Annotated in this window: 367 protein-coding genes, 4 tRNA genes, 17 pseudogenes and 1 riboswitch (1 of these 389 cut by a window edge); of the genes and pseudogenes, 186 read left to right on the top strand and 202 right to left on the bottom strand. The window is 44.2% G+C overall.

Annotation, left to right across the window (positions count from 1 at the left end):
- From ACT7WV_RS15235 to ACT7WV_RS15215, 5 genes are all read left to right on the top strand, one after another.
- On the top strand, positions 1–17 hold the 3' end of the coding sequence (locus tag ACT7WV_RS15235) for a histone deacetylase family protein (RefSeq protein WP_445103690.1). 901 nt of this gene lie to the left of the window's left edge; the window shows 17 of its 918 coding nt (coding positions 902–918); its start codon lies off the left edge, out of view; the stop codon is at positions 15–17.
- Positions 18–135: 118 nt separating this feature from the next.
- The gene (gshA, locus tag ACT7WV_RS15230) at positions 136–1290 is read left to right on the top strand and encodes a glutamate--cysteine ligase (protein ID WP_445103689.1); all 1155 of its coding nucleotides are present in this window, start codon (positions 136–138) and stop codon (positions 1288–1290) included.
- 145 nt (positions 1291–1435) lie between these two features.
- A complete protein-coding gene (locus ACT7WV_RS15225; protein WP_445103688.1) occupies positions 1436–1897 on the top strand; it encodes a tRNA (cytidine(34)-2'-O)-methyltransferase in 462 nt (153 codons plus the stop codon).
- Positions 1898–2745: 848 nt separating this feature from the next.
- Entirely contained in the window at positions 2746–5241 is a 2496-nt protein-coding gene (locus ACT7WV_RS15220; protein WP_445103687.1) for a peptidoglycan DD-metalloendopeptidase family protein, read from the top strand.
- Between the two features lie 212 nt (positions 5242–5453).
- A tRNA-Met gene (locus ACT7WV_RS15215) sits at positions 5454–5526 on the top strand.
- Between the two features lie 31 nt (positions 5527–5557).
- On the opposite strand, the gene ACT7WV_RS15210 is transcribed toward ACT7WV_RS15215, so the two are convergent.
- The gene (locus ACT7WV_RS15210; RefSeq protein WP_445105742.1) at positions 5558–5770 is read right to left on the bottom strand and encodes a helix-turn-helix domain-containing protein; all 213 of its coding nucleotides are present in this window, start codon (positions 5768–5770) and stop codon (positions 5558–5560) included.
- Positions 5763–5933 (bottom strand): annotated as a pseudogene (locus ACT7WV_RS15205) (AraC family transcriptional regulator ligand-binding domain-containing protein); the annotation flags it as partial. The gene ACT7WV_RS15210 and the pseudogene ACT7WV_RS15205, both read right to left, overlap by 8 nt.
- A gap of 103 nt (positions 5934–6036) precedes the next feature.
- On the opposite strand from ACT7WV_RS15205, the gene ACT7WV_RS15200 reads away from it, so the two are divergent.
- The 3 genes from ACT7WV_RS15200 (at position 6037) to ACT7WV_RS15190 (ending at position 9782) form a co-directional block, all read left to right on the top strand.
- On the top strand, positions 6037–6429 hold the full coding sequence (locus ACT7WV_RS15200) for a DUF4386 family protein (RefSeq protein WP_445103686.1): 393 nt from the start codon (positions 6037–6039) through the stop codon (positions 6427–6429).
- Positions 6430–6611: 182 nt separating this feature from the next.
- On the top strand, positions 6612–6935 hold the full coding sequence (locus ACT7WV_RS15195; protein ID WP_445103685.1) for a hypothetical protein: 324 nt from the start codon (positions 6612–6614) through the stop codon (positions 6933–6935).
- 12 nt (positions 6936–6947) lie between these two features.
- Positions 6948–9782: a CHAT domain-containing protein gene (locus ACT7WV_RS15190; RefSeq protein WP_445103684.1), complete on the top strand. Its 2835-nt coding sequence runs from the start codon at positions 6948–6950 to the stop codon at positions 9780–9782.
- A gap of 178 nt (positions 9783–9960) precedes the next feature.
- Here ACT7WV_RS15190 and ACT7WV_RS15185 read toward each other — a convergent pair whose 3' ends face one another.
- Positions 9961–12027, bottom strand: a complete 2067-nt coding sequence (locus tag ACT7WV_RS15185; RefSeq protein ID WP_445103683.1) for an amylo-alpha-1,6-glucosidase — start codon at positions 12025–12027, stop codon at positions 9961–9963.
- A gap of 199 nt (positions 12028–12226) precedes the next feature.
- On the opposite strand from ACT7WV_RS15185, the gene ACT7WV_RS15180 reads away from it, so the two are divergent.
- The 3 genes from ACT7WV_RS15180 (at position 12227) to ACT7WV_RS15170 (ending at position 14000) form a co-directional block, all read left to right on the top strand.
- Positions 12227–12832 carry a peroxiredoxin gene (locus ACT7WV_RS15180; RefSeq protein WP_445103682.1) on the top strand — a complete coding sequence of 202 codons (606 nt, stop codon included), beginning with the start codon at positions 12227–12229 and terminating at the stop codon, positions 12830–12832.
- Between the two features lie 240 nt (positions 12833–13072).
- On the top strand, positions 13073–13609 hold the full coding sequence (locus ACT7WV_RS15175) for a peroxiredoxin family protein (protein WP_445103681.1): 537 nt from the start codon (positions 13073–13075) through the stop codon (positions 13607–13609).
- A gap of 148 nt (positions 13610–13757) precedes the next feature.
- Positions 13758–14000 (top strand): hypothetical protein, encoded by a 243-nt coding sequence (locus ACT7WV_RS15170; protein ID WP_445103680.1) that lies wholly within the window; start codon positions 13758–13760, stop codon positions 13998–14000.
- 86 nt (positions 14001–14086) lie between these two features.
- Here the strand turns inward: ACT7WV_RS15170 and ACT7WV_RS15165 are convergent, their stop codons facing one another.
- The 3 genes from ACT7WV_RS15165 to ACT7WV_RS15155 all read right to left on the bottom strand — a co-directional run bounded on the left by ACT7WV_RS15165 (position 14087) and on the right by ACT7WV_RS15155 (position 18415).
- Positions 14087–15109 carry a DnaJ C-terminal domain-containing protein gene (locus ACT7WV_RS15165; protein WP_445103679.1) on the bottom strand — a complete coding sequence of 341 codons (1023 nt, stop codon included), beginning with the start codon at positions 15107–15109 and terminating at the stop codon, positions 14087–14089.
- Between the two features lie 493 nt (positions 15110–15602).
- Positions 15603–16892, bottom strand: a complete 1290-nt coding sequence (locus ACT7WV_RS15160; protein WP_445103678.1) for a glucose-1-phosphate adenylyltransferase — start codon at positions 16890–16892, stop codon at positions 15603–15605.
- 449 nt (positions 16893–17341) lie between these two features.
- Positions 17342–18415: a glycoside hydrolase family 10-like protein gene (locus tag ACT7WV_RS15155; protein WP_445103677.1), complete on the bottom strand. Its 1074-nt coding sequence runs from the start codon at positions 18413–18415 to the stop codon at positions 17342–17344.
- A gap of 585 nt (positions 18416–19000) precedes the next feature.
- Between ACT7WV_RS15155 and ACT7WV_RS15150 the strand changes: the two genes are divergently transcribed.
- The gene (locus ACT7WV_RS15150) at positions 19001–20758 is read left to right on the top strand and encodes a serine/threonine protein kinase (RefSeq protein WP_445103676.1); all 1758 of its coding nucleotides are present in this window, start codon (positions 19001–19003) and stop codon (positions 20756–20758) included.
- Between the two features lie 2 nt (positions 20759–20760).
- Here the strand turns inward: ACT7WV_RS15150 and ACT7WV_RS15145 are convergent, their stop codons facing one another.
- On the bottom strand, positions 20761–21027 hold the full coding sequence (locus tag ACT7WV_RS15145; protein ID WP_445103675.1) for a GIY-YIG nuclease family protein: 267 nt from the start codon (positions 21025–21027) through the stop codon (positions 20761–20763).
- Between the two features lie 229 nt (positions 21028–21256).
- Complete coding sequence (locus ACT7WV_RS15140) at positions 21257–21652, bottom strand: MAPEG family protein (protein WP_463424262.1); 396 nt, start codon at positions 21650–21652, stop codon at positions 21257–21259.
- A 215-nt stretch (positions 21653–21867) separates the two neighbouring features.
- On the opposite strand from ACT7WV_RS15140, the gene ACT7WV_RS15135 reads away from it, so the two are divergent.
- Together ACT7WV_RS15135 and ACT7WV_RS15130 are read left to right on the top strand one after the other, a co-directional pair.
- Complete coding sequence (locus ACT7WV_RS15135; RefSeq protein WP_445103673.1) at positions 21868–22590, top strand: pyridoxine 5'-phosphate synthase; 723 nt, start codon at positions 21868–21870, stop codon at positions 22588–22590.
- A 122-nt stretch (positions 22591–22712) separates the two neighbouring features.
- The gene (locus tag ACT7WV_RS15130) at positions 22713–23042 is read left to right on the top strand and encodes an MgPME-cyclase complex family protein (RefSeq protein ID WP_445103672.1); all 330 of its coding nucleotides are present in this window, start codon (positions 22713–22715) and stop codon (positions 23040–23042) included.
- Positions 23043–23167: 125 nt separating this feature from the next.
- On the opposite strand, the gene ACT7WV_RS15125 is transcribed toward ACT7WV_RS15130, so the two are convergent.
- Positions 23168–24517 (bottom strand): NAD(P)/FAD-dependent oxidoreductase, encoded by a 1350-nt coding sequence (locus tag ACT7WV_RS15125; RefSeq protein WP_445103671.1) that lies wholly within the window; start codon positions 24515–24517, stop codon positions 23168–23170.
- A gap of 657 nt (positions 24518–25174) precedes the next feature.
- Between ACT7WV_RS15125 and ACT7WV_RS15120 the strand changes: the two genes are divergently transcribed.
- Both ACT7WV_RS15120 and ACT7WV_RS15115 read left to right on the top strand, forming a co-directional pair.
- On the top strand, positions 25175–25804 hold the full coding sequence (locus ACT7WV_RS15120; RefSeq protein ID WP_445103670.1) for a hypothetical protein: 630 nt from the start codon (positions 25175–25177) through the stop codon (positions 25802–25804).
- A gap of 333 nt (positions 25805–26137) precedes the next feature.
- Positions 26138–27514, top strand: coding sequence for an adenylate/guanylate cyclase domain-containing protein (locus ACT7WV_RS15115; RefSeq protein WP_445103669.1), 1377 nt, complete (start codon positions 26138–26140; stop codon positions 27512–27514).
- A 465-nt stretch (positions 27515–27979) separates the two neighbouring features.
- Here ACT7WV_RS15115 and ACT7WV_RS15110 read toward each other — a convergent pair whose 3' ends face one another.
- Complete coding sequence (locus tag ACT7WV_RS15110; protein ID WP_445105662.1) at positions 27980–29620, bottom strand: cation:proton antiporter; 1641 nt, start codon at positions 29618–29620, stop codon at positions 27980–27982.
- A gap of 89 nt (positions 29621–29709) precedes the next feature.
- Positions 29710–29796: riboswitch (Fluoride riboswitch) on the bottom strand.
- A gap of 139 nt (positions 29797–29935) precedes the next feature.
- Between ACT7WV_RS15110 and ACT7WV_RS15105 the strand changes: the two genes are divergently transcribed.
- The 3 genes from ACT7WV_RS15105 (at position 29936) to ACT7WV_RS15095 (ending at position 32998) form a co-directional block, all read left to right on the top strand.
- Positions 29936–30790, top strand: a complete 855-nt coding sequence (locus ACT7WV_RS15105) for a lysophospholipid acyltransferase family protein (protein WP_445103668.1) — start codon at positions 29936–29938, stop codon at positions 30788–30790.
- Between the two features lie 532 nt (positions 30791–31322).
- Positions 31323–31967 carry a D-sedoheptulose-7-phosphate isomerase gene (locus tag ACT7WV_RS15100; RefSeq protein WP_445103667.1) on the top strand — a complete coding sequence of 215 codons (645 nt, stop codon included), beginning with the start codon at positions 31323–31325 and terminating at the stop codon, positions 31965–31967.
- Positions 31968–32224: 257 nt separating this feature from the next.
- A complete protein-coding gene (locus tag ACT7WV_RS15095) occupies positions 32225–32998 on the top strand; it encodes a DUF1350 family protein (RefSeq protein ID WP_445103666.1) in 774 nt (257 codons plus the stop codon).
- A 17-nt stretch (positions 32999–33015) separates the two neighbouring features.
- Here ACT7WV_RS15095 and ACT7WV_RS15090 read toward each other — a convergent pair whose 3' ends face one another.
- The 8 genes and pseudogenes from ACT7WV_RS15090 to ACT7WV_RS15055 form a co-directional block, all read right to left on the bottom strand.
- A complete protein-coding gene (locus tag ACT7WV_RS15090) occupies positions 33016–34797 on the bottom strand; it encodes a peptidoglycan-binding domain-containing protein (protein ID WP_445103665.1) in 1782 nt (593 codons plus the stop codon).
- A gap of 301 nt (positions 34798–35098) precedes the next feature.
- A complete protein-coding gene (locus tag ACT7WV_RS15085) occupies positions 35099–37297 on the bottom strand; it encodes a cadherin-like domain-containing protein (RefSeq protein WP_445103664.1) in 2199 nt (732 codons plus the stop codon).
- Positions 37298–37415: 118 nt separating this feature from the next.
- Positions 37416–39482 (bottom strand): annotated as a pseudogene (locus ACT7WV_RS15080) (choice-of-anchor D domain-containing protein); the annotation flags it as partial.
- 771 nt (positions 39483–40253) lie between these two features.
- Positions 40254–40793: a Dps family protein gene (locus tag ACT7WV_RS15075; protein ID WP_445103662.1), complete on the bottom strand. Its 540-nt coding sequence runs from the start codon at positions 40791–40793 to the stop codon at positions 40254–40256.
- Positions 40794–40877: 84 nt separating this feature from the next.
- Positions 40878–41552, bottom strand: a complete 675-nt coding sequence (locus tag ACT7WV_RS15070) for a helix-turn-helix domain-containing protein (protein WP_445103661.1) — start codon at positions 41550–41552, stop codon at positions 40878–40880.
- A gap of 49 nt (positions 41553–41601) precedes the next feature.
- On the bottom strand, positions 41602–42375 hold the full coding sequence (locus tag ACT7WV_RS15065) for a ZIP family metal transporter (protein ID WP_445103660.1): 774 nt from the start codon (positions 42373–42375) through the stop codon (positions 41602–41604).
- A gap of 83 nt (positions 42376–42458) precedes the next feature.
- Entirely contained in the window at positions 42459–42947 is a 489-nt protein-coding gene (locus ACT7WV_RS15060; RefSeq protein WP_445103659.1) for a Dps family protein, read from the bottom strand.
- A 121-nt stretch (positions 42948–43068) separates the two neighbouring features.
- Complete coding sequence (locus ACT7WV_RS15055) at positions 43069–43332, bottom strand: chromosome partitioning protein ParB (RefSeq protein ID WP_463424174.1); 264 nt, start codon at positions 43330–43332, stop codon at positions 43069–43071.
- Positions 43333–43477: 145 nt separating this feature from the next.
- Here ACT7WV_RS15055 and ACT7WV_RS15050 point away from each other — a divergent pair, with 145 nt between their 5' ends.
- Complete coding sequence (locus ACT7WV_RS15050) at positions 43478–45553, top strand: prolyl oligopeptidase family serine peptidase (RefSeq protein ID WP_445103658.1); 2076 nt, start codon at positions 43478–43480, stop codon at positions 45551–45553.
- A 31-nt stretch (positions 45554–45584) separates the two neighbouring features.
- Here ACT7WV_RS15050 and ACT7WV_RS15045 read toward each other — a convergent pair whose 3' ends face one another.
- The 9 genes and pseudogenes from ACT7WV_RS15045 to ACT7WV_RS15010 form a co-directional block, all read right to left on the bottom strand.
- Positions 45585–46586, bottom strand: a complete 1002-nt coding sequence (locus tag ACT7WV_RS15045) for a phosphotransferase (RefSeq protein WP_445103657.1) — start codon at positions 46584–46586, stop codon at positions 45585–45587.
- 110 nt (positions 46587–46696) lie between these two features.
- Positions 46697–46825, bottom strand: a complete 129-nt coding sequence (locus tag ACT7WV_RS15040; protein ID WP_445103656.1) for a hypothetical protein — start codon at positions 46823–46825, stop codon at positions 46697–46699.
- Between the two features lie 206 nt (positions 46826–47031).
- Positions 47032–48882, bottom strand: coding sequence for an ABC transporter ATP-binding protein (locus ACT7WV_RS15035; protein ID WP_445103655.1), 1851 nt, complete (start codon positions 48880–48882; stop codon positions 47032–47034).
- Positions 48882–50069: a glycosyltransferase family 4 protein gene (locus ACT7WV_RS15030; protein WP_445103654.1), complete on the bottom strand. Its 1188-nt coding sequence runs from the start codon at positions 50067–50069 to the stop codon at positions 48882–48884. The genes ACT7WV_RS15035 and ACT7WV_RS15030 overlap by 1 nt, the downstream gene beginning before the upstream one ends.
- Before the next feature lie 12 nt (positions 50070–50081).
- A complete protein-coding gene (locus ACT7WV_RS15025) occupies positions 50082–51329 on the bottom strand; it encodes a glycosyltransferase (RefSeq protein WP_463424261.1) in 1248 nt (415 codons plus the stop codon).
- A 79-nt stretch (positions 51330–51408) separates the two neighbouring features.
- The gene (locus ACT7WV_RS15020) at positions 51409–52728 is read right to left on the bottom strand and encodes a glycosyltransferase family protein (protein ID WP_445103652.1); all 1320 of its coding nucleotides are present in this window, start codon (positions 52726–52728) and stop codon (positions 51409–51411) included.
- A 7-nt stretch (positions 52729–52735) separates the two neighbouring features.
- A pseudogene (locus tag ACT7WV_RS25860) lies at positions 52736–52891 on the bottom strand (transposase); the annotation flags it as partial.
- Positions 52869–53114 (bottom strand): transposase, encoded by a 246-nt coding sequence (locus tag ACT7WV_RS15015; RefSeq protein WP_445103651.1) that lies wholly within the window; start codon positions 53112–53114, stop codon positions 52869–52871. The gene ACT7WV_RS15015 and the pseudogene ACT7WV_RS25860, both read right to left, overlap by 23 nt.
- Positions 53115–53355: 241 nt before the next feature.
- The gene (locus tag ACT7WV_RS15010) at positions 53356–53811 is read right to left on the bottom strand and encodes a pentapeptide repeat-containing protein (RefSeq protein WP_445103650.1); all 456 of its coding nucleotides are present in this window, start codon (positions 53809–53811) and stop codon (positions 53356–53358) included.
- A 279-nt stretch (positions 53812–54090) separates the two neighbouring features.
- On the opposite strand from ACT7WV_RS15010, the pseudogene ACT7WV_RS15005 reads away from it, so the two are divergent.
- Positions 54091–55303 (top strand): annotated as a pseudogene (locus ACT7WV_RS15005) (RNA-guided endonuclease InsQ/TnpB family protein).
- 269 nt (positions 55304–55572) lie between these two features.
- The gene (locus ACT7WV_RS15000) at positions 55573–56232 is read left to right on the top strand and encodes a glutathione S-transferase family protein (protein ID WP_445103649.1); all 660 of its coding nucleotides are present in this window, start codon (positions 55573–55575) and stop codon (positions 56230–56232) included.
- Positions 56233–56253: 21 nt separating this feature from the next.
- On the opposite strand, the gene ACT7WV_RS14995 is transcribed toward ACT7WV_RS15000, so the two are convergent.
- The 3 genes from ACT7WV_RS14995 to ACT7WV_RS14985 form a co-directional block, all read right to left on the bottom strand.
- Complete coding sequence (locus ACT7WV_RS14995; RefSeq protein ID WP_445103648.1) at positions 56254–57399, bottom strand: NAD(P)/FAD-dependent oxidoreductase; 1146 nt, start codon at positions 57397–57399, stop codon at positions 56254–56256.
- 140 nt (positions 57400–57539) lie between these two features.
- Positions 57540–57986, bottom strand: a complete 447-nt coding sequence (gene psbQ / locus ACT7WV_RS14990) for a photosystem II protein PsbQ (protein WP_445103647.1) — start codon at positions 57984–57986, stop codon at positions 57540–57542.
- A gap of 115 nt (positions 57987–58101) precedes the next feature.
- Positions 58102–58950 carry an alpha/beta fold hydrolase gene (locus ACT7WV_RS14985; protein WP_445103646.1) on the bottom strand — a complete coding sequence of 283 codons (849 nt, stop codon included), beginning with the start codon at positions 58948–58950 and terminating at the stop codon, positions 58102–58104.
- Positions 58951–59154: 204 nt separating this feature from the next.
- Between ACT7WV_RS14985 and ACT7WV_RS14980 the strand changes: the two genes are divergently transcribed.
- Entirely contained in the window at positions 59155–59574 is a 420-nt protein-coding gene (locus tag ACT7WV_RS14980; RefSeq protein ID WP_445103645.1) for a hypothetical protein, read from the top strand.
- Positions 59575–59695: 121 nt separating this feature from the next.
- Here the strand turns inward: ACT7WV_RS14980 and ACT7WV_RS14975 are convergent, their stop codons facing one another.
- On the bottom strand, positions 59696–60106 hold the full coding sequence (locus tag ACT7WV_RS14975; protein ID WP_445103644.1) for a thiol-disulfide oxidoreductase DCC family protein: 411 nt from the start codon (positions 60104–60106) through the stop codon (positions 59696–59698).
- Between the two features lie 327 nt (positions 60107–60433).
- Here ACT7WV_RS14975 and ACT7WV_RS14970 point away from each other — a divergent pair, with 327 nt between their 5' ends.
- Both ACT7WV_RS14970 and ACT7WV_RS14965 read left to right on the top strand, forming a co-directional pair.
- A complete protein-coding gene (locus ACT7WV_RS14970; protein ID WP_445103643.1) occupies positions 60434–60601 on the top strand; it encodes a hypothetical protein in 168 nt (55 codons plus the stop codon).
- A 384-nt stretch (positions 60602–60985) separates the two neighbouring features.
- A complete protein-coding gene (locus ACT7WV_RS14965) occupies positions 60986–62674 on the top strand; it encodes a potassium channel family protein (protein WP_445103642.1) in 1689 nt (562 codons plus the stop codon).
- 40 nt (positions 62675–62714) lie between these two features.
- Here ACT7WV_RS14965 and ACT7WV_RS14960 read toward each other — a convergent pair whose 3' ends face one another.
- Positions 62715–63587: an MBL fold metallo-hydrolase gene (locus tag ACT7WV_RS14960; RefSeq protein WP_445103641.1), complete on the bottom strand. Its 873-nt coding sequence runs from the start codon at positions 63585–63587 to the stop codon at positions 62715–62717.
- Between the two features lie 168 nt (positions 63588–63755).
- The gene (locus ACT7WV_RS14955) at positions 63756–64187 is read right to left on the bottom strand and encodes a hypothetical protein (RefSeq protein WP_445103640.1); all 432 of its coding nucleotides are present in this window, start codon (positions 64185–64187) and stop codon (positions 63756–63758) included.
- A gap of 223 nt (positions 64188–64410) precedes the next feature.
- Between ACT7WV_RS14955 and ACT7WV_RS14950 the strand changes: the two genes are divergently transcribed.
- Complete coding sequence (locus ACT7WV_RS14950) at positions 64411–65178, top strand: pentapeptide repeat-containing protein (protein WP_445103639.1); 768 nt, start codon at positions 64411–64413, stop codon at positions 65176–65178.
- A 43-nt stretch (positions 65179–65221) separates the two neighbouring features.
- Positions 65222–65292 (top strand) — tRNA-Cys (locus ACT7WV_RS14945).
- Positions 65293–65413: 121 nt separating this feature from the next.
- On the opposite strand, the pseudogene purM reads toward ACT7WV_RS14945, so the two are convergent.
- The 3 genes and pseudogenes from purM to ACT7WV_RS14930 all read right to left on the bottom strand — a co-directional run.
- Positions 65414–66298 (bottom strand): annotated as a pseudogene (purM, locus tag ACT7WV_RS14940) (phosphoribosylformylglycinamidine cyclo-ligase); the annotation flags it as partial.
- Between the two features lie 15 nt (positions 66299–66313).
- Positions 66314–67249, bottom strand: coding sequence for a reverse transcriptase N-terminal domain-containing protein (locus ACT7WV_RS14935; RefSeq protein ID WP_445103638.1), 936 nt, complete (start codon positions 67247–67249; stop codon positions 66314–66316).
- 685 nt (positions 67250–67934) lie between these two features.
- Positions 67935–68135, bottom strand: a pseudogene (locus tag ACT7WV_RS14930) (phosphoribosylformylglycinamidine cyclo-ligase); the annotation flags it as partial.
- Positions 68136–68650: 515 nt separating this feature from the next.
- Between ACT7WV_RS14930 and ACT7WV_RS14925 the strand changes: the two are divergent.
- Positions 68651–69751: a septal ring lytic transglycosylase RlpA family protein gene (locus ACT7WV_RS14925; RefSeq protein WP_445103637.1), complete on the top strand. Its 1101-nt coding sequence runs from the start codon at positions 68651–68653 to the stop codon at positions 69749–69751.
- Between the two features lie 142 nt (positions 69752–69893).
- Positions 69894–71108 (top strand): phosphopantothenate/pantothenate synthetase, encoded by a 1215-nt coding sequence (locus ACT7WV_RS14920; protein WP_445103636.1) that lies wholly within the window; start codon positions 69894–69896, stop codon positions 71106–71108.
- Positions 71109–71143: 35 nt separating this feature from the next.
- Here ACT7WV_RS14920 and ACT7WV_RS14915 read toward each other — a convergent pair whose 3' ends face one another.
- On the bottom strand, positions 71144–72409 hold the full coding sequence (locus ACT7WV_RS14915; protein ID WP_445103635.1) for a phosphopantothenoylcysteine decarboxylase domain-containing protein: 1266 nt from the start codon (positions 72407–72409) through the stop codon (positions 71144–71146).
- A 45-nt stretch (positions 72410–72454) separates the two neighbouring features.
- Here ACT7WV_RS14915 and ACT7WV_RS14910 point away from each other — a divergent pair, with 45 nt between their 5' ends.
- From ACT7WV_RS14910 to ACT7WV_RS14900, 3 genes are all read left to right on the top strand, one after another.
- A complete protein-coding gene (locus tag ACT7WV_RS14910) occupies positions 72455–73216 on the top strand; it encodes a type III pantothenate kinase (RefSeq protein ID WP_445103634.1) in 762 nt (253 codons plus the stop codon).
- A 281-nt stretch (positions 73217–73497) separates the two neighbouring features.
- Positions 73498–75078: a bifunctional pantoate--beta-alanine ligase/(d)CMP kinase gene (locus ACT7WV_RS14905; protein WP_445105660.1), complete on the top strand. Its 1581-nt coding sequence runs from the start codon at positions 73498–73500 to the stop codon at positions 75076–75078.
- Positions 75079–75919: 841 nt separating this feature from the next.
- The gene (locus ACT7WV_RS14900; protein ID WP_445103633.1) at positions 75920–76852 is read left to right on the top strand and encodes a polysaccharide deacetylase family protein; all 933 of its coding nucleotides are present in this window, start codon (positions 75920–75922) and stop codon (positions 76850–76852) included.
- Between the two features lie 76 nt (positions 76853–76928).
- Here the strand turns inward: ACT7WV_RS14900 and ACT7WV_RS14895 are convergent, their stop codons facing one another.
- A complete protein-coding gene (locus ACT7WV_RS14895) occupies positions 76929–81647 on the bottom strand; it encodes a glutamate synthase-related protein (RefSeq protein ID WP_445103632.1) in 4719 nt (1572 codons plus the stop codon).
- Between the two features lie 756 nt (positions 81648–82403).
- Here ACT7WV_RS14895 and ACT7WV_RS14890 point away from each other — a divergent pair.
- The 9 genes from ACT7WV_RS14890 to ACT7WV_RS14850 all read left to right on the top strand — a co-directional run bounded on the left by ACT7WV_RS14890 (position 82404) and on the right by ACT7WV_RS14850 (position 92256).
- Complete coding sequence (locus ACT7WV_RS14890; RefSeq protein WP_445103631.1) at positions 82404–84632, top strand: phosphodiester glycosidase family protein; 2229 nt, start codon at positions 82404–82406, stop codon at positions 84630–84632.
- Between the two features lie 288 nt (positions 84633–84920).
- The gene (locus ACT7WV_RS14885) at positions 84921–85349 is read left to right on the top strand and encodes a phosphomannose isomerase type II C-terminal cupin domain (RefSeq protein ID WP_463424173.1); all 429 of its coding nucleotides are present in this window, start codon (positions 84921–84923) and stop codon (positions 85347–85349) included.
- Positions 85350–85573: 224 nt separating this feature from the next.
- A complete protein-coding gene (locus ACT7WV_RS14880; RefSeq protein ID WP_445103630.1) occupies positions 85574–85912 on the top strand; it encodes a HesB/IscA family protein in 339 nt (112 codons plus the stop codon).
- 210 nt (positions 85913–86122) lie between these two features.
- Positions 86123–86500 carry a 30S ribosomal protein S12 gene (gene rpsL, locus ACT7WV_RS14875; protein ID WP_445103629.1) on the top strand — a complete coding sequence of 126 codons (378 nt, stop codon included), beginning with the start codon at positions 86123–86125 and terminating at the stop codon, positions 86498–86500.
- A 332-nt stretch (positions 86501–86832) separates the two neighbouring features.
- Positions 86833–87303, top strand: a complete 471-nt coding sequence (rpsG, locus tag ACT7WV_RS14870) for a 30S ribosomal protein S7 (RefSeq protein ID WP_445103628.1) — start codon at positions 86833–86835, stop codon at positions 87301–87303.
- A gap of 137 nt (positions 87304–87440) precedes the next feature.
- Complete coding sequence (gene fusA, locus ACT7WV_RS14865) at positions 87441–89516, top strand: elongation factor G (protein ID WP_445103627.1); 2076 nt, start codon at positions 87441–87443, stop codon at positions 89514–89516.
- 23 nt (positions 89517–89539) lie between these two features.
- Positions 89540–90769, top strand: coding sequence for an elongation factor Tu (gene tuf, locus ACT7WV_RS14860; protein WP_445103626.1), 1230 nt, complete (start codon positions 89540–89542; stop codon positions 90767–90769).
- 203 nt (positions 90770–90972) lie between these two features.
- Entirely contained in the window at positions 90973–91290 is a 318-nt protein-coding gene (gene rpsJ, locus ACT7WV_RS14855) for a 30S ribosomal protein S10 (protein ID WP_445103625.1), read from the top strand.
- Positions 91291–91614: 324 nt separating this feature from the next.
- Entirely contained in the window at positions 91615–92256 is a 642-nt protein-coding gene (locus tag ACT7WV_RS14850; protein ID WP_445103624.1) for an LON peptidase substrate-binding domain-containing protein, read from the top strand.
- 266 nt (positions 92257–92522) lie between these two features.
- Here ACT7WV_RS14850 and pheA read toward each other — a convergent pair whose 3' ends face one another.
- Positions 92523–93386: a prephenate dehydratase gene (gene pheA / locus ACT7WV_RS14845; protein WP_445103623.1), complete on the bottom strand. Its 864-nt coding sequence runs from the start codon at positions 93384–93386 to the stop codon at positions 92523–92525.
- A 200-nt stretch (positions 93387–93586) separates the two neighbouring features.
- Between pheA and ACT7WV_RS14840 the strand changes: the two genes are divergently transcribed.
- On the top strand, positions 93587–94174 hold the full coding sequence (locus ACT7WV_RS14840) for a DUF1997 domain-containing protein (RefSeq protein ID WP_445103622.1): 588 nt from the start codon (positions 93587–93589) through the stop codon (positions 94172–94174).
- Positions 94175–94246: 72 nt separating this feature from the next.
- Here ACT7WV_RS14840 and ACT7WV_RS14835 read toward each other — a convergent pair whose 3' ends face one another.
- The 6 genes from ACT7WV_RS14835 to tnpA (ACT7WV_RS14810) all read right to left on the bottom strand — a co-directional run bounded on the left by ACT7WV_RS14835 (position 94247) and on the right by tnpA (ACT7WV_RS14810) (position 99920).
- The gene (locus tag ACT7WV_RS14835) at positions 94247–94930 is read right to left on the bottom strand and encodes a ribonuclease HII (protein ID WP_445103621.1); all 684 of its coding nucleotides are present in this window, start codon (positions 94928–94930) and stop codon (positions 94247–94249) included.
- 165 nt (positions 94931–95095) lie between these two features.
- Positions 95096–97084 (bottom strand): ribonuclease E, encoded by a 1989-nt coding sequence (rne, locus tag ACT7WV_RS14830; RefSeq protein ID WP_445103620.1) that lies wholly within the window; start codon positions 97082–97084, stop codon positions 95096–95098.
- Between the two features lie 161 nt (positions 97085–97245).
- Positions 97246–97368, bottom strand: coding sequence for a hypothetical protein (locus tag ACT7WV_RS14825; protein ID WP_445103619.1), 123 nt, complete (start codon positions 97366–97368; stop codon positions 97246–97248).
- Positions 97369–97536: 168 nt separating this feature from the next.
- A complete protein-coding gene (locus ACT7WV_RS14820; RefSeq protein WP_445103618.1) occupies positions 97537–98715 on the bottom strand; it encodes a cysteine desulfurase family protein in 1179 nt (392 codons plus the stop codon).
- A gap of 289 nt (positions 98716–99004) precedes the next feature.
- Entirely contained in the window at positions 99005–99565 is a 561-nt protein-coding gene (locus ACT7WV_RS14815) for a WD40 repeat domain-containing protein (protein WP_445103617.1), read from the bottom strand.
- Positions 99504–99920 carry an IS200/IS605 family transposase gene (gene tnpA, locus ACT7WV_RS14810; protein ID WP_445105625.1) on the bottom strand — a complete coding sequence of 139 codons (417 nt, stop codon included), beginning with the start codon at positions 99918–99920 and terminating at the stop codon, positions 99504–99506. The genes ACT7WV_RS14815 and tnpA (ACT7WV_RS14810) overlap by 62 nt, the downstream gene beginning before the upstream one ends.
- A 51-nt stretch (positions 99921–99971) precedes the next feature.
- Here tnpA (ACT7WV_RS14810) and ACT7WV_RS14805 point away from each other — a divergent pair, with 51 nt between their 5' ends.
- Complete coding sequence (locus ACT7WV_RS14805) at positions 99972–101192, top strand: RNA-guided endonuclease InsQ/TnpB family protein (protein WP_445102270.1); 1221 nt, start codon at positions 99972–99974, stop codon at positions 101190–101192.
- On the opposite strand, the gene ACT7WV_RS14800 is transcribed toward ACT7WV_RS14805, so the two are convergent.
- Entirely contained in the window at positions 101179–101619 is a 441-nt protein-coding gene (locus tag ACT7WV_RS14800; RefSeq protein WP_445103616.1) for a WD40 repeat domain-containing protein, read from the bottom strand. The two genes, ACT7WV_RS14805 and ACT7WV_RS14800, sit on opposite strands and share 14 nt — an antisense overlap.
- A 108-nt stretch (positions 101620–101727) precedes the next feature.
- On the opposite strand from ACT7WV_RS14800, the gene folK reads away from it, so the two are divergent.
- The 5 genes from folK (at position 101728) to nblS (ending at position 108023) form a co-directional block, all read left to right on the top strand.
- Positions 101728–102210: a 2-amino-4-hydroxy-6-hydroxymethyldihydropteridine diphosphokinase gene (folK, locus tag ACT7WV_RS14795; RefSeq protein ID WP_463424260.1), complete on the top strand. Its 483-nt coding sequence runs from the start codon at positions 101728–101730 to the stop codon at positions 102208–102210.
- Positions 102211–102250: 40 nt separating this feature from the next.
- Positions 102251–102799, top strand: a complete 549-nt coding sequence (locus ACT7WV_RS14790) for an NUDIX hydrolase (RefSeq protein WP_445103614.1) — start codon at positions 102251–102253, stop codon at positions 102797–102799.
- A gap of 126 nt (positions 102800–102925) precedes the next feature.
- Positions 102926–104353, top strand: a complete 1428-nt coding sequence (locus ACT7WV_RS14785; RefSeq protein WP_445103613.1) for an FAD-binding domain-containing protein — start codon at positions 102926–102928, stop codon at positions 104351–104353.
- A gap of 287 nt (positions 104354–104640) precedes the next feature.
- Positions 104641–105900: a phosphoribosylamine--glycine ligase gene (gene purD, locus ACT7WV_RS14780; protein ID WP_445103612.1), complete on the top strand. Its 1260-nt coding sequence runs from the start codon at positions 104641–104643 to the stop codon at positions 105898–105900.
- A 116-nt stretch (positions 105901–106016) separates the two neighbouring features.
- Positions 106017–108023, top strand: coding sequence for a two-component system sensor histidine kinase NblS (gene nblS, locus ACT7WV_RS14775; RefSeq protein WP_445103611.1), 2007 nt, complete (start codon positions 106017–106019; stop codon positions 108021–108023).
- A 17-nt stretch (positions 108024–108040) separates the two neighbouring features.
- On the opposite strand, the gene ACT7WV_RS14770 is transcribed toward nblS, so the two are convergent.
- Both ACT7WV_RS14770 and ACT7WV_RS14765 read right to left on the bottom strand, forming a co-directional pair.
- Entirely contained in the window at positions 108041–108409 is a 369-nt protein-coding gene (locus tag ACT7WV_RS14770; protein WP_445103610.1) for a zinc ribbon domain-containing protein, read from the bottom strand.
- Positions 108410–108476: 67 nt separating this feature from the next.
- Entirely contained in the window at positions 108477–108791 is a 315-nt protein-coding gene (locus ACT7WV_RS14765) for a TIGR03792 family protein (RefSeq protein ID WP_445103609.1), read from the bottom strand.
- Between the two features lie 228 nt (positions 108792–109019).
- On the opposite strand from ACT7WV_RS14765, the gene ACT7WV_RS14760 reads away from it, so the two are divergent.
- Positions 109020–109343 (top strand): phasin family protein, encoded by a 324-nt coding sequence (locus ACT7WV_RS14760; protein ID WP_445103608.1) that lies wholly within the window; start codon positions 109020–109022, stop codon positions 109341–109343.
- Between the two features lie 26 nt (positions 109344–109369).
- Entirely contained in the window at positions 109370–109936 is a 567-nt protein-coding gene (locus ACT7WV_RS14755) for an FKBP-type peptidyl-prolyl cis-trans isomerase (RefSeq protein WP_445103607.1), read from the top strand.
- 125 nt (positions 109937–110061) lie between these two features.
- Here ACT7WV_RS14755 and dnaB read toward each other — a convergent pair whose 3' ends face one another.
- The 3 genes from dnaB to gloB form a co-directional block, all read right to left on the bottom strand.
- Positions 110062–112053 (bottom strand): replicative DNA helicase, encoded by a 1992-nt coding sequence (gene dnaB, locus ACT7WV_RS14750; protein ID WP_445105658.1) that lies wholly within the window; start codon positions 112051–112053, stop codon positions 110062–110064.
- Positions 112054–112429: 376 nt separating this feature from the next.
- Positions 112430–112888, bottom strand: a complete 459-nt coding sequence (gene rplI / locus ACT7WV_RS14745) for a 50S ribosomal protein L9 (protein WP_445103606.1) — start codon at positions 112886–112888, stop codon at positions 112430–112432.
- A gap of 142 nt (positions 112889–113030) precedes the next feature.
- On the bottom strand, positions 113031–113804 hold the full coding sequence (gene gloB / locus ACT7WV_RS14740; protein WP_445103605.1) for a hydroxyacylglutathione hydrolase: 774 nt from the start codon (positions 113802–113804) through the stop codon (positions 113031–113033).
- Between the two features lie 208 nt (positions 113805–114012).
- Here gloB and ACT7WV_RS14735 point away from each other — a divergent pair, with 208 nt between their 5' ends.
- From ACT7WV_RS14735 to ACT7WV_RS14720, 4 genes are all read left to right on the top strand, one after another.
- On the top strand, positions 114013–114219 hold the full coding sequence (locus ACT7WV_RS14735) for a hypothetical protein (RefSeq protein WP_445103604.1): 207 nt from the start codon (positions 114013–114015) through the stop codon (positions 114217–114219).
- 338 nt (positions 114220–114557) lie between these two features.
- Positions 114558–115556 carry a UDP-glucose 4-epimerase GalE gene (gene galE / locus ACT7WV_RS14730; protein ID WP_445103603.1) on the top strand — a complete coding sequence of 333 codons (999 nt, stop codon included), beginning with the start codon at positions 114558–114560 and terminating at the stop codon, positions 115554–115556.
- 213 nt (positions 115557–115769) lie between these two features.
- Positions 115770–116948, top strand: a complete 1179-nt coding sequence (locus tag ACT7WV_RS14725) for a glycosyltransferase family 4 protein (RefSeq protein WP_445103602.1) — start codon at positions 115770–115772, stop codon at positions 116946–116948.
- A gap of 138 nt (positions 116949–117086) precedes the next feature.
- Positions 117087–119099: an ABC transporter ATP-binding protein gene (locus ACT7WV_RS14720; protein WP_445103601.1), complete on the top strand. Its 2013-nt coding sequence runs from the start codon at positions 117087–117089 to the stop codon at positions 119097–119099.
- A gap of 181 nt (positions 119100–119280) precedes the next feature.
- Here ACT7WV_RS14720 and ACT7WV_RS14715 read toward each other — a convergent pair whose 3' ends face one another.
- From ACT7WV_RS14715 to ACT7WV_RS14680, 8 genes are all read right to left on the bottom strand, one after another.
- Positions 119281–120186 carry a polysaccharide pyruvyl transferase family protein gene (locus ACT7WV_RS14715; RefSeq protein ID WP_445103600.1) on the bottom strand — a complete coding sequence of 302 codons (906 nt, stop codon included), beginning with the start codon at positions 120184–120186 and terminating at the stop codon, positions 119281–119283.
- Positions 120187–120210: 24 nt separating this feature from the next.
- On the bottom strand, positions 120211–121374 hold the full coding sequence (locus ACT7WV_RS14710; RefSeq protein WP_445103599.1) for a glycosyltransferase: 1164 nt from the start codon (positions 121372–121374) through the stop codon (positions 120211–120213).
- Positions 121375–121584: 210 nt separating this feature from the next.
- Positions 121585–122325, bottom strand: a complete 741-nt coding sequence (locus ACT7WV_RS14705) for an HAD family hydrolase (protein WP_445103598.1) — start codon at positions 122323–122325, stop codon at positions 121585–121587.
- Positions 122326–122531: 206 nt separating this feature from the next.
- Entirely contained in the window at positions 122532–123581 is a 1050-nt protein-coding gene (locus ACT7WV_RS14700) for a 30S ribosomal protein S1 (RefSeq protein WP_445103597.1), read from the bottom strand.
- A 394-nt stretch (positions 123582–123975) separates the two neighbouring features.
- Entirely contained in the window at positions 123976–124506 is a 531-nt protein-coding gene (gene nrdR / locus ACT7WV_RS14695) for a transcriptional regulator NrdR (protein ID WP_445103596.1), read from the bottom strand.
- A gap of 489 nt (positions 124507–124995) precedes the next feature.
- Positions 124996–125091, bottom strand: coding sequence for a photosystem II reaction center protein T (locus ACT7WV_RS14690; protein ID WP_445103595.1), 96 nt, complete (start codon positions 125089–125091; stop codon positions 124996–124998).
- Between the two features lie 125 nt (positions 125092–125216).
- A complete protein-coding gene (psbB, locus tag ACT7WV_RS14685) occupies positions 125217–126746 on the bottom strand; it encodes a photosystem II chlorophyll-binding protein CP47 (protein WP_445103594.1) in 1530 nt (509 codons plus the stop codon).
- A gap of 265 nt (positions 126747–127011) precedes the next feature.
- On the bottom strand, positions 127012–127338 hold the full coding sequence (locus ACT7WV_RS14680; protein WP_445103593.1) for a hypothetical protein: 327 nt from the start codon (positions 127336–127338) through the stop codon (positions 127012–127014).
- Between the two features lie 225 nt (positions 127339–127563).
- Here ACT7WV_RS14680 and mnmG point away from each other — a divergent pair, with 225 nt between their 5' ends.
- From mnmG to ACT7WV_RS14665, 3 genes are all read left to right on the top strand, one after another.
- Positions 127564–129477, top strand: coding sequence for a tRNA uridine-5-carboxymethylaminomethyl(34) synthesis enzyme MnmG (mnmG, locus tag ACT7WV_RS14675; protein ID WP_445103592.1), 1914 nt, complete (start codon positions 127564–127566; stop codon positions 129475–129477).
- 249 nt (positions 129478–129726) lie between these two features.
- Positions 129727–130938: a hypothetical protein gene (locus ACT7WV_RS14670; RefSeq protein WP_445103591.1), complete on the top strand. Its 1212-nt coding sequence runs from the start codon at positions 129727–129729 to the stop codon at positions 130936–130938.
- A 320-nt stretch (positions 130939–131258) separates the two neighbouring features.
- Entirely contained in the window at positions 131259–131837 is a 579-nt protein-coding gene (locus ACT7WV_RS14665; protein WP_445103590.1) for a TIGR04376 family protein, read from the top strand.
- 91 nt (positions 131838–131928) lie between these two features.
- On the opposite strand, the gene ACT7WV_RS14660 is transcribed toward ACT7WV_RS14665, so the two are convergent.
- Together ACT7WV_RS14660 and ACT7WV_RS14655 are read right to left on the bottom strand one after the other, a co-directional pair.
- A complete protein-coding gene (locus ACT7WV_RS14660) occupies positions 131929–132273 on the bottom strand; it encodes a hypothetical protein (RefSeq protein WP_445103589.1) in 345 nt (114 codons plus the stop codon).
- Between the two features lie 113 nt (positions 132274–132386).
- Entirely contained in the window at positions 132387–133391 is a 1005-nt protein-coding gene (locus tag ACT7WV_RS14655) for a phosphoribulokinase (RefSeq protein ID WP_445103588.1), read from the bottom strand.
- 554 nt (positions 133392–133945) lie between these two features.
- Between ACT7WV_RS14655 and petH the strand changes: the two genes are divergently transcribed.
- A complete protein-coding gene (petH, locus tag ACT7WV_RS14650; protein ID WP_445103587.1) occupies positions 133946–135163 on the top strand; it encodes a ferredoxin--NADP reductase in 1218 nt (405 codons plus the stop codon).
- A 392-nt stretch (positions 135164–135555) separates the two neighbouring features.
- Positions 135556–137442, top strand: coding sequence for an ATP-dependent zinc metalloprotease FtsH2 (gene ftsH2, locus ACT7WV_RS14645; protein WP_445103586.1), 1887 nt, complete (start codon positions 135556–135558; stop codon positions 137440–137442).
- Positions 137443–137643: 201 nt separating this feature from the next.
- Here the strand turns inward: ftsH2 and ACT7WV_RS14640 are convergent, their stop codons facing one another.
- From ACT7WV_RS14640 to ACT7WV_RS14625, 4 genes are all read right to left on the bottom strand, one after another.
- Positions 137644–138435, bottom strand: a complete 792-nt coding sequence (locus tag ACT7WV_RS14640; RefSeq protein ID WP_445103585.1) for an SAM hydrolase/SAM-dependent halogenase family protein — start codon at positions 138433–138435, stop codon at positions 137644–137646.
- An 87-nt stretch (positions 138436–138522) separates the two neighbouring features.
- Positions 138523–140994: an ATP-dependent Clp protease ATP-binding subunit gene (locus tag ACT7WV_RS14635; protein WP_445103584.1), complete on the bottom strand. Its 2472-nt coding sequence runs from the start codon at positions 140992–140994 to the stop codon at positions 138523–138525.
- 171 nt (positions 140995–141165) lie between these two features.
- Positions 141166–141876: a ribosomal protein S18-alanine N-acetyltransferase gene (gene rimI / locus ACT7WV_RS14630; RefSeq protein WP_445103583.1), complete on the bottom strand. Its 711-nt coding sequence runs from the start codon at positions 141874–141876 to the stop codon at positions 141166–141168.
- Positions 141877–142154: 278 nt separating this feature from the next.
- On the bottom strand, positions 142155–143402 hold the full coding sequence (locus tag ACT7WV_RS14625; protein WP_445103582.1) for an RNA-guided endonuclease InsQ/TnpB family protein: 1248 nt from the start codon (positions 143400–143402) through the stop codon (positions 142155–142157).
- A 61-nt stretch (positions 143403–143463) separates the two neighbouring features.
- Between ACT7WV_RS14625 and tnpA (ACT7WV_RS14620) the strand changes: the two genes are divergently transcribed.
- From tnpA (ACT7WV_RS14620) to ACT7WV_RS14600, 5 genes are all read left to right on the top strand, one after another.
- A complete protein-coding gene (gene tnpA, locus ACT7WV_RS14620) occupies positions 143464–143868 on the top strand; it encodes an IS200/IS605 family transposase (protein ID WP_445103581.1) in 405 nt (134 codons plus the stop codon).
- A gap of 194 nt (positions 143869–144062) precedes the next feature.
- The gene (lysA, locus tag ACT7WV_RS14615) at positions 144063–145469 is read left to right on the top strand and encodes a diaminopimelate decarboxylase (RefSeq protein ID WP_445103580.1); all 1407 of its coding nucleotides are present in this window, start codon (positions 144063–144065) and stop codon (positions 145467–145469) included.
- A complete protein-coding gene (locus tag ACT7WV_RS14610; RefSeq protein WP_445103579.1) occupies positions 145470–145592 on the top strand; it encodes a hypothetical protein in 123 nt (40 codons plus the stop codon).
- A gap of 67 nt (positions 145593–145659) precedes the next feature.
- On the top strand, positions 145660–146583 hold the full coding sequence (gene cdaA / locus ACT7WV_RS14605; protein ID WP_445103578.1) for a diadenylate cyclase CdaA: 924 nt from the start codon (positions 145660–145662) through the stop codon (positions 146581–146583).
- Entirely contained in the window at positions 146580–147335 is a 756-nt protein-coding gene (locus tag ACT7WV_RS14600) for an isoprenyl transferase (RefSeq protein ID WP_445103577.1), read from the top strand. Before cdaA ends, ACT7WV_RS14600 begins: the two co-directional genes overlap by 4 nt.
- Positions 147336–147406: 71 nt before the next feature.
- Here ACT7WV_RS14600 and ACT7WV_RS14595 read toward each other — a convergent pair whose 3' ends face one another.
- From ACT7WV_RS14595 to ACT7WV_RS14580, 4 genes are all read right to left on the bottom strand, one after another.
- Positions 147407–147679: a DUF3143 domain-containing protein gene (locus tag ACT7WV_RS14595; RefSeq protein ID WP_463424259.1), complete on the bottom strand. Its 273-nt coding sequence runs from the start codon at positions 147677–147679 to the stop codon at positions 147407–147409.
- A gap of 103 nt (positions 147680–147782) precedes the next feature.
- Complete coding sequence (locus ACT7WV_RS14590; RefSeq protein WP_445103575.1) at positions 147783–148424, bottom strand: J domain-containing protein; 642 nt, start codon at positions 148422–148424, stop codon at positions 147783–147785.
- 119 nt (positions 148425–148543) lie between these two features.
- Positions 148544–149890 carry an O-antigen ligase family protein gene (locus ACT7WV_RS14585; RefSeq protein WP_445103574.1) on the bottom strand — a complete coding sequence of 449 codons (1347 nt, stop codon included), beginning with the start codon at positions 149888–149890 and terminating at the stop codon, positions 148544–148546.
- 27 nt (positions 149891–149917) lie between these two features.
- Positions 149918–150760, bottom strand: coding sequence for a YaaW family protein (locus ACT7WV_RS14580; protein ID WP_445103573.1), 843 nt, complete (start codon positions 150758–150760; stop codon positions 149918–149920).
- Positions 150761–150841: 81 nt separating this feature from the next.
- Between ACT7WV_RS14580 and ACT7WV_RS14575 the strand changes: the two genes are divergently transcribed.
- Positions 150842–151918, top strand: coding sequence for an NAD(P)/FAD-dependent oxidoreductase (locus tag ACT7WV_RS14575; RefSeq protein WP_445103572.1), 1077 nt, complete (start codon positions 150842–150844; stop codon positions 151916–151918).
- A 131-nt stretch (positions 151919–152049) separates the two neighbouring features.
- A complete protein-coding gene (locus tag ACT7WV_RS14570; RefSeq protein ID WP_445103571.1) occupies positions 152050–154119 on the top strand; it encodes a glycoside hydrolase 5 family protein in 2070 nt (689 codons plus the stop codon).
- Between the two features lie 244 nt (positions 154120–154363).
- Here the strand turns inward: ACT7WV_RS14570 and ACT7WV_RS14565 are convergent, their stop codons facing one another.
- From ACT7WV_RS14565 to ACT7WV_RS14540, 6 genes and pseudogenes are all read right to left on the bottom strand, one after another.
- Positions 154364–155167 carry a hypothetical protein gene (locus tag ACT7WV_RS14565; protein WP_445103570.1) on the bottom strand — a complete coding sequence of 268 codons (804 nt, stop codon included), beginning with the start codon at positions 155165–155167 and terminating at the stop codon, positions 154364–154366.
- Positions 155168–155558: 391 nt separating this feature from the next.
- Positions 155559–155978 (bottom strand): REP-associated tyrosine transposase, encoded by a 420-nt coding sequence (locus ACT7WV_RS14560; RefSeq protein ID WP_445103569.1) that lies wholly within the window; start codon positions 155976–155978, stop codon positions 155559–155561.
- Between the two features lie 480 nt (positions 155979–156458).
- The gene (locus tag ACT7WV_RS14555; RefSeq protein WP_445103568.1) at positions 156459–159341 is read right to left on the bottom strand and encodes a HEAT repeat domain-containing protein; all 2883 of its coding nucleotides are present in this window, start codon (positions 159339–159341) and stop codon (positions 156459–156461) included.
- Between the two features lie 176 nt (positions 159342–159517).
- Positions 159518–160075 (bottom strand): annotated as a pseudogene (locus ACT7WV_RS14550) (phytoene desaturase family protein); the annotation flags it as partial.
- Between the two features lie 15 nt (positions 160076–160090).
- On the bottom strand, positions 160091–161302 hold the full coding sequence (locus tag ACT7WV_RS14545; protein ID WP_445101400.1) for an RNA-guided endonuclease InsQ/TnpB family protein: 1212 nt from the start codon (positions 161300–161302) through the stop codon (positions 160091–160093).
- Positions 161303–161385: 83 nt separating this feature from the next.
- Positions 161386–162372, bottom strand: a pseudogene (locus ACT7WV_RS14540) (phytoene desaturase family protein); the annotation flags it as partial.
- A gap of 232 nt (positions 162373–162604) precedes the next feature.
- Between ACT7WV_RS14540 and ACT7WV_RS14535 the strand changes: the two are divergent.
- The 5 genes from ACT7WV_RS14535 (at position 162605) to ACT7WV_RS14515 (ending at position 167726) form a co-directional block, all read left to right on the top strand.
- A complete protein-coding gene (locus tag ACT7WV_RS14535) occupies positions 162605–163681 on the top strand; it encodes a metal ABC transporter solute-binding protein, Zn/Mn family (RefSeq protein WP_445103567.1) in 1077 nt (358 codons plus the stop codon).
- A gap of 138 nt (positions 163682–163819) precedes the next feature.
- On the top strand, positions 163820–164584 hold the full coding sequence (locus ACT7WV_RS14530) for a metal ABC transporter ATP-binding protein (RefSeq protein WP_463424172.1): 765 nt from the start codon (positions 163820–163822) through the stop codon (positions 164582–164584).
- A gap of 227 nt (positions 164585–164811) precedes the next feature.
- Entirely contained in the window at positions 164812–165663 is an 852-nt protein-coding gene (locus tag ACT7WV_RS14525; protein ID WP_445103565.1) for a metal ABC transporter permease, read from the top strand.
- A 34-nt stretch (positions 165664–165697) separates the two neighbouring features.
- Positions 165698–165892 (top strand): hypothetical protein, encoded by a 195-nt coding sequence (locus ACT7WV_RS14520; RefSeq protein WP_445103564.1) that lies wholly within the window; start codon positions 165698–165700, stop codon positions 165890–165892.
- The gene (locus ACT7WV_RS14515) at positions 165864–167726 is read left to right on the top strand and encodes a tetratricopeptide repeat protein (protein ID WP_445103563.1); all 1863 of its coding nucleotides are present in this window, start codon (positions 165864–165866) and stop codon (positions 167724–167726) included. The genes ACT7WV_RS14520 and ACT7WV_RS14515 overlap by 29 nt, the downstream gene beginning before the upstream one ends.
- Positions 167727–167793: 67 nt before the next feature.
- On the opposite strand, the gene ACT7WV_RS14510 is transcribed toward ACT7WV_RS14515, so the two are convergent.
- Both ACT7WV_RS14510 and ACT7WV_RS14505 read right to left on the bottom strand, forming a co-directional pair.
- Positions 167794–168426, bottom strand: coding sequence for a PEP-CTERM sorting domain-containing protein (locus ACT7WV_RS14510; protein ID WP_445103562.1), 633 nt, complete (start codon positions 168424–168426; stop codon positions 167794–167796).
- Positions 168427–168861: 435 nt separating this feature from the next.
- Complete coding sequence (locus ACT7WV_RS14505) at positions 168862–171060, bottom strand: phosphoketolase family protein (protein ID WP_445103561.1); 2199 nt, start codon at positions 171058–171060, stop codon at positions 168862–168864.
- A 219-nt stretch (positions 171061–171279) separates the two neighbouring features.
- Between ACT7WV_RS14505 and ACT7WV_RS14500 the strand changes: the two genes are divergently transcribed.
- From ACT7WV_RS14500 to ACT7WV_RS14490, 3 genes are all read left to right on the top strand, one after another.
- Positions 171280–172668: a cytochrome P450 gene (locus ACT7WV_RS14500; RefSeq protein WP_445103560.1), complete on the top strand. Its 1389-nt coding sequence runs from the start codon at positions 171280–171282 to the stop codon at positions 172666–172668.
- A 46-nt stretch (positions 172669–172714) separates the two neighbouring features.
- Entirely contained in the window at positions 172715–174100 is a 1386-nt protein-coding gene (locus tag ACT7WV_RS14495) for a cytochrome P450 (RefSeq protein ID WP_445103559.1), read from the top strand.
- A 202-nt stretch (positions 174101–174302) separates the two neighbouring features.
- On the top strand, positions 174303–175685 hold the full coding sequence (locus tag ACT7WV_RS14490) for a cytochrome P450 (protein ID WP_445103558.1): 1383 nt from the start codon (positions 174303–174305) through the stop codon (positions 175683–175685).
- A 203-nt stretch (positions 175686–175888) separates the two neighbouring features.
- On the opposite strand, the gene ACT7WV_RS14485 is transcribed toward ACT7WV_RS14490, so the two are convergent.
- A complete protein-coding gene (locus tag ACT7WV_RS14485; RefSeq protein WP_445103557.1) occupies positions 175889–176368 on the bottom strand; it encodes an ATP-binding protein in 480 nt (159 codons plus the stop codon).
- Positions 176369–176788: 420 nt separating this feature from the next.
- On the opposite strand from ACT7WV_RS14485, the gene ACT7WV_RS14480 reads away from it, so the two are divergent.
- Positions 176789–177928, top strand: a complete 1140-nt coding sequence (locus tag ACT7WV_RS14480) for a PP2C family protein-serine/threonine phosphatase (RefSeq protein WP_445103556.1) — start codon at positions 176789–176791, stop codon at positions 177926–177928.
- 26 nt (positions 177929–177954) lie between these two features.
- On the opposite strand, the gene ACT7WV_RS14475 is transcribed toward ACT7WV_RS14480, so the two are convergent.
- Positions 177955–178281 carry an STAS domain-containing protein gene (locus ACT7WV_RS14475; RefSeq protein ID WP_445103555.1) on the bottom strand — a complete coding sequence of 109 codons (327 nt, stop codon included), beginning with the start codon at positions 178279–178281 and terminating at the stop codon, positions 177955–177957.
- 356 nt (positions 178282–178637) lie between these two features.
- On the opposite strand from ACT7WV_RS14475, the gene crtO reads away from it, so the two are divergent.
- The 8 genes from crtO (at position 178638) to ACT7WV_RS14435 (ending at position 185849) form a co-directional block, all read left to right on the top strand.
- Positions 178638–180347, top strand: a complete 1710-nt coding sequence (gene crtO, locus ACT7WV_RS14470) for a beta-carotene ketolase CrtO (protein ID WP_445103554.1) — start codon at positions 178638–178640, stop codon at positions 180345–180347.
- 180 nt (positions 180348–180527) lie between these two features.
- Entirely contained in the window at positions 180528–181622 is a 1095-nt protein-coding gene (locus ACT7WV_RS14465; RefSeq protein WP_445105657.1) for a saccharopine dehydrogenase family protein, read from the top strand.
- Positions 181623–182191: 569 nt separating this feature from the next.
- The gene (locus tag ACT7WV_RS14460; protein WP_463424171.1) at positions 182192–182746 is read left to right on the top strand and encodes a protoglobin domain-containing protein; all 555 of its coding nucleotides are present in this window, start codon (positions 182192–182194) and stop codon (positions 182744–182746) included.
- A gap of 74 nt (positions 182747–182820) precedes the next feature.
- Positions 182821–183192, top strand: a complete 372-nt coding sequence (locus ACT7WV_RS14455; protein WP_445103551.1) for a roadblock/LC7 domain-containing protein — start codon at positions 182821–182823, stop codon at positions 183190–183192.
- 145 nt (positions 183193–183337) lie between these two features.
- On the top strand, positions 183338–183823 hold the full coding sequence (locus ACT7WV_RS14450; RefSeq protein WP_445103552.1) for a hypothetical protein: 486 nt from the start codon (positions 183338–183340) through the stop codon (positions 183821–183823).
- A 135-nt stretch (positions 183824–183958) separates the two neighbouring features.
- Positions 183959–184330 (top strand): roadblock/LC7 domain-containing protein, encoded by a 372-nt coding sequence (locus ACT7WV_RS14445; RefSeq protein ID WP_445103551.1) that lies wholly within the window; start codon positions 183959–183961, stop codon positions 184328–184330.
- Positions 184331–184572: 242 nt separating this feature from the next.
- Positions 184573–185100 carry a GTP-binding protein gene (locus tag ACT7WV_RS14440; RefSeq protein WP_445103550.1) on the top strand — a complete coding sequence of 176 codons (528 nt, stop codon included), beginning with the start codon at positions 184573–184575 and terminating at the stop codon, positions 185098–185100.
- A gap of 191 nt (positions 185101–185291) precedes the next feature.
- Positions 185292–185849: a GTP-binding protein gene (locus ACT7WV_RS14435; protein ID WP_445103549.1), complete on the top strand. Its 558-nt coding sequence runs from the start codon at positions 185292–185294 to the stop codon at positions 185847–185849.
- A gap of 24 nt (positions 185850–185873) precedes the next feature.
- Here the strand turns inward: ACT7WV_RS14435 and ACT7WV_RS14430 are convergent, their stop codons facing one another.
- The gene (locus ACT7WV_RS14430) at positions 185874–187088 is read right to left on the bottom strand and encodes a cation:proton antiporter (protein WP_445103548.1); all 1215 of its coding nucleotides are present in this window, start codon (positions 187086–187088) and stop codon (positions 185874–185876) included.
- Positions 187089–187277: 189 nt separating this feature from the next.
- On the opposite strand from ACT7WV_RS14430, the gene ACT7WV_RS14425 reads away from it, so the two are divergent.
- Entirely contained in the window at positions 187278–187646 is a 369-nt protein-coding gene (locus ACT7WV_RS14425; protein ID WP_445103547.1) for a hypothetical protein, read from the top strand.
- A gap of 205 nt (positions 187647–187851) precedes the next feature.
- Here the strand turns inward: ACT7WV_RS14425 and ACT7WV_RS14420 are convergent, their stop codons facing one another.
- Both ACT7WV_RS14420 and ACT7WV_RS14415 read right to left on the bottom strand, forming a co-directional pair.
- The gene (locus ACT7WV_RS14420) at positions 187852–188187 is read right to left on the bottom strand and encodes a DUF2973 domain-containing protein (protein WP_445103546.1); all 336 of its coding nucleotides are present in this window, start codon (positions 188185–188187) and stop codon (positions 187852–187854) included.
- 205 nt (positions 188188–188392) lie between these two features.
- Positions 188393–188740, bottom strand: a complete 348-nt coding sequence (locus ACT7WV_RS14415) for a DUF2605 domain-containing protein (RefSeq protein WP_445103545.1) — start codon at positions 188738–188740, stop codon at positions 188393–188395.
- Between the two features lie 222 nt (positions 188741–188962).
- On the opposite strand from ACT7WV_RS14415, the gene thrS reads away from it, so the two are divergent.
- Complete coding sequence (thrS, locus tag ACT7WV_RS14410; protein WP_445103544.1) at positions 188963–190765, top strand: threonine--tRNA ligase; 1803 nt, start codon at positions 188963–188965, stop codon at positions 190763–190765.
- Positions 190766–191002: 237 nt separating this feature from the next.
- Here thrS and ACT7WV_RS14405 read toward each other — a convergent pair whose 3' ends face one another.
- Positions 191003–191395: a hypothetical protein gene (locus ACT7WV_RS14405; protein ID WP_445103543.1), complete on the bottom strand. Its 393-nt coding sequence runs from the start codon at positions 191393–191395 to the stop codon at positions 191003–191005.
- A gap of 295 nt (positions 191396–191690) precedes the next feature.
- Positions 191691–193664: a glycoside hydrolase family 9 protein gene (locus ACT7WV_RS14400; RefSeq protein WP_445103542.1), complete on the bottom strand. Its 1974-nt coding sequence runs from the start codon at positions 193662–193664 to the stop codon at positions 191691–191693.
- Between the two features lie 302 nt (positions 193665–193966).
- Here ACT7WV_RS14400 and msrP point away from each other — a divergent pair, with 302 nt between their 5' ends.
- From msrP to ACT7WV_RS14380, 4 genes are all read left to right on the top strand, one after another.
- Positions 193967–194953, top strand: coding sequence for a protein-methionine-sulfoxide reductase catalytic subunit MsrP (gene msrP, locus ACT7WV_RS14395; RefSeq protein WP_445103541.1), 987 nt, complete (start codon positions 193967–193969; stop codon positions 194951–194953).
- A 776-nt stretch (positions 194954–195729) separates the two neighbouring features.
- Positions 195730–197475: a tetratricopeptide repeat protein gene (locus ACT7WV_RS14390; protein WP_445103540.1), complete on the top strand. Its 1746-nt coding sequence runs from the start codon at positions 195730–195732 to the stop codon at positions 197473–197475.
- Positions 197476–198338: 863 nt separating this feature from the next.
- Positions 198339–199862 (top strand): carboxypeptidase M32, encoded by a 1524-nt coding sequence (locus ACT7WV_RS14385; protein WP_445103539.1) that lies wholly within the window; start codon positions 198339–198341, stop codon positions 199860–199862.
- Between the two features lie 130 nt (positions 199863–199992).
- Positions 199993–202413, top strand: coding sequence for a sucrose synthase (locus ACT7WV_RS14380; protein WP_445103538.1), 2421 nt, complete (start codon positions 199993–199995; stop codon positions 202411–202413).
- Between the two features lie 379 nt (positions 202414–202792).
- Here the strand turns inward: ACT7WV_RS14380 and ACT7WV_RS14375 are convergent, their stop codons facing one another.
- Together ACT7WV_RS14375 and ACT7WV_RS14370 are read right to left on the bottom strand one after the other, a co-directional pair.
- Positions 202793–203044 carry a hypothetical protein gene (locus ACT7WV_RS14375; RefSeq protein ID WP_445103537.1) on the bottom strand — a complete coding sequence of 84 codons (252 nt, stop codon included), beginning with the start codon at positions 203042–203044 and terminating at the stop codon, positions 202793–202795.
- A gap of 100 nt (positions 203045–203144) precedes the next feature.
- The gene (locus ACT7WV_RS14370; protein ID WP_445103536.1) at positions 203145–204524 is read right to left on the bottom strand and encodes a cytochrome P450; all 1380 of its coding nucleotides are present in this window, start codon (positions 204522–204524) and stop codon (positions 203145–203147) included.
- A gap of 160 nt (positions 204525–204684) precedes the next feature.
- On the opposite strand from ACT7WV_RS14370, the pseudogene ACT7WV_RS14365 reads away from it, so the two are divergent.
- From ACT7WV_RS14365 to ACT7WV_RS14350, 4 genes and pseudogenes are all read left to right on the top strand, one after another.
- A pseudogene (locus ACT7WV_RS14365) lies at positions 204685–204867 on the top strand (FAD-dependent monooxygenase); the annotation flags it as partial.
- 80 nt (positions 204868–204947) lie between these two features.
- A complete protein-coding gene (locus tag ACT7WV_RS14360; protein ID WP_445101400.1) occupies positions 204948–206159 on the top strand; it encodes an RNA-guided endonuclease InsQ/TnpB family protein in 1212 nt (403 codons plus the stop codon).
- Between the two features lie 15 nt (positions 206160–206174).
- Positions 206175–207266, top strand: a pseudogene (locus ACT7WV_RS14355) (FAD-dependent oxidoreductase); the annotation flags it as partial.
- A 198-nt stretch (positions 207267–207464) separates the two neighbouring features.
- Positions 207465–207914: an SH3 domain-containing protein gene (locus ACT7WV_RS14350; RefSeq protein ID WP_445103534.1), complete on the top strand. Its 450-nt coding sequence runs from the start codon at positions 207465–207467 to the stop codon at positions 207912–207914.
- Positions 207915–207951: 37 nt separating this feature from the next.
- Here the strand turns inward: ACT7WV_RS14350 and ACT7WV_RS14345 are convergent, their stop codons facing one another.
- The 4 genes from ACT7WV_RS14345 to ACT7WV_RS14330 form a co-directional block, all read right to left on the bottom strand.
- Positions 207952–209031: an ABC transporter ATP-binding protein gene (locus ACT7WV_RS14345; RefSeq protein ID WP_445103533.1), complete on the bottom strand. Its 1080-nt coding sequence runs from the start codon at positions 209029–209031 to the stop codon at positions 207952–207954.
- A 51-nt stretch (positions 209032–209082) separates the two neighbouring features.
- Positions 209083–209961: a carbohydrate ABC transporter permease gene (locus ACT7WV_RS14340; RefSeq protein WP_445103532.1), complete on the bottom strand. Its 879-nt coding sequence runs from the start codon at positions 209959–209961 to the stop codon at positions 209083–209085.
- Between the two features lie 175 nt (positions 209962–210136).
- Positions 210137–211051 carry a carbohydrate ABC transporter permease gene (locus ACT7WV_RS14335; protein WP_445103531.1) on the bottom strand — a complete coding sequence of 305 codons (915 nt, stop codon included), beginning with the start codon at positions 211049–211051 and terminating at the stop codon, positions 210137–210139.
- A 94-nt stretch (positions 211052–211145) separates the two neighbouring features.
- The gene (locus tag ACT7WV_RS14330; RefSeq protein WP_445103530.1) at positions 211146–212468 is read right to left on the bottom strand and encodes an ABC transporter substrate-binding protein; all 1323 of its coding nucleotides are present in this window, start codon (positions 212466–212468) and stop codon (positions 211146–211148) included.
- Positions 212469–212707: 239 nt separating this feature from the next.
- Here ACT7WV_RS14330 and ACT7WV_RS14325 point away from each other — a divergent pair, with 239 nt between their 5' ends.
- The 4 genes and pseudogenes from ACT7WV_RS14325 to ACT7WV_RS14310 all read left to right on the top strand — a co-directional run bounded on the left by ACT7WV_RS14325 (position 212708) and on the right by ACT7WV_RS14310 (position 215903).
- A complete protein-coding gene (locus ACT7WV_RS14325) occupies positions 212708–213370 on the top strand; it encodes a TIGR00266 family protein (protein ID WP_463424258.1) in 663 nt (220 codons plus the stop codon).
- A 158-nt stretch (positions 213371–213528) separates the two neighbouring features.
- A pseudogene (locus ACT7WV_RS14320) lies at positions 213529–214206 on the top strand (TIGR00266 family protein).
- A 57-nt stretch (positions 214207–214263) separates the two neighbouring features.
- Positions 214264–214959: a TIGR00266 family protein gene (locus ACT7WV_RS14315; RefSeq protein WP_445103528.1), complete on the top strand. Its 696-nt coding sequence runs from the start codon at positions 214264–214266 to the stop codon at positions 214957–214959.
- A gap of 56 nt (positions 214960–215015) precedes the next feature.
- Complete coding sequence (locus tag ACT7WV_RS14310; protein ID WP_445103527.1) at positions 215016–215903, top strand: M48 family metallopeptidase; 888 nt, start codon at positions 215016–215018, stop codon at positions 215901–215903.
- Here ACT7WV_RS14310 and ACT7WV_RS14305 read toward each other — a convergent pair.
- The 4 genes from ACT7WV_RS14305 to ACT7WV_RS14290 all read right to left on the bottom strand — a co-directional run bounded on the left by ACT7WV_RS14305 (position 215871) and on the right by ACT7WV_RS14290 (position 219184).
- Positions 215871–216500: a ribonuclease H-like domain-containing protein gene (locus ACT7WV_RS14305; protein WP_463424170.1), complete on the bottom strand. Its 630-nt coding sequence runs from the start codon at positions 216498–216500 to the stop codon at positions 215871–215873. The two genes, ACT7WV_RS14310 and ACT7WV_RS14305, sit on opposite strands and share 33 nt — an antisense overlap.
- Before the next feature lie 97 nt (positions 216501–216597).
- Positions 216598–217137 carry a CAP domain-containing protein gene (locus tag ACT7WV_RS14300; RefSeq protein ID WP_445103526.1) on the bottom strand — a complete coding sequence of 180 codons (540 nt, stop codon included), beginning with the start codon at positions 217135–217137 and terminating at the stop codon, positions 216598–216600.
- A gap of 138 nt (positions 217138–217275) precedes the next feature.
- Positions 217276–218538, bottom strand: coding sequence for a tryptophan synthase subunit beta (trpB, locus tag ACT7WV_RS14295; protein WP_445105655.1), 1263 nt, complete (start codon positions 218536–218538; stop codon positions 217276–217278).
- 82 nt (positions 218539–218620) lie between these two features.
- Positions 218621–219184 (bottom strand): hypothetical protein, encoded by a 564-nt coding sequence (locus ACT7WV_RS14290; protein ID WP_445103525.1) that lies wholly within the window; start codon positions 219182–219184, stop codon positions 218621–218623.
- An 806-nt stretch (positions 219185–219990) separates the two neighbouring features.
- Here ACT7WV_RS14290 and ACT7WV_RS14285 point away from each other — a divergent pair.
- The 5 genes from ACT7WV_RS14285 (at position 219991) to ACT7WV_RS14265 (ending at position 227814) form a co-directional block, all read left to right on the top strand.
- On the top strand, positions 219991–223254 hold the full coding sequence (locus ACT7WV_RS14285) for a patatin-like protein (RefSeq protein ID WP_445103524.1): 3264 nt from the start codon (positions 219991–219993) through the stop codon (positions 223252–223254).
- 153 nt (positions 223255–223407) lie between these two features.
- The gene (locus ACT7WV_RS14280) at positions 223408–223779 is read left to right on the top strand and encodes a translation initiation factor (RefSeq protein WP_445103523.1); all 372 of its coding nucleotides are present in this window, start codon (positions 223408–223410) and stop codon (positions 223777–223779) included.
- Positions 223780–224020: 241 nt separating this feature from the next.
- Entirely contained in the window at positions 224021–225097 is a 1077-nt protein-coding gene (locus ACT7WV_RS14275) for an AI-2E family transporter (RefSeq protein WP_445103522.1), read from the top strand.
- Positions 225098–225187: 90 nt separating this feature from the next.
- Entirely contained in the window at positions 225188–225547 is a 360-nt protein-coding gene (locus ACT7WV_RS14270) for a hypothetical protein (protein WP_445103521.1), read from the top strand.
- 227 nt (positions 225548–225774) lie between these two features.
- Positions 225775–227814 (top strand): ATP-binding protein, encoded by a 2040-nt coding sequence (locus ACT7WV_RS14265; protein WP_445103520.1) that lies wholly within the window; start codon positions 225775–225777, stop codon positions 227812–227814.
- A gap of 11 nt (positions 227815–227825) precedes the next feature.
- Here ACT7WV_RS14265 and ACT7WV_RS14260 read toward each other — a convergent pair.
- Positions 227826–229039, bottom strand: a pseudogene (locus ACT7WV_RS14260) (RNA-guided endonuclease InsQ/TnpB family protein).
- A 333-nt stretch (positions 229040–229372) separates the two neighbouring features.
- Here ACT7WV_RS14260 and ACT7WV_RS14255 point away from each other — a divergent pair.
- Complete coding sequence (locus ACT7WV_RS14255) at positions 229373–230572, top strand: RNA-guided endonuclease InsQ/TnpB family protein (protein WP_445103519.1); 1200 nt, start codon at positions 229373–229375, stop codon at positions 230570–230572.
- 38 nt (positions 230573–230610) lie between these two features.
- On the opposite strand, the gene ACT7WV_RS14250 is transcribed toward ACT7WV_RS14255, so the two are convergent.
- From ACT7WV_RS14250 to ACT7WV_RS14220, 7 genes and pseudogenes are all read right to left on the bottom strand, one after another.
- Complete coding sequence (locus ACT7WV_RS14250; RefSeq protein ID WP_445103518.1) at positions 230611–231051, bottom strand: hypothetical protein; 441 nt, start codon at positions 231049–231051, stop codon at positions 230611–230613.
- A gap of 138 nt (positions 231052–231189) precedes the next feature.
- Positions 231190–231578, bottom strand: a pseudogene (locus tag ACT7WV_RS14245) (transposase); the annotation flags it as partial.
- A gap of 8 nt (positions 231579–231586) precedes the next feature.
- Positions 231587–231856 carry a helix-turn-helix domain-containing protein gene (locus ACT7WV_RS14240; protein WP_445103517.1) on the bottom strand — a complete coding sequence of 90 codons (270 nt, stop codon included), beginning with the start codon at positions 231854–231856 and terminating at the stop codon, positions 231587–231589.
- A gap of 20 nt (positions 231857–231876) precedes the next feature.
- Positions 231877–232020 (bottom strand): hypothetical protein, encoded by a 144-nt coding sequence (locus ACT7WV_RS14235; protein WP_445103516.1) that lies wholly within the window; start codon positions 232018–232020, stop codon positions 231877–231879.
- Between the two features lie 9 nt (positions 232021–232029).
- Complete coding sequence (locus ACT7WV_RS14230; RefSeq protein ID WP_445103515.1) at positions 232030–233610, bottom strand: NACHT domain-containing protein; 1581 nt, start codon at positions 233608–233610, stop codon at positions 232030–232032.
- A gap of 378 nt (positions 233611–233988) precedes the next feature.
- Positions 233989–237111 (bottom strand): efflux RND transporter permease subunit, encoded by a 3123-nt coding sequence (locus tag ACT7WV_RS14225; protein WP_445103514.1) that lies wholly within the window; start codon positions 237109–237111, stop codon positions 233989–233991.
- Positions 237112–237173: 62 nt separating this feature from the next.
- Positions 237174–238739, bottom strand: a complete 1566-nt coding sequence (locus tag ACT7WV_RS14220) for an efflux RND transporter periplasmic adaptor subunit (RefSeq protein ID WP_445103513.1) — start codon at positions 238737–238739, stop codon at positions 237174–237176.
- Positions 238740–239550: 811 nt separating this feature from the next.
- On the opposite strand from ACT7WV_RS14220, the pseudogene ACT7WV_RS14215 reads away from it, so the two are divergent.
- Positions 239551–239628 (top strand): annotated as a pseudogene (locus tag ACT7WV_RS14215) (hypothetical protein); the annotation flags it as partial.
- Complete coding sequence (locus ACT7WV_RS14210) at positions 239614–239919, top strand: WD40 repeat domain-containing protein (protein ID WP_445105654.1); 306 nt, start codon at positions 239614–239616, stop codon at positions 239917–239919. The pseudogene ACT7WV_RS14215 and the gene ACT7WV_RS14210, both read left to right, overlap by 15 nt.
- A 109-nt stretch (positions 239920–240028) precedes the next feature.
- On the opposite strand, the gene ACT7WV_RS14205 is transcribed toward ACT7WV_RS14210, so the two are convergent.
- The 6 genes from ACT7WV_RS14205 to ACT7WV_RS14180 form a co-directional block, all read right to left on the bottom strand.
- Positions 240029–240535 carry a hypothetical protein gene (locus ACT7WV_RS14205; RefSeq protein ID WP_445103512.1) on the bottom strand — a complete coding sequence of 169 codons (507 nt, stop codon included), beginning with the start codon at positions 240533–240535 and terminating at the stop codon, positions 240029–240031.
- Positions 240536–240823: 288 nt separating this feature from the next.
- Positions 240824–241945, bottom strand: a complete 1122-nt coding sequence (locus ACT7WV_RS14200) for a hybrid sensor histidine kinase/response regulator (protein WP_445103511.1) — start codon at positions 241943–241945, stop codon at positions 240824–240826.
- A gap of 487 nt (positions 241946–242432) precedes the next feature.
- A complete protein-coding gene (locus ACT7WV_RS14195; RefSeq protein WP_445103510.1) occupies positions 242433–243155 on the bottom strand; it encodes a Stp1/IreP family PP2C-type Ser/Thr phosphatase in 723 nt (240 codons plus the stop codon).
- 34 nt (positions 243156–243189) lie between these two features.
- Complete coding sequence (locus ACT7WV_RS14190; RefSeq protein ID WP_445105653.1) at positions 243190–244893, bottom strand: ABC1 kinase family protein; 1704 nt, start codon at positions 244891–244893, stop codon at positions 243190–243192.
- Positions 244894–245097: 204 nt separating this feature from the next.
- Positions 245098–245424, bottom strand: a complete 327-nt coding sequence (locus tag ACT7WV_RS14185; protein WP_445103509.1) for a DUF6825 family protein — start codon at positions 245422–245424, stop codon at positions 245098–245100.
- Positions 245425–245643: 219 nt separating this feature from the next.
- On the bottom strand, positions 245644–247032 hold the full coding sequence (locus tag ACT7WV_RS14180) for a serine/threonine protein kinase (RefSeq protein ID WP_445103508.1): 1389 nt from the start codon (positions 247030–247032) through the stop codon (positions 245644–245646).
- A gap of 156 nt (positions 247033–247188) precedes the next feature.
- On the opposite strand from ACT7WV_RS14180, the gene ACT7WV_RS14175 reads away from it, so the two are divergent.
- Positions 247189–251910, top strand: a complete 4722-nt coding sequence (locus tag ACT7WV_RS14175) for a two-partner secretion domain-containing protein (RefSeq protein WP_445103507.1) — start codon at positions 247189–247191, stop codon at positions 251908–251910.
- Here ACT7WV_RS14175 and ACT7WV_RS14170 read toward each other — a convergent pair whose 3' ends face one another.
- The 4 genes from ACT7WV_RS14170 to ACT7WV_RS14155 form a co-directional block, all read right to left on the bottom strand.
- Entirely contained in the window at positions 251911–254484 is a 2574-nt protein-coding gene (locus ACT7WV_RS14170; RefSeq protein ID WP_445103506.1) for a CHASE2 domain-containing protein, read from the bottom strand.
- Between the two features lie 271 nt (positions 254485–254755).
- On the bottom strand, positions 254756–255589 hold the full coding sequence (locus ACT7WV_RS14165; RefSeq protein ID WP_445103505.1) for a DUF928 domain-containing protein: 834 nt from the start codon (positions 255587–255589) through the stop codon (positions 254756–254758).
- A gap of 315 nt (positions 255590–255904) precedes the next feature.
- Positions 255905–256737, bottom strand: a protein-coding gene (locus ACT7WV_RS14160) for an IS5 family transposase (protein WP_445101302.1) whose coding sequence is annotated in 2 segments (ribosomal slippage) — positions 255905–256353 and positions 256353–256737 — 834 coding nt in all. Because the reading frame shifts where the segments join, the coding sequence is not laid out codon by codon here.
- A 34-nt stretch (positions 256738–256771) separates the two neighbouring features.
- Positions 256772–257395 (bottom strand): TetR/AcrR family transcriptional regulator, encoded by a 624-nt coding sequence (locus tag ACT7WV_RS14155; protein WP_445103504.1) that lies wholly within the window; start codon positions 257393–257395, stop codon positions 256772–256774.
- 169 nt (positions 257396–257564) lie between these two features.
- Here ACT7WV_RS14155 and ACT7WV_RS14150 point away from each other — a divergent pair, with 169 nt between their 5' ends.
- From ACT7WV_RS14150 to ACT7WV_RS14140, 3 genes are read left to right on the top strand one after another with little or no spacing between them, the layout of a single operon-like run.
- Positions 257565–258752: an ABC exporter membrane fusion protein gene (locus ACT7WV_RS14150; protein WP_445103503.1), complete on the top strand. Its 1188-nt coding sequence runs from the start codon at positions 257565–257567 to the stop codon at positions 258750–258752.
- Positions 258749–259924, top strand: coding sequence for an ABC transporter permease DevC (gene devC / locus ACT7WV_RS14145; RefSeq protein ID WP_445103502.1), 1176 nt, complete (start codon positions 258749–258751; stop codon positions 259922–259924). Before ACT7WV_RS14150 ends, devC begins: the two co-directional genes overlap by 4 nt.
- A 57-nt stretch (positions 259925–259981) precedes the next feature.
- Positions 259982–260698 carry a DevA family ABC transporter ATP-binding protein gene (locus ACT7WV_RS14140; RefSeq protein WP_445103501.1) on the top strand — a complete coding sequence of 239 codons (717 nt, stop codon included), beginning with the start codon at positions 259982–259984 and terminating at the stop codon, positions 260696–260698.
- Here the strand turns inward: ACT7WV_RS14140 and ACT7WV_RS14135 are convergent.
- A complete protein-coding gene (locus tag ACT7WV_RS14135; RefSeq protein ID WP_445103500.1) occupies positions 260695–263469 on the bottom strand; it encodes a CBS domain-containing protein in 2775 nt (924 codons plus the stop codon). The two genes, ACT7WV_RS14140 and ACT7WV_RS14135, sit on opposite strands and share 4 nt — an antisense overlap.
- Before the next feature lie 185 nt (positions 263470–263654).
- Here ACT7WV_RS14135 and psbZ point away from each other — a divergent pair, with 185 nt between their 5' ends.
- From psbZ to ACT7WV_RS14110, 5 genes are all read left to right on the top strand, one after another.
- Entirely contained in the window at positions 263655–263843 is a 189-nt protein-coding gene (gene psbZ / locus ACT7WV_RS14130) for a photosystem II reaction center protein PsbZ (RefSeq protein ID WP_445103499.1), read from the top strand.
- Between the two features lie 57 nt (positions 263844–263900).
- Complete coding sequence (gene ribH / locus ACT7WV_RS14125; protein ID WP_445103498.1) at positions 263901–264506, top strand: 6,7-dimethyl-8-ribityllumazine synthase; 606 nt, start codon at positions 263901–263903, stop codon at positions 264504–264506.
- 206 nt (positions 264507–264712) lie between these two features.
- Positions 264713–264784 (top strand) — tRNA-Gly (locus ACT7WV_RS14120).
- A gap of 349 nt (positions 264785–265133) precedes the next feature.
- Positions 265134–265541 (top strand): hypothetical protein, encoded by a 408-nt coding sequence (locus tag ACT7WV_RS14115; protein ID WP_445103497.1) that lies wholly within the window; start codon positions 265134–265136, stop codon positions 265539–265541.
- A gap of 12 nt (positions 265542–265553) precedes the next feature.
- Complete coding sequence (locus tag ACT7WV_RS14110; RefSeq protein WP_463424257.1) at positions 265554–266828, top strand: glutamate-5-semialdehyde dehydrogenase; 1275 nt, start codon at positions 265554–265556, stop codon at positions 266826–266828.
- 138 nt (positions 266829–266966) lie between these two features.
- Here ACT7WV_RS14110 and ACT7WV_RS14105 read toward each other — a convergent pair whose 3' ends face one another.
- Positions 266967–267797 carry an acyl-CoA desaturase gene (locus ACT7WV_RS14105; protein WP_445103495.1) on the bottom strand — a complete coding sequence of 277 codons (831 nt, stop codon included), beginning with the start codon at positions 267795–267797 and terminating at the stop codon, positions 266967–266969.
- A 110-nt stretch (positions 267798–267907) separates the two neighbouring features.
- On the opposite strand from ACT7WV_RS14105, the gene ACT7WV_RS14100 reads away from it, so the two are divergent.
- The 4 genes from ACT7WV_RS14100 to ACT7WV_RS14085 all read left to right on the top strand — a co-directional run bounded on the left by ACT7WV_RS14100 (position 267908) and on the right by ACT7WV_RS14085 (position 271281).
- Positions 267908–269143, top strand: coding sequence for a methionine gamma-lyase family protein (locus tag ACT7WV_RS14100; RefSeq protein ID WP_445103494.1), 1236 nt, complete (start codon positions 267908–267910; stop codon positions 269141–269143).
- 151 nt (positions 269144–269294) lie between these two features.
- A complete protein-coding gene (locus ACT7WV_RS14095; protein ID WP_445105652.1) occupies positions 269295–269864 on the top strand; it encodes a Uma2 family endonuclease in 570 nt (189 codons plus the stop codon).
- Positions 269865–269991: 127 nt separating this feature from the next.
- Complete coding sequence (locus tag ACT7WV_RS14090) at positions 269992–270840, top strand: hypothetical protein (protein WP_445103493.1); 849 nt, start codon at positions 269992–269994, stop codon at positions 270838–270840.
- A 57-nt stretch (positions 270841–270897) separates the two neighbouring features.
- On the top strand, positions 270898–271281 hold the full coding sequence (locus ACT7WV_RS14085; RefSeq protein WP_445103492.1) for a hypothetical protein: 384 nt from the start codon (positions 270898–270900) through the stop codon (positions 271279–271281).
- An 84-nt stretch (positions 271282–271365) separates the two neighbouring features.
- Here ACT7WV_RS14085 and ACT7WV_RS14080 read toward each other — a convergent pair whose 3' ends face one another.
- Positions 271366–272607, bottom strand: a complete 1242-nt coding sequence (locus tag ACT7WV_RS14080; RefSeq protein WP_445101212.1) for an IS701 family transposase — start codon at positions 272605–272607, stop codon at positions 271366–271368.
- 239 nt (positions 272608–272846) lie between these two features.
- On the opposite strand from ACT7WV_RS14080, the gene ACT7WV_RS14075 reads away from it, so the two are divergent.
- On the top strand, positions 272847–273641 hold the full coding sequence (locus tag ACT7WV_RS14075) for a hypothetical protein (protein ID WP_445103491.1): 795 nt from the start codon (positions 272847–272849) through the stop codon (positions 273639–273641).
- A 26-nt stretch (positions 273642–273667) separates the two neighbouring features.
- Here ACT7WV_RS14075 and ACT7WV_RS14070 read toward each other — a convergent pair whose 3' ends face one another.
- The 6 genes from ACT7WV_RS14070 to ACT7WV_RS14045 form a co-directional block, all read right to left on the bottom strand.
- Complete coding sequence (locus ACT7WV_RS14070) at positions 273668–274495, bottom strand: class I SAM-dependent methyltransferase (protein ID WP_445103490.1); 828 nt, start codon at positions 274493–274495, stop codon at positions 273668–273670.
- 216 nt (positions 274496–274711) lie between these two features.
- A complete protein-coding gene (locus ACT7WV_RS14065; RefSeq protein ID WP_445103489.1) occupies positions 274712–275392 on the bottom strand; it encodes a SnoaL-like polyketide cyclase in 681 nt (226 codons plus the stop codon).
- Between the two features lie 475 nt (positions 275393–275867).
- On the bottom strand, positions 275868–277031 hold the full coding sequence (corA, locus tag ACT7WV_RS14060) for a magnesium/cobalt transporter CorA (protein WP_445103488.1): 1164 nt from the start codon (positions 277029–277031) through the stop codon (positions 275868–275870).
- Positions 277032–277187: 156 nt separating this feature from the next.
- A complete protein-coding gene (locus tag ACT7WV_RS14055; protein ID WP_445103487.1) occupies positions 277188–277694 on the bottom strand; it encodes a hypothetical protein in 507 nt (168 codons plus the stop codon).
- Positions 277695–277764: 70 nt separating this feature from the next.
- A complete protein-coding gene (locus tag ACT7WV_RS14050) occupies positions 277765–279432 on the bottom strand; it encodes a phosphatidylglycerol lysyltransferase domain-containing protein (RefSeq protein ID WP_445103486.1) in 1668 nt (555 codons plus the stop codon).
- A gap of 33 nt (positions 279433–279465) precedes the next feature.
- Entirely contained in the window at positions 279466–280380 is a 915-nt protein-coding gene (locus ACT7WV_RS14045; protein WP_445103485.1) for an alpha/beta hydrolase, read from the bottom strand.
- Between the two features lie 58 nt (positions 280381–280438).
- On the opposite strand from ACT7WV_RS14045, the gene ACT7WV_RS14040 reads away from it, so the two are divergent.
- The 3 genes and pseudogenes from ACT7WV_RS14040 to ACT7WV_RS14030 all read left to right on the top strand — a co-directional run.
- Entirely contained in the window at positions 280439–281377 is a 939-nt protein-coding gene (locus ACT7WV_RS14040) for a lysylphosphatidylglycerol synthase domain-containing protein (RefSeq protein ID WP_445103484.1), read from the top strand.
- Between the two features lie 36 nt (positions 281378–281413).
- On the top strand, positions 281414–282478 hold the full coding sequence (locus tag ACT7WV_RS14035) for an AI-2E family transporter (RefSeq protein ID WP_445103483.1): 1065 nt from the start codon (positions 281414–281416) through the stop codon (positions 282476–282478).
- Between the two features lie 68 nt (positions 282479–282546).
- Positions 282547–282840: pseudogene (locus ACT7WV_RS14030) on the top strand (DUF1003 domain-containing protein); the annotation flags it as partial.
- Between the two features lie 75 nt (positions 282841–282915).
- Here ACT7WV_RS14030 and ACT7WV_RS14025 read toward each other — a convergent pair.
- Positions 282916–285003, bottom strand: coding sequence for a cation:proton antiporter (locus ACT7WV_RS14025; protein ID WP_445103482.1), 2088 nt, complete (start codon positions 285001–285003; stop codon positions 282916–282918).
- 878 nt (positions 285004–285881) lie between these two features.
- Here ACT7WV_RS14025 and ACT7WV_RS14020 point away from each other — a divergent pair.
- Positions 285882–286319 carry an SH3 domain-containing protein gene (locus tag ACT7WV_RS14020; RefSeq protein ID WP_445103481.1) on the top strand — a complete coding sequence of 146 codons (438 nt, stop codon included), beginning with the start codon at positions 285882–285884 and terminating at the stop codon, positions 286317–286319.
- Between the two features lie 90 nt (positions 286320–286409).
- Here the strand turns inward: ACT7WV_RS14020 and ACT7WV_RS14015 are convergent, their stop codons facing one another.
- Positions 286410–287804 (bottom strand): sensor histidine kinase, encoded by a 1395-nt coding sequence (locus tag ACT7WV_RS14015; protein WP_445103480.1) that lies wholly within the window; start codon positions 287802–287804, stop codon positions 286410–286412.
- 545 nt (positions 287805–288349) lie between these two features.
- On the opposite strand from ACT7WV_RS14015, the gene ACT7WV_RS14010 reads away from it, so the two are divergent.
- Positions 288350–288667: a DUF4359 domain-containing protein gene (locus ACT7WV_RS14010; RefSeq protein ID WP_445103479.1), complete on the top strand. Its 318-nt coding sequence runs from the start codon at positions 288350–288352 to the stop codon at positions 288665–288667.
- A 97-nt stretch (positions 288668–288764) separates the two neighbouring features.
- Here ACT7WV_RS14010 and ACT7WV_RS14005 read toward each other — a convergent pair whose 3' ends face one another.
- On the bottom strand, positions 288765–292079 hold the full coding sequence (locus ACT7WV_RS14005; RefSeq protein WP_445103478.1) for a phosphorylase b kinase regulatory subunit alpha/beta: 3315 nt from the start codon (positions 292077–292079) through the stop codon (positions 288765–288767).
- 175 nt (positions 292080–292254) lie between these two features.
- Between ACT7WV_RS14005 and ACT7WV_RS14000 the strand changes: the two genes are divergently transcribed.
- Positions 292255–292398, top strand: a complete 144-nt coding sequence (locus ACT7WV_RS14000; protein WP_445103477.1) for a chlorophyll a/b-binding protein — start codon at positions 292255–292257, stop codon at positions 292396–292398.
- A 201-nt stretch (positions 292399–292599) separates the two neighbouring features.
- Here the strand turns inward: ACT7WV_RS14000 and rpoD are convergent, their stop codons facing one another.
- Positions 292600–293721 carry an RNA polymerase sigma factor RpoD gene (gene rpoD, locus ACT7WV_RS13995; RefSeq protein ID WP_445103476.1) on the bottom strand — a complete coding sequence of 374 codons (1122 nt, stop codon included), beginning with the start codon at positions 293719–293721 and terminating at the stop codon, positions 292600–292602.
- A gap of 1129 nt (positions 293722–294850) precedes the next feature.
- Positions 294851–295558: a polysaccharide deacetylase family protein gene (locus tag ACT7WV_RS13990; protein WP_445103475.1), complete on the bottom strand. Its 708-nt coding sequence runs from the start codon at positions 295556–295558 to the stop codon at positions 294851–294853.
- Positions 295559–295592: 34 nt separating this feature from the next.
- Here ACT7WV_RS13990 and ACT7WV_RS13985 point away from each other — a divergent pair, with 34 nt between their 5' ends.
- Together ACT7WV_RS13985 and ACT7WV_RS13980 are read left to right on the top strand one after the other, a co-directional pair.
- Positions 295593–296144: a hypothetical protein gene (locus ACT7WV_RS13985; protein ID WP_463424169.1), complete on the top strand. Its 552-nt coding sequence runs from the start codon at positions 295593–295595 to the stop codon at positions 296142–296144.
- 287 nt (positions 296145–296431) lie between these two features.
- Entirely contained in the window at positions 296432–297361 is a 930-nt protein-coding gene (locus ACT7WV_RS13980) for an alpha/beta fold hydrolase (RefSeq protein WP_445103473.1), read from the top strand.
- A gap of 81 nt (positions 297362–297442) precedes the next feature.
- On the opposite strand, the gene ACT7WV_RS13975 is transcribed toward ACT7WV_RS13980, so the two are convergent.
- Positions 297443–297964 (bottom strand): DUF4330 domain-containing protein, encoded by a 522-nt coding sequence (locus ACT7WV_RS13975; RefSeq protein ID WP_445103472.1) that lies wholly within the window; start codon positions 297962–297964, stop codon positions 297443–297445.
- A gap of 437 nt (positions 297965–298401) precedes the next feature.
- Here ACT7WV_RS13975 and ACT7WV_RS13970 point away from each other — a divergent pair, with 437 nt between their 5' ends.
- Positions 298402–299253: a M48 family metallopeptidase gene (locus ACT7WV_RS13970; RefSeq protein WP_445103471.1), complete on the top strand. Its 852-nt coding sequence runs from the start codon at positions 298402–298404 to the stop codon at positions 299251–299253.
- Here the strand turns inward: ACT7WV_RS13970 and ACT7WV_RS13965 are convergent.
- Positions 299248–299997, bottom strand: a complete 750-nt coding sequence (locus ACT7WV_RS13965) for a metallophosphoesterase family protein (RefSeq protein WP_445103470.1) — start codon at positions 299995–299997, stop codon at positions 299248–299250. The genes ACT7WV_RS13970 and ACT7WV_RS13965 overlap by 6 nt on opposite strands.
- Before the next feature lie 383 nt (positions 299998–300380).
- Between ACT7WV_RS13965 and ACT7WV_RS13960 the strand changes: the two genes are divergently transcribed.
- On the top strand, positions 300381–300983 hold the full coding sequence (locus ACT7WV_RS13960; RefSeq protein WP_445105651.1) for a MiaE family protein: 603 nt from the start codon (positions 300381–300383) through the stop codon (positions 300981–300983).
- Complete coding sequence (locus ACT7WV_RS13955) at positions 300976–301161, top strand: hypothetical protein (RefSeq protein ID WP_445103469.1); 186 nt, start codon at positions 300976–300978, stop codon at positions 301159–301161. The genes ACT7WV_RS13960 and ACT7WV_RS13955 overlap by 8 nt, the downstream gene beginning before the upstream one ends.
- Before the next feature lie 88 nt (positions 301162–301249).
- On the opposite strand, the gene ACT7WV_RS13950 is transcribed toward ACT7WV_RS13955, so the two are convergent.
- On the bottom strand, positions 301250–301657 hold the full coding sequence (locus ACT7WV_RS13950; RefSeq protein ID WP_445103468.1) for a hypothetical protein: 408 nt from the start codon (positions 301655–301657) through the stop codon (positions 301250–301252).
- Between the two features lie 416 nt (positions 301658–302073).
- Positions 302074–303213, bottom strand: coding sequence for a pentapeptide repeat-containing protein (locus ACT7WV_RS13945; RefSeq protein WP_445103467.1), 1140 nt, complete (start codon positions 303211–303213; stop codon positions 302074–302076).
- A 291-nt stretch (positions 303214–303504) separates the two neighbouring features.
- Here ACT7WV_RS13945 and ACT7WV_RS13940 point away from each other — a divergent pair, with 291 nt between their 5' ends.
- Both ACT7WV_RS13940 and ACT7WV_RS13935 read left to right on the top strand, forming a co-directional pair.
- Positions 303505–303987, top strand: coding sequence for a GNAT family N-acetyltransferase (locus tag ACT7WV_RS13940; protein ID WP_445103466.1), 483 nt, complete (start codon positions 303505–303507; stop codon positions 303985–303987).
- Complete coding sequence (locus ACT7WV_RS13935) at positions 303987–304997, top strand: DUF6282 family protein (protein WP_445103465.1); 1011 nt, start codon at positions 303987–303989, stop codon at positions 304995–304997. The genes ACT7WV_RS13940 and ACT7WV_RS13935 overlap by 1 nt, the downstream gene beginning before the upstream one ends.
- Here the strand turns inward: ACT7WV_RS13935 and ACT7WV_RS13930 are convergent.
- The 4 genes from ACT7WV_RS13930 to ACT7WV_RS13915 all read right to left on the bottom strand — a co-directional run bounded on the left by ACT7WV_RS13930 (position 304987) and on the right by ACT7WV_RS13915 (position 308730).
- Positions 304987–306156 (bottom strand): D-alanine--D-alanine ligase family protein, encoded by a 1170-nt coding sequence (locus ACT7WV_RS13930; protein WP_445103464.1) that lies wholly within the window; start codon positions 306154–306156, stop codon positions 304987–304989. The genes ACT7WV_RS13935 and ACT7WV_RS13930 overlap by 11 nt on opposite strands.
- A gap of 100 nt (positions 306157–306256) precedes the next feature.
- Positions 306257–307000: a DUF1995 family protein gene (locus ACT7WV_RS13925; RefSeq protein ID WP_445103463.1), complete on the bottom strand. Its 744-nt coding sequence runs from the start codon at positions 306998–307000 to the stop codon at positions 306257–306259.
- 88 nt (positions 307001–307088) lie between these two features.
- Complete coding sequence (locus tag ACT7WV_RS13920; protein ID WP_445103462.1) at positions 307089–308252, bottom strand: cysteine desulfurase family protein; 1164 nt, start codon at positions 308250–308252, stop codon at positions 307089–307091.
- A 97-nt stretch (positions 308253–308349) separates the two neighbouring features.
- Entirely contained in the window at positions 308350–308730 is a 381-nt protein-coding gene (locus tag ACT7WV_RS13915; protein ID WP_445103461.1) for a DUF7682 family zinc-binding protein, read from the bottom strand.
- Between the two features lie 240 nt (positions 308731–308970).
- On the opposite strand from ACT7WV_RS13915, the gene ACT7WV_RS13910 reads away from it, so the two are divergent.
- Positions 308971–310551, top strand: coding sequence for a DUF655 domain-containing protein (locus ACT7WV_RS13910; RefSeq protein WP_445105650.1), 1581 nt, complete (start codon positions 308971–308973; stop codon positions 310549–310551).
- Here ACT7WV_RS13910 and ACT7WV_RS13905 read toward each other — a convergent pair whose 3' ends face one another.
- From ACT7WV_RS13905 to ACT7WV_RS13895, 3 genes are all read right to left on the bottom strand, one after another.
- Positions 310552–312918, bottom strand: a complete 2367-nt coding sequence (locus ACT7WV_RS13905) for a choice-of-anchor Y domain-containing protein (protein ID WP_445103460.1) — start codon at positions 312916–312918, stop codon at positions 310552–310554.
- A gap of 111 nt (positions 312919–313029) precedes the next feature.
- Positions 313030–313578: a Uma2 family endonuclease gene (locus ACT7WV_RS13900; protein WP_445103459.1), complete on the bottom strand. Its 549-nt coding sequence runs from the start codon at positions 313576–313578 to the stop codon at positions 313030–313032.
- Positions 313579–313802: 224 nt separating this feature from the next.
- A complete protein-coding gene (locus ACT7WV_RS13895; RefSeq protein WP_445103458.1) occupies positions 313803–316436 on the bottom strand; it encodes a pentapeptide repeat-containing protein in 2634 nt (877 codons plus the stop codon).
- 109 nt (positions 316437–316545) lie between these two features.
- Between ACT7WV_RS13895 and ACT7WV_RS13890 the strand changes: the two genes are divergently transcribed.
- Entirely contained in the window at positions 316546–317763 is a 1218-nt protein-coding gene (locus ACT7WV_RS13890; protein ID WP_445102131.1) for an RNA-guided endonuclease InsQ/TnpB family protein, read from the top strand.
- Positions 317764–317832: 69 nt separating this feature from the next.
- On the opposite strand, the pseudogene ACT7WV_RS13885 reads toward ACT7WV_RS13890, so the two are convergent.
- Together ACT7WV_RS13885 and ACT7WV_RS13880 are read right to left on the bottom strand one after the other, a co-directional pair.
- Positions 317833–319527 (bottom strand): annotated as a pseudogene (locus ACT7WV_RS13885) (NACHT domain-containing protein); the annotation flags it as partial.
- A gap of 171 nt (positions 319528–319698) precedes the next feature.
- Positions 319699–320061, bottom strand: a complete 363-nt coding sequence (locus tag ACT7WV_RS13880; protein ID WP_445103456.1) for a hypothetical protein — start codon at positions 320059–320061, stop codon at positions 319699–319701.
- 418 nt (positions 320062–320479) lie between these two features.
- Here ACT7WV_RS13880 and ACT7WV_RS13875 point away from each other — a divergent pair, with 418 nt between their 5' ends.
- Positions 320480–320845 (top strand): hypothetical protein, encoded by a 366-nt coding sequence (locus ACT7WV_RS13875; protein ID WP_445103455.1) that lies wholly within the window; start codon positions 320480–320482, stop codon positions 320843–320845.
- A 22-nt stretch (positions 320846–320867) separates the two neighbouring features.
- Here ACT7WV_RS13875 and ACT7WV_RS13870 read toward each other — a convergent pair whose 3' ends face one another.
- Complete coding sequence (locus ACT7WV_RS13870; RefSeq protein ID WP_445103454.1) at positions 320868–321563, bottom strand: 2,3-bisphosphoglycerate-dependent phosphoglycerate mutase; 696 nt, start codon at positions 321561–321563, stop codon at positions 320868–320870.
- Entirely contained in the window at positions 321563–322936 is a 1374-nt protein-coding gene (locus ACT7WV_RS13865) for a TIGR03279 family radical SAM protein (RefSeq protein WP_445103453.1), read from the bottom strand. The genes ACT7WV_RS13870 and ACT7WV_RS13865 overlap by 1 nt, the downstream gene beginning before the upstream one ends.
- Before the next feature lie 342 nt (positions 322937–323278).
- Between ACT7WV_RS13865 and ACT7WV_RS13860 the strand changes: the two genes are divergently transcribed.
- Positions 323279–323776: a sll1863 family stress response protein gene (locus tag ACT7WV_RS13860; RefSeq protein WP_445103452.1), complete on the top strand. Its 498-nt coding sequence runs from the start codon at positions 323279–323281 to the stop codon at positions 323774–323776.
- On the opposite strand, the gene ACT7WV_RS13855 is transcribed toward ACT7WV_RS13860, so the two are convergent.
- Positions 323773–324747, bottom strand: coding sequence for an undecaprenyl-diphosphate phosphatase (locus ACT7WV_RS13855; RefSeq protein ID WP_463424168.1), 975 nt, complete (start codon positions 324745–324747; stop codon positions 323773–323775). The two genes, ACT7WV_RS13860 and ACT7WV_RS13855, sit on opposite strands and share 4 nt — an antisense overlap.
- A gap of 550 nt (positions 324748–325297) precedes the next feature.
- Between ACT7WV_RS13855 and ACT7WV_RS13850 the strand changes: the two genes are divergently transcribed.
- Together ACT7WV_RS13850 and ACT7WV_RS13845 are read left to right on the top strand one after the other, a co-directional pair.
- Positions 325298–325981 (top strand): DUF3120 domain-containing protein, encoded by a 684-nt coding sequence (locus tag ACT7WV_RS13850; RefSeq protein ID WP_445105648.1) that lies wholly within the window; start codon positions 325298–325300, stop codon positions 325979–325981.
- A gap of 142 nt (positions 325982–326123) precedes the next feature.
- Complete coding sequence (locus tag ACT7WV_RS13845; protein ID WP_445105647.1) at positions 326124–327131, top strand: FHA domain-containing protein; 1008 nt, start codon at positions 326124–326126, stop codon at positions 327129–327131.
- 33 nt (positions 327132–327164) lie between these two features.
- Here ACT7WV_RS13845 and lipB read toward each other — a convergent pair whose 3' ends face one another.
- Positions 327165–327812 (bottom strand): lipoyl(octanoyl) transferase LipB, encoded by a 648-nt coding sequence (gene lipB / locus ACT7WV_RS13840; RefSeq protein ID WP_445103451.1) that lies wholly within the window; start codon positions 327810–327812, stop codon positions 327165–327167.
- Between the two features lie 191 nt (positions 327813–328003).
- Here lipB and hpf point away from each other — a divergent pair, with 191 nt between their 5' ends.
- Positions 328004–328642, top strand: coding sequence for a ribosome hibernation-promoting factor, HPF/YfiA family (hpf, locus tag ACT7WV_RS13835; protein ID WP_445103450.1), 639 nt, complete (start codon positions 328004–328006; stop codon positions 328640–328642).
- A gap of 184 nt (positions 328643–328826) precedes the next feature.
- On the opposite strand, the gene ACT7WV_RS13830 is transcribed toward hpf, so the two are convergent.
- From ACT7WV_RS13830 to ACT7WV_RS13785, 10 genes are all read right to left on the bottom strand, one after another.
- Positions 328827–329984, bottom strand: a complete 1158-nt coding sequence (locus ACT7WV_RS13830; RefSeq protein ID WP_445103449.1) for a glycosyltransferase family 4 protein — start codon at positions 329982–329984, stop codon at positions 328827–328829.
- A gap of 20 nt (positions 329985–330004) precedes the next feature.
- Positions 330005–331465, bottom strand: coding sequence for an MFS transporter (locus ACT7WV_RS13825; RefSeq protein WP_445103448.1), 1461 nt, complete (start codon positions 331463–331465; stop codon positions 330005–330007).
- A 98-nt stretch (positions 331466–331563) separates the two neighbouring features.
- Positions 331564–332532: a DNA repair protein RecO gene (gene recO, locus ACT7WV_RS13820; protein WP_445103447.1), complete on the bottom strand. Its 969-nt coding sequence runs from the start codon at positions 332530–332532 to the stop codon at positions 331564–331566.
- 208 nt (positions 332533–332740) lie between these two features.
- Positions 332741–333424 carry a deoxyribose-phosphate aldolase gene (gene deoC / locus ACT7WV_RS13815; protein ID WP_445103446.1) on the bottom strand — a complete coding sequence of 228 codons (684 nt, stop codon included), beginning with the start codon at positions 333422–333424 and terminating at the stop codon, positions 332741–332743.
- Between the two features lie 127 nt (positions 333425–333551).
- Entirely contained in the window at positions 333552–334433 is an 882-nt protein-coding gene (locus ACT7WV_RS13810) for a peptidase (protein ID WP_445103445.1), read from the bottom strand.
- Between the two features lie 105 nt (positions 334434–334538).
- Positions 334539–334769: a preprotein translocase subunit SecG gene (gene secG / locus ACT7WV_RS13805; RefSeq protein ID WP_445103444.1), complete on the bottom strand. Its 231-nt coding sequence runs from the start codon at positions 334767–334769 to the stop codon at positions 334539–334541.
- Between the two features lie 185 nt (positions 334770–334954).
- A complete protein-coding gene (gpmI, locus tag ACT7WV_RS13800) occupies positions 334955–336553 on the bottom strand; it encodes a 2,3-bisphosphoglycerate-independent phosphoglycerate mutase (RefSeq protein WP_445105646.1) in 1599 nt (532 codons plus the stop codon).
- Positions 336554–337251: 698 nt separating this feature from the next.
- Positions 337252–338949 (bottom strand): ABC-F family ATP-binding cassette domain-containing protein, encoded by a 1698-nt coding sequence (locus tag ACT7WV_RS13795; protein WP_445103443.1) that lies wholly within the window; start codon positions 338947–338949, stop codon positions 337252–337254.
- Between the two features lie 240 nt (positions 338950–339189).
- Entirely contained in the window at positions 339190–339552 is a 363-nt protein-coding gene (locus ACT7WV_RS13790; protein WP_445103442.1) for a response regulator, read from the bottom strand.
- A 161-nt stretch (positions 339553–339713) separates the two neighbouring features.
- Positions 339714–339989, bottom strand: a complete 276-nt coding sequence (locus tag ACT7WV_RS13785) for a DUF7219 family protein (protein WP_445103441.1) — start codon at positions 339987–339989, stop codon at positions 339714–339716.
- A gap of 584 nt (positions 339990–340573) precedes the next feature.
- Between ACT7WV_RS13785 and ACT7WV_RS13780 the strand changes: the two genes are divergently transcribed.
- On the top strand, positions 340574–341116 hold the full coding sequence (locus ACT7WV_RS13780; protein WP_445103440.1) for a pentapeptide repeat-containing protein: 543 nt from the start codon (positions 340574–340576) through the stop codon (positions 341114–341116).
- On the opposite strand, the gene ACT7WV_RS13775 is transcribed toward ACT7WV_RS13780, so the two are convergent.
- The 6 genes from ACT7WV_RS13775 to hisF form a co-directional block, all read right to left on the bottom strand.
- Positions 341106–342569: a DASH family cryptochrome gene (locus ACT7WV_RS13775; RefSeq protein ID WP_445103439.1), complete on the bottom strand. Its 1464-nt coding sequence runs from the start codon at positions 342567–342569 to the stop codon at positions 341106–341108. The genes ACT7WV_RS13780 and ACT7WV_RS13775 overlap by 11 nt on opposite strands.
- 24 nt (positions 342570–342593) lie before the next feature.
- Positions 342594–344174 (bottom strand): SpoIID/LytB domain-containing protein, encoded by a 1581-nt coding sequence (locus ACT7WV_RS13770; RefSeq protein ID WP_445105645.1) that lies wholly within the window; start codon positions 344172–344174, stop codon positions 342594–342596.
- Between the two features lie 259 nt (positions 344175–344433).
- Complete coding sequence (locus tag ACT7WV_RS13765; protein ID WP_445103438.1) at positions 344434–349263, bottom strand: hybrid sensor histidine kinase/response regulator; 4830 nt, start codon at positions 349261–349263, stop codon at positions 344434–344436.
- Between the two features lie 500 nt (positions 349264–349763).
- Positions 349764–349836: transfer RNA gene (locus tag ACT7WV_RS13760), tRNA-Ala, on the bottom strand.
- Between the two features lie 52 nt (positions 349837–349888).
- Positions 349889–350101 carry a hypothetical protein gene (locus tag ACT7WV_RS13755; protein WP_445103437.1) on the bottom strand — a complete coding sequence of 71 codons (213 nt, stop codon included), beginning with the start codon at positions 350099–350101 and terminating at the stop codon, positions 349889–349891.
- A 120-nt stretch (positions 350102–350221) separates the two neighbouring features.
- Positions 350222–350989 (bottom strand): imidazole glycerol phosphate synthase subunit HisF, encoded by a 768-nt coding sequence (gene hisF, locus ACT7WV_RS13750; protein ID WP_445103436.1) that lies wholly within the window; start codon positions 350987–350989, stop codon positions 350222–350224.
- A gap of 236 nt (positions 350990–351225) precedes the next feature.
- On the opposite strand from hisF, the gene ruvB reads away from it, so the two are divergent.
- The 4 genes from ruvB to ACT7WV_RS13730 all read left to right on the top strand — a co-directional run bounded on the left by ruvB (position 351226) and on the right by ACT7WV_RS13730 (position 355603).
- Positions 351226–352320 carry a Holliday junction branch migration DNA helicase RuvB gene (gene ruvB, locus ACT7WV_RS13745; protein ID WP_445103435.1) on the top strand — a complete coding sequence of 365 codons (1095 nt, stop codon included), beginning with the start codon at positions 351226–351228 and terminating at the stop codon, positions 352318–352320.
- 117 nt (positions 352321–352437) lie between these two features.
- Positions 352438–353244 (top strand): tetratricopeptide repeat protein, encoded by an 807-nt coding sequence (locus ACT7WV_RS13740; protein ID WP_445103434.1) that lies wholly within the window; start codon positions 352438–352440, stop codon positions 353242–353244.
- Positions 353245–353525: 281 nt separating this feature from the next.
- Positions 353526–354017: an NINE protein gene (locus ACT7WV_RS13735; protein WP_445103433.1), complete on the top strand. Its 492-nt coding sequence runs from the start codon at positions 353526–353528 to the stop codon at positions 354015–354017.
- A gap of 491 nt (positions 354018–354508) precedes the next feature.
- A complete protein-coding gene (locus tag ACT7WV_RS13730) occupies positions 354509–355603 on the top strand; it encodes a pentapeptide repeat-containing protein (protein ID WP_445103432.1) in 1095 nt (364 codons plus the stop codon).
- 124 nt (positions 355604–355727) lie between these two features.
- Here the strand turns inward: ACT7WV_RS13730 and ACT7WV_RS13725 are convergent, their stop codons facing one another.
- Entirely contained in the window at positions 355728–356780 is a 1053-nt protein-coding gene (locus ACT7WV_RS13725; protein ID WP_445103431.1) for a DMT family transporter, read from the bottom strand.
- A 129-nt stretch (positions 356781–356909) separates the two neighbouring features.
- Positions 356910–357710, bottom strand: coding sequence for a cobalt-precorrin-6A reductase (locus ACT7WV_RS13720; protein WP_445103430.1), 801 nt, complete (start codon positions 357708–357710; stop codon positions 356910–356912).
- 840 nt (positions 357711–358550) lie between these two features.
- On the opposite strand from ACT7WV_RS13720, the gene ACT7WV_RS13710 reads away from it, so the two are divergent.
- Both ACT7WV_RS13710 and ACT7WV_RS13705 read left to right on the top strand, forming a co-directional pair.
- A complete protein-coding gene (locus tag ACT7WV_RS13710; RefSeq protein WP_445103428.1) occupies positions 358551–361091 on the top strand; it encodes a sugar phosphate nucleotidyltransferase in 2541 nt (846 codons plus the stop codon).
- Positions 361092–361358: 267 nt separating this feature from the next.
- Entirely contained in the window at positions 361359–361895 is a 537-nt protein-coding gene (locus ACT7WV_RS13705; RefSeq protein WP_463424167.1) for a single-stranded DNA-binding protein, read from the top strand.
- Between the two features lie 929 nt (positions 361896–362824).
- Here ACT7WV_RS13705 and ACT7WV_RS13700 read toward each other — a convergent pair.
- The 3 genes from ACT7WV_RS13700 to ACT7WV_RS13690 all read right to left on the bottom strand — a co-directional run bounded on the left by ACT7WV_RS13700 (position 362825) and on the right by ACT7WV_RS13690 (position 365800).
- On the bottom strand, positions 362825–364054 hold the full coding sequence (locus tag ACT7WV_RS13700) for a DUF445 domain-containing protein (protein ID WP_445103426.1): 1230 nt from the start codon (positions 364052–364054) through the stop codon (positions 362825–362827).
- Positions 364055–364177: 123 nt separating this feature from the next.
- A complete protein-coding gene (gene ubiE, locus ACT7WV_RS13695) occupies positions 364178–364894 on the bottom strand; it encodes a bifunctional demethylmenaquinone methyltransferase/2-methoxy-6-polyprenyl-1,4-benzoquinol methylase UbiE (protein WP_445103425.1) in 717 nt (238 codons plus the stop codon).
- 3 nt (positions 364895–364897) lie between these two features.
- Positions 364898–365800 carry a response regulator gene (locus ACT7WV_RS13690; protein WP_445105644.1) on the bottom strand — a complete coding sequence of 301 codons (903 nt, stop codon included), beginning with the start codon at positions 365798–365800 and terminating at the stop codon, positions 364898–364900.
- A 627-nt stretch (positions 365801–366427) separates the two neighbouring features.
- Here ACT7WV_RS13690 and ACT7WV_RS13685 point away from each other — a divergent pair.
- The gene (locus ACT7WV_RS13685) at positions 366428–367522 is read left to right on the top strand and encodes a RuBisCO accumulation factor 1 (RefSeq protein WP_445103424.1); all 1095 of its coding nucleotides are present in this window, start codon (positions 366428–366430) and stop codon (positions 367520–367522) included.
- Between the two features lie 223 nt (positions 367523–367745).
- Complete coding sequence (locus ACT7WV_RS13680; protein WP_445103423.1) at positions 367746–368855, top strand: hypothetical protein; 1110 nt, start codon at positions 367746–367748, stop codon at positions 368853–368855.
- 255 nt (positions 368856–369110) lie between these two features.
- Here the strand turns inward: ACT7WV_RS13680 and ACT7WV_RS13675 are convergent, their stop codons facing one another.
- Positions 369111–370820, bottom strand: coding sequence for a glycosyltransferase family 39 protein (locus ACT7WV_RS13675; RefSeq protein WP_445103422.1), 1710 nt, complete (start codon positions 370818–370820; stop codon positions 369111–369113).
- 154 nt (positions 370821–370974) lie between these two features.
- Here ACT7WV_RS13675 and ACT7WV_RS13670 point away from each other — a divergent pair, with 154 nt between their 5' ends.
- Positions 370975–375018 carry a hypothetical protein gene (locus ACT7WV_RS13670; protein WP_445103421.1) on the top strand — a complete coding sequence of 1348 codons (4044 nt, stop codon included), beginning with the start codon at positions 370975–370977 and terminating at the stop codon, positions 375016–375018.
- 13 nt (positions 375019–375031) lie between these two features.
- On the opposite strand, the gene ACT7WV_RS13665 is transcribed toward ACT7WV_RS13670, so the two are convergent.
- Positions 375032–375601 (bottom strand): Uma2 family endonuclease, encoded by a 570-nt coding sequence (locus tag ACT7WV_RS13665; RefSeq protein WP_445103420.1) that lies wholly within the window; start codon positions 375599–375601, stop codon positions 375032–375034.
- A gap of 44 nt (positions 375602–375645) precedes the next feature.
- Positions 375646–375825 (bottom strand): annotated as a pseudogene (locus ACT7WV_RS25855) (hypothetical protein); the annotation flags it as partial.
- Positions 375826–376025: 200 nt separating this feature from the next.
- Between ACT7WV_RS25855 and ACT7WV_RS13660 the strand changes: the two are divergent.
- Entirely contained in the window at positions 376026–376235 is a 210-nt protein-coding gene (locus tag ACT7WV_RS13660; RefSeq protein ID WP_445103419.1) for a hypothetical protein, read from the top strand.
- Between the two features lie 299 nt (positions 376236–376534).
- Here ACT7WV_RS13660 and ACT7WV_RS13655 read toward each other — a convergent pair whose 3' ends face one another.
- The 5 genes from ACT7WV_RS13655 to ACT7WV_RS13635 all read right to left on the bottom strand — a co-directional run bounded on the left by ACT7WV_RS13655 (position 376535) and on the right by ACT7WV_RS13635 (position 378834).
- Positions 376535–377074: a transposase gene (locus tag ACT7WV_RS13655; RefSeq protein WP_463424206.1), complete on the bottom strand. Its 540-nt coding sequence runs from the start codon at positions 377072–377074 to the stop codon at positions 376535–376537.
- Positions 377075–377076: 2 nt separating this feature from the next.
- A complete protein-coding gene (locus tag ACT7WV_RS13650; protein ID WP_445101253.1) occupies positions 377077–377373 on the bottom strand; it encodes a transposase in 297 nt (98 codons plus the stop codon).
- A gap of 149 nt (positions 377374–377522) precedes the next feature.
- Positions 377523–377963, bottom strand: coding sequence for a hypothetical protein (locus tag ACT7WV_RS13645; RefSeq protein WP_445103418.1), 441 nt, complete (start codon positions 377961–377963; stop codon positions 377523–377525).
- Positions 377964–378080: 117 nt separating this feature from the next.
- On the bottom strand, positions 378081–378722 hold the full coding sequence (locus ACT7WV_RS13640) for a hypothetical protein (protein ID WP_445103417.1): 642 nt from the start codon (positions 378720–378722) through the stop codon (positions 378081–378083).
- A complete protein-coding gene (locus ACT7WV_RS13635; RefSeq protein ID WP_445103416.1) occupies positions 378697–378834 on the bottom strand; it encodes a pentapeptide repeat-containing protein in 138 nt (45 codons plus the stop codon). Before ACT7WV_RS13635 ends, ACT7WV_RS13640 begins: the two co-directional genes overlap by 26 nt.
- Positions 378835–379133: 299 nt before the next feature.
- On the opposite strand from ACT7WV_RS13635, the gene ACT7WV_RS13630 reads away from it, so the two are divergent.
- Both ACT7WV_RS13630 and ACT7WV_RS13625 read left to right on the top strand, forming a co-directional pair.
- On the top strand, positions 379134–379325 hold the full coding sequence (locus ACT7WV_RS13630) for a hypothetical protein (protein ID WP_445103415.1): 192 nt from the start codon (positions 379134–379136) through the stop codon (positions 379323–379325).
- Between the two features lie 93 nt (positions 379326–379418).
- Positions 379419–379829, top strand: a complete 411-nt coding sequence (locus tag ACT7WV_RS13625) for a hypothetical protein (protein WP_445103414.1) — start codon at positions 379419–379421, stop codon at positions 379827–379829.
- Positions 379830–380215: 386 nt separating this feature from the next.
- Here ACT7WV_RS13625 and ACT7WV_RS13620 read toward each other — a convergent pair whose 3' ends face one another.
- A complete protein-coding gene (locus ACT7WV_RS13620; protein ID WP_445103413.1) occupies positions 380216–380410 on the bottom strand; it encodes a hypothetical protein in 195 nt (64 codons plus the stop codon).
- A gap of 565 nt (positions 380411–380975) precedes the next feature.
- On the opposite strand from ACT7WV_RS13620, the gene ACT7WV_RS13615 reads away from it, so the two are divergent.
- Positions 380976–381314 carry an STAS domain-containing protein gene (locus tag ACT7WV_RS13615; RefSeq protein ID WP_445103412.1) on the top strand — a complete coding sequence of 113 codons (339 nt, stop codon included), beginning with the start codon at positions 380976–380978 and terminating at the stop codon, positions 381312–381314.
- Between the two features lie 115 nt (positions 381315–381429).
- Positions 381430–384081: a TIGR03960 family B12-binding radical SAM protein gene (locus tag ACT7WV_RS13610; RefSeq protein WP_445103411.1), complete on the top strand. Its 2652-nt coding sequence runs from the start codon at positions 381430–381432 to the stop codon at positions 384079–384081.
- Between the two features lie 108 nt (positions 384082–384189).
- Here ACT7WV_RS13610 and ACT7WV_RS13605 read toward each other — a convergent pair whose 3' ends face one another.
- Positions 384190–387018, bottom strand: a complete 2829-nt coding sequence (locus ACT7WV_RS13605) for a caspase family protein (RefSeq protein ID WP_445103410.1) — start codon at positions 387016–387018, stop codon at positions 384190–384192.
- Positions 387019–387144: 126 nt separating this feature from the next.
- The gene (locus ACT7WV_RS13600) at positions 387145–388071 is read right to left on the bottom strand and encodes a DMT family transporter (RefSeq protein ID WP_445103409.1); all 927 of its coding nucleotides are present in this window, start codon (positions 388069–388071) and stop codon (positions 387145–387147) included.
- A 230-nt stretch (positions 388072–388301) separates the two neighbouring features.
- Between ACT7WV_RS13600 and ACT7WV_RS13595 the strand changes: the two genes are divergently transcribed.
- Complete coding sequence (locus ACT7WV_RS13595; RefSeq protein ID WP_445103408.1) at positions 388302–388640, top strand: YlmC/YmxH family sporulation protein; 339 nt, start codon at positions 388302–388304, stop codon at positions 388638–388640.
- Positions 388641–388839: 199 nt separating this feature from the next.
- On the opposite strand, the gene ACT7WV_RS13590 is transcribed toward ACT7WV_RS13595, so the two are convergent.
- Complete coding sequence (locus tag ACT7WV_RS13590) at positions 388840–389232, bottom strand: LapA family protein (RefSeq protein ID WP_445103407.1); 393 nt, start codon at positions 389230–389232, stop codon at positions 388840–388842.
- A gap of 158 nt (positions 389233–389390) precedes the next feature.
- Between ACT7WV_RS13590 and ACT7WV_RS13585 the strand changes: the two genes are divergently transcribed.
- Positions 389391–390170, top strand: coding sequence for a PRC-barrel domain-containing protein (locus ACT7WV_RS13585; RefSeq protein WP_445103406.1), 780 nt, complete (start codon positions 389391–389393; stop codon positions 390168–390170).
- Positions 390171–390185: 15 nt separating this feature from the next.
- Here ACT7WV_RS13585 and ACT7WV_RS13580 read toward each other — a convergent pair whose 3' ends face one another.
- On the bottom strand, positions 390186–391229 hold the full coding sequence (locus ACT7WV_RS13580) for a hypothetical protein (protein ID WP_445103405.1): 1044 nt from the start codon (positions 391227–391229) through the stop codon (positions 390186–390188).
- Between the two features lie 186 nt (positions 391230–391415).
- Here ACT7WV_RS13580 and ACT7WV_RS13575 point away from each other — a divergent pair, with 186 nt between their 5' ends.
- The gene (locus ACT7WV_RS13575) at positions 391416–392681 is read left to right on the top strand and encodes a hypothetical protein (RefSeq protein ID WP_445103404.1); all 1266 of its coding nucleotides are present in this window, start codon (positions 391416–391418) and stop codon (positions 392679–392681) included.
- Between the two features lie 90 nt (positions 392682–392771).
- Here the strand turns inward: ACT7WV_RS13575 and ACT7WV_RS13570 are convergent, their stop codons facing one another.
- Positions 392772–393335, bottom strand: a complete 564-nt coding sequence (locus ACT7WV_RS13570; RefSeq protein WP_445103403.1) for a Uma2 family endonuclease — start codon at positions 393333–393335, stop codon at positions 392772–392774.
- Positions 393336–393627: 292 nt separating this feature from the next.
- Here ACT7WV_RS13570 and ACT7WV_RS13565 point away from each other — a divergent pair, with 292 nt between their 5' ends.
- Together ACT7WV_RS13565 and ACT7WV_RS13560 are read left to right on the top strand one after the other, a co-directional pair.
- Positions 393628–394524: a hypothetical protein gene (locus tag ACT7WV_RS13565; protein WP_445103402.1), complete on the top strand. Its 897-nt coding sequence runs from the start codon at positions 393628–393630 to the stop codon at positions 394522–394524.
- A gap of 56 nt (positions 394525–394580) precedes the next feature.
- A complete protein-coding gene (locus tag ACT7WV_RS13560) occupies positions 394581–396503 on the top strand; it encodes an Hsp70 family protein (protein WP_445103401.1) in 1923 nt (640 codons plus the stop codon).
- Between the two features lie 227 nt (positions 396504–396730).
- Here the strand turns inward: ACT7WV_RS13560 and ACT7WV_RS13555 are convergent, their stop codons facing one another.
- The 4 genes from ACT7WV_RS13555 to rph form a co-directional block, all read right to left on the bottom strand.
- Positions 396731–397453 carry an acyl carrier protein gene (locus ACT7WV_RS13555; protein ID WP_445103400.1) on the bottom strand — a complete coding sequence of 241 codons (723 nt, stop codon included), beginning with the start codon at positions 397451–397453 and terminating at the stop codon, positions 396731–396733.
- A gap of 193 nt (positions 397454–397646) precedes the next feature.
- A complete protein-coding gene (gene bchB / locus ACT7WV_RS13550; protein WP_445103399.1) occupies positions 397647–399173 on the bottom strand; it encodes a ferredoxin:protochlorophyllide reductase (ATP-dependent) subunit B in 1527 nt (508 codons plus the stop codon).
- Between the two features lie 309 nt (positions 399174–399482).
- Positions 399483–399917: a hypothetical protein gene (locus tag ACT7WV_RS13545; protein WP_445103398.1), complete on the bottom strand. Its 435-nt coding sequence runs from the start codon at positions 399915–399917 to the stop codon at positions 399483–399485.
- A 163-nt stretch (positions 399918–400080) separates the two neighbouring features.
- Complete coding sequence (rph, locus tag ACT7WV_RS13540; protein ID WP_445103397.1) at positions 400081–400797, bottom strand: ribonuclease PH; 717 nt, start codon at positions 400795–400797, stop codon at positions 400081–400083.
- Positions 400798–400891: 94 nt separating this feature from the next.
- Here rph and ACT7WV_RS13535 point away from each other — a divergent pair, with 94 nt between their 5' ends.
- The 7 genes from ACT7WV_RS13535 (at position 400892) to ACT7WV_RS13505 (ending at position 408849) form a co-directional block, all read left to right on the top strand.
- Positions 400892–401074: a hypothetical protein gene (locus tag ACT7WV_RS13535; RefSeq protein WP_445103396.1), complete on the top strand. Its 183-nt coding sequence runs from the start codon at positions 400892–400894 to the stop codon at positions 401072–401074.
- A 135-nt stretch (positions 401075–401209) separates the two neighbouring features.
- Positions 401210–401677 carry a hypothetical protein gene (locus tag ACT7WV_RS13530; protein ID WP_445103395.1) on the top strand — a complete coding sequence of 156 codons (468 nt, stop codon included), beginning with the start codon at positions 401210–401212 and terminating at the stop codon, positions 401675–401677.
- 204 nt (positions 401678–401881) lie between these two features.
- Positions 401882–403342 carry an Asp-tRNA(Asn)/Glu-tRNA(Gln) amidotransferase subunit GatA gene (gene gatA, locus ACT7WV_RS13525; RefSeq protein WP_445103394.1) on the top strand — a complete coding sequence of 487 codons (1461 nt, stop codon included), beginning with the start codon at positions 401882–401884 and terminating at the stop codon, positions 403340–403342.
- A gap of 136 nt (positions 403343–403478) precedes the next feature.
- On the top strand, positions 403479–404360 hold the full coding sequence (locus ACT7WV_RS13520; protein WP_445103393.1) for an alpha/beta hydrolase: 882 nt from the start codon (positions 403479–403481) through the stop codon (positions 404358–404360).
- A 385-nt stretch (positions 404361–404745) separates the two neighbouring features.
- Positions 404746–407040 carry a Calx-beta domain-containing protein gene (locus tag ACT7WV_RS13515; protein ID WP_445103392.1) on the top strand — a complete coding sequence of 765 codons (2295 nt, stop codon included), beginning with the start codon at positions 404746–404748 and terminating at the stop codon, positions 407038–407040.
- Between the two features lie 141 nt (positions 407041–407181).
- Complete coding sequence (locus ACT7WV_RS13510) at positions 407182–407775, top strand: L-threonylcarbamoyladenylate synthase (protein WP_445103391.1); 594 nt, start codon at positions 407182–407184, stop codon at positions 407773–407775.
- A 108-nt stretch (positions 407776–407883) separates the two neighbouring features.
- Entirely contained in the window at positions 407884–408849 is a 966-nt protein-coding gene (locus tag ACT7WV_RS13505) for a sensor histidine kinase (protein WP_445103390.1), read from the top strand.
- Here ACT7WV_RS13505 and ACT7WV_RS13500 read toward each other — a convergent pair.
- The 3 genes from ACT7WV_RS13500 to rplU form a co-directional block, all read right to left on the bottom strand.
- Positions 408797–409264, bottom strand: coding sequence for a GNAT family N-acetyltransferase (locus tag ACT7WV_RS13500; protein WP_445105643.1), 468 nt, complete (start codon positions 409262–409264; stop codon positions 408797–408799). The two genes, ACT7WV_RS13505 and ACT7WV_RS13500, sit on opposite strands and share 53 nt — an antisense overlap.
- A 723-nt stretch (positions 409265–409987) precedes the next feature.
- Complete coding sequence (rpmA, locus tag ACT7WV_RS13495) at positions 409988–410287, bottom strand: 50S ribosomal protein L27 (protein ID WP_445103389.1); 300 nt, start codon at positions 410285–410287, stop codon at positions 409988–409990.
- Between the two features lie 84 nt (positions 410288–410371).
- Positions 410372–410791, bottom strand: coding sequence for a 50S ribosomal protein L21 (rplU, locus tag ACT7WV_RS13490; RefSeq protein ID WP_445103388.1), 420 nt, complete (start codon positions 410789–410791; stop codon positions 410372–410374).
- 407 nt (positions 410792–411198) lie between these two features.
- On the opposite strand from rplU, the gene ACT7WV_RS13485 reads away from it, so the two are divergent.
- A complete protein-coding gene (locus ACT7WV_RS13485; protein WP_445103387.1) occupies positions 411199–412011 on the top strand; it encodes a carbon-nitrogen hydrolase family protein in 813 nt (270 codons plus the stop codon).
- Positions 412012–412434: 423 nt separating this feature from the next.
- Here the strand turns inward: ACT7WV_RS13485 and ACT7WV_RS13480 are convergent, their stop codons facing one another.
- The 4 genes from ACT7WV_RS13480 to ACT7WV_RS13465 all read right to left on the bottom strand — a co-directional run bounded on the left by ACT7WV_RS13480 (position 412435) and on the right by ACT7WV_RS13465 (position 415673).
- A complete protein-coding gene (locus ACT7WV_RS13480) occupies positions 412435–413799 on the bottom strand; it encodes a YcjF family protein (protein ID WP_445103386.1) in 1365 nt (454 codons plus the stop codon).
- Positions 413800–414010: 211 nt separating this feature from the next.
- Positions 414011–414478 (bottom strand): translation initiation factor IF-3, encoded by a 468-nt coding sequence (gene infC, locus ACT7WV_RS13475; protein ID WP_445105642.1) that lies wholly within the window; start codon positions 414476–414478, stop codon positions 414011–414013.
- Between the two features lie 174 nt (positions 414479–414652).
- On the bottom strand, positions 414653–415198 hold the full coding sequence (locus ACT7WV_RS13470; protein ID WP_445103385.1) for an NADPH-dependent FMN reductase: 546 nt from the start codon (positions 415196–415198) through the stop codon (positions 414653–414655).
- A gap of 244 nt (positions 415199–415442) precedes the next feature.
- Positions 415443–415673: a hypothetical protein gene (locus tag ACT7WV_RS13465; RefSeq protein WP_445103384.1), complete on the bottom strand. Its 231-nt coding sequence runs from the start codon at positions 415671–415673 to the stop codon at positions 415443–415445.
- 239 nt (positions 415674–415912) lie between these two features.
- Here ACT7WV_RS13465 and ftsH point away from each other — a divergent pair, with 239 nt between their 5' ends.
- Positions 415913–417877, top strand: coding sequence for an ATP-dependent zinc metalloprotease FtsH (gene ftsH, locus ACT7WV_RS13460; protein WP_445103383.1), 1965 nt, complete (start codon positions 415913–415915; stop codon positions 417875–417877).
- Between the two features lie 156 nt (positions 417878–418033).
- Positions 418034–418414, top strand: coding sequence for a hypothetical protein (locus ACT7WV_RS13455; protein ID WP_445103382.1), 381 nt, complete (start codon positions 418034–418036; stop codon positions 418412–418414).
- Here the strand turns inward: ACT7WV_RS13455 and ACT7WV_RS13450 are convergent.
- Entirely contained in the window at positions 418405–419763 is a 1359-nt protein-coding gene (locus ACT7WV_RS13450) for a glycosyltransferase family protein (protein WP_445103381.1), read from the bottom strand. The two genes, ACT7WV_RS13455 and ACT7WV_RS13450, sit on opposite strands and share 10 nt — an antisense overlap.
- Positions 419764–420195: 432 nt before the next feature.
- Between ACT7WV_RS13450 and ACT7WV_RS13445 the strand changes: the two genes are divergently transcribed.
- Together ACT7WV_RS13445 and ACT7WV_RS13440 are read left to right on the top strand one after the other, a co-directional pair.
- Positions 420196–424182 carry a magnesium chelatase subunit H gene (locus ACT7WV_RS13445; RefSeq protein ID WP_445103380.1) on the top strand — a complete coding sequence of 1329 codons (3987 nt, stop codon included), beginning with the start codon at positions 420196–420198 and terminating at the stop codon, positions 424180–424182.
- A gap of 97 nt (positions 424183–424279) precedes the next feature.
- On the top strand, positions 424280–424855 hold the full coding sequence (locus ACT7WV_RS13440; protein ID WP_445103379.1) for a Uma2 family endonuclease: 576 nt from the start codon (positions 424280–424282) through the stop codon (positions 424853–424855).
- Between the two features lie 132 nt (positions 424856–424987).
- On the opposite strand, the gene ACT7WV_RS13435 is transcribed toward ACT7WV_RS13440, so the two are convergent.
- From ACT7WV_RS13435 to ACT7WV_RS13410, 6 genes are all read right to left on the bottom strand, one after another.
- On the bottom strand, positions 424988–425110 hold the full coding sequence (locus ACT7WV_RS13435) for a hypothetical protein (RefSeq protein ID WP_445103378.1): 123 nt from the start codon (positions 425108–425110) through the stop codon (positions 424988–424990).
- Positions 425111–425151: 41 nt separating this feature from the next.
- Positions 425152–426180: a DNA cytosine methyltransferase gene (locus ACT7WV_RS13430; protein WP_445103377.1), complete on the bottom strand. Its 1029-nt coding sequence runs from the start codon at positions 426178–426180 to the stop codon at positions 425152–425154.
- Positions 426181–426284: 104 nt separating this feature from the next.
- Positions 426285–428240 carry a ShlB/FhaC/HecB family hemolysin secretion/activation protein gene (locus ACT7WV_RS13425; protein WP_445103376.1) on the bottom strand — a complete coding sequence of 652 codons (1956 nt, stop codon included), beginning with the start codon at positions 428238–428240 and terminating at the stop codon, positions 426285–426287.
- 476 nt (positions 428241–428716) lie between these two features.
- Positions 428717–429250 (bottom strand): outer membrane beta-barrel protein, encoded by a 534-nt coding sequence (locus ACT7WV_RS13420; RefSeq protein WP_445103375.1) that lies wholly within the window; start codon positions 429248–429250, stop codon positions 428717–428719.
- Between the two features lie 450 nt (positions 429251–429700).
- Positions 429701–430720 carry a GGDEF domain-containing response regulator gene (locus tag ACT7WV_RS13415; protein ID WP_445103374.1) on the bottom strand — a complete coding sequence of 340 codons (1020 nt, stop codon included), beginning with the start codon at positions 430718–430720 and terminating at the stop codon, positions 429701–429703.
- 381 nt (positions 430721–431101) lie between these two features.
- Positions 431102–433369 carry a RelA/SpoT family protein gene (locus ACT7WV_RS13410; RefSeq protein WP_445103373.1) on the bottom strand — a complete coding sequence of 756 codons (2268 nt, stop codon included), beginning with the start codon at positions 433367–433369 and terminating at the stop codon, positions 431102–431104.
- A gap of 341 nt (positions 433370–433710) precedes the next feature.
- Between ACT7WV_RS13410 and patD the strand changes: the two genes are divergently transcribed.
- From patD to ACT7WV_RS13375, 7 genes are all read left to right on the top strand, one after another.
- On the top strand, positions 433711–434070 hold the full coding sequence (gene patD / locus ACT7WV_RS13405; protein WP_445103372.1) for a heterocyst frequency control protein PatD: 360 nt from the start codon (positions 433711–433713) through the stop codon (positions 434068–434070).
- 213 nt (positions 434071–434283) lie between these two features.
- Positions 434284–436050 (top strand): dipeptide ABC transporter ATP-binding protein, encoded by a 1767-nt coding sequence (locus ACT7WV_RS13400; protein ID WP_445103371.1) that lies wholly within the window; start codon positions 434284–434286, stop codon positions 436048–436050.
- Positions 436051–436513: 463 nt separating this feature from the next.
- Positions 436514–438484, top strand: a complete 1971-nt coding sequence (sir, locus tag ACT7WV_RS13395; RefSeq protein WP_445103370.1) for a sulfite reductase, ferredoxin dependent — start codon at positions 436514–436516, stop codon at positions 438482–438484.
- A gap of 212 nt (positions 438485–438696) precedes the next feature.
- Positions 438697–439764 (top strand): TIGR00341 family protein, encoded by a 1068-nt coding sequence (locus ACT7WV_RS13390; RefSeq protein ID WP_445103369.1) that lies wholly within the window; start codon positions 438697–438699, stop codon positions 439762–439764.
- Between the two features lie 89 nt (positions 439765–439853).
- Complete coding sequence (locus tag ACT7WV_RS13385; RefSeq protein ID WP_445103368.1) at positions 439854–440597, top strand: 16S rRNA (uracil(1498)-N(3))-methyltransferase; 744 nt, start codon at positions 439854–439856, stop codon at positions 440595–440597.
- A gap of 246 nt (positions 440598–440843) precedes the next feature.
- Positions 440844–442208 (top strand): RNA-guided endonuclease InsQ/TnpB family protein, encoded by a 1365-nt coding sequence (locus ACT7WV_RS13380; RefSeq protein ID WP_445103367.1) that lies wholly within the window; start codon positions 440844–440846, stop codon positions 442206–442208.
- A 68-nt stretch (positions 442209–442276) separates the two neighbouring features.
- Positions 442277–443419, top strand: a complete 1143-nt coding sequence (locus ACT7WV_RS13375; protein ID WP_445103366.1) for a tetratricopeptide repeat protein — start codon at positions 442277–442279, stop codon at positions 443417–443419.
- A gap of 7 nt (positions 443420–443426) precedes the next feature.
- Here ACT7WV_RS13375 and ACT7WV_RS13370 read toward each other — a convergent pair whose 3' ends face one another.
- From ACT7WV_RS13370 to ACT7WV_RS13355, 4 genes are all read right to left on the bottom strand, one after another.
- A complete protein-coding gene (locus ACT7WV_RS13370; protein ID WP_445103365.1) occupies positions 443427–443864 on the bottom strand; it encodes a hypothetical protein in 438 nt (145 codons plus the stop codon).
- A gap of 717 nt (positions 443865–444581) precedes the next feature.
- Positions 444582–445529 carry a prolyl aminopeptidase gene (gene pip / locus ACT7WV_RS13365; RefSeq protein WP_445103364.1) on the bottom strand — a complete coding sequence of 316 codons (948 nt, stop codon included), beginning with the start codon at positions 445527–445529 and terminating at the stop codon, positions 444582–444584.
- A gap of 399 nt (positions 445530–445928) precedes the next feature.
- Positions 445929–447557, bottom strand: coding sequence for a DNA sulfur modification protein DndB (locus ACT7WV_RS13360; protein ID WP_445103363.1), 1629 nt, complete (start codon positions 447555–447557; stop codon positions 445929–445931).
- A gap of 3 nt (positions 447558–447560) precedes the next feature.
- The gene (locus ACT7WV_RS13355) at positions 447561–448115 is read right to left on the bottom strand and encodes a GIY-YIG nuclease family protein (protein WP_445103362.1); all 555 of its coding nucleotides are present in this window, start codon (positions 448113–448115) and stop codon (positions 447561–447563) included.
- 288 nt (positions 448116–448403) lie between these two features.
- Here ACT7WV_RS13355 and ACT7WV_RS13350 point away from each other — a divergent pair, with 288 nt between their 5' ends.
- On the top strand, positions 448404–449105 hold the full coding sequence (locus ACT7WV_RS13350) for a cytochrome b N-terminal domain-containing protein (protein ID WP_445103361.1): 702 nt from the start codon (positions 448404–448406) through the stop codon (positions 449103–449105).
- Between the two features lies 1 nt (position 449106).
- Here the strand turns inward: ACT7WV_RS13350 and mnmE are convergent, their stop codons facing one another.
- Positions 449107–450489, bottom strand: coding sequence for a tRNA uridine-5-carboxymethylaminomethyl(34) synthesis GTPase MnmE (gene mnmE / locus ACT7WV_RS13345; protein ID WP_445103360.1), 1383 nt, complete (start codon positions 450487–450489; stop codon positions 449107–449109).
- 160 nt (positions 450490–450649) lie between these two features.
- Here mnmE and ACT7WV_RS13340 point away from each other — a divergent pair, with 160 nt between their 5' ends.
- The 7 genes from ACT7WV_RS13340 to ACT7WV_RS13310 all read left to right on the top strand — a co-directional run bounded on the left by ACT7WV_RS13340 (position 450650) and on the right by ACT7WV_RS13310 (position 459913).
- Entirely contained in the window at positions 450650–451375 is a 726-nt protein-coding gene (locus tag ACT7WV_RS13340; protein ID WP_445103359.1) for a glycerophosphodiester phosphodiesterase, read from the top strand.
- Positions 451376–452099: 724 nt separating this feature from the next.
- Positions 452100–452825, top strand: a complete 726-nt coding sequence (locus tag ACT7WV_RS13335; protein WP_445103358.1) for a Crp/Fnr family transcriptional regulator — start codon at positions 452100–452102, stop codon at positions 452823–452825.
- A 214-nt stretch (positions 452826–453039) separates the two neighbouring features.
- Positions 453040–453756: a Crp/Fnr family transcriptional regulator gene (locus ACT7WV_RS13330; RefSeq protein ID WP_445103357.1), complete on the top strand. Its 717-nt coding sequence runs from the start codon at positions 453040–453042 to the stop codon at positions 453754–453756.
- Between the two features lie 319 nt (positions 453757–454075).
- Complete coding sequence (locus ACT7WV_RS13325) at positions 454076–454558, top strand: response regulator (protein WP_445103356.1); 483 nt, start codon at positions 454076–454078, stop codon at positions 454556–454558.
- Between the two features lie 154 nt (positions 454559–454712).
- Entirely contained in the window at positions 454713–457199 is a 2487-nt protein-coding gene (locus tag ACT7WV_RS13320) for a PAS domain S-box protein (protein WP_445103355.1), read from the top strand.
- A 4-nt stretch (positions 457200–457203) separates the two neighbouring features.
- On the top strand, positions 457204–457656 hold the full coding sequence (locus ACT7WV_RS13315; protein WP_445103354.1) for a response regulator: 453 nt from the start codon (positions 457204–457206) through the stop codon (positions 457654–457656).
- A 307-nt stretch (positions 457657–457963) separates the two neighbouring features.
- Positions 457964–459913 (top strand): response regulator, encoded by a 1950-nt coding sequence (locus ACT7WV_RS13310; protein ID WP_445103353.1) that lies wholly within the window; start codon positions 457964–457966, stop codon positions 459911–459913.
- Between the two features lie 78 nt (positions 459914–459991).
- Here the strand turns inward: ACT7WV_RS13310 and ACT7WV_RS13305 are convergent, their stop codons facing one another.
- The gene (locus tag ACT7WV_RS13305; protein WP_445103352.1) at positions 459992–461002 is read right to left on the bottom strand and encodes a hydroxyacid dehydrogenase; all 1011 of its coding nucleotides are present in this window, start codon (positions 461000–461002) and stop codon (positions 459992–459994) included.
- Between the last annotated feature and the right edge of the window lie 371 nt (positions 461003–461373).

The following is a 461373-nucleotide window of genomic DNA, read 5'->3' as shown; positions in this document are numbered from 1 at the left end:
GCCAACATCGTCTTTAATGGGAAACTATCATAGAGAAGAGTCATCAGTTTTATTGATAACAGGCTTTTCTTGCTTGTAGACGAGAAAGATACTACTCTTTTACTCTCCACTCCCTAATCAGCTCCAGGAGACATTGTGCTGCTATCCAAAGGTTTTGAAATTGAGATGTACACTGGCACCCCCCAAGGGGAAATTGTCGGTTTCTCTGACCAGATTGTGGCTAACCTAGACGGGGGATTTGTGCGAGAACCCGATAGCCGTAATGTGGAATATACTACTGCACCTTTGTCTTGCTATGAACGCCTGTTGTGTGCCTTGGTACGTCCCCGACGGCAGTTGCGCAAGTATTTAGACAGTCTAGGGGGTTATACGCTAATTCCTGGCAGCACCTTGTCCTTAGGAGATAGCACTCGTTTCTATCGTTCCGACCCCAATAACCCTTACCACGACTATATAGAAAATTCCTACGGCACCAAAGTTGTCACAGCCAGTGTCCATATCAATATCGGTATCTCTGACCCAGAAATACTGATGCGGGCCTGTCGTCTGGTGCGGGTGGAAGCTCCCCTCTATCTTGCTCTTAGTGCTTCTTCTCCCTTTTTAGACGGAGAACCCACGGGCTATCACTCTACCCGTTGGGGACTTTTTCCCAAGACACCAACCAATGTTCCATTGTTTGAGAGCCATGCTCACTTTATTGCATGGACACAGGAGCAATTGGTAGCTGGGACAATGCGCAACGTACGGCATCTGTGGTCTTCTGTTCGACCTAATGGCAACCGACGACCCTATGACCTCAATCGGCTGGAATTGAGAATCTGCGACTTAATAGTAGACCCGATTGCTTTGCTGGCAGTCACGGCACTTTTAGAAGCACGTCTTACTCAGTTGCTGGAAAATCCTAGTTTGGATCCCCTAGAAAGCAGTATCTTGGCAGCCTCAAAAGGTGCCGCTGAGCTGGTGACTCTGACCGATGCCAATGAAGTTGCTGCGGCTAGATCCAGCTTAGACGCCGAAATGACTCACTGGCAGGATGGCAGAAAAATTTTGGCAAGAGACTGGATTGAGGAAATTTACCAAGAAGTTTGGCCCACTGCGAAAAAGCATGGTTTTAGCTGCTTCCTTTCCCCCGTTAAGAAAATTTTGCGGGAGGGAAATGCTGCTCAGCAGTGGTTACAACTACTCTCAGCTGGTTTCGATAGCCAGCAGGTCGTGATGCAGGCCATTCGAGACGTGGCAGAGCAAGAACAGGAAATGGAAGAAAATTTGTGCCAGGTACTAGCTGCTTAGGTTTGGTCATGAGATGAACTTACCACAGTTGAGAGTTCAAAATATTTAACAAAACAGACAAAATATATATCATGTCTTTCTCAAGGGAGCATTACCTAAATGTTCAGGGAAAACTGTGATACGACAGAGCCTGTTTAGGGGATTCATGGTAAAAGTTGTCCTAATTAACCCGCAAATTCCGCCAAATACCGGAAATATTGCCCGAACTTGTGCTGCTACCGGGACTGAGTTGCATCTAGTGGGGCCACTGGGCTTTGAAATTAGCGATCGCTATCTGAAAAGAGCTGGGCTAGATTACTGGCCCTACGTCCAACTTCAATACCATGATTGCCTAGATGCTTTTAAAGTTTTTCAGCAAGATCAAGGTGGTCGATGGGTTGGTTTCAGTGCTGCAGGAATATGTAGTTATGTGCAGTTCCAGTTTCAGGATAATGACTGGCTGTTGTTTGGTAGCGAAACTGCTGGTTTACCTCCCTACGTTTTAGACGCCTGTCAAGCCACTGTGCGTATTCCCATGACCCAGCCAGGAGTCCGTAGCTTGAATCTTTCTGTGAGTGCTGCTGTCGGTTTATTTGAGGCACGACGCCAGCTAGGCTATTTGGCATGAGGTCTTTTACCCTACCTTAAAACTACATACATATATATAGATATATGTATTTAATCTCACTGGAATTTAAAGTAAATTGAGGGAGTTCTCACTGCACCATTTCTAGCGGCTCCTTATTTGTCGGTTTCTCGAAATATTCTAGATAGGCAATTAAGGTATCTGCTAGTAGCAGTAATTCCTAGGGAAATGATAAGAAATTCCTATAGCAAACTCCCTGAGGGGCTAGTGAGGGAATCATCGATTTTCTTCAAATAAAATTACTCCTACCTCAGGGTCTAAAAGCACTCAAATACAAGCATTTCAGGGTTTAAATGTCTCTCATAGTTAGTCAAGAGTAGGTGAATAAATGGTTCAAACTTGACTACTATACGGTTGTTGTTTTACCTAGGATTAGCGTAAAGTTCAAGATCGCTCAATTGACTAGACTATGAGTTGCACTACTTTCAGCGAGGGCAAGATACTCAAGTAGCATTATGGTCAGCCAGCCCTGGCTATTTTGTTTGCATTTGTTATCTTCTTCCGGAGTAAAGCCTATAAATCCAGTATGTTCTTTTATGCAGAATGCATGGTCAGCAGCTAAAAATCGACAGCCTCTCTCGTCAGAACAGTCCTGTCTGGAGACAAGTGATTACTGCTGTTTTAAGAGTGGAGTGAGTGATTACTATCAAGAACAAAATTTTTACCCTGTCAGGTCAACTTGTCTAAATCGAGAAAGCAGGTTAATCTTGCCTAAGCATGATAATCGTCTGTGATTTAGATCACGATTTTGGGTTAGTTGTCTCATTGACTGGTAAAAAAAATCTTCATTATTAACAGTTAGGTGCTCGTCACACACCAGGAGGTCATTGTTGAAACGAAGACTTACGCAGAAGGTCAAAAATGTTCCTTTGTGTGCAGCGGACTCTTCTGATGCGTTATCAAAGCTATCTGTAGGAAAGCATCCGGTTGGCACAAACTCTACAACCGAGCTAGACCGCAGAGCTCGCACCTCTGCCGCCATGATTGGATTGGCAATCTCAATGGGTGCCTCGGGCTTATTGCTGCCTCAACAGGGCGACGAAGCCATAGCAGTTGAGCCAGAAGCCGCCGCCGCATCGAGGCCGTCGATGCCGGTGAAGCCAGGAACAACGAGTAACTATCAAGGTATCTCGTTGCCTCCAGCTGAACACCAGGTACAAAAAGGACAGACCCTTTGGGAATTATCCCAAACTTACCAGGTGAAGCCGCAACAAATTGCAGCTTCTAATAACATCAAACCCAATGCAATTCTCCCAGTCGGACAGAAGTTAAAAATTCCTTCAGTTAATGGTGAGGTTGGCAGGGAAAAAGCCGGCGAAGCCGTCGAAAATTTATCTAAGTCTTATGGTGTGGAACCGTCCAAGAGGCTCTCATCAGCCTCGGTGTCGGATGATCAGTCAAAAAACTCTGTCAATGAGCTTTTAAGAGCGCGACAAGAGTTAGCTCTCGACCGTTTAAAAACGGAGAGGGACCGTTTGAATTTCAGTCTGGCGGAGTTGAGGTCTGAGGAGTCTGCTAACCTGTCTGAACTGGCTCAGATGCCCAGTTCACTATCTAAATCTAATCAACTGTCTACCTCCGTTACTTTACCGCCCGCAGTTCTCAAATCTGAGAAGTCGGTAGCGAAAGTATCAGAGCCAGTGGTAAGTGTCCCTACTAGTCCGGTGATTATCCCAGATTTGTCTCCGGCTCAGTCAAGTTTACCGGAAGTTGAATCAGCCGAAATAAAAGGAACAGAGTCTGTATTGATTCCGGTTCCTTCCCCGGAAACTGCGGCTTCACTGGCAGTTAAACCAAGAGCAACAACATCTAATAATCTAGCAAGTGTCGAATTAACGACTGACAATAGCGTGCCTCAACTACAAGCACCACAGTCAGTTGATCTGGGAACTGTACAGGTAACAAAAGCAGCGGATGTTTACCGAGTCCAACCCGGAGATACAATTTTTGATATTGCTCGTAGCCATGGCTTCTCTGACTTAGAGCTGATCAAGTTAAATCGGCTGAATAATCCTAACCTGATTAGCATCAACCAAGAGCTGAAAATCCCCCAGAATTCTCAAGTTCCAGTTATCCCTAGCATCAAAACTCAGGCTTGGGCGTCACAACAGCAGGAGCAAGAGGTTGCAGTACCAACTTTAGCTAGTAATACTGTGTCCAACAGTCTCAGAGCTGCTGTGCCAATACCAGAACAACCTAATTCACAAGCAGTTCTGCGTCCAGTTCTGGCACAATCTACTATTGTGGCAAATGGGCAACCAAACTCTACACTCTTGGCTGACAATAGAGCGGATCAGACAACTGAATCTGAGAACAACGCCTACATTGAGCAATTAAGGTCTGACATTCTCAAGCTACGCAAAGAATATCCTCAAGGCGGTGAAACTAATCAAGTTAACAAACCCCGCAATATTGAGGTTTCTACTGAGGTAAATCCGGCTGTTGAGCAATTAAGGTCTGATATCCTCAAGCTACGCAAAGAATATCCCCAAGGTGGTGAAACTGCTCAGGTTGTTACCTCTGAAAGTATCGAAGTTCCCACGAGAGAAACTCCGGTAGTTGATAATCGGAACAGCAAATTATCTACATCCGAGCGTTTTTCTTCAGATTCAAATCTTGAGCAGCCAACTCAACGTACTTCCATTCCTATAGCAGTACCTAAAGCTGCTGCTATATCTGAGAAGGAAAGCTCTGCTTCCATCGAAATTGAAGTGCCTTCAGCTAGCATAACTGTAGAGGAACAAAAACCACAGGCGCGACAATTAGTGCAACAAGGGCCAATTACCATACCTGTGCCTAAACCTGAACGGCAAAGATTGGCAGCGGTTCCGGCACCAACGAGTAGCTATAACCCAATAATGAACACCCCACTAGGAGAAATGGTTTCTCCTCAGTTGCCTCCACTGTCGGCACCAGATATGTACCTGCCGGATAGCCCGGCCCCTTTTAATGGCTATATTTGGCCGACTAAGGGCGTAATTACCTCAGGTTATGGTCGGCGTTGGGGACGGATGCATAGAGGTATTGACATTGCTGCACCAATTGGTACACCAGTTGTTGCAGCCGCTCCTGGTGTTATCGTTTCTGCTGGTTGGAATTCCGGTGGTTACGGTAAATTGGTGGAAATCAAACATCCTGATGGCAGCTTGACACTATATGCCCACAACAACCGGATTTTGGTGCGTCGGGGGCAAGAAGTTGCCCAAGGTGAGCAAATTTCCGAAATGGGTAGCACTGGTCGCAGCACGGGTCCTCACTTACACTTTGAGGTGCACCCGTCGGGACGTGGAGCAGTTAATCCCATTGCTTATCTGCCTCGTCGGTAAGCTACGGGCAACAAAGCTCAAGATATGTTTGTGTAGGGAGCCTCCTGGAACCCTACACACATCCGTTTTCTCCTAGCCACAGCTACATCTGATCAAACTTCTCGCGAGATGTCAGAAGGAAGAGATTAAATTTTTTCTTACGGACTTTAATTACGACTTACATTTCCTCGCCTGGATATGTTAAATTAATAAACGCCCGCAAAAATTAATCAGGCTCAGTAGCTCAGTGGTTAGAGCAGGGGACTCATAAGCCCAAGGTCGCAGGTTCAAATCCCGCCTGAGCCATTTGTTAAGAAACCAAAGTTAAATCTGGGATCTAAGTAGACATAGATGACAATAAATAATTGCTTGGCGTTTGCCCTGTCCACCGTTTGAAGACACGGTGGGTAGCATTGGGTTCAGAAAATCCCAGCAAAAAAGCAACATCGTGAATAGCCGTGTTCGGTTTCTGCAAATATTGACCACTTAAGACAGTTTGCCTCAAAAACCAGTCGGTTGTTTGGCATTGAGAAGCGTAAATTTGTATCAAAGATGCGCTGATGCTCAGATGTATCAGCCGGACGGGGAAATTGAAACCAGACGGTATAAAGTCGCAGCGATTGTCCGGTTAGTGCTTTTGTGGTAGTTAATAAAGACGAAAATGTGCTTTCAAGCCTGCCTAGGTTCTTCCAGTAGGTAATTTTTCCCCTCATTCACAAGATCACAATCGCAGTACACCATTTGATGAGTGCAACTTTTGTGGGCGTGTTATCCGTTATTCTCCAGTCTATTGGACTAATGTGCTAGGTGTTTGTGGTGCCTATTCTGGCAAAGCTTTACACAGAACCCTCTGCTAGTGACATGACCCGCGATGCTGTGAGAGGGGTTTATCAAGCTGTCCATCAATATGGCGGTGTTGTGATGGGAGAATATTTGGGGCAAATATTGTTGATTTTCTGGACGCGAGAGGTAGCTTTTGCCATGGTGCAGTCGCCTCTTTTCCAATCCTGGATACCTTGGTTTGGGCTAATGACCTTACCCCTATTGCTTTTAGGACAAAGTGAACTGTTAAAGACTGTTATTTCTAGCATGCCTATATTTGATTTCACACCCCTTGGTTTTATCCTATGGGAATTGTGGCTCCTCGTTGTGGGAATATCTCTACTGCGCGTACCGCTAAGATTGGTAATTAAGCCAAAGTTGACTTGAATCAAAGGGAACAGCAGCAATAACGAGTGCTAGCATTGTTTCATCGCTTTGCTCCACCTTATCTCATAGTAGTGAAGTTAGAAGAGAGGATAGAGGCGCTGGCAGACGAAGTGAGCAATTCGCAGGAAGTAATTACCTCGGTGTGAAGAAAAAGAAGCAAGTTTCTTTGATGGTGGGGTCAGATGAAAATTGAAATCCAGGGACAAGATGCGGTAGCAGCAACAGAAGAAATTCTGGCAATTGAAGGAGTCGAAGGAAGCTACGAGACTCTTGATGAAGTAGAACGGGAAGGAACTCTCGCCACCATCGCTACGATTGTGGGAATTGTGGGAGGAAGCATGGCTATCGCAGAGAAGCTTTACCAGTTAAATCAGAAGTGTCAGAAATCCCTGCTAGAAAATAAGACTCCCAGAATTGAGAAAGTTATGATTGTGGCTGATAATGGCAAAAGGTTACTGCTCAAAGACGCGACGGTAGAGCAAATTAAGGAGATTCTGGAAGACTAAAAACCAGCAGTAATGAAGATTCTCCACCTCGACCTCAAGCTAGTTGGGAATAATTACGCCGAATTTCGTTACTTCTGGGATAATCCTAACGAGTATCAGTCCCATCAGCTTCCTTTGGCAGAAATTACTGACCTGATTGGACGGGCAGAAACCGACTACTACGTTTACTCACATGTGGATCATGCCAAGACAGGTCAAGCACTGTACAACTGGTTAGACGGAAGCCAACGTAATCTTCAACGTGCGCGTGACCAACACGAACGCCAAGGTATTGTGCTTGCTATTGCTGCAAGCGCTAGACTTGCTCATCTACCGTGGGAAGTGCTGCACGACGGTCAAGATTTTTTGGTAGAACGCAGACCTGCCATAATTCCCATTCGCTGGGTAAAGGATGAGAACGAAAGGCAACTGACCATAGAAGAACAGCCACAAAATCGGGCGCTGAATCTTTTATTTATGGCAACTTCTCCCCTGGGAATTGAACCTGAATTGGATTTTGAGGCAGAAGAAGCCCAGATTTTAACCGCAACGAAACGCAAACCCTTATCTTTGACGGTGGAAGAAAGCGGTTGTCTCGAAGAGTTGCGTTGTTTGGTGGAATATTATGATAAGGGACACTTTGATGTCATTCACCTGACAGGTCATGCCACATTTCAAGATAATCAACCTTGCTTTATCACTGAGACAGAATATGGAGAACCGGAATACAGCAGTGCAGAAGATATCGCAGACCGACTCCAATTCCAACTGCCAAAACTGATTTTTCTCTCAGGCTGTCGCACGGGTTACTCAAGGGATGAAGGTATAATTCCCTCGATGGCAGAGGCATTACTCAATCAAGGTGCAACTGCTGTTTTAGGATGGGGTCAAAAAGTATTAGATACCGATGCTAGTACAGCCGCTTCTAGTTTGTACAAAGAGTTATCGGCCGGAAAATCTTTGTTAGAAGCCGTTGCACTTACCTATCAAGCATTGCTGAAAAATAAAGCCCGTGATTGGCATATATTACGTTTATATGTAGCAGGAAAAATACCCGGTGCTTTAGTCACGCCTTTAGTCACGCGAGGTCGTAAACCTGTTCCTCCTCCCTCGATTACTCCTGAGTATATTGACCCAGAAACCAAGAGCTTAAGAGTAGCTAGTCGCAAGGAATTTGTAGGTCGTCGTCGTCAATTACAAAATTGCTTGCGAACTCTTAAGACGGATGATGACAAGGTGGGAGTTCTCATTCATGGGTTCGGAGGATTGGGAAAAAGTACCATTGCGGCTAGATTATGCGATCGCTTCTCAACACGCGAAAAAGTAGTAGTTTTGTGGCGACAGATTGATGAATCTACTCTTGTTAAGAGGTTAGCAGATAAGCTCAGAAACTCAGAACAACGCACAGCACTCAAGGAAAGTCAAGAAGAACTCAAGTATCGGCTGCGATATTTATTTTATGAGTTAAACGAAGCGGGTGAGAAACCTTTCTTATTTGTCCTCGATGACTTTGAATGGAATTTAGAACCTCGCCAAGGACGGTATATTCTTAAAACAGAAGTAGCTGAGATATTAGAGGCGTTAGTCTGGGCAGTTCAGGAGGCAAACTCTAGGAATCGAATAATCATTACTTGTCGTTATGATTTTGACTCGGATTTGTTAGGATTATTCTATAAACAACCGTTAGAAGCTTTCCGTAAATCTGATTTACAGAAAAAGCTAAATCGACTCGAAGCGTTTAACTCTGAAAAGATTGATAAAGGTTTAGTCAAAAAAGCCTTACAACTGGCTGATGGTAATCCTCGTCTTTTGGAGTGGTTAAATGATGAGGTTTTGTTGAAAGAAGAAGCTAATTCGAGACTTAGTGAACTAGAGTCTAATCCTGAAGAGTGGAAGAGAGAAATAATTCGGGAAGAGTTATGTGAGCAAATAGACAAAACTCTTGAAAAAATACTCAGTCATTGTTTGGCGTTTGAAATTCCCGTTCCCTGGCCAGCATTAGAGGCAGTTTGTGAGTCTATCTCTGGTTACAAGGAGCAGTTAAGTCGAGCGGTTGAGTTAGGACTTGTAGAGGTGAGTCCTAAACCCGATGAGTCTCAACGAGTTTATCGAGTCTCCCGGATTTTGCCCCACATTATACCTGGTATTTGCCTGCCTCAAGAACCAGAAGTGTATTATTTATACCAGAAGGCATCTGAGAAATTACATGAATTGTGGGGAAATAGGGGAAACATAAGCTTAGAAAAATGGCGAGAAATTTTCAGGCTAGTGTTTACTGATAAAGATAATCCAGATCGATTCAGGCAGGGCTTTTCTTGGATGCTGGAAGTTCAGTATAACAGAGAAGCTGATATAGCCTTAGAAATAGAGCTAATAGAGGTTAGTTCTGAACTATCAGGCGCTCATTTATTTCGGCAATTAGAAGTTTACTTACAGCAGGAAAAATGGAGAGAGGCTGATGAAGAAACAGCCTGGATATTTTATTTGGTAATGATCATAAGAGAATACAAGGACTGGTGGGAATTATTTAAAAAGTTTCCCAGCCAAACTTTAAATGAGATTGACCGACTTTGGGTGAGTTACAGTGAGGGGCATTTCGGATTCAGCGTCCAAAAATGTATCTGGAAAAGCTTAGGCGGAAACTCAGAACGAGATGATGAGACTTGGAAAACTTTTAAGAAACAGGTAGGGTGGGATGTACAAGGTAAATGGAGAGAAGACCACACAATGCTTTGTAAATCAGAATCAAACGAAGGAAATCTACCCGCTTTGATTTATACCCGTAGAGGAAATAGTGGAGGATTTTGTGTAGATTTTTATCCTGTTGAGGAGTGGTTCTCTTCTCTCAGGTTCAAACCTGACCCATAAAATATAGGCTTTTTCACCGCTTTTTTGAACTTACTTTTTTCACTTTCTCTACGGATTCATAACCTTTCCACAATTTCGATACCTAGCATCTCACCTTTCAAACAACTGCATTGCTATCTTCATGTCATAGCAATTAGCCAACACAAACTTTTTCTGCTACTACCTGAACTTTAACGCATCAAAAATCTGAGAAGTGGCGAATCAATTCTGCAACCGACCAAGCTTGAGCGATCGCACCTCTAGGTGAGTGAGGCGGATCACCGTCAAAAATTTCAGAAATTGAACCCATACAAGCTTGTTCTTCAAAATGCTCCAGCAAAGGCTGCCAATCAAAGGGAACGGGTTGTGTTGGGTAGAATCGCTGCCAAGCGCGGATAAATGAACCAATCAGCCAACCCCAGACACAGCCTTGATGGTAAGCTTTTGCGCGACACCCCTGATTACTGCTGTAGTGACCGATGTAATCAGGGTCACCCGGATCCAGGCTGCGTAAACCGTAAGGAGTCAATAGGCGATCGCGTGCCACTTGTAAAACTAGACGTGCCTGCTTTTGAGGAAACCCGCAATGATATAACGAGAGGGCCAGTACGGCATTAGGGCGAATTTGGGCGTTGCATCGGTCATCTGGCTCAATCGTATCGTAAAAGTAATTGCGCTCTGGATTCCAAAACTTTTGCAGGGAAGCCCTCACTTTATTTGCCTGCTGTATATAGTGTTGAGCATGGTGTAACAGGCGCACCCGATCAGCGATCGCACCGACGACCATTTTTTCAGTCCACTTGCTAATCCAACACAAGGCTGAGTACCAGAGGGCATTAATTTCTATCGGCTTTCCTCTGCGTGGTGTGATCGGCTTGCCATCAATCACCACATCCATCCAGGTAAGTGCCATCTGAGGAGTATCCCAAATCATTAACCCATCAGAGGCGTCAACTTGGATATTGTAAATGGTGCCAGATGTATAGGCTTTATAGATTTTCCTTACTACGGAATACTGCTGAATCAGAAAATCCCAATCCTGCGTTGCTTCTAAGTAAAGTCCTAGGCTTTCAATCCACCATAGCGAAGCATCGATGCTGTTATATACTGGCCTAGCGCCAGCATCAGGAAAGGTATTAGGAATTAAACCATCAACACAATAACTACCAAAGGTTTTGAGTAATCCCTTAGCCAAAGACCAACGCCCAGTTGCTAGAGCTAATCCCGGTAGGGCAATTAGTGTATCACGCCCCCAGTCACTCAGCCCAGGAAAACCAGCCAGGACAGTTGGCCCAGCAATTGAGGCACGGTAGGCAATAAATTGATCACCTGCTCGCAATAGTTGACGCCAAATTTTCTGTTGCTCAATTTTGCAAGGTATGGAACCCAAGGCGAAGAGTTGATTTTGTCTTTCTTGCTCTGTTTGTACTGCTCGTTCAAAGGAGTGAGTATTCAGCTTGAGTAGCGTCGCTTCCGGCAGTCCCACCCTCGCCTCTAAGGTAATGCTATCTCCGGGGTGCATGAGTACTGTCAAGTAGCCAGGACTATAGAGATCTTCGCGAGAACCAAACCCCTTAGTGTGTTCTTCTGGATAGTAATAATTCCAGTACCAGACTCCCTCTGGTCGATACTTACCAGCACTCCAGTGTAGCTGCCAAGCTGACCCTACTTGACCAGCGCGAATTCCTTGTAGGGAGATTTGATTCGGTTCCACTAATTGCAAGAATTTTAAGTCTTCATCCGCTGATTGCTGGCTGTGAAGATCGCGGTCGGCAATTAAAGGTCGCAACCTCAGTGTGGCTACCTCACTCCCCTCATATCGATACTTAATCAAGATGCGGTTACAGAATTGGAAAACAGGATTGGCTATTCTCCATTCTCCATTGCTAACCGCCCATTCTCCACAGTCTCTGCTCCCCTCTAGACCATAAGGCATAACTAACTGGCGTGTTAGCTGCCAATGTTGGTCATGACTCCAAATCCATTGAGGAATCGGCTCTATGGCAAATGAGTTTAGTAAATGGTAACCCAATGGTTCAATTTTTCTGCCGCCATCCCAAAAATTTGTCGAAATTGCCCAAGTCTTCCCTGCCACTTCCAGGCTAGCATCGAGATGAGAGAGCAACAGAGTACGCCGTCCCGGCGGCTCAAGAGCTGCGACTAACCAGCCATGATAACTGCGAAGGCGAGCATCACAGACTGTTCCACTGGCAAAACCACCCAAGCCATTAGTTAGGAGCCATTCTCTTGTGTCTAAATCCTTCACTGCGTCGCTATCACCCTTGCATGCCCTAGTCTAAGGTTTCTTGCCGGAATTGTCTCCTCCACAGCATATCTAACTAACGCCTCAATCTGAGGGAACTGTCTGGTGTTTTGCTCTCAATGAACTCCTACTCAAAATCGTTATGAGTATGATATAGTTTTAATCGAACGTGTAAGTCAGAAAATCCAAGGAGAATAACTTCATGACCAACCCGACAGAAGGATGTCTGCGGGTAGGCCAAGAGGCCCCCGACTTTACTGCCACTGCTGTAGTAGATCAAGAATTTAAGACGATTAAACTGTCTGACTATCGTGGCAAATACGTAGTTCTGTTTTTCTACCCGCTAGACTTCACATTTGTCTGCCCTACTGAAATCACAGCATTTAGCGATCGCGCTGAAGAATTCAAAGAAGTAAACACCCAAATCCTTGGCATTTCGGTTGACAGTGAGTTCTCTCATCTGGCTTGGATTCAAACAGACCGCAAGTCTGGCGGTGTAGGCGATCTCAACTATCCTCTAGTTTCTGATATCAAAAAAGAAATTAGCACCGCTTACAATGTACTAGACCCTGATGCTGGCGTTGCCCTACGAGGCTTATTCGTCATCGACAAAGACGGCATGCTTCAGCACTCAACCATCAACAACCTATCTTTCGGTCGTAGCGTTGATGAATCCCTGCGTACTCTGAAAGCCATCCAATACGTTCAGGCTCATCCAGACGAAGTTTGTCCCCAAGGTTGGCAACCAGGCGACAAGACAATGGTTCCTGACCCTGTCAAGTCGAAAGTTTACTTTGCCTCTGTCTAGGTATCAGCTAACGAGTCAGCTAGCAGCTTAGAGTTTGACCCCAACAGTAGCTTTGAGAACCAGCTAAACTCATCTGTGTTGGGGTCTGAACCTATCCTGACGAAGAAGGATGCGATCACTAAAAAAAAGCGGTGAATAATAAAAAACGAATATCTTGAGTTATCCTGGGTTTCGTCAAGACATGTTTAGCAGATTTTTCTAACTTATTGACAGAGAAGATAATTCCTATCCCAAACCCCGATGCTGACTTCCACTGACTTTAGAGGCTTACTCAACGAGCGCTTCTTCCGCAATTTTTTCCCGATACCGGCAACTAACAGTCTTCCTCTGGGAGAAATGACTGTTGATTTTGAACTGCCGGATATCACCAATCAGCGTCAGATAAAGTTATCAAATTACCGAGGAAAACAACCTCTAATTCTTGCCTTTACCCGCATTTTCACCGAAAAGCAGTACTGCCCTCTTTGCTTTCCCCACATTAAAGCAATCAATGAAAATTATGAGCGTTTCACCGAGAAAGGCTTTGAGGTATTAATGATTACCAGTACGGATCAACAGCAAAGCCAACTAGTTATCAAAGACCTGGGTATTAAAATGCCATTGCTGTCTGACCCTAGTTGCAGGACTTTTCAAGCTTATCAAGTTGGTCAAGCACTAGGTGCCCCCCTACCTGCTCAGTTTGTCCTTGATCAGCAAGGAAAACTTGGCTTCAAACATCTGTTTTCTTTCCTATCTCCTAATGCTGAGATTGAAGCCCTGCTAAATGTTTCAGTATAATTAGAACCCAATATATAGCAAATAGCTCAAGCCATTAAGGATAATACTCTCAAGATTTTTCCATAACGTGACCTAACTGTCTTGTCTTCTGCCTTATTTTCTGCCAATCTATCTCATAAATAGCCAATATTTAATGGGAGTAGATTCAATGGATGAAACGATTAGGATTAGAGCAGTTGACAAAAGTGATTGGGACAAAAATCTTCAAGGTTTTCAAGCGGAGCAGCTCAAGCAGCTATTCGCTGTGTATGGTGTTGAAGGAAAGGTAATTGGCAATATTTGTGAATCTTTAGAGGGTAAATACTATATCAACGGTAAACCGGAAGTTGACTATCCCTCTCTACAGATGGCAGCGGGGACACTTCTGAAAAGTAAGGGTTCAACACCATAATCGAGTAGCGACATCCAAGGGAATTCATAGCCGCATCCCTGAGATGGTCTGCGGCAAGTTAAGCTTCACTGTTCTACTATTTATTTTTAGAGTCGAATTTGTGCTAGAGAACTGCGAGGATTGAAGCTACGGATTGCCTGAATTTTCTCGTAGTACTCACGCTCAACCTCCGTGAGATCCTTTGGCGTTACAATAACAATCTTTACTAGCTGGTCACTGCGTCCGCCTTTAGGTCTGGGCCATCCTTTACCGCGTAGCCGTAGAGATTGACCAGAACGGATACCAGGGGGAACATTCACACTGACAGTGCCATCTGGGGTTGGCACCTCAATCGAGGCTCCCAGTACGGCTTCATCCGGCGTCACTGGTACTTCGCAAAGGAGATTATCTCCATCGAATTGAAAGAAGGAGTGAGCCTTTAATTCCACATTTAAGTATAAATCTCCCCTTTGCTGGTTATAGGGGTTTGTTTGACCTTTACCTCGGACACGAATGCGGCTTCCGGCCTTGGCACCGGGAGGAATTCGGACATCTATGACTTCACTACCCAAATTAAGCCGTTTTTGGACACCTTTAAAGGCTTCAGACCAGCTGAGATTAATCGTTGCTTCTCGGTCCCCAGCCGTGGTAGTGGCACGGCTTTGAGAACTAGAAAAGTCGCTAAAACCACCAAAGTCGTTAAACCCGGTAGGGCCCGCAGTGTTAGGGCGGTAGGTGTAAGTACGACGGTTGCTTCCAGTTGTGCCAGTAGTGCTGCCAGTATTGAAGCGACCTAGTAATTCGTTGATAAATTCGTCAAAACTGCCGTACTGGCTGAAGTCAAAGCCACCAAAATCCACGTTAGGGGCACCGCTTGGAGACCAAGTTTGTCCCGCTTGTTTCCAATACTGACCAAATTGATCGTATTTTTTACGTTTGTCAGCGTCAGACAAAACCTCGTAGGCTTCGCTAACTTCTTTGAAGCTAGCCTCTGCTTTTTTGTTTCCAGGGTTCATATCTGGGTGATACTTCCGCGCTAGACGACGAAAAGACTTTTTAATTTCGTCTGCGCTAGCGGTTTTACTCACTCCCAGGATTGAGTAATAATCTTTGAAGTCGGTCGCAGCCATAAATTATCTCCTACACTCTCAAGATTTAGTCTAATTTTTTTTCTATGATGCCCTGACTAAGCCGCAACCGCTTCTATACTCAACCATTTACTGTTCAAGTATGGCTTCGGGTTTCGGTAACTGGGCCCAATTAAGCAGTAAGGCTAAAACTTGTCAAGTTTAGTCATAATTTCTCTGCCTGACAGCTAGGGTAGCAAAGCTTTCAATATTTTTAAGTTCGGTTCTTTCTCACCGGAGGGATGGCGATTTCCGTACTCATGAGTGAGTCCTCACACCATCGAGGGTGTGGGGACTCAAAAGATAGAGAATGGTTAATTGAAAATCGAAAATTGACCTTTTACACCAGTAATCGGCTACTAGCATCTATTTTCCATTTGCCTTGATCAATTTTCCATTCCTTCGCTCCGCTCAAGGGCATGCTTAAAGGAAATGAGACTTCTCTTGGTCGCCAAGAGAGCAAAAGCAATGCACAACCGAATGTGAAGTTGGGTTTTTAGATAACTGTTCCGTCGGCAATCACGGCATTTTTGAGTACTACGACAATGCCATTGCGGATATAAAAACCCTCACTCTCACGATTGGATTCTTCCACATGGTCTTTGTTGAGAATTTTGACATTTTCACCAATACGGGCATTTTTATCAATAATCGCTCGGCGAACCATCGTATCCCTACCGATACCCAAAGAAATAATGCCCCGTTTCCTACCAGATTGACGTTCGGCAAATGGCTCATAAAAGTCAGAACCCATAATCAGGGTATCCTCAATTACACAGCCTTCTTCAACGCGAGAACGAACCCCCAAGACTGAGTGGTGAATCCGGCAACTTTTCAGGATGCAGCCTTCCCCAATCATCGATTCTGTCAGATGGCAGTCTACAAGCTTGGTGGGAGGCAAGTAACGGGCGCGAGTATAAATGGGGGCTTCTTTGTGGTAAAAGCTAAATGGTGGTTGGGGTTGTCGAGTTAGCGCCAGGTTCGCGTCGTAGAAAGACTCAATTGTTCCAATGTCTTCCCAGTAACCATCAAATAAATAGGCTTGAACATTGTAGTCTTTTGCCGAAGCCGGAATAATTTCTTTGCCAAAGTCGGTTTTTTCTGGAGATTTAATCAGTAAATCACTCAAAATTTCTTTGTTAAAGACATAAATCCCCATTGAGGCAATGTAGGGTGAGCGCTTTGCCTGTTCGGGGTCTAGTCCGAGTACGCTTGTATCGACCTGCATTTTTTTCAGGTCATCCCCTTTGGGTTTTTCACTAAAGTCAATAATGCGGCCGTCACGGTCAATTTTCATCAAGCCAAAATCTGAAGCCCGCTTCTCGTCAATAGGAACCACAGATAGGGTAATATCCGCTCCAGTTTCCCGATGACGTTCCACAAAGAGTCGGTAGTCCATCCGATAAAGATGGTCTCCTGAGAGAATCACGTATTGATCAACATCCCAATCCAACAACACTCGCAGATATTGGCGAACGGCATCTGCTGTACCCTGAAACCAGTTGGCGCTTTCCGGGGTTTGTTGAGCGGCTAGAACTTCAACAAATCCCTCGGTGAAGCCAGAGAAGTTGTAGGTGCGGTTAATGTGGCGATTCAGAGACGCAGAATTAAATTGGGTCAAGACGTAAATCTTGACAATGTCTGAGTTGATGCAGTTACTGACCGGAATGTCAATTAAACGGTACTTACCTGCTAATGGTACAGCCGGCTTAGCTCGCAGCTTAGTTAACGGGTAAAGGCGAGTGCCTGCACCGCCTCCGAGAATGATGCCTAAAACTCTTTTCACGAAAAACCTCTTGCGTGCCGGTGAAGTATCAAGTCCAGTGTCCGACTGTGCGTGCCAGTTTTCAAGGGGTTAATGTAATACGCAATACATTAGTTGGTTATTCACAGTCTCACTTTGAACACTTTCTTTTACAGGTTACCCTTGTGAGTGTACTTACAAATCCCTACCAGGAGTGAAAAATAACCAAGATGCAGCTCCATCAAAGGTTAAAAATAGGAGCTATAAGCAAGGATCAAGACGGTGAGTACCGACTTACCTAACAAATGGAGGGAGTTTGTTTGATCGAAAAACTAAAATTTCTTACCTGATGCCCAGGGAAATAAATTTACATCAGAAGAGTTTGCAAGTCAATTAATTGACCCAGAAAGAGACTTTGGGCGAGGTAATCAAGCCTTTGGCTGAGCTATTTTGTAAGCTATACGTTTCTATATTTCGTTGACTCATAACCTCTAGAGCAATTCATGGTAGTTATTTTTTCTAAGAAACTTTGCCAATTCGTTGTTATTGGCTCGCAGACCTTCGTAAAAGAAAAATACTTCGCCCTGAACACCAAGTTGACGATTGTACTCAATTATTTTTCCTAAATCTTTGGTGCTGATTCTGAAATTACTGACTTTCATCAGCACCCCAGGAGAAAGTTTTGGTAATTGCTCTACAGTAAATTTATCTATAATCTCTCTCAATAACTTTTTATAGTCGTTCAAGTTACGACGATAAACTAAGGGATGAATAATATCAACTAAACCGCGATTGAGCCATGATTGGGAATCTTGCAGGTATTCTCGAAAGCAAAAATTTGGGGGGTTAGGAGCAATAGACACGAGCAAATTCCGATTAATTGCTTTGACTTCTTGGTGCAGGCTAAACAAAAATTCAGTGAGAATATCAGCACGCCACTGTAGCCATTGTTCCTGCTTTGGTCTTAGTGGAGGATCTTCACCAAACTGCTGACGAAAAAGATTCTTAGTTGATTGGTCGTAGCCACCTTCACAAGGAAATGCAGGTAGCCGATCATCGCCTTGTATACCATCTACATCGTAGTTTTTAACCACCTCAAGGACGAGATTCAACATAAAGTGTTGCACTTCTGAGTCAAGTGCGTTCAACCACTGGAAACCGTTTTTAGTAAGGATGTTACCTTGTTGATCACGGGCAATCCATCCCTTTGCTTGCAAATTTAACTGAAATTGTTGTTTGCGTTGGTCTTTAATACTTTCGTGAGAATAGGCAAAACCGTATTCAAACCAGGGGATAATTTTAAGTTTGGCTGCCTTGGCTGCCTTAATTACTTCGAGTAAGGGGTCTCTACCTTGTTCTTTGTATTTTGGAGCTATCTCAAAATCTTTGCCAAAACTTTCAATCATTACCTGGCTGGGATAGAGAGTCAACCCTTTATTCCAAACCACAGGAAATACAGTATTAAATCCTGTATCAGCCAGAAATTGCATTGCTTCACCAATACTTCTCTGGGAATCTAGAACTTGACTAGCCACATTGGTCAGCCAAACACCACGTATTTTCATAAAAAATCGACTTTTCGGTTTCTGGTTAGATTTTTCCTAGGTACATCTACACTTTTTGGTCTTGATTCAGTATGTACTACAGATAAAATGCTGTTTTGTTCAAAGCTAATGATGCCTTCCCTAGCCAAAAATACTAGGATAACTAACTACACTACACTTTAAGCCGATACCCATGCTATGCTCTAAGCATTTGCGGAGCGTGGTCTACAGGGGCATCGCATTAGAGTAAAACCGTTAGTATTTTCACCACGTGCGCAGTGTGTCGGCTTTACTATGTTTCATATTCTACTTTAGCTAATTAGGACTTACTCCCTAATCCTGATTTTGGGACTTGACCCTTTAATTAAAGGGGGAGTAATCACTTGTTGTTACCTAGTTTGAGAGGCTAAAGTAGTGACGACTTAAGGTCTAAAAATATACCTACTAAATATGTTGAACCACACAATTTTATTAAGTAGGGATGAGCAGGTACTTACTATAGAGAAGGCATCTCATTGTTCATGAGGTGAACTCTATTTTTTTGTGCGATTTAATTAAGCTCACTAGTAGGATCAGCAAAAAATTTTCAACTCAATCAAGATAAGCATGAATAATTTATTAGAATTCGACAGCCATGGCTACCAAGTAGAAAAAGAGTTGGGTTCTAATCGTGCCGGCGGGCGAGTCACTTACCTAGCAAAAGATACCAAAACAGAGCAACTAGTTGTAATTAAGCAATTTCAGTTCGTTAAATCTGGCTCAAATTGGTCAGATTACGATGCTCACGACCGAGAAATTCAGGTACTGAGAGGACTAGAGCATCCTGGTATCCCCCGTTACCTAAATTCTTTTCAAACCTCAGATGGTTTTTGCATGGTTCAGGAATATAAAAATGCCTCTTCCTTATCCGTGCCGCGTAGCTTTAGTCATGAGCAAATTAAGCAGATTGCTGTTTCTTTACTAGAAATTTTACTATATTTACAAAATCGTATACCACCAGTAATTCATAGAGATATTAAGCCAGGAAATATTTTAGTTGATCAAGAATTAAGGGTTTATTTAATTGACTTTGGTTTTGCCAGAATCGGTGATGGTGAAGTTGGCATTAGCAGCGTGGTTAAAGGAACTTTAGGGTTTATGCCACCAGAACAATTATTTAACCGTCAAATTACTGAAGCATCAGATATCTACAGTTTAGGCATGACCTTAATCTGCTTACTGACTGCAACTAAATCTGATGATATTGGTCAATTAGTTGATATTAGCTACCGAGTTACTTTTAAACATTTAGTTCCTAAGCTTAACTTCCATTGGATTAAGTGGCTCGAAAAAATGGCTGAACCCAGATTAAAAGAGCGTTATCCCAACGCGACGGTAGCCCTGGAAGCAATGCCAGTTGATCCATTGCGCTCACCTCAAGTTAAATTTAGCCAAGCAGCCATTGAATTTAGGGCAATGAGACTGGGTGAAAAGCTAACTCAAGTAATTACTATTAGTAATCCGATTCCTGAGACGATGCTAACGGGACAATGGCAGGTTTCATCTCATGTTAGTGACCCTCCCCATACTCCAGATTTTCATAGCTGGATTTCCTTTAAACCAGCAGCATTTACAAGTAATCAAAATGAGTGCCAAATTACTGTAGATACCAGCAAATTGAGGGCAGATAAAACTTTTGTGCGACAGGTTTTATTGCGGACTAATTCTTTACCAGAAACCCATTCTCTAACTCTCCAAGTGCGAACAGCTCCCATACCAATAAGAAACACAAGGCTTCCTTTCGGGTTTCTTTCCCTAACTTTTTCCTTTTCTGTGATCATGGCTTGGATTATTTCCCGGAGTGTACTAATCTCTGGAACACTGAGTGGAGATTCAGTAACAACTGGCTTAGGTACTATGGCAGGGGCAGCGCTAGGACTCGAAGCAGCGGCTTGGGGCATGGCTACGGCTGGAATGACTACTGGGGCAACGATTGGGGCTTTTGCTGGCACTTCACTGGGAGTTGTTGCCTTGGCAATAGGCTGGCAGGGAGCGATATCAACCACGGGAACGGCAACTTTAGCTGGGGCGGCAGCGGGCTTAGTAGGTGGATTGATTATGGGTGTGACAACTGGTATTGCCGCCGAAAATTTGATACAAAGGGGATTAACTAAGTACTTCGCTGGCTGGATTGCCCTGCTGACTACAGCAGCCGCTAGCTGCTTGGGAATTGTCTTAGGAGCGGGATTTGTGAATACTCTGATACTCTCTGCTGTGGTGAGTACCAGTCTTCCGCTAGCTATTACCCTGATTCATTTGCCTTTGCAGCGAGCAAGACTAATTACTGAGTATCGCCAAGCTGAACAGCATTTGATTAAATCATAGTCTTATCTACTGATCTCTTTTGACTTTTGCTGGGTAAGCTGTTCAATACCGATAATCTCTGGATCACAAGCAATATCTTGATAGGTGTGAAATGTAAAACGCCGCTTGCCTCCTTCAGACTGCCACGCCTTTTGCAGCAATGGATCAGGATAGGTTCCCTGGTTGAGTTGCTCTAATATCAAAGGCCAGCAAGTTGTAATATTGCTCGTATCGCAAACGTAGAGTTTGAGAGAACCGATGTGAGCGATCGCATAAATACCAGAAGCCATGGTCTAAAAAGAGGTAAGCTATTGCCCTTGAAGATACACCTACACTGTATTAAACTCCGATTCCACGAAATTAATCTATAAATCAGAAAAATTTACCCACAAGCAGCAAAAGACAACCCAGAGTCCCGACTTCTATAGTTGAAATTCTGATTGCCTCTTCTAGGAATTTGAGAAAAGAAGTTGGTACTCTGGGACAAATCAGACGAATGGTGAAAACTAACTGCACATTTTAGGGCAGCTTCACTAAAGACAGAATGATGCCGACAAATGACCCCAACAGCAGCACCACTCCACTGATAGTGCCTATCCCAAAGCCAACAGCCCGCTTTTCGGCAGCTTGATAGTATCCCCAAGCGTAGGCGATGCGACCAATAACCCAAATGGCACCAATTCCGGCACCCCATAACGGACTGACGTAGAGAGAGAACAACCACAAGGCAGGCAAAAAGAAAACTAACTGCTCTAGGGTATTCTGTTGAACGCGCAACACTCGCTCAAAGTTGGGATCTCCCGTCGTCTGGGGAGGTGACACCTTATACTTGAGTCTGGCTCGACCAACATTGATCGTAATTACGAGATAAACCAATAGTGCCAGAGCTGTAACGAGACTTGGCCAAGGTGAGATCATAAAATTTTCCTCGACTTAGCGAGAGCAGCTTTAAACTTTAGATACTTTAATTTTAAAATTTGCTCTGCAATAAAACTCCCCCCATGATCTTAAGTTTGACGACATTAGGGGATGCAAGAGCGTCTCTGACAGGACAGTGGGCGTTAGTCCGATGAACCCAAAAAGCGCTAAAGTAAGCTGTAGACCCGTGCTAGTTCAGGAGCAAAACGCAAGTGCTAACACTTGGCGTCAATATTGACCACATCGCCACGATTCGGCAGGCGCGGCGAACCGTGGAACCAGACCCGATAGCGGCAGCAGTGTTGGCAGAACTTGCTGGTGCTGATGGTATTACAGCACATCTACGGGAAGATCGGCGTCACATTCAAGATCGAGACGTTCGCTTGTTGCGACAGACGGTACGGACTCATCTGAATCTGGAAATGGCTCCTACCGATGAAATGGTAGCGATCGCTATGGAGATCAAACCCGATTATGTCACCCTTGTACCAGAAAAACGGGAAGAGGTGACCACAGAAGGGGGACTTGATGTTGCAGGCCAAGTGCAGCGTCTAGGGGAAATTGTTACCCAGTTACAGGATGCTAATATTCCTGTCAGCTTATTTATCGACGCCCACCCTGGCCAGATTGATGCTGCGGCACAAACCAAGGCTCAATTCATTGAATTGCACACTGGTTGCTATGCCGAGGCAACTGATGAGGCAAGTCGCGATGAGGAACTAGCAGTATTAGGCAAGGGATGCCAACAGGCAATTGCTGCTGGTTTACGAGTCAATGCTGGACATGGTCTTACCTATTGGAACGTTTACCCTGTTGCTTGTATCGAAGGCATGGAAGAACTCAATATTGGACATAGCATTATCTCTCGGGCAGCTTTAGTTGGTTTAGAACGGGCTGTTAGAGAAATGAAACAAGCAATGCACGGTCAATTATAAGGAGTTTAGGGCAATCGGTTACTTAAAATCTTCCGATTGCACCCATCCAACCCACTTTTAAGGCGTTCTCCAGGGAAAGCCAGCAGCTAACAACCTACAACTTACAAATCAAAACTGGCAAAATGCAAACCTACTACTATCTTTTGGCAAGTCAACAATTTCTCTTGGAAGAAGAACCCTTTGAGGAAGTCCTCAAAGAACGTATCAGGCACTACCACGAACAAGAAAAAGAAATTGACTTTTGGCTAGTCAAGCAGCCTGCTTTCTTAGAGGCACCGGAGATGGCACAGACCAAGGCAGAATGTCCACAGCCAGCAGTGGCTGTCATTTCTACCAATCCTAAATTCATCACTTGGCTAAAGCTACGATTAGAATTTGTCAAGACTGGTGAATTTCAAGCACCATCAGATACTATTCCTGACCCTTTAGCAAGTTTGGTATCAGTATCTTGAGTAGCAAGTAGCTGATCTGCAAAATAGCGTTGCCTGATTAGAGGATGAATCAGGGATAAGGAAGTTAAGGGGGACATTCCGAAATCCCTAATCATTCTCGCAACTAACTATAGCAACGCCCTCAATTACACTTTAACTGGTGTAGGAGGATTGCTTTTTTGTTCTACTCCCAGATTGGGCTGTTCCTCTTGATTGGTAATTAGACGTGCTCCACGCTTGCGAGTGAAGTAATTCCAACCCCACTGGATTAGTACAAGCAGCTTGTTGTCAAATTCAATCAAAAAGAAGATGTGAATAAAGATCCAAGCAAACCAAGCGGGAAAACCAGAAAATTTGACAAAACCTAAGTCGACTACGGCTGCATGTCTTCCAATTACTGCTAAGCTGCCGTAGTCGCTGTAGTGAAAAGGCGGCAGTGTTTCTCCTCTAAGCTGCTTATTGACCAATTTGGCAACATACTTTGCCTCTTGCATGGCAACGGGGGCAACTCCTGGCAGTGGTTTGCCGTTTTCATCTTGATGAGGGAAATTGGCTAAGTCGCCAACCACAAAAATATTGGGATATTTCGCTATACTCAGGTCTGGTTGCACAATCACCCGTCCTGCGCGGTCAAGTTCTACGCCAGTGCGTTCTGAGAGTACACGCCCCATTTTTGAAGCTTTCATACCAGCGGCCCAGAGGATCGTTTGCGCTGAAATTTTCTTCACCTGATCACCCTGACGAATACTCACCAGATTGTCTTCAATGTCGGTAACCAGACTACTAGTCTCCACTGTCACCCCCAAACCCTCTAGAGAGGCTTTTGCTTTGGCTGACAACTCAGGTGGATAAGGGGGTAAAACCCTCTCCATGCCTTCTAGAAGCAAGATTTTCGTTTCTGAGGTGTCAATGTCGCGGAAGTCGTTCTTTAAGGTGCTGTAAGCTAGTTCGGCTAACGTACCGGCTAATTCTACACCTGTAGGACCTCCTCCCACCAGCACAAAGGTTAACCAGGCACGGCGCTTTTCTGGGTCAGTTTCTTTTTCTGCGGCTTCAAAGGCAAAAAAGATGCGACGACGAATTTCCAGTGCATCTTCTACGGTTTTTAAGCCAGGGGCTTTTTCAGCCCATTGGTCTTTGCCAAAGTAGTGATGGCTAACACCGGTGGCAATGATTAATGTATCGTAAGCTAATTCCGTATCTTTAAATTTGATAGTTTGCTGCTGTGGGTCTAAATCACTCACTTCCGCCATGAGCACTTTTGTGTTTTTATTAGGAGCGAGTACTGCTCTTAAAGGTGAGGAAATATCACCAGGAGACAAACCACCTGTTGCCACCTGGTAAAGTAGTGGCTGAAAGAGATGAAAGTTACGCTTATCAACCAAAGTTACTTTGACTGGCGCTTTTCTCAAATGGTGTGCTGCATAAAGCCCACCAAACCCGCCGCCAATAATCACAACATGATGAGCAGAGCAATGATTGACTTCAGTTGACATAGGAACTACTACCTTGATTAGTTTTTTCGATATTCAATAACAAATAATATTTATAGAAAAAATGTGAATTAAGCAAGTCAATTAATTTATTGTGAATACTCTTCAGTAGCTAATTATGACTCTCGTTATAGTTAAAATTTCAAATAGCTATACATTAATTCGACACTTGGGAATATGTTTTTTACCAAAGTTGTAATTGTAGCGTTGCTGCTGCACTTATAGAACAGGCTAGAAAAAAGCTGGTTTTTCTAGAGAAGAGGGGGGAGTGCAAATATTGCTCTCTATTCACTTATGTTAACAATTGCTAAATATTAGTGTCAAGAAAGGATAATTGACCATCTATCCTAGATTTTCTCTGCTGACTAAAAAAATGACCCTTTTAACTGATAATAATAAATTCAGCTAGATCACCATTCTTGACTGTTGCCCTTTGTCTACAAATATGACAATTCCATAATCAGAGTATATTTACTAAAATTTTACAATATTGATCAGGGGAATGAAGTTTGTAAATTGGCAATAAATACCCATGATCAAGAGCTAGCAACTAGGCACAAAAATCAACGGTTTCCCCTGTATATTCTCCACTTTCTAGATAAGTTAGCTGCAAAGATTATCAATTTATACATTCAAAGAAAAATCTCAACTTAGTACTCAATGGTCAATAACCAAGTAGATTTCCTCTTAGGAGCCACTCTACTAGCACTCACCAGTCTGTCTAGTTCAACTGAGTTGGCTATGGCTCAACACACGGTCTCTGTTTGTCAACCGCCAAAACCTGGTGAGTATATTTTGCTAGTACCTAGCCAAACCAGAGAGGTTCATCAACAAGTTCAACGCACTTTACCACCCAACACCGAAGCAAATCGGTGTCAATATCTAGAGCAAACGGTGACCCGGGTTGCTGGCTTCGGGAGTCTTGACGATGCCAATGATTGGGCAAGCTATGTTAAAAATTCTCTGGGACTATCAGCATTTGTTGTACGAGCAGCGCCAGCGGCATTGCCTACTAGTCCTCAGTCTTACAATCCTCGACCTTTGGGTGATGGTTATGCAGTGTTAGTCGATTATTTCCATCAACCGGAGGTGGCATCTCAAGTAAAGCAATTTATCGGCGAAGATATTGGCTTAGTTTCTTATGGTCAACGCCACTACTTACTGGCTGTGTACACAACCAACCAAACAGTAGCTAACTCAGTATTACAGCAACTTAGTGATCGCGGATTTTGGAGTCTGGTAGTCGATAGCCGCCGAGTCACACTTCTCGGACCAATTATTAATTTTTAAAGCCCTGGTGACATTACTTTACCTTATCATTACATCACGACTTAAAAGTCTGATCTGCAAGTAGTTACATAGATTTTATCGGGCTTGAATTTCCTGCGAAACTTGTTACCTAAAGTATCTACTATTACTTTTGCCGTACTCCAAAATATAGTGTTTCAGTTGATAACATCAGCAAGACAAGTACAAAGCTGCTATGAAGTTTTGCGATAGATTGAGTAAAGCTGACACCTAATCGGCTCTAGTGCGTCTTGAATATATATAGGTACTTCGGTCACCGACTACTTACAGTAGACCATCGTGCTTCAGTGATTATTCCGGAAACAAGAGCGACCTATGCAAACAGCAGAAGATATTCTGACAAAACTAACAACCCACATTCGAGAGCATCGTACCCTCGCAGCAATTGTTTTTACGGACGTAGTCGGCTTTAGTTCGCTGATGGCGGAAGACGAAGAAAATACTCTGCATTTAGTCCGTCGAGACTTCCGCCTCATGAGACAACTGTGCCAGCAGTTTGAAGGTAAAGTACTCAAAACTATTGGTGATGCTCTATTAATGTATTTCACGAGTGCCGTTCGGGCTGTGGCTTGTGCCCAAGAAATTCAAGCAAGTTTGGCAGAAGCTGCTGCTAAGTTGCCACAACCGGAGGTGTTAAGCCACCGTATTGGTATCCATTTAGGAGACGTATTCTTTAATGGCAAAGATGTCATGGGAGATGGGGTTAATGTGGCAGCTAGGTTGCAATCTGCAGCAGAACCAGGCGGTATTTGTATGTCGCAGACCATCTATAACGTGGTCAAAAATCCTCTGGCATTAAAATCAATTACCTTGGTACCGAAGAAATTAAAAAACATACAAGAATCGGTGCTAGTCTATCAAATTCCGCCAATTCAACCCATATCCCCGTTTAATAAACAGCCTCGACAATCAGCACAGGCTAGTTGGGAAACTAGTCAAGACTCTGAACTGGCTATTCAATCATCTGGGCAGTGGGTTTTGTTGCACGAGCACTTCTTTGAAGTTGAAACTTACTCTCAGAATAAAGACGGCAGGCTGACGCTGAAAATTCCTTCTAATAGTATCCGAGACGATGCGGCACTCCAGTCACTTCGCCCAGATGCCCAACAAGCACAACCGATGAAATTTGCCTATGGAGATGATGGTTTTCTGGTAAAAGTCCAGAAGGTAGAAGCAGTTTCCAGCGATGATTTCCGTATTTGGACAGTTCTACTAGAACCAATAGTTACCCAAAACAATAATAATAAGCTTGAGAAATCATATCGAGGACGCCAGCGTTTTTATTCAGCAGATGATATTGCTTTGCTGAAGGCAAGACGGATTTTACTCAATGACCCACCCAAGCTACTGAGTGAAGCGAGGCTATTTACCCCAGCCTTAGTAGAGCGCGAAAAAATTGAGCAGTTAATCAGACAAACTGGTACTGTCTTTAGTATTGAAGATTGCGTGTTACAGTCCCTCTATCCCAGATATCAAGAAAGAGCCAGACTTTTCTTAGAATTGGCACGACTAGAAGCAATTTTCTTGCTCAAAGCTAGCGGTATTGTTGAACAAGTCTTGGAATTTTCTCTAGGACCGGTTGAACAGGGGAAGGTGTTCGTGAAGTTTAGAGGAAGAAGAAGACAAGTCTATGTCAATATCGAACCCGCTTTGATTGAAATAGAAGGTGAGTGTCCCTTGCCGTCTGATTGAACTAGAAGACCAAACTCTATCTGGCGAAATCACAATAGCAATGCGATCAATTTCCACAATTGAGTTGCGCAATTATCCCAGCTGCGAGGCTAAAAAAGCCAATACTAGACCGCCAAACTAAAACAAAAACCCTTCTTGCATTTTACTGTCCTCAGTAAATTTGAGGTATCTGACTCATAGGTTGAAAAAGTCGTATATGACTCTCAGATTTGCCAAGTTAGGCTGAACTATTGCGTTTCAATTTGTTCAACAACTACTCGGTCAACACAATTCCCAATGGCAGGCTGAGCAATCCGATAATACTGCTGCCTATCCACCAATAGAGTAAGGCTAGCTCTGAGCGCTCAATTGAGCAACTCCTGACGATAATTTAGTATCGACTCAAGGCTCCACTGATTACCCGTAGAGCAATAGCAGCAACCTTAAGAACCATCGGCTTTTTCTAGACGATATCGACTGATAAGGTTAAGTGACGCTCAAAGCAGCTTGGTCATTTTCAACCACGATTACGGGCAACTGGCTGATTTCCAACACAGCTTGAGAAACCGACCCGACTAACATTTCCTCCAGTGGGCGATGTCCCCGTTTACCCATCACAATTTCAGCAACACTATACTCTTGGGCAGTACGAACAATTTCTTCGGGTACTGAACCAGATCCGGTGATAAACCGATGACGAATATCAGCTAAAAGTTGTTTTGCTTGCTCACGCAGTTGTTCAACTCCTTGAGGATCATCGACTCGGATGACATGCAACACTACTACTTCGCCATCACTCCTCCGGGCTAGTTCTGCGGCTTTGGTTAATACCTGGGTTGAAAGGGGAGAGGTATCGACGGCTGCCAACAAGACGATATAACGAGTGATCGCCACTTTGGTTGGGTCAACCTCACCGCGCTCCAAAAGTTTGGGGGCAAAGGTGGGGATTGCCCAGGCTCCCAAAGGGGCTGTGACCAAAATGGACAGCGCGGCGATCGCTAAAATGGTTTCGCCACCAGCAATCCCTTGAGCTAGAGGAATCGCGCCAATTGCTGCCTGTACCGTTGCTTTAGCCGAATTACCCGGCAGTAAAAACAGCCGCTCTTTCCCAGTCCAGTTACTGCCCAAGGTGGAAAGATACCAACCTAGCGTTCGCCCAATCAACGTCCCGATCGCCAACACTAATAGACCTACTAATAATGTATTGCCTAACACCTTCAGTTGAATACTGGCTCCGAGCAGCACAAACAAGATAATTTCGGCAATCACCCACAAACTGTCAAAGCCCCCCCGTAGCCGTCGAGCCAAGGGCGCATCCAGTTCAATCAGAAAAAATCCGGTTGCCATGACTGCCAAATAGCCAGAGAACACCGGAATATCTTCAGCAAGAACCACTAGCAATAGGGCAAAACCAGCTGCCACGAGAGAATCTTGTACGGCATTTTGAGTCCAGTTCTGTTTAGCAAGCAGCGATACTAACATGCGAGCCGTAAGCCATCCCAACAGCACCCCCAAGACAATTTGGATGATCAGATGGAACGGCAGTAACTGCAAAGGGCTGAGGGTGATGCCTCCGGGTAGAGTAATGCCTGTAGCTGCTCCTTGAGATAGAAATGCCAACAACAAACTAAACACCAACAACAGCAACACATCGGAAAGGGCGCTCCCTGTCAAAATAGCATCAGGAATACCCTTTTTGACCCCCCATCCTAGGCTTTTGAGCCGCAGCATTCCTGGTACGATCACCGCTGGAGATTCAGCCCCGATGATGCAGCCCAGTAGCAATCCAGTCAAAAAATCAAACCTGAGTAGCCACACTGCGGCAACAGCAACAGCAATTGCCTCACAAGCGGCGGGCAGAAACCCCAAGCGCAGCGCCACAGTTCCCTGTTGAGCCAACTTTTCGCGATCGAGTCCCAGCCCCGCCTTCATCAAAATCACCATAACGGCAATGGTGCGCAGAGAATTCGCTGCCCCTAACACCTCCGGGCTAATCACATTCCCCATCTGCGAACCTAAGATAATACCAACCAGCACCATCCCCACCAGGCTTGGAGCTCTGAGCCGTCGAGCAATTTGCCCGACAAAAAATCCCATTAACAGAATCCAGATAATACTTTCTAACATCACGCCACATTGAAGCTGAATTGATGAACGTGACTTGTAGCAGAAAGTCTAGCTATGGAAGTTAAGAGCCTACTCTTCCGCCGCAAGTCGGAACAGTAGGAGCCATCAGCCTGTTAAAGGTTATAAATAGTCAATAACCCAAGGCGGTTTTGGCGAGCTCCATCGCCATCGTTTTCTTTGTACTGTTTCCTTATACCAGGTTCACAACCTGTCTGACAATGCTAGAAAAATCTAGTTCTAGGTCAGTCGTCAGGGTTAGTAACCCCATTTTTCCCTGGAAAACTGCTAACTTGGTGTTGTCACTATCTCTCTTGAATGAGCAACAGCAAAGCTTCTGTGGATCGAATTGGTTGGTCTTTAGAGGAGCGAGACCCTAAATTAATTGAATACCTCATGCCACTTTGGGCATGGTTTTACCGCTACTACTTTCGGGTAAAAACCGATGGTTGGCATAATATACCTGCTCAAGGCAAGGTATTGCTCGTGGGTTCCCACAACGGCGGAATGGCTGCTCCCGACATGGTGATGATGTCCTATGACTGGTTTCAGCGCTTTGGCACCGAGCGTTTAGTATATGGTCTGATGCACCCTAAATTTCCCCAGGCGTATCCACACGTAGGGAAATTAGCTGTTAAAGCTGGAGCAATCGCTGCTCATCCCAAAATGGCGATCGCAGCTTTTGAAAAAGGAGCCAGTGTCCTTGTCTATCCCGGCGGTGCACAAGACGTCTTCCGCCCCCATCACCTACGCCATAAAATCTACTTTGCAGGACGTCAGGGTTTCATCAAGCTAGCACTACTGGCAGGTGTCCCCATTGTGCCAGCGGTTTCTCATGGAGCTCATGATACCCTGATTGTCCTCGCCGACTGTTACGAACAGATGCGACAACTGCACGAATGGGGAATGCCCTGGCTGTTAGATATTGACCCAGAAGTTTTCCCGATTTACTTGGGTTTACCCTGGGGACTGGGGATTGGTCCTTTACCTAATATCCCCCTACCCACGCAAATTCACACCCGTGTGTGCGCTCCTATCATCTTTGAACACTATGGTCGCACTGCCGCTCGCGATCGCACTTATGTCAATACCTGTTACGAAAAAGTCTGTACGCAGATGCAATGGGAACTAGACCGTTTGGTGGAGAGTACAGGTTCCAGAGCTGTAGATTAGACCTCTGGGAAAAATACGAAGAACTCCTGTTGAGAACGAATTCCTCCTGTGCCATTGAAAAAAATGTGCCACGAGAAAAAACACTGATTTTATTGGGATATCAAGGCAATCTAGTCCAATTATGCTGAAAAGTTTATGAAAATTATTCGAGAATAATTTTATTTATCAACAGATTTTTTAGACTAGATTTAAGGGCAACTTTTTTTGCTTGAATGTAATGCTGTATTATCCGAGCATTTACTTAAAATAAACAGTTCTACACTACATTCAATAACGCAGTTGCTAGGATCAATTTTGCCACGTCATCTTCAGGGATATTTTTTTCGGTAAGATTATATTCTCTTAAGCTTACCGAAAAAATTACCACTCTATTTTCCACATTGAGAAATAAATACATACATATTAAATGTGTGTATTTATTAGCAAAGAAAAATTTCTTATTTTGCTGAAATATTTATGTGGCTTCTTAATTGACTAAGTATTAAGGTTTCTCCAGAAAAAATTAACATGTTCCCTAGTAGGTAAAAAGGCAATGACTTTAACAGCGAATCAAGCTTCTTTAGAATCTATTTTGAATAAAGCGGCAGAAAGTCGGCGGACACAACAGAGATTTTTTGAGAAGTATGCACCTCAAATTGTTGAAGCAGCGGCGGCAATCGCTAACTCGCTGGTGAAGGGCGGGAAAATATTGGTTGCTGGTAATGGTGGTTCGTCCTGCGACAGCGCCCATATTGCTGTAGAGTTTACTCACCCTATTATTGAAGAATTAACTGCATTTGAAGCAGTGGATTTGACTGCGAATCCAGCTTTACTGACAGCATTAATTAATGATGTTGGTTTAGAAGAGGTATTTGTGCGCCAGTTAGCAAATCAGGCTAAGCTTAACGATATTTTTATTGGTATCTCAACTAGTGGTAATTCTCTTAATTTGATTAAAGCCTTTGATTGGGCTAAGGAAAATGGTTTAATCACGATTGCGCTGTTAGGTTGTGATGGTGGCAAAATAGCAAGCAACTGCAAGATTGATTTTTCGTTTATTGTGGAAGCGGCTAGCGATCGCAACATTCACAGAGTTCAGGAAGTTCATCTTCCCCTGTATCACATTCTCTGGGATCTCGTTCATTCTTTTCTTGCTGAGAAAACCCCGTTGGAAAGTCGCACATTAGCATCCAGTTAGTACTCAAGTAGGCGATAAAATCTTGAGTTAGGGATTGGCACTCTGCTTAAGAGTTCATACCCGACTATCAAATGCTGATTTGGATCGGACAAGCTAAAGAATACTCAACCAGCCAAGGTCAAGGCAGAGATTTCCAACTCATTACTTCGACCTTGGCTTAACTTTTACTAAAATTAGGGAATACTAACCTACCCAGATTATTTTTAAGTTAAAACTAGTTACACTTATTGAAGTAAAGCAATCAAGCTGAGCATGGCATGGACTGGCAAGAAATCTACGGCAATTGGGTAGTAATTCCATCGCGTCCCACAGGAATTGTGCATTTCCTGGGAGGGGCTTTTATTGCCACAGCCCCTCAAGTGACTTACCGATGGCTGATAGAAGAATTAGCACGTCAGCGGTATGTGGTAATTGCAACGCCTTTTATCACTACCTTAGACCACACTGCGATCGCGCGAGATGTCCTCAATCGTTTTGAGACTACCTTAGACCGCCTACAGACAACAGGTGCTTTAAGCAAACGCTACCTACCGATTTACGGCGTAGGACACAGCATGGGTTGCAAACTTCATCTTTTAATAGGCAGCTTGTTTAATGTCGAACGTGCTGGTAATATTTTGATTTCTTTCAATAACTACCCAGCTCAACGTGCTATTCCTCTAATGGAACAGCTAAACATGTCTCAGATATTCGATGTTGAATTTACACCATCGCCGCTACAAACCAACGAACTCATTACTACGTCCTACAAAGTTCGCCGCAATTTACTAATCAAATTTACTGACGACGAGATTGATCAAACTATTAGCTTGACTGAAATTTTGCAACAGCGCTTTCCAGGGATGGTTTGCCTTCAGAAGCTACCAGGCAATCATTTAACACCAGTCAGGCAAGATATTAATTGGAAAACGGGAGAAGTGTTTACTCCCTTAGACGCAGTTGGTCAATGGGTGAGGCAGGGATTTAATCGTGATTTAAACCAACTTAAAATAGAAATTACTCGCTGGTTGAATCCTTTAACAACAGTCTAAAAAGTTACAGATAAAAATCAATTACTGGATGCTACAAGATCAACCTTGAATGATTTGTCAACAGACGAACCATGATTATCAGTACGACGCACAGTGAAAGAGTAACTTGTGGTACTTTGAGCATTGACTAAAGACTGATTGGCAATAAGCAATTGGTTCCCTTTAAGGATGAAGCGCCCTCCGGCATCATCAATTAATGAGTAAACGTAGGTTTCCCCAGTTTTGTTATTAGTAGTCGGGAGAGTACCCACTACAGTTTCCCCAGGGTCATCTTGATCAATAAATTTGCTGTTAGGGGCAACATCTGGCTTTTTCCCATTGCCATTTTGATTGATCATGGCGTTACTTTCTTGGTACTCTGATTGAGTATATTTAGTTAGTTCAGATGATCGGCTCAACAAAGGCTCAGATTCAACCGAATCCCCTGTAGCAGCCAACGGCACCAAAAATCGGTCGGGAAATTCCAGGCTAATGGCAGGCACTGCCCCCTCTTCAAAGATGTCTTGCCAAAGATTAACGCCACTGTTGAACAAGCATGAGTTGCTCAGCATCGGGTGTGTGCGATCCCCTGACTTGGTCTTGCTATTTTGATAATTAGCAAGGTCACAAATATCTTTTAAAGTATTGTTATTGAAAAATGCGAGAATATCTTGAGTCTCTGGGTAAGTTTCAATTATTGAATCAGCAGGAAGGAAATATCCAAACTTTGGTGTATTATTTAGAGTAGCTGTTTGATGGTTGCTGTCTGTACCAACCTCAAAGATTTTTGCGCTACCACTGTACAAATTTCTCCAGAGGAGATAATTTTTGTCCTCGGAATTACCCTGAAGCAAACAATATGGTCCGCTTGCTAAGGGAAGAGTCTCTATCTCTCGTTGCTTAGTACTAGTTACTACCTGATTTTCCTTCGCCGCCTGGTCAAAGTCTTCTCCTTGAGCAGGAATTGCTACAGGTTCATCAAGATCTAAGTATTCCCTGTCCGCTTGATCAGTACTAGCAAATGCACCGTTTTTACTGTTGAAGTAAGAATTGATGCCCTTGAAACCAGTCAAATTATAGCCAGAGGGTTTGAAGATCACAACATAACCACTGGCACAACATACAGCCCAACCCAACAGCCACAGATATTCCGGGTGAAATTTGACGCTAAATTGCTCAGTGTAATCACCCACCCCAGGGCGTGCTTGAGGACTCTTACCAGCCGGGGTAAGAGAATCAGTTTTTTCTTGAGATTCTTTTGTTTCCTTTGCTGTGGGTAAGGATTTAGTCGATAAGGTTTCCAACTTTGCCCAGGTTAAAGGGCCGGTGATGCCATCTATCTTTAAACCTTGTGCTTGCTGAAATTTAGACACAGCAGCTAAAGTTGGCTGATCGTATACTCCATTAATTACTCCTGAGTAGTACCCTAACTGCTTCAGTCTGGTTTGTAGTTTAGTCACAGCTTCGCCTTGGCTGCCCAAATAAAAAAACGAAGCAGTAGTTGATGGAGGACTAGCCTGTGCGCTAACAGCGGCCGCTGACACACTAGCAAATAACTCAGGTGGGGCAGGGCGTGGGGCAAACTTAAAAGTAGTTAACAGCTTTGCCTTAAGGCTTTTTAGACCACTCGAACGAGACTCTGGGGACATTGCCAGAGTTTCTGGAGGACTAATACATGGTGATGATTGGGTTACTGATTGATTATCCTGGCTTTGCCCCTGAGTTTGATTACAGACTTGGTTGTTCTTCTCAGGAAGCCCCGAAGTGCCATCTAGACAGGTAGCGCAGGTCAGTAACAGAAGCGTAGAAGGGTCAGACATCAGTCAAGGAAGAAAGATAGAGCAGAAGTAAGGAGTACTCTGACAGCCGTGAAAGATATTTTCTTGACATCAGAAAACCTCATATCCTGATCTCTGTATACGCCCCTTATCGAGTTAGTACAGGATTTCCTCAATTGATTAAAGACTCCATGAAGTTGCTTTGATTGGGTAAAAAACTAAGTTGCGTTTTGAGTTACTATCTCGATTGTTGAGCGAGCCAACTTAACAGGTTGACGCAACTTAGTATTAAGACTCCAGTTCAAGTATTTCGATGTAGACTCAAAAAATCTATTGTGGAAGTTTAAACGAGTAAACTCGCATCATCAAAGCTAGAGCCAGTTCCAGCTAGAACATCCTCCACACCAAAACTGGCACTCTCAACTAAATCAACACCCAGAGACTCGTTCGGTTGGGCTCCTAAAGAAGCCAACTCCGCCATGTCATTATCGAGGTTAGTCAAGATGATATCGGCAACGTCAAGATTGTTATAGTTCGAGTCAGCACTGATGGTATAGGCGAGAATCTGATAAGACTGATCACCGTCAGCTAAATTGTCATCAGCACCAGTGACAGTAAATTCCTGGGGGTTATTCCAATTATTCTGGTCAAATAAAACAAAAGCCTGGCCAACATTACCTTCGTTGGGAGCACCACTGTTGAGAATTAAACCAACTGGTTGAGCTGGTTGGCTGTTGAGAACTACTGTAAAAGTAGCTGTATCTCCATCTTCGCTAGTGATCAATGCTGAGTTTGGGGTGAGAGTGATACCGACCGCATCGTCTTTACCAGTAGGAGGAAGCGGTTCTGTTGGGTCTGGACTAGGATTAACCGTTACTGTGACAATGGCGGTGTCAGTGCCGCCTTGACCGTTATCTATTTGGTAGGTAAATTGGTCGCTACCAGAGAAGTTAGCATTGGGTGTGTACAGGAAAAAGTCATCAGTGACATTTTCGGGAGTACCATTCTCATCGAGTGCTACAGTACCATTGCTAGGTGTTTGGAGCAGGTTCAGGGTGAGTGGATTAGCATCAATATTGGTGTCGTTGGCGAGGACTTCGATGCTGACCGCTGTCTCTTGGGTAGTGGTAGCAGTATCGGGATTGGCTACGGGGCTAGAGTCCAGATTATCATTTCCAGGGTTATCAGTACCGGAATCACCCGGACTGGGGTTGTCAGTATCTGGGTTATCAGTACCGGAATCACCCGGACTGGGGTTGTCAGTGCCTGAATCACCCGGACTGGGGTTGTCAGTGCCTTTAATCAAGATATTCTGAGCATCGTTAAACTCACTGGGGCCATTATTATCGAAGGTTGAATCTTCAATATTAAGAAACGGTTTAGGTTGATTTTTATAAATCGCCCCACCGCCATCACTAGCTTGATTATCCTCAAAGGTTGTGTCGGTAATCTGAGTTTCGGAACCCCACTGCTGACTATAAATCGCTCCACCCAAATCTGCGGCTTTGTTACCAGAAAAGTTGCTGTTATCAATGTTGGCAGGGACTTCTCCTTGGTACCACAAGCCACCGCCTTCTTGCTTCGACTCATTGTCAGCAACGGTAGTGTTTTTGATGTCAATAAAGCCACCCAAACGCATACCACCGCCTTTGGCTGTTCCATTTGGGGTCTCAGTAACTTGATTGTTGATAATTTGACTATCTTCAATAGTCACAAAATCCTTGTCGTATCCCCAAACAGCAATACCGCCGCCAAAACCCTGAGCACGATTGCCTTCAAAGCGAGTATTGCGAACAATTACCTTACCTCCTGGGCTGTCTTTAGGTTCAACACCGTCTGGTAAATATTTTGGGTCGTCTGGCCAACTTGCACCATCGACGTAGAGTCCGCCGCCGAACCTCTGACTCTCGTTATTGAGAAAGGTCGAGTCTTCGATAATAGTCTCTGTAAATAGGGTGCCAACAGCTCCACCGTAAGTACCTGTGTTATTGGTAAACTGGCTATTCTTGACGGTAAGTTTGCTTTGGTGTAAGACATTAATGGCACCACCAGTGGGAGTTACCGCTTCTAGCTGGCTAAACTCGGCAGCGTAATTGCCATCAAATATACTGTCAATGACGGTAACGATAGTGTTTTCACGGGCTGAGATAGCACCAGCATTGGAAACGTTGTTGTAAAACTCAACATTTTCGACCTGTAAAGTACTTCCATCTCCTCTGAGTTCAATTGCTCCTCCGCGGTCATTGGAGATGAATCCATCAGCGACAGTCAAATTCCGCAGTGTGAAATCGACGTTGGAGTCCTTTTGATTAACTAAAAAGACCCGATTCTGCTTATTTCCAGAAATAGTTAGACCAGGTGCATTATCTCCATCAATAGTCAAGTCTTTGTCAATCTGGAGTTGACGACTGGTGAGGGTAATAGTTTCATCAGCCAGACTGGAGTCAAACTGTATGGTGTCCCCCGCTTTGGCGTTGCCAATTGCCTCTCTTAGGGAACCTTCTCCATTGTCGGCATTATTAGTAACTGTAATAGTTGCCACGATTCATCCTTGTGAGTAACTTCAGTTGGTAAATAACCCTGATACTCTTGGTAAAGGATGCCTAATTTAGCCGAATGTTTTCTGCTTGACCTATCAAATTTGCAGGATTACTTCTAGCTCAAACGATTTCAAAATTCGTAGGGAAACTCGCATCATTGAAGCTGGAGTTAGTCCCTGTCAGAACATCTTCCATAGCAAAACCGTTGCTCTCCATCAAACCAACACCCTGGGATTCCTTTGACATGGCACCGAAAGAAGCTAACTCGGTCATATCGTTATCCAAATTAGTTAACACGATATCGGCAACATCAAGATTGTTGTAGTTCGAGTCTGCACTGATGGTGTAGGTGAGAATCTGATAGGAATGCTCACCGTCAGCTAAATTGTCATCCACACCAGTAACAGTGAATTCTTGCGGGTTATCCCAATTGTTTTGGTCAAATAAGAGAAAAGCCTGGTCAACAATGCCTTCGTTAGAAGCATCACTATTGAGAATCAGACCAACTGGGTGAACTGGTTGGCTATTGAGAACGACTGTAAAACTAGCTGTATCTCCATCTTCGCTAGTGGTCAGTGTTGAGTTTGGGGTGAGAGTTATGCTGAAAGGGTTGTCGTTACTGTCAGAGGGGAGCGGTTCTGCTGAATTGTCGCCATTATCTCCCGCAACGCCGCCGAGATTATCTGTCTGGGAATTGTCGCCATTATCTCCCCCAGCACTGCCGAGATTATCCATCAAGAGATTAGCACCAGCGCTTCCTACTACTTCATTACCTATTGCATGAGTTTTAACCAAACCACCATTGTCTTGCAAAGGACCAAGTTGTGGATCAACAGTCGTCTCAATACTGTCGGTGACATTCTTATCGTTAAAAAGATTAGTTGATTTAGGCAGATACTGAAAATTGCCTCCCAAGTCATCAATATTGCCGCTGCTGTGTTGCAGAATACCCCAAGGATTGCCGGAGGTGTTATTGTCAAAAATCGTGTCTTCGATAGTTACATCTGCACTATTGCTAGCGGAAACCCCGCCGCCAACCCATCCGGCGTAATTATTGGCAATTGTGCTGTCTTTAATATCGGTAGGGCCGTAGAGTGCCATCGCCCCGCCGATGCTACTACCTGTTGTGCCTTGTGTTTCATTACCGGAAAAAGTGCTGTTGGTAATTTGGGTGTCTGCATCCATCGCCCATAAAGCACCACCCTGATTAGCGGCCGTATTGTTAGCAAATGTGCTGTTAAGGATGCTAAATCCTTTGTTTAGTCCATTGTTCATCTGAACCACCGCACCACCATTTCCTGCGTTTCCTCCGTTAGGAAGTGCCGAAACTTGGTTGTTCTCAAAGGCGCTGTTTTCAATGATCACGTTGTCTTGGGTGCCGGTGTAGAGATAAGCTGCTCCCCCTTCACCTCTACCTTGATTACCCTCAAAGATGCTATTGCTAATACGAATAGTGCCGGATGTCTCATCGCTACCTGTACTTGCTCTATCGGCATAAATTGCACCACCGTAGCCTCTTAAAAAGGGGTTAGATTCACCTGTGTCGTAAACGGCTGCAGTGGTACTGTTGTCGATGAATTTGGAGTTTTCAATGGTCAACTTACCGTTGAGGCTGTTAATTGCTGCACCGTTAATTCCTTCGTTGTTAGTAAACTCACTGTTGGTAACCGTAAATTCTTTGGGCCCCCAAAAAGCAATGGCACCTGCACCGCGCTCGTCGTTACCGGCGATCGCTTTATTGCCGTCGAATTTACTATCGGTGACGGCTAGTGTGCCTTCATACGCACTGAAAATTGCGCCCCCACCTTTGTCAGCAACATTGTTTTTAAATTCAACGTTGTCTATATTCAATTCGCCTTGGTGTGTGGTGCTAATTCCTGCTCCACGTTCGTTAGTATAACCATTGGCAATGGTCAGGTTTTTGACTGTTAAATTGGTAGGGAAGTCTTGATTGGAGTTAAGATAAATAACTCGTGATGTATTGTTGCCACTGATAGTTAATCCAGCAGCATCTTCACCATCTATAATTAAATTTTTTCCAGGATTAATTTCGAGCTGGCCACTAGTTAGAGTAATGGTCTTATTTGCCAGACTGGAGTCAAATTTAATCGTATCTCCATCTTGAGCAGAAGCGACTGCCTCCCTTAGAGAACCGGTTCCACTGTTGGCAGTGGAAGTAACAGTAATGATGTTCATCGTTAATTCTTCGCTCTTTATTGTTCTTTGTTCTTTGGGTCTGGATTAGTTGCTACTGACAGATGCTAGCTAACCCCTGAACAATGAATGACTAATTCAATCCAGATGAATTTAGTATTTTCCAGCAAAAACTAAGGCTAAAATATCTGTAAAATGTGGAGCATATCTTACAGATATTGAGAGAACATTTAATCACTTCTAACACCTGATTGGTGAAAGCAACAGCCCCATTATTACTAAGCTGATTCATCTCCAACAAACCTTGGATATATTTTCTGGTAGTACTTCCCTGGTTTATTGAAAACTGAAAGTTTATCTTAACAAATAAACTGACTATTAAGCGAGTAAATACCCTGTCCTAATTATTAGCATACTTTCAGATTTACGTCATTTATAGATTCTCTTTTTAAAGAGCTTTAATTAATTAATAAAATAAAACTATGTTGCCAAGTAGTAGCAGCTGTTCTTTATTTACTTGAATAAAAAATTAAAAATGTGTCTCTACATGCTACAAGCTTTTATCTCTAAATTTTTGACGCTTGCTATTCTGCATTGGCTTGGCACATCCAGGACTAAATTGGGCAAAAATTAGTATTAGCTACCTACGATAATAATCATTCGTTTGGTATAACGACATCTTCCCTTTGGTGTACTTCATAGCAGATGTCAATAACAAAAAATATTGCTATTAAGACTTAGGGCAAGTAGCAAAAAAAGGAGGCAGAAATACTCCCACCTCCTTTAAATATAATTTTGTGAAAATTATCTAGCTGCAGCCGGAACCTTAACATCTCCCGAAAGCTTGCCATCTGGGTCAATAGTTTCGCCCTCAATGAACGAACGTAGCATCCAGGCCATTTCTTCATGCTCTTCCATTAGTCCCGTCAGGAAGTCAGCAGAGCCTTCGTCGTGGTATTTTTCAGAACACTGGTTGATATGGTTGCGCAGATTGCGAATAACCTGCTCATGATCTGCTACCAAGTTGTTTACCATGCCGTTGGCTTTAGGAAGATTACCAGTATCCTCTTGGATAGAGGCATATTTTAGGAAACCTGCCGCTGTACCAATAGGGTAACCCCCTAAAGCACGAATTCGCTCAGCAATGCTATCAATATTTTCTGTTAAAGCTGTATAGTGCTCTTCCCATAACTGATGTAGTGAACGGAACTGAGGACCAACAACATCCCAGTGGTACTTTTTCGTTTTAATTAATAGCAGATAAGCATCCGATAAATCGTGCTGCAATAAGTCAATAACGCCTCGGCGTTGTTCTTCTGATAAACCAATGTTTAAAGGTCTCATAGTTTGTTCTCTAAAACTCTACACCTCAACCATTGCAACAAATCGATACAGAAGCTTCATCCATCCAATGGGAGATAAAAAAAATCAGACTTGACGAGTATTGTTTATCGGACTGACTTGGACACGGTACAGAAGTTTCTCTCTCAGGCGGTAGCCAGCATAACGCACTCTCACCATATCTCCAACTTGAGCAGTACCCTCTAGCAGTTGATGTTCCTGGGGGTCAAAAGGAATTTCTGAGCCAACGGAAGCGATCGCATTCACTCCCCATTCTTGCAGTAACTGGTGGACTGGCCGCATTAAGGCTAACAATCTTACTGCTGGTAACTGCTCATTCTGCTGTGCCGCATAAGCAGCAGTTGGCCACTGTACCAACCAAGATTCTAATGCTTGCAAACTCGATAACTGAAACTCCTGCCTTAGAGTTTCTCGCTGCTTTTCTAGCTGTTGTTGCAGACGCTGATACTCTTGCTGTAAAGATGTCAGTGCTGATGACTCTTCCTCCTGCAAAGAATAATTAGTAGCAATAAAATCTGGAGAAAACATTTTCAATAACTGACTCAGCGACACTTGCAGTATTTCAGAAAGTTTTAGCAGTGTACTGACGCGCATTTGAGACACTTTTCCTTGCCGTAAACGCATAATTTGCTGCTTAGAAACGCCAGCAGTGCTACTTAGCTGCTGAAAACTAGAAATACTAACCTGCTGCATTAGCTGTTGCAGCAGTTGAGTGTAATTGGCAGGTGGAGACTTACTCATCTAGGTTTGGCATGTTGTTCTCCTTAACCCTCAAGCGTATCAGCTTAGGTTATCCCAAACCAATATCTAAAAGCATCATGATGACAAAACCTGCCATAATCCCCATTGTTGCTTCTTGTTCCTTGCCTTTACCATGAGACTCAGGAATAATCTCTTCACTAATCACAAATAGCATTGCCCCGGCAGCAAAAGCCATTGCCCAAGGCAAAATTGATTGTGCCAAACTGACGACTCCGGCACCAATCAAACCACCAATCGGCTCTACCAAACCCGTGAGTAAAGATACCCAAATAGCATAGCCAACTGCATATTTTTCAGTAACCAAAGATAAGGCAACGACTAAACCTTCTGGAATGTTTTGTAAACCAATACCCACCGCCAAAGGTATACCATCGGCTAAGTTACCAGCCCCAAAATTGACGCCAACGGCTAAACCTTCAGGAAAGTTGTGTAGGGTAATGGCGGCGATAAATAACCAAATGCGTTTAAGATTACTGGCGTTAAAACCTTCTGGCCCCTTGGAGAAGTGTTCATGAGGCAGATACTTGTGAGTCAACACTAAAAAGACTCCTCCCAAGGCAACACCTGTAGCCATAATCAAAGCAGCCTCCATCGGAGATGCTCCCTGGGAAAGGGCTGCTTCTTTGCCTGGAATAATTAAAGAAAAGGCTGTGGCTGCTAGCATGACACCACCACCCATCCCTAAAGCTATCGCCTGAAATCTTTTTGTCAAATTAATAGGCAGCAATATTGGCAATGCACCAACAACCGTAGCAAGTCCAGCCAATAAGCTAGCTAGAAAGCCGGAAAAGATAGGATTCATCTGAATTTATGCTTATTTGACCGATTCTCTCGCCATTAGCTGCCAGAAAACCCCCGCTAGCTAGGTATAGCGGGGGGAAATTTCTACTTCAGGTTACTGCGTAACATCCAAGCAGTTTTCTCGTGTATGCTCATCCGTTCGGTTAATAAGTCAGCGGTGGATTCGTCATGAGCGCGCTCAGCTGCTGGGAAAACAGATCTTGCTGTTCGTACTACGGCTTCATTGGCTTCTACTAGCAGCCGCACCATTTCTTCCGCTTCAGGAACGCCGCGAGTTTCTTCAATGGAGGCTAACTCAGCATATTCGCTGTAGCTACCGGGAGCAGGATAGCCTAGAGTGCGAATTCTTTCCGCCAGAACGTCCACTGCTAAGGCTAGCTCGTTGTATTGTTGTTCAAACATTAGGTGCAGAGAATTGAACAACGGCCCAGTAACGTTCCAGTGGAAGTTGTGAGTTTTCAAGTAAAGGGTGTAAGTGTCTGCTAACAGGCGAGAAAGTCCTTCGGCAATCTCTTTACGGTCTTTTTCTGCGATACCAATATTAACGGGTGCGATTTGACTGGTAGTTTGCATGGTAGTTTCCTGTTACTTTAAGTGATCTAGAGGAACAATCCTGATCGGGTAAGCCTGAAGCTTCCTCAACGTCAGTAATTAGCTAATAAGAAGAACTGTTGTTGTAGAGAAGCGGCAATTCTCAGGCTAAATGCCTTTGTAAGACCGAGCGAGGAGCGCGGCGAACTCGGCATTTAATCGTTTCTTTACCAAGGCGCTGGTGAGCCTCAAATCTATGGCAACCAGAAAAGCCGTAGTATTGCCCATCTACTTCTAGCACGTCGATGGGTTCCTTCAAACCCTCTTTAGCAATAGACTCCATCAGTGCCTCTACCTTCTGTTGATCGTTGTCTCGTGGTAGGGGACGGCGAATTTGCCCTAGAGGAATTTCTCTGACTTCCACCATATTCTGGGTTGGTTGCTTTCCTTTTGTTCTAAATCTTACTTTTAAATCATAGTCGTTATGACTTTAAGTTGCAAGTTTTTTTGACTCAGACGAACACTTCTCCAGTTGGGGCTAGACTAGACAATGCTGCTTAAAATCCAACTTTATGCAATCTCCTTCTCCAGCCATTGACTACCCATCCAGCCGCAAAGGTGACCAAGTGGATGACTACCACGGAACGAAGGTAGCTGATCCTTATCGATGGCTGGAAGATCCAGACTCAGAAGAAACCAAGGCTTGGGTGGAAGCCCAAAACAAAATTACTTTTGGCTATCTCGGTGAGATAGAAGCGCGGGAGCAAATTCAGCAGCGAGTAACTAAGTTGTGGAATTACCCAAAATTTGGGGTTCCTTTTCAAGAGGGTAAGCGTTACTTCTATTTCAAAAACGATGGTTTGCAAAACCAAAGCCTTCTCTACACCTTGACTTCTATCGACGCAGAACCAAAACTATTACTCGACCCCAACACCCTCTCAGAAGATGGCACCGTTGCCCTGTCTGGCTTGGCAATTAGCGAAGATGGTAAGCTCATGGCTTACGGTCTATCTACTGCTGGTTCTGACTGGCAAGAGTGGAAAGTGCGGGATGTAGAAACAGGCGTTGACCTCTCGGATCATCTCAAGTGGGTCAAGTTTTCTGGGGCATCCTGGACTCATGACCATCAAGGTTTTTTCTACAGCCGCTACGATGAGCCAAATGAGACGACTAAGTTAGAAGATGTCAACTATTTTCAGAAACTGTATTACCACCGACTAGGAACGCCACAATCAGAAGACATTTTAATTTATCATCGCCCAGACCAGAAAGAGTGGGGCTTCAGTGGCGGCGTGACGGAAGACGGTCAATATTTAGTTATTAGTGTTTGGTTGGGAACTGACTCAAAGAACCTCGTGTTCTACAAAAATTTGCAAGATCCCGATGCCTCGGTTGTGGAACTAATCGGCGAATTTGAGGCGAATTATAGCTTTATTGATCACGAAGGTTCAATATTCTGGTTCCGCACTGATTTAGATGCACCTCGTGGCCGTGTAATTGCGATCGACATCAACAACCCAGCACCAGAGAATTGGCAAGAAGTTATTCCTCAAGCAGCAGAAACCCTGGAAGGGGTAGGCTTACTTAATAATCAGTTTATTGCAGATTATCTGCAAGATGCCCACTCATCAATTAAGATTTTTGACTTGAATGGTGCTTTCGTACGGGAGGTAGAGTTACCGGGAATTGGTTCAGTTGGTGGTTTTGCTGGTAAGCGTCACGACACAGAAACTTTCTATAGTTTTACCAGCTTCACCACACCGCCAACTATCTACCGCTACGACTTAGCAACTGATGAGAGTAGCGTTTTCCGGCAGCCTCAAGTTGACTTTAATTCAGATGATTACGAGACGAAACAAGTTTTTTATAGCAGTAAAGATGGCACACAAGTGCCAATGTTCATCACCCATAAAAAAGGACTGCTGCTTGATGGCAATAATCCAACTTACCTCTACGGATACGGTGGCTTTAATATCTCTCTAACACCTAGTTTTTCCATTAGCAATCTCGTGTGGATGGAGATGGGAGGTGTTTATGCCGTGCCTAATCTTCGTGGTGGCGGTGAGTATGGCGAAGAGTGGCACCAAGCTGGTATGAAGCTGAACAAGCAGAATGTCTTTGATGACTTTATCGCTGCTGCTGAGTGGCTGATGGAAAACAAGTATACTTCTACTGCCAAACTCGCGATTGGTGGCGGTAGTAATGGTGGTTTACTAGTCGGTGCTTGCATGACTCAACGCCCGGATTTGTTTAGTGCAGCACTGCCAGCAGTAGGCGTGATGGATATGTTGCGCTTCCACAAGTTTACTATTGGCTGGGCTTGGGCTGCGGAGTATGGTACACCGGAAAATCCGGAAGAGTTCCCAACACTCTATGCCTATTCACCACTGCACAACCTGAAACTAGGGACGGCGTATCCGGCGACAATGATTACTACTGCTGATCATGATGATCGGGTTGTGCCTGCCCACAGTTTCAAGTATGCCGCTGCTTTGCAAGAAGCACACGCGGGTGAGAAGCCAGTGTTAATTAGGATTGAGACTAAGGCGGGGCATGGTGCTGGAAAGCCGACAGCCAAGATTATTGAAGAAATTGCTGATAAATGGGCTTTTTTGGTGAGAATTCTAGAAATCAATTCGCCTAACTAACTTTGGCATATTTTAGAGCCAATTTAGAAACTCAAAGTAGTTCGCACAGTTCTAGTAATGCTTCGGTAAATGGACGACGTTCTGCAATTTGAGTGCTGATATAAATGTGTCGTACTAGCGTCAATGTTGTGTAAGAATGCACGGCAGCACGAGTTGTTTCACCAGAAAGCTTGACAAAATGTTCTTCTAAAGCTGCTTCACTATCTGCCAAAGCATCTGGGCTGCCTAATGTGCGTAAACTCTGCTCTGTAATATGCCCAATGAAATTGCCAATATCTAAACTTGGATTGCCTTGACAATAAAGGTCAAGGTCTAGCAAGTAGAGACGAGATCCGTCTACAATCACTTGGTCTGGATAAAAGTCTCGATGAATTCCCAAGAGTTGGGGTTCTGGAGTTGCAGTACCCAGGCGATCGCATTTTTCTAAAACTCGCTCTAACCGTTTTTGCAGGTGTGGGTATAGTTGAGCTACTATCGGCAATCGCTCATGTAAAATAAGCAGTTCGTCTGCCATTGTATGGCGACGTTTGGGCGGGATGTTGGCTTGATGAAGTTTATAAGCGGCTTCAGCAATGCGTTTTGCCAAAGTGATTCCGCTTGGTTTGGCTAATAGGTTGGTTGCAATTTCACCAGGCACTTTGCGCTGGAGCCACATCTGGAACTCTAGAACCACTGCAATTGGTTCTGGTACTGAGATACCATCTTCGCTATTACCAGAAAAACCTGCATTCGAGAGGGATTGCTGGAGTTTGTAACTATTGATATCTGTCCCTTTGGCACGCACTTTACCAATTAAAGTAATGACCTGAGATGAAGCATCAGAATTTTCGATTTCCAGGTCATACTCGATTAAGCAGCGCCGTCCAGGTTTATGTCGAATGACGCGGATTGCACATAAGTTGAATTTTAGAAGTTTTTGTGGTATTGATTGCAAGAATTGCTGCTGTACATTTAGCGGATCGATCGCTCCTGCCACAAAAGGCATCTTGGGATCGGCAGCAATATTAAATGGATCGATTACCGGAATATTCAATGCCCTCGACCTCCTGAAATCGCATGAACTACACTAATCCGCTTTACTGAGATTAGTGTTTCCGATAACTAATCTCGCGAAAAAGGTTTCTGACGCTTCTTTTGGTAGACTTACCTTTTGAGTCCGATGGCTCTACTAGATAGAGGTTCCGACCATCTGCGTCTAACGACGATAGTTCCTACCGCCGTGGCTATTACACGAGTAGCCAAATAGTTACCAAGTTTATCGAATTTGGTCATCGGATACTGCCGTTAACTGTATCGATTGAGGGTAGACAAGAGCTTCCAGTCACCTGGTTCCATCAAAGGTAAAGGTTGTCATCCTTGACGGCTGAGCGGGTCTTTACGTTATGCCTCGCATTATTACCATACTATGAGTTGATAATTTTTCGGATATCGAATCCTCAAATTTTCGCGCTATCCTTCCCTAATCCGTTTCACTGAGATTAGGGACTGCCGCGCATTTGTTCAACCTCGTCATCAGTAACGCGTACCGCAGACTGCATCTGGTACAGAGCAGCATATCGACCCTGAAGTTGCATCAATTCAGAATGAGTCCCCTGTTCCAAGACCTCTCCATGTTCCATGTAGAGGATTAAATCGGCACGAGTGGCGATATTAAGGTCGTGGGTAATGATAAAAGTAGTGCGGTTTTGAGCAACCCGTTCAAGGGCTTCAATTACTTCTTGTTCGTTCTTTTTATCTAAACCTGTAGTCGGTTCATCCAAAATGAGGATAGGGGTTTTACGAATGGCGGCACGAGCGATCGCAAGTCGCTGGCGTTGCCCCCCAGAAAGCGTTGAACCTCGTTCCCCCAAAATCGTGTCATATCCCTGAGGAAGTGCTTCAACGAACTCATGAGCATTGGCAAGGCGGACAGCCTTCTCAATATCTTCGCGGGTAGCATTGGCAACGCCATAAGCGATGTTTTCCCACACTGTTGCGGCGAACAGGATACTGTCTTGCAGTACGACACTAATCTGGGGACGCAAAGACTCGATCGTATACTCGCGGATATCACGATCATCAATTATCACTCGACCTGTGATCGGCTCATAGAGACGCAGAAGCAAGCTAACAAGGGTAGACTTACCACTTCCGGAAGGTCCAACTAGCGCCACCTGTTGTCCGGGTTGCACCTCTAAGTTAATTTCTTTGAGTAAGTCTTGACCTGGTTCATAGGCAAAGCTAACGCGATCGAAGCGCACAGCACCCTTAAATGGAGGAGCATGAATAGCATCGGGTGAGTTGTAAACCTCTGGTTTTTCTTCCAAAATATCAATCACACGCTCGGCTGATGCTGCCGCCTTTGATAACCGTCCCGTATATTTAGCAAAATTCTGCACTGGCTTAAAGGCATTTTTAAGATAAGTTAGAAAAACTAAAACATCGCCTGGAGTAAGGGCATCGCGCAACACCAACCTTGCTCCATACCACAGCAAGATAGCAGTCCCAATCGCAATCACAACATCAACGGTACGTTCCAGATTAGCTGCCAACTTCTGCGTTTTAACGCTTTCTTTTAGACTCTTTTTGTTCTGATTAGAAAAGATTCCTGCAAAGGCATCTTGAAGCGAAAGCGCCTGAACAAGTTTAATTGCCCCAATTGACTCAGCAAGGGTGGCAGCAACGGCTCCTTCCCTCTGGCGCTGTTTGCGAGAAGAATCCTTAATGCGATCGCTCAGGCGCGTTGCAGCTAACCCGAAAAAGGGAAAGGTGATTAATGCCAACAGCGTTAAGTCTCGATCTAGCCAAAACATCACCCCAACCATGCCAAAGAGGGTGAGAATACTCAGCAACAGTGGCAGAATGGCGGTCAGTATAATTTCTTGTAACCTGCTCGTATCGGTACTAATCCGCACAAGCAAGTCACCGCTTCTGGCTTTGCTATAGTATGTGAGTGACAGGCTCTGGAGATGGCGATAAAGGCGATCGCGAACTTCCATCAACACGCGACTACTCACCAGAGCCAAGCCAACCGTACTCCAGTAGGAGGCTAAGGCTCGCAATCCTGTAATTGCCACAACTCCGAAGGCTGAAAGAGTTAGTAGCGTGAGTGGATCGAGTGTATTGATGAAAGGAATCGCCGTTATAGTATCATCAGATGAATTGATGAGAACGTGGTCAAAGACAAACTTGAGAGGCCAAGGTTCTAATAGCCGCAGCATCACATCAGCAAGAAGTGCGATCGCACAACTAACCAGCCAAACCCACTGATTGCGGATGTAGGGACTGAAGTGATACCAAAATCGTCCGAGACTGGGTATGGATTTTTGTAGTGAGCGTGCACTTGCCATTAGCGTTTCGCTCCCACAGACAACTGAGATACTCGATCAAAACCAGCCAAATGGAGGATGCGTTGGGTAACTGCATCCCAGGTATGGTTTTGCCTCATTGTCTTTCGTGCCGCTTGCCCCAAACAATTAGCTAGATTGGAGTCTTGGCGTAAGCGATCGAGCGCTGTAGCTAAAGCAATTGGATTACCCGGAGGCACTAACAAACCATTTGTTTTATCTTCAATCAGCGACTTCAATTGTCCAATATGACTAGCAACAACTGGAAGTTCCGCCGCCATATACTCGTAGACTTTCAAAGGTGAAAAATAAAAGTCCGTTTGTGCTGGATAAGGCGCAACCGCAACCGTCATGGAAGCCAGCAAACCAGGAATTTCACTGGGGGCAACGGCTCCTGTAAGATAAGCTGCATTTAGTAAGCCTCGTGCTAATAAATCTGCCAATAAATTCTCCCGTTCTGGCCCATCCCCGACAATTAGGAGTCGAGTCTCAGAACATTGCTGATAAAGTCGGTCAAACGCTTTAACTAAAACGGGCAGTCCATGCCAAGGTTTCAGAGTACCAACAAATCCAACAGTAAATGTTCCAGGACTGGCAGGCAAAGAGGGTGTAATATTACTGGGAAAGCGATCGGGGTTAACGCCATTCGGGATGACATGCACCCGTTGACCAACTCCTGGATAACCCTTTAAATAGGTCTTGATTTCCTCAGAAACAGCGATGAGAGCCGTTGCTGTACTAAAGACTCCTTTGGCTACTCGTTCGGCACTAGTGCGATCGCTTAAACCTCGATACTTTTCCTGCTCTTCAATTAAGGGTGCATTCACCTCTAACAGTCCTGTTATGCCAACAGATCGCGCATACTCCATTGCCGTGAAACTCCAGAGGGAGTAACGCTCATAAACCAGGTCAAAGGGTGCTTCCCGTTCCAGTGCCAAACGCAGATCGAGGTTAGCCGATAAAGCCGCTTGTTCGCGGACAGCTTGCTCTCCTTTGGGGATAGCTGGAAGTTCGTGAACTGCCACCGTCTCCAACCCAGCAGGTGGATCGCCTCCTAATCGTGTGGCAAACAGTTCAACTTGAGCGCCTTGCCGTAGCAACGAACGAATTACTTCCTGAACATGGATCGAGCAACCCTTCTGACCAAAAACGGGGACACCTGGATCGGCACAAATATAAGCAATTCGCATCTTTTACACCTCCTAAAGGGCTTTCAGTTCCGCTCGATTTGCAGTACGGAAGAGGCTGCGCACTGAGGCTGTATTCCGGTGAATATCGAACTCTGATTCAATCAGTTGCCGTGCTTGGGTTGCTAGTCGCACCCGTAAGGTTGAATCAGTGAGCAAGCCTTCGAGTCCATCTGCCAATGCTTTTGGATCATGTTGCGCTACCATCAATCCTGTTTCTTCATCACGCACCACTTCCGGGATGCCTGTCACGTCTGTAGAAACGCAGGGAGTGCCTAGCGCCATCGATTCCAGCAGAACTGTGGGCAAGCCGTCGCGGTTGCCATCTCTGCCAATCACGTAAGGTGCAGCAAAAACGGCAGCTTTCTGAACCTGCTCAAACACCTCATTTTGAGGACGGGAACCAATAATTTCAACAATGGATTGCAAGCCAAGTTGTTGAATTTGCTCTCGTAAGGACGGTTCAAGTGAACCACTGCCGATGATTTTACAGCTAAAATTACAGCCCCGACTGGCAAGAATGGCACAGGCATCAATTAAGATAGGAACGCCTTTTTTCTCAATTAGCCGACCAACTGAAATAATTTGTGGTGGGCGATGCAGGGGCGACTTGTAAGAAAATTGTGTTAAGTCTAAGCCATTGTAAATTCGCTGGACGTGAGCTGCGGCAGTACCGTAAGTCTGTTGCAAATACTCAAGATTGTAGTCACTCACTGTGATTACAGTTGCTGCATCGCTCAGCTTCCGCTTCATATCTTCAGCTTCGACACTTTCATGGAAAATGTCTTTGGCGTGAGCGGTGAAAGTATAAGGTATCCCAGCAAAGTGAGAAGCGAGACGAGCGACACTTGTTGCTACTGTACCAAAGTGAGCGTGTAGATGAGTAATCCTCTTGAGACGAACTTCACGCGCTAACCATGCGGCTTGGTAAACAGTACTTGCTTTTTCTCCTTGAGCAACTGCTAGTTTTGTCCAAAAATCTGGTATCTTCTTACTTGCTTCCTGAAGTTCTGCCCAAAAGTAACTAGCGGCTGTAGGTGCGAGGCTATTGAGAGAATCGCTAACTCTGCCCTGGATTGGCTTGCGAATATAGTAAACTGGGGCGCGTACTTGAGAAATGATGTTCTGAAAGTGAGTTTCAGCAGGTGGACGCAGCGCAAAAATCTCAATTTCTAATCCGGCTGCTTCATGAGCCAAAATCTCGTTAACTACAAAGGTTTCGGAGTAGCGGGGATATCGTTTCAGCACGTAGCCAACACGCATGGGTGCAGTCGAAAACATCCTTGATTTCTCCTTCATGAAGCTTTCTGCATCGAGTAATGGGTTGTGGCAAGTACTTCTTCTAGTCATGGGTTGTGGCAAGTACTTCTTCTAGTAACTGAGGCAAGCGAACTAAACCATTTAAGTCAACGCATTCGGGTATTTGTGGAGCTGCACCATCTTTGGCAAGCCATTCTGTCAGGGTGCGGGGATTAATCTCATCAGGATGGAGTAAATCGAGCAAACCCAGAGTTGCTAAACGTTTAGCTCGAATCAACTGTTCGCGTCGGGGTTGCACTCGCGGCACAATCAACGCTGGTTTCTCAAAGGACAGTATTTCGCAAGTTGTGTTGTAACCACCCATGGCAATAACCCGATCAGCTTGGTTGAGTAGTAGAGTTGGTTCAGCAACAAACTCCAGTACTTTCAAACGAGGTTGTTTAGCTGCCACGTCATGCAAGTTTTGCCGCACTTCTGCTGGCATGAATGGGCCTGTCAGAATTACTCCATTGGTATTCGGTGGTAACTCCGCTTGGGCAAAGGCTTCAGCTAGGAAAGCTCCATCCTGTCCACCTCCGACCAAACACAACACCAATTCACCAGGAGGTAATTGAAGTTTTGTCATTATTTCAGCACTTTCGACATCGACAAACTGGAGCCGCAGACGTTGATCGAGGTAGCCAGTGTAGCGGAATTTGGCAACAACATCGTGGGCAAAATTATATTCACGAGCTAAGTCATAAACCCTTGGATCTCCGTACACCCAAACTGCATCATAGTAATTGCGGATTGCGTCTTCATGGGCAGCACGCTCCCAATCACGACGTACTGCGGTTGGTTCATCTAGGACATCGCGCAAACCCAAAATGCAACGGGTGTGTCCTTGAGTACGAAGATACTCCAAAGTTGGGTCTAGCTCCCTAACTGCCCCACGCGGCACGTTATCGACAATCAACACATCGGGGGCAAATGCCTCTACTGTGGATTGGATGACCTTTGCCCGTAGAGCAATGATATCTCCCAGCGAAATATCTAGTCGCCGTGACCGATACTGCCCATCAGTTCCTTTGTAGAGCGCTGGCAGCGTTAAACAATCTACTCCGGGTGGTGTCGGAAAGTTACTTGCTTCTTGCATCCCGTTAATCATCAGAATGTCAGTCTGTATAGGAGAGCAAGCCAGTGTTTGAGCAATTAGCATATTGCGCCGATTGTGACCCAGTCCCATCGTGTCATGGGAATACAGCACAATCCGCAGCTTTCGGAAATTCAACGTACTTTGCTTAAAGACTGGGATAGGAGGCTGAGCGTAGGTGGAGGTAGGAATATTCAAATCGCAGTTGGCTTTGGCATGGGAAAGCGGTTGCACAACACCAAAGTCTGCCAATTGTTCTATAGAACCCATTTGGGATCTATAGAACAATTGGCAGTCTTTTGAGCATCAGTCGGACAAAACAAAGATTAATTTTGGTGGTAGAATTCTCAAGAGTTTTTTCAAAGTTCTTGACCAAACTTTTACATCTCTCCATCCAAGAATTGCTTCTTTCAATAACCCACCTTGCTTTGACTTATTCCTTGTTCTCGCCACTGCTTGTAATGCCAAAATACAGTCGAATAGGGAGGTAGATCTTTTGGCAAATCACACCAATTACAACCATTTTTGAGTTGATAGAGAACCCCATCTAAAATTTCCCTCTTGCTCCATGTTGGGGGTTTGGTTCTTTTTTTCTTAGGTAGGAGGGGTTCAATAATTTCCCACTCTTTATCTGTCAAACTGCTTGAATAGCTCATTGTCTCTTAGATTAACTCAAGTTATGGAAGGTGCCAAGCACCTTCGACAACTAACGGTGCAGGGCAATCACACAATTCGAGTAAGTTTGTATTCGATAACCAGTATCTTGGATTATTATACCGGAGAATGTAAAGATACCAAATGGGTTCTACAATGCAGGGACACAGCGCTGTGTCCCTACGATCTCGGATGGATCAATTTTCCTGAAAGCTTATTAGAGTGATTATCTCCAATTACTCTCTAGTACCAATCAGGGAAGTCTGCATCTTCTCCACCGATGCCAATTCCTGTATTATAAATTTCGGCGTCACTAATGTTAAGGTCATTCATCGATGCGCCATAAACATTAGCATCGTAAATCTTAGCTTCAGTGAAGTTTACTCCATTGAGATTGGCTTCCTTCATATCAGCGTTAGTAACAAAAGCGGATGTTAAGTTAGCTCCTGCCAAATTAGCACCTCTGAGGTCAGCCCCTTCAAGATTCGCGGCTTCCAGGTTTGCTCCCTGCAAATCTGCTTCTCTCAAGTCAGCACCAATCAAATGGGCGCCACGGAGGTCTGCTTCTGATAAATTACACTGAAAACATCTCCCTGTTGACAACAAACGTTGTACATGAAGCGGATTCTCAGCTTTAACTGGGCTGCTGAAAACTAGGGGAGCTAGTAAAGTTAGGGTGGCTAAGAGCTTGAGTTTCATAATTTTTCCCCTGTATCGACAAAGTTGGTTCCGTTCTTTTCCTCACACTCCTATTATCTCACTACACTCCTAAGTTAATATTGATTGACGATACAAGTCAATTGTGATAGTCATCAGGTTGGGTCGTGATACCAGAAAGGTCACTCAACTGACTAAGTTCTGTTAGGTTGTGTGACGGGCATCACTTCCAATCTGACCGAAAATAATGGGATTCAAGCCTCCCCCTTCCAGGGGGACTTTGTTTATGATATGTTTTTGATGTAGGTTTTTCCACGTCAAATGATTGTCTTAGAGTTCAAGGCTAAGGGAAAAACAACTCAATACGCTGCTATAGATGAGGCGATTAGAACCGCTCAATTCGTCCGCAACAAAGTTATCCGTCACTGGATGGATAATCGAGGTGTAGGACAAAAAGAGCTGTATCGCTACAACACTAAGCTCAGAGCTGAGTTTCAATTCGTGAAAGCCTTGAACTCTCATGCTTGTCAGGTTGCAGTTGAAAGAGCCTATAGCGCTATTGCTCGGTTCTACAGCAATTGTAAGAAGGCTATTCCAGGGAAGAAAGGCTATCCAACGTTTAAGAAAAATTGTCGATCACTCGAAAGTACAAAACTTCAGGATGGTCGCTTTCTGCCACCCGAAAACAAATCACTTTCACGGATAAGAAAGGGATTGGCAAGCTTAAACCAAAGGGACGTGGGATTTAAACTACTACCAGTTAGAACAGATAAAACGAGTTAGGTTAGTGCGTCGTGCCGATGGGTACTATGTTCAGTTCTTGGTAAGTGCCGAGAACAAAGTAGACATTAACCCAACAGGTAAAACTATTGGATTAGATGTTGGACTCAAAGAGTTCTACACCGATAGCAATGGACACACTGAAGCTAATCCTAGGTTTTATCGAACAGGCGAGAAGCGGCTGAGGTTTAGACAACGCCGTGTTTCTCGCAAGAAAAAAGGCTCAGCCAACCGTAAAAAAGCCATTAATCGACTAGGACGAGTACACCTCAGAATAAGTAGGCAACGTGAAGAACACGCCAAAAGACTGGCGCGTTGCGTAATCCAATCTAACGATTTGGTAGCCTATGAAGATTTGAGGATTAGAAACTTAGTTAAAAATCATTGTCTTGCCAAATCTATTAATGATGCAGGTTGGTATCAATTCAGGAAGTGGCTAGAGTATTTCGGGGTTAAGTTTGGCAAGATAACTATTGCGGTTAATCCTTCCTACACTTCGCAAAAATGCTCTAGTTGTGGCACTCTTGTCAAAAAGTCCCTATCGATGAGAACCCATATTTGTCAGTGTGGGTTCGTGTTAGATAGAGACTGGAACGCCGCTATCAACATCCTGAAATCAGCCTTGAGTACCACAGGGCATGTGGGAACTTGGGTCATCAACCCGAACGCTTTGGGAGATTCGACCTCTACTTTGATTGGAGAAATCCTGTTAAAGCAAGTTGGGTCTATGAACAAAGAATCTCCGCACTTATAGGACGGAGAGTGTCAAGTAATAGAGCTCTGTCTCCAGATGCGATCGCTTATTTCTCGTGCCAGAGTCGGGACGCGTCGCTAACCAACAGTAAACAGGCTGTACCGTTCAACCTCCACTTCGGGTGAGTGATGTACAGATATAGATATACCCGACTTCTTGGAGAAGTCGGCTATCTTGCTTGGATATACTGAACTTCATAAACTTGAAATATACCGTATCTCAAAAATGCCTATAACTGTTCACTTTTAAGCAATAGGACTAGTTTTTTCATGATGAAATTTTACTATAACCGTCTCTCTGTAAATGCTCGCCGTGTCTGGGTTACTCTGTTAGAAAAACAGCTCACTTTTGAGCCAATATTAGTTAACTTGGATGGTGACCAATTCCAACCAGAGTTTACTGCCATCAATCCCTTGCAGCGTATTCCTGTTCTGGTAGATGATGGGTTTACTGTCGTGGAATCATTGGCTATCTTGGACTATCTAGAAGCTAAATGCCCTACCCCGGCGTTGCTTCCTCAAGATGCCAAGTCTCTAGCCACGGTGCGTATGGTGGAAATGGTGACTTTAAATGAACTATTGCCAGCAACAATTCCCTTAATGCGCCAGATGATGGAATTGGCGGTAGACTCTCAAAAATTGGATCAGGCAAAGCAACAGATAGCTAAAGTACTAAATTTTTTCGAGAGTAAACTTGGTAATTCTCCCTACTTTATTAATGAACAACTGACACTAGCGGATATTGTTGCCGGAACAGCAGTACCATCATTACCTCTATTTGGTATATCTCTGGATAATTACCCGAAGTTGCAGAATTGGTGTGATGCTTTAAACAAGCGGGAGAGTTGGCAACAAACTACACCAAATCCTGAAGAAATTGAAGCGGCTAAATCAGGAATTAGGGAAATTTTGGCAAGGCGGTGTGATTAGTAAAGGAAAATTATCAAAAAATTAGCTTTTAGTGATTGCTTCTCGGATCCCTTGTGCAGTGGCGGGTGCTAGTAAGACACCGTTGCGATAGTGTCCTGTGGCCAAGAGTACGTTACTGTAACCCGATAGTTGACCGATAACTGGGGCGGGTTGTCCTTCAGGACGAGGGCGTTTGCCTGACCAAGTGCGTACAATTTGTGCTTGGGCTAAAGCGGGACAAAATGCGATCGCTTCCTGTCTTACCTTTTCTAGTAGTGCTGCTTCTGCTACTACCTCACCAGCGTCGTCGGGAAACTCGACTGTAGCGCCTACCCAGTATTGCCCCTCCCCTAATGGCACAAGATGGACATCATCACCAGTAATCACCGGCTGAAAATCTTCATATCCTATTGCCTGTCTCAACTGCAATTGCAAAGCTTGTCCCAGTACTGGTTTAATTTTCAGAGATGAGGAGGCAGTGGAAATTTGAGGACTAACTCTGATCAGTGGCGATTGCAGTAGGGAAGTTAGGTGAGATGAACCCAAGCCAGCAGCAATGACTAGCCAATCAACCTCTAGCTTTCCGGCAGAAGTCTGAATTTGGCGGCAAGTTAGTAAATTTGCCGTATCTGAGGCTATAGCATCAATTCCCTCAACAGTTTGACCAAATTGGAAAGTCGCACCCTTAGTTTGGGCGGCTGTTACCAAGGCTTGGGTAAGGGCTGTTGGCTCAACTTGTCGATCTTGGGGAGAATAGATAGCACCGCTAATTTTCTCTGGATTAAGCTGAGGGCAACGGGACTGAACTTGAGTAGCATCCCAAATTTCTAATTGCCAGCCTTGTGACTGACGTGTTTGTACCAAATCTTCCCAAGAAGTTAACTCATCCTGGGCAAAATGAAGCATGAGGATGCCTTGCCGATTAAAGGGAATCTGACGGTTGGTGATTGCTTCCAACTCAGGAATCAAGCTTTCGTAGCGCTGCATACTCGCTTGTCGCAACTGCCACGCCCTGCCCTTCACTTTTTTACTGATTACGCCCATGAGGACTCCTAGTGCAGCACCAGTTGACCCTTGGGCTGCGGAGTTTTGGTCAATTACTGTGACGTTTAGCCCAGCCACCATGCTCAATTCATAAGCGATCGCGGCTCCAACGATACCACAACCAATAACTGCTACTCGGCTCATGTTTAGCGGTTAGCTTTTGCCCAATAATACAGAAATTTTTGAGAGTATCTGAAAAAGCAGAGTACTCGACTGTCTGGCTTCTCGTAAGCTGGAAATAGGGGTTTTGGCTGTTTTACCAAACCCCTGGGATTTTTGTACACTTATCGAGGAAGCAGTTGCAAAAACTTATCAAAGTCTTGCAAGGCCACTCCATAATTTTGTATTGCTACTTGATAATTACCCTCGTCAGCGGCTAGCCCAATTTTTTCTAAGCAGTCAAATAAATCTTTGGCAGTTGCTTTTGCCGTCTTTTGCTCCCCAGGGAGGAGTTGGCGAGTAATATAGCTAGTGTTCCGGCGTAAATCGCCCAAGGGACCATGGATGAATGTGCCTACATCGTTCCAATTTTTGTTTCTAATATTGGTTTGAAGAATCGGCATTTTCTCCCGTATCTCCATCAGTGGGGAGGCACTTTTCTTAATCTGCTCAATTTGTTCAGCAGTGTAGGTAGGTGGCTGGGTGACTGTAGGACCACTACAGCTAACTAGAAATGTTGCCACTAATGCCAGAATCAACGCCAGAATAGACCGATATCTTTTCATAACCATTTGTTTTACAGCTAACTAAACCAATCCGAAAAATTACTGAGTTCGGCTCAAAACTATATCTTACGATCACTTGTAGTGGTTACTACAGACGTGGGCACAGTACTAGATGGTCAATTTACAAAGCTTGGCGTCGCACAAAGGGTAGCAGCGCTTCGCTGATTTTTCCTGACCAATGTTCTTGAGGATAATGCCCTGCTTCTGCTAGCTGGTTTATTTCACAATTTTTTAGGGTGTTAGCTAGCTGCTGTGCTTGGGTAAAGGGTAGCCAAGGATCTTTCATACCCCAAATAATCAGAGTTGGTTTTGTCCAGTTGCGGAATCCCGATTCAATTTCCGCCATCGACTCTTTGATGCGGCAATTTTTAACTGTTGCTAGCAGACTTCGCCCCACATCGGAACTTTTAAGGAAGGGTTTGCGGTATACATCTAAATGTTTATCTTCAATTCGGTAACAGCTTCCCTTTTCCAAAGTACGGTCAATTAACAGGGGGTCTTGTGTAAGCATATCTCCGATCAAAGGCAAGCCCCACTGCTGGATTTGCCAGGGCAACTTGGCAGTAGATGATAGCGGTGTATTGATGATTGTTAAACGCTCGATTTGATCTGGGTTCCGTAGGGCATACTGAAGCCCAACCGAGCCGAGAAATCCTTGAACAACTAAGTAAAATCTCTCTATTGCCAGGTTGTTCAGAAAATCTGCTAAAGCTTTAATAAAGGCATCAGGTGTATAAGCAAAGTCTCGCGGGCCGGGTTTTACCGAGAAACCAGAACCAATCCAGTCAGGAGCGATCGCTCTTAAACCTTGTTTGGCTAAATCTGGCATAAGCTCGCCCCAGCAATAACTTTGGGACGGTAAACCGTGCAACAGCAGTACTGGAGGTTTTTCGCTTTCGTTAATGGGGCTGGCTTCCCGATAGAACCATCGCAACGAACCGACTTCTATGGACTTTTCACTTATTGACACTGTTATTTTTTAAACGAAGTTTAGTTTATCGTGGTTCGAGCTTACCGTTTACCGAGACTTCGGGCAAGTTAACCACAAGGAGCGTAATTGTCAAAAAATGATGGCCAATAGCAAATTTTGTCAAAAAATTGCTGAAATATGCCACAGCTTGTCATAGATAATGAGGCATTCCCCTAACGACAGCTAAACCAGAGGAGATTTGGTGTGAACGCAGCTGAACAAGCAAAAGGTTTAGAAGTTACCACAAAAATTGCGGCTATTGTCAATTTGTTTAAGGGCGAGTTTCCCGACGCTAGGGCAGACTTAAAACCCTGGAGAAACGATCCAGAAACTCGTGAGTTAGTTGATCCTGATTCAATTGATATTGGCTTTCACTTTCCTGGCTGGAGCCGACGCTTTCAAAGCCGGAGTATCTTAGTACAAATCCGCCTTTATCAAGACTCTTTAGAAGCTTCGCAGCGGTTAATTGGTATTGAAATAGCCGGCTTTAACCATCAAGGAGAAGCCTGGCGACTTTCAACTATTGATCAGTGGCAAGTCATGGGAGATTGCCAGCCTGCTGCTGAGACTGCAGAAAAACTCAAGCATTTTTGCAGGATGGTCTTTGAGTTGTTTAATCGCTAATCTTACCTAAGCTTAAGACTTATTAGCGACACTACTCCAATAATGATTAACACTCCCATTATGCTGCTAGGTGTAGCCTGAGTAAAACACCTTGAAACCAGGGAGTGTCAATCAATTTTAACTATGATTCAGGTGCTGCATGACAACCGACGGGGTAAGCAGACTTGTAAGTACTAGAACGCTGGCCAAACCAACTGTAACGATTATCACGAATTTGTTCATAGGCACGATCTCCGATCCACTTCATCCCCGGTAAAGACCGATAAGCCTCGATAAATATAGCACCCATTGGTAGGATACGCCCCATTTCCTCCACAGCCTCACTACCTTGCCAACGTTTTTCTGGTAAGGAGGCATTAATCAAAATCATGCCCATCTCACAATCTTGAGGCATCACCCCAAAATTTTTCAACATTTCTTCATCCTGCATCGGAACGTAATCAAATAGCTGTCCTTTGTCCAGATTTTCTAATTGTTGTACTAAGGTGACACAAAGATTACAGTTACCGTCGTAAATAACGTGGTATTTCATATGAGCTGCGGTGGATTTGCCTAAAAATCACTGGATAATCACATTTTTAACCATGATTTAACTATTGCTCAAGTCAATTGCCACTTACACCTGATTAAAACTTAACGCCAACACAGCCTTAGACATCGAATTCAATACTCAAATAAGCAACGGGGCAAATTTATTCAGTTAACGATCTATCTAGTTGTCTTATCAGGTTTACTGGTGATTTTTTGAGCAAATCTGCATTATGGATAACAGAATTAAGCCAAACCAATGGTTAAATTTAGAGGGTTATTGCCCATAAATATAGAACCTCCACCATTCGCCTTCAGGAGGTAAAAGCAAATGCAGGTTCAATGGAAAAAAATATTAGTGAAAACATCAGTTTGGCTAACAGCAGAAATTATACTTAACCTAATCGGGCTAGACGATTTGGCAGACTATAGCGAATTTATCTACGAGCAAGATTTTGCGGGGGTAAGTCACTTATATCAGCCCACAGTAGTAATGTAGTCTGACTGAAAAAATTGGTGAGCTTACTGGCGACTACTAAGTTGTCATCTCTGTCTAATTAATTGGTAATTACCTTCAGACTATTGCTGATTAGTTAGACACAACAAAAGCTATTTATAGAAACGACTAAATAGGAGACTACCGAACGGAAAACAGTAAAAATTTAAAGTAATTTATAGTCTTTAACATCAATAATAAAATTTGTGTCCAATTACTTAAGGAGGTATCAGTTTTTAGCTGTAGTGTTATTTTATTCCTAACTTTTTCCCCTTTTTCTTGTCGGAGTGGTGTCTTCAGCTACAATCGGCTCAGTTATCCCGTAAGAAAATGGTGACATGAACGAACGTTAAAAGCAGGCAATCACTCCGTCAACAAGGCTAATTAATGAAACCCCGTATCATCGTCTGTGGCCTGGGTCGTACTGGATATAGAATTTTCTGCCTCCTGAGGCAGCAGGGAGCTGCTGTAGTTGGCATCAGTGATCGACCTCTTCCTGGAGAAAAAAATGACATTGTAATTGGAGATTTACGAGCACCTTGTACCCTGCTAGCTGCCAGGATTCAGGACTCTGAAGCTTTGATTCTGACTACTAATGACGATGCTCTCAATCTAGCAATCCTTACTAAAGCCAGAGTCATCAATCCCCGCATTCGCATTGTTAGCCGCTTGTTGAATACCAACTTAGGAGATCGTTTAGATCAGACTCTTCCCCTTCACGTCAGTCTGAGTGTTTCTGCTTTGGCTGCACCACAATTTGCCTTTGCCGCACTGGGAAATCGAGTTATCGGGCAGCTGCAACTATTTAATCAAGCTTGGCCAATCCACGAAGAATACATTAACGAAACTCATCCCTGGATTGGCAAACAACTGAGTGAACTCTGGGAAGATCAATCCCGGATGCTAATCTACTATCTACCAGTAAATGGTAGAACTGATTTAATTTCTTCCGTAGCCCAAGGAAAATGTTTGCAGTTAGGCGATCGCTTGATCATTGGTAGCAAGCCCAAAGTTCGCAGCCGCCGACGCTTTCGCTTACGTAAACTACTGAAAGTACTGGCAAATTTGCGCCATTTTCAGCAACATGCCAAATCAATGGTGCTGGTAACGTTGGTACTACTGTTGATGATTCTCATGGCAACAGTAACCTATGTATCCTTCAGTCTCAATACTTCTATTATTGATGCTTTTTATTTTTCTGTCGGTATGATTACTGGTGCTGGCGGTCAAGAGCAAGTAACTGAACAAGCACCGGCTGGCGTCAAGATTTTCACTGCCATCATGATGATTGTGGGCGCGGGTGTAGTGGGCATTTGTTACGCCCTGCTTAACGATTTTGTTCTGGGAACCCGCATGCACCAGTTTTGGGATGTCGCACGGGTTCCCCATCGCAATCACTACGTTGTTTGTGGATTGGGCGGTACTGGTGTCCAAATTATTAATCAACTACACAGCCAAGGCCATGAAGTAGTTACCATTGAGCAAAACTCCAATCACCGCTTTCTGGGTACTGTGCGTTCTTGGGGCGTGCCAGTGATTCTGGGAGATCCCAGTTTGTCTACTACTCTACAAGCCGTTAACGTCCACTCTTGCGAAGCACTCTTGGCAGTCAGCAATAATGACATGGTAAACGTTGAGACTGCCCTATGCGCTAAAGCCTTGGCTCCCAAGTTACCCGTAATTATACGCATTCATGACCCCCAGCTTGCTCGCACGGTACAGGAGGTATTTGATTTTGAGGTAGTACTCTCTCCTACAGAATTGGCAACGCCTTCATTTGCTGCTGCTGCTTTGGGGGGAAGAGTTGTCGGTAACGGGGTGAGTGGTGGTACTCTCTGGATTGCCTTAGCAACGCTGATTACGCCTAATCATCCTTTCTGTGGACGCCGTGTCAAAGAGGCAGCAATCGCAGCAGATTTTGTGCCGCTATACATTGAAACGAATCATCAAACTATCCACGGCTGGGAGATCCTGGAAACTTCCCTAAGTGGCGGTGATGTTTTATATCTGATTATGCCAGCTAGTGGTTTGGAGCTATTATGGCGTGCCGCACCATCTCAACTGATTGTTGGTTAATAATCGGGATGGCAACAGTTGATCGTAACTGTATCTATAATCAATTTAACTTCATCCAGGCAAGACACTGATCCATCTGGTGGCGCATTGTCTGAGCATCAGCATGATATCGCCTTCCATGTCCGGGTAGTACCCACTCAAACGAGTAGTGGCGCAATTTATCCATAGATTTTGTTAGTTCAGGCCAAGAATACCAGCAGGCTCTGCGGAAAGCAATTAGTTGGTTAAACTGGTCAGACCAAGCTAGATGATCACCAGTAAACAGAAACTTATCCTGATAAAGCAACACGGTATGACCTTTGGTGTGACCAGGAACTGGAATAATTAACAGGTCACTATCTAACTGATAGGGTGTAGCTGCCGTCAGTTGAATTTCTACCTCACGGGTATCAGAGGTGATTTCATCAGTGTGTAGAATGCGATCGCAGCTAAAATGATCGTGGAACTTCTGATGATCTGCTACATCATCCCGGTGTGTGAGGTACATATAGCGAATACCACCCATTTCCTCCAAACGCTTCACTAGTGGCGGGGCAAAACGGGGGGAATCGACTAAAACATTGCCTTCTGGACGTTGAATTAAATAGCTGGCCGCACCGTAAGAACTCTCTGAATGATAGCCGCAATGGTAGACATTTTCCGCCACTAAGACCGGAAAACTCTGTTGGACTTCTTTGATATCCCTGGGCTTTTCTACAGTGCCAATGGAAGAGGTGGGACAAGCTAACAGGGCTTGAAGTGCTCGTCGTCTTTCTGTCTCCGTAGCCGGTTGATGATAAACCGCCGATTGCCCATCGGCGCGATTAAACACCTCTGGAGTCATCCAGCGGCAGGTGTCACAATCAATGCAGGTGCTGTCGACGTAAAAATTACCGCTGACGTTTTCTAAGCGGCGTTGTGTGAGATGAGCCATGATTCTGATTAATTATTTTTGAGGAGCTACTCCTATATCATAATCATAACGAGTATGAACTATTGGATGCAGTGCTTCGAGGAGCAATGATTTTTGAGAGGGAGTTTCGCTCTTACTCAATGGCATGGGTTGGTAAAGACACAGACAAAGTAGACGTTTGACCTGAAATTAGTAAGTTTGTATCGCTAATCCTTCAATAAAGCCAGTTATCCAAGCTGGCCAATCAGGTGATCCCACGCGTAGCACTGCTATGACTTGGTAAATTGTTTCCCGAACTAGCCCCACACTGGTCGGCTTAGCTATAGCTAGAGTAGGAGTATAAATAAAAGTTTCAGCAGATGTCTTAACCGAGGTATCGCCCAACTCAATCTTAGAACCAATACCATAAGGCTCAGCCAAAAAATTCACCTTGATAGACATGCCTAGAGGCATCAAAGCGATCGCACCAGATCCGACAAACTGCACCGTTACCCGTACTGCAAACGACTCGTCTTGTTTAATAATTATGTCCGAGTACTCAGCATCGGCTTCAGTGGTGAATACTGTGAGATTGGAGAGCTGACAGGTGATAGGGGCGACGCTGACTTGATTACCTTTCATGAATAATTTCGCCTAGAATCGATAATCAGACCCTGCTACACCCTAAGCTAGCAACCATATATCCAGAGTCACAATATCCAGAGTCACAATGCTAAATTAGCATTATAGTAAGTTAAATCTTAAATCCTAGCCTTAGTAAAGGGTTGGAATAACTTAAAAGTTAAAATAAAACTTCTTCCAGTTAGGGATATCTACCGCCTGTTCCGTCACTCCTGACTGTATTATGAACCCCCCAGAAAATCATCGTATTCCTGAAGACAAAGTTCAAGAAGTTTTTACCCTTGCCGCTCAACTGTATGCTGAACACGACCAGAGCTATTCAGTAAAAGAACTCATGGATGCTGGGACAGAAGCAAAAATCCCGCCAGAGTTTATGCAACAGGCTCTTGAGCAGATACAGTTACAGCAAAACCAACAAACTGCGCCAAGCTCTCAATCAAAGAAGTCTCAGGCTTACCTGAAAGGCCTTGCCGTCGGACTACCTGCACTCTTGGCGGTTGGCTTAGCAGGGTGGTTTCTTGCCAAAAACGCTGCAACCAATGCAGCAATAGATACAGGCTTAGCAGAAGAAGTAGTAGAAACAGTAGAGCCGATTGCCAATTCTTCTTCAGTTAGTGGCACTAGCTTAGCAAAAGGTAACTTCAAGTGTGCTGGTTTACAGCTCCAGGGGGCAGATCTGAGTGGTAAGAATCTCAGGGGTGCTGATTGCACGAGAGCAGACTTGAATCAAGCTGTGTTGAGCGATGCCATCCTGGAAGGTGCTAACTTGAGCCATGCTCAATTGAGAAATGCCAATTTAAATAATGCCAATATTAGAGGAGCGGATTTAGCCGGAGCAGATTTAGCTGGGGCCGATTTGAGTGGTGCTGATTTGCAAGGTGCCAACCTCAGCAATACGGATTTAAGGAATGCCAATCTGACGAATACAAATATCAGTGGAGCAGATTTGGCGGGAGCAAACTTAGATGGTGCAATTCAATTAATTAAATAACCCACATTTAGCTTCGTTTGATATACTTATTACCTGGGGCTGTGGCGGCATAGCCAAGTGGTAAGGCAGGGGCCTGCAAAGCCTTTACCCCCAGTTCGAATCTGGGTGCCGCCTTTAGAAAGAAAATAGCTACCCTCAAGGCTTTTGAGCGTTGAGGGTAGTTGTCTATTAGGAGAAGTGAATCCTCCTAAGTCGGGTTTTTAACCTTAACTTATCCCACAAAAAAGTCGAAAACTCATTCAGGTAGACCGACCACGCCACCTTCAGAGTCAATCACTTCACCAATGGCATAAGCAGCGATATCCTGTGACTCAAACCAACGAAGGGTCTGCTCTGAGTGATCTGGCGGTACGACCAACACAAAGCCAATACCCATGTTAAAGGTGTTAAACATCTCCTTGAGACTGACATCACCAGCCTCAGCCAGCCACTGAAAAATCGGGGGAATTATCCAGCTATTGGGGTTAATCTGAACCGATTGACCAGCACCAAGGCAGCGAGGTAGGTTTTCTGGGATGCCGCCACCAGTAATATGAGCCATACTATGAAGCTCAATTCCAGCACTACGGGCATCCAGAACTGGCTTAACGTAAATCTGAGTGGGGTTTAAAAAGACCTCACCTAAACTGCGACCACCTAGCAGTTCTGGGCAAATCTCCCAGTTTGAAGTCTCATTTGTGGTACTCGCAATACTCTCAGAAGGTCGTGTCCTAGCGGGATACTCACGGACAATTTGGCGCACTAAGCTAAAACCGTTACTATGAACGCCCTGACTGGCTAAACCAATTGCCACATCTCCCACCTTGACCTGGGAACTGTCTAGCATTTGGCTTTTTTCAACAATTCCCACGCAAAACCCTGCCAAATCATACTCTCCTGGTTGGTAGAAACCAGGCATTTCTGCGGTTTCCCCTCCCAGCAAAGCACACCCAGAGAGGCGACACCCTTGGGCAATACCCGCAACTACCTGAGTCAACTGCTCAGAATTGAGCTTGCTAGTGGCCAAATAATCCAAGAAAAATAGGGGTTGGGCCCCAGAAGTCAAAACGTCATTAACGCACATTGCTACTAAATCAATGCCAACTGTATTATGGCGATTAAGGTCTTGAGCAAGTTTGAGATTAAACTAAGCCCCTCAGTCACCTGAGCGACTCGTCTTCAGAACCGGACGTGAGACTTTCACCTCATCCGGCTCCTCAATGATTTGGTGCTTGACAGGCAAACCTACAGCAGTGAATGAAGTGTGAGCAAGTAACAGTATTAGGTTGTTCTCCTTACACTTGGTGGCAAATACTCGATTCTCACCATTAATAGAAGACCAATATTTGTTTAATACCCATGTACGGCTTTTCTGCGGATGACGACCCTTTGCCCAAGCTATCAGCTTAAGGAACACCAAATGATCTAGGTGAGCCAATGACTTGTTGCTTACCTGGGATGAATAGTAGTTTACCCACTCTTTGATCACCGGATTTAAGCGCCGGATTAGAACCTCTTGAGCGGCTGATTTGTGGGCATTAATGATACTAGCTAATTGCTGGTAGTGTTCTTTTCGCTGAAATTTGCTTGGGGATATTGTGGTTTTTCCGCCCTTTTCTTGGGGATAGGTTTTGTGCAGTAGAAAATTAAAAATTGAGAAAAAGTTTTCCTTTTCCCTTTTTTCTTTTCCCTCTTCAGCGGTAGGATCGTCGTTCCTACTGCACATAAGAGAATGATCGTGCAGTGCTTCGCTATTATTTCCCGATCGCGAAGTTAGTGAATTTAATTCAAACTTGGTCTTCTCTGTTGGCGCGATCGCTAATTTGACCAGAATTTGGTCAACAGAGAAATCATCTCCAGCTTCTGATTTCCTGCTTTCCCCATCCTTTTGCGTCAATAGCCGAACCGATAAACACCTTGCTGACCAAGACTTAATCAAAGTCTTTTGCAGCTTGCGAACTGCCTTGAAATCACCACGCTGTGAGGCATTGTAGATACGTTTTTGCAACTTAAAAACCACCCGCTCTAGTTTGTACCAGGGGATGTTTTTCCATTCCGCCGTCGGGGATGCCGACGTTTTAGACCTATACATTGCTACTGGGTCCCTACATTCCCAATCATCGTGAGTCCGTCTGCATATCCCGACCATTACAGTCGAGCATTCGCTTCTGACTCAATCTCTCCCAACACATTCATGCAGTTAGTACCTACTCCTGTTATCGACCTTGAGGAGAGAAATGTGTGGGTTAATTCGTTCCTGATAACCATTGGTAGATTCCTTAGGATGATGCTCTACACCGGGGTTTTTGGGAGTGCTACTAAGCAACGAAGATACTTAGTCCCTAATCCCAACTGACGTTTCAGCCTGATTACATCAGCGTGTCGTAACGATGTTTCACCACATCTTCGCTTGCGCTATCCATAGACTCCTGCTCAAGGGTTGACCAACTGAGGCTGTCAGCTAACCCTTAGTTTCGCCCCGCTTTAGGGATTGATGACTAGTCGCTACCCTAGGGGTCGTGCTTTCACCACAGCACTTGTGGGGAGGGACTTGATTGAGGCTTAGGTTAGGATTTCAGTCTGTTTTCAGGAAAATGTTAAATCTTTCTGAAATTACGGTATTTCCGTGATATTCCTTAGCCTATACCTTAAGGTTTGTATCAAAAAATACTTTCTCACCCTCATGGTTATCAAGTTATCAAGGAATTAACAAATGATTTTTGTTCTTTCCTTGTGGCTAATCCCCCAAACTTGTTCGAGTTTGGTTTCTAACCAACGAGTCGCACCTTCGTACCGACACCATCTGTTCCGGAGACTAAAACTGGCTCCTTATAGCCTGTGGGTAGCTGAAAGCAGCCACTAAAACCACCAAGTCCGCCTAATACTTCAGGTCGGTGTGTGCTTTGCACCAGACTACGGATTTGTTTTACAAAAGCTCGACCTGCCTCAACATCGACACCGGCTTCTCGATAATCCATGTAGTTTTCTTTGTAACTCCTGCTATCTGTCTATTTGTTTATTGCTGGAACTTGTCCCAGAAAAGAGCACTATCCAGTAATGATTAAGGATTTTACAGGTTGCTTGCTGATCGGAGAGCTTTGTCATTTTTGGAAATACTTGACAAAACCACTCGCAATTTGGTTACAAAGGTAGCAAGTTACCTCTTCGGGAGAGAGGCCGGCTTAATTATGTAAATTTTTGCTAAGTTTATTGTAAATAACTTTAAACGTATAAAAATACCAAACCCTAATTTTAGCGTTATTTGAGGCTGTTTTTCAAGGTTAAATTTTGATGAGATTTTGATTAATTTGAGGATAATTAGCAAAAATCCCTGATCCCCAAATCCAAAACTTCGTGTTAGTCTGTTGCAGGTCAATAAGTAAAGCGGACACATAACGAGTACGAGTTAACCAATCAGTTGGAGTACCTTTGCAGTTTTGCCCACACCAACAATAGTCAACTTCGAATTCCTAATGCTTTTGACAACAGGCGTATGAATCAACAAATTTGGAGTAGCATTACCTTTACCATCCTGACGACAGTGATTGGTACAGCAATACCGAGTCATGCCGAACCAACTGGGGGACTTAGGCAAAGTTCAGAGGAAGACTCTGCTGCAGTGGTAATAATGCCAACAACTGCCCTAAACACCTCTGTCTTAGCTCAATTACAAGCTCGTCAAACAGAAATTAACAAAGGAGAATTTCAGCCTCAAACAACCACAGTGGCGCAAGACCAAGGCATTGCTAAGATTCGTGCTTATCAATTGGCAGGGCGTCAGGTAGCCACACTGACAGTCCACAGCATTCCTGTACTTACTTTCTTGAGTTCGAGTCCTTCCCCGACTGAGGAAACAAGCCACAGTAGCCTGCCGCAGCATAGTGATAAAACGGCTTCTCGCCCTCAAGCTTCGGAAAACCGAGGAGTGAGTTCTGTTAAAGCTGCTCAGGTTACATCCAACTCGTCGGTTTCCGATAGTAATAATGACCCAGTTTTACGAGCCCAAGCAGTTGCTGCCCAGATTAATCAACTAGACCGGCAAAAAATAGATGCCGAGGCGATTTCTGTTCGTGGGAATGCTCAATGCCATTGCTACAGCATCAGCGTCAATGACACAGAGCTCGTCCGCATCGATGAGAAAACAATTTTGCCAGATACAACTGAGAACCTCGCTGAAGATGCTCGACAAGCCACTAATCGACTCCGACGGCTCATGGGCAATGCTCTACCATTGGAGGAAATTCCAGGTCAAGAACTCGTAGAACCCAAGCCAGAGATTAGCCAGCAACCCGCTCAACCTCAAATTAAGGGTATGGCTTCCTGGTACGGTCCTGGTTTCCACGGTAGACTCAGCGCTAGTGGCGAGAGATTCAACCAAAATGCCATGACGGCAGCTCACCGTCACTTACCTTTTGGCACAAGCGTGCGAGTGACAAATTTAAACAACGGGCGCTCGGTTGTGGTGAGGATTAATGATCGTGGGCCTTTTGTCCGAGGGCGGGTAATTGACCTCTCAGCAGGAGCCGCCAAGGCTCTAGGAATGATTAATAGTGGCACCGCGCCTGTGCGGGTGGAGGTTGTAGAGACTCAGTAAGCAATTAGATGACTCAGGTAGGGGTACAGCAAAACTTTGCCCCTGCTACTGTTCGATTGTAGTCCGCTGTTTATTTCTCTACTGCAAACTTTTGCTAATCAATCAGGTATAGTAAGCCAGTAATGCAGAAGCAATATTACTCATGAGTGATGTACCTGCTAGTCATCCTCGCGCCTTGTCATTAAAGTTACGAGAACAGATAGAGCATTACCGCAAAGTTGGGCTTGTCGCGGATGCGGGACCAATAGCCCATGGTCGCGGGGAAGCATTTGATTATCTATTAGGTGAAGCAACTCCTGAGCCAGTAGTAAAAGATATATATGCTGCCGCCGCTTTGCTTCTAGAGGCTGAACATCCCGTAATTTCAGTCAACGGTAATACGGCTGTACTTGCGCCTCAAGCACTAATTTCTCTGGCTAACAAGATACCGGCTAAATTGGAGGTAAACGTCTTTTATGGCAGGACCCAAGAACGCGAAAAAAAAATTGCTGAGTATTTGATTTCCCAAGGTGCCCAAGAGGTTTTAGGTGTTAACTCAACAGCGAAAGTACCTCATCTTCATTCCTCTAGGGGTCAGGTTGATAAAAATGGTATTGCCGCAGCAGATGTTGTTCTTGTTGGCCTAGAAGATGGTGATAGAACTAGGGCTTTGTTGGCTTGGGGGAAGAAGGTAATATCTATAGACCTCAATCCCCTCTCTAGAACTGCTATTGATGCGACTTTAAATATCTGCGACAACGTAATTCGTGCCTTACCTTTACTGGAAACAGCAGTAGAGGATTTGCGAGGAGATGAGCAACGCAGAAAAAAAATTATAGCTAAGATCAACAGCAAAGATTCTACTGCGAGAGTTTTGCAGTTTTTAGATATTCGGCTAAAGAGTATTGCCCATCAAATCAGTGAATTATCTGTTTTAGAAGCTACAGAAGCGCATCTTAATTTTATAGTTGATCTGATAAATTCTGTGATTGAAGAAGGATGCTTTGATCTAGAAAAGGATAAATTAAGCTTAGAGGCTATAATTTCAAAATTGAACGCTGAAAATTCTGCGGTCTACGTCTTAGTTTCTCAAAATAATCTATGTGGCTTTGTAGATGCAGAAATTCTCGAAGAAGGTTATTTACAAGTAGCAAACCTAGCCATAGCAAAAAATTACCGAGGTTTGGGGGGAGGTCAACTTTTACTTAAAAAAATTGAAGAATTAGCTTCAAATAAAGGTTGTGATAAAGTAGTAATAAGACTTTTAGCTAGTTGCCGTGCAGCACAAGCTTTATTTCTCAAACAGGGCTACACTCCTCATGGTTTTATTGCTCTCGAAAAAGGCGACTTGATAGTCATGGGTAAAAAGATTGAGTAGTTGTTAATTTTACTAATCAATCGCCAAAAAATCTTTTATGCCTCTAGTGTTTTTGTCAGCAAAACCTCTTCTAAATAGTTGGCAATCCCGATCGCTATCTGTTTTTTCCCTATTAGTTTCCCTGCATTTTCACTTCCGGTAACTAAATAAGCTACTTGTTCTCCGTTGGAACCAGTATCCTCCCCTCGATTTGCTACCACAGCAGGATAACCACGGTTTATTCTAGCTAAGGCTATTGTCATCAATTCCTCGTGACTTACCTCTTGTTGGTACTTAAAGGCAACCATGTGGAGTTCAGGAAACTTGGCTTTCACCTCGTCAATCACTTTTAGGGTGGGAACTAGGTTAATGGTTTGCCAACTTCCACCACTGGGAATTTTTCCCGGAAAAATTGTTTCAGGTTTGTAGTCTGCTACAGCCGCAGAAAAAACTCCAAAAGTATATGGTTTATGCTGCAATTCTTCCATAACAAAAGTGAAGTATTCATCGTAGGTTTTGGCAATTTGATAAGGTAGGTAGTCAGGAGGTGTATGAGAACCCTGTCCGTGGATCAGTTTAACTACCGCACCCCGAAGATAAAGTTCTTCAGTTAAATGGACACCCAACTTTCCTGTAAAGCGATTGGTTATTCTTCGCACCTGATCAATTTCCACTGGTGTCGGTCCGCCAGTTACTAGTACAGAAATACCTTTAAGCAGTGAAATGCTTAGAGTTCGACAAACTTCAGTAACAATTTTTCTAGGAGATGGCAGATTATGCTTTCCATAGTCTTCTCGTGGCGCGATAATTTCTATTCCTAAGTCATGTAATTTTTTCAACGATTCAGTGAGAATAGAATTATGAAGACTCCCGTGCATGGTAGGTGCAATCAAAATTTTAGTTTGCCCTTGTTCCAGGCGACCCATGGCAGAGGCAAGTGAGGAGGTAATTACCCCATCGGCAATGCCATAACGCATCTTGTTGATCGTATTGTAGGTTGCTGGTGCTACTAGATAAGCATCGAAAGGTGCGCTATCACTAAGATGTTCTGCCGCTGCTGTCAGTTTTGTTACTACTTTGTTGGTAGTACACCATTCCAGGGTGTCTATAGTGGTGTATCGCAGTGCTTCTTTCGAGGCAAAGGCTACCACATCAGCCCCTTCTCTACGAAGCGCACGGGCTATGTCTGGTGCCTTAAAAGCAGCAATGCTACCAGTAAGTAACAGTGCAATGCGCTTTTGTTGAAGGTGATTGCCTTCAAGGAGAACCTGGTGATCTCCTAAATCAGAGGGCGGCGGTGGACTGAAATCCCAGTCTTTCATGAAGAGAAAAGATCACAACTTTTGACTGTTGCTAGTTTAACGCTAATGCCATCCCTTAATAGGTCAAGAAATTTAGTCCTTGCTGATATTGGTAATTCAGCCGTTAAGCTAGGTATTACTGACATTTATTCAGAAAAAATAACTCAGTACATAACCTGCGAAAATGTCGCTGAATGCCGCAATCAACTCAACTATTTCCCCTCAAGTAAGATATTTTACTCTTCTGTAAGGCCTGGTTTTGAAGCAAACTCCCTGTGTCCCGATCCTTCTTGGGGCGTTATTTCAGCAAAGTCTCTTATTGAAATAGCCGATTTAAAGTTTGCAGACAGCTTGGATATGGGGATTGATCGCAAATTGGCTTGCCTAGCTGTCTGTGAGCTTGTAGAGCAGCCAGTTATTGTGATAACAGTAGGCACTGCTACTACTTTATCATTGATTTCAGAAAACACCTGCAATTTTTCGGTAATTTGGCCCGGTATGGGACTATCGGTAAAAGCTATTGACAACAGTACAAGAATTAGGGTAAATCAAGCTTTTAATCAGATTAATAATCCTCAGCAAATCACTTCCATACAGGATTCAGTAAATGTCGGAGTGCTTTTCTCCACTGTGTTCGCGATTGAAGGTTGGGTCGCTTACTTTACTAAGCACTACGATTATTTACCTAATGTGGTTCTTACTGGCGGCTATAGCCAAACAGCATCTAAGTTTTTGGCTGTCAAGCATATTACCGAAAAGTATTTAACCATAAAGGGGCTGTTTCAGTTATTTTTAAACAGCAAAGTAAAAAATTTAATTTTGGGCTAGATGTGAGACCAAAGACTAATAAACTAACTTTTACTCAGAAGCAAGCTCAATAAATTAACAGCATTACTAAATTATCCGATAATATAAATCATTTTTTGGGGAAGAAACAAGATCAACTACCGAGAATACTGTGTAAACATCGTATTACAGTGCAACGGATAGAGTATTACTACCAAATGCCTCGTAATAGAGGTTATAATAGACACTGTTAAAAACTGTGAAGCGGAAAGTCAAGTGTTAATTATTGCTTTCTCACTTCAGGAATTTAAACTTGAGTCTTCATCCTAGTTAATGGGAGGAGAAAACTGCGTCTGTTTAGAACAATAGCCGGATTGTGGTGTTATTTACAACGGTTGACTCAGCCCAAAGTAGTGAGCCTTATTCCCTTGAATGAGGCTAGTTGCAGGGAATATATTAGCCTTATTCAAAGAACTCAACGGCAGAGCAATACCTTTGTTATTAGTATCTTTGTTTATCTACAGCAGCTCGCCTCAACTTCAGACACTTCAGAGCATCCCAATCAGTTAGATAAAGGAATCAAGCTGTGTGAACTGTTAGGAATCGATACTTTTTTTGCTCCCAGTGTAGTTGAATTTTACGGGCAGCAACCCGCAATAGAGGCGAGTCAGAACCAACATCTGATGATGCAGGTGATAGCACCTGCATCAACGACATCAGTTTGTAGTGATTCGTTAAGACCAGGATACTGGCAAGATTTGGCAACTTTAGCCACAAGGCTTTTCAATATAGTGCAGCCCACAACGGTCTATTTTAGAGAAAAAGATGCTCAGCAGTTGGCAATTATTAGGCGTCTGGCGGTGGACTTAAATTTTCCGGTAAAGATTGTGAGTAGTCCAGTAGCACGGCAAGAATCGGGACTAGCTTGCAGTTGTAAAAATCAGTATCTAACAGAGCAACAAACAGTACAGGCACCAATGTTACATAGCGCTTTACAGCAAGCGAAAAAAACTTTTCAATCTGGAGAGAGAGACTGCGCAGTTTTGATTGAAGTAGTCAAATCAGAATTAGCGATCGCTAGCGATATTGAAGTAGAATACATCGAACTAGTCCACCCTAAAACGCTGATTCCTTTAGATCAGGTTAAGGACACTGGATTATTAGCGGTTACTGCTCGACTAGGTTCAACCTTCTTAACTGACAACGTGCTACTAGCGCAGCGTAAGCCGATTGTTGCCATTGATGGACCTGCTGGTGCTGGTAAATCGACAGTTACCCGCCAAGTAGCCAATACCCTACAACTGATGCATCTAGACACTGGTGCGATGTATCGGGCTATAACTTGGCGAATTCAAAAGGTGGGAATTTCTCTTGAGGATGAACCTGCAATTGCTGAACTGGTTAGTCAATCTCAAATTTATTTGACCAATGACGAGGCTTGTCAAACCGGGGTTCGTGTTTGGATTGATGGTGAAGAGGTTACCCAGGTAATTCGTTCCCTTGAAGTTACCGCCAACGTCTCCGCTGTTTCTGCTATACCAGCCGTGCGTCGAGAGTTAGTCAAGCAACAACGCCGTTGGGGTTCTCTGGGTGGTATCGTAGCTGAAGGTCGCGATATTGGCACCAATGTCTTTCCAGATGCCGAACTCAAAATCTTTTTAACTGCTTCTGTTGAAGAAAGAGCACGCCGACGTCAGAAAGATCTTGAAGATCAAAAACTGGCAAAAGTGAGTTTAGAACAGCTAGAACACGACATTCAACAACGGGACTTCCGGGATAGTAGCCGCACCTTGTCACCCTTGCGTAAAGCAGTGGATGCTATTGAAATACAGACAGACGGTCTGAGTATTCCGGAAGTCACTAAGCAAATTGTGAGTCTTTATCATCAGAAAGTATTGAACTGAAAAGGCAGGGGCTCGATAATCGCCTCAGCTATGGTAGAGTCTACCTAAACTCATCTAGCCACCTTTCAACAAATATTACTGGGGCTTAAATCTCTTAGAGGGGTAAATTATCTCTACTTCTCTTTAAATGAGAAGCAATGTGTTCGCTCACTACCCTCCCATGAGAAATCATGGGAGATTGCGTGGCTGAGCATCATGGCTTTATTGAGATAATTAGCGCCTCATCTTAAGCGATCCCCGGAAAAGAAGCAAAAAATCGACTACTTATCCCGGATAATGTGCTGTTTTTTAGTAATTTGAGATAGCATGATCAGCTTGAGGGGATTTTAGTGCTAGCTTTTTTCCAACAAACCCTGTTTTGCGAATCTGAGCAGAAAGCGGAAGGTGAGCCGTAAAGTTCCAGACTAGCGCTGCGCTATCTCTAAGGACATAGCTGCGCCCCTGTAGACAGGAGAACAGCTTCTCGTCGCGCAAGCTAGAGTGTCATACTTTGCTCATTTGTAGGCATAATTTTTTTAATGCCGAAGCAGGCGCATTGTGTTGAGAGCAGAGTATAACTTTACGGGTCATTCTCCGCTTTCTGCTTTCAAATACCAACTTTTGTACCGGTCCCGATCAACGTTATAGCTACTTTTAGCTCTAGAAGCATAGTAGTGAAAAATAGGATTTGTTGTTGAGACTAATTGCTCTAGAATTAAGCGTTTATAGCGAGATTTGGGTAAATTAGCCTCTACAACATACCCTAATTGGAGTAATCCTTAATCAGCACTAATTACCAAGCTGAGGAATTAAAAAAAGGGCGATTATGTCCTTTTGTTCTGAGGAGTGAAGGATACTTAACGTGACTAACCGTCATCTGCTTGTTTGGCAGAAGAGAATATCTATTTCTTTATTTGCTGCCGCTACTTTTAGTTTCTTAGTCGGATTAAATTGGCCACAGGATCAATCTGCTAAAAATAAAAGCTTGAGGCTTACACTTTTGCCCGCGCAACAGCTAAGTTTAACTCCCAAGACTTCGCGGGTTAAAGCCTTAATTGCCCAGCCAGATGAGGCATTTCAAAAAGTCATCTCCAGATTGGCAGAGCAAGAAAAAGCAAGACGCCTTGACTTCTCTGTTCCTGCCGATTTTCAAGGAAAAATGATTCGCGATGTCAAGCTTAAAGGGGAACACAAAGTAATTGCACTCACCTTTGACGATGGGCCTTGGCCAGAGACTACGAACAAAGTACTCTATGTCCTCAAACAGCACAACGTCAGGGCAACCTTCTTCGTAGTGGGAAAGCTTGTGCAAAAATACCCGCAGTTAGCCAAGGAGGTTATTGAGCAGGGCCATGCTATCGGTAACCATACTTGGAGCCATCATTATGAGCATTATAATGCTTTAACAGCCGCTACTGAATTGGATAAAACAACAGAAATACTCAAAAAAACAACTGGTATCGAAACATCATTGTTTAGACCACCCGGTGGCATTCTCAATAATGGTTTGGCAGCTTATGCTTATCAAAAAAAGTATGCTGTGATCATGTGGTCGGTGGACTCAAGAGACTGGTACTCTAGACGAACTAAAGCGCAAGCTTTAGTTGACCAGGTTCTCCATACTGTTCAACCGGGGGGGATTGTTTTGCTGCACGATGGCGGTGGCGATCGCTCAAAGACTGTGCAGGCTTTACCACAGTTAATTACTGAACTCAAAAAGCACGGCTACAATTTCGTAACCGTGCCGGAACTACTAAAAATGCGAGAAAAAGAACTCAAAGCCAGCAAAAATTGATGCTTCTTGCTGGCTAAAATTGAAAAGGTTGAAGGTGACAAACTGCAACTTTCAACTTTCCGAGTAACGTCTCAGCTTATTGAGCTGGGAGCAGCACTCTTTCTTCAACGACGTCTGGATTAGCTTCTGGGGTATCAGCCTCAGAAGGCGGTACAACTTGCCAGAACTGCTGTAAATACTCGGGCCAGTGATGCAAAATGGTCTGAGCTTTAGCGCTGCCAGTACGTTGAGCGTGAGCTTGAATGAGTTCTTTGAGCTGCTGCTCACCAGCAGGTGAAGTTACCCTTTGAATCTTGACAATTTCCGGGTTAACTTTTGCCGGGAAACGACCATCCTCATCCAGGATGTATGCCAAGCCACCTGTCATCCCCGCACCTACGTTGCGGCCAATATTGCCCAAGACAACGATGACACCGCCAGTCATGTATTCACAACAGTGGTCACCAGCAGCTTCAATCACGGCTTGACCTTTGGAGTTACGGACGGCAAACCGTTCACCAGCGCCACCGCGAGCAAACAAAATACCGCCAGTAGCACCGTAAAGACAGGTATTACCGACAATCACATTTTTAGCTGGGTCGCGGGTGGCTTCTATCGGCGGCTTAATAATAATCTCACCACCATGCATGCCCTTGCCCGCATAATCATTAGCTTCGCCTTCTAAGATCAGTGTCATGCCAGGAAGGTTAAAGGCACCAAAACTTTGACCCGCAGGACCACGGAACTTGAGGGTAATTTGCCCTTCAAAGCCGTTATCACCGTACTGCTTGGCGATCTCTCCCGCGATACGCGCCCCTACTGTTCTGTCGGTATTCACAATTCGGAAATCCTGACTTACGGAGCCTTGGTCACGGATCGCCTCCTGAATTTTCGCATCGGCTAATAGCTGATCTTCTAATACTGGTCCATTGCTGTGAACTTCTTCATGCTTGAGCCAACTACGATCCTGGCGAGTATCGGGTAGCTGAGTCAGACAGTTGAGAGTCAGAGCAGATGTCTTGGTCAACTGAACGTCTTCTCGGACTTTCAGCAAGTCTGCCCGACCAATTAGCTCGTCCAATGAGCGATAACCCAGCCGTGCCAGCAGTGATCGCACTTCTTGGCCAACGAACCAGAAGAAGTTGACCACATGTTCTGGCATACCTGTAAAGCGCTTGCGTAAATGTTCCTGCTGAGTAGCAACTCCGACAGGACAGTTATTGGTATGGCAAATCCGCGCCATGATACACCCTTCGGCAATCATCGACACCGAACCGAAACCGTATTCTTCCGCTCCCATCAAAGCTGCCATTACCACATCCCAGCCAGTTTTGAAGCCGCCGTCTGCCCGTAGGAGTACGCGATCGCGTAGCTGGTTCTCTAGTAATACTCGATGTACTTCCGTCACCCCTAATTCCCAAGGAATGCCCGCGTGCTTGATGGAACTCAGGGGAGAAGCACCTGTTCCGCCATCATGACCAGAAATTTGGATCACATCAGCATTTGCCTTAGCGACTCCTGCTGCCACTGTACCGATACCAATTTCTGCTACCAGTTTCACCGATACTTTGGCCTGGGGATTAATTTGATGCAGGTCAAAAATTAGCTGCGCTAGGTCTTCAATCGAATAGATATCGTGGTGAGGTGGAGGCGAAATTAAGGTAACTCCTGCCTTGGAACGGCGCAGCATAGCAATGTACGGGCTGACTTTTTTACCGGGGAGTTGACCACCCTCACCAGGCTTAGCACCCTGAGCGATTTTGATTTCAATCTGTTTGCCACTCATCAGATACTCTGGCGTTACTCCAAAGCGACCTGATGCCACTTGCTTAGTTGCCGAACTGGCTATATCTCCATTTCTTAAGCCTTTCAGGTGAGGTAGTGTGGGAGAGTGCCCTGCCTCATCTACATCATTGAGAACCTGGAAGCGCACCGGATCTTCCCCTCCTTCACCGGAGTTGGATTTGCCACCCAGGCGATTCATCGCGATCGCTAATGTTTCGTGAGCTTCTCGCGATAGTGATCCCAGGGACATCGCACCTGTACAGAAACGCTTGACAATTTCCTCAACCGATTCTACTTCTTCTATGGGGATCGCGCCGCGATCGCTCTGGAAGTCCAACAGATCCCGCAAAGCTGTCACTGGACGCCCTGCTAGCTGCTGCTGATAAATTTCGTAGTGGTCGTGCTTCTGCCCTGAGACAGCCTTGTGCAGTGCCTTTGCCATTTCCGGGCTGTTCATGTGGTACTCGCCTTTGGGGCGATACTGGATAAAACCAAAGTTTTCCAGTTTTTTACTAGTTAGTTCGGGGAAGGCTCGCTGGTGGAAAGAGATAACTTCTTGTGCCAACTCGGCAATACTCAAGCCACCCAGCCGCGAGGTTGTACCAGCAAAAGCAAGTTGCAGTAAGTCTGCACCAATCCCGATGGCTTCAAAAATCTGCGCCCCATGGTAGGAAGAGAGCAAGGAAATACCCATCTTCGAGAGGATTTTCAACAATCCGCCTTCCACGGCACAGCGATAGTTTTTCTGGGCTTGTTCTATAGTGAGGCTCTCAATTTGTCCTCTTCCCATCATTTTCTGAGTCTTGGGTTCTGACCACCAATGACGTACAGATTCCCAAGCCAGGTAAGGGCAAACAGCCGAGGCACCATAGCCAATCAAGCAGGCAAAGTGATGGGTACTCCAGCACTGAGCCGTTTCCACTACAATTGACGCCTTCATCCGCACTCCATTGCGGATTAAATGATGGTGTACTGCACCCACTGCCAAGAGTGGTGGAATATAGCTGTGGCTTCCGTCTAGGGTTCCGTCTGTTTTATCACTTAAGATCAGAATAGTCTTGCCACCAGCCACTGCCTCCACCACTTGATCACACAGATGGCGCACAGCCATTTCTAGACCACTCGGACCTGCTTGAATCTCAAATAGGGTAGATAAACAAGCGGTATTAAATCCTGAAGCTTTCACCGTCTGCATTTCGGCTTCATTGAGTACAGGTGTCTCTAGCTTTAACAAACGGGCATACTCCGGCTTTGCCTCTAACAGATTGCCCCTGGGGCCTAGCTGTATACTCAAGGACATCACTAAACTTTCCCGTAGCGGATCGATAGGAGGGTTAGTTACCTGAGCAAAGCGCTGTTTGAAGTAGTCGTAGAGTAAATGAGGTTTATCTGAGAGTATCGCTAAAGGAATATCGTCTCCCATACAGAAAGTAGGTTCCTTCCCTTGGGTAGTCATTGGCTCGACGATCATTTCGATATCTTCAGCCGTGTAGCCAAAGGCTGTCTGCTGGATTAGCAAATCCTGCTTTTCTAACTGGGGAGTATTCACAAAAGATTGCGGCGGCACAACGACACGCTGCTGTCGCAGCCAGTCACCATAGGGTAAGGCAGTAGCCACCCTTTGCTTAATTTCCCAGTTTTTCAGAACTTCTTTAGTTTCTAAGTCTACAGCAATCACCTGCCCTGGTCCGAGCCGTCCTTTCTCGATAATCTCGGCTTCTGGCAAATCGACGACGCCAGCTTCAGAAGCTACAACGACATAGCCATCCCTAGTAATGCTATAACGGGCTGGTCGTAGTCCATTCCGATCCAGACTAGCTCCCACGGTTTTGCCGTCACTGAAAACCAACATAGCTGGCCCATCCCACGGCTCCTGAATACCGCTATAGTATTCGTAAAAATCGACAATTTTAGGATATTTTTCTAAGTCCGGCTGATTTTGGTACGCTTCTGGAACCATCATCATCATGGCTTCTACCGGACTACGTCCAGAATGCACTAGTAATTCCAGTACATTATCCAGTGTTGCCGAATCGCTGTTATCTGGATTGACAAACGGCTTCAGGTCATTGAGTCCTGTATCCGATGCTGCTGCCGGTTGACTAAGTGCTAATTCTTGAGTTTTAATTGCTGAATCTTTACTTCTAACTCCCCAAATGGGATGAGTTAAGTCAGCCTCCCGCGCCATCATCCAGTTAACGTTACCCAGCAACGTGTTAATTTCACCATTGTGGCCTAAAATCCGCATTGGTTGAGCCAGAGGCCATTTGGGCATGGTGTTGGTGCTGAAGCGTCGATGGTAAACGGCAAAAGCACTCTGGTAGTCTGGATTTTTGAGGTCTAGATAGAACTCTCCCAAAATTGCTGAGCGTACCATGCCTTTGTAGACAATCGTACGACCAGAAAAAGAGCAAATGTAAAAGTCTTCGGGAACTTTAGCGGTATTATTAGACCGTAGCGCTTTGGCAATTCGACACCTAGCTTTGAAGAGCGATCGCTCCAATTCATCCCCTCGCTGCTGTGGTGAACTCACAATCACCTGCTCAATTTGAGGCTGATTGGCTAGTGCTTGGATGCCTAATACCTCTGGTTGCACTGGTACGATACGCCAGCCCAGTACTCTCAAATCTTCTTGTGCCAGTACTGCTTCAACAACCTCACGAATTTTTTTGATAATAGTCGCATCTTGAGGAAAGAAAACCATACCGACACCTAACTGGTCAGTAGGTGGCCGGTTGATGTTGAGTTGAGCAAACCAAGGATCAAATAACTTCCAAGGAATTGCCGTCATTAAACCAGCACCATCTCCAGAGTCTTGGTCAGCACTACAACCACCCCGATGTTCTAGACAATCCAAGGCAGATAATGCTTGTTCAATAAGCTTATGGGTAGCGGTGCCTATCCGAGAAGCAATAAAGCCAACGCCACACGCATCCCGTTCTTCTACCAACCATCTTTGACCTGGATAAGGGATGTCGCCCTGATTCCACGGATGACCTTGTTGGTTTTCTTTGATGCTCCTATTATCCATGGGGTAATTCTCTTTTTATAGTGCTACGAAGTCACGGATTGAAAGCTAATAGTAGATGCACAGTTTACTTCTACAAAACTGGAAAATTAGAAACAATTGGTTTTGACTGGGAGTCTAGATCAGCATCCCTTTGTTGAGTATCCGATTAACCATCGTCGGTAGCTGACAAGAAAGCTACACCCTCACTCAATCAATGAAGGATGCAATTTGGCTCAAAGGTTTGACGAGTGGAAAGGCTGGGGTGCTTCAATATGTCTGATTTAGTAAGCCAGCTAGCTAGTGACAAGAGCTGTAGATGACTCTAGGTGCTGGAAGAAACTCCTAAAATTTACAGTATCAGCCACCGGCATCCTGCCAGACGGACGGAGATAGAAATATTATAGGAAACGGTCTATTCTGGCAATCCCCGCAAACCAATTAGCTGTACTGTAACTTTTGATACAGAATATATTCTTAATTGCTGTTTTTGACACTCCTGATGATTGCATCAATTTCAACAAGTAGTTTGTTTAGGCAGTATTCCTAAAAGGCTGTGTTTTGAAAGCATAGCGTGCTTCACTACTTGGGTAAAGACAGCATCACTAAGGGAAGTAAGAAGAGTTAAGCTGCTCAATGACGATTAACTTGATTAATTTCTTACTATTAAGTCCAAACTGGTCGCGCTTACCGAATAAAGTCATTACTTTTTAACATGCTCCCCAAAAGCTTAATCATCGAATGATACAGACCTTTGTCTTAGTCCGAGAAACTTGCAGAATGCTCAAAAAATTCAACTCAGAGAAGACAACCGTTAATGGTTTAGTTAGGGCGCTCTCTTTGAGATACATTCGCCACTTGGGCAAGCTGTTGCGTCGTCAGTCTAACCGGCGGTGGCTTTTTAGCTTCCCCAAAAAATTGCGTCGCCACGCTGCCAGGATGTCTAAGCTGAAAAGCTTTCTGCTAGTCTTTACTCTGTTATTCTCATTACCTAGCTTAGCAATTACGCGAGTAGGAAAGATCGAACCGCTATTTTTGCCGAGTTACCAAAGGTTGCTCGGCGAATTGCCGCCCCTTGGCGAATCAAGGCAAACCCCACGGCGGGCAGAGTTTCTGTCAAAACCTTCCTCTGAACTAACCCGACTGAACACTACCGTTGCCGATGCCGATGAAGTACTCTCACTTCAGCGAGCAGCCTTGGCTGAGTACACGAGATTTCCCCGCAGGGCAGAGTTTTTGTCACAGGCGTCACCTCAAGTAATCCGGGAAGGTAGCAAATTATCTATCAATGGCCGGGTTTCCACCGTTGCCTGGAAGCAATGGCAGGTAGGGGGATCGGTTCGCACCAGCATCAGTGATATTGGTTTAATGCAAGTCTTGGGTCTAGAATTGCTCAGTACCAAAGATGTCAGCCAACAACCAGTAGAATGGTTCTCCTCTCAAAGCAATCAACCTCTGATTCTGGCTGGTCACCTGAGTGGTTCTTATCGCTATCTTGATGTTACCGATTTTGCCAGGATTGCCGGTTGGCAACTGCAAGTTGATAGTGTAACACCAGGCAGTCCGTTAATGTCGGCACAGACGCTAGTAATCTCTTCTGTTCCGGCGCAGGCCAAAAATATTAGACTCGGAGATCAGTCTTGGGGTTGGCGTCTAGTTATTGATCTTGACCGCCCAACTTTCTGGCAAGTTAGTGAGAGACGTACTGAGGCGGTAATTACCCTGGAAGCCACAGCTAATCCATCCTTAGTTAAACGATTTAATGCCCCACCAGCAGAGCAAATCCAAGAGAGTGAGGATGCGGCACCTGTATCTGTAGGGACTTCGGACGACAAACCGATTATTCGAGTCGAACCAACTGACAAGCAAACTACAATCCGGGTGGATATACCAAAGGGTAAGCGTGTGCGGGTTTTTAGCTTACCTAACCCTAATCGCTTGGTTATTGACCTGCGACCGGACACTCTAGTTAGTAAAGATATTACTTGGGCCCCAGGAATCCGCTGGCGTCAGCAGTTCGTTGAATTAGGGAATGATCGTTTTCCCACTGTGTGGCTAGAAGTTGATCCGCAGGCTAACCGGATGAAATTTAGAACAATTGGTAGTAACTCCACTACCCAGGTGGGAACTGCTCCCTTAATTAAAACTGCCCAGCAGTGGCAGGCTTTAGCTGCGATTAACGCTGGCTTTTTCAATCGCAATAATCAATTGCCTTTAGGGGCAATTCGTCGCGATGGTAAATGGTTATCCGGTCCGATTCTTAACCGGGGTGCGATCGCTTGGAATGATCGCGGTCAATTCAAATTCGGACACCTTGGCCTCAAAGAAACTCTGATCACCTCTTCAAGAAAACGCCTACCAATACTATTTCTTAATAGCGGCTATGTCCAAGCTGGTATTTCCCGCTACACTCCGTCATGGGGAGCAAGCTACACTCCTCTAACTGATGATGAAGTGATCGTGTTTGTCGAAAACGACCGAGTTACTGGTCAACTGCCAGGAGGATCTGCTGGTCAGGCTTCGTTCCCTATTCCCGTTAACGGCTATATATTAACTCTTAGAGAGCAGGGTACTACATCGGCTGAGTTGCTTGGCGTTGGAACACAAGTGCGTCTTGAGAGCCTCACTCTGCCTAGGGACTTTGATTATTTCCCCCACGCCTTAGGGGCTGGCCCGCTTTTATTGCAAAATAGGCAAATTGTATTGGATGCCAAAGCAGAAAATTTTAGCGAAGCCTTCATTCAACAATCTGCTTCCCGCAGTGCTATTGGTGTCACAGCTAAGGGCTCCATGATTATTGCTGCCTTTCACAATCGTAGTGGTGGGCTTGGACCAAGCCTGAGAGAAACCGCTGAGTTGATGCAGAAGCTGGGAGCTATTGACGCTCTCAATCTTGACGGTGGTAGCTCTACAGGGCTTTATCTTGGAGGTCAACTGCTTGATCGCTCTGCTGATACTGCGGCCGCTGTTCACAATGGTCTTGGTGTTTTCTTAGCGCCTCTTCCCTAAGGCTACTATACTTACAAACATCTTCGATGCTGGAGTTGTTTTTAAGCCTTTAAGGACAGAAATAATCGGTTGATATTTAAAGTTTCTTCAAAAACCAACCAGCTCAATGTAAAGACTTAATATTAATTAGCTAAACTAACCACTTTGACTAGTGACAAAGGCTAGTACTCCTTTGCTATGTTGGTTGTTGATTGGGCTGTTTTATTGTGGCTGATATTTTAACAGCAGCACCAAGGAAACAAGTTTTACCTCTATCGATTTTGTAGATTTTCCCAGGAGAAAAAAACAGTGGTTCAGTCTAGAGAAGTTTCTGAAGTTTCGGCACTCACTATACCGGCATCTATGACTTCCGAATCAATTGCCGCCGATGGTTTGCGACCATGGGGATCATTTACTGTTTTGGAAGAAGGGCGAGGATACAAAATTAAGCGAATAGAAGTGAAGCCTGGACACCGACTAAGTTTGCAAATGCATCACCATCGCAGTGAACACTGGATAGTTGTCAGTGGAACCGCTAAGGTCACTTGTGATGATCAAGAATCAATAATTTACCAAAATCAGTCTACTTACGTACCTCAATGCACGACTCACCGGTTAGAAAACCCTGGAGTCATTCCCTTAGTCTTGATTGAGGTTCAGAACGGGGAATATCTTGGAGAAGATGACATCACTAGGTTTGAAGATGACTATGCCCGTAACGGGTCAAAGAATAATTAGGTAGATGGGGTATCTCACGGCATGAAGCCGTGGGATGCTTGAGTCGATTAAAAATCATACTTTAAGAAACTTTACTAACTAGTCTCCTTGTATTGAACTTAAATTTATCTCGGCTCTCTGCCTAGATTATACAAAGGCATCTGGCAATAGAAGCTACCTACTTACCGTCGCTCTTGTCCGAGTTTGCTGTAGTATTAGCTAGTCATACTTCTGTAATTTAGCTGATGATTAATCTTAGTCAGGCTGCCGCTGGCGAAGTTAAACGTCTCAAGTGCAAACACCAGCAAGATATAGATATACCATTGTGGCTGCGCTTAGGAGTCCACAATGGTGGATGTTCTGAGCTACACTATAGTATCGAATTTGACAAAAAAATTAACAGCAGCGATCAGATTATTAACTGTGAAGATATATCTATAGTAGTAGACGAAAAGAACTTACAATACATCAAAGGCTTAACACTGGATTACTCAGAAGACCTCATGGGAGGAGGATTTCGTTTCCATAACCCGAATGCTGTGGAAACCTGTGGTTGCGGTAACTCTTTTAAAGTACGAGCATGACTTAGTAAGATAGTAATTTAAAGGTAGCATCTGACAAAAATCCGGTCTAGGATTAAAGATGGAATGCCTTTAGGTGAACTTCCTTCGATAAGCGAAGCCTCTTGGTTTCAATCTAGAGGCTTGCTCTATTGACGTGCTTACCTAAATTGAGGTACAATAAAAAATTGTCGATAGTTAAAACTCTCAAGAGAGCTGTACAAACCGTAACTCATGCCAACTATCCAGCAGCTCATTCGCACTGAGCGCTACAAAGCCAAGAAAAAAACTAAGTCACCTGCGCTTAAGCAATGTCCCCAGCGTCGTGGTGTCTGCACCAGAGTTTACACAACAACGCCTAAGAAACCGAACTCAGCCCTCAGAAAAGTGGCAAGAGTCCGTTTGACATCAGGTTTTGAAGTGACAGCATACATTCCAGGTATTGGTCATAATCTACAAGAACACTCCGTAGTAATGATTAGGGGAGGTCGTGTCAAAGACTTGCCCGGAGTCAGGTACCACATTATCAGAGGAACGCTAGATACTGCTGGAGTTAAAGATCGACTTCAGAGTCGCTCTAAGTATGGTACAAAGCGTCCTAAGGCTAAGTAGATTTAAAGTTGTCAGTCTGCCCAAAATAGCGGCGGACTTTAACCTTAAGTAAGTAAAAGTAACTGGTGGCTTGCCTGATTGATGGATTAAAAGCAGCGCGAGTACTCAAGTTTGGGCTATTAACGCTAAGGCAGGCAATTGATCGAGCCACACAATCATCATCCCATGGCAGCTAGCAGCTTACGCTAGTTAAAAATCACCAAAGGGACTGGTAGAATGCCCTCAAGGGGATTGACTGCCATCATAGAGTTAGTAGGTATGAGTTCTACCGGTAGGTAACTTAACCTCTCTTGCCAATGTCTTTGTAAATTATTTGTTCTTTAGGGTTTACTATGTCTCGTCGCGCAGTTATTAAAAAGCGTCCTGTTCCTCCTGACCCGGTTTATAATAGCCGCCTAATTAGCATGATGAGTAGAAGGATCATGCGTCACGGCAAAAAATCCCTGGCGTCGAGGATTATCTACGACGCCATGAAAATGATTGAGGAACGGACTGGAGGTGATCCTCTAGAAACATTTGAAAAAGCCATCAGAAATGTTACTCCTCTAGTGGAAGTGAAAGCTCGCCGTGTGGGTGGTGCGACCTATCAGGTACCAATGGAAGTCAAATCTGAGCGGGGCATCACTTTGGCACTGCGCTGGCTAATTCAATTCTCTAGATCAAGGGCAGGTCGGACAATGGCAAGTAAACTGGCGAATGAGCTGATGGATGCTGCTAACGAAACAGGAAATGCCATTCGTAAGCGAGAGGAAACCCATAGGATGGCAGACGCGAACAAAGCTTTTGCTCACTACCGCTACTGATTACTCGTTCAGACTCATTAATTGTTTCTTCGTAGCTAATGTTATGCCCACAAATGCCTAAAGATTTAAACAAAGTATAGAATTGTAAACAGATATCAACATCTAATATAAGGTGGCACCAGAAGAAGGAGGTAGCTGTGGCACGCACTATCCCGCTAGAGAAAATACGCAATATCGGGATTGCAGCCCATATTGACGCGGGCAAGACAACAACAACCGAACGGATTCTGTTTTATTCGGGAATCGTTCATAAAATCGGAGAAGTCCATGACGGAACAGCTGTAACTGACTGGATGGAACAAGAGCGGGAGCGGGGAATTACCATCACCGCTGCTGCCATCAGCACCAGCTGGAGAGACCATAAGGTCAATATTATTGATACACCGGGTCACGTTGACTTTACGATTGAAGTTGAGCGTTCGATGCGGGTACTCGATGGCGTAATAGCAGTCTTCTGCTCAGTGGGTGGTGTTCAGCCTCAGTCTGAGACAGTCTGGAGGCAGGCAGACCGCTACAAGGTGCCTCGGATCGCATTTATCAACAAGATGGATCGAACCGGTGCCAATTTCTTCAAGGTGTATGAGCAAGTTACCGATCGCTTACGCTCAAATGCTGTTCCTATCCAAATCCCTATTGGTAGCGAAGGCAACTTTCGAGGAATTGTAGACCTGGTGCGCATGCGAGCCAAGGTTTATAACAATGACCTGGGAACCGATATAGAAGATGTGGAGATTCCCGAAGAGGTCAGGGCGAAAGCTGATGAATTCCGCGCCAAGCTGGTAGAGTCGGTTGCTGAAACAGACGAAGCCTTAATCGAAAAGTATCTTGAAGGCGAAGAGATCACCGAAGATGAAATTCGCCATGCTCTGCGCAAGGGAACGGTAACTGGCGCTATTGTGCCAGTACTTTGTGGCTCGGCTTTCAAAAACAAGGGTGTTCAACTACTGCTTGATGCCGTAGTAGATTACTTGCCGGCTCCGGTTGATGTCCCTCCTATCCAGGGAACATTACCAGACGGCACAATTGCAGGCAGACCGCCTGATGACGAAGCACCATTGTCAGCCTTAGCCTTCAAAATTATGGCTGACCCATACGGTCGGCTAACCTTTCTCCGAGTGTATTCAGGAGTCCTGACCAAAGGTAGTTATGTCCTCAACTCCACTAAGGATCAAAAAGAGAGGATCTCACGTTTAATTGTCTTGAAGGCAAATGATCGGATTGAAGTAGATGAGCTAAGAGCAGGTGATTTAGGAGCAGCTGTAGGTCTCAAGCAGACGATTACAGGTGACACCATCTGCAATGAAGACAATCCAATCATTCTAGAATCTCTCTATATTCCAGAGCCAGTAATCTCGGTGGCTGTGGAACCAAAAACCAAGCAGGATATGGAGAAGCTTTCCAAAGCTCTTCAATCTCTATCCGAAGAAGATCCGACCTTCCGCGTCAGCATTGACCACGAAACTAACCAAACCGTAATTGCCGGTATGGGTGAGCTGCACTTAGAAATCCTAGTAGATAGAATGCTACGGGAGTTCAAGGTAGAAGCCAATGTTGGCGCACCACAGGTTGCTTACCGAGAGACAGTTCGCAAAGCAGTTAAGACTGAAGGTAAATTTATCCGCCAAAGTGGCGGTAAAGGTCAGTACGGTCACGTAGTTATCGAGTTGGAGCCAGGAGAAACCGGTAGCGGTTTTGAATTTGTCTCTAAAGTCGTTGGCGGTTCCGTACCGAGAGAATTTATCTCCCCAGCTGAACAGGGGATGAAAGAAGCTTGCGAATCGGGTATCCTGGCTGGGTATCCTGTCATTGACCTGAAAGTCACCTTAATCGATGGCTCTTACCACGATGTGGACTCTTCAGAAATGGCATTTAAGATTGCTGGGTCAATGGCTGTTAGAGACGCAGTGATCAAGGCTTCACCGGTTCTATTAGAGCCTATGATGAAAGTTGAGGTTGAAGTTCCGGAAAATTTCCTAGGGGATGTCATGGGCGATCTCAACTCTCGCCGCGGTCAAATCGAAGGCATGGGATCTGAAGAAGGCATTGCCAAGGTTACCGCAAAAGTTCCGTTAGCAGAGATGTTTGGCTATGCTACGGATATCCGGTCTAAGACTCAAGGTCGGGGTATTTTCTCAATGGAGTTTAGCTCCTACGAGGAAGTGCCTCGCAACGTGGCTGAAGCCATCATTGCTAAAAACAAAGGGAACGCATAAATAGGAAAAGGAACACGTAATTAATGGCACGCGCAAAGTTTGAAAGGAATAAACCCCACGTAAACATCGGTACAATTGGTCACGTAGACCACGGCAAAACAACTCTTACCGCTGCCATCACCATGACTCTGGCAGCGCTAGGTCAAGCGCAAGCCAGGAAGTACGCTGATATTGACGCGGCACCAGAAGAAAAGCAACGGGGGATTACTATTAATACCGCCCACGTTGAATACGAAACAGAAAATCGTCACTATGCCCACGTAGATTGTCCAGGGCATGCTGACTATGTGAAGAACATGATTACTGGTGCGGCTCAAATGGATGGTGGCATCCTGGTAGTGTCAGCGGCTGATGGGCCGATGCCTCAGACACGAGAACACATCTTGTTAGCCAAGCAGGTAGGCGTCCCCAATCTGGTGGTTTTCTTGAACAAGCAAGATATGGTGGATGACGAAGAACTGTTGGAACTAGTGGAACTCGAAGTCCGAGAACTCCTCAGCAGTTACGAGTTTGATGGTGATAACATCCCCATTGTTGCTGGCTCCGCTCTACAGGCAGTAGAAGTTATGAGCAGCAATCCAAAAACTGCCAAAGGTGAAAATGAGTGGGTTGATAAAATCTATGCCTTAATGGATGAGGTAGATGCTTACATACCAACTCCAGAGCGGGACATTGATAAGCCTTTCCTAATGGCTGTGGAAGACGTCTTTACGATTACGGGTCGTGGAACCGTCGCTACAGGTCGGATCGAACGGGGCAAAGTCAAGATTGGTGATGAAGTTGAGTTAGTCGGACTTAGAGATACTCGCAAAACAACCGTCACCGGCATCGAGATGTTTAAGAAGAGTCTCGATGAAGGTATGGCGGGAGATAACGCTGGTATCTTACTGAGGGGTATTCAGAAGGCTGATATTGAACGGGGCATGGTAATTGCCAAGCCTGGCTCGATTACACCTCATACTAAGTTTGAGTCTGAGGTCTATGTCTTAAAGAAGGAAGAAGGTGGACGGCACACTCCTTTCTTCGCAGGCTACCGACCCCAGTTCTATGTCCGTACCACCGATGTGACAGGTACGATTGATGAGTTTACTGCTGACGATGGTACTACAGCAGAAATGGTCATGCCCGGCGACCGGATTAAGATGACGGTGACGCTAATCAACGCCATCGCGATTGAACAAGGAATGCGTTTCGCTATCCGCGAAGGTGGTCGTACCATCGGTGCTGGCGTCGTATCTAAAATCCTGAAGTAGCCTTGTTGTGAGCTTGAAGAGGAGCAGAGAGGTAACAGCTTTTCTGCTCCTTATTAATCTGCACTTACCTAGTGATAGGAGATCAGGACACTGATAAACTAATCGGCTTAAGTAATAGGAGAGTTGCTCCTTGGTAGTGTACTGTTATTGTCTCCCTCACCTGATCACACCCTAACCAACTTCTGAACCTGGACAACTAAAAAATGGCAACAATTCAGCAGCAAAAAATTCGTATTCGCCTCAAAGCCTTTGATCGCCGACTTCTTGACACTTCTTGCGAGAAAATTGTTGATACAGCTAACCGCACCAACGCCATAGCTATTGGTCCGATACCCTTACCAACAAGACGTCGTATCTACTGTGTATTGAGATCGCCTCACGTTGATAAAGATTCCCGCGAACACTTTGAAACACGGACTCACCGACGCATTATTGATATTTATCAGCCTTCTTCTAAGACGATTGACGCCCTGATGAAGCTTGACTTACCTGCAGGTGTTGATATTGAAGTGAAGCTTTGAAATAAGTCAAGCATTTAGACTTGAAGGTAAAGGTTTAACCCTTCGACTCCCCATAGTGGATAGTGGCAGTGAAAGAGCTAACAGGAACTAACTGAAGAATGACCTCTACTTTTCTTGTGCCTGTAGTCATAGCTTCGACTAAGTAAGTGAGGGTGTTTGTTCACTCTGGGAAGTCTATAGCTTTTTAAAAAGCAGTGTTGAGCAAGTTTCTCAGAATAATCTTGGTGATTAAGTCAGGCTTTAAGGGCTTTTAGAGGTCCAAGGAACAAAAGAAATCCGTTAAAGTAGGTAAAGAAGCGCAGTTACCTTTTTTACCTAGTCACAATGGCATCCTCTTCCTCAATCGCTGTTAGAGAGCTCCCCCTGTTTCCACTGCCCGAAGTAGTTCTCTTCCCAGGACGTCCTCTTCCTCTCCATATATTTGAATTCCGCTACAGAATCATGATGAACACGATTCTGGCTAATGATCGTAGATTTGGGGTACTGATGTGGGATCCAGTTCAAGGTCAACCGGCGGCTGTTGGCTGCTGTGCTGAAGTTGTCCACTACCAGCGCTTGCCAGACGATCGAATGAAAATCTTGACACTAGGCCAACAGCGTTTCCGAGTCTTGGAGTACACTCGCGAAAAGCCATATCGCGTTGGACTAGTTGAATGGATTGAGGATCAGCCTCCAGAAAAAGACCTGAAGGAAATGGCTGCCTCTGTAGAACAACTGCTCCGAGATGTAGTGCATCTTTCAGCAAAATTGACAGACCAAAAAATTGAGCTGCCGGAGGATTTACCCGATCTACCAATCGAATTGTCTTACTGGGTGGCCAGTAATCTTTACGGTGTGGTTTCGGAACAGCAGGCGCTTTTAGAAATGCAGGATACAGCCAATCGTCTGGAACGCGAGGCGGAAATACTCACCTCAACCCGTAATCATCTGGCCGCCCGGACAGTCCTCAAGGATGCCTTTAACTGAATTTACAGAAGCTGCGTTACCCTCCTATCCTTCCTGAGAAATCTCCGTAGAAAAACTAACTCGACAGTTATCTAGTAGATCTGGCTAATTGTGTTTCTAGTAGTCTCGCAGTTCAGCTTACAGGTATAATTTACCTCATTTGGCTGCTGCTTAAGGGTTAGATTGATGAAAAAGTCAAAGCAGCGAAATTGCTCAACACACTCGCCACCAGCAGTGATAGTTTTTAGAAAATGTCTTGTGTGATGCTAATCAGCATGGGCTAATCTTTAATCATTCAAGGCTACTGGTGAATCAAATTCTAGGACACTATAGCTACCAAAAATTTTGAGAATCTCTGTATAAGAGGCTAACTCCAAAAGAGCAGCTTGCACTGATGAAATAGAGGTATTAACTTCTAGATCAATAAAAAAAAGGTACTCACCGAGCGACCGCTTTGTGGGACGGGACTCAATGCGGCTCAAGTTAATCCCTCTAGCGGCAAATACTTGGAGCGGTTTTACCAGAGATCCAGGTACATTTGCTGGAAGGCTAAAAGCTAATGAAGTATAACTACCACCGCTGGAAGGCTTTTTCCCCATCACCCAAAAGCGAGTGCAGTTATCAGGATGATCATTTATGGTAGATGCCAGCACGGGTAAATTGTAAAGGAGGGCTGCCCTCTGAGAAGCGATGGCCCCTGTCGTAAAGTCTTGATCTAGATAATGTAGTGCTTCTGTAGTCGAGTTTGTCGGCACTAACTGTACTGATGGCAAGGACTTTTCTAGCCATTCCTGACACTGTGCTAAAGCTTGCGGGTGTGAATAAACCCTTTGAATTGCTTCTAGAGTTAAAGCCCGCGATAGCAGGGCATGTTTTACTGGTAAGACTAGAGCCTGCTGAATTCGCAGCGTATCTAACTGCCACAGCATATCCAAGGTAATTACTACCGAACCTTCGATGGAGTTTTCTACTGGTACCACTGCTAAATCAGATTGCCCCCGTGCCGCAGAATGTAGGGTTTGAGCAATGCTGGGACATGGACATAACCAAGATTGACTATCCTCTTGGGGAGCAAGAGTATTAACGTAAGCCAAGGCTGCGGCTTCACTGTAAGTACCAGGCGGTCCTAGATAGGCAATAGAGACTGACATAAAGTACACTAAACTAAGTAAATATTTTTTTAATCTTTTTGGTAATGGGAGCATTATAGTCCCATCCATCTGGGGAAATAAGCTTGTCGAGTTACTCTAACTACCTCACAGCTTTCCTGAGAAAGATGAAGAGTTTTATGAATAATTGTAAATTTAAATCAGTCTAAATTAAGAACTGACAAGCTTACAGTCTCCTTCTTATGAATGTCCAGTTTGTTGCATCTCAATCTGTTGAAATTGCTGTTCCGGAACAACCTGTTCCTATTGAACATTATTTACGCCAGCCTCAACGCCTCGTGTACGCGATCACCGATTCTAATCGGATGGAACAGCTAAGTCAGGAACTTTTCCGTCTGACCATGCGTCCATTGCATTTTATGTCATTGAACTTCCAACCTACAGTGGATCTTAAAGTGTGGACAGACTCTAATGGTACGGTTCACTTAACATCTGTCGGTTGTGAAATTAGAGGACTTGACTACATTAATCAACGTTTTGCCTTGGATTTAAAAGGCAAACTTTATCCCTGTCAAAACCAAGGAGTTACCCAGCTTAGGGGGAGAGCAGATTTAAAAGTCAACGTTGATGTACCATTCCCCTTCTCTCTAACTCCCCAGCCAATTTTAGAAACTACCGGCAATGGTTTGCTTAAGAGCGTTTTAGTCAGGATTAAGCAAAAACTGATGCACCAACTATTATTGGATTATTGTCATTGGGCTAGCAGTGACATAAGTGGCAATTTTCCTACTCATTCACCGGGAATTGAAAGCTGCCGGGCAGAGAGCTGAAGTCCCCAATCATTAGCCCATCCTGAACTAAGCTTAGGATACTGCAACTAGCTATACAAACAGTGCAGCCTTTTATGATTCAAGCTTATAGCCTATCCGGCAAGGACTAAAAGACATGCGATGATGACGGGTTGGGCCCAATTTTTGCAGTGCTAACCTGTGCTGTTGTGTACCATAACCTTTATTGGCTACCAAATCGTAGGCTGGATACTTCAAAGCCAAACGAACCACTAACTCGTCTCGCCATACTTTAGCCACAATACTAGCTGCGGCAATTTCCAGCGATTGCTGATCTCCCTTAACTATCGTACGTTGTGTTATTGGCAAGTTGGGAATACAGTGTTGACCATCAACCAGGCAAATATCTGGCTGTAGCTTTAGTTTGGTAAGCGCCCTTCTCATTGCCAGGAGGGAGGCCCGCAAAATATTAATCTGGTCAATTTCCTGGCTAGTGGCATAGCCAACTCTCCAATCAAGTGCTAACTTTTGAATTTCCTGAGATAGTTTGAGACGTCGCAGACAAGACAGTTGCTTGCTGTCTTTAACACCTACCAAGGCAAGTGACGGCAGAGCAGATGCTGGTAAAATCACCGCTGCTGCTACTACTGGTCCAAACAAAGCCCCTCTTCCTACTTCGTCTATACCAGCTACCAATCTTTGATCACCAGATAAAGCTGGCAGTTCGCAGAGAGAAAATGGTCTAAGAGACCCTTTTAGATAGAGCTGGCTAGCATCTTTTTTTTTCTTTATTTCCATCTCTAGGGCTTTCTCTTAACCAGTAGAAAGCATAGCTTTTTACTTACCTAAATGGTAAGACACTATTATGGCTCAGCACTGTAGTACTAAGAATAGAAGTCCTAGAACTTCTAGTCAGATGCCACAAATTAGTTAAGTGATTGTCTTTGAGATTCTGCTCTTTTCTTACCGAACCGTTGAATCATCACTTTCCATTGCTGAAGAACGACGGCGGCGGCGGCGAACCACAGGACGGTTGCTACTCTCAGATTCAATACTGTTCAGTATTTCTTCAGAAGGTGTTTCATCAGAGGAATCCACCTGTGAATTTTCTGAGGTTTCTGTCTCATCTAAGTCCTCATTGCCAGAAGTGAAGTCTCGCGTCTGGAAATTAGATTCTTCTGAGCATGGCTCGTCTGAGTAATCTGTTTGGTCTTGATCTGATTCTCCTGGAAGTACCACCGAAATACTCACAGACTTGGGATTTTTGATTTCCCGATTTAACTTCACCAGAGGCGAAATTCCCATCAAAGCATAGACATCCTGCTCCTCTGGAGTCATTTCGACTACGATTTTTTCTGGAGGTTCCGTTTCGCGAGAAGATTTCACTAGCTGGGGTTTTCCAGCTCTTTCCACTGTTTCTGGGAACTCAGTGTCTTCTACTGACTCCGAAAATCTTTGCGGCAAAAAAGTGGGACGAGAACTACCTCTAGAAAGGGATTCCTCCTTGACTACTGGTTCATCAAGACGGCGTCGGCGGCGTCGGCGACTATTATTTCCCCCGGGCTCTTGGTAACTTGGATGATGCAATAGGTCAAGTTCCTCAGCATCATTTAAGGGGTTCATGTCTAAGAGTCCAGCTACCTCCGGCGTCCGAGGTTCCTTGAAAAGAACTGCCGTTGCGGCTGGCTCGGCTACCTCTTTAACTGGGCGCTCAGACTCCCCAGGAAGATGTACTAAATGTCCTAAACCACCACAACTGGGGCAAGTTTCACCAAATAACTCGTAAATATTCTGACCCTGGCGCTTGCGGGTCAGTTCTACTAAGCCGAGTTCCGAAAGTTGGGCAATTTGCGGTCTGGCTTTATCTCCTTTTAAGGCTTTGTTGAAATGTTCCAGTACCTGTAACTGGTCTCGCCGTGAGTCCATATCAATGAAGTCAACAATGATCACTCCGGCAATATTACGCAGACGCAGCTGACGCGCGATTTCTGTAGCTGCTTCGCAGTTAGTCCAAAGAACAGTTTCTCTTGCTGTTGCAGAGCGGGTAAAGGAACCAGAGTTGACATCAATCACGGTGAGTGCTTCTGTTGGCTCAATAATAATGTAGCCACCAGAAGGCAAGTCTACTCTCGGTTTGAGTGCTTCTCTAATCGCAGCATTGACTCGGAAATATTCGAGCAGCGGCATTCGATCGCGGTGATGGTCAATCAAAACACCTTCTGGAGATCTACCCCCACTCCAGCTCAACAAGTGCTGCTTAACTCGCTTCATTCCGGTGTGGGAATCTACGACAATCCGATTGACGTCCGCCGTATACATGTCTCGGAGAACCCGCTGAATAAAATCATCATCGCGGTTGAGTAGAGCTGGTGCTCTGGTAGAAGTTGCCTCCTGTTGGATTGCTTCCCATTGCTTTTGTAAGACTTCCAAGTCTTCGATGATGGCTTCTTCGGCTTTGCCTTCGGCTTCTGTGCGCACTAGCAATCCCATTCCTGAGGGCTTGATCAGCACAGCCAGCGCTCTAAGTCGATTGCGTTCACTGTCACTCTTGATTCGTCGTGATAAATTGACGCCTCGCCCATAAGGCATCATCACTAGATAACGACCTGGTAAACTAACGTTACCAGTGAGTCTGGGACCTTTGTTGCCCGTCGGTTCCTTCATTACTTGCACCAAGACTTTTTGTTGTGGTGCCAGCAGTTCTGTAATCGCGCCAGCTCGGCGTTTCAGGCGTAAGGGACCTAAATCGGTCACATGAATGAAGCCGTTGCGTTCGGCGTCCCCAATATTGACAAATGCTGCATCTATCCCAGGTAAGACGTTTTCAACAACGCCGAGATAAATATCACCAACCTGATGGCTGCCTGTGGCAACCACAAGTTCCTGAATTTGATCTTCCCAAAAGACGGCTGCGAGCCGATGTTGCTCCGCAATAATAATTTGCTTTGGCATTCAATTTCCTCAAAAATTGGTAGCAAACTTGGACACTGAGGCTTCTTGTCCCTCTCGATGGAAGCTACCCAAGATGACTATGTAATCGAAAATTCTGACTTGACCTAGAAAAAACATAACCCTTAGTGACTTCGGGGTGGCTGAATGGAACTGACACTTGCCTAGGTCAACTTTTCTCCAATGCGGTCAATGACTAACGCCCTTCCCCTCTCAAAGGGTGAACATTGGAGTTCGTAAAGCATGAGTAGAAAGTCTCGAAGAGCGAATTCAGTTGCGTACAGCATCTACTGCTAGTTTACCTGGATAAAGCCCAAGCAACCTTTATGCGCAACTGCTCCCATAACGATTCATTATACCGCCCCATTCCTCAACTCAAACAAGAAAGCCCATTTCTTTCCCCCAGGGGGGCATTTATCCTCAAGAGTACTAGCAAAGTTCTAGTTGTAATTGCTCTAAACAACCTGAAAAACTGCGCTGTGAGCTTGGCGCAGACAATTAATGGTGGTAATCACCTGCTGGGCTACCTGATCAATTTCTACAGCCGTGTTGAAGCGTCCGATACCAAACCGCACCGAAGCATGAGCTAGCTGTTGTGAATGTCCCAGTGCTAGAAGGACGTGGGAAGGAGCCAGATTAACCGACGAGCAAGCAGAGCCTGAAGAAACTGCTACCACCGACTGCAATCCTAAGAGTAAGGCTGAGCCATCAACACCCTCCACGCTAATGTTAAGATTTCCTGAAAGTCTTCGCTCAGGATGACCATTAAGATGAATGCCTCCCAAAGGAGAGATAGCATTCCACAGGCGTTGCCTTAGTTGGAGTAGGCGCTGGGAATCTGATTCTTGTTCTTGGATGCCCAACTCTACAGCTTTAGCAAACCCCACAATTTGAGGGGTATAAAGAGTACCAGAGCGCATTCCTCGTTCCTGTCCACCCCCTTGTATCTGAGGAGCTAACTGCACTCTCGGATGGCGACGCCGGACATAAAGTGAACCGATGCCTTTGGGGCCATACACTTTGTGAGCAGTTAGAGACATCAGGTCAATTCGCATCGCCTGTACATCTATAGACATTTTGCCAATTGCTTGGGCAGCATCAGTATGGAACAGTACTTGGTGCTGGCGGCAAATAGCTCCAATTTCTGCCAAAGGGTGCAAAACTCCTATTTCATTATTCGCCGCCATTACCGACACTAAGATTGTATCAGCACGGATAGCTTGCTCTAGCTCGACTAAATTAATCAACCCATCCTGCTGTACCGGTAGAAATGTTACCTCAAACCCCAGTGTCTGTAAGTATCGGCAGGGGTCAAGCACTGCGTGGTGTTCCGTTTCCACTGTGATGATATGACGCCCTTTACTGAAATAAGCTTCAGCCACTCCCTTAATTACTAAATTATTTGCCTCCGTTGCCCCACTAGTGAAAACAATTTCCTCTGGCGTGGCGTGGATTGCATCTGCTAGAATCTGCCTTGCCTGTCTGACAGCAGTTTCTGCCTCCCAGCCGTAAGCATGACTGAGGCTGGAGGGATTGCCGAATCGTTCAGTGAAATAGGGTAGCATCGCCTCTAGCACCCGTTCATCCATGGGTGTTGTCGAATGAGAGTCTAGGTAGATAGGGCGGTGGGACATTGCTATTAGCTGACAAGTTGACCTAGTTTTCTTAAGGCACTGAGAACCTTAGGTAAACTATTTTCTCGCTTCCCAAGGCTTAATATTTCAGACAAAGTAGTTTGGGTATATCTTGTTAAGTTAGTCTCATAAATACTAACTCACTGCCCTTAGTCCTTTAGTGAACAGTCTCCAGAAAGTTGCTCAGCCTTAAGGTTGTTACAAATATACAAATAACTTAGGTTGGCTGACTTCCTTAGTGCGATCTCTCGACAAGTTGGGATAGCTATTCACTCAGTTTAAACTTACCCTACGGCATTGTCCAAATCTTAATCACATCATTGCGGCTACCGCTAGCTATTGTCCGTCCGTCAGGACTAATTGCCACCGACAGAACTTCTTTAAGATGACCAGTAAAGGAGTAAAGTCTTGCACCACTCTTCAAGTCCCACACCTTGACTGTTCGATCATTACCAGCACTGGCAATGGTCTGCCCATCCTGACTAATAGCAACGGAGGTTACACCACCATCATGACCCCTAAGCGTCCGAATTTCTTTCCCCGTCTTCAAGTTCCATAACTTAATAGTCTCGTCAATGCTGCCACTGACAACAGTCTGCCCGTCTGGGCTGATACCGAGAGAAGTTACACTACCAGTATGACCTGTGAGGATACCCTTTCCTTCAACTCGAATGGTAGCATCCGCACAACCGCTGACTAGAGTCTTGCCATCGGGACTAATAGCCAGACAATAAACCCAGTCAGAGTGATCCTTAAGTGTACGTATTACTTGACCAAAAATATGGGATTCAAGCCCCGTCCTTCCAGGACGGCTTTTCTTGATTCTTGATGTACTGGATAAGCACTTCAATAGGAGCGCCACCAACAGACACGGCAAAATAGCTGGGACTCCACAAAGCTGTTTTGCCGTGCGGTTTTTTAAAGCCAGCCTGTCCATAACGACGACTTGAGACACCTTTTAGAGCATTCACAATTTTCGATACAGAGAGCTTTGGTGGATACTCAATCAATGCGTGTACGTGTTCGTTCTCACCACTGATTTCTAGAATTTGAAAGTTCATCTGTGTTGCTACGTGGCGAAATACTTCTTCGATTAATTTCAACTGTTCACCACTAAAAATCTCATCCCTATATTTAGTCACGCAGACCAAGTGAATCTTGAGGTCTGTAACGCTATGTCTTTCGCTCCGGAATTGAGTAGTCATTTCCTGTAGACCAATGTATAATCCAAACACAGACCAATCCTATCACGGAGCATGAAAGCAAGATACCAGTATCGTTTTTACCCAACAGACCAACAACAGCAGAGTCTAGCTCGGTTGTTCGGTTGCGTCCGTGTTGTGTATAACGATGCGCTTGCAATCTGTAAGCAATCTGTTAGTGTTAGCGTTAGCGAAGCGAGACCGTTAGGTCTAGCGGGCGAGCGTACCGCAAGGGCAAAGAAGCCCAAGTCGGCTGAACTTCAAAAGATTGTTATTACTCAGGCGAAAAAGACTGAGGAAAGAGCTTGGTTAAGCGAGGTGTCGAACATACCGCTACAACAGTCTGTAGCTGATTTAGAGATAGCTTTCAAGAACTTTTTCGATTCCTGTAAAGGCAAGAGAAAAGGTAGAAAGGTTGGTTATCCAAAGTTCAAAAAGAGGAATAATAGCCAATCGGCACGGTTCAGGATTGGGGGTTTCTCCATCAAGAAAGATGGTGTTTATCTTGCAAAGATAGGTGTTGTCAAGCCTGTCTGGTCAAGGGATTTACCTACGAGTCCTAGTTCCGTAACCCTTATTAAGGACTGTGCCAACCGTTACTTCTTAAGTTTTGTAGTAGAAGTAGAGCCTGTTCAGGCTAATGCTAAAAACCAAAGCATTGGCATTGATTTGGGTATCAAAACCTTGGCTGTGATGAGTAACGGTGAAAAAGCTTTCAGTCCTTGCTACAAACGTTTAGACCGTAAAATGCGTAAATTTCAACGGAAGTTGGCGCGACAACAGAGAGACTCAAACAGAAGACATAAGACCAGAATTCAGATAGCAAAACTGCACAATCAAATTGCAGACACTCGCCAAGACTTCCTGCACAAATTGTCTACCAAGGTCGTTAGTGAAAACCAAACTATCGTCTTAGAAGATTTAAATGTATCAGGAATGGTCAAAAACCGCAAACTCTCTAGAGCAATTAGTCAGCAAGGCTGGCGAGAATTCCGGGTCTTGGTTGAGGCAAAATCTGAAAAGTACGGAGGCAAGTTTGTAGCCATCAACCGTTGGGAACCAACTAGCCAAGCCTGCTCTGATTGTGGCTATAAATGGGGCAAGATTGATTTATCGGTGCGTTCAATACTCTGTTTAGGTTGTGGCAGCGAACATGATAGAGACGAAAACGCATCTGCAAATATAGAAAAAGTCGGCACGGGGCATCGGCACGACTCTAAATGTACGTCCAGACAGAGTAAGACTACTTCGGTAGCATTAGTCAATGAAGCGTAAATAATCCCCGTCGCTTCAGCGCGGGGAGTATGTCAACACTCTTAAGGTTCCAGATTTTCAGATCCGCATCTTGGCTACCACTGTATACTGTCTGTCCGTCAGGACTAATAGCAACAGTATAAACCCTGTCTGAGTGACCGATGAGTGTGCGTATCACCTGACCACTGTTGAGGTGCCAAACCTTAATAGTTTGATCAAAGCTACCACTGACAAGAGTTAGTTCATCAGAACTAATGGCAACAGCACGAACCCAGTCAGAATGACCTGTCAAAATAAGTTTCTGTTGACCACTGCTTAAGTCCCAAACTCGAATCGTCTTGTCTGCACCGCCACTGACTAAGGTTTGTACATCGCGCGTCATCGCCACAGAGTGGACAGAATCTCGATGTCCTGCTAGGAAAAGACCAAGGATGTTGTCTTCTTCCATAAAAACTCAATAAAGACAGCAAAATCTCATCAACTTGGTTAATTAGTATTGTTCTTTGGCAGCCTACCTGATTAATTACACATCATTAAGGAGAACATAGGGGGCGTGATTTTACAATCTCAAACAGCTGCAATTGCCCTTGGTAGCAACCTTGGCGACTCTCCCAAGATTCTAGAAGACGCCCTCAAAATTCTTGCCCAGGCCCCAGGTATTAACCTGTGTGCCTCTTCTAGCTGGTATAAAACTGCTGCTGTCGGACCACCACAACCAGATTATCTTAACGGCTGCGCCTTACTGGATGTGCAGCTAACTCCTCAGCAATTATTAATAACCTTACTAGAAATTGAAAAACAGTTGGGTCGAGTTCGTCGAGAACGCTGGGGACCTAGAACCCTAGACTTAGATTTACTATTATTCAATGATTTAATTTTAAATACGCCCCAACTGCAAATCCCTCACCCACACATGCAAAAGAGAGCCTTTGTGCTGGTGCCGTTAGCAGAAATTGCCCCTGAATGGATAGAGCCTATCTCTGGAGCAACGATCGCACAACTCGTACAAGCGGTAGACTGTTCTGGAGTTTACCTTTGATAAACCCGTAACTCACTAACCTTTAGTCTTTGATTATCACATGCCAAAAGGTCTGGAACCACCACAACTGCTAAAACAACGTCTGCTTTATCAAGGAAGAAGATTTCACTTTGAAGTTAATTCCCTCCGCTTGCCCAATAAATCAGAGGGAGACTGGGAATGCATCCGTCACCCAGGTGGCGCTTTAGCAATACCCGTGACAGCAGAAGGAAAACTGGTACTAGTGCGGCAATATCGCTTTGCTGTTGCTGGACGTCTTTTGGAGTTTCCTGCTGGCACAGTGGAACCTCTTGAAGATCCAGCAGATACTATCAAGCGAGAAATTGAAGAAGAAACTGGCTACCGTGCTCACCAATGGCAAAGCTTAGGTGAATTTCCCCTCGCACCAGGTTACTCTGACGAATTTATCTATGCTTTTCTCGCTCAGGATTTGGAAAAGCTAGAGACTCCTCCTCAACAGGATGCAGATGAAGATATGGAAACAGTACTAATGACACCCCAGGAATTAGAACAAGCTATTCTATCTGGTGAGCCAGTGGATGCCAAATCTATCTCTAGCTTTTTCCTGGCTCGTCCATTCTTATCTTGAGCCAGATTTGTCGCTTAGTGGGTGATGAGAGGAATTCTCAAAATCTTCTCCTTTGAGGGAAAATGTTGCCTAGAGCCAAGAAGATATTATCGCTCTAGATAAGCAACCGATGGATTTAGTGAATTAATGTCCGATTTGATCATCTTCTGGCATCGCCGTGATTTACGCCTTGCTGACAACATTGGACTGGCTGCTGCACGCCAGCAAAGTCCGAAAGTTGTCGGTGTTTTTTGCTTCGATCCCAATATCTTAAAAAGGGACGACATCGCACTAGCAAGAGTTACTTATATGATGGGCTGCTTACAAGATTTACAGCAGCGCTATCACCAAGTTGGTAGTCAGCTGTTAATCCTACACGACGAACCCAGTAAGGCGATTCCTGCCGTGGCAGTAGCTCTTCAAGCTAAGGCTGTATTCTTCAATTGGGATGTAGAACCTTACTCGCAAAAACGCGACCAATTAGTGAGTGAAGCACTCCAAGAAAAGGGAATAGCAGTTCACCCTAGTTGGGATCAGTTATTACATGCACCCGGAGAAATTCGCACTAATTCTGGCGAACCTTATAAAGTCTACACTCCCTTTTGGAAAAAGTGGCAGGCTCAAAGCAAAAATGACCCAGTAGAAACCCTCAAAGATGCGGAAGCATTAACTAAAAAAGAACAAGAAATCGCCTCGTCAGTCGGTGTAGTAGATTTACTTACTGCTAAGGATTTAGGATATGCCTGGGACAATGAACTACTTGTAGCACCTGGAGAACAGGCAGCCCAGGAAACCCTAGAGTTATTTTGCGATCGCGCTATTAATGATTACCAGGAACAGCGTAATTTTCCCGGCGTCGATGGCACTTCAAAACTGAGTGCTGCCCTGAAATTTGGGGCAATTGGCATCCGCACTGTTTGGCAAGCTGCAAGTGCTGCCTATAGCCGTAGCCGCAGCGATGAAACCCGCGACAATATTAAAACCTGGCAACAGGAATTAGCTTGGCGAGAGTTTTATCAGCATGGGATGTATTTCTTTCCAGAATTAGCACAAGGGCCCTATCGTGAAGCCTTCCAGGATTTCCCCTGGGACGACGATTCAGAGCTATTCCAAGCTTGGTGTGAAGGTAAAACCGGCTACCCCATCGTTGATGCGGCGATGCGTCAGCTTGATCAAGTCGGATGGATGCATAACCGTTGTCGCATGATTGTTGCCAGTTTCCTCACTAAAGACTTACTGATTAACTGGCAGTGGGGAGAGAAATACTTTATGCAAAAGCTCTACGATGGCGACCTTTCAGCTAACAATGGAGGCTGGCAATGGAGTGCTTCTAGCGGCATGGATCCTAAGCCGTTAAGAATTTTTAACCCAGCCAGTCAAGCTCAAAAGTACGACCCGGAAGCTGAATACATCAGGCAATGGCTACCAGAGGTTAGTTCTCTAGATACAGAATACCTCGTCACTGGTAAGATTCCTGAAAGCGAGCGCGAGGCTTGTGGGTATCCAGCCCCTATAGTTGATCACAAAAAACGGCAGCAGGAGTTTAAGCGGCGCTACCAACAGCAGAAAAACTGAAATCAAGAGTTGGAGAATTACTCAAAAGTATGGCAATGGTGTACAAGTTTTGCTCGCCAACTCCCTAGAATCTTTCCCAGGTGCCAGAACCTGATTCAGTGATCTAGCAATCCCATGGCATAATGTAGAACATTTACCTAACTCAAAAGCTAGCCATTGAGCGTTCTGCTTGAGTTAGTTCTCCTCAATAGAGGTAGAAAGACGCTGATTGGCAACGCTCTGCTCCTAGAAGCAGACCTACCAACCGAAAATCGATAAGTTCAATTGTTGTGGAGTGTGAGGATAACGTGAAGATTTTGGTGGTTGGCAATGGAGGACGAGAGCATGCCCTGGCCTGGAAACTACTACAGTCTCAACAGATTAAGCAAGTGATATGTATTCCCGGTAATGGTGGCACAGCTAGTCTGCCAGGTTGCCAGAATCTTCCCTTACCAGTTGATGATTTTGAGGGAATTGAACGCTGTGCTTTAGTTCATAATGTATCTTTAATCGTTGTTGGGCCAGAACTCCCCCTTGCTCAGGGAATTACAGACTACTTGCAAAGCAAAAACCTGAAAATTTTTGGTCCAACGCAGGCAGGAGCACAGATTGAATCAAGTAAGCACTGGGCTAAGACTTTAATGCAGTCTGCTGGTGTGCCAACTCCTGATTTTGAAGTTTTTACCGACCTTGCCGCCGCCGTAGCCTATGTGAAACAACAGGGTGCGCCCATTGTCGTTAAGGCCGATAGTTTAGCCGCAGGGAAGGGAGTTACAGTAGCTTCTACAGTTGATCAAGCTATCGTAGCCGTTGAGTCACTCTTCAAAAACGGGTTTAGTACTGTGGTGGTTGAAGAGTGCCTGAGTGGTCAAGAAGTTTCTGTATTGGCATTAACAGATGGTCTAACGGTTCGACCCTTGCTACCGGCTCAAGACCACAAGCGCATTGGAGAGGGAGATACTGGAGAAAACACTGGTGGTATGGGAGCTTACGCTCCAGCACCAATTGTAACCTCTGCCTTGAAGGAACGCATTGAGCAAGAAATCCTCCAACCTACCGTTGACGCTCTAAGAAAAAGGGGTATTGACTACCGGGGGGTTCTGTACGCAGGATTAATGATCACCCCCAAAGGTGATCTAATGGTTCTAGAGTTTAATTGTCGCTTTGGGGATCCAGAAACCCAAGCTATTCTGCCTTTACTGGAGACTCCCCTAGAAGAGCTACTGTTAGCTTGTACCGAGCAAAGACTTGAGCAACTTCCAGAGATTAAGTGGAAATCAGCAGCAGCTACTTGTGTCGTTGCTGCTGCTGGGGGTTATCCAGGTGCCTACCAAAAGGGTCAGGTAATTACTGGTATTGAGCAAGCAGAGAAACTGGGGGTTCAAGTTTTTCAAGCAGGTACTCAACTCAAGCAGCAACAGTTAGTTACTGATGGCGGCCGCGTCCTGGGTGTTACGGCAACTGGTGAAAGTTTCGACCAGGCGCTCAACAGTGCTTATGCAGCGCTCAATTGCATTGAGTTTGATGGTATGTATTACAGGAGAGATATTGGTCACCGGCTTACCTAGACCCATAGTCGAGCAGTGCTGGGTTAAATCTTTAGTTTTTCATTAAATACTTCGGTGCCAGAAATGTGTTACAAGAGGAGTTGTAATTTTCTATAATAAATTGTGGTAGACCGACCTTGCTGTCTTTGCTAACAAACCTCCGAGAAGTTATCCTGCGTTGGTGGTCAGGGTTTACGATCCAGACTAGGCTAATGGCGGCAGCAACACTGTTTGTCTCCTTGATCATGAGTGGCTTGACCTTTTGGGCTGTCAATACGATTCAGCAGGATGCCAGAGGTAATGACACTCGTTTTGGTCGTGACTTAGGGCTGTTGCTAGCAGCTAATGTGGCACCTCAGATCGCAGAAAACGATTTGACAGAGGTAGCTAGGTTTTCTCATCGCTTCTATAACAGCACCTCCAATATTCGTTACATGATCTATGCCGATGAAGAAGGGCGAATCTTTTTTGGTATTCCTTTTTCCGAGCCAGAAGTTCACAATTCCCTGACTATCCAACGTCGGATTCAGCTACCGGAAGATTACGCGAGTCATTCCGACTCACCAATGGTTAGGCAGCACATAACGCCTGACGGAGAAGTAACAGATGTTTTTGTACCCCTGACCCATGAGGGTAAAAATCTCGGCGTTTTGGCTATTGGCATTAACCCAAACCCTACAGTTACCGCCTCATCGTATTTAACTCGGGACGTAACGCTCGCTGTTTTTATCTCAATTTGGGTAATGGTAATTTTGGGTGCAGTATTTAATGCCTTAAATATTACCAAGCCGATTAAAGAGCTACTCAAGGGAGTCAGGAACATTGCGGCAGGTAATTTCCAACAGCGGATTGACCTGCCCTTTGGAGGGACGCCAGAACTGGGGGAACTGATTCTCAGCTTCAATGACATGGCAGAACGCCTAGAGCGCTATGAAGAGCAAAACATTGAAGAACTGACCGCAGAGAAAGCCAAGTTAGAAACGCTGGTTTCCACAATTGCCGACGGTGCTGTACTGCTGGATACAGATTTAAAAATCGTTTTAGTTAATCCAACGGCGCGAAGGCTTTTCGGTTGGGAGGGCAGTGAGATTGTGGGAGAAAACGTCCTACATCACCTACCATCGGCAGTAACCATGGAACTAACGCGACCCCTTTATCAGGTGGCTGCCCAGAAGACTTCTGATGACCCAGAACTCGAATCTACTGGTGGGGGAGAGTTCCGTATTACCTTACCAGAACCCACTGCTCATACCGTCCGCATCGTTTTGACGAGGGTTCTTGACCAATACCGCGAAAGTATTAAGGGAATTGCCATGACGGTGCAAGATATTACCCGCGAAGTAGAACTCAACGAAGCAAAAAGCAATTTCATCAGTAATGTTTCCCACGAACTGAGAACTCCCCTATTTAATATCAAATCCTTTATCGAGACGCTCCATGAATACGGAGAAAACCTTAGTGAACAGGAGCGTCGCGAGTTTCTGGAAACAGCTAACAGTGAAACTGACCGCTTAACTCGTCTAGTTAATGATGTCCTAGATTTATCGCGACTCGAATCATCTTGTCGAATTTATCACTTTAAACCTGTAGATATTGCTGAGCCAGTAGAGCAGACTCTGCGTACTTATCAGCTAAACGCTCGTGATAAAGGCATTGAACTGCTTCAAGAAATTGCCCCGAATTTGCCGTCGGTTCTGGGTCACTATGATTTGTTGCTCCAAGTTTTTGATAATTTGTTAGGTAATGGTCTGAAATTCACCCAACCGGGAGGAAGAGTAGCAATTCGCGCCTATTTGCTGGAGCCTAGTGTCCATCATCATGATGAGACGGCTCAAGTGCGAATTGAAATTTCTGATACAGGAATTGGCATTGATGCAGAAGACCAGGCGGCGATTTTTGAAAGGTTTTTCCGGGTAGAAAACCGAGTGCATACCCTCGAAGGAACAGGATTAGGACTCTCAATTGTCAGAAACATTATTGAGAGGCATCACTCCTGCGTACATTTAGTCAGCGAAGTTGGGATTGGCACAACTTTCTGGTTTGATTTAGATGTATGTCAGGAACCGACAAAATCAGTTGAGCAGCTAATACCAATAGAAGCCGAAGGAACGACAACCAGCTCAACTGCTGCTCGCATAGTTTAGAGCCTTGCTGGCAATCATTAGAAGGCAATTAGGGTAAGTAAAAAACTGACCGCTACCAATCCAAGTAAACCTAACAACGCTGGGTTCCTTTGACACCAAAGCCTTACCGTTTGTAAAGGAAGGCTACGTGGGACATAAATTTGGTCAATCTCTACCTGAGCCTGAGAAATATCGTTATAGAGAGTACATTCTTGAGCGTAGGGACGTTGGGGAAATGTACAAGTATCATCAGCGTGGTATGTGCAGCTTTCGCACAAAGGCTGATCTTCTCTAGCCCGGTGTAAAGTAATACCAGGATGACCGTAGGCTTTAAGAACTGTGCCGCAATGGGAACAGGTGACCATCTGACTACCGATAGGTTGATGGCATTTAGGACAATTTGGCATAGCTAGTAGCTCTCACGATAGGAGCAGCATCCTTTAACGTATCTTGGCCATAGTAATTTATCTATTCCTAGCTTGAGGTCAGAGGGAATTTTCTAACTTGAAACTCAGTGGCCTCAATAATCTCATTAGAACCGCCAAACTTTTGGACGAAGCGCTGCTCAGTTTCTGCTAGCAACTCTGGCGGAACTGCTTTCCACTGTTGGCGACTAGCCCAACGAATTACCAAAACAACTTCCATTGATGCTATAGGATTTACCCAGACTTCTTTGCCCAAAAACCCTGGACAGCTAGAGAGCGTCGCTGTCCAAATTTCTGCGTCCAATTGAATAAATTCTTCCCGGCGTTCGGGAGAGACTCTTAACTTGAGCCATTCAATTACCATGTTGATTAACTACTGATTTAAATCGCTAGAGAGAAGTATTAACAGTCACATAGCTCCATTGTGTCATGATCTATCTGTTGTGAAAAAGGTTGGCAGCAGTTGGTGGGGAAGATATTCCAAAATAGAACTGTATGCTGGGAAGAAATTGAATCTAACCCACTTTTGGGAGTACTCTTCTGTTCTATTGCAAACCTAATTAAATTAAGTGCCTAGTGGCAGGATATAAGCATGGATAATAACGATTGGCTCAAACAATTATTGATGGTTGGTGTTGGCACAACCTCAGTGGTTGCCCAAAAATTGCGAGAGGTTAGCGATGAATGGGTAAAAGAAGGCAAAATTAATCCTGAGCAAGCCAAGGGGTTTGTCGATGATATGATGCAGCAGATTACGTCAGAGCAAGGAAACTTTCAGGGCAACATGGAACGGCAACTACGTAACATGTTGCAAGATTTAGGCGTGCCTCGCCAATCGGAAGTAGATGAATTGCGGGGTCGCATTGACCGTCTAGAACGCCAATTGCGCGATTTGGAAAATAAGCTCTGGCGTTGAGCAATACTCAATTGGGAGGAAAGATTGTGAAAGAAATTTTGGTCAGCTTAGGGGTGATCTTAGCTTGCGGCTTACTGTTGATTGTCGCTCAGCTGAGTGCAGGTCAAGGTTCAGCAAGCGCTGACGAACTAATGACCCCTCAAGCAGCAGTAATTGCTCAAGCAGCAAATGATCAACCAGCAGTTGACGAAACAAAAAATGAACTAATGGCAATGAATTCTGACTCAGAAAGCGAACAGATCTCGAATGCTGACGCAGTGACCACCCCCTCTGGTCTAAAGTATGTAGAACTCAAAGAAGGAGACGGGGCAACACCTCAAAAGGGTCAAACCGTTGTGGTTCACTACACCGGCACCCTAGAGGACGGCACCAAATTCGACAGTTCCCGCGATCGCAATCGTCCCTTTTCCTTCAAAATAGGTGTTGGACAGGTGATCAAAGGTTGGGATGAAGGTGTTGGCACCATGAAAGTCGGTGGCAGACGCCAGTTAATTATCCCTCCTGAATTGGGTTACGGTTCCCGTGGAGCTGGCGGAGTAATTCCCCCCAATGCTACTCTGATTTTTGATGTGGAACTGCTCAAAATTAGCTAGAAGTTTTATTACTGTTCTACGGATTAATTAGGTAAGAAAGGAGTCAGGGTTGAGTGGTTTCCCTGACTCCTGTTTTTAATTTCTGATTTCTCCCTTGTTAGCCTCTAAAAATTGTCCAACGCTATTTATTGGTGGGCTAAGTTGAGAAATTGAGTCAATTCAGGCTTGAACAAAAGTTTAACGGTTCCTGTTGGCCCATTGCGATGTTTAGCGATGATTACTTCTGCCACATCTCTGTCAGGAGAATCGGGATTATAGTAAGAATCCCTATAGAGCATCATGACTAAATCCGCATCCTGCTCAATACTATTGTGGAGCACTATGCTATTGGCAATAAAGTTATGAAGACTAGGAACCGTTAAATCGTAAACTTCAGCCGTGCCATCAGCTTCTATCGAGGTAATTGAATCCCAGTAAATATCGCCATCAGCTTGCCGATTAATTTTGTTAGAGTCTATAAGCTGACTAGAGCTTGCCGTTAGTTGACTACTTCTAATTACTTCTCTACTGCTACTGGCAGATATTAGTTCAAGACACCCTGGCGTCTGGGCAAGAAATTGATTGTTGTTGTTGTTTATTGCATCACTCAGTTCAATTAATCTGGCTAGGGTAGTGGATGATGCTGAGTTAGCATCAATCGTCTGCTCCTGAGAAGAACTTGGTAAACAGCAAGGGATGGCAAGGCGCGAACCTTCCCTTAAATGATCTAGACGCTGCCAACCATGGAGTGTGAGAAACTGGTGGTTGGCTGTTGCTCGAATCGTTCGCCCTAGAGCAGTTTCTAGCCTAAATACAGGCTTGACACCTGTACAAAAGGCATTACTGGCAACGGCTCGTTCTAGCTTCATGGTGGCAGTATTAAGCGCCCAAACTGCGAAACAGGATTTACCGACTAGTTCACGAATCGGCACTTTTGTGCAACTATCGGCTAATGTCACTAAGCTATCGCCACTCAAGCAACCTGACTCTCTCAAGTCTGACATCATCGGTCGTTTGTTGTTGCGTGCTTCTACTCCTCGACTCAACTGAGACAAGGCAATAATGGGAACATTAAGTTCGCGGGCTAATCCCTTCAGAGAACGGGTAATCCGAGATAACTCTTGCACGCGGTTTTCACTACCACTGCCTTCCATCAGTTGCAGGTAATCAATTAAGATCAATCCCAACTTGCCAGCTTGTTCTGCCTGAAGACGGCGTAGTTGCGATCGCATTTGCATGACGGTAGGGTTAGCTGCATCGTCAATGAAAATCGGTAACTCTGATAAAGTTCCGAGGGCATGACTCAAAGGACCCCACTGGTTTTGACTAATCCGCCCAGCTCGTAGATAATTACTCTCAATTCCCGCTTCACTTGCCAAGAGCCGCTGCACTAGCTGCTCCTTGGACATTTCTAAACTAAAAATCGCCACGGGCAAATTTTCAGAGATATTGCGAGCAATCCCCAAGGCAAAGCTGGTTTTGCCCATAGACGGTCTACCAGCAACAATCACCAAATCAGACCGTTGAAAACCCCCAGTCATGGCGTCTAGGTCATAGAAATCAGAGGCAATACCAGGTAGGGCAACATCGGGGTCTCTGGTTTGGATTTCATGGAAAGTCTGAATTAGCGTCTCAGAAATTGGAGTTAGGGTATTTTTCGGACTGGATTGACTTAGACCAAAAACTGTTTGTTCTGCCTTGTCAAGAACAATTTCTAAATCTGTTGATGTCTCGTAACCCAGCTGCACAATTTCGTTACCGGCTCTAATAAGCTGTCGGCGCTGGTATTTATCTATAACTAATTTCGCATAACGGTCAATGTTAACCGCTGATACGGTGCGGTCAACTAGCTGTGCTAGTTTGCTTTGACCACCGATTCTCTCTAATAATTCGCGGTCATATAGCCAAGTGGTAACACTCATCAAATCCGTCGGCTGTCCCTGGCTATAAAGAACTAAGGCAGCTTTGTAGATTTCCTTATGAGCGTCAATGTAGAAGGCTTCCGGGGGAAGAATGTCAACAATCCGAGCAATTGCTTCAGAGTCAAGCATTATTCCTCCGAGAATCGACTCCTCGGCATCCACGTTTTGAGGTGGTAGAGAGTAGCTAAATGCAGAAAAATCAAGTTCTTGAGCCATAGCTAGAGACGTGCTCGGAAAATTAAGATCAGCGATTAGAGGATTAAAGGGTTGAGTGACTCCGAGGTTAACACCACTCAACCCGATCTCTTGACCTGACAAAACGGGTCAATCCTGACCAGAAGTACGGACTATGACTACAAAAAAAGTAGGAATCAGGAAATGTCTGCCAGCACAATTACCAAGTCTGACCGCTAGAGTGATTTAGGTTGTGAGCCAAGCTTGAGGAACAATAATTTATACCTCTAAAACTTATAACACCCGGACTATCTCCTAGAGATTAGACTACCAAGTCACCTTAGAGTTTCTTTGCTTGAGGCTGCTTACTTGCTCTTTTAGCCTACTGAAGACAAGCTTTCTTGAGACAAGATTGCCACTAGAGGGGAGCAACGTGAATCTCAACCTCTGCTGCAACTTCCGGATGTAGCTTGATTTCCGCTTTGTAGAAACCGAGTTGACTGATTTCTGGCAAAGTAATGCCTCTGCGGTCTACTTCCTGAGAAGTAGATTCTTGAATGACATCAGCTACTTCCTGAGCTGTAACAGTACCAAAAATCGCATCTTTTTCACCTACTTGCTTACGGATAGTGAAGCGACCAATGGTTTCTAAGGCTGTTTTACGAGCTTGAGCCTGTTGCTTAATTTCAATTAAGCGTTGTCGTTCTTGCTCTTTGCGCCGCTCAACTTGCTTGAGGATGCCGGCGGTAGCGAGAACCCCGATTTTTTGGGGAAGGAGATAATTGCGAGCATAGCCGGGAGCTACTTCAACCAAATCTCCAGTTTTTCCCAGCTTGCTAACATCTTGATTTAAAACTAACTGCACGCGTTTTGCCATGGTCTTTGTTCGGATACGGACTTGAGTGAGCAAGAGTGATGATTCTCTAGAACACTTAATGGTACGCAAATCTGTAGCGCGATCGCAACTGAGTTGTCACCCCATAAAATGTCAACAGCCATGGTATCATCCCCCAAATGGTTTAAAATTGGTCTTTCATACCTCGTAGACGAGCAAAAGTTTGTACGGCTTCTTGAGCTTTAACAGCAGATTGTAGTGCTGGTTGCTCCCAACGCAAAAAGGGATTGGTGAGCTTCTCTATACCCAGTTGAGATGGTACTGTGGCCTGTTGGCAGCGACGCGATTCTTGCACGGAGGCATATCGGGATTGTAAGTCTCGGTTCTCGGCGTCTACGCTCAGGGCAAATTGAAGATTTTTTAGAGTATATTCATGGGCACACCAAACTCGCGTGTTATCTGGTAGGTTACGCAACTTGCTCAAAGAATTCACCATTTGAGCTGGTGTTCCTTCAAACAGTCTGCCACACCCCCCGGCAAACAAGGTATCGCCACAGAATAATTCGCCAGTTTCACCTGGTACTGTTGGGGGAAAGTAGTAGGCAATGTGTCCCCTAGTATGTCCGGGAACAAATAAGACTTCGCCAATTCTACCGGCAAACTCAACCTGTTCGCCTTCCTGTAAAAACACCTGTTGTCCAGGAATTCTGCCTTGATCTTGAGCGCCTCCGTATACACAGACATCTGGGAAACGTTCGATCAACTGCCGATTGCCGCCGACATGATCCAGATGGTGGTGAGTATTGAAAATCTTAACTAATGGAGCGCTAATTTGTTCTAAATAACGCAAAACAGGCTCAGCTTGAGCTGGATCAACTACAGCCGCAACATTGTGCTGCGAGTCATGCAGCAAGAAGATGTAGTTGTCAGAAAGTACTGGAAGTCGGTAAACCTGCACGGGAAATTTCCTCCTAAACTATTTCCCCAATCACAGCATAGCTTGTTGATTAATTCACAGTATTAGCCAATCCTAATACTCTTGTGAACTTCCAGGATAATTTTTTTCCTGGGAAGTCCCGAAGATTTTTCGTGATTAGCAACTAAGGGTTATAACAGGGTATGGGACTAAAACAATAATCCAAAAACCTACAGATGCGTCTCTTCCTATGGCACCGACACCTCAGCGTCAATCAAATTTGAACATTCAGGCAAAAGTAGATCAGATTCTTTCTGAGGGCCAATTAGCTCGTCCAGAGTATCTTCAGATGACGACAGCGATACTCTCTGATTACAATGTTACTGATGAAGAACGTCGCCAAATCAATCGCATCTTTGACGATGTACAAGCGGGTCGTGTGAAGCTGGTTGACTAACTACTCAAACTACCAATATTGGCCAAAGTCAATAGCTCGAATAAAAGCATCCTGATAGCTACAGTTTGTTGGTATTTGGCAATGCATCGAGGTAAGCGTCAGGTACGCTTCTTAAGCCAGGGTGAGTAGAGTCCGAACTCAGAATTTATACAGAGGTACAGACAAGCTTTAACTGATTAATCAGGGGTTAGAGCAATATTTACTCGTCAAATATTTACAACTTAGTAGTTGCTTTCAATGACAGTATAAACTAACACCTATTTTAGTTTTAGCTCAGCAGCAATTACTAGCAAATACCAGATTCGGCTCAAAGAAAAAGTAGAAATTAAGGTATCAAAGTGTCGCAAAAAAAAGCAACTATTTTAGTTACCGGGGGGGCTGGGTATATTGGTTCCCATGCTGTCCTAGCTCTGCAAAAAGCAGGCTACGAAGTGATCGTACTTGATAATTTGGTATACGGGCATCGAGAGCTAGTGGAAGATGTCCTTAAGGTGGAGTTGGTAGTTGGGGATATCAGCGATCGCACACTTTTAGACAAGCTATTTTCTAGCCGCGACATCTCTGCAGTAATGCATTTTGCTGCTTATATTGCCGTAGGAGAGTCGGTCACCGACCCAGCTAAATACTACCGTAATAATGTCACTGGTACGCTAACCCTCCTAGAAGCCATGGTGGCAGCAGAGGTCAAGCAATTGGTCTTTTCTTCGACTTGTGCTATTTACGGCATGCCGCAGCAGGTGCCGATGACAGAAGATCATCCCCTAGCCCCAATGAGTCCCTATGCTACCAGTAAGCGGATGGTAGAGCAGATGCTGGCTGACTTTGGTAGTGCTTATGGTTTAGAGTCAGTAGTGTTTCGCTACTTCAACTCCTCTGGTGCTAACCCAGAGGGTTTACTTGGTGAAGACCACAACCCGGAAACTCATCTGATTCCTTTAGTTCTGTTGACTGCTTTAGGTAAGCGAGAGTCAATTTCCATCTTCGGCACCGATTATGCCACACCTGACGGTACTTGTCTGCGAGATTATATTCATGTCAGTGATTTAGCAGACGCTCATGTGTTGGGTTTAGAATATCTGCTTAAGGACGGTAAAAGTGAAGTGTTTAACCTAGGTAACGGCAACGGCTTTTCTGTCAAACAAGTAATTGAAACAGCCAGAGTAGTAACAGGAAAGGAAATTAAGGCAGTAGAGCGCGAGCGCCGAGCTGGAGACCCACCTGCTCTTGTTGGTAGTAGTGACAAAGCTAGAAAAATATTGGGTTGGTCTCCCCAATACTCAGACTTGAGTAAGATTATTGCTCATGCTTGGCAGTGGCATCAAAAACGTCACACTTAGACACCGACTAACATTCAGGTAGTCATCGGCTCAAAGTGCTTCTTCGAGTGGCGGCACAGCTACTGTAGGTATAGAAAGGTAAAAGGATGCGGGGGAAATAGTTCCTCCTGCATCGATTATGGTTACTTACAGTAATCAGGCTGATCATCTGACAGGATTAATGATCAATTGGCATCTCTCCCTAACTGAACAGTTGGGTTGTAACAACCAACGATGAAAAGTAAAGTTTCTTTAGTTGTTAGTGACTTATCTAGTAGTGGTTCTGGCAGATGGGGAGGAGCTGTTCGTCCTTTTTTACTGTACCAAGCCTTAAGGAAACTTAATTACGAAGTAGAAATTGTTGGTTTTATTCCTAGTGATAATTTAGAACCTATTCCTCTAACTGATATACCCATTAGTTATATCAAAGCTGACAAATATCCTAAATTTATACTGGCAATAAATGAACTGACTAAAAAAATTAAGGGGGATATTGTTTATGCTAGTAAACTAAAACCAACAAGCTTTGGGGCGGCTCTTGTTCAAAAATTTAAAACTCGGTGTCCCGTTATCTTGGACATAGATGACTGGGAATTAAGCTGGCATGGTGGCGATGACTGGCAGTATCATCCTAGTTTGAAGCAATTTGCCAGAGATATTTTGAAGCCTAATGGTGCACTAAAAAATCCTGATCATCCCCTTTATTTAAAGTGGATCCAAGGCTTAACTTCCTCTGCTGATGCCATTACAATACATACGCAGTTTCTGCAAAAACGCTTTGGCGGCGTATATTTACCCAATGGTAAAGATACTTCATTATTTGACCCAAAGCAGCATGATCCAGAAAGTAGTAGAAAGCGTTATGGTCTGGCTAATTATCGAGTTTTAATGTTTCCCGGAGCACCGCGACCATATAAAGGTATAGAAGATGTTTTGTTGGCTCTAGATCACTTAAATCAACCAGATCTGAGATTGGTGATTGTCGGCGGTAGTCCCTACGATGACTATGATCATCAATTGATTAAAAAATGGGGACGTTGGATTATCAAACTCCCGAAATATCCTGCTAAACAAATGCCAGATGTAGTGGCGGCTGCTCACATTGTAGTTGTTCCCCAGCGAGATACACCTGCAGCTAAAGCTCAATTCCCCCTAAAGCTGACAGATGCAATGGCAATGGCTAAGCCAGTGTTAGCAACTATGGTAGGAGATTTGCCAGCAATTTTAGGTAATACAGGATACTTAGTTGAACCTAGTGCACCGCAACAAATTGCAGAGGGAATTGAAGAAATATTGCACAATTTAGACGAGGCAAATGAGCGTGGTTTTAGAGCGAGAGCAAGATGTATTGAGCATTATAGTATCGAAGCAATGGCAACAATTCTTGAGGGGGTAATTGCTAATCTTGAATAGTTATTTCAGTATCTATAGCAATTCTAGGTGAATTGCAAAAACTGCATATTTTATTTCTTGTGGATCTGTAGTTAATTTTTTCTTATAAATTATTGATGACTACTATCTTATCAAGGTTATATTTCATGGCAATAGGGTATGTCTTCTAATAAGCTCCTTCTTAGCTATGCACTCAAATATCCAAGCCTGGTTGCACTTACCGTTATTCTCGGTTTTTCTGGTGCAGTTTTCAATGGAATTAGCACCACTTTAGTTGTTCCTATTTTATTAGAGATATCTGGTCAAGAGGGAATTGATTTTAAAAAATCACCAGCAATTATTCAGACATTTATCTCAGTTTTTGATGCTTTCTCTGGAGAGAAAAGAATAGCTATTATGACAGGAGGAGTTCTGGTAGCAATTATTCTGAAAAACCTTGCCAATTATTGGAGTACCTTAGCGAGTGGTCACCTTTCACGCTCCCTAGTTAACAGTATGCGACTCACAGGTATGGAGCTACTGCTAGAAGTTGATTTAGATTTCTATTCTAAGAGTAAACTGGGCGATATTATGAATCGCCTAAATAATGAAATTAACCGAGCAGCTAGTGCCATTAAAATTGCCGTAAAATTATTTACTAATGCTGCCACTATTTTAGTTTTTGTTGGAATCTTGCTCCTGATATCTTGGCAGTTGACTATCATTTCTACAGTTCTCTTACTAATAGTGGGACTTGCTAACCAATATTTTGTAAGTCGTGCTAAGCAATTTGGAGAAATTTTTACGGACAAAGCAAGAGCTTTGTCCAATGCTATCTTAGAGGCTCTCAATGGTATTCGTTTAATTAAAAGTGTTGGTGAAGAAAAAAGTACATACCAGCAAATTTCTCAATTGGTTAAAGAGCGGGAGAATGCCGATTTTCAGTCGCAAGCTAATTTTGCAATAATTGGGCCAGTTAATGAAATTACGGGAATTATTGCTTTATTATTAATTGTTGTTTTGGGCAATTATTTATTTTCCAAACAACTAGAGTCAGTTGCTACTGTCCTACTAACTTATCTGGTGGTTCTTTTCCGACTACTCCCATTTGTTGGTCAATTAAACACCAACCGTAGTCAACTTGCTAATAATTCTGCCAGTGTGAAGGTTGTTGCTGATTTCTTGCAGCGAGAGCAAAAACCCTTCATGATTAATGGCTCGGTTCCTTTCACAAAATTAACAAAAAGTATTGATTTTGAGAAAATTAGTTTTGCCTATCCTGGTCATGAAAAGCTAGTACTTAATCAAGTAGATTTATGCCTTCTTAAGGGGAAAACTCTAGCGCTAGTTGGTACTTCTGGTGCTGGGAAATCAACTCTCACAGATTTGTTACCAAGATTTTATGATCCAACTCAGGGTCGAATTTTGTTAGATGGCAAAGATTTAAGAGAATACGATATCACAACAGTGAGACGAGCGCTGGGAGTAGTCAGTCAAGATACATTTTTATTTAACAATACCGTCTTTTATAATATTGCTTACGGTTGGCAAGATGCTAGCAAAGAAGAAGTAATTAAAGCAGCAAAAAGGGCAAATGCCTACGAATTTATTATGCATTTACCTAAAGGTTTTAATACAGAAATTGGCGACCGTGGTGTGATGCTATCAGGAGGACAAAAACAAAGAGTTGCGATTGCTCGTGCATTGCTAAGAAATCCAGATATCCTAATTTTAGATGAAGCTACCAGCGCTTTAGATACTATTTCCGAGAGATTGGTACAACAAGCAATTGATGAACTCTGTACAGAACGGACTACAGTTGTAATTGCTCATCGACTATCTACTGTGCAAAAAGCTGATCAAATTGCAGTGATGGAAGAAGGACAAGTTGTAGAAATTGGAACTCATGAAGAATTGCTGGCTAAAGACGGTCATTATAATCGTCTTTATAGTATGCAATTTGAGCCAAATATCAATACTCTTACTCAAGAAGCAGTTAACGAGGCTTTAATCCAAGCCTCTTATGAGATTCGCACTCGTCTTAATCCCACGATTGGCTTCTTGCAGTTAGTAGTTGATAATTTGGTAGACAGCACGGAAGAACGCCAAGAATTAACTGAAGAAGCTTACTTTGCAGCACTTAATCTCCTCAAAACCCTGGAGTTTTTTGAAGAAAGTTCAAGAAAACAATAAATAATCTGTAATTTTGATCTAGAAAGGAGGATTATAGGGATGAGAATAACTTTATCTAATCATCCAAATTATGCCTGCCAAAAATTAACCACAGATAGGCACAGATGTAGATGCAAGTCTTGCCACAGGATACACAGATTAAATATATAGCCCTTTTAATTAATCCTCAAATAGGATACTCTTAAAAAGTACCTGCTGCCACATCATCTTTAAATTTTTGTAGCCTTGTTTCCAGTTCAACAGTTAGCTGTTCAATATAGTTATCATTGCTTAGATGTGGAGGTACTTCTTTGGCAATCTTTGTTAATTGTTCGGCAATTATCCGCTTTTTTAGCCAATGATTAACAGAAGCACGAATAGCTGAACGGCTACCTCGAATTCCACGAATTCTCCCCATGCTATATTCTGGTGGGAGATCTCTTAACTCCATTAAACGATGCGGTTGGTATTGTACACCAATAGATTCACACCAATCGAGCCACTTAAAAGGAAGAATTGCAGCAGCTGTATGAACACAAATCCAAGGTACGCGTAAGGCATCTGCAATAATTGCGCCATGCATCGCTTCCGTTAAAAGAACCTCCGTCTGGCTAATGATAGATAATACTTGCTCTACAGGCCAGCGTGCATCGATGTATTTAATTCCAGCTTGTTGACAAACCTCACTCCAAGATTGACCACCATAGATGGATTGTGTAAAGTGAGGCATGTAAGCGAATTGATAAACTTTAGGAGCAATGGGTTGATATACCCGTCTGACTAAAGCCGCTCCATCGGTGACTGCTAACTCAGGTGGTAGTCCCAGTTTGTAGGCTGATATCGGGCCTCTGACACAGTAAATATGCCAAGACTTATCGATAGTTGGTAAGCCTTTGTTATAGCCTACGCCAGTACCAAAAACTACTAGCTTGCGAGCTTGAGGAACCCGTTCAGGAACTAGATTATTTAAAAGTGTACCGATGCCAAAAAAGGCAGTATCCTCTTTATCATCAAGTATACCGGGAATTAGTTTTTCCCAAAGCCATAAATTTAGTTCATCGCCAAAATTTGGCTTAGTGTTATCCCTTCTATAAAAAAAAAGCTTCATTAAGCAATTATTGTTTTGAGAATATTAGCTAACCAACTGAAAATAATTAGTAATAAATTCGTTGACTTCTGATACGAATTTATCTGTAGAAAATAAGTTTTTTTGTTTCTCAAGAGAGCTAAGTAGTGTTTGCTGCTTTTCGGAGTTACTGAGAACGCTAATTATTTTCTCTACAGCTTCTTGTTCATGATCAAATAATAATTCTTGATTTTCTTTTCCTACTATCTCAACTTGTCCTCCTTGACTTCTCGCAAAGGGAATTGCACCTACTTTGAGCATTTCGGCAATGGAAATACCAAAAGGCTCTTTCTTATAGTGGATGCCATATTTACATTGAGCTAGTAGATTTATATAATCCTTATAGGGAAGGTTTTCATGAAGCTTTACCCAATTAGAGTTAGCTTCTACCATTCGTTTGACAAAGCGTCTGTACTTCCAGGCATAAACACCGCCACCCCCCCCTGTAATGTACAGTTTGATATCAAAACCTTGCGCCCGAACTTCACTCAGAATTTGAATGACTTTGTGAGGTTGTTTTGCTTCTGTTAATCTTCCACTACAGATAAAAGCATTTTCTTTTTGCTCCCAGGAAACCTCCGGAATATCAAGAGCTACGGGAGGATAGATAACTTGACAATCAAGATGATATTGCCTTTTGACCTCTGCTGCAACTTGGTAAGAATTAGCAACGGAAATATTGCTTCTCATCTGCTCTTCTGAGAACTGGGAGATTTGGTGATGCAAAGCATTACCTTCAACTACTTTAATCCAATGAATATACTGAATACCTGTTCGTCCCAAATCCATTGCATTATAGGCAGATAGTAACAAGTCGTACTCACTCTGATGGGCTTTAAAGTAGCGAATTAGAGCGTGAATAAATAGCTTTCTCAAAATTTCATTGTTGGCAATTAAAAAATGAGATACTGAGCGCAATAAATCTGGTACAAAATATTTAACCTCGATCAACTCACTTGATAGTTGAGTTCCGTACATGGAATTAAGCTGAGCAAAATTAATCTTGGTCGTCGTAAATAAAGTTAAATCATATCTTGTTTGTAAAGCCTCTAATATCCAGAGAGCAACTGCTTCTGCACCACCTCCCATAAAGGCATAGTAATAAACAGCAATTTTTTGCCTACTTTTGCTCTCAAAATCACCTCTAAAGTTTAGAGTATGAGAAGGCATTCAAATTATAATCTCCCCAAAAAGTTGCTTTGATAGAATTGCTACTCTAATTTTGACCTAGACTTTGTTTAAATGGAAATGCACAAGCAAGAGAAATACTTCTTTGCCAAACGCGTTTGTTTATTCAGAATGCCGATTAAAAATCAAAGCTTGCTGAAGAATAGCGATACTTCCTCTACTAGTAGCAATATTCCTGATCATTGAGTGTAGCTAATCAAGGACTTGAATTTCATCTAGTTGGGAGATCAACACATCTGCACTTTCCAGATGCGCTGCTGTTGTTGAACCCCAGCAGATGCCAATACAACCAGCAGCACCAGCGCCGTGTCCCATCTCTATGTCACCAGCAGAATCTCCTATCATTAAGGTAGATGCTGGCTCAACACCCAAACTTTGGCAAGCTTGAATAAACAAAGCTGGGTCTGGTTTACTAATACCTTGATCGGCGCCCTGCTCTAATTGGATGTAAGCTGTCAGGTGGTGACGTTTGACAAACTCCTGCACTCTGGGAGTTGAGTCCGCTGATAGGATTCCCAGCTTTAAACCAGCCTCTGAGAGTAATTTTAATGCTTCTAGGCTACCAGCAAATAAAGGTGAAGTACCAGCAATATCTTTAAGATATCTATCCGCTTCTGCAAAAGCGTCACGAGCGATCGCTAATGATTCTAGCCAACCACGACCAGTCTCGGCAATATAGGCAGCAGCAGCAATTTCATTTTCGCGACGGCTACCAACTGCCATTAAACCAGTGGGGTCAAGGAAATTTTCCTGAATGCCAAAAGCCATCAAGAGTGGTTCTCCAACTCCGGGAATTTGGGCATCAATCAAGCGTACTCGCTTTTGCCCTAATTCTCTGAGAAAGACTTCTGAATCTTCGAGCGTGCCATCTTTATCAAAAATAACTGCTTCAATGTTAGGGAATCTGACATCCCGACAGCAAAGTTTTGCCAACAGCTAATACTCCTCCAAAAAACAGTAAACCTCTTGCAAAAGTCGATAGAAACCACAGGACAAATCTCAGTTTATCTGTATCTATCTGTGGTTAACTTTTCTTCATCAATCATCGAAAACTACTACAGTAAATATCGACTAAAAAAAAAGAGGGAAATTCCCTCCTTTGATTTAATCTACAACTGGGCGCGTCAATAACACTCCCTTTATTCATCTTCTGTTGCTGTCGCAGATGGTAGTTGCTCTTCAATTTCTGTTGATTCAACAGTGGCTTCTGCTTGTTCTGCTTGTTCTGCTTGTTCTGCTTGTTCTGCTTGTTCTGCTTCTTCTGCTTGTTCTTCAAGATTGATGCCTTGCTGTTGCGCCAGCATCTTTTCTCGGTACTTCTGGGCCATTTCTTCCGCTTTATCGTAAACAAGATCACGGTTGTTGATCATGTCACCGGGCTCTGGCTCCAACTGCTTGGTTGAGAGAGAAATCCGACCTCTTTCCGCGTCTAGGTCAATGATCATGACTTTTACTTCATCATTAACATTGAAGACACTGTGGGGTGTATCTATATGGTCGTGGGAAATCTCAGAAATGTGCAGCAAACCACTGACACCGCCAATATCAATGAAGGCACCATAGGGTTTAATACCCCGCACGGAGCCAATAACAACTTCGCCGACTTCTAAGCGGTTCATCTTACGCTCAACCAGCGCTCTACGATGAGAGAGTACTAGTCGGTTACGATCTTCGTCTACCTCTAGGAATTTTAGTGGCAGTTCTTCTCCGACTAAATCTTCCTTCGGCTTACGAGTGCTGATATGAGAACCGGGAATGAAACCACGCAAGCCCTCGATTCGCACTAAAGCTCCACCACGGTTAGTGGCAAAAACTAGAGAGCGCACAGTGGCGTCTTCTGCTTGCAGCTGCCGTACGCGCTCCCAAGCGCGCATGTACTCAATGCGGCGAATAGAAAGGGTTAGCTGCCCATCTTCATTCTCGTCTGTCAGAATGAAGAATTCTCGCGTTTCGTTTGATTGTAATACTTCATCAGGGTTATCGACCCTGTTAATTGACATCTCCTGAATCGGAATGTATGCGGCGGTTTTCGCACCAATGTCAATCAGAGCACCCCTCGGCTCTAAGCTAAATACGGTACCAGCAACAATATCACCAGGACTGAAGTGATAATCATACTGATCTAGTAGGGCGGCAAAGTCCTCGTGAGTGAAGCCAATATCTTTAACAGTTGTTTTCTGACTGAGCATGTGCTTTGGGTTTCCTAATGTTGTTTGCGTAATGACTCTGCCTCCTGTTGATGTACATGAACCTCGGCATTGGGCCGCCTACACCTACATTGCTTTGTCTCCACCTTATTTTAAAAGATTTGATAAAGCCCCGACAGGTAATTATATCTCAAGCTCGAATTGTTTGGTTGCCGAACTTGCCGATTTACTCGTCATCAAGTAAGGACATTTTCCCTTCATAAAAGCTTAAAAGCTTTGGCTGCCTTGAAGGGAAAGGGTGATAGTTTTCCTGGAAAAGCTTTTTTGTATAGATTTTAGCGGTGTTGATGGCTCCCACACTCCACTCACCAAGAAGATTAGGTAAGCCTTTAATGTATAACACTAAGAATAGCTTCTATGCAGATTTAGGAAGGCATTATTGCCAATGCAGAGGTTCTCTCTCGTTCTCTTTTACAACGTCTTTTTGCCGAACTCCCGACGTTCCGAGAAGTTCTGAGTGACTCTGGAGATGATCTAAAGTATCGACAAAATCTCGAATTCCTTGAAACTGTCGGTAAACAGAGGCAAAACGCACGTAGGCTACTTCGCTTTCGCCTCGCAGATAGTGGAGTACTAATTCGCCAATTTCCCTGCTAGTTACTTCTCGCCCAAAATCCTGCTGTAATTGTGCTTCAATCTCATCTACCAATACTTCGAGGCGTCTTTGAGGTATTCCGGTTTTTTCACAGGCGCGTACAATTCCCCTTAGTATCTTGGAGCGATCAAAAGATTCCCGACGACCATCCCGTTTGATCACAGTTACAGGTACAAATTCGATACGTTCATAAGTAGTGAAGCGATGTTTGCACCGCAAGCACTCCCGACGCCGCCGAACACTCTGTCCTGCTTCTGTGGAACGAGACTCAAGAACACGGCTTTCGGTGTGCTGACAATAGGGGCATCGCATATTGGAAAGTCCTTTCGGAGCAGAGTGAAGTCGAAGGCTGTAAAATTCCAGAAAGCTCTGACCAGGATGCTTGTTTAACATCCTACCGTCGCTAAGCACCACCGAAGAGGAGATGCAAAATTGCTGTTGAAGTTTTCTTCCTCAAAGTTCCTCTAAATGTGCCAAAGTTATTTTTGAGAAATCATCACTTAGAGGGAATCATTTTTCTTAGAACCCAAGGCTCAAAAGCAAAATTAAGCAATTCGTGTCTTAGGAGAAGAGAAACGAGTTCATCAACCTGCTCACTAGCCTCGTAAAGTTTTAGCAGGATTATTTTCGCGGCTGAGCAATAAATACAAAAGCCTGAGCTCGCTTTCGCCTATCCAATTTCCTTTAACTCAAGGAAAAGGTAGAGCTTTGCGGCTCAAGACATGCCAATAGCTATAAACTTGTTGTGCTATCAATCAAGGGAAAAAGCCACCGGAACCGGTAAAGCTAATTCCCTACTAGCTATTTGTTAATCCGAGGCGGTTCTCTGAAAGCGATCGCAAAAAACAGAGTACCGATTGCTAATGTCAAAACCAATATATAAGCAAGGCTTTCCATGTCAATAATCTCTGATTACCTATGTATCTACTAGTCTACCTTGCCAAGCAACGGTAAAAGTCAAAAGGCAAAGGCAAAATCTAAAATTCCTCCCTTTACCTTTTGGCTTTTAGTTAATTGACTTTCTAGACAGCCTCTTTCTTACGAGTGGTCTTATCACCCACTTTCTGGAAGAGACCCCATTCAACTTGTTCTTCTAAATCGGCTTCAACACCGGCAAATACATCACGGTAGATAGTCCGAGATCCGTGCCAGATATGTCCAAAGAAGAATAGTAGGGCAAACACCGCGTGACCGAAAGTAAACCAACCTCTTGGACTGGTGCGGAACACACCATCAGAGTTTAGGGTTTCCTTGTCAAACAAGAACGGCTCGCCGCCCTGGGCCTTACGAGCGTACTTCTTCACCAGAGCAGGGTCTTCAAAGGTTTGACCATCAAGAGCGCCACCATAGAAAGTTGCTGTGACACCAGTCTGCTCAAAGCTATATTTGGATTCTGCTCGTCGGAAGGGAATGTCGGCACGAACTATGCCATTAGCATCTGTCAAGATGACAGGGAAGGTTTCAAAGAAGTTGGGCAGACGACGAACTGACAACTCTCGACCTTCACCATCCTTAAATACCGGATGACCAAGCCAAGCTTGAGCAATACCGTCACCTTTATTCATCGGGCCGGTGCGGAACAAACCGCCTTTGGCTGGTGAATTACCCACATAATCGTAGAAAGCCAGTTTTTCTGGAATCTCGGACCAAGCTTCTGAAAAACTTGCTCCTGAGGTCACACTGGCTTGCACGCGTCTGTCAATTTCTTGTGTGAAATAGCCCTGATCCCATTGATAACGGGTTGGGCCAAACAGTTCAATTGGTGTAGCCGCACTGCCGTACCACATCGTACCTGCCACCACGAAAGCAGCAAAGAATACAGCGGCGATACTACTGGAAAGTACGGTTTCAATATTACCCATCCGCAGAGCTTTAAAAAGGCGCTCTGGTGGTCGGACAGTTAAGTGAAACAAACCAGCAATGATGCCAACAATACCTGCCGCAATGTGGTGGGCTACGATGCCACCGGGGTTGAAGGGATTAAATCCTTCTGGGCCCCAAGCTGGAGCCACTGGCTGAAGATGACCAGTTACCCCATAGGCATCAGAGACCCACATTCCCGGTCCGAATAGTCCTGTGAGATGGAAGGCACCGAAGCCAAAGCACAGAAGACCAGACAAGAATAAGTGAATGCCAAACATTTTTGGCAAATCAAGCGCAGGTTCGCCAGTACGTGGGTCTCTAAAGAGTTCTAAGTCCCAGTAAACCCAGTGCCAGCAGGCAGCCAGGAACAAAAGACCAGAAAGAATGATGTGAGTGGCGGCAACGCCTTCAAATGACCACAAACCCACATCTGTTACTGTTTCGCCAGTGATGCTCCAGCCACCCCAGGATTCTGTAACTCCCAAGCGTGCCATGAATGGCATAACAAACATACCCTGACGCCACATCGGGTTCAACACGGGGTCACTAGGGTCAAAGATTGCTAATTCATACAGGGCCATTGAGCCGGCCCAGCCAGCCACTAAGGCTGTGTGCATCAGGTGTACAGCGATCAGACGCCCTGGGTCGTTCAGGACGACTGTGTGTACTCGATACCAAGGTAGTCCCATTGACTACGCTCCTCCTCAGAAGATAGAGTTTTGACTTTGAAGCTTCTTTTCTTGTTGATGTTAGAACCTGTCTTTAAACTGCTCAAACTTCAGTAAAGCAATTTAGGCAAGATAACTTCACACTTCGCGACTAAGAAGTCTGCGAAGCTGAAGATTGTTTAAAGAATTGTAATTATTGTGAGGAGCGATTGCAAGCGCCAACAAGCCAACAATAAGAGTTCCTCTCTGAAATAAGAAACAATTAGTTAAATTTATTTACAAAACTTCACTGATCTCCCCCGTCTATGGTGCTCAGAAAGCTTTGTGGTGTTGCCAGTCTTTCGATGACTTGCTCAGCACTAATTAGGCGTTTAAGAACGACTTGACCAATGGTCTTTGCTGAGTCAGCCGAAGCTTCAGGCGTCGGCCTGACTTCGATCATAAGAACAGCATCTTCAACGCGATAGAGCCATAATTTTTCCCCTTGCTCAAGGATACAAAGGTTAATTTGCTCAATGTCTGGTTTTCGTCGCCAGCTGTTCTCGTTCCAAAGACCGCCGAACTCCCAGACGCGGCCTACTACCCAACCTTCAGATAAAAAGAAGTATTTCACAGATACCTGTGTGCAACCGTACTTGTCGGCATTATGACCTTTGTTGGATGGATCTCGGTAGTATTATCAGTTTTTTTTAGTCATATGACTAAGTTTTTTTTGTTTTAACCAGTTCTTAATTAACTTCTACCAAGCTACAAAAAAGTTAGAGATTCAAAACTAACGCAGATCTGGATAGGCAACCGCTAAAATTAAGCATGAGTCCTTGCTGCTCAGACGCTTACCATGACCCTACATTCCTCAGTAGAATTTCAAGACGCTTTTGATGTAATTGTTGTAGGGGCAGGTCACGCCGGATGTGAAGCCGCCCTGGCAGCAGCACGTCTTGGCTGTCGCACCTTATTACTGACCCTTAATCTAGACAAAATTGCTTGGCAACCCTGCAACCCAGCGGTGGGAGCACCAGCGAAGTCTCAGTTAACCCACGAAGTGGACGCTTTAGGTGGGGAAATTGGCAAAATGGCTGACCGCACCTATCTGCAAAAACGGGTACTCAACTGCTCACGAGGGCCAGCAGTCTGGGCATTGCGGGCACAGACCGATAAGCGTGAATACGCTGCTGTGATGAAGGTAATTGTCGAAAACCAGGAAAACCTCACCGTCCGTGAAAGCATGGTCACCGATTTGGTGCTGGGTGCTAATCAAGAGGTTACTGGTGTACAAACTTACTTCGGCGTGGCATTTCAGGCTCCGGCAGTAGTGCTGACTACCGGGACCTTTCTTGGTGGACGCATCTGGGTGGGTGACAAGTCTATGGCAGCAGGACGCGCTGGTGAATTTGCTGCTTTCGGTTTAACGGAAACCCTGAACCGTCTTGGTTTTGAAACCGGGCGACTTAAGACGGGAACACCGGCACGAGTAGACAAGCGCTCAGTGGACTATAGCAAGATGGAACCCCAGCCGGGGGACGAGGAAGTACGTTGGTTCAGCTTTGACCCCGAAGTTTGGCTAGAACGGGAACAAATGAACTGCTACCTCACCCGTACAACAGCAGAGACTCATCGCTTAATTCGGGAAAATCTCCACCTTTCCCCTGTATATGGCGGTTGGGTCGATGCCAAAGGTCCACGCTATTGCCCCAGTATCGAAGATAAGATTGTTCGCTTTGCCGATAAAGAAAGCCACCAGATTTTTATTGAACCAGAGGGACGGGAAATTCCAGAACTTTACATCCAAGGATTTTCCACTGGGTTACCGGAAGCATTACAACTACAGATGTTGCGTACCATTACTGGATTGGAAAATTGCAGTATGCTGCGTCCTGCCTATGCTGTTGAGTATGATTACTTGCCAGCAACCCAATGCTACCCGACTCTGATGACTAAGAACATTGAAGGGCTCTTTTGTGCTGGGCAAATTAATGGCACTACAGGCTACGAAGAAGCAGCAGCACAAGGCATTGTGGCAGGGATTAATGCCACTCGCTATGGGCGGCATCAAGAAATGGTAGTCTTTCCCCGCGAGGAGAGCTACATAGGCACCTTGATTGATGACTTGTGTAACAAAGAACTGCGGGAGCCTTACCGGATGCTGACAAGCCGCTCAGAGTATCGCCTCCTACTGCGTTCTGATAATGCCGATAGACGCCTAACACCCCTGGGAAGAGAACTCGGTCTCATTGACCAGCGCAGGTGGGAACTATTTCAGCAAAAGCAAGCTAACATTGCAGCAGAAAAAGAGCGACTGCAAAACTTCCGAGTGAAGGAAAATGAAACATTGGGACAAGCGATCACTACTGATACTCAGCAAAAGATCAAAGGCTCAATTACCCTAGCTAACTTGCTGCGACGCCCCGGCTTCCATTACATCAATCTCGACCACTATGGATTAGGAAATCCCCAGCTCAACCAAGAGGAACGAGAAGGGGCGGAAATTGACGTCAAATACGCTGGCTATCTCCAGCGTCAGCAAAATCAAATTGATCAGGTAGCCAAGCAAGCACACCGACAATTACCAGCAGATTTGAATTACGCAGCTATTGAAACTCTCTCTAAGGAATCTCGCGAAAAGCTCACAAAAGTAAAACCCCTGACAATTGGTCAAGCTTCCCGAATTGGTGGCGTTAACCCAGCCGATATTAATGCTTTGCTAGTTTATCTAGAAGTGCGATCGCGCATGGCTTCAGCAATTTCTCCTTAGGCTTAATTACCCTCTTATCGGATCTCCCTACATGGGATAATCAGACGATAATTGACAAAAGAGTTTAGGTTCCCTAGTTCTTGCTAAGGTATCATTTCCTGTTAAAGAAGCCGTTAGCTAAGGCGTCTTCCCTCCACGTTAGAGAATGTTGTCCCAAAATCAGTAATTTCGCTGTTAATCTAATCAAGAGGCAATGCCTTCGAGCATGTTGTTAGTTATGTAGTATGTAGCCGCGAGAGTGAGCAATCCATGTCTCAGGACGTCAGCACTAAAAAAGGGGCTAGAGAGCACTTGAATGTTCCTTCTTCCATCAAGCCCTGGTCGGCGGAGTCCGATGCCGATACCTTAATGGATGATCTATTTTCGGACATTGACCGGGTTTTAGAGGGTGGTAGCACCCTGCCAACAGAGCTAGTCAAGCCAGAATATGTCGCCCTAAAGTCGATTGTGATTCCGAAAATCACCAGACCACCTGCGGTAATACCACCGCAGGAACTATCACAACGACCAAGTAATCAGCCAAGAGAGTCTGCGCTCGCTAAGCCCTTAGAGACGGCTATACAGGACACAGCCAGCTCTGATCAGACTAAGCGGTCGGCTTGGTCTGTTGAAAAATTTTTATTGGGTACTGGTTTTATTGCTGTGGTAGTGGCAATTGCCCTCTTACTACTCACTAAGCAGGGAAAGCTAACTTGGTCATGGTTACTCAATTTAGTAAATTCATCATCATCACTGGAAAATCGCCAGCTCTCAGCATCTGATCACCAGTTTGTCGAATATATGCAGCGATCGCTGGAAATAATCGACAGCAAGAGACAAACTAACCAAGCAACTAAGACAGCAGTTGTCTCTGGTACCAACCCAGATTCACAACAAGCCTTGGCTTCTGCTAACAGTCCCGTCGCCCTAAAGCAAGCACCAACAGTCCTGGAAAGAGTCTACTACCCTGTTTATCAGCCCCAGAGACCCTCAGCCCCTAGAATCCCCTCGGCGGTAGCAAGACCTCCAGCCCCAGCACCTTCCGTGGTAGCAAGACCTCCAGCCCCAGCACCCTCAGCGGTGGTAGCAAGACCTCCAGCCCCAGCACCCTCCGTGGCAGCAAGACCTCCAGCCCCAGCACCCTCCGTGGCAGCAAAACCTCCAGTCCCAGCACCTTCCGTGGTAGTACAGCCGCCCCCTGCACAAACTGCTCCTCAAGAGGTAACACCAGCACCAGAAGTGGTAGAAAATTCTCCCACTCAGCCATCACCAACACCGATAGCCAAGCATACTTTGGTCGGATTGGTGGAATTGGGAGCTAACTCTGCTGCCTTGTTTGATCTGGATGGCATCACCCAGAGAGTTTATGTCGGTGAAGCAATCGGTGCTAGTGGCTGGACTCTAGTCTCTGTGGCTAATGATGAAGCTGTGATCCGACGTAATGGAGAAGTCCGCTCAATTTACGCTGGTCAACAGTTCTAAAAAAAGATTGTTAATTGAGCTTCTAAACCAGTATCTGAGCTTGTAGTGTCTATCTTCCCTTGAGGGGAAGTAGTCAAGCGCACCACTAGCCCAAGAATCACCTTGTCTTTAGAAAGCTGAGTGTCAATGAGCGAAGCATCCAGACCAACCAGTGACGGCGAAAAAACAGGTTGTGTATAGTTGTAGTTGTCATAAGCAGTGAAAGTAGCTATCTGTGATTAGTGCCTCTGTTACCCCTTAGAGGTGATTAAGGGGTGTACTTATGGTTGAGAGATAATCCTGGTAAGTTGTTTTAATGTCTGAGCTTAGGAGTTTCTATAGTGAGCTTATTTGATGATCTCAATCGGTTTCTAGAAAACCGCCTAGAGGAATTTATCCGTAATAATCCTCACCTAGAGTTACAGGCATTAGAAGAACAGCTCCGAGAGCAGGAAAAAGATACACTGCGTCTAACGGCAGACTTACAACTAGAGGAAAAGCGTTTACAGCAGCAGATTCTCAATATTGCTCAAGACATCCAGCTTTGGCATGAGCGAGTTGAGAAGGCAAAGTCTCACGGCAGAGACGACTTGGCAAAAGCTGCTCAGGAACGAGAAGCTTCTTTGCTGCGTCAAGGGAACCAAATCTGGGGACAGATGGAAGGGGTCAAACAAAGAATTACAAAGTCTAAAGAATTACTGCTTCAAATTCAAAAACGTCGCCAAGAAGTGCAAACAAAAGCAGCAGAGGCAAAAGCTGCTCGTGCTAATTATCAGGCTCAGTCGCGCTGGGAGACATCTAGTTGGAGTCAGAGTAGCAATCCTAACCTCTACAGTGGTTCAGACCCCCTAGAAGAAAAATTTAAACGCTGGGAGACCGATGAAGAACTCGAACGAATGAAGCGGAACCTGGATCGTTAGAGTGTCGAGTTCTCGGCTTCTTATGTTTGAGCAATTGTTAGTTTTGAGTCTGCAACTCTAACCTGCCAAGAGTACTATTGGCTGATTTTATCTAGCCACTCCTGTCATTATCCTTAACTTTTGGCTCAGGACGACGGATAGTGAAGGATATTGAACTTTGGGTCTTCAGCATCGACTGTGATGAAGATTGATGAAGATTTTTCCAATTGGGTGGATTTGTTAAGCCTCTGGTGCTGAGTATCTTTACTTGATCGGTATCAGGTTTGGTTGGCTGCTCTCCCCAAGACCAATCAGTAGACTTGTCATAGTTGGAAGCGATCGCTAACAAGGCTCCGCTCAAAATAAACACCGGTAGTGGCAAAGTGAAATCTCTTATCCATTGATAAAGTTCCACTATTCCAAACAAAACTAGAAAGCTGATCATCCAAACTCTCATAACTCTCTTCCCAGTGGCTCTAAATGTAAGGCTTACCCTTACAAAATAAAGCGCAAGAGCCAAATTTGGCATCTCGCGCAGCACGGAATAATTAAACTTAAAGGCACAAGAGATTATACTGAGGCTGTCACTTTGGTTTCCTGAGAATTCAGACGCTCGTAAGTCTCCCGCATTTTCAAGCCAACTAGAACCTGGAACAAGCCAGAGCCGTTGTTGGAACCAGGATAATCCGGGTGCTTGAGCATTAGCTCAGTCATCTCACCATAGAACTTGGTCGAGGTATTGCTCAGATGACTTTCGATGTAAATCATCTCCTCTAGATTGTCAAACTGACCGTCTACTTCTAGAACCGAAACCTCGTTACCCATGTAGGCGTCTGGTCCATAGAACATCTTGAGACCAGGGTAGGCACAAGTCAGCTTACGACCACAGGGCCGCCAGTCGATAGTTGACCCTTCATCGAACAGATAAACAGGGGTGAAATATTCCATGCCATCTTTCTGAATCAGGCGTACCCGCAGGATCTTACTTTCCTTGTCATCCTTGAGCAACTCCGTGGGCAGGATCTGAATAACTACGTCAGCGTATTGCTTCTGTGGCTCGATGTAAGCATCAAAGTCTGGGCGTCTGGCATTGATAGAAGCGAGGATATCTTCATAACGGTGTCCCCGTTCTGCCATATCTCGCTGAATTTTCCAGTTGATTTTGACCTGATCATCAATGTCTAGGTAAACTCCAAAGTCTACCAGTGAGCGCACTCGCTCATCATAGAGCGGGTGAAGCCCCTCAATCACTACGATTTTATTAGACTCAATCCGCTCTGGGGGGTCGAGTTCACCAGTTTCATGGTTATAAATCGGCTTATCGATCGCCTGACCATTCTTGAGCGCTTTGACTTGCTCATACATCAGGTCAAAGTTATTTGCTTTGGGGTTAAGCGCAGTAACTCCCTGTTGTTTACGCTGTTTTCTATCAAGACTGTGATAGTCATCTAGGCAGATGACTGTCATCAGTTCCTCGCCAAACAGATCTATCAAGCGGCGCAGAAACGTGGATTTACCACATCCAGAGTCTCCAGCAACACCAATTACTACCACACGGTTGAGCTGAGCGGTCATATCTTCCCTCTAACGCAAAACATATTTTTATAATGAGTTTTCAGCAAGTAAAATCCTTGCCCTGAGGTCAATCCCCCTGTTTACGGTTTGGCTTGACGAGACATTACGAAGGCACAATGTATCAAGTAAATTCCCCCAGGGAAGACTCAAGTAAGGCACGGCGTAAGTATTTAGTACTAGCTGCTGAAAGTGAATTTTACCAAAAGGGGATCTCACCCTACAAGGCTCATTCCGAGGAGCATTGTCTTCAACCATACCTATGCTAAGGTTTGTTGGACATTTTAGCTAAAGAAAATATGAAAATGACTCTACATTGACAGTTTTGCCTAAATGACTGGTTAAGCTGGTAATAGAAATGCTGCGGTGGACTTCCCCTGAGCAAACTTAAAACAGGGCTGGCATAGCCTTGGCTGTATCGCGAAATTAGTACTTTGAAATTAGTGCTTTATTGAGCTCTGAATTAGCCTATCCATAAGCTAGAAGTGTAGTCTGCTTGACTGTGGAGGGCAAATTCCAGCAGAATACAGCCACTTCTGTCAGGAGATATTGAAGCCATGTACAGTCCTAGCGTAGCTGCTAATTCCGCCAATCCTACGGAATTTGGGAGTCGCATGTTTGTTTACGAAGTGGTAGGTCTCGGTCAGGGTGGGGACACTGACAAGATAAACTACCCGATTCGTCAAAGTGGCAGTGTGTTTATCACAGTGCCTTACGGTCGCATGAACCAAGAAATGCAACGAATTACTCGTATGGGTGGCAAAATTGTCAGCATTCAGCCAGTAACTGCTGACAATGGAGCGCAGGTCACAGCTAAATCTCAAGCTGAACCACAGCAAACCAAGTCAGAAAATCAAGGCAAACCTATGACTCAAGCGCAAGAAAAGAAAGCAAAGGCTGATATTCCAGTAAATATATACCGACCCAAAAACCCCTTCATTGGTAAGTGTATAGGAAACGAAGAGTTAGTTCGTGAGGGTGGAATTGGCACTTGCCGTCACTTAACCTTTGATATATCCGCTGGGGATTTGCGATACCTCGAAGGTCAAAGCATTGGTATTATTCCACCAGGCGAAGATGACCAAGGTAAACCTCACAAGCTGAGATTGTACTCTATTGCTTCCACCCGCCATGGTGACCTGATAGATGACAAAACAGTCTCACTTTGTGTTAGACAACTTGAATACAAGCACCCAGAAACAGGCGAAGCAGTTCAGGGCGTTTGCTCCACCCACTTGTGCAATCTTGAGGTGGGAGCAGATGTGGCAATCACTGGACCAGTGGGTAAGGAAATGCTCTTACCCGAAAATCCAGAAGCTAACGTGATCATGATGGCAACTGGTACAGGAATTGCACCATTCCGCGCTTATCTGTGGCGGATGTTCAAGGAACAACACGAAGACTATCAGTTCAAAGGTTTAGCTTGGTTGATCTTCGGTGTTGCTACAACTCCCAACGTTCTCTACAAGCAAGAACTAGAAGAGTTGCAGGAGCAGTTCCCAGATAACTTCCGCTTAACCTACGCAATCAGCCGTGAGCAGAAGAATTCAGAAGGCGGCAAAATGTACATCCAACATCGGGTGGCTGAGCAGGCTGATGAATTGTGGAATCTGATCCAACAAGAAAAAACCCACACCTACATCTGTGGTCTCAAAGGGATGGAAGATGGTATTGATGCCGCCCTCACAGATGCCGCTGGTAAGCAAGGGGTCACCTGGTCTGATTATCAAAAAAGCCTGAAGAAGGCTCATCGCTGGCATGTGGAGACCTACTAGGTTAGTTTTACTTCCCAGTTGACAGTCACTAGTAATTTTATCTAGCTTGAAGCGGCGCGCCTGCATTTCCTAGCTCGAAGCCAGGAGGACAGGCGCGCTAAGGGTTTTTAGATTCTTTTTGCTGATAGCAGCTAAAATTACTCAGCTTAACTCTCGTCGATTACCAGAGAATAAAAACACTGTCAAGATACTGTGAAAACCTTAGCAAAGTGGCACAAAACGTAATTTCGCTAGTTGTGGGTTGCTCGGAGAATGAGAATTAAGTTAAATTTAATGAAGTTGAAGTAAATTTTTCTGTTCATTCAAGTTTTTTAAGCTGGTTTTGGTGGTTTCTAATGTTCACCTAGGGCTGACACCAGCATTTAAGACGGATATCTAGAGGTTAATAAAAAATGAAAGTTTCTTGGAGAGTAATATTACTCTGGACATTACCTGCCCTGGTGATTGGGTTTTTCTTATGGCAAGGTGCGTTTTCTACCGCTGCTAGCGATATGGGTAGAAACACCGCGAACACGAGGATGACCTATGGTCGTTTCTTGGAATACTTAGATGCTGGCCGAGTTACTAGTGTTGACCTCTACGATGCCGGTAGAACAGCCATTGTAGAAGCTGTGGATCCGGAACTTGATAACCGATCACAGCGGCTACGAGTAGACTTACCAGGGAATGCTCCTGAGTTAGTTGCCAAGCTAAGAGAATCTGACATCACGATTGACGCACATCCAGCTCGGAACGATGGTGCAATTTGGGGACTTTTGGGTAATTTAATTTTTCCCATCCTCTTGATTGCTGGGCTGTTTTTCCTGTTCCGTCGTTCTAGCAACATCGGTGGCGGCCCTGGTCAAGCAATGAACTTCGGCAAGTCTAAAGCAAGGTTCCAGATGGAAGCAAAAACTGGAATTGTCTTCGATGATGTAGCAGGAATTGAAGAAGCGAAAGAAGAACTTCAAGAAGTTGTCACCTTCCTCAAGCAACCAGAACGCTTCACAGCCGTAGGCGCACGCATTCCTAAAGGTGTTTTGTTAGTTGGTCCTCCTGGTACAGGTAAAACACTCTTGGCAAAGGCAATCGCAGGGGAAGCTGGAGTTCCCTTTTTTAGCATCTCCGGTTCTGAATTCGTAGAAATGTTCGTTGGTGTTGGTGCCTCGCGCGTTCGTGACTTATTCAAAAAAGCTAAGGAGAACGCTCCTTGTTTAATCTTTATTGATGAAATTGATGCCGTAGGTCGTCAACGTGGCGCAGGTATTGGCGGCGGTAACGATGAAAGGGAACAAACCCTCAATCAGTTGCTCACCGAAATGGATGGTTTTGAAGGAAATACCGGCATTATCATCATTGCAGCTACCAACCGACCAGATGTACTAGACTCAGCTCTACTGCGTCCTGGACGCTTTGACCGACAAGTGGTTGTCGATGCTCCTGATCTTAAAGGTCGCATGGGTATTTTAAACGTCCACGCACGCAACAAAAAGCTGGCTCCTGAAATCTCCATAGAAGCGATCGCACGGCGTACTCCTGGATTTACTGGTGCGGATTTAGCTAACTTGCTTAATGAAGCGGCAATTCTCACTGCTAGACGACGCAAAGAAGCCATCACCATGGCAGAAATTAATGATGCTGTTGACCGCGTAGTTGCGGGGATGGAAGGCACCCCACTAGTAGACAGCAAGAGTAAGCGCTTAATCGCTTACCACGAAGTCGGACACGCGATTATTGGTACTCTCGTCAAAGACCATGACCCAGTCCAGAAAGTCACCTTGATTCCTCGTGGTCAAGCTCAGGGTTTGACCTGGTTTACCCCCAGCGAAGAACAAGGATTGATTACCAGAGCTCAGCTTCTAGCTAGGATTACCGGAGCTTTGGGAGGCAGAGCCGCAGAGGAAGAAGTTTTCGGTGATGCTGAAGTTACGACTGGTGCTGGTGGTGATTTGCAACAGTTGACCTCGATTGCAAGGCAGATGGTAACCCGCTATGGAATGAGTGATCTGGGTTCCCTGTCCTTGGAAGGTCAAGGCGGAGAAGTATTTCTCGGTGCCGGTTTAACCTCAAGAGCAGAGTACTCAGAAGAGGTTGCTTCTAGGATTGATGAACAAGTACACCTAATTGTTGATCATTGCCATGACGACGCGCGGCGACTGATCCGAGAAAATCGCGTTGTCATTGATCGATTGGTAGATTTGTTGATTGAGAAGGAAACAATTGACGGTGAAGAGTTCCGTCAGATTGTAGCTGAGTATACGAATGTCCCTGAGAAGGAGCAGTACGTACCTCAGCTTTAATCTAGAAAGTTAACACAGTAAGAGTAAGAGAAAGGGACGGCTTCTATACCGTCCCTTTTTTTTGCTCAATTCTAATCTGGGTCAATTCCTCTTGCTCTCAACATTTCTGCTAGCCTTTGGGCACATTCATCACCTGTTAGCAAAATGGTAGCTTTTGGGGATTAATGCGCTCGCCCTTTAGGGCCGCGAGGCTTTGCCCAATTACCCAATACGCGTCACTACCTGATTAACACGCGGCTTACCAAACCGTCTCCAAGCATTGCCACCTCGCAAAAATAACTCCATCCAACGCACAGACTGACTACCCGCAGCCGCAGGCCAACCAGAACTTCCTGGTGCAAAAGCTAGAGTTCCTTGGGAAACCTGAAAACTACCATCTGAGTAAACAGCATCACTCACCACATCCCCAATCCGAATTACTACCTTAGTTTCTGGTTCTAGATTCACGCTTGAGGCAGGAATTGTCGTTTTAATATTGCCGTAGCCATCAATCCAGGCAACGCGATCTAGAGGAAAGTCGGGGATTTGTTGAGCTTTCAAAGCTTCTCCTACCAGACTGAAGTCTCCTTGAGCGATCGCAGCCGCAGCAGTAGGAAACACATCCCGAGAGCGAAACTGTGAACCTCCCCGCGAGACATTAACAATATGCAACGCCTGTGAGTGATTTTTTAAAAAAGATAATGTGTAACCTGCATTGACACCGACTACTTTTACCCCATTGGGCAACAAAGCATAAGTTAATCCCTCACCTTCATTATCTGACCTAGCTGTTTTATCATCCTGTCGAGGAGCACAATTGTGATAAATTAGGCGTTCTTCCGGGCCGGGATTAAGTCCTAGTTGAGCAATCCAGAAACCGGTGGCCAAGGTACTAAATGGCGGAACTGAGAGTAAGTGAATTTGTGATAATGGCAAAGCCATCATCAAACGCTGCGCTACTTCAGCAAAAGCTGGGTCACCAGTTCCGTAGTCTGCGATTAAAGAGATAAACATCGGGTGTTGCTGATTAGGTGGCAAAAAAAATACGGTAGAGACGCTTTGAGTTCTCTACCGTTCAATTAACTATTGATGATCAAAAAGCTAATTCTCAGCGGCTTGAGGTAATAACTCCCGATCTTCACCAGGGGTTACTTTCACATTGCCGTTTTCGTCAACATCAACTATTGCTGTATCCCCATCTGTAGTACGACCAGAGAGGATTTCCTCAGCCAGGACATCTTCCAACAACCGCATAATTGCCCGACGTAAGGGACGTGCGCCATAGCTAGGGTTGTAACCCTCTTCCACCAGCCGTTCTCTGAACCGATCGGTGACTTCGAGGGTGATTCCCTTCTCGGTAAGGCGTCCGAAAACCTCTTTGAGTAGGATTTCGGCAATTTCCTTGACCTCGTCTTTCGTCAGTTGACGGAAGACAATGATTTCATCTAAGCGATTGAGGAACTCTGGACGGAAATATTGTTTGAGTTCTTCATTAACCAGCGAACGAATGCGATTGTACTGAGATTCAGCAACATCTTCACTGAACTCAAAGCCAATACCGCCGCCACCTTTTTCAATCACCTTAGAACCAATGTTTGAGGTCATGATCAGCAGCGTGTTCTTAAAGTCTACTGTCCTACCCTTGGCATCAGTGAGACGACCATCTTCTAGAATTTGCAGCAGCATGTTGAAGACGTCAGGGTGAGCTTTTTCGATTTCATCGAAGAGCACCACTGTGTAAGGACGACGCCTAACTGCTTCTGTCAGTTGACCGCCTTCGTTGTAGCCGACGTATCCTGGAGGCGAACCAATCAGTTTACTGACGGTGTGGCGCTCCATATACTCCGACATATCTAAGCGAATCATCGCTTCTTCTGAACCGAAGAAGTAAGTTGCTAAAGACTTCGCTAGTTCCGTCTTACCAACACCTGTAGGACCAGAGAAGATGAAGCTAGCAATCGGACGGTTGGGGTTCTTTAAACCTACTCTTGCCCGACGAATAGCGCGGGAAACTGCCTTAACAGCTTCCTCTTGACCAATCAATCGCTGGTGCAAAGTGTCTTCCATATGCAGCAGCTTTTCTGACTCGGATTCGGTGAGTTTGTTCACCGGTACACCAGTCCAGGAAGCCACGATATGAGCGATATCTTCCTCATCTACTTGCGGTGAGGCATCTTCGCTAGTGCCTTCTGTCTTTTTAGTTTGAGCTAGAGTGCGAATTTCCGCTTTGATTTCCATTTCGCGATCGCGAAGTTCTCCTGCCCGATCAAAGTCTTGGGAGCGGACTGCATCGTCTTTCTCTTTAAGAACTTGACGCAATTCCTTATCTAACTCCTTGGCTGCGGGTGGTAGCTGTGAGTTGAGCAGGCGGACACGACTTCCGGCTTCGTCGATCAGGTCGATTGCTTTATCTGGTAGGTAGCGATCGGAGATATAACGATCAGAAAGCTTGGCTGCTGCTTCTAGGGCAGCGTCCAAGATTTTCAGTTTGTGGTGTTGTTCATAGCGCTCGCGCAAACCGAAGAGAATCTCAATTGTCTCGTCTACGGAGGGTTCACCTACCATCACTGGCTGGAAACGACGTTCTAGCGCAGCATCCCGTTCAATATGCTTGCGGTACTCATCCAGCGTGGTTGCACCAATGCACTGTAGTTCACCCCGCGCCAAAGCTGGTTTAAGAATATTAGCAGCATCAATAGCACCTTCGGCAGCACCAGCACCAATTAGGGTGTGAACCTCGTCAATTACCAGAATGACGTTTCCGGCCTGACGAATTTCGTCCATGATTTTTTTCAGCCGCTCTTCAAATTCACCCCGGTACTTAGTGCCGGCAACTAGCAAACCAATATCAAGGGTAACAACCCGTTTCTCTTCTAAGATGTCTGGAATATCATTGTTGGCGATTCTTTGGGCCAAGCCTTCAGCGATCGCCGTTTTACCAACTCCAGGTTCTCCAATCAACACAGGGTTGTTTTTGGTGCGGCGTCCCAGAATTTGAATTACCCGCTCAATTTCTTTAGCTCTTCCTACTACTGGATCTAGCTTGCCTTCAGCCGCCATTACTGTCAGATTCGAGCCGAATTCATCTAGTGTTGGCGTCTTGGTACGACCTTGAGAAGCGCCCGCTGTAACTTCCGCCGTCTCACCGAGCATCCGGATCACTTGCGTTCTTACCTTGGAGAGGTCTACGCCCAGGTTTTCTAGAACTCTGGCTGCGACCCCCTCCCCTTCCCTAATTAACCCAAGAAGCAAGTGTTCGGTGCCAATATAGTTATGCCCTAGCTGGCGAGCTTCTTCTAGTGATAGCTCTAGAACTCTCTTCGCTCTGGGGGTAAAAGGAATTTCTACCGCAACGAATCCAGAACCCCTGCCAATAATTTTTTCTACTTCTATCCGAGCGTCTTTCAGGTTGACACCCATCGATTTAAGGACTTTGGCAGCGACGCCAGTGCCTTCTCCGATTAGACCCAGGAGGATTTGCTCCGTGCCGACAAAGTTGTGCCCCAGGCGACGTGCCTCTTCCTGGGCCAGCATGATTACTTTAATGGCTTTTTCTGTAAAGCGTTCAAACATGGCGTATTCCCATCACCTGTTGCGTGCCCGTGTAGGCTGATTCTAGCATAGGGTAATCCTCCGGTTGTCTGTTTAAACCCAACCGGAGACGCTACTTTTGGTCTGGATATCCCTACCTGCGAGGTAAGACTTTTTTGATTACAGCGATCAAAGACCAGTGAGAGTGTACCCCTAATCTTGGTGAGCTTCAGCCCTGCTGTCTAGGCGTAACTTCCAGTCCCAACTAGCAAGCTGTGGGACTAAGATACGATAAAAGTTGGTGAGCATCTCCTCAAATTCAGGAGTTTGCAAACCACCGCGCCAAAGAACCAGGGCATCTTCCCCTGTGTCCTTATAATATTTTAGGCGTCGTCCAGCTTCAGTGAAACCAAACTTGTGGTATAGAGACAAAGCTACTTGATTAGATGGCTTCACCTCCAGGGTTGCCCGCTCTAGTTGATGGTTTCTAGCCTCCCGTAGTAGAGCATACAGCAATAACCTACCCAAACCACGACGTCGGTAGTCTGGATGTACCGCCAAAATCGTGATGTGTGCCTCTTCTAAAATTGACCAGAAACAACCCAAACCCAACAGGGGGCGAGGTGAGGGGGTATGACCCAGGGCTTGAGAATTTATTTTTGAAAGATTATCTTCTTTGTCCAAGGCTGTTAAAGTTTTCCTGCTCTTTACCTCAAGCGCCTCATCTTCTCTTTGATCTGGTGCTGAGGAAAATGGAGGAAATTCACTCGGAAGCGCTTCTAAAGCCAGCAATTTACTATTAGGGCTATCTAGCTCCCGCTCGTAACCGGAGAAAGTCCAGAGACCTCCAAAACACAGCTTATCCAGTTCTACTGCGGCGCTCAAATGCTCCGCTGATAGAGACTTAAGTTCCAATAAATTCATCGATTAATTTACAATAAGTAAGCCCTAGCTTCCAGGAATAATCGCAGTAATCGAACGCACACAAGTCACATTTACATATCACTGATTAGCGCGGCTGGTTTTGCCTAAAACAGTTTGGTCAAGAAAACCATAATTTCTCTCCAAGAGCCAACAGAGAGTAGACAGAAGTGGCAGTCACTCTACCAAGTTGCTCGAAGTCAACGTGGTTAACTGAAGGCTGACCATCATCGGTGCCAAAAATACTTAAGAGTTAGACTACTATGAACTACGTACAGCCGCTATTGCTGAGCTGTACGTTTCTGACGCTTCACTTGAGCAACTTGCTTAAAGCTTCCGCAATCAACAGAGGTGGACTCATCTACGCCTGAAGAGGACAGTTCCTGCCCCCTTGCATATTGAAGCATAACCATTGCTGCCGCGATATCACGATCACATTGATAGTTGCATTTTTCGCAATGATGTACTCGTTCTGCTAATGTTTTCTTTCTTTGATGACCGCAATTGGGACAGGTTTGAGAAGGCTTAACTTTTTGAGTAGGAACCTCAATATAAAAACCTCCAGCCTCGGAGACTTTATACTTGATTAAATCTTTGAGGTTCCCAATACCAACATCAAGCAAAGACCGATTAAGTCCTGATTTTTGCCGCCTTCTTTTACTTCCTGCTTTTGCCTTGCGAGTCATCCCTTTAAGATTGAGCTTTTCCGTCGCTACCAGGCTATTACCGCTTGCTATTTGTGTAGAGACTTTGTGTTGCCAATCTTGTCTTTGTCTTGCTACCTTAGCCTGTATTTTGGCTATAGCTTTATTTGTCTTCTTCCAACGTCGTGAAGCCTTAACTTTCTTTTTGAAGTTAGGTGAACGCTTGCGGCGACTAGTCTTGGCTATCTTGTTGATTTTTGCTTGAGCTACTTTAACAAATCGAGGGTTGTTTACCAAACCACCATTAGAATCAGCAATAGCATGATGAGTCCCGAAGTCCAAACCGATAGCTCCAGTACCTGTTTGATATCTTGTCGGAACACAATCAACAGTGATTGAAGCGTACCACTTGCCTTGTTTAAACAGGATTGTGCAAGTTTTTGGTGTACCCCAATCTCTTGCTTGACCACGCATTTTGAGCTTGCCAAGGTTAGATATTTTTAGATAACCATTTTTGCCATTGGTACAGGCACTCCACCCTGACTTACAAGGATAAGTCCAGCCTTTATAACGACGACTAGCTTTAAACCTTGGATATCCTGACTTGAGCTTAAAAAACCTCCGGAAAGCGAAATCAACACGTTTAACGGTATCTTGCAATGCGTGACTACCAAGCTCTTTGTACTCTATCCAACACTTCTTAAATTCAGGCAAACAATCCTGTTGGTCGTAGTAACCAACCGACTTATTGAACCTTTGATAAGAAGTTCTACGATGCTCAACACAAGCATTGTATAAAGCACAGTGAAGCTGGCGCCAAGAATGCATCTTATTAGCTACTTCTTTTGTGGGATAAAGTCTAAAAGTAATGCGCTTAGTCGCCATCGCCTTGCTTGACTTGTCTGGTATGCTGACGAGTGTAGTTTAACGGGTACACCCTGTCAAGATGCAGGCCAGGAAAGGCTCTCATAGTATCTTTAGTGTGCGACTACACTTTGTGTTTGTCACTCACTATCGACGTAAAGTACTTACCGCAAAAATGCTTGACCGTTTGCAAGAGATGGTCAAGCAAGTGGCAAATAAAATGTTCTGCGAATTAATCGAGTTTAATGGGGAACCTGATCATGTACATATTTTGTTGGACTTCCATCCTAAAAACTCAATCTCTGCTGTTGCTGGCAGTCTAAAAAGTTCCACGGCAAGGATGCTCAAGAAAGAATTTCCCGAAGAGGTACAACAACATTACTGGGGTAAAGTTTCCTTTTGGTCTAATTCTTATTATGTTGCCTCCTGTGGAGGTGCGCCTATTGAAACTCTCAAAAAATATATCCAGAATCAACAGAGCCCCTGACGCGCTATCCTTCCCCATTCCGCTTCGCTGAGAATGGGGACTGCCGCGCTAATTGTTCAAATTTCTTCTGGGAAATCTAGCTCAACCTCCGTCTCGGTCTCGACAAAGGGTAGTTAATAGTGAAGATATTGAGTTGGTTGATAGCCCTCAATTGTACACTGGCTGTAAAGCCAACCTGAAATAATACTTACATTATGCTATCAACTCACCCTACCGATGTTCAAAACTCCGGACTTCGGTATCTCTCCTCTTCTAGCATTTCCCCTGACCAACGCTCTCCCAATCAAGAACTGCTACCTCTGACAGCTAAAGCCAACAGTCGCGACTCTCTAGAAATTGGCGGCTGTGATGTAAAAACACTAGTAGAGCAATTTGGCTCACCCCTTTACATTGTTGATGAAGTAACCCTCAGAACTGCCTGTCGCCAGTACCGTGATGCCTTAACTCACTATTACCAGGGCGAGAGCTTAGTACTCTATGCTTCCAAAGCCTGGAGTTGTTTAGCAGTTTGTGCCATCGTCCATGCTGAGGGTCTGGGTGTAGATGTTGTCTCTGGTGGTGAACTCTACACAGCTTTACATAGTGGAGTTAGTACTGACAAAATCTATTTCCATGGAAATAATAAATCCAACGCCGAACTTGATTTAGCAATTGAGGTTGGCTGCACCATTGTGGTAGATAACTGGCTAGAGTTAAACACCCTAGCTACTCTTGCTGAGGAGCGAGAAGGTATTCGGATTATGCTCCGGCTGACTCCGGGTATCGAGTGTCACACTCACGAGTACATTCGCACGGGTCACCTTGATAGTAAATTTGGCTTTGACCCCAATGTCTTAGAAGATGTCTTTGCCTTGATCAGCAAACATCCAAAACTCAATTGCATTGGTTTACATGCCCACATTGGCTCCCAGATTTTTGAGAGCCAACCTCACAAAGATCTAGCCGGTGTCCTAGTAGATTTCCTCAGTAAAGCCTCGCAATACAACTTACCAATTCAAGAACTAAATGTTGGCGGGGGCTTAGGTATTTGTTACACAGAATCAGACGATCCTCCCAGTATTGACCAATGGGTGAAGGGAGTATGTGAAGCGGTGATTGCTGCCTGTGAACAACAAAAGCTACCTCTGCCTAAGTTGATGTGTGAGCCTGGGCGCTCATTAATTGGTTCAAGCTGTGTTACTGCTTATACCGTTGGTAGCCGTAAAGAAATACCGCAAATTCGTACTTATCTGGCAGTTGACGGCGGTATGTCGGACAACCCTCGCCCCATCACTTACCAATCAGAATATCGGGCGCTAGTTGCCAACCGAATGTCGGCTCCCTTGACAGAAACCCTAACCATTGCCGGGAAACACTGTGAATCTGGAGACATCCTACTCAAGGAAGCTCAGTTGCCCAAGTCTGAGCCAGGAGATATCTTAGTAGTTATGGGCACCGGTGCCTACAATTACAGTATGGCTTCTAATTACAATCGGCTGCCCCGACCAGCAGCTGTATTAGTAAAGGAAGGAGAAGCCGACTTGATAATTAGGCGGGAAACCTACCAGGATCTAATTCGCTTAGATCATCTACCTGTAGGACTCGCTTTAGCAGAAGATTAGATGTTAGCAATTAGCCTTTGCCAATCAGGCAAGCGGGGAGTTAGCGATTTGCCTAGTTACCAGGCGCGAAGGAAATTACCAGCAGTGCCCAGTAATCGCCAACAGCTAATAGCTGAGAGTTAATTGCAATGCTTCCGCTAAGATCAAGCCAGAGTCAAGCATCCCAATAGCTAACCTTTATTGAAGTTCAATGCCGCCTCCTTTGTCGGGTAAGCTTCCTGACTTTGGCTGGGCTCAATCCTTGTTGCTTCATAGCATCGATATCGGATTGGTTCTAGCCCTCACCTATATGGTGCTCCTGATCATAGGGGAGCGCCGAACGCTGTGGATGGTTCGGGGCTTAATTGTCCTGATGCTGGCGACAGCGGTGAGTAATAGATTAGGACTGCCACTTTTGAGCTTTGTGCTAGAAAAGTTGGTGGTTGGTTCTGCTGTGGCGATGGCTGTGATCTTCCAGTCAGAGTTTCGCCGGTTTCTCGAACAGATAGGACGGGGAGAGATTTTGCAACTGTTTGAAGCAAAAAGACGCCCACTTCCTAAATCAGACAGCGTTATTGATGAAATTGTCGATGCCGTCAAGGAATTATCTCAAAACCGAACCGGCGCTTTGATGATTATGGAAACTACCGGACCAATTGATGAGAAAGATGTTTCTGTACCGGGTGTTAAGCTCAATGCTGAAATCTCTAAAGAACTACTGCAAACCATTTTTCAAACAACAACACTGTTGCACGATGGAGCAGTACTAATTCGTGGCTCTCGTGTTGCTGCTGCCGGTGTGATTTTACCTCTTTCGGAACGTAAGGCATCGCGGCAGCTTGGTACGCGCCATCGGGCAGCCATGGGAATTACAGAGCGTGTCGAAAATTGTCTTTGTATTGTTGTATCTGAAGAAACTGGTTCAATTTCTTTGGCGGAAAGAGGAGTACTAAACCGACCATTAACCAGCAATCAACTCAAAGAATTGCTAGAAGCTCGATTTTCGACCGCTGTGGATCGTGAGGCAGTTACTCCAGATTTACGCAGCTTAGGTCGCAAAATCAAGTCTCAGGGAAGGGTGCTGGTTTCACGTCTACTCCGTCTGCCATCATCAACTTCTCAAACTAAAAAATGACTAGTATGCAAACTATTTTAAAAAAGTTACCAAGCGATCTAGATCAAGACCGCTTACCTAAACATGTGGCGGTGATCATGGATGGAAATGGTCGTTGGGCTAAAAGCCGAGGACTACCCCGAATTGTCGGTCACAGGCAGGGGGTAGAAGCGTTGAAAAATCTGCTGCGCTGCTGTGACGATTGGGGAATTAAGGCTCTTACAGCTTATGCTTTCTCTACAGAAAATTGGGGGCGTCCCCTTGAGGAGGTGGAGTTCTTGATGGCTTTGTTTGAGCGGGTATTAATGCGAGAACTCCGGGAGATGATGGCGGAAAATGTGCGTATTCAATTTGTGGGAAACTTGGTAGCATTGCCGCAATCACTCCAGTCGCAAATCCAGCGTTCAATGAACCAAACGAAGGAAAATAAAGGCATCCAATTTACTGTTGCCACCAACTACGGAGGACGCCAGGAAATTTTACAAGCGACTCGTGCGATCGCAACTCAAGTGCAGCAAGGTCAACTTCAGCCAGAGGAAATTGACGAAGCACTGTTCTCACGCCACCTCTACACCGCCAATGTATGCGATCCAGATTTACTGATCCGCACCAGTGGGGAAATGCGGCTGAGTAACTTCTTGCTGTGGCAAATGGCTTATGCTGAATTGTATATTACAGATACCTACTGGCCTGATTTTGACCGAACACAGTTTCATCAGGCTTTATCTTCCTACCAGCAGCGTGACCGTCGCTTTGGAAAAGTGAAAAAATAAATTGAAAAACTATAGACAAGTTCTCTAGGCTTTCTGGAATCAAATTCCTTAATTAACTTACTAACTTATAACTACGGACCCGAAAAAACTGCAGCTTCTATATCCTCACGACTCAGGGAGTATTTGAAAGACCGTTGAATATCCCGTTTACCTTCTCCCGCTTCAAGGTAGCAGACGGTTAGCTCTTCAATTTCCAGACAGATTTGTGCTTTCCAATTTTGTCGTTCAATACTCCAGCAGTGAGGCTCTTTACGGTCTTGTTCACATCCGTTATCCCGCAACCATTTCTCTATTTCATCGAGGGGGTGGTTATACAAAGGAGTATCAGCTGAAGGCATGATTATAGACATTGGGAAACCTTTTGAATTGAATTTTTTTTAGAGACCATAAATCGCGTTTTGAGTTTTAATTAGCTGAGTAATTAGTTCTCTAGACAATGACTCGGCACTACTTTTCACCAGAATCTGGTAAGTTGGGACTTGTCATTATTTTTGTTGAAGACAAGTGTTTTTCTGACAAGGGAGGAGACGCAGGCTCTACAGAAGGAGTCGTCAACGACCTCTGACTTTGCAGTTGGTGAGTTGACCATTGATTAGAGTCGAATTTAGAGACTTGAATGGCAGCTTCCCCTCGGGTTAGACCAATTACCACCGCCAAAAGTAAGCAAAGGAGGAAGGTTAACCCCAAAACAAACAGAGCGAAAATTTCACCCGCCGAGAGGGGACGGTCAGTAGGATCAAGATAAGCAGAAGCAGAGTATTTGATTGGTGAGCTGTTAGCCGGACTCTGAAAATCTGGTGGTGTTTGAATCACATTGAAGCGTGAATAGCCAATTTTTAAGTCATAGGCTGATCGCCGTTCTGGATTGCTAAGAGTGGCGTAGGCTTCGTTGAGCCGTTGAAACTTAGTAGTAGCGGTTTTAGCTGGTAGCTCAGTTGTATCAGGATGATAGCGCTTGCTCAGTTCCCGATAGGCACGCCGGATTTCTATCGGTGATGCAGAGGGGTGTAACCCCAATAGCGCATAATAACTATTTGGATCTAGTACGATCCGATCTTTGATTTTTTGTCTTGCCCACTTTTGAGCCACTTCAATTCTACCTTACCTCTGTATAAGGGGTTTACGCTTATTTTAAGGGAATACGCTACGAGTGAACTTAGAGAAACAAACTCCTAAAACCATTAATTAACCCCGAGACGCCTTTCTAATTAATCGACAGCTTTCTCAACGCCAAGTTCAACAGAGATTACTCGGTAATGCTCAACGATACCCCAAATCGCTGACAAGAGTATCCACCCCAGTATATTGACCCGAAAATCAAACACCGTCACATCGAGCAAGTTAAATAGTGTACAGCTACCGAAAGCCACCAGATAAACAACAATAATTAGCTTGTCCTGAGACCAATGCTCTCTCTCGGAAAGTGGTACAAAGGTCGAACTTCTGCTGACAATTCTGACAGCTTGAGCCATTACCCAACCAACCAAACCACAAAACAGCAATGTTGCTGGAATGCCCGTTTCAGAGGCCAACATTAGTAGCAGATTGTGGGGATGACCAAGCCAAATCTGCATTTTGGCTTCATAGAGAGGCGTAAAATTGCGTAATCCCCAACCCAACCAGGGGCGTTCTAGGGTCATCTTGCCAGCAAACTGCCACTGGGTTGTGCGCATCAAAGCCACGGGTCGATCGGGATATAACTGGTCAGAAAGTCGCATCCACAAGTAAGACGGGACAATACTACGTAACCAGCCACGCCCCAGTTGAGGCCCAAAAGATGCCCACAGAACAGATAAAGCCGCAGCACCAACTGCCGTTACCAGCCAGTGCCAGCCCAGATAAAGCGCCAAGACAAGGCAAGACAAAACAGCTATTCCCCAGCCATTGCGAGAACTGGTGAGGAAAAGAGCGATCGCATTACCAATAACCAAGATACTCAAAAAGCAGAATACCCAGCCTTGGGACTTGCTTGCTGTTTGCCGCCAAGTTTGAAATCTCTCAATCAGCAGCCCTAGCCCTAAGATCAAAGCAATTTGCAGATAAACCGCTAAGATGTTGGCATACATGAACACTGAAGCGATTCTCCCCGGAGGATTGCCGCCCTCTGTCAATATCCAACCAAAAACTGCTTGTAATTGCTCTGGGCTAGTCCAACTCAAAAACCGCTGACCCAAACCGAGAATTACTACTAGTAGCGAAGGAATAACGATAATCCAGGCTAATTGACGTAGCTGTGCTGGCGTCTGAATCAGAACGCTATAAGCTGCAAACAAGGCAAAGAAAGGGAGGAAATTCGCTAAGCCGAGAAAGGCTTCGGTGGGTTGAAAGGCAAAGCTGGCACTAATTACCAACCAGACGCTTAAAATAGCTAATCCTCGGTTCAGGGGAGAACGGATAATCGTGGGGTACTTTTGTTTCCCAGTAGCCAGCAAGGCAATAAGTAAGCCGACGCTTCCTAGGGCAGGCATCAAGGGGAAAATTAGCAGCCCTAATTGAGCGCAGTTCCAGGCACCCTGCAAGGGCGGTTCAGGATGCTGATGCTTTACCTTTAGCAACTAAAAACTAATAACTCACAACTAGTATTAAACTGGTTCCCAACATTCAGTACGAGTAAGACGAATTTGGGCTAAGGCAAAGATAGTAGGAATAATGCGACCATAATTGGTTGTGATCGCTCGCCAACCGATGTCAGCAAAAAAATAGCCCCACAGCACTGGCCCGACACAGGCAAATAAAGTCCTAGTAGCGCCATAACGGGCAGTATTCAGCGCCATGGCCTGCCGCGCCGTTTGCAGCGCTAGGTAGTTTTGAAACTGTGCCGCTGCGGCTGTACCACCTTGAACCACTGCTTCTTTAGCCACTTGATAGCGAGCAAAATGAAAGGCAAACTGACTAGCTATCTGTTTCATCAATATTGGTCTTAAGACCGAGCTAACCGCTAGTGCAGAACCACCTTTGAGGAGTAAACTCATGGGGTTGTGTTGTAGCTGCACAGGTAGCGGTTCAGCAAGATTAGACTGAGCAAGCGATCGCTGCACTCGGACAGTCAGAGATTTTTTTTCTGATGCTGGTAAACTCTTCCAAGCTCGACCCATTAAGTTGAGAAAAATCTCTGCTTCTAATTCTGTGGTTGTCAGCTTCCGAGAGTAAGCAATTTTCAGATAATGACAAACCTGAATCAGTGCTTGCCGATAGGTAAACTTGTCAGTACGTCCTCTGAGGACTGTCATGCCGTCTGCTGCCAAATATCGAAAACGTTGCTCCAAGGCATCCAGCCAAGCTTCATGATCTTGGCTCTGGATAGCGATCGGATCGGGTGTATTAACGTAATCTAGTGGGTTAAACCGGCGGCGGAAGAGAATTTCTGTCAACTGTTGTAATTCTTCTTCTGTAGCTAAATCTAATGCGGTTCTCAGCTCATCCAAAGTCTTTCCCTCTACAACCCTAGATTCGGTGCTGCCAACTATTCTACTTCTATCTAATCCAACTCAGAAGGAAAATCGCTTATGTTTGATGTTGCTATCATCGGTGCTGGTATGGCAGGCATTACCTGCGGACGACAACTGCACCAAGCTGGATACAAGGTGATCATCTTGGAAAAGTCCCGTGGTGTAGGAGGAAGATTGGCAACGCGACGCCTCCATGAAACCCTCGCAGATCATGGCGTACCTTACCTGGAGTCACAAGGCAATTTATCGCAACAATTGATTGAAACTTTGAGCAAGTGCGGCATCCTTCAAGTCTGGACTCAGAAGATTTACCAATCAAATAAAGAGGAAATACATCAAGTTTCTGAAAAAAATTGTTACATTGCCCCCCTAGGAATGACAGCAATAGCCAAATTTCTTGCCACTAATCTAGAAATTTGGTCAAATAAACGAGTCAAGGCAATGACACCTACCCAAGAAGGGACTTGGCATCTTGACTTAGACTCAAATAGTGATCAACCAGAGCAAGTAACTGCAAGAACCGTGGTTGTTGCTATTCCGGCACCACAAGCTTTAACGCTGTTAGAACCACTAGTAGCAATCGGAATTCCACGCCAATTTTTAGCTAATCTGCGCTCTGTTGAATTTGACCCTTGCCTCAGTGTAATCGCTGGTTACCCCACCCAGAAGCGGCAGGAATTAGAAAAGTTGCACCCAGCCTGGAAGTCTCTCAGATTACCCCAAAACCCTGATTTAAGCTGGATTGGCTTAGATAGTAGCAAGCGTCTCGACACTGCTCAACCAGTCTTTGTCTTACACAGTAGTGCCGAGTTTGCCAAAGATTATTTAGAGGCGACGGATTTACAAGCCGCTGGACGCCAACTGTTAGCCAGTGCCGCTGGATATCTTTTTCCCTGGTTGAATAATCCTCAATGGTTCCAAGTACACAGATGGCGCTATGCCTTTCCTCGCAGTCCCTTGGCAATAAACTACCTTGCTACTACTACACCCTTACCCTTAGTTTGTTGTGGCGATTGGTGTGGAGGTAATTTGATAGAAAGTGCTTTAACTTCTGGACTTGCTGCTGCTGCCGAAATTAATCAACAACTACAAAATTTGCCTCTGGCACAAGAGGGTTTTGGGAAGCTAATCTAGAAGGGCAAATAGTTAATTGAAAATGGTTAATTGAACTATATACGCCAGAATCTGACTTATAGTCTCAATTTTCTATTTTCCTTAAAGACGTTTTTCTATTAGTAAGTTTCTCAATTAATTTTCCTATTTTAGTGAAAAGATACATTAATCGACGCCAATTTATCTTGGCAACAGCAGCAGCACTGACAGCAGTTTCTTGTTCTCAATTGGGTAGGAATCGCTCTTCTAATTCCACGAAACAATCTCTGGCACGCTACTCGGAAATAGACAAGAGTAGTTGGCATGCTGATATCCTACAGTGGGATAGCTGGCCGATTGACTTACAGTTTCTTAACGAGGGTGAGAAACCAGCAGGTAAACACGGCTTCCTGCAAACCCAGAACGAGCAACTCGTTTTTGAGGACGGGACTGTAGCAAAATTCTGGGGAGCAAATGTTCAGGCTTATGCCCTCTACAAAAGTAAAAAAGAAGATATCGTTAACCAGGCTCGTCGCCTCGCTGCACTTGGCTACAACCTCGTGCGGTTGCATCACCATGACTCTAGCTGGGTTTCACCCAATATCTTTGATACCAGTAATGGTACGACTAGCCAACTTAACCCGGAATCCCTAGATATGCTCGACTGGTGGGTTAAGTCTCTTAAGGACGAGGGAATCTATGTCTGGCTAGATTTACATGTGGGACGGCAGTTTCAGGCTGGTGATCAAATCGAGGGTTTTGAAGAACTCAGTGATTACAAAGGCGAAGGTAAGGGTTTTAACTTCGTTAATCCACGCCTTGAAGAGTTAATGCAGCAGTTCGCTGAGCAGTACTTGACCCACGTTAATAATTATACGAAGCTAGCCTACACACAAGAGCCTGCTGTGATGGGGGTTCTCATCACTAATGAGAATGATATCACTCACCACTTCGGCAATCTGATGCTGCCGGATAAAGGCAATCAAACACATCAGCAAATGTTTGAAGCTTTAGCTAAGTCGTTTGCTAAGTCTAAAAACTTATCCTTACCGGAGATTTTGCGCACCTGGGAACCTGGTGCCTCAAAGATTGTACTCAATGAAATAGAACAGAAATTCTTCCGTCGCGCTATTGATCAACTGCGTAGTCTTGGCCTCAAAGTACCGATTGCCGTCAGCAACTACTGGGGTGGTATGGGATTATACAGCCTGCCAGCACTGACTCTTGGTGATGTCATTGATGTGCATTCCTACGGTGATGCAGAACACCTGAGTACTAATCCCCGTCAAGAGGCTAACTTTATTCCTTGGATTGGTGCAGCCCAAGTATACGGCAAGCCGCTAACGATTACGGAATGGAATGTCGAGTATCCAAAACGCGATCGCTTTACTGCTCCACTTTATCTTGCCGCTATGGCCTGCCTACAAGGGTGGGACGCACCGATGATCTATGGTTACCAACAAAGTCCTATAGGTCAACCAAAAGCACCAGAATCTTGGTCTACTTCCTTCGATCCTGCGATTACGGCAATTATGCCTGCGGCGGCAATTCTTTACCGACAAAAGCATGTGAAAGAGGCACAGCAAACCTACTGCCTGAAATTAGACTCTCGTGAAACTTACTACAAGAATATCAACCCAGATAACTCGGCTACTATTCGCACCCTTGTTGAACAAAGCAAGCTAACTGTTTCTCTGCCAGATATTAAGGAACTCGACTGGGATAATAACCCAGAACCGGATCCTAATCAGGTCACTATTGTTACGGAAATTGACCAGGATTTTATTCCCAGGGGTCAGCAATATGTTGAGTCTGATACAGGTGAATTGCGACGCGATTGGGTCAAGGGAATTTTTACCATTAATACTGATAAAACTCAGGCAGCTTCTGGTTGGATTGGAGAAGAAGATATTGCCTTACGTGATGTCAAAATTACTATGGTCACGCCTAAATGTACTGTTGCTGTAACTAGCTTAGATAACTTACCGATTGCCCAATCAAAGCGATTACTACTGACAACTGTTGCTCAGGTTGTACCATCAAGTGATGATGCTTTGCCTTACCTGAGTGAGCCAACAGTTGGTACTATTGAAATTCAATCTAATGGTTCACCTTGGCGTGTTGTACCATTGGCACCAGATGGTAGTGAATTAACCGCCTTGCCTTCTGAGCAGCAGGGCAATACTTTACGCGTTATTCTTGATGGCAAGGTGCCGACGCATTGGTTTATTTTGCAGTCTTAAGATCTGAGATATAACTAGACAATGCGAGCGAGACGCTCACACTGGGGCTAATTCAATTGTTGCCAGAAAAAAGGATAGATTGATGATGATTCAGAGATGTCTGCTTTGACAGGATTTTGACGAATATACTCCCGAAAGATATACAACAGTTTACAAGTTGGTGAAGTACGCCTTTTCAACTTAAAAGTCAGAGCTAGAGCAATTTTTACTTCTGACTCCTGACTTCTGACTCCTGACTTCTACTCTAAGTTGGTGAGTTATTTCTGCCAAGTTGGTCTAGGTGTAACAGTTGCTTAGTAAAGGGAGAACGTTCACAGTTGGTAAATCCCAATCTTAAGTAGCTTCTTCTAAATTCTTCAAATCCAGGTCTATTATTTAGAATGACATAGGGATTGATAAAGACTTTGGAAGTTGCTCCATACAGAAAATATTTGTCGCTAGAGTAGTTGGGCTGTTCGTAACCATAGGGGACAAAGCGACTCACAAGAAGATAAATCCTATCGTTCCTATAAGGGACTAGTTCAGATAAGTTAGAATACTCTTCCGATTCATATTCTTCATAGTACCCAGATGCTATTAAAAAAACGGGTCGCTGTTCTTTAATAGCTCTCATAAGCATAGATAATCTACCTGTGTCTATTCCTAGCTCATCTCCATCCTGACCATCAAAGTGTCCGCAGTAACCTGCTTGACTAACCTTATGAACTTGAATGTAAATTGAACCATGTAATGTTGCAAATGCTGGCTGTTCTGATATAGAAGTGTTATTTAAAAACGGTTTATAGTGTTTTATAGCCTGCTTCTCCAATCTAATTAAAACTTTTCTCAGGTCTGTAATTTTTGCCAATAAATCATCGGTTAAAACGTGATAGTGAATAACAGCGTTCTCAATGTTCTCGAACTGTTCTTGACGATGATGATTAATATGTCGATTCTTCAAGTTACGTGCAAGACCGATATACATTACCGGACAGACACAATTACCCATATAGTAAATGCCAGGTTTAGGCGGCAACTCCCTACGGGAACTATAGGGTAGAACTGGCATCTCCTTATAGTTAAGATTTAACTTCATCAGTTAGGCTCATATTATCTACAAACAACTCGCGAACAAGTTTTTTAACTCCCACTAAAGCACGTCTCAATCATTTGTACAAAAGACTTGCTCTCATCATCTAATACTTAATATTCACAGTAGAAACAGATTTTAATTATCCTAGCTCTGTCAAGAGAGTAGTTATCCTGATTAAGGAAGCAATAAAATAAACTTTTTAAACATAAATATCTGGTTGAAAGACACGTTATTTGAGTCTACATAATTTACCAGCAAAAAAAAACTTGTGAGTGCAAGCTCTTCACCCAAACTTTGTTGAATCTTTTTCTTTTTTTGCGATGGTAACCAGTAACTAAAAAACGCGAGCGAGACGCTCGCACTAGGGTTAATTCGATTGTTGCCAGAAAAAAGGATAGATTGATGATGCTTCAGAGATGTCTGCTTTGATGGGATTTTGACGAATATACTCCCAAGCGGCTTGAAAATGCTGATTGCTTAAAATCAAACGTTCATGACGACCATCTTGCCAGATTTTGCCTATGTGAGGCATAACCTTTGGGATCTGTTTGGCGCTATAGCTCTTGATGCTGTGAAGAATACTCCCGATTGTCCACAATGTCCCTTCTTCTTTAGACCAAGGTTGTATCAGCAAATGTACATGATCTGGCATAATCACACCTGCAAAGATTTGGTATCGTTGTCCCTCGAAAAATTGGCAAGCATTCATTACCACTTGCCTTGCTGGAGGCGATAGCACCAGTCGCTCCCAGGTACAGAAAGTGACCAAGTAAGTGTGGTAGGGCATTTTGTTTGCAAGAAGTCCGAGCTAAGCTACCTTCTTAGAATGCCCAACCAACCCAGTGCGAGCATCTTGCTCGCGTCTGAAGGCTCGAATCAGACGACAGTAAGCGCAATATGTTGGCAAAATGCTTTCTTAGAGTATCCAAGGCAACTAGTCTATGGATCAGAATACCAAACCCATTAGAGTATCCAAAGCAACCAGTGCGAGCATCTTGCTCACGTCTATATATCAGAATACTATCCAGTCCAAACGCGAGCGAGACGCTCGCACTTATCTCAACTATCGATAAGTTTTTGTGATATGGTTTCAGGGGTTTTCTTAAGACTAATTAGCACTTCTTCTGGCACCTCAATTTGTACGATAATCGTAGGTTTATTCCTCAATTTTTAATTTTTAATTTGGCATTTTTAATTGTTACTTTTGAGCTTTTAATTCTCTGATTTTTCTAGGCGCGATCGCTTCTGGCTGATTACCTCCATTTTCTCACGATTCCATCTTGCTCAATTGCTCCTGAGCCCATTCCCGCAGTTGTTCGTCGGGGTCGTTGGCGGCTCTATCGCGTAGCAGAGGGAGAGTCTTAGGATGGTTGGGATAATACTGAGAAATCACTTGCAGTGCCTTCAGTCGAGGATTATCTTGCATGTTATCCTCTCCTTCAAAAGGATCTTCATGTGCCCTCTCGAAAAATAGCTCTGTTATTTCTTGGTTTTCTTTCCAATGATTTGCTAATTCTCTCAATGCGAAATATCGTACAGCATAATTTGGACTTTTTCGAGCAGAAGTTTTAATCCAAATTAAAGTTTCAGGGTCATCTCGCCAAATTTTTACTAGTGCTCGTATTGCTCCACTTTTTACATGAAAATCTTCATCATTCAGAATGCAATTTTTGACGATGGATAAAGTTTGCATCTCATCTTTCCAACCCTCTGCTAAACACCAAATTGCTGTTTGCCGCATAAAGTTATATTCAGCATTGTGAATTTGCTCTTTTATCCACGACAACGTATTAGGGTCATTTTTCCAGCCTTGCAACAGAGCTAGAGGAATGAAAATAAGAAAAAAAGACTCTTGCTGCTTGAGATTTATAAGGCGTGATTTCAGCCATACTAACACCTCAGCATTTCCTTTCCATGTCGCAGCCAATGTACGTATAATTTCCTTAGCCGCCAAGTTGCTAAAAAGATAAGGATTCTCCAATTCAATCTCTTTCATTAACAAATGAAGAAGCTGTTGCTCTATGTTTTTCAACAAATTACGATTTTCAACATTCGCCAAACATCTAGCAGCTATAACAAAATTATTTATAGCTTCCTTTTTAAGACGATAATCATCATAAATAGGATCTTTTTGCTTGTCTAAAAATTTGCTCTTATCTAAATCTAGTGCTGCTAAAAATTGAATTAGCTTACCGACAAACTTTGTATCTATCATTCCGCAAATTAACTGCAGAACCTCATGCCAAGTTTCATCCTGCCAATGCCTCCCAAACACCTCATCCCGCAACTGCTCAAAACTCAACGATCGCTGTTTCTCAAACCGCTGTACAATCTCCACTGCACAGAAATATTCCAAAAACGTGCGATGAACAAACCCATAAGTATCAGCACCTCGATAACACAGAATAAAATTACGCTCTCGTAACTGCTGAATTAACCGATTAGTCTTCTCGCGGGGTTCACTAAAACCCTGATCACGTAGATAATCTGTCAACACTCGCGTCAAACGTTCGGCACTAATTAAATTTCCCTTTAACCCCTCTTCACCCGCCTGCATTTCGTAGGCAATCAGGCGCAACATTTCCTGCTTTTCCCGTCGCCCGATCGCATCCATGGGCAACTGTAATCGTTTATGATCGACATCCCAGTGGTACAGTAGCACCCGTGAAGCTTGGTCATATAAATCAGCGCGATCGCGTGGTAACTCCTGCCGTCGATTCAAAATTGCCATCATTGTCAAGAGCAGGGGATTATCTGCTAGATTTTGGATGGCTTTAGAGTTACCAATCGCATCCTTCAAGCGCTGCTTCAATCGCAGTTTATCAGAGTCGCTTTCCACTGCTAGGTCATACCAGCGCTCAATAAATTCGTGAATTTCGTCAGTGTCCAATGCTTGGATCGTAAAGTGACGGAACCCAGCATGTTGGAGGCGTTCAGGGTTATAGCCAATAATGCGGGATGTAATTAACACCCGTACTCTAGGATATTGATGGGTAAAGCGGATAATATCATCCACAATGATGGACTGCGTTGCGCGATCAAACACCTCATCTAAGCCATCAAACATTACAAGAGTGGGATTCTCTAATAAACGCTGATGTAATTGCTGTTGGTCAAATTGCCAATCTGCACCACGTCCACGGTGAAGGAATTCTAGAAAGTTATTAACCTGAGCGACCGCATATTCTCGTAACTCAACTAACAATGGTAGAGTTTCCGTCTTACCCTCAACCCACTCTAAGGCAAGATACTGTAACAGGGTAGATTTTCCAGCACCCGGATCACCTAAAATGACAGCATGTTGAGAATCTGCAACTGCTTCTAGCACCTTCCGTGACGGTTGCTGGAAATACTCGCGGCGATAGTGTTCCAAGGCTTCAGGAGATAAATCATCCCCTAGTTGTCCCTGTTCTTCCAGTTGGCGCTTCAAGTCCAAGGGCAATTCATAGCGTATTGGTGGCAATGCTTCCCGCACCGTTTGCTCAATGAACATATTCCACAGCTTGATGGCATCAACGCGATCCGTGCTGTCGAGACTATACAACTTTAGATAGCCATAGCTGCACTGCAAACTATCCTGGTATCTGGCAACATCAAATCCTGGTGAAATTTGCGCCGTGTTTCGCGCGATATCTTCTAACAGTTCGGTTTCTAGAAGCGATCGCAATTCCGCATTAGCTTTAATAATGCCTTTGACTTCAACTAAGTATTCCTTAGTAACTCTACGCCAATCAAACTCATCTGAGGGGAATTGCCACCCAGTTTCTTGATACTGTTGTTCCCAAATGCGCTGCAATTGAGCATATTCAATTTGCCTGAAATCTTTCTCAAAAGCTTTGCCCAATATTGGACGTACAGCCTTATCTTTGACAAACTTCTTGATAGCATCTTTGTAATAATGCTTAATACTGGTTTCAGGAATATCATTAATTTGAAGTTCTTTAATAAATCGCTTGATAAAGCAGCCGACAGCTTCTGCCATTGGCTTCTTCAATACTTCTGTATTTGCTTGGGTCACTCCACTCTGGATACAGTCCTTAAAAAAATCCTTGATATAGTCTTCCAGTGCGGCTTTTCCCAGGTTAAGTACCTGCTCAAGTACCAACTTGCCTAACTCTACGCCTGTTGTGGCTGCTAACCATTCCCACATATTGCTATAGCTGTCCTCAATAATTCATCAGAGAAATCAACCACAGATGCACACAGATAAAATGGGCAGTTCTCGCAATTAATCTACGAACATCTCTCCCTTGTCTGCCTTGTCTGCCTTGTCTGCCTTGTAAAAGCAGGATTGCTCTAAGCCATTAATCGCTTCTCTCTAAAAACCTACCCAAGACAACCAATATCCTTGAGCATTTCTAAATGTTTGTCTACAGGCGCAAGTGTATTGGCAGCAATCATGCCACTGGCGGCAACTGCGGGCAAACCGATGCCGGGAAATGTTGAATCTCCACAGCAAAAGAATCCTGCTAAAGGTGTGCCAGGACCAGGGAAAAGGTCAACTCCTGCCCGAATCGCGGGGCCATAGGATCCTCGATGGCGTCGTAGAAAACGCTCGTGTGTTAGAGGTGTGCCAACTAGTGTCACTTCGCAACGCGAGCGAATATCTGGAATAATTCGTTCTAGAGCTTGCCACATGACTTCTGCACGCGCCTGCTTTTGTTGAGCATACTCGGCGCTCCGATGCTCCATCCCTTGCCAGAGGCGATACGGCTCATTACCAGGAGTGTAGACGTGAATTACATGCTTGCCTGGTGGTGCTAGGGACGGGTCAATAAGTGACGGAATTGATACCAGCACGACATTCTGAGGAGCTGTAACCCCCTTTTTCCAGTTGTCAACCACAATGTGATGGCAGGCAAGATTCGATCTAAGTCCTTGAGCTTGACACTCTCCGTCCTATAAGTGCGGAGATTCTTTGTTCATAGACCCAACTTGCTTTAACAGGATTTCTCCAATCAAAGTAGAGGTCGAATCTCCCAAAGCGTTCGGGTTGATGACCCAAGTTCCCACATGCCCTGTGGTACTCAAGGCTGATTTCAGGATGTTGATAGCGGCGTTCCAGTCTCTATCTAACACGAACCCACACTGACAAATATGGGTTCTCATCGATAGGGACTTTTTGACAAGAGTGCCACAACTAGAGCATTTTTGCGAAGTGTAGGAAGGATTAACCGCAATAGTTATCTTGCCAAACTTAACCCCGAAATACTCTAGCCACTTCCTGAATTGATACCAACCTGCATCATTAATAGATTTGGCAAGACAATGATTTTTAACTAAGTTTCTAATCCTCAAATCTTCATAGGCTACCAAATCGTTAGATTGGATTACGCAACGCGCCAGTCTTTTGGCGTGTTCTTCACGTTGCCTACTTATTCTGAGGTGTACTCGTCCTAGTCGATTAATGGCTTTTTTACGGTTGGCTGAGCCTTTTTTCTTGCGAGAAACACGGCGTTGTCTAAACCTCAGCCGCTTCTCGCCTGTTCGATAAAACCTAGGATTAGCTTCAGTGTGTCCATTGCTATCGGTGTAGAACTCTTTGAGTCCAACATCTAATCCAATAGTTTTACCTGTTGGGTTAATGTCTACTTTGTTCTCGGCACTTACCAAGAACTGAACATAGTACCCATCGGCACGACGCACTAACCTAACTCGTTTTATCTGTTCTAACTGGTAGTAGTTTAAATCCCACGTCCCTTTGAGTTTAAGCTTGCCAATCCCTTTCTTATCCGTGAAAGTGATTTGTTTTCGGGTGGCAGAAAGCGACCATCCTGAAGTTTTGTACTCGAGTGATCGACAATTTTTCTTAAACGTTGGATAGCCTTTCTTCCCTGGAATAGCCTTCTTACAATTGCTGTAGAACCGAGCAATAGCGCTATAGGCTCTTTCAACTGCAACCTGACAAGCATGAGAGTTCAAGGCTTTCACGAATTGAAACTCAGCTCTGAGCTTAGTGTTGTAGCGATACAGCTCTTTTTGTCCTACACCTCGATTATCCATCCAGTGACGGATAACTTTGTTGCGGACGAATTGAGCGGTTCTAATCGCCTCATCTATAGCAGCGTATTGAGTTGTTTTTCCCTTAGCCTTGAACTCTAAGACAATCATTTGACGTGGAAAAACCTACATCAAAAACATATCATAAACAAAGTCCCCCTGGAAGGGGGGAGGCTTGAATCCCATTATTTTCGGTCAATGCCTAAGTGGAGATGCATGAAGCTGTCGCACTCAGGTGTTGCCTGTCGCTTGGCACGGAACCGTGTGGGTATAGCCTCCTCCGGAAGCAGCTTGAGCGTATCCCAAACCGAGGCATTGGAGACTACTGCTCTATTAGCTCTTATTTCTTTACCACCCCGCAGACGCACACCAACTGCACGTTTGCCTTGGACAAGCACTTGCTCGACATGAGTACCCAGCATCAGTTGACCGCCATATCGCACCAGTCCCCGCAGTAGCGCCTCCACCAAAGCGCCACTACCACCTACTGGATAATCCAGCACTACACCGGGTCGATACCAGTCGGCAAACATAAATGCCATCTCAGCTGCACTAGTTCCGTCCGCTGGCAGTCCGGAGAGCAGAAAACAGAGTAAGTTGAGCCAGTTACGTACAAACGGATCCTTGACAACACCGTCCATGATCTGGCTGAAGGGCCCTGTTAGTTTGAAGACATTAGTGGCGTGTTGTACCAGAGATGGAGCAAAGCGTCCTACAGTTAATGCTGCACCCAAATCAAAGCGCACTGAAGCTGGCGGAATAGCGATCGCAGCCTTAGCAAATGGTTCCATTACGCGCTGCAACTCTCGCCATTCAGCTACTGCTTGATTACCACGAAGCTGGGCAAGAACTTGGCAAAATTGCTCGGCACCAACCGATGTATCGAAATTCCCTTCGGGTAGGCAGCAACCCCATGTATCGTAGGTCACGCACGGCAGCTCCTCACCAATGGCATCTAGCACTTGTCGCAGGGGGTTAGGAGAAGGGCTAGAGGATAGACCAGAGTAGAGTGATGGTCCTGAATCAAACTTAAAGCCGTTGCGGACAAAAGCGTGTGCTGCACCACCAGGAAGATAGTGACTCTCGCAGACTGTCACCTCGAAACCATACCGCGCCAGAAGGGCTGCGCAGCTGAGACCACCAATGCCACTACCAATTACTACTATATCCGTCTGCTGCATCACTTAGGGGAAAGCTGCCCCAATTACTCCTGATTCGTATTAGTAAATTTTAGGCAATTGCTCAAAGTCTGGTTTTGGAAACCTTTATCCGGGGATTTCGCTGCAAATATAACCTGTTTCTCTCTAACTTTATCTTGTTGTGGCAAGGGGAAGGGAAGCATGGGTAGTCAAAAGGTAGCTTAAGTATTAAAATGATAATCATTATCTTTTTAATACTTCAGTCAATCAAAAAATGAATTTTTTAAACCTAAAAATATTACTGCCCATTTCCTTAAATAAAGTGCCTAGTGGCTTGTTTTTTGCCATCGCCCCAGCTCTAGCATTAAGTCTGGGTAGTTGTTCTCCACAATCAACTTCAGCGAACTCAGAAAACAGTAAACAATTGCAGGTTGTGACTACTATCGTGCCGATTACTGAATTCACTAAAGCGGTAGCAGGAGACCGAGCAGAAGTTACTCCTATTTTGCCGACTAACCTAAGTTCTCATGATTACCAAGTTAAGCCAGAAGACGCTCGAACTATTGCTCAAGCCGATGTATTGGTGAAAAATGGTCTAGGGTTAGAGACATTTTTAGCTGACTTGATTGCTAATGCTGGCAACAAAGACCTGGAAGTTATTGATTCAAGCAAGGGCATTCAGACTATTTCTACAGAAGAGATTGAGGGCAAGAAACATGCCGCAGGTGAAGACTACGACCATCAACACGGAGAATTAAACCCTCATATTTGGCTCGATCCTCAACGGGCAATTGAGCAAGTTGAGAACATTCGAGATGGACTAATTACTGCTGACCCCCAAGGTCAGGATGTCTATACATCCAATGCAGCAGCCTATATTAATAAGCTTCAAGAATTGGACGCTGAGATAACCAAAGCACTCGCTCCCTATGCAGGCAAGACATTTGTCACTTACCATGATTTCGGGTCTTACTTTGCCGAGAGTTATAATCTCAAAGTCGAGTACTTAGTCGGTTTACCAGAAGAGAATCCCTCACCTAATGATGTCAAACGAGTCATCGATGCGGCTCAAAAAACCAACCTCAAGACTTTGCTAACAGAACCTCAAGCAGCAGGTGATCCTTTCTCGGCACTAGCTAAAGATCTTAACGTACGAGTGAGCAACTTCGACTCGATAGAAACTAGTGACTCACAGGAATTGCAACCTAATTACTACTTTCAGGTGATGCGCCAGAACCTTAAAAATCTGGAAACTGCCTTTAGTAGTCAGTCTAGTGAGTCATTCTTGCCAACAAAATCGCTGAGGAGTAGATTAGCTTTTGTGCCGCAGCCAGTCGAACTTAGGCTTTAGGGGGGCGTTGTCTAGTTGCGCGATGATTAGGGATTTTCGGCGATTTCCTTCCCCATTATTCTCCTGATATCCCTTGATTTTGCAACGCCTTTAGGGGCAAGGCAAAATCGGCTTAACGGTAATTTTTGGAGGTGCTGATTGAGAGAAACAGTGCTAGCGGTAGAACGGTTGACAGTCTACAGGGGGGCTTATGCCGCCGTACAAGATGTCTCCTTCTGTCTGGAGTCTGGTAGCGATACAGCAATTGTCGGCCCTAACGGAGCGGGCAAAAGTACGCTAATTCAGGCTATTTTGGGCATTCTTCCCCGGCAATCAGGTGAGATTTCTATTTTAGGTCAGCCTGTTACTCGTTACGGACACCTCTCTACTCAAGTACGACAGTACATTGCCTATCTTCCTCAGAGCTTTCTATTTGATCGGCGCATTCCCATGACAGTAGCGGAATTGGTTGATCTGGGTTGGGATCGACTCGGTTTTAGTCTACCCTGGTCAGGTCGCCTGAAGCGCCGTCAAGCCGTGCATCAGGCTCTAGCAAGAGTTAATGCCTCTCACTTGCTCCACCAACCGATTAGCGGTCTTTCTGGGGGAGAAAGCAAACGAGTTCTACTGGCTTATTGTCTGGTGCGCCCACGTAAGCTGCTGATTCTGGATGAAGCCCCCGCAGGATTGGATGTTCGAGGGGAGTCGGAATTTTATCAATTACTTAATCAGCTTAAGTTAGAGCAGGGTTGGGCAATTTTGCAAATTTCTCATGATCTGGAGATGGTGGGACGCCACTGCGATCGCGTCCTGTGCTTGAACCGCTCACTGATTTGTCAGGGAGCTCCAGAAGTTACTCTCTCACCCAATAATTTAAAAGCGGCTTACGGATCAGAGTTTGTTCACTACCGTCATACTCACTGAAAAGACTATAAAATATAGCAAATTGTGACTTATACAAATTTAATTTAGAGTTGCTACAAATACTTTTTAAGTAATAAATATCAACTAAAAAGTTAAGTTTAAATCTAATAAACAGACACAATATTTAGTCCAATTCAAGCAGCCAACAGTAAATCCAACTTATCACTTATTACTTATTACTTATTACTTATTACTTATCACTTATCACTTATTACTTATTACTTATTATGTCCCTTAACGCAGAGTTGACCCGCCTTGTCGAGCTATTTCAATTTCCTTTTATGCAAAGGGCACTACTGGGTGGTGTCTTAACGGGCTTAATGGGCGGCATGCTGGGCAGTTTTACGATTTTGCGTCAGCTTGCTTTCTTTAGCGATGCTTTGGGACACTCTGCGCTACTGGGTATTACTTTGGGCGTCCTACTCGGATTAGAGCCCACTGTTGTCTTACTGCCTTTTTCCGTACTGTTCGCTTTGGGAGTAACCTATCTCCTGGAGCAGACTAGCTTGTGGACGGATGCCTTGCTCAATATCATCTATTCCTCTTCGCTGGCGCTGGCGGTAATTGCTCTCAGCTTTATAGATCAATATAAAGGAGGTCTAAATAACCTGCTATTTGGTGATATCCTGGCAGTTCGAGAAGCTGACCTCTGGTTCAGCACACTTTTGTTAATTGCCTGCACAATTTTTATCGGGTTAACGCTACGAACTCAGATGCTACTGACGCTGCATGAACCTCTTGCTAAGGCACGAGGAGTCTCTGTATCTGCTCACAGAACTGGATTTGTCGTGCTGCTATCACTGGTGGTAGGGATATCTATTAAGGCGATTGGTGTCTTGCTTGTCAGTGCTTTTATCGTGATTCCCGCCTGCGCCGCCCGGTTACTTAGTCGAACTTTCACTAATTATGTTGTGCTGTCTGCGGCATTGGGAGCGTTGAGCGCTGTTATCGGTATGTTAGTTTCTGCGCTGTTCAACCTGCCCTCTGGCCCCAGCATTGTGGTGACTCAATTAGCAATCTTTCTTGGTGCAGTAGCTTTACCACGCCTCAAGATGTTGACCCGATTGAGTGACACCTGACACCAATTAAATATTCCCGGAGAAAGACTGAAAATTGAGCTGCACACACCGGAATCTGGCTTATGGTCTCAACTTTCCCTTTTACCTTTCAATTGGCGACGAATCCCCCAAAAGCCCCAAGCGGGGCAAAGGTCAAATGTATTATCTTAGTAAAGCGCGGGAATTTGTCACTAGAAATGCTGTAAATTCGGGATTGAGTCGTGAGCGATCGCTACTTCCAGTTAATTGACGAAATCGTTCAAGCCACTTTACAAGGCAAGATCAGCTCGAAGGGGCAGGTCTACCAAATGCTGCTGAAAAAAGTCACCACTGGCACTGGGGAAATATTTGAGCGCTGTCTGGAGGAGCGCCTAGTTACCACCCAACAGCAGTCAGACAACGCTAGCAGCGAATATAAGCAAGCTAAAGCGATGCGCGCCCTGAGAGCACTACAAACCATCAATAGTGAATGGGAAAGGGTACAGGAGCAAAAGCAAGTCTCTGCAGTCATTACCACCGCAGTTAACGACATTACCAAGGCTCCACTGGCCGAGCGCCTCACGATTTTGCTGCGGGTAATTGACCCGAATCAGCAGCAAGTACTAAACTTGCAACAACTGGCTCTTTTAGCGAAAAATTTACAGCAGCAGGCACAGCAAATTACTGACCCTGAGAGTGCTACACAGATGCAAATGCTCTCATCAGGCATTACGGCCGGTTTAGCCTCTTGGCAGCGATTAGAAGAACATCTGGTGAGCTGGATTTACGACCAAAGCCGAGGGCAAATAGGATTTGAGGGTAGTCCTGAGCGGCGCGGGCCTTGGGCTTTGTGGGCAAAAAAGGTAAACAGTCCTCTACCACAGTCACTATTTCAAACTCTAGCATTTGATCAACCCCTCAACGAATGGGCACAAAAAAATCTGACTCTGGAACTAGATAGCTGGGTAGAGGTGGCTGTAATTCTCCAATGTTTGCAGCGAGGTTTAGTGGCTTGGTCAGAAAAAATGGTCTATGACTCAAAACTGGGGACAAGTCTATCGATTTCTACCTTTATGTTCTTTGCGGTGATTTGGTCGCAGCTAGCCAATGCCTTAAACCAAACTCTCAACATTAACCAGAGGGAACGCTTAGTCGATGGCTGTTTTCAGATCACTCTGCAAATTCTGCGTGCCTTTGCCCAACGGCAATATTTTCCCTTGTACGGTGGTGTTTTTGCTAGCCTCAACGGACAATATCTCAAAAACGCTTTAGATTACCTAGATGAACCACTGCGGCGGGTTGAGGGGACTCAAGAGAAAGCACGAATTTTGACATTGTTGGGTTATTCACTACGTGCTCAGGGTCAATATGACCGGGCAAATGACTTTCATCAAGAAGCCTTAGAGATTGCCCGTGATGCAGGCGATCGCATTTGTGAGATTGCTTCTTTTAACCACCTGAGTCGGATTGCTGTTGCTCAAAAAAATTACGAGTCGGCAATTAACTATAGTCAAAGGGCACTGATGCTCTCTCGTCAAACTGGAGATAAGTTGGGAGAAGCTAATGCTTTGGCAAACTTAGGCTACAGTGAAGTGTTTCAAGCCCAGCAGCAAGAACAGGTAGAGCCAGAGATTTATGAGAGTGCTATTCATTATCTTCAACAAGGTAAAGAATTATTAGAGCGATTAGGCGATCGCCAAAGCCAAGCTCTCTGTTTCAGCAGTTTAGGAATCGCCCACGTCGTCATTCAAAAGCCTCAACAAGCAATTGCGTACTTGGGACAAGGCTGGCAGGCAGCTCAATTTTCCGGTGACTTGTATCTCCAGGGGTTAAATCTGGCCTACCTAGCTCAAGCTTGCTACAGTCTGCAAGATATTGAGCAAGCAATCTACACTGGTAGTTTGGGGGCGTATCTCTTGGAGCAAATCGGCTCTAATGACTGGCGTCAAGCGGCAGGTTTACTGACAATTTTGCAAGGTCAATTTGGGGCTGAAGCTTTCCAAACTTTGCTGGCTCAGCAGCGATCAAAAATTATTCCCGTGATTGGCGTTGATGGCTATGACTACATTCCTCAACTGCTGGAAAAATACCGGGATTCAATTTAGGCGTTGCATGATCAGGGGAAGAAGGGGGCGGGGGAGATTAAGAGATGAGGTTTAGTGGTCAATTGCACTAAGCACTTTGGGAAGAAGTAATTTTCTTGCGCAAGAACCAGCCGAAACCTAAAATGCCAAGTCCAGCAGCGCTACTGGGTTCAGGGACACTGGTAGAACCCTTGGGAGTAATTTTAGCCATCGTTACGTAGTCTGAATCATCTCCAGCTGATAGGCTTCCAGAGAGGAATTCTCCTGGAGAATAACTGGGTAAAGTGTCACTATTTGTCGGATAGGAGAAGCCTGCAATTAAAGTAGCTTGACCATATATAGCTGGATCTGTATCAAAAACTTGACCAAAAAACGATAGTGAGTATTTGTCCTGTTCGGGATTGATCACAATTTGCCCTTCTGCCAAGTCCAAAGTTTCATTCAAGTTAGCAATTAAACTCTGACCAGAAAATAAATCTACTGACCAACTGCTTAAGTTATACACACCTAATTCTTGGCTCGGATCTTGATCTAAAGTTTCTGAATTATAGGAAAAAGTTCCACTAAAACTGGTTAAGCCCTGCGCTCCACCTGCAAGGCTTCCTAATGTGGAAAATGATAGTTCAGCAGCAACAACAGCGGCAATATTTCCTATAGTTCCAGCGGAAGCGATAGCGAGGCCGAGAGCTGCGACTGACAGTTTCTGGCTGAGTTTTTTCATAATTCAATACTTTTACTTAGTGTAGGTAGTGTTCTGAAGCTTTCACTATCCCTAACGCAAGCTTAACTTAATTAATTCTTCAAGGAGTCACTTTGATCCGGAAAGTTTACAAAAAAAATACAGTTAACAGTTGTGATATGAAGTTTTAGTGAAGATAAGAATAGCAAAGAGGAGATAGTACCGGTCAGTATCATCAAAAAAAAACGCAGATACACATAAAAAACGCCAATTTACTGGTGTTACTTTATGTGTACCTACGGTTGACTATCTACACTTTAATGGGACTGATTTAAGCGGAAAGTAGTTGTTTGTCCTGAAAAACCATGATTGGGGGAACTTCCCACCAAACCCCCTGCACAAGGATTAATCGGTTGAGATGAATTTTCTTCAGTCAGTGATATTCACTTATACTTTTGTCGGTAGGAAATCCAAAAATCACCCCACTAATTCCTTAGCCCGTTTAGCCAAATTTTCAGCCGTTAGACCATTAAACGCCATAATATGACCAGCACTTGCTGCGGTTTCCCCTCGCTTCCAAGCGAAAGTATCTCGTGGGCAATTACTGCGTAACATGATCGGTTCTAACATCGCACTAGCACCACCAGTAATACCAATCAAAGCATCACCAGCAAATAGCTGTGCAAACCCTTGGTCGTCTAAGAAATGACTATCAGGTTCAGTACAGGTTTTCCAAGCAGTATCATCGGGACGGTACAAGCGGCGAGGACTAATTACTGAAACAATTCTTACCCCAATTCCTTGGGCTTCTAAGTGAACAGCCGCGTCGAACGCCGGAATTAGTGTCATATCGCCAATAACGGCAAACACCACTTGCTTTTTGCCCTCACTTTCGTGTAAGACTACCCCGCCATCTTGCAGTGCTTGACGAGTTTGCTCAAAAGTAGTCCTTACTGGTAAAGGAGACTTACTCGCAATAATGGTAATTCCCTTATTCTTAGTTGTCAGAGCCCAATCATAACAAGCTTGGATACTGTTAGCATCAGCAGGGAAGAGAGGGAAAATATTGCCATTACGCATCATGGCAGCAAAGTAATTTTCAATCTCTGGACGTTGGTGAGTCCAGCCATTGCGCCCTTGTTCCAATGCCCCGGCAGTAAATAAGGTAATTGTAGAAGGAGTAGGACGACGCAACTCTGCCATTGCTTGAGTTACTGTCTGCCAAATGGGTAAACCATTAATCGCAAAAGATTCATAAGAACACCAAAGGGTACGGGAACCAAACAGTGCTAAACCTGCGGCTAAGCCTGCACAAGCATCCTCACTCAAAGGTTCGTACACCTGACCCTTGGGCCCTTGGAAGTAGGTATCATCCGGCGTGGGGTGGATAATTTTCAGGGCTACGTTGATGTTATTAATTCCAGAAGCTGCATTACCGTCAGCATTGGAGATGACGAAATTGGGGTCTTTTTTTCCCACATAGGCAACTAAAGCACCCATGGCTGTGGTGGCCACTTTTTTTTCACCCTTCAGCGGGAATTCCTCTAAGGGCAACTTACCCAAATCTGACAAAGCTAATTCTTTTTCGGTGACTGCTTGGCGAGATGCTGAACCACCCCCTGCACGTTCCAAGTTAGTCCGCACCAGTTGCCAAGCTTCTGCTGTTAGAGCACGCTTTTTCAGGGCACTAACAATGTAGTCTTTCTCTACAGTATCGCCAGGGTAGAGGTTATGAGATTGTGCTCCCCGCTTGTGGACACCCGCACCTTTAAGTTGTTTGACGATTAACACCGTCAGCCTGCCACCGAGAGCAGATTTTGCCGCCTTGTCTGTAGCTTCTAGTACCGCTTGGGTAAACTCTAAGCGTTTCTCTAGGGAAAACTCGGTGCTGTCAACATAATCACCAGGCTGATTGGCGTCATCGTAGTCCTTAGCATTGACTAAGATAACTTCTTCAAAGCCATTACCCTCCCAGTATTTAATCATCTCCTGATTTGGCTTGGTGGACACCATGCTGTGATGTTCCTGAGAATAGCCGTTCCAAACCAGAATAGGCAGAAAGTTGGTGACTTCAGGATAAGCCGTATGGAAGTGAGCCATGCTACTCATTACGTAAGGCTCACCGATGCCACCATCACCGATAGTAACCGGGAAGAGCACGTCGCGGTGCAGTAATGCCCCCGCCATAGCAAAATGTTGACCTTGTCCCAGTGGCCCTGCTGGGCTGAGAAGTCCGGGAATTTGACCGGAAAGGTGTCCTAGGAGTCCGTGCATTTCCCGGAAGCGTTCCCGCATTTGCTGCACTGTTTCAATTCCCATATCTTCCAGGGAACGATCTAGGAACATGGTGCTGTAGAAACCAGGGGCATGGTGTCCCACTTCTGTGAGAATATTTTTGTAGCCCAGCATGATCAGGGCAGCGATGCCATCGGCAATACTAGCAAATCCTCCTGGGTGACCAGAAGCTTTACTCGCAGTTACTTGCAGAGTTAAATAGCGCAAAGCATCAGCAGCAAGCATCGTTTGGAAGACGGCAGCTAAATCTGTCGGGGAATCTATGGCCGTCTTACCGGAGGCGATCGCTGCTTGGCTACCGTATTTTTCCCATCCCGGCAGTGTCTCAGCAAAATGCTGAATTCCTTGACAAAAAGTAGGAATTCCACTAGCAACTGTCATAATCTAAAATTCCCCTTAAATAACAGCACACCCTTGTCGGGTTTGTGTGTGTAGAATCGATCCTTATAGATTGATCCTACAGTCTGGTGGGTTAGCACAAAACAGATGTAGCCCTAAGTAGAAAGATTTCAGGCAAATAATTTTCTATCGATTAGATTAAAAAGTGTAATACAGTTCAGCTAGCTAGCATCTGCAACCAGCAACGGAGGAAATACTACCGTGGTGAATAAACTGCCCAATGGTCCAAAAAAGGCTTCCTTTCTGCAGCTAATTAACTGGATTTCCGATCCCTTTGGTCTGCTAGAGAGGTGTTCCCAAAGCTACGGGGACACTTTTACTTTACAGTTAATGGAAAGTAAACCCTTCGTCTTTTTTAGCCATCCGCAAGCAATTCAAGAGATTTTTAACCTTGATGCCAAGCAATTTGATGCTGGTCGAAGCAACAACGTTATTCGACCTTTGGTGGGAGACAAATCTCTATTATTAATCGACAAAGAGCCTCACCAGCGACAGCGCAAGCTATTAATGCCGGCCTTTCACGGCCCAAAAATACAAGCTTACGGTCAGCAGATTTGTCAGATTACTGAGTTAGTGACTAGTAATTGGTCAATTGGTGAACAAATCTCGATCCGCGCTGCCATGCAAGAAATTACCCTGCAAATTATTATGCAGGTTGTTTTTGGTCTAGGGGAAGGGTCGCGCTACCAGCAATTGAAGCCCAAGCTAGCAGCAATACTAGATATGACTGGCTCTCCCGGACGCTCTAGCATGCTGTTTTTTGAGTTTCTGCAACAGGATTGGGGTGCTTGGAGTCCTTGGGGAAAATTTTTGCGCCTCAAGCAGCAAATTCATGACCTCCTGCAAGCAGAAATTAGCGATCGCCGGACTCAATCAGAACTCACTGGCACAGATATTCTTACCCTGCTGATCTCGGCTCGTGATGAGCAGGGAGAGGCGATGACAGACGAGGAATTGCGCGATGAGTTAATGACCCTCTTGGTGGCTGGTCACGAGACGACGGCGACAGCTCTAGCTTGGGCTTTTTACTGGATTCATCAGCTACCCTCAGTGCAAGAAAAGCTGCTTAGCGAACTAGAGACTTTAGGGGAAACTCCCGACCCCATGGAGGTTGCTCGGCTACCTTATCTCACCGCTGTCTGTCAAGAAACACTGCGCCTGTACCCGGTAGTCCCCATTACCACCCCTCGAATCACCACCTCGCCAGTGCAGATTATGGGACAGCAATTTGATACCAATACAAGTCTGACTCCTTGTATTTATCTAACCCACCACCGGGAAGACCTTTACCCCGACTCAAAGCAGTTTAAACCAGAGCGATTCATCGAGCGTCAATACAGTTCTGCTGAATTTATACCCTTTGGCGGTGGTAACCGACGCTGTATTGGTTCTGCCCTAGCAATGTTAGAAATTAAGTTGGTGCTAGCAACGGTATTATCTCATTATCAATTAACGCTGGCTGATGGCAAACCCATCAAACCTGGTCGTCGTGGTGTTACCCTTTCTCCTGTTGGCGGTGTGAACATGATTGTTAAGGGTAAGCGGTCGCTTCAAAGCCAGCCCAAACAACCAGTTACTAGCTCGACGTAGCCGCAATAACAACTAAGCAATTGACCACATAAACCCAACAATACCGATGACACTACCTGATGGTCCGAAAACTCCCCACTGGTTGCAGCTAACTCAATGGATTACTAACCCGATTGGTTATCTGGAAGTGGCTCTGCAACGCTATGGTGACATTTTCACGGGCAAAATTGGCATGAGTTCTAGACCCTTTGTTGTGGTCAGCAACCCCCAGGCGCTTAAACAAATTTTGGGCAACGATACATCAGAAGAGTTTACTGCTCCGGGTGAGTTTAACGAAATTCTTGCTCCCATGCTAGGCAAGTACGGAGTGACTAAGCTCTCCGGCGATCGCCACCGGAGTCGGCGTAAGCTATTGATGCCTCCTTTTCATGGTGAAAGGATGCGCTCTTATGGGCAGCTAATCTGTGAGCTGACAGAGAAAGTAATCAGTCAGCAGACCATGGGCAAACCCTTTAAGGCTCACGTTGCCATGCAAGAGATTTCTCTGCAAGTGATCATAGAGGCTGTGTTTGGCTTGCATCAGGGAGAGCGTTCTGAGCAACTTCGGCAATTGGTGCGTTCTTTGCTAGATGTGTTTCAGTCTCCCTTAACTTCAGGCTTGCTCTTTTTCCCCTCTTGGCAACAAAATTGGGGTCGCTGGAGCCCCTGGGGATACGTTCTGCACATCCGGCGACAAATCGATGAACTACTCTATGCTGAGATCGCACAACGTCGCTCAGAACCCGACTCCTCCCGCAACGACATCCTCTCTCTGCTACTAGCGGCCCGGGATGAGGAGGGTCAGCCGATGACTGATCTGGAATTGCGCGATGAGTTGATGACTCTGCTGTTTGCTGGTCACGAGACAACTGCAACAGCCATAGCTTGGTCGCTGTACTGGGTTCACAAACAGCCGGAAGTGCTGGATAAACTTCTGGCAGAACTAGGTAGCCTGGGTAAGTCTCCCGAACCGATGAGCATTTTTCAACTACCCTATCTCACTGCTGTCTGCAATGAAACTCTGCGGATTTACCCAGTTGCCATCTTAACCTTCGCACGGGTGACAAAATCGCCTGTGGAGTTGATGGGCCACCAGTTGCCTCCTGATACAGCGACTTTTGGCTGTATCTATCTAACTCATCAACGGGAGGACTTGTACCCGGAACCAAAGCAGTTTAAGCCAGAGCGTTTTCTAGAGAAAAAGTTCTCCCCTTACGAGTTTCTGACCTTTGGTGGTGGTTCTCGCCGCTGTATTGGCGAAGCTTTAGCTATGTTTGAAATGAAGCTGGTCTTGGCGAGTATTCTGTCCAACTATCAACTAGCCCTAGCTGAGCAGCAACCAGAGAAACCCCAGCGTCGAGGTGTAACCCTTGCCCCAGCTGGTGGAGTGAAGATGATAGTAAAATGCAAACTTGCCCCTCAAAGGCAGGCGAAGCGAGTGGTGCTGAAATAGCAGGGGAGATGGAGAGGTAAAGAGATGGGGAAAGAATGCGTAATTATGGTGTTCACCAATAAGTTAAAGTCTCAAGAGGATATGCACCAAACCCTTGTCAGTTCTTCCTAAGTTGCATCCTGTCAGCGACAATAATATCAAATATCCTTATTCCCTAAACTAAGGAAGCGGGTTGGCCTTCTTCTGGAGCTCAGAAATACCTATGAAATTGCCTGATGGCTCTCGGACACCTTCTTTACTCCAGACAATTGAGTTAATCGCTCAACCAACTAAATTCCTAGACCGTTGCAGTCAGCGATATGGTGACATCTTTACCACGCGAGTTCTTGGCTTAAATTCTCCACCAGTCACCTTTGTCAGCGATGCTCAGGCGATTCAAGAGATTTTCAAGCTGCCCTCATCAAAGTTAGATTTCCGTAAGGCGACTCATGTCTTTGAACCCCTGATGGGGCAAAACTCCATAATTTTGCAGGAAGGGCGTAGTCATCAGCGCCAGCGTCAGCTAATGATGCCTCCTTTTCACGGCGATCGCATGAAAAGTTATGGTCAATTAATTTGCCAGGTTACTCAGGCAGTAATGTCACACTGGCAAGAGGGTTCGTGTTTCCGGATCCAAGAAGTTATGCCAGAAATCACCCTCAAAATTATCTTAAGAGTGGTGTTTGGCATCGAGCCAGGAGAACGTTCCCAACAGCTAGAAAAAATGCTCGGTTCGTTGCTAGAGGATATTACTACTCCCTGGTATTCCAGTCTCTTTTTCTTTCCTCTGTTGCAAAAAGATTTCGGTGCCTGGAGTCCTTGGGGGCATTTTCTCAGACGTCGCCAGCAAATTGATGCTTTAATTTACGCTGAGATTAGTGAACGCCGCTTAGAAAATGACGATTCTCGTACCGATATCCTCTCAATGCTCATCGAGGCTTGTGACCTAGAGGGTCACAAGATGAGTGATCTTGAGTTGAGAGATCAGTTAGTTTCACTGCTGTTACTCGGTTATGAAACTACTTCTGCTGCCCTCAGTTGGGCTTTTTACTGGATTCACTCTTCAGAATCAGTACTAAATCAGCTACTTTCAGAGCTAAACACTGTTGGCCCTGAACCAGAGGCAATGGCACAAGCACCCTATCTGACAGCAGTTTGCAGCGAAACCTTACGTGTGAATCCCATTGCTTTGATTTGTACACCTCGGATGTCTAAGGAATCTTTGCAGTTGGCAGGTTACCAAATTGAAGCTGGTACAATCTTAGTTCCTTGTATTTATTTGGCTCACCGCCGCCAAGAAGTCTTCAGCAACCCCGAACAGTTCCAGCCAGAGCGCTTCCTCCAGCAAAAATTCTCACCTTATGAGTATTTGCCCTTTGGCGGCGGTGAGCGCGGTTGCATTGGCATGGCATTTTCGCTGTTTGAAATGAAACTGGTGCTGGGAACGATTTTATCCGGATTACGACTGACACTAGTTGAAAAATTTTCTGTGGGGCCAGTACGGCGTGGTATTACTATTGTCCCTTCTGGCGGTGTCCCAGTAATTGTTACTGATAAGCTCAAGCTTAATAACTTGCAGCCTATTTCAGCGAGGAATAAGAGCTAATATTTAGCAATGTTGCTGGGGAGAATAAAAAATACCTCTAGGAGATTAAATAAAAGGAATCACGTTAAACAAACATGAAGGCAATTTGAGCAGTTGTTTAAATGCTTAATAAGATCACACAGATGCGTTAATTAAGACGCAAGAAAACCAAACAAAAAAAATTATTTTTGGTCTCTCCTCGCTCTTAACCAACACACCATTTCTCAACACCCTAAGTAACTTTTCATAATCAACAGACAGTTGCGGTCGTCATCTGTTCGTGTATAACTCAGCTTGTCTGCGATTTTGTGCAAGATAGCAATGCCACGCCCACCTCCTGCCTGCTCATTCACCTGTTTTCCTCTACTTTGGAGCCACTGTTCCAAATCAAAGGCAGGGCCATGATCCCAGATACGTATTTCTAAAGAGTCAGGAAATAGCTTAACTTCGAGATCAATAGGAACATCAGTCGAGATATTTTTATGGGCATGGCGTACAGCATTAGTAAACCCTTCTGCGAGAGCTAGCTGGCACTGTAGCCAAACTTTCTTGGGAATAGACGTTTGCTTTAGCTGATCAAACCAGGATAAAACCTCATCTAGGGTTTGGAGGTCGGTGGGAACTTGTTTAATCGATGTTTGAAAGTTTTTCAACTGCTCAAAGCCTTTTAAATCAGTTGTAACCAAGAATAGTAGCAAACGCACCGAGACTCCCTGTTCAAGAATCCAGTTTAACCTGGATCTAAACCTAAACCGATTCTTCATAACAGATGCACCAGTGTTTTCATAACTCTTTTCAGAGTAAAAGCTTTGTTTTGTTCTACGAAGCTAAAGATATCGTCCCTCAGATATGCTCCCAGTTTTCCAGGAAATATCTACTTTTTTCTAAGCTTGACTAAATCTTCTTGGAAGCCTGATCGTCTTATGACTAAACTACATTCAAGTGAACTTTGTTTCTGTCCCAGGAAGATTCCTGAAAATTATGAGCAGGGCTTTACATCCCATCGGTAGCAGTGTGGTTGTGCTGAGTCTCTAATGCTTGTTCGCAATGGCAGGAAAACTTTGTTCCTTTGCCTCAGGAAGTGCATCTGTCAATCCCGGAGTAAATTGTAGTACCTCAACGCCATGAGCCAAATTTTGATTATCGATGATGATCCCGCTATTCAGACTTTGCTGAAACGGACATTACATAACCAGGGTTACGAAGTTTCAGTTGCTAGTAACGGCGAAGATGGCCTGGAAAAAGCACGCCACTTACGCCCAGCATTAGTTCTTTGCGATTGGATAATGCCACGTATGAATGGACTGGAAGTTTGTCGCCAAGTCAAGGCAACACCAGAACTTTCGACTACTATATTTATTCTATTGACGGCTCTGGGGGGCATTGAGGATCGGGTTAAAGGGTTGGATGCTGGCGCTGATGATTTTGTCTGCAAGCCAATTGAAATGCCTGAATTGAAGGCAAGAGTAAGAGCAGGCTTGAGGTTACATCAACTCAGCCGCGATTTAAAAAACCAAAAGCAGCTTTTGGAAACAGAATTAGCTGAAGCTGCCGAATATGTAAGTTCTATTCTGCCAGATCGTATGGTAGAACCACCAGTCACCATAGATTCTCGCTTCATACCCTCTCGACAACTAGGCGGTGATGGCTTTGATTATTACTGGCTTGATGCAGAAAATTTAGCGATTTATTTGCTCGATGCTTCTGGACATGGCTTGCGAGCTGCCTTGCCTACTCTTTCTGTGTTAAACATGCTCAAGTCGCGAGCACTTCCTAAAATTAATTACTACCAACCCAGTGATGTCCTTCGAGGACTCAATGAAATGTTCCAGATGACTCAGCGCAACGATAAGTACTTCACCATCTGGTACGGAGTATATAACCGAGTCAAGCGACAACTAATTTACGCTAGTGCAGGACACCCACCAGCTGTCTTGCTCTCAGGGGAAACTAGTTCTTTTATTCAGGTGAAGCGTCTTAAAACTGTAGGCTTACCTGTCGGTATGTTCCCTGATGCTGATTACGTTGATGCTTATTGCGAAGTCACTGAAACTAGCACCCTGTATATATTCAGTGATGGGATTTACGAGATCAATCAACCCGATGGTCATGTCTGGGGACTTGAGCCATTTATTAAGCTACTTGTAGACTGTAGAAACAACAGTACCTTCAACTTAGACCGGGTATTACATTCTCTTAAAGACGTCAATCCCAAAGACGATTTTGATGATGATTTGTCCTTACTAGAAATTCACTTTAACTAACACCAGATCGACAATAGCGATGGTAATTAGCTGGCAGAAGCAAGAGCCATATCAAATTCTTCTCTTGAAGGATAGATTTCAAAGACACGATCCATGCTAGTTAGCTCAAATAACATTTTTATTTGTTCATTGACAGAGCAAATATAGAGCTTTCTACCGGCGGCACGAACAGTTTTTAGTGCCAGGACAAGCGCCCCTAAGCCAGAACTATCCATAAAGTTAACGTCAGAGAAATCAATCAACACGATATCAACATTAGATTCAACTAGGTTGGCAATATCTTGACGAAATTGACTAGCTTTCGTGCTGTCTAAGATGCCAGAGGGTCGAACAACTTTAACCACAGTACTCATATACAAAGAATTACTAATTCACGAAACTCCAGACTTTGCCAGTATAGCTGTGACAACTGGTTTACAGCCAGCACCTAGCTCCTGACGTTCGCTAAAAAGTGAGTAAATCTCACTTCAAATCCCGATACTCTATTGCTTACGGATGAAATTTCTACCTTTCAGGATATTTTCAGCAAATCAGTAGGTTTGTTTCAATAATAGATGTTTCTTAGCTGGTGGAATTATCCAAATACCTTATACAAGCAAGAGAGATAACCAATTGCACTCTCTTGTATAAGGTCTGCTTAAAATATTTACCAACCAAAGCTTTAATTTTCTTTACAATCAGGGAATAGTCCGTCTTTCAGACCTTACTCATGCAATCTTACGATGTAGTTATTATTGGCGCTGGTCACAATGGACTCGTCTCAGCAGCTTACCTGCTCAAAGCAGGTTACAGCGTGCTATTACTAGAATCACGCTCTGTTCCCGGTGGTGCGGCAACGACAGAGGAAGTGATGCCAGAGTCGGCACCCGGTTTTAAGTTCAACCTCTGCGCCATCGACCACGAATTTATTCATCTCGGGCCAGTGGTTGAGGAATTAGAGTTGACAAAGTATGGACTGGAATATCTCTATTGTGACCCTGTTGTTTTTTGCCCTCATCCTGATGGGAAATATTTCTTGGCTCACCGTTCTGTAGAGAAAACTTGTGGGGAAATTGCCCGCTATAGCGATCGCGACGCCCAAAAATATGCCGAGTACACAGATTACTGGCAGCGCGTCACTCAAGCAATTGCTCCCATGTTCAATGCACCACCCCAGTCAATAATTGATATTTTGGGCAACTATCGCCTCAAAAATATTCAAAGCATCTTCTCTGTGATTGGCGGCGTTAATAAAACCTTGGACTGGTTACGCACAATGATCACTAGTCCAGAAGATATTCTCAATGAGTGGTTTGACTCAGAATTTCTCAAAGCACCACTAGCAAGACTTGCTGCTGAGTTGGGTGTACCTCCTTCCCAAAAAACTAGTGCCATTGGAGCAATGATGATGTCGCTGCGCCATAATCCTGGCATGGCAAGACCCCGTGGTGGTACTGGTGCACTCACCCAAGCTTTATTCAAGCTAGTTAAAGCTCAAGGGGGCGTTGTTTTGTGCGAGCAACCAGTTAAGCAGGTTTTAATTGATCAGGGTCGAGCTGTAGGGGTAAGAGTTGCTAATGGCACGGAGTATCGCGCCCAGAAAGGGGTGATTTCTAACATTGATGCTAGACGCTTATTTCTGCAACTGGTAGACCAGGCTGATGTTGATTCAGCAGATCCTCAGCTACGAGAAAGATTAGAACGACGTATAGTCAACAATAATGAAACAATTCTTAAAATTGACTGTGCTCTCTCAGAGGTTCCTCGCTTTGAAGGTTTCAATCACCAAGACGAGAACCTAATTGGTTCAGTGCTCATTGCCGACTCGATGACTCATGTAGAAGAGGCGCACGCCCTACCGCAGATGGGACAAATCCCCGACTCTAATCCCTCAATGTATCTAGTTGTGCCAACAGTACTAGACCCATCAATGGCTCCGGCTGACAAGCATACATTGTGGATTGAGTTCTTCGCCCCTTATCAAATTGCTGGGGCAGAGGGGACGGGCTTAAATGGTACAGGCTGGACGGATGAACTAAAAAATAAAGTTGCTGACCGCGTGATTGATAAGTTAGCAGATTACGCGCCCAATATCAAAAACGCGATTATGGCTCGTCGTGTGGAAAGTCCAGCGGAATTGGGAGCGCGGCTGGGTGCTTACAAAGGGAATTATTACCACATCGACATGACGCTTGATCAAATGATCTTTTTGCGCCCCTTACCGGAAATTGCTAACTACAAGACTCCAATTGAGGGCTTATTTCTCACAGGTGCTGGTACTCATCCCGGCGGTTCTATTTCTGGAATGCCGGGACGCAATTGCGCTAGGGTATTTCTCAGTAGTCAGGAGCCTTTTAGCAGCAGGTTAAAAGATGCTGGTAGCTACCTGAAATCAGTAACAGAGTCTACAATTAAAAGTCCCTTTTCTTTTAAAGAATGAGACCAAATTAAGGTATAGGTACTGCAAATTTTGTCTCAAGTTGTCATTACTCCCAAAATCAGCAAATTGTTAGTCCTTCTTTAAAGCTAAGGTCAAGTCCTACTTAGGCAGAATATTTTTAATCTGCTTTTTCACTCGGCTTGGTAAGCTTCAATGTGTGATGTTACTAATGCAGAAACGATGACAGACCGGGTTTTAATTCTGGGGGGACGAGGTAGAATTGGTAGCTGTGTAGCACAAGACCTAATTAATCATACCCAGGCGCAAATCACAGTTACAGGGCGTCAGGCGATACCTGAAGTCACTGCTAGACAACAGGGGGAAACACGAGCACAGTTTCTTGTATTAGAGTTAGCAGATCGGGAGAGTTTAAGGGATGCGATCGCTGCTCATAACTTAGTGATTCACTGCGCCGGGCCATTTCTTTATCGAGATGCTAGCGTTCTGCAACTTTGCATCGAACAAGGCGTCAATTATTTAGATGTCAGTGATAACCGTGCCTTTACTCGCAAAGCTTTAGCCTTAAGTGAACAGGCTACAACTGCTGGTATCACGGCAATTGTTAATTCTGGTATTTTTCCTGGTATTTCTAACAGCATGGTGCGTCATGATGTTGAACGACTTGACCAGCCAGAAAAGATTCATTTGAGCTATGTAGTAGCAGGTTCTGGTGGTGCTGGAGTTACAGTAATGCGAACTACATTTCTCGGTTTACAAGAGCCTTTTGAAGCTTGGATAGATAATCGGTGGCAAATAGTAAAACCTTATAGTAATCGGGAAAAAATTAAACTTCCGGCTCCTTATGGCAATGTCGGTGTTTACTGGTTTGATATGCCAGAAGCTTTCACTCTAGTTGATTCTTTTCCTGTGAAAACGGTGATTACCAAGTTCGGTTCTATTCCTGATTTTTATAATCATCTTACCTGGATTGCTGCTCATATCTTTCCCTCTTCTTGGTTGAAAAATCCTGGTGGTATTGAGTTTTTGTCTCAAGTTAGCTACCGGATGACGAATGTGAGCGATCGCTTTAGTGGTATTGGTGTTGCTATTCGCTCCGAAGTTGAGGGTCAAAAAGACGGCAAGTTTGTCAGTGTTTGCTCAACTTTAGTGCATGAGAATACAGCAGTAGCTGCTGGCGCTGGCACCGGCAGTATTGCAGAGTTAATGCTTACCAATCAACTTAACAAAGTGGGTGTTTGGCCTGTCGAACAAGCACTTTCTACTAAGTTATTTCAACAAACCATGGAAAACCGAGATATCAAGATTAGTTTTTAGGCTGCAACTGGAATTAGGTTCCTGGTCAATCAATAAACATAAACAATTTAAGAGTTGTTTATGTTTACATTATTTAATGTTAAACAACTAATCGTTGTTTAACGGGATCGAAACATCAAAAAAATGCCGAAAGCTCCGAAGTATTAAGATACTGACACAATAAATGAGCTACTACTTTGTTCAGTTGTCTTGATAAATATATCAGTCATAAATACAGACTGAGCTAAGATGATTGACAGACTCACAAAACCTTCCGGATTTAATCCTTAACTCCTGAAAAGATTAATAAGTAATATCCTTCGCTTCTCACTCTAGAATCTAAACAAAAAGAAAACCTTGCTTTACTGAGACTCTTTAATTTAATCGAACACCAGTATTTGACTGATAGCTGCTAGAGGTATTAATTAATAATATTTCTAGAGTATTGCCATAGATTTACTTATCTGTCTCCAAAAAAAAACCACTAATTAACTTAATAAAAAAAACATCTAAAGTTTAAAGAAAAAGCAGACATTAAAATAAAAAATTGCTAGAACTGTAGGAAGTAATCTCACTAAGAATTAAATATCATGAGCTTAGATCCCCATGCATTTATGAGCCTTATGGAAAAGCGTGTTGCTTTTACAGAGGAAGACAAAAATATTTTGAAAGCTAACGCAGACTGGGGCAAAGAAATTGCTCCCTTAATGGCAGATCATTTCTACGACTATCTAGGTCGTGATGAAGAAATGGATGCCATTATGAATGCTAAAGAAGGGCGAACACATCGCCTGCGTGAAACCTTTGTTCAATGGTTTCACGAAATGTTTACAGGCATGGATGACTGGGGAAACGGTTATGCTGACCGTCGCTGGCGTATTGGTCTAGTACATGTACAAATTGGTATTGGTCCTCAACACGTTATCCCCGCCATGGCAGTGGTTATTCACGCAGTTGGCAAACGCGTAAGAGAAGAAAATAAAAACCAGGAAATGCTGGACGCTCTTAGCCGAATTTGCATGATTGATTTAGCTTTCATCGAACAAGCCTACGTAGAAGTAAGTTCAGCTGCTGTTCTTAGAGAAACTGGTTGGACAGAAGGTCTCTTTCAGCGTCTGATTAAAAGTGGTGCAGGTTCTATGTAAATCTCAGCGACAGTTGCAAAAAATACGACTTAATCGTGAACCACCGAGTATGACATTTAAGCAGGAATAAAATTATGGCAATTAGTTCAGAAAAACTTGGGCAGATTCTACAAAACTTCGTCACAACAACTAATGATGTTCAGGGTGCTGCTATTGTCACTCCAGATGGCTTACCTCTAGCTTCTTCCTTGCCAGGTAGCATGGACGACGAAAGGGTATCAGCGATGTCTGCTGCTATGTTGTCTCTTGGCGATCGCATTGGTAAAGAACTCGCCAGAGGTGCTATAGATCGAATCTATGTCGAAGGAGAGGAAGGCTTCAGCATTTTGACTAGCTGTGGTGAGGATGCAGTATTTCTGGTTCTAGCTAGTAAGGTCGCTAAACAGGGTATCTTGATGCTAGAAATTAAGCGCACTCTCTCTGAATTGAAAACTATTTTACTATAGTTAGGCTTCGCGCTTTTATACAAAATTAACGGTAGTCGTTGGCATCAATTTACCGTTATTAGCGAAGACATTTTAAAGGTTGCACTACCTATCAATTAACTAGTAAAAGAGAGACTTAAAAACTAAAAATAAGGAGTTTTTTGTTATGAATACAATACCAAATGCTTTACGCACAGAATTAGGAGGATTCAGCAGTGTTGTTTGTTTTAAAGCCGTTGTCACTGGTATAGAAGAGGCATTAGGCGAAAAAGCTGCTGCTATTGCTCTAATTTCTGCTGGCCGCCAAAGAGGCAAAACTCTAGCAGAAGAACTAGGTTTAGTTAACAAGGGCCAAGAAATATCTATAGAAGAAGTCGAAGCTAAAATTAGGGATATTTTAGGCAAGGATGGAACTCGTCTATGCATTATAGAAAAGATGCAACAAGAAGGCGATTCTTATAGAGTATATACGCGAGAAACAGTCTGCTCTACTGGTGAACCAGAAGGTTCGTCAAGAGAATGTACTTATACTCTAGGAGCAATTCAAGGATTTCTCGAAATATTCTTAGGCAAGCGCTTGCGAGGTAAGCAAATAGAGTCTGTCCTACGGGGCGACACTTGTGATGTCTTGGAGTACAAACTCCTCGGTTGATTAGAGAGTCAAGAAAACTCTTAAGAAAGCTTTTTATTAGTTAGTACAAGCTTCAGGTAAGTTTTAGATGCTAGCTAATAAGAATACGAGTTAACAGTGAAGCACTAACTATAAAATTTAAGCAGGAATAAAATTATGGCAATTAGTTCAGAAAAGCTTGGGCAGATTCTACAAAACTTCGTCACAACAACTAATGATGTTCAGGGTGCTGCTATTGTCACTCCAGATGGCTTACCTCTAGCTTCTTCCTTGCCAGGTAGCATGGACGACGAAAGGGTATCAGCGATGTCTGCTGCTATGTTGTCTCTTGGCGATCGCATTGGTAAAGAACTCGCCAGAGGTGCTATAGATCGAATCTATGTCGAAGGAGAGGAAGGCTTCAGCATTTTGACTAGCTGTGGTGAGGATGCAGTATTTCTGGTTCTAGCTAGTAAGGTCGCTAAACAGGGTATCTTGATGCTAGAAATTAAGCGCACTCTCTCTGAATTGAAAACTATTTTACTGTAATTTAGTCTGGTAATTATGTGCACAATTAATGGTGATTTGTGTGTAATTAATTCAATTAATTGAGAGTAATATTGATGCAATATTTTCATCATCTAACTGATATTTTGGTTTATGAATTTATTAGTTAGATGATGAAAAGCATCGAACCAAGCAAGCCCCTGTCTAATTTTACTCCAGCTTTCACCAAAAAAAGTAATTCTGGAAGCGATAAACTTTTATGATTTTTGTCACAACACAATTATATGGAAAGTCAGCGTATAGTAGTGACGGGTACTGTAGGGGTTGGTAAGTCTACCTTTGTCAAGACTGTCAGTGAACTTGAAGTAATAGCAATAGAACGCAAAATCACTGATCAAATACTCCCTTTGAAGGAAAAAACTACCGTTGCTTTAGATTTTGGTCAAGTGCGGCTTAGTTCCCAGCTAGATTTGCACATCTACGGCACTCCTGGCCAATCCCGCTTTGATTTCATGTGGGATATTTTGATTCACGCAGCTTCTGCCTACATTGTACTGGTAGCAGCTAATCAACCCAATGTTTTCCAGCCAACTCGTGAGATTCTCTCGTTTATCAATCAGCGAGTACAAATTCCGATGCTGATTGGTCTAACCCATATGGATTGTCCAGAAGCATTATCTCCAGAGGAAATTATGAATTCTCTAGGTTATATAAATGAAGAAAATCGACCTTTATTTATCAACGTTAATCCCCGTGACAAAACCTCAACTCTAGAAGCTCTAGTTCTCTTGACAAGTCTCTTAGACTCATAGTTTAAGGACACTTAATCTATGAAAGTTAATCCTTAAAGCTTTCTCTTAAAAAACTAAGTGATTTTTGCCCTAAAAAAATCTAGAGAGTGATCTCCAAGCAATATAAAAGAAATACTAGTGTATATTCTCAAGGCAAAACGAAACTTTACTCAAGAAATATTCCCCGGTGATTTTTGGTGGAGCAAAATCTCATGAAATTCATGCGTTCAGTAGTAGCGGGGACTCCAGGAGCCGGAAAGTCTACGTTTGTGCGGACGCTCAGTGATATTGAAGTCGTGGACACAGACCGTAGAGCTACAGATGCGACATCCCTGTATAAAAAAAGAACTACCGTTGCCTTCGACTTTGGTCGACTAGTACTCGGCCCGGATCTAGAGCTACATATCTATGGAACTCCTGGTCAAGCCCGCTTTAATTTTATGTGGGATATGCTGATTCGTAGAGCACACAACTATATCCTACTGGTTGCAGCTCATAGACCTGGTGATTTCATCTCAGCTCGTCAGATTATCTCTTTTATGAACCAACGGGCGCAAGTACCCATGGTCATTGGTATAACTCATACCGATTGCCTAGGAGCACGCTCTCAGGAGGAGATTATGATGGCTTTAGGCTATATGAATGGTAAAAAGCGACCTCCCATCGTTATAGTAGATCCCACGGATAAAGCCTCAGTGGTTGAGGCTATCTTGGTTTTGATGAGTCTACTAATTTTAGGCAGTAACGTTGAGTTATCCAATACTCCCTAGTAGAACACGACAACTTTTCCCTTCCTAAGATTTGAAGCGGTGTTCATACCAATCCATCAGAGGTGTGGCGCTCACTCCATGTAAAATCACCGAAAGGCAGACCACAATATAGGTGATCCAGCCAATCTGCTCTACGATTTCGGGTTCTAAGCCTTGACCTAAAGCATAGGTTAAATAGTACAGAGAACCGACACCACGAATTCCAAACCAGCCAAAAAGCCAACGGGTTGGTTGGGGTAAACTAGAGCCAAGCATACTGAGCAAAACCCCAACAGGTCGAACTATAAAGAACAGCAAGACAGCCACCAGCAAGCCTTGACCCGCATACTTCACCAAAGGCTCAACTAGCAGCAGAGAACCCAGTAACAGAATGGTGACAATCTCCAGCAGCTTTTCCACTTGCTCCGTGAACTCCAGTTGAGCAAGGCGCTTTTCTTGATCGTGGTAATAGCTGTTCTGTACGATAAAACCTGCGACAAAAACGGCGAGAAACCCATAGCCATTGATTAATTCTGTCAGCGAGTAGGTAAGCAGAATGGTACTAAGAGCAACGAAGTCCTCGATCAAATCATCTGCTGGTTGTTTTCCTTGCAGTTGCTTGTCAATCCAGACGATGCTTTTGGCTACCACAATTCCCATAACAATACCTACTGTGATCGCCCAGAAGAGATCAACTACTACCCATTGCCTGAACCAGTTCTCCCAGTTGTTATCTTTGAGCAAGTAGATTCCGAAATAGACAAATGGGAAAGCAAGAGCATCATTTAAACCGCCTTCAGAAGTTAGACCAAATCGTAACTCATCCTGATCTTCAACATTTGCTAGCTGCACCTCTGAAGCTAAAACCGGGTCAGTCGGTGCCAAAATTGCTCCCAGCAAAACTGCAGCTCCCCAGCCGAAGCCTAGAAGCCAATGACAGGCAACGGCAAGGGCTAAAATCGAAATTGGCATCAAAAAGCCAATGAGTCGCGTCGTTACTTTCCATTTCCAAAGAGGGCGATTCATCTTCAAACCGCAACCAAAGACTGAGACAATAACAACGAATTCTGTCAGTCTTTCGACAAACTCTGCACCTGGTCGTAATTGAATCAGCTTAATGCCATATGGTCCCAGGAAAATACCGACAAGCAGGTAGATTAGGGCATAGGAAAGTGGTAGGCGGGAAATCCAGCCGGAGCAAAGGGTAACTACAAGCAAGAGCAGTCCCACGACCAACAGGCAAAGAATATAGTTATTCACAGAAACACTAATGTCCTTGCAGTTAGAGAATGTCCTCTGAGCTTATCAGCTTGGCTTTTGAGGGCAAATCAGCTTCTAGTTAGATTTTTTAAGTTTTTTTAACCGGGGATGTGCTAGGGAAGTGCCGTCGGTTCTCAAAAAAGCAGTTTCAACGGCGACACTGAAGAAGAACCGCTGTAGAAGATTTCCATGTGGATTATTAATGTAGCTCTGATTTTTGCGGCGATCGCTTTGAGTAGTTGGTTCCTTTGGAATTACGGATACGAACTCACCAAGGCAGTCGGCGTCTTTTTATCTGGATTTCACTCACTACTAATTGCCCTTGGTTTTATCCTCTGGGAAGCAGTGAAAGCAGCAATAATTGCTGCAGTTGTTGGTGCGGTTTTTGGTCTGATTTTTTTTGTTGGTGGTGCCCCCGATAAAATAACCCAAGCCGTAGTTCTTGGCACCACTGGCTTAACATTTGCTGTACTAATGCTCAGAGCTTTGTGGGAAAACTTAAATAACTTACGCTGGAGTATTCGTAATGAGATACGCAACCGCTATCGCAAGCGGTAGCTTTGCTGCGTACACCTCAGATTCTGGGAACCCGAACTTCCAACTAACTGATACTGGGGGTTGATTAAACTTAAACTAGAGTGGAATGTTAACTAAACTTATCGTGAGTCAAAATTACCATTACTATTTGAGCTTAGCGTCGCAGGGTATTGCCAAGCTCTAAACTTCCTTAAAATAAGGCTTAAAGATGATTTTACAGAAGCTCTCAGCTTTCTTCTTGCGTTCCGGCGCTATTGCTCGGAGATGAATCGTAGAGAGCATCTAAATGCTGACGTGCATCTTCTACCGTTAGCGATCGCATGACTAACAATGGCTCGTTAATTGGTCTACCTGTCTCATCCAACAGTTCCGGGTGTGGTACAGAACCATAGGAAGGTCGAGAATACGGTACTTGCTGGCGACCCCAATCTGCTTGGGACCTTCCTGTAGATGGGTAACGACGCTGGGAATCTATGCTTAGTGTAAACAGGCTACGCAGTAGGTTGCCAATTGCTAGCAACGCTATGGCAGTAAAGGCGATCAGGTAAAGTAAATGTAACATGGCTTTGTCCTCCGCAATTAATAGTTTGTCAATTTCCTCTGGTAAAGAAGCTGCTTTTTGAGCGTCGTACCGCTTCTGCTCTCGATTAGGTATCTTCCCCGCTCTCTAAGGCTTAGGATTTCGTACCTTATCTAATTGAGAATCGCTATAGATGGCTCAGCTTATCAAAGGCAACTAGTGATTTCCTCTATCTGGGAGATCAAAGTTAATTATCCTTCGGTGCTTCTGAGCTTTGTCTATGGGCAGCCATGGAACGCCACCGCATCCCTACTTTCCAGCACTCACTCAACAGACAGTGCCACGGCATGAGAGTGGCAGTTTCTACACCTACTTGACCACCAGTTGCTTCAAACAGCATGGCTGCGGTGCTGACTTCCTGCTGGGCTTGCTTGACTCGCGCCAGTAAATCAGATTGTTGCTCCTCGGTTAAAAAGGTAATACCTTCATTTTCTAATAAAGAGCGTGATCTAGAAAACCAATATTGAAAATCTTCTAATAGCGGCTTCAGTAGCTTCTTGAGAAGTTCTTGCTCTGCCGACTGGGACTCTGACATGATCTTAAAATAGATTATCTTCCTACCTTCTATGTTAACGCTATTTACATTTTTTTACATTTTGTGACATACAGGTTAACATTTCCTGAGTTTCCACTAGAAAAATAACCTCGGTATCATAGAAGCAGAAAATAGCAATCATAGTCGTTAGGCTACGCTCAAGACCAATCTCCCTTTGGGAGTGGAGTCGCGAAACCTCTCAATTCAATGGAATAATCCCCGATGTCCAATTTAGAAGCTCCAGAACAGCCTGAAAAAATCAAATTGCCTCGTACCAGCGAATCGGAGTCGCTCAAAAAAATTCGTCACACAACTTCCCATGTCATGGCAATGGCGGTGCAGAAGCTTTTTCCGGAGACACAGGTAACAATCGGCCCTTGGATTGAGAATGGTTTTTATTACGATTTCGACAAACCTGAACCATTCACCGAGCAAGATCTCAAAGCCATCAAAAAAGAGATGGACAAGATCCTCAAGCGCAAACTGCCAATAATTCGGGAAGAGGTAAGTCGCCAAGAAGCAGAAAGCCGCATTAAAGAGTTGGGTGAACCTTATAAGTTAGAAATCCTCGAAGGACTAGAAGATCCGATCACGATTTATCACTTAGGGGATGAATGGTGGGATTTATGCGCTGGGCCCCATGTGGAAAGCACGGCTGATTTGAACCCAAAAGCGATTGAATTAGAAAGTCTTGCAGGTGCTTACTGGCGCGGTGACGAGACGAAAGCTCAGCTACAGCGCATTTACGGCACCGCTTGGGAGTCGCCGGAGCAGCTTAAGGAATACAAGCGTCGTAAGGAAGAGGCTCTCAAACGAGACCACCGGAAGCTGGGTAAGGAACTGGGGCTATTTATTTTCTCAGATCAGGTGGGGCCAGGATTGCCCCTGTGGACGCCTAAAGGAGCCGTGTTGCGAGGTATTCTGGAAGACTTCCTCAAACAAGAGCAGCTTAAGCGGGGCTACCAACCAGTAGTCACACCCCACATTGGTAGAGTGGAGTTATTCAAAACTTCTGGACACTGGCAAAAGTATCAAGAAGACTTGTTCCCGATGATGGGTGATTCGGAAGATGAGGGCTTTGTCCTCAAAGCAATGAACTGCCCCTTCCACATCCAAATCTACAAGAGTCAATTGCGCTCTTACCGAGAACTGCCGCTGCGTCTGGCGGAATTTGGCACAGTTTACCGCTACGAGAAGTCGGGAGAACTGGGAGGCTTAACCAGGGTGCGAGGTTTCACTCAAGATGACTCTCACCTGTTTGTCACGCCAGAACAGCTTGATGCTGAATTTCTGAGTGTAGTGGATTTAACCCTCTCGGTATTCGGAACTTTGAAGCTGAAAAACTTTCAAGCAAGGCTTAGTTTTCGGGATCCAAATGTTGATAAGTATATCGGCTCCGATGAGGCATGGAATAAGGCAGAAAATGCCATCCGCAGTGCAGTGGAAACCCTGGGGATGGAGCACTTTGAGGGTATTGGTGAAGCCGCCTTTTATGGCCCGAAGCTAGATTTTATCTTCCATGATGCTCTAGATCGAGAGTGGCAGTTGGGTACAGTTCAGGTAGACTACACATTGCCAGAACGCTTTGATTTGGAGTACGTCGCCGAGGATGGCACTCGCAAGCGCCCGGTAATGATTCACCGCGCTCCTTTTGGCTCACTAGAAAGGCTAATTGGCATTTTGATTGAGGAGTATGCGGGAGACTTTCCTTTCTGGTTAGCGCCAGAACAAGCCAGGTTAATTCCAGTGAGCGAGGAACAGTTGCCCTTTGCCCAAGAAGTGGCACAGAAAATGCAACTACTCGGTGTTCGAGCTCAAGCCGATACTAGTGGGGAAAGGCTGGGTAAGTCGATTCGCAATGCCGAGAAAGCTAAAATCCCCGTAATGGCAGTAGTCGGGGCGAAGGAAGTTGAGTCGGATAGTCTGAGCATTCGCACCCGTGCTTCTGGAGAACTAGGAGCAATGCCAGTATCCCAGGTATTGGAAAAAATGAAGGATGCGATCGCTAAACGCGAAAATTTCTGAGCCAAGATGATTGATGATTGACTTCCTAGGGTGGGCGATGCCCGCCCTATTTGTTTGATAGTAGATCCATCTTTGCTTATCTAGATAAGCTAGCAATCTTCGATCAATAACTGCCTATTTTATCTGTGTCTATCTGCGGTTAATTTTTTTCCTAAATCACGGCTGTAATCAACAAAAAAACTAGTAGCAACCAGAAAACTCTGCTGGTGTTAGCCTAATTGCCAGTACCCCAGAATTCTATTGCCCCAACTCAACCTGTACCTTTACTCTTTCAGGATCACCAGGTTCACCGGCATTGGGAAATAAGTCAAGAGCCTCGCGAGAATTGAGGGTATCTCCCACTACTAACTCTAGATTTAGATCTTCGTTAATCCGAAAACTGGGCTGAGAGTTATCGTTTACTGCTTCGACATCCCCCGTTACCTGAGATGCTTCAGGCGAGAAGTATTGATAATCTGATCCCGATAGCCTGCGTCCCTCTACTGTGCGGAGTGATTCACCAGACAGAGTCACTGAATCATCATCGGAGTTAGATAGCTTGGTAGGGGTAGATGACTGACCATGAGCAAGTGGCGCTAACGCTGCAACTACCGCTCCGATTCCTAAGATGACCAGCGTTTTAGGTATCATTAACTCTCTCCTCTGTTTTAAATTGTCTTATACTTATCAGTTTTGATTTATTAATAGCTCTATGGCTCTCTTGTTAAGCATAGCAAAAACATCTAATAAACTGGTATCACTAGAGAATTTCTGCCAATTTTTGATGGTAAGGCACAGCATATTGAAGATTTATGCTTTTGGTAGGCACAATAGCCGAGAGGTAAGATGCCTTAGGCATGCTGGTTAGTCTGCTATCTTACACTCCAGTACCACACCGTACCTTTAGTTTTAGATCAAAAGACAGACCACATCATTAATTCTTTTGTTATTTATCTGGTTCAGCACCAAAAATTAATTTATCCTTCTCATACACTGGAATATTTATAGTTTTGATTAAACTACTTTGACCGCTCATTTCCTGATATGACCAGTCATTATCCGGGTTCCAAACTGTGCTAGGGCTGTTTAGCCTAAATTGAATTTCTTTTTTGTAATGCTCTTCTCCTCCAGGGTAGAGTTGAGAACCATCCACATCAATCTGGATGTAATAAAGATTCTGAGATTCGTCCCAAGGTTTAAGTTGAGAAATGGAACCTACTGAGTTATTCACTAAATTGACTTTTACTTCTGAAGGCTGATAAGCTTCAGCAACAATCTCACCGATATTGACAAAATATCTAAAGGATAGATTCTCAACTATTCTGGCAGGCCAAGCAGATTTATTGTAGATAATAGCCTTGATTTCAGTAACATTGTCTCCAACTAAAATCGCTTGAGATTCTACAAAAAATTCATCTTCTCTTTTTTCTGGTTCAGGAAAGTTCGCTAAGGGTTCTCCACCATATTTACTATACATTTTTGCCACGGCTCCAGTTAAACCAGCATTGTAGTCTGTGGCAACTTCTGTCATCTTAAAATTAGAGCGTTCGTCGAGGAAATTATCAGTTTTATCTGGGCCACCAACCATGGCTCCGTAGATAATGTGCCTGGATTGGTTTGGTATGCTCTTACTATTAGCCCAGGAACTATGGGCAGTTCTATGGTGAGGTTGAGTGGGATAATTATTGCCAAAACCGACTACATAGCTTCTTTGCTGCGGATTTGAGCCAAGCATGTAGTTAATTTGTCTTGTTGCAAAAGCATGGTATTTCTCTTTTTTATTGGGTTCTTTAACCCAATCACCGTAGATAAAAGCTAAGAATGCTGTCTTTGCCGAATAGCGAAGCGAACCCCATTCATCTAGCCATGCTAAACCGCCGGGAGTGTAATATATCCCCTTTTTGTTGCATCTATCAGTCCAATAATTTAACCAACGCTCGGCATCTTGGATATATTCATCTTTACCGGTTAATTTTGCAAGTAACACATAAGAACCGTAAGTTTTATCATCCCAAGTATGAGTCCAATTATAAGACTTTCCTCCATTTAGTTGCTGAGTTAATTGGGCATAATATTGTTGGGCTAAATCAAGATATTTTTGGTCATCAGTTGCTAAATAAAGCCATGCAGCACCCCAGATTAATTCATCAACATATCCATTTTTTGATTGATAAAAGTCGCTAGCTTCTGTAAGACAATCAGAATATTTTCCCTGATATTGATCGGCAAAGTCATATAGTTCCTGAGCATGTCTGAGTAGCACTTTTGCATAATCAGTATCAATATTTTTAAATACAATGGCAGAAGCAGCCATGGCGGCTGCAGTTTCTCCAGCTAAATCTGAACCAGGACAAGATGCATCTATTTTATAGGAGGGACGCTCCATTGGCATTACTTCAGCTGGCCCCCACCAAGCATGATCTAAACTGCCTTTACCAACCTGACCCCAAAGTACATTAGGTGAGGGGTGAGCTTTGATAAAGTAGTCATTAACCCAACGGAGATTGTCCAACATGTAGTTATATTGACCACTCTGTTTGTAGGCATCTTCGTATTCAATTACTCCCCAAGCTAGTAGAGTGGTTGAAGCCGCCATGGGAAAACCAAGTTTGAGATGATCTCCCGCATCATACCAGCCGCCAGTTAAGTCAATACCCTGATCAAAACCGTCTTTTAATCCGGAATCACCACGCCATGTAACTCGATTGTTAGCTGGTAGTTTTCCTGATCTTTGGGCTTCGTAAAAATAAATTGATTTCTGTAATACTTCTGCATAATTATATCTAGCTTCCGCTAAAGATTTTTGGCTATTCCAAGTCAATGATTGACATAGCAAATGGTTAATTTGATTAAATGATAAAACTAAAATTACAACCAAAAAAATTACAAATAACTTAGCTGTTTTGTATTTTCTAAGCATAAAATGAATAAAATTAACTTAAGTTCAATAATGGCAATGAATGTTACTATAAGTACTTGGGTTTCTCTACAATCTAATATCTACTTAAGATAACCATAGCTATCCGGATATTAAAGAATTTTTAGTGGTCTAAAGTTAAATAAATTTTCAACCTTGCCCCCTAATTAAGAAATTGCTTACGGTTATTGAGAGCAAGACTTACCTAAAAACGGTTAGGATCTCAGTTAGTTACTAAGCATGTAATCATCAAAATTGTATTCATGTTGATGTAACCAATCAGCTTAAGTAGTAATTTCTGTCCAATGACGATCATTCGTGTGCCTAAATCCTGGGAAATACCAGAGCAACAAGTAACGTCAGAATCTGCTTATTTCAATCGACGTCGCTTTCTCAAAACCTTAATTGGTGCTAGTTTAGGGGCAAGCATCTTGCCAATTGTCGGTTGTGAACCATCCTCTGAATCGCAGCAGGCACTAGCAGCAACTTTAGACACAACTAGTTTAAAACCAATTAAAACCAATCCGGCTTTTTCCGAGGTTGACCGACCAATCACAGATCAGCAGCTAGCTGGGCAGTACAATAACTTCTACGAGTTTGGCGGTGATAAATCGATTTGGTCGAATGCTCAAGCTTTACCTACGGAAGACTGGAAGGTGGAAGTGACGGGCTTGGTGAAAAACCCCCGTACCTATGACTTAGATGAACTCAAGAAGAAATTCCCCTTAGAGGAACGCGTATATCGGTTCCGTTGTGTTGAGGCTTGGTCGATGGTGTTGCCTTGGATTGGTTTTCCCATGAAGTCACTGGTTGCTGATGTGGAACCAACGGCTCAGGCAAAGTTTGTGCAGTTTACTTCATACTATAACCCGAAAATTACTCAAGGGCCAGGTCTGCATTTTGGACCTCTGCCTTGGCCTTACACTGAAGGTTTGCGCCTGGAAGAAATGGCGAATGAGTTAGCCTTCTTTGCGGTTGGTATCTACGGTAATACCCTACCAAAACAGCACGGTGCACCAATTCGAGCAGTGTTGCCTTGGAAATATGGTTTTAAGGGTGCAAAGTCAATAGTTAAAATTGAGTTTATGGAAGCTCAACCTGCTACATTTTGGAACACGTTAGATTCCCACGAGTACGGTTTTGAAGCAAATGTTAATCCTAACAAACCTCACCCACGCTGGTCACAAGCTACGGAAAAATTTATTAGTAAAGGACCAAATTTATCGTGGGAAAAAATCAAGACTCTTCCTTACAATGGCTACGGGGAATATGTGGGGAGTTTGTATGTTTGATGGCTGATTAGCAGGTTTTAAGACTGACGGAAGCGGAAAATAAAATAGTCTTCTGTCGGAAAAACCTGGTTTAGGGGGAGTTTCCCCCAAACCCCCTGGACAAGGTTTAATCGGTGGGGATGATTTTTTTTAAAGTCAGTACTATTTGTTATTTCGTTTTTAGGAAGCGATCGCATCTTAGCCCATGGGAGGAATTAGAGGACAGTCACTGAGGTGATAATCTGAATTAGTTATCGGGTCGCTTCCTTGTCTACATGATGAATCAGTAGATTTACACTTGCTCTGATCACCGAGAAAACTTCCTAGTAAAATTGGCTAATATGGCTTAAATGGAGAGATTAATTGAGATTTGTCCTGCTGAATAAAGCAATGCTCAGAATGACAATTCCTACTTTGATTCAGCAATATCGTATACTTAGTTACTACACCCTACCACGGTAACTGCGTCTAAAGCGACCAAAAGTAAGGTATCCTGGGTAACACGGGCGTGCAACTACCAGGCTTCGACTGTTTCCTTGGGTGCGAAATTCTCCTATACTCAGTAGCCACTTGAAAGTCGGCTGGAACGTGCATAGGAGGATTATTCGGGTTTAAGACATTCATCAAACCCAGCAAGGAAGCTGTGAACACCAACGCAGAAGCGGTAGGAAAAATTATTGAAGTCTACTAGAAAGTGACAGGCACAATCATCTGCTTAAAACCTTCAAGTAAGACATTGGAACGCAACTTAGCATCAGAGGGGCAGCGGGAAGGTGTCAAGTCTAGCATGAGAATTCATGAGCCAGAGTCCTAAATTGGAAGCGGAATTCTTTTTTGAGTTGGGATGGCGTCGTAGCGAGGTGGGGGAATACCAAGCGGCGATCGCCTCTTTTAAGCAGGCGATTCAAATTAAACCAGATTACCTGGAAGCTTGGTATCATTTGGGCATCGCTTGGAGAGATTTGGGACGTATTGAGGAAGCGATCGCCTCTTTTGAGCAGTCAATTCAAATTGAACCAGATTACCTTGATGCCTGGTACAATTTGGGCGTTGTCCAGGGATATTCAGGAAAACCGGAAGAAGCACTAGCTAGTTTTGACAAAGCACTAGAAATTCAACCCAACAATGGTTCAGTCTGGTACAATCGGGGTGTTGCTCTCTACGATTTAGGCAACCTCAGTGAAGCTGTTGTTAGCTACGACAAAGCACTAGAAAGTCAACCGGATGATGACTCAACTTGGTACAACCGTGGTAACGCCCTGACTGACTTAGAGCGTCATGAAGAGGCAATTGCTAGCTACGATAGAGCAATTCAAATTAAACCGGATTATCACGAAGCATGGAACAATCGGGGCAGTGCCCTGGGCAACTTAGGACGCTACGAAGAGGCAGTTTCTAGCTTCGATAGAGCAATTCAAATTAAGCCGAATAAATATGAGGCCTGGTACAACCGGGGTAAAGCTTTATCGGATTGGGGATGGTATGAAGAAGCAATTGACAGCTTCGATAAAGCCCTAGGATTTAATTCCTACTTACCAGAAGCCTGGAATAACCGAGGTAAGGCGCTAGGAAACCTAGGGCGTTACGAAGAGGCTGTTGCTAGCTTTGATAGGGCAATTCAACTCAAAACAGACTTTACTGAAGCTTGGTACAACCGAGGTATTGCCCTAGAAGAAGTAAAACGAGATCAACAGGCTATTGCTAGTTTTGAAAAAGCAACTCAGTTGCAGCCAGACTTTGCCGAAGTCTGGAATAGTCGCGGTATGCTACTCAGGAAACTAGGGCGTTACGAGGAAGCTATCGCTAGCTTTGAAGAGGCTACTCGATGGGAACCAGAGTTTTATGAGTGTTGGTACAACCGGGGCATGGTCTTGTTTGACTTAGGAGATTACAATGAGGCTATTGCTAGCTACGACAGAGCTACAGACACTAAGCCCGATCTTTACCAAGCTTATTACAACCGAGGCAATGCCTTGGGGAAATTAGGACGCTTCCCAGAAGCCGTTGCCAGCTATAATCAAGTTCTGGAAATTGAGCCTAATCACCACAAAGCCTGTTATAACCGAGGCATTGCTTTAGTAGAGTTAGGACACTATGCAGAAGCAATTGCTAGCTATGACCAAGCCCTAAAATTGCAACCAGACTTTCCAGAAGCCTGGAGTAATCGGGGTATTGTCCTTGATGAGTTAGGACGCTACGAAGAGGCGGTTGCTAGCTACGATCAGGCGATTCAACTCAAAGCCGACTACTTGGAAGCATGGAACAACCGGGGCGTTTCTCTAGCCTATTTGGGACGCTACGAAGAGGCAATTGCTAGCTACGACAAAGCAATGCAAATCCAACCTGATAACGCCGATACTTTTTACAACAAAGCTTGCTGTTATGCTTTGTCGAATAACGTTGAGAAAGCTCTCTTTAACCTGAGACAAGCCATCAATCTCAAACCTGAACAATACCGAGAGATGGTCAAAAATGACTCAGATTTCGAGATAATGCTCAAAGACAAACGATTTCAGTCCTTGATTCAGGAGGGAAGCAATTAATCAAAAAAAATCAATTTTTACCACCGCTAGCTGCTACCTAAGTCTAGATTTTAGTAATTTTAATTACTAAGTATTGAGCTTGTAGCGCAATTTCCATTCGAGTAAAGTATGTTGAGCTTTTTTCGCCACTCCATACTCCCTAAAATCTAGGGCTTCGTACCTGATCAATTTGAGAAAGGCTATAACAGTTTATATAGAGGTAGCTTTATTGCAAGATGAGATTTACCACAAAGCTTAAGGGTGCTTAATAGAGTAACAATGTTTGATGTTGATTCTCTATACTAGAGGCTGCCGGAAACTAGCGTAAAACTCAGATGAGGAAAAATGACTGCAAAAATTTACCTAGTAGCCCGGTTGTTCTGTTCAAATGCTGAAGCTAATTCTCAAAAAGTTGGGAATCTTCACTATTGCTGGAAGTTAACACTATCGAGACAATAAAGTTGCCTTGATAGGTGCTGGGGGTAGTGTTACACAATTGAGAAAACACTATACCTCGATGGAAAAACTGATGAAAGCATCACTGTTTATTTGACTGAACATAAATTCTGTAAGAATGTTATAATAGCAGATTATCTAGTTCTCAAAAAATTAACTGAGGGCTTTTGCTATTGAGAGATATTGGCGTGCAGCAAGCTATCTAATTGCAAGCCTTTTCAGGGTTAGCCATTTACTTGCTGAATAAAACTTTACCGCGCAGCAGTTAAGTTAATAAACCTCAGTTAAAAACCTGAGTTTTCAGCTTATCTGTAGGCAAGTACTCCTAGGAAAGTATTTTCATTTTTAATCGTCAGGTGTACATTTACTAATTTCGGAATACTCCAATAAAACCGAGAAAACGAGTATTGAAGCATCAACCCCCAATCATGCAGACTATCGCCAAGACTGAACCGAAACTTTCAAAACTCAAAACTCACCTGACGGAAATCAACGACATTGAATCTGCCGCATCCCTTTTATACTGGGATCAGGCTACTTACATGCCGCCCGGTGGTGCAAGGGCGCGTGGACGCCAACTAGCTACCTTACAAGAAATTTCTCACAGCAAATTTACTGACCCAGCTATTGGTCAGTTACTAGAGGACTTACGCCCTTTCGAGCAAAGTCTACCCGATGACTCCGACGACGCTAGCCTGATTCGTGTTACCAGAAGAAAATACGAGACAGCTGTGCGGGTGCCATCTGAATTTATGGCAAAATTTTCCAGACATCGGACTGACTCTTACGAGGCTTGGGTAAAAGCACGAACAGCTAATAACTTTGCTTTAGTGCAACCCTACCTAGAAACAACCCTGGACATGAGCCGCGAACTGGCCAACTTTTTCCCAGGCTATGAACACATTGCTGATCCATTAATTGACTTTTCCGACTACGGGATCAAAACTTCCTTTGTGCGGTCACTCTTTGCCGAGTTACGAGAGCAACTAGTACCCATCGTAGAAGCTATTACTGCTCAAAGTTCTCCCGACGACAGCAGCTTACTCCAGCCTTATCCTCAAGCCAAACAACTGGATTTCACACTCAAAGTGATGTCCCAGTTAGGTTATGACTTCCAAAGGGGGCGTCAAGACCAAACTCATCACCCCTTTATGATCAACTTCTCGACGGGTGATGTACGAATTACCACCCGTGTCTATGAAAATGATTTATCACAGGCACTATTTAGCACGATCCACGAGATGGGTCACGCCCTGTACGAACAAGGGGTCAACCGGGAGTATGAAGGCACGCCCCTGGCCGGTGGGACTTCTGCCAGTGTCCACGAGAGCCAATCACGGCTTTGGGAAAACCTTGTTGGGCGTTCTCTGGGTTTCTGGCAATTCCTTTATCCCCAGCTAGTTGCCTTATTTCCGGCGCAGCTTGCTGAAGTTCCTCTCGATACCTTCTATCGGGCAATCAATAAAGTCGGGCGCACCCTAATCCGCACCGATGCTGACGAGGTGACCTACAATCTTCACGTCATGATTCGCTTCGATTTAGAACTAGAGATGCTTGAGGGCTCCTTGGATATCCGGGATCTCCCTGAAGCTTGGAACGAACGCTATCGGTCTGACTTGGGCATTGTCCCCAGCAGTGATAGTGAAGGTGTGTTGCAAGATGTTCACTGGTACACCGGTCAGATTGGAGGAGTGTTTCAGTGTTACACCCTGGGCAACTTAATCAGTGCCCAGTTCTATGAAGCTGCTCTACTAGCTCACCCAGAAATACCAAGACAAATAGAGCAGGGAAATTTCAGAACATTGCACAATTGGTTAAAAGAGAAAATTTATCAGCACGGTTGCAAATACACAGCAGCAGAACTGATCAAAAGTGTTACTCAGGACACTTTAAGCATTGATCCTTTCATTCGTTACATTCAGCAAAAATACAGCCAACTTTACGCTCTGTGATTACTACTACATGTAAATGTTTGTAGTCTACGTTAAGAAATAAGTATTCCTTCTTAAGGAATACTTTTTCCTGAGTACCAATGTGTAACCTTGTTGTTGGTATCTTGTATTTTCTTTTTCGGGAGTTGCAATGATCGATTTAATAAGGAACGTTCTTGATAGTGATGAGAAAAGCGAGTTACGTCAGTTTTTCAGTCAGTTGCGCACTTCAGAACGTAAGTATCTACTGCGAAATGATATAGTTTCTGCCTTTTCTGAATACTGCACTACACACAAAAAACCGGACTATTTTTCCGAATCGTCCCAGCTAGGTAAACTAGTCTATTACACTCAGGAAATTATTCTGGAGAATGAAGATCTCTACCTAGTCATCAGACCAAAAATTACGGCTCAAGAAGTCTTTAGAGTTCTAGAAGACTTGACAGTTGAGGAAGTAGCAATACAAGAGCTTTTGGATCTACGCGATCGCATCGTTAATCGCTACCATCCAGCAGAAGGGGATGTCCTAGAACTTGATTTTGGTCCTTTCTACGATTATTCCCCCAGAATTCGCGACTCCAAAAATATTGGAAGAGGTGTCAACTACCTCAACCGCTTTCTTTCTAGTAAGCTTTTTCAAGACCCCCGACAGTGGCAGGACTCTTTATTTAATTTCCTAAGCATCCATCAGTTTCAGGGAACTAAGCTCCTGATCAATGAACGCATTAAAAGCCAACGACGTCTTTCAGATCAGATAAAGCGGGCTTTAGATTTTGTCAGCGAGCGTCCCACCCAGGAACCTTACAAAGAATTTCGTTTCAAGCTGCAAGAGATGGGCTTTGAAGCCGGTTGGGGAAATACCGCCAGTCGGGTGCGGGAAACTCTGGAGATGCTAGACGAACTGATTGACTCTCCTGATGACGAGGTGCTCGAAAAATTCCTCTCCCGTATTCCGATGATCTTTCGGATTGCTTTAGTCTCGATTCATGGCTGGTTTGGGCAAGAAGGAGTTTTAGGACGTCCTGATACTGGCGGTCAAGTAGTCTATGTCCTCGACCAAGCACGCAGTCTAGATAAGCAATTACAAGAAGATATCCGGCTGGCAGGATTGGAAGGGCCAGAATTTAAGCCCAAAGTCATCATCCTCAGCCGCTTAATTCCCAATAGCGATGGCACCCGTTGTAACGAGCGCTTAGAAAAAGTCCACGGCACCGATAATGCCTGGATTTTGCGGGTGCCCTTCCGGGAGTTTAATCCTAAGCTAACTGACAACTGGATTTCTCGATTTGAGATTTGGCCTTATCTAGAAACTTATGCCATCGACGCAGAAAAAGAACTGCGAGCAGAATTCCAAGGTGTTCCAGACTTCATTGTTGGTAACTATTCTGATGGCAATTTAGTTGCATTCTTACTAGCACGACGCCTAGGTGTAACTCAAGCTATTGTTGCCCATGCCCTAGAAAAATCCAAATACCTATTTAGTAACCTTTACTGGCAAGACTTAGAGAACCAATACCACTTCTCATTGCAATTTACCGCTGACTTAATCGCCATGAATGCGGCGAACTTAGTCATCAGCAGTACCTATCAAGAAATTGTCGGGAAGCCGGATAGTGTGGGACAGTACGAGTCTTACCAAAACTTCACGATGCCAGATTTATATCACGTTGTTAACGGGATTGAGCTATTTTCTCCTAAGTTCAACGTGGTGCCACCTGGGGTAAATGAGAGCGTCTACTTCCCCTACAACCGCACACAAGACCGTGTTCCCGCCGATGCTGAACGGCTAGAAGAACTGCTGTTTACCTTAGAAGACTCCTCTCAGGTGTATGGCACCCTTGAGGATCCCAGAAAGCGCCCTCTATTTTCTATGGCGCGTCTCGACAGGATTAAGAACTTGACGGGTTTAGCAGAATGCTTTGGTAAAAGCAAGGAATTGCAGGAGCGTTGTAACCTGATTTTAGTTGCCGGTAAATTACGCGTTGAGGAATCAAACGACAACGAAGAAAAGGAAGAAATAATCAAGCTTTATCGAATCATCGATGAGTATAACCTACACGGTAAATTCCGTTGGCTGGGTGTTCGTTTAGCTAAAGGTGATTCGGGTGAAATCTATCGCGTAATTGCCGATAACCAGGGTATCTTTGTCCAGCCAGCACTATTTGAAGCCTTTGGTCTTACCATCTTAGAAGCAATGATTTCTGGTTTACCAACCTTTGGCACTAAGTTCGGTGGACCTTTAGAAATTATTCAGGACAAAGTGAATGGTTTTCTAATTAACCCCACCAACCATCAAGAGATGGCTCAAAAGATCTTGGATTTTGTGTCTAGATGTGATCAAAATTACCATGCTTGGGAAGAAATTGCCAATCGCGGTATGGACAGAGTTTACACTACGTACACCTGGAAAATCCATACAACGCGGCTACTATCTTTAGGTCGGATTTACGGCTTCTGGAACTACACTTCCAAAGAAAACCGGGAGGACATGATGCGCTACATTGAGGCGCTGTTCTATCTGATCTACAAGCCACGTGCTCAGCAGCTATTAGAGGAACATATGCATCGTTAAGCTGCTTTCTTCAGGAAGCAAGACTAGCTCAAAAGCCACGTCTACAATAGACGTGGTTTACTATTATTGGCAGGAAAAAATAGGGGAGCTGAATTTTTTCTTTAGTAAGACAGGCGTGAAGTAACAATCAACCCCTTAAACACAAAAAAATGGTCTTTCTTAAGAACTCACTATTTTCTTTTGGCAACAAACCTCTATTACCTCAACCGATAGATTAGAGAGCTTGATCTACAAGAGGTCACACCAAGCGTCTCACTAAATAATTGAGTACAACACCACCGATACTGATGTTGATTGAAAGTATATCTGCATTAGTCATCATCACAATTTTGCTGCTAGTAGAGATAATCCAAAATCCAAAATTGAGTTACTCAACTGGCTACAGTGTTAAGAGAAAAGCAATTAGTACGAAACTGAGAGTCAAGGCAAAAATGAGAGCATATTCGAGCCGATTACTCAGAAATCCGATCAGGGTGACGACGCCGATAATTAGCAAAAAAGCGCCAACATAGATCAAGTTTTCTAAACCCCCGGCGATCAAGGGGTCTTTTTGAGGTGCGTCAACCGAGGGATTGGCTGGAATGGTCTCGTCTGTTGGTACTTGTGATATCTGGTATATTCGAGTGTTCATTGCTAGAAAAGCAGGAAGTTTGCGGTAAATGCGATTATTGTAATTTCTTAGGTCGCTCCAAATTCTTGAACACAAGAAACAGCCGCATTGCACTAAATTTTTAATTGTGATTGATTTGTTCAAAACGAACACGCAGACCGTCTTTAGGTCGCCGCGTAGGAATTGTTACTGGTTCAAGGCTTTGTTGTGGTAGCAGTTTCCATTGGTAACTCCGCAATAGCTTAGCAGCAATAATCTTCATTTCTAGCTTGGCAAAGGCAATTCCTAGACAGATACGCGGTCCACCACCAAAACCGATGAGGCTGAAAGGCTTTTGTTTATGTTCCTGACGCTCTGGGCTGAATCTATCTGGGTCAAATCGCTGGGGTTCTGGATAAATTGAGACCAGTTGGTGTGTCCCTAGGATGGAATACACCAACTGCCAGCCCTCTGGCACATGGAAGCCATTAAACTCAAAGGGTTTGATGACGCCCCGGAATCCACCCCCAACTGGTTGATGGAGTCGTTCTATCTCGCAGAAAATTTGGTCTAAATAGGACATTTTGCCTAATAGCTCTAGGCTGATTTCCCCTTGTTCAGCAAGAGCTAATTGTTCCTCTCTGGCTCTTTGCAATACCTCTGGGTGACGCCCTAACTCTAGGCAAAACCAGGTCAGCATTGAGGTGGTGGTTTCGTGACCAGCAAACAGCAAGAGCATCGCTTGAGCAGTTAGTTCTTTTAAGCTCATACCGTTGCCTTCTTCATCTTTTGCTTGCACTAAGAGGCTAAGAGCATCATTGGTGGGCTGTTGCTGGCGTTGGCGCACTACTGTAGTAATGTACTGCAATAGCTGGTCACGAGCTGCCAAAGCACGTCCATATTTAGTTATCGGCAAAGGTAAGGGGTTGATCGCAAATAGACCGTTAGTCAGCGTTGTGAATAGTTCGCTCAGTGTCGGGGAGGTTTTAGTCGGCAAACCCCAAGCAGTTTTTCCTGCTTGAAGGTTTAAATCCCTCCCCTCTGAATCGGGTTTAGCACCTACCAATAGCTGGCTAGCAATCTCAAAAGTTAGCTGTTTGAACTCCTCAAACCATCTAAATTCCCGTTTCTCTTGCCATTTCTGCAGATACTCTTGGGTAATCGACTCCATTGTGGTGAGGTAGCGGGCTAAGGCTTGTCCATGAAACGCGGGCATCATTAGGCGTCGGTTCCGTAGATGTTCCTCTCCGTCTTGAACAAATAGAGATTCCCCTAGCAACTGCTTAAAATTGTCCGGCCAGCCTTCCCGCCAAGAAAAATGATCCATATGGGTAGAGAGGACAAATTCCACTGGCTCTGGACCAACCATAAATACAGTTGGTTTGCCCAGAATGTGGGTTTTAAAGATAGCGCCATACTTTCTATAGTGCTTCTCGATAAACTGACGGTCGAAGATAAATGATAGTGTTTCCCCAAGCAAGGGCAGACCGTAGTGACCTGGTGGAAGTTGGCTACTGTGCATAATAATCAGTTGTCTCGACTAAATTAGATTCAGATATAGATTAAGTTACTTTTTCTAGAAACCGCTTTCCTAAAAGTTAGCGAAAATAGTGAGGGGCAATTGCCGATAATAGTCCAGTTGCTCTTTGGAAAAACCATCCATTTAAAGGTAGGTGTTCTCGATGAACACAATTCCCACTTCCCTACAAGCTGAGACAGCGGCGACAACTCATGAAATTCAGAGTGTGCAGCAAACAACCTGTTGTATTGTCGGCAGCGGGCCGGCTGGAGCTGTCTTAGCACTACTTTTAGTGCAACAAGGTATTACCGTAACCTTGCTGGAAGCACACAAGGATTTTGACCGAAAATAATGGGATTCAAGCCTCCCCCCTTCCAGGGGGACTTTGTTTATGATATGTTTTTGATGTAGGTTTTTCCACGTCAAATGATTGTCTTAGAGTTCAAGGCTAAGGGAAAAACAACTCAATACGCTGCTATAGATGAGGCGATTAGAACCGCTCAATTCGTCCGCAACAAAGTTATCCGTCACTGGATGGATAATCGAGGTGTAGGACAAAAAGAGCTGTATCGCTACAACACTAAGCTCAGAGCTGAGTTTCAATTCGTGAAAGCCTTGAACTCTCATGCTTGTCAGGTTGCAGTTGAAAGAGCCTATAGCGCTATTGCTCGGTTCTACAGCAATTGTAAGAAGGCTATTCCAGGGAAGAAAGGCTATCCAACGTTTAAGAAAAATTGTCGATCACTCGAGTACAAAACTTCAGGATGGTCGCTTTCTGCCACCCGAAAACAAATCACTTTCACGGATAAGAAAGGGATTGGCAAGCTTAAACTCAAAGGGACGTGGGATTTAAACTACTACCAGTTAGAACAGATAAAACGAGTTAGGTTAGTGCGTCGTGCCGATGGGTACTATGTTCAGTTCTTGGTAAGTGCCGAGAACAAAGTAGACATTAACCCAACAGGTAAAACTATTGGATTAGATGTTGGACTCAAAGAGTTCTACACCGATAGCAATGGACACACTGAAGCTAATCCTAGGTTTTATCGAACAGGCGAGAAGCGGCTGAGGTTTAGACAACGCCGTGTTTCTCGCAAGAAAAAAGGCTCAGCCAACCGTAAAAAAGCCATTAATCGACTAGGACGAGTACACCTCAGAATAAGTAGGCAACGTGAAGAACACGCCAAAAGACTGGCGCGTTGCGTAATCCAATCTAACGATTTGGTAGCCTATGAAGATTTGAGGATTAGAAACTTAGTTAAAAATCATTGTCTTGCCAAATCTATTAATGATGCAGGTTGGTATCAATTCAGGAAGTGGCTAGAGTATTTCGGGGTTAAGTTTGGCAAGATAACTATTGCGGTTAATCCTTCCTACACTTCGCAAAAATGCTCTAGTTGTGGCACTCTTGTCAAAAAGTCCCTATCGATGAGAACCCATATTTGTCAGTGTGGGTTCGTGTTAGATAGAGACTGGAACGCCGCTATCAACATCCTGAAATCAGCCTTGAGTACCACAGGGCATGTGGGAACTTGGGTCATCAACCCGAACGCTTTGGGAGATTCGACCTCTACTTTGATTGGAGAAATCCTGTTAAAGCAAGTTGGGTCTATGAACAAAGAATCTCCGCACTTATAGGACGGAGAGTGTCAACGTGATTTTCGAGGTGACACAATTCACCCCTCAGTTATGGAAATTATGGAGGAAATCGGTCTAGCTGAGCGCCTGCTGCAACTGCCTCATGCCAAGATGCGTAATCTTACCCTGAAGACCCCTAGTGGTTCTTTCACACCTGCTGATTTCAGTCGTCTGAAAACGCAGTATCCCTATATTACGATGATGCCTCAGGTGCAATTTCTGGAGTTTATCATCGAGGAAGCGAAACTTTATCCCAACTTTCAGCTGTTGCTGGGGGCGAACGCCCAGGAGTTAATTGAGGAGAATGGTGTGATCAGGGGTGTCCGCTATCGGGGACACGGTGGCTGGCAGGAAGTACGCAGTCAGCTCACAATTGGCGCAGATGGTCGTCACTCGCGCCTACGTCAACTGGCTGGATTTGAGTCAATCGTTACCTCGCCGCCGATGGATGTTCTCTGGTTCCGTTTGCCACGCCGACCAGAAGAACCAGAAGGCGGTATGGGTCGTATTACTCAAGGGAAAATGGTGGCTATGCTCAACCGCTCCGAATCCTGGCAGATTGCCTATGTTTTTCCCAAGGGCGGCTATCAGCAGATTCGTGCTGCTGGCTTGAAAGCGCTGCGAGAGTCACTGGTTAAAGTGGTGCCGGAATTAAGCGATCGCGTGCAGCTTCTTCAGGATTGGTCAGAAGTTGCCTTTCTCTCAGTTGAGTCCAGCCGCCTGAAACGTTGGTATCGGCCTGGACTACTACTAATTGGCGACGCTGCCCATGTGATGTCACCAGTCGGCGGAGTTGGCATTAATTATGCAATTCAAGATGCAGTTGTGGCAGCTAATGTCCTAGGGGAGCCACTGAGGGCTGGTCACCTACATCTGTGGGATTTGGCAGAGGTACAACGCCAACGGGAGTGTTCTACACGCATTATCCAGAAGTTGCAGGCTTTAGTTCAGCAGCAGATAGTTGCTCGTGCCCTCAACTCAAGTCAACCATTCCGATTGCCTGGCTTTCTCCGTGTGCCTCTCTTGCGTGATCTACCTGGGCGCTTAATTGGTTTAGGTCTGTGGCGGGTTCACGTTCAGAAGTCTGTGGGGGCCAAACTATCGTAACTTGTTCACGGTGTGACTCTTAATATTTTCTTAGATTAGGGCTTGATAGCTGCTATCAAGTCCAGGGAGATTTCTTTGGTAATTTTATCTATATTAAAAGCTCGAATACTCTTGCTAAGCTTACTTTACTTGCCTTTTTCTCATCACTTGCATCAATTATGAGTGGTAAACTTGTGGTGTTGAGGTAACAGGTGCTATATGCCACAAACTATATACGTAACTCAGCAAACGACCTTTAAGCAGAGTACTGGTGACTCATCCCAACTACCACCCAGCCAAAGACTGGCAGTACCTAGGGGTGCTAGCTTTGAGGTTACAAGCTATCGGCTGGAATTTGATCACTACCGAATCGAGTTACCCGGAAGTCTCGGAGGGTTTCAGTCGTGGTTTGTTTTCAATGGTCATTCCCGGATAGGAGGCGATGTCCCAGTCACAAAACAACGAGCAACAGTAGTCACTCAAGGTTTACCCCTGAATGTGCGCTCCAGTCCAGTTATTGATGGCAATGTTATCGATAGTCTGCCCAATGGCACCCTGGTTGAGGTTTGGGATTTCCAACATAACCAAGACGGAGATTGGCGTTATGGTGGCAGACCAGGAACCACTAACCCTGGCTGGATGGCTGCTCAATTTCTGAAACTCCTGTAATTGTCCAAAAAAGACCCCTAATTTATCAGAGGGAGTGTCAATCGGGGCGATTGGCGATTCGATCGCCTGTTTTAACATCAAACCAGTGAATCGACTGCGGTGGTATCGCCAGAGTCACTTCCTCTTCTGACCAGGTTAGATTAAGGGGCAAAAGAGCACGAATCGTTATCGAGTCTGAACCTTTAACCCGCACACTAATGAGATTCTGCATACCCAGGTTTTCCACCAAGAAAATCCGGCCTTGAATTGTCTGCTGGTCTTCCGGCTTGGCAAAGGAAACATCTTCTGGTCGGATACCCAGCACAATCTGCGGCGGTACTTGAGCAAGATTAGGCAAGGAAATTTTAAATTCACCCAACAGCGCATGGTTACCCTGACAACTCAGCGTTAGTAAGTTCATCTGAGGAGAACCGACAAAACCGGCCACAAACTGATTAGCTGGCTGAGTATAAATACGCTGCGGTTCATCTAGCTGCTGCACGTCACCTTCAAAAAGTACTGCCACTTTCGTCGAAAGGGTCATAGCTTCTGTCTGGTCGTGAGTTACGTAGACCACAGGTGCTTTTTGTGTGGCAAATAGTTGTTTCAAATCTGCCCGCACTTGCTCTCGTAATAAGGCGTCAAGGTTACTTAAAGGTTCATCCAGTAAAAAGACGTCCGGTTTACGCACCAATGCCCGTCCCAGAGCAACTCTTTGCCGTTGACCACCAGACATTTGACCAGGTTTGCGATCCATTAAGTGTTCTAGTCCTAGTTTGCCCACAACTTCTTGGACACGCTGGCGAATTTCTTCAGTCGAAATTTTGCGTAACTTGAGACCAGCAGCGATGTTTTCATAGACCGTCATGTGGGGGTAGAGAGCATAGCTTTGGAATACCATAGCAATATTGCGATCGCCTGGTCTCACTTTGGTAACATCGCGTCCGCTAAGTACCACCTTGCCACGGGTAGGTTGCTCTAGCCCAGCAATCAGCCGCAACAGTGTTGATTTACCACATCCGGAAGGCCCGAGTAAAGTGAGAAACTCTCCTTCATCAACACCAACACTGACGTCTTTAACCGGAATAACTTGAGGATTGTAGGTCTTGTTGAGATTATGTAATTCGAGTTTAGGCATATTTATTATTAGTAGGTTAAACTTGCTTGGAAAATTTAAGGCAGTTAATCTTCAACCCTTAACAGCACCAGCAGTTAGACCCTGAACAATCTTGCGTTGGAAGAACATTACCAGTAACACCAAGGGTAAGGTTCCCAAAACTGTAGCAGCAGCAATGGAACCGTAAGGAATTTCTAATGCTGAAACACCACTTAATTGAGCAGCAGCTACGGGAATTGTTTTCATCTGTTCACGGGTAATGAACGTCAAGGCGAAGATAAACTCATTCCAGGCAAAGATAAAGGTGAGAATGCCTGTGGTAACTAAGGCAGGAAGCGTCATCGGCAGCACGATTTGGGTCAGCATTTGCACAGTATTATAGCCGTCAATCTTGGCTGCGTCTTCTAGGTCTTTGGGCAACTGTTGGAAAAAACTCCGCATTACCAAAATTGTCAGAGGTAAATTAATACCAATGTAGGGAATAATCAAGGCTAAATAATTGTTACCTAATCTCAGAGTTTGAATGATTTCTAATAATCCCAAGAATAAGAGAATAAAAGGAAATAAAGTAATAATCAGAACGCCAGCTAGGATAAATTGTTCGCCCTGAAGACGCAGCCGTGCCAAAGCGTAAGCTGCTGGTGCGCCAATTACCAAGCACATTAATGTGGAAGTAATGGAAACAAAGGCACTGTTGAAGATATAAAGAGCAAAGGGGCGACGGGTAAATAAATCTACGTAGTGTTGCAGTGTGTACCGACCGGGAAAATAGACGTTGGGAACGGCGGTTATATCCTCGTTAACTTTAACTGAAGTGAGCAATTGCCAGAGAACTGGCGCTAGACAAAAAACGACGAGCAAGAAGATTCCTATGGGGAGGATGACTTGCTTAAGTATATTGATGCCGCTGCCTTTGCTCGGGGTGCTTGAAGAATCTTGAATTGTCGTCATGATTTATCGTGGTTTGCAATTGGATATAATGAAAGTTGAGGTAGGGAGGAGGGGATAAAGGGGACAATAGTGAGGTGTTTGTCTCTCATTTATCATTGCTATATTTGCCTCTATAGCTACAAGAAAATTTAGCAGTTATGGATGCTTTTACTCACAAAAAGAACAGGACAAATAATTAAATTCCAGGGACATTAGTACGGGATTTACTCAGCAAAAAGCTGGCAATTGCTACAGCAGTAACCAGCAACAGAAAGGTCACCACCACTAACGCCGCTCCGTACCCAAAATCTAGATAACGCATGACAGTAGAATAGATGTAGAGTGAGACTACCTCGGTGGCACCACCAGGGCCGCCTCCTGTCATCACCTGGATCAGGTCGAAAATACCAAAAGCTTGAGCAAAACGGAATAGCAGGGCAATTAAGATTTGCGGCATTAGTAGTGGCAAAGTGATTTTGGTAAAACTCTGCCAAGGCGTTGCTCCGTCAATAGCGTAGGCTTCGTATAAGTCTTGGGAAATTGATTGCAAGCCTGCGAGGAGTAAGATACTGATAAAAGGAGTAGTTTTCCAAACATCAGCCGCGATGACCGTCATCATGGCAGTAGTTGGCATGCCCAGCCAATTGATTCCTTGCTCAATGATGCCCAAACGCATTAAGATATCGTTCCAAACGCCGAATTGGTCGTTAAAAATCCAAGCCCACGCTAGACCAATCAGGGCAGTTGGCAGTGCCCAAGGAAGAATAGCAATAGTTCGCACAATGCTACGACCTCTAAAGGCTTGATTGAGAATTAAAGCAATTGCCATTCCCAGTACTAGCTCAATAATGACTGAGGCTGAGGTAAAAACTGTCGTATTCCAGAGAGTTTGCCAGAAACGACTATCCCCTGCCATACGGGCGTAGTTATCTAAACCAGTGAAGACTGGTTCTAGCTTTGTCCCCAAGTTTCTGGTGAACAAACTCAACCAAAACGAGCGCAAAATGGGATAACCATAAACCAGCAATAGAACCAAGATAGCAGGTGTGATCAAGAGCCAGCCTGTCCTGCGTTCCCTTGCTTGTATTGGGTCAGATTTCGTTGATTGCATGTTTAATAATTGGTGATCACTCTAGGATATGAAGGTTGGTTTGCTGAAAACTAAATGTTCTGCCGACAATTCAGACAAGGCAACCTTCCCACTTCTATCTCTTTAGTAAGCGCCGTGTTTCATTAGCAGCAGACTGCATGGCTTTTTCAGGAGTGGTAATTTCTGTTAGTGCGGCGCTGAGGTAGCGCTGCAAAATATCGGATGCTTGGACATATTGCGCGATTGGGGGTCGTAAAACGGCACTCTCGACGACATCGAGCAAATCTGGGTAGTAATTATACTTAGCAACGATTTGCGGGTCTGTGAATAATTTTCTCCGGCTGGGTACATAGCCTGTCTCTAGGACAACTCGGCGCTGTGCTTCCTCTCTGGTGAAGTATTCAATCGCTTTCCACGCTTCTTCAGGGTGTGCCGTAGTTTGGGAAATTCCGATGCCCCAACCACCTAAACAAGCACCACTGCTCTGACCGGGAGCATGTACCATGGGTTTAATTTCAATTTTGCCTGCCACTGCTGAATCGTCCGCATTGGCTAAGGGCCAGACATAGGGCCAGTTGCGTAGAAATACCGCTGCGCCACTTTGGAACAAACGTCGGGTTTCTTCTTCTTGGTAAGTGGTGACTCCGGAGGGAGAGATTCCTTTCTCGATGGTGCTGCGCAGAAAATCTATCGCCTCAATTGCTTCCGGTTGATCTAGTCCCACTTCTAGGGTTTCTGGGTTAACCCAGAAACCGCCAAAGCCTTCCAGAATCTCGACAAACATTGCTGCTAAGCCTTCATATTGTCTGCCTTGCCAGATATAGCCCCAGGTAGCAGCGCCTTTTTGTTGTAAGTCTTGCGAAATTTGCACCAACTCCTGGAAGGTTTCCGGTGGTTGGTAGCCCGCTTCTGCCAATAAATCTTTACGGTAGTAAAGCATCCCGGCATCAGAACGGAAGGGCATACGATACAGTCCGCCTTCGTAGCGTCCGCCTTCTACATCCTTATCTAGAAATGGTTGTAACTCTTGGTCGGTGACTTTGTCAGAGAGGTCTAGCAACCAACCTGCTGCCGCAAATTTAGGGGCCCAGATGACATCCATGTAGATTAGGTCATAAGGAGAATCACCCAGAATAAATGCAGAGGTGTATAGGTTCTCCACTAAATCTGCGGCATTAGGACCCTCAAGGATGTTAATCCGAATGCCTGGGTTTTCTTCTTCAAATGGCTTGACTAGCAGCTCATTCCAATATTCAACTTCAGGAGCATTCATCAACATCGTCAGCACTACTGGTTGCTGGGTTAGTGCTGGCAGTACTAAAAACTGGAATACCAGAAGTAGGGCAATGCAGATTGCCACAATTTGAGGGATTCCTAATCTTCTAATCAATAGTTTTAGGCGTCTTTGCAGTCCGCCCAATTGCTTAATATTTTCCATTTTCAATAGGCAAAATCTGGAAATTAATTATGAGAGCAAATAGCTCGGATGCACTGTCCAATAATTATAGACCTTATTGTACTGATGTCCCTATTTAAGGTTCTATTACCTGCTCAGATCAATTAATGTGAAAAAATGTAAATAAGCGCTTTACTTAACTTTCTTGAAGAAAGCTGCACATCAGCGCAATTACTGCCAAACTGTTAATGTTCTATCACTCAGCCGTGGGAATTTTGGCAGTGAAATACGAAATTCGCTACAAGCCGGCCTTTGCGGCAATTTTTATTAACCTTGAGCCTGGTGAGACGATTACCGCTGAAGCGGGTGCAATGACCAGTATGGATACTCAAATCACCATGGAAACTGATTTTTCTGGTGGCTTCTTCGGGGCTTTGCTCAAAAAATTCTTTGGTCAAGAATCATTATTTGTTAATACTTTTAGTAATCAAACCCAGCAACCATTAAACCTGGTACTTACCCAGTCTACCATTGGCGATATTGCTTGTGTTGAATTAAGGGGAAACGAACTCTGTTTTCAACCTGGTGCCTATATTGGTCATACTCCTGGGACGAAATTAGGCATTCGTTGGGCAGGTTTTAAGAGTTGGTTCTCAGGCGAAGGACTTTTCAAAATCAAAGTTAGTGGTAACGGTAAGGTTTTTTTTGGTGCCTATGGCGGCCTCACCAGTAAACAGATTGATGGCGAATTTATTGTCGATACTGGTCACTTAGTAGCTTATGAACCAGGAATTCGTATGCAGATTGGACTAGCTGGTGGCTGGTTAGGCTCTATTACTTCGGGGGAAGGATTTATTAGTAGACTGACTGGTCAAGGTGAGATTTATTTACAGTCTCGTAGTATTGACGGATTAGTAAAGTATTTACGTCCTAAACTCCGTTAATTAATATCAGTATAGGAGAGGAAAAGAAATAGGTAACAGTATTAAAAATCTCTTGCTGTTTGAGTCTTATTGGGAATTTATAGCCTAACCTGACTGCAACTGGCATATCTAAACATTTCAATAACGAATAAACTGACCATTTAACTTAGGAAAACTAGATGGATATAGAACTTTTGCACCAACCCGACAGTGCAATTGCTCGTGTCGTCCTAGATGCTAATGAAGAATTAGTTGCAGAAGCAGGCTGCATGATAGCTATGAATGGCTCAATTAATGCCAGCACCACTTTGCGACAAGGCAAAGGAGGTGGCATTATGGGTGGACTAAAACGTATAGCCAGCGGTGAATCACTATTTTTGAGTGTTTTTCGCTCTCCTGTTGCAGGAGGAGAAATCTTTCTGGCACCCAAGTTAATGGGTGATATCTTACTTTATTAAATGAATGGTCAAGAGTTAGTTGTACAGGCGACTTCTTATCTGGCTAGTGCTTCGGGTGTCGATATTGATTTAGGATTCCAGGGTTTCAAGTCCCTATTTTCTGGGGAATCAATTTTTTGGTTGGTTATTAGTGGTTATGGTTCTCTATTACTGAACTCATTTGGTGCAGTTTATCAAGTGCCAGTGGATGGGGAATATATTGTTGATACTGGTCACATTGTTGCCTTTGAAAAAAGCCTAACTTTTGAGATTACTAAAGCTGGTTCTAGCTGGATTGGTGCTTTTCTGGGAGGAGAAGGACTGGTTTGCCGCTTTAAAGGACAGGGCAAAATTTATTGCCAAACTCACAACTCTAGTGCTTTCGCTCGGCAAGTAGGTTCTCAACTGCCACCGCGCTAGTGATGGTTTAAGGAAATTTATCAATAATCACTAATAAATAGCCGTTACTAAATAACAATGATTGATGAAATTGCCTATAAAATTGAACATGCTCCAGCCTATGCTTCATTGATTCTGAACTTACGAACAGAGCAAACTGTGTTAGTCGAATCAGGAGCAATGGCGGCAATGGACTCTTGCATCAAGATGAATTCTAGAGTGCGAGGCAGCTTGATGAAAGGCTTGGGGCGGATGGTGAGTGGTGAGTCTTTATTTATCAGTGAATTTACCGCTCAAGGACAACCAGGGAAAATTTATGTCTCACCTGGAGTGCCTGGAGATATTCAGCATTACTATTTGCACAGCAATGCTTTACTGGTGCAATCTTCGGGGTTTGTTGCCTGTAGTAAAGGAGTGGAAATTGATACGCAGTTTCAAGGTTTTAAAGGCTTCTTTAGTGGCGAGTCTTTGTTCCTAATTCGAGCTACGGGTCAAGGGGATTTTTGGTTTAGTTCCTATGGGGCAATTATTGAAATTCCTGTGGCAGGTGATTATGTAGTAGACACAGGCTATATTGTCGCTTTTGAAGATACTTTAAATTACCAGGTCGAGATGCTAGGTGGCTTATCATTTAGAGGTCTAAAAACTGGTATTTTAGGAGGAGAAGGATTAGTATGCCGTTTTAGTGGTCAAGGACGCTTATGGGTTCAATCTCGTAAGCTTTATGGTCTGATTAATTTCTTAAATCCCTTCCGTCCAACTAAGAGTAGTTAACAGCTTATCACCTAAATTTGGGCGCTGAAACGAGAATTAGAGCGATTTTCTTGCCCGTGGAAGACAAAAATCAACCGAACACACTACACAATCGTAATCCCCCCCCAAGTAACCGCCAATTGCTTATTTTATTGGGGCTATTTGTCACCTTTATTGTTGGCATTATTGGGCTGTTGAATTTGCTAATTAACGGTCTAATTGGGCTAATTCCTCTCAGTGTGGAGCAAAGCTTAGGAGCTGTGATCATTCCGGTTTACGAGCAGCAAGCTCAACCCTCACCAGCTCAAGATACTCTTAATCAACTGCTAGCGCAATTGGAAAAACAACTGCCAGCAGAGCAACGTCAACAGCGAAATTATCGGGTACTCTATTTACCAGACTCCACTGTGAACGCCTTGGCGCTACCTGGAGATCTGATTGTGATTTATGCTGGTTTAGTGAAACAGGCAGAGTCAGAAAATGAACTGATGATGGTCTTGGGGCATGAGTTGGGTCATTTTGCCCATCGCGATCAGCTACGGAATTTAGGAAGAGCAATACTGGTACAGGCAGCCGTCGCTTATTTTATCGGTGATGCAGGAGCTATACAATCTCTGACGGCTTCCGGAGTTAGGGCAATAAGTCGGTCACAATTTTCCCAGTCTCAGGAGCGTCAGGCAGATGAGTTTGGCTTGAGTTTATTGCAACAGACTTACGGTCATGTTGCCGGAGCAACGGATTTTTTTGCCAGGATGAGTCGGCAAAAGGAATCATCTTTAGCGTTTTTATCAACTCATCCGGCTCCAGGTAAGCGGGTTGTCGAGTTACAACGTTTGATCAAGAAGCGGCATTATCCACTCAAAGAGCGATCGCCTCTGCCGCCAACTCTCACCGATTTGAAATTACGGGAAACAAAAGCAGCAAAAGCCGTCTCAATGCTCGAAGATATCTCTGTAATGCACTAAATCTAGATCCACAATTACTGGTAAAGCTTCAAAGCATCTTTGAGCTAATTCCCAACGCTCTTCTCGTTGGAGCATTTTGATTAATTTCTGCCGCAAACTTAATAAATAGTTGACATCATTAGCGGCATATTGTAGCTGCTTATCTGAGAGATTGGAGGCATTACCCCAGTCGGAACTCTGAGCAGTCTTATCCAGTTCTATCTGTTCTAACTCTAGGACTAACTCCTTAAGACCATGTCGGTTAGTATAGGTGCGAGCCAACTTACTAGCAATTTTTGTGCAAAATATGGGTCTAACCTGAATATCAAGATTCTGCTGTAGCATGGCTAGATCAAAACGAGCAAAGTGAAACACCTTAACCACATCAGGTGCCTCAAATAAGCGTTTTAAGTTAGGAGCCTCTGTTTGTCCTTTGGCAATGCGAACAACGCTTACATGACCTTGGGGATCGCACAACTGCACCAAACAGAGGCGATCACGCTGATAGATTAATCCCATGGTTTCCGTGTCTACCGCAATCGCTTCTGCTTTAAGGTACTCCAGAGACAGAGATTCCGGAAGGTCGCGATCGCAAACTTGAAAATCTTTCAATTCCATACTCATCTTGGGTTAGCAGGTTGGCAGCCTGAAGGTTTTTTGCTACTTTTTTAGCTTGTAACTTTTAACCTTCAAAATGATGATAATTAGTAACTATTTAGCGGCGTTTGATGAAAATTTGCGTGAAGTAATATTCATCCTGGGAATTTTTGGCAATGCCAATGCCAGTGAGGTCAAAATCTCCTTCAATATTCTTGAGGTGACCGGGACTTTCTAGCCAACCCTGAAATGCTTGCTCACCTGGGTCAGAGTAACCTTGGTTGTAGGCTACATTTTCCGCAGCGCCGCGATAGGGAAGGGACTGGCTAATCTCTTTGACCCGCTGGTCAAATCCCTGGTGACTAACAGGAACTTTACCACTTGCCATCGCCTGACTGTGAACTCTTGAGACTTGAGTAATCTTAGCGTCCCAAGTGAGAGACGGTAGGTTGCGGGATTGGCGATATTGATTAATCTTTTGGTGAACGGATTCTTCCAAAGTTTTAATTTCACTAGAATCTAACTCACCAGAGACGATTGGAGATGGCTCCCCCTGAGAAGGAATCGATCTAGAGAAGCTCCCAGAGGATTGACAGCTACTCAGGACACCACCAAGAAAAAGCAATCCCCAGCTAATCTGGCTTAAAGGTTTTGGCATTATTTCAGGAATGGGGGTTGAAAGTTAAAGGTTAAAGCTATGGCAGAGTAAATGCTCTACCTTCGGTAAACCTAAGACGCAAAAGTTGGTCGAATATTTCCCGCCTTTGTACTTTCTTAATACCTCAGTCCGTAGTCTCTAGTTTCCCGATTCCAAGTTAATATACTTGGCTACCGTCTGGACATCCTTATCACCGCGACCAGAGCAGTTAATGACAATGCGAGGGTTACCACTAAGTTGAGGACAAAGAGTTTCCAGATAAGCGATCGCATGAGCTGTTTCCAAGGCTGGGATAATTCCCTCTAGCTCAGACAAGCGACGAAAAGCGTCAATGGCTTCTTGGTCGGTGACGCTGTAATATTCCGCTCTTTGGCTATCTTTCAAATAGCTATGTTCTGGGCCAACACCTGGATAGTCCAAGCCGGCGCTAATCGAATGGGCCTCTATCACCTGACCATCACTATCTTGGAGTAAGTAACTCATGGCACCGTGTAACACTCCTGGACGGCCCATGGTTAAGGTAGCGGCGTGTTTCTCTGAGTCCACACCCTCCCCTGCTGCTTCTACCCCAATCAGCCGCACGCTGGACTCCCGGACAAACTCGTGAAATAGTCCCATGGCGTTGGAACCACCGCCGACACAGGCCAACAAAATGTCTGGTAAACCATCCCACTTTTCTGTACACTGAGCGCGAGTTTCCTTGCCAATCACCGCGTGAAAATCGCGTACCATCATCGGGTAAGGATGAGGCCCGGCAACTGAACCCAGGATGTAGTGGGTGGTTTCTACATTGGTCACCCAGTCCCGAATTGCTTCTGATGTGGCGTCTTTGAGGGTGCCAGTACCTGCTGATACTGGTTGCACCTTTGCTCCCATCAGCCGCATCCGAAACACATTAAGAGCTTGTCGCTCCATGTCATGGACACCCATGTAAACCAGACACTCTAAACCAAATCGTGCACATACTGTTGCTGTGGCAACACCGTGCTGACCTGCACCTGTCTCAGCGATGATCCGTTGCTTACCCATCCGTTTGGCTAACAACACCTGAGCCAGTGCATTGTTGATTTTGTGAGCTCCTGTGTGATTCAGGTCTTCTCTTTTGAGATAAATCTGTGGTCCGCTACCGTCAGCTTTGGCGTAGTGCGTACTCAGGCGCTCGGCAAAGTACAAAGGACTAGGACGTCCCACATAGTCTCGCAGCAGTTGTTGCAGTTCCTCTTGGAAATCTGGATGATTACGGTATTGCTCGAAGGAGAGTTCTAACTCCCTCAGAGCAGGCATTAGCGTTTCAGGCACATACTTGCCGCCAAACTTCCCAAAGCGTCCCAAGGCATCAGGTTGCTGAGCCTGTGAGTCTGCATCGAATTCGGAGCCACGGGGTAGGGGAGTGGTAGTCACAATGAGTGAAGTGAGAGTAGACGACACAACCTATTATAGTTCCGTCAAGCCTCCAGCCCAAAAGCATGCTGGTTCTACTCTTTTAGTAACTTTGTGCTGTATCTACTGGGTTAATTTCCTGTAATGCTGTTGATGTATCTGCGTGAGTTTTCTGCCAAACCGCTTGCAATACTGCTTTTTCATCTAGTCCTTCGCTAATAAAAGATAGATTTTCGTCGGCAACGATTTCTAGAGCTTGTGCTTTGATATCGGGATATTTGACAAAAATTTCTTGAAGTACTTTATCTCTGCATTGGTAAGTCGCTTCGTAGCCAGTAACTTGATCACATTGCCAAAACTGTAGAGCTAATTTATGTCCTTGGGCAGATGATTTTACTGCTTCTAAAGCTTTTGGATTGCCATAAGCACTATCAACAATTAATAAGGTATCAGCTAGGTCTTCAGAATATTCCTTTCGGTTGATGCCATCTTCACTTTCAATCTTTATTTTAAAGACTCGCAATTCTTCGATAGCGGCTTCGAGAGGAGTATTAATTTCTCGTTGATCAGGTTTATTTTTTTTTGTTTTGAGCTGAGCCGTTGTTGATTGTGAAGTATGAGAAATTGGTGATTGTGAGGTATAGGCAATTAACAGAGAGGATATCAAGATAATAAACTCTAGTTTGAATAATTGCCTGAGGATTTTGATCACAATAGATATTTAATCATCACATTTTTTTAGTATGGCTACTGGGTGTTTAATTTCCTCTATATCTTAATAAGGATTTGATAAAGATAGAGTTAAGTTTAAATAAAGTTAATTTTAATTAACTAGAAAATAATGATTTAAGTAATCAATAAGAACACAGGAACAAGAGGCTTGAAGATAATTACTCTTCTGAGTCTCTTGTTATTACTATTCTCAATTTTTATAACTTAATGAGGATTGCTGTTACTTAGGTACTGTGATAATTAACATCCCCTGAGTTGGCTTTTGATTTGAGTAATAGCAACTTGTTAATCTACAAAGCTATTGTGGTATGAATAACTCAAGTTTACAGCACACATTTTCTCCTAGGCTAGAGTACCATACTCTACTAGTACAAATGACACTTAGATAATTAAAATTTATACAAAAAAGCACCCTGAAAAATTGCAGCAGGGGCAAACTCAGTGGTTTAGTAACACTTAAGTCAGAAAAAAATCTTCACAATCAGCAGAGAGCCTCTGACCCCGTCAGTGGGATAAAGTAGTTTCAACTAACAGATAGAGTGAGAAGCTATCGGTGACCTTAGTGCCAATTTTCATTACCAATTTTCATTAACCGATGTAGAAGTATCGCTCTTTTGAGGAGTGAGGATACACGGGTACAGCTGTAGGTTAGTGTGGATTATAGCAAAATACCCAATCCCAGCCAGGTAATCTCAAGCTCAATGATCAACAGGATCTTCAATTCTATTTAAGGAATATTCAATGTCTAGCCAGAACCTTAAAATACCAGAATTCCATCGAGAGCACCGCTTAGGTTTAGTTGTTTACGGTGGAGTGTCTCTAGCAATTTATATGAACGGCATCTGTCGCGAATTTTATAATGCTGTACGTGGTAGAGGTATCTATAAACTAATCAAGGCTCTTACTGATTCCGATATCATTGTCGATATCGTGTCAGGAACTTCCGCTGGTGGGATTAATGGCGTTCTTTTGAGTTATGCACTGGCTAATAGCACCGAAGATAAAGTTGTTGATTTTGAAGAATTTGCCCCTATTTGGCGGGACGATGCCAATATTCGTAGCCTCATGTACGACCCCTCACCCTGGGAATCCAAAATCGAATCTGTGCTAGATGGTTCAGGATATTATCAGACTAAATTAGCAGACACTTTTAAGGCAGCTACTAACAATAAAGACCAAGCGCCAGAGGGAGAGTGGCTATCACAATTTAATGAATTAGATTTATTTGTGACTGGCACAGATCTGTTAGGGCGAGTTTATCAAGTTTTTGATGATACAGGTGCTGTAATCGAGGTTAAAGACCACCGTACTCTGTTTCATCTTAAGCACCGTCAAGGTCGCAAAGAACCATTTAATCCTAATACAGAAGAACAAAAAATTGACCCTGCTGACCCCACTCGCACTTCAGAAGTAACCTACCAATCTCTTGGTAAATTATGCCGTATTACCTCTTGTTTTCCTGTAGCATTTCCTGTTGTCGAAGTCGGGATAAAAGAGGATGCTAACCTGATTGATCAACAACTCGTAAAATGGGGAATATTATCTAATCGTACTTTACCAGAGCAACAGCCTGAAGGTGGTTATAAGGTGTATTTTGTAGATGGTGGTGTGTTAGACAATAAGCCCTTCACCTACACCCTTAAAGCCATCTATTACCGCACGGCAAACCGTCCCGTTGAACGTAAGTTATTTTACATTGATGCCAGTCCTGAGAACTTTTCTGGCGGCTCCAAATTTAATCAGATGTCTAAACCTAATGTCTTGTCAGTTGTACAGGAGTCTTTAGTTGGTTTACCGAGCTATGAAAGTATTACTAATGATCTACAATTACTCAAAGAACACAACGAAAAAGTACGTCGCTATAAATCATTAGTTAAAGATGCAGAAATTCCCGGTCCTTTAACTAGGGCAATGTCAGAGATTTCCGAAAAATTAAATATTAACGAAGAAATTTATCTGCGGAGTCGCCTAATTAGCCTGCGAGACCACGTCCTACCTCTAGTTTTGAGGATGGATCAAATCGGCACTGCCTATTCTGATAAAAATAAACAAGAAATTTTAGAGAAGACTGGCAAATTACTGACTGAGGCGATTACCGATAATACTGATACTCAAAAACAAGGAGAAATTTTATACGAAACCTCTCAACAAATTCGCAACTTAGATGTAGATTATGCTTTAAGAAAACACTTTTACATTACTCAAAAGCTCGGACAAATTATCGGTAAACGCCTCGATGCTTTAGAAAATCAAGAAAACAAAAAAGGGCAAATACTCCTAGGCAGAATAAATCGTCAAATTAAGCTCCTAGAAGTCATTAAATCTGCTGTAGATGAGCTACTGAGTGAGCCGAAAGTTAGTGAAGACTTCTATAAATTACTAGAGGATAGCTCCACAGATCAAGCTCCTGATTCACTGGAAAGTTACAGTTTACGGAATCAAGTTTATGACCACTTGCTGAGGCTACATCGCTTTTTACTAGATACCGATAGTTTAGAAGATTTTTCTCCTCAAGAGGTTCAAAAACCTAATTTAGAGCCAGTAGCAGCTAACTTTTTGAAAAATTTGCCCTTAGAAGTAGAGAAATTGGGCTTAAGCTCTGATGCTCTAGATAATTCTGAAGAAATTGACTGGCTACCCCAGAAGCTAATTTCTAGTATCTTAGAGCAGTTAAGACAAAAAATTCGCAAAATAGACAATAATCCATCTCGGCTTACGGAAATTTGGAGTGACAACAGATTCCAGAACAACGAATATCAAAATGATGGCGACAGTTTTTCTACAGTTTTGCGTCAAGTAGAGTTAGCCACAGAAAATTTAATTGAGGCTAGTGGACTAGCTAAAACTGAGGAAATCCTGTTTCGTTTTCGCAGCTTCCGCCAATTAGATCGAGTACTTTATCCGTTTGAATATCTCACAGATATCAAGGAAAAAGACTTAGTGAAAATAATTCGTTTTAGTCCAGAAGATGCTCAATTGGGATTTGGCAAAGGCAAAAGTATAGGAGATAAATTAGGGGGAGACAACTTACGAGCCTTTGGAGGATTTTTTAAGAAGTCTTGGCGCTCTAATGATTTATTATGGGGTCGATTGGACGGACTCAATCGGATTGTAGAAGCCTTGGTAACTCCTGAATCTCTGAAGCATTTTTCGGGATTTCTGGAGCGAGAATCAGCCAGGAATGGTTGTACTCAAGAGGAATATTTAGATTTTCTGGTTGAACAATCTTTTCCTCATGCACAGCAAACAAGACCGAAAGACCTTGATAAAATTAAAAATCATCTCCGCCTCTTGGCTGATCCCGATTTGCAGCTTTCTAAATCACGGTTTAAATCCATTTTGGATGATTTCGTTCTAGAAGGTCATCGAGAGATTGTCAATAAAGATCTCAAGAATGTCATTGAAGATGAAGTAGCCGAACAACTAGAGTGGAATCAGCAGCGAGTTAAGGTAAATTCGTCTTCCAAACTGAGCAGTAATGAAGCTATAAAATATGAGCCAGTTCCCGGCTACTTTGAGCGCACTGTTAGTACCTTAGCCGCAGGAGAAATAGCCAAGCAATCAGTTGAGTCTTTATCATCCCAACAGAAAGAAAGTTTATTTCGCAAGCAATACAGCGTAGGTAAAGAGACAGTCTTAAAAGATATTCCTATTCTGGTGCTAACAAATTTGGTCACTCGTTTCACCTTGGTATTGCGAGATATTACCCTCACTTCTTTGGGAGATAGACGCGCTTCACAACTACGTAGACGCTTAACCTACCAGTTTTTTAATAAGTCCTTGCAACTATTTTATTGGTGGCTACAATTTACAGCACCCTTAGCAATGGGGAGTAACAATTTCCGAGGTAAACAACCACTGATTTTAGTAGCTCAAGTTGTCTTGTCTCTCATTGCTGTTGTTGCCGTGGCAGTTACAGTCTTGAACTCACCTGAATTGATAGCAGTTGCTTTTGGCGCTGCGGTGCTGTGTTGGTTGCTAGAATATTCCAGGAAGAAAGCCTAGCGTTATGAGTACATTTTTGATGACTTACCTCTTAGCAAAATTGTATTTCCCTATATCCGAAAGCTGGACAATAGGATGAGATAAATTGTATAAAAACAATCTGGGATTGTCTGCAATTGACCCCAAAAAACCGCTCTTAGACAAATAATTGGCATGGCTTCTTCAAAATCAAAACGTAACTCTTCCGAATCCAATAACTCCGGAAATCGCTTTGTTTACCAGGAATTTGGTGGAAATACTAACTCAGCCGCCTTCAAAAAAGCTGTTCAAGAACTTCCTCCCAATCAGCAAAATTTGCGAGTGCAGGCTTCACGTAAAGGACGTAAAGGAAAAACCGTCACGATAATCAGTGGTTTTCAAACCAAACCAGAAACCTTAACTGAATTACTCAAGCAACTTAAATCTCAATGCGGTAGTGGTGGCACTGTTAAGGAAGATACACTGGAAATTCAAGGTGATCATGGTCAAAAACTAGTCCAAGTTTTGACTCAAATGGGTTACAAAGCAAAAATCAGTGGTGGCTAAAAAAGGGGTATTAGATATCCCCCAAACCCTCTTTATAGGATAAACTTTCACGAGATTCCTCTATTGAAAATCACTCTTCTCTGGTTAGGCATCCATCCATATATAGATTTGCTCAATGATTTCCCCTTAAATACAGTAATTTGTCTGGCAAAAAGCTTTCTTGAGGCAGAAGACACAGGATAGAGGAAAATCGTAAAGTCAGCACAATTGCTTGAAATTCCCAGAAATTGGAGACAGCACTGTGCCTCTAGGGTCGTTAGTCGGATTCCTTGTCCTTGTCATCTCTCTTTATATTTTGTGGCGCATCCAGCAAGTCATTTTGTTGGCTTTTGCTGCTGTAGTTTTTGCCACAACTACTAACAGATTGGTGCGGTTCTTACAGCGATCGCACATCAAGCGAGGTATTGCCGTTGCCCTATCCGTTAGTCTCATTTTGGCTCTGTTAGTGGGCTTTTTCGCTTTGGTTGTGCCGCCCTTTATTGAACAGGTACAGCAACTGGTTGAACTGGTGCCTCAAGGATTAGATCGGCTACGCAGTTGGACAACATGGTTGCGAAATCTGCTGCCAGATCAACTACTAGATGAGCTGCGTGATTTAGGCTCTTTCACAGAAAATCTGCAATCTTGGTCAACTAGGTTATTCGGCAACTTTTTTAACTTATTTTATAGTTCACTGGGTGTGGTTTTAAATACTTTGCTAGTCATAGTTGTAACTATCATGCTGTTAGCTAATCCCTCACCCTATAGAGAAGCTTTTATCTTGCTATTTCCCGCTTTTTACCGACAAAGAGTAGATGAGATTTTGCACCAATGTGAAGATACTTTGGGCGGCTGGGCAATAGGTATTCTTTTTAATATGACTGTGATCACTATTTTGAGTGGGCTTGGCTTATGGATTTTGGGAGTACAACTACCCCTTGCCAATGCTCTTTTAGCAGGTTTCCTAACCTTCATTCCTAATGTTGGGCCGACTTTAAGTGTCATACCACCAACGGCGCTGGCTTTACTGGATGCACCGTGGAAAGCTCTGGCTGTAATTGGTTTGTATGTCCTGATTCAACAAACCGAAAGCAATATCTTAACGCCCCTGGTTATGAAGAAACAGGTTTCTTTGTTGCCCGCAATTACTTTATTATCGCAGGTGGCTTTTGCCGTTTTTTTTGGAATTTTAGGGCTTTTATTAGCGCTGCCTATCGTCGTCGTGGTTCAGGTGTGGTTAAAGGAAGTGTTAGTTAAGGATGTACTCAACAATTGGCAAAGTCCTAGCAAAGACCATCAAAGGCAAGATTCTCCTGCTACAGAAAGTGGTCAGGCATAGTTTTTTCTTGTTCTACTAAGCTTTACAGTTGTTGAGCAACAGTTGAAAATAGGAGGGTTCTGCGAAATAGGATTAAGGAACTTTGAGCAGATGCTGAAAAAACTCAAGGGTGGATTAGTATTAGGTGTAGGTTATATGCTCTCACCTTTATCTTGGTGGAATGACCTGTTTTTTAATCTGCCCATTGCCTATTTTTTTGGCTATCTTGTTAGTTGGATTAATGCCGACTTATTTTTGCCCTTCACCATTATTGGCTATTGGATATCTAATGTTTTGGGTATCTTGATGATGCAGATGGGAGCAACGGATATTTTCCTTGAAGAGAAGCCCAAGAATCCTCGGAAAGATTTGCTTATTGGCTTGGGGAGTTCAACAATTTACACGCTAGTAATTCTGGGATTGGTTTACTTTCATGTGCTGGAACTTCCCACTTTTTTGGCGAGTCATTAATTGGATTGAACTATCCGCCAACTTAACGATTCACAGATGGGAATTGCAGGGGCGTGAAGCGAAGCTATCGCGTAAGCGAATCACTGGTCATTTGATCAAATTATACAAAGATAAGATTAAGGTAGCCAGCAATCAAGAAAGGTACAGCGCAAAGTTTACAGTCAACCTCTCCTCTGATTAGTGACTTGTGCGGAATTTAACAATTACGTTGAAGCTCTGAAGCTTTAATGACGATGCAACAACCTAAACTAGAGCCAGTCACGTTAGACGATGTCGTAATTACAGAGAAGCTATTCTGCCGAACTTTTCGTTCCCCCAATTTGCAGGCAGAAAATCAAGCATTGCATACATTGGCACGGCAGTTGGTAAATCAGCCTGAAGCCATGCTCAGAAGCTTGGTCGCCATGGCACTCGATTTATGTCAAGCAGGAACGGCAGGGGTCAGCTTACTCGAAGTTACCTCTAATGGAGAAGAACTCTTTCGCTGGAAGGTGTTAGCAGGTGCATTGGCAAAGTACGAAGGCGGCACCACACCCCGCAACTTCAGTCCTTGTGGAACCTGCCTTGATCGTGGAACGCCTCAACTCTATTTTTACCCAGAGCGGTATTTCACCTATTTTCAGGCAACTGAAACACAGATTATTGAAGGTTTAGTGTTACCCCTGATGGCGAATAACCATGCTTTCGGCACCATCTGGATTGTGTCCCACGATAAGCAGCGACACTTTGACCCAGAAGACGTGCGGGTGATGTCAAGTTTGGCAGACTTTACCGCTGCCGCCCTACTCCTGAATCAGCAACAAACTCAGGCATTGTTAGAGAAGAATGCCAGACTGGAGGCTGAGATTAGTGAACGCAAGCGTGCAGAAGAAGTGTTGCGCCAATCTGAAAAACGCCTGCGTCGCGTAATTGCAATTGAAACCGTTGGTATCATTTTCTTTCGCACCGATGGCAACATCACCGATGTCAACGACGCGTTTCTCCAGATGAGCGGTTATAGCCGTGAGGACTTTGAGCAAGGACTTGTACGGAGGGAAGAACTAACCCCCTCGGAATGGATGCCCGCTTCTCTATACGCGATTGAAGAACTCAAATCAACTGGGTGCACGACGCCTTACGAAAAGGAATACATCCGCAAGGACGGCTCGCGCTGGTGGGCATTGTTCGCCGCTAAGATTCTCGACGAAGAAGAAGGCGTGGAATTTCTCATTGACATCACCGACAGAAAAAGAGCTGAAGTCGAGCGGGAACAACTGCTGACACGCGAGCAAGCTGCCCGCCAACAAGCTGAAACCGCCAATCGCGTTAAAGACGAGTTTCTGGCGGTGCTTTCTCATGAATTGCGATCGCCCCTCACCCCGATTTTGGCATGGGCAGGACTGTTAAAATCTCGTTCCTTTGATGAGCAAACAACTAAGCATGCACTAGCAACAATTGAGCAGAATGCCAAATTACAAATTCAGTTAGTCGAAGATCTCTTGGATATCTCTTCCATTCTGCACGGCAAACTTAGTCTTCATGCTACTCCAGTGAATCTGAAGCTGATAATTAAAGCAGCATTAGAAACCATAAGCTTAGCAGCAATAGCTAAGTCTATTCGCATTGAAACCGTATTTGAGCCTAACTTACCACGAGTCTTAGGAGACTCCACTCGTTTACAGCAGGTCGTCTGGAACTTGCTAACCAATGCAATTAAATTCACCCCAGCAGGTGGAAATCTTAAAGTTACGCTAAAAAAAATTGGCACTCAAGCTCAAATTAGAATTAGTGACACTGGTAGAGGTATCTCGCCTGAGTTTCTCCCCTACCTCTTTGAATCCTTCCGTCAAGCCGATAGTAGTACAACCCGAACCTTTGGGGGATTGGGGCTAGGGTTAGCCATCGTCCGTCAAGTTGTGGAACTGCATGGAGGTAGGGTTCAAGCAGAAAGCCTAGGTGAAGGACAGGGAGCCAGCTTCACCATTTATCTACAGTTGCTACAGGAGCATCAGATAGTAATTGAAGGCACACAGCAAGACTTGTCAATTGCTCAATCTCCTGCTCCCTTAGAAGGTAAAAAAATCCTGCTGATTGACGATGAAGCTGATACCAGGAAGGTGTTAGCATTTGTGCTAGAGCAGGCTGGTGCAGTTGTCATCGCTGTCGCCTCAGCACAAGAGGCACTGGAAAAGCTTAAACAGAATAAACCAAATGTACTGATCAGCGACATTGGTATGCCAAACATGGATGGCTATATGCTGATTTCTCAAATTAGAGCATTGGATTGACACTCTCCGTCCTATAAGTGCGGAGATTCTTTGTTCATAGACCCAACTTGCTTTAACAGGATTTCTCCAATCAAAGTAGAGGTCGAATCTCCCAAAGCGTTCGGGTTGATGACCCAAGTTCCCACATGCCCTGTGGTACTCAAGGCTGATTTCAGGATGTTGATAGCGGCGTTCCAGTCTCTATCTAACACGAACCCACACTGACAAATATGGGTTCTCATCGATAGGGACTTTTTGACAAGAGTGCCACAACTAGAGCATTTTTGCGAAGTGTAGGAAGGATTAACCGCAATAGTTATCTTGCCAAACTTAACCCCGAAATACTCTAGCCACTTCCTGAATTGATACCAACCTGCATCATTAATAGATTTGGCAAGACAATGATTTTTAACTAAGTTTCTAATCCTCAAATCTTCATAGGCTACCAAATCGTTAGATTGGATTACGCAACGCGCCAGTCTTTTGGCGTGTTCTTCACGTTGCCTACTTATTCTGAGGTGTACTCGTCCTAGTCGATTAATGGCTTTTTTACGGTTGGCTGAGCCTTTTTTCTTGCGAGAAACACGGCGTTGTCTAAACCTCAGCCGCTTCTCGCCTGTTCGATAAAACCTAGGATTAGCTTCAGTGTGTCCATTGCTATCGGTGTAGAACTCTTTGAGTCCAACATCTAATCCAATAGTTTTACCTGTTGGGTTAATGTCTACTTTGTTCTCGGCACTTACCAAGAACTGAACATAGTACCCATCGGCACGACGCACTAACCTAACTCGTTTTATCTGTTCTAACTGGTAGTAGTTTAAATCCCACGTCCCTTTGAGTTTAAGCTTGCCAATCCCTTTCTTATCCGTGAAAGTGATTTGTTTTCGGGTGGCAGAAAGCGACCATCCTGAAGTTTTGTACTTTCGAGTGATCGACAATTTTTCTTAAACGTTGGATAGCCTTTCTTCCCTGGAATAGCCTTCTTACAATTGCTGTAGAACCGAGCAATAGCGCTATAGGCTCTTTCAACTGCAACCTGACAAGCATGAGAGTTCAAGGCTTTCACGAATTGAAACTCAGCTCTGAGCTTAGTGTTGTAGCGATACAGCTCTTTTTGTCCTACACCTCGATTATCCATCCAGTGACGGATAACTTTGTTGCGGACGAATTGAGCGGTTCTAATCGCCTCATCTATAGCAGCGTATTGAGTTGTTTTTCCCTTAGCCTTGAACTCTAAGACAATCATTTGACGTGGAAAAACCTACATCAAAAACATATCATAAACAAAGTCCCCCTGGAAGGGGGAGGCTTGAATCCCATTATTTTCGGTCACCAGAGTTACCAATTCCAGCGATCGCACTGACTGCCTACGCCACAGAAATAGACCGACAGCAGGCTTTGGCAGGGGGTTTCAACTACCTAAATGAGGGGGTTTGGGGGAGCGATAGTGCTGCGTCCATACCCCTAGGGTTGGGCGTAGGTACCTGGACTCACCCAAGCTAATTTAAGGGGTTCAACACCTCTTAAATTAGCAGTCTACCGTATTGATTGATTCTGGTAGATACTCTAAAATAATAAAATGCTCAACCTAACTTACGCTTATAAAATTAATCTAAATTCAGGTAAAACGGCACTTATTGATCAGACATTAGAGGTGTGCCGTAAAGTCTGGAATTATGCTTTACGGGAACGTAGGGACTGGATTAATTCGCGTAAGTGTCGAGTAGATGCTTGCTCAATTCATTCGGAATATATCATTCCAGCAGATACGCCTTATCCCAGTAAAAGTCTTCAGGAGAAAGCGCTAACTGTAGCCAAAAAGACGAATGAAGAGTTGAAAAGCATTAACGCTCAAGTCTTGCAGCAAGTACTGAGGAAATTAGATACCGCATTTGAAGACATGAAGCGAAAAGGATTCGGTTTCCCTCGCTTCAAGAAGTTCGGACAAATGCGGTCTTTTGTATATCCCCAAATGCTGAAAGACCCATTAGGGCAAGACTGGGTAAAGCTTCCGCAGTTAGGCAAAGTCGAAGTAATTATGCATCGACCTATACCTAGTGGATTTGAATTGAAGCAGGCTCGAATCGTCAAAAAAGCGTCAGGATATTACGTCATGCTGTCATTGCAGTTAGACGTTAATCTGCCAGACACTCCACCATCAGGACACCCTTTAGGGATTGATGTTGGACTGAAAAAATTCTTGGCAACATCTGATGGTGAGCTAATCAAAAGACCCAGGTTCTTTGAAGCTTTGGCACCTAAGCTTAAATTGCTACAACGCCGACTTAAGTACAAGAAAAAAGGGTCTAAAAATCAAGCTAAGTTAGCTAAAAAGATAGCGAGAATTCACCAACAAATACACGACACCCGAAAAGACTTTCACTTTAAGTTGGCGCATCACCTTTGTGACCAGGCTGGGATGATATTTGCCGAACAACTTAACCTCAAAGGCATGGCTAAAGGAATGCTAGGAAAGCACACTTTAGATGCTGGATGGGGTCAGTTCTTGCAGCTATTATCTTGGGTTTGCTGGAAACGTGGGGTGTATTTTGCCAAAGTGGAAGCGGCTGGCACATCGCAGACTTGTCCAGAATGCGATACTCATGTGTCCAAGAACTTATCGGTTCGAGTGCATGAGTGTCCCAAATGTGGGTACAAGACGGATAGGGATGTGGTGCCGCTCAAATTGTCAGAAACCGGGGTGTTTCTGCCGTTGGACAGACGGTGGAGGAAATTGCCTGTGGACGGGATGCGTTGGGGACTGAGTTACTCAGTCTAGGTAGCACCGGAAGAGACAGGAATCTCCTAGAAGCGATTTTAGGAAGCCCTTTCCATAATCTTTGATTTGGGAAGGGAGGATGTCACTGGTCGAAATTCCTTACTTTCATCCAGTAGCGCCATCAGATATTCCACAATTTCTGGCGTCAGTCCTCCATAACCCAGCAAGTCATAAATCTCTTCAGCTAACCGCTCATCATCAACCAGAAATCCCCGGCGCTTATGCCGTTCTGTCCATTCTTCCAGCGCTTCTTGCAAGCGCACAGCAGATAAAAATTCGCCAAAACTCTTGTGGGCAAACTCAACTGCCCCTTCCTTGTCCTCACTAGCAGAACGTAAGTAAAAAGCTGCCAAGGCATTTTTTAAGGGATTATCACCGAGGCGTTGTTCTGCCTTTTCAAACATGGCTTTGGCGTTGCTATCACCCCTAATACGTGCTTCAATCATTTTGAGCGAGGCATATTCACCGCCAGATTGCACAACACATAACCCAGCTTCGGTAAGAATACGCCGTAAACTTTCTGTGTCTTGCTCCGTGAGTTCACGATTAAGATCTTTTGAACGCTGTTTGATCAGTACCCAGTCTATTAGACCTCTTGCAAAAGTAGCGGCAGCTAACTAATTTGAGTTCAAACGAAGTTCGTAATTATAGATGCCTGCAATTAAATTAAAGCGTAAACCAAACCTTTTTCTTCTGTTGCGATATCGCTCGGATAAAATTCTAAATATTTTGAGGCGACGGTAAACATGTTCAATCACTATCCTCTCTGAAGCTAATTTATGATTCTCTTTTTTTGTTCTTTTGATAGTTTGCTCTTCTTGGGTTTTTTATGGGGTATCCGACTTTGTTTGTGGATTTTCGCTATTCCCTGATATCCTCGATCTCCGAGACACTGTATCTCTGTCTTTAGATTGGTTTTACTCCGTTTAAACAACTTAAAGTCGTGTTCTTTACCCTTGCCGCATGCAATACAGATAATCTCTTTGCTGTTTTTTTCAACGATAAGTTGAGATTTTAAAGTGTGCTTTTTCTTCTTGCCACTGTAGAACTTTTTCTGTTTTTTTGAGGACGCTCTAGGGGAGTTTCAGTTACATCAATAACTGCTATCTCTATTGGGTTTCCCGATTTCAATAGTTGTTTCTTTCCCGGAATCCTTAATTCTTTTGACTTGATTAAAATATTTTCTATTTTACGAATTATTCGATATACTGTTGATTCGTTAAGTCCCCAATGTTGACCGATATGAAAGTAAGTTCTGTACTCTCGTAAGTATTCGAGCGTCATCAATACTTGATTTTCTGGACTTAATTTGGACGGTCTTCCGGTTTTATCTTCTGTTTTTCATTTGTTTCCACTAACTCAACCATCTTAGCAAACGTCTCTTTTCTAACTCCACAAAGGCGTTTGAACTCTTGGGGTTTTAGGTCTTTCACCTTTTCATAGGTCATTATTTTCCCTCATACTGACCTATTTATCTCTTTTTTACTGGACTTTTGCAAGAGGTCTATTGACTTCTGGTAAATCAAGATTTTCGCTTGAACACCACTAGCCTCAGCAAACATTTGGGCTGTTATCTCACCATCCCGATGCATTGCCGCCAACAGATAAAGTAATAAGGGCTCTCGTGCCAATTCCTTCACTCTCTTTGGGCAGCTTTCAGCTTGCAAAAACTCTTTAAATGCTAAGGCTTTATCCTCGCCTACGAGTTTTCCCCACTTGCCCAACCACTGCTGCTGGAGTTGACTATCCATCGGCGAGATTTCCACCCGCTTTAAATTTCTGGGCATGAATTGTTCGATACCCTGCAAAGCCAACTCTCTGCCAGTAATTAAAAAGCGATGTCCTAACTGGGGATTTTGGGCGCAACTAAGTTGATAATTCCCTACCTGTTTAAGAAACTTTTCGATGCCGCCACTAGTTCTCCCCTCCATACGCAATTCATCAAAGCCATCCAGCAAAAACAAAAATCGCGTATTCTCATCCGTCAACCAGCCATGATCACTCTTAGCAAAATCTGCCTGAACTGCTGCTTTTAGGGTATTCTCAAGACTCGGCTCAAAAGCACCAATATCCCGCAAGCGAATTAAAACTGGCGTCCACAGTGGATGTAAATGCTGCCTTACCCAGTCAGCAAACATCCGACAAAACACGCTCTTGCCGCGTCCTGGCCCGCCTTGAATAAACATTATCTGATCACGGCTGTCAGAGTTGTTGAGCAACTTTTTCGCCCAATCCTCTAAATCAGTTGGTTCCGCCTGCTTATCCACCTTGCCGTTAGCGTCTAGCTGTCGCGCTTGCAGTGGCACATAAATATCAGGAAAGGTAAACTCTTCATCAAACACCCGCCACCTTGGGTTATTTTTATTAGGGGATATTTGCTCTTGGAGATACTCTTCAACGCTCTCGTATTTATCGACTTCCGCCCCCTTCCCAGCAGCATAAAGCTTGGCTAACGGCTCAACAGAGTCCTCCGCCTCAGATAATGCTGGCATCATATAGCGATGAGTTCCCCAAGCCACCCACCCACTGATAATTGCTGCTTGATACTTATCTATTCCTACTTGTTGCAATTGGGCAGAAAGTTGCTGATTGAAAGCTTGGGCTAATTCCGACTTGTGGAAACATCCCAAGGCATTTTTCGCCAGTTCCTCATCTAGTTTAAACTCTCCTAACTGGGCAATTTCCCCTGGTGGTACTGTGGCAAGTTGCCGCAATGAGTCATTTTTTTGCAGCAACTCATTTAAACTTTCTAAGTAAGCCAGAGGAGATGCGATCGCAACCCATGCCTCTAAGGTTGGCTTGTTCCCAGTTTTTTGAGAATATAGCCTGACCCCTTTAATTGCCAGTCCTACACCAGACAAGCCAGCAAGCGCAATTCCAGCAGGATTGGCAACTGCGGAAAACAAACCCAAAGCTAGCCCAAATTCTAGAGCAAATTTAGTAACTTCCGTCCCCGCCTCTGCCACATCTCCAGGTTTTCCCAACACCCGGATATCGGTGTTCAACAACTGCCAGAACTTGCGCAATTTCCCTGCCATTTCTCGCCTTTAACTCTGGATAAGTCGAACTTAACTCAGACTTGAGTAAATTGGTAGCGCGAAGTCACACATTTAAATGGGGTATGAATAGCGGTCAAGATGGTCGCACTACTTACTTATTACCTATTACTTATTACCCATTACTTATTACTTATTACCCATTACTTATTAGTTATTACTTATTACCCATTACTTATTGGTTATTACTTATTACCCATTACTTATTGGTTATTACCCATTAGTTATTACTTATTACCCATTAGTTATTACCCATTAGTTATTAGTTATTAGTTATTACCCATTAGTTATTACTTATTACTTATTACCCATTAGTTATTAGTTATTAGTTATTAGTTATTACCCATTAGTTATTAGTTATTACTTATTACTTATTACTTCCCTATGCTTAGCCACCTCTTCAGTTACTTCCACCTTTCGAGAGGGCTTTTTCTTACCACTAAATAAGTCACCAATCCAGCCCACCAAATTATCTACATAAGTAAACAGTACTGGCACCACTACCAGTGTTAGCAGAGTGGAAGTACTAAAACCACCAATCACCGAAGTTGCCATGGGAGCACGCACTTCACCAGCAGCCCCCATTCCTAAAGCGATTGGCACCATACCCGCAATAGTAGAAACCGAGGTCATGAGAATTGGTCGCAAACGAGAAACACCGGCCTCAACCACTGCTTTGAACTGCGGTTTTCCTTCCTGCTTACCAGCTAGGGCAAAATCTACCAACAAAATCGCATTTTTAGTCACTAATCCCATTAGCAACACAATACCAATTAGAGCAAACAGCCCCAATTCTTTTTGAGTAATTAACAAGGCGAGTAAAGCACCGCCAATTGATAAAGGCAAGGCGACCAAAATGGCGAAGGGATAGAGAAAATTGTTGTAGAGCAAAACCAGGATGGCATAAATCGAGAGTACTGCCAGTCCTAAAGCTGTACCAAAGCGGCTGAAAATTTCTTGCATAATCTCAGCACCCCCATCCGGTTCCTCTGAGACTTCTGGCGGCAAGTTCTGGAGGGCAGGTAATTGCCTAACCTCTTCCAAGGCATCTCCTAAAGAAATACCCTGCAAGTTGCCTCCTACCGACACCTGACGAGAGCGGTCAAAGCGTTCAATTTGCGCCGGGCCACTGCCTAAGCGGATATCTGCCACCGCACTAATTGGAACCAAGTCACCATTTTGACTCTGGATCCTGAGATTTTTCAGGGTGGCGATGTCATTACGGGCTGTCGGGTCTAGCTGAACGCGAATCGGAATTTGTCGGTCTGCTAAATTAAACTTAGCCAGATTTGACTCATTATCTCCAATCAGGGCTAAAGAAGCCGTACGTGCGATCGCATTTACTGAAATTCCTAAATCACCCGCACGGTTCGGATCCGGTTCAATCACAATTTCCGGCTTCACCAAACTAGCACTAGAATTGACTTCTACTAAACCAGGGATTTGCCGCATCTGTTGTTCGAGGGCTTGGGAAGCTTGATTGAGGGCATCCGGGTTCTCACTTTTGAGAACAATCGATAAATCCTTGTTTCCGCCGACACTGCGACTAGCAAAGCTAAGGCGGGCACCGGGAATGCGCTGGAAAAGTTCACGCATCTGCTTCTCAAACTCTTGTTGCGAAACTTCCCGTTCTTCCTTGGGCACCAGATTAATCGAGACAGTCCCAGAATTAACCTGGCTAGCAGTTGCCAGGATACTTTCCACTGCCGAGTTATCCTGCAACGATTGATAAATCTGTTGCATGACTTGCTCTGTTTCCGAGAGTTGAGATCCTGGCGGTAACTCAATCGAAACCCTACTCAAACCCGTATCACCACTGTCAAACAAACCCTTGGGAATGAATGGTATTAACTGCAAGCTACCGATAAAGAAAGCCAAGGCAATCAAAAGTGTCGTAATGCGGTGCCTCAGCGCCCAATTGAGAAGAGTGCGATAAGGTTGTAGGCGTTTGCGTTGCTGTGGCAGGTTAGAGGCGAGTAATTGCTCTCCCGTTGGCTGAGTTTTCGGCTTGAGTAAATAAGCACTCAACATCGGTGTCATCGTTGCAGCTACGAGGGTGGAAAACATCGTGGAGACAGCAACCGTTACCCCAAAGGGTTGAAAATACTGACCAGGAATGCCTCCCATAAATGCCACAGGCAGAAACACAGCGACAATTGTGGCTGTGGTGGCAACTATCGCCAAACCGATTTCCCTAGCTGCATCTAGCGCTGCTTGGAAAGGTTTCTTGCCCATCTGCAAGTGCTGCTCAATGTTTTCAATCATGCAGATGGCATCATCAACCAGGTTACCCACTGCCAAGGCTAAAGCCAGTAGAGTCATGCCGTTGAGGGTGTAGTCTAGGCTTTTCATTACCCAAAAAGTGGGAATCATTGACAAGGGCAGCGCTGTAGCAGTAATTAGAGTTACCCGCCAATCTCGCAAAAATAGTCCCACCGTAGCCACGGTAAGCAAGCAACCGATAATTAAGCTATCGATTGTGGCTTGGTATTCATCACGAATCGAGTCAGCCTCTGTAAAAATCAGGCGTAGCTCAATATCCTCAGAGAGCGTTGTTTTGAGTTGGTTTACTGCCTCACTAACACCTTCCTCAACAGTAACCAGAGTGCTGCCACTGCTACGCAGCACAGAAAAAGTCACTGCTGGCTCACCATCTAAATAAGCTGCTTGCCTAGCTTCAGAAAAGCCGTCCCTGACTTCTCCTAAGGAAGATAGAGGTACAGTAGCACCATCCGAGAGTACGATGTTGTAACTCCGCAACTGATCAACTGTTTTGGCACTACCAAGAGTACGGATATTTTGCTCACTGCCGCCTACTTCAGCACGGCCACCAGGCAAGTCGATATTAAAGTTACGGATTTGGTCGTTAACTTGCGTTGCCGTTATACCATAAGCTTGCAGTCGGCTAGGGTCAAGATCAACGCGAATTTCGCGGGTTACACCTCCTAGTCGTTCTATTTGGGCAACTCCCGGCACCCTGAGCAATTCCCGGCTGATTTTCCGATCAACTAAGTCGCTCAACTCTTCAACAGAGAGCTTTTCCGAGGAGACAGCATAAGTTACAATCGGTGCACCAGTTGCTTCCAGCCGCTTGACGATTGGTTCGTTGACATCTTGGGGTAAGTCTTGGCGAATTTGGGCAAGCGCGTTGCGGACATCGTTAGTTGCCCGGTCAATATCTGTCCCCAGAATAAATTCTATGGTTGTTGTTGAATTACCTTCATTAACATTCGATCTGATCTTGTCAATATTTCCTAATCCCGCAACAGAGTCTTCAACTTTTTTTGTTACTTGAGTCTCTAATTCTGTTGGCCCAGCCCCTGGTTGTGTAACGGTAATTGTCACCACTGGGATGTCAATATTCGGCTGGCTATCTATTCCCAAGCTTCCGAAGGACATCAAGCCAACTATCCCCAAAATAAAAAACATGATGATGGTGGGAACTGGTTTTTTAATTGACCAAGCAGACAGGTTGAAGGACATGTTTTGCAGGAGTTCAGGAGTTCAGAAGATTAGAAAATAGCGGGTTTGTTTGCTGGTAAGTTTTAACTCTCTTTTTTGCTTTCTACGACTTCAATTTTGTCGCCATCTTTGAGGTAAGCAGCACCTTTTACGACTACGCGATCGCCTACCGATAAACCGCTTTTAATTTCTACTTGCTCGTTTGCTAAGATTTCTCCCATCTCTACCGATTGTGCTTTAACAGTGTCATCTGCTGACACCTGATAAACAATCGCGCTGCCGTCTGATTGGGGCAACACAGCCTTAGATGGCAAGGTTAGACCCTTGGCTTCTGAGGTGGTAATTGCTGCTTTTAAAAACATCCCAGGTCGTAAAGAATCTTGAGCTGGTAAATCTACTTTTACTGTTGCTTTGCGAGAGTCTTGATCTACCACTGGATCAATTTCTCTTACCTTTCCAGATAAGTTTAGGTTCTTATCAACATCGGACGTAATTGTTACGCTTTTCCCTGGGCTAATTTGTGGCAGTTGAGTTTCAGGAACCTCTAATTCCAGTTGCAAACTACTATTTTCGATGATTTGAAACAGTTCTTCTGAAGAAGTAACTTTGCCCACACGAGCTTTTCTCTCTGCTACTTTGCCATTAACAGGAGCAACCACCCGTGTATCTTGTAGTCGCGACATCAATAACTGCACTTCTCCTTTAGCTCTCGCTAGCTGCGCTTCGCTTTGAGAAATTATCTCTTGGCGAGAACCAGCACGTTGTTGCTTAAGTTGTTGTTGAGCTTCTGCTACAGCAGCTTCTAATTGCTCAATTTCTGGGCTGTTGGTGTTTCTTGCCTGATCAAGGCGTTGTTGCGCTTCCGATAAATTCGCCCGGGCACTCTCATATTCACTCAAACTCTCGTTAAATCTGTCTTGAGTAACGGCTCCTTGATTGACCAGTCCTTTGAGACTCTTGTAGCGATTCTCCGCTAGATTCAATCGCGCTTGTGCAGAGGCTACTTGAGCTTGGGCTTGATCAATTTGTCTGGGGATACTCGCTTGAGATTGTCTCAGACGAGCTCTGGCTTGGTTGAAACGAGCCTCCGCCTGAGCAATTTCCTCAGACCGATTTCCGGCTTTGAGTTCTGCTAGACGCGCTTCTGCTTCAGCCACTGAGGCCTGGGCTTGTTTTAACTGCGCTTGGAGAGCCGCATCATCTAGGCGGGCCATCAGTTGTCCGGTTTTAACATAGTCGCCCTCGTCTACTAGCACTTGCTTAATCTGTAGACCATTAGCCTGAGACAATACTGAAATCATCTCTGAGGCCTTAACGGTGCCAGTAGCCTCCAAACTATTCTGAACACTGGAGGTTTTGACCTCGGCTACTGTGACACTTTGAGCTGGTGCAGCTGATGAAGTAGCCGGAGGTGCTTCGGTGGTGGCCGCTTCTTGTCTGGGAGTAGCTAAGTGGTTTCCTAGTAGTGCCAGCGCAATGCCTACACCCATACCAATTAAAATGCCTCGTCCGCCCCCTAGCCAGTTAGGTCTGGTTTGATCCGTCTGGGAAACTGAGACTAAAGTGGAATCATCTTCTCGGTTGGTAGGTGCAGCAACACTGGCTCCATTCAACTGATGTTTTTCTGGCTCTGAGGCTGTCTGGGTCACGGTTCCTCCTTTTTGATGTAGATTTCGGTTGCACTAAACTAAGTTGTCTGAAAGGTATAGTTGGGCTTCACTGATCGCTGAAGGCCGCAATTTGTTAATTTCCATGCACCCGAATTCAACATTGCTGAGCTTGTTAGAGGATTTTGTAAAGAAATTTTACTTTTATTATCTTTTTTTAAGATAGCGTGGGTTCTGCCTCAGTGACCACTGATGATTAAGTTAAAGCCATACTTGTGAACAGACTCGAAGGCACTCAGACATTAGCACCTTCTATGTTTCTAAATTACTCTTAGTGGCTATGCTTAGGCTTCACACAGCTAGCTCACCCGAAGGGATGGTTTAGATTCATCCTTGTAGTTCACCCATTAGCAGGAAGCAGTTAGACGACTAATTTGGTAAGGATTAAAGCCTTACTACCTGCTCTGAAACCCCAGGAAGAGCGCTCCTTAAGGGATCGCCATCACCAGTTACTGGCTAATTAGCATGACTACCACAGCAATACAATTGCAACTAACAACTGAAACCTTGAATTACCCAGGATAACTAATCTAACTAGCTTTAACTTTCAATCGTAAGAAGTCCCACACCTACCTGCAAGGAGGCGCGGGATGAATTGCGAACAGGATGTGCGGTAGAATACGAGATGTAGGTGTAATCAAAATAAATGCAGAAATGCAGCCTACAAACACAACAAATATATCTCTCAAAGTCCGTGGGACGCACGGCTTAAAAGCTCAGTTAATGTCTTCAAAGAAGAGTCGCTGAGAAGCCTGCACTTGCTCGTTAGAGAAGCGTAGGTAAGTCACAGGGACATACTGATTGGGTGTCGCCGGTTGCCTTTAGTCCCGGTGGAAAAACTCTAGCCACTGGCAGCATGGATCGAACGATTAGGATTTGGGATATCTGCAATGGTCAGTGTTTGAAGATTTTGCAAGGTCACGATCGAATCCTTGCCAGCATTAGTTTAGACCATACGGTGAGGTTGTGGGATGTACCTGAGGGGAAGTGTCTGAGAGTATTACAAGGACATACAAGGTGGGTGCTTTCCGTGACTTTTACCACAGGCAAAGAATTTGCTCGTGATTCTGGTCAAGTCCTTGCCAGTGCGAGTGATGCTCAGACCATACGATCGATTTTGGCATACCGAGACGGGGGAGTGTCTGAAAATCCTTACCAATGAAAGACCTTACGAGGGGATGAATATTACTAACGTAGTTGGTGTCTCTGAAGCTCAAAGAGCAGCACTCAAGGCTTTAGGAGCAATTGATTAAAATAGCTAGCTAAAGACCTCAAATTATCAATTTACCAATCATTAAAACATTGCTATCAGAGCGGAGGTAAGGAACCGAAGTACCTCTAAACCCAGTAATTAAGGGCTTATGATACAACTGCCAGTAAACTGGACTAAGCTCATGAGCGATCGCTTTGAGTGCCTTGAGTTCTTCTGCTAATTCTGCTGCTAGTTCGTTAATACGATTGGCATGGTCATAGGCGCGTTGCGTTGCCTGTTCTACTTCTTGCTCACGGTTCAGGCGTTCCTGTTGCCTAGGTGAGAGCTGTAACCCACCCTGTTTCTGATGTAGCTGAGCTTCCAAAGCTGCGATCGCTTGATCAATCCCCTCTACTTCTGTGGATACTTTAGCAGCTTCTCTGGCTTGATGGCGATAAGCCTTGGTGATTGCCTCTGGTGAGTCGCTTTCTGGCAGTATCTCTCCCACTGTCAGAGCCTCACGTTCACTGCGTAGTGCTTCAATTTGAGAGCGAATTGCCTCGATTTCTGCTTGTCTTTGCTCCATACTACCTCAATTAATTATCTCGCTCTGTTCCCTTAATAATAGACCTCCAAACTATTATATTATCTAGGTTTGAGGGAAAATTAGGGATGAGATTTGGGGGTGAATCGACAATAATACTGCCTCGTTGAGACCCAACTCAGTGAACGAAGCACCAATCAAGATAAAATCCATGTAGGCAATTTATGAGTCAGCCAGACGACGTTTGAGATTATCTTGAGCAAAACCAGTCACTTTTCCACGAACCGTTTACCTACGCAGCGACTATTTTTCAGCACAGCGACAATATTTTTACTGATAGGCAGGGAAGCGTATGATAAATAAACTGCCTTGACCCAGGTCGGACTTGAGTTCAATAGTTCCCTGGTGAGTCTCGATAATCCTCTTCGACAGATGCAGTCCCAAGCCACTACCAGAACGCTTGTGGCTGCCTTGCCGAAACCGCTCGAATAGCATCTTTTGCTCTTCTGGTGATATACCCGGACCAGTGTCTTTAACTTCAATAACTAGCCAGGAATCATTAGGCTGAGCATCAACAGGAGTCTGGCTAAGATGGATGGTAACTGAGCCTGCATCTGTAAATTTGATGGCATTTCCGACCAAGTTAGTAAAAACTCGGTGTATTTCTAAGCGATCGCCTACTATTTTGGAGTCAACATTTTCTTGATTGTCGTACGTTAAAGACAGACTTTTCTCCATTGCCAGTGGAGAAAGTTCTTGGACTACTTCCTTAGCTATTTCTTGAACATCGATAGTAGAGAAGCACAAATTCTTACGACCCGCCTCATAGCGATAAACTTCTAGTAAGGTATTTGCCATAGCTAGCAAGTTACGATTACTGCGAGCCATTGTTACTATCGCTTCTTGCATCGGCGGTGACATCTCTCCGAGTGCCCCCTGTTGAAACAGTGTTAGCATCCGGTCAGCGGCGACTAGAGGGGTTCGCAAATCGTGGGTAAGCCTAGAGACAAAATCTTCTCTTTGACGAGCAATATGATCACGTTCATCTACACTATGCTTTAGACGCAACAGGGATCTCACCCGTGCCAACAATTCCTCTACTTCTACTGGCTTGCGGATAAAATCATCAGCCCCCGTATCCAATCCTTGTACAACACTAGGCTGGTCGTAAGCAGTAATCAGCAAAATCGGAATAAAGGATAATTGGGGATTTTCCCGGATGCGCTTTGTCACTTCAAAGCCATCCATACCTGGCATCATCACGTCGAGTAGGACTAAGTCTGGAGGGGACTTGTCAATCTGCTCTAAAGCAACCCTGCCGTCTTCGGCTAAACTAATTTCATAACCTTCTTCTTCTAAAATAGTTTGCACTAAGAATAGGTTATCGCTGGAATCGTCCACAATCAGAATGTGGTCAGTCTTAGGGGAGCTAGTCAAAACCGAAAGATCCATGGGACAAGCAAACTAATAATGAATCGCTAAAATTTTTTTATATTCTTTTGTATATCTTAAGATTCTTTCCTTGTCTGTCATAATCCGCCTCATCCTTGCGAAGGATTCTTGTAGTCAATTTTTGAATACTTCTCTGATGACTGGGGTACGGAGTTACTCACAGCCTTTCAAGTACCTCAAATTTGAGTAAATTATTGTTGCTGAACTTCCCCAAGGCGGCCCACAGCAACAATTGCTTAATTTTGTAGCCCGGTAATGAGCTAGCACCCTTCACTAGTTAAGCTAAGCTTTCGGCTACCAAGGGCGAGAAACAACCATTGGGAAACGATGGAGAAGATTTTCGTAAACAGCGCCATAGGATAACTTTGCTTGAGAGTAGATTAACTAGTTACTCAGATACACTCTGATCAATGCTTGAATACCATCAATTATATGATCTCTATTCCCCTTGTCGGGACTAACGAAAACCAACGGCCACTAGAGCTGGTTAGTCTATTTCAACAATCACCACTGTAATATTGTCTTTACCTCCTTTCTCCTTAGCCGCTTCGATAAGGAGGCTAGCAGCTTGTTTGCCCTCAGCATTGGCTTGTAGGTGGTCAGCAATCAAGTCGTCGGATAGTTCTTCTGTAAGACCATCAGTACACAACAATAGGCGATCCCCTGGTTGTAAATCAATCGGTTGGACATCAACTTGATGTAAATCTTTGCGACCTAGACACTGAGATAGCACATGACGCCAGTGGTGTGTCCTAGCTTGCTCCTGAGTAATATCGCCCGCCTTCATCGCCTTGGCTACCCAGGTGTGATCTTCTGTCACCTGCTCCAGCTTTCCATTTCGCAGTCGGTAAAGCCGAGAGTCTCCGATATGAGCAAACCACGGTTGGTCGTGACGAAAAATTACCACCACAGCGGTAGTACCCATATCAGAGCGTTCTGGATGGTTTTGCTGGTCTTCTAAGATACCCTGATTGGCTTGGTAAATCGCTTGCTCAAGTAACTCCTCTGAGACAGTGTCAGCAGACCAGTTTTCTCCCAAGTAAGCTAGAATCGCTTCCTTGGCAATTTGAGAGGCTTCTTGACCACCAGCATGACCTCCCATGCCGTCGGCGACTATGAAAAAGCGCCCATCAGGGTCGAGGTAGTAATTATCCTGATTGACTGTACGAATGAGTCCCGGATCCGTAAGACCCGTGAAGCGACATTTCATAACTTATTTGTTGGCCTCTAAAAAATTACGGGATTTAGAACATGCGGTCAAATCGGTCAAGCCGTCTGAGTAAACGAATTAGGGCAAATGCCGCTAAAGCTGCTGCCAAAGCGACGACCAATGCTAGACCAATTTTCCCATTAACTAAGAGGATAGTAGCTGATAAGGTGAACGCACAGATTAGTAAAGTATAGTTGGTTCCCAACTGCATACCACTCAGGCGTCGTAGGAGTCGATCTGATTCGATAGACCGCACTCTAATGCGCAAGTCCCCTCTTTCTAATTTATCAATGGTATCTTCAATTCGTCTGGGTAAGCTCAAAGCAGTACTACTAACTTGTGCTGCTTGGCGTCCCAGTTCGTTGATGAAGCTATTGCTATCGGGAGTATTGCCGTTTGTCATAATCTGCAGTGCAAAAGGTTTTGCCACTTCCATAAAGTTGAACTCTGGGTCTAGACCCTTCCCGACACCTTCTAAAGTCGAGAAAGCTCGCATGACGAAGGTAAAAGTTGCGGGGAAGCGAAAAGGCTGACCATAGGCAATTTCATAGAGATCTTCACTAATGGCACTCACCGACTGTTCCTCAAAGGGCTTGTCCATGAAATGGTCTAGCATGTACTGTACTGAGCGTCGTACTGGTCCCATATCTTCTACGGGTGATAAGGCACCCAATTCGACAAGAGAATTAACAACCCGCTCACCATCTTTTTGGGCAATGCCAAAGAGTGTCTCCATGAGTTGCTCACGGATATTTGCCTTGATCCGCCCCATCATGCCGAAATCATAGAAAATTAAAGATCCTTCTGGAGAAACAGCTATATTTCCCGGATGGGGATCGGCATGAAAGAAACCGTCGTTGAATAGCTGTTGTAGGTAAGCTTTTGCCCCTAGATTAGCAAGCAATTTGCGATCCAAACCAGCAGCCTCTAGAGCTTCGTAATGACTAATCTTAATCCCTGGCAAGTATTCCAGGGTTAAAACTCTTGGTGAGGCATATCGCCAGTAGACGCGAGGCACTTTTACCCAGTTATAGCTGCGAAAATTGCGGCGAAATGTATCAGCGTTGCGTCCTTCATTGAGATAATCAATCTCTTCCCACAGAATTCGACAGCACTCCTCGTAGATTCCCAGCCAATCTCTACCCCTTCCCCAATCGGGATGGTTTTGAAAATATCGGGCGATACCCTTGAGAATCTGTAAATCAATGGTGAAAAGCTGGCGCAAACCAGGTCTTTGTACCTTGACCACTACCTCTTCTGAGCTGTGTAACTGAGCTTTGTGGACTTGCCCTAGACTAGCAGCAGCCAAGGGAATTGGGTCAATACTGCGAAAGAGTTCTGTAACCGGCTTTCCCAAATCTTGCTTAATGATTAATTCAGCTTGCTCATAGCTAAAAGCAGGTACCCTGTCTTGTAGCTTAGCCAATTCTTCCACATACTCACCGGGAAATAAGTCGGCACGGGTGGAAAATAGCTGCCCTACTTTAATAAAAGTTGGTCCCAAATCTAGGAAAGTGTCTCTAATCCAGATTGCTTGAGCTTTGCGCCTGGTTGCCCGTTTCTCTTCAGTGAAACCCCCCGGATAGCTCCAGGGTTTACCTTCGAGCCACAACTTAGTTAGCAGTGTCAGAAAAAAAGCCCAAATGTCGATGAATCGGCGGTTACGGGAGTAATTTTCCCGATTCCACCGATAGGCTTTTTCTTTATGTACGTTACCTAAGAAACTTGGGCTAGACACCGGGTGTTCCTTGTCTTGAGTGAGATTGACATAGTCTTTAGAGATAGCAGACACTCGGGTTCCTAAGTTAGTTTCAAAAAAGGTTTATGCAAAAAATGCCTCAACAACCCCGAGATCTGGGACAATTGTTGGTTATTCTTTTAAATGAGGTTTCTGCGACAAAATAAAGGTCAACTCATTAGCAAGCCTTGGGTGCCTATCCTTCTAGATGGACTGATTACGATAGATTTGTAACTCGGCACGCAGGCGGGCAATTTCGGATCTGAGTTCGTCAATTGTTGCCTGCAAGTCACCTGGTTTAGAATTGAGTGGCACTACAGAGCTACTAGCTCGACCACTCATCACAGCTTCAGATTCGCGGCTAGCCCGCTCTTCCACTTGCTCAACAAATTGCCGCAGTCGCTCACGTTGTTCTGCGTCTAATTTACCCAGTTCGCTTAAGACATTCGCCAAAGAGTCTTCTAAAAGCTCACTCAGCCCTTGGGCGGCGGCTCTACCCACAAAAAAGGCATGAATTACAGAATTACTCATGAACATTTTTCTTGATCATACGCAACAGATTATAACTTGATTGTTAAGAAGGCTGCCCGAAAAGCCTTTGCCGTCCCACCTAACTTCGTTGTTAATCTTTTAATTAACTGCTATCTCTCCACCTTTTTACACCAGGTAATAAGTCGCTTGACACCACTAAGCGAAGGCATGCAAACAAATGTGAAAGCTCTGAAAGTCTCTTCTCTCCTGCATCTTGCCTTACAGTTGAGATTCGGAGGCAGGCCAATCGCTACTAGCTGGAAAGGATTGCTTAGTATGCAAGAGAGTAGAACCCTCTTGCTCAGAGGCATGAAGTCGCAGCGCCAAGCCAAATCCCATTCCTGCTGATGCGGCGAGTACACCCGTAATTAGCAAAGCGGGAAAAGGTAGTTGTTTGGGGAGTTGTTGGGTAAGAAAGCTGATCTTAAGTAACCTAGCACTACTCGCTAACCTTGAAGAGGAAGCAGATTTTCCGGTTCGTTGGCGAGAGAAATTAGCGAAGCGGCGAAGGTTGGGAAATAAAGAAAAATCGGCTACTTCAGCTTCTTTGGCTCCGATTGAGTCTTGGTGTGTAGGTGATGCCTTCTCTGTTGTAGGTTTGCTTAACAAGCCTTCAGAGGGTTTTTTGTCAGTTTTCGACTGTTTCTCCCCTCTAAACAACTGCCTGATTTGGCGTTTTTTCTGGAATATTTTGAGCTCAGCTGGTGCTGAGTTAAGATTACTTGGTTGTTTAACTAAGCACTGAGTAAGTGTTCGCTGGGAGTAGGATTTTTCTTCGTCCTTGTCGAGCAAAGACAGCCAAGCTTCGATAGTTTGAGGACGCTGGTTAGGTAATATTTCTAGACCACTGTACACCGCCTGCTTCAGGGCTAGACTCAGTGTGCGGGTACACTCTTCCCAGTCCGGTGACACAGAGCCTGCAACTCCCCGATAATACAGCGCTTGGCGAACTGGTGTTGGCAATGGTGGGTGGCCAGTCAGCAAGCAGTAGAAGGTTGCGGCTAAAGCATAGACATCTGTTGCTGGTGTTCGCTCCCCCTGGGAGGAGTACTGTTCCAAAGGTGCATAACCCGCACAGCAAAGATTAGCATGGGTCTGCATTGCCCCTGGTGTAAACTCACAAGTAAAACCAAACTCACATAACACCACGCGGTCAGTATTTTGCCGCAAAATGATGTTTTGCGGTTTAATGTCCTGGTGCAGTAATTCAGCTTGGTGAAGCACCTTCAGGGCATTACCCACTTGACGAATATATTCAATGGCTTTGGCTTCTGGCAACACATTTGATTGAATTAGTTGAGCCAGATTCTGCCCTGGAATATATTCCATCACTACGTAGGGGCGTCCCTGATCTTCAAAACCGTCAATAACCTGAACTAGATTGGCATGCTTGCAGCTACTCAAACGCGCAGCCAGCTCAAAAAAGCGCCGCCTAAAGCGCCCAAAGTCTGAATGTTGGCACAGATTGTCCGCAAGAGTCTTGAGGATGACTTTTCGACCAGACTCAGTGTTGGTTGCCCGATAGGTGACACCAAAAACCCCCTTACCCATCTGGGTGTCGAGGACGTACTTACCATTGTGCAAACCAGTTTCAACCTTCAAATTCATTAAAGATGCACTGTATTTTTCCACCTATGCTACATCTTAATTAAAGATAGGAAGATTGATACTCTACTCTCTTTGCTAGCTTGGCTGATCTGCGGTAATGCTCTTGCCTTATCCTAAATTAGATTGATCAAGCAACCGGGATTGGTGGGCAAGAAGATGACTCAAAGGAACAGAAAACTAGACTGGAACTTCCCCTACAAGCAATTGTCTCGAGTAGTAAAAGTGCTTACCCTCACAGGTTTTGTCTTTGCCTTAGCTGAACCTTACGCTGTTGCCCAGATTATCCCGGATAGCACTTTAGGTGAGCAAAGTTCAATCGTCACACCCCATGATGAGGTTGATGGCACCAACACTGATTTCATCGAAGGAGGAGCAGCACTTGGCTCTAACTTATTCCACAGTTTTCTTGAATTTAATGTTACACAAGGGCAAAGAGTTTACTTTACTAATCCTTTAGGTATTGAGAATATTCTGTCGCGGGTTACAGGCAATCAACCATCCAACATTCTGGGAACCTTGGGTGTGGATGGGGCAGCCAATCTCTTTTTACTCAATCCTCAAGGCATCATTTTTGGTCCAGAGGCACAACTGGATATTCGTGGTTCATTCCTAGCCAGCACGGCAAATAGCTTGCTTTTTGAAAATGGTTCCCAGTTCAGTGCTACCAATCCCGAAGCACCGCCCTTGCTAACCATCAATCTCACGCCCGGTTTGCAGTATCGAGCTGATAATCGAGGTACACTTACTAACCAAGGTAATCTGGTTGTTGGTCAAGATTTAAGGCTCTCCGGCAGTACTATTAGTATTAGTGGACTCCTCGCAGCACCCAACGGAGAGCTTAATGTAGCAGCTTTAGTTGGAGATGCTCAAATCAACCAGGTAATAGCAGAGAATGCCACCTTATCAGCTACAGGCAATCTGCTGTTAGAGGAAAGTCAATTACAAACTACAGGGAACCTAACACTGTTAGCCCAAAATACGGTAAGCCTGCGCGACAGCAGTACTAACCCTTCTGTGACTGTTGTCGGAGGAAGACTATTAGTGCAGGGGGAGACAGGAGTAGATATTTTTGTCCTCAACCATCCCCAGAGTCGGTTAATCGCAGGTGGAGACTTGGTATTGCGTTCGGCTAATCCGGTAGTAGGTGATGCTCAGTATATCAGTGGGGGAAATTTTCGCATTGAGAAGTTGGATAGTACTTGGGGTCAGTTAGCTAGTGCCGAAGATCCGATAATTCGGGCGGTAGGTGATGTAAGTTTTGATACCTATGAAGGTGCTTCTTTGCACATTTTATCGGGGGGTCAAGTAAAAATTGGCTCAGTTAAGATCACTGGTGCCAATGCTGGTGCTGGGGGAGTTGAGTTTATTACTGAAGATGTCACTCTTTCTGATGGCGAAACTTTATTGGCTATTGATGGCAGTAAACAAGCGACTCTAGATGTGCGCTCAGGTATGATTCCGGCTGAGATTCTTGAACCATTGGGACTCTCCGGTTTATTCCCGGTTTTGGAGCCGAGTAATCCCGTATCGCCAACACGAACCAGTGCTGATATCTCTATCGGCAATATCTCAATGAATGCACCTGATGGGCTGGTTTTGTTGACCAATCAATACCAAGCGGACTCATCTTTACCAGGAGGAAGTATCGAAGTTGGTAAAATTCAAACTGATGGCGATGTTGGTGGCTTTGTCGGTAATAGCGGTTCAGTAGTAATTGACTCTCGTGGTGACCTAAGAGTTAGCGATCGCATTGATGCATCTTCTAATTCTGGCAATGCTGGCAATATTACCTTAATCGCTCAGGAGCTAATTTCTCTAGACAGGAGTTTCCTGATCACCAACACCTCAGGAACAGGACAGGGTGGTGATATTTATATTCAGACTGGCTCATTCTCTGCTACCAATGGTGCTCAAATTAGAGCTGACACCGAGGGACAAGGAGCTAATGCCGGTCGCGTGACCATTGTTGCTAGAGATACTGTATCCTTCGACGGAGTAGGTGGCATGGATCCTGACCGGGGTCAAGCTACTGAAGAATTACGCACTGGTATACTCAATCGCATCAGACGAGGTGCTCAAGGAGATAGTGGTGGTATCTCCATTAAAACCGGGTCTCTGTATGTCTCTAATGGCGCTCAATTCCAAGTTAGGGTTCAAGGCAAGGGGAATTCTGGCGGGATTGCGATCATCGCCAACGATCTTGTCTCCTTCGATGGAGTAAGTTCAGAAGAATTTGGTCGTGTCAACACTACTGCTGGTATTAGCAGTATTGAAGGCTCAGGAGAAGGTAGCGCTGGTGATATTTATATCGAAGCAAAGTCAGTTACTCTCACCAATGGTGCTGATTTGCAATCCAATACCATTGGTAAAGGGGATGCGGGCAATGTGACGATTATTGCCAGCGAACAGGTTGTGCTGGACGGAGAAGGCCGTGGTAGAGGAAGTAAAATCCTCAGTCGAGTCAACTCTAGCGGCAGGGGTGAGGGTGGTGATATTTACATACAAACTGGCTCGCTGGCAATCACTAACGGTGCCACATTAAAAGCCAGTACCGAGGGAGAGGGCAATGCTGGCAACGTGAGCATTGTTGCTGATTCAGTACTCGTAGAGGGCAAGCAACAAGATGGCGAACGCTCTGGTGTATTTAGCTTAGTGGACTCAGAGGCGAGGGGGGAAGGCGGTCAAATCCACATTGAAGCAGACTCCCTATCCGTCTTTAACGGTGCTAGCTTAGACTCCAGTACAATTGGCGCTGGTAATGCGGGAAACTTGATCATCAACAGCCAACGGACAACCATCAAAGAGGGAGCATCCATTTCCGCTTCGACTTTTGGAGAATTTGATGCGGGTGATATTACCTTAAATGCCACTGAATCAGTAGTTGTGAGTGATGATGGGGCGATTTTCAGTGGGGTGGGAGAAAGGGCTACTGGTAATGGTGGAAAAATTGAGATTAATACTTCCTCCCTGGCTCTCTTAGAAGGCGGTAGTGTGGAAACTCGTACTTTTGGCTTCATTCCAGCAGCTATAGCCTCAGAGTATTCTAGCTATGGAGAAGTAGTGCAGGCTGATGGCCCGGTGGCTTACTGGCGTCTTGATGAAACCATCGACACAAGCGCGACTGACGCCTCTGGTAATAACTTCAATGGCACCTATACAGGAGGCGTGGCTCAAGGATTGCCAGGAGTTTCAGGAACAGCAGCAGATTTTGATGGGACTGGTGGTGCTGTAGAGATTGGTCAAGTGGCACCAGGGTCTGGTTTAGATATTCAGAATCAATCGTTTACGGTGGAAGCTTGGCTCAAACCGGAGGAAAATCCTCCAGAAGAACAGGTTTATTTGGGTATGCATAGCGATGATGTGCAGCGCCAAAGTCTGAATTTAAAGCTCAAAGACGAAGGTTCTATTCGCTTTGGCTACTTCAACAATACTCTCAATGGACCTGAAGACACGGTAAATTTTGGGGAAGGTTGGTATCACGTTGTCACCACTTATGACCAACCCTCAGACACCAGCAGAATTTTCGTTAATGGTCAACAAGTGGATAGAGGTTCTGATGGACCCTTTGAAGGAGGACCACCGAGTGTGCGGATTGGTAGTTGGCGGGATGCTGCTGACCTACCTTTCAAAGGTCTCATTGACGAAGTAGCAGTTTACCGAACAGCCCTACCTACTGAAACTGTTGTGGCGCACTATTACACTGGGCAGAGTCAACTAGGTCTACCGATCAGTGATACTGGAGCAAATGCTGGCAATATCAATGTCAATGCTGAGTCGATTGAGATCTCTGGAATTAGTCCCACTCAGGGTACATCCAGTGGTTTATTCTCTGGTACGGAAGGGGATTTCAGTGGTCAAGGTGGTGGTATCAATCTGACAACGAATTCCCTAAAGATTGCTAACGGTGGAGTTTTGAGCGCTCGTACCTTGAACCAATCTCAAGGCGGTAGTATTAGCGTTAATGCCCGGACAGTTGAACTCACAGGTGGCGGACAAATTTTGACTTCTGCTCTAGGTAGAGGTAGTGCTGGAGAAATTACTCTCGATGCTAAGCAAGTTACTTTAGCTGGTGTTGATCCAAGATTTGCGGAGCGCACTGCCCAATTTGACAAGGAAAAGGTAGATACTGAAAGTCCTGCTAGTGGTTTGTTTGCTAGGGCAGCATCGGGGAATGGCGGTAATATTAGCTTGCAAGGTCAGGACTTATTGCTATTAAGATACGGAGCTCAGATTTCTACCACGGCAGGTACTGCTGGCGCTGGTGGTGATGGCGGCAACATTGATATTGATGCAGACTTAATTGTCGCTTTTGCAGAAGAAGACAGCGACATTACAGCCAATGCCTTTGAGGGACGTGGCGGCAATATCAACATTACCACTGAGGGCATTTTTGGTATTGAGTTCCGTCAGCAGGAAACAGAGTTCAGTGATATTACTGCTAGTTCCCGCTTTGGCTTAGATGGCGAAGTGGAAATTAACCGACCCGACACCGACCCTAGCCGAGGGTTAAGTGAGTTACCCACTGAGTTAGTAGACGCCGCTAGACTAGTTGACCGCAGCTGTACTCCGGGTGGCAGAACTACTAAGCGTAGCAGCTTTGTAGTTACTGGTCGTGGCGGTTTGCCCGCTAATCCAGTGGATTCTCTTAGTAGTGACGCTATGATTACTAACTGGGTAACGCTGGACTCTGAACCAGGAAACCAGGAGAGTGTTACTAATGATCAGCCTGTAGCCAGGGCAACTGCTCAACCAATTGTCGCAGCACAGGGATGGACAATGCTCGCTGAGGGAAAAGTCCTCCTTACCGCTGAGCTTTCTCAAGTCACGCCGGAGGCCCTAAGGATAAAATCTACTGCTTGTCAAGACTCAGAGAACTAATTAATTACTTCCCTGTTGCCCACAGCGTTCTAGATAAATTTGAGCAACTGAATCACTGGGGTTGAGGCATAGACAATCTTTAAGTAATTGTGCAGCTTTTGAGAAAGAATGATTGTGGTAAAGGTACAAACTTTCTTCAAAAATAGCTTTTGTGGCTAACTTTAACTGTTTAATTTGATGGAGATCAGCCTCAAACACCTCAAAGATTCCTACAGCTTGTGATTTGCCCTTAACTTTGACTCGATCAATAAAACGAAGACAGTAATTTTCTGGTTTTTGCAAACAACCTAAAGTACGGTGAGAGATTAACAAAGATACCCCATAAACTTTCGTGAGTTCTTCCAATCGATAGGCTAAATTAACAGCATCACTAATTACCGTGCTGTCCATCCGTTGGTGTCCTCCTACTGTCCCTAGCATCAAAGAACCAGTATTGATGCCAATGCCGATTTTGATCGGCGAACGTTCCGGTGTCTGCCGAGTCGCATTGTAGTCAGCAAGTTGGTGTAGCATGGCAATTGCTGCTTCTACTGCATCATCAGCACTACGGCTAAAAAGAGCCATAATTGCATCACCAATGTATTTATCAATGAAGCCATGATTTTCGACAATGGCAGGTTCCATGCGAGATAGATAGGCATTAATAAATTTAAAGTTGTCTTCTAGCTTCATGTCTTCTGAAATGCTAGTAAAAGAGCGAATATCAGAAAATAGAATCGACATTTCTTTTCGTACTGCGTCGCCTAATTGGACATTGATGATGCTTTCTTTGTCCAAAAGTTCCAGAAATTTTTTGGGAACAAACCTTTCATAAGCTAGGTTTAATTTGAAAAGTTCGCAAGTGAACTTTTCGCGCTCTGTCTCTGCTTTGTTGCGTTCCGTAATGTCTTGAAAAGCGACGATCGCATAGGCAATTTTACCAAATTCGTCATAAATCGGTGTTCCCCAAGCCTCGATGGGAATAATCTTGTCTCCTTGATGGATTTCCAAATCATCAGCGCTAAGAGTTTCTCCTGCCAATGCCCGCATGATCGGTAAATTTTCCGCAGGGTAAAGCTGATTGGTGCCAGCAAGATAAATTTGATAAACTTCTGGCAATTGTTCAGAAGTGAGTAAAGGGATAGTGCCTTTACCCAATAGCTGCTTTGCTCTTTGATTAATGAAGTAAGGTTTAGCGCTAGCATCAATAACTGCAACCCCTACTGGCACAGCTTCTAAGAATTGAATCAGTCTTCTCTGGCTTTCCCGCGCTGCTTCCTGGGCTCTTTGATGCAACTGTGCTTCTACCGCATCGGAGTGTTGAGTTGTTGTCTCTAGCAAAATTTCTAGGTCAGTTTTTTCCCTAAACAAATTTTGGCTATGGTAAATCATCATGACAATAGCAGCCCCCGTCATGGCAACTAACGGGGATGCCACGGGTAGCCACCAGCCCCCCAAAAAGGCTAGATAGCTGCCACAAATATTTATGCCTCCTGCTAGCAAAATGCCCAGAATCAAAACTTGCCATTTGAGAGAAAAATTGTCTTGAAACAGGCTTGTCCGTAGTAAAGTCCAACTTCCCAGGGTGCCAATAAATGACCAAAGTACGATCCACAGCCATTCCCCAGGTTGTGTCCAAACCTTAATCAGGGGACGTCCTTCCAATGCCGCACTAAGCATCTGACTACTTAAATTGGCATGAATTACAACACCAGCCATACCACGAGGACTTCCGAAAAAACTACTACTGTAGGGAGTGTGGTGATAGTCATTAGTACTCTGTCCAATAGAACCAATCAAGACGATGCGATCGCGCATCAGGTTCGGCGGTAGTTGATTTTCCAGAACCTCCCTCAGCGATACAGTATGGAATTGCTCTAGGGAACCACGAAAGTTCAACAAGACTTGATAACCACCAACATCCGCCTTAACATAGCCCCCATCATTGCTGCGCAAGGGAATAAATAAGGCTTTACCCAGCGTTAAATGCTTTTTAGTGGCATTAATCATTTCGGGGATAACCCCTTCGGTTTCTAGATAAGCCAAAGCCAGTGTCGCGCCCAAGCTTAATCTAGTTTTGCCACCTTGAGGTTTGACAGACACCAAGGCTCGACGTACCTTGCCATCGGCATCTAATACCAGATCTGCTATACTCACTTGCCCTAACTTGTTCAGAGTTGGAGGTGGAGCAACTTTGTCTCCCACCACCTTCTCTACGCCAATCAGGTTTGGTGTTGATTCAAACACCTTGACCAATTTCTGGTAACCAGGCTTCACTGGCAAATCTCGATAGAGATCTAAGCCAATCGCTCTAGGTTCCTGTAGTTTAATCTTCTGGAGCAATTTGCCTAAAACCTCATCAGGTATCGGCCATTGCCCAATATGAGTAATATCTGACTCGCCAATAGTGACAATTACAATTCTTGGGTCTTTTTCCTCTAAGGGACGCAGGCGAAAAAACTGATCAAGAGTATTCCACTCCAGTAACTGGAAAAGTCCAGCATAACTAACCGCAATGACTAATCCTGCTACGCTGGGGGCACAAATCAGCACCTCTCGCCATTGCCAAATTTTCTTTTTGAGCTTTGGCCACATTTGTCCTGATTGGGGAGCGGGATTAATATCGGTTATGCACTTCCTATAAAAACTTCGGCAGAATTTAAATCGATCCGGAAACAAGCTGGCTTCTCCGGTTATCCAGCAGCAAGTGTTCGATTGCGCCCGAAATCTTTACTTACCAACCAAAGATTGTAGTATACTCCACCCCAGCAACTGGGCAGGCGAAAAGATGGCTTGGTGATTTTTTTAACTACAAGATTTGAGAGTTCCGTCTACAGCACCCTAATACAGCCGTAGCTCTATTCTACTAGCGCAATAGTGGTTTGCTGGAGAGTTCGCCTAACCCCACTGATTTTAGTAGTTTTTCCCAAGTATCAGTTAGGGCGACATCATTGGGCTGAGAACGCTTGAGTTCAGAAAGAATAGCTAGCGCGTCGTACCACAGACCATTTGCTTGATAAAGGGCAGCCAGCTCAAGTTTTGATGAATTCTCTAGCTGACGGCTCAGAGTTGGGTTGGGTTCAACTCTCTTGATCTTTCCTTGCACCCAAGGATCATCTGGCCTGAGGGACTGGTCACAAATTAGGACAAAAGACCACTGGTAATCTTGCCCAATTTCTAGCACAGGTGCGTCAACTGGAAGTTTAAAGCTGATCACACCAGGAGTATTAGAAATTGGTACGGTAGTCTGGTAGGAATAATTTCCACCTTTTTCTTTTAGACTAAAAAATGCCTTTTTGGCTACAGTTTGGGGCACATAAATCAAGAATTGTGGACGTTTCATGACCGTTAATCCTTCCTGGTTAGCAGGCATTAACGGAGTAACATAGGGAGTTTGAACTGTTGCATCTTGGGGACATTTCCCTCCATCACGAGTTGCCCCACCCTCCGTGTTTTCTGGTTCTCCATCACCGGGAGGCTCAAATACTGCGTTAGTTATATTAGAAGCCGAGCCATTAATCAAGTTTTGAGCAAGAAGGTTATCCTTAACAAGCTCTTGTCCCTGCGCCGAAGGGCTAAAAATAAGTACAAGTTCTAGATAAAGACCTGCTGAGAGAATAGTAAAAGGCAGGCAGGAATTTTTCCAAGCCATGGCAATATAGTGCATTTCGTATAAATATTCATGAATAGATGATACCAAAGTCTATGTTAATTGCTCATTTATAAAGAAACGATGAAGCAACCTAACTTTTTCTCTTATAGTTAGGATTTTTTTTCTTGATTATTTCTTGTTCTTTATTACAGGCAATTTGCCACTAAAACAAGATAATTTCAGTATTGGCATCCTTGATACTGAGTTCCTTTGAATATTGATTGATGCAGTTATTATTTCTTGCGGCTTGTGCAACGAAATTATATTCAAAATTTCAGATAATTAGCAACCGATCACTAAGTGAGTGCCATCAATTATCCTTAGTTTTACGAATAGACCTCTTGCAAAAGTAGCGGCAGCTAACTAATTTGAGTTCAAACGAAGTTCGTAATTATAGATGCCTGCAATTAAATTAAAGCGTAAACCAAACCTTTTTCTTCTGTTGCGATATCGCTCGGATAAAATTCTAAATATTTTGAGGCGACGGTAAACATGTTCAATCACTATCCTCTCTGAAGCTAATTTATGATTCTCTTTTTTTTGTTCTTTTGATAGTTTGCTCTTCTTGGGTTTTTTATGGGGTATCCGACTTTGTTTGTGGATTTTCGCTATTCCCTGATATCCTCGATCTCCGAGACACTGTATCTCTGTCTTTAGATTGGTTTTACTCCGTTTAAACAACTTAAAGTCGTGTTCTTTACCCTTGCCGCATGCAATACAGATAATCTCTTTGCTGTTTTTTTCAACGATAAGTTGAGATTTTAAAGTGTGCTTTTTCTTCTTGCCACTGTAGAACTTTTTCTGTTTTTTTGAGGACGCTCCAGGGGAGTTTCAGTTACATCGATAACTGCTATCTCTATTGGGTTTCCCGATTTCAATAGTTGTTTCTTTCCCGGAATCCTTAATTCTTTTGACTTGATTAAAATATTTTCTATTTTACGAATTATTCGATATACTGTTGATTCGTTAAGTCCCCAATGTTGACCGATATGAAAGTAAGTTCTGTACTCTCGTAAGTATTCGAGCGTCATCAATACTTGATTTTCTGGACTTAATTTGGACGGTCTTCCGGTTTTTATCTTCTGTTTTTCATTTGTTTCCACTAACTCAACCATCTTAGCAAACGTCTCTTTTCTAACTCCACAAAGGCGTTTGAACTCTTGGGGTTTTAGGTCTTTCACCTTTTCATAGGTCATTATTTTCCCTCATACTGACCTATTTATCTCTTTTTTACTGGACTTTTGCAAGAGGTCTAATGATCAACTCAAGTAAGTTGTCTAGGAGTCGATCCCGTTCCATTGGTACAAGATCACCGCTATGGAGTACTTCTTGCAGCAGTACAAAGTGGATGATTCCTCCAATAAAAGCTCGCGCCGCAACTTCAGGATCCCGAAGTTGGAGTTCAGAACGGGATGTTAAGTATTGTGTGAGCAGTTCAAGAGTTGGTTTCTCAATATTCTGCACAAATGCTCGTGCTAACTCTGGAAAACGTCCTGACTCACCAATAATCACTCGTAAAAATGTCAGAATCTGTGGATCGGCGGCAATATTGTTAAGCATTCCATCAGCAAAGCTTTTGAGAACAATGGCTGGTTCTCCCTGCATTGCATGAAGTTTTTGTAGATTAAATAATTCCTTTTTTTGGGCCAAATGTTGGATGAGTACAGTGAATAACCTTTCCTTGTCTTGAAAGTAGCTGTAAACCGTTGCTTTGGAAACACTAGCGGCGGCAGCAATTTTGTCCATACTGGTGGCTGCATAGCCGTTTGCCAAAAACTCCTGCATTGCGCCATCTAAAATCGCTTCAGTTTTTTCGTTGGACAACTCACGCTCGACCTTGTTGGGTTTTCTCATGGTCTGGTTGGGATTCTGTACTCAGGCTAGGGGAACTTCAGACAACAAAATTGATTGGCTTTAAGCATAAGCATAGCTCTTGACGTCGTTGTACTAAACAGTTTAGTCTATAAGTATTCAAACTAAACTGTTTAGTTTAGTAATCTTTAGCAGAACCAGGAGTTCACCCATGCTACAAAAAGCAACCGTGGGCAGTTCCTTCACCGAAACGCGCCGCTGGAGTGTGATTGCTACCCTACTGCTTTTCCTGGGTGGGTTGCTTACCTACCAATTGTGGCGTTATCAGACTACTCAAACAGCAGCGAACCAAACGACAGAAGTTAGTCAACCAGTAAGTAAAACAGTAACGTCTTTGGGCCGCCTAGAGCCGAAGGGAGAAGTAATTAAACTCTCTGCTCCCACCTCTAATAATGGCAATCGAGTTGAGCAACTGCTGGTGCAGGAAGGCGATCGCATCACAGCAGGACAAGTGATAGCAATTTTAGATAGTCACGATCGCCTCCAAGCATCATTAGACAAGGCTCAAGAAGACGTGAGGCTAGCACAAGCAAACCTTGCCATCACCCAAGCTGGAGCTAAACAAGGGGAAATTGAAGCGCAACGGGCAGAAATTGTTAGATTAAGAGCGCAACGCCATGGTGATATTGAGGCTCAAAAGGCAACCATTGAGCGGCTAGATTCGCAGCTGCGCAATGCGGAGAGGGAATTCAATCGGTATCAATTACTGTACCAAGAAGGAGGAATTTCCGCCTCCGATCTAGATAGCAGGCGTTTAACCTTAGAAACAGCGCAAAAAAATCTACAAGAGGCAAAAGCCATATTAGCTCGGATTGAGTCTACTAGTCCGGCACAGCTAAATCAAGCAACAGCTACTCTAGAAAGAATTGCCCAAGTACGTCCAGTAGATGTCAAAGCAAATCAGGTAGAAGTTGATCGTGCTTTGGCTGGCTGGAATCAAGCCAAGGCAGAATTAGAGCAAGCATACGTCAAATCCCCCATAGATGGCGAAATCCTGGATATTCATACTCGTGCAGGTGAAGTAGTTTCTAGCGATGGCATTGTGGAAATTGGACAAACCCAGCAGATGTATGCGATCGCAGAAGTGTATCAAAGCGACATCAGTAAAGTGAAGCCAGGACAACAAGTACAAATCAGCAGTGATTCCCTTGCTGGTCAGCTTTCTGGCACCGTAGAGTGGATTGATGCGCAGGTGCGACGGCAACAGGTAATCAACACAGATCCCACCACCAATACAGATGCCAGGGTGATTGAAGTGCATATAGCACTAGATGCTCAATCGAGTCAGAAAGCAGCAAAATTGACAAACTTGCAAGTTATGGTGGTAATTGAACAATGATTGGCTTCATTCAACAACTGCAACGACGCACGCCACTGGGATGGCTGCAACTAAGCCATGAACGCAGCCGCTTGCTCGTCGCCTTGTCTGGCATTGCCTTTGCTGACGTGCTGATGTTCTTGCAACTTGGCTTCCAGAGTGCTCTCTACGATAGCAACACTCAACTGAGTCGCACCCTACAGGCTGACATTGTGTTACTCAGTCCCAAAGCCCGGAGTACGCAAAATCTATCGACGGTTTCGCGACGACGACTCTATCAGGCAATGGATGTCGAAGGGGTTAAGTCGGCAGAAGCGTTTTATTCCAACACCATTGCTTGGAAGAATCCGCAAACTCGCAAAGAAACAACTATTCAGATTATTGGGTTTGACCCTCAACACTCCGCTCTTACTTTATCAGAGGTGAATCAGCAACTCGACAAAATTAAGCTACCTGATACAGTTTTGTTTGATCGCACTTCTAGAGGTGATTACCAACAGGCAATTGCCCAGATTGAGCAAGGACAGAAAGTCACTACTGAGGTCGAACGGCGCACCATTTCTCTAGAAGGATTGTTTACATTGGGCGCTTCTTTTGGGGCAGACGGGCTGTTAATCACTAGTGATCAAAACTTCTTATTGCTGTTTCCTCGTCGAGAAGCAGGCAGTGTTAGCTTAGGCTTAATTGAGGTAAAACCGGGCTACGAACCAGCGCAGGTTGCTACTGTGCTTAAGTCTCATCTTCCCGATGACGTGAGAGTGCTCACTCACGAAGAATATATCGAGTTTGAGATGGCATTCTGGACAAAAGAAAGCCCGATTGGCTTCATTTTTGGCATTGGCACAGCCATGGCATTTGTTGTGGGAATTGTGCTGGTATATCAGGTACTCTCCACTGATGTCAACGCTCACTTAAGAGAATATGCCACTTTTAAGGCGATGGGCTATCGCAATAGGTATTTGTTGCTCATCGTGTTTGAAGAAGCACTAATTCTGGCTTTCTTGGGCTTTATCCCCGGATTGATTTTGCCTATAGGAATTTATCAACTAGCCGCCAAAGCTACCGCATTGCCCATCGCTATGACAGTTTCACGAGCCTTACTAGTCTTTATTTTGACCTTGATCATGTGTTTTATTTCAGGAGCGATCGCAACTCGCAAACTGCAATCAGCTGACCCGGCTGATATGTTCTAATACTAATAATAAAATACTTGAAATAGTCAAACTGTAAGTAATAAGTAATAATTAATAATGCTACCATCTCAGTCTTCTGAAATTGCTATTTCCATCCATAACCTCAACCATCACTTCGGTAAAGGTCAACTACAAAAACAAGTTCTCTTTGAAATTAATCTAGACATTAATGTTGGTGAAATTGTGATCATGACTGGGCCTTCTGGCTCTGGCAAAACTACCCTGTTAACCTTAGTCGGGGGATTACGCTCTGCTCAAATAGGGAGTCTCGAAGTGTTAGGAAAAGAACTCTGTGGTGCCAGTTCGCAACAGTTAACCCTAGCCCGACGCTCTAACGGTTATATCTTTCAGGCACATAACTTACACAGTAGCCTAACCGCCTTGCAAAACGTCAAAATGGGATTAGAGTTACATCCACAGTTGTCGTTACCAGAAATACAAAAACGCTCTGCCCAAATGCTAGAACACGTGGGATTAGGAGATCGCCTTAACTATTATCCTGATGATCTTTCGGGTGGACAAAAACAGCGAGTAGCGATCGCTCGTGCCTTAGTTAGCCATCCCAAAATTGTGCTAGCAGATGAACCCACCGCTGCTCTAGACAGCAAATCAGGTAGGGATGTGGTGAACTTAATGCAGACTTTAGCTAAGGAACAGGGTTGTACAATTTTGCTCGTTACCCATGATAATCGCATCTTGGATGTTGCCGATCGCATTGTGCAAATGGAAGATGGTAAATTAACCAGCAATGCTCTTTTGAGTGCGGTTGCTTAAGTATGAGTTAAGGGAAAATGTTGATCCAAAAAAGCTTGCGCCTCAGCCTTATCCCGAACTACTTCATCTAGTGTTGCAGCTAAAAGTGCATCCAGCATTTCTCGATATTGTGGGCCTGGTTTATAGCCTAATTTTCTGAGATCATTGCCGTTTAATGGCGCTTCAACATCAGCTAAAGTGGTGAGATATTGCCAGATTTTACGCCTAATGGTTCTGGTATTTTGGACAGCAATTAAAACCAAAGTAGGTAAATCATACTGGCGCAAAAATTCAACTATTTCACTTTTGAGCTGACACTTTGGTAGAGTTTCTACTATTTCTTTTTGGGCTTGTGCTAGCTGTTGTAATCGCTCGATACTATCTAACGTCAACTGTAAATTACTTGCCACCAAAGCGCGCACTTCGGGAGCCAGATGAGCAATCAAAACTTCCAAACGCATCTGCCAATGTTTTAGGGTTTCCCCAGGGTCAAACCGACGTAGCCAGCGATCAACCAAACGTACTCGCCACCATAGTTGAATATTGAGTTTTAGGCTGGGATGAATACAGCGCAGTGCTTCCAAAGAAGCTAGTAATTGCAGAGAACTTTCCCAGTAAGGTTCCTGCAAAATGTGCTTGAGTTCTGCTTTGAGTCGCGTCTGGAGGGCTGGTGCTTTGCCGTGGGTGGCCAGTGATCGCTCATAAACCCCACTTTCAATGGCATATTTGATATAAGCTTCAGTTTGAGGTTCAATTTTAAATCCCAGGCGTACTGCAAACCTTACTGCTCGATAAATCCTGGTGGGGTCTTCAATAAAGCTGTTAGCGTGCAATACCCGAATTAAACGCGATCGCAAATCGAGTAAACCCCCAAAAAAATCTAACAGGGGCAACTTACTATCACGGGAAGGCGTTAAGCGAACAGCCAAAGCATTGATGGTAAAGTCTCGACGGTATAGATCTTGGCGGATTGAGCTGGCTTCAACTTCCGGATTAGCCGCCGGATAGGGATAGAACTCTGTCCTGGCAGTAGCAATATCTATCCATAGAGATTTTAAAACAGGGTCATTGTGCCATAACAAGGCAGCAGTTTGAAAAGCACCATGTACTTCTAAGCGGCCCCCAGGATAACTTTGCTGTAGTGCTTGAGCTAGGGCTACTCCAGCACCAGTGTCAGCGGAGCGATGAAAACCGTCTACTACCAAGTCAATATCTTTGAGCAGTAGAGTATCAGACGTGTCTGCCAGTAATAAGTCACGCACGGCACCTCCAACTAGGTAGAGATGCCAGCCTCGCTTGTGGGCTTCTTCTGCAGCTTGACTGAGTAGTTGCCAAAGCTGCGGATCAAGGCGCTTCCGGAGATTCGTGATTGCTGATTGGGGGTCAGCAATCGGTAATTGGTAAGAGTCTTCTTCCGCGTCTATGGTTTTGTCTTGATGGAGTTGCCGCAGAACGTCGGTGCGAGTGACAATTCCTACTAACTGATCCTCCTCTAAGACCGGTAAACGTCCGATATCGTAAGTCACCATGATGGACTCAATTATCTGTAGAGAAGTTTCGGGGTTAATTGTCCTTAAATTTTTGCTCATATAACCCTTGACTGGGGCATGGGCAAAGCCATGGTGCAGCGCTAAATCAATGTCTCGTCGCGAGACAACCCCTACTAGCTGGTCCGTTTCGTCCACTACTGACAACCCCGAATGACCATAGCGCAACAAAATTCTCTGGGCTTCACTAATGGTTGTTTCGGGCCGAATCGTGCGTACGGGCGATGACATCAAATCCCGTGCTTTTAGGGGTTGGGGAATTTGGTCTGTAAGTTGTTTAACTAGCTGCTCAATAATTTCTAGAGGATTAACTTCTCTAAGGGTTACTGATGCTGCTTGGGAATGTCCCCCGCCTCCTAGGGGTTCAAATAACTTGTTCAAGTTGCTTCCCTCAATACGCGATCGCCCAATCACTGTTAAACGAACTCTAGGATTGGGGATTGCGGGTGGATTTGCTGGCTGATAAACTGAAAATCTATCACTATCTTGCTCTATTCCTCGGTACTCAGACGCCAAAAGCAGTGCATCACTTTCCGTCAGTTCCATCAATCGCGACACTAGGCTCGATAATCCTGGCACATAGTCGGAGGTTTGAAGTATTACCCAGGAAACGGTGTAGCCCAAGTGAGTTTGTGATTGTAGATTGCCCAGGGCTAGCTTCAACAGTTCTTGCAATCGGGGAGAGAGTCCGGGATCTACGTAGGTAGCAATTTGCCGCAGCGCAGCGCCTTGCTGCATTAGCCAGGTTAAAGCGGCCGCGTCTCGCGGTGTTGTGGACTCAAAGGTTAAGGAACCTGTATCTACATGGATTCCCAGCGCCATTACTGTGGCTTCAGCAGTGGTTAACCGGATCGAACTTTGCTGCAACTGTTCGGTAATTAGGGTTGTGGTTGCTCCCACTGGCTCAATCTGAGTGTGTGTAGCTGGTATATCTGTCTGGGTGTCTAGGTGATGGTCGTAGACTTCTACAGATTGTAACTGAGGCAAATCTAACCACTCAGCAGCTTTCCCTAAGCGATCGCGCTTTTGGCTATCAACTACGATCACTGTTTGAATCTGTTGGGTGTTGACAGCACGACGTTCTATTAGGGAATATTCATCCCGATGTAAAGCCAGAAAATCTCTAACAGCAGGATGAGCGCCACCAGTTAAGACTATCTTGGCTCCGGCTTTCAAGCGTGTTAAACCTACCGCAGCTCCTAGAGCATCAAAGTCGGCGGTTGTATGGCACAAAATCAGATCCATAATCTGGGGACTCCTTGCCGAAATTTTTGAAACTGCCTTTGACAGGCACAACATGCCACTTTAGGGTTCCCCATACTAACTGATGAAACAACTGCCAGAAACAGAGTCGGCAAAAATGTACCAAATTTTGGTAGCGTACTAATCAGGAAAGATGTAACTCAGGTTTTCCGGAGAAGAAAAAGAAAATGTCTATCATATTCCAAATATCACTTGCTGCTTTAGTTATCTTGTCTTTCGTCATGGTGGTTGGTGTTCCCGTAGCCTACGCCACACCTCAGAACTGGAGTCAATCAAAAAATTTGATTTTTCTTGGTTCTGGCATCTGGATAGCTTTGGTTCTTGTGGTTGGTGCCTTGAACTTTTTGGTTGTATAGATTGAGAAGATAGCCCATTCTGGTGTTGTCAGTCTCAAATACTTAATCTAATCAACCATGGCAGTTTTCGAGGGTAACTTTACTTCAGTCACTAACCTACGGTTTGCAATTATTATTGGTCGATTTAACGACTTAGTAACTGGCAAGCTGTTAGCAGGGTGCCAAGATTGCTTGAAACGCCACGGTGTTGACCCTGAACCTCACGGTACTCAAGTGGACTATATTTGGGTACCCGGTAGCTTTGAGGTGCCTCTGATGGCTCGCCAAGCGGCGCTCAGCAATCGTTATGATGCTGTAATTTGTCTTGGCGCAGTTATTCGGGGTCAAACGCCTCATTTTGATTATGTCGCGGCTGAAGTATCTAAGGGAATTGCTGCGGCTAGTTTTCAAACAGGTGTGCCAGTTATCTTTGGAATTGTCACAACCGATACTATGCAACAAGCTCTGGAACGGGCAGGGATTAAAAGCAACCTGGGTTGGAACTACGCCATGAACGCCATAGAAATGGCAAGCCTAATGCAGCAGTTTAGGGGCAAGGGCTTAAACTCACCCTATGGTGCCTATGATCAAGGTGCCTTGGCTGCCCAAAGCCTCCCCGGTGAATCTCAGCGGCAGATTACCCCAGAAACAGCTATTGAGCAAGAGAAGTCTGGTGAATCTTGAGTTCATCCTACTCCTCTAGGGGTAAAAGTTGGGCATTATCTTAGTCATCGGTAATTGTATACAAGGTAGCTACTTATGGACAATTACCGATGACTAATGACCCAACCCTCAACCTCTATTGACATGACAAGCTGTAGGAGCAGACAAAAAAAAGGTTGACAAATTTTCTCTATTCTGAGAAACTAGGAAAGGATTAAATAAGTCATGCGGGTATAGCTCAGTGGTAGAGCGTCACCTTGCCAAGGTGAATGTCGCGCGTTCGAATCGCGTTACCCGCTTTTTAAATGAATTCCCCTGAATTTCTCTGAAGTGATGCTGTGTTTCAAAATCCCTCTCAAGGTCAGGTAAGCTAGAGCAGCCATTCTCAGAATAAAATGATCAAGGACACGAAAAACTGAATTAGGAGCAGACATGCTACTTAAAGAGTGTTCAAGCTGAACGAAAGCGCTAATATTAAAGAAAAAGAACAAGGGTCATCTATGACCATTGCCCAAGCCCAGGTTTGGGAAGCTGCAAAGCAATAGTGGTTTAGCGTACCCTGCGAGGGTGTAACTGAAAAAGATTAACACCTAGACGTGTTAGACAATCTCTAAATTGAAGTATATTAATTGGTTGTAAATAGCGCCTGTGCCCTCTCAGAAAGCTCAGAAAATTAATTTAGATGCTGAGTACCCCTGCCCTTGTCGCCGCAAGGGGAGTTTAGTCCAGATTACTCTGACAGAAGCCTTAGGCTGCGATCGCTGTCAGCAAATCTTTGTGGTAGAAGAAGGTGGGTACGTTATAGAGCAACTGTCCACGAGCTACCCCTACAAAAAAGCTTGGCGTTGGACAGGCTCTCGCTGGATCACAGCCAATGCTGGTCTGGGAGAAAGCTACCTACCCGTGGCTCTCCTAATTGTCCTGGTACTGCTAATTGTCTGGCTGCCGTTAGCTCTACGCTCTCCCACAGGACCAAGTATCATTTTCTGGGCCTTACTAGCTGTGCTATTGGCTGTACTGCCAGCGCTAATGGTTTGGCTAGCTTACCGGCGTTAGTAGAAGATGAAAATGGATGGTGGTGGCTTGGCCAACAATCAGGCCAATAATCAGACAGACGCTCTAAATCGTGCTTATCGAGCTTCTCGAAAACTAGCAACGACTAAAGGAGTAGACCGCTCTCGCGGCGTTCAAGCAATGGCTCAGGCCCTTGAGAATTCCTTTGATGATATTTTAGAAGCCAACACTCTAGATTTAGAAGCCAGTAGAGAAATGGCGGTGCCGGAGCTCATTTGGGAGTGGTTAAAACTAACTCCAGAACGGCTCGGAACAAGTATTGAAATTTTGTATCGGCTCGGAGAGCTATCTGACCCAATTCGGCGGGTAATGAATGCTTCCTATCAACTGGACGACTCTCAGACTTACTGCCAATTAATGCCGTTGGGTGTGATTGCTTTAATCTATGAGGCATTTCCGGAGTTGGGAGCAATCGCTGCTGGCTTTTGTATCAAAACTGGTAACTCTCTGATCCTCAGGGGAGGTAGCGAAGCCAGTAACTCCAACCAAGTGATTGCTCAGGCTTTACAGGGTGCCATCGAAGAAACCGGTTTACCCTCTGGCTGCCTAGAACTATTACCTTCAGAACAAGGCAGTTCGGTGAAAGACCTCTTAACCCAAGACCGCTATCTAAATCTAGTGATTCCTTACGGCAGACCAACCCTAGTGCAGTACGTAATGCAACAGTCAACTGCACCGGTTCTCAAGTCAGCGATGGGTAACTGCTACCTTTATTGGTCTGCTACGGGCATTATAGATATGGTCTGCTCAATGATAGTAGACTCTCACGCTAGTGAACCAGACCCTGTAAATGCGATAGAAAAGGTTCTGCTCAATCATCACCAAGAATCCGTATCCTTACTCAAACTTTGGGAAAAGCTTCAGAAACACGGCTTTAAGCTTAGAGGTGATGCCGAATTGGTGGCTGAGTTTCCCGAACATCTAACTTTAGTCGACTCCTCTGAGTGGAGCCAAGCTTATCTTGATAAGATTATTGCCTTCAAGAAAGTCGGCAATATCGATTCAGCGATCGCTTGGATAAACCAGTACAGTAGTGGTCATGCTGACTGCCTAGTCACAGAGTCTTACCAGGAAAGCCGTCAGTTTGCCATCGGTGTTGACAGCGCCTCGGTTTACATTAATTCTTCACCGAGATTTTCGCGTAACCCGAAACGGGGAGACTCAGTTTTTCTGGGAATGTCGAATCAGAAAGGATATCGTCGAGGAATGATTAACCTTGAGGCTCTGACAACCCTTAAGCAGGTTGTTCAAGGAAACGGTCAATTTTAAATTTAAGTAAGTGAGGTTAGCAGGTTGAAGGTTAAAAATCTCAACATAGGCACGTTGCCCTAAGACAAACGAAAGCAGCGACTCCTGCTACGCCAGTGTCTTTGAAACTACAACCTTTAAACCTGCAACCTTCAGCCCTTAGCCTTCAACCTTGAACTCTTGATTAACTAATCTTACCTTCTGTGCCAGACCTAACGTCTGTAGGAGCTTAATCGTCATCCAGGTCAAGTCAATTTCCCACCATTGCATGCCATGGCGAGCAGAGTATTGATAGGCGTGGTGGTTATTGTGCCAACCTTCACCATAAGTTAGCAAAGCCACCCACCAACAGTTTTTCGAGCGGTCATTGGACTCATAAGTACGATAACCGAATTTGTGGGTTGCACTGTTAACAAACCAGGTACAGTGAAATACCAAAACTAGCCGGACAAAAATTCCCCAGACCACAAATGACCAACCACCAATTGCATAAAGCAAAAGACCTAGAACAACTTGGATCGGGACAAAATATTTATCGAAAAACTGATAAACTTTATCATCAGCAATGTCCTTGGTGAAGCGAGGCACTTCTTCGTCAGCAGGGATTTGGTGTAACATCCAACCCATGTGGCTCCACCAGAAACCTCGATTGGAATCATGGGGATCAGGTTCAGTATCAGAGTGCAAGTGATGGATGCGGTGTAATCCCACCCAATTGATTACTCCCCCTTCACAGGCAAGTGTGCCGCAGAAAACCAGGAAGTACTCTAACCACTTGGGAGTCTGAAAACTGCGGTGGCTCACCAGGCGATGCCACCCTAGGGTAATACCTAAACCACCTGTTACCCAGTGGAGAATAACCACTAAAGCAACCGCCTTCCAGCTAAAGTTGCTAGGGAGTAAAGCAAACATGGCTCCTAGATGAATGAGAGCCATATAGATGATAGTGAGCCAATCGAAGCTTCGATTGTTTAAGGTGGTAGTTGTCATGCAGTAAGCCTAATACGAAAATACAAAGTCTAAAATCTCCATCTGTTCTGGAAGTATTGAGATTTATGATTGGCTATAAAATCCAAGATCAACAATCTACCTACATTTGAATGGACAGCTTTCCGCAGCTGCAAGCAGCACAAAACGCACTGTTTCCGATCTTTTACGGAATTGACGCGATAGTCAAGCAAAATCTCAAAAAAGTTCTTGATTCCTTTCGTACTCACCGTCTCGGAGTCCACCACTTCGCAGGTGTCACCGGCTACGGTCATGATGACTTAGGTCGTGAAACTTTAGACCAGGTGTTTGCTGAAGTTATGGGTGCCGAGGCAGCAGCTGTACGGGTACAGTTTGTTTCAGGAACCCATGCGATCGCCTGTTGCCTATTTGGTGTTCTGCGTCCCGGTGACGAGATGTTAGCAGTAGCTGGCCCTCCTTACGACACCCTTGAAGAAGTCATCGGTTTACGAGGTCAAGGTCAAGGTTCTCTATTAGAGTTTGGCATTGATTACCGCCAGTTACCACTAACTATTGAAGGAGAAGTGGATTGGCAAGCCTTAGCAGAAGCAGTAAGCGATCGCACGCGCTTGGTACTAATTCAGCGTTCCTGCGGTTATTCCTGGCGATCTAGTCTTTCTCTTGCTGACATCGAAAAAATCGTCAGGCTAGTTAAACAACAAAATCCCGACACTGTTTGCTTTGTCGATAACTGCTATGGCGAGTTCGTAGCAGATTGTGAACCTCCAGCCGTGGGGGCGGACTTAATTGCTGGTTCTTTGATTAAAAATCCCGGTGGTACAATTGTCACATCTGGCGGCTATGTGGCAGGAAGGGCAGACTTAGTGGAGGCTGCTACCTGTAGGCTGACGGCACCGGGAATTGGCAGTAGTGGAGGCGCAACCTTCGAGCAGAATCGACTGTTGTTTCAAGGCTTATTCCTGGCACCACAAATGGTGGGAGAAGCAATCAAAGGGAATCATTTAACTGCCTATGTGTTTGACCAATTGGGTTATCCTGTTAATCCTGCACCAATGGCACCGAGGCGCGATGTGATTCAGGCAGTTAAGCTGGGTTCACCGGAAAAGTTGATCGCTTTCTGTCGGGTAATTCAGCAGCATTCACCTGTAGGTTCCTACCTTGATCCTGTACCTGCTGCTATGCCCGGTTATGAGAGTCAGTTAGTGATGGCTGGGGGAACTTTTATTGATGGTAGTACCTCTGAGTTTTCTGCTGATGGGCCGCTGCGGGAACCCTATGTGGCATTTTGTCAAGGGGGAACCCATTGGACGCATGTTGCGATCGCACTTGAGGCGGCAGTTGAGGCAGTGGGAAAAGCTGATGGTTGAGCAGCAGATGCGGCAAGTTTAAATACAGTTGCAAGACAAACCAAACAGTCCTTAATCAAGCTGTAGAAACAGTACTTGATAGACTTTTCCTAATTAAGAATTAGTGTAATTACTGCTTTCTACAGTAGCTCAGCTAACCTATTTCTTTAGAATTATCATAAATTTTAAGCCTACTATTGAATTCAGCGATGACCAATTTTGCCAACTCTGTCGGGCAAATCCTGAGACAAAATTTGAACGGAATGCGAAGGGAGAACTGATTATCATGCCACCTACGGGAGGAGAAACAGGAAACCATAATGCAGAAATTGCTGCTGAATTCGTAATTTGGAATCGACAAACTAGGTTAGGTAAAGTCTTCGATTCATCCACTTGTTTTAAACTGCCTAATGGTGCAAATCGTTCTCCCGATGTTTCCTGGATTAAACAAGAAAGATGGGATGCACTTACTCCAGAACAAAAGAAGAAATTTTCCCCCGTCGCACCCAATTTTATTTTAGAACTAATGCCTGCCAGTGACAGTTTAGAAACCCTCCAGGCAAAGATGCAAGAATATATAGATAATCAAGTAAAGCTTGGTTGGTTAATTGACTCGAAAAATAGGCGAGTTGAAATTTATCGTCAGGGCCAAGCTATTGAGATTCTACAATCTCCTGAAACTCTATCAGGAGAAAATGTCTTGCCAGAATTTATTCTGGATCTTCAATTAATTTACCAGTAATCCTGATTTTAGATCTATCTGGAAAAGAGCTAGCGCCGCCACATACGCTGATTTCCGGATGAGTCTTGTGATTTGAGGGAAAATATCTTGAGCTTAGGTAACACACGCATTAGCCAAGGAGCCAGAAATGCTCAATAGCGACCTCAAGAAGGAAACTTTAGCAAGACTCAAAGCTGCCGATCAAGAATATCAGACAATTGCAGCAGATGTGATGGCAGGAGCCACAAAGCTCTACGAGAAACGCCAAGCAACTGCTAAGTATACTATTCTGGCTTGTGAGCAATACGTCAACACTCTTGCCAACTCACCAAAAGAGTTCGATAAGTCAGTGTCCGAATTTAAGGTTGAATATGATAATTTCACCAACGAAGTACAGCAAATTAATACTGAGGCAGATAAAGCTGCCAAGGTAAGCGGTTCAATAACAGGAGCGGGAACAGTAGCAGGAGTTGGTTTTGCAGCTTTTGGCCCAACAGCAGCACTGGCGATGGCAACAACCTTTGGTACTGCTTCCACTGGTACAGCTATCTCAGCTCTCTCAGGCGCTGCTGTAACTAATGCTGCACTAGCATGGCTTGGTGGTGGTGCGCTGGCGACGGGTGGCGGTGGGATGGCAGCAGGTAATGCTCTGCTGGCGTTGGCGGGACCAGTCGGTTGGGCTATTGGTGGCACGGCGTTGCTAGGTAGTGCTTTTTTGCTGGGACACAACAATGCAGAAATTGCGAAGAAAGCCACCGAGGAAACTGCCAAGATAAAAGAAAAAACTGCAACTTTGAAAGCAGCGAGGGAAGAAATTGCCAAACTATTGGCCTTAACTCAAAAACATGTTGAGGGTGTTGATGCAGGACTCAACTTTCTCAAAACTAAAGCCCCGAAAAACTATCAACACTTCAGCACTGAGCAAAAGCTAGAGTTGACGACTCTGATTAATAATATTCGGTCGCTTTCCCAATTATTAAATAAGAAGCTGAGCTAATCGAGAGAGTCAATAAAAGAGAATATTCACCAGACAGCTCAGATACTTTCTGCTACGGTGGCAGAGGATAATCTCCGCCATGTCCAACGGCTCCAAGCTTCTCTAGACAGTCAAGATGCTGCCTTTGCCAAGGCAATTGAACAGGTAGCAAAAGTACGTGATTTTGTTGGCACTCCTGAGCATATTTTAGGTAACAATAAAACCAAACATGGTGAGATTGCTGAGCAGGTTGAAGTCGGTATCCGTAACGCCAGAAGCTATTTGCGCCAGCAAACCACAAACGCAACCTTTGACGGGGTTGGTCGAACAGCACCCGCAGATTACTTAATTGATGGTATTCAGGTTCAGTCTAAGTTTATCAACGGCGTTAGCAATAACTTAGACCATGTACTCAAACACATGGGTAAGTATGGGAATTTTGGTAGAGATGGTTCCTATTAACACATTCCAGAAGACCATTACCAGACTATTCAAAAAGTACTAAATGGTGAATCTGTAGAAGGGTTAATGGGACTTAGACAGATTTCAAGCCCAAACAAAGCCCAAAGCAGCTTTGTGAGCAAAGAATACGTCCCGATTGTGGTTCAACCACTCCATAAAACGGAAAGACATCGCTGTCCGAAACGCCTCTAATGCTTCAGTAAAGGTGTTTAAAGGTTTCGATGCCCAACGCCGTCTTAATCCTCCGGTTAAAGTGTGCCATAAAATAAATGTATAGGCACAAAACACAAGCATGAAATGTCTTATCAGGCTTCTATAATCTCTGACTTGATATTCAGATAAACCCAACCAGCCTTTGGCTTCCCGATAGAAAACTTCTACCCAATTTCTTTGAGAGTAGGTAGTTACTATCCAATCGGCTGTGGCTTTTGTTGATTCAACATTGGTAATAAAATAGTCAACATCACTAGCTTGGTCGAAGGTTGAGGCATTCATGACGATAGCAATTGTTCTCTTTCCTTCAAGCTGTGAGAGTTCAACTTCTACAGGAGCCACCCAAACGGTTTTCAGTTTATCTAGATTGATTTGAACAGGGGTAAAATCTTTTGGCGACAAGGATTCGGCTAACTTATCTAGGCGAATCTCTTCTCGTTGACTTATCCCTATTTCAATTATCACCTTACGGTTTTTGGCTAATCCTCCTATATACTTGAGTTTCCTTTTTTCCAGTTCCAGCAAAAACGTTGTGTTATTTCCATACCCAGCATCAATTAATACGATACCCGGTCGATATCCTCTGTTCATGCTGCGGTCAATTAATGCTAAGCCTAACTCCGGCTTTTTCTGGAATTCAATATCTTTTTTTCCTTCAGCTAAAGAACTAGCGTGTTGAGATAACTCTATATCTAACGGTAGGCTTTTTTTCCCATCATATAGATGAGTTGTTACCACTACTATTCCGTTGTCTGTCTTCCCGATTTCTCCAATGTACTGTCGTCCTACTCCCGCCGTGAAATTGCCACTTTTCCTATGTCCTGAGTCATCTACAATTAACGTGAATCCTCTACTTATTCGGGTTGGGCTACACTGATTCATCACCAGTAGACGCCGCTCATTTACCTGTTGAGCATTCCAGGGGGCTTCCGTTAAAAAATGATGTAATCGGTGGTAAGTCACTCCCACCGCGTTATCCGCCATTTGAGACAGGTTTTTTCCTTCACTTTCCCCTAATAATCCCCCAATATAGTTCCTAAACTCCCTTTTTTGCGCTTGATGTCTCCAGACATCATCAAAGCGTTTGCACCATCTATCGAAGCAAGGAGGCATGGCGGCGGGGGTTGTCTCTTTCCTGTCTTACACTCTAATGTCAAATGGCTGCCATGCCTAAATTATACCTTTATTAACTCTTTATTTTCGTTTAAGTCCCGTTAACTAACTGCATTATACAAAAAATTCAGCAAAAAGCTCAAGCAATTGAAGAGCTTTCTGGCAAATCATTTCGTGAGGTAGTTAAACCTAGTATTTCTGAATACAGCCATGTACAGCAAGGCAAGATTCACAATACCTTGGATAGCCATCAGCAAGCGCTCAGCAGCGAAAATCAACAAATTAAACAGAGCATCCGAACTGAGGCACAACCCAATTTAGGAGATGTAGCTCAAGCAGCGAGTAAAGGAGCTTTAATTGGTGGTGGAATTCAGTTAGCTTTCAAGCTGTGCGAAAAATATAAACAAGGAAAAAATCCCTTCAAAGGTGATTATAAGGCAGAGGATTGGCAAGAGGTTGGTATTGATACTGCCAAAGGAGCTGCTGGAGCTATCTACTCTTTAACTAATTTTGCTAGTCTGTCTGCTCCCTTTGCTGGCTCTTTTGTCAGTGCTAGTCAGGTAGTTGCTAGTCTAGTGAACGATTTAAATACTGGGGCAATTTCCTTCGAGCAATTTACCGAGATGAGTCAGTTAGCTTGTATGGAATCAGCGGCAGCAGCTTTGGCTTCTATACTTGGAGAAACTTTAGTTCCAGTTCCTCTTATCGGTGCTGTTTTAGGAACAATTGCTGGGCGCATAGTTATGGATATTAGTAAGAAATACTTTAGCAAAGGAACTGAATATTTGCCGCGTCAGATAGATACATACTACAATCTATGTCTTGCCAAAATTGACCAAACATATCATGCTGTAATAGAAAAGATTATTGCTGAATTTGAAAAGCTTGGTGATTTGACTAAGGCTGCATTTGATACCAGTAAAAATGTGGCGCTGAGGCTTCAAGCTAGTATTTGGTTAGCAACAGCTTATCAGGTTCCTGAAAATAAAACCATTCGGGATACCGCTGCGCTTGATACCTTTATGCTGTCCTGATGTTATGCACTAAACTGCTGTCAGACTTACTTCTTAGCCTTACGACCTAAAATAAAGAAAGTAGTAATATCGTTCCAAATTCCTTGGTCTGTTACCAACGCTTCAAGTTCCGCAAAATACTCAACCTTGACTTGCTCCAACTGCTCTGGGGAAAGTTGCTTTAAGGGACGACATAGAGGATGGTTTAGGCTGCCGTCCCAAGTTTTTTTAGCTTGACTTAAGCTAATATAGCTGCCTAATTGTTCAGTTTTCACTTCAATATCTTCAAAACCTGCTTCTTGCAGTAGTGCATGACACTTCTCTTCTGTACCAGTTAAATCACTAAACAGCAAGGAAACACCATACCTTTTAGCAACTTGCTGAAGGACGGCACCAGCAACAAAAGCAGTTTCGGCAAAAACACACAAACCAATTAATCCCTGCTGCTTAAGAAACCGACGCCATAAGCACAAATCAGCCGGAACATTAGTCATCAGAGGAAGCGCCGAACAGCACAGAATTGTTTCAAAACTCTCATCAGGAAAGTCTAGAGTTTCTGCATCTGCTAGCACTAGTTTGATATTGTTCAGACTGGCTTCCTTTATCTTTTTTTTAGCTTGATTAAGTAAACCCTTGGAAATATCAACTCCCACTACCTGACCATCAACACCTACGAGTTGCGCCACTTCAATAGCAACTAATCCTGTACCTGTAGCAATATCCAAAACTTTTTGACCAGGTTCTATGGCTGCATATTCAACGAGGCAATGAGCAAGTAAAGGATGAAAATAACCTTGGTCGTAGGAATCACTTCTTTGGCTGTATAAATCTGCTACTTGTTGTTTAAAATTACCCAGCTCAATCTTATCGTTCATTGAACCTCCTGCATTGGTTGATAAGCCTCTATCTTTTATCTGTGTGTATCTGCGGTTAATTTTCCTCCGGAAGCATTGAGGAAACCTATAGATAATTGTATAGATACAAACTATACCAACAAAAAAACGCCGAACACGCAGAAGCTGAACTAGGAACCCTACGGCGGCGAGAGAATAAATGAATTTTTATACTCCAAATTCATTGATGTCAATTCGTCACTTATCTACTACCTTATTTTGAGAGTGGAAGGGACAGCCTGAGGTTAATTTGCTCAAAAATAAGCTGTTGTCAAAGAAGTGTTCCATGGATAATATTTTCAAATCTTCAGTAAGATTAGCAATACTAACGCCCCATATTTCTATAGTTTCACCTGTGGGTGCATATTCTTTATAAGCTCCACTAAAGGTTCCCCAATGGCGCCACTTAAATGTTACCTTGGGTGGGCCGGAAAGCACCTCAGTTACCTCCCAGAGAAATCCCTTGGGAAAGGCATTGTGGAAAAGCTGCCCCGATGATTCAAAGGTTTCAGTTTTCGGACTATAGTGTTCAGTCTCACCCATGAATAGATTGTATGTTCCCTGGTCTACAATGTCCTGGGCTTCGTACTCTGGTCCACCATTAGTGCTAATCTTAAACTTATCGGCAACAATAGACAACCACTGTTCGGGGTTAGTCTTGTAAGATGCCTCCATTTCAAAGGTTCTCACTAAGTTATGAACAAGCGCCTCTAGAGAACCCTCCGGATAATTAAATTGACTCTCTTGCTTGAAAGATTCATCTTGGCGGGAATAGTCAGGAGGTGTTTGATACCGCCACTCAGCATCAGCACTATTTGAGATAACAGAATTTCTATCTTGTACCCAAAGAGGTAGTTTAGATGATTGAGGCTTGTCCATAAAACTCTCTAAGTAATTAATTACATTAATTACCTAAAATATTACAAATAAAAATTAATAATGGTACAAATAGTTACAGTTTAGAATTTCTCAAGCTCGTAGCGAGAAAAAACTGGCAAAGCTAAAACTTTTATTAAAATAATCCGGTCAGTCTAGCCTAGATAAAACGCCTCGACTGAGGCTAAATATCAAGACTAAAAAAGAGCATCTACTCAGTTACTAAAATGTTGTCAAGAAACAAGTTTTGAATTCCCTGAGTTAGTCTCTGCAAAACTCTTAAAAAGATTCAGCAGTGAGGGCGAGTACAACCATTTATTTTTTACCGATAGCAATGGTTATTATTGGTCTTACTATCTAGTGGCATTACCTGCTCAACGACTAATTTTTAACTAATGGCAGATGCACCAACCAAGGCACAACATTAGTTCTTGGCTATGAAAACTTTTGCAAGATAAGCAAGAAACTGGAAACTACACTAATCGTCTTTGAGTTTAGAAAAACTCTCAAACCAGCCACGTCGCCAGAAAAAGTAGACTAATCCCAAAGCGATCGCCATCATGGCTAATAAACAAACTGGGTATCCCCAATACCAGTTAAGTTCCGGCATATTCCAGGGAGAGGCTTGAGGATTAAAGTTCATGCCATATACCCCAGCAATAAAAGTTAGGGGAATAAAAATTGTTGAGATGACTGTCAGTAGCTTCATCACCTCATTCATTTTATTACTAACAGAGGATAAATAAACATCCATCAAACTGGAAGCTAGCTCTCTATAAGTTGAGATAATGTCTATAACTTGAACGGCGTGATCATAACAATCTCGTAAGTAAACTTGTACCTCTGGACTAATCAAAGAACTTTTATCCCGCATTAGGGAACTAATGGCATCCCGCTGTGGCCAAATAGCGCGGCGCAAGGCTAGCAATTCCCGTTTAATTTGATAAATTTTTGACAAAGTTTTATGGGTGGGGTTGATTACTACTTCATCTTCTAATTCGTCAATTAGATCCCCGTATTCTTCTAGCACAGGAAAGTATCCATCAATAACCGCATCCCACAAAGCATAAGCTAAATAATCTGCCCCAAACTTGCGGATAATACCTTTATTCTGGCGAATACGCCTGCGCACTGGCTTAAAACAGTCCCGTTCCGGTTCTTCCTGCAACGTGAGCAAATAATGTTTACCCAACACCAAACTAACTTGCTCAATCCAGAAACCATCAGTTTTTTTCTTGGGCATTACCATCTGAGTAATAATCACCAATTGGTCTCCATAGTCTTCCACTTTAGGTCGCTGGGGTACATTGACCACATCTTCTAGGACAAGCGGATGTAACTTAAAAACCACACCCAACCCCTGTAAGACATCTTCACTACCTAAACCGAGTACATCAACCCAAGACACTGAATCTGTATCGAGGTAAGAAGCACAAGCTTCTGGCGTTAGATTCACCTGACGCGTGACTTTAGCTTCGTTGTAGTCAATGAGAACTATCTGGGAAGGTTGAGCATCTGCCTCAATGGTGAGTGTTCCTGGTACACTACCTGCTTGATCATAGAAGTAATCAAACAAGTCCTCTTCTATTTCCTCTGTTGGCTTAGCCGGACGTTGGGGCTGAGAATGTCGATCTATCTGCATTTACTTGCTTAACTCCATTTGCTCAACTTTATCTGATGGCAGAATGGTAAACACTCTTCTGTTGCGCTTCAAACTCAAAATACCTTCTGTTTGCCAGAAATAAGAGTGTTGAGAGCAAGTCCTAGATTAGGAAGATCACAGAGAAAACGAATTAAGCTAAAGGTAGTAACGAACGGTAGTGACAACTCGGCTATGCTTTACCCGTAATGCAGCCCGCAAAAACAAAGTAGTTTGATTGTGCAGTAGTTCCTCCCACCAGTTGCGCGGCACAAAAACTGGCAGAATAACGGTGGAAAACATACTAGGATGTCGCCCTTCAAACTCACTAACAAACTCAGTAAGCGGCGTAACTATAGAACGGTAGGGCGAATCAAGAATAACCAAAGGGATATTGTCAGCAAACTCTTCCCACTTCTGTTGCAGAGTAACTCGATCTGTTGTACCAATATCAACATGTACTGCAACAATTTCATCTGCAATGGTACAGGCATACTCAAGCGCCTCCAGTGTGCCGCGATGGATTTGACCAACTAAGACTAGGGCTGGATGGGTAACCTCTGTTAATGATGGTCGGTAGGCACAACGAAGTCTTACCGGTCCTTCCACACTGAGTTGCGCGGCTAAAGCTTGATAGTGGCGATGGATTGCGAGAAATAAGCCCACTAATACACTAATAAAGGCAAAAATTACTCAATCTCAGTGGTCACTGGGTCTGAGTTGCTGTAAAATAGCCTCAAGCCCCAGGCTTAAAGTAATCTAACAAGCGATCGCCAGAATCTGCCCTAACTAAAGCAACAACGACATCTGGTAATGCTGCCCAGCTAGGGTAGACTAAATAGCGTGGTTCCCAACGGGGGCTAAATTTCTCTTTGAAGCCGTGTAATCCTTTGAAATTATAGAAGCGATTCAAATGCTCATAGAGATAATACAGCACCTTTTCTAAACGGGGTGATTCCTGGGTTTCACCAACGCCGGAAAGAGCCGATAAACCGAGATTAAAGCCTTCGTAACCTCGCTCTTTGAAGTGTTGGAACATGGTAATAAACAAGAAGTCCATAGTGCCAGACTCAACTTCGGTTCTGCGCCGCATTAAGTCAATCGTGATTTCGTTGAGTTGGTACTCTGTAACGACATTGGCAAAGGCAGTAATTTGATTTTCTAGTGTCTGCACTACAGCAATCTCTGAAGAGCGCAAGTAAGCCTCATCAAACCAACCGAGAGAGAAGTGCTTTTCTGACCCTTCCATCATTTTCAGCCATTCGTCGCTCACAGTTTTGAGCTGGTTCAATAAGTCATCGGTAATGGGTGGCTGATAAAATTTGACTTGATGCCCTAACTTGGTGAAGCGATTCAGGGGGGTTCTCAAGTTCTTACCAGCTCTACCTTGCAGGGTAAAGGTTTTGAGGTCAACAATCCCTTCCTCACCAATATTGAGGGCTCGGAAACCCAGAGATTGGTAAAATTCAAGCTCATTGGGCAAAGTCTGATAAAAAGCGGGATACCAATCATTATGCTCGCAGAACTTTTGGAAACCGATGATTACTTCCCGGCGGTCTTCTGTCGGGCCAATGGGGTCACCTAGAGCGATCGCTCCCCGTCCTTTAGGGACATAGGCAATAACGCTGCGTCCGCTGGGACTGAAGTAATAATCTTTATCGTCAAGCAGCGTAAATCTAGCTAGGGAAGAGTGTCCATACTGTTCGACAATTTCCTGGGCTTTTCGTCTTTCCTGGGCCGTTGCACTGGTCAGAAGCAGTACTGGGCGCAGGAGCATTAAGAGCGCGTATGCTAAGGTTGCAGCACCAACAGTGTAAATTGAACCCACAAAAAAGCGACCAAAGCGCGTGGTTGGTTGCAATCCAGCATTATCTGCCGTGAAGAACACTGCCAGGGTTTGGCTCAGGGCTTCAGCGAGATTAAAATTAACGGTGTATTGGCGATCTAAAAGGAAAAAGCCTGCCACACCATAAGCTAGGGTAAAGAGCAAGGCTCCGATTAATACCCGGACTCCTTGAGCCATTGAAGGGCGGTCTGATTGAGCGGTAAAAATATCGCGCATTAGTAGGAGTTGCATCAAGAGTACCCCAGCTAGGAGACTCTCCTCAAAGTCCAACCCCTTGAGCAGATGAGAAAGGATCGAGACAATTAGCAAGCCAATGGTGAGCAACCAAGCAATCCGCTTGCGTCGCAGCAGGTTAGTGGCGAGTGTCAGCAACACGAATCCACTCATCGCCGCAAATAAATGACCGCCAGCCCGAATTTCAAAGGGAAAAACTTGTCTAAGCCAGTCTAACCGTTCTGGCAAACCGGGAGTGGCTGCGGAGAGCAGATTGACCACTCCGACAACTGCGGTGAGTCCTGCGGCTGTCCATACACCGACCCGAGTACGTTGCGATCGCATAAAGCTCCCTGATCAAAAAAATTGGTTATTCTGTTAGTCTTGTTGTGCTAAGGCAATTTTGAACTGCTTGCCTACAAATGTAAGGGAATCGGTAGCGTGTTTATGAAAATAATTCCAACCATAATTAGCCCCTGACAAGCCATGACCTCCAGGAAAGGCATAAAAGATATTATCTACCCCTAACTCATTTAGGGTTTGATGAAACTTTTTTGTAGAGGCGAGAAAATCTTGATCACTTTCTCCTGCATCCAAATAAACTCGCAGCTGCTGAAGCTGGTTTTTTGCTAGTTGTAACACGAAGTCTTGGGGACTATTGGCAGCACCACTACTATCAGTAAAATAGCCACTGTGGCTAAAGAGAATCTCAAAGTTATCTAGGTGACGTAATCCAATATTGAATGCTCCCCAGCCACCAGAAGAGAGTCCCCCCATTGCCCAAAGCTGCGGTTTATTCAAGGTGCGGTAACGCGATTTCACGACTTGCACTAATTCTGAGCCAATTAAAGTGCCAATTTTGCCGTTGGAACCATCATAGTATTGAGGATCCCATAAAGGACTAGAGCCTCGTCGATCATTGCCATCAGGGGTGATCACAATGGAGTGGGGCAGTCTACCAGTTTGGTAAAGTTCGTACAGTATAGGAATAATGCCGATTTTGTCTTGCCAAGAACGAGCGTCATCATGTCCGCCGTGCAGTAAAAATATTACCGGATAGCGTTGCTCGGAGTGATTTTGATAGCCAGGAGGAAGGATTAAACCGTATTGCCGTACCTCTCCCATTGCCTTGCTATTAAATGTTTCTAACTGAAAAGTTAAGTCAGTTCCTTTGATACTGGTTTGAGGTCGATCTAGCTGTGGTGCACCAGCAACAAAGACATACCAGCCAACTATGCTACCCGTCAGTAAGACAATCCCTAAACCTGTAACTAAAATTTTTAGAAGTTTCATAGTTTGAAAATATTTGCAGTCTTCTTCGGGGCAGATTTTGTCTCCTAAACTAAACCCTATGATAAAAAAGCTACTCCATCTTCTAGCACCTTTATTTGGTTTGGTACTTTTTGGTCTTTCTCTTTGGGCTATTAGTAACCAACTACGACATTATCACCTAAGTGAGGTTCTAAAAAGTTTCGCAGGCATTCCCAAAAAACGTTTGTTTACTGCCATCGGCTGTACCGCTTTGGGTTATCTTGTCATGGCAGGTTACGACTTAATTGCCTTTCGCTATCTTCGTCGTTCTCTAACTCCTGGTGCAATTATCTTTACTGCCTTTGTCAGTTATGCCATTAGCAATAGTGTCGGTTTAGCGATTTTGGCAGGTAGTGCGATCCGTTACCGTCTCTACTCTCACTGGGGTGTATCAGCCAAAGTAATCGCCAAAGTAATTGCCTTTGTGAACTTGAGCTTTTGGTTAGGGCTGTTTGCCGTTGGTGGGGTAATATTTCTGTTCAAGCCACTGACAATTCCTACCCTCCTGGATTTACCCTTTGTCTCAGTTCGTCCTCTGGGTGTAATTTTCTTAGCTTGTGTAAGCACCTATTTATTAAGAAGTTTTTGGCATCAGCGGTCATTAAAAATTTTTGGACGGGTAATTTCCTTCCCTTCTTTTGAAATCTCTTTAGCTCAAATTGGAGTTTCTCTGTTGGACTGGAGTCTAGCGGTAGGAACACTCTATATTTTACTGCCGAAGAATACCCCTCTCTCTTACCCTGGTTTTGCTGGTATTTATTTACTGGCAATGACTGCAAGTATTATCAGCAATGTCCCCGGCGGTTTAGGGGTGTTTGAAACAGTAATTCTTTTGATGCTTCCGCCTCAAGTTCCGGCTCCCGAAGTTTTGGGTTCGCTTTTAGCTTACCGGGGAGTATACTACTTGCTGCCTCTAATTGTTGCTGTCGGGTTACTAGCTGCTCATGAAATCCGCCGACGGCTGAAAGTGAGTTCTTAACTACTGTTTCTAGAAGGTTCCGTTAGCTAAATTTTTATGAAACTGACGAGCAAACTATTCCGATGGTTGGTTTTTACCTTACTCTTGTCTTTACTTTTCCCCTCAATTTTCCTTAATAGCTGGCTTTTGTTGATAGTTGTGCAGTTTTTTCAACCCCTAATTAATGTTTTCGTTGGCGCGACTTTAGGGGCTTTTCTTTTAGATTACCCAGTACGGAAATTAGAGAGCAGTGGCGTCAAAAGAACAACGTCAATTTTCTTGGTACTGCTGGTTTCTGTGCTGCTGTTGATTGTTCTCGGAGTAACTCTAGTTCCTGTAATTGTAGACCAGTTAAATACTCTTTTAGAGCGCCTACCGAAGTCGATTGAGTCGGGAAGCCAGCAAATTGAATCCTTCGAGACTTGGGCGGTAAACCGCAAACTGCCCCTAAACTTAAGCGGTCTAACTTCTCAAATTTTAGAGCGTTTATCGAGTCAACTTCAAGCCTTCAGTGGACAAATTATTGGTGGGGTATTGGCAACAGTTGGCAGTGTTCTGGACTTAGCTATAGCTATTGTTCTTACCTTCTACTTGCTGTTACATGGCAAGCAATTTTGGGACGGATTATTTCTGCGTTTACCTAGCCCAAGAGCGGCTAAAGTACGACAGTCTCTGCGTCAAAATTTTCACAACTACTTTGTGGCCCAAGCAACTTTAGCAGGGATCATGGGATTGGTAATGACTACTGCTTTCTTACTTATTCAGATTCCCTTCGGATTGTTGTTTGGTTTAGGGGTAGGAATTATGGCTCTATTTCCTTTTGGTGCTGCCTTGAGTATCTGTCTTATCAGTTTCTTGGTTAGTTTGAATAGCATCTGGCTGGGAATCAAAGTTTTGATTATAGCCACCCTGATTGATCAGGTAGTAGAAAATATTATAGCTCCTCGTTTATTAGGCGGCTTTACTGGACTAAATCCCGTATGGATTTTGGCTTCACTGTTAATTGGGGCTAAAATTGCTGGATTCTTGGGATTAGTAGTGGCTGTTCCTTTAGCCAGTTCAATTAAAAGCCTGACGGAAAACTTACAGGTTGCGCCCTCAACAGCAACCACGGAAAATTAAAAATAAGAGCAATGTTAATGGGGAAATTATGATAATAAAAAGACCTCTACGCGCCCGTATCAGTCCAGGCGGCCTACGCTGCACCTATCATTATGATGAGCCAAAATAGGCAGAATGCCATTGACCGCCAGGATGCTAAACATGACTACGAAGTCAACATGAAAGCAGAACTAGAAATTGGGCTACTCCATGACAAAATGAATCTGCTGCGGGAAGAAGATATCGTGGAAATTGCCGGGATGCTTCAAGAACAGCAGCAACGCTTGGGAAGATTAGAAGAACTCTTGCAACAGCGATTAGAAACAGTTACTCCTTTGTCTAGTTCAGTACCATCGGCTCAGGATACTGATTTTGAGGTTTAAATAAGTCCCTTGTTCCCTTTAAAGAATACCGAAGAATTCGCTATGGGAAGCTTTTCTCCATTTACAATTTCTACTTCAAGAATGAGGTTCTCCAAACAACACCATTGAGCAGTTTAGTGAGTTGATTACTTCGCTAGTCACATCACTCACCGCCAATCCCGCAACTGTGCGACGGCGGAAAGAGCGCAAAATCACGATGTCAAAAGCTTGAGAGGTACTGAGAATTACCTCAGCCACATCTTCGCCGAGCACCACTTCAATTTCTGAGGTTACTTTGGGCCCTGCACTAGAGAGAACCTTGGCTAAATCGGACTTAAGGGAGGTAATTTGCTCTCCACTCGTTTGGGGAGGGCAAACATTCAACAAAGTCACCGAACCTTTATTGCTGTCAGCTAGTAACTGAGCAAATCTTACTGTTCTGATAGTTTGCTGCGTTAAGTTGCTCACTGGCACTAAAATTCGACGAATCTTAATTGGTTCTTCTAAGAGGCGCATCACCGCTACTGGACAGTGAGAAGACCAAAAGACGTTATCAATTAAATTGCCAAATAAACGTGCCCGCAATCCTGTATTTTCACTCCAACCCATAACAATTAAACTGGCGTTCTGTTCACGGGCGGCGCGAATAATCCCACAGGCAATATCATCCTCAATCCGCAGTGCTGGTTTCGAGTGTACATTAAACTCCGAGCTAATTGTTTGAGCCCGTCTCAATAATTGCCGACTCTGCTTGAGAGTCACCTTCATCTGAGGCTCGTCCATATTAACGTGAGCTTGGGCAATGGAGAGGGGTACAATCTGACCTGATTCATGACGAGCTAAGAGTGCTGCTATTTCGATGAGATACTTCTCCGTCACCGGATTGTAGACTGGCACTACCACAGTAAATTTAGTCTGCTCTGTCTCAAATTGCTCGTCTTCTTCGATAAATTCTTCCTGAGTTTCCCACCACAGCAAAGATTTACTAGCTTCAAGGCTAGGTTTTGGTCGCGGTAATTTGGGAGCAAACCGGGCTGTCAGCATTGGGCCGACGATAGAAGTGACCAACATTAAGACAATGACACTGTTAAAGACTGCCTTAGTGAGCAATCCTACCTGGAAACCAACTAGCGCTGCTGCTAGAGTCGCCGCCACTTGGGGCATAGACAGCGACCACATAATCATTGTTTCGTTCCAGCTATAGCGATAGAGTAGTTTTGATCCCAGGGCCGCCAAAAATTTACTGCCAATTAATCCCACTACAATTGCTATGGTTAACTGGGAGCTAGTAGTGAGGGTTTCAATAAAAGCTGGGATATCTAACAATAAACCCATGCCTATAAAGAAAAAGGGGATAAAGAGGACGCTACCGACAAACTCCACTTTTTCCTTGACTGGAGAGCGTCCCACTACATCATTCACCGCTAAACCCGCAAGAAACGCCCCGACAATCTGCTCGACATGGATGATTTGTGCTCCTACAGAAGCGAGAAACACAGCCAGCAGAACAAACAAAAATTGATTACCTTCATCATTACCCGTGCGGCGGAAGTATTCTTTCCCTACCCAGTCAAAGCCAAATAAAACAATGACTGAGTAGATAGCCAATGACCCTAACTGCACACTCAAACTATATAGGGAGAATTCTCCAGCATGAATCGAGACGCATACTGCCAAGACCAACAAAGCAGAGATGTCAGTGAAGATTGTGGCACCAATGGTGACGATGACGGCTTCGTTCCCGACTAAGCCTAAGCGCTGCACGATAGGGTAGCCCAGGAGAGTGTGGGAGGCAAATAGGGAGCCAATGAGAATCGAGGCGTTCCAACCAAAGCCAAACAGCTGCCCGACTAGAGTACCAAACAGCAGTGGTATGAGAAAGGTTAAAACCCCGAAGCCCAAGGCACGATTTTTCTTTTTGCGGAACTGTGCTAGGTCGATTTCTAGTCCCGCCACGAACATCAGGTAAATTTTGCCGATGTCTGAGAGCAACTTGACTGTTTCAGAGTGGGCATCAAGCAGCCCTAAACCATTTTGACCTAATACTACACCTGCAATTAGTAGCCCCACTAGTCCCGGTAAGCGCAGTCGCTCGAACCAGGGAGGAATGGTTAAACTGACTAATATGAGGATGGTGAATACAACAATCGGACCGTCTGGAAACCATCTCAGAATTTGTTCCATAAAACACCCCGCCCACACACGGTAGGCAAAATTGTTGATTTGTTTACTAGAAACCGCTCCCGGTTAGAGTCGGTGTACCGACTTCGTTGGAACCTAACGAAGGGCTATAAGGGTACGGTTGTGACGATTCCCGATTTTCATCAGTAAATACCGCTCGGGAGACTTAATAAATATTCAGCATAGATGCTGTTCAAGAATACAGCAATGAGCACTCAATAATTACCTCACCATCTTCCCTGCCAAGAGAAGCCTTTCTTTTTTTACCCTCTCCTCAACTGAAGTGCGAATCAGCGAAGGGAAGGGCACAGGAGGAACAATCACTCCGGGGTGCCAACAAGGGAAGGGAAAATTGGTGATGGCTACTGCCAGAGTAAAGTCTTACCCACTTTTTTACTTTTTCTGATTAAGCTGAGCATAGTCGGATGATCGACACAAAAGTGGACAGACAGGAAGAAAGCAGGGGGAGTGTGGACTCCTCATGCGCGATAAGCCCGCCTAGGCTCTACCGGCGGGTTATTTCTTTTTAAGCCGAAGGACGCTCAGTGAAAGTGTTATGGGTCTCTAGAGGGCTTTCTTTTTTGGCAGCAGATGATTTACTAGGTCTAAGTAGTATCTTCGAGAATTATGATACAAAATTTATTATATATCCTACCTTCGACGGGTAATTTGTTCAGTGCTGCGCTCCCGTAAAGTATCAGACTAGGTATAGCTTTTTGGCTGTTTTTGGGTAAGTCAACTGGTAACTTGTGTTAACGAAATAATCTCACTAGAATACCAGCCAAAAATTTATTAAGATTATTGAATCCTCTGATACGTCCAAATTTTGGGATAGAAAGAGGCAAGAGAAATCAAAACCTTTGACCCCATTTAAAACTACTATGCTAGGCTCAAAATTCAGTTTTCGGCTCAATCAGCCCCTCAAAATTTTGCTAGGAGCAATAGCTTTCACTTCTGTACTTGTGCCAGTATCGATGGTCACTGCTCAGAATTCCCAAAATGACAGATATAACCCCTATGGTCAATATGGTCAACGAACCCAATATAGTAACTGTACTTCTCAGAATTATCGCCGGGTAAATTACTCTAGCGGTACAGGTCTAAATGTACACAATCAGCCCAGCTTTACTTCTAATAAAGAGAGTTACGTCAAAAATGGCGAAGCTGTTTGTTTTGTCGATACCTATACGGATCAAGATAACATTATATGGGCGAGAATTCAGAGTTCTCGGTATGGTTTTGATGGCTACGGCTGGATACCCGTTGGATGCAATGGTCAGGTGAGGAATATTGAGTACTATTATTCCAATAATCGCTGATCAAGTTTTAGCGCTGTTAACGATTAAAAAACTTGAAGGACTGGAAAAAATAGTTGATTATCATATCGACAAAGAGTCAAAATTAACAATCTAAGTTAGTTTTTCTGACTTAGAAGCTGGCAGAGTAACTACAACGGTTGTGCCTTGATTGAGAACACTTTCAACTTGGATCCGACCGTGATGATTCTCAACAATTGCCCGTGCGATCGCCAGCCCCAAGCCGGACCCCGCTGTTGCATCATGTTTTCTAGCGGGGTCTACTCGATAAAATCGGTCAAAAATATGGGGTAATGCTGATTCTGGGATACCAGTACCAGTGTCTCGTACTTGTACTCTCAGTAAAGACTGAATATTTCTGCCCCGCATGTTGCTAAGACGTTCTAGCTGTTGCAATTCTACCTGTACAGATGCCTGAGCAGTGGTTTTCCCAGAAACTGGCGTATATTGCACAGCATTACTCACTAGATTAGTAAACAAACGAGCCAGTTGGTTCCAATCTCCCTGAAGAGTGAAAGCATCCTCAGTTAAAGCTAAAAACCCAGACGATTCTTGAATTGTAGTCTTTTGAGATGGTGTTTCAACTAAATGCAGAGATAGAGCGACACCTTTTTGAACGGCTACTAACTGTTGCTCTTCAATTACTTCTATTAATAAGGCATCAAGGGGTACTGATTGCCACTCCGATTGCATAATACCACTGTCAGCCCGAGCCAAAAATAGCAAGTCATTCACTAAACGCCCCAAGCGCTGAGTTAATCGTTCTACTACTTTGAGCTGTTGACGTTGCAGTGGTGATTCTAGATCTGGATCACCCAGAGCAACTTGCACATTAGTTTGAATTGTCGCAATGGGATTTCTCAATTCGTGAGACGCATCAGCAGTAAATTGTTTAAGACTTTGATACGACTCCCGCACTGGCTTAATGGCTAACCCCGAAAGCCACCAACCAATTGCCGCCGTAGAAATTACCATTAAAACTGTACCCAGCGTAAGGTCAATGATTAACTGACGACTAGGTTTGGTCACTTCAAACCAGGGATGGCTCACACGCAGATAACCAAGAACATGACGCCCGATTTGTACCCGATCTGTTACCTGTCGCAGTAGTTGATCAGCAGACAGATAAACAGTCTCACCGGTTTGGTTGGCATGTAAAGGAATATCTAGGGGCTCAGATAAAGTTGACCAGAGCAACTTACCAGTAGGGCTAAACCACTCCAAGTCAATGTGGTCATCTTCTACTGCCTGAGCATTGTTGGGAAAACTAGCCTCATAGTTAACTCGGTAGGGGATGCCAGACGCTTCTACTGGTTGAATTATTAGCGATCGCTCCACCACTTCCACTACGTGTTTAAGGGTATCATCAACTCGTTCGATCAGGGTACTACGGACATACAAATAGACACCTGTAGCAAACAATAATAACAGCACTGCTGTTACTGTGGTGTACCAAAGAGCTAGTCGTTGGCGAGTGGCTTGGAACATGCGAGTAGTAAGTATATGGCAGATTTCAACTCGGTGAGAGAAAGTGGCATAGGTGTTATATAGCAAATCCTATTTGATTTTCATTCCAAGGGAGACAAGGAAGAGAAGGGGAAGGTGTTTGCATGTCATTTAGGATTGCTATAGCAATTTCCCAAAAGAATGTTATACATACTCTGGTTTGAAGTAACAAGCATGCCCTCCAGTTGAGCGAAGGGTAATAAGTTTAATTCACTGTTCACTGCTTAAATTAGACTGCATTTTGTGTCTATTACTTCAACTCTTGACCTGTAAATTATTGGAGTTCAAGAAAAACCAGAGCTTTGTAACTCATCCAATTGAGAACCGCCATAAAGCATAAATCTAAGATTTAGCAGGAATGGCGGTTAATTTTTTGAAACTATACTAGAGAGAGAAGGCAAGTCAAGATTGAGAATCTCCCTCTTGGAGTAAGTCGTTAGTTAGACCAACAGCCCAAGTTTGAATATCCGACACTCTTTAATACTTTATCCGCAATAACAACTAAATATTCTTCCGGAGGAAAAAATATGAAAAGCAGAACAACAGGTGCGATCGCCTTGGCTGTAACCGCCATTCTCATGGCAGTTACTAACCCAGGCAAACAGAGTTACATTGAGGAAATTTCTTGGCGAGTTAAAGATACTTCTTGCCAGAAGGAGCAGCTTCCCGTTGGTGCAACCTTAGCTTGCTCAACAATCGCACCACTGCCCCATGGTGCGATTGAGCCAATTCTTGACGGCTATAGCCGTCGGCGAAACTATATCTTTTTCAGCATCTACACCACTGACTTTTGGGGTCTAAAGAATCGCAGTATCGGAGTGGGCAGAAACTTTTTTGAGTTTTAATTTTTGCCGCAGTACAAAGCAATTAGGGTGTGTCTGCTAAGTATTTCATCCCCATTAATTTACCAATTTTGGTTGTTGAATCTCTCTGAGAAATTAATTAGGATCCTGCTCCCGATACTTCAAGCAATACTTCCTGTCCAACTTGAGTCAGGAATTGGAAAGCCTTGACAATATAACTAGCACACTCTTTCGGCGAACTGTCTTCAAACTCATGCCAAGCAGCAGCTTTATGGTTATCGTACTGCTCAGCTTGTTCGTTGTTATGTAGATCTAACCATGCCAAGCGCACAGCATGACCAATTAGAACATCTAGAACAATATATTCTTCGATTTGTAAGTCCGGATTTGACTCTACCATGGCTGCGAGTTCCATTAAGGTCTCAACATTCACTTGTCGATATTCCGGTGCCTTGCTCTTATTGAGCAAATGCTCCACCTTCAGCGCAAAGTTCTTTTCCCCCGGCGTCATCTCTGAGAGCAGTAATTCACTATCCAAGCGATTACGGCGTTCTAGTTTATCGCCAATAACCAAGCCTTTACAGTGTTTCATCAGTCTCCAGACTTTAGGATAGAAGTCTTTAGGTACACGCCCAGCAGCACCATCTAGCTGTCGCTTCCTTAACCAACCACCAGCAGCAGTTGCCTCCTCTATCTCTTCCTCTTCTTGATTTTCATACCAGACTACCCAATTAATCTTTTGCTCCGGTTGCTTGACGTGCAAAGATTCTTGCTGCCAGAGCTTTTGGTTTACCCCTTCATAGCCAGCCAAACAAGAACGCAACCGGATTTTTACTTCAAATGGACTAAAGCGCATTAATTCTTCGTAGGCTTCGTCTTGCGTAACTCCTAATTCCGTTGCCAGTTCACTAGTTAACAGAAGAATCAGATACCCCACCCTCAGCGTCAGCAAGCCGTCGAATAACTCTGGTTCTGACTTAATCAGGAGGCTTAGGTAAATAAGAATTTCTTGGCTGAGGACGCGATCACGCAGATCTTCTCCACAAAACTCATTAATCTTCAACTGCATTTCCCGACGCGACATCGGCTTTTTAATCAGGGAAGCTTCACTATAAGCCTTACCCACAGTAATTTGCTTGCCGCGTACCAAAATATCAGTCACTGCCTCCGAGAGGCTGATATCCGTCTTGTTGAGTAAGCCAGCGGCTTGACGCACTACTGTCCAGTAGGGAGAATCACCGAGGGTAGCTGCTTTTAAGTAAACTTCATTAAGTAAATCAGCTACTGTCACTGGTACTTCTGGTCCACCAAAACCCGTATCAAACTTCAAGCCTTGTAAACTCTTGAGTGTGCGCAATAACTCTACTTGCTCGTAGATATTTTTGGACTCTCGCAAACTATCGAGTAACAAACTGAGGTTGGTTTCACATTCGAGTAAAAATTCCTGGGTATGACCTAGAGGACCGCTAGTATCAGGATTGTTAATCAGATAATAGTGCTGAGGGGTCCAGGTTTTAACAGGTGAATGAGTAAATTTAAATTCGTGGAGAAAATTGACTCTTTCCGTGGTGGTTGTCAGCATTAACTGATTAAGACGTCCCAGTTTTACCTGCACACCATTACACCAACCATCTTGCAATTCTTGAATCAACTCCAGTAGCGGTGATCCTTGTAAAGGTGCGATTAAGCGCACTTCTTCTCGTCCTTCAGGGTCGCTTTCTTTAATCCCCATCTCCAACATTGTATGGGTCAACCACAGCGTCATTGTCGGACGACCTAAATCGCTCCAGTGACGTTGAATATAAGCAAGTTCACTTTTAATTTGAGATACCAAAAAATGGTAGTCGAAAGTCAGGTAAAACTGCTGCTGGTCTAAAAATGCTGGTAGAAAGACAATCGTCTCCCCCTGAATCCGAAAAATTCTTGATGTTGTCAGACTCTGTAGGCGTCGCACTGGACGTCCCGTTAAACCCAGTGAATCACAACGCCCCATTTGAGCATAAATTTTGGTGAGTTCTTTTGCCTGACGCACCTGCACTGGCTCTATCTGTTCTGGTGTTTGGGTGGCAATGCCGTAAGCTGCCAATTGAGCCTGTAAATCTTCATCTTCTGCCAGTAGAGCGATTTGGACTACCGGATCTTGGTGACGTCCGACGCACAAATGACGCCCTAGGGGGTCAATATCTCCTGGTGCGATTAATCCCTCACTCAGCATTTGCCCTAGCAGATACAAACTCTGTGCCCATACTAGGGGAACATTTTCATTGGGCTTACGCCGCTGCGAACGAGGTGATTTTCGCTCTGCCTCAATCTTGTCAGCAGGAACGTAATACACCTCTGGCAGTAGGCGCAAACCATTCCGCTCGACTAAAAGAGTATCTAGACGGCCCTGATAGTTATGAACTTGTGCCCAGTCTCCTCTGAATATACCCTCCAGCACCATATACGTGAAAAATAAGGGCCATTCACACTCAATATTCTCAAACTTTTCCAGTTCCTTGGGTTCGTAGTGCAGGCGGGTGGTATCTTCCAAAACTGTCTGGTGTCCATCCCGCAAAAAGCGTTTGCAACCGTAGCTACCCTGTAACTTATCGATAATTTTTTGGCGGGTGCGTTGTATGAGTTCGACATCTTCAACAGCAAAGGCTGGAAAACCAATCACACTCAAGAGAGCTGCATCGGTTTCTTTTGAGCTAGATTCCCGTGGTAATAAAGATTCCAATGTGCTGCGAGATCGAGAAATCTCATCTGGCAAGACGTGAATAACAGAGGCTTCAGAGCCACGTACGCCGAATAAATCCAGTCCGTTGATCGCTTCCAATGCTGCTTTTGCCATACCAATGGAACTGGCGTTGAGCTCAGCTTGACCGTGATTAACTTTATTACCTCGTTCCCAGATACCGTAATCAGGCGTTCGATAGGTGCGACCCACGTAATAGACGAGGTTTTGGATGAAGTGTACTTCGTCAATTGTGTAGACAATGTGCAGGCCGGATGCTGTCATCTGAGCCAGAATCAGCAGAAACAGAGAGGTTGCATCTAGCTGTAGGTGACCCCATTCATCATCTCCCACCACTACATCACCTGTGTTGGTATTGTACTTAGCGTGCAGGGCGTCCAGTAGAGATTGGGTTTGTTTAAAACTTTCTACCTTGTCAGCTTGCCGCATCATGCAGAACAACAGACCGCGCATCAGCTTGACAACGCTTTGTTCAAGTTCAAAGGTACGTCCACTATCAGGATCTAGCTTGCGGTAAGCCAAAGCCAATCCCCAAACTGCCAAAATACTGTAGACGTTATCACGAACCCAGGCATCGGTATAGTCACCGTGGGCAGTAATTGCGGTACTTGCTGGTAATAAACCAGTAATTGGGTTTTGACGATCAACAATGACTCTAACTTGACGGTAGTAATACTTTAATCGAGCTGGCAGCATAAGAGTTTCAACAGACATAGGCGGACATGGGCAATTTCTAGAGTTTGCTCTATGACTCTTTAAGCAAATCGCCTGTCTCAAACTTTAGACATAATTTGCCAGCTTAGCAAAGCATACTCTTGCCATTTGATAAAAACTTGGTTACATTAATTTACAGAGCCTATTGAAAAGCATTAGCGACGGAGTAAGAACTATGGAAGGTCAACAACCAAAATTTGGTTTCACTCAATTTGCAGAAAGCTGGAACGGTCGTCTGGCAATGATCGGATTCGTTGCTGCGGTAGTTACCGAATACGTTACTGGTCAAGGTGTACTGCACTTCTGGGGCTTAATGTAATTCCCTGAATTAATAAATTTCTCAATCTCAACTATTAAAGATTAGCTGGGTGTTCACTACAAGAACCCTGGCTTTTTTATATTAATCCCGGAAAGAAGACTCTCAATTTACCGGAGTGACTTTGGGAAGTCCCTAAATAGTCTACTAAAAAGGGGTGACGCCAGCGCCTCCCCCATCACTTGCAAAAACTAGAGAGCTTTTTTAACGAATGTACTCTTTGAGAATACTGTTTCGATTAGGATGACGTAGTTTGCGTAGTGCTTTAGCTTCAATTTGACGAATCCTTTCGCGAGTGACGTTGAAGATTTGACCGATTTCTTCTAGAGTCTTCATTCTTCCATCGTCTAAACCGTAACGCAGCCGAAGAACATCACGTTCACGAGGGCTGAGTGTATCAAGTACGCTTTCAAGATCTTCCCGAAGCAGGTTTTTGGAAACCTGATCTTCTGGTGTTTCACCGTCCGCTTCAATGAAGTCTCCTAGTCTGGAGTCCTCTTCTTTGCCGATGGGTGTTTCTAGGGAGATGGGTAGTTGAGCAGATTTGGCAATAAACCGCAGCTTCTCAATAGTCATTTCCATCCGATCTGCAATTTCCTCTTCTGTGGGTTTGCGACCCATTTCTTGAGAGAGAATTTTAGTGGTTTTCTTGATGCGCGAGATTGTTTCGTATAGGTGAACAGGTAAACGAATTGTGCGGGACTGATCGGCAATGGCGCGGGTAATTGCCTGCCTAATCCACCAGGTTGCATAGGTAGAGAACTTGTAGCCTTTCTCGTGATCGAATTTTTCTGCAGCTCGAATTAAACCCAGAGAACCTTCTTGAATCAAGTCTTGGAATGAAAGTCCTCGATTCATATATTTCTTGGCAATTGAAACAACCAAACGTAAGTTTGATTGCACCATTTTGTCCTTAGCTCGCCTGCCTAAATAAAGGCGATGAAGAAATGCTGGCAGTGGCATATTAACTTCACTGGCCCATTCGCTATCTGCTGGTTCCCGCTCTAACTGCTCCGACAAGCGTTCGCGTATGCGTTCTAACTCCAACAAATCAGCAATCTTCCGAGCAAGCTCAATTTCTTCGTCTGCCCGCAACAGCCTGATTCTACCAATTTCCTGGAGGTAGAGACGTATCGAATCTTCTGTATAGTGCTTCTTCTTCGCTTGTGTTCGGCGACGATTAGAACGCACCTTACCAGGCTTAACGTCAATATCTTCCGGTTGAGCGTCCACCAGTTCGTCTCGGTTTGCATCCTCATCGAAAAGGATTTCTAACCCGTTTTCCGGCTCAATAATGGTTGATAGATCTAAGTTTGCCTGGGTCATGCCTTTTTCCTCATGCTCCTTCAGTTAAAGACCAGTAGATGGTATTGATTAATCTACATAAGATAGCAAAGCCAGTGAATCACCTTGCATTCTAAGGTTTATTTAATACGTTAGCTTCAGAAATAACATAATGTTCATTTTCTTAAGTCAAACCTTGATACGAATGCGCTATGCAGTAATTGTGAAGACTGGCTTTTGTTGAGACTTTTTGATTGTAGCCTTAATTACAAAAAATGCACCTTGCTCGCCGTTTTCCGTCTATGATGGTTGGCTTAGTTGATAAAGCTATTTTGCAGAAAACTAATTTCATTGCTGTTGAGGCACCCATAATGAATTTACCCTGTTCCAACTTAGCTTATCAGGCTAGTGGTTGCGTTAGTATTCGTTAGTAAAAGTTTCTCAACTTAATGAGATTTGGCCACTTACATTACATTATCTACTAATTAACTAGAAACTGTATAGTTTGTAGCCGTAGTTGCTACTACCTTGGAAAGTAATCTTTAAAGCTGATACATCAATCTGATGTATACTCTTCAATTCAATTTTTCTTGAATTTAGTCTAGCTTGCTATTTACCTAGATTCTCTGGCAAAAGTAGTAGAGATCCTTCAGCCACTGGGGCATTTTAAGGAATTACGTTGATAGAGAACACTTACAACATCTGGAAAATCCATCGTCACCTAGTATTTTTAGTACGTTTGTCCTATTGAAGTAGGCCAACCCCATTGTCTCCTAACTACGTTAGCGAAGTTCTTCTGCATAAAGAACGTTTTCTACCCTCAAAGACAGAGAATACCTCTGGAAGAGTATGCCAGCGTATGACAGTTGTAAAACAGGTGCAAAGTATTTGTTTTAACACACAAAACCAGCAGTTGTACTTAAATCAGGTCTTAAAAAATCTCAATTTGTAAATTGGCTGTATTGGATTCCGGAGTGCTACTACCCTCTCTGGGAGAACCTGATACCCTTTAAATTTATTTAAGTAACCATGATCTCAAGGGTTTCCAGGCAAGCGCAGTCAACCGGAATAAAGTACTTGAGAGTAAGCTGAGATCAGTAAAATTAGCCAAGCTTTTTAGCAAAGAAGCAAGGGGCGTTAAATCCGTAAGTAGGTAAAAAGGGAGAGTAAGCTACTCTGACACTTTTCCTTGATGAGTAGCAAAATTGCGGCGAGCAAGCTGCCATAAATAATCAACGGTAACAAAGTGATAACCTTGCTGCAACAACTGAGGAATAAGGCGCTCCGCCGTTTGGGCCACGTCTTGACCTCCATGGTAACCATCGTGCAAGACAATCAATGAACCATTTTGAACTTGCTTGAGAACTCTCTGGGTAACCACCGTAACACCAGGACGCTCCCAGTCTTCTGGGACAACGCTCCACATAACTGGTCGATAGTTCCACTCATGTAATAAGCTTAGAGTCCGAGGTGTAAAGAGACCGTTAGGAGGGCGGACATCTCGAACAGTAACCGGGTCAATCTGGCAGGCTTGGGCAATTACCTCTTGGGTACGAAGCAAACTTTGCCGCAGAACAGTGGGTTTCAAAAAGGGAAAAGAGTAATGATTATATCCATGCAATCCGATCCCGTGGCCCCGTTGGTAAACTTCTCTAGCAAGAGTTGGTGTTCTGCTTACGCAAGCACCCAACCAGAAAAAACTGGCTTTAATGCCGTAGCCGTCTAGCACTTGTAAAAGTTCACGAGTGTACTGAGGATGAGGGCCATCATCAAAGGTAAGAGCGATGGCAGGCGAATTGCGATCCCCGAACCAGAGGCAACTAGGAAAAGAAGGTTGAAGAATGCGATACAGGATAGGATAAAGCGGAGCAAGCTGCATGGGGCTCTGGTGTTTTCAAGTTTTGAGTAATTAGGTGAGTTTGAACAGTCTCAATTGTAGGCAAAGACGCTTTTTACAGCATCGTCAGCTCTTTTCGCTGCTGACGAGTTCCTTGATGGTGGTAGCTCTCACCAGCTGTCAAACCGTAACTACTGACCAGTATCAAGCAACAGCACGCACAACCCACACCTGGCGAGTCAAGTATTCCCTAAACCCCTCCACTGATAAAAACCCTCGCTTTGAAGAGTTTGCTTCTAATTCTCTGGTCAACCGCAACGGTGAAAAACCAGAGAACGCTGTTATCGGCCCAGATGATCGGGGTTTATGGTGGTCTGCTCTGCCGCCCAAACCCAGCATAGATCAAATTGAACAACGACAAAAACCCCAGGAAAAGACGAGTCCACCAGAGCTGTTGCGTACAGTTAAATACCAACTAACTTACCAACAGGATGGACAAAAAGTGACATTGCCGACTAATTACCAAGTTTACCGACAGGTTGCCAGAGCTTATCCTTACGGTAAGTCTTTGCAGTTAACACTGGGGATCAACGATGGCTCTGTGGAGAAAGCTGAGCCATTAAGATAAAGGTTTTTGCTCCAAGATTCTCCCCTAACGGATGTTTTTCTTCAAGCACTTTTGCTTCTTCCCGGCTTGGCGCGTTCTCGGCTAAGGACTTTCTAACCTGTGATAGATAATTCTTGCCCAGCTTTATATGCTAATAGAAGGCAGGCTTGGTATCAGAGTGTTGAAAGAGCTATAGCTAGAAGATCAGACTAGTAAAAGCCATAGCTCAAATCAAGACAATCAATAAAGTTAGCTTCAAAGCCACAATCAATAATCAGTTTTTACAGCAATAGCGGTGAGGTTTAGACATGATTGAGCCAAATGGCTTTAAACAACACTCTCTAGTGACTGCACTAGGAAGAATGGTATATTACACAGCCGATGAGAAACCTTGGCGCTCAACAGATACCGAGTCTCCAGAGTTGCCAACATTGGTTTTCTTGCATGGCTTTGGTGGTGGTTCCTCTGCCTATGAATGGTCAAAGGTTTATCCGGCATTTGCCAGTGAGTATCGAATTCTCGCACCTGACCTAATTGGCTGGGGTCGTTCGGAGCATCCCGAACGGAATTACAACGTAGATGACTATATCAACACCATTATTGAGTTCCTTGAGAAAACTTGCACAGAACCAATCCCAGTTGTCGCCTCTTCTCTAACGGCAGCATTGACCATCAGAGTGGCAATTGCCCGACCAGATTTATTCAAGTCACTGATTCTGACGACACCATCAGGGTTATCGGATTTTGGGGAAGACTACACCCGCAGCTTTTTTGCTCAATTGGTCAGTACCCCTGTTCTTGACCGCATTCTCTATAGCACTGGCATCGCTACGGGTGCAGGAATTCGCAGTTTTTTGGAGAATCGGCAATTCGCTCGTCCCAGTCGGGTTTACCAAGAAATCGTGGATGCCTATTTAGCCTCAGCGCAACAACCAAATGCCGAATATGCAGCGCTTTCTTTCGTGCGCGGCGATTTGTGCTTTGATTTATCACTTTACGTTTCTCAGCTAACTACCCCAACAGCGATTATTTGGGGTCAAAAGTCACAGTTTACTGGCCCAGAAGTGGGCAAGCGTCTTGCTGCACTCAATCCTCAGGCGATTAGAATATTTCAACCCCTTGAGGATGTGGGTCTCACCCCTCAATTAGAACTGCCTGCGGTCACGATTGGCTTAATTAGGCAATACTTGAATTTACTCTGCTTGGAGACTGAAGAGAAGGAACAGGTTGCAGGTTAAAGGTTAGTAAGTTGCAGGTTATCTTCTGTCCTTGATTAGGGCGTAATAAAAAGTAACAGAAAATAACCTTCCAACTGCAATTTACTGAATCCTGACATCAATTACACTGGCGTTGAAGTTGTAATCCTGACCTTCTAACTCTACCGGTGTCCCTATTTTAATTTTGCTATTACCTAAAACTGGGCCGTCTTTGGTGATTTGTGCCTTACCGCCCAAGGTCATTAGCAAATCAGCGCTGAAAGAGTTACCTCTGGGGTCTGGTAGCTCTTTAACTGAGCCGTCTGGCTGTGGTACAGCCAAGGTTCGCTCTAGTTGGGTAACAGACCTAATGTCAACCTGACCATAGGGTTGATTGCGAATAATGATATTAGTTTTCTTGGTCTGGTTGAATTCGTTAATCAACTCTTCCGGACGACGAACACTCAGACCCCTGACAACTACATCCACTTCTATTGGTTTGGTGCTAGTCACTTGGGCCACTGAGCCAGTGGTGCCAGGAAAGAGAAAGATGCCCACAATCACCAATAACATCACCAAGACAGCACCTAGATCGAGAATGCTCACCTTGCCAAACAGACGTCCTTTAGAATCTACAATAGCCATGAAACTTTTTTTGATGTTGTTGTTAAAAGAACTCTCTCTAGCACCATGCACTGAAATACCAGAGAATGTCTATTAATACCATTCTGTGTTAAGTTACCACGACTGATGCAAAGGATCAGCATAAATTAAGCAGATATCTACAATAAAAAAATTTTCATCCTCTGGATTTTGGTCGCATAAAACTAAGGTCGTACTTCTGGGTAGTAAATGAAAAGTTAGGGAGTTGACTAATGTCTTTGCTGTCAGAACCTCTAAGTATTAGAGGAACAATGATCAAAGGCTGTGCGTCGTTAGCAAATAAAAGTAATTTAGGCTGTACAGTTTAGTTTTTTATAGCTAATAAAAAACCTAATAGCCAAACAATTACTCTTACAGGGTTTACCTCTTCCCTGATGCTTCTAAACTTCCTAAAAATAGCTGTCTAGTTCGTATCATTCATGTTGAATTTGTTCTCCTTTCACTCACGTCGTTACTGGCGTCGTCGGCTATATCCTTTGTTGTCTGTGCTGCTAGCACTTGGTCTAGTAGTGGGAACCCCTCAAGTAACACAAGCGCGTTCTTGGTTTGATCTCATTCTTCAGGGCGTTCAGATCTTCCAGCTATCTAATGTATCTGATCGTCAGGAAGTTCAACTGGGCAAGCAGATTAACCAACAGTTGGTCGGTCAGGAAATCCAGCTCTATCGCGATCGCGAAATTAATCGCTATATTAATGAAATTGGTCAGCGTTTAGCAAAAAATAGCAGCCGTCCCGATATTCCTTACACCTTTCAGGTAGTTGATGGTAAAAACATTAATGCTTTTGCTACTGTAGGTGGCTTTGTTTACGTCTATACTGGCTTAATTGCGGCGGCAGATAACGAAGCTCAGCTAGCAAGTGTGATGGCTCATGAAACTGCTCATATTGCGGCGCGTCATGCCCTTGGTCAGATGCGGCAGATGGCGATCGCAAGGGGTGTGGCCTCAGCAGCGGGCTTAGATCGCAATACAGCAGTGGGACTCGGCGTAGAATTAGCTCTGAGACGTCCTAATAGCCGTCAAGATGAGCGCGAGGCTGACCAACTAGGAATTGAGACTTTACAAAAAGCTGGCTATGCCCCAATGGCAGCCGTAGAATTCATGAAGAAACTCATGAAAACAGGAGGAGCCCTTCCAGCGTTTTTAAGCACTCATCCGGCAACACCTGAGAGAATTGAGGCTCTAGAGCAGGCAATTCCCCAAGATAGAGCTTATGCAGGCGATGGTTTAAATAATCAAGCCTATAGAAATAAAATTAGGGCTGTTCTATAAGTGAAGCATCGAGCGACGCTGCCCCAACACAGAAAGATTAATCGGTGCAATGGCCTCCTTGAGTGGTAATTGGCGCACTTGATTACGAAATACGTTAACTTGATACACTAAGCCATTGGTAACGTCTAAGGCAGTCATCCAGCCACTTTTAGGGTGATAAGCACCAGTTTCAATATCTAGCCAACCCTGACCCTGAGCAATTTTACCGGGGGGTATTCCAGGCAGAGTGAAAGTAATCGTGTGACCTGTAATGATTAGCTTATCGGGGAAATACGGTTCACGCATGCCGTGAAATTCATCCCGAATCCAACAAAATTGTTCAGGAGTCTGCTTTTCAATGGGCATTCGCGGATGAACACCAGCATGCACCAACCAAATATCACCCAAATCGATGTAGGTTGGCAGTGTTCGCATCCATTCAATATGCTCTTTTAAGACGCCACCCTTGCCATAACTCTGGAGGGTAGTTCTACCACCCCCGTGTAGCCAAGCTTGTAGTGCTGGTTCGTAGACCTCATCATCATCATAGAGCTCTAAGAGCATCTGCTCGTGGTTGCCCAGTAGACAGAAGTAGGGGCTTTGCTTAACAAAGCTGACCACCTTAGCGCTCTGAGGACCTCGGTCAATCAAATCTCCGAGAAAATATACCTTGTCTTCGGCACTCGGAGCAACAGCATCTAACAAGCGGAGCAGACTATCGTAGTGACCATGGACGTCACCAATAACAATACAACGGTGGGTCATTTTTGCCTATCCAAATTCAGTGGCACCAAATAATAGGTACTAGCTTTGACAAATGTCGTCAGGAATACTGAGGCAAGCTCTTTTGAGTATGCCCTGATTCTCCTGAACAAATGCTCCATTTCAGAAATTATCTATACTTTAAAAACAGCAACCAAGACATAAATTAATCAACAGGGGGTAAATTTAGATAATGCCACCCTTATTCTTGGTAAAAAGTACAGTCTTTCTTAATAAAGCCTTCCTACACTGGGAGAGTAACCTCTCTCTGGGGGAGGGAAATCTGGCTTCCTTGGCAGTTACTTAATTAAAAGCATTAAAGTAATAGCATCCCTTACCGCAGCCAGATATTTTCGGTGTTCAACAGCGAACTTACCTCACCAAACATCTTATTTTCTTCTACACTGCCGGTCGTCCACACCCTGAAGCAGCGCACCAGCTGGGCTTGGGTGGAGCAAGCGATTAACCACCTAGATACTATTCTACTCGACCACTCCCATTGTGAAAGGAAAGCGGCCGGAGTTGCCCTGAATTTGATGTTTCGCTACCCGTCTCATGGCAAACTAGTGCGCCAGTTGACGGCAATTGCTCGTGAGGAATTGGAACACTTTGAGCAGGTTAATCAGTTCCTCGAAAAGCGTGGCATTCCTCTAGATTTCCTCTCTTCACCTCCCTACGGCGCGGGTTTAAAAGCTCAGATTCGCAGGCTAGAACCGGATCGGCTATTGGATTCTTTGCTGATTTCTGGTCTAATTGAGGCCCGCTCTCATGAGCGATTGGGGTTACTAGCAACTCATTGCCCTGAGCCTGAGTTAGCTGAGTTCTATGGTAGCTTGATGGCATCTGAGGCGCGACACTATGGAATTTATTGGCTGCTAGCGGATACTTATTTTGAGCGGGATGTTTTTACTCGGCGGTTAGAAGATTTAGCGATTGTGGAGAGTGAGTTGTTAGCAACCCTGCATCCTGAACCGAGGATCCATGGTTGATTGGGAACAAGGGAGACAGGGGGAACAAGGGGGAAAGGTGTTGCTGATTTCAGGTATGAATCTAGCCAGTGAGCAAGATGCTAACACTATTCGACCTCTCATACCAAGGCAGTGTGAGCGTCTCGCTCACGACGGCATCACGGTGCAAATCATACATCGATTGAGCAATACCGGGTGAAATTTTGATCAAAGGAAAATTCTTTTCTATTTCTTTGTCTCTGATAAAGATGTTTCCTTTGCTCTGTTCCCCGTTCTCTAAAATTTAATTACAAACCAAAATAAAGCCTGATGGCGGGTAAGATATCTTTGCAGGTTTCTACTAATTTGGTGGCACTAGGTAAACCGTCGGCAATTACTTTCAAGAACCCCATTGCTCTTTTTGCCTGTTTTTGTGCTGTTTCCTGATTGGGGTTTTGTCCTGCTTCTGCGAGAACTTTTACCTGTGCTAATGCTTCTGCTTTGTCGTCTTCGGATAAATTTGGGTCGTTAATTGCTGTTTGTAGTTGGGAGAGTAGTTGTTTAATTCCCGGTTCACCTGGTTTGTCAGAATCAGGTAGTTGGTTGATTGTCTCTGCTACCGTGCCGCTAATTGTGCTACTGTCTCCTAAAATGTTACCGATAACATTTCCATCTCTATTTTCAATTTTGCGGCTTTGGTCTGTGCTTTCATTCATGGCTTTATTCTCGGCTTTAAGTTGGTTTGTAAAGTGAAATGTAGAATTTTTACTAAGAGCCGCGATCGCAATTTCTTTAATGCCTTGGCTATGACGAACTTCGGCTTCTCTTAGTTCGGCTTGTTTTTGGGCTTCTAGTCTGGCTTGATAAACTTCTAAAAATTGATGTTCTACTTTACCTTTATCTGTATCTTCTGGTACTTCTAGGGTGAGTAAAACATCATTGCCTTTTTTCTCAATCCCTTGAATGGAATCGGGGTTAATTGCTGGGTTTTCTGCGATGATTTTCTGAAAAGCGGCTTGAAAGGCTTCTTGATTAATGCCATCCCGTAGCAGAATTTGCTGGGCTCCAGAGAGATTGGCACCCTTACAGGATTATTGGTGACCATTGCCAGTGACTAATAACTCTCTGACAATTACCTAAGAGAGGATAGTGTTGTGTTACCTACTCTGGCTAAGTTAAGCTTTTTAGCTTGCTGAAAGTTAGCGTGGGTAAGGGTAGCTCTGCTGAAGTCTGTATTTTTGAGGGTGGCAGAGGAGAAGTCAGCATCAGTTAAGTCAGTGTTATAAAAGCTGGTTCCATCTGTCGCAGCAAAGGCAATGGTAAATGTCCGAATCCAGGCATCTCGCTCGTCTCCTTTCAAGGCACGCCAGCTAATATAAGCGCTGAGCAAGGCGAAAGCGACAGGGACAGCTCCAGCGACAGTAATAGCGAAAGCTCCAGCAGAAACGAACTCTCCAACGAAAGCGACAGCGAAAACTCCAGCGACAGCGATAGCTCCAGTGGAAGCGACAGCGAAAGCAACAGCGACGGCTCCAGTGGAAGCGAAAGCGAAAACGAAAGCGACAGCGACAGCAAAAGCTCCAGCAGCAGCGACAGCTCCAGTGGAAGCGAAAGCGAAAACGAAAGCGAAAGCAACAGCGGAGGCTCCAGCGACAGCAAAAGCTCCAGCGACAGCAAAAGCTCCAGCGACAGCAAAAGCTCTAGCGACAGCGACAGCAAAAATAACAGCGAAAGCGGAAGCGACAGCGAAAGGGACAGCGAAAAAGACAGCAAATTCAAAAGTAACAGCGACAGCAAAAGCTCCAGCGATAGCTCCAGCGATAGCGACAGCTCCAGTGGCAGCAACAGCAAAAGCGATAGCGACAACGACAGCAACAGCGATAGCGATAAAACCTTTGCGGATAGCGAGGATAAAGACTATTCCCACCACTATCAAAGCCAGCCAGCTGCCAATCATGGCTTCAATGCGTTGGCTAGACAAGATAACTTCTACCAAATAACCAGCTAATCCTAAAAATATCCCTGATAGTCCTGCTAGTATCCAAGAGGTAATAACTAAACCCACCGCCCAACGACGCGTTAGCCCCGCCTCAGCACCCTGGAAATTCACCCCTCTCAAATAAGCATTAGTAAAATTTGCCCCTCGGATATCAGCTTTACTAAAGTCTGCACCTGCCAGATTTTTACCTTGGAAGGATTGTCCTCTAAGATTTTCCCCACTGAAATCTCTTCTCCCGTCTGCGTATCGCCTCAGAACCTCATGAGCCTTCATTGGTAGTTTGCCAGGGTTAGGGTGTTAAATCAAAAGATTTAAGAGTGTAGAGAATGTTTCCTCCAATCTAGAGTTAATTACAGGGTAATGGTATCCTTTTCCGTAAAAAAGTGGGCAGTGAGCAGCTCCCCGACTTCTCCAAGAAGTCAGAGATCTCTTTGAAGTAAGCTGTCAAGCCTTTAAATTGGATATAAGTAGCGACCAAGATGGTCGCACTACAAGGATTTCGTAATTGTGGGCAATAGATAATCAAGTTTCCATGACTAACGGCTTAGTATCATGCAAAAATCAATGAGAACTTGCTACCAAGACTTTCTCATTCGTCCTTGGACACCGGAAGATAGAGAGACTGCGGCAACAATTATACAGAATGTTTTAACAGAATATGGTGTACCTTGGCTGCCAGGGGAAACAGACAAAGATGTGATTGAGGTAGAAGCTGCTTATTTAGATCAAGGGGGAGAGTTTTGGGTGATTGAACAGCAGGGTAAATTAGTAGGAACTGCTGCTTATTATCCCAGCAAGCGAGGAAAGAAAGCAGTGGAAATTCGCAAGATGTATTTACTGCCAATTGCTAGGGGAAAAGGTTTAGGGAAGTATTTATTGCAGCAGTTAGAACAGACAATTACTCAGCGAGGTTTTCAAGAAGTTTGGATTGAAACTGCTAGCGTGCTTAAACAAGCAGTCCAACTCTACGAAAGTAGTGGCTATCAAGCAGCAACGGGAGTAGAGGCAGCAAGATGCGATCGCATATATGTCAAGGTTCTTTGCTGATGAGTTTTTCCAAGATTTGTATACGGAAGTTAGTTCTCTTGGTGTCGGTATTTTGTCTGACTTTCTTCCCTTATACCAACCCTTTATTAGCGCTCAGTAACTATAGTAATTCTCGTGAAATTATTCAACCACCAGCCAAGAATTTAATTGAAGGTGCCATTGAATTTCATGTGCATTCTGCTCCCGATGTAACTAGCCGTAGCTTAGATGATTTTGAGTTAGCTGAAAGGGCAAATCAAGCTGGTATGAGGGCTATTGTTCTCAAAAATCATGTCACTAATACAGCAGATCGAGCGGTCTTAGTACACAAAATTGTCCCTGATATTGAAGTTTTTGGCGGAGTTGTTCTCAATCGGGCTGTAGGTGGCATTAACCTCCAAGCAGTAGAAGCAATGTATGGTTTGGGCAAGGGTTATGGCAAAGTCGTGTGGTTGCCAACTATTGATGCTGATTACCATCTCAAGGTTTTCCATAAACCAGGAACTGGAATTAAAGTTGCCCCAGCCGGGAAAATTTTGCCTGAGATGGATGCAGTTCTCCAGTTCATTGCGCAAAAAAATCTGATATTAGAAACAGGTCATATTTCTCCTGAAGAAGTAATACTGGTTATTCAGCGAGCCAAGGAATTAGGAGTAAAAAAGATTGTCGTTACCCATGCTATGGCTGATGTTCCAGGTTTGTCTCTAGAAAGTATGCAAGAATGTGCCGCACTAGGAGCATTCCTCGAACTAGTATTTGTCAACAATTTGATGGGTAAAGATTCAGTTATTGCAGCACATCGTAATTGGCATCGGGTTTCTATTAAGCAAATGGTAGAGGCAATTAGGGCAATCGGTGCAGAGCATTTTATTCTCAGCACCGATCTTGGTCGCCAGTTTGATCCTTTACCTGCGGATGGTTATCAATTGTTTGTTGAAGAACTGATTAAGCAGGGTATATCTCAGCAGGAAATTGACTTAATGAGCAAAGATAATCCTGCTCAATTATTAGGACTTGACTCTATTCAGTAAGTAACTCCACGATGTGATTAATAATGCCAAAATGATGCGTCAGCAGGTAATCGAGTCGGTCAGCTAATAGACTTAATATCAAGTCTTGGTAACTCATGTCCTGTTCTTCTAAACCTAGAGCTACTAAGCTGGTAATATTTCCTGTAGGTTGCTTGAGATCCGGCTTAGGATTAGCCTCTAAAACATTGAGCACACCATCAGCATCAGCTCTAATATCAATCCTAACTAGGGTGTTTAAACTGAAATCCCAATAGATTCTTTGACCTAGCTCAATTAACGCCTGTTTCAGTTCTGGTTCATCATTACCAATTAAGCGTCCTCGATTGGCTGTAATTGCCTTCTTATCCATGGATGTAAAGATACGTTCTTCAGCATCCAAAACTCGCTCAATAGTAGAAAAAGCAAAGGGTTTGGTGTTTCTGGAAAAACTGCCCTGGCTATAAGTAACATAACCGCAAACGGACACACAAAATTCTCGTCCCGGTAGATATGCTTCAATCAAAGCAGTGTTATGAGTAAGGTGCTGCACCGCAGCTACTGCTTGGGACAGTTGATCGACAGAATCAACAAAATGGATATTTAAAGAAGCACGGCCAGAGATTGGTTTAACAATAAAAGGGCCGGAATAGTCACCGAAAACGGTAGCAAAGCGGCTGTGGAGACTCGGCTGAAACGTCCCTTGGGAAGGGTGCCAAGTCAAAAAGGGAGCTGTCTGAATGCCTAAAGCTTGCAGTTCCCGCTTAAAAGCATTTTTGTTATCTAAGGTAGAGCTATTAAGGGGATTATGGCCGACATAGGGCATACCCAACATTTCTAAGAGTGCTGGCGTATGAGAAACGGGATTGTATCCTTGGACTCCGCCAGTATTGAGCCATGCCAAATGTATGCCCTCTTTTTTGAGGTTGTCCGGCAGTGTCATATCATCTGGCATGACTAAAACGTGCTGAAATCCTATCCCCCGTAGGGCTTGGGCGATATCATGGGCCACTTGCTCATACGTCTTAGTCGAGCGCGGATTATGGGTTTTGTAAATCACTGCTCCTGGCTGATTATTATCGCCACCGTGAATAACTGCAATGCGCAATTTGCCACAGAGGCGCTCTAGATATTGAGGGAGCAGACTGAATTGGTAATCTAATGCCTGGGGTTGAGCAATCATGATTTTTCTTGTTTTGCTTCGACGGTAGATTGGCTAGATTTAGCTAAATATAAATCTGCCAAAATTACAGTCAAAGCTAACAAGTGAGATCTAAGGGAAGTTAACGATTCAGAGCACTTAAGAAACTTTGGAGATTTTTGAACAACCCAGGTTTTTTCGGCTGAGGTGTTGGATTGCCAGAATCGCTGCTAGTGCCGACTGCTTGGAAAATAATTTTGTCCAGAGCCTCTCCCACAGGTTTTTGGGGTTCTTCAGCAATCAATTGATATTCGTCCTCTGTTTCCAGCCAGACTTGCCAGAGTCCCGGATAAGAGCGCAAGATGGCTACTCCTTCTAAGGGACGGAGGTAGTAGCAAGATTCAAGGGTACTCAAGAAGCGTTGCCGCAGTTGTCGTGCTGCGTAGCCAATACCAACAACAGAGACATCTTCCAGTTGAGGGTTAAGTAAAACGCAGGGGCGACTACCTGCCAAATTGCACAATTTTTCTACTTGAGCGACTTCCACCGCTGAAGGGGAAACCACCAAAAAAGCCTGATCTTCTGGCTGAATTCTTCTTTCTATTGGTGATCTACTAGTACCCACATCGCTTAGTTTAAAAAATGTCTCTCCCCAGTCTCGGCGAGCCAGAGCCGCAGCACCAGTGTCAGGAAAGAAGACTCTCAACCCGGATCCATAATCTTCAAAAATTGGTAGGAATTGCTGTGCGATTGACTGAGCTTGCAGAGCAATTTCTGGGAAAGTCAACTCAACCTGCACCCTGGTATAACCGTCATTGAGGGCAGTTTGAGTGGCTTGTTTGGCTTGAGCGATCGCTTCTTCGAGGCTTTTAGGCAGTTGGCTCATTAATCTTAGTGGTTTCTCAATCGAAGGCTTCAATTTTTCCCAAGAGGTAAGGCCAGTAGTTTCTCTGCCGTCCCTGTGGATCATTAAATCAGACTCTGGATAATTCAGGTTCTGGCATCAGCCTTTTGAGAATTTGCTTGAGTACCATCGCTGTCCAGTCTATGTCCGCAACTGTGGTATCTTTTCCCAAGGTCAAGCGGATGCCACCCAAGGCGGCTGAATCAGTGTAGCCCATAGCTAACAAGATGGGACTAGGACTGAGTTTACCACTATGACAAGCCGAACCAGCACTAATACCAATTCCAGCGAGGTTGAGCTGACGCACTAGAGTTTTGCCAGTGACTCGTCCACCCCCATTACTTATACAAAAACTAACGTGATGAGGCAAGCGGTGCCGTCGAGAGCCTGTAGGTTTTAAATGGGGGGTGTCAGCTAACTGCTCAAAAAGGCGATCGCGCAATCCAATTAACCGGGGTGTTTCTGTTGTCAGTTCTGCTTCTGCCAGTTCTGCTGCTACTCCAAAGCCAGCGATCGCTGGTACAGCCTGTGTTCCAGAACGCAGGCGTAATTCTTGCCCTCCACCTGATATTAAGGGCTCTAACTCAACACCACTGCGGACATACAGCGCCCCCGCTCCCTGAGGACCATAAATCTTATGACTGGAGATAGAAAGCAAATCCACTGGCAGTTGCTGGACGTTGATCGGTAGGCGTCCAGCCACTTGAACCGCGTCAGTATGGAACAAGACTCCGTGGTTACGAGCAATTTGACCGAGGGCTTCAACTGGTTGCAGCGTGCCCACTTCACTTTGACCGTAAATCACCGATACGAGAACCGTATTTGGTTGTAATGCTGCCTCTAAATCCTCAGGATTGACCCGTCCCAGGCTATCTACTGGTAGCCTAGTTACTGTCCAGCCCTTCTTTTCTAGTAAGCTTACTGGTTGAGCGACAGCTGAATGCTCAACACTGGAGATCACTAGGTGCTGGGGTTTTCTGTAAGTTTGAACCACACCCATAACTGCCAAATTATCTGCCTCGGTGCCGCCAGAGGTGAAAATAATTGACTCGGCTGGGGCCTTAATTAGGCTGGCTACCTGCATCCTCGCCTGTTCCACTAGCGTTGCTGAACGTTGACCCCACTCATGCAAGCTGGAAGGATTACCCCAATTTTGGGTGAGAACTTCTTGCATCTTTGTTATTACCTCTGACCGGGGCGGCGTTGTAGCGCTATAATCCAAGTAAATTTGCATAGTTTTTTAGGCAACAGGCTATCTTTACTTTCAGGATATAGTTTCTCTACCACCCAAGAGCAAAGGTAATTACTGGCAATTATCCGATGAGCAGTAACTAACTGCCTGGTTTATCAACGTTATATTGCTCATGAGACAAAACAGCCTGGGGTACTAATAGGCTACCCTGGTCACGGCAAATCATTCGGTAGTTGCGGGTGACGGGAATGCTAATAATCCAGCGATTGTGGCGAAGGCGCTTGCCATTGAATTCTCTGTAATTCTTCTGACTTTCTAAGCCAGCTATAATTAAACGGGCTTTGACTACCACATGCTCCGGCAAGTTTTTTAAGTCAATGGGGTCTTTCTCAAAAGTAGATTCCCACTCTTGCTTTTGCTGCCTTTTTTGGTCCCTTTCTTGGTGTCTTTGGGCGCACCTATGGCAAATTTTTCCATACCCTTTATGACCGCACGGAAACGTCTTTTTTCTTCTCGACATAGAACAGTGGTGCGGTTTCAAACCCGCAATCTAGCGATGTTGCCGCTTTGTGAGCTATTCCCTGATCAAGGCGGTTGATAAGCTGTCAGCTTGATCCGCCCTTAACTTATGTTAGTTCAAGGGTTGCTCGTCTTTTGAAAGGAGTTCAGGAGTTCAGAATACCCTTGATTATTAATTGAGCAAAAATCTTCAGTGCATTTACCTTTTCTAAATCTATGGCGTTGGTGTGGTGCCTTACTAATGGTACTTACACTGGGAGCTTGTCAAAAGGTCGAGTCTCAGGCTTCTCGTCCGGATCCCTTACCTCAAGACACTTTTGTGCAAGTTTATTTTAATCATGCTGAATCGGCGGACTACACAGAACCTTACCGCAAGATTACTCGACCAGGAGATGACTTAGAACAACTGATTGTTGAGGCAATTGCTTCTGCTGAGTCAACGGTTGATGTAGCAGTTCAGGAGTTACGTTTACCTAACATTGCTCAAGCACTGGTAGAGCGTCACCAAGCTGGTATCAAGGTAAGAGTAATCTTAGAAAATACCTACAACCGTCCTTGGAGTGACTTTAGCGCTACCGAGGTAGCCAAATTCTCCCCCAGAGAGCAACAACATTACAACGAAGCCCTGAAACTTATAGACGATAACGGGGATGGTAAACTAAGTCCCGATGAAATTAACCAAAGGGATGCTCTAGTCATCTTGCGTAAGGCGGGAGTACCGCTAATTGATGACACCGCTGATGGAACTAAAGGTAGTGGTCTGATGCACCATAAGTTTCTCGTGGTCGATGGGCGTTTGGCTATAGTCACTTCTGCCAACTTCACCACCAGTGGCATTCACGGCGACATGGGAGTATCAGAAAGTCGTGGCAATGCCAACAATTTGCTAAAAATTGAGAGTCCGGAATTGGCCGATTTGTTGACCCAGGAATTTAATTGGATGTGGGGTGATGGCCCTGGGGGACAGCCAGATAGTAAGTTTGGCATTAACAAGCCATCGCGGCCAGTGCAGCAAGTAATCCTGGGAAATAGCACAATTGCAGTACATTTTTCCCCGAATTCTACAACAGAGCCTTGGAATCAGACTAGTAATGGTTTGATTCGTACAACTCTCTCTCAGGCAACAAAAAGCGTTAACTTAGCCTTGTTTGTTTTCGCAGAACAGCGCCTCGTCAATACGTTGGAGGCATCTCATCAACAAGGCATTTCTGTAAAAGCCTTGATTGACTCAGGATTTGCCTATCGTTACTACAGTGATGGACTGGATATGATGGGGACGGCTTTGAGTAATAAGTGTCAGTATGATGCCGATAATCGTCCTTGGCAGAGTCCCCTGACTACGGTTGGTGTGCCACAGCTACCCAAGGGTGATGTCTTACATCATAAATTTGCGATCGCAGATGGAGAGAAAGTAATTACTGGTTCTCACAATTGGTCAAAGACAGCAAACATTAACAACGACGAAACCTTGTTAGTGATTGATAACCCAACAGTCGCAGCCCATTTTGAGCAGGAGTTTGCACGTCTTTACAGCAATGCTGTCTTAGGAGTACCAGCGACTCTCCAGCAAAAGATTCAGACAGAGATGCAAAAATGTCCCCGGCTTGAGGTAAAGAAGACTGACGTATCGGGGCAATTGGTTAACCTTAACACTGCTAGTCAGGCAGAATTAGAGGCACTGCCAGGAATTGGCCAGAAGCTTGCAGCGCGGATTATTACTCAACGGCAACAAAAACCCTTTACTTCCCTCAAAGAGTTAGATGCAGTGCCGGGAGTTGGGCCAAGTTTGTTAGAAAATTTAGAGGGGCGAGTTACTTGGTAATCAAGCAAATTGAACTTGCACCACTAAATCATTAAAATCGCCATCACCCCCGTCGAAAGAGTCCTCGAAAGCGAAGATGTTGTCCCCCAACAGGCGAACATGGTCAATTCCATCAGGATTTGCCTCACTATAGGCAAAGTAGGCAAGAGAATCAGAGTCTGGCTGATTAGTGGGATTCTCTGCTAGAAATTGCTCTGCGGTACTATTAGCAATCAGGAAGGGAGCCAAGAGGAAGCCTATTGGTAAGCCTGCGGTTAAATCTACCTGATTAGCGATCGCAGTTTCGGCATAACCAGGGTCATTAGGCTTGAGACCATCAATGCTACCACTAAGGTCATCAACTGCATAAAAACCCAAGGAATTATTAAAAGTCGCCTCGCTGTTCACCACCAACTCGGCTGAAACCTGACTCAAGTTCCTCAAATCAATGAGTTCCCGTTGTCCTTGGAAAGTTGTTCCTATTGAAGGTTGCTGAGTTATTCCGTCTTGAACTGTGAATACTAAGTCATTAAAATCTTGGTCACCTCCATTTTTCAAGTCTTCCCAAGCTAGGTTAAAAATATCGTTGCCTAAGTCGGAAACCTGCACATGGTTAAATTCATCAGTATTACCTTTCGGCGGGGAAAAGAACACATTGGCAGAGGTTTGTCCAGCCGCCAAGTCAGCCAGTACTGTATCTGTTGTGCTATTTTCTACTAAGTAAAAACCCAAGCTTTTACTAACATCAAAGCCGCTGATTAATCGCGTTGGGTTAGTAACACCAAAACCGTCTGGTAAAGCGGAAAAAATCACCTGTCCTTGACTTAGAGCAGCTTGCAGGTAATTCTCTTCACCAGGAGTAATGCCGTTAACTGTGCCAAACTGATCATCGACGAGATAAACACCTACTTCGTTAACCTGGCTGGCGTTACGTTGGGCGAGGGTAAATAGAATTGCGGTTGAACCATCACTGGGTACATTTTGAGTTTGGATAGCAAAGATATTATTTTGATTGGCAATTAGACTCAATGAAACCGGGGGTGGTGCTGTGGGCGGTGCTGTAGGTGGTGCTGTAGGCGGTTCTATTGGTGGTGCTGTAGGCGGTAGTGGGTTGACTGTTACTTCCAGAGGAGCAGATACTGAGGCTGTGTCGTTATTAGCAATCTCTGTTGCAGTGGCGGTAACGTTCAGGGTAAAGTTAGTAACTTCACCGAGACTTGGTGTAATAGAAAGACCATTGAGTTCTTCTGGTGTTAACTGCCAGATACCTTGAGCAATCTCATTGCCTGCACTGAGAATAGCACCAGCAGGTAAATCAGCAATCTGGAGTAAGAGGTTTTCTGAGCCATCAGTATCAACTAATGCAGCAGCGATGTCTAAGGGGATGGCAGCATTTTGCTCACCGGAAGCGGGAGTGAGAGTTAGGGTTGGTGCATCAGCTATGGCATTGACTGCGATCGCAACTGTTGCTAGATTGCTGGAGTCAGCAGTACCGTCATTAACGCGATAAGTGAAGCTATCTGTACCACTGAAATTAGCATTAGGCGTGTAAGTGAAATTGCCATCGGTGTTAAAAACTAGGGTGCCATTAGTTGGGTTAGTTTCTACCACAGCAGTTAGTGTGTCGCCATCAGCATCTGTGTCGTTAGCGAGAACACTAGTAGGCAGATTAAGAGCAATATCTTCATCGATAGTGTAATCATCAAGGACGGCTACTGGGAAGGCATTTACAGAGATTGCTCCTAGAGTAAAGGTAGCGTTTCCTTGATCTGAGTTGTCTCCAAAAAATAGAAAGTTTGGTGATATATAGGGATTAAAGGGTAGGGGAGGCTGACTGGTAGCGGGGTTAAAGTTGTAGTTAACTAATGGTTGGTTGCTGAGGAGTTCATTACCATTAGCAGAAAGTGTGTAAAAGTCACCCAATAATGTCAGTTTATAGTTAACAGGAACTGAGGAAATATCAGTAGTAGCAGCTACTCCTTCAGTAAAGTTAGCCTGCTGAGCAAAGATTCGATCATTATTACCTGCACCCTCTTCTTTAAAACCTAATTCAATTCCTGGGCCATCGCTACTAATGGCAGTAATATTAAAACCAGCCCGATTAGGATTACTGGTTTCGGCACTAACTACAAGATTGAAAGAGAGGCTAAAACCAGTAGCAAGGTCAAGTGTTGGAAAATTGGGGTTGAGGAGAGCAAAGGGCGGTGATAATGCAGATAAGGGATTGTAATTAGTGTAGCCCACGTACCCTTGATTACCAGCGCCTAGGTTGGTATTAACTGTTGATGTTCCAGCACCAGTTGCTTGGGGAACTAAAGGAAATTGTCCGTAAGCAAGCTGGCTAGAGGAAACGTTTGCGCTAACGCCATCATAGAGGGTAGTTACCACAGGGAATTTCTAAGGCTCCAGATTTTTTGTCAATTGAAATCTCCCCAGAGAAATGACAAAGAATAATTTTGTCATTAAATCAGGCTTCTGATTTGCACCCTACCTATTGAGTTATAGCAATAATTGATTGACTGGGATACTGAAACCAGGTAAAACTTGTTGAGTGCTAACCACTTCACCAGCAATAAATATTTTTCTAGATTCTTCAGTTACGACAATAATCCAAAAGTTTTCAGGATAAACTAGCCAGACTTCTTGACCACCAGAGAGTAAATATTCTTGAGCTTTAGTGATAATATCTTCGGCTAAATCTGTCGGAGAAACAATCTCGGCACTTAGAGGAAAACTTTGGGGAAGCACTTTCTCCTCACCGTACTGGGCAACTAATTCTGGCGTAAGATAAGCAACATCAGGAGAGCGCCCTTGTTTATTAGTGCGACAAGGGACATTGGTGTAAACTTCTCCTCCTTGTCCGCTGGAGTTTTTATAGCTTCTCCAGTAAAAGTATAAGTTGCCCTGAATCCTACTATGTTTTAACGTCATGCCAGTTTTCTCTACTAATTCCCCATCTCTCCACTCAGTATTTTCGGGAGGATTTTGCAGCCAATCTTCTAGGGAAGACATGTTCCAAGCAGTGGAGATAACTTGAGTAGCTACCATTGCAATTAAATCCTTTCTAACTTTGATTTAACCTTAGCGCGATAAGCCCGATGAGATGCTTTGCGATCGCACTCTTGCAGTTTCTATGCAGTGATTGCTCAACTCATTGTTTGGGGCGATTGCTTTGAGCATGGCTTTATGATGTGTTCCCATTGTTCATCAGGTAGACGGATTGGCACTCCATTGTGAGAAAATGCAATTTCAGTCATTTTCTCGTCCCTCCTTTATTCTCCTTCTTCCACTGCACCTAATGCTTTGAGCGTGGCTTTCTCTGCTTCGGTTAAACCTTTGATGCCTGTGATATTCAGGCTCTCATAGGGTCTGTCTCTCAGAGTTTTTAGACAGTCGCCTGTCTGGACATCCCAAAATTTAATTGTGCCATCATAGCTACCGCTAGCAAGAGTTTTACCATCGGGACTGATTGCTACTGACCATACTGGATGTGTAAATCCTTGGAAAGTTTTCAAACATTCTCCAGTCTGAATGTTCCAAAGCTTGAGCATTAGGTCACTACTGCTACTCGCCAGGGTCAGCCCATCAGCGCTTAGAGCCGTTGAATGTATTCTGCCAGTATGACCCTGTAAGATTTTCAAACATTTTCCAACACTGATATCCCACAGTTTTATGGTTTGGTCATCATCGCTACTTATTAAAATATTTCCATCTGAACTAAAAATTACTGAATTTATACTACTCGTAGCCGCCTGAAGCGTTTTAAGACATTCCCCAGTCTCAATATCCCACAGTCTGATAGTTTTATCACGACTTGCACTAGCCAGGAGTTTTCTGTCAGGAGCAATAGCAACCGACCAAACTTTATCAGCATGACCATAGAAGGTGTTTAGACATTTGCCCGTATCAATATTCCAGAGTTTTACGGTTAAGTCATCACTACTGCTCGCTAACAGTCTATCATCAAGACTAATAGTGACTGAATACACTTTGCTGCTATGTCCCTGTAAGGTTCTTAAACATTCTCCAGTGCGAAGACTCCATAATTTGACAGTTTGGTCAGCACTTCCACTAGCGAGGATTTTGCCATCTGAACTAATAGCAACTGACCCAACTAAACCACTGTGTCCACGCATACTTACTAAGCAGTTCTCGGCGTGAATATCCCAAACCTTTATGATTTGTTCATCACCTCCACTTGCTAAAACAGCACCATCTGAACTCATCGCAACTGAATAAACTTGGTTAATCTGCCCCCGCAAAATTTTTTGATATTCATCAGTGCTCACATCCCAGAACTTTACAGTTTGATCATTGCAAGTAATAGCCAATGTGCTGCCTTCTGGATTAAATGCTAATGAATTTACGCAGCTAGCTCGATCTTGAAATGTTTTCAAGCATTCTCCTGTCAAAATATCCCAAAGCTTGATTATTGCATTGGTGCTACCACTAGCTAGCGTTTTGCCGTCTAGAGTGATTGCGACTGAACTAACTCGACTGGTATGCCCCAATAAGGTATGTAAGCATCTCCCACTATGAATATCCCAAAGCTTTACCGTTTGGTCATCACTGCCACTAGCTAGGATATTGCCGTCTGGAGTAATTGCAACTGAATTGACTCGACTGGTATGTCCAAATAAAGTGTGTAAGCATCTGCCGCTATGAATGTCCCAAAGCCTTACTGTTTGGTCATCGCTGCTAGCTAACGTTGTTCCCTCTAGATTGATAGCAATAGAATATACTCGATCCACAGGGACATCTAAGGTCTTGAGACATTTTCCAGTAAGAGTACTCCAAAGTTTAACCGTTCCATCATCGCTACTACTTACTAGGACGTTACCGTCATTGCTGAAAGCAACTGATCTAACCCAATCTAGATGTCCTTTACAGAGCGAAATTTCTTGCCCACTCGCAGCTTCCCACAAGCGAATATCTCCATTCGATTCACCTGTTGCAAATAGCTTTCCATCCGAACTATATACCCCTGAAAGAGCAGTACCTAAAACTCTAGCGAAAATAGAATCAGCCAAATTCGCCCCAGCAAAGTTAACACCACGCAAACTAACACCAGAAAAATCAGCACCCTTAATCACAGCATCCGATAAATCCGTACCTTCTAACCCAGCCTTATCAACCTTCACCAGAAGCGTTGCCGTATTTCCTCCGAGATAACCAACCTCCTCCTCAGTTCTCCCTCGCGTCCCTTCCAAAATTTCTAATAGCGGTGAGTGAAGAGTTAACTCAACCATCGGCACAATCAAATCCCAAACCGCCTTCGTCAAAGGTGACTCTCCCACCGTTCCCCGTAAACACGCTAACGACTCATGACAAAACGACCTCAAAGGCGCAAATTCCCCATTCTCAACCCGACGCTGAAAATATTCAGACCAGCTATAATCTCGCGCCTCTAAACGGCCATCCACACCCGACTGCATCTGGGCCAATTCCGTAAAATCAGCAGCCAACACCCCCAACTCAGCGGCAAACTTATAAGCAACAAAAAACTCTAACAATGACCGATGGGCGGGAGTATAATCCCCATCAGCATTACGAACCAACATCGACTGACCCATCATGTCATAATGCCAGTGGTCTAAATCCTTCTCATCCTGCACCACTGAACCAAATAACCGGCGAATTCTCTCAGGAAATAGTCGATAATTGAGACTCATTTGCTCAGTAGATAACATCTCCCAAGCCAACTCACACAAGAAATAAAGCTTATCTGCCAAAGAAGTGAACGTGCGTTCCTCCTTAATATCCCTCTCCATCTTGCGCCGCACTGCATAGAGATAAACCCGCGCAAGATCAACAGGTTTACCCGCCTCAATTTCCGGTAAAGCTTCCAAAATTAACTCACTCATCACCGGACGACGGGCCAAGTCCAGTAATTGAGGATTACCCATTACCTAATTCGGCAAGAAAGCTCCCGCTATAATCTCTGATTTAGCGGTGAGATGAATTGCCAGTGAAAAGCACTTGTGCTAGTATTTTATCGTGGTTGTTAAGTGATAAATGCTAGTCTACGAAGCCAAGTTAAAGGGAAATATAAACCAGTACGAGAGGCTAAACGAAGCCATTCGCACTGGTTTGTTTATCCGTAATTCTTGTCTTCGTTTTTGGGAAGATGGCAACGCCAAGAGTCGGAACGACTTATACAAATACGTCACGCGATTAGCCAGAAATACAGACTTCCCTTGGACTAAAAACCTTAACTCACAAGCTCGTCAAGCTATGGCAGAGCGTACTTGGGCAGCTATTTCTAGGTTCTTCGATAACTGCAAAAAGCAGATACCAGGCAAGAAAGGCTACCCAAAATACAAGAAAAATAGACCCGCCCACGGCTCAGTAGAATACAAAGTCACGGGCTGGAAGCTGTCTGAAAATCGAGACAGAATAACCTTCACTGACGGCTTCAATGCTGGCGAGTTCAAACTCTACGGCAGTCGAAACTTAAACTACTACCAACTTGAGCAAATCAAGCGAGTCAGGGTAGTACGTAGAGCTGACGGTTTTTATGTCCAGTTTTGTATCGACTATGACCGGACTGAGGAGAGACAGCCAACAGGTAAAACTGTAGGACTTGATGTTGGCATCTGTGCTTTCTACACAGACTCTGATGGTAACAAGATTGATAGTCCCAAGTACCTGAGAAAGTCTGAAAAAGCCCTAAAGCGCCTACAGAAGCGAGTCTCTCGAAAGTTCAAGAAAGGTCAGGCTCAGTCAAGTAGCTACAAGAAAGCCAAGCAAAAGCTTGCAAGAAAGCACCTCAAAGTAAGTAGGCAACGTAAAGACTTTGCAGTTAAGACTGCATTGTGCGTAATCCGGTCTAACGACTTGGTAGCCTATGAAGACTTAAAAGTGCGAAATATGGTGAACAACCACAAACTAGCTAAGTCTATTTCTGATGCTAGTTGGACGATGTTTAGGACTTGGGTGGAATACTTTGGGAAGGTATTTGGCACGGTAACCGTGTCCGTACCTCCCCACTACACTAGTCAAAACTGCTCTAATTGCGGCGCAACCGTCAAGAAATCGCTTAGTACTAGAACTCACAAATGCGGTTGTGGAACTGTATTAGATCGTGATGAAAACGCGGCGAAAAACATTCTCAAATTAGGACTACGTACCGCAGGGCATGCGGGAACATTCCAGGAATACTGGACCAACGCTTCCGGACAGATGAGCCTCTTTTGTCTTGATGAAAATCAAGATACTAAGTTCGCTGGTTGAAGGAAGAATCCCCCGCTATAACCCTTCGCTTTGCTCGAGGGCAAGCCTTTGATTTAGCGGCGGGAGTGTCAACTTATCTACTGTGGCAGTATCTGCCCGGAAGGAAAACACCTGCCGAATTTGTTCATCGTTAAATTTCTCTAATTCCAGTACCTCAAACTGAGGAGTTTCCCCCGTTAAATTGGCAGTAGAAGCCGATAACTCCGCATTCAACAAAGCACGTCCTTCCTTGGCCTCCGGAAAATGCTCCGCGCGACAGGTGAGAATAGCCTTGGCACCTGGCACCACCACCTTAGCCAACTCCCAAAAATTGTTAATCATCTCCTGTCTGTCAACCCGCGCCGCCATTTCATCAAAACCATCAAAAATTAGCAGCAGCTTACCCATGCGGTTGAGTTGTTCAAAGGCAGAATACCCCGGTAGGGGAATCTCATGCTTGCGGAAAAAGAACTCGGAAAAGAGGGACTCCACACTTACCGCCTTAGCGTAGTCCCGCAACGGAATAACTAAAGGTAAGCGGGGACGTTCTACCCCCCGTTGTTTTGCCTGAAGATAACGCTGCATGGCAGTCCAGGCATAGTGAAAGGCAAACCAAGTCTTGCCCGTACCAAACTCCCCTAGAATTGAGAGGTGTTCCTTGGCTGGGTCATCTAACCAGAGGTCAACATAGCCATCAATCCAGCCATCCCGCTGATCGTAGCGACTGACTCCGATTTTTTGTTGAGTAACTGGATCAATTTCTTCTTTCGTACAAGCCAGAGGCACGTAAATCCGATCAACACTGCGCCGCTTAACTTCTGCCTCTAACCAGTTGAGATAACCATTAAAATCAGCTACCTCATCGAGCAATTCATCAAAAGTATAACCAAATAATTCCCGATTTTCCCTTGTTTCCACTGCATCACGGACAGCGCGACTAATGCGGCGGGCTGTGATTAACCAACCTTCATCCGTTTTTTGCTGATCCACCGACTGACGCAAAGCGGCTAAATCCTTGATTCCCGCCTCACTGTCAATCCCCCTTACCAGGATGCGATCGTATCCTCGGCGTGCTGGAATATTAATAATCCACTCAAAATGACTATCTTCCCAGATTTCATAGGGCTCGAAGCGATAACCCAAGGTTTCAAACCAGCCTCGCAGTTGCTGCGCTAGGGCAAATGCTCGACATTCCTGATCTATTGAGGTTTCCGCCGCCGCCAACGCTGGATAATCTAGTGTCGCCAGTCGCGCCAACTCTGTGCGCATCCCTTCTAATGTCGGCAGTCTTTCTAGCCTTTCCTGAATATCCCCTAACCTTTGTTGTAAATTCTCGATTTTATGGTCACGCCTTACCTCAGCAGGGGTACGGGTACGTTTGGCAATTTCAAGAAATACGGCAGCGAAAGCGGCAAACTCCCGTTGGTAATTAATCCTCTGCTGTTTTATGGCGTCTCCCAAGGCGTAATCTTGCAAGAAGCGATCGCCTTTTTGCAACAGAATCGAAGGTTTATTTTGCTCAAAAGCTTGGCGAAACGCCTGCTGAATCTCTTCTTGTCGAAACAGTTCTAAGATTTGCTGAGGCTTACCAACGCCATACTCGACCAAGGCATACTGATAAACGGCGGTAAAATCATCAGGTGGATGCTCTGGATCGAGATGAAATTTCTTAAGTAACTTAATTACCAACTCATGGCGTTCCAGCTTATTCTTGACCAGCGGAACTATCGGGCTTGCAATACTGGTAATCGCACTAATTAGGGGTTCGAGATTAAGAGGTGTCACAGGGAAGTTCTTTGTACTTAAGGGCAAAGGCGACCTTGTTCTTAACCCCTATCTTAAACCGAAAAATCTTAAGCAGACCTTCCCTAACTAGGCGACACCTCTAGCTAAGCCATTAGAAAAACGTCAGTCAGAGAACCCTAGATTAGCTTCTCTGAACTGATGCGAACCTGGTTAAAAAATACCAACCAGAATGGTAGTAGTCATTAACAAGAAAATAGATATCAAAATCAGACCAGTTAGGTTCAACCAATGTTTGACTTCCCTTGGATCTGAATCTAGATCTTCTTGAGAAAATTGCATCTGACGAATTGCATCGGAAATTGCTTTGGCATCACGAACGTGGTGTAGTGCCTTAGTTTCTCCGTCAGGGTATCTTACAACAAAGTAAGTAGGAACTTTGATGTGTTCCCCGGTAAAGTCATGTACGTCTACAGCCACCTGCTTAGCTTTTTCCTCAATAGTTTGAGGTGTTTCGGCAATTCTGTCCCCTGGATTTGCCGTTAGGTTTCTCCCCATTGCTGCGTAGCCGATCATAGGAACCTCCAGCCAGTATTACAGAGTTTGTCTTGAATTGGTTTTAATTTTATGTTGTTTATTTTAAATAAATAACCCGCTAAATATCAGGATTTCACAAGATTTTTAAGGAAAATTATTAATACTTTATAGTTGAGTTATTTCGAGTGCTAAATTAAGCTAACTTGCCTGATTACCATCTCTGTTATATTTTATTTTGAAAAATTGCCAAGCTAGAAAATAAATTGTACTAAATTTCAAGAATCTATCTCTTATGACAGATGGCAGTAGCCAAACTTATGTGGCTAATGTTAATTAGCCATTTTAGTGTTACTTAATGCTTTCTTTCTGAGTAATATTATTGACAGCAACTTAGTATTATTTGTGATAAATTCTCGTTAAAGAAAAATGTAAACATATCTTTGAAAAAAGAACTTAAATGATCATCTTTACCAGGATTGTCGGCTTTGTGGTGCTGCTAATAGGACTTTACTTTTTGAAAGAAAAAGTTGACTTTTTTGATTGTTGGCAGAGACACACTTCAATAATTCAGACTGTTTTCGTGGTTTTGGCCGGATTTATCGGTCTGCTTTTAAGCCAGAAGATCAAGTATTTCGGGTTGATTGTGGTGACCTTTATCTGTGTTGTGGCGCTTGCTAGTGGCTGCGTACGCCCGCGACCAATTATGTTGTGGAATTTTTTCCTAGGAGTCGCTGGCATAGGTATTGGTCTGAAAATGTTAATTACTGGTAGCTTCGTTCATTTACGAAAAATCCCTTCCAGGGGAAAACATGATCTGGAGTAGCTCTCACTTTCATGCCAAAATTTCATGCCAAAATTATTTTATTAGTAGCTTTACCAGACTCATCAAAATCGTAAACGATGGGAACTCCGGTAGCTAATTCCAGCGAAGGCACGACTTCTTCGCTGAGGTTGTCCAATTCCATGATGATGGAACGCAAAGAATTGCCGTGAGCAGCGACTAAAACACTATCACCCTGTTTGAGGTGAGCTATGATGCGATGGCGAAAGAAGGGCAGTGTGCGTTTTAAGGTATCCTCTAAACTCTCTCCGCCGGGAGGACGCACCGAAAAGGAACGACGCCACTCGTGGACTATTTCTTGACCAAATTTCTCCGCAGTCTGGGCTTTATCCAACCCCTGTAAGTCGCCATAATAGCGCTCGTCTAAGGCCATGCTGGTAAAAATCGGGAGTTCTTGGCTTTTATCACCCTCATATTTATCCCATCCATGCCAATAAGGGTCATCGGCTTGGTGTTTCAGAACAGGAATTTTACCACCACAGATTTCTTCATATTCCGTAAGGCAAATTACAGCAGTCTCAATTGCCCGAATTAGTAGGCTGGTAAAACAGACATCAACCCGATAAGGGTTCAATTTCTGTGCAGCTTTGATAACTTGAGAACGTCCCAATTTGCTCAAAGGTACATCCACCCAACCAGTAAACTTGTTGGCAGCATTCCAAGTGCTTTGACCGTGCCGAATTAAAATCAATTTGGTCATTAGTTACGTATGTACTTGGTTGATTTCGCCTCAATTGGAGTGTAGTTGATGCAAGCCTCGATTAGCTCTTCAATGCCGTTGACAGGCAAAATTGGCGTCTTTAATTGATGGGCAAGTTCTTCTAGTTTCATATCATCTAAAAACAAGGTGTCACCATGCTTAAGCATCAGGGAAGGCAGCAAAATTGCTTCGCCTAAGTCTTGTTGTTGTAAACCTTGGAGCAAATCTTGACCAGTTAACAAGCCAGTTACTGTTATCTCCTGACCCCAATAACTACTAGACAGCGCTGCCAATCTCACTTCTAAACCAATAACAGTATTTAATTGCTCTACAAGCGGTGCAAAAGCTTGTTCTACAGCATTACCCACTACCCAGGTAAAACTTTTAGGTGTCTCTAACTTAGTTGGTAACAGGCGAGTTGCAGTGTCTTGAAACTGCTTAATAAATTGGCGAATCGAACCAACACCGTTGCCGACTTGTGGATAGTCTTCGTAATGGGATTCTGGAGGCAATTCCTGTCTGGCAATTAAAAACCACTCATCAGCTAACCAAGCGAAGGTAGAGCCTAGCTGATGGCGAAATTTCTTCTGTAATTGCTGTACTTGCTCAATTACTTGCTCTGCTTTCTGACGAGTGACGGCAATTATTTCATCTTTTTGGGGTCGAAAGCTGGTTAATCCTACTGGTACTACAGCCACTGAAGCGACGGCTGGCACCTTGTTGTGATGGAATTCCACTAAATCTAGCAAAGTGCGCTCTAAGTGAATATTATCATTAATGCCGGGACACACCACAACTTGAGCATGAATTTGTAGCCTTCGTTCCTCAAACCACTGTAATTGCTCTAGGATCTGCCCAGCACGAGGATTTTTTAGTAATTTTATGCGAATATCTGGCTCGGTGGCGTGTACAGACACGTAGAGGGGAGATAGCCGCATTTGTTCTATCCTGTCCCACTCTCTTTGAGTCAGGTTGGTCAAAGTTAAGTAGGAACCGTAGAGAAAACTAAGCCGATAGTCATCGTCTTTCAGGTACAAACTCTGGCGCTTACCGGGCGGCTGTTGGTCAATAAAGCAAAAAGGGCAACGGTTATTGCACTGGATTAAGCCATCAAATAAAGCTGTCTCGAATTCTAGTCCTAAATCATCGTCTTCGTCTTTCTCAATCTCGACAAAGTGACTCTTACCCGTGGCATCAAGAACTTCTAATTCTAAAATTTCGTCAGTACACAAAAATTGATAGTCAATGAGATCGCGGGGCTGTTTACCGTTGATTTTGACAATGGCGTCCCCTGGTTCAAAGCCCACCTCAGCGGCAATAGAGTTAGGGAGAACCTGGGTAATTAAGGCGGGACGAATAGAAGTCTCACTCATTCTTATCTATCAATAATTATGTCTATCTGTAGATAGACATAATTCGGTGAATTTTACAGTTCGATATAATAATGGTAAACCACTTAGAGTACTCCTAGATGATATCTGGGAAAATCCCGCAAAAATATAGGGGCAAGCTTTGCCGTAGGCTACAGAAACAAAATATACAGTTTTTCCTGTTACTCTAAGATGGCTATATTTAGAAGTCCAAGCATTAGACCTATCCAAAAATTAAGTTTTAGCTCAGACAAGACAAGAATTTTCGGTTCTTTTGCGGAGATATTTATGCCGTTTTGATTAGTCCAATAAAAAATACAAATGCTCAGAGTGCAAGTATGAAAGATGATGAAAATAGCAAAAAGCTTCCTTGGGATAGCCATACCAGTAATCGGTTATCTTTTGTTGGTAGTGGGCTATAGCTATCAATTTTGGCAGGGGAAGGAGACAAAGAAGACACAGGAAGTAACTCTCAAGTCAGTTGATGGGGAAAAGGAAGAATCTGCCGCCGTTACGACAGATTCTACTCCGGGAACAAGAAAGGAATACGAGCAGCAACTCGAAGCCAAGTTGACTAAATATTTCGCATGGATAGACAGTTTGAAAGTTAAGCTGCAAACAGCCGATAACAAAGCTCAAGCAAAGATTCGTCCGGAGCTCGTCGAGCTAGAGAAGCGAACAGAAGCTTTAAAGTTAGACTCCGATGCTTTGCGCTCTTCTAGTGCACCTCTTTGGGGAGAGAGGAAGTCTGATATCGATGCTGAAATAAAAGATTTAGATCAGTCCTTCACAAAGATAGAAAACCGTTTACAGGCAGCTAGAATACTGATCAAAGGCGGCTAACTGTTTGACAAAAAGCCTGCTGCGATCGCAGCCAAAATTACTACACCGAAGATTAAACGATACCAGACAAATATCCAAAGACCCTGTTTTTTTAAGTAATCGAGCATCCAGGCGATCGCTCCGTAGGAAAATATTGCTGACGAAATTACTCCCACAATCAGTGGTGCTATCCCTGCATCACCCAAGCCCTCTTGAAGCAAACCTACTAGCTCCACTAAACCAGCTAGAGTAATGGCGGGGATACCTAAGAGAAAGGAAAAGCGGGCTGCTGTTGCTCTTTCTAAACCCATAAACATACCAGCTGTCAGGGTTGAACCAGAACGCGAAACTCCAGGAATTAAAGCTAAAGCTTGAGCCAATCCCATTCCGACACCGTCTTTGGTTCCCAAGGCTTCAAAGTCGCGCTTACGCTGGCCAATTTTTTCAGCAAGACCCATTAATAATGCCATGACAATCGAAACACTAGCAATTGTGGCTGTGCTCCGCATGGGTGAGTTGTCAAAATCGGGAATAAACTTTTTGATTAACAGCCCAAAAAAAACGATGGGTAGGGTTCCTAAAGCAATTCCCAGTGCCATACGAAAGTCTTGGGACTGGTAATCAGATTCCCTAATAGCTCGAAGTGTACCGGTTGTTACTTGAGTCAGGTCTCCCCAAAAGTACCATAGCACTGCGGCAATAGAACCTAGCTGAATAATGGCAGTGAAGGCAACCCCTGGATCACCCCAACCTAAAGCTACTGGCACTACTTTTAAGTGAGCAGTACTACTAATTGGCAAGAATTCTGTTAACCCCTGCACAAAACCCAGAACCACCGCCTGAAAAATATTCATTTGGGGCGTCGCCGTAGTAGCAGTTGAAGTTATTTCTGGTGAGAGGTTCTCACCGAGAACTTTTAAGGGGAAAGCGAGGAAAGCGCTGACAGCACCAGCGCCAACAACCTTGAACAACTGACGTTGTGATAAAAACATACTTTTTTGTTTACCCACATTTAGTGGTGTCTAGAGCCTAAGAGTCACTCGTTAACTCCAGCACCAGATTTAGTTAGCCTCCGGTCAAGTATTACTGTCCTAAGGCTTGATCAGCAAGTTATTAGTTAAGGGATATTCCTGCTATGAGTTACTTAAAATTGCCAGCAGTATCCGGGATTTTGCTCAAGTTCTTCTGTTGGCAAACAGACTATAATAGGATAGTTACATCCCCCTGGGGGGGATACATAATTATGTTATATTGAGATATATAAACATAAGTAAAGAAAATTAAAATATTTTGTTGAGTAATACGTGGTTGTTATCCGCTGTATCCCGGCGATCAAACCAGCTAGGGAATTTTTTGGCATCTCAGCCAGCACCTGAGATGCAGCAAAACACTATGCTTGATCGTGAAACCAATGTGCTTAAAGCAAGCCATGTTCAAGCAAATCTACCTCTAGCAACTAAAACAAACTCAGCAGTAGCATTAACTGAATTGAAAGGGGCAGCAGCCGCCACACCGGATCAGCAGTGGCATGGTGCTACCCTGATGCCCACCGAAGAAGAAAAGGGGCAGCAACTGAGTCTAGCGAAGGGCAATCGCCAAGCCTGGTTATTATTTGCTGCAGCCTCCTTCTTAGTTTCCGTACCTGTGTTCGTACAAGCGCCACTAGTACGGCAACTACCATGGCTGAGTTTATTACTCACATTTGCTTGGGTATGGTGGGCATTAAGACTCTTAAAACGTCCGGTTACTCATGTTTGGGGCGACTTGCTACTGGGATTTAGCTGGAGTTGGCTAGCTGGGTCAATTTATTGGGGCTGGCTACGTGGGGAACCCTACTATCACTTGCCGATAGAGGCAATTGGTTTGCCCTTCGCCTTATGGGGTTTGTGGCGTGGTTGGGGAAGGGTGGGAAATTTATTCTACCTAGGTTCCCTGTTTGGCACAGTTTTAACAGATGTATACTTTTATATAACCGCTTTAATTCCTCATTGGCGTCAGGTGATGCAGGTTGAACCAGCACTAGTAGCACCAATTTTTCATAGTGCGCTAGGGCAAGTGCAGACTCCTTGGGGAATCAGTTGGGCAGTGGTGTTAGTGGGTACTCTTTTGCTCGTCGGTCTTTGGTCATTGACTAAAGAGCAAGTCTGCTGGTGGGCATTTAGTGGAGCAGTCTTGAGTACAATTTTGGTAGATAGTCTATTTTGGGTAGCAGCTTCTCTCGCCTGAATCAAGTAAATTGAAAGTTTCTTAGGAAAAACATTTCAATCAGGCTTAGTTGGCGGTTATCCTTAAAGGAATCGCCTGGTTGGCTCTGGAGTGCATCTCAACATATCAACAAAATTGTAGACCCGTCGTTGCTTCTGTGCCTGTGGTGACTCTGCGATCCACTCCTTACTTACTTTTGACGACTGAAACTGGTAATCGTTATCTACCCCTGGTTGGTAGTAATTGCTGGACAGTTGGTCGTAGTGATGATAATAACTTTGTGCTTTCAGATCGATGGATTTCTCGAAATCACGCGATGTTGCAATGTACAAATACCGCTGATTTCTATCTAATTGATTTAGGAAGCCGTAACGGCACCTTTGTCAACGGTAGACGAGTTAGTATTCCCGTAACATTGCGTAATGGTGACCACCTGACTTTTGGTCAAACTGAGTTAGAGTTTCATTGCCCATCGACTAGAACCGGAAGCACTGACATACCTGAAGTTGAGGATAATGAAACCTTGACTTCGACCTTGCATGTGCGCCGTATGATCTCAGTGATGGTGATTGACATTCGTAACTTTTCTGTGCTGTCGCGCAAGCTCGATGAAAAAATTCTCTCGGCAGTAATTGGCACTTGGTTCCGCTATTCAGGAAATATTATCCGCCAATCCGGTAGCTGGGTCGATAAATATATCGGCGATGCTGTCATGGCAATTTGGTTTCATGGTCCTGAAGGGGTGACGAAAGAAGAGGTAATGAAGATTTTTCAGGGAGTCAGTGCTCTACACAAAATGACTTCGGCTATCTCTGAACAGTACCCTCTGCCTTTTCCGCTACGAATTGGGACAGGAATTAATACTGGCTATGCCATGGTGGGCAATACTGGTAGTGGTGATCGCCCTGATTACACTGCCATTGGCGATACTGTCAATGCTGCCTTTGCTCTAGAATCTGTAACCAAGCAAATTCGTCGGGATATTGCTTTAGGAGAAGACACTTACAATTATTTGTCGAATTTGGGTTATCAGGAGATAGGCTTTGAGCAATACAAAGTTAATCTCAAAGGCCGCGAGTCTTCTGATTTGGCCTACGCTGGCACCTATACGGATTTAGATAATTTTTTGCGAATTCATGCCTCAGGGGAAGAAATTCACTATCAAGATTGATGGAAGCAACTTTTAAACCTGCAACCTGCAACTCTAGTCTTCACTGATCAGCTCAACTCCAAAAACTGAGGCAAATGCCGCAGCGACATCTGGACGCACCTGAGCCACACTAAGATTAGGAATGAACTGAGCAAGGCTACCGACGGGTTTATCAGAAATACCACAGGGTACAATTTGATCAAATCCTTTGAGGTCGGGGCAGATATTCAAGGCAAAGCCGTGCATGGTAATCCAGCGCTTCACTTTGATACCAATCGCAGCTACTTTGCGCCCCTCTAACCAAACGCCAGTCATCCCAGCAACGCGATCGCCTTGAAGACCATATTTACTGAGCAGTTGAATCACTACCTCTTCAAGCTGTCGCAGATACCAGTGCAAATCTGGTTGATAATGATGCAAGTTCAAAATGGGGTAGCCCACTAATTGACCGGGACAGTGGTAAGTGACTTCTCCACCACGCTCTACTCGGTGAATTTCATAGCTAACTTTAGCTGGGTCGAATTTAAGAAAATTGAGACTGGCTCCCTGACCAAGAGTGTACACCGGAGGATGTTCCAGCAACAAGAGGACATCTTTGAGGGTGGGGTCTTTAAGGCGTCTAGCTACAAGCGATCGCTGCTGCTCCCAGGCTAGGGAGTATGGTGTCATTCCTTGATTTTTTAGTAAGCATTGACGAGGCAATCTGCCTACCTCCTTTACCTAACTTTAGCGTAGACGCCTAATGTCAACGAATGCAAAGGAATTTGAAGAGAATTCAAGCTGCGATGTTCTTTATGATACAAAGTGCTACGGTGTAAGTATCTTTCAAGAGCGACAATTGTTACCCGAAGCCGCTCTTTACGACTCAAACATTATAAGATGGAGTAGTCAGTATGAAGCTTGTGATCCAGGGTAAAAATATCGAGATCACCGCCGCAATTCGTGAGTATGTAAATCAGAAAATAGAAAAGGCGGTTAATCATTTTCAAAACATAACCACAGAAGTCGATGTTAATCTATCTGTGGCCCGCAATCCCCGGATAAATTCTAAGCAGACTGCTGAAGTGACCATTTATGCCAACGGGACAGTAATTCGTGCCCAAGAAAGCAGCGAGGACTTGTACGCTAGCATTGACCTGGTCGCCGATAAAATTCACCGTCAGCTGCGCAAGTACAAGGAGAAACTTCAATATAATAAGACCCACGTTCAACCCAAGACGGGCGTTATTGTCGAGGCTGCACCAGTAGCAGAAGACCTAATTGGCGATCGTACTCCAGAGCTACCTGACGCCGTGGTGCGCATGAAGTATTTCGCTATGCCGCCAATGACGATTGAAGAAGCCTTAGAACAACTACAGTTAGTTGATCACGATTTCTACATGTTCCGCAATGCCAAAACTGATGAAATTAACGTGATTTATGAGCGTAACCATGGGGGATATGGCGTAATTCAGCCCCGCAATGCTAATGGTCATACTAATCACAAAAATGGCAAAACTTCTCAAAGCATGGAGCTAGCAGCAGGGAACTAATCAGTTCTCAAGATCTCTCGAGGATTTAGTGGTCTGTAGTATTTAGAAACGGGTAACTTACTCGATATTGGTTCTCGATAATTAACAGTCAGTCAAGACCTATTTCAACAGGTGCAGACTGGCTTTTTTCTTAATAAGAAAAGCTACCTCATTGCAACCCAAAAAGCTTAACAATTTTCAACATTTAAGCAGTGGAGTTAATATTTATCAACTTTACACGCTGCATCTGTAGAATCTCAGCATAAAGCTTTTCGAGCCTGGTGATATTACCATTGAGCGTGTAGCGTTCGAGAACTCTAGTCCGAGCTTTCTGCCCTAGTAAAGCTGTCCACTCTAAATGATCCCGAAACAGAGGCAGGAGGGTCTGTAGTTGAGCAGCTACTCGATGGGTGTTGAGAGTAACACCAGCACCATCTTCCAAGACTTCCCCATCAGCACCAGCATCTGTGGCAACACAGGCTACCCCACAAGCCATGGCTTCGAGTAAAGATAAAGATAGCCCCTCCAACAGAGAAGGTAAAATAAATACATCCGCTGACCGCAGAATCCCGATTCGCTTGTGTTCATCGGCAATAAATCCCAGCCAGATAATGCCGTATTCCTCTCCGTAAAATGGCATCAAAGACGCTGAGAGAGGGCCATTACCAACAATGAGCAGCTTACTTTGTTCTCCAAGATTAGACTGCTTCCAAGCCCGCAGCAGTGCTTCAACGTTTTTTTCTGCGGAGATGCGACCTTGGTAAACAAATAGGCGTTTTGCCTTAAATTGCGACTTAAAGTCTGATAGACCAGGAGAGTACTTGCTTTCGTCCACTCCATTGGGAATCACCTCTAGCTTCTCTGGTGGAACGCCCAAGCGCACTAGTAAATCGCGCTGTAGTTGAGAAAATACGATTACCCGATCATAGTGTGCCAGAAAAGGTGCATACAGTTGATAGGTGAAAATTTGGGTACCTGATTTGAGGTTACGTCGCTTACCATCGAATGGGGGATGGAAAGTTGCCACTAGGGGTATATTGAGTTCTTCACAAATCTCTGGCAGTAAAAAGTCTAAGGGCGATAAAGTCAAAGAGGCATGCACAATATCGGGTCTTAGCTGCCTTAGTGACTGTGTTAAGACCTTACTCGCTTTCGGAGTAGGGATTGTATAAATTTGAGATTTGTAAAAGCAAGGAAGCGATACTTCCTGATAACCAGACCAAGTATGGTCGTCTCCTTCTTCTTGGGCAAAGTGAAGGAAACTGACCTGATGGTTTCGGTCTAGAAGTGAGTTGGTGACTTCTCTACCGTAAGTTACATTGCCACAAAAGGGTGATTTTTTTCCAAGCCAGGCGATATGCATTCAGGTTGAATACCGAGTCTCTATGTTTTAGGGGTTGGCACTGTTGCTCCTGTACGGGAAATATACCAGGTTAAGACCCCTCCCGCGATCACAAGTGCTGCCAAACCGCAAAATACATACCCTAAACCGAAGATTGTTTCCGCAATGCCGGCTAAAGCTAAAGGTAAGCTCAAGGCAATATTAACGGCATTGTTTTGTAAGCCGAAAACTTTACCCCGCATTTCTTCTGGAGTTTCTGCCTGGATAGTAGTCTGCATCGGTATCCCCACCATTGCCGCGAAAGCTCCCAAAAGCATTGTCATCAGTAAAGCTATCCAGAGATTATGGGTAAACACTGACATACCAACTAAGGCTGCTGCCATACCAGCCGAACCATACAGGCTTAGCTTGGTATGAGAGAAGCGTTGACCCCAGTGACCCAAAATTGCTGCACCACAAGCCATACCAACGCCACCAGCCGCGAGTAAAAAACCGAACTGTGAAGTTTTGATAACGGGCAGAGTTTCTGCTAAAGGAACTGCTAAAACTGCCAAAGCCGCAAAGACAGAAAATAAAATCATCAGTTGAGTCATGGCATTGCGGACGCGCTGATGATGCTTGACATAACGCAGACCATCCCAAATATCAGAAAAGACGTGGGGTGTCTCCCCTTCAGGAGCATCTGTGTTTTCGCCAGTTTTGAGCAGTAATAGTAGGAAACCTGCAATTGCATAAGAGCCTCCTACTACCAGTTCTTTGCCAAAGTCCCAACCAATACCCAGCTTTTGTACCAAGGTGTCTGTCAGTGCTAAGAGGGGGTCACCCACAGCAAAGCCGATAATTAACGACGCCATCATCGTAGTAGTGTAGAGGGAGTTAGCTGGCAACAGATTGCGACGCTTGACAATTAAGGGAATTACCGCCTGTTCTGCTGGAGCAAAAAACTGGGTTAGTGTAGAAATGCCAAAAGTGATTATTAATAGAATATAGAAGCCTACGGGCAAATGGTAAATTGGGGCCCAATCCCTGGTGAGCCACAATAACATAGGCACCGCCCAAACCAGGATACCTCGTAGGATGTTTGTCGCTACCAATACGGCTTTTTTAGACCATCGGTCTACAAACACTCCGGCAACTGAACCAAACAGCACTGCTGGCACCGTGAAAGCAATCATAATTGCCGATACCCAGCCACTGATGCTCTGATTAGTGTCCTGAAAACGAGAGTCAATCAGGGCAATCATCAGCACCAGATAAACCTTGTCCGCCAGTTGAGAAAAAACCTGACCACTCCATAAAGCTAAAAAGTTGTAGTTCTTCAGGACTGGAATAAACCCTCGCCTCAATCGCTTGACAGAGGGGATATCAACTTTTTCGGCCGGCAAATCCTGGGCTTCACTGGTTACTAATTGCTCAGATTTATATTCGTTTTCCTCACCCGTAAGAGCGCCATTGTTTTGGGGAAGATTTTTTTTGGCTTGTTCAGACTCAGATAATCGCATTCTGGCTTTTTGGATAACAAATCGAACCCATTGTTGCTAAACTGCAAGATATTAATGTTTTATTAAAGTTTAATAAATTAATACTTCGATAAATATAATCAGTTTGGCATAGATAAATCATCTAATAATTTGGCTGAGCGAATTGACCTACCTAGGTGGTATTGAGTGTACTCCCTCAAAATTAGCTCCACTCTTACCCAGACTTGCTCAATAGACTTGATGTCAGAGAAGCTGCCTGAGTATTCAGATAAGATGGCACTCAACTGTGGTAACTCAGAGGATCCTAGTTGTTGGAAAATTGCTAACTCAATAGCATTAAGTTTATGGTTCAGTCGTGGCAGAGTTACTGTTCTTTCGTCATAGTTGTTGCTCTCAGTTGCCTGAGTATACCTTTCTTCACTAGCAAAAACAGGGTATCGTGATTTTAGTCGCTGGGATTCACTTTTAGTTACTTCCGGTTTAGTTACTTCCGGCCGCTTAGGTGCCAAACTCACCGTACCACCTGCCTCGATACTAAAACCAATCCTCCAGTTAGGATCAGCGAAATCTGGATTAATTGAGCGCTGTGTGAGACAGCATAGTCGAAGCTGAGGTGCGATCCCTGCTAAAGCCAGTAGATGAAAGATGCCTTGGGATAAATGTGCTATTACAAAGCCAGAGCCTGAGTGTTGATCTTTCTGGTTGGGCAATTGTTCTAGACGCCTTAAATGCTCATTGAGTAACTCGTAAAGTTCTTCTTGCGGCTGTCCACTTAAGGCATGGCAGAGGACTAGTTCTGCCAAGTATTGGCTGGCTGCCAGTTTACTTAAATCTTTGCAGAACCCTGGATAAGAGACCAAGGTCTCCGCTTGGGTAATTTTATCAAGGGATTTTCCCTTTGCCAAAAGTAACTGATTGACGACAAACAAGCCACTTCTGCCTGCTAATTTCGATTTCTGGTTGCGTGCTCCTGGTGCTACTACCCGAATCAGACCATACTCCCGCGTTAAAATTGTCACTAATCGGTCCGCTTCTCCTAGCGGTATACTTTTGAGATTAATTCCAGTGGCTTTGTAGGTTCGACTCATTGAACAAGGGTTAAAGAGTTAAAAGGTTACCAGGTTGAAGCTTCTTGTCCTATGAAAGTCCTTAGCTGATGGTGCACTCAGAGGCAAGACCTGTCGATTGAAGGTCAGAAGGGTTGAAAATTAAGCTTTAAAGGTTTACGAAGTCAATATTTTGGCAAATAGCCTTTACCCTTCAACTGTTGCACAAACTGCAATCTTGATTAACTGGCTAATCTTCCATCTGTTGAGGATTACTGCGCTGTCGGAGCAAATCTGGACCACGAGATGTGCCGAGTCGCGTCGCACCAGCGATCACTAACTCCAACGCTTGCTCAAAGGTACGTATACCTGCTGATGCTTTAATGCCAATTTGTCCCTTGGTTAGTTCTTTGAGAAATTCAACATCAGCGACTGTAGTGCCTCCATGCCAACCAGTGCTAGTTTTCAGGAATTGCGCCCCAGCATCAATGGATATTTCCGCCGCCAAACGTTTTTCTTCATCTGTCAGCAGGTTTATTTCTAGTATAACTTTGACAGTTTGACCAGTTTCTTCGCAAATTTGAGCAATTTCTCGGTAAATTTCGTCTGTTTTTCCTGCCTTGAGTGTACCCAGGTTAATAACCACATCTAGTTCTGTGGCTCCGTTTTCCACCGCTTCTTGGGCTTCGTAAAGTTTAGTCAGAGGTGTCGTGGCACCTGTAGGAAAACCAATTACTGCACAAACTTTTGGTGCCTTGCCTTGCAGAAATTCAGCCGCTTGTTTGACGTGCGCTGGGTAGACGCAGACTGTAGCGAACTGGAAGCGCTCAGCTTCTTGGCAACACTTTTGTAGTTCTTCTGACGTGGCAGTAGACTTAAGTAGGGCGTGGTCAATTAGCGGTGCAATATCTATATCCGGATAGTCTGTAGCCATTGTTTTGTCTGCCAAAGACTCCTATTCTATTATTTCGCAAATCATTAAGTTTTTTAAAAAATTTCCGTAAAGTTTCTCAGAGAGTAGGTAAACCTTATCAGAGAGATTGACTTCACCACGATTTTTTTTAAGGAACCACTGGCCAACCCAAACGAGTTGGCTGTTTATATAACTGTTTGAGAGTATTAATATCCCTGACAGAAATCTGAGGCGGATGGCGTACTTGGGAAAAGTAGAGAGCATCTGTTGCTAAGGGAGAATGCCCCCAAATACCCAAAGCGTGACCGATCTCGTGACGAGCAGTAGCAAGAGTATACTCTGCCGTCTGGTCTGGAGTTAGACGAATGGTAAATCGATGTGCTATCGTAGCTTCTTCGGGTGCATCTACTTTTCGTCCCAGAAAAAACTCGTAGTTAGTTTCGGCCGAGCGAGCGCGGGGTAAATTAAATTTACCTGTTTCCCGGTCAACGGAGGCTTCTAGAGGAGGGCGCGATCGCAAAATAGAGATATCAGCTTCCTCTGAGTGAGAAACTGCTTGCAAAGGTAAATAAATACTCCATTCCTGTACAGCTTGTAAAACAGCATGAGTCCATGCTTGAAATCTTTGGACACTGGCACTAGCAGAATCTAGCTGTTCTGTTGTTTGTTCTACATAAATCTTGACGGGGAACTGCGACCAGACCAAGTACCCTAGGGGGGTAGTATTGACCTCATGGAAGTAATCACCTGCGCCTGTGGTGTCTTGCCAGTCCGCTAATGTCATTGGCAGAGGGTGAGCGCGAGGCAGTGGTAGGGAAGATAAGGGTGGCTCAGCTTTCGTCAAAGGAGAGTTACTCTGCAACGGCTGAAGGCTTTGCTGGTGGAAGAGTGTGGCTTCTTGTTGAGCTGCTGCACTCTGTAACTGAGTAGAAAAGATTAGCAGGCTAGTAGCGATCGCTATTCCCCGCCAAAACCAGTAGTACCTCTGTTTAGATCTAATAGTTTCCTGAATTTTTCGATAAATAAACAAAAAAACGCAGATGTATTTGCTGATTATCTGCGTTTGCCTGCATTTTTTAGAGAAAAACACACTCATGCTTATTAGATATTGACTTTTAGCTGATGAGCAATCTTGTTAGCCCACCCAACCGGCACTCAGAACAATTGTCAAGCCCATAAAAATAATAGCCAATGCCCAGGTAACGCGGTTTAGAGCTGTTTCTGCACTCTTAGCGCTGGTAAACAATTGAGCTTGACCGCCAATACCACCAATACCGTCTCCCTTGGGACTATGTAGCAGTACCAAAATAACCAAGCCTAAAGCAGATATTGCCCAGATAACTTGTAGAACTTTATCAATTGTCATATTGATACTCAAAATCCTCTGACGTAAGAGCGCCGCTGTGACCAAGAATTATGGTTTTGCCTCCTCGGTAAACTTTCAGAGGCAAAAGACGCTCTATCCCAGTTTAGAGTATCAGAGAATCTCTTGGGAAACTTATCTTTGGTTGGTCTGATTGAGCCTCTTTCCAGCTACTTTGCCGTAGGAGATCACAGAGAAACTCGTACTGGTGTCCGATTGGCTTTTACTTCCAAATTAGCTGATTTCAGTAGGGAGTTCCCAGTCATTTCGGGTGGCTGCGGCAGTTGTAATATGTCCAAAATTGTCGGAGCAATATCTGCCAATCGACCGTCATCGCGCAAAGCGACTTCTGTGCCATGACCTGGGATTTTCAAGCCTTCCCCTTCTACTAAAATAAAGGGTACAGGGCTAGTTGTGTGAGCTGTCCATGGTTTGCCTTCTTCGTCTCGCATGTACTCAGCATTGCCGTGATCAGCAGTAATCAGGGCTGTACCACCAGCTTTGCTAATACTTGCCAATAACTGACCTAGACAGTTGTCTACCGCTTCTACCGCCTGTGCACAGGCTTCAATGTTACCTGTATGGCCGACCATATCAGGATTAGCATAGTTGAGTACTACTAGGGAGTAGATACGCTTTTCAATAGCAGCTTTCGCTACCTTGGTCACTTCTTCTGCTGACATCGCTGGTGACTGGTCGTAGGTCGCGACAGAAGGACTTTGAATCATTAAACGATCCTCGCCTTCACAGGGATGCTCTAGACCACCATTGAAAAAGTAAGTGACATGGGCATATTTCTCAGTCTCAGCAGCACGAAGCTGGCGTAAGCCTTGTTGAGCAATCACTTCCCCTAAAATATTATTCAGGTTTTGAGGCTCAAATGCTACTAAAACTGGCAAGGTTGCATCGTACTGGGTAAAAGTAGCGAAACTAAGAGGTTCAATCTGCTTCCGTTCAAAATCTTCAAAGTCATCGCTAACGAGGGCATGGGTTAGCTGTCGTGACCGATCGGGACGGAAGTTAAAAAAGATCACTCCATCTCCAGCTTCCACGGCACCAGGAGCAATTCTCGTCGGAATCACAAACTCATCGGTGAGTTGTGATTCGTAAGAAGCTTTTAAAACCTCAATTACCTTTCTGCCATCCCCAGGACCATCTTGGGTCATTACCTGATAAGCTTTTTGGGTGCGATCCCAGCGACGGTCTCTATCCATCGCGTAGTAGCGACCACTGAGGGTAACAATTTTCCCTAACTTAATCTGGTCTATATGATCCTGAATCTTTTGAATTGCCTTGACACCTTCGTGAGGTTGGGTATCCCGGCCGTCTGTGATGGCATGGATACAGACTTCCGATATTGCTTGAGACTTGGCAAAATCGAGCAATCCCAGTAAATGGGATAGATGGGAATGAACGCCACCTTCAGAACACAAACCTACCAGGTGAAGCTTACCGCCTCTACTCTTAACTTCCTGGAGTACTTGCAGTAGTGCTTTGTTCTCTCTAAGGGTGCCGTCTTCGACAGCATCGGAGATGCGAACTAGTTCTTGAGGTACTACTCGACCAGCGCCAATGTTGAGATGACCAACTTCTGAGTTACCCATTTGACCATCTGGTAACCCTACATCCTTGCCGGAAGCACGAAGTATTGTTTTTGGGTAGGCTGCCCATAAGCTATCCATTACCGGTGTCTCAGCCGTGGCAAGGGCATTTCCATAAATTACTTCTCGGTAGCCCCAGCCATCCAGGATGACTAGCACCACAGGCGAGACAGGTGCTTGCATCATCATAGTATTGCCCTTTCTTCTAGATGAAGTTCACCGCGATCATAACACTTAGATTTGCATTTTCTACTCATTTTTTCTTTTAGTTAGAGGTGATTTTTTTGACAAAACAATGACCAAGAAAACTTAATTGTATCAATCCGGTTTGATTCATGAAAAATCAAGCTTCTGTGTATCAATTGACCGTAATAGATACTTGATAAGTTAGCTCAAATATAATTTTTCATGAGCAGTTGGGAGTTACTTAATGTAGGTTATATAGGTATTTTAAGGTTCCTTTAACTTAGTAAATGTTTCGTGATAGATACATGAACATTTCCTGACAATTAGCACTTTTTGTGAAGGTTCATCATCTCTTATAAAACATCTGAGCTTTGGTTATGGTTAATCTTCAAGAGTTTTGCTAAATTACCTTTGGGCAACAAAACTTGGTTAATGACAAGAAATAAATCTCAAAGTGCTACAACAATGAGTATTTATTCTCTGTACAAAAATGATAAATTTTGCTGGATTCACGATTTGATAAAAAATTAAGCCAAGAGTTGATTCTATACTAACTATCCAATAAAAAAAACTAGAGGAGAGATAGTTTTTCTGTTAGGTGAAAAACCCTCTCTCCTCTAAGTTGGACTAAATATTTTGCTGGTACTACAACAATAGCCGCTGCTAAGACACTGCTACCAACAAAGCCCTGAGCCAGTTTATTTACCTTTGGTGCCTGATTTTTTCGCCGCTTTTGCCGCTTTCTTACTTGATTTTTGGGCAGCAATCGCTTCTAAACGAGCCTGCTCTTTTTCTTGGGCAATTTTATCCAGATAGTAGTGGTAATTACCCAAATAGGTCAGGAATTCACCATCTCGGATTTCCACAATCTTGTTTGCCACTTTTGAGATAAAGTAGCGGTCGTGTGAAACAATAATCACCGTACCATCATAATTCTGGATTGCCTCCTCCATCATCTCTTTAGCCGGGATATCTAGGTGATTAGTCGGCTCATCCAGAATCAGCAGACTAGCAGGGCGCAGCAGCATTTTAGCTAAAGCCAGACGGGCTTTTTCACCCCCACTGAGAGAATTTACCTTTTTAAATGCCGTCTCGCCACTAAACAAGAACCTACCCAACAGAGTCCGCACTTCTTCATTTTTCCAGTCTGGCACTTCATCATGGATGGTTTGCATCACTGTTCTGCTCAAGTCTAGAGCTTCTGCCTGATTCTGCTCAAAGTAACCCGGAATAACATTATGTTGTCCCAACTCTACCGTACCTTCCGTGGCTTGTTCCATTCCCATAATCATGCGCAGTAGAGTCGATTTGCCTGCGCCGTTGGGGCCGAGGAAGGCTACGCGATCGCCCCGTTCAATTAATAAATCAGCACCTAAAAACAGAATTTTGTCGTCGTAGCTATGAACCAACTCTCTAATTGTCACCACTTCCCTACCACTACGAGGCGCTGGAGGAAAGCGGAAGTGTAGAGTTCTTAATCCGGCAGTTGGGGCTACAATACGCTCAACTTTGTCTAACTGTTTCTCGCGACTTTTTGCCTGGGTAGAACGAGTAGCACTGGCGCGGAAACGATCAACAAAGGCTTGCTGCTTGTCCAGTTCCTTTTGCTGGCGCTCGTAAGCACTCATTTGAGCTTCTTGCATTTCGGCTTTTTGTTGTAAATAAGCCGAATAATTGCCCAAGTAGGTTGTAGAAACACCGCGCTCTGTTTCTACAATCTGAGTACAGAGGCGATCTAGAAACTCTCGATCATGGGAGACAATTACCATGGGTGTTTTGAGGCCCTTAAGGTAATTCTCTAGCCATTCGATGGTTTCTAAATCTAAGTGGTTAGTCGGCTCGTCTAGCAGCAAGAGGTCAGGTTTTTGCAACAATATTTTGCCTAAACTCATACGCATTTGCCAGCCACCACTGAAGGCACTGACTAGTCGATCCCCGTCTTCTGGCTCAAATCCCATCTCTGGCAAGATTTTCTCGATTTGAGCCTCTAATCCATAGCCATCAAGAGCCTCAAACTGGCGCTGCAACTTGTCTAGCTGATGAATTAGTTTGTCTAGTTCTTCGGGAGAAGCAACTTCCATCTGGCGCTGTATCTGTGCCAATGATTGCTGTGTCTGGTTAGCCTCTTGAAATACCGTCCAAAATTCTTCCCGAACGCTGCGGGTAGGTTCTACTTCAAATTCTTGGGTGAGGTAGGCAATGTGTAAACTATTGGGGCGAATCACTTCCCCGGTAGTCGGTTCCATTTCCCCAGCAATAATTTTAAGTTGTGTGGATTTACCCGCTCCATTAACGCCAACTAAACCTACGCGATCACCTATCTTGACTTCCCAGTTGATATCCTTGAGAACTTCGCCAGTAGGGTAGATTTTACTGATATGTTCGAGTCGGAGCATGAGCTTGTATCCCAGGAAGATTTCAGCAGTGGTAGGAAGGGTAACTAGAGCACCAATAAGTTAGGTGCAGTTGCTGGTTGATTGATGCCAGAGTCAATTTTAACAAAATTTAATAGCAAATTCGTCACTAGCTAAGGGAAAATGTGTATCTGCTATTAGAATTTTGTGGTTTGTTGGTGGAATGTTACCGTGCCTTTCGCTTTTAAGCCTTGCCTGAGTCCCTACCGCCTTTGTTAAAACTCACCTCACCCTCTTGTTGATTGCTTCCAACAGTTGAGCGGTGGTAAACGGTTTAGTGAGATAACCATTTGCTCCCAGCAGTTGTCCTTGGTCAATTACGCTGTGAATAGTCTCAGCAGTGAGAAAAATAAAGGGAATGTTTGCTGTGTGGTCGTTTTGGCGGAGTGCTCTGAGTACATCATAACCATTGAGTTCGGGCATCTTGACATCGCACAAAATCAGATCAGGAGCAAACTCTCTTGCCAAATTTAATCCCTGGGAGCCATTCTCTGCGCCAATGGCATCAAATCCCTCTCTTTTCAGGATGTTAATCAGAATTTCACGAAAAATTTCTTCGTTTTCAATCACCAAAACTTTGGTCATCAGCGGTTATCTTGAAGTTTGACTAGGGTAAAGCAATACAGACAGCACTCACGACGGATGTTGTGCTACTAGTAGGCCAATCTTGGCAAACAGCCGCCTACTTGTCTGGAAACAGACAAGCTGTTTGCACCCTGTCGCAAACAGCCGAACTGTGGGCAAAACTATCTTGTCTCTGGCGTTTGAGTTCCCTCAATACCCATTAACTGTGCACTCCTTTTTAGCCGTTTCCAGAGATGATCAAGCTGTTCATAGGCTTGCTGAGGAGAGAGTTTCCCTGCTGTTTCTAGGCAAGAAATATAGGACACTTGCTGAGAAAATTCTTGCAAGTTAGCATCAAAGGCTAAATATTCAGGCTTGAATAGACCACGATACTTTCTTGTGGGGTACATAAACCTGTTCTTGCCGATCTGGTCTAAATGATTTATTTCTTGAGTCATTTAAATTTTATTCTCAATATTGCTTTTCTATCGTCTGCCTGAAGAACCTAATTTTAACTTTATCTTAAACTTTCTTTAAACTCTTTTTTTACCACAAACATAAGAAAATATCAATAGATGGGGGATCAAGCTACGGATATTCAGTTTACTTGCAGGTGTTAATAATCAAGTTTTGCCGCTAATTTAACTTGATACCATTTCAGCCAATTAGGAGTTAGGGTGTTGGTTTACCGTTAGGCATCAACACCAGGTAAGAGCAAGTAACTCAGTTATCAGCAGTTTCCAGTAATCGAGGAACTCTTATGTGTATATATTTCGACGTTAGGTTTAGCTATCAACCTTTGGAGGGGTTTATAATCTTCAGAATTTTGTTAGGCAGCCCTCTATATTGAACTTAGTTTGTTGTCAAAAATTTAACAAAAAATTGGTATTTGAAGTTTCAGGTTTTTAGGACTAGTTTGCTATTTAAACTCGGTTAGATAGAGCACCCAGTAGACACACAGCTAAGCAAATGGCATATTGCTATTGGTAAGGTCAAAGAGAGCTTTTTACTGTATCATCTATCAAAAATAGAGGCTTGGCATATGAAATTAGTCAGTAAGTCTTGGCACCAGTCTCAGAAACAAAGCCTACGTGAAATTGACCTGAGTGGAGCTTACCTCAGCAGAGTAGATCTGAGTGTGACGGATCTCACAGGAGCCAATCTGAGTGCGGCTTTTCTCACAGGAGCCGATCTCACAGGAGCTTACCTTAGGGGAGCGTACCTAATCGGAGCCGATCTCAGGGGAGCCGATCTGAGCGGAGCCGATCTCACAGGAGCCGATCTCACAGGAGCTTACCTGAGTGGAGCCGATCTCAGGGGAGCAGATCTGAGTGGAGCTTACCTCACGGGAGCCGAACTTTGTGGAGCAGATCTGAGCAATGCTTCTTTGAGAGGATGCCATCTCAGGGAAGCCGATCTAAGTGGAGCCGATATTAAAGGAGCTGAATTCTGTGGCTCTGACCTCACAGGAGCCGATCTCACAGGAGCCGATCTCACAGAAAACCAACTCTTTGAAATCATGTATCGTTCAGCCTCCGGTTATACCGGCAAACTCAAACTACCATCCAGCCTGATTAGCGCTTAAGAGCAGCATTGTAAATTTTCTCGTTTTTCTGAACCGACTTGATCAGATCCACTACAGGACGAGGATAATCAACGCCAATGGTTACTCCATAGTTTTTCTGCTCTTCTGGTGTTAATTGCCAGGGTTGATGCACCTTACGAGCAGGAATGGAGATCAGTTCTGGTAGCCAATGTTTGACGTAGTCACCTTGAGGATCGTAATCTTTTGACTGCTTCTGGATATTAAAGTAGCGAAAACCACGGGCATCATTGCCTACTCCAGCAGTATAGTTCCAATTTCCCCAATTACTGCAAACGTCGTAATCAATCAGGAGCGACTCAAACCACTCGGCTCCCATCTGCCAATTAATGCCTAAATTCTTAGTCAGGAAACTGGCAACATTTTGTCTGCCACGGTTGGACATAAAGCCTGTGGCTGCTATTTCCCGCATATTGGCATCTACTAGAGGAAAACCAGTTTTTCCCTGCCGCCAGAGGTCAAATCTTGCCCAGTCTTCTTGCCAAGGAATTGCTACTCCTTGCAAACCAGATTGGCGAAATAGATGATTACCGTGTTTAGCAGCAATAAAACGGAAATAGTCACGCCAGAGCAACTCGAAGACTAACCAATAGGTAGAATCATTCTTCACTCGCCTGGTTTCGTAATCCTGAACCTGCTCAAAGACATAACGAGGCGAAAGACAACCATTAGCCAGCCAGGGAGAAAATTTAGAGGAATAATCGGCTCCTAACATGCCATTTCTGGTTTGCTTATAATCTTTGAGGCAATTTTGCTTCCAGAAATATTGTTGCAATCTTGCCTTTGCTGCCGTTTCCCCACCGGAGAAAGGCAACACGGCACGTTGATCAAATATAGGTGGCTCAAGTCCAAAGTCGCTTAACTGAGGTAGTTTACCTGGCTCTATCTTCGGCAGTGGCGACAGGCTTTGGGGAGTAGGCAACGTGGGCCGAACCGTAGATTGTGGCTCCAGTTGTTTGCGGAATTTAGTAAATAACTGGGGAATTTGAGGAATAGCAAAGGGCAAATCATCGGCATGGAAGAGAGTAGCACTCCAAAAAGACTGAACTTTTACCCCGATTTGCTCTAATGACTTCTTCAGGGCAGATTCTACTCTCAATTCCTCTGAGGTTACCTCACGGTAGTAATAAACAGCCGAAATATTTAGGGATTTTGCCAGGGGTGGAATAATCTCCTCTGGTAAACCACGACGCACGAGTAAATCACTACCTAGGGATAGCCAACTTTTACGCAAGTCAGCAATACTTTCCAGCAGGAATTGGCCGCGAAACGCACCAGTTTTGGGGAAACCGTAAGCAGTTGTGCCAAATTGCCGCTCATCAAAGCAGTAGAGAGGGACAACTGGAGCATTTGCTTTGAGAGCTTGATGTAGCGGTTCATGGTCATGGATACGCAAGTCATTGCGATACCAGATAAGGATGGGTTTTTCAGTCACAGTGGCTAATTTGTCTGTAATTACTTACGGCTTGGTTGCTGGAGAAGCTTGTTGCCAGAAAACAACAGAATCATTGAGGGGCTGAATTTTAGTTCCAGGATAGTAGAAATTAAGAATCCGCTCTCCTGTCCAACCGAGTTTGGCTAAATTGTGGGCACCATATTGACTTAAACCTACCCCATGCCCAAAACCGCCTCCGACAAAAGAATAACCTTTAAGGGTTTTATCGGCTCCATAGATTGGTTCCAGGTAAAAGAGGGTACTGCGGGGAGGGCCAAAAGCACTACGGACTTCATTTTTCTTGATTTCAATCAGTCCCTTGTCGGTTTCTACCACTAATTTTAGAATTCTTCCTGCTGGGGAGCGCTCTACCACTTGCATCTGCTTAACGGTGGTGAAGTCAGCCAGTGGATGTTTTACCTTTTTAAGATAGCTTTGTAGATCTTCTGTGATTTGTTCTAGGCTACTTTGTCTACTCCAGCGAAAGGCACTCCTACCAGTTTCATTAAACCCCTCCTTCAAATTAATAAACTGGCGGAAGTTCTTTTCATCTGCTAGAGATTTTTGCGACAAATTCCAAATTGAGTTCGGGGAATCTACCACAGCTTTTAAGTAGGGACGCTCTGAACCATTCCAGACATCACTAAAAGGAGCGGAAACACCGCCAGTCACCGCAGAATATAAGGCATCGACCAGCTCATTTTGGTAAGTTAGCACCAAACCCTTAGTCTCAGTGATTGCTTGGTCAGCCAGGGAAGATGTACCAGTCAGTCCATAATAGACCTGGCAGTGGGTATCGGCACAAATTTCGTAGTCGTCAGCAACAAACCGACGTAGGTTTCGCAGGGCATAAGTACGGGCAAGAATTGTCTGAGCTTCCACTGCTGCATAGGGTGCACCTTGACCAATTTCATTAGGTACTACACCACGCAAATAGGTTTCTAGGGGCACCTGATTGACTAGAGTATAGGTGCCGTAGGCATTGCTTTGAAGTCGCATACTGCCTGCATAGAGGCGAGAGTTTTGTTGTTTCTCACCTTGACTTACTTGAATAAGATTGTTGCTTGCCGAAATCTCTAACTGATGGCGATTGTAGCGATAGCCACCGAGAACAAAAGATATTCTTGGCACTTCTTTAAGAATTTCTGTATCGAGATAGGCGGTTGTATCACCTTGAGCTTTGAGACTCTGTAAGAGCAGGCGTCGCAGTAGAGGTGTGTTATAGACGTCCTGTTTTGCCCAGACTTGCCAACGTCCAGGCTGTGTTAATTCGACTTCAATACCGCGCTGTTGCCACTGAAGAGCACTATCTTCTGCCGTTTCAAAGGTGCCGTGGTTGCTCAAAACCAAATGCTCTTCTACTACTGGTGATGGTAGTGGTTGCATTACTGTTTCTACTATCAAACTCTTAGTTTGTAGTGTTTGAGGTTGCATATCTCCTGAGAGAAAGCGTATGGTGAGATTATTGTCGGGTGTCGCTTGTAGGGTTAACTTGTCGGTAGGATTTTCTGCGAATCGTTGCACAATCCCGACGCTGATCTCCCTGTCCTGAGCTTGGGCAGCCGATTTAGGCAGGGCAGTGAGTCCCCAAATCGATAATGCCATCAGAACTGTACCCAAGCCGTAGCTAACTCGTTTTTTCTTCAGTATCGGATATTTCACTATTTTTTTCCCTCCGTCCTTCTTCATGAGTCATTAATCATTGACCATGAGTTCCTACTTCAGCAAGCCAATAACCAAAAAAGATTGCCAGGTATGGAAACCCTGCTCAATATCAAGCTTTATGCTGGGGAGTTCAAGGCCAGTGAGAGCAACCCAACACCAATCTTTAGCCCCCTCTCAAAGATAGTTGCTGAAGATTGAGTTAACTCTTGCTGCTATTGCCAAAAAGTACCTCACCTTTAACCATGCGCTGGGCAGCATCAAGTAGTACCTCGTCTTGATACGGCTTGATAAAGTAGCCTCTAGCTCCCAGCCTAGATGCTTCCTGTTGATGCCGTTGAGCACCGCGAGAAGTCAGCATCGCGATTGGTATATGGCGCAGATCATCATCTTTTTGCAGTCTAGCCAACAACTCTATACCGTTCATTCTTGGCATCTCAATATCACAGAAAACTAAGTCACAAGGTAAACCAGAGCGGAGTTTTTCCCAAGCTTCTTGACCATCACGAGCTTGTTCAACGCGGTAACCAGACTTAGTGAAAGTCATCTCTAGAAGCGATCGCACTGTAATCGAGTCATCTACGATCAAAACTATCGGGTCAGGCTTAGTTTCTGGTACATTCTCTGCAATCGGTGTAGAAGGTTCGTCCTGCTGCCAAATAGTGACACCGCGAGGAGTTCCCTCAGCAATGTCAATCAGTTCCATGACATCAGCAATCGGCATAATCCGACCATCCCCCAAGACAGTAGCCCCGGCGATACCAGCTGGCTTAGGCGCTGGGCCTTCAAGTTGCTTAATTACGATTTCCTGCTCACCTAGGGCTTGATCTACTTGGAGAGCGATATATCTGCCAGCACTGCGTAACACCACAATCGAGATCAGGTCATCTTCCCGTTTACCGTAGACGGTGGCCCGGCTGAGTTGACGATTGTACTTGAGTAAATCTGCCAGAGGTTGGAATGGCAGTAAAGTCTCACGCCATTGGATACAGGTCTTATTTTCTGAGTTAATCTTAATCGAATCAGGAGATACATCCAGTACATCTTCTACTCCATCCATGGGGAAAGCAATACGAGCTCGATTACTCAGGCAGCAGAGTGCTTTACAAATACTCAGGGTTAAGGGCAGACGAATTGTAAAAGTGGTTCCCTTGCCCACTTGAGAATCAACGTGAACTGCGCCGCGAATTTCACTTAATTTGGTGCGCACTACATCCAAGCCAACGCCACGACCAGCAAACTCTCCTGCTTGATCAATGGTGGTAAAACCAGGGTGGAACAATAGGTCATAAAGATCTGACTTCGTTAAGCTTCTCGCCTCTGTTGGGGCAATGAGTTTCTTTTCAATTGCCTTAGTTCTCACTCTTTCTGGATCAATACCTGCCCCGTCATCAGCAATAGAAAGGATTGTCTGATTCCCCTGCACAAAAGCCCGGAGAGTAATGTGACCAGCAGGTGCCTTGCCAGAGGCGCGGCGTACCTCTGGTGACTCAATCCCATGAGTTAGAGCATTGTTGACTAAGTGAGTCATTGGGTCAAAAAGGTGCTCAAGAATCATCTTGTCAATCAAAGCTTCTCGACCCTCAACGTGCATTTGAGCCTCTTTGCCTAGCCTGAGGGAAATTTCGCGTACAGCACGGGGTAAGCGATCGGCTGTGTGGGCAAAAGGCACCATACGCGATCGCGTTAGTCCTTCCTGTAGCTGAGTGGTTACCTGCCGCAGTATTCTGGCAACCTGATCTGTTTCATCCACCAAAAACTCAATATCAGAGGCCGACTCCCGCACTTGGACAATCAGCTCGATCATCTCTTGAGAGAGCAAATGGAAACCCGTAAAGCGATCCATTTCCAGGGGATGGTATTCTGCATCTGAAGATTCATTATTAATGGAGGGGCGCTCTGTAGTGAATGCAGAGCGATAGCTCTGGCGACTAGCTAGCAAAGAGCTTTCCAGGAGGGAGCGCTCGTATAAATCCCGCATTCTTGTACCAACGTCACCCAGTGCTGATACTTGGTGTGATAGATTATCTAGGAATTGCCTCAACCGTTCTTGGTCTTGTTCCAAACTATTGCGACTTACCACTAACTCTCCCACCAAGTTGCTCAGGCTATCAAGATGCTTAACCGGTACTCGCATCGTCTGCTCAATCACTGGATTAGAACGAGGACGAACCATGGGACGAATTGGTCGCTTTTCGCCTCTCGGTTGGGGAGGGCCTGCTAGCTTGGTAGCTTCTTCCAGCATCTCCTGTAATTTTTCAAATTCGTCTTCAGTAGTATCTTCCTCTTCAGCCTGGATCTGTGCGGGCGCACTTGAGGGTTTAGCTGAGGCGGGTGGCGGTTCGCCTAAAATCATCTCCAGTTCGTCAAAGATATCATTGGCTGATGAGGTGGCACTGGCTTCCGATCTAGCTGATGCTAGCATTGCCTCTAGCTCTTCAAACTCATCTAAGGGAAGTTCGGACTCACTAGCTGTATTAGTTACTGCGGCACTCTGAGCCTGGTAATCTTCCTCTGTCTCCAAAGATAAATCTGCTGCAATTTCTGCTGCCCAGATATCATTTAAATCCGTTGCTTCTACTAAATTTCCTGGAGTGGCTTGTGGCTTGATTTCAGGTTCAAAGTTCCACCGAGCGAATTGTTCCTCAGTTAACTCATCACTTTCAATATCGTTGAGTTCATCTGTCTGAGTAGCCAGGAGCTCTTCCAGATTCTCGGCTTCTGTTGCTCCTAATTTTTTTTCGGGAGTAAGGGCATCGGTTATTGCTTCGTCATCTGACTCTAACTCCCACTCAAAAGCCATAGCGGCTGCGGATCGGTTTTCCTCGGACGTGGTATCAGAACTATCTTCTTCTAGAGAAGTCCATAAACTAGATAATTCTTCAGCCTCTGGCTGGCTATCAACCACAACCGAATTGCTCTGTTGTCTATCTAAATCATCGAGTAAGTCATTTAAAGGCTCAAACTCAGAGCTTGTTTCCTGCTCCGGCGAAGAATCCAGCTCAAGTTTGTCTAATAGTAGAGACGGTTGCTCAAAACCTTCTAAGTCATTTTCTGTTGATTGAGCAAACAAATCCTCAACATCTAGAGAACCTAATTCAGAATCCTGAGACAGCTCAACTGAGGAGATTGGCTCATGATCAAATAAGTCATCAAAATCTGAGTTTTCGATCTTTTCCTCGTGGGAGGGACACTCAATAACTCTAGGCTCTAAATCAAGACTAGAGTTATTGAGTGTCCCAGTCGCTTGCTGATCATCTAGGCTAAATTCCCACTGCTGCCAATCCTCTGGAGCATTTTGCTCAGGCTCCTCATTATCCTCAAACAAGCTTGATAAATCCCCAAAGCTCCTCTGTATTGCTAATGGATCCTGAGATGCCAATTCTTGTGGTTGTAATTCCGCTCTTTTGTCTGCCCCAGAGGTATTTTCTGTAAAAAAGCTCTCTGTATCAAACAAACTGCTCAAGTCGTTGGTGTCTAAGGGTTGACTTGCTAGTTGGTCTAAATTTTCATCCTTAAATAAAAGATCTGCTAAGTCTTCAGTTGTGCCTGATTCTAATGAAGGTTGACTCTGGTTTGGCGGCGATTCTGTTGAGTCTTGAAAGTCCAAAGTGAACTCTTCTAGGGATTCATCACCTAACCAATTCGTCAAATCTTCATTAGAGGTATCTTTTCCTGAGCTTTCCCAGTTATCTAACTCATCCATGAGTTCATCAAAATCTCTTTGATCATCTGAACTTAGGGATTCTCCGAGTTCTTGTGCCCAAGAAGTGTCCTCTAGGCTGATAATTTCTTCTTCTTGCCAAGTCTCCTCTAAATCAGGAGTTTGACCTTCAAAAATATCTGCCAGACTGTTAAGTTCTGCCATGCCGACTTCTGGAGTGCTGGATGTGGATGGCTTAGTAGGATCTGTCACTCTATTATTACCCCCGTTACTCCACCTTGCTGTGTGGTCTTGCGTGAAGTTCTGTTCGCTCAACTCCTGGGCAACACTTTCTTGAATTTGGGTGTTGTCTTCTTGAATATAGGTATCTGGTTTGTTAGCGGAATTGTTTACTGAAAATACACTACCCTTTGCTGCGTTGTTTGTATTGGAGATCGCATCAGGGGCAATTGATTTTGGCGACAAGTTAGCATCAGATGCTGTCACGAACCTGCTGGCTCGGAAATCTGGTGTTAGTGCTTTCATTTTGTCACTAGGGGCAATTTCAGCCGAGCAACCTGCTGTTACTAACTCCTGGGCTTGTTTAATTTCTTTGATCACCAAGTTGGCAAGCTGGTTGTAGGAATTTTGGGGACGAGTAATTGCGACTCTTGATACCTCGATTAACTCACTCCAACCGCTTAAATCTCTCCCCTCACCCAGATTTGCTAAAACGCGGCAGTGTTTTTGCAACGCTTGGCGACTTGTTTGATTGTCCTGTTGTTTAAACAGACGTATCATTTCTCGTAACTGCAGTAGGACTTCTCTCTTAAAGGTTAGCGACGGCACTTTGGTATTTTTACCAGAAGGTATAGAGGTTTTTTGGCTTACCTGATTCCTTACCAGGCTGGGAGGCTCGTCAACGGCTTGGATTACTTTATTTGGGGCAACTTGAGAAGTTGTTGCTTTCTTAATTAGCTGTGTCAGATGAGTATTGAGTTCCTCAAAAACCTGCTCGGCATCCGCCATGATATCTCTGGCTATTTCCTCTGTGAGACCAAAAGGTCTTTGTAGTTGCTCTACTAGCGACTGCAGTATATCAAATACTTGTAAAAAAAGTGATTCTAGTTGGTAATCTGCTTTGACTGGTGACTCTTTTAGGGCTTTGAAGCAGTCCTCAAGGCGATGGGCCACTTGCTGAATGCAATCAATACCCAACATTGCTGCTCCACCTTTGACAGAATGGGCAGCACGGAAGATTTCGTTCACCATTTCGATATCTTCCATGGTACTTTGCAGATTTAGCAAACCCTGCTCAATTGTGTTGAGATGGTCTTTTGCCTCCTCAACGAAATAGCCCAGGATTCGCTGTTGTTGTTCCGTCCCCATAACGGTTTCCCTAAAAGAGTTTTGAGTAATCCAGGGGCGGTGCCCCTCCTGGCCCTGAGTCTTGAGTGTAAAATTTACTCATTGCTCATGACTCATCTTTGATCAATTTTTGCTACCATATATAGCTCTCAATTTAGCCAATATCTTTAGAATCGACACCATTATCAATTAACTGGTTGCTTTCAGATAAAAGCTAAATGCTTTGAGTGAAAAGGTTTAAGGGAGAAGTATAAACTGATCAGCGAGGGGCTACAAGTAACAGAATTTCCTTGTAGAAAAATCACCTTCTTGGTCAAAATTTTTTCTAGGAAGCAATCAACCTGGATAATGGTCTCTCTGAAATCGGCATTAACTATATAAGAGGCTGGTAGTACAACGGAGCTACAGACCGCAGGTTGTGTTTTTTCACTCCTGTTTGACTCACTCAAGGTATAGCCTCACTCTCTGCTCCGACAATGAGAACACCTATTACCGACAAAAGCTATTCCTTTAAAAATCTATGGAGCTAAGCGGATTCGAACCGCTGACCCCCTCAATGCCATTGAGGTGCTCTACCAACTGAGCTATAGCCCCGCGTAGCGTCCTTTATGATGACTGCATAACTGGGTTTTGTCAAGCCATCGCCTTAATACAATGGACCTATGGATTGAGCCATTTGGGTAAGATAGCCGACATAACTACCCATGAGAAAGTAAACCACTAACATAGCAGCCGCTGACATCGCTACCAGCGTACCGGCTAGCATCAGGGAAAACTCTTTATTATCGAAAGCTTCCTGCATCAGGTGCAGCGACCACGCTACCAGAGCAACATCAAAAATTAAAATAGCAATCAACATAGTTTACGAAATATAACAGTTCCTATATTCTAGCAGTGGTTTAAATTGCGAAACAGACCCCATTTGTGCGGCTTTTGTCACGTAAATTAACCTTTATATAAGAAACTTAACTTATCACGGTCATAGCCTTACAGGAACTCCGTGTTCTGCTAAATAAGCTTTTATTTCCGAAACAGTTAATTGCCCATAATGTAGGAGAGAAGCCAGAAGAGCGGCTTCTGCTTTTCCCTCAGTAAGCGCCTGATAAATGTGAGTATTATTGCCTGCGCCACCAGAGGCAATGACGGGAATCTGTACTTGTTCGGCAATGATGCGTGTCAGTTCCAGGTCATAACCAGCTTGGGTTCCATCAGCATCCATACTAGTGATTAAAAGTTCGCCAGCACCACGAGATGCGACTTCTTTTGCCCAAAGTACGGCATCTTTTCCCGTGTTTTCTCTGCCCCCTCGCACGAAAACATCCCATCCTGGATTACTCGGATCTTGGCGGCGTCTGGCATCAATAGCAATTACAATGCATTGAGAGCCGAAGCGATCGCTTGCTTGATTAATTAAAGCTGGATTGCGTACAGCAGCAGAATTTAGACTGATTTTATCAGCACCCGCCCTTAACAATAATTTAATATTTTCTAAGGATTGGATACCGCCCCCTACTGTCAAAGGAATAAATACTTGTTCTGCTGTGCGGTAGACAACATCAAGGATGATGTCTCGGTCTTCGTGAGTAGCAGTGATATCGAGAAACACCAGTTCATCAGCACCAGCATCGTTATAAGCTTGGGCTAAGGCGACCGGATCACCAGCATCCTGAAGATTAACAAAATTGACACCTTTGACAACTCGCCCAGCTTTCACATCCAGGCAAGGTAAGATTCGTTTAGCTAGCATTGGTCATTTTATTGAAGGTTGGCACGCAAAGCAGGTTACAGCTGGAAATATCACTTTCAAAGTATCCTTGAATCCGAGTCTGGCTAACCTCAAAAGTAATATTGATCTCACTGACTAAATATTTTTAATGAGCAGTAAGAAATATAAATTTAACTTTCCATCCCTATAAATTTAAACCTTTCCTTACGTACTACGCCCCTACTACGCCAACAATATTTTTTAGTTATGAACCCGTCATGGCGATAACTTCCTTTAGAGAACAGTTTCAAGAACCAGACCGACAACCCAACTCAAGTCGCAAAAAAAAGGGTCGCCATAATCAAAGTAAGACTAAGCAGACAGGCGAAGACCTTTTGCAGGCAACAGCAGCAGCCGACGAAACTGGTAACCAAGAAGAAGGTATCCGACCCCAGCGATTAGCTGATTACATCGGGCAAAAAGAATTAAAGGATGTTTTAGAAATTGGGATCAGTGCGGCTAAAGGGAGAAATGAGGCATTAGATCACCTACTTTTGTATGGACCACCAGGTTTAGGAAAAACCACGATGTCGCTGATTTTGGCGACGGAGATGGGGGTTAACTGTAAAATTACAGCAGCGCCGGCCTTAGAGCGTCCGCGAGATATTGTCGGCATTTTGGTGAATCTTAAGCCAGGAGATGTCCTGTTTATTGACGAAATTCATCGCTTATCACGGATGACCGAAGAGCTACTATATCCGGCGATGGAAGACTATCGATTAGATATTACTATCGGTAAAGGTCAAAGCGCTCGAACTCGTAGTATCCCTTTACCGCGCTTTACTTTAGTAGGAGCAACCACACGAGTCGGTTCTTTGACATCTCCCCTGCGCGATCGCTTTGGTATGATTCAGCGACTGCGTTTCTATGAACCAGACGAATTAACCTTAATCGTGCACAGGACAGCCGAGGTTCTCAAAGTATCAGTTACTCAGGATGGTGCCGAAGAAATTGCCCGTCGTTCTAGGGGAACACCTCGGATTGCTAACCGACTCCTGAAGAGGGTAAGGGACTATGCTCAAGTTAAGGGACTTGAACCAATTAACCAACAGGTTGCCGCTGAAGCACTCAAAGTATTTGATGTAGATCCCAGTGGTCTAGATTGGACAGACCGATTATTACTGAAGGTGATGATTGAACAATTCAATGGAGGGCCAGTAGGTTTAGAGGCGGTAGCAGCAGCCACGGGAGAAGATACCCAAACAATCGAGGAAGTGTACGAACCTTACTTATTACAAATCGGCTTCTTGCACAGGACGCCCCGTGGTCGTGTTGCTACCCCCGCAGCTCGGAAACATTTACGATATGAGTAGCAAAGCATTCCATTGAGAAAAATTTTGCTGCTTAACAGTGGCAGAAAAATGCTGAAGAGCTCATCTCAGACGCTTGCTTATCAATTACCCAAACTATCGGCTTGCTCAATCTTGTCTATGATTCGCTGGATTCTGACTTTATTTAGTGCACTACTAATCTTTTGTGTAGCTGAGCCAGTAATGGCCCAGGCCCAGACCCCTGATTTGACTAAGGCTCAAATTCAGCAAGTTAATGACCTCAGACAGAAAGCTTTTACTGCGACGGATCTAGGTAACTTTATCGCTGCTGAAGATTACTGGACTCAGTTAATTGAGTTGTTGCCAGAGAGCCCAGTAGGTTGGAGTAACCGGGGCAATACCAGAGTAAGTCAATACAAATTAGCTGAAGCGATCGCTGATTACAATAAATCTATTGAGTTGGCTCCTGAGGCTACTGACCCCTATCTTAATCGCGGTGCGGCTTACGAAGGGCAGCAACGCTGGGAAGATGCCATTGCTGACTACAAAAGGGTGCTAGAAATTGACCCCAAGGACGCCATGGCTTACAACAATCTAGGTAATGCCCAAGCCGGACAAGGAAAATGGGAGGAGGCACTGGCTAACTACCAAAAAGCGGCTGAGTTAGTACCTAGTTTTGCTTTTGCTCGTGCTAATTATGCCCTGACTCTCTATCAGACTGGTCAGAGAGAAGACGCAATCCGCCAGATGCGTAATATTATCCGCAAATACCCACAATTTCCTGATGTTCGGGCAGCAATAACAGCAGCACTCTGGACAGAGGGTAAAAAAGGCGAAGCTGAAAGCAATTGGGTGGCGGCTATTGGTTTAGACAAACGTTACCAAGATCTAGATTGGGTGAAAAATATCCGCCGTTGGCCACCAGCAATGGTTGAGTCTTTGGAGAAATTCCTTACTCTCAATTAAGCACAACAGAATTGAAAAAATAGCTATCATATAATTAAGTGTCCCTAAACTCAGGCAGAGCAAGTAAAAATTCCAGCCCATAAAATCTGTGACTTGCCTTTGCCTAGTAGTTGTCAAATAGTATTTATGAAACCTTTGCAGCAAGATATTTGTTGTCTAAAGCATCCGGAAATCCGCAACCTCACGGTGGAGTTATATAGAGTGCGGTAAAAGTGGAATATACCCTCTAACTAGCCAGTTAAATAACAAACTTTACTAAATTATCCCAAAGGAAAAAGAAAATGAGGAGTATAGGAGTTTCCTACCTTCTTTGGTGTACTTCGCTGCTTGGACTCGCAGGAGTCCACCGCTTTTACAACGGTAAGTACGTTAGCGGATTTTTCTGGCTGTTCACGTTTGGTTTTTTTGGAGTTGGTCAACTGATAGACTTGGCTTTAATTCCAGGCATGGTTGAAGATAAAAACCTGAAGTATAAGCTTCTGCACAGCAGCCCGGATAGTGTCTCAGCCAATCCACAAGTCATAGTTAGGATACCAGAACCAATGCCCCCAACTATTGACACCGCCAATGCTGTAGCTGAACAATCTGATGTCCACAAAATTCTTCAGCTAGTCAAAGATAGTGGTGGTGCTGTATCGATGGCAGATTGTGTGTTAGTCACGGGGAAATCTATTGCCGAAGTGAAAAATACTATTGAGTATTTGTGTAGTGAAGATTTACTACAAATTGACAATCATCCAGAGACTGGTTCTATTATCTACAAACTGGTCTAAATAAACATTTTGAGTGATCTTTCGAGACAATCTTCCCTAAAATCTCGGTGATACCCCGCCACTTAAAAGTTGATACACCTTAGTTGATTAGGGTCGATATTTCATGATTTAGTATTGTGCAGCCAAACTGAACAACAATCATGGCAAGTAAGCAATAAATGTATTGATTAATGCTTACTTACTTATTTCCTGTTTTACATAAGCTACGCTGGTATTACTTACTAGTGAGTTTGGTTATTAGTACTCGCTAGGGAGATCTGCTCTAGAAGGAAAGATGTTCCTAAGACGGAGATTTCTGATAGATAATTTATGGGAGCTGAGGCACAAGTTAAAAGGTAAACCCTAGAGTTTCCTCACTGATGGCTAATCCTCTTCTGACGAAAAAGAGAGGACTTAGTATATATACCTGCATCAGAGCTTAATCTCCATCAACGAGTTGTGACTATACCCTTACTGACTAGACCAACAGTAAATCAGAGAGCTTGTGCTATATGGCAAATATGGAGCAGTTACTGATCCTCTTCAGGCTAGGAGTACACGCTTGGAATAGGTGGAGGACAACTAACCGTGAAGTAAGACCAGATTTCGCTGGGGCTAACCTGAGCAAGGCAGACCTCAGTGAAGTGGACTTGAGTATGGTAGAACTCAGAGAAGCAAAACTCGTCGAGACAGAGCTCAGGAACGCGGACTTAATTTGGGCAGATTTGTCTGATGCAGATTTGTCTGATGCAGATTTGGAAATGGCAAAACTCAATGAAGCAAACTTGAGTAGAGCTAATCTGAGTGGAGCCAACCTCAGTGGAGCTATGTTGATTGGGGCTAACTTGAGTGGAGCTAATCTCACCGGAGCTAACTTCACCGGAGCTAACCTGATTGGAGCTAACCTGAGGGAAGCCGAGCTAATCGGGGCTAACTTCAGCGAAGCCGAATTGAGCGAAGTAAATCTAGAAAAAACTCATGCCTTTAATGCTAACTTCCATAAGGCAATATTGACCGGAGTTTGCTTAGCTGATTGGCGTACTAATTACACGACAAATCTCCAAGGTGTAATTTGCGGCTACGTTTATCTACAAGAAGGTCAACAAAAACGCCTCCCCAGTAGCGGATTTTTTGCTTCAGGGGAGTTTACCATGCAATTTCAAAAAGCTTTCACCACTATTGATTTAGTCTTTCCGGAGGGAGTTAACTGGATTGCTTTGGCTTACTGCCTCAAAACTGAAACGGAAAATGAGGACTTACATCTGCAAATTAAGACCATTCACGAGGTTGAAGATAATGCCATTTTGGTTAGGCTCAAAACTCCTCCAGAATTTGATCCAGCTAAAACAGAAAGCGCTTTGAAGGAAAAATACGAGTTTTTTTGCCAGGTCTTGCAAGAGAAACAAGCGGCACCAAATGGAGTTACCAAGGGCCAAAATATAGCTCCCGAAAAAGTTAGAGCTTTCAATAGGCAAGGAATTACTGCTCTGACCACTCTAATCAGTCAACTCTCGTCAGAACAGGTGTCTTCTTGGCAAAACATTATGGAAACAGCCGCTGAAACTAGAACAATAAACCCAAGCAACAGTTACAGCTATAGAGATTAAGCAAATTTAACTAACTGCCTATGTTTTTGATATAGCTAGAGCCTGTTTCCCCAAAAAGTTACTATTGCCCTCTACTATAAAGCCTGATTAAGAAAACCCAGTGAATTTTAGCTTTAATAGATCATTAAACTCCTTTGAAACCGACCTCCATATCCGTTTCCTTGGCAGGACTAACCGTTGGTTGAGTAGTGGTTTCAGCAAGTCTGCGAGAAACGCCAATTTGGTTCAAGACAATACCGACAATAATTACACTGCCCCCAATGTATTGAGCCATAGTCGGAACTTCGCCCAACAGTAAATAGGCCCCTAAAATACCAGCAATCGGACTAAAAGAGCTAGCTAAAGAAACATCAGACGCGCCAGTTGTCTTTAAACCTGTAAACCAGCATAATTGTCCTCCAACGACGATTACCATGCCATAAACCAACATCCACTGCCACAAGAATGGTGAGAAGACATCCGAAAAATGGCTCGGCTCAAACAGCACTAGGACAAACACAAAGAAAACGAAAGAGGACATCGCCATCCTGAAAATACTAAAGATGCCCAAGGGAATCTGGCGGAGCTTAATTTTACTAATAATGGTAGAAAAGGCTAGAAAAATAGCTCCCCCTGCTGCCATGAGTTCTCCTTGACCAATCTGGAATCCTCCCATATCAACCATCTCGGTTTCTGGAGCCTGAAGTAATATCGTCAATACAACACCAACAAAGGAAACGACTGCGCCAGCAACAACCCAACGGTTCACTCGTTCCCCCAACAAAAAAATCGATAAAGCGAGGATTAGAGGTGGCTCAATTCTACCAATCAGAACCACATTGTTAACCATTGTCAGGTCAAGGGCGATAAAGGTCAAAGCAGGGGCTAGTGCTCCGGAGAGGATAGCTACCCCAGTTAAGCCTAGCCAATCTGTCCAAGACAACTGCTTTAAAGTTTCAATATTCCATTGTTTGCGATAAATTAAAATCAGAGCAATTAAGGCGCAGATATTTCCTACAAACAGCACATTGCAAAAGGAAATGGGATTGCTGCCGTTAATTAAGTTTTGCTCACCCAGTTGTGTTAACTTGCGTATCACTGAATTGGCTGCAGCGAAGATGATGATGGCAAGGAGCAGATAGGCACGTCCGGGGATTTGATTGAGTAAATTGGAACTTTTAGCTACTGGTTCTGACATAAATTATCATTGACTTCCTAACCCCGATATTCCTAACATAAAGCCGCTACAGCTTGAAAGGTTTGAGTGTAGATCTCCTGATCGACACACTCAAGGGTAGTCAAAATTGGTCGGAACTAACTTAATTATTTAGCCGGGACAAGATTCGCTAGAAACATAGCGCAGACAAAAATCTAGTGCTGTTGACAGATTACTCGTTTGCCGTGGATAGTCAACAATTGGGCGAGTGATAACTATTAGGGGAATGCCGAGTTGGACAGCAACGGCTCGTTTGACATCTTCGCCCCCAGCAACGCCAGAAGCCTTAGTCACGACAAGTGAAATGTTCCACTGATGCCAGAGTGCCTTTTCTAACTCAGGGGTTATGGGAGGACGCAGGGCAATAATTCTATCGGCACTAAATCCAGAGGCTGTAGCGGTTTCTAGGGAAGAGATAGAAGGAAGAACCCTAGCAAATAGGGTTGAGTGTTCTTGCCAGTCGCGGAATAAGGGCAAGGCTTTGTAACCTACAGTAAGTAACACCCGGTGTTGGCTGAGGTAGTCACCAGCGAGCAGGGTGGCAAAACTTTCGAGGAAAATCGTCTGTGAATCTGGCGGCTGAGAATCAATAACTGGGCGCTCAAACCGTAAATAGGGAATTTGCCGCTCAGATGCCGTGGCGATCGCCATTTGGGAAATTGCTACTGCATAAGGATGGGAAGCATCTAGAATCGCAGTAATTAAATGCTCCTGCAAAAACTGATCTAGTTCTAAGACATCTAGACGCCCTACGACAACCTTTAATTTAGGTGTTTGAGGGTAAAGATCTGCTGCTGCTGCCGTGGTAACAGTCACAGTACAGGGGATACCAACAGCGGTAATTTCCCTAGCTAAGGTGGCACTTTCTGTCGTACCACCAATTAGCCAGAGACGTCCGTCATTTACTTGCAATCGTCCTCAAAAATCTCCGATATATAAGTTGTTTCTCAACCTTTAAGGGCTTTAGTAAAGTTTTTGCGATAGGGCTTATTAGTAATAATCAACACTGGCCACAAAAGCGATAAAGAAAGCCGATTGGTAAAACTGGGGTTGAAATTGGTTCGCCCAAAACCTTTCCAGAATTTCCAACCACCGTACCCATAGATCCCGAACAACATCAAAACAATGATTAGCATGATTCAATCAATCCCCAAGAAAACTGACTAAGTTAACTTTGTCAAAGCTCTTCGATTACCCCATAGCTCACCACACTAACCGGCTTGGATGCTACTGCTATCGACCGTACCCTATAGCTGAGTTAATACTCTATTTTAGGTCTAGAAGCCAGAGGCTGCACACTCTACATCCCTTTTCGGTCAGTGATCCTAGTCACCAGCACAGTACAGGTTGGCAATGTAGTGTAATGTAAATTACATTTCCGGGTAGTGTACGGAATTGATTCTAACTACAGCTCAAAGTAACATTGATCCTGTTCTAGTCTATCCATTGCTCAGTTGTGGCGTCACTCTTAGGAGTAGACGGGCAGCAAAAGTTTACTTAGCTGCCCCTTAAAAAAGCGTGCTGACACGCAAATTTCCAACACTCTAATCACATACGGCTGCTGAGATGAGATGTCGTCCATGGATTCATAACCAAATCTGCACCCGTCAATGAAAAAAGTAACCATTTTCAGATTAATTCTTGTCTTGGGGAGGATGCCCTAGTTCTCATCCTCATCGGAGACTATCAACAACCAAGGCAACATAAAATCACACCAGATATACACCGTGAAGCGAGCGAATAGGAGAATTTATGAGAGCAGTGCTGATGGCTGGCGGTTCGGGAACTCGTCTGAGGCCGCTGACCTGCGATCTCCCCAAACCGATGGTTCCCATACTCAATCGACCCATCGCTGAACATATAGTCAACTTACTCAAGCGGCACGATATCACGGAGATTATTGCTACGCTGCACTACCTCCCGGATGTCATGCGGGATTACTTCCAAGACGGCTCTCACTGGGGTGTGCAAATGACCTATGCCGTTGAGGAAGACCAACCTTTAGGTACTGCCGGGTGTGTCAAAAATATTGATGAGTTACTTGATGACACATTTCTCGTAATTAGTGGCGACAGCATTACAGACTTTGATTTAACTGCTGCCGTTGAATTCCATAAAAGCCGGAAATCAAAAGCGACGCTGGTTTTGAATCGTGTTCCTAATCCGGTTGAATTTGGTGTAGTAATCACCGATGAAGAAATGCGTATTCGGAGGTTCTTAGAAAAACCTTCTACCAGCGAAATTTTTTCTGATACGGTCAATACCGGGACTTATATTCTAGAACCTTCCGTCTTGAAGTATTTGCCAGCTAGCGAGGAGTGCGACTTTTCTAAAGACTTGTTTCCTCTGCTGCTAGAAAAAGATGAGCCGATGTACGGCTATGTCGCGGAAGGGTATTGGTGTGATGTCGGTCATCTAGATGCCTACCGCGAGGCGCAGTATGATGGCTTGCACCGAAAAGTTAAGCTGGACTTTACTTACGAAGAAAAAAGCCCAGGATTTTGGATCGGACAAAACACTTTTATTGACCCCACCGCCGAAATTGAAACTCCGGTGCTAATTGGTAGTAACTGCCGTATTGGTCCACACGTCAGGATCTCTTCAGGTACAGTGATCGGTGACAATGTCACCATTGGGGCCTACGCTAACCTCAAGCGACCAATTATTTGGAATGGCGCAATTCTTGGTGAAGAAACCCATTTACGTGCCTGCGTGATTTCGCGAGGCACGAGAGTAGATCGTCGCGCTCATGTTTTAGAAGGTGCTGTTGTGGGAGCTCTCTCAACAGTTGGAGAAGAAGCGCAAATTAGCCCCAGTGTCCGTGTTTGGCCTAGCAAGAAAATTGAATCAGGTGCCACGTTAAATATGAATTTAATTTGGGGAAGTACTGCTCAACGCAATATTTTCGGTCAACGCGGCGTCCAAGGCTTAGCCAATATCGATATCACTCCAGAGTTTGCTGTCAAGCTGGGAGCTGCCTATGGTTCGACCTTAAAACCAGGCTCCAATGTAGCGGTTTCCCGTGACCAACGCAGCATCTCCCGAATGGTTTCCCGCTCTTTGATCGCTGGTTTGATGTCGGTAGGGGTCAATGTCCAGAATCTGGAAGCAACGGCAATTCCCATCACTCGCCTGGTAGTACCAACGCTGGGTGTTGCTGGGGGTGTCCATGTACGGGTGCATCCTGATCGTCCTGATTCTATTCTGATTGAGATTTTTGACTCCCAAGGCATTAATATCTCTAAGGCAAAAGAAAAGAAAATTGAGGGTGCTTATTCTAAGGAAGACTTGCGGCGGTCGCAAATTCACGAAATTGGTAATGTCAGCTATCCTAGTCAGGTAATAGATATCTACAGCACTGGGTTTGCTAAACATACCAACCTAGAAGCAATTCGCAACAGTGTCTCAAAAGTAGTAATTGACTATGCCTACGCTGTCTCAGGTGCCGTACTACCGCAGCTATTGGCGAAGTTTGGCTGCGATGCAGTAGTGCTTAACGCCAGTTTGAATCAAACATCAATCTCTACTGACGAAAAAGAAGCACTGCTCACTCAATTAGGTCACGTAGTCGAGGCACTAAAAGCCAATTTTGGTGTGCAGGTATCGGCGAACGGGGAACAGCTGATTTTGATGGATGAGTCGGGAATACCGATTCGAGGTGAGATCTTGACAGCACTTATGGTCAGCTTGATGCTGACGGCTCATCCTAGAGGCACGGTAGTAGTACCAGTGCAAGCATCTTCAGCAGTGGAAAAGATTGCCCGACGTCATGACGGCAAAGTGATTCGCACCAAAGCCAATCCGACAGCGTTGATGGAGGCGTCCCAGGCTAACCCCAATGTGGTGATTGGAGGCAGTTGGGAAATGGGTTTTATTTTCCCAGAGCTACATCCAGGATTTGATGCGATGTTCTCCATTGCCAAGTTAATTGAGATGCTGACAGTGCAAGAGAGATCCCTGGCTCAGGTTCGCTCGGAGCTACCACGAGTTTGCCACAAAACCTACACAATTCGCTGCCCTTGGACTGTTAAGGGGGCTTTAATGCGTTATTTTGTGGAAACTCATCCTGCGGAAAATTTAGAGCTAATCGATGGAGTTAAGATCATCGATCACCACAACGATAGTTGGGTGTTAATTTTGCCCGATGCTGGAGAACCTCTAGTCCATATCTTTGCTAATAGCGATGATCGAGAGTGGGTTGATGAGAACCTCAGAAAATATCGCAACTATGTCCAGGAGTTCGTTGAAAAAGAGCAGGGGGTAGAAGCTTCCAAAGCTGAAGCCGTCCTATAAACTTTCTTCAATTTTTTCCGAGCATTCTCCAAGGGCAATCTTGACAGGATAGAGCTAGACAATAGGTGAGGAAATAGTACTCTTGTCCCCTTCCAACCATTATCGGTATGGAAGGGGCTTCTTTAAGAGTAAAAAGACAGCTTTGGTACACTTGTTCTATGATAGAAGCTGAAAACATCAAACATTGTGGAGGCGGCTGTCCTGATCAATTAAAAAATTGAAAAAAGGGTATTCAGCCGAGTTTTTATTATGAATAGCTGTATCTTAATGGCGCAAATAATCCAAAATCCAGAACTCCGTTACACCTCTGACAATCAAACTCCCATAGCTCAGATGCTAGTTCAATTTGACAGTTTGCGGGCTGAGGAAGCACCGATAACTTTAAAAGTAGTTGGTTGGGGTAATTTTGCCACGGAAATTAAGGAAAACTATCGGACGGGTGATCAGGTGGTAATTGAAGGAAGTCTTAGGATGAATGTTATTGATCGCTCTGAAGGCTTTAAAGAAAAACGCGCGGAATTGACTGCTTACCGCATTCATAAATTGGCAGCAGATGCCAATTTTGAATCACCAGTAAGCGATTATTCTCCAAGTGTCGATGAGCATAACTCAGCCTCTTCTAAGACATCCGATAATGTTGTAATGTTAAGGACAAACAGGTCATCGACACCGATGTCGGAGGATAATGACCTAGAGAGAGATTATGAAACTACCACTCAGCCAACTTTTGAACCTACTAGAGTGCCGAACCAGACTGCGGCAAACTCAGAAAGCGAACAAGATTTGGATGACATTCCTTTTTAGGAAATAGGAAAAACCCCTCTTTTCTGTTCTTTGTAAAGCAAAGTTAAGCTTATGTTTCAAGTTTTCTACCCGCTGATCAGGGCGCTAGAGCCTTTTCTGGTGCCAATCTGTTTTTGTCTGAGTTGGGGTTTAGTATTCCTCTTTGTGTTGACTATTTTAAAGATAGTTAAAGAAAGCTGGGCAAATGCTAAGCGCATGCATCAAATTCCCTGCAGCAACTGTCAATTTTTTACTAATGATCATCGCCTTAAGTGTACGCTACATCCCTCAGTCGCTAATTCTGAAGCCGCTATTAGTTGTCTTGATTACGCACCCTAGTTAGCTTCGGCCAATAACAAATTTTCGGGGAAAATGAGCTGGGACAAAAAGAGCGGAAATAGTCGCTTTTTCCAGTTTGGCTTAACGTTTTATTATTGATGGGATCAATTTTTATAGTTACCAAAACAACAGCACCCCAGCAGAATTACCGAGGGATTTCCTGGATTGGGCAGTTTTCACAGAGTTGCACTAAACCAAAGGTTCCAGTTGCATTGCTCCCAATGTACTAGCTTAGGAAATATCAGTATTTTCGAGGGGTGCTGCTGTATTTAATGAGACAGATGGTGACTTAAACAGTTTTACCTCCTAAGTCGAATTTGAACCTTGTTTTCCTTGGGTTATCTGTCTTAGAAGCTTAGTGGCTTCAATTACTAATTTAGCAGCTTAAACTTAAAGCATCAGCTAACGACATTTAAATTTACTTTTGGCGAATTAAATACTCTGGAAATTGCAAAGTAAGATTAAGTATCCAGGAAAATTACATAAAAAGGCAGAAAGCCAGCGATATCCAAGGCAAATATTACAAGATCAAGCCACTAACCAAAATCTGGGACTTTTTCTTGGCTGAGTTCGGTTTACGCCGATAAACTTGATTGCCTAACTCTTCTTGTCTACTGCAACAGTAATAAGACAGTCTGCCCTAGACCAATAATCACGCCCAAAACACCACCCAAATTAACAATTGCTTGCAACTCACTTTTAACAATACCCTGAATTGTACTTTCGAGTTCTTCTGGGGAAGTAGCTTTAACTCGGTCAACAATTACCTGATCAATCGACAAAATCGGAATTGCCTGAGCCACAATTTTTTCTAGGTCTTTCTCCAAATAGCGCTCTAAAATCAATGCTAGTTCCTGGCTAATCATCTCCAGGGACGTCGTCATCGTAGCTGACTGCCGTAGGCGGTTAAGGGCTAATGCGGCGATTCTTTCCCAGTCAATCGATTGACTCAGTCCCAGCAGTAAGTCTGGGCCCTTTTCCTGAACGTAGGTGCGAACCGCGTCACGCATCGTTTTACGCAACTGGCGCGCCGTTGACACCGGCAAATTTTGCAAAGAGAGACTTTGCAGCCACCCTCGCAGACGATCACGAGTTGCTAGAGCATGAATTAATTCTTCCAAGCGGGCATTAGTTGCCTCCTTCTCGTCTAAGCAATAGGTTCGTAAACGCGTCAAGGTGTTGCGTAGTCCAAACAAATTGGCAATTACCCAGTAGGTGCCACTGGTTTTCTCACGAAAACCTTCGTCAATTATTTGAATATTACGATCAGTTAAAAAATCGACAATAGCTTGCCGCAGGGCGTCTGGTGGTAGCGCTACCTGTAAAATCCACTCAGAAAGCTTATTAGCCTGTCGCTTATCAAGCTGGAACTCCAATAAAATTTGGTCAAAAATTTGATTAAGTTGGGCTTCTAAAAAATCTTCGCGCCGCGCTAAGACTTTCAGGAAGCGTGGTAACGACTCTCCTAGCAAGTCTCGGAGTATAGCGGCAAGAATTTTGGCAGTTTTCTGCTCCTTATCTAATTGAACTTGCTCCAGTGCTAGCCTTAAGAGCCATGAAATTGCGCCCTGGACACGCTCAGTATGCAAGAGACGCCGTGCTAAATATTGTAATTCCGTCGGTGTTAGGAGAGACCCCATAATGGTGTCGGCAATGCGCTTAGCAAGCCGTTCTTGATTACGGGGAATCAAACCGGGTGTCAAAGGTAGCTGACGCCTGCCGATGTAAATAGGTTTATAGGGACGAAAGAGCATTTTGATGGCTAAATCATTGGTGAAATAGCCAATAATTCCCCCTGCTATCGGAGGAAGAAGGAGCGGCCAAAGGTGAGACAGATCCAAAACAGCAATCCAGTTACAGGCAACTTAGAAAGTAAGTAAATTAGTCATCTGCCATTAACCACTTGCTTGACTACCAAGGACAAAGAACAAATGAACAATGACAAAAGACTAACAATCTCTATTTTAGGCTTTACTCAAAACTAGAACTCCCATCATGCCACCAGCAATGGGATAATGGGTTGCCTTAGCAAATCCTGATTTGAGAGCTAACGCTACCTGCTCTGATCCTGTGGGAAACCGCTCTAGGCTGGGAGCTAGGTAGGCATATTCTTCCGTCAAGCCAAAATTTTTAGCACAAGGCACGACAATATTTTCCAGATACCATTGCTGAAAAGCACGCACTGGCAAATGAGTTGAGCGATTAAAGTCTAAGATAGCGGCTTGAGCGCCTGGTTTAAGAGTACGGCACAACTCTTTGAGGCATTGGGGAATATCTGTCACATTACGCAGGCCGTAACCCATGGTTGCGCCGTCAAAATAATTGTCTTCAAAGGGCAAATCTAGGGCGTTTGCTTCAACCCAGTTGATTGATGGCAATGGATATATACCCGCAATCCTCGTTTGAGCGATCGCTAATTGGGCTGGGGAAAAATCCACTCCATAAACTTTACCCGTTTCTCCCACCCGCCGCGCTAGCAACTGAGCTAAATCACCACTACCGCAGCATAAATCCAAATAAATATTTCCTGGTTGTGGGGAACTCCACTTAACCGCCATCAACTTCCAGATACGGTGTTGACCCAGACTTAACCAATTATTGAGCTGGTCGTAGACTGGTGCAATGCGGTCGAACAAATTACGAATTTCTGAGGATTGTGGCGTTACGCGGCGATCATTCATAAGTTAACGGGAACAGTTACTAGCAAGCACTAATCCTACCTGCTGCGCCGAAAGATGAATCAATTTCAGTTCATCTTCAGAAAGTTTTGTCTTTCTCTGCTGCCACTGAAGTGAGAGGATCGCTAGTAAGTTGCCTCTGTAGGTAATCGGGACGAGCAGGTGCGCCTCAATACCGGCTTGCTGGTAATACTGGTTGATAGCTGGTGCTGTTGCTGGTGCAGTATTCAGCCAAGACATTAGCTGACGCTTTGCCATTGCCTCTGGGAGCAGAGGATCTTGCTCGAGGAAGTTGTCACTGATGGTCAAGGTAGAGTGAGATCCTTTCCCCTGTGACAGTTGGTCATTATCTATCATTTGCAGAATACAGCTATCTGCACAAAAGCTCTCGCTAAAAGCTGCGGCGATTGGTTCCAGGCAAGATTCCCAACTATCATACTCCTGAGCCACCTGCACAATTGTTGCTAGCAGAGCTGTTTGTGCCTGGGCCCGTTGTAGTTCCTCTGTCCGTTGCTTGAGCAACTCATAAGTTTGGCTTGCTTGTTGCACTACAGCTCTCAGTTCAGAAGGGTTCCAAGGTTTGGTGATGTACTTGTAGACTTGCCCTGAATTAATTGCCTCTACCAAATCTTCCACATCAGTGAAGCCAGTGAGGATAATCCTCACTGTGTCGGGAAAGTTAGGGACGGTTTTGCTTAAAAATTCCGTTCCTTTCATTTCCGGCATCCGCTGGTCAGAAATAATCACAGCTACTTCGCCTTCTGAGGAAAGCAGTGATAGAGCATTGAGACCACTTTCAGCTCGGAGAACGTTAAAGTCTCGTCGGAAGGTTCGGTAGAGCAGATCCAGATTATCTGGTTCATCATCTACTACCAACATTTTCGGTTTTTTCGGTCGCTCTGAATTCATTAACTGACGACTGATATTATCAAAATTGGGAATAGCATTGTCAACAACACAGAAACTTTTGGGCAAATCTGAACTGGATAACAATATATCCGAGACTCCTTTATTGACATTTGCCCACAATAAACAACCAACCTGAGACAAGGGTTATTGCCCAATCATCCCAGACTTTCCGGCAGAGCAAATATCCAAGAAGATCATGGAAGAGCAAATAAAATAGTCCTGAATCAAGCGATCCCTTGTTGCTAGTGAGTCTGCTTTATTTTAGGTTATCTGTCGGTGTTAGTGGTAAAAAGAGATTATTTGGTGTTAACACTACGGCTAGTTAGTCGTTGGGTTAGAGGTTGGCTTGTTCTCGCTTCTCTACAATCATGATCCCCGTGGCGAGAGAGAAAAGATGGTTGTAATTTTAGGCCTCGGCGTTACCTCCAAGGTTACCTCTCCCCTTCTCCCGACAGAGAATAATGGAGACAAAGCGAGAGATATCTTAACCCTGTGCTTAAATTGACCCAGCAGGAAGCCAAGAAAAAAATGCCTTCCCTTAGAAAGAAAATTGGTTCATACTCTAATCACGATAAATTTAAAAATATCTTGCCATTTGATCGCACTGTATAATCTCTCCAAAAAAAAATGACTGAAATACCACCTACCAATCCTGATGATTCCCCTCAAGCTGACTCAGGGAGTGTGAATGCGGAGGAATTACTACAATTGCTGCGGCGTAAAGAAAGCAACTGGGTTAAATGGGGTCTAGCTTGCCAACAACTGCAAAAAGACGGTTACAGTCCCCAGGCTATTTTTGAAGAGACTGGGTTCGAGCCCATCCAGCAGAATCAAGTGATTGTGGCATCTCAGGTTCATAGTACTTTAATCAAAGCCGGAGTATCAGAGGCAGTAAAATCTCGTTTTGAGAGTACTGGCAGCGATAGTTTATACGAGTTGCGCATTCTCACACAACCAGAACGTGCTGCTGCTGCCGAATTCATTGTCGCCAGGAATTTGGACTCAGAAGGATCTCGCGAGGTTGCCAAAGCCATCAAAGAGTTTTCCCGTCTCAGCAGAGTACCAGAAGGATTTACTAATCATCCCGGTGATGCTGTTGCCTACCAGTACTGGAAAGTTGCCAAGCAACACAACGACTTACAAGAACGCTCTCGTCTGATTGCACGAGGCTTGATGTTTGCTCATAGCCAAGAAGCACGGCGACAAATCGAGCTGTTACTAACCGAAGCCTTTGGGGGTAAGCAACATCGGGCTCCGAGATTGCCCTTGTACCGCATCGAAGCAGAGGAAGCACTACCGCGCTTGTTACCTGTGGTTGGTCAAATGCCACTGAAAACAAATGACTTTCAAGAGTTCTCTAATATCAAATATAACGGTCCCTTTGAGGTAGTAGAAGTATCCAGCAAGCAGCAATTAGTGGCGATACCGGGCTGGCAAGTGGTTAGAAAAGCGCAAGACGCAGTGGCAATTTTAGCTGATAGCAGTCAGCTACCGATTCAACCGGCAAACAAACCAGAAGATTTTTTACTGATTATTGACCGAAAAAGTACTCAATGGGAAGCCGACACTTACTTTGCTGTTGACTCTTTAGGACAGGTCAAAATTGAGTGGTTTTCAGAGGCCCCAGATACCAACCTCTTAGGACGCATAATCCTAGTATTACGCCCTAAAAAAATCTTGGATGAAGCTGCTAGCCAAGATGTTTGGCAAATTGATGAGTAAATCTGGTTATTTTGGGACGATATTATCAAACCAGACTGCAGTGTAAGCCTGAAAAACTGAAAGTCAGTGATGGACAAGTCAAAGTAAGAAGGCTTTCCCTGACAAATCAACCCCTGTCTTACTAGCTGCTTCCTCACTGGTAATTAACACTTGATGCAGGCAAGCTTTATCCTTGGTTATTTCTTAATCTTCCTACTACCCATAAAAGCTTTCAGAGGTGCTGATGAGTTGGAAAAGCCTAGATTCTCTAAAAAAAACTATTCCGAGTAGTTTTCCCAAAAAAAGTCTATTACTGACTTTATTCGCTGGTATCTGTCTGAGTAGTATTGCTCTAGTTAGCGTCAAGCAGCATCCAGGACAGAGTTTTTTTCAGAACCAACTAGATCCACTACCGAAGTCCAAAGCATTTCGGCAGGCAATTAATAAGGCCGCAGAGGCAGCACAATTAACCCAATCTGCTAAAACTAGTCAAGAATGGAATGATGTTGCTGTTTTGTGGCAAGAGGCGATTGATTTGATGGAGGCTGTACCCTCTTCTAACTCGCAACATGAGCAGGCGAAGAAAAAAGCTTCTGAGTATCGGTTTAATTTAGAGTATGCTCATGGCAATGCACTGGAAAAATCCCCAGTTTCTAATAATCCTAACGATTTCTGGAGCATAGGTTCTAGGTTGGAAGACGTAGTTAGAATACAAGGTAAGCCTTTAAAAATTAGACGGTACGACTCTTTGTGTAAACAAGTTGCTTACTACAAAGACAGTCAAGTCGAAATTAAGCAGGGAGTTGTCACTGATTACAAAAATTTTGACAACAACCTGAAAGTTGCTACTAACGAATCTGCGAGTATACAACCACAAACTAATAGTGATTTCTGGAGTTTAGGTTCTTCCAAAGAAGAGGTATTGAGATTGCAAGGCACACCTACACAAGTGGTGAAATACGAATCGTTGGCGAAAGAAATTGTATATTACAACAACAGCAGAATCGAATTTAATCAGGAACAAGTTACTGCCTATAGCAACTTAGACGACAATCTGAAAGTTTCTATTGAAACTGTTCCGGAGCAACAGCCAGAAGGCGATTTAAAAACAAAGTTACAGGATGACAACGAAACACTCTCAGAGAAGCAAGATACTTTCTGGAATTTAGGTTCCCCCAGAGAAGAGGTTTTGAAATTACAAGGGACACCTACACAATTTCTGCGGTACGACAGTTCTTGTAAAGAAGTTATTTATTATAAAGGTAGTTCAATAGAACTCAAGAATGGAATTGTTAACGGCTATAAAAATGTGGATAACAATCTCAAAATTCCACGAGAAACACAGAAGCCTTAATCAGTAAAAATTACTCACCATGGTTATTGATCTTTGGTCATGTGAAGTGACTAAAGAAGTATCGTTGCATAACTTTCTACAACAGATTGCAAGTTGTGCCAAGCACAAAAATACCACGCCTGCTTGATCCCTCCCCTTCCCTAAAGCCCTTAGTAGATGCCCGAAATAATTTAGGGAAGGTATTGTTCTGGATAGCCCTTTACTAACAAAATTCCCTACCGTTTGTAGGGCAAACTCATGAGGAATTACTTAACCTTATCTGCATCGATAAAGTTGATAGGGAATGCCGATACGGTGATGTTGTGTAGGGTCAATCGTACATCTAGTTTGATTACCTAATAGCAGCCGTGGTGGATAGTCCCGTTGTCTCAATCCCGGAGCAACTACCCATAAATTTAAACTAGGTGCTGGTGAAGCTGCCAGTTGAGATAGCTTTTGCCAGACTAAATCATACCCTTGTTCTTTGTTCAAGAAAGTAAAAGAAGTATCACTAGCACCTTGAGAATTACCCTGATGCAGTTGGTTAATTGCCAAGGCAAAGCTTAACCCCAAAGCTACGTCTTGAAAATTGCTATATCCCATCAGCATCATTATGGGGACATTTGGCTCAAAGTTCATCTCCTGTGCCACCTGCTGAGGATGGAATGACTTGAGGAACACTAAGTTATTGACCACAAAAATACAACTTAAAAAAGAAACAAAAAAAAGAAACCTGGCAGGTTTTAAGTTGAGAGATTGCCAGTTAATTTGGGTTGCAGCTTGCTCTCTAGCACTTCTCTGTTTCAACCTATTAAAGACAAAACTAGCTCCTAATAAAGCACACATAGCTGGATAATAAACAAAGTTGTATCGAGGTACAATAGTGATGTCTTTACCTAATAGATAAACTATGGCAAAAAATTGTAGAATTACGACTAAAGCAAAACCACAAAGTGTTACCGTTGCTAACTGCGTTTGAGGCTGTTGCCAGAGTTGCTTAATTCCCCGAAAACCTTGCCAACCTACCCAACTGCCAAATACAATCATCAGTAATGCCATCGGCACCACAATCCATAGAGGCTGACCTTCTACAGGTAGAGTAATAACCATAGTCAGCCAACCTAGCAGCATTTGGTACAAGGGGGCGATATGTTGCGGTTGTGGCAGCCAGTCTGTTTCTTGACGTCCGAAATCGCCCAATAGTACTGGTAGCCAAGGTAGATAACTGACTGCGACACCTAAAATTACTAAAATAAGAGCAACTATAATACTACCCTTGGGTAATCGCTGACGACGCCAATAAATTAGTCCAGTTATAGTCAGGATTTGGGCAGAAAAAGCAATCAAGAAAAAGTAGTGGATATAGCAACCAACGCTGTTGATCATCCCCCACAATAACCACCAGATGATCTTTGGCGATTTTTGAGAGTAAATCGCCCGTATAATTGGCATTAATACCAACAGCGCTAGGGTAATTAATAGCATTGGCAGAGTGTAGTGACGTGCTTCCTGAGAGAGGTAAACGGCAAAGGGAGAAACTGCCATGAAAGCGGCTGCAAAAATGCCGGCTGTTGGGGAAAAGGCAAGGCGATTGAGGAAATAAACCGCTGCGATTGTACCCACTCCGAACAAAGCTGGTAGCGATCGCATTTGCCAAACTAGGTGATCGATTCCTCTCCAGGTAAGCCAGGTATGCATTAGGCAGAAAAATAATGGGGGATGGGTTGATTGAGTGGCAAGGTTGTGGGCAATTTCTTGACAGCTAACTTCCGGTTTTAGGGTAAAAATTTCTTCGAGAGTGGAGAGGGGAAAAACTACATCCAAGGGCAAGTCATTATAGTTATGTCCTAAGCTGAATAAGGTAGTGAGTATCTCGTCTAGCCACAGAGGCTTAAGATCAAGATGCCAAAATCTGAGGGCTATTCCTAGGGCAATTACTCCAGTTAAGGCTAAATAGTGTGGCAATAATTTGTTTGTGTTGTTCATTGAGTTTTTGGCGCTTGTGAAGGAAAAATTACGGAGTAGGTTTGGTTTGATAATTGGGGTGCTAAAGCTTTCTCCTTCTTAGAGATGCTTAACAAAAACAGCCAAACTTTCCAGCCAAAGTCATGATGTAATTGAGGATATGGGACTGTTGCTTATGTCATCATCAGAGGCTAACTCAATTAAGATTAAAGTAACTACCAAGACTTCGCATCAATTGTTGGAAGGTTTGGCAGTATGGCGGATTTTGGGTTTACTTGCTGATACTCAAGTCAGTGTGGAAATCATAACTAATAATGACCATCCTGAACTGTTGGCAGGCTTGGATGCTTGGTTGCGTTTGGGTTTAGTTGATCAGGCTGCTGTTAAAAAACTATGCCGAGAAAATCTTACTTGTGCATTACCGATAAAAAAGACTGTACCGAGTGCTTCTCAACCAGTTCGGCAGTTACCTAATGTCTCTACCAGGGTTGCTTCGACAGCATCGGTAATTCCTCCACCCAGCAAACCTAAACCTAGTTGGCTAACTCAAAGATTGCAGTCCCTTCAGGCAGAACTCAGCTTGAGATGGTTGCTGTTTTTGGGCGTATTTATGGTGGTAGTCTCTTCTGGGGTACTAGCCGCTAGTCAATGGGCGAATTTTCCAGCAACAGGACAGTATGGAGTTTTATTGGGGTATACCTTAACCTTTTGGGGGGTTAGTTATTGGGCAGCACAACAGAGTAATTTGCGCTTAACCTCTCAGACTTTGCAAATTGTCACGCTGTTGCTAGTACCAGTTAATTTTTGGGCAATGGATGGTTTTGGATTGTGGCGCAATCCTATTGATTTGATGGTAATGGCTGTTGCTACAGTTATCCTGAGTATTATTGTCTTCCTCTTGTGGCGACTAGAGCAAAGACCATCTTTACCGATATTTAATTATTTAGGGTTAAGTTACCTACACTGGGGTTGGAGTGTGCTGGGATTTCCCCTCGTAGCGGTTTATTTAGGCATAGGTAGCACATTAGCTATATTTTACGCGAAATACAGCAGAAGTAATGCCTCTTTCAGTTTAGCTCTTTCGCTGTTGCAAATCGCGGTTTATGGCATAGGTGTGCTGCTATTTAGAGCAATTTTTATTGCGGGAGTGGAACTTCAGCAGTTGGGATTGGCTTTAGGTATCTGCGGCTGTTTCCTGTCATGGCTATCTCAAAAGAGTGAGGATTACAAGAATTCTCAACAAAAACAATCTACTCAACCAGCCAGATATAATTTATCCCCTATCTACAACAGCCAAAACTTTTTAGCTGCTGGATTGTTGTTTTTGGGTTGGCTAGTTTCAGTAGGAGTTGAATTTCCTTGGCAAGCAACCGCAGTTAGTGGATTAGGTTTGTGGTTCTTTAGTAATCACTTAAAAAGATTCTGGCAGCAAAAAGACTTAGCAGCGATTTTCGTCATTAGCTTACAGATGATCTGGTTAGCTTGGCGGCTGATTCCAGGAAATATCCAAACCCAAATGGTGGCAACTGCTACTGAGTTAAGCAGTTCTCAGAATACTCCTTTTGCTTTACTGAGTCTGGCTATTTTTCCCTATCTTATTTTAACTGTGGGGGTAATCGACTGGCTGTATCGCTTATCCAAGCGTCATTTGGCAAAATTTACGGAAACAACTGCTCTTTTTTTGGGAATTGCCCTAACTATTCTTAGTTTAGTTAATCCTCTGCTGCGGACTCTCAATTTGTTCAATTCCACCATAACTTTGGGAATTGTTAGCTGGCAGCGTAATCAGTTAGGTATTCCCCATAATCCTCAACCTTTAATATACCTAACTCATTTATTAGGTATCGGGACAATTGTCAGTACGATTGACTATTTCTTGCCTAACTTGAACTTAGAAAGTTGGGCGGCAATTGTCTTATTAGTAATGATTATAGAGTGGGGGTTCAGCTTAGGGATTAAACACTTAGTCGTCAGCACTCAAGTATCAGAGAAACTACGCCCGACAATCTATTCGACCCAATCTCCACCGCTTAGGGGTGAAACTGCCACCTATCCCCACTGGGGAATTTGGCAAGATAGTGCTTGGTATATTGGTTTAGGTTTAGCCAGCCTCAGTTACGGATTAATCTGGACTAATCATCAGGTTTCTATTAGCCACGGTGTAGGAAATTTATTATGGCTAATTACACCAATTAGTCTCACTTTGCTGGCAACACAGACATCAAATCAGCGTCAGAAATCAGCAAGTTGGTTAAGTATAGTTGCTTTAGTTGTGGTGCAATTCTTAACTTTGGGGATACCAGGTACTCAGTTAATTAGTTTAGGCGTTGCCACGGCTTTGATGTTAGTTAATACTCGCTGTTGGCAACAATTAATTGCTGCTGTAATTACAGTCGGGTTTGCTTTAAGTTTCCTAGCCGTACTTCTACTAGAAGGTATTCCTGAGTTGCCTGCACTGTCGGCATCAGGGTGGTTAATTACGGTTGCGATCGCCTCTACTAGTTTATGGCTATTCCGCAGTCTGGCAAGTCGCCGTTCCACTCAGCTAGCCCAGATTTATACTAAAGCAGCAGATGGATGGGCAATCGCATTATGCAGCCTGGAACTAATTATACTGACACTGCACTCAATACTTGTTTATTGGGGATTTATTTCGCCCACCGTTGGTGTAGTAATTGCTGGTGTAGTTACCCTGGGAGCAATTGCCTATCGCAGTTTACCTCAACCTAATAATTGGGCAATATATGCCATGGGTTGGAGTTGGGAATTATTGGCAGCTGAGATACTAGGCTTTATCGAACATCCCCTAATTAACTTAGCTGTTGTTAATCTAGCTTTTGGATTAATCTTTCAGCTAGCCGGGGATTGGTGGCAACGTCGCAGAGGCGTCAGTAACTTACCTAGTAGCTGGCACATTATACCACTGCTTTATGGCATTTTAGGAGCTGCATTACGCTGGGGACTTTTCACTAGTTGGACTGGTTTATTTTCCTTAACTTTAGCCGTGATTGCCCTGGGTATTGGGCGTAGGCGCGAACAATTTAAACCCTTGGTTTATCTCGCCTTATTTGGTATCTCCGTTGCTGCCTATGAACTGCTATTTTATCAATTTTCCCAAGCATCAGGAGGGGCAACGGGTGATGCTTTAATTGTCATGGCTGCCCTAGGTACTGGCATTATGTATGCCTATCGGATACTATCTCCCTGGTTAAAGAGTTACGCCCGTCTTAGTCGTGAAGAACTCAAAGTAATTGCCCATTTGCATTGGGTTTGGAGTAGTTGCCTGTTGATTGCTGCCACGACTTATCCGATTGCTGCCAAAATAATGGTGGGATTAGGAACGGGGGCGTTTTTAATTCAGTATGCCATCTTCGAGGGACGCAATAATACCCAGCTACGCATAGGAGAAATCTGGGTTTATTTGGGTTTTGCCGAAACATTTGCCATGAGAATCTATTGGCTAAATACACCAATAGCAAGTTTATTCTCTGGGCCGTTAGTACCTTGGAAAAGTGCAGTCGCGTCTGTATTTGCTTATTTTCTCTATTTTCTACCCTGGGAGAGTTGGGGTTGGTCGAAACGTCCCTGGCAATTAGCTGGAATTATCGTACCATTAATTGCGGTTGGGGAAAGTCCTTTAGTAAATAATCCTGCGAGTTTACTCATAGTAGCCGCATTTTATATTTGGCTGGCTATAGTCAATCGGCAAATTCGCTTTACTTATCTTAGTGCTTTGCTAATTGACTTGGTATTTCTGCGCTGGTTTTGGCAACTGCAATTGAGGGATCCATTGTGGTACATCATCCCTTTAGGATTGTCTTTACTTTACATTGCCCAAGTCGATCCAAGTTTAATAAAATCAGAACAAAAACAGGCACGTCACAATTTACGTTTACTTGGCTGTGGTGTAATTTGTCTGGTGGCCCTCTGGAGTAGTCAATGGAGTGGTTTAGTGCCAGGTGTGGTCAGTATAGTGGCAATTTTTGCGGGTTTGGCTTTAAGAATTAGGGCTTTTTTGTATGTAGGTACTGCCACCTTTTTAATCAATGCTTTCTATCAGTTAGGGATTCTCATTTTTGATTATTCTTTCTCTAAGTGGGTGGTGGGTTTAGTTGTCGGTATTATGTTTATTTGGATTGCCGCAACTTTTGAGACGCGCCGTCATCAGATTACGGCTTTATTGCGCCATTGGGTTGATGAGTTGCACAGTTGGGATTGAAGAGGGAAATTTGTTAATTGAAAAAAGATACATCTTCGTACACCGCTGAAATTGGGCAGTGAAAGTCGATACTATCTAGGTATAATTCATCGCCTTCATTGTAGCGGTAGAGTACCCAGCGTCCTTCTGCGTCTCGCCGAAACCGTTCCACCCGCATCCGTTTTTGATTAATTAACACGTATTCTTGTAGTGTTTCTAGTTCACTGTAGTCAGTGAATTTATCACCTCTGTCAAACGCTTCAGTTTTATCAGAAAGGACTTCAATAATTAAGCAAGGGTAATATTTGTAGTAGTCAAAATTTCTATCCCGTTCGTCACAAGTAACCATAACATTGGGATAGTAAAAGGTATTGAGAGGTTCAATTCGCGCTTTCATATCTGCCACATAAAGGCGACAGCCAGTTCCCCGAATGTGAGTTCTGAGCAAGGCAACTAGGTTAGCCGTGATGGTAACATGAGCATCGCTAGCTCCTACCATTGCATAGATTTTCCCTTGAATGTATTCGTGTTTAATTGGGCCGTCTTTTTCGGCTTCTAGGTAGGCTTCTGGGGAAAGATAGAAGTTTTCTTTACTAATAGTCATAGGTGAGAAAAAGTATTTAGACTTATATTGCTTTATGTTTAGTTTTACCTCTCAATTTCCATCTGGGCAAAGTGTTCCATTAGCATGCGGTGAATGAAAATGTAGCCTCCGCCTACTTTTTGTAGGAAGATGCGATCTGTGGCGTAGTCGAGGAAGCGAGCGTAGTTCCAGGGGATATAGTTGTTGTGGTAGAGGATGAGGCGGAGGGTGAAGTGTTGGATGCAGGTCTTACTGCTGACTCACAGCCCTATAATTAATCCTCCTATCAGAATTTTATCAACAGTTCATACAAGCTATAAATTAGCCTCTAAGTCTACATTGATATTTGTAGCATTTTGTTGACGTAATAAATTTTCAAAATTTATTTTCCTGAAACTTGCTTGATTGCTTGAACACTTTAGTAGAACTAAAGGGCAAGTAAACAATGGCTGATAAAGAATTACCAGACTCAGACTATGTAAGTAGGTGTACTGAGTCATTGGAGAATTGGCAAAGCAAGGTATCTGAAGATAGTGATGAATGGAAAATTTTAGGTAGCGCGATATATATATGCAATACTTATAAGGAAACCTTGCCAAGATATAAATCAATTCTTCCAGATGCTGAAAAATGGCCCCCTAGAAAAAAACAATAGTAATGATAAATTTTACAATCGATCAATTAATCATAAATTTGATTAAGGAGTAAGTTGAGATACACATTAACTTCTGTTGTCACTTCATCTACCTCAGTCCAATCTTCTGCTTTCTTTTTTAAGACATTAAAAGCATGTTCAAGAAGTTGACGCGGACACTCTTCTAAATTCTCTTTTAAACTATCTTCTATGGGTAAAGCACAAAACCATTTAATGGACTGATAAAGCCAATCTAGACAAATAAATAGAAAATCACAAAAGCTCTTTGTCGCTGCATATAGAACCCATTTGGGATCTATCTAGCCATTTGCCAGTCTTTTGAGCATCAGTCGGACAAAACAAAGATTAATTTTGGTGGTAGAATTCTCAAGAGTTTTTTCAAAGTTCTTGACCAAACTTTTACATCTCTCCATCCAAGAATTGCTTCTTTCAATAACCCACCTTGCTTTGACTGGAACAAAACCTGTTTTTCCTTCTTTTTCTTTTTGGGTTTTGTCTGGTTTGGCTGATAGATTAAATCTAATCTTGGTCATTATCTGGGGATAAACTTTTTTCAACTCTTCTGCCAATTTTTCAGGATGATATCCGTTGTCAAGAAGGATAGTAATTTTGGGAATATTGACAGGTTTAGATTGGAAATAATCAATATTATCTGAGAGCATTTCAATTAAGCCCCGGTCATCGGAAATCGATGCTTTGGTGCAGTGAGTAAAAAAAGGAAATCCCAAAGTATCTACGGCTAAGTGCCTTTTGATGCCGTTTGTTGATTTGTAAAAACAAAAACCAGACGATTCTTTACTAGCATTACAAGTGTTCTTTACCGCCTGTGAGTCAATAATTATTAAGGTTGTCCATAATGGTTTTTTTTAACCTTCTGCCGCAGTTGTCCATGCAGAATATCTCGTATTTTCTCAATTATTCCTTGTTCTCGCCACTGTTTGTAATGCCAAAATACAGTCGAATAGGGAGGTAGATCTTTTGGCAAATCACACCAATTACAACCATTTTTGAGTTGATAGAGAACCCCATCTAAAATTTCCCTCTTGCTCCATGTTGGGGGTTTGGTTCTTTTTTTCTTAGGTAGGAGGGGTTCAATAATTTCCCACTCTTTATCTGTCAAACTGCTTGAATAGCTCATTGTCTCTTAGATCAACTCAAGTTATGGAAGGTGCCAAGCACCTTCGACAAAGAACGGTGCAGGGCAATCACACAGTTCGAGTAAGTTTGTATTCGATAACCAGTATCTTGGATTATTATACCGGAGAATGTAAAGATACCAAATGGGTTCTATAAATATTCATCATCATAAAATCCTGTAATATCTATAGCTTCTAAGGTAGCACTAGCTGTAGATAAAGTAAGATTGCACCGAACTCTTATTGGTTTGAGATAGGAAGTGATAGCATAATGTGCGTAAATTGTTTCAACTTTAAAGACTTTCTCGATTCCATATTCGGCATTTTTTGTTATATTTCTACTTTCTTTTTTTTTTGCTTCATCTCCAAGCTGATTTAAGAAATTATCCAGGATGCTTCTTCGCGGATCAGAGCTAGTTTGAATGTTTTCTAAAAGAGGTGTCATCATGCTTTCGATTTGAACGATTAGGGTTATATGGTTGACTGTGTCGCCTATCTGGTTAGCATTAACGGTTTCAGCATCAATTAATCCCCCGTCAAACTGGGAACCCTGTAGGTTATTATTCGAGACTTTTTTAGGGTCTTCCGCCATGGAAATCTCTGTTTATTGCTGACGTATGAGATGCTTCACTCCGCTACGCTGCGTACTCTTCGAGAAGCAAGCTACTGCATGACAGGTTTGTCCAAATTATTAAGCATACTCCAAGAATTACTCTGCTTCCGCCTCAATCCAACCTCTGACCATTTCAATGGGAATGCCAATCGGGGCAAACAACACCTTCAAGGCTTCGATACCACCTTCTTTGAGCGCATTCTTTAGCCTTGCTTTGAATGTCGGGTTTTGTTTAATTTCTTGTTGTAGAGTCACAGCCAAAGCACTCTGCTTCTCGATTTCGCTAGCATTTGGATAAGTTTGCTCTAGTTGTTGCAGAATTTGCTGAATTTCTGCGGCTGCGTCAGCTAGGTTTTGTTTTTGCTCTAGCGGATAATTGTTAATGTTACCGCCTATCTGCTCAGCATAAACGGTATCGGCATCTATAAATCCACCAGCAAAACTAGCACCTCTAAGGTCATTTTTAGTATATTTTTTAGGGGCGTTCGACATGGCATCTCCTTGATGATGATAAGTTTGTGCGTAAAAACTCGGACGCTGTAGCGCCGTCTCTACCATATTCTCTAAACTAGAAATTCGGCTATCTTTCTCAGCTAAGAGTACCCGTACCTCTGCCTCTGCCAAAGATTTCACCTGGTTGTATGTAGTAAAATATTCAGCACTTAAGGTAGAGCGATCGCTATTTGGAGCCGTTGCTGCACGGAGTAAAAACTTATCCTGTCCCCGTTTCTCCCTCACTAAAATCTGCCCCAGAAAGATTTTTCCCCTTGAATGATTGGCCACGAAGATTTACACGGCGAAAACCTCGCTCCCCGGCTGCATATCGTCTCAGAACCTCTTCAGCTTTCATGCCATTCGCCTACCTGCTCGAAAAAATCATCGAGTTGCTGTAAATAATCCAGTGAAACTTAACCAGAGTAATACTTGCATCTTGACACTGCACTATTCCGAAGAAGTGCTCGCTTTTCACCCTTAAACCTTAGCTGAACCCTAATTCTGAACTTTTGGACTTCTGTATTCCTGAACTCCCCCAAGTCTCAATGAATATAATTAATGAAACACTGATTAATAGTCTTGCTTTATAGCAGGCTTTTGGTCATGCTCCCTCTCGCACTCAAACCCCTATCCTAGTTAAGGAGCTTAATGCTAATGAGTGAAGGGTCAATTGTACAAGTCTCTGCTTACCCTGGCTGGATAGTCGGTGTAATTCACACCACGACTATCGGTTATCAGTGCTGGGTAATTAATCCTGATTTAGACGTTTTAAGTGATGGAGAAATTTACCATAGCAGTAGTGCGGCTATGGCCGCAGGTCGTACTTTTATAGAAAGAAGTCGATGAGGTAATAATCAAGATGCCCCTGAGCGCTATTGCTAGCAAGCGTTACTTGCAGTAGAGTAACAACTAATCCAATAAATCTCAGTATTTATTCGTGTGAAGCAGCTATTAATCGGTTCAGCTTCAGAGTTCCAGCCTAGCCAGATTGTTTGTTTGGAGCATGAAGATACTCGTTTATACGCCGAGGTCATTCAAGTTGTGACATCGCGGCAAATGTGTTGGGTACGTCCCTTAATGCTGGTAGTTTCGCCAGTAGTTAATCAATTGCTACCCATAGCGTTACCAGAATACCTGGCTTTGTATGATTTACGCTCAGGAGCAGATTTGCTCTGGCCTGCTAATTTATTCAGACATGCCCTAGATACCGAGGTTATTAGCCTCATGGCTGAACTAGACAATTTAGAAGATGCCCCATCTAAAAACCATCTAGATACTCACAAGCAACTTAGTGGCTTTATGCGCAGAGTTTGGCAAGCCTACCAGCCTGATTCCCAAGTTTCTTATTAGAAGTAGTTTAGTCTTTCCTTAACCCAATCTCTTACTTCCAGGGATGTTGCGTAGTTGTAGCACCCTATAAATTATTGCATTGCCTGGAAAGCTTAATAGCTATTGTCAGTCGTTCAGGAGTAGACTTGGTTGCTATGGAGTCAGATATCTTACTGACAAGTGTTGCTAAGACCCCACTATCCAGGTCGGCGAGCAAGTGGCACAATTATCAAACAGTTTACAGATTAGATTGTCTAGGAGCCGATGTTTAGGTTAGCCCTCGTCAGCAGGAACTTGTTTACTTTCCCCAGAGTCTTAACTCTTATCTAGAGCTTCAGCTTTTGTGCAAAAGTAACTAAAAAATCTTTGATCACAACTAATCTCACTTTGAGACGGTTAGTCTTGGTCTATAGGCTGGGAACTAATTGAATTCGACCAGCATCCATCTCAGACATTAATAGTTCAAGTGCTTCATAATCCACATCTGAGATATGACCGGTTCTTGTCAGTTCATAGTTAATTTCGTTTTCTATATCAGGAGTTAGTTTCCTAATATAAAGAGCTTTTTCTACTAATTGACGGATTGCATAGGTGGTTTTCATAAGCTATGTAGTGGAACTCCATAATGATTTAATTCTCTGCTGATTGCATCGCAAACTAGATGATCCAAATCATGCATTTTATGTGATTGAAGTCACTTTTGTCTAGTGCCCGGTATTAGGTAATTTTCCGACTGGAGTTCATAAAATGGAGTATAACTCTATATAATGCAGTTAGAAGATATCAGGTGCTGCAAAATAGTTTTGATCAACTCTCAATCGATTTAAACCTTGCAAATTAGCAAATTTACGCTATTTTGTTTTAAAAGAGTGGTCACCGTCACTATCTATCCAGAGACATACATATTTTTCTCTTCTTGTCAACGATTAGTTTGATTGGTTAGCATGTGACTTATAACGGACAAGTAAACAGATAATTGAAAGTGATTGATTGAGAACTAGCAAAGATCTTCATCGACTCTTATTAAAGGTTTTAATAAAACATAATCAATCATGGATTATGTTTGGCAAATCTAAACCAAATTAATAGTCCTTCCGTAAACGTGCGGAAGCTATTAAGTATGTTCTTTCTCAAGTTTTTTGTACTAGTAAACGCGAGGATTGAGATATGACCAGCGCTACCATCGATTCACAAGTGAAAATTATTCAGCCTTCTGGTCGCCTAAATGCCGCCAACGCTGTTGCATTTCAAAATCAGCTAGCAGCAGATGTATCATCAAAGCCGCATTCTTGTTTACTTGTTGACATGCATCAAGTAGATTTTCTCGATAGTGCTGGCTTAATGGCTTTAGTTTCTGCTCTGAATTTGGCTCAAACTCTACAACGGCGCTTTTGCCTTTGCAACGTAAGTCCCTCGATCAGAATGATTTTTGAGCTGACTCAGTTAGACGAAGCATTTGAAATTTTTGAAAGCCCTGAAGCTTTTGTCACCGCCATCAACAACTAAGTAATTGAGCCATCAGGCTAATCCCGTCACTATCGAGCTGATCCCCAAGGAAAACATCTATTAAGATAAATGGTTACTAAGGGTTAGCTGCAAAAATTAACGGGTAAGCTTGATCATGGCGATCACCGTCACGGACATACTGACAAAAAACATCAACAGACCAGCCCGTTACCTAGGTAACGAGTTAGGAGCGATACGCAAACCCTGGGAAGAGGCAGGGGTGCATTGGGTATTAACCTACCCAGAAATCTACGAAGTCGGCGCTTCCAATTTGGGGCACATCATTCTCTACAATATTTTGAATGCCCAGCCCAGGCAATTGTGCGATCGCGCCTATTTACCCGCGCCAGATTTGGCAGCAAAACTCAAGGAAACTCAAACACCCTTGTTTGCTGTCGAAAATCGGCGATCGCTCAAAGATTTTGATGTTTTAGGCTTCAGCCTTAGCTATGAGTTAGGGGCAACCAACATTCTAGAAATGCTGGATTTGGCTGGTATTCCCCTAACCTGGCAAGAACGAGCCCTCAGTGAAATCAGGGAAATCCCCTTAATTTTTGCCGGGGGACAGACAGCAACATCGAATCCTGAACCCTACGCCGATTTTCTTGACTTTATTGCTCTAGGAGACGGAGAAGAACTGCTGCCAGAAATTGGTCTAGTTCTTGAAGAAGGCAAACTAGCTGGATTAAGTAGGGCAGAGTTACTCCTAGATCTGGCACAAGTACCAGGAGTCTATGTACCCCAATTCTACGATATGGCAGAGGATGGCTCAGTTCATCCCAATCGGCCCGATGTTCCTGAACGGATTCTGCGGCGGGTGGCAACACCAATACCGGCTTACTCCATCGGCTTAGTACCCTACGTTGAGACAGTACACGACCGACTTAAAATTGAAGTGCGGCGTGGTTGCACTCGTGGTTGCCGCTTCTGCCAACCAGGGATGCTAACTAGACCAGCACGGGATGTTGAACCAGAACGAGTAGTAGAGGCGATCGAGTCTGGCATGCGAGCAACCGGCTACCATGAATTTTCCCTACTCTCCTTGAGTTGTTCCGACTACCTGGCACTGCCAGCAGTCGGTATGGAGATCAAAAATCGCCTCAAGGATGAAAATATTTCCCTCTCTCTACCCAGTCAACGGGTAGACCGCTTTGATGAAAACATTGCCAACATCCTGGGTGGCACGCGCCAAAGTGGCTTGACCTTCGCCCCAGAAGCTGGCACGCAACGGATGCGGGATATTGTTAATAAAGGGTTGACTAATGAAGAACTACTCAGAGGAGTCAAGACAGCCTTTGAGCAGGGTTGGGATAAAGTCAAACTCTACTTCATGATTGGTCTACCCGGTGAGACAGACATTGATGTTCTCGGCATTGCAGAAACCGTTAACTGGTTGCAGCAGGAGTGTCGCGCCAAGGGCAGAAGACTCCCCAGCTTTAACATCACAATTTCTAACTTTACCCCCAAGCCCCACACGCCTTTCCAGTGGCATTCAGTGTCAACTAGCGAGTTTCAACGTAAGCAAGAGTTATTGCGGCAAGCCTTTCGTCGAGTTAAAGGCGTCAAGGTGAATTACACCGATGTCCGCATCTCTGCAATGGAAGATTTTGTGGGACGGGGAGACAGGCGCTTGGGAGCAGTGGTACGTCGCGCTTGGGAGTTCGGTGCTGGGATGGATTCCTGGTGGGAAAGTTTAGATCGGGCATTTGCCGCTTGGGAGCAAGCGATCGCAGAATCAGACCTCACTTGGAAATACCGCCTAGTAGAAAATGGCGAATGGAATGTTTTTCTAGGGAAGAGTTTAGAACAGTTGCCAATCGCAAGTTCTCCAGCACAACCTGCCACTGGCAATCCCCTCGACGCCCCCTTGCCTTGGGATCATATTGACACGGGGATTGATAAAAACTGGCTCAAAGATGACTTGCAAAGAGCTTTAGAAGCAGCAACAGTACCTGATTGCTCCTTTGAAGGCTGCTCCCACTGCGGTATCTGTGGTGTTGATTTTGGTCACAATGTGGTGATTCAAGCACTGCCAATTCCTGAGTTTGCAGGTCACTTTAAACCCGACACCACCAAAGCCCAAAGACTGCGAGTCTGGTTTGGTAAGTTAGGCGACATGACTTTGGTCGGTCATCTGGATTTGGCAAATCTGTTTGATCGGGCTGTGAGAAGGGCTTCCTTGCCCATTGCTTACAGTGGTGGCTTCCACCCAGGCCCTCGGATTATGATTGCCAATGCCCTAACATTGGGAGCTTCTAGCCATGGTGAGATTGTGGATTTTGAACTCACTAAACAGGTTGATCTAGAGCAGTTCCAAGAACAGCTAAGTTCGCAACTACCACCAGATATCCCACTGTATCGCGTGGAGGAAGTTGATTTAAAGGCTCCTGCTGCTACTCAGGTGTTGGAGAGAGCCGAGTATTTGATTAAGGTTGCTGTTATTGGTGAGGTTTCTACCGAACAGTGGCAGGATTGGGTTGAGGCAATTCAAGCGAGTGAGGACATCTGGTGGGAGCAGACAACGAAGTCTGGCAAAAAGAAACAGGTTAATTTGCGCGATCGCTTATTTGAGTTAGAGGTTAAGCAACCTCAAAGCTCCCTGGAGGAGGAAGAATCTTCGGTAGTTCTGCAGTATCTGGGAAGTTGTCGCAATGACGGGACAATCTTGAGACCAGAGCATCTAATTTATATGTTAGAGCAGGTGGCGCAACGGGAGTTCCAGTTATTGCATACTCACCGCCAGCAATTGATTCTAGCGGAAGGATAATTTTCCCTCAAAGCTAGCTTGACCACTGGCGTTGCCTAGTTGCGGGATCAGGGAGATTTTCCCCCTTGTCTCCCTGATCCTTTATTCATCCCCTAATTGTGCAACACCTTACGGCGCAATAGTCTCCTGCTGCTGGGGTGGTGTTGGTGGTTCTTCTTGGGCGCGGTTCCATAGCAACCTGCCAAGGATCATTGCTACTGCCAAGGACAAGATGATGCCGAGTACAAAGCCTAGCTGTAAGCCACGACCACTTGTTGGCTCACTAGGGGTATCTTCAGAACGACTAGGGGTAGGTTCTTCGGCTGGAGTCTCAGCTAAATCAGGGTTTTCCATGGGCGTTGTATTAGTCTCATCGGTTACTTGCTCTTCTACTCCCAGATCAGCAGTTGCTGAGACTGGCTGATCAGAATCCCTTGCCAATTTCTGAGCTACCAGTTTGGCAAAGAAAATCAGAATTGAACCTTGAGGGTGGTGCTGTCCTTTACTTAAGGGTTCTGGCAATTGCTCTAACTTAATTTCGGCTTGAGCATGCTCCCTGGCTTGCCCCCTACCCAAGGTAAGGAAAGACTCACCACTATATGCGATCGCCAACAATTGTTCATTTTCCCTCAAAGGCGCATCTACCCACAAAACTAGTGGTTCTTCTGGCGTCACCACTGTAGGATTTTCTACATTGCTTAATTCCAGGATACTCAGACCAGGGTCTGTTCCTCGACCTGAGGAAAATTTAAAGGCTTGAGCTACCGCTGGGTCTTGCCGCAAAATTGCTGGTAACATCAAGTTACCTAAACCTTGACTGACCTGACTAAGAGTAGTTAAACGAGCCACTGCCTGCAAGCTGGGATGAGGCTGTAGCTGGGTTCTCGCACCCAGTGAAACACCTTCTCCTCCTTGAGGAACTGGCGTCATTGGTCGGGAGTAGACGGTAGTAATTGTAAGCTGACTGGTGTACCAGTCACCGCAGTACTCTTCCCCCTCAGGAAAGATACTAAGTTCACGGGTAGAGACGCGCCTCATTAAACGATTGAGAGTCGTGCTGCTTAACCCCATTGTGCTGCCGATGGGCCCTCTAGTGGCACCAAGTGGCTCTCTAGCATCGTGAGGCTGGTCAAGTTTGCCCTGCTGCAACAGCGTTGAGTCAAATTCTGCGGTACTAACAATTAGCTTTAGTAAATTCTGGCGTTCAGTAATACCTTGTTCCCATAAATCTTGCGGCACTTGCAGATAAGCCGGTTGACCATTGAGAGTCCAAATTTCTTCTCCTGGTGGCAGCCAGACACCAGGCAGCAGCGCTGGATTAACAGCATAGGACTCAGTTAAACCCAGTAGGGTGCAGTAGAGGCGCTCCTGGCTAGTATTGGTGAGCTTGACTCGAAAACTTGGCTGTTGCCACTGACCATTTTCATACTTGCAGGTCAAGCTAATCTGGGAATCTTCAATCTCTTGATCGTCCTGATAAATTTGTATCTGGACTGCATCTGCCGGAAGGCTTCCTGTAGCTGGAGTAAAAAGTTGGGCAGTGTTTGTCCAACGAGCGATATGTTCTAAGTACTGAATTGCCTGTAGAGCCGTTTGAGGTGTATAACCTGTAATCGGGGAAGTGAGGGGACGATGATCCCTCGGCTTGGTGATCAGGTATTGTCCATTCTCAGCTAATAAGCAGAACGCGGCTGTTGTTAATTCGCTTGTTTCCCTTAAGTATAGGGAAGGTTGCCCTTCTGGTCGAGCTTCCTGCAAAGCCTGACGAGCCAGTTCTCTACCTGTAGCTTCTCCCTCTAGCCAGATGTCTAAAGCTGGCAAGGGTAAACTGATGATCACAGCCTTAAAAGTCATTTCCGGAGCTAAATCTGCGACACCCCTAAGCCGAACTTCGCTTAGTTGCGGCAGCACTTGAGTAACTTCAGCCTCCCCAATAGCTTGTATAAGTTGGTGTAATTGTTCTGAGGTACTCTCCAAGGGAAACAACTTTAGCCAGGTAGTTTCAGTGTCTGATGGCTGTGGTATACCCTGTGCAGCACCACCATTAATTACCCAACCGTGAGTTGGATGATGGCTCACATTAAAGTAGGATGTCTGCGAAGCAATCGCACCTCCAAGAAAATGCTGGTCAAGTTCGCTAGAATTAGAGACCGCGATTTGGGGAGACTGAGTACCAACTTGGCTATGCACCATGGCAGCAGCTCGCCTGAAGAGTTCTCGATAGGTCAAACTAGTATTAGCCTGTCGCAAGATATCCATAAAAAAGTAGGAGAAGGCACCTTGATGTTTGCCATCTCCCCAAAATTCTTGAGCAGCTTCCCACTCTCGACTAGCAGCTAAGAGTACCTGCCGACCTTGAGGTAAAATTGACCAGCCTGTGGAATTTTTTTCCAGACTACGAGCAGCTAGAAGTTCCCCTACTCTCTCCCGTGAGACAATATAGCTATCTAGGGGGCGTTCTCGTTCGTCTAAAGGAAGGCAACGCAGGTTGAGGTGGTCAAAACCACCACAGGAAGTAGAGCAATCCAAAATAATCGTGATTTGAGGATTTTTCTGGGCAACCTCTGCAATCAACTGTGTTAGTTCCTTGTCGGCTAGATCCCAATTACCTGCTGTGCGACTATCCCAACAAACTAGGGTTTCGTGCAAGCGGTTTGGTTCAAGGTGACAAAATTCCGGTGGGGATTTTTCCTGAGAGCCACGACCGCTGTAGTAAAATAAGGCGACATCCTGACTCTCGGCTTGACCTAGATGCTGGCGAAATCCCTCAATGATTGCCTGACGGGTCGCTTCTTGATTTTGAAGCTTGAGTAAGTTTAGTTGGTCACCTTCTTGAGTAACTCTTCCCCTCAGATAAGCTTCTAGAGTCGTGATGTCGTTAACACAACCTTTGAGTGGAGAAATTGGACTGGGATAGTGGTCAATTCCGACTAGAAGTGCGTAGATTTTACGGGTCATGGCTGCCCTCTGCCTTATATTACGCGGGAAACTCTCAAGGAGCTATTCTTTATTAAAGACTTTACTGGTTATGACTAAATTTTCTACTGTAAGTGCCATCAAATAGAACAATAATCTCTGAAAGTTTTACTTTAGACCTACTAAGAGAGCAATCCCACTGATAGCTACCAAGACTCCCAACACGGCTCTTTTGCTCACTGTTTCACCCAGAATAGCCACAATTGGCAGCACAAATAAGGGACTGGTGGTGAGGATGGTTTGAGCAATTCCTGCTGCTGTAAACTTGAGCGCTGTTTGTTGTAGCCAGATTGCCAAGTAGGTGCCGACAAAGGCTGCGAAGATAATTGCTTGCCATGCTTGCCATGAGGGTAAGTCTTTGGCTAGCCTGCTCATCTTTTGCCGTAATAACCCTGTCAAGGGCAGCAGAACCAACACACCTGCACTTAAACGTAGCAGTGCTGCCCACAGGGGGCTAATATTAGTATTGGCAAGAGCAGCTCGTGATAGCACGGCACCGCCTGCTTGAGCAAACGCCGCCAAAAGACCAAAACCAATTCCCTTGTGCAAATTTAGGGGACTAGCTATTCTACCAGGCACCCGTTCCGTAATCACCCAAGCTACGCCGAGAATGGTCAATAAAATGCCGCACCAGGCACCGATACTTAGGCTTTCTTGCAAAAAAAGTAGGGCGAGAATTGCCACTAAAGGTGGTGCTAAGGTTTCCATCAGTAGGGCGCGACGTACTCCCAGGCAATTAATTGTCTCGAAATAAGCCGTGTCTCCCAAGGCAATACCGATTATGCCAGAAAGTAGCAGTAATCCCAAAGCTTTGATATTGAGTAATGGTAGCTGAGTACCGTTCAAGAAAATGGTAAGTAGGAGCAGGGCGATGGCAATTACTCCTTTCATTAAATTCAGTATGATCGGTGCATAGGAACGCCCCAAATGCCCATAAACCACTGTAGATACTGCCCATAAAAAGGCAGCTCCTAGAGCTGCTAATTCTCCTTTAAAGTCTGTACTCGAAAAGTTGATATAATTGTCCAAAAGCATTTAATCCCCTTCCTTCAGTAGATTTTTTACAGCTTCTCAACTACTGAATAGTACCTGTGGGAAATTTTACTAAAACTACAAAATTTCTCAAGCTATCCCCGAATATTTGAGTCAAAAATCCAATATTTTTTCTGGGGAGCTGTACCTTTTAGGGTTATTTATGCTATAAAATGCTTAACCAAAAATCCCTTGAATTTGGTACGATTCAACAAAGAGGACGGGACAAAAAAATGAAATACACATTTGAAATCCTTGGCGTCTCTCCAGTTATAGACTTTTTCAGTTATCAACTAGAAACCAAATCAGCTGGACCTGAATATTTGGGAACCTATCAATGTACTCTTGATGCTTTTATTGAATCAGTCGAAACTGTTCCCCCAAAGCGAGGTTGGGAACTAGATAAAGTCGTAGATACTGTAATCAAGTTTTGGGTGAATCACTCAGAGAGAATCCGCTACTGGCAAACCGAGTTAAACGATACGGGTGAAAATAATTTATTAGTTTCTAGAGTGGCTGATGTCAAGTCATTGAAGGCTGAATTTGAATCCCTCTTGGGTCAAAATTCTTGATGATAGACTTGGGCAAGAATAGCCGATACAGCCGAACTGAAAAGACAACCTAGACTCTGATTTCTTTTAGGAAAATATGATTGACCGAGAGGAGTTTGAAGCAAAAGTAGGGCATCTGCCAGAAACGAGATCTTTATTAAGTAATTCTTTTTCTTGAGAGGCAAAAAAGAGAGGTTTTAATCTAGTTTTTTCTACTAACTTAGTTACTTTCATCTGGGAGTCTTGGTGGCTGCGTTGGTTCTGACTGTGTTGATGGAGTTTGCCCTATCTCTAGCTTCAAACTATTCTCTAGATAATCTATTCTCTTTCTTTGGGAGGAGATTTTTTCAATTTTTTCATTAGAGTCTTTCTCTAGTTCGGTAATTCTCTTTTTATGATTGGCTATTTTCCAGTTTTTCTGGAGGATTGTCGGTATTAATGCTAAGATGCCGACTGAAAATCCTACAGCCATCGTTAATAACAGCACCAAAGCCAAAGAGCCTTCTACTCTCCATATACCAAAGACTATTGTTGTTATCACACTATTTTGTAAGGCAAACAATATAGCTGTAACTGCTATAACAACACCCAAAATCACTAAAAATAATCGCATCAGAATAAAAAGGAAAATCGACAGATCTACTAATTAGCACAGATAGTCACGTTCGAGTTTAGTCTAAGCTACAATCAAGGTAATAGATAATATACCCAATTTAACAGCAAGCAAAGCTTGCATTAATTGTTTATAGGATAGCCTAGGAGAGGTCTTCAATGTTTACGCAACCGGAAGTCCTAAAGCAGAGCCAACTAATTGATCGCCTGGTGCTAGATCGTCAGACGGCCGAGGAAGTAGGTCGTGTGGCACAATTATTGCTGGATCCTCAAGCTCATCGTGTAGTCGGCTTAATCTGCAAGTCGGGGTTTGTTGGTATTAAGAAAAAATCATTTACTTGGACACAAGTTGAGAGCATTGGCACTGATAGTATTATGCTCAGCGGTAGCCAAGAAGAAACAGACCTAGAAAAGATTGAATCATTAGATTCTCTGATTGATAGCGAGATTTGGACGGATGCTGGCAACAAAATAGGTAAACTAGTAGATTACCTAATAGAGCCGGGAAGTGGTAAAGTACTCAACTACTTATTTTCCTCCAACGGCTTGCATGGTTTACCAGAAGGTCGATATACATTGCCGCCAGTGGGAATTTCTAGCATCGGTAGCAAGCGGATTATCGTGCTCGATACCGTAGCGCAAAATAGCCAGCCGTATCTAGAAGAGGGAAAGAAAAAAGTTAATCCCGCAGCAGAGTATCTTAAGGAAGACTTAGAGAAAACAAGGAATGATTTAGAAGCATTCAAGCAGGGTGCTCAAAACGTCTTTGGACAGGTGAAAGAAAGAACGCAAGCAGCAAGAGAACAAGTCCAAGAGCAAGTTGGTGAAGTAAGAACCAGACTACAAAGAGATGCTCAACCTGCTGATAGTGATGCTACTGATCTCAAGCCTGACTCGGAATCCACTATACCATCCAAAGATATAAATAACGGTAGGTAGTGTTAAGCGATTGCATTAGTTGGGGTTGAAAATTGTTTCGATGTCAAGCTGTAGCTGTATATGATTTAGTTGGTGACGCTGTTGGTCAATCCAAGCCTTTTCAGCTACACGCTGTTCTGGTGTTTCTTGCTGATAGCGTTCTTGTCGTTCTAAGAAGTCATTATAGAATGCGATCGCTTGTTCAATTGCCTGAGTCACTAACTTCATTCTGTCATCAAAAATTGCTGTGACATAATAAAATATTTTTAAATTAATCTTGTGTTTAAACTCAACAACATCCTTCCAGTAGATATCACCCCAGCCATTGTCTACCAAAGTCTTCACGTCTGGCTTAACAGCCGTACTTAGCCTCAGAAGACCGTTGGGCAAATTTTCAGTGAACTGATTAAAATTAGTTTCAATTTTTCTAATCATCAAGTCAAGCTGCTTGGCAACTTCGGCTTTTTCTTGCTGGCTTAGCAAATTTGAGTAGTATTGAATTTTTTCAATGTCAACGGTAGTTAATTTACCGTAAATAGTCGCCAAAGCATTTTCGATAATTTGGTTAGTTTCTCGCACTTGATGCTCGACTGACGGATGTATATCTTTAATAAAACCCTCTTTTTCCTGCCAACCTATCCCTTTTTTTTGTTTACCTCCGGAGTCAATGAACCATTTTCTTGTAACTAAATTGAGTCTTGTTTCCCAATCATTTTGGGCTTGCTTAATTGCGACTTTCTTACATAGTCTACCCAGATCATCAATTTTCACTAAACAGCCACTAATTTCTCCGATTTGTTCCCATATTTCAAGTTTTGCCGCTTGGGAAATTCTTGGCTTACTCAGCCAAACGTCTTCGGCAAGATACAGTTCATCAGAACATTGTGTGACTAGTCTCTTAAGTCTGTTAGCCGCTTCCTCTAGTTCTTCAAGGCATGGTTGAATTGACTGTCTTAGGCTTTTAGCAGAGTGCTTAATTTCCGGAGAATTATGCTCATTTATCAGAAGTCGTTCAACAGATTGGTTAATTTCTTGGAACGCTCTTAAGTATTCATTCATCCGTGTAATTACCGATTTCATTGATAAGTAGAACAATTAATATGCATGTTCAGATAGTAAATGTTCTACTCAAATTTGCATCTAGTATGGCTTATAAATTAAATGTTGGCAAAATTCTAGTCAGAGACTATGGCAATTCTAGTTAATGCTTGAGATAGTCGAATGCCGTAAACTCATTAATTGTAAAAAACTTCGAGATATCTGGTTATGAATTTTGTGTTTCGCCCCGAACATATGCTTGGTCTTGCCAACGGTACACTCAAGCAGGTTGTATCATCCACAGGTGTACCACTGAGTATGGTCAGAGATGCAGCAACAGGTCAAATTGTTGGTCATGCTGTTCGCACTCTTAGCCAACCATTCGTAGCTTTTAGCCAACCATTTGTAGCTGTGATAGATGGCTTACAGATGGTTCAAACCCACCGAGGATTTCAAAAAACCTACGCAATGCTTAATGCTCTCCAAGACAGCGTAGGAGTTTTGCAAGCGACTACAGCGGTGATTGGCGTTGGTACGGTGACATCTGTGGCACTATCAGCAGTAAACTTGTATCAAACTTTAAAACTGAAAGAAGACGTCAAGCAACTAAGGTTCGAGATTAACCACGGTTTTATTGACTTAAAACAAGTATTTAAAGACCAAGGAACGGAATTTATTCAGTGCCTTAACGAGGTTGCTAAAGATATTAAATTTGAACAGCAACGGCTAGAATTTATTAAGGCTTATGGACAGTTTATAGAAGCGACTAAGTTGATTAAATTAGCTATGTCCTGCGATATAAGTATCAGAAACACTGATTTGGCAAATGCCAGACAGACATTAGGTAAAGCTTTGGCAATTTACAACAGTCCTCATCTATTGTCAGAAAATTGTGCAGCTGGACAACTACGCCAATTAGAATGTGCTTGGGGTATTGAACAGACAATTGCTTTAACCTATCAATTGCAGAATGAGCCAACGGCTGCAAGCCATCAACTGTCCTGCCTTCAAGAGAAGATCTGCAAAGATACTCTTACCGTGATTGACCAATGTGCATCTGAAGATGAGCTGGATTTTCTCTTCCCTGAAATTACCCGAATTTACAATCATGATTTAGCTGTTCTAGAGTCTTGGCAACATCACATTGATTGGATGCAGACTCTTTCGTCAAGAGAAAAGCAGCTATTAGCTAGTTCAAATTTATCAGCTGTTGAAAGTTCAGATACTCAAGAAGAATCAACAATTTTAGTAGAACCAAAAGAACAGGAACTATACAAGAATTTGAAGCAAAAATCTCATTACCTATCTCTACGTGACCAACTCAAGTTTATGTTTAAGCCTGAGTTACGCCGCAAATATGAATCCTACATTGCTCAGCAAGCCATAGCTTCCGACTGGAAGGCTTTAGCTACCTCAAATTGGCAAGAAATAACCGATTTGACGGTTGCTAACCTCTATTGGTACTTTAAGAATAAACAAAAAGCAGTGGCTTGAAGAAGCCTGTTATGGCGGGATTGCAAAGAACGTAGTGTTCCCCTGGAGAGAACTAGCGCTGCACCAGAGGCGATCGCTAATTAATTGATTCTACTCCCGCAGCCAACCAAACAACTCCTCCACACTCAGCCTTAACTCACTGGCAAAAGATAGCACAGGAAGCTGCTGTTCTGATTCATCAAACACTTCCAGTTGTTGCTTAGCAAGATAAACAAATACTGTTTGCTCACCTGGATCAATCAGCCAACCCATCTGAGTCTCGCATTTCAAGCAGTGCAGAATTTTTTTTGTGACTTTCGTCTGACTTTGCTCAGGTGATAAAATTTCAATAATCCAATCAGGATCGAACGGGAAAACGTTAGCAATTTCCCCATTCTCATCACGGGGAATTCTATCTCTAACAAACACAGATACGTCTGGTACAATTGAGTCTCCACCAAATGTACACCGCAGTTCTGAAAAAGCTCGCCCAATTCGTTGAGGCTTGAGTACTACATTAATAGCAGTGGACAGTTCGGTTTGAATTACGCTGTGCTTCCCTTGGAGCATTGGCTTTTGAATAATTTGACCATCAATATACTCACTAGCAGGCTTAGTTTTTGGTAGTTTGAGAAACTCTTCCAAGGTTAGGGGTTTTGATGGTGTACTTACCATTTGAATGTACCTCCATTGAAGCCAGTCCCAAGAGCTTTTTTCTCCATTTTATCGAGTCTTGGCTGATGAAACGCTATTGCCTCCAATTCAATCTACACTCAACCGAAGCGAGTAAACCTCACCTCCAGCAAGAGGCTTGATCAGTAAACTGGAGGGAGTAAGTAGATTGGCATTAATATTTGTCGTTGAGGTAAGGCAGAAGGCAACTGAGGGGAGTAAATAAAGATACAAGTGCAAAATCTGAGTAATAGTCTTCAGGATAAAATGGGCTCTAGTTGATGAAAATATTTTGATGAAAACATTACTAACACTTTTTAGTAAAGAACGGGGCGAACTTCAGACAGAAATCGAGAAAATGACTAGCCCAGAGCAAGTTGTTAAGCTGGTGCAAAACAGACTCGATAATCTGGAGAGGAGTTACATCAGCGAACTGAGTGTTGCACAGGTACGTCTGGCTTCCTTTTTTTTGGACACAGTGCGCCAGTCTATTGGCACTCTCGCGGCGGCTAGCGAGACAAGCATTTCGCCACTAGAGTCTGAGCAAGTTAAGCGGTTCTCTAGCAAAAGTATCATCCTGAAAGTGCTACAGGGACTAATCTGCCTCGGCATTTTAGAGTCTTTATTTTCCTTGAGTAGAACTTCTCCAGGTGCTTGGATGGATATTTTATTATTGTCTCTGCTTGCCGGATTAGAAGTTATCTCTCAACTCGACAAGGGTAGTAGCGCCAATCGCTCCAACTCTCTGCAATCTGCCTCAGCACCTCAAGCAATCGTGCGAGTTGATAGCCAAGTTGTTCTGGATAACCTTGCCGAAGCATTGAACATGATCGACTTAGCAGTTGCTAAAACTGAAGATACCAAAAAATCCCTCGATGCCAGCGGTATAGAAGAGTTACCAGAACTGTTAAATCTGCTGCAAAGGCTAACGGGTGCGTCATTTCTAGAGAAACCGCAGATGGCCCTTGAACTGACAAAACTGCTTCCTCAAATTTTAATGGAACAGGGAATTCGCACTCAAATTTACCTACCAAACGACTCCCAGAGCGATCGCAATTACTTTGATTTTGAGCCAAGTATCGACCCTGGGGCTAAAGACTATCTAACCATAACTCCTGCACTATTAAAAGGCGATCGCTTATTGCGGCGAGGAAGGGTTATCGAGCCCGCGTACTCCGAAGCAAGAGACTAGGGGCAATATTAGTCACTCTTAACTTTCCTAATATCTGACACTTATTTCAGGATAATATGCACGTTCTAGAAACAATCGGTTTCGATTTAGGACACGGTGAAACTGCTGTGGCTAAGGCGAGGGTGGAGAGCATTGAGCCACCAGAAATGCTAGAAATTAATAATAAAAAAGTACAAATTACGGCTCTTGGCTGGCATCCTGATTTAGGCTATTTAGTGGGAGAACAAGCCTTAATTCAAGTTGGCGTTACGCAACTAGAAATTGCTTTTAAACAAAGACCAGATAAAGACACTAACTATCAAAAAATAATTCACCATTTCCTGAAAACTTGCTACCACCTTTTGAAAGAAAACAAACAAATTGAAGGTGGAGAAATCAGTCAATTTTTCATCGGTTGTCCTTCCGGATGGTCAATAAGCGATCGCCAGGAATACCAAAAGTTAGCTAAGCAAGCTGGCATTCCTTTAGTCAGCGTCGTTCCTGAATCACGAGCAGCTTTCATGCAAGCCAAGGAAGCTGGTAAACTGGGTTATGACAAGCTTAAATCCTCGGTACTAATTGTTGATATTGGTTCTTCAACGACGGACTTTACCCTAGTTAAGAGCTTGCACGAAATACCGATGGATTTCGGCAGTAATACACTAGGAGCATCTCTGATTGATAAGGCAATTTTTGCCCGAACTCTTGCCAATCACGAAGACAAAGCGTTACTGAAACGAGTATTTAAAGATTTTCCCCATCATAAGGCTCGGTGCGAACTTGCTTGCCGTAAAGCGAAAGAAGATTACTTTTCTAACGAGCAACTATACAGTAATCCGCAATCTTTTGCCCGTGGTTTTGAGTCAATTAACGAGCAGATTTACTTTGTTCCTCAAGTTAACAAGACAGTGATGGAAGAGATTTTGAATCAACCTTTGCCTGAACTGGAGGGCAAAAGTTGGCTTGAATCATTCCGTGAGTCCGTGATTGAAGGTAAAACAACGCTGGAACAACAGGGTATTGTACCGAAGGTAGTGCTGATGACTGGTGGTGCATCTCGTATGCAATTTACCCGTCAAATTTGTGAGCAAATCTTCCCGGAACCTGAGTCTCAAGTTCGCCCAGATCCCGAACCGGAGAGGTGTATTGCTTTGGGTTTAGCAAGGGTGGGAAGATGGGATTTGCGTGCGTCGGCGTTTAAAGCAGAAATTAACCAACGGTTTGATTCAAAGAAGCTCAAAGAACTGATTTCTCAGCATATTCCAGAGTTAATTGAACTATTAACTAAACCTCTGTCAGAGGGACTAATTGAAAATGCAATTAAACCGGGTTTAAAAGACTGGCGAAGTAACAAAGTCCGGACTTTGGCAGACTTAGAAAACCGGATGAAAAAGCAGGCAGAGGAATGGATTACTAGTGAAGAATCACGACAGATTATTAAGAACCAATCTGTTACTTGGTTTAATAGTAAAATTCAACCCGATTTAGCCGCAGAAACTGACCCCATTTGTCAAAAGTTCCAGATACCCAGGAGTAGTTTAAGGTTTGAGGAAGGTATTAACCCGGCTGTGGTTAATCCGGAGTTATCAATTGGAGATACTATCCTTGCCGATACGGTGGCATTTATTGTCAATGTAGTAATTGGTGGAGGCACTGTGGGCAGTATTATTGCTTTGCTGCTGACGGGTCATTTTACTTGGCCAATTGTGCTAGTTTACGGTGTATCGGTAGTTGCTGCGGGAGTGGAGATAACGCGCAGTAAAACCCAAGAGGCGATTAAGGCAAAGCTAGATATTCCTAGCTGGAGTCGTTCTTTTTTGTTGAGTGACAATAAGCTGGAGTCGATTTGTGAGCAAATAAAGCCCGAATTAGAGAAGGTTTTTCGGGAGCAATTAACAGAGAATCATCAGGCTTTTGATGAGTTAAATGAGAGAATTGGGCAGGAGTTGAAGAAGGCGCTTAATGCGAAGGCTGAAGAGGCGGTAATTTTGATTCAGTAGGATAATTTGCGGTAGATAAGCCTGTCAACCATGCTACAAAGATGAAATAGTTGCAGCCCAATTATTTAATTAACCAAATGGAGAAGCGATCGCATGTATTTATGGAGCGGTGACTAAGGGAACGGATTGGAAGTTTCTGAAGTTGATTGATCAGAGTGTTTGGATTGATAAACGAGATTATTTTATCAATGAAGGGAGTCGAATTTTGGGGGTTTTAACAATGCCGTTTAAGATGAAACCTTCTTGTGAATAAAGAGCAAGAGTTCCCTGATGGTGCAATCTACGGAACCTCTATCTGAATCATCTATGGAAGAATTGAAAAATGATCGAGGCTTTCGAGGCTTTTCATAAAATACAGGCCATAAGTCGTCTGGTATTTCAATATTAAATTCCTCTTCTAGCGCCATCGTCAGCTCAACAAAATCAAGCGTATCACCTCTCAAATCCTTTGAGATGTGACTATCCAAATTCACTTCATTCTCATCCACCTCTAACTGCTCACTGACTATTTTCCGAAGTTTAACAAAGATTTTAGCTTGGCTCTCCTCTATTAAAAATTCTCTCATTATGCGAGTTATTTCGTCATGCAAAGAGGCTTCTTCAGCAGCTTTTTCTTCAGCAACACGTTGCCCTTCTTCAGTCATTCGCTCTTCTTCAGCAACTTTTTCTTCAGCAACACGCCGAGCTTGCTCAGCCATACGCTCTTTTTCTTCAGCTAGCTGATATTTCATAGCTTCAATTCGAGAATTAACTACATCTCTTAGTATGCCTAATTCAACTTTATGTCCACTCTGGCTATAAATTCTGGTGGCTAACTCCCACACAACTTGGTCACAATTAGCCTCAAGTGCTTTAAGACTTTCCTCCGTAGCTGATATGGTTTCGTCTAGGTATTGATTGGCTACCATCTTCAGCACTTTTAACTCATAACCTTTATCTACTTCAGTCACTGTTTGATCTCCTGCAAATCTCTGCAACACTTATGAAAGCAATAGTCTAACTCAAAGAAACCAAAATGCGGCTACGCAACGGCATATCCCTTATACTGCCTCACATCCGGTAAAAAACGCATTAAAAAAAAATGAGAGCGTCTACGTGAAAACGCTCTCATGTTAATTGAAGAAAACTAATTAATTAATTACTCTACGCACCGACAGATTCCTTCGCCGCATACATCACTTCCAGGGTAATTTCACTAATAGCTCTATCCCGTGCAAACTTCTCAGTATTACGCTTCACCTTACCCCGCACAAAACCAGGTACTTTGTTCAATTCTGCCTTAGCTTCCTTATCCCAATTCAGGTCAGAGTCAGCAGAAATACCCTTATGAATTACCTCCTTAGTATCATGACCGCCGAAGATTTCTAGTAAGTGGTCTTCCATTCCCAAAGTGAAGGAATTATAGACCAAATCTGCAACCTGATTAGTCCCTTCATAACCCAAGAAAGGCTTGTAACCAATGGGGAAATCTTGGATATGAATTGGTGCTGCAATCACACCACAAGGAATACTTAAACGCTTGCCAACGTGCCGTTCCATTTGGGTGCCAAAAATAGCAGATGGTTCAATCCTGGCAATCATGTCCCCAATTTCACCGTTGTCATCGCTAACGAGCACTTCATCACAGTATTCGCTCACCTGTTCTTTGAACCAGTCCGCATCATACTTGCAATAGGTGCCAGCACAGACAACATGAATCCCCATCTCTCGTGTCAGAATCTTAGTCATGGCAGCAGCATGGGTATTATCGCCAAAGACAACGGCTTTTTTACCCGTCAAATTTTGACAATCAATTGACCGCGAAAACCAAGCCGCTTGGGAAACATACAGGGTTTGGTTGTCAATATACTCTTCGTAATTGACATCAGCTCCTTGATCATTGAGTATCTGCTGAATCTTGCGAAGGCAACGCGCTGTTTCCACCACACCCATCGGCGTAATGCCAACATAAGGCGTGCCAAATTCTTGTTCCAAATAACGAGCGGCCATCAAGCCAATTTCTCGATAAGGAACCAAGTTAAACCAGGCGCGAGGCAGGTTCTTCAGGTTATGAACTGAGGCACCTTCTGGAATCACTTCGTTAACTTCAATGCCTAAATCAGCCATCAGCCGCTTTAATTCAGTGCAGTCGTGCTGATTGTGGAAGCCGAGGGAGGAAATACCGATAATATTAACCGAGGGCTTTTCGGTTTTGCCTTCTGGTAATTCTCCCTTCTTACGAGCTTTGGCAATATAGAACTGAATAATTTGTTCTAATGTGCGGTCAGCAGCTTGTAATTCATTAACCCGGTAATGATTTACGTCCGCCAGCATGACATCGCCCTTTGCCTCTATCTGAGCGCGTTCTACAAAGTTTTGCAGGTCTTCTTGTAGAATGCTAGAGGTGCAAGTTGGGGTCAAGACAATCAAGTCTGGACGCTCTTCCTCATCCTTGCGGGTAATGTTGTTCACCACTTTTTCCTGAGAGCCACGCGCCAACACAGTGCGGTCAACAGAACTGATGGTAACTGGAGTAAAATTCCGATCCCGTTCCAGCATCGAGCGCATGACGTTAAAGTAGTCATCGCCAATCGGCGCATGCATAATTGCATGGACGTTCTTGAAGGAACTGGAGACGCGGAGCGTGCCAATATGTGCTGGGCCTGCATACATCCAGTAAGCCAGTTTCATACAAATGTTCTCCCTTTGTGCTTTGTGCTGATAGTGTTGCTAAGTGACTAAGAGCAGTGAATTTCAGTATTGAGATTGTCTCAAATTGCTTGGAAACCTGAAACCCTGGTGAGTGACGACTCTTTGGGGGAGTTTTGCGCCCAAAATCCCTGAAACCCTGATCATGATTGAATTACAGCTTGAAACTAAAACAATAAGTCTGTTGCTTTAGTGCGAATAATCTTAATGATTCGCTAAATTTTGCAATGTTGATGCAGTGGTTTGGGCTCCAGAGTAATTTTTCCAGGGAATGACTTGTCAAGTTATGCTTTATTTACAGTGCTGCTGGAGTAGTGCGATCGCTAAATCAACACCATCTGGTTGAACTTGTATAGTATAGGCTTCTGCTTCGATCTCGCGGCGATAGGAGTGATAACGAAGGAAAAAACGACGAGTCATCGGAGGTGGAGTCACTTCTAGGCCAAGGGTACGCAACTGTTCGCCTCCATTACAGCGTTGAGCCGCGTGTACAGCTTCATGAACTAGGGTTTGACGAGCAATTCCTAACTCGAAGACAACTGGATTAATCCAGATAACTTTGGTGCTATTTTCTAAGAGACCATAGGCTCCCCGCTTTGGCGGTAATGCTAGTCGAACCTCAAACCCAAACTGTTCTATAACTTGCTGCAAACGGGAGAAATCGGCATCAGTTGAGGAAGGAACTCCCGTCAGCAGAATTGTTGCTAGCACAGCTATGATACCCATAAATATCTCAGATAAAGAAATGGCACTGCCTTAAGCAAGAATTTAGCCTACTAATCAACCAATTGACAAAAGTTTTAAGCTGTCGCTCTTGCTTAATTTAGTGACATTCCTCTTAAGTGCGTTGTTGAGAATGGGATATCTCTAGCAACTTAGTTAGTTATTGTCAGCTAAGGGCAATACATTGTGCTTCCAGTAAATCCTTAATTCCTGTTTGTGCTAGATCTATTAGCTGATTAAGTTGATCACGACTAAAGGTGCCTGACTCCCCTGTTCCTTGCACTTCAATAATTCCGAGTTGGTCATCCATCACTACATTAAAATCTACTTCAGCCGCCACATCTTCAATGTAATTAAGGTCTAAAAACGGCTCACCCTCCAAGAGTCCTACAGAGACAGAAGCGACTTGATTACGCAAAGGCGATCGCTCTAATTCTCCTTTTTTTACTAATTTATCTAAGGCCTCAGCAAGGGCAACATATCCACCAGTAATTGAGGTAGTGCGAGTACCAGCATCAGCCTGTAAGACATCAGCATCAACAATTATTGTCCGTTCTCCCAATGCCTCAAAATCTATAGACGCTCGTAAACTACGTCCAATCAGGCGCTGAATTTCCTGAGTTCGACCCGATAATTTGAGAAACTCTCGTGTGTGACGTACTGGTGTGGCTCCTGGTAGCATTCTATACTCCGCAGTTAGCCAGCCACTGCCACTGCCTTGTTTAAAAGAGGGTACTCCATCTTGAATTGTGGCGGTACACAATACCTGTGTGTCCCCACATCTGGTTAAGACGGAACCAGCGGCAAAGCGCGTGAATTCTCGTTCAAAACTGATGGGGCGTAACTCGTTAAATTTCCGCTGATCAGGACGCTGCCAAGACATTTTAATCCTCCGTTCCCCATCAAAGAAACTGATTTTTCAACTAACGAAGTTATTTTCTCATCAATCCAACTAAATAGAGCGATTTGGCGAGTTAATGTTAGTAGATGCTCTTGAAAAGTTATTGGATGCAACGATGCAAGTGGTATCTTTCACTGTGATAATAGAAGCTTTGAGTTTTTATAGAAAGTATGGATTTGAGCAGTTTAGGCAGGAACCTATGAAGCTTTACTTGCCTATGAAGTCTATTGAAGAGCTTTGTCATGATATTGGAATTTAGTTGATCTAGTGATCGCCCTTTAGAGGAAACTTAGCTTGTGTTAAGCAATTACGAACACTTTGCTAATTTTTATAAAAAAGGATAGCTTAAAAACGAATAACTAGACGTTATTTTTTTTCTATTAGCTAATTTTTCATGAATCCGCTTATCTTTTCTGTTGCCGAAGGTATTTACAGAATTTATTCCGATGAAAAGGAAAAATCGCGCTATCCCGAACACCTTCCACAAGACGTTATTTTACTCTTTCAGAGATTTAAGAAATCCTATGAAGGTAAGGATATCCAAGGGATAAAAGATACTATATCAGAAAGTTTTCAGGGTGATATATATGGAAAAACCAAGCCTGATTTTCTAAAATTCATGGTGTATAACTTCCAGAATTTAAAATATGGATTAAGTCCACACCTCACAATCGAGGTGTTCAACATTTCCTCTGCGTCTGATAGGGAATTTTCTGCCGTTGTGGATATGCAAGCAAATTTGCAATTTGCAGGAATTATTATGCCTATCAAGTGGGATGCTGGAAAATTATTTTGTGAAGCCAAGCCTGAAGGACAGTATAAATATTGGAGGATTACAAGACTGGTAAGATTCCAAGCATGATGTGTAGCTGAATCTAGCCTCATAATCACGGACAGCTTACCACAGCAGTGCTATACCAACTAAATCCGATTCCTCAGAGTACATCTGTGGTTATTTTGAGCAATATCTCAAAAGCTTCTTCAAGAGATTTGCTTATCTTGCTGCTCTATTCCAGCCCTGGCCGTATACTAAAGTTTGCATTTGGAGTCAATAAGAGGTTCCTGCATGGCATCCATTCGCGAGTTGCATAAACAACTCATCCGTAAAGAAAAATCAGCTGTTGAGATTGCCCAAGAAGCGATAGAGCGAATTCAGACCGTAGAGCCAAAAGTACACAGCTTTTTGTGCATGACTGCAGAACACGCCCTAGAACAGGCGCGTCAAGTGGATGCCAAAATCGCTGCTGGAGAAGAAATTGGACTATTGGCAGGGATTCCCATGGGCATTAAGGACAATATGTGTACGAAGGGAATTCGTACCACCTGTGCCTCCCGGATCTTGGAAAATTTTGTGCCACCTTACGAATCTACGGTGACTCAAAAGCTTAAAGATGCCGGGGCCGTCATGGTGGGCAAAACCAATCTCGATGAATTTGCCATGGGCAGTTCTACAGAAAACTCCGCCTACCAAGTTACCTGCAACCCTTGGGATTTGTCACGGGTGCCAGGAGGCTCATCTGGAGGTTCTGCCGCAGCTGTAGCCGCCGGAGAGTGTGTAGTTTCCCTTGGTTCTGATACTGGTGGTTCAATTCGTCAACCGGCTTCCTTGTGTGGTGTGGTTGGTCTCAAGCCTACCTATGGTTTAGTTTCCCGTTATGGTTTGGTTGCCTTTGCGTCTTCTTTAGACCAAATTGGCCCATTATCGACAACTGTAGAAGATGCAGCAATTTTACTCAGTGAGATCGCTGGTCATGACCCTAAGGATGCCACCAGTCTCAAAGTGGAAATCCCCGACTACGCTAAGTTACTTAAGCCCGATCTTAAGCGCAAAGGCGGGCTTAAAATTGGTGTTATTCAAGAAACTTTTGGCCAAGGCTTAGATCCTGTCGTAGAACAAGCTGTCAAAGCAGCTATCGAACAACTGCAAGAGTTGGGTGCTGAAATCCATGTGGTTTCCTGTCCTCGATTCCGCTACGGTTTGCCTACTTACTACATCATCGCTCCCTCTGAGGCATCGGCAAATCTGGCTCGCTATGATGGTGTGAGGTATGGTTTGCGGACAGCAGAGAGTGATAGCCTCCTCTCGATGTATACCAAAACCCGCGCTGCTGGCTTCGGTGCAGAGGTCAAACGCCGGATTATGCTGGGTACTTATGCCCTGTCTGCTGGTTACTACGACGCCTATTACCTCAAAGCCCAAAAAGTCCGCACCCTGGTCAAGCAAGACTTTGAGACAGCCTTTAAGAAAGTAGATGTTTTAGTGTGTCCTACGGCTCCCACAACGGCATTTAAAGCCGGAGAAAAGACCGAAGATCCCTTGAGTATGTACCTCTTAGACTTAATGACCATTCCAGTAAGTCTTGCTGGTTTACCGGGAATTAGCGTGCCCTGTGGCTTTGATCAACGAGGACTACCAATTGGTATGCAGTTGATTGGCAATGTCTTGCGCGAAGATCAGCTGTTACAAGTTGCCTATGCTTACGAGCAATCGACTAAGTGGCACTTAAGTAAACCGCCTTTAGAGTAGAAGTCTCAAGTGTGAATTATCAGGTTGCAGGTTGCAGGTTGTAGACGCTTTCTTCGGCTTCCCTAAGGACAAGTCATTTACCTGACGTCACATCTTGCACTTTCCTTCTCATAGCTGCTAATTCCCAACAGATAGCATGGCAATTTTCCGTCTACCCTTGGAGAACTTGATACTGACTGTAGTAGGGTGTATTGCGATCGCCTATATCTTGCTTTGTCTTTTGGCGTTACTCTGGCAGAATCGACTCATCTTTTTTCCCTCCCCGGTGATTGAAACGACACCGGCTGACTTGGGTTTAGTTTACGAAGAAGTCTGGTTGCCTGTACAGACCAAGACTGGTAAGGTAGAAAACCTCAACGGTTGGTGGATTCCTACCACCTCTTCGGAAGCAAGGATTCTGCTTTATTTGCACGGTAATGGTCAGAATATTGGCGCAAATGTTGAATATGCCCAAAGATTTCAGGGGCTGGGTTTCTCGGTACTAATGATTGATTATCGGGGCTATGGCCGCTCTGAGGGGAAATTTCCCACCGAAGATCAAGTTTACCAAGATGCCCAGGCTGCCTGGGATTACCTAGTGCAGCAAAGAGGGATTCCTCCCCAAGAGATTTTTGTCTATGGTCACTCCTTGGGGGGAGCAGTCGCGATTGATTTAGCCGTGAGAAATTCTACAATGGCTGGATTGATTGTAGAAGGATCATTTACTTCCATACGCGGCATGGCAGATGACCGAGGTAATTATGGTTTCTTGCCGCTAGAGTTGCTACTAACCCAGAGGTTTGACTCGATTAGTAAAATCAAGTCACTCTCAATACCTTTGCTCTTAATTCATGGCACCAGTGACCAAATAGTTCCAGCGGCCATGAGCGAAGTTTTGTTTGATGCTGCTAATGTCCCTAAACAGCTTTTGTTGGTGCCTGGTGCCGGACATAATGACGTGGCAATGGTTGCTGGTGATCAATATCTGCAAAAGATTCAGCAATTTGTCGAACAAGTCAGGCTAATTCGTAATTGCTAGCAGGCTATGTAGCGTCTTTGTTTAGCGATCGCTATTTAAATTTACTCTTAAAAAAATAAGACTACAAATAATCTGGCATAAACTAATCAACATGCCCTTAAGCAAAGTAAAGGGTAAAAGGTTTTCCGGTTTACGGTTTATTCATAAATACAAAAGTAATTTAAAGATTTAGCAAAGAGTTTTTATCTCTGCATTAAGCTTGTCACTTTATCAATTATTCACACTCTTCAACAGCCAATTAAAGATTCAGTAAAGAGCCATATAAATTATGGCTTTCTTTATAAGTATTGATTAATTTATAGATCAGTGATATTCGCTCTATGAAGAATATTTTTCTCTGGTTATTACAACTTCACTAATTTGACAACTAAAGAAGAAATCATCAATGGCTATACGCAAAGAAGCCGAAGATATGGTGCTGGCAAACTACCTTGTGGAAAAGGGTAACAGCGCTACTTCGGGTGGTAAATTAATTAGTCTTTATCAAGCTGGAAGTTCAACGGGTACAGCCTCTTTTAACTTCAGTGGAGGCAACGGTAACTACGACGTGGTTGTTGGTTACTTCGATGAGAATGATGGTCAAGCCCAGCTCAATGTCAGTATGGCAGGAAATCAGTATAACTGGAGTCTTAACCAAAACCTAGGTAGTGCTGCCGTCAGTAGTCAGAACTTAGTAAAACTAACGATTGCCACAGGAGTAAACCTGACTTCAGGAGAGACAATTACCCTGAGTGGCACTGCTAATCAGGCAGAGTGGGCGCGGGTTGATTACATCGAGTTTATCCCCCTCGCCGATGCCCTCCCTCCAGTAGTTAATCCCGGTAGCATTGCCTTCAGTTCCTCCACTTTCAGCGTCCAGGAAGATGACACAGCACTGCAAGAAGTGACTTTGACCCGCACTGGCGGTACTCAAGGGCAGGTAAGTGTCACTCTCACCCCAACTAATGGCACCGCCAGCACTGCTGATTATGACTCAACTCCCTTAGTTATCAGCTTTGCCGATGGGGAAACTCAAAAAACCGTCGCTATTCCCTTAGTTGATGACAACTTAGTTGAAGCGTCAGAAACGATCAATTTGAGCTTGAATAATCCGACGGGTGGAGCAACTCTTGGCTCTCAACAGACTGCGGTTTTGACGATTGTTGATAATGATACCGCGACAACGCCAGTTCCCAGCAACACCCCAGTTCGGATTGAAGCCGAAAATATGAGCCTGACGAACTACTTAGTAGAGTCAGCAACTCCCGCTTCCGCTAATAAATTAATCACACTCTTCAACTCTGGGCAAACTCAGGGTAGTGCGACGGCTCAATTTACTGGTGCGGCTGGTAGTTATAACGTGGTTGTTGGTTACTTTGATGAGAACGATGGCAAATCTTCGCTCTCAGCGCAAATTGGTAGCTCTCAGTATAACTGGGTGTTTGACCAAAACCTAGGTAGTGCTGCCGTCCGTAGTCAGAACTTAGTAAAACGAACGATTGCCACAGGAGTAACCCTGACTCCAGGAGAGACAATCACCCTCAGTGGCACTGCTAATCAGGCAGAGTGGGCGCGGGTTGATTACATCGATTTTATTCCTGTTGAATATACCCCTCCCTCGTCTCCTAGTCCAACCCCCAGCAACAATAGCGATAATACCGCTAACTATGCTAAAGCAACCAGTAGCGTTACTGTAGACCTCAATCAAGGCACTGCTACCTACAAATTTGGTGCTTTGCCTGACGAAAAGATCAAAATTATGCCTTTGGGTGATTCTAATACTCGTGGCAAGGGTTCTGATCCGGCAGGTTATCGCGATAACTTGTGGGGCTTACTTAAGGATGATGGTTTCAAGATAGATTTTGTCGGTTCCCAGTCTACTGGCTTTAACAGCTTCGATGACAACCATGAGGGACACGGCGGATGGAAAATTAATGATATTGCTGGGTCTGTCAATGGATGGCTAAACACGTATCAACCGGATTTCGTCCTATTGATGATTGGTACTAACGATACAGGTAGTAGCAATCTCAGTGAAATGTCTAGCAGACTGAGTAAGCTAATTGATCAAATTACTAATCAGTCACCGGATACACATCTTTTGGTAGGTTCAATTCTACCGAACACACAAAACCAACAGCGAAAACAGCTCACAGAAGATTTTAATGCCAAGATACCGGGTATTGTTAGCTCCAAGGTATCTCAAGGCGAAAAAGTTAGTTTTGTTGATATTTTTGATGTGTTAACACCCAACGACATTTTGTCCGATGGGCTGCACTCAACTCCCAAGGGTTATGAAAAGGTGGCTAATGTTTGGGACAAAGCACTGCGTAAAACTAACGTTAGCAAAGATATTGCCGACAATATCAAGAATATTATTGGTTCTGACTATGACGATGTACTTGTAGGTGATACTGGGGCCAATGTACTCGACGGCGGTAAAGGTGACGACTTAATGACTGGTGGTGCTGGCAACGATATCTTTGTTTTAGCAGCAGAAAACGGCATAGACATCATTACTGACTTTAAGGTTGGTAATGATTTGTTAGGACTATCTGGCGGTTTAACTTTTGAGCAGCTAACGATTTCTCAAGCTAATAATGCAGAGGATACCTGGATAATCAAGGGCAGTGAACAATTAGCCTTGCTAGCCGGAGTACAACAAAATGCCATCACGTCTGATATTTTTACCTTTGTCTAGAGCATCAGCGTCGTAAATACAATAACCAAGGTGCCGATTAGTGACGTTAGTGATTCCGAATAATGAAACTTAAAATTTTCCCTAGCTGAATTTAAAGTTTAGAGTGAAACAATAGCTGTAAAAACTAACAATAAATTATCAATGACCCAAGTCTCAATGCCAGTTCTGATTGCTCAAGCACGTTTAGGCATGTTAGTCAGTTTTCCGACCGATACAGTGCCAGCTTTAGCCGTACGGCCTGATCAATCAGAGTTGATTTTTGCGGCAAAGCGGCGAGTTCAAGAGAAACCTTTGATTTTGATGGGGGACTCTTTAGAGTCTCTCTTGCCGTTTGTCAAAGGAACTAATGCTGAGTTGGCAACTTGGCAGCAAGTAGCTGAAAAATACTGGCCGGGAGCACTAACGTTAGTTTTACCCGCATCTCTTCAGGTTCCGGCGGCAATCAACCCAACTAATCCTACAACAATTGGACTGCGAGTACCTGCCTCCAACACCGCCCTTACCATTCTGTCTCAGACTGGGCCTTTAGCAACTACTAGCGCTAACCTTTCTGGTGAGCCTGCTTTACAAACAATGGCAGAAATTGATGCCCTCTTTCCTGATGTTTTCACTTTAGAACTAACTGCAGTAGACACAACACAACTAGTGAAGAGGGGTGTACCTTCAACAGTGGTCAAATGGACAGGTAGCGACTGGGAAGTTTTGCGCCAGGGAGAGCTTCAATTAGATACTTAACAATAGGAATGCTGCTCTTGTCTTTTTGAAAAAGCGGCTATGCTTGAGAAGATCTGACTCTTGGGTCGTGCAGAAAAGATTTTAGAGTGAATTCTGGTTGAGTAAAGTATGGGCGAAATGGACTTGATCTATTTTTTAGTAGGCACTGCCTTAGGAATTGTGGTGAGCCGTATCACTCGCTCTCCTAACCAAGAGCCAAATGGGGAACCAGTGGTTTCCCAACCTTCTGTACTTCAAGATGCAGACACCGCGCCAGATATCGAGTCTCTTAAGGAAGAACTCAAGCAAACTCAACTAGCTTACCAAATGGCCGAGCAGATGAGCCAGTTTAAAGGGGGGTTTTTAGCAAGGACTTCTCATGAGTTGCGTTCGCCTTTGAGTAGTTTGATGGGCATGCACCAGCTGATTTTGTCTGATTTATGTGATTCTTCAGAGGAAGAACGAGAATTCATTGCTCAAGCACACATCTCGGCCCAGAAGATGGTGAAGCTTCTAGACGAAGTAATTGCTGTAGCCAAAACTGAGCATGGCACAAATCGCCTGGAAATGCGATCGCTAGAGCTGAGTAAAGTTTTCGAGGATATTTACCGACTGACTCATTTACAAGCGGCAAATCGTAACTTGGAGTTACAATTTGTTCCTCCAGAACCCGAAATTCACGTACTGGCAGACCCCAGGCGTCTTCGGCAAGTACTGGTAAGCATCGTTGATTCTGCCATGGTTCAAATGGAAGAAGGTAGCATCAAGGTTTCGGCTGTGTGTTCTGCTTCTTCTGAAGAAGTTTACATCTGGATAGATATCCAATGTCCTAAAATCCTCTGGAGTGAACAGGTGGATTTACTTGAGTCTCCAACAGACACAAGTAACCAACCTGATCATGCTGACGCTAATTCCTATGGGTTAACCTTACTGATGGTTAATACTTTACTGGAAGTGATGCAGGGACGTTTGGAGATGGTCAGAGTTTCTGGTGAAGATACGAATGGTGATGCTACCAGAAAACTGACTCGACTTCAGTGTACTACGCTCTTGGCAACTCCTGAGGCTGCAGAGTCTGATTTGGTACAGGATTAGCTGACTGGTTATGTATAACCATAGTGGTACTGAAGTTAGACTCAAAGCCTATGTGTTCGTAGAAACTCTGTTGATTAGTGGTCATCAGGTAAACTCTCTCTACTCGCCTCATTTTGGGATGGCTGATCACGGTTTCTACTAACTTACGTCCTAGTCCGGCACCACGATAGTCTGGATGAATGACAACATCCCAAATTGTTGCCCGGTAAACACCATCTGAAGTGCCTCTGGCAAATCCAATTAGACGATTAGCATCCCAAACACTAATGACTGGTTCGCTATTGGCGATCGCTAATTCTAAATCCTCGATTTTCCTCTCTTTTGCCCAAAATGCTCCCAGGTTGAATAGTTCTTGGAGTTGCTGATAATCGATTTGAGATTTGCGATCGCAAATCTCAATATAGCGACGATCCATCTGATCTTCATAATCTTCTACACAGGGACTACTACTACAGTTGATCGGTTCTTGGATGGCACTAAAGTCGGGTTTACTATGGTTAACTGCGGGCAGAATACTTGGCGACATACCCGCAGCTATCATTTCAACGAGCAAGTTTACAGTATCTGTTGGTGACATCTTTGAGCAGTCCTTTAGTTGTTTGAAGGTTGAAATTACCTGAAGCAAAGAATCAAAAATATATCCGACCCTAATTCCCAATTTTTTTGCTTACAATCCTCTGACTATGTCACAGTCAGAAAATTGCCAAAATTTTTGTTTCTTTGAGAATTTCAGGATAGCCAGGTAACCATCTTGCTTTGAGCTAGGGCAGTCTTTTCTTGGTGGCTATCTTTTGTACAACTAGGTAGTTTTTTGTATTTCTCATTACAAAAATAAAACGAACTACGTGGTACTCCCTTGCGATTATCTTAAAAGGATAATTAGCAGTGGGAACTTTTTCTTTCTACATTTTAATGATTTTTTGAAGTTTCTTAGGAAATTCTATATTTACTCAATCGGGAATTAATTGATTAACGTATTAGTAAATTAATTAAGTTCTTTATATAGATAGATCAGGAACTAACAATTTAAAAATAATAGTAGTTAGTTACTGATAATTTTTAACAATTCCTGACAAAAAAAAGCACCCACTAGGGGTGCCATTACTGTTAGGAGGAAAAGCTAAATTTAATTGAAAACTTAAGCTTCTACTGTAGCCAATTCCGGTGTCATAGGCGTCTCGGTTGCAACCTCGTAAACGCTGACTTTCTTACCGCTTTTGCCTTTTCTCTCGAAGGTAACAATGCCATCGATTAGAGCAAAAAGAGTGTAGTCGCTACCACAACCAACGTTGTTACCGGGATGAAATTTGGTGCCACGCTGACGAATCAAGATATTACCAGCTTTGACTACCTGGCCGCCAAAACGTTTAACTCCTAGCCGTTGGGCATTAGAGTCGCGACCATTGCGAGTACTACCAGTTCCTTTCTTATGAGCCATAGTTCCTCATGAGTGTATCTACAAGTTAGCTTTTAGCTTTAGAGAGATTAGGTAAAAGCGACCCAAGCCTCTGGAAGCCTATTCTTATTCTGAAGTAGCTTGCTCGGTTTCTGCTGTTGTTGCGTCATCAGGGGCGCTTTGCTCACTACCTGGTTTTTCCTGTGCTTCTGAAGAAGCCACAAGAGAACCGTTCATCTTGATAGAATCAATCATCAAGCGGGTAATTTCTTGTCGATGCCCACGCTTTTTGCGAGTTTTCTTCTTGGGTTTCATCTTGTAGACAAGGATTTTGCGACCGCGAAAATGCCGCATCACCGTGCCTTCTACTGTTGCCCCTTCCACAAAGGGCTGACCGATTGTTACTTCGCCGTTGTTAGCAACAAGCAACACCTTTTCGATTGTGACACCCTCTTCCGCTTCAACCGGTAGTAGTTCGATGTCATAAAAGCGACCGGGTTCAACTCGAAGTTGCTTACCACCGGTTTCAATAATCGCATAACTCATGGAATTGTCCTTAGAGGTTGCCGTACAGGTAGCTGGTTAAGGTCTTAAACAGTAAACTATTTATCGAGTTCCCCAGCTTTTGGCATGTCTTAAACCTGATCCGAGCAGGGATACACACACGATCTACCATTGTCTTTGATTAACTAATCCTATGTCAAGGATCCGTTACTATAGATTATGAAAGTAGGAATTAGGTCAGCTTATCTTACTTCCTATCTAGGGATGAACCAACTCACATCCTGCGATCGTGGGTTCTGAGCTGCCTCGTAGAGCTGTCTTCTAGAGTTAATTTTCTGAAAGCCTGAAAGGAACAGTTAGAACTGGAGTAATTCAAATTACCGCATTTTCGAGGAATATTATGGGTATAACTATGTATTATCTATTCTGAAAAATTCCCAGCTAAATCCATGAAGTCTTATCTCGCAGCTGCAATTCAAATGACTAGCCTGCCTGACCTCGAAAAAAATTTGGTGCAGGCAGAAGAACTGATTGACCTAGCCGTTCACCAAGGCGCTGAGTTAGTAAGCCTGCCAGAAAACTTCTCCTTCATGGGTGACGAAGAGGAAAAGGTAGCTAGGGCAGAGGAAATTGCTCACCAGAGTGAAAAATTTCTCAAAAAAATGGCACAGCGTTTTCAAGTAACTGTCTTAGGTGGAGGCTTTCCTGTACCAGTAGCAGGCGGTAAAGTCCACAATACCGCCTTGCTCATCGATCCCAATGGCGTGGAACTCGCCCGCTATCAGAAAGTACATCTGTTTGATGTTAACCTTCCTGACGGCAACACCTATTGTGAATCTAGCACTGTGATGTCTGGCACTCAGTTGCCGTCTGTTCATGCTTCGGAAAAGCTAGGTAAATTGGGACTTTCCGTGTGCTACGATGTCCGCTTTCCCGAGCTTTACCGATACTTAGCTCATAAGGGTGCTGATGTTTTATTTGTTCCTGCCGCCTTTACTGCCTACACGGGTAAAGATCACTGGCAAGTTTTGCTCCAAGCTAGGGCAATTGAAAACACCTGCTATGTAATTGCTCCTGCCCAAACTGGGCATCATTATGGTATGCGCTATACCCATGGTCATGCGATGATTATTGACCCCTGGGGCATGATTTTAGCTAATGCCGGAGATAAACCAGGAGCCGCAATCGCTGAAATTGATCCGGCTCACCTTAAACAAGTTCGCAGCCAAATGCCCTCCCTAGAACATCGAGTTTTTGTGTAACACTCCTTATTTTCAGGGGTTGCTAGCATCTCAAAAAAAAACCGGCGGTTACAGCAAATGCCAAACCACCGGTATTTAACAACTGGGAGAAAATCCTAGAGACTTACTTTAACAACCAACTTTAGCGGTAAAAAGCTCTAGTGAACGCTACGTTAATACTCTCTACAAGGTTTATCTAAGCAATTCCTGAAAGTTTTCCATTAATTGTGCTAGTGAGTTTGATCGTAAAGCGCCAAACATCCCTAATGGGCAAAAACCGTTAACCAGTCCTGATTAGATAGATTGCGGATCTGTGCCGCCAGTATCAGAAGCAGAATTTCCAGAGCAAACAATAAACTTATTAAAATAAAGCCTCAGAATCTTCGACATTATTCCCCTCGCTGGAAACCATAGACCTTAGTTGGGAGATTTTCGTCAAACTACTTAGTCATCTCTAGCTGGGGAATCCCCTCTTGAATGCTTGATTCCCTTAAACCTTTCTTTAGCTGACTGAAACGCTTCTTGCATCACAGACTGAATTTTCTCCGGATCGGGTTTCTTCCCTCCCATCAAATCGCCAAAATAAACACAGGCTCCTTCTCCTAATGACCAAGTGTAGGCAGCGGCCCAGGAAGCAGCAATCACGCTGCCGAAGCCCGGTATAAACTTAATTAACTCCCGTCCAATTGCCTGAGCTACGAACCCTCCTGCGATCGCACTGACAACACCTCCGGCTTGCGATGGGGTCAGCGTCTGCCCATACAGTTGCCCTAAAAGACCTACCATTGATACTTGTAAAGCAGTCAGTACTGGCATGGTTGCAAAAGGCAATGGCACTGCGGCTAGTGTGGCTGCCATAATTGCAAATGCCAACATGTAACGGCGTCCGACATCTCGGTAGAGGTTACCCAATTGCTCGCCGGCCTCCTTATCCAATAATTGATAAATGGCGCGAGCTTCTGCTTCGGGTAGTAGATCTGCTAAGGAGTCTCTTAAGGCTTCTAAGCCATAAAATACGGGATGGTAACCGTCTTCTTCCAAGGTGAAGTCGATTAGAACAGCGCTGTCACATAGTTTGCTGAAGGCTTGCTCAAGAGCAGTAAAAGCTCGGTTGAGCTCTTCATAATCCGGTGGATAGGCAGGGTGATTGACAGTGCTGGGAGGGTAAACTTCATGCAGACAAGTAACCGCTAGCAAACAGGGTATGTCTGGATACTGCTGACGCAACTGCTCAGCAACTTGTCGTAGTGCCTCTGTAGCAAAATCATTGATTTTAACCGTCAGAATCAGGACTCTAGCGCGGCGAGTCTTTTGTTGCAAATCACCTACTAGTTCCCCAATAATTGCCTGAGTGTCTTGATTGACATCTCCCAATCCCACCGTATCTGTAAAAATGAGCAAGGGTAGGTCACTAGAAGGATAGGCATAGCGCTCGGTATGTTGTGTGTGGGGACGAAATCCCTGGCCGATAATCTCAGCCGAAACGCCTGTCAGTCCTCGCACAATTGAACTTTTCCCCGCCTGGGGTTTACCAATCAATAGAGCTTCTGTGGTGGGTAGTTCGGCTCGAACAGTTGCCAATATCTCGACTAGTTGAGCCTCACTAACACTAAACCAACCGATAGCCGTCTGTGCTACTTGAGCAACAGGTAGAATTTGCTTCAATCTTCCTGCTGCATCGTTCCAGACATCAGCAATGCGGTTTGTCCAGGAATTATTATCTACCGACTCGGCTTTGTTGTCGTCTGTTGCTTTGTTTACCTGCTGAGAATCTGCTAAGGGTGAGTCAGTATCATGTTGCTCAGTCATTGGCACTCAAACAGTAGATAGGTTCAGACTCAATCTAGAGCTTGTCTATTATTTAGGAATCTATCACGGGGCTTACCATTGAGTGGAGTAATGGCAGATTTCCATGAGAGTTACCTCAGGTAGCATGCCGCCAACTGAGGCGAAAAATCTCTTGCTGCAATCCCTTGACCTTATCCAGGGAGTTTCTTGAAAAACTCCCTGGAAGGCTAACCTAGGCTGGAACGACTTGAACAACCAATGCCCGTCTATCAAAAGACTGGACTTTACCAGCTTGACCTAAGTCAGTAACAATGCGCTCTAGTAGTTCCGCTGCACGGTCGCGATGTTGATGCTCCCTGCCACGTAAACGAATCTGAAATTTAACGGCATCACCTTTACCCAGCCACTCGACGGCTCTATCAATGCGCAAGCTGTAGTCGGACTCACCAACATTTGGGCGGAGTTTGACTTCCTTGAGCGTTGGTTTAGCGCTTTGGCGCTGGCGTTTTTTCTGTTGGTACTGATGCTTGCCGTAGTCCAAAATTTTAGCCACCGGGGCATTTTCACTTTGGGAAACTACTACAAGGTCAAGTCCCACACTGTCGGCTAGTTGCTGCGCCTCGCGGGTATCAATCAAACCGCGATTGTTGTTCTCATGGTCAATCAAAAGAACCTGGGCAGACTTGATTTGATGGTTAATCAGTTGTTTATTAGCGATAATGATTCCCTCTTAAAACTCGATATTTTACTAAGAAGATAATACTAGGGTAGCGCAGCGCTAACTAGCTGGCACCTGACTAAGGTTTGAGAGATTTCAGGGTCATTTGTTAGGACACCTGAAATTATCCCAAGTAGCAGGGAAGTAGAGCTATGGTTAGCCCAAACCCCTCAATCTTTGTGTATTTTCTACTAAGCTTTCAGCAAACTTGTCAAGGCGCTGAGACAGTTTTTCATCCAAAAGTTTGCCATCCTCTCCAAAAGCTTTCCACGCCTGAGCAATAGCAATCTGCTCTGGAATTACCCAGGCGTGAACCCAGCGCATAACTAGTCGTAGCTCATTAAGGGCATTGCTATTGGACTGACCACCTAAAACACTAATTAAACCAGTGACTTTACCAGAGAGTTGGTCAAAACTCATTAAATCTAGGGCATTTTTCAGAACACCACTAGCGCCGCCATGATATTCCGGTGTCGCCAGAATTAAGCCATCGGCTTCCTGAACTGTTTCACGTAGGCGTATCACATCCGGGTAGTCTGGGTAGTCACTCGTCCCGTCACAAAAGGGCAGATTCATCTGGCGCAAATCCAAGATTTCGGCGGATACTCCTAGAGCCTGCACTCTAGCGATCGCTAAAACCAATGCTTGATAGCTAGAAGATTCGGATCGTAAGCTACCACCAATTCCCACAATTTTGCTCATTTTGCCCAAATTCTCTCTCAAAAATTCTTAGTTCTGCACTAGGTAGCTATTGGTTGAATACCTTCTAGATCCGGATTGACGAAATAACCAATAGCAGCAGGTCGAAGTCGTTATGAATACATTTAAAGTATAGCCAGTTTTGCTCAACCTCGTCAAACCTCTGCAAGAGGAATCGGGAACCATAGAGTCACTGACTGACAGATAAACAAAAATGAAATGGGGTTTGTCTTGTGGTTTAGATAGGCTATGCCAAGAAGTCTCTGACTCGACTCACCTCTTCGCGGTCAAGAGAAGCCTTATTTCTGTTAAGCATGCCCTTGAGCGAAGGGTAGAGGAGGAGACCACTCTTAGCCGCTAAAACTTGTCCTCTAGCATTTGCGTTCGCGAAGCGTCCCGAAGGGAAGCATAGCCGCAGGGCAAAGGGAAGGAAGGGAAAATTGGTGAGGGCAAATGGGAAATAGAAAATTGAGACCATAAGCCATATTCTGGTGTGTACAGCTCAATTAACCATTTTCTATTTGCGACTTATCCCAAGTCTTTCCAGGGGGGGGAGAAGTCAAACACCAAAAGATATTTCCCCCAGGAGCTAAGGCAGTATTTGGCAAAGTTAGACTAGAGGTAGTACAAATAACTTCAACTTTGCCTGCAATCCACTCCCGCATAAAGCGCTGGAAGTAGTGGTTGACTCAAGGCAGGACATACAAGGACATGCTGATGAAGAAGAGTTCCTGGAGCAAAACATGGATGGGACATGAATCTGTAAATGGTGTAGTAAAGCAACAGACGGCGCAAAAAGGTTTTAAGGAGCGCGACAAGCAACCCTCCGCAAGAGCCAACTTCTGGCGTCTCGCTGCAAGCTTGCTAATTTTTCAGGGGGTAGCACTGGCGACACCAGTTCAAGCACAGCAGAAAGAGCAGGAATCTTTGAGCTACGGGCAACTTTTGCAAAAAGTTGAGGCGGGCGAAGTCAAAGAAGTAGAAATTGATCCAGCAACCGAAACTGCCAAAGTAAAATTGAAAGGGCAGCCAGATACCGAACCGGCGAGTAAAGTACTGCTACTCAACGACAATTCAGAATTGATCGAGAAACTCCGCGATAAGCAAGTTCTAGTTGATGTTAAACCCACGGCTGATAACTCTGCGGCTTTAGGGTTAGTTGCCAACTTGTTTTTACTACTGCTGCTACTAGCAGGACTAACCATGATCCTGCGTCGTTCCAGTAGTGGATCGGGTCAAGCCATGAACTTCGGCAAATCTCGTGCCCGTTTCCAGATGGAAGCAAAAACCGGCATTCTCTTCGATGACGTAGCCGGTATTGAAGAAGCCAAGGAAGAACTGCAAGAAGTTGTAACCTTCCTCAAGCAACCAGAACGCTTCACTGCCGTAGGTGCACGTATCCCTAAAGGTGTGCTTCTTGTTGGTCCTCCCGGAACTGGTAAAACTCTCTTAGCTAAGGCGATCGCTGGCGAAGCTGGAGTTCCCTTTTTTAGCATCTCTGGCTCGGAATTTGTCGAAATGTTCGTCGGTGTGGGTGCTTCCCGTGTACGTGACTTGTTCAAAAAAGCCAAAGAAAACGCTCCTTGTCTTATCTTCATTGATGAAATTGATGCTGTGGGACGACAGCGAGGTGCAGGGATTGGCGGTGGCAATGACGAAAGAGAGCAAACTCTTAACCAGTTGCTCACAGAGATGGACGGCTTTGAAGGAAATACAGGCATAATTATTATTGCCGCCACCAACAGACCTGATGTTCTCGATTCTGCCCTGCTGCGCCCCGGACGCTTTGATCGGCAGGTGATGGTGGATTTTCCTGATCTCAAAGGCAGGCTGGGAATTCTTGATGTTCATGCCCGCAACAAAAAAATTGACCCGGAAGTCTCCTTAGAAGCGATCGCCAAGCGCACCCCTGGCTTTACTGGTGCTGACTTAGCTAACCTGCTCAACGAAGCAGCAATTCTTACCGCCCGACGCCACAAAGAAGCAATCACGATGCTGGAAATTAACGACTCCATCGATCGTGTAGTTGCTGGTATGGAAGGCACTCCTTTAATTGATAGTAAAGTCAAGCGCTTAATTGCCTACCATGAAATTGGGCAAGCACTCGTCGGCACTCTCCTTAAGAACCACGATCCCGTGGGAAAAGTTAGTCTTATTCCTCGCGGACGTTTCCGCAGCCTCACCTGGTTTACCCCCGATGAAGAGAATTTTTTACTTTCCCGTTCTCAACTGTTAGCTCAGATCACAGGTGTCCTCGGTGGTCGAGCAGCAGAAGAAGTAGTTTTTGGTGAGGCAGAAATCACTGCTGGCGGCGGCAAACCCGAGGGCTGGGAACTAGAACGTGTCACAGCCAAGGCACGCCAGATGGTGACACTCTATGGCATGAGTGACTTAGGTCCTCTGTCGTTAGAAAGTCAAGGAGGAGAAGTCTTTCTGGGAGGTGGCTTAACCTCAAGGTCGGAATACTCAGAGAATATTGCTGCTGCCATTGACTCCCAAGTACGTTCAATTATTATCCATTGCTACGAAGAAGCACGACAGATTATTCAAGAAAATCGCCTAGTTATTGATCGCCTGGTGGAGATATTAATTGAGCAGGAAGCCATTGATGGTGAGCAATTCCGTCAGCTATTGGCTGAGTACAGTCCTCTACAGGAAGAGAAGCTGGTAGTTTCTAACTGAGAGAGCTTATTCGTTGGCATCGTTCCCTAGCAAATTCGACAAGAGATAGGAACGATGTCAATTACCACTTTTGGATATTATTCCCTAATCCTGTACTCTTGAGCGAAACGCCTAGATAATAATTACTGTGGGGTAGCCGACCTTATCTGTTAATTGATGCTGACTGAAATTTTTCCCTTCGTATTCGAGATCAATGCCACGATGATTGCGGGAGCTTCATTGTGGTCTCTAGCCCTTTATTTGAGTCTATCTCCCCTAAAGCAATGGGTAATAGTGCAACTCAATCGCTGGTTTAACTTTGCCGAGAGGTCGCTTTATATCTCAGCCAAGGAATTTGAAGAGACTCGTAAGGCTAGAGAATCTCAAAATGCCTTCTATGCATCAGTTTTCAGTATCATCCCCTTTTTAGTTTTCGGTGGACTGTGTAACTTTACTGTAGAGATAACTCTGGGTGGTAGTTGGGCAATCAGCATCGGTATACTTGCCTGTGTGGGCTGTGGTGTTTACGAACTAGGGCGTCAAGATGGTCAGTCCTGAAAATTATTTAATTCCTCTGCAACTAGCAAAGCCAGCTTTTTTGCTGCCCCTGGCTGCCCTCGGACACCGCGCAAGTTGTCCCGCATGACTTCTAGTTTTTCTGGATGGGTCAAATAATCAATTACCCTTTCTGCCACGTTTAACGGTTCTAGTCTCCCCACCAATTCTGGAACTATTTCCCTACCCGCCCAGATATTAGGCCAAGCAAACAAACGCTTTTGCCGCAGTACTAACCAATTAATTAGTTTGGCAAAAGCAGAACCAAACCCTGGTAAATTAGCTAGTAAGCCTGGTATTCCATCCCAAGAGCGCATCGCGTCTAGCTGTTGGGTGGGTAGCAAGACAATCATTGGTACAGCTAAAGAACCCAGTTCTGCTGTATTAGCACCCACGGTAGTTAAGCAAAGCTGGCACTTGGAGATGATCTCGTAGGCCGGAAAATGGGTTATTAGTTCCACCCGCACTCCTCCAGAAGTTTTCAGAAAGGGTTGCTCATCGGTGTCTAAGTGGGGAATTACCAGTTGTCCACTGACACCTCCTAGCAGAGGAATCATCGGATTATGCTGGGGATCGGCAAATTTAGCTAATGTTTCTAAGTCTAAACTAGGAGCCACAGGCATCACGAAGCGGGTTTGAGGTCTAGCTTGATCAATGTATTGAGCAATCCCCAAAGCCAAAGGCATTCCTTGGATCAGCTTAGCGGATTTTGACCCAGGAAGTAAGCCAATTAGTTCGGTTATCGGTTGTTGAGTGGAGGCTTGATCCTCTTTACAGAAGGAGAAATTTGAAGCTGCAACTGAAAAATCTTCACCTTGCAACCTGGTATCTGCCATCAAGTCTCCGACTTCTGTAAATTTGTGGCGGTATTTTTGCGGTGCTTTGGTGATAATCTCTGGTTTCATGACGCCGAAGCGGTCAATCCAGCCTTGCCAACGGGCTTCCCACTCAGCATAGACAACTGTGTGATAACCTAAGCGCCGACCAATGACCACAGGAAAAAATTGGTCGCCGCCTAAAAAAACAACTACACCTTGCTCGCGCCAGTCCCAGTTCTGGGTTATTACCCCTCGTAACAAAAACTGCCAAAAATAATCTGCCCCCTGAACTCGGTCTACTTCGGGGTAGGACTTAACAATCTCGACTTCTTGACCAGTTGCATGGGGACAAGGCGAGAGTATCACGGATATGCGCACCAAGGAGCGGTCATCTCCTAGTTGTTGCCGTAGGGCTCTGACGACGGGTCTTACCCAGGTTGCTAACTCTCCAGGACCGTTCGAGAGAATTACAATGTCGGCTGCGATGGCAATCCTAGATGAATTGTCAGAGCTTTCTATTTCATCTGTGTTCATCTCTGACTAGCTTAAGTTAATTTTGCTGATCAGTTATTTAGGGTTGCTATTTCAAGATAATTTTTGCTTTTATCAATTTTTCTACAGCATATGATTCTAATAGTCAATAATATATTGTTAATTTTTGTTTAATTTAACTGAGCAATCACTTTAGTATTTGTCAATTAATGTAAAAAAATATATCAAAAAGTTTATCGAATTGTGTCAGATACTCCCCGAAAATGACATTAGCTAATGGTTTTTTGATAGAAACACTTAAGTTGCCAAAATAAAAACTCAGCAATTAGGTAGTGAGTGATTAGGTAAGGGCGAGCTTAACCAAGACATCTATCGTGTCAGCGATCAACTAGTTAAACTCACCTTGACGGCGCTCACTGATCGGCAATTTAGATTAAAGAGAAGAGAACGCGCATCATAAGGAGCCAGAGCCGCATGTTCACAAGCGTCAAGTCCACCATTCGACACATTACCCCTGATACTCTCAATGGGCGTCATTTAATTAAGGTGGTCTATGTCGTCTTAGAAGCACAGTATCAGAGTGCGCTATCAGCCGCTGTTCGCTCAATTAACCAAAACAATCCAGATTTAGCTATTGAAATCAAGGGCTATTTGATCGAGGAACTTCGCGATGCAGAAAACTACGCAGGTTTGAAGCAGGCGATTGCTGAAGCTAATATTTTTATTGCCTCTCTCATCTTTATTGAAGATTTGGCAGACAAAGTAGTAGAAGCCGTAGCACCACACCGTGATCGACTGGATGCTGCCATTATTTTCCCCTCGATGCCCCAGGTGATGCGTCTTAATAAATTGGGTAGCTTCTCGATGGCGCAACTGGGTCAATCTAAAAGTGCGATCGCTCAGTTCATGCGTAAGCGCAAAGAGAAGTCGGGGGCTTCCTTTCAAGATGGCATGCTCAAACTATTGCAAACCTTGCCTAAAGTCTTGAAGTACATGCCGATAGACAAGGCACAGGATGCCCGTAATTTCATGCTCAGCTTTCAGTATTGGCTAGGTGGTTCCCCAGATAACCTGGAGAACTTTCTGCTAATGCTAGCAGATAAATATGTCATGAAGGGGCAGAATCTGACTTTTAAAGAGCCAGTTGTCTACCCAGATATGGGCATCTGGCACCCCTTAGCACCGAAAATGTTTGAGGATACCAAAGATTACCTCGACTGGTATAGAAACCGTCAAGATATCTCAGATGACTTAAAGGATCCCCTTGCGCCCTGCGTTGGCTTAGTGTTGCAACGCACTCACCTGGTTACTGGTGATGATGCTCACTATGTAGCCATAGTCCAGGAATTGGAAGCCATGGGGGCACGGGTGATCCCCGTCTTTGCTGGTGGTCTAGATTTCTCCAAGCCAGTGGATGCCTATTTTTACGAAACCCCTCACAGTAAAGATGGGCAAGGGCAAGTTGCCCTGGTCGATACTGTCGTCTCTCTAACGGGTTTCGCCCTAGTAGGCGGCCCTGCAAGGCAAGACCATCCTAAGGCAATTGAATCTCTCAAGCGGTTGAATCGTCCTTATATGGTGGCACTGCCCTTGGTGTTCCAAACCACAGAAGAGTGGGAAGGTAGTGACTTGGGACTGCATCCGATCCAAGTAGCCCTGCAAATTGCCATTCCTGAACTGGACGGGGCAATTGAGCCGATAATTATGTCGGGACGAGATGGGGCAACCGGAAAAGCGATCGCTTTGCAAGATAGGATTGAAGCCGTAGCCCAAAGAGCCCTGAAATGGGCAAATCTGCGCCGCAAGCCAAAGTTAGACAAGAAAGTTGCCATCACTGTTTTTAGCTTCCCGCCAGATAAGGGTAACGTCGGTACAGCTGCCTATCTGGATGTGTTTGGTTCTATCTACAAAGTGATGGAAGCCCTCAAGCACAACGGCTATGATCTGCCAGAGTTACCAGAGTCAGCCGAAGCACTGATGCAAGAGGTAATTCACGACGCCCAAGCCCAGTACAGTAGCCCGGAATTAAATATTGCCCACCGCATGTCAGTGATGGAGTATGAACGCTTCACCCCCTACTCGACACGTTTGGAGGAAAACTGGGGCCCACCACCAGGAAATCTCAATAGTGATGGACAAAATCTGCTGATTTACGGCAAACATTTTGGCAATGTCTTCATCGGTGTCCAGCCCACCTTTGGCTACGAGGGCGACCCGATGCGGTTGTTGTTCTCTCGTTCCGCCAGTCCTCACCACGGCTTTGCAGCTTATTACACCTATTTGGAACAAATCTGGAAAGCAGACGCGGTATTGCATTTTGGTACCCACGGTTCCTTGGAGTTTATGCCCGGTAAGCAGATGGGCATGTCTGGAGAATGTTATCCAGATAACTTGATTGGTTCAACGCCCAATCTTTACTACTACGCAGCAAATAATCCCAGTGAAGCAACGATTGCTAAGCGCCGTAGCTACGCCGAGACGATTTCTTACCTGACTCCGCCCGCAGAAAATGCTGGTTTATATAAAGGACTCAAGGAATTAAGTGAGTTAATCGCCTCTTACCAAACTCTCAAACAAACTGGTCGTGGTATTCCCATTGTGAATACGATCATGGACAAGTGCCGCTTGGTGAATCTAGACAAGGATATCGACTTGTCCGAGAAAGACGCCAGAGACATGACTAGTGAGGAGAGGGATTTAATCGTCGGTCAAGCCTATCGGCGTTTGATGGAAATTGAATCACGTCTATTGCCCTGTGGATTGCATGTGATTGGCAAGCCGCCCACAGCAGCAGAAGCGATCGCTACTCTGGTTAATATTGCTAGCTTGGATCGTTCGGAAGAGCAAATCAAGGGTTTGCCTCGGATTATTGCCGAAAGCATCGGACGTGACCTGGATGAGGTTTACCAAAATAACGACAAAGGCATTTTAGAAGATGTTGAGTTGTTACAAAGCATCACTATGGCAACCCGTGAAGCAGTTGCAGCATTAGTGCAAGCCCAAGTAGATGCAGAGGGGCGTGTCTCTAAGGTGACTAACCTCAATTTCTTCAACATGCGTAGGCGGACTCCTTGGATTGAAGCACTCCAGGATGCAGGCTACAGCAATGTTGATGCGGAACCGATTAAACCGCTATTTGAGTATCTGGAATTCTGCTTGGGGCAAATTGTTGCTGATAACGAACTAGGGGCAATGCTGAAAGCCTTGGAAGGTGAGTATGTAATACCTGGCCCTGGTGGAGATCCAATCCGCAATCCTGATGTTTTGCCCACAGGGAAAAATATCCACGCCCTCGATCCTCAATCGATTCCGACAATGGCGGCGGTAACGTCAGCGAAAATTGTCGTAGATCGACTACTGGCACGACAACGGCAAGAAAATGGCGGTAACTGGCCAGAAACTATTGCCTGTGTTCTCTGGGGAACAGATAACATCAAAACTTATGGGGAATCTTTAGCACAAATCATGTGGATGATAGGTGTTAAGCCAGTACCCGATGCCTTGGGAAGAGTCAACAAGCTAGAATTAATTTCCCTAGAAGAGTTAGGACGTCCTCGGATTGACGTGGTGATTAACTGTTCCGGCGTCTTCCGCGATTTGTTCATCAACCAGATGAATCTGCTAGATCAAGGGGTGAAGATGGCTGCAGAGGCGGACGAACCTCTAGAGATGAACTTTATTCGCAAGCATGCGACTCAACAAGCAGCGGACATGGGCATTAACCTGCGACAAGCGGCAACTCGCGTCTTCTCTAATGCTTCCGGTTCCTATGCAGCTAATGTCAACTTGGCGGTAGAGAACAGTACTTGGGAAAGTGAGTCTGAGTTACAGGATATGTACTTGGCGCGGAAGTCTTTTGCTTTTACTTCCGATAATCCCGGCACAATGGAACAATCAAGGCAGCTTTTTGAGTCGTCGCTAAAAACTGCTGATGCTACTTTCCAAAACCTAGATTCTTCAGAGATTAGCCTTACTGACGTTTCCCACTACTTTGATTCTGACCCAACTAAGGTAGTAGCAAATCTGCGGGCAGATGGCAAAGCACCAGCATCCTATATTGCCGATACCACGACAGCTAATGCTCAAGTGCGTACTTTATCAGAAACGGTGCGCTTGGATGCCAGGACAAAGTTACTCAATCCTAAGTGGTATGAGGGAATGTTGAGTCACGGTTATGAAGGAGTGCGGGAACTCTCCAAGCGCTTAGTTAACACAGTGGGTTGGTCAGCAACTGCGGGTGCTGTTGATAACTGGGTGTATGAAGATACCAATACCACCTTTATTCAGGATGAGGAGATGCAGAAAAGGTTGATGAATCTCAATCCTCATTCTTTCCGTAAGATGGTTAGCACTTTGTTGGAAGTAAATGGACGTGGTTATTGGGAGACTTCTGAGAGTAATTTGGACAAGTTGCGGGAGTTGTATCAGCAGGTTGAGGATCGGATTGAGGGAATTGAGTAGTTAATGGTCTAAAACCTTTTTGTAGAGACGTTCCGGCGGAACGTCTCTACTATTATTTAGATAGGTCAAAATCCAGAATCCCCAATCCGAAATTGGTATGAGTTCCCTAACCCTCAATCTCAAATCGGTTATTGACTTAACAGACGAACAATTTTATCAACTCTGTCAGGATAACCGCGAACTCAAGTTTGAACGCAATGCCAATGGAGATTTAGTCATCATGCCACCCACTGGAGGGGAAACTAGCAACCGTAATGCTAGCCTAACAGCTCAAATCTGGATTTGGAATGAGCAAACTCAACTGGGTAAAGTTTTTGATTCCTCTGGTGGCTTCAAGTTATCTAATGGTGCAGACCGTTCTCCTGATGCTTCCTGGGTAAAATTGGAACGCTGGAATAGTTTAACTCCTGAACAACAAACGAGATTTGTTCCTCTATGTCCTGATTTTGTAGTTGAGTTACTTTCTCCGAGTGATAGCTTGAAAGAAACTCAGGAGAAAATGGAAGAATACCGAGATAATGGTACTCGTTTGGGTTGGTTAATTAATCGGAAATCTCGGTCAGTGGAAATTTATCGCCCTGGTCAGGAGGTAGAGGTACTTGAATGTCCGACTACTCTTTCCGGGGAAGATCTTTTAGTCGGTTTTCTGCTGCATCTTGAAGTTATTTGGTAAGTGTGTATCTATTTGTCTACCTGAAAAACCTGAAGAACCTTCTATTTGGGCTTGATGAAATCTAATATCTTGGTCTGGGCTGAGAGTTTTATGTACCAACAAAGTTATTAAAACTGTATAAACTGCCTTTGATCAAGAACAATTTTTAGCAATTCGATAAATAAATTCTTGGTAGTTTCCTGGAATGTCATTTCTAATACTCTCAACATTCATGGATTTTTCATAAGCTTGTAATAGCTTTTCTTTATGATTCATAACCGTAATCCTGGGATTTCTAATTGAACAAACTCTTCTGGCTATTTTAAAACAAGTTTATTTATCCTATTTTCTCCATAACAACCAAAAAATATTTGTTCTTTTAACTGATGAGCAATTTCATAAACCATAGGTATGCAAACCGAATTTCCTACCTGTTTGTAAGATTCTCCTAAATTGCCGTGAAGTTTAAAGTCTTGAGGAAATCCCATAATCCTGTAACATTCTTGAACCGTTAATTTACGCACGGCGTTTTCTTCAGGGAGATAAATAAAGAATCGACCAGAAGTTTCTTGAGAAGGGATCGTCGGATGTATACCTTCCACTGAATAAATTCTATTCGGTTGATGGTGTACCCTGGATAAATGGTGAGTATTGGGTCTAACTCCCTTCTTCCAAATAGTTTTATTATTGCGATATCCTACAAAAATTAATCCCGATTGTTGTTGCTTGGGTTCATCTATTAAGGTATAGCTTGTAGGCTCTAAATATTCAAATTTGCCAGATTTGATGAGGAAGTTTTTTAACTTGGGTACAGGAAAAACTTTTCTTAGTCTTGTAAAGTCAAAATCTTGAATTTTCGTAGCAATAATAATAACTCGCTCCCGATTTTGCGGAACTCCAAAATCTTTAGAATTAAGCAGTTGGTAATTAACTTGATATCCTAAATCTTTCAAGGCATACAAAATTACCTCAAAGGTTCTACCTTTGTCTTGATGCATTAAATATTTGACATTCTCTAGTACAACAACTGGAGGTTTTTTGACTTTGATTATTTCACAAACTCGGAAAAATAATGTCCCCCGTGTATCCTGAAAACCTTTCCTTTTCCCACATATACTAAAAGGCTGACAAGGAAATCCGGCTGTTAAAACATCAAAATCAGGAATAGTATCAATATCTATTTTGGTAATGTCACTTGCAGGTTGCTCCGCAAAATTATTAAAATATACTTCCTGGCATTTGACATCGATTTCACACGAATAGACGCATTTGTAACCCGCTTTTTCAAAAGCAATTCTAAAGCCACCAATGCCAGCAAATAAATCAATAAACCTTAGATTTTTCACTCTTACTCTTAATCAAACTTTATTCTTCGATTATGAAATGCGATCGCATCTTCACTAACATCCGCAGAAAACAATCGCCATCACTCTACAAATCTAATACAAATCTAAAAAGGATTAAAATTAACAGAAAAATACAGTCCATTTTCTTGCCAAGTTCTTTCCCTAGACTCAATATTAATTAGAGGAATTCCCCAATCTAAACGAGCACTTAGTCGATCACCCATTTGCAACTGAAGACCAAAACCAAAACCTAGCAAAGTATTAGGATCAGGGTCAGGATTACCAGAACTATTCCAACCGATGCCAAAATCTACAAATGGCACTACATGCAAAATTCCTTCTATCTTTTCCACCCGTAGAATTGGCAATCTCACCTCAGCCGATGCCAAAATGCCATTGTCTGTTAAGAGGACGTCTTGTCGATAACCCCGGACACTTTGTACACCCCCTAACCTAAATTGCTCCAAAGGTAGGAGGGTTTCAGTTGCTAATTGTAGATCAGAACGAACTACCAACAAAGAATCCCGTGCCAGAAGTCTGACATACTGGGCTTGTCCACGCCAAGAGAAAAACCTACTATCGGGTGGCTCCTCATTGACTGTGGCATCGAAAATACCAAGTCCCAAATTAAATTGAGAGCGAGCCGCAAAAACTTCTTGACGGCTGCGTTGCGTCCATTCCTGGAAAAATCGCAGTGCCGAGATTCGAGTTCTACCCCTGTCGTCAGCACCAGCAGAGAGGGGTTCTTCTATCCCCAAAATTTCTGTCTTACTTTCCTGTCGAGATGCTGTTATACCTAAAGATAGTTCTGTGGTGGGAGTTTGGACTATCGGTTGACGGTAGCTGAGATCCAAGTAGCGGGAATCACCAGTAATATCGATGATATCGAAGGGTGGTTCAATCACCTCGGTATCACTTAGTCCAGCAGCAATCGTGATGGTGCCATTACGAGGATTGATTGGCACTCTATAGTTAAGATTAAAAGCATCACTACCATCAGTGTTGGTATATTCCAAACCTAGGCTATCTCCAAAACCAAGAAAGTTAGCTTGGTTGAAATTAATGCCACGCCGGAAGCTACCCACACTAGGCGCTCTGCTATTATCGATAAAAGATTCGATTCTTAAGGTTTCGGCTTCTGTAATCTTGACTTCTAGCAAACTCAATTCGGGACGTGAGCCAGCAGAGAGTTCCGCCGATAAGTTTTGAATTAAAGGGTCAAGTTGCAAGAGTTGTAGTGCTTCCAGCAAGCGGTTTTGATTGAGGGGTTTTTCCGTGGCAATTGCTAGACGACTGCGCACATAGCCAGGATTCAACCGCTCAGTTCCTGTGATCATGATGTCTTCTAACCCACCTTCAACAATCTGGATGTTAACGACAGCTTCTTCAGGATCCAAAATTTGCTCAGCAGAGATGACAGCGCCCGAATTAACATAGCCAGCATCAGCGTATTTTTTAGTGATTGCTGCTTCTGCTTGCAACAATTCTGCAAAAGTAATTGGTCTACCTCTGAAGCGTTGGGTAACTGCTGCTAACTCTTCGGTACTGAAAGCTTTGTAATCACCAGTGAACTCAAACCGTTTGACAATAATTGTTCCCGGAATCGGGGAGCGCCGGAGGGACGGAGGTGGTATAGTTGGCCTTTGTGGCTTGAGTGGTTCTTCTTGAGGCGTAGGCGGGATGGGGGTTTGCTGTGGCGGAATCTCAGGAATAGTCGGATTTGGAGGGTCAGTAAGTTCAGGCAACTGTCCCTGAAGAGTTGAATATTTAAAGTCGCTAGGTTGTTGAGTAAAGCAGTTTCCACAGGGGAAGTTGCCCTCAGAATTTACCAGTTTTATTTGTTTAGCTTGTAATTCCCCAGTTGTTGAACTTTGAACATTTTTTCGCTCTGGTGGCAAGCCGGAAGGTGCAGACGACAACAGACGAGTCTCCTCAGTTAGTTCATAACTGCTGATCTGTTCCCAGTCAAGTGTCGAAACATCCCCAAGCTGAGCTGTGGCTTTTGAGGCACTCCCCAAAACCGTGATAATCACTGGTAAAATCAGCTGATATTTCCGCAATATCAATATTTGGTGTAACACTGATGCTTATTGGATGAAAGTACACTCCGCGTTTAGAGTACCAAAAACACCAGTATTGCACGTAAAGAGCGTTTTTCTCCATACAAAGGCTGGTCTTGAACAAATTTCGAGAACAAAGCTACCAGAGAGTAGAAAAATTGACCTGTGAATAGCTTTTTCGTTACCCTGTTTAATAGACTAATAAGTTCATGACAATAAAACAGACAGGCTTGGTTTGCCTGTCTCAAAAGTGCTGGCAGATGTAATTAGACACCTGTGGCTTGATTAGTGATTATAGTTGAGAGCTGAGTTTTCTTTTGTAGAGTTGGCATGGGAAATTGTACAGAAGTTTAACTGCCCCATAACCTGATCTCGATTGCAGAATAAAGAAGAAATTTTTGTCTGTCAATATTCTGAATAAATTCAAGAGTTTAATCGAGAAAATCGCCCCGCAAATTTATACTCAGTTGAGAGATTTATCGAAATCGGTAGCCTACTCCGCCTTGAACACTAACTGCCGATGCCGGACTATTTTGGTAAGCCTCAATGCCGAGTTTGGTGTCACCATAGACAACAACATTTTGACCAATTTGGGCTTCAGCACCCAATGCTAATACTGGAGCATCCTGATTACCTAAAGGTGTGGGTTGTCCGTTAGCTTCGACAAAGGAGTAGCCCGCACCAAGGTAAATGTTGGCATTATTGGTGACGGGTACATCATAGGAAATCATCGGTATAATCGCGCTAGTTTCGTCACTAAAAAGTACCGCACCTCTTAAAGAAACTGGTGTATTGGGAACTGCAAAGCGACCTTGGATATTACCACCAAAGGTAGCCGCATCACCGTCTTGTCCGCCATTAGTAAGGCCTGCTGCTACACCTGCACCTACGTAGGTTGCTTGTGTTCCCGTAGGCTTAGCTGAAGCACTACCAGCGAATAGTAAAACTGGAGCAAGCACAGTAGCTGCCAAAGCAGAAATTGATACTACAGATTTTAGCTGACGTTTCATAATTACCTCCAAGAACAGGTAAGTTTATTGTTGCGTTGTTAGTTATCAAGTCGTTTTTAGGAAAGAAAAGGTTCCAAGCTATCAAAAATTATTTAATGGACAAGTTTCTAGTTTATAGAGGCAGAAAAATAAGCCTGCTCAGTCGGTCGAAAAGTTAGTGCAGGCAAGACAAAAAAACTTGTCCTATATATATAGGATGTCTATTTAATAAATAGGTAACTGAAGTTAATAGCTGAATTTATTTCTGTGTTTTGCGAGTAGACTGTTTGTTAACTGGCACATATAGCGAAGTTATTCACTAATTATTTGGCTCCATTTGCGAGTTGAATTGTGTGAAAAATATCAGCTATACTCGCAGACTAAGCAATATATTTCATTGTAATATTTTAAATGCTTTATAACTTGCCCAATATTCGGGATAGTTAGGTATTTTCAACAAGCTTACAAGACTTAAATATCAGTAAAGCAGCAATCGCGTCCCGCTGCTTTTGCCTGATACAAAGCCTTGTCGGCTGCAGCAACCAATATGTTGGGCAAGCTTTGAGGTTTGGGTTGAATACAGGCAATACCCAAACTGAGAGTGACATATTTACTCACTGGTGACTTAATATGAGTAATATCTAAACTTCTCAGAACTTCCCGAATTTCTTCTGCTACTTGAGATGCACCGATGGCTGTGGTGTTAGGCAAAATTACAGCAAATTCCTCACCTCCATACCGAGCTACCAGATCAACTGAGCGCTTTGCACAAAAACGCAGAGCATCAGCAACCCGCCGCAAGCAGGCGTCACCGGCTTGATGACCATAGGTATCGTTATATTTCTTGAAAAAGTCAATATCACAGAGAATGAGAGATAAAGGCAATTTTTCCCTAATCATACGTTGCCACTCATCCTCAAGGTACTCATCAAATCGGCGTCGGTTGGCTACTCCCGTCAGTCCATCCAGATTAGCTAAGCGCTGTAACTCCTGGTTAGCCATCTGCAGTTGTTTATAAAGCTGAAACTGTTGGATTAAACGCCGTACCCGCTGGCGCAACACAGCAAAGTGAATCGGCTTTGTCAGATAATCAGTGGCACCGACAGCAAAGGCTCGGTCTACCGACTCTTGGTCATCAAGACCAGTAATCATCAGTACTGGCGTGTGGGAGGCGAAGTGTAGGTTTTGGTGGTCAGCATTGCCATTTCCATTACTATTTCCATTGTCATTGCCGTGGAAATAGTTTTTCTGAAAAAGCATTTGCAGTTCGGTACAGCAAGCAAAGCCATCCATTACCGGCATCAAGGCATCTAACAAAACGAGATGGGGTTTAAGGCGTTTGTAGGCTTCTAAACCTTGCTCTCCGTTAACTGCTTCGATAACTTGATAACCTTCTTTTTCCATGACTTTGCGTAACACCTGCCGCGTATATCGGTCGTCATCTATCACCAAAATGACAGGTTGTTCTTCCGGAAGAGAGACTGCTTTCATTGCTTGATATCACTGATATCGCTATCTTTAGGCTTGCTCCAGATGCCTTGAACCATTCCTACTCAGCCTCTAACAGGGACACCAGTATTGGTGTCCCCATTTTAGTGGTGCTCTTGCTAATCATTTCTAGATCCTGGCACAATCAAATCATTTTGTCTTTTCTACCAAGAAGGATAAAATTTTTGTCAAGATTGCAGTCTGGGCCTTATTCCTTCAAAAGATGGACAAAGGAATGTTAGTCATCGCCTCCCAGTAAAAGACAATGACTGATTTAAACACTATAAATCATGAGTTAGCAAATAAATTATCAGTCCAGATTAGGGTTCTGATTTTGCTAACCAAATTAAAGTTTTTGTTAATTTTCTAAGAACAAACTACACCTTATTCATCCACGGTGCTGAGTCGGCGTATACTGAGAACATCCTTCATATTTTTGATTTGAGTAAAGCTACGTTCAAGCTGTTGAAGTTCGCTGATATCGATGCATAAGTAAATGAGAGCCGGTTGACCTTCGTTAGTTTTTACTCGGGCGTTGCGAACGTTGATATATTGATCGCTCAAGCGAGACAAAATGTCTTTGAAGACACCCACCCGGTCAAGAACTTCAATTTGAACTTTTACGGGGTAAGTTTGAGGGCGGCAACTCTCAACATCTTTACGGTTCCAACTTACTGGCACAATGCGGTCTCCAGGAATACTCTCTAGACCAGGACAACCTTGCCGATGAATCGAAATACCACGCCGCTGTGTGACAATGCCAATTATCGGCTCCCCAGGAACTGGGTTGCAGCAACCAGCGATGTGATGTAGCAGCCCTTCTACACCAGTAATCGGGTTTTTCTTACTAGAAGTAGCAGAGGGGACTTTAGTAACTGGAGTTTGAGGTAAGGAAGCACCCTCCGTTTCTAGAGAGGTTTCATTCAGCGTCTGTACCATGGGTTGCTGAGCCTTAACAGCTTCTCGCAATCGGTTGACTAGCAAGTTGAGTGTTACCTCACCGTAGCCCAGACCAGCTAACAAATCTTCAACATTATGGTAGTTACAACGCTCTGCTACAGTTTGCATAGGCTCTGATTTGAGCAACGCTTCAAAGCCGTTTTTACCCAACTCTTTCTCTAAGAGTTCCCGACCACGAGCAACATTTTCTTCACGGTGCGATCGCTTATACCACTGCCGGATACGGCTTTGGGCAGTGGGTGTAACCACAAAATTTAGCCAGTCTAGACTAGGATGGCTATTTTTGCTGGTGATGATTTCGACAATATCACCGTTTTCTAAGCGAGTATCTAACACACGCCACTGACCATTAATTCTCACTCCGGCGCAGTGATTTCCTACCTCTGTGTGAATTCGATAAGCAAAGTCTACTGGTGTTGCCCCTCGACTCAAAGGTACAACATCCCCTTTCGGGGTAAAAACATAGACATCATCATCAAATAAATTGTCTTTGACGCTCTCCATGTATTCCTGAGCATCCTTGAGGTCATTCTGCCACTCCAGCAACTGCCGCAACCAAGTAAATTTTTCGTCCTCAGCCGTAAACCTTGTATAACTAGAGACGCCCGTTTCTTTATACTTCCAATGGGCGGCAATCCCAAATTCAGCAATTCTATGCATTTCCATGGTGCGGATTTGAACTTCTAGAGGACGACCTGTAAGACCAATAACCCCCGTGTGTAATGACTGATAGCGATTCGGCTTAGGTAAACCGATGTAGTCCTTAAAACGACCCGGAATCGGTCTAAAGGCATCGTGAACTACTGCTAAAGCTCGATAACACTCTTCCTTCGTCTCTACAATTAATCGCACTGCAGCAATATCATAGATTTCATGAAATCCTTTCTGCTGCCGTTGCATTTTCTGATAAATGCCATACAGGTGCTTCGGACGCCCATTAATTTCTATAGAGTGAACGTCAACAGCCGCTAGCCGCTCTCGCAGCATGTCTACTACCTTGGTCAAGCGGTCTTCTCTGTCCGATCGGCGTTCTGCCACCAGTTCCTGTACCTGTCGGTAGAAATCCGGTTCCAAGTACTTGAAAGATAAATCTTCGAGTTCCCACTTAAATCGTCCAATCCCCAGCCTGTTGGCCAATGGGGCGAAAATTTCCCTAGTTTCCCGAGCAATCCGGCGCTGTTTTTCTGGCTTGAGATGCTGCAAAGTTCGCATGTTATGTAGTCTATCTGCCAGCTTCACCACAATTACCCGGATATCAGCTGCCATGGCCAGAAACATCCTGCGGAAGTTCTCCGCTTGACGCTCGGTTTTACTGGAAAAGTTAAATTTAGAAAGCTTAGTTACGCCTTCAACTAACTGCCGCACCTCTATGCCGAATCGAGATTCTATCTCTTCTGGTGTAATTTCCGTATCTTCGACAACATCATGCAGAAAGCCAGCGGCGATCATGACACTACTACCGCCGAGATCCCTTAATAAACCAGCAACAGCGACTGGATGAGCAATGTAAGGTTCTCCCGATGCTCGATACTGGTCTTGATGCAATTGGTAGGCAAATTCAAAAGCTTTGGCAATTAAAACTATGTCCTCAGGTACTGGTTCATTAGCCTTGGAGGAAACTGCTGTGAGACAATCTTGCAGCCAGCTAGGAATATTACAATCGAGAGTTGAAACCGTTGCTATAGCCTTCATTATTCTTTCCCTAACAAATAAAACAGATACAAAACCTTGACTTAAACTGCTGTGAGAATGTTAGGGGAGTAGCAAACCTTTGGCTTGCTCTTAACTCCCCCTAAATCGTCATATTCATCTGGGACAGATATTTTGGAAATTTTCAGTTTTCTTAGATTTCTCAAGGGGCAAGCGATTTCCGGGGTGATGTGACAATAAAGCGAATGATATCGCTAGGTTAATTGCTCCGAAGTCACAGAAACTGACTTAAATGAAACCTCAGCGCCAGCTTTACGGTGACTCGTCGCCTTTATTAAAAAGACAAATTTCTTTACATTGATTCTAGAACAACCAGAATCAGAATGTTACCACCATCACACTGCCAACGCTACCGGGAATTTCGACAAGCTCTAGAAAAGATGCACCAGCAAGCTACTGCCACAGATTTAGAGGTTAAAGTACTCCGCGACCAATTCCAGGAGATTAAAAAGTTCTTTAAAAGCCAAATTGCTAATCTCAATTCAGATGAATTAGCACCAGATGATGCCTCTAGGTGGCAGTCTGTTCAGACCGAAATCTACAAACAAATGCGACTTCTAGAAACTGATATGATGCTTTTGCAGGCTGCGAGGAGTTCTACAACATCCCTTTCTCGGCAAAAGATTGTTAAAGACCGAATCAATAACTTGGTTCAATACTGCCAAGCTTTGCTTTTACTCTAGCTTGAGAATTTAGCTCTGTCGAATTACTTGCTAAGGCACTTGCCGGGAGCGCACAAAATATTTGAGACTGCTTTTTTGTTGGTATGGCATCAACTTTGATTCTGGATGAGCTACCCACCGGAGTCTGCGCTGTGTTCAAAAATACCGAAAAAACACAGCACATTTGTCAGAAGATACTTGATTAAACCACACTCCAGCCTAGGATTCCCAGGAATGTCTCTGTTTTGTGTCCAACATCTACGGGTTTTATATCCCAGCACTCAGTCAGCAGCTACTTACCATCCGGCGGTGGACGATGTTTCTTTTACTCTTGATGCCGGGGAGCGATTAGGATTAGTAGGAGAATCCGGCTGCGGTAAATCTACCTTGGGAAGAGCAGCAATGCGCTTATTACCAGCCTCAACTAGGGTAGAGGGACGGGTAAATTTTGCTGGAGAGTCGGTGTTTGATTTAACACCTAGACAACTGCGCCACTTCAGAGGAGAAGCAGTGGCTTTGATCTTCCAAGATCCCATGACACGCCTTGACCCCCTGATGACTATTGGGGAACATTGCCTGGAAACACTAAGAGCGCATCAACCCCAGCTATCACGACGCCAAACCAAAGAAAAGGCAATAGAAACACTAGAGACTGTCAACATCCCAGCTAGTCGATGGTCGCAGTATCCCCATGAGTTTAGCGGTGGCATGCGGCAAAGAGTAGCGATCGCACTAGCACTATTGCTAGACCCGAAGCTAATTGTAGCGGACGAACCGACTACTAGTCTGGATGTAACTGTCGCTGCCCAAATTTTACAGGAGCTAACACGACTGTGCCGCGAAAGGCAAATGGCACTGTTGTTGATTTCCCACGACCTAGCCATGGTAGCAGAATATTGCAGTGAAATTGCCGTGATGTACGGTGGTAAAATTGTTGAAGCTGGGTCTGCCGAAGCAATTTTACAGCGACCGCAGCATGAGTACACACAATCCCTTCTGCAAGCTGCTTTACATCTGCAAACGGTCAATGACGAGCCAAGCAAAATTACTGGTGCAGATTTTCCGCTAAATCTGCCTCGCCAATCAGAGGCTGCTCAATCAAACCCTTCCTTAGTAACAGAAAAAGATTATTCGGAAACAGGTGAGAATATTCACCTCCCAATGCCTGCGGTAATTGAGCCTCCTTTGTTGAGGGTAAGCAACTTAAAGCAGTATTACACCCTAGAGAGTAGTTTCATTGCCCAATTATTTGCCTCAGAAAGCCCCGTGATCAAAGCTGTAGATAACGTTAGCTTTGATCTTTATCCCGGCGAAGTTCTGGGACTAGTAGGAGAATCCGGCTGTGGCAAGAGCACCCTTTCCCGCACGATATTACAACTAATTCGTCCAACTTCTGGCAGCGTTGAGTTTCTTGGACAAAATTTAGTTAACTTAGATCGGCAGTCCCTGCTTCCAGTGCGTCGTCAAATTCAGATGGTATTTCAAGATCCCCATGCTTGTCTTAATCCTCTGATGACGGTAGGAAAAGCGATCGCTGACCCCCTATTCATTCACAAGCTGGCTAACTCAATAGAGGCTCAAAGCCAGGTAAGACAAATGCTGGAACGCGTAGGATTAACACCAGTAGATGATTATTATCATCGATATCCCGCCGACCTCTCAGGAGGGCAACAACAGCGAGTTGCAATTGCTCGTGCTTTGATTACTCGCCCTCAATTGCTCATTTGTGATGAGCCAGTGAGCATGCTGGATGCCACTGTTCAAACCCAGGTGCTAGAGTTAATGCGCCAGTTAAAGGAAGAATTTCATCTCACCTATTTGTTTATTACTCATGACCTTTGGGTAGCTCGATATTTTTGCGACACCATAGCAGTGATGCATCATGGTCAAATTGTGGAAAAAGGAACTACTCACGAACTGTTTGTCAATCCCCAGCATCCCTATACCAAGACTCTACTCAATGCTGCTCCCTTATTAGCTACACAGATGACGGCCAAATAGCTAATCGAAAATCGAAAATTGAGCTTTTACGCCAGTATTTGGCTAATAGCATCCATTTTCCCCTTTCAATTAACCATTTGGTGGCGAAGCTAGTCAAGAATCACGCATCTACAGACGCGATCGCATTTTGTGACAGACTACTTTGTACTAAGGGAAAATGGTTGTACATTAGTTAGTCCATCCTAGTTTACTTTTCATAGAGGTAACCGCTTTAGGTGATTAGCTGAAACTTGCAGGCTGCCTCTGAGGAGCTTACTAAAAAGTTGGAGAGTATTAAAAATGAGCTCAAAGTCCCTTTCTTGAAATCTGGGGAGGGAAATCGCCAGCTTTTGATGCCTCTATTTTTTATGAAATTTAAAGCAGTGGTTCCGACTATTGAAGGTAGTATTAGGATAAAACTATTCACCGTAATTCCGATAGATTTACTGGTAATAAAAATCATCTGTTTAGACCTGTATCTCCCATGGTTAAAACTCCAACTTCCTCAAGCTCCAAACCTTCTAAACTCGAAGGCATCAAAGAACGCAGTAACTATTTGCGTGAACCGGTAGCAACTGAGCTACAGCAAGAAACTACTCACTTCACAGAAGATGGAGTTCAACTTCTCAAGTTTCACGGGTCTTACCAGCAAGACAACCGAGACAACCGAGTCAAAGGTCAGGAAAAAGACTACCAGTTCATGCTGCGCACTCGCTCACCAGGAGGGTTTATTCCACCTGAGTTGTATCTAACTTTAGATAAGCTATCTGAGGAGTACGGTAACCAAACCCTTAGGGTGACTACGCGCCAGGGCTTTCAGGTTCATGGTATTCTCAAGAAAAACTTAAAGACGGTAGTCTCCTCGATTGTCCGTAGTATGGGATCAACCTTGGGGGCTTGCGGTGACCTAAACCGCAACGTCATGGCACCAGCGGCACCTTATAAAAATCGATCAGAATATCAGTATGCCTGGGAGTATGCTGATAAAATTGCCGACCTGCTCACACCTCAAACGGGCGCTTATTACGAAATTTGGTTAGATGGCGAAAAGGCTATCAGCGCCGAAGAAGACCCGCAAGTCAAGGCAGCACGACAGCGCAATGTCAATAACACCAACTTTACGGATAAAGAGGAACCAATTTACGGGGAACATTATATGCCCCGCAAATTTAAGTGCTGTGTAACCGTTCCGGGAGATAACTCCGTTGATCTTTACACTCAGGACGTCACTTTAGTAGTGATGGTCAATGAGCAAGGAGAACTCGAAGGATTCAATGTTTTGGCAGGTGGCGGTTTAGGACGCACTCATAATAAGGAAGAAACCTTTGCTCGGGCGGCTGACGCTCTTGGTTATGTCGCCAAAGACGATGTCTACGACTTACTCAAGGCGATTGTGGCAACACAGCGGGACTACGGAGATCGAGTTAATCGCCGTCATGCCAGAATGAAATACCTACTTCATGATTGGGGCGTTGAGAAGTTCCGCGAGACAGTGGAAGGTTACTTCGGCAAAAAATTAGCACCCTACAAACCGCTACCCGCTTTCAAATATTACGACTACCTGGGATGGAATGAGCAGGGAGACGGTAAGCTGTTTGTGGGAATTTCTATTGAGAATGGTAGAGTCAAAGACGAAGGCACTTTCCGCCTTAAAACTGCTCTACGGGAGATTACCCAACAATTTGCCCTACCGATGCGGCTAACACCGAATCACAATCTGATCATTTATGAGATTGAACCGGAGCAACAACTAGCACTAGACCAACTGCTTGACCGATATGGTGTTCAAATCTCTCCAGAAGGGATTGAACCCCTAGTACGCTACTCCATGGCTTGTCCAGCACTACCGACTTGTGGCTTGGCAATTACCGAGTCAGAACGGGTAATTCCCAGCATTATTGAGCGGATTAGAGCGCTACTAGATAAACTCGGTTTACCAGAAGAGCATTTTGTGATTCGGATGACTGGTTGCCCCAACGGCTGTGCTAGACCTTATATGGCAGAATTGGGATTTGTCGGCAGTGCACCAGAAAGTTACCAAGTTTGGCTAGGAGGTTCGCCCCATCAGACGCGGCTAGCTCAACCTTATGTAGACCGTATGCCAGTCAAGGAATTGGAAGCTTTTCTAGAACCAATATTTGTCTACTACCAGAAAGAGCGGCAAACTGAGGAAAGTTTTGGTGATTTTTGCGATCGCGTCGGTTTTGATGCCATTCGGCAGTTTACTGTTGCCTATCAATCTCCACCATTAAATCCTCAGTCTGATACTGGTTTTGCTAGTGAGGTAGTAATACCAGAACCCTCCACCACAAAAACTATCAGTAAAAATCGCAGTCGTCGGATTAGAGTTAATGACGATCTACATGAGCGTTTGAAGGCAGCTGCAACTAAGCAAGGTAAAACCATGACTGAGTTAGCAGCCCAAGCTCTAGAAGCCTATCTCACCAAAGATTAAACCTAATCGGTCAAAAAAAATAGCTTTATTGCCATCAGTTTTCTGCTAACTGGTGGCAATTTTCTTGAGAAGAGGCTTCTCTCTAAAAGAAGATTACTCTTAACTGAAACTAAGCTAAATTATTCCAGCAAGTACTATCAAACTCTAGCTACCGTCATAATCAGGAGGTGTTATTGCTATTACTCAATCTCAAATCACCCAATTGGGTATTAATGTTCTACTCTCTCCATAAAAAAATTCTTGCAAGTAAACAGCGTCTTGCTCAATTCTGGAATAAAAATAGCGGCGACTGGCATTGGTTAACGGAAAATCCGGTGCCGATTGCCAGCTTAAATCGCAGTCTTTGGAAAGCTTCAGTTCCTTCGTTCCGCTTCTATTTTTTGCTCGCCCTTTCTGGTGTAATTTCAACATTGGGGTTGTTGGCTGGTAGTGCAGCCACAATTATCGGGGCAATGATTATCGCTCCTTTAATTGGGCCAATTACTGGCATTGCCTACTCGATGGTGGTAGCTAATCGCCGTCTATTAAGGCGGTCGAGTTTGACCTTATTCACTGGCGTCTTGATGACAATTGCCACCTCAATCGCGATTGCTTCCTTAATAGATCTAAGAACCTTAAATCCAGAAATTACGGCGCGGGTGAATCCGACGTTAATGGATTTGGGTGTTGCGATCGCTGCTGGTGCTGCGGGAGCTTTTGCGCGATCGCGTCGCAGTATCGCTGATGCATTGCCGGGAGTAGCAATTGCCGTGGCATTGGTTCCTCCCTTGAGTGTCATTGGTATTGGCATAGCTAGCCTTGACCTGAAAGTGACAACTGGTGCCTCTATTTTATTTTTGACAAACTTGATAGGAATTATTTTTAGTGGTGGCCTGGTACTCTTGTGTCAGCGTTACGGTAGTCTGGAAAGAGCTCGGAGCGGTTTGGCTGTTTCTGTGTTGGCGCTATCTTTGTTAGGTTTGCCTTTAGGATTGTCTCTGAATAACCTCTTAGTCGAGGAAAATGTCCGCCGCAGTGTGGCGTATCTGATTAGCCGTCGGACGTTAACATTTTCCAATACAGATATCCGCGTTGTCAGGGTGCAACCTCAAGAGAAGGGAGTGTTTATCGATCTCGAAGTAGCGGCAGAATCGGACTCAATTTCTGAGCGACAAGTCGAGTTAGTACAAGATTTTCTTTCTGCTCAACTGAAAAAGCCAGTGAAGTTATCTGTAAAGGTGATTCCGGTTAGGATATTTCAGACACCCTCTATTTCTAGTAGTCTGTCGAGCTTAAATTGATGGGCTGGGACAAGGGGGATAAGGAGGAAGTGTTTTAATTTTTGCACCTCAAATCTATCTTGATGTTCTAATAGTTAAAGGAGAATTGATTGGCTCAACTGCAAAGGTTGGTAATCACAACAGCGCAACGCCAAAACCAGCAGATTTCATTAACAGATGCTCAACAGCATTACTTGTGTAGGGTGTTGCGGCTTGAGAGTGGCGATCGCTTTATTGCCATGGATGGACAAGGTGGCTGGTATATTAGCGAGTTAGATACTAGCCTTACTCAAGCGCGGATTATTGAGTCTGTTGCGGTGAACACCGAGTTACCTATAATGGTGACCTTAATCGCGGCTATGCCTAAAGGGAGTGGATTTGAGGAGGTGGTAACTCAAGCTACGGAGTTGGGTGTAGCTCGTATTATCCCGACAAAGAGCGATCGCACGTTGCTTAATCCCAGTCCCCAGAAAGTGGAACGTTGGCGACGCCTTGCTCAAGAAGCTGCAGAACAATCGGAACGTCAAGTTTTACCAAAAATTCTCAACCCAGTTGAGTTTACTGCTAGTCTAAAACTAACTGAAACCTTAAATACCCATCGCTATATTTGCGTGGCTCGTCGTCAAGCTCCCCATCTCCTCAGTTGCTTAGAGCAAGGATTACGGTTGGAGGCTGGTCAACCATCAGAAGTTGTTATTGCTACTGGTCCCGAAGGGGGATTTTCTAGCGCAGAAGTTGAGCTGGCCATAGCTGAGGGATTTCAAGCTGTTGGCTTAGGGCGTCGCATTCTGCGAGCTGTTACTGCTCCGATCGTTGCTTTGTCTTTGGTAGCATCAGTGGGGGAGGAAAAATAGAAAATGGAAAATGGAGCTTTCAACACCGGAATCTGGCTTATAGCCTCAATTTTCTATTAACCATTTAACAATTTAACCCTTTTCAACAAAATCGCCAGGATTCCCCCACCTCGAAGCAAATGAGGGTTTAGCTCACAAAGCGCAGGTGGGGGGAGGAATTGCGGGACGGCGTAAGTATGGAGTCGTCCAAGCTACTTGCCATTGCTTCACGACAATGATAGTGTAAGACAACATCGTGAAAGTATCATGGGCCAAACCCTAACTGCCAAATTAAAACTAGAAGTCACCCAGGAGCAAAAAGAACAGCTCCGGGTGACTTCTTTGGCATATAAGGACGCATTGAATTACACATCTGGTGTTGCCTTCGAGATGGGTAAAACCTACAACGGCACCAAGATACAGAAGAAAGTTTATTACACACTGCGGGAGAAGTTTAGACTACCTTCGCAAATGGCTTGTAATGTTCCCCGTCAAGTTGGAGCAACCTATAAGTCATTACGGACAAAGTTGAAGCACAACGAGGAGGCATTTAAAGCGGGTCGTACCAAGAAACGATACAAGGGATTGGATAAACCACCTAAGTACGTTTCTCGTACCTGCACCTTAAATTATCAGCGTGATTACTCATTTATTAAAGACCAGAAAGTAAGTGTCATCACTTTATCTGGTCGAATCAAGGTAAATTATCAGGGATACTCCAAGCATCTTTATCTGATTAATTCTGGAGTAGCCAAAATTGGAGCGGCAAAACTTTGGTACTCACGCGCCAGGAAAACTTACTACTTGTTAGTAAGCATGGAGGTGGAAATACCAGAGCTAACACCGAACAATATAAACAGAGTCATCGGTGTAGATGTTGGGCAGCGCTATATTGCTGTTGCCGCAGATACCCGAAATAAGGCTCAGTTTTTCAGTGGTAAACAGGTGAGGCACAAAGCTTCTCGTTATGTAAAAGCGAGAAGGTCTTTGCAGCGTAAAGGCACCCGTAGTGCAACCAAAAGATTAGTTGCTTTATCTGGACGGGAGAGACGGTTTATCGCTGATACGAATCACTGCATTGCTAAGCAAGTTGCAGAGCCTAACACCCTGATTGGATTGGAGAATCTAACCCATATCCGAGAGCGGACCAAGCCCCAGAAAAAGGGCAAGAAAGCGTCGCACAAACAGCGTAGAGCTAACAGCAACAAGGCTCGTTGGTCATTTGCACAGCTGCACGGCTTTATTGATTACAAGGCTGTGTTGTCTGGAAGTTTGGCTGTCAAAGTAGATGCTCATTATACTTCTCAGGCTTGTCCCTGCTGCGGTCACACATCCAAAGGAAATAGGCCCAACAAGGGTCTAACTTTTGTGTGCCAGCAGTGTGGTTATGTTCTCCATTCCGATTTGATTGGTGCTCGAAATGTTGCACTTAGAGTGTTGCTCTTTCGGCAAGACTGGGAGAGTACGGGGCGTTTTTCAGCCGTCCCTGATGCGTCGTCGGATGAAGGCAAAGCCGATAGCGAAGCGGTAGCGAGGCAACGAGCGTCGCGCCTTTCGAGGTATTCGGAACTGCGCTGGACGATAGATGCAATCTCCACCCTCAGCGAAACGCAGCCGTCAGGCGAAGTGTAGCAGGGTGGAGTCGTTGAATTGTTCTTTAGCGATAAATCCCAGTGTCACCTCAAGCGGGGGGATATTAATTGATTGACGAAGTTGCTCATGCCTTGGAGTGCCAAGATTATCGAACAGCGGCTCGATTGCTCAAGCAGTTGTTGAAACAGGAACCGCAAAATCCTTGGGTAAAGCTTTATCTGGGACGCTTCCAAGAAGATACGGGAAAATTAGAGACGGCTCAAAAGGTTTACCGACAGTTACTGCAAAATACAACCAATCCTAAGGTTATGTCTCAAGCGCGTCAGGGACTGGAGCGTTTGGCGGCTAGGGAACAGAAGCAGCGACAAGAAGCTCTCACTCAGGCAACTGCTGACCCTAGTAATAGGCAATTAGGGGTTTTGATACTTGAACCAATTAGTGCCTCGGCAAAGCAGGTTGCTGCTCAACAATTGGCTCGTATCATGCAAATAGACCCTTATACGGCAAGGCTACAGCTACCGACAAGGGGTTGGCGTCTGTATCGCACAGGGCCAGTGGGAGAACTGGAGTTTTATGCTTCCTCGCTACAGCAAGAGTCGATTCCCTGCTTTTGGGCTGCTTTAGCGGATATCCAGAAGATCAGTGTTTTTGGCGTCGATTATTTTTCTGAGGGTGATCATCGCATCACGAATTCTACCACCTCTCAAGCTGCGGTTATTTGCCGAAACACCCAAGGTCAAAAGGGTTCTCTTACCTTTAATTGGTCAGAAGTGACTCAAAGAGTAGAAGGACTTTTGCCACTTTTTGAAGAAGTTGTTGATCTTGACGTTCGTCGTAAATTGACACGCAAAACCCAGACCTTAGATTATGTGCAGTTTTGCGACCTGCATTTACCCCAAAGAAGTACTATTCTACGTTTTTGCGATCGCCAATATCAGTTTCAGCAGGGAATTGCTTTCACCACAAAACAAAAAAACTCAGAAAACAGTCAATTAGCAGAGTCAACCCTGCGTCAAGGAACTACTAGACTTAACTGGAATAACTTATTGGATTTCCTTAACCATCGACTGCCTCAGCTACCAGTTTGGTCTGATTTCACTAATTTTGCCGAAGCAGCAGTGGATTATAGAGAAATGCTGAGACGCCTGCCGTCTCACATTGACCTATTTCGCCGTGAAGAGACGCCCTGGGACTCAGCATTTCAGTTGTATAGTGGACTAATTTTTCTCAAAAATGCCTCCGAGAAATAAAGACCCTTTAGTTGCTCGGTGTCTTCACCTGACGCGCCATATCTCGGAAGGTGTTCATGCTTGGGCCAGGACGACGCCGGGAATTAGTCGCCTTAGGCAGCAGGTAATTAGGAGCAAACGTCACTCCAGGCTGAGGTTCAACTTTGCCATTGCTGGTAGCTGCTGTTGAAGTAGGCTGAGGCGTTGCCTTGGGTGCCTTGGCTGGTTCCGATTTCTCTGCTTTCTTTGCGGCTTTATTTGCTGACTCAGCCTTAGGCGCTTCATCTTTTTTGGGAACGGTTATCTCTGCTAGTTGCGGCTTTTTGGCTGGTTCCTGCTGGTTAACGCCGCTTGCTTCGTCTAGTTCCAGGAAAAACTCTTTCCCTTTTTTCGCTTTGGGAGTACTTGAGTCCCCATCTTCTGATTTTTTCTTGCTACCGAACAAATTGTTGATAAAACCAAACATTATACAAATACTCCTGTTTTTTAGATGAATTTAACTGAGTTGCCAAAGATGGAATACAGACCACGCCAGCTCTAATACAAGACTGCCACTTATCACATCCACAAGAGAATGCGGCTTGCTCTTAACCCCAGAAGCTTGCCCTAAAACTAACAGTCATGGTTGAAAAAACAGACTACTTAACTAAAGCCCTAAAAATCCTGTTACCAGAAGTCTATGTTTGACTAATCCCTCTCCTCTGGAAAGCCCTGCTTCCAAAACTGTTTCCCCCGTGTTGCTTTACCCGTCATATCTTCGGCGGTTCTGCAATAATCAAGCGAGTTACGTGCCTTGCTTGAAGAGGTGGGCTAGTTTATGTCTGCATTTTACCGTACCACCATGTACTTACTTGCTTTTCTGAACAACCATCAAGGTATGGGGTTTTGAACTGGAAAAACTTAATCAGTTTTTCCTATAGTTACAGCCAGATCGAATTATGAGTTTTTCTGGTGTAGCAGTGCAAGATTCATTGAGATTTCTTAATGAAATTTAATATTTTACTGCGGCAGGTAGGGTTGCCGAGTTTTGATGGTCACATACTTAGTAGGTATTAGTAAGCTTAAATAACAAAATATAACTAGATTAGAGCAAGTACATAGATACTTCAGCTTAGAAGATAACTTGCTAGTACGCAGAAGGTTGGTAAATTCAGATGTCTTAGTTTGTCAGCAATCTAGTTGATTACAAACTGGCAAACTTGTCTGTTGCTTCAATCAAGGCGGATAGTGTACCAGGTTCTGACATTGAATGACCAGCATCTGGAACGACGATTAACTCTGCTTCTGGCCAAGCGCGATGCAACTCCCAAGCTGATACCATGGGACAAACTACATCGTAGCGTCCTTGGACAATTACACCAGGAATATGGCGAATGCGATCAATATTTTGCAGTAGTTGATCTTCTGATTCAAAAAAGCCTTTGTTGACAAAATAGTGGCATTCAATTCTGGCAAAAGCCGCAGCGAAATGATTGTTACCAAACCTTTTCATCAGACCTGAATCTGGGAATAATTTACTAGTACTTGCTTCCCATACTGACCATGCACGAGCAGCTTCTAAGCGCGTTTCTAGATCTGGACTGGTTAATTTTTGGTAATAAGCCGAGAGTAGGTCATGATGTTGTTCTACGGGAATTGGTTTGAGGTATTCTTCCCAAGCTTCTGGAAAGATATTACTGGCTCCTTGTTGATAAAACCAGCGAATTTCTTTTTGCCTAAGCATAAAAATGCCACGCAGAACTAGTCCTAGGCAGCGTTCCGGATGGGTTTGACTATAGGCTAAGGACAGAGTGCTACCCCAACTTCCTCCGAAGACAACCCACTGTTCAATACCTAACTTAGTGCGCAGTTTTTCTATATCCCTGACCAAATCCCAGGTAGTATTCTGCTCAAGTTCTGCATGAGGGGTACTTTTACCGCAGCCTCGTTGGTCAAAAATTACAATACGCCATTGGGTGGGATTGAAATACTGACGATATTTAGGTACGCTACCACCCCCAGGCCCGCCATGCAAGAAGACAACGGGCTTTCCTTGGGGATTACCAGACTCTTCAAAATAAATGGTGTGGATATCGGAAACCTTTAAGCTTCCCTGGTTGTAAGGTTCGATGGGTGGATAAAGTTCTCGCATGGTTTTGGGGTAGGGTGACAGCTTCCAGCTTACCGTTGTCGGCTGCTATTCCTAAATGCGATCGCGTTTTTCATAATCACTAGGTTGATGAAACGCTCTCGTCGAGAAAGCCTAGGGTGCTTTTTCAAACTCGAAGGTGTCATTCTGACCTCAACGAAGAATCTAGATTTTTCGTTGAGGTCAGAGATGCTGGCGCTACTAACGTCGCTACCGCTTCGCTAACACTCTGCTTTGCACCATTCAGCACGACAAAATTGATACTTTGAAAACACGCCCTAGCTCACTCACTTATGATGAAACAAAAATAGATTGTCTGTTACATCTCGTCCTACCCTGAAAAAAACACAAGCACCTACTCCCCTCAAAAAACCAGTTTGTTAGGTTTTTTAGTTGCACAGCTTAGTCCTTTACTTCTTCAGTTTCTTTATAAATATCCTCATCATCTTCAATTTCATCAGATTCCTGCTCATCCTCCTCAGAAGAGTCTAGCAAATCTCGAACTTCAGCAAAGGAGTCATCTGATTCAGAAGATTCTTTTATCTGCTCATCAATCAATTCAACTTCAGGTAATTTTACATGAAAGTCTCTTCTCCAATTTGAAATCGAAGTTTCATTCCAGTTAATCTCATTACTGACGTCCTCTTTAGTACGTTTTATCAATTCTCTCACGCCTTCCGAGGAATTCAACAATATCATTTTGACAAGTTCTATGCATTTTTCAGTTCCCGATCCTGTAGTAATCATGGTTAGTTTTTCATTTGGTCGCACTAGAACACTAGACCAATGAGATGCATTTCGGTCGAAAAAGCCATCTTTATCCATTTTAGTAATACTAAGCGAAATGGCATCAATAATTGCTGGAATGCGGTACTCTACTCTTATCTTAAGTAAGAACCTTGAAACAGCTGAAAAAAGAATTTTTTGTCCTAGTACAGTATATAGAATACTGGAATCTCTTAATTCTTTTATACTTAATTTTTGACTTGTATTTAATCGGGCTGGCTCTGGTTGAATAGGAATATCGATGCCTACGTGCTTAATCTGTGATACCCAATCCTTGAATGGCTGAAGTTCAGTAAAAAACCACTTAAGTAATTTTTTGGTGCCTATTTCCAGAAGTTTAGGATGAGACTCATAATAAGTCTCCAGAGCCATATTACGCTCACTTGGTGAATTGAATGATTTCTTTAAAGCTTGTTTTTGATAATCTTTTAATAATTCAACAGTACATTGACTAACCAAATCTAGAGTGGTTAGGTAAGGTTCTGATTGAGTTAAGTTTCTTGATTTTGAAGACCATTTAACAAATTTATCTTCAAGCACTCCTTCCTCTAAAAGCTTTCGAGGAATCAAGGCTGATATTTTACTATCATCGAGTAATAATTGAGTTTGTTTATCGATTGATTTGGCAGTCTTGTTTATAACTGTAAATATATTGCGAGTTGCTTTGATTATCTCATCTCTTACAGTTTCGCTTGAGTCTGCATGACCAACCCTGCCAAGATTACCGAACACTAGATAAACAACTGGTATATCAAAGGTTTCTGAACATTTAAAATTGTCATTTATTTGTTGAGGGCTTAGAGGCTCTTTTCCAGTATGGGCGTTCCAATACCTCTTTAATGAAAGAAGTCTATGTTGACCATCAATTACAATTCTAGCTACGTTCTTATACAGCTTTAAATTGACCCATTTTTCGACAGTTTTTCCCTGACTACTAACTGTAGAAAAGTCCCAAAACTCTGTTTGGTTATTCGAGTTGGGCAAAAGCACGACTACAATTGAATTAAAAAAACGAATTCCACCCTGCGCTAGGTAAGAAAATATTTCTGTATTAGCTCTGTTTTCATCTAGTTTTCTCTGAACTCGTTCCGAGAAGCTCCAACTGCCTTGAATTTCATCAGCAAATCTAATATTTTCAACTGCATCACTCTGATCGAGAGTTGTTATGAAGTACCTAACCTCACCGAACGTACCGCTAATCGCCTTGTATTCAATAGTCTCTGGAGACTGATTATCTAATTCCATTTTCTAACTTCTTTGTGTATTAAACTTAGGTTGACATAGTTGAATTAACAAGCTTTCCAGCTCTCTAGAAATATTTTTGGGGCAAGGGAGACAAATGAATAAAAATTCATCATTTTGCCTTAAACTTGCGCACTTTGAAAAAAATCCATCGTCTCGCTCCAAATGCTGAACAAATCGATCCCTTAAGTTACTTGCAGTGCCAATGTAATCTGGGCGTTGGAGAATACTAGATGAGATTAGGAGATTTTTTAAAATTCTTCTTTCTTTAGGCTGAGAGACAGCTTTGATAAATTGATCCATTTTTTGAGACAAACCCACTGACTCTCCACAAGTATCGACAATAAACTTACTTCTATTATCTTTCTCAGAAAACTTTGTTTTAAATACAGTATTTTTTATGCGAGCATCTATATGCTCCGATAGCTTATCCTCTAAAAAATCAAACGCATGATATAAGGCATAAATACCTGAAGTTTCAGGAAGATAATCTGCAGCCGATATCGTTGCTGTTACTACGGTAAAGTTTTTGAAAAAGTTGTCGTGAACTGTTTCTTCCATAGAGAAAAATTATCAAAAGATTAGATCAGTAAGCTCTACGTTCTTTTTAGACAAAGTCCCGCTAAACAGGGTTTCCTGCTTCGTTGCTTCTTTCACATCAAGCACAGAGATGGACAACGATTCGTTATGCTACCGGCAGAGTCTCTTCTAGATAGTCTTTATCGAGCTTAACTCACACAGGGTATCCTTACCGATTGCAGCCTTGCCATCGCGAAACTTTTCCTGGATAATCCGACGTATTTTCACTATATTAAAAAATGTAACGTAAATTAGAAAAACTCAAAATTTATGCTGACTACAGCACGATACGAATTTATTCTGCGACGTTTAGCAACAATCTTGGCGGTTGCCATCCTTACCCTGTCGCTGGTTGCAGCTATCAGCGGTATACTCTTGGCTTTTTACTATCAACCATCAGCAGTCGGCGCACACGAGTCGTTAAAGTACCTGAGTACGGAAGTTGACAGTGGCTGGCTGGTGCGCGGTGTTCACAATGCGGCCGGTAACAGCGTAATCGTCGTCGCCTTGATAGAAATCGTCGTGATGTTTCTCGGTAGGCAATTTAGCCGCAGTTGGCTCACTGCTTGGATTAGCGGCATTTTGTTTACCCTAAGTGCAATCGGCTTAGGATGGACAGCGATGATTTTAGACTGGACTCAGACAGGATACTGGCGTCTCAAAGTTGAGCTTGGTTCAATAGAGGCGATTCCTGTCATCGGTTCCCAACTACGAGATATTCTCACAGGTGGCTCTGGCCTCAACACGACAACCGTAGAACATATGTATACTCTGCATAGCTACGTGCTGGCAGTTGGAGCAGTTGTCTTAGCCGTCATCCATCTCGGCGGAGTACTGGTGCAAGAAATAGAACTGAAGCAGGGCGTTAGGTTCCGTTTAGAGAAACTGGTTGCTCCGTTCGTAGCATCTTCCACTGAACAGGAAACCGATTCAAATGCTCAAACCCTTACTACTAGTGGCTCGCAAAAGTAAACTATTTACCAATGCAAAAGCGACTAAAAATTCGGTCAAGTACTGATTCTGTAACCCCTTCCCCGGTAATTTCTCCTAATGCTTGAATCGCACCCCGTAAGTCAATTGTCCAAAAATCTAAGGGCAACTGTTGGGTAATGGTTTCTTGCACTTGCTCAAGAGATATTTTGGCACTAGTTAAGGCAGAAGCTTGCCGTTGATTAATGGCTAAATCCCAATCAGCGGCTTGAATATTTCCCATTTGTACTGCCTCAAGAATCGCTTTCTCTAAAGCATCAATGCCTTGGTTAAGTGCCGCCGCTGCCGTCACTACGTGCTTAATGCCGCTAGGATAGGTAACTGTCTCAACTGAGGCGAGGTCAGTCTTATTAACTACTAAAATTAGAGGACGATCTTGCACTTGTTCGTAGATTATTTGATCAGCAGCACTCCAGTTAGTTGTTGCCTCAACTACCAGTAATACCAAATCAGCAGCCTGTGCAGCACGGCGCGATCGCTCTACGCCAATTTTTTCAACCTGATCAACTGTCTCTCTAATTCCGGCGGTATCGAGTACCTGTACAGGAATTCCACCAACTACCAACTGAGACTCAACCAGATCGCGGGTGGTGCCTGGTAACTCAGTAACAATAGCGCGATCGCAACGACTCCAGGCATTCAACAAGCTAGATTTTCCCACATTGGGGCGGCCAACAATCGCCACTTTTAAGCCAGTGCGTAATAGTTCTCCCTGATCCGCTGTCGCTAGTATTCTCGATACTTCTGCTAAAACTTGATTGAGTTGAGCAACAATCTCAACTTCATCCAGGGGCGGTAAATCGTCCTCAAAATCAATCCGAGCTTCAATCTCTGCTAAGATGTCTAGGCAGGTTGCTCTCAAGTGGCGAATCGGCGCAGCTAGTTTTCCCTGTAAACCAGCTAAAGCAGCTTGAGCAGCAGCAGGTGAGCGAGAGCCTACTAATTCTGCGACACTTTCTGCCTGAGTTAAATCTAGGCGTCCGTTGAGAAAAGCCCGTAAAGTAAACTCTCCTGGTTGTGCTAACCTGGCACCCTGTTCTAGGCAAAGCTGCAATGTTTGCTGTACTGGCACGATTCCGCCATGGCAATGGAACTCTACTACATCTTCACGAGTGTAGGAACGCGGCGCTTTCATGATTAAGAGTAGCGCCTCATCAACTAGCTGTTGCGTTTGGGGATGACGCACATAGCCGTAGAGAATGCGGTGACTATCCCAAGTTTGATGTCCTGGCGCGTGGAACAGAGTACGAGCGATTGCCAGCGCCTGTGAACCGGACAACCGCACAATGCCGACACTTCCTTGTTGTGGCACTACAGCAGTAGCGATCGCTGCTATTGTTTGGCTCTGGTCGAACCTTTCGGACATCTTATTTATTATCCCCTCAAAATCCCAGATTATCTTAATTGATGATAATTTGACCCGAATTCTAGTAAGTTTTCCAGGTTCAAGCAAATCTCAGCAATGGTAATTTGTAATAACTCTGTCATTAACTGAGCAGAGTAAGCAGGACATCTATTACAAAGAAATGCACAATCTTACTAAGACAATTTATGTTACAGCACATCGTGGCAGCTCAGAAGACGCTCCCGAAAACACGTTGAGTGCTCTTAATTTGGCAATTCAGCAGCAGGCTGACTATGCCGAAATTGATGTTCAACAAACCAAGGATGGCTCTTTAGTGGCACTCCATGACAGTAATCTTAAAAGGGTTGCTGGTGTTGATCGGCACATTTGGGAGCTTACCGATAAAGAGGTGTCAATGCTTGATGTGGGGAGTTGGTTTTCCTCAGATTTTGCTGGCGAAAGAGTACCTTTTTTTGGAGAGGTAATAGATGTAGTAAAAGGTAAGCTCAAACTCAATATTGAACTCAAAATTAATGGGCATGAACAGAACTTAGCAGAGCGTATTACTGCATTAATTGATGACCATGGCTTAGAAAAGCAATGTGTGATTACCTCTTTTAATTACGAAATTCTTGCGCAAATCAAGGCTCTTAATCAACAAATTGCTACTGGTTTAATTATTGCTAAATCTGTAGGAAAGCTGGCTGAGTTAAATATAGATTTCTATTCTATTCACAAAAGACTGGCTACTGCTGATTTTATCAAAACTGCCCATGATCAAAACCGGGATGTTCACGTTTGGACAGTTAATAAAATCAAGGACATGAAAAAATTATTGAATCTCCAAGTCGATAATATTATTACTAACAGACCAGAAACTTTGAAATTATTGCTGCAAAAACTTTAACGGCTTGATACTTTTGGCTTTCTGCTTCTTCTTTGAAGATGTTGTTAATTTCTTCTTTTAGTCACAAATACCATTGCCAGTAAGGCTGCTACAATCACTAACGCTAGAGAAGTTGAGTTAATCAAATTGATCATTGTTAATTTGCCTCTCGTTTTTTTGTTGAAAATGAAAAAATTATTTCATGGGTTGAAACTATTTACATCAACATCAATAAAATGCTCATTCCCATATTTTTTGTATCTCGTGTATAACTGCGTACACTAGCAATAGAATAATCACTAATCAAATCTAATTGCTTCGATCCAAAGAAATAGATTTTTTTACTCCTCTAGAAAGAGGTTGTTCTTCAGCTTAGGTATAGCGGAGTTACCAGGTCACCTTTCTTGATTAATTTAATTTTATTTATAAGGTTATTTGATGATTAATACTTATTTGCAACAACTAGAAGACTTACTGCTCCAAGAGGGAAAAGACCCTTGTGTGCTGAGTGCTATTGGTACTTTTCCGTACTAAATCTCTCTAAAGGAGGATAAGTTTACTCTACTGACTTTAGTACATTCATCAGTAACCAATGACTTAGCTGCTGACTACCAGCAGCCGATTATCTGGTTGTCTGGTAAGAAAATTATCTTTTATTCTTAACGCCAGTGATACTACGCTGGTTTTTTCTTGCTTGCTCTCCCTCGTCTTCTATTTCTAAAAACTTGAGCGAGGAGAGTCAAATATGTCCATATCTAAAACTAGGCAGTTGTCCGATAATAACCTAATATTAGCTACTCTACCAAGAGAGGAATACCAGCGCCTTGCTCCCTATCTAGAAACTGTCTATCTCTCTTTGGGACAGGTTCTTTACGAGCGGCGGGAAGTGATTGAATATATTTATTTTCCCACTCATTCCATGGTTTCTTTAGTTGCCCTTCTCCGGGATGAATTAATCACAGAATTTGCCTTAGTGGGCAATGAAGGAATTGTCGGTATTCCTGTGCTGTTGGGTAGTAATATCACCAATAGCCGCGCTATTGTGCAGCTTGCCGGTACTGCCCAGAAGATTGACGCCAACATACTAAAAACTGAGTTCCAACGGGGACAGAATTTACAAAAACTTTCACTTCTTTATACGCAAGCATTACTCAACCAAGTTGCACAAAATGCTGTTTGCAAATCCCACCATAACGTAGAAAATCGCCTTGCTCGTTGGCTACTCTCGGTTCAAGACTGTGTTAAAACAGATGAGTTGCAGCTAACTCAAAAGTATATCTCTTACTTATTAGGTACACGCCGTGCCACGATCACGGAGGCAGCTATTAGTCTCCAGGATAAGGGCGCAATTAGCTATAGTCGCGGTAAGATTATCATCCTTGATCGTGAAATTTTGGCTGTTAATGCTTGTGAATGTTACGAGGTCGTTCGAGAGGAATATCATCGATTATTTGGTGTTAAAAAAGACTAAGTTGCCTATCGCGTACGCTAGCGTACATACGTTGCAACTCGGAATATGCTAAGTATTTTTGGGCAACCTTGTAGTGAATCTCATTGGGTAATTCATTAACCTACCGACAAGCTATCAAGAACTTGGGAAATAGTGCTTTGAGGCTAAACTTTCCTTCTTGTATTGTCAGTTTTTTTTGAACAATACTCAAAATCTAAGGAGACTTAAGCACCCCATGCCCCAAAGCGATTTTGTACCAGTCAACAAGCTACTGGCTTCTCTACCTAAACTAGAGTATCAGCGTCTTGCTCCCCACCTAGAACAAGTCTCACTTGCCCTAGGGCAAGTCATTTATGAATCTAGAGAAGTGGTTAAACATGCCTATTTCCCCAATCAGGCAATGGTTTCTCTAGTCTCTATCCTAGAAAACGGCTCGACGGCTGAAGTTGGTATGGTAGGCAATGAAGGAGTTGTGGGCTTTCCCATATTTTTGGGAGGAGGCTTTGCCACTAACCGCGCGGTTGTGCAAATTGAGGGCCCAGCGATGAAAATGGAGGCTGAGATCCTGAAAGCCGAGTTCCGTCGCGGGGGTGCGCTGCAAAGACTACTGCTACTCCACACCCAAGTACTAATTGCCCAAATTAGCCAAACCGCCGCCTGTAACCGCCACCATCTATTAGAGAAGCGACTCGCCCGCTGGTTACTAACCGCCCAGGATTGTGCTCTTTCTAATCATTTACAGCTAACTCAGGAATTTATCTCCGATATGCTGGGCACCCGTCGCGCGGGTGTGACGGTAGCAGCTGGTACGCTACAAAAAGCAGGAATTATCAGTTATTCCCGTGGTAAGATCACCATTCTTGACCGGGAAGCTTTACAAGCAACTGCCTGCGAGTGTTACGAAGTTGTCAAAAGTGAGTTTCAGCGGTTACTTGCCACCGAACGCGACTGATTCTTAGAGGGGAAGTAATTTCGGGTTTAAGTACGGTAGCGTACTGACTTTTGAGTATAATTCTGTCATGGTAAACCCATAGCAACAAGTTGGTGAACTATGAGCTGGTAGTTGCTACCCCTGAGGTTCTACAAGTTTGACAATCGAAATGTGGTAAATTGTTGGCTTGCCTAAACAAGTGAAGGGCTACCAAGAAAATTCCGTCTTTTATTATTGATCTAATTACCTCAATACCAAAGAAAGTCTAACGAGTCATGATGGTAGCACACTAAGGGTTTGCTGTTGAGGATAAACATCAAAGTTAAGTCGGGTGCATCCCATGAACTCTTATTTTGTCAAAGGTCTGCGGTTACTAATAGTTGATGACAACTCTGATTCAAGAGAGTTACTTACCCTGCTGTTTGAAGAGGAAGGAGCTGAGGTAATTGCCGTGAAATCGGCAAGCGAAGCTATAGAAGTATTAGAACATATTCAACCAGATATCTTGCTCAGTGACATCTTAATGCCAGGGGAAGATGGTTATTCTTTAATTCGTAAAGTAAGAAAACGTGAGTTAGAACGAGGAGGTGAAATTCCGGCAATTGCCGTTACCGTAGCCGCAAGAACAGAGGACCGCGCCCGCGCCCTCTCAGCAGGTTTTCATAGCCACATCTCTAAGCCGCTTAACTTGGAATGTTTATTAGCAACGGTGGCTATGCTTTGCCAGCGAACTCCTCTAATTTCCTGTGCACCAGCAGGTTATCTAGTAGATACAGAAGAACACGTGGGCATAGGTAATAACTTCCAAGAAAGGCTTTGCTAAGCAACAAATCCCCAACTTCTTAGGGAAAACCTGACTGCCTTGAATGAATTAGATTGAGAAGTCGGAAATCTGAGGTAAATCATACCTTATATTTAGCAACGCCCGGAAACCTGAAGATATAGGGATAATAGAGAAAGCTTATCCAGGTTGAATCGTGTCCCATATCCCCGTGTACCTTGTCCTAGTTGAGGATAGTCCGGATGAGACCGCTATGATCATTCGGGAGTTGCAAAGGGAATTTGTGACTCTTCAAGTAGAGCAACCTAGAGATTTTAATCAACTAGAAAGGGTGCTGGCCGGCGGCAATGCTGAGTTAATCATCACAGAATACCAGTTACAGTGGACAACTGGTATGACCGTCCTAGAAAAAGTGAAGAAGCTTCAGCCAAATTGCCCTGTAATTATGTTTACCAGAAACGGCAGTGAACAAATCGCCGTAGCCGCCATGAAGGCAGGTTTAGACGACTACATTGTTAAAGCGCCCGAAAACTACACTAGCCTCACAGCAGCCGTCCGGCAAATGCTACTCAAGGCAAGACAGCAAAAATTATTGACCCACTTCGTCGTTACTCAGCCCAATGTGAGGGAACAAAAACTAGTTAACGACAAGCTGCATCAACAAGCCCAACTGCTGGATCTAGCCAACGACGCCATTATAGTTACAGAGCCCGACGGCGCAATTTCTTACTGGAACCAGGGCGCTCAACGCTTATACGGTTTTTCTGTAGAGGAGGCAGTGGGTAATAATTCTGACTCTCTGTTAAAAACAGAATTTCCGCAACCGCTGACAGAAATTAAAACCCAGTTGACAGAGCACGGATATTGGTCTGGTGAACCTGTCCACAGCAAACGCGATGGTACAAAAATAATTGTCAGCAGCCACTGGACGTTGCAGCAAGACAACCAAGGCAACTCCCTAGCCATTCTCGAAATTAACCGCAACCTCAGCGAAATCAAGCAGGCTCAGAAGACGCAGCGTCAAATTCAGGCGCAACTAAAGCGTTTATTTGAGTCTAATTTAATTGGCATTATTTTTGCTAATTTTTCCGGCAGCATCACCGAAGCCAATGACGCCTTTTTAGAGATAGTAGGTTATACACGTGAGGATCTGCTGGCCGGTAGGGTGCGCTGGAAAGAGATGACACCACCCGAATATCATCAGGTTGATGCCCTCTCAAGGGCACAACTCAGCTCAACGGGAGTATCTACCCCTTTTGAAAAAGAATACATCCGTAAAGACGGCACTCGTGTCCCCGTGCTGCTAGGAGCTGCTCTTTTAGAAGGCTCTGAAGGAGATTGTGTTTGCTTCGCACTTGATCTTAGTGAGCGCAAACACCTTGAAGCTGCCTTGCTCAATTCTATTAAACGTCTGCAAAACCTGCATACAATTGACGTGGCCATTCTGGCAGCAAAATCACCCCAAGAAACCGCAGGCGCTGCTCTGGAGACTCTCAGACAACTCTTGCCTTGCCCTAGACTTAGTGTTGTGGTCTTTGATTTTGAGGCTCAACAGGGAGAACTCCTTGCTGTCCACAGCGACAACAAGAATACCCCGATTAAGGTAGGAACTAATATTGACCTAGAGCCGTTCACTGACTTACTTGAACAATTGCGCCAAGGGGAAATTTGCGGATTGCAGCAGCTAGAAACCCTGCCAATATTGTTGCCAGTCGTGCAAGCTTTTCTGGCGGAAGGACTCTCTTCTTTTTTGAGCATTCCGATGATGGCTCAACAAGAATTAATTGGTGCGCTGAACCTCTGGATTGATCCAACGAGTCCCTTAAAAGAGGAACAAATAAGCATTGCTCAAGAAGTAGCTGACCAATTAGCGATCGCTATTAAGCAATCTCAACTACAGCAGCAGCTGATCAGCTACACCAACCAACTTGAAAAGCGAGTAGCAGTGCGCACGAAAGAACTCCAAGCCATAAATGCTGAACTAGAGGCATTCTCTTACAGTGTTTCCCACGATCTCAGGGCTCCCCTCCGGGCAATGCAAGGTTTTGGCAACGCTCTACTTGAGGACTGTCAAGAACAGCTCGGCGAGTTAGGCCTGGAATACACGGAGCGCATTATCACCGCCGCCCAGCGCTTGGACAGAATGATTCAAGATTTATTAGCTTATAGCCGCCTCGGTCGTACCGAGATCCAGCTCCGTCCTATTAGTCTAGAATCAGTGGTTAAAGAAGTCCTCGAACAACTAGAGATAGAACTCAAGGACACGAAGGCTCAAATTACCCTGGGAGCAAAGGGTCTAGTGCCATTGCCAGCAATCTTGGGGCATCGTGCTACACTGATCCAGGTCTTGTTAAATCTAATTACTAACGCCATCAAGTTTGTCACCCCATCTGTGCAGCCTCAGGTGCAAATTTGGGCTGAGGAAAGAGCCGCGCCTAACGACCGTGTTTGTATACGGTTATGGGTAGAAGATAATGGTATTGGCATCAAACCAGAATACCAAGAAAGGATTTTCAAGGTGTTTGAACGTCTACACGGTCGCGAAAGCTATTCCGGTAGTGGTATTGGTCTAGCGATTGTCCGTAAAGGTATGGAGCGCCTGGGGGGTGATTCGGGAGTAGAATCATCAATTGCTCAGGGTAGTAGATTTTGGGTAGAGGCAGAAAAAGCAACTAGAGGCTAGGAAGATGGTGGTTAGAAGTCATAACATTTTGCTGGTGGAAGATGATGAGAATGACGTTTTTTTGATTAAACGTGCCTTCCGCCTACAGAACTCATCTCATTCTCTGCAAGTTGTGCAAGATGGAGAGATAGCGCTCAATTACCTTAAAGGTGAAGAGCAGTACGAGAATCGAGAACTTTATCCCCTACCGTCGCTAATCTTGCTGGATTTAAAGCTACCTCGCTTATCGGGTCTTGAGGTTCTTCAATGGATCAGGCAACAGGTAGACTTAAAGCGTATGCTAGTTGTTGTCCTGACAGCTTCACGAGAAGCCCCTGATGTTAATCGAGCTTATGACCTAGGCGCTAACTCCTATTTAGTTAAACCTGTAGACTTTCAAACTTTTTTAGAAATGGTACGCACCCTTGATGCTTACTGGTTAATGTTTAATGAAAGACCCCTATTTCCGATTAACTGATAGTTCATTTAACTCGACTGCTCAACACTTGCCCAACTTGTGGCGGCCTGTGTAAATATTTTTTGCGATCGCTGCCTAGTAGATAGCTTACTTAGACTGGGCTATGTCGAAGATAATTAATCAGTTAATTGGTAGTTTTTAAAGCGCTATATTATGTGGATTAGTCTGATAGATGTGGGTTCGCCACTCAGGTAAAGTGAGTGCTAAGGGAGTAGGCATGAAAGTATTTTGTTCACCGTTTTAGGTTTATCGTTAACCCTGATTTGCCTGCTGATTCCTCATCGACTTGATCAAAGTTCTTTTAAGTATGAAGAAACCCTTAATTTTTTTGCTGATTGATGACAATCCTGACGACCGAGCTCTTGCTCTGCGCAAGCTCAAACAGGAATTTAGCGCATTTCAAGCTATAGAAATTAGCAGTGGACAAGAATTAGAGCGGGAACTAACTTGTAGGGAATTCGATTTGGTGATCACTGATTACCAATTGCGTTGGATGGATGGTCTAGATGTACTGCGACAGGTTAAGACCCACGCTCCTGACTGTCCAGTCGTGATGTTTACTGGCACAGGCTCAGAAGAAGTGGCTGTAGAGGCGATGAAGTCAGGTCTGGATGACTACATTATCAAATCACCACAGCACTATGCTCGTCTGGCAGTTGCGGTCAGAGCTGCTTTAGAACGAGCGGCGCAGCGTCAAGCCTTGAGAGAAGTTCAAATTCGCTACCAAGAACTATTTGAAAGAGTACCGATAGGACTTTACCGCTTGAGTACAACAGGGAAATTTCTCGAAGCCAACCCCGCCCTCTTACAGCTTTTAGGATATAAAAATTGGCAAGCTTTACTCAACTCGGAGATAACTCAACACCAGACAGACACTAAAGCTAACAGCATTTTGCAGTCTCGGATCGAGCGGGAGGGAGTGGTCAAAGATTTTGAAATGCCGATGCGTCGATGTGATGGCACTCTGATTTGGGTGCGCCACAACTCCCGTTCAGTGTGCAATGAAAACGGTGAGCTTTTGTACTATGAAGGAGCAATTGAGGATATTACCAAGCGCAAACAAGTTGAGAACGAACGTATCCAATTACTAATCCGTGAGCAAGAAGCACGAGCAGAAGCTGAAACTGCCAATCGCTTGAAAGACGAGTTTTTGGCGACACTTTCTCACGAACTACGCACTCCCCTTAATGCAATTGTGGGCTGGTCATCACTGCTGCGTAAGCAACAGCTCAATCCCGAGAAAACCGCCCGCGCTATCGAAATTATTGAGCGCAATGCCCAAGCACAAGCTCAACTGATTGAGGATTTGTTAGATGTTTCACGCATTATTCGGGGCAAGCTGCAATTAAATATCTATCCTGTTGATCTTCAACAAATTACCTTAGCAGCACTTGATACTGTAAAACCAGCGGCAGAGGCTAAACAAATTCAGCTAGAATTTTTATTTGAACCCGTCACTGGCAACATTAAAGGAGACCGGGATCGCTTACAGCAAATTATCTGGAATCTGCTCTCCAATGCCATTAAATTTACACCAGTTAGGGGATCTGTAAGTGTTCGTTTAAACTGGTTGGAAAACTACGTCCAAATTCAAGTTAAAGACAATGGTAAGGGTATAGTCCCTGAAGTTGTACCTTACATCTTTGAACGCTTTCGTCAGGCAGAAAGTACCACCACGCGCTCCCAAGGAGGGTTAGGACTTGGGCTAGCAATTGTCCGCCACTTAGTGGAATTGCACGGAGGCAAAGTCTGGTGCGAAAGTTCCGGTTTAGGGACGGGGGCTATCTTTACAGTGCAGTTGCCTACACTAAATGAGAGAAAAGCGAGAGTAGGAAACCCACAGCAGGCTAACCCACCTGCCTCAAGCAATCCTCAATTCCTTCTCCAAGATCTACGGGTGCTAGTGGTGGAAGATGAAATCGATTCTCTAGAATTTCTGACGACGGTGTTGGAACAGGAGGGGGCAAAAGTGACAGCAGCTAAATCTGTGCAGGAGGCGCTTCAAGTACTCACACAGCTTTCACCGGATGTTCTCGTTAGTGATATTGCCATGCCAGGGCAAGATGGCTACTCGCTGATTCGCCAAATTAGAAAAGTGGAGGCAAATGGTGAGCAGTTTTTGCCTGCAATAGCTTTAACCGCTTATGCTCAAGAATCAGACGAACAAAAGGCTTTCCAGGCTGGTTTTCAAGTACACCTTACTAAACCATTTGAGCCAAATGATTTAGTAGCAGCTATCCTTCAACTCACTAATTAGTGAGTACAAATTCCATTGTTTGCTATTAATAGCAGCAACTTCAACTAGTTTATTTCTCCAGCGCCCCAACCAAGACTATTAACTGTTTCCTACGACAACATTTTGCGGTTTGCCTTTGCCGAACCTAACAATATTTTCCACAGTTGTATCTAAAATACGCTGAACTGCCTCCTTGGTATTGAAGGCACTATGAGGCGTGATCAGTACATTGCGCATCCGTAGCAAAATATGGTCAGCTAGAAGTGTATTAAGGTTATGTCGTTTACTGTAAAAAGAGCGTAGTAACTCTGCTTCTTCGCGCATTGCGGGTTCCTCCGGCAGTACGTCTAAACCAACTGCGGCTACCTTACCCTCTGCTAGAGCATTAAGTAATGCTTGAATATCAATTAAACTGCCACGAGCGGTGTTGATCAGGACCACACCATCTTTCATCAGATCAAATTGCTCGGTGGAAATGAGATGATAGGTTTTCTCGTTGGCCGGAACGTGCAGCGTGATAATGTCTGCTGTTGATAGAACTTCTTTCATCTCTGCATAACGAAATCCCAGTTGAGAAGCCAATTGATCGCTGGGTTTCACATCAAAAGCAACAACCTCCATCCGAAATCCCTTAGCAATTTCAATGACGCATTGCCCGATATTTCCTGTGCCAATAACACCAAGTGTTTTACCACGTAAATCGAAGCCCCGAAGCCCCTCTAGAGAAAAATCTCCTTTACGGGTGCGGTCAGTTGCCTCTGTTAGTTTATGACTAATTGCTAGCAACAGTCCGAAAACGTGTTCCGCTACGGTATTCTCTCCGTAAGTAGGAACATTGCAAACTTTAATCTCCCGTTTTTGACAACAGTCAGCATCAATGTGGTCAAAGCCAGTCGAACGAGTTGCAATCAGTTCCAGATGTTTGAAATTTTTTAAGACATCTGCACTCAAATCCGAGTAAATAAAGGTTGAAATAACATCTGCATCTGCATATTGGCTGGCATTTTCTGGGGTCAGGGGTTGTTGGACAAACTCAACTTCTTGCTCGTCACTTAATTGCTGGAAGGTTTGATATTCCCACGGTTCTACTTCAAAAATTATGGTTTTCATTAATACACCTTTTGTGGTATCAAACTTTTAACGTTAGAGATAGAGCTGACTACTAAGTCTTTAGTCAGGAGGTTGTCGCCCATTAAACACAAAGGATATCGCTCTGGTGTTACTTTACTAGGCAGCAGAAAACTAGAAATCTACCTTAAGGACTGTCTCAGGAATAACACTTTCCCCTTCCTGATATTCAAGTGGCAGAAAACACTTGCAAATGTTTGCCAGCACAATATCTATTTTAGGAGCGATAGAAGATTGCTGCTAACCACAAAGGAGAGATGAAGACGTATTTTCTCTTGAGTAAAAATTAACAGCAAAAAACAGTTGTTTGACCTAGGATTTTAAAATCATTAGCTAAAAAAACTTTTGGTTTC

The organism is Symploca atlantica LB2515 (assembly GCF_052546295.1).
This window is presented reverse-complemented; position numbering and strand designations above follow the sequence as displayed.

Bases quoted from the DNA above. Each gene is read 5' to 3' on its own strand.
- ACT7WV_RS15225 (WP_445103688.1), top strand. From the start codon at position 1,436: ATGGTAAAAGTTGTCCTAATTAACCCGCAAATTCCGCCAAATACCGGA.
- ACT7WV_RS15195 (WP_445103685.1), top strand. From the start codon at position 6,612: ATGAAAATTGAAATCCAGGGACAAGATGCGGTAGCAGCAACAGAAGAA.
- ACT7WV_RS15190 (WP_445103684.1), top strand. From the start codon at position 6,948: ATGAAGATTCTCCACCTCGACCTCAAGCTAGTTGGGAATAATTACGCC.
- ACT7WV_RS15180 (WP_445103682.1), top strand. From the start codon at position 12,227: ATGACCAACCCGACAGAAGGATGTCTGCGGGTAGGCCAAGAGGCCCCC.
- ACT7WV_RS15175 (WP_445103681.1), top strand. From the start codon at position 13,073: ATGCTGACTTCCACTGACTTTAGAGGCTTACTCAACGAGCGCTTCTTC.
- ACT7WV_RS15170 (WP_445103680.1), top strand. From the start codon at position 13,758: ATGGATGAAACGATTAGGATTAGAGCAGTTGACAAAAGTGATTGGGAC.
- ACT7WV_RS15165 (WP_445103679.1), bottom strand. From the start codon at position 15,109: ATGGCTGCGACCGACTTCAAAGATTATTACTCAATCCTGGGAGTGAGT.
- ACT7WV_RS15155 (WP_445103677.1), bottom strand. From the start codon at position 18,415: ATGAAAATACGTGGTGTTTGGCTGACCAATGTGGCTAGTCAAGTTCTA.
- ACT7WV_RS15150 (WP_445103676.1), top strand. From the start codon at position 19,001: ATGAATAATTTATTAGAATTCGACAGCCATGGCTACCAAGTAGAAAAA.
- ACT7WV_RS15145 (WP_445103675.1), bottom strand. From the start codon at position 21,027: ATGGCTTCTGGTATTTATGCGATCGCTCACATCGGTTCTCTCAAACTC.
- ACT7WV_RS15130 (WP_445103672.1), top strand. From the start codon at position 22,713: ATGCAAACCTACTACTATCTTTTGGCAAGTCAACAATTTCTCTTGGAA.
- ACT7WV_RS15125 (WP_445103671.1), bottom strand. From the start codon at position 24,517: ATGTCAACTGAAGTCAATCATTGCTCTGCTCATCATGTTGTGATTATT.
- ACT7WV_RS15120 (WP_445103670.1), top strand. From the start codon at position 25,175: ATGGTCAATAACCAAGTAGATTTCCTCTTAGGAGCCACTCTACTAGCA.
- ACT7WV_RS15115 (WP_445103669.1), top strand. From the start codon at position 26,138: ATGCAAACAGCAGAAGATATTCTGACAAAACTAACAACCCACATTCGA.
- ACT7WV_RS15110 (WP_445105662.1), bottom strand. From the start codon at position 29,620: ATGTTAGAAAGTATTATCTGGATTCTGTTAATGGGATTTTTTGTCGGG.
- ACT7WV_RS15105 (WP_445103668.1), top strand. From the start codon at position 29,936: ATGAGCAACAGCAAAGCTTCTGTGGATCGAATTGGTTGGTCTTTAGAG.
- ACT7WV_RS15100 (WP_445103667.1), top strand. From the start codon at position 31,323: ATGACTTTAACAGCGAATCAAGCTTCTTTAGAATCTATTTTGAATAAA.
- ACT7WV_RS15095 (WP_445103666.1), top strand. From the start codon at position 32,225: ATGGACTGGCAAGAAATCTACGGCAATTGGGTAGTAATTCCATCGCGT.
- ACT7WV_RS15090 (WP_445103665.1), bottom strand. From the start codon at position 34,797: ATGTCTGACCCTTCTACGCTTCTGTTACTGACCTGCGCTACCTGTCTA.
- ACT7WV_RS15075 (WP_445103662.1), bottom strand. From the start codon at position 40,793: ATGAGACCTTTAAACATTGGTTTATCAGAAGAACAACGCCGAGGCGTT.
- ACT7WV_RS15070 (WP_445103661.1), bottom strand. From the start codon at position 41,552: ATGAGTAAGTCTCCACCTGCCAATTACACTCAACTGCTGCAACAGCTA.
- ACT7WV_RS15065 (WP_445103660.1), bottom strand. From the start codon at position 42,375: ATGAATCCTATCTTTTCCGGCTTTCTAGCTAGCTTATTGGCTGGACTT.
- ACT7WV_RS15060 (WP_445103659.1), bottom strand. From the start codon at position 42,947: ATGCAAACTACCAGTCAAATCGCACCCGTTAATATTGGTATCGCAGAA.
- ACT7WV_RS15055 (WP_463424174.1), bottom strand. From the start codon at position 43,332: ATGGTGGAAGTCAGAGAAATTCCTCTAGGGCAAATTCGCCGTCCCCTA.
- ACT7WV_RS15050 (WP_445103658.1), top strand. From the start codon at position 43,478: ATGCAATCTCCTTCTCCAGCCATTGACTACCCATCCAGCCGCAAAGGT.
- ACT7WV_RS15040 (WP_445103656.1), bottom strand. From the start codon at position 46,825: ATGACCAAATTCGATAAACTTGGTAACTATTTGGCTACTCGTGTAATA.
- ACT7WV_RS15035 (WP_445103655.1), bottom strand. From the start codon at position 48,882: ATGGCAAGTGCACGCTCACTACAAAAATCCATACCCAGTCTCGGACGA.
- ACT7WV_RS15030 (WP_445103654.1), bottom strand. From the start codon at position 50,069: ATGCGAATTGCTTATATTTGTGCCGATCCAGGTGTCCCCGTTTTTGGT.
- ACT7WV_RS15025 (WP_463424261.1), bottom strand. From the start codon at position 51,329: ATGCGTGTTGGCTACGTGCTGAAACGATATCCCCGCTACTCCGAAACC.
- ACT7WV_RS15020 (WP_445103652.1), bottom strand. From the start codon at position 52,728: ATGGGTTCTATAGAACAATTGGCAGACTTTGGTGTTGTGCAACCGCTT.
- ACT7WV_RS15015 (WP_445103651.1), bottom strand. From the start codon at position 53,114: ATGAGCTATTCAAGCAGTTTGACAGATAAAGAGTGGGAAATTATTGAA.
- ACT7WV_RS15010 (WP_445103650.1), bottom strand. From the start codon at position 53,811: ATGAAACTCAAGCTCTTAGCCACCCTAACTTTACTAGCTCCCCTAGTT.
- ACT7WV_RS15000 (WP_445103649.1), top strand. From the start codon at position 55,573: ATGATGAAATTTTACTATAACCGTCTCTCTGTAAATGCTCGCCGTGTC.
- ACT7WV_RS14995 (WP_445103648.1), bottom strand. From the start codon at position 57,399: ATGAGCCGAGTAGCAGTTATTGGTTGTGGTATCGTTGGAGCCGCGATC.
- psbQ (WP_445103647.1), bottom strand. From the start codon at position 57,986: ATGGTTATGAAAAGATATCGGTCTATTCTGGCGTTGATTCTGGCATTA.
- ACT7WV_RS14975 (WP_445103644.1), bottom strand. From the start codon at position 60,106: ATGAAATACCACGTTATTTACGACGGTAACTGTAATCTTTGTGTCACC.
- ACT7WV_RS14970 (WP_445103643.1), top strand. From the start codon at position 60,434: ATGCAGGTTCAATGGAAAAAAATATTAGTGAAAACATCAGTTTGGCTA.
- ACT7WV_RS14965 (WP_445103642.1), top strand. From the start codon at position 60,986: ATGAAACCCCGTATCATCGTCTGTGGCCTGGGTCGTACTGGATATAGA.
- ACT7WV_RS14960 (WP_445103641.1), bottom strand. From the start codon at position 63,587: ATGGCTCATCTCACACAACGCCGCTTAGAAAACGTCAGCGGTAATTTT.
- ACT7WV_RS14955 (WP_445103640.1), bottom strand. From the start codon at position 64,187: ATGAAAGGTAATCAAGTCAGCGTCGCCCCTATCACCTGTCAGCTCTCC.
- ACT7WV_RS14950 (WP_445103639.1), top strand. From the start codon at position 64,411: ATGAACCCCCCAGAAAATCATCGTATTCCTGAAGACAAAGTTCAAGAA.
- ACT7WV_RS14935 (WP_445103638.1), bottom strand. From the start codon at position 67,249: ATGTATAGGTCTAAAACGTCGGCATCCCCGACGGCGGAATGGAAAAAC.
- ACT7WV_RS14925 (WP_445103637.1), top strand. From the start codon at position 68,651: ATGAATCAACAAATTTGGAGTAGCATTACCTTTACCATCCTGACGACA.
- ACT7WV_RS14920 (WP_445103636.1), top strand. From the start codon at position 69,894: ATGAGTGATGTACCTGCTAGTCATCCTCGCGCCTTGTCATTAAAGTTA.
- ACT7WV_RS14915 (WP_445103635.1), bottom strand. From the start codon at position 72,409: ATGAAAGACTGGGATTTCAGTCCACCGCCGCCCTCTGATTTAGGAGAT.
- ACT7WV_RS14910 (WP_445103634.1), top strand. From the start codon at position 72,455: ATGCCATCCCTTAATAGGTCAAGAAATTTAGTCCTTGCTGATATTGGT.
- ACT7WV_RS14895 (WP_445103632.1), bottom strand. From the start codon at position 81,647: ATGGATAATAGGAGCATCAAAGAAAACCAACAAGGTCATCCGTGGAAT.
- ACT7WV_RS14890 (WP_445103631.1), top strand. From the start codon at position 82,404: ATGCTCAAAAAATTCAACTCAGAGAAGACAACCGTTAATGGTTTAGTT.
- ACT7WV_RS14880 (WP_445103630.1), top strand. From the start codon at position 85,574: ATGATTAATCTTAGTCAGGCTGCCGCTGGCGAAGTTAAACGTCTCAAG.
- rpsL (WP_445103629.1), top strand. From the start codon at position 86,123: ATGCCAACTATCCAGCAGCTCATTCGCACTGAGCGCTACAAAGCCAAG.
- rpsG (WP_445103628.1), top strand. From the start codon at position 86,833: ATGTCTCGTCGCGCAGTTATTAAAAAGCGTCCTGTTCCTCCTGACCCG.
- tuf (WP_445103626.1), top strand. From the start codon at position 89,540: ATGGCACGCGCAAAGTTTGAAAGGAATAAACCCCACGTAAACATCGGT.
- rpsJ (WP_445103625.1), top strand. From the start codon at position 90,973: ATGGCAACAATTCAGCAGCAAAAAATTCGTATTCGCCTCAAAGCCTTT.
- ACT7WV_RS14850 (WP_445103624.1), top strand. From the start codon at position 91,615: ATGGCATCCTCTTCCTCAATCGCTGTTAGAGAGCTCCCCCTGTTTCCA.
- pheA (WP_445103623.1), bottom strand. From the start codon at position 93,386: ATGTCAGTCTCTATTGCCTATCTAGGACCGCCTGGTACTTACAGTGAA.
- ACT7WV_RS14840 (WP_445103622.1), top strand. From the start codon at position 93,587: ATGAATGTCCAGTTTGTTGCATCTCAATCTGTTGAAATTGCTGTTCCG.
- ACT7WV_RS14835 (WP_445103621.1), bottom strand. From the start codon at position 94,930: ATGGAAATAAAGAAAAAAAAAGATGCTAGCCAGCTCTATCTAAAAGGG.
- rne (WP_445103620.1), bottom strand. From the start codon at position 97,084: ATGCCAAAGCAAATTATTATTGCGGAGCAACATCGGCTCGCAGCCGTC.
- ACT7WV_RS14825 (WP_445103619.1), bottom strand. From the start codon at position 97,368: ATGCTGTACGCAACTGAATTCGCTCTTCGAGACTTTCTACTCATGCTT.
- ACT7WV_RS14820 (WP_445103618.1), bottom strand. From the start codon at position 98,715: ATGTCCCACCGCCCTATCTACCTAGACTCTCATTCGACAACACCCATG.
- tnpA (WP_445105625.1), bottom strand. From the start codon at position 99,920: ATGACTACTCAATTCCGGAGCGAAAGACATAGCGTTACAGACCTCAAG.
- ACT7WV_RS14805 (WP_445102270.1), top strand. From the start codon at position 99,972: ATGAAAGCAAGATACCAGTATCGTTTTTACCCAACAGACCAACAACAG.
- ACT7WV_RS14800 (WP_445103616.1), bottom strand. From the start codon at position 101,619: ATGGAAGAAGACAACATCCTTGGTCTTTTCCTAGCAGGACATCGAGAT.
- ACT7WV_RS14790 (WP_445103614.1), top strand. From the start codon at position 102,251: ATGCCAAAAGGTCTGGAACCACCACAACTGCTAAAACAACGTCTGCTT.
- ACT7WV_RS14785 (WP_445103613.1), top strand. From the start codon at position 102,926: ATGTCCGATTTGATCATCTTCTGGCATCGCCGTGATTTACGCCTTGCT.
- ACT7WV_RS14770 (WP_445103610.1), bottom strand. From the start codon at position 108,409: ATGCCAAATTGTCCTAAATGCCATCAACCTATCGGTAGTCAGATGGTC.
- ACT7WV_RS14765 (WP_445103609.1), bottom strand. From the start codon at position 108,791: ATGGTAATTGAATGGCTCAAGTTAAGAGTCTCTCCCGAACGCCGGGAA.
- ACT7WV_RS14760 (WP_445103608.1), top strand. From the start codon at position 109,020: ATGGATAATAACGATTGGCTCAAACAATTATTGATGGTTGGTGTTGGC.
- dnaB (WP_445105658.1), bottom strand. From the start codon at position 112,053: ATGGCTCAAGAACTTGATTTTTCTGCATTTAGCTACTCTCTACCACCT.
- rplI (WP_445103606.1), bottom strand. From the start codon at position 112,888: ATGGCAAAACGCGTGCAGTTAGTTTTAAATCAAGATGTTAGCAAGCTG.
- ACT7WV_RS14735 (WP_445103604.1), top strand. From the start codon at position 114,013: ATGGCACCGACACCTCAGCGTCAATCAAATTTGAACATTCAGGCAAAA.
- ACT7WV_RS14725 (WP_445103602.1), top strand. From the start codon at position 115,770: ATGAAAAGTAAAGTTTCTTTAGTTGTTAGTGACTTATCTAGTAGTGGT.
- ACT7WV_RS14720 (WP_445103601.1), top strand. From the start codon at position 117,087: ATGTCTTCTAATAAGCTCCTTCTTAGCTATGCACTCAAATATCCAAGC.
- ACT7WV_RS14715 (WP_445103600.1), bottom strand. From the start codon at position 120,186: ATGAAGCTTTTTTTTTATAGAAGGGATAACACTAAGCCAAATTTTGGC.
- ACT7WV_RS14710 (WP_445103599.1), bottom strand. From the start codon at position 121,374: ATGCCTTCTCATACTCTAAACTTTAGAGGTGATTTTGAGAGCAAAAGT.
- ACT7WV_RS14700 (WP_445103597.1), bottom strand. From the start codon at position 123,581: ATGCTCAGTCAGAAAACAACTGTTAAAGATATTGGCTTCACTCACGAG.
- nrdR (WP_445103596.1), bottom strand. From the start codon at position 124,506: ATGCGATGCCCCTATTGTCAGCACACCGAAAGCCGTGTTCTTGAGTCT.
- ACT7WV_RS14690 (WP_445103595.1), bottom strand. From the start codon at position 125,091: ATGGAAAGCCTTGCTTATATATTGGTTTTGACATTAGCAATCGGTACT.
- psbB (WP_445103594.1), bottom strand. From the start codon at position 126,746: ATGGGACTACCTTGGTATCGAGTACACACAGTCGTCCTGAACGACCCA.
- mnmG (WP_445103592.1), top strand. From the start codon at position 127,564: ATGACCCTACATTCCTCAGTAGAATTTCAAGACGCTTTTGATGTAATT.
- ACT7WV_RS14670 (WP_445103591.1), top strand. From the start codon at position 129,727: ATGTCTCAGGACGTCAGCACTAAAAAAGGGGCTAGAGAGCACTTGAAT.
- ACT7WV_RS14660 (WP_445103589.1), bottom strand. From the start codon at position 132,273: ATGAGAGTTTGGATGATCAGCTTTCTAGTTTTGTTTGGAATAGTGGAA.
- ACT7WV_RS14655 (WP_445103588.1), bottom strand. From the start codon at position 133,391: ATGACCGCTCAGCTCAACCGTGTGGTAGTAATTGGTGTTGCTGGAGAC.
- petH (WP_445103587.1), top strand. From the start codon at position 133,946: ATGTACAGTCCTAGCGTAGCTGCTAATTCCGCCAATCCTACGGAATTT.
- ftsH2 (WP_445103586.1), top strand. From the start codon at position 135,556: ATGAAAGTTTCTTGGAGAGTAATATTACTCTGGACATTACCTGCCCTG.
- ACT7WV_RS14640 (WP_445103585.1), bottom strand. From the start codon at position 138,435: ATGTTTATCTCTTTAATCGCAGACTACGGAACTGGTGACCCAGCTTTT.
- ACT7WV_RS14635 (WP_445103584.1), bottom strand. From the start codon at position 140,994: ATGTTTGAACGCTTTACAGAAAAAGCCATTAAAGTAATCATGCTGGCC.
- rimI (WP_445103583.1), bottom strand. From the start codon at position 141,876: ATGAATTTATTGGAACTTAAGTCTCTATCAGCGGAGCATTTGAGCGCC.
- ACT7WV_RS14625 (WP_445103582.1), bottom strand. From the start codon at position 143,402: ATGGCGACTAAGCGCATTACTTTTAGACTTTATCCCACAAAAGAAGTA.
- tnpA (WP_445103581.1), top strand. From the start codon at position 143,464: ATGCAGGCCAGGAAAGGCTCTCATAGTATCTTTAGTGTGCGACTACAC.
- lysA (WP_445103580.1), top strand. From the start codon at position 144,063: ATGCTATCAACTCACCCTACCGATGTTCAAAACTCCGGACTTCGGTAT.
- ACT7WV_RS14610 (WP_445103579.1), top strand. From the start codon at position 145,470: ATGTTAGCAATTAGCCTTTGCCAATCAGGCAAGCGGGGAGTTAGCGAT.
- cdaA (WP_445103578.1), top strand. From the start codon at position 145,660: ATGCCGCCTCCTTTGTCGGGTAAGCTTCCTGACTTTGGCTGGGCTCAA.
- ACT7WV_RS14600 (WP_445103577.1), top strand. From the start codon at position 146,580: ATGACTAGTATGCAAACTATTTTAAAAAAGTTACCAAGCGATCTAGAT.
- ACT7WV_RS14575 (WP_445103572.1), top strand. From the start codon at position 150,842: ATGTTTGATGTTGCTATCATCGGTGCTGGTATGGCAGGCATTACCTGC.
- ACT7WV_RS14565 (WP_445103570.1), bottom strand. From the start codon at position 155,167: ATGCCAGTTCTACCCTATAGTTCCCGTAGGGAGTTGCCGCCTAAACCT.
- ACT7WV_RS14560 (WP_445103569.1), bottom strand. From the start codon at position 155,978: ATGCCCTACCACACTTACTTGGTCACTTTCTGTACCTGGGAGCGACTG.
- ACT7WV_RS14555 (WP_445103568.1), bottom strand. From the start codon at position 159,341: ATGTGGGAATGGTTAGCAGCCACAACAGGCGTAGAGTTAGGCAAGTTG.
- ACT7WV_RS14545 (WP_445101400.1), bottom strand. From the start codon at position 161,302: ATGATTGTCTTAGAGTTCAAGGCTAAGGGAAAAACAACTCAATACGCT.
- ACT7WV_RS14535 (WP_445103567.1), top strand. From the start codon at position 162,605: ATGAATTTTTTAAACCTAAAAATATTACTGCCCATTTCCTTAAATAAA.
- ACT7WV_RS14525 (WP_445103565.1), top strand. From the start codon at position 164,812: ATGTCCCTTAACGCAGAGTTGACCCGCCTTGTCGAGCTATTTCAATTT.
- ACT7WV_RS14510 (WP_445103562.1), bottom strand. From the start codon at position 168,426: ATGAAAAAACTCAGCCAGAAACTGTCAGTCGCAGCTCTCGGCCTCGCT.
- ACT7WV_RS14505 (WP_445103561.1), bottom strand. From the start codon at position 171,060: ATGACAGTTGCTAGTGGAATTCCTACTTTTTGTCAAGGAATTCAGCAT.
- ACT7WV_RS14495 (WP_445103559.1), top strand. From the start codon at position 172,715: ATGACACTACCTGATGGTCCGAAAACTCCCCACTGGTTGCAGCTAACT.
- ACT7WV_RS14490 (WP_445103558.1), top strand. From the start codon at position 174,303: ATGAAATTGCCTGATGGCTCTCGGACACCTTCTTTACTCCAGACAATT.
- ACT7WV_RS14480 (WP_445103556.1), top strand. From the start codon at position 176,789: ATGAGCCAAATTTTGATTATCGATGATGATCCCGCTATTCAGACTTTG.
- ACT7WV_RS14475 (WP_445103555.1), bottom strand. From the start codon at position 178,281: ATGAGTACTGTGGTTAAAGTTGTTCGACCCTCTGGCATCTTAGACAGC.
- crtO (WP_445103554.1), top strand. From the start codon at position 178,638: ATGCAATCTTACGATGTAGTTATTATTGGCGCTGGTCACAATGGACTC.
- ACT7WV_RS14465 (WP_445105657.1), top strand. From the start codon at position 180,528: ATGACAGACCGGGTTTTAATTCTGGGGGGACGAGGTAGAATTGGTAGC.
- ACT7WV_RS14460 (WP_463424171.1), top strand. From the start codon at position 182,192: ATGAGCTTAGATCCCCATGCATTTATGAGCCTTATGGAAAAGCGTGTT.
- ACT7WV_RS14455 (WP_445103551.1), top strand. From the start codon at position 182,821: ATGGCAATTAGTTCAGAAAAACTTGGGCAGATTCTACAAAACTTCGTC.
- ACT7WV_RS14450 (WP_445103552.1), top strand. From the start codon at position 183,338: ATGAATACAATACCAAATGCTTTACGCACAGAATTAGGAGGATTCAGC.
- ACT7WV_RS14445 (WP_445103551.1), top strand. From the start codon at position 183,959: ATGGCAATTAGTTCAGAAAAGCTTGGGCAGATTCTACAAAACTTCGTC.
- ACT7WV_RS14440 (WP_445103550.1), top strand. From the start codon at position 184,573: ATGGAAAGTCAGCGTATAGTAGTGACGGGTACTGTAGGGGTTGGTAAG.
- ACT7WV_RS14435 (WP_445103549.1), top strand. From the start codon at position 185,292: ATGAAATTCATGCGTTCAGTAGTAGCGGGGACTCCAGGAGCCGGAAAG.
- ACT7WV_RS14425 (WP_445103547.1), top strand. From the start codon at position 187,278: ATGTGGATTATTAATGTAGCTCTGATTTTTGCGGCGATCGCTTTGAGT.
- ACT7WV_RS14420 (WP_445103546.1), bottom strand. From the start codon at position 188,187: ATGTTACATTTACTTTACCTGATCGCCTTTACTGCCATAGCGTTGCTA.
- ACT7WV_RS14415 (WP_445103545.1), bottom strand. From the start codon at position 188,740: ATGTCAGAGTCCCAGTCGGCAGAGCAAGAACTTCTCAAGAAGCTACTG.
- thrS (WP_445103544.1), top strand. From the start codon at position 188,963: ATGTCCAATTTAGAAGCTCCAGAACAGCCTGAAAAAATCAAATTGCCT.
- ACT7WV_RS14405 (WP_445103543.1), bottom strand. From the start codon at position 191,395: ATGATACCTAAAACGCTGGTCATCTTAGGAATCGGAGCGGTAGTTGCA.
- ACT7WV_RS14400 (WP_445103542.1), bottom strand. From the start codon at position 193,664: ATGCTTAGAAAATACAAAACAGCTAAGTTATTTGTAATTTTTTTGGTT.
- msrP (WP_445103541.1), top strand. From the start codon at position 193,967: ATGACGATCATTCGTGTGCCTAAATCCTGGGAAATACCAGAGCAACAA.
- ACT7WV_RS14390 (WP_445103540.1), top strand. From the start codon at position 195,730: ATGAGCCAGAGTCCTAAATTGGAAGCGGAATTCTTTTTTGAGTTGGGA.
- ACT7WV_RS14385 (WP_445103539.1), top strand. From the start codon at position 198,339: ATGCAGACTATCGCCAAGACTGAACCGAAACTTTCAAAACTCAAAACT.
- ACT7WV_RS14380 (WP_445103538.1), top strand. From the start codon at position 199,993: ATGATCGATTTAATAAGGAACGTTCTTGATAGTGATGAGAAAAGCGAG.
- ACT7WV_RS14375 (WP_445103537.1), bottom strand. From the start codon at position 203,044: ATGAACACTCGAATATACCAGATATCACAAGTACCAACAGACGAGACC.
- ACT7WV_RS14370 (WP_445103536.1), bottom strand. From the start codon at position 204,524: ATGCACAGTAGCCAACTTCCACCAGGTCACTACGGTCTGCCCTTGCTT.
- ACT7WV_RS14360 (WP_445101400.1), top strand. From the start codon at position 204,948: ATGATTGTCTTAGAGTTCAAGGCTAAGGGAAAAACAACTCAATACGCT.
- ACT7WV_RS14350 (WP_445103534.1), top strand. From the start codon at position 207,465: ATGCCACAAACTATATACGTAACTCAGCAAACGACCTTTAAGCAGAGT.
- ACT7WV_RS14345 (WP_445103533.1), bottom strand. From the start codon at position 209,031: ATGCCTAAACTCGAATTACATAATCTCAACAAGACCTACAATCCTCAA.
- ACT7WV_RS14340 (WP_445103532.1), bottom strand. From the start codon at position 209,961: ATGACGACAATTCAAGATTCTTCAAGCACCCCGAGCAAAGGCAGCGGC.
- ACT7WV_RS14335 (WP_445103531.1), bottom strand. From the start codon at position 211,051: ATGCAATCAACGAAATCTGACCCAATACAAGCAAGGGAACGCAGGACA.
- ACT7WV_RS14330 (WP_445103530.1), bottom strand. From the start codon at position 212,468: ATGGAAAATATTAAGCAATTGGGCGGACTGCAAAGACGCCTAAAACTA.
- ACT7WV_RS14315 (WP_445103528.1), top strand. From the start codon at position 214,264: ATGATTGATGAAATTGCCTATAAAATTGAACATGCTCCAGCCTATGCT.
- ACT7WV_RS14305 (WP_463424170.1), bottom strand. From the start codon at position 216,500: ATGGAATTGAAAGATTTTCAAGTTTGCGATCGCGACCTTCCGGAATCT.
- ACT7WV_RS14300 (WP_445103526.1), bottom strand. From the start codon at position 217,137: ATGCCAAAACCTTTAAGCCAGATTAGCTGGGGATTGCTTTTTCTTGGT.
- ACT7WV_RS14285 (WP_445103524.1), top strand. From the start codon at position 219,991: ATGTCTAGCCAGAACCTTAAAATACCAGAATTCCATCGAGAGCACCGC.
- ACT7WV_RS14280 (WP_445103523.1), top strand. From the start codon at position 223,408: ATGGCTTCTTCAAAATCAAAACGTAACTCTTCCGAATCCAATAACTCC.
- ACT7WV_RS14270 (WP_445103521.1), top strand. From the start codon at position 225,188: ATGCTGAAAAAACTCAAGGGTGGATTAGTATTAGGTGTAGGTTATATG.
- ACT7WV_RS14265 (WP_445103520.1), top strand. From the start codon at position 225,775: ATGACGATGCAACAACCTAAACTAGAGCCAGTCACGTTAGACGATGTC.
- ACT7WV_RS14255 (WP_445103519.1), top strand. From the start codon at position 229,373: ATGCTCAACCTAACTTACGCTTATAAAATTAATCTAAATTCAGGTAAA.
- ACT7WV_RS14240 (WP_445103517.1), bottom strand. From the start codon at position 231,856: ATGACGCTCGAATACTTACGAGAGTACAGAACTTACTTTCATATCGGT.
- ACT7WV_RS14235 (WP_445103516.1), bottom strand. From the start codon at position 232,020: ATGACCTATGAAAAGGTGAAAGACCTAAAACCCCAAGAGTTCAAACGC.
- ACT7WV_RS14230 (WP_445103515.1), bottom strand. From the start codon at position 233,610: ATGGCAGGGAAATTGCGCAAGTTCTGGCAGTTGTTGAACACCGATATC.
- ACT7WV_RS14225 (WP_445103514.1), bottom strand. From the start codon at position 237,111: ATGTCCTTCAACCTGTCTGCTTGGTCAATTAAAAAACCAGTTCCCACC.
- ACT7WV_RS14210 (WP_445105654.1), top strand. From the start codon at position 239,614: ATGGATCGAACGATTAGGATTTGGGATATCTGCAATGGTCAGTGTTTG.
- ACT7WV_RS14205 (WP_445103512.1), bottom strand. From the start codon at position 240,535: ATGGAGCAAAGACAAGCAGAAATCGAGGCAATTCGCTCTCAAATTGAA.
- ACT7WV_RS14200 (WP_445103511.1), bottom strand. From the start codon at position 241,945: ATGGATCTTTCGGTTTTGACTAGCTCCCCTAAGACTGACCACATTCTG.
- ACT7WV_RS14195 (WP_445103510.1), bottom strand. From the start codon at position 243,155: ATGAAATGTCGCTTCACGGGTCTTACGGATCCGGGACTCATTCGTACA.
- ACT7WV_RS14185 (WP_445103509.1), bottom strand. From the start codon at position 245,424: ATGAGTAATTCTGTAATTCATGCCTTTTTTGTGGGTAGAGCCGCCGCC.
- ACT7WV_RS14180 (WP_445103508.1), bottom strand. From the start codon at position 247,032: ATGAATTTGAAGGTTGAAACTGGTTTGCACAATGGTAAGTACGTCCTC.
- ACT7WV_RS14175 (WP_445103507.1), top strand. From the start codon at position 247,189: ATGACTCAAAGGAACAGAAAACTAGACTGGAACTTCCCCTACAAGCAA.
- ACT7WV_RS14170 (WP_445103506.1), bottom strand. From the start codon at position 254,484: ATGTGGCCAAAGCTCAAAAAGAAAATTTGGCAATGGCGAGAGGTGCTG.
- ACT7WV_RS14155 (WP_445103504.1), bottom strand. From the start codon at position 257,395: ATGAGAAAACCCAACAAGGTCGAGCGTGAGTTGTCCAACGAAAAAACT.
- ACT7WV_RS14150 (WP_445103503.1), top strand. From the start codon at position 257,565: ATGCTACAAAAAGCAACCGTGGGCAGTTCCTTCACCGAAACGCGCCGC.
- devC (WP_445103502.1), top strand. From the start codon at position 258,749: ATGATTGGCTTCATTCAACAACTGCAACGACGCACGCCACTGGGATGG.
- ACT7WV_RS14140 (WP_445103501.1), top strand. From the start codon at position 259,982: ATGCTACCATCTCAGTCTTCTGAAATTGCTATTTCCATCCATAACCTC.
- ACT7WV_RS14135 (WP_445103500.1), bottom strand. From the start codon at position 263,469: ATGGATCTGATTTTGTGCCATACAACCGCCGACTTTGATGCTCTAGGA.
- psbZ (WP_445103499.1), top strand. From the start codon at position 263,655: ATGTCTATCATATTCCAAATATCACTTGCTGCTTTAGTTATCTTGTCT.
- ribH (WP_445103498.1), top strand. From the start codon at position 263,901: ATGGCAGTTTTCGAGGGTAACTTTACTTCAGTCACTAACCTACGGTTT.
- ACT7WV_RS14110 (WP_463424257.1), top strand. From the start codon at position 265,554: ATGGATGGTGGTGGCTTGGCCAACAATCAGGCCAATAATCAGACAGAC.
- ACT7WV_RS14105 (WP_445103495.1), bottom strand. From the start codon at position 267,797: ATGACAACTACCACCTTAAACAATCGAAGCTTCGATTGGCTCACTATC.
- ACT7WV_RS14100 (WP_445103494.1), top strand. From the start codon at position 267,908: ATGGACAGCTTTCCGCAGCTGCAAGCAGCACAAAACGCACTGTTTCCG.
- ACT7WV_RS14090 (WP_445103493.1), top strand. From the start codon at position 269,992: ATGCTCAATAGCGACCTCAAGAAGGAAACTTTAGCAAGACTCAAAGCT.
- ACT7WV_RS14080 (WP_445101212.1), bottom strand. From the start codon at position 272,607: ATGCCTCCTTGCTTCGATAGATGGTGCAAACGCTTTGATGATGTCTGG.
- ACT7WV_RS14070 (WP_445103490.1), bottom strand. From the start codon at position 274,495: ATGAACGATAAGATTGAGCTGGGTAATTTTAAACAACAAGTAGCAGAT.
- ACT7WV_RS14065 (WP_445103489.1), bottom strand. From the start codon at position 275,392: ATGGACAAGCCTCAATCATCTAAACTACCTCTTTGGGTACAAGATAGA.
- corA (WP_445103488.1), bottom strand. From the start codon at position 277,031: ATGCAGATAGATCGACATTCTCAGCCCCAACGTCCGGCTAAGCCAACA.
- ACT7WV_RS14050 (WP_445103486.1), bottom strand. From the start codon at position 279,432: ATGCGATCGCAACGTACTCGGGTCGGTGTATGGACAGCCGCAGGACTC.
- ACT7WV_RS14045 (WP_445103485.1), bottom strand. From the start codon at position 280,380: ATGAAACTTCTAAAAATTTTAGTTACAGGTTTAGGGATTGTCTTACTG.
- ACT7WV_RS14040 (WP_445103484.1), top strand. From the start codon at position 280,439: ATGATAAAAAAGCTACTCCATCTTCTAGCACCTTTATTTGGTTTGGTA.
- ACT7WV_RS14035 (WP_445103483.1), top strand. From the start codon at position 281,414: ATGAAACTGACGAGCAAACTATTCCGATGGTTGGTTTTTACCTTACTC.
- ACT7WV_RS14025 (WP_445103482.1), bottom strand. From the start codon at position 285,003: ATGGAACAAATTCTGAGATGGTTTCCAGACGGTCCGATTGTTGTATTC.
- ACT7WV_RS14020 (WP_445103481.1), top strand. From the start codon at position 285,882: ATGCTAGGCTCAAAATTCAGTTTTCGGCTCAATCAGCCCCTCAAAATT.
- ACT7WV_RS14015 (WP_445103480.1), bottom strand. From the start codon at position 287,804: ATGTTCCAAGCCACTCGCCAACGACTAGCTCTTTGGTACACCACAGTA.
- ACT7WV_RS14010 (WP_445103479.1), top strand. From the start codon at position 288,350: ATGAAAAGCAGAACAACAGGTGCGATCGCCTTGGCTGTAACCGCCATT.
- ACT7WV_RS14005 (WP_445103478.1), bottom strand. From the start codon at position 292,079: ATGTCTGTTGAAACTCTTATGCTGCCAGCTCGATTAAAGTATTACTAC.
- ACT7WV_RS14000 (WP_445103477.1), top strand. From the start codon at position 292,255: ATGGAAGGTCAACAACCAAAATTTGGTTTCACTCAATTTGCAGAAAGC.
- rpoD (WP_445103476.1), bottom strand. From the start codon at position 293,721: ATGACCCAGGCAAACTTAGATCTATCAACCATTATTGAGCCGGAAAAC.
- ACT7WV_RS13990 (WP_445103475.1), bottom strand. From the start codon at position 295,558: ATGCAGCTTGCTCCGCTTTATCCTATCCTGTATCGCATTCTTCAACCT.
- ACT7WV_RS13980 (WP_445103473.1), top strand. From the start codon at position 296,432: ATGATTGAGCCAAATGGCTTTAAACAACACTCTCTAGTGACTGCACTA.
- ACT7WV_RS13975 (WP_445103472.1), bottom strand. From the start codon at position 297,964: ATGGCTATTGTAGATTCTAAAGGACGTCTGTTTGGCAAGGTGAGCATT.
- ACT7WV_RS13970 (WP_445103471.1), top strand. From the start codon at position 298,402: ATGTTGAATTTGTTCTCCTTTCACTCACGTCGTTACTGGCGTCGTCGG.
- ACT7WV_RS13965 (WP_445103470.1), bottom strand. From the start codon at position 299,997: ATGACCCACCGTTGTATTGTTATTGGTGACGTCCATGGTCACTACGAT.
- ACT7WV_RS13955 (WP_445103469.1), top strand. From the start codon at position 300,976: ATGGTTGATTGGGAACAAGGGAGACAGGGGGAACAAGGGGGAAAGGTG.
- ACT7WV_RS13950 (WP_445103468.1), bottom strand. From the start codon at position 301,657: ATGAATGAAAGCACAGACCAAAGCCGCAAAATTGAAAATAGAGATGGA.
- ACT7WV_RS13945 (WP_445103467.1), bottom strand. From the start codon at position 303,213: ATGAAGGCTCATGAGGTTCTGAGGCGATACGCAGACGGGAGAAGAGAT.
- ACT7WV_RS13940 (WP_445103466.1), top strand. From the start codon at position 303,505: ATGAGAACTTGCTACCAAGACTTTCTCATTCGTCCTTGGACACCGGAA.
- ACT7WV_RS13935 (WP_445103465.1), top strand. From the start codon at position 303,987: ATGAGTTTTTCCAAGATTTGTATACGGAAGTTAGTTCTCTTGGTGTCG.
- ACT7WV_RS13930 (WP_445103464.1), bottom strand. From the start codon at position 306,156: ATGATTGCTCAACCCCAGGCATTAGATTACCAATTCAGTCTGCTCCCT.
- ACT7WV_RS13925 (WP_445103463.1), bottom strand. From the start codon at position 307,000: ATGAGCCAACTGCCTAAAAGCCTCGAAGAAGCGATCGCTCAAGCCAAA.
- ACT7WV_RS13920 (WP_445103462.1), bottom strand. From the start codon at position 308,252: ATGCAAATTTACTTGGATTATAGCGCTACAACGCCGCCCCGGTCAGAG.
- ACT7WV_RS13915 (WP_445103461.1), bottom strand. From the start codon at position 308,730: ATGTCGAGAAGAAAAAAGACGTTTCCGTGCGGTCATAAAGGGTATGGA.
- ACT7WV_RS13910 (WP_445105650.1), top strand. From the start codon at position 308,971: ATGGTACTTACACTGGGAGCTTGTCAAAAGGTCGAGTCTCAGGCTTCT.
- ACT7WV_RS13900 (WP_445103459.1), bottom strand. From the start codon at position 313,578: ATGGTAGCTACTCAAGTTATCTCCACTGCTTGGAACATGTCTTCCCTA.
- ACT7WV_RS13895 (WP_445103458.1), bottom strand. From the start codon at position 316,436: ATGGGTAATCCTCAATTACTGGACTTGGCCCGTCGTCCGGTGATGAGT.
- ACT7WV_RS13890 (WP_445102131.1), top strand. From the start codon at position 316,546: ATGCTAGTCTACGAAGCCAAGTTAAAGGGAAATATAAACCAGTACGAG.
- ACT7WV_RS13880 (WP_445103456.1), bottom strand. From the start codon at position 320,061: ATGATCGGCTACGCAGCAATGGGGAGAAACCTAACGGCAAATCCAGGG.
- ACT7WV_RS13875 (WP_445103455.1), top strand. From the start codon at position 320,480: ATGATCATCTTTACCAGGATTGTCGGCTTTGTGGTGCTGCTAATAGGA.
- ACT7WV_RS13870 (WP_445103454.1), bottom strand. From the start codon at position 321,563: ATGACCAAATTGATTTTAATTCGGCACGGTCAAAGCACTTGGAATGCT.
- ACT7WV_RS13865 (WP_445103453.1), bottom strand. From the start codon at position 322,936: ATGAGTGAGACTTCTATTCGTCCCGCCTTAATTACCCAGGTTCTCCCT.
- ACT7WV_RS13860 (WP_445103452.1), top strand. From the start codon at position 323,279: ATGATGAAAATAGCAAAAAGCTTCCTTGGGATAGCCATACCAGTAATC.
- ACT7WV_RS13855 (WP_463424168.1), bottom strand. From the start codon at position 324,747: ATGTTTTTATCACAACGTCAGTTGTTCAAGGTTGTTGGCGCTGGTGCT.
- ACT7WV_RS13850 (WP_445105648.1), top strand. From the start codon at position 325,298: ATGCCCACCGAAGAAGAAAAGGGGCAGCAACTGAGTCTAGCGAAGGGC.
- hpf (WP_445103450.1), top strand. From the start codon at position 328,004: ATGAAGCTTGTGATCCAGGGTAAAAATATCGAGATCACCGCCGCAATT.
- ACT7WV_RS13830 (WP_445103449.1), bottom strand. From the start codon at position 329,984: ATGCATATCGCCTGGCTTGGAAAAAAATCACCCTTTTGTGGCAATGTA.
- ACT7WV_RS13825 (WP_445103448.1), bottom strand. From the start codon at position 331,465: ATGCGATTATCTGAGTCTGAACAAGCCAAAAAAAATCTTCCCCAAAAC.
- recO (WP_445103447.1), bottom strand. From the start codon at position 332,532: ATGAGTCGAACCTACAAAGCCACTGGAATTAATCTCAAAAGTATACCG.
- deoC (WP_445103446.1), bottom strand. From the start codon at position 333,424: ATGGCTACAGACTATCCGGATATAGATATTGCACCGCTAATTGACCAC.
- secG (WP_445103444.1), bottom strand. From the start codon at position 334,769: ATGACAATTGATAAAGTTCTACAAGTTATCTGGGCAATATCTGCTTTA.
- gpmI (WP_445105646.1), bottom strand. From the start codon at position 336,553: ATGATGCAAGCACCTGTCTCGCCTGTGGTGCTAGTCATCCTGGATGGC.
- ACT7WV_RS13795 (WP_445103443.1), bottom strand. From the start codon at position 338,949: ATGCTCCGACTCGAACATATCAGTAAAATCTACCCTACTGGCGAAGTT.
- ACT7WV_RS13790 (WP_445103442.1), bottom strand. From the start codon at position 339,552: ATGACCAAAGTTTTGGTGATTGAAAACGAAGAAATTTTTCGTGAAATT.
- ACT7WV_RS13785 (WP_445103441.1), bottom strand. From the start codon at position 339,989: ATGACTCAAGAAATAAATCATTTAGACCAGATCGGCAAGAACAGGTTT.
- ACT7WV_RS13780 (WP_445103440.1), top strand. From the start codon at position 340,574: ATGAAATTAGTCAGTAAGTCTTGGCACCAGTCTCAGAAACAAAGCCTA.
- ACT7WV_RS13770 (WP_445105645.1), bottom strand. From the start codon at position 344,174: ATGGCATTATCGATTTGGGGACTCACTGCCCTGCCTAAATCGGCTGCC.
- ACT7WV_RS13765 (WP_445103438.1), bottom strand. From the start codon at position 349,263: ATGGGGACGGAACAACAACAGCGAATCCTGGGCTATTTCGTTGAGGAG.
- ACT7WV_RS13755 (WP_445103437.1), bottom strand. From the start codon at position 350,101: ATGTTGATTGCTATTTTAATTTTTGATGTTGCTCTGGTAGCGTGGTCG.
- hisF (WP_445103436.1), bottom strand. From the start codon at position 350,989: ATGCTAGCTAAACGAATCTTACCTTGCCTGGATGTGAAAGCTGGGCGA.
- ruvB (WP_445103435.1), top strand. From the start codon at position 351,226: ATGGCGATAACTTCCTTTAGAGAACAGTTTCAAGAACCAGACCGACAA.
- ACT7WV_RS13740 (WP_445103434.1), top strand. From the start codon at position 352,438: ATGATTCGCTGGATTCTGACTTTATTTAGTGCACTACTAATCTTTTGT.
- ACT7WV_RS13735 (WP_445103433.1), top strand. From the start codon at position 353,526: ATGAGGAGTATAGGAGTTTCCTACCTTCTTTGGTGTACTTCGCTGCTT.
- ACT7WV_RS13730 (WP_445103432.1), top strand. From the start codon at position 354,509: ATGGCAAATATGGAGCAGTTACTGATCCTCTTCAGGCTAGGAGTACAC.
- ACT7WV_RS13725 (WP_445103431.1), bottom strand. From the start codon at position 356,780: ATGTCAGAACCAGTAGCTAAAAGTTCCAATTTACTCAATCAAATCCCC.
- ACT7WV_RS13710 (WP_445103428.1), top strand. From the start codon at position 358,551: ATGAGAGCAGTGCTGATGGCTGGCGGTTCGGGAACTCGTCTGAGGCCG.
- ACT7WV_RS13705 (WP_463424167.1), top strand. From the start codon at position 361,359: ATGGCGCAAATAATCCAAAATCCAGAACTCCGTTACACCTCTGACAAT.
- ubiE (WP_445103425.1), bottom strand. From the start codon at position 364,894: ATGAATGATCGCCGCGTAACGCCACAATCCTCAGAAATTCGTAATTTG.
- ACT7WV_RS13690 (WP_445105644.1), bottom strand. From the start codon at position 365,800: ATGAATTCAGAGCGACCGAAAAAACCGAAAATGTTGGTAGTAGATGAT.
- ACT7WV_RS13685 (WP_445103424.1), top strand. From the start codon at position 366,428: ATGACTGAAATACCACCTACCAATCCTGATGATTCCCCTCAAGCTGAC.
- ACT7WV_RS13680 (WP_445103423.1), top strand. From the start codon at position 367,746: ATGAGTTGGAAAAGCCTAGATTCTCTAAAAAAAACTATTCCGAGTAGT.
- ACT7WV_RS13675 (WP_445103422.1), bottom strand. From the start codon at position 370,820: ATGAACAACACAAACAAATTATTGCCACACTATTTAGCCTTAACTGGA.
- ACT7WV_RS13670 (WP_445103421.1), top strand. From the start codon at position 370,975: ATGTCATCATCAGAGGCTAACTCAATTAAGATTAAAGTAACTACCAAG.
- ACT7WV_RS13665 (WP_445103420.1), bottom strand. From the start codon at position 375,601: ATGACTATTAGTAAAGAAAACTTCTATCTTTCCCCAGAAGCCTACCTA.
- ACT7WV_RS13660 (WP_445103419.1), top strand. From the start codon at position 376,026: ATGGCTGATAAAGAATTACCAGACTCAGACTATGTAAGTAGGTGTACT.
- ACT7WV_RS13650 (WP_445101253.1), bottom strand. From the start codon at position 377,373: ATGAGCTATTCAAGCAGTTTGACAGATAAAGAGTGGGAAATTATTGAA.
- ACT7WV_RS13645 (WP_445103418.1), bottom strand. From the start codon at position 377,963: ATGGCGGAAGACCCTAAAAAAGTCTCGAATAATAACCTACAGGGTTCC.
- ACT7WV_RS13635 (WP_445103416.1), bottom strand. From the start codon at position 378,834: ATGAAAGCTGAAGAGGTTCTGAGACGATATGCAGCCGGGGAGCGAGGT.
- ACT7WV_RS13630 (WP_445103415.1), top strand. From the start codon at position 379,134: ATGAGTGAAGGGTCAATTGTACAAGTCTCTGCTTACCCTGGCTGGATA.
- ACT7WV_RS13620 (WP_445103413.1), bottom strand. From the start codon at position 380,410: ATGAAAACCACCTATGCAATCCGTCAATTAGTAGAAAAAGCTCTTTAT.
- ACT7WV_RS13615 (WP_445103412.1), top strand. From the start codon at position 380,976: ATGACCAGCGCTACCATCGATTCACAAGTGAAAATTATTCAGCCTTCT.
- ACT7WV_RS13610 (WP_445103411.1), top strand. From the start codon at position 381,430: ATGGCGATCACCGTCACGGACATACTGACAAAAAACATCAACAGACCA.
- ACT7WV_RS13605 (WP_445103410.1), bottom strand. From the start codon at position 387,018: ATGACCCGTAAAATCTACGCACTTCTAGTCGGAATTGACCACTATCCC.
- ACT7WV_RS13600 (WP_445103409.1), bottom strand. From the start codon at position 388,071: ATGCTTTTGGACAATTATATCAACTTTTCGAGTACAGACTTTAAAGGA.
- ACT7WV_RS13595 (WP_445103408.1), top strand. From the start codon at position 388,302: ATGAAATACACATTTGAAATCCTTGGCGTCTCTCCAGTTATAGACTTT.
- ACT7WV_RS13590 (WP_445103407.1), bottom strand. From the start codon at position 389,232: ATGCGATTATTTTTAGTGATTTTGGGTGTTGTTATAGCAGTTACAGCT.
- ACT7WV_RS13585 (WP_445103406.1), top strand. From the start codon at position 389,391: ATGTTTACGCAACCGGAAGTCCTAAAGCAGAGCCAACTAATTGATCGC.
- ACT7WV_RS13580 (WP_445103405.1), bottom strand. From the start codon at position 391,229: ATGAAATCGGTAATTACACGGATGAATGAATACTTAAGAGCGTTCCAA.
- ACT7WV_RS13575 (WP_445103404.1), top strand. From the start codon at position 391,416: ATGAATTTTGTGTTTCGCCCCGAACATATGCTTGGTCTTGCCAACGGT.
- ACT7WV_RS13570 (WP_445103403.1), bottom strand. From the start codon at position 393,335: ATGGTAAGTACACCATCAAAACCCCTAACCTTGGAAGAGTTTCTCAAA.
- ACT7WV_RS13565 (WP_445103402.1), top strand. From the start codon at position 393,628: ATGAAAACATTACTAACACTTTTTAGTAAAGAACGGGGCGAACTTCAG.
- ACT7WV_RS13560 (WP_445103401.1), top strand. From the start codon at position 394,581: ATGCACGTTCTAGAAACAATCGGTTTCGATTTAGGACACGGTGAAACT.
- bchB (WP_445103399.1), bottom strand. From the start codon at position 399,173: ATGAAACTGGCTTACTGGATGTATGCAGGCCCAGCACATATTGGCACG.
- ACT7WV_RS13545 (WP_445103398.1), bottom strand. From the start codon at position 399,917: ATGGGTATCATAGCTGTGCTAGCAACAATTCTGCTGACGGGAGTTCCT.
- rph (WP_445103397.1), bottom strand. From the start codon at position 400,797: ATGTCTTGGCAGCGTCCTGATCAGCGGAAATTTAACGAGTTACGCCCC.
- ACT7WV_RS13535 (WP_445103396.1), top strand. From the start codon at position 400,892: ATGTTAGTAGATGCTCTTGAAAAGTTATTGGATGCAACGATGCAAGTG.
- ACT7WV_RS13530 (WP_445103395.1), top strand. From the start codon at position 401,210: ATGAATCCGCTTATCTTTTCTGTTGCCGAAGGTATTTACAGAATTTAT.
- gatA (WP_445103394.1), top strand. From the start codon at position 401,882: ATGGCATCCATTCGCGAGTTGCATAAACAACTCATCCGTAAAGAAAAA.
- ACT7WV_RS13520 (WP_445103393.1), top strand. From the start codon at position 403,479: ATGGCAATTTTCCGTCTACCCTTGGAGAACTTGATACTGACTGTAGTA.
- ACT7WV_RS13515 (WP_445103392.1), top strand. From the start codon at position 404,746: ATGGCTATACGCAAAGAAGCCGAAGATATGGTGCTGGCAAACTACCTT.
- ACT7WV_RS13510 (WP_445103391.1), top strand. From the start codon at position 407,182: ATGACCCAAGTCTCAATGCCAGTTCTGATTGCTCAAGCACGTTTAGGC.
- ACT7WV_RS13505 (WP_445103390.1), top strand. From the start codon at position 407,884: ATGGGCGAAATGGACTTGATCTATTTTTTAGTAGGCACTGCCTTAGGA.
- ACT7WV_RS13500 (WP_445105643.1), bottom strand. From the start codon at position 409,264: ATGGATCGTCGCTATATTGAGATTTGCGATCGCAAATCTCAAATCGAT.
- rpmA (WP_445103389.1), bottom strand. From the start codon at position 410,287: ATGGCTCATAAGAAAGGAACTGGTAGTACTCGCAATGGTCGCGACTCT.
- rplU (WP_445103388.1), bottom strand. From the start codon at position 410,791: ATGAGTTATGCGATTATTGAAACCGGTGGTAAGCAACTTCGAGTTGAA.
- ACT7WV_RS13485 (WP_445103387.1), top strand. From the start codon at position 411,199: ATGAAGTCTTATCTCGCAGCTGCAATTCAAATGACTAGCCTGCCTGAC.
- ACT7WV_RS13480 (WP_445103386.1), bottom strand. From the start codon at position 413,799: ATGACTGAGCAACATGATACTGACTCACCCTTAGCAGATTCTCAGCAG.
- ACT7WV_RS13470 (WP_445103385.1), bottom strand. From the start codon at position 415,198: ATGAGCAAAATTGTGGGAATTGGTGGTAGCTTACGATCCGAATCTTCT.
- ACT7WV_RS13465 (WP_445103384.1), bottom strand. From the start codon at position 415,673: ATGGTCTCAATTTTCTATTTCCCATTTGCCCTCACCAATTTTCCCTTC.
- ftsH (WP_445103383.1), top strand. From the start codon at position 415,913: ATGAAGAAGAGTTCCTGGAGCAAAACATGGATGGGACATGAATCTGTA.
- ACT7WV_RS13455 (WP_445103382.1), top strand. From the start codon at position 418,034: ATGCTGACTGAAATTTTTCCCTTCGTATTCGAGATCAATGCCACGATG.
- ACT7WV_RS13450 (WP_445103381.1), bottom strand. From the start codon at position 419,763: ATGAACACAGATGAAATAGAAAGCTCTGACAATTCATCTAGGATTGCC.
- ACT7WV_RS13445 (WP_445103380.1), top strand. From the start codon at position 420,196: ATGTTCACAAGCGTCAAGTCCACCATTCGACACATTACCCCTGATACT.
- ACT7WV_RS13440 (WP_445103379.1), top strand. From the start codon at position 424,280: ATGAGTTCCCTAACCCTCAATCTCAAATCGGTTATTGACTTAACAGAC.
- ACT7WV_RS13435 (WP_445103378.1), bottom strand. From the start codon at position 425,110: ATGAATCATAAAGAAAAGCTATTACAAGCTTATGAAAAATCCATGAAT.
- ACT7WV_RS13420 (WP_445103375.1), bottom strand. From the start codon at position 429,250: ATGAAACGTCAGCTAAAATCTGTAGTATCAATTTCTGCTTTGGCAGCT.
- ACT7WV_RS13415 (WP_445103374.1), bottom strand. From the start codon at position 430,720: ATGAAAGCAGTCTCTCTTCCGGAAGAACAACCTGTCATTTTGGTGATA.
- ACT7WV_RS13410 (WP_445103373.1), bottom strand. From the start codon at position 433,369: ATGAAGGCTATAGCAACGGTTTCAACTCTCGATTGTAATATTCCTAGC.
- patD (WP_445103372.1), top strand. From the start codon at position 433,711: ATGTTACCACCATCACACTGCCAACGCTACCGGGAATTTCGACAAGCT.
- ACT7WV_RS13400 (WP_445103371.1), top strand. From the start codon at position 434,284: ATGTCTCTGTTTTGTGTCCAACATCTACGGGTTTTATATCCCAGCACT.
- sir (WP_445103370.1), top strand. From the start codon at position 436,514: ATGGTTAAAACTCCAACTTCCTCAAGCTCCAAACCTTCTAAACTCGAA.
- ACT7WV_RS13390 (WP_445103369.1), top strand. From the start codon at position 438,697: ATGTTCTACTCTCTCCATAAAAAAATTCTTGCAAGTAAACAGCGTCTT.
- ACT7WV_RS13380 (WP_445103367.1), top strand. From the start codon at position 440,844: ATGGGCCAAACCCTAACTGCCAAATTAAAACTAGAAGTCACCCAGGAG.
- ACT7WV_RS13370 (WP_445103365.1), bottom strand. From the start codon at position 443,864: ATGTTTGGTTTTATCAACAATTTGTTCGGTAGCAAGAAAAAATCAGAA.
- pip (WP_445103364.1), bottom strand. From the start codon at position 445,529: ATGCGAGAACTTTATCCACCCATCGAACCTTACAACCAGGGAAGCTTA.
- ACT7WV_RS13360 (WP_445103363.1), bottom strand. From the start codon at position 447,557: ATGGAATTAGATAATCAGTCTCCAGAGACTATTGAATACAAGGCGATT.
- ACT7WV_RS13355 (WP_445103362.1), bottom strand. From the start codon at position 448,115: ATGGAAGAAACAGTTCACGACAACTTTTTCAAAAACTTTACCGTAGTA.
- ACT7WV_RS13350 (WP_445103361.1), top strand. From the start codon at position 448,404: ATGCTGACTACAGCACGATACGAATTTATTCTGCGACGTTTAGCAACA.
- mnmE (WP_445103360.1), bottom strand. From the start codon at position 450,489: ATGTCCGAAAGGTTCGACCAGAGCCAAACAATAGCAGCGATCGCTACT.
- ACT7WV_RS13340 (WP_445103359.1), top strand. From the start codon at position 450,650: ATGCACAATCTTACTAAGACAATTTATGTTACAGCACATCGTGGCAGC.
- ACT7WV_RS13335 (WP_445103358.1), top strand. From the start codon at position 452,100: ATGTCCATATCTAAAACTAGGCAGTTGTCCGATAATAACCTAATATTA.
- ACT7WV_RS13330 (WP_445103357.1), top strand. From the start codon at position 453,040: ATGCCCCAAAGCGATTTTGTACCAGTCAACAAGCTACTGGCTTCTCTA.
- ACT7WV_RS13325 (WP_445103356.1), top strand. From the start codon at position 454,076: ATGAACTCTTATTTTGTCAAAGGTCTGCGGTTACTAATAGTTGATGAC.
- ACT7WV_RS13315 (WP_445103354.1), top strand. From the start codon at position 457,204: ATGGTGGTTAGAAGTCATAACATTTTGCTGGTGGAAGATGATGAGAAT.
- ACT7WV_RS13310 (WP_445103353.1), top strand. From the start codon at position 457,964: ATGAAGAAACCCTTAATTTTTTTGCTGATTGATGACAATCCTGACGAC.
- ACT7WV_RS13305 (WP_445103352.1), bottom strand. From the start codon at position 461,002: ATGAAAACCATAATTTTTGAAGTAGAACCGTGGGAATATCAAACCTTC.